Origin of the sequence: Acinetobacter oleivorans DR1, assembly GCF_000196795.1 — a bacterium.
Taxonomy (GTDB): Bacteria; Pseudomonadota; Gammaproteobacteria; order Pseudomonadales; family Moraxellaceae; genus Acinetobacter; species Acinetobacter oleivorans.
This window is the reverse complement of record NC_014259.1, coordinates 57,672-519,044: the sequence shown is the minus strand read 5'-3', so window position 1 is coordinate 519,044 and position 461,373 is coordinate 57,672. Positions and strand designations below refer to the sequence as shown.

Annotated in this window: 431 protein-coding genes, 14 tRNA genes, 3 rRNA genes, 8 pseudogenes and 1 riboswitch (1 of these 457 cut by a window edge); of the genes and pseudogenes, 181 read left to right on the top strand and 275 right to left on the bottom strand. The window is 39.3% G+C overall.

Annotated elements, in window-relative coordinates; translation table 11 throughout:
• The 3 genes in view from AOLE_RS02505 to AOLE_RS02495 are tightly spaced (at most 20 nt apart) and all read right to left on the bottom strand, a layout consistent with a single transcriptional unit that may run on beyond the window.
• Positions 1-1,248 carry the 5' portion of an acyl-CoA carboxylase subunit beta gene (locus AOLE_RS02505; protein WP_013196808.1) on the bottom strand. It extends 366 nt beyond the left edge of the window, so 1,248 of the gene's 1,614 nt are visible here — the first part of the coding sequence; its start codon is at positions 1,246-1,248; its stop codon lies beyond the left edge, outside the window.
• 2 nt (positions 1,249-1,250) lie between these two features.
• Positions 1,251-2,138, bottom strand: a complete 888-nt coding sequence (locus tag AOLE_RS02500) for an SDR family oxidoreductase (protein WP_023274378.1) — start codon at positions 2,136-2,138, stop codon at positions 1,251-1,253.
• A 20-nt stretch (positions 2,139-2,158) separates the two neighbouring features.
• Positions 2,159-3,964, bottom strand: a complete 1,806-nt coding sequence (locus AOLE_RS02495; RefSeq protein WP_013196806.1) for an acyclic terpene utilization AtuA family protein — start codon at positions 3,962-3,964, stop codon at positions 2,159-2,161.
• A gap of 185 nt (positions 3,965-4,149) precedes the next feature.
• Between AOLE_RS02495 and AOLE_RS02490 the strand changes: the two genes are divergently transcribed.
• On the top strand, positions 4,150-4,749 hold the full coding sequence (locus tag AOLE_RS02490; protein WP_013196805.1) for a TetR/AcrR family transcriptional regulator: 600 nt from the start codon (positions 4,150-4,152) through the stop codon (positions 4,747-4,749).
• Positions 4,746-5,246 (top strand): GNAT family N-acetyltransferase, encoded by a 501-nt coding sequence (locus AOLE_RS02485; protein WP_013196804.1) that lies wholly within the window; start codon positions 4,746-4,748, stop codon positions 5,244-5,246. The genes AOLE_RS02490 and AOLE_RS02485 overlap by 4 nt, the downstream gene beginning before the upstream one ends.
• 43 nt (positions 5,247-5,289) lie before the next feature.
• Here AOLE_RS02485 and AOLE_RS02480 read toward each other — a convergent pair whose 3' ends face one another.
• From AOLE_RS02480 to AOLE_RS02430, 11 genes and pseudogenes are all read right to left on the bottom strand, one after another.
• Positions 5,290-6,453, bottom strand: coding sequence for an acyl-CoA dehydrogenase family protein (locus tag AOLE_RS02480; RefSeq protein WP_013196803.1), 1,164 nt, complete (start codon positions 6,451-6,453; stop codon positions 5,290-5,292).
• Between the two features lie 136 nt (positions 6,454-6,589).
• The gene (locus tag AOLE_RS02475) at positions 6,590-7,153 is read right to left on the bottom strand and encodes a DUF4256 domain-containing protein (protein ID WP_013196802.1); all 564 of its coding nucleotides are present in this window, start codon (positions 7,151-7,153) and stop codon (positions 6,590-6,592) included.
• A gap of 20 nt (positions 7,154-7,173) precedes the next feature.
• On the bottom strand, positions 7,174-7,524 hold the full coding sequence (locus AOLE_RS02470) for a GFA family protein (RefSeq protein WP_013196801.1): 351 nt from the start codon (positions 7,522-7,524) through the stop codon (positions 7,174-7,176).
• A gap of 277 nt (positions 7,525-7,801) precedes the next feature.
• Positions 7,802-7,916, bottom strand: a 5S ribosomal RNA gene (rrf, locus tag AOLE_RS02465).
• A 179-nt stretch (positions 7,917-8,095) separates the two neighbouring features.
• Positions 8,096-10,988 (bottom strand): 23S ribosomal RNA (locus AOLE_RS02460).
• A gap of 352 nt (positions 10,989-11,340) precedes the next feature.
• Positions 11,341-11,416: transfer RNA gene (locus AOLE_RS02455), tRNA-Ala, on the bottom strand.
• A gap of 55 nt (positions 11,417-11,471) precedes the next feature.
• Positions 11,472-11,548 (bottom strand) — tRNA-Ile (locus AOLE_RS02450).
• Between the two features lie 59 nt (positions 11,549-11,607).
• Positions 11,608-13,145: ribosomal RNA gene (locus AOLE_RS02445) — 16S ribosomal RNA — on the bottom strand.
• Together the 16S, 23S and 5S rRNA genes with 2 tRNA genes alongside form the textbook arrangement of a ribosomal RNA operon.
• 416 nt (positions 13,146-13,561) lie before the next feature.
• Positions 13,562-14,676: pseudogene (locus tag AOLE_RS02440) on the bottom strand (DUF6670 family protein).
• Positions 14,677-14,693: 17 nt separating this feature from the next.
• Complete coding sequence (pssA, locus tag AOLE_RS02435; protein WP_004789558.1) at positions 14,694-15,527, bottom strand: CDP-diacylglycerol--serine O-phosphatidyltransferase; 834 nt, start codon at positions 15,525-15,527, stop codon at positions 14,694-14,696.
• 41 nt (positions 15,528-15,568) lie between these two features.
• Positions 15,569-16,426, bottom strand: coding sequence for a 23S rRNA (adenine(2030)-N(6))-methyltransferase RlmJ (locus AOLE_RS02430; RefSeq protein WP_004789560.1), 858 nt, complete (start codon positions 16,424-16,426; stop codon positions 15,569-15,571).
• A 117-nt stretch (positions 16,427-16,543) separates the two neighbouring features.
• Here AOLE_RS02430 and AOLE_RS02425 point away from each other — a divergent pair, with 117 nt between their 5' ends.
• Positions 16,544-17,149 carry a 2OG-Fe(II) oxygenase gene (locus AOLE_RS02425; protein ID WP_013196799.1) on the top strand — a complete coding sequence of 202 codons (606 nt, stop codon included), beginning with the start codon at positions 16,544-16,546 and terminating at the stop codon, positions 17,147-17,149.
• Between the two features lie 67 nt (positions 17,150-17,216).
• On the top strand, positions 17,217-17,744 hold the full coding sequence (locus AOLE_RS02420) for a hypothetical protein (protein WP_004789562.1): 528 nt from the start codon (positions 17,217-17,219) through the stop codon (positions 17,742-17,744).
• A gap of 63 nt (positions 17,745-17,807) precedes the next feature.
• On the opposite strand, the gene AOLE_RS02415 is transcribed toward AOLE_RS02420, so the two are convergent.
• The 4 genes from AOLE_RS02415 to AOLE_RS02400 all read right to left on the bottom strand — a co-directional run bounded on the left by AOLE_RS02415 (position 17,808) and on the right by AOLE_RS02400 (position 22,090).
• Positions 17,808-18,053 (bottom strand): DUF2789 family protein, encoded by a 246-nt coding sequence (locus AOLE_RS02415; protein WP_013196798.1) that lies wholly within the window; start codon positions 18,051-18,053, stop codon positions 17,808-17,810.
• A 176-nt stretch (positions 18,054-18,229) separates the two neighbouring features.
• Entirely contained in the window at positions 18,230-19,216 is a 987-nt protein-coding gene (locus AOLE_RS02410; protein WP_003653591.1) for a malate dehydrogenase, read from the bottom strand.
• A 211-nt stretch (positions 19,217-19,427) separates the two neighbouring features.
• On the bottom strand, positions 19,428-20,090 hold the full coding sequence (locus AOLE_RS02405) for a ribonuclease T2 family protein (RefSeq protein ID WP_004789563.1): 663 nt from the start codon (positions 20,088-20,090) through the stop codon (positions 19,428-19,430).
• A gap of 56 nt (positions 20,091-20,146) precedes the next feature.
• Positions 20,147-22,090, bottom strand: a complete 1,944-nt coding sequence (locus AOLE_RS02400) for a lytic transglycosylase domain-containing protein (RefSeq protein ID WP_023274377.1) — start codon at positions 22,088-22,090, stop codon at positions 20,147-20,149.
• Positions 22,091-22,377: 287 nt separating this feature from the next.
• Between AOLE_RS02400 and miaB the strand changes: the two genes are divergently transcribed.
• Genes miaB through ybeY form a run of 3 tightly spaced genes read left to right on the top strand, consistent with a single transcriptional unit; the run spans position 22,378 to position 25,447 of the window.
• Positions 22,378-23,829, top strand: a complete 1,452-nt coding sequence (miaB, locus tag AOLE_RS02395; RefSeq protein ID WP_005301343.1) for a tRNA (N6-isopentenyl adenosine(37)-C2)-methylthiotransferase MiaB — start codon at positions 22,378-22,380, stop codon at positions 23,827-23,829.
• A gap of 37 nt (positions 23,830-23,866) precedes the next feature.
• Positions 23,867-24,955 (top strand): PhoH family protein, encoded by a 1,089-nt coding sequence (locus AOLE_RS02390; protein WP_004789570.1) that lies wholly within the window; start codon positions 23,867-23,869, stop codon positions 24,953-24,955.
• Between the two features lie 9 nt (positions 24,956-24,964).
• On the top strand, positions 24,965-25,447 hold the full coding sequence (gene ybeY / locus AOLE_RS02385; RefSeq protein WP_004789571.1) for an rRNA maturation RNase YbeY: 483 nt from the start codon (positions 24,965-24,967) through the stop codon (positions 25,445-25,447).
• Positions 25,448-25,547: 100 nt separating this feature from the next.
• On the opposite strand, the gene AOLE_RS02380 is transcribed toward ybeY, so the two are convergent.
• On the bottom strand, positions 25,548-26,432 hold the full coding sequence (locus AOLE_RS02380; RefSeq protein ID WP_013196795.1) for an energy transducer TonB: 885 nt from the start codon (positions 26,430-26,432) through the stop codon (positions 25,548-25,550).
• Positions 26,433-26,664: 232 nt separating this feature from the next.
• Between AOLE_RS02380 and AOLE_RS02375 the strand changes: the two genes are divergently transcribed.
• From AOLE_RS02375 to AOLE_RS02365, 3 genes are all read left to right on the top strand, one after another.
• Positions 26,665-27,336: a hypothetical protein gene (locus AOLE_RS02375; protein WP_013196794.1), complete on the top strand. Its 672-nt coding sequence runs from the start codon at positions 26,665-26,667 to the stop codon at positions 27,334-27,336.
• 158 nt (positions 27,337-27,494) lie between these two features.
• Positions 27,495-28,208 (top strand): DUF3108 domain-containing protein, encoded by a 714-nt coding sequence (locus AOLE_RS02370; RefSeq protein WP_004789577.1) that lies wholly within the window; start codon positions 27,495-27,497, stop codon positions 28,206-28,208.
• A gap of 71 nt (positions 28,209-28,279) precedes the next feature.
• Positions 28,280-28,855, top strand: a complete 576-nt coding sequence (locus AOLE_RS02365) for a xanthine phosphoribosyltransferase (protein WP_004789579.1) — start codon at positions 28,280-28,282, stop codon at positions 28,853-28,855.
• Positions 28,856-28,903: 48 nt separating this feature from the next.
• Here AOLE_RS02365 and wrbA read toward each other — a convergent pair whose 3' ends face one another.
• Entirely contained in the window at positions 28,904-29,512 is a 609-nt protein-coding gene (wrbA, locus tag AOLE_RS02360; RefSeq protein ID WP_023274375.1) for an NAD(P)H:quinone oxidoreductase, read from the bottom strand.
• 360 nt (positions 29,513-29,872) lie between these two features.
• On the opposite strand from wrbA, the gene AOLE_RS02355 reads away from it, so the two are divergent.
• Complete coding sequence (locus AOLE_RS02355; protein ID WP_013196792.1) at positions 29,873-31,120, top strand: YihY family inner membrane protein; 1,248 nt, start codon at positions 29,873-29,875, stop codon at positions 31,118-31,120.
• A 105-nt stretch (positions 31,121-31,225) separates the two neighbouring features.
• Here the strand turns inward: AOLE_RS02355 and AOLE_RS02350 are convergent, their stop codons facing one another.
• Together AOLE_RS02350 and AOLE_RS02345 are read right to left on the bottom strand one after the other, a co-directional pair.
• Positions 31,226-31,867 (bottom strand): fumarylacetoacetate hydrolase family protein, encoded by a 642-nt coding sequence (locus tag AOLE_RS02350; protein WP_013196791.1) that lies wholly within the window; start codon positions 31,865-31,867, stop codon positions 31,226-31,228.
• A gap of 39 nt (positions 31,868-31,906) precedes the next feature.
• A complete protein-coding gene (locus AOLE_RS02345) occupies positions 31,907-32,404 on the bottom strand; it encodes a YcxB family protein (protein ID WP_005301331.1) in 498 nt (165 codons plus the stop codon).
• A 223-nt stretch (positions 32,405-32,627) separates the two neighbouring features.
• Here AOLE_RS02345 and AOLE_RS02340 point away from each other — a divergent pair, with 223 nt between their 5' ends.
• Complete coding sequence (locus AOLE_RS02340; RefSeq protein ID WP_013196790.1) at positions 32,628-33,320, top strand: nitroreductase family protein; 693 nt, start codon at positions 32,628-32,630, stop codon at positions 33,318-33,320.
• 113 nt (positions 33,321-33,433) lie between these two features.
• Here the strand turns inward: AOLE_RS02340 and AOLE_RS02335 are convergent.
• A tRNA-Arg gene (locus AOLE_RS02335) sits at positions 33,434-33,510 on the bottom strand.
• Between the two features lie 580 nt (positions 33,511-34,090).
• Here AOLE_RS02335 and AOLE_RS02330 point away from each other — a divergent pair.
• Positions 34,091-36,277 carry a hypothetical protein gene (locus tag AOLE_RS02330; RefSeq protein WP_013196789.1) on the top strand — a complete coding sequence of 729 codons (2,187 nt, stop codon included), beginning with the start codon at positions 34,091-34,093 and terminating at the stop codon, positions 36,275-36,277.
• Positions 36,278-36,347: 70 nt separating this feature from the next.
• Here the strand turns inward: AOLE_RS02330 and AOLE_RS02325 are convergent, their stop codons facing one another.
• The 4 genes from AOLE_RS02325 to AOLE_RS02310 form a co-directional block, all read right to left on the bottom strand.
• On the bottom strand, positions 36,348-36,941 hold the full coding sequence (locus AOLE_RS02325) for an HAD-IB family hydrolase (RefSeq protein ID WP_005301324.1): 594 nt from the start codon (positions 36,939-36,941) through the stop codon (positions 36,348-36,350).
• A gap of 106 nt (positions 36,942-37,047) precedes the next feature.
• Positions 37,048-37,124: transfer RNA gene (locus AOLE_RS02320), tRNA-Arg, on the bottom strand.
• Positions 37,125-37,163: 39 nt separating this feature from the next.
• Positions 37,164-37,240, bottom strand: a tRNA-Arg gene (locus AOLE_RS02315).
• 10 nt (positions 37,241-37,250) lie between these two features.
• Positions 37,251-37,341: transfer RNA gene (locus AOLE_RS02310), tRNA-Ser, on the bottom strand.
• Positions 37,342-37,602: 261 nt separating this feature from the next.
• On the opposite strand from AOLE_RS02310, the gene rnr reads away from it, so the two are divergent.
• From rnr to AOLE_RS02290, 4 genes are all read left to right on the top strand, one after another.
• Complete coding sequence (gene rnr, locus AOLE_RS02305) at positions 37,603-40,017, top strand: ribonuclease R (protein WP_013196788.1); 2,415 nt, start codon at positions 37,603-37,605, stop codon at positions 40,015-40,017.
• Positions 40,018-40,151: 134 nt separating this feature from the next.
• Positions 40,152-42,206 (top strand): M3 family metallopeptidase, encoded by a 2,055-nt coding sequence (locus AOLE_RS02300; RefSeq protein ID WP_013196787.1) that lies wholly within the window; start codon positions 40,152-40,154, stop codon positions 42,204-42,206.
• A gap of 40 nt (positions 42,207-42,246) precedes the next feature.
• Positions 42,247-42,456 (top strand): YheV family putative zinc ribbon protein, encoded by a 210-nt coding sequence (locus tag AOLE_RS02295; protein ID WP_004639498.1) that lies wholly within the window; start codon positions 42,247-42,249, stop codon positions 42,454-42,456.
• An 11-nt stretch (positions 42,457-42,467) separates the two neighbouring features.
• Positions 42,468-42,893, top strand: coding sequence for a hypothetical protein (locus AOLE_RS02290; protein ID WP_013196786.1), 426 nt, complete (start codon positions 42,468-42,470; stop codon positions 42,891-42,893).
• 161 nt (positions 42,894-43,054) lie between these two features.
• On the opposite strand, the gene AOLE_RS02285 is transcribed toward AOLE_RS02290, so the two are convergent.
• From AOLE_RS02285 to AOLE_RS02265, 5 genes are all read right to left on the bottom strand, one after another.
• Entirely contained in the window at positions 43,055-45,250 is a 2,196-nt protein-coding gene (locus tag AOLE_RS02285; protein WP_013196785.1) for a TRAP transporter large permease subunit, read from the bottom strand.
• A 177-nt stretch (positions 45,251-45,427) separates the two neighbouring features.
• Positions 45,428-46,003 carry a rhombosortase gene (rrtA, locus tag AOLE_RS02280; protein WP_004789598.1) on the bottom strand — a complete coding sequence of 192 codons (576 nt, stop codon included), beginning with the start codon at positions 46,001-46,003 and terminating at the stop codon, positions 45,428-45,430.
• An 83-nt stretch (positions 46,004-46,086) separates the two neighbouring features.
• Positions 46,087-47,175 carry a hypothetical protein gene (locus tag AOLE_RS02275; protein WP_013196784.1) on the bottom strand — a complete coding sequence of 363 codons (1,089 nt, stop codon included), beginning with the start codon at positions 47,173-47,175 and terminating at the stop codon, positions 46,087-46,089.
• Positions 47,176-47,944: 769 nt separating this feature from the next.
• Complete coding sequence (locus tag AOLE_RS02270) at positions 47,945-48,334, bottom strand: hypothetical protein (RefSeq protein ID WP_035332235.1); 390 nt, start codon at positions 48,332-48,334, stop codon at positions 47,945-47,947.
• A 6-nt stretch (positions 48,335-48,340) separates the two neighbouring features.
• Positions 48,341-48,598, bottom strand: a complete 258-nt coding sequence (locus AOLE_RS02265) for an FAD assembly factor SdhE (RefSeq protein ID WP_005301304.1) — start codon at positions 48,596-48,598, stop codon at positions 48,341-48,343.
• A 189-nt stretch (positions 48,599-48,787) separates the two neighbouring features.
• On the opposite strand from AOLE_RS02265, the gene AOLE_RS02260 reads away from it, so the two are divergent.
• Positions 48,788-49,960: an acyl-CoA dehydrogenase family protein gene (locus AOLE_RS02260; protein WP_013196782.1), complete on the top strand. Its 1,173-nt coding sequence runs from the start codon at positions 48,788-48,790 to the stop codon at positions 49,958-49,960.
• Between the two features lie 51 nt (positions 49,961-50,011).
• Here AOLE_RS02260 and AOLE_RS02255 read toward each other — a convergent pair whose 3' ends face one another.
• The 30 genes and pseudogenes from AOLE_RS02255 to AOLE_RS02110 all read right to left on the bottom strand — a co-directional run bounded on the left by AOLE_RS02255 (position 50,012) and on the right by AOLE_RS02110 (position 66,223).
• The gene (locus tag AOLE_RS02255) at positions 50,012-51,502 is read right to left on the bottom strand and encodes a flavin-containing monooxygenase (RefSeq protein WP_013196781.1); all 1,491 of its coding nucleotides are present in this window, start codon (positions 51,500-51,502) and stop codon (positions 50,012-50,014) included.
• A gap of 181 nt (positions 51,503-51,683) precedes the next feature.
• The gene (gene rplQ, locus AOLE_RS02250; protein ID WP_002049717.1) at positions 51,684-52,061 is read right to left on the bottom strand and encodes a 50S ribosomal protein L17; all 378 of its coding nucleotides are present in this window, start codon (positions 52,059-52,061) and stop codon (positions 51,684-51,686) included.
• 18 nt (positions 52,062-52,079) lie between these two features.
• Positions 52,080-53,087, bottom strand: coding sequence for a DNA-directed RNA polymerase subunit alpha (locus AOLE_RS02245; RefSeq protein ID WP_003653641.1), 1,008 nt, complete (start codon positions 53,085-53,087; stop codon positions 52,080-52,082).
• Positions 53,088-53,104: 17 nt separating this feature from the next.
• Positions 53,105-53,731, bottom strand: coding sequence for a 30S ribosomal protein S4 (gene rpsD, locus AOLE_RS02240; RefSeq protein WP_005301294.1), 627 nt, complete (start codon positions 53,729-53,731; stop codon positions 53,105-53,107).
• Between the two features lie 12 nt (positions 53,732-53,743).
• Complete coding sequence (gene rpsK / locus AOLE_RS02235; protein WP_001040166.1) at positions 53,744-54,130, bottom strand: 30S ribosomal protein S11; 387 nt, start codon at positions 54,128-54,130, stop codon at positions 53,744-53,746.
• A gap of 19 nt (positions 54,131-54,149) precedes the next feature.
• Positions 54,150-54,506: a 30S ribosomal protein S13 gene (rpsM, locus tag AOLE_RS02230; RefSeq protein WP_004789609.1), complete on the bottom strand. Its 357-nt coding sequence runs from the start codon at positions 54,504-54,506 to the stop codon at positions 54,150-54,152.
• 105 nt (positions 54,507-54,611) lie between these two features.
• The gene (gene rpmJ / locus AOLE_RS02225) at positions 54,612-54,728 is read right to left on the bottom strand and encodes a 50S ribosomal protein L36 (RefSeq protein WP_000867907.1); all 117 of its coding nucleotides are present in this window, start codon (positions 54,726-54,728) and stop codon (positions 54,612-54,614) included.
• 20 nt (positions 54,729-54,748) lie between these two features.
• Positions 54,749-56,068, bottom strand: coding sequence for a preprotein translocase subunit SecY (secY, locus tag AOLE_RS02220; protein ID WP_171056864.1), 1,320 nt, complete (start codon positions 56,066-56,068; stop codon positions 54,749-54,751).
• Positions 56,069-56,113: 45 nt separating this feature from the next.
• Positions 56,114-56,554 carry a 50S ribosomal protein L15 gene (rplO, locus tag AOLE_RS02215; RefSeq protein WP_004789613.1) on the bottom strand — a complete coding sequence of 147 codons (441 nt, stop codon included), beginning with the start codon at positions 56,552-56,554 and terminating at the stop codon, positions 56,114-56,116.
• Positions 56,555-56,557: 3 nt separating this feature from the next.
• On the bottom strand, positions 56,558-56,734 hold the full coding sequence (rpmD, locus tag AOLE_RS02210; RefSeq protein WP_000849088.1) for a 50S ribosomal protein L30: 177 nt from the start codon (positions 56,732-56,734) through the stop codon (positions 56,558-56,560).
• 6 nt (positions 56,735-56,740) lie between these two features.
• A complete protein-coding gene (gene rpsE / locus AOLE_RS02205) occupies positions 56,741-57,238 on the bottom strand; it encodes a 30S ribosomal protein S5 (RefSeq protein ID WP_003653653.1) in 498 nt (165 codons plus the stop codon).
• Positions 57,239-57,240: 2 nt separating this feature from the next.
• Positions 57,241-57,591 (bottom strand): 50S ribosomal protein L18, encoded by a 351-nt coding sequence (rplR, locus tag AOLE_RS02200; protein ID WP_003653654.1) that lies wholly within the window; start codon positions 57,589-57,591, stop codon positions 57,241-57,243.
• Positions 57,592-57,605: 14 nt separating this feature from the next.
• Positions 57,606-58,139, bottom strand: a complete 534-nt coding sequence (gene rplF, locus AOLE_RS02195) for a 50S ribosomal protein L6 (RefSeq protein ID WP_005301272.1) — start codon at positions 58,137-58,139, stop codon at positions 57,606-57,608.
• A 13-nt stretch (positions 58,140-58,152) separates the two neighbouring features.
• Complete coding sequence (gene rpsH / locus AOLE_RS02190; RefSeq protein WP_002049732.1) at positions 58,153-58,548, bottom strand: 30S ribosomal protein S8; 396 nt, start codon at positions 58,546-58,548, stop codon at positions 58,153-58,155.
• 11 nt (positions 58,549-58,559) lie between these two features.
• Entirely contained in the window at positions 58,560-58,865 is a 306-nt protein-coding gene (gene rpsN, locus AOLE_RS02185; RefSeq protein WP_004789619.1) for a 30S ribosomal protein S14, read from the bottom strand.
• A 9-nt stretch (positions 58,866-58,874) separates the two neighbouring features.
• Positions 58,875-59,411 (bottom strand): 50S ribosomal protein L5, encoded by a 537-nt coding sequence (rplE, locus tag AOLE_RS02180; RefSeq protein WP_004789621.1) that lies wholly within the window; start codon positions 59,409-59,411, stop codon positions 58,875-58,877.
• Between the two features lie 15 nt (positions 59,412-59,426).
• Positions 59,427-59,744: a 50S ribosomal protein L24 gene (gene rplX / locus AOLE_RS02175; RefSeq protein ID WP_002116820.1), complete on the bottom strand. Its 318-nt coding sequence runs from the start codon at positions 59,742-59,744 to the stop codon at positions 59,427-59,429.
• 9 nt (positions 59,745-59,753) lie between these two features.
• On the bottom strand, positions 59,754-60,122 hold the full coding sequence (gene rplN / locus AOLE_RS02170; protein WP_001982634.1) for a 50S ribosomal protein L14: 369 nt from the start codon (positions 60,120-60,122) through the stop codon (positions 59,754-59,756).
• 92 nt (positions 60,123-60,214) lie between these two features.
• Positions 60,215-60,472: a 30S ribosomal protein S17 gene (gene rpsQ, locus AOLE_RS02165; protein WP_001291845.1), complete on the bottom strand. Its 258-nt coding sequence runs from the start codon at positions 60,470-60,472 to the stop codon at positions 60,215-60,217.
• Complete coding sequence (gene rpmC, locus AOLE_RS02160) at positions 60,469-60,666, bottom strand: 50S ribosomal protein L29 (protein WP_000849928.1); 198 nt, start codon at positions 60,664-60,666, stop codon at positions 60,469-60,471. Before rpmC ends, rpsQ begins: the two co-directional genes overlap by 4 nt.
• On the bottom strand, positions 60,666-61,079 hold the full coding sequence (gene rplP, locus AOLE_RS02155; RefSeq protein WP_002049688.1) for a 50S ribosomal protein L16: 414 nt from the start codon (positions 61,077-61,079) through the stop codon (positions 60,666-60,668). Before rplP ends, rpmC begins: the two co-directional genes overlap by 1 nt.
• A pseudogene (rpsC, locus tag AOLE_RS02150) lies at positions 61,019-61,835 on the bottom strand (30S ribosomal protein S3). Before rpsC ends, rplP begins: the two are co-directional and overlap by 61 nt.
• A 1-nt stretch (position 61,836) precedes the next feature.
• Positions 61,837-62,166: a 50S ribosomal protein L22 gene (gene rplV, locus AOLE_RS02145; protein ID WP_004639524.1), complete on the bottom strand. Its 330-nt coding sequence runs from the start codon at positions 62,164-62,166 to the stop codon at positions 61,837-61,839.
• Positions 62,167-62,177: 11 nt separating this feature from the next.
• Positions 62,178-62,453, bottom strand: coding sequence for a 30S ribosomal protein S19 (gene rpsS, locus AOLE_RS02140; RefSeq protein ID WP_001138119.1), 276 nt, complete (start codon positions 62,451-62,453; stop codon positions 62,178-62,180).
• Between the two features lie 13 nt (positions 62,454-62,466).
• On the bottom strand, positions 62,467-63,291 hold the full coding sequence (gene rplB / locus AOLE_RS02135; protein WP_005301260.1) for a 50S ribosomal protein L2: 825 nt from the start codon (positions 63,289-63,291) through the stop codon (positions 62,467-62,469).
• An 11-nt stretch (positions 63,292-63,302) separates the two neighbouring features.
• Positions 63,303-63,623, bottom strand: coding sequence for a 50S ribosomal protein L23 (rplW, locus tag AOLE_RS02130; RefSeq protein ID WP_003653662.1), 321 nt, complete (start codon positions 63,621-63,623; stop codon positions 63,303-63,305).
• On the bottom strand, positions 63,620-64,222 hold the full coding sequence (gene rplD, locus AOLE_RS02125; RefSeq protein ID WP_003653663.1) for a 50S ribosomal protein L4: 603 nt from the start codon (positions 64,220-64,222) through the stop codon (positions 63,620-63,622). The genes rplW and rplD overlap by 4 nt, the downstream gene beginning before the upstream one ends.
• Positions 64,223-64,233: 11 nt before the next feature.
• Positions 64,234-64,872: a 50S ribosomal protein L3 gene (gene rplC / locus AOLE_RS02120; RefSeq protein ID WP_004639526.1), complete on the bottom strand. Its 639-nt coding sequence runs from the start codon at positions 64,870-64,872 to the stop codon at positions 64,234-64,236.
• Between the two features lie 58 nt (positions 64,873-64,930).
• Positions 64,931-65,242: a 30S ribosomal protein S10 gene (gene rpsJ, locus AOLE_RS02115; RefSeq protein ID WP_000070912.1), complete on the bottom strand. Its 312-nt coding sequence runs from the start codon at positions 65,240-65,242 to the stop codon at positions 64,931-64,933.
• A 252-nt stretch (positions 65,243-65,494) separates the two neighbouring features.
• Positions 65,495-66,223: a type 1 glutamine amidotransferase gene (locus AOLE_RS02110; protein ID WP_004789634.1), complete on the bottom strand. Its 729-nt coding sequence runs from the start codon at positions 66,221-66,223 to the stop codon at positions 65,495-65,497.
• A 168-nt stretch (positions 66,224-66,391) separates the two neighbouring features.
• Here AOLE_RS02110 and AOLE_RS02105 point away from each other — a divergent pair, with 168 nt between their 5' ends.
• The 7 genes and pseudogenes from AOLE_RS02105 (at position 66,392) to AOLE_RS02080 (ending at position 72,557) form a co-directional block, all read left to right on the top strand.
• Positions 66,392-67,582 (top strand): PLP-dependent transferase, encoded by a 1,191-nt coding sequence (locus AOLE_RS02105; RefSeq protein ID WP_013196779.1) that lies wholly within the window; start codon positions 66,392-66,394, stop codon positions 67,580-67,582.
• A 43-nt stretch (positions 67,583-67,625) separates the two neighbouring features.
• On the top strand, positions 67,626-69,173 hold the full coding sequence (locus tag AOLE_RS02100) for a helicase HerA-like domain-containing protein (RefSeq protein WP_013196778.1): 1,548 nt from the start codon (positions 67,626-67,628) through the stop codon (positions 69,171-69,173).
• A 30-nt stretch (positions 69,174-69,203) separates the two neighbouring features.
• A pseudogene (locus AOLE_RS20235) lies at positions 69,204-69,316 on the top strand (hypothetical protein); the annotation flags it as partial.
• A 2-nt stretch (positions 69,317-69,318) separates the two neighbouring features.
• Entirely contained in the window at positions 69,319-70,083 is a 765-nt protein-coding gene (locus AOLE_RS02095) for a globin domain-containing protein (protein ID WP_013196777.1), read from the top strand.
• An 85-nt stretch (positions 70,084-70,168) separates the two neighbouring features.
• Complete coding sequence (locus tag AOLE_RS02090) at positions 70,169-70,606, top strand: RrF2 family transcriptional regulator (RefSeq protein WP_013196776.1); 438 nt, start codon at positions 70,169-70,171, stop codon at positions 70,604-70,606.
• A 100-nt stretch (positions 70,607-70,706) separates the two neighbouring features.
• Positions 70,707-71,483, top strand: coding sequence for a ribosome biogenesis GTP-binding protein YihA/YsxC (yihA, locus tag AOLE_RS02085; protein WP_004789642.1), 777 nt, complete (start codon positions 70,707-70,709; stop codon positions 71,481-71,483).
• Positions 71,484-71,606: 123 nt separating this feature from the next.
• On the top strand, positions 71,607-72,557 hold the full coding sequence (locus tag AOLE_RS02080; protein WP_081399102.1) for a metal-dependent hydrolase: 951 nt from the start codon (positions 71,607-71,609) through the stop codon (positions 72,555-72,557).
• A gap of 46 nt (positions 72,558-72,603) precedes the next feature.
• On the opposite strand, the gene AOLE_RS02075 is transcribed toward AOLE_RS02080, so the two are convergent.
• Positions 72,604-73,869, bottom strand: coding sequence for a dicarboxylate/amino acid:cation symporter (locus AOLE_RS02075; RefSeq protein ID WP_005301217.1), 1,266 nt, complete (start codon positions 73,867-73,869; stop codon positions 72,604-72,606).
• Between the two features lie 108 nt (positions 73,870-73,977).
• Positions 73,978-74,850, bottom strand: a complete 873-nt coding sequence (locus tag AOLE_RS02070) for an acyl-CoA thioesterase (protein WP_003653674.1) — start codon at positions 74,848-74,850, stop codon at positions 73,978-73,980.
• Between the two features lie 276 nt (positions 74,851-75,126).
• Between AOLE_RS02070 and plsB the strand changes: the two are divergent.
• A pseudogene (gene plsB, locus AOLE_RS02065) lies at positions 75,127-77,699 on the top strand (glycerol-3-phosphate 1-O-acyltransferase PlsB).
• 46 nt (positions 77,700-77,745) lie between these two features.
• Here the strand turns inward: plsB and AOLE_RS02060 are convergent.
• Together AOLE_RS02060 and AOLE_RS02055 are read right to left on the bottom strand one after the other, a co-directional pair.
• Positions 77,746-78,735, bottom strand: a complete 990-nt coding sequence (locus AOLE_RS02060; protein WP_013196774.1) for a putative solute-binding protein — start codon at positions 78,733-78,735, stop codon at positions 77,746-77,748.
• A 73-nt stretch (positions 78,736-78,808) separates the two neighbouring features.
• Positions 78,809-79,624, bottom strand: a complete 816-nt coding sequence (locus tag AOLE_RS02055) for an NAD(P)H-binding protein (RefSeq protein WP_013196773.1) — start codon at positions 79,622-79,624, stop codon at positions 78,809-78,811.
• Positions 79,625-79,644: 20 nt separating this feature from the next.
• On the opposite strand from AOLE_RS02055, the gene recG reads away from it, so the two are divergent.
• Positions 79,645-81,690 carry an ATP-dependent DNA helicase RecG gene (gene recG, locus AOLE_RS02050; protein WP_013196772.1) on the top strand — a complete coding sequence of 682 codons (2,046 nt, stop codon included), beginning with the start codon at positions 79,645-79,647 and terminating at the stop codon, positions 81,688-81,690.
• Complete coding sequence (locus tag AOLE_RS02045) at positions 81,683-82,312, top strand: ComF family protein (protein WP_013196771.1); 630 nt, start codon at positions 81,683-81,685, stop codon at positions 82,310-82,312. The genes recG and AOLE_RS02045 overlap by 8 nt, the downstream gene beginning before the upstream one ends.
• 5 nt (positions 82,313-82,317) lie before the next feature.
• Here the strand turns inward: AOLE_RS02045 and AOLE_RS02040 are convergent, their stop codons facing one another.
• Both AOLE_RS02040 and AOLE_RS02035 read right to left on the bottom strand, forming a co-directional pair.
• The gene (locus AOLE_RS02040) at positions 82,318-82,716 is read right to left on the bottom strand and encodes an NUDIX hydrolase (RefSeq protein ID WP_013196770.1); all 399 of its coding nucleotides are present in this window, start codon (positions 82,714-82,716) and stop codon (positions 82,318-82,320) included.
• Positions 82,717-82,730: 14 nt separating this feature from the next.
• Positions 82,731-83,312: an LOG family protein gene (locus AOLE_RS02035; RefSeq protein ID WP_005301199.1), complete on the bottom strand. Its 582-nt coding sequence runs from the start codon at positions 83,310-83,312 to the stop codon at positions 82,731-82,733.
• Positions 83,313-83,470: 158 nt separating this feature from the next.
• Here AOLE_RS02035 and AOLE_RS02030 point away from each other — a divergent pair, with 158 nt between their 5' ends.
• Complete coding sequence (locus AOLE_RS02030; RefSeq protein WP_004789661.1) at positions 83,471-84,484, top strand: CorA family divalent cation transporter; 1,014 nt, start codon at positions 83,471-83,473, stop codon at positions 84,482-84,484.
• Between the two features lie 72 nt (positions 84,485-84,556).
• Here AOLE_RS02030 and AOLE_RS02025 read toward each other — a convergent pair whose 3' ends face one another.
• The 9 genes from AOLE_RS02025 to dxs all read right to left on the bottom strand — a co-directional run bounded on the left by AOLE_RS02025 (position 84,557) and on the right by dxs (position 93,401).
• Positions 84,557-84,844 carry an STAS domain-containing protein gene (locus AOLE_RS02025; protein WP_004789663.1) on the bottom strand — a complete coding sequence of 96 codons (288 nt, stop codon included), beginning with the start codon at positions 84,842-84,844 and terminating at the stop codon, positions 84,557-84,559.
• A 10-nt stretch (positions 84,845-84,854) separates the two neighbouring features.
• On the bottom strand, positions 84,855-85,496 hold the full coding sequence (locus AOLE_RS02020) for an MlaC/ttg2D family ABC transporter substrate-binding protein (RefSeq protein ID WP_013196769.1): 642 nt from the start codon (positions 85,494-85,496) through the stop codon (positions 84,855-84,857).
• A 26-nt stretch (positions 85,497-85,522) separates the two neighbouring features.
• Positions 85,523-86,206, bottom strand: coding sequence for an outer membrane lipid asymmetry maintenance protein MlaD (gene mlaD, locus AOLE_RS02015; protein ID WP_005301188.1), 684 nt, complete (start codon positions 86,204-86,206; stop codon positions 85,523-85,525).
• On the bottom strand, positions 86,206-86,985 hold the full coding sequence (gene mlaE, locus AOLE_RS02010) for a lipid asymmetry maintenance ABC transporter permease subunit MlaE (protein ID WP_005301186.1): 780 nt from the start codon (positions 86,983-86,985) through the stop codon (positions 86,206-86,208). The genes mlaD and mlaE overlap by 1 nt, the downstream gene beginning before the upstream one ends.
• The gene (locus AOLE_RS02005; RefSeq protein WP_005301184.1) at positions 86,982-87,800 is read right to left on the bottom strand and encodes an ABC transporter ATP-binding protein; all 819 of its coding nucleotides are present in this window, start codon (positions 87,798-87,800) and stop codon (positions 86,982-86,984) included. Before AOLE_RS02005 ends, mlaE begins: the two co-directional genes overlap by 4 nt.
• Positions 87,801-87,890: 90 nt before the next feature.
• Positions 87,891-88,100 (bottom strand): hypothetical protein, encoded by a 210-nt coding sequence (locus AOLE_RS19650; RefSeq protein WP_081399100.1) that lies wholly within the window; start codon positions 88,098-88,100, stop codon positions 87,891-87,893.
• Positions 88,101-88,205: 105 nt separating this feature from the next.
• Positions 88,206-90,140, bottom strand: a complete 1,935-nt coding sequence (locus AOLE_RS02000) for a DEAD/DEAH box helicase (RefSeq protein ID WP_013196768.1) — start codon at positions 90,138-90,140, stop codon at positions 88,206-88,208.
• A gap of 408 nt (positions 90,141-90,548) precedes the next feature.
• A complete protein-coding gene (locus AOLE_RS01995) occupies positions 90,549-91,379 on the bottom strand; it encodes an inositol monophosphatase family protein (protein ID WP_004789677.1) in 831 nt (276 codons plus the stop codon).
• A 117-nt stretch (positions 91,380-91,496) separates the two neighbouring features.
• On the bottom strand, positions 91,497-93,401 hold the full coding sequence (gene dxs / locus AOLE_RS01990) for a 1-deoxy-D-xylulose-5-phosphate synthase (RefSeq protein ID WP_013196767.1): 1,905 nt from the start codon (positions 93,399-93,401) through the stop codon (positions 91,497-91,499).
• A gap of 303 nt (positions 93,402-93,704) precedes the next feature.
• Here dxs and ribA point away from each other — a divergent pair, with 303 nt between their 5' ends.
• The 3 genes from ribA (at position 93,705) to aroE (ending at position 96,354) form a co-directional block, all read left to right on the top strand.
• Complete coding sequence (gene ribA, locus AOLE_RS01985) at positions 93,705-94,316, top strand: GTP cyclohydrolase II (RefSeq protein ID WP_005301174.1); 612 nt, start codon at positions 93,705-93,707, stop codon at positions 94,314-94,316.
• A gap of 118 nt (positions 94,317-94,434) precedes the next feature.
• Positions 94,435-95,385 (top strand): oxygen-dependent coproporphyrinogen oxidase, encoded by a 951-nt coding sequence (hemF, locus tag AOLE_RS01980; protein ID WP_013196766.1) that lies wholly within the window; start codon positions 94,435-94,437, stop codon positions 95,383-95,385.
• 180 nt (positions 95,386-95,565) lie between these two features.
• Positions 95,566-96,354, top strand: coding sequence for a shikimate dehydrogenase (aroE, locus tag AOLE_RS01975; protein ID WP_013196765.1), 789 nt, complete (start codon positions 95,566-95,568; stop codon positions 96,352-96,354).
• Positions 96,355-96,400: 46 nt separating this feature from the next.
• On the opposite strand, the gene AOLE_RS01970 is transcribed toward aroE, so the two are convergent.
• Complete coding sequence (locus tag AOLE_RS01970; RefSeq protein ID WP_013196764.1) at positions 96,401-98,743, bottom strand: hypothetical protein; 2,343 nt, start codon at positions 98,741-98,743, stop codon at positions 96,401-96,403.
• A 255-nt stretch (positions 98,744-98,998) separates the two neighbouring features.
• Between AOLE_RS01970 and AOLE_RS01965 the strand changes: the two genes are divergently transcribed.
• Complete coding sequence (locus AOLE_RS01965) at positions 98,999-100,822, top strand: acyl-CoA dehydrogenase C-terminal domain-containing protein (protein ID WP_005301163.1); 1,824 nt, start codon at positions 98,999-99,001, stop codon at positions 100,820-100,822.
• Positions 100,823-100,888: 66 nt separating this feature from the next.
• Here the strand turns inward: AOLE_RS01965 and AOLE_RS01960 are convergent, their stop codons facing one another.
• Complete coding sequence (locus tag AOLE_RS01960) at positions 100,889-101,536, bottom strand: hypothetical protein (protein WP_081399099.1); 648 nt, start codon at positions 101,534-101,536, stop codon at positions 100,889-100,891.
• A 250-nt stretch (positions 101,537-101,786) separates the two neighbouring features.
• Here AOLE_RS01960 and AOLE_RS01955 point away from each other — a divergent pair, with 250 nt between their 5' ends.
• Complete coding sequence (locus AOLE_RS01955) at positions 101,787-102,041, top strand: PspC domain-containing protein (protein ID WP_004789692.1); 255 nt, start codon at positions 101,787-101,789, stop codon at positions 102,039-102,041.
• Between the two features lie 63 nt (positions 102,042-102,104).
• Here AOLE_RS01955 and AOLE_RS01950 read toward each other — a convergent pair whose 3' ends face one another.
• The 5 genes from AOLE_RS01950 to AOLE_RS01930 form a co-directional block, all read right to left on the bottom strand.
• Entirely contained in the window at positions 102,105-103,205 is a 1,101-nt protein-coding gene (locus AOLE_RS01950) for an HPP family protein (RefSeq protein WP_013196762.1), read from the bottom strand.
• 133 nt (positions 103,206-103,338) lie between these two features.
• Complete coding sequence (locus AOLE_RS01945; protein ID WP_013196761.1) at positions 103,339-104,136, bottom strand: TIGR03915 family putative DNA repair protein; 798 nt, start codon at positions 104,134-104,136, stop codon at positions 103,339-103,341.
• Between the two features lie 2 nt (positions 104,137-104,138).
• Positions 104,139-105,401: a putative DNA modification/repair radical SAM protein gene (locus AOLE_RS01940; RefSeq protein ID WP_013196760.1), complete on the bottom strand. Its 1,263-nt coding sequence runs from the start codon at positions 105,399-105,401 to the stop codon at positions 104,139-104,141.
• A gap of 109 nt (positions 105,402-105,510) precedes the next feature.
• Positions 105,511-105,927, bottom strand: coding sequence for a lysozyme inhibitor LprI family protein (locus tag AOLE_RS01935; protein ID WP_013196759.1), 417 nt, complete (start codon positions 105,925-105,927; stop codon positions 105,511-105,513).
• Positions 105,928-106,488: 561 nt separating this feature from the next.
• Complete coding sequence (locus AOLE_RS01930) at positions 106,489-107,274, bottom strand: tetratricopeptide repeat protein (protein ID WP_013196757.1); 786 nt, start codon at positions 107,272-107,274, stop codon at positions 106,489-106,491.
• Between the two features lie 137 nt (positions 107,275-107,411).
• On the opposite strand from AOLE_RS01930, the gene AOLE_RS01925 reads away from it, so the two are divergent.
• From AOLE_RS01925 to AOLE_RS01910, 4 genes are all read left to right on the top strand, one after another.
• Positions 107,412-107,894, top strand: coding sequence for a hypothetical protein (locus AOLE_RS01925; RefSeq protein ID WP_004789704.1), 483 nt, complete (start codon positions 107,412-107,414; stop codon positions 107,892-107,894).
• A 91-nt stretch (positions 107,895-107,985) separates the two neighbouring features.
• Positions 107,986-108,963 (top strand): glycine--tRNA ligase subunit alpha, encoded by a 978-nt coding sequence (gene glyQ, locus AOLE_RS01920; RefSeq protein ID WP_002044989.1) that lies wholly within the window; start codon positions 107,986-107,988, stop codon positions 108,961-108,963.
• The gene (gene glyS, locus AOLE_RS01915) at positions 108,963-111,032 is read left to right on the top strand and encodes a glycine--tRNA ligase subunit beta (RefSeq protein WP_013196756.1); all 2,070 of its coding nucleotides are present in this window, start codon (positions 108,963-108,965) and stop codon (positions 111,030-111,032) included. Before glyQ ends, glyS begins: the two co-directional genes overlap by 1 nt.
• Positions 111,033-111,261: 229 nt before the next feature.
• Positions 111,262-112,092 carry a hypothetical protein gene (locus AOLE_RS01910; protein ID WP_013196755.1) on the top strand — a complete coding sequence of 277 codons (831 nt, stop codon included), beginning with the start codon at positions 111,262-111,264 and terminating at the stop codon, positions 112,090-112,092.
• Between the two features lie 57 nt (positions 112,093-112,149).
• Here the strand turns inward: AOLE_RS01910 and AOLE_RS01905 are convergent, their stop codons facing one another.
• Positions 112,150-112,434, bottom strand: coding sequence for a YciI family protein (locus tag AOLE_RS01905; RefSeq protein ID WP_013196754.1), 285 nt, complete (start codon positions 112,432-112,434; stop codon positions 112,150-112,152).
• A gap of 282 nt (positions 112,435-112,716) precedes the next feature.
• Here AOLE_RS01905 and AOLE_RS01900 point away from each other — a divergent pair, with 282 nt between their 5' ends.
• Positions 112,717-113,166, top strand: a complete 450-nt coding sequence (locus AOLE_RS01900; protein ID WP_013196753.1) for a hypothetical protein — start codon at positions 112,717-112,719, stop codon at positions 113,164-113,166.
• Between the two features lie 159 nt (positions 113,167-113,325).
• Here the strand turns inward: AOLE_RS01900 and AOLE_RS01895 are convergent, their stop codons facing one another.
• The gene (locus AOLE_RS01895; protein ID WP_013196752.1) at positions 113,326-114,237 is read right to left on the bottom strand and encodes a DMT family transporter; all 912 of its coding nucleotides are present in this window, start codon (positions 114,235-114,237) and stop codon (positions 113,326-113,328) included.
• A gap of 108 nt (positions 114,238-114,345) precedes the next feature.
• Here AOLE_RS01895 and AOLE_RS01890 point away from each other — a divergent pair, with 108 nt between their 5' ends.
• The 3 genes from AOLE_RS01890 to AOLE_RS01880 all read left to right on the top strand — a co-directional run bounded on the left by AOLE_RS01890 (position 114,346) and on the right by AOLE_RS01880 (position 116,311).
• Entirely contained in the window at positions 114,346-115,212 is an 867-nt protein-coding gene (locus AOLE_RS01890; protein ID WP_013196751.1) for a LysR family transcriptional regulator, read from the top strand.
• Positions 115,213-115,360: 148 nt separating this feature from the next.
• A complete protein-coding gene (locus tag AOLE_RS01885; RefSeq protein ID WP_013196750.1) occupies positions 115,361-115,780 on the top strand; it encodes a hypothetical protein in 420 nt (139 codons plus the stop codon).
• A 96-nt stretch (positions 115,781-115,876) separates the two neighbouring features.
• Positions 115,877-116,311, top strand: coding sequence for a hypothetical protein (locus AOLE_RS01880; protein WP_013196749.1), 435 nt, complete (start codon positions 115,877-115,879; stop codon positions 116,309-116,311).
• 102 nt (positions 116,312-116,413) lie between these two features.
• Here AOLE_RS01880 and AOLE_RS01875 read toward each other — a convergent pair whose 3' ends face one another.
• Positions 116,414-117,769: a S8 family peptidase gene (locus AOLE_RS01875; RefSeq protein ID WP_013196748.1), complete on the bottom strand. Its 1,356-nt coding sequence runs from the start codon at positions 117,767-117,769 to the stop codon at positions 116,414-116,416.
• A 35-nt stretch (positions 117,770-117,804) separates the two neighbouring features.
• The gene (locus AOLE_RS01870; RefSeq protein WP_013196747.1) at positions 117,805-118,113 is read right to left on the bottom strand and encodes a hypothetical protein; all 309 of its coding nucleotides are present in this window, start codon (positions 118,111-118,113) and stop codon (positions 117,805-117,807) included.
• 591 nt (positions 118,114-118,704) lie between these two features.
• Between AOLE_RS01870 and AOLE_RS01865 the strand changes: the two genes are divergently transcribed.
• Entirely contained in the window at positions 118,705-119,538 is an 834-nt protein-coding gene (locus tag AOLE_RS01865) for a hypothetical protein (RefSeq protein ID WP_013196746.1), read from the top strand.
• Between the two features lie 63 nt (positions 119,539-119,601).
• Here the strand turns inward: AOLE_RS01865 and astE are convergent, their stop codons facing one another.
• The 8 genes from astE to AOLE_RS01825 all read right to left on the bottom strand — a co-directional run bounded on the left by astE (position 119,602) and on the right by AOLE_RS01825 (position 131,250).
• Entirely contained in the window at positions 119,602-120,576 is a 975-nt protein-coding gene (gene astE / locus AOLE_RS01860) for a succinylglutamate desuccinylase (protein ID WP_013196745.1), read from the bottom strand.
• A 12-nt stretch (positions 120,577-120,588) separates the two neighbouring features.
• Complete coding sequence (gene astB / locus AOLE_RS01855) at positions 120,589-121,932, bottom strand: N-succinylarginine dihydrolase (protein WP_004789725.1); 1,344 nt, start codon at positions 121,930-121,932, stop codon at positions 120,589-120,591.
• A 17-nt stretch (positions 121,933-121,949) separates the two neighbouring features.
• On the bottom strand, positions 121,950-123,419 hold the full coding sequence (gene astD, locus AOLE_RS01850) for a succinylglutamate-semialdehyde dehydrogenase (protein ID WP_013196744.1): 1,470 nt from the start codon (positions 123,417-123,419) through the stop codon (positions 121,950-121,952).
• Entirely contained in the window at positions 123,419-124,450 is a 1,032-nt protein-coding gene (astA, locus tag AOLE_RS01845) for an arginine N-succinyltransferase (protein WP_005301103.1), read from the bottom strand. Before astA ends, astD begins: the two co-directional genes overlap by 1 nt.
• A gap of 18 nt (positions 124,451-124,468) precedes the next feature.
• Positions 124,469-125,683: an aspartate aminotransferase family protein gene (locus AOLE_RS01840; protein ID WP_005301100.1), complete on the bottom strand. Its 1,215-nt coding sequence runs from the start codon at positions 125,681-125,683 to the stop codon at positions 124,469-124,471.
• 135 nt (positions 125,684-125,818) lie between these two features.
• On the bottom strand, positions 125,819-127,093 hold the full coding sequence (locus AOLE_RS01835; protein ID WP_013196743.1) for a Glu/Leu/Phe/Val family dehydrogenase: 1,275 nt from the start codon (positions 127,091-127,093) through the stop codon (positions 125,819-125,821).
• A gap of 1,038 nt (positions 127,094-128,131) precedes the next feature.
• Positions 128,132-129,559 carry an amino acid permease gene (locus AOLE_RS01830; protein WP_013196742.1) on the bottom strand — a complete coding sequence of 476 codons (1,428 nt, stop codon included), beginning with the start codon at positions 129,557-129,559 and terminating at the stop codon, positions 128,132-128,134.
• Positions 129,560-129,972: 413 nt separating this feature from the next.
• On the bottom strand, positions 129,973-131,250 hold the full coding sequence (locus AOLE_RS01825; protein ID WP_013196741.1) for a hypothetical protein: 1,278 nt from the start codon (positions 131,248-131,250) through the stop codon (positions 129,973-129,975).
• 127 nt (positions 131,251-131,377) lie between these two features.
• Between AOLE_RS01825 and AOLE_RS01820 the strand changes: the two genes are divergently transcribed.
• Both AOLE_RS01820 and AOLE_RS01815 read left to right on the top strand, forming a co-directional pair.
• Positions 131,378-132,166, top strand: coding sequence for a class I SAM-dependent methyltransferase (locus tag AOLE_RS01820; RefSeq protein WP_013196740.1), 789 nt, complete (start codon positions 131,378-131,380; stop codon positions 132,164-132,166).
• 26 nt (positions 132,167-132,192) lie between these two features.
• Complete coding sequence (locus AOLE_RS01815) at positions 132,193-132,726, top strand: hypothetical protein (protein ID WP_023274370.1); 534 nt, start codon at positions 132,193-132,195, stop codon at positions 132,724-132,726.
• 52 nt (positions 132,727-132,778) lie between these two features.
• Here the strand turns inward: AOLE_RS01815 and AOLE_RS01810 are convergent, their stop codons facing one another.
• Positions 132,779-133,342 carry a hypothetical protein gene (locus AOLE_RS01810; protein ID WP_013196738.1) on the bottom strand — a complete coding sequence of 188 codons (564 nt, stop codon included), beginning with the start codon at positions 133,340-133,342 and terminating at the stop codon, positions 132,779-132,781.
• A 139-nt stretch (positions 133,343-133,481) separates the two neighbouring features.
• On the bottom strand, positions 133,482-133,949 hold the full coding sequence (locus AOLE_RS01805; RefSeq protein ID WP_002116954.1) for a Holliday junction resolvase-like protein: 468 nt from the start codon (positions 133,947-133,949) through the stop codon (positions 133,482-133,484).
• Positions 133,950-134,107: 158 nt separating this feature from the next.
• Here AOLE_RS01805 and AOLE_RS01800 point away from each other — a divergent pair, with 158 nt between their 5' ends.
• From AOLE_RS01800 to AOLE_RS01780, 5 genes are all read left to right on the top strand, one after another.
• Positions 134,108-134,752: a ParA family protein gene (locus AOLE_RS01800; protein WP_013196737.1), complete on the top strand. Its 645-nt coding sequence runs from the start codon at positions 134,108-134,110 to the stop codon at positions 134,750-134,752.
• 124 nt (positions 134,753-134,876) lie between these two features.
• Positions 134,877-135,995 (top strand): AI-2E family transporter, encoded by a 1,119-nt coding sequence (locus AOLE_RS01795; RefSeq protein WP_013196736.1) that lies wholly within the window; start codon positions 134,877-134,879, stop codon positions 135,993-135,995.
• A 126-nt stretch (positions 135,996-136,121) separates the two neighbouring features.
• Positions 136,122-136,691 (top strand): superoxide dismutase family protein, encoded by a 570-nt coding sequence (gene sodC / locus AOLE_RS01790; protein ID WP_081399247.1) that lies wholly within the window; start codon positions 136,122-136,124, stop codon positions 136,689-136,691.
• 203 nt (positions 136,692-136,894) lie between these two features.
• Positions 136,895-139,045 carry a YccS family putative transporter gene (gene yccS, locus AOLE_RS01785; protein ID WP_013196734.1) on the top strand — a complete coding sequence of 717 codons (2,151 nt, stop codon included), beginning with the start codon at positions 136,895-136,897 and terminating at the stop codon, positions 139,043-139,045.
• 25 nt (positions 139,046-139,070) lie between these two features.
• The gene (locus AOLE_RS01780) at positions 139,071-139,607 is read left to right on the top strand and encodes a hypothetical protein (protein WP_013196733.1); all 537 of its coding nucleotides are present in this window, start codon (positions 139,071-139,073) and stop codon (positions 139,605-139,607) included.
• 37 nt (positions 139,608-139,644) lie between these two features.
• Here AOLE_RS01780 and craA read toward each other — a convergent pair whose 3' ends face one another.
• Entirely contained in the window at positions 139,645-140,874 is a 1,230-nt protein-coding gene (gene craA, locus AOLE_RS01775) for a chloramphenicol efflux MFS transporter CraA (RefSeq protein ID WP_013196732.1), read from the bottom strand.
• A 368-nt stretch (positions 140,875-141,242) separates the two neighbouring features.
• Positions 141,243-141,608 (bottom strand): hypothetical protein, encoded by a 366-nt coding sequence (locus AOLE_RS01770; RefSeq protein WP_013196731.1) that lies wholly within the window; start codon positions 141,606-141,608, stop codon positions 141,243-141,245.
• Positions 141,609-141,832: 224 nt separating this feature from the next.
• On the opposite strand from AOLE_RS01770, the gene AOLE_RS01765 reads away from it, so the two are divergent.
• On the top strand, positions 141,833-142,420 hold the full coding sequence (locus AOLE_RS01765) for an NAD(P)H-dependent oxidoreductase (protein WP_013196730.1): 588 nt from the start codon (positions 141,833-141,835) through the stop codon (positions 142,418-142,420).
• Positions 142,421-142,433: 13 nt separating this feature from the next.
• Positions 142,434-142,748, top strand: a complete 315-nt coding sequence (locus AOLE_RS01760) for a putative quinol monooxygenase (RefSeq protein WP_013196729.1) — start codon at positions 142,434-142,436, stop codon at positions 142,746-142,748.
• A 47-nt stretch (positions 142,749-142,795) separates the two neighbouring features.
• Here AOLE_RS01760 and AOLE_RS01755 read toward each other — a convergent pair whose 3' ends face one another.
• Positions 142,796-143,164 (bottom strand): hypothetical protein, encoded by a 369-nt coding sequence (locus AOLE_RS01755; RefSeq protein WP_013196728.1) that lies wholly within the window; start codon positions 143,162-143,164, stop codon positions 142,796-142,798.
• Positions 143,165-143,350: 186 nt separating this feature from the next.
• Between AOLE_RS01755 and AOLE_RS01750 the strand changes: the two genes are divergently transcribed.
• On the top strand, positions 143,351-144,139 hold the full coding sequence (locus tag AOLE_RS01750; RefSeq protein WP_013196727.1) for a xanthine permease: 789 nt from the start codon (positions 143,351-143,353) through the stop codon (positions 144,137-144,139).
• Between the two features lie 13 nt (positions 144,140-144,152).
• Here the strand turns inward: AOLE_RS01750 and AOLE_RS01745 are convergent, their stop codons facing one another.
• Together AOLE_RS01745 and AOLE_RS01740 are read right to left on the bottom strand one after the other, a co-directional pair.
• Positions 144,153-144,470 carry a hypothetical protein gene (locus AOLE_RS01745; RefSeq protein ID WP_013196726.1) on the bottom strand — a complete coding sequence of 106 codons (318 nt, stop codon included), beginning with the start codon at positions 144,468-144,470 and terminating at the stop codon, positions 144,153-144,155.
• A 75-nt stretch (positions 144,471-144,545) separates the two neighbouring features.
• Positions 144,546-145,955: an FAD-binding oxidoreductase gene (locus AOLE_RS01740; protein WP_013196725.1), complete on the bottom strand. Its 1,410-nt coding sequence runs from the start codon at positions 145,953-145,955 to the stop codon at positions 144,546-144,548.
• A 378-nt stretch (positions 145,956-146,333) separates the two neighbouring features.
• Between AOLE_RS01740 and serA the strand changes: the two genes are divergently transcribed.
• The 3 genes from serA (at position 146,334) to AOLE_RS01725 (ending at position 149,505) form a co-directional block, all read left to right on the top strand.
• Positions 146,334-147,566 carry a phosphoglycerate dehydrogenase gene (serA, locus tag AOLE_RS01735; RefSeq protein WP_004789759.1) on the top strand — a complete coding sequence of 411 codons (1,233 nt, stop codon included), beginning with the start codon at positions 146,334-146,336 and terminating at the stop codon, positions 147,564-147,566.
• Positions 147,567-147,664: 98 nt separating this feature from the next.
• Positions 147,665-148,549 (top strand): EamA family transporter, encoded by an 885-nt coding sequence (locus AOLE_RS01730; protein WP_013196723.1) that lies wholly within the window; start codon positions 147,665-147,667, stop codon positions 148,547-148,549.
• Positions 148,550-148,641: 92 nt separating this feature from the next.
• On the top strand, positions 148,642-149,505 hold the full coding sequence (locus AOLE_RS01725; RefSeq protein WP_013196722.1) for an EamA family transporter: 864 nt from the start codon (positions 148,642-148,644) through the stop codon (positions 149,503-149,505).
• Positions 149,506-149,512: 7 nt separating this feature from the next.
• On the opposite strand, the gene AOLE_RS01720 is transcribed toward AOLE_RS01725, so the two are convergent.
• The 3 genes from AOLE_RS01720 to truB form a co-directional block, all read right to left on the bottom strand.
• A complete protein-coding gene (locus tag AOLE_RS01720; protein ID WP_001019905.1) occupies positions 149,513-149,956 on the bottom strand; it encodes a hemerythrin domain-containing protein in 444 nt (147 codons plus the stop codon).
• A 211-nt stretch (positions 149,957-150,167) separates the two neighbouring features.
• Entirely contained in the window at positions 150,168-150,944 is a 777-nt protein-coding gene (locus AOLE_RS01715) for a sulfite exporter TauE/SafE family protein (RefSeq protein ID WP_005301047.1), read from the bottom strand.
• Between the two features lie 19 nt (positions 150,945-150,963).
• Positions 150,964-151,869, bottom strand: coding sequence for a tRNA pseudouridine(55) synthase TruB (gene truB / locus AOLE_RS01710; protein WP_013196721.1), 906 nt, complete (start codon positions 151,867-151,869; stop codon positions 150,964-150,966).
• Positions 151,870-152,022: 153 nt separating this feature from the next.
• On the opposite strand from truB, the gene AOLE_RS01705 reads away from it, so the two are divergent.
• Together AOLE_RS01705 and AOLE_RS01700 are read left to right on the top strand one after the other, a co-directional pair.
• Positions 152,023-153,054, top strand: coding sequence for a lipase secretion chaperone (locus AOLE_RS01705; RefSeq protein ID WP_013196720.1), 1,032 nt, complete (start codon positions 152,023-152,025; stop codon positions 153,052-153,054).
• Between the two features lie 116 nt (positions 153,055-153,170).
• Entirely contained in the window at positions 153,171-154,112 is a 942-nt protein-coding gene (locus AOLE_RS01700) for a lipase family alpha/beta hydrolase (RefSeq protein ID WP_081399246.1), read from the top strand.
• A gap of 53 nt (positions 154,113-154,165) precedes the next feature.
• Here AOLE_RS01700 and rplS read toward each other — a convergent pair whose 3' ends face one another.
• From rplS to AOLE_RS01645, 11 genes are all read right to left on the bottom strand, one after another.
• On the bottom strand, positions 154,166-154,534 hold the full coding sequence (rplS, locus tag AOLE_RS01695; RefSeq protein ID WP_004789772.1) for a 50S ribosomal protein L19: 369 nt from the start codon (positions 154,532-154,534) through the stop codon (positions 154,166-154,168).
• A 219-nt stretch (positions 154,535-154,753) separates the two neighbouring features.
• The gene (gene trmD / locus AOLE_RS01690) at positions 154,754-155,509 is read right to left on the bottom strand and encodes a tRNA (guanosine(37)-N1)-methyltransferase TrmD (protein WP_013196718.1); all 756 of its coding nucleotides are present in this window, start codon (positions 155,507-155,509) and stop codon (positions 154,754-154,756) included.
• Positions 155,510-155,551: 42 nt separating this feature from the next.
• Entirely contained in the window at positions 155,552-156,100 is a 549-nt protein-coding gene (gene rimM, locus AOLE_RS01685; protein ID WP_004789777.1) for a ribosome maturation factor RimM, read from the bottom strand.
• Positions 156,101-156,120: 20 nt separating this feature from the next.
• Entirely contained in the window at positions 156,121-156,372 is a 252-nt protein-coding gene (gene rpsP / locus AOLE_RS01680) for a 30S ribosomal protein S16 (protein ID WP_000260334.1), read from the bottom strand.
• Between the two features lie 146 nt (positions 156,373-156,518).
• Complete coding sequence (locus AOLE_RS01675; RefSeq protein WP_013196717.1) at positions 156,519-156,968, bottom strand: type IV pilin protein; 450 nt, start codon at positions 156,966-156,968, stop codon at positions 156,519-156,521.
• Complete coding sequence (locus tag AOLE_RS01670; RefSeq protein ID WP_303621105.1) at positions 156,952-157,440, bottom strand: type IV pilin protein; 489 nt, start codon at positions 157,438-157,440, stop codon at positions 156,952-156,954. Before AOLE_RS01670 ends, AOLE_RS01675 begins: the two co-directional genes overlap by 17 nt.
• A gap of 21 nt (positions 157,441-157,461) precedes the next feature.
• Positions 157,462-161,148 (bottom strand): PilC/PilY family type IV pilus protein, encoded by a 3,687-nt coding sequence (locus AOLE_RS01665; protein WP_013196715.1) that lies wholly within the window; start codon positions 161,146-161,148, stop codon positions 157,462-157,464.
• A gap of 24 nt (positions 161,149-161,172) precedes the next feature.
• Positions 161,173-161,919: a PilX N-terminal domain-containing pilus assembly protein gene (locus tag AOLE_RS01660; RefSeq protein WP_013196714.1), complete on the bottom strand. Its 747-nt coding sequence runs from the start codon at positions 161,917-161,919 to the stop codon at positions 161,173-161,175.
• Positions 161,919-162,947: a PilW family protein gene (locus tag AOLE_RS01655; protein WP_013196713.1), complete on the bottom strand. Its 1,029-nt coding sequence runs from the start codon at positions 162,945-162,947 to the stop codon at positions 161,919-161,921. Before AOLE_RS01655 ends, AOLE_RS01660 begins: the two co-directional genes overlap by 1 nt.
• 1 nt (position 162,948) lies before the next feature.
• Positions 162,949-163,470 (bottom strand): type IV pilus modification protein PilV, encoded by a 522-nt coding sequence (gene pilV, locus AOLE_RS01650; protein WP_013196712.1) that lies wholly within the window; start codon positions 163,468-163,470, stop codon positions 162,949-162,951.
• The gene (locus AOLE_RS01645) at positions 163,467-163,913 is read right to left on the bottom strand and encodes a pilus assembly FimT family protein (RefSeq protein WP_013196711.1); all 447 of its coding nucleotides are present in this window, start codon (positions 163,911-163,913) and stop codon (positions 163,467-163,469) included. The genes pilV and AOLE_RS01645 overlap by 4 nt, the downstream gene beginning before the upstream one ends.
• On the opposite strand from AOLE_RS01645, the pseudogene AOLE_RS19640 reads away from it, so the two are divergent.
• Positions 163,819-164,119, top strand: a pseudogene (locus AOLE_RS19640) (hypothetical protein); the annotation flags it as partial. The gene AOLE_RS01645 and the pseudogene AOLE_RS19640 overlap by 95 nt on opposite strands.
• On the opposite strand, the gene ispH reads toward AOLE_RS19640, so the two are convergent.
• On the bottom strand, positions 164,085-165,035 hold the full coding sequence (gene ispH, locus AOLE_RS01640; protein ID WP_013196710.1) for a 4-hydroxy-3-methylbut-2-enyl diphosphate reductase: 951 nt from the start codon (positions 165,033-165,035) through the stop codon (positions 164,085-164,087). The pseudogene AOLE_RS19640 and the gene ispH overlap by 35 nt on opposite strands.
• A gap of 122 nt (positions 165,036-165,157) precedes the next feature.
• Between ispH and gmk the strand changes: the two genes are divergently transcribed.
• The 7 genes and pseudogenes from gmk to bfr all read left to right on the top strand — a co-directional run bounded on the left by gmk (position 165,158) and on the right by bfr (position 170,105).
• Positions 165,158-165,787, top strand: coding sequence for a guanylate kinase (gmk, locus tag AOLE_RS01635; protein ID WP_004789787.1), 630 nt, complete (start codon positions 165,158-165,160; stop codon positions 165,785-165,787).
• A gap of 72 nt (positions 165,788-165,859) precedes the next feature.
• Positions 165,860-166,138, top strand: a complete 279-nt coding sequence (gene rpoZ / locus AOLE_RS01630) for a DNA-directed RNA polymerase subunit omega (protein WP_002116990.1) — start codon at positions 165,860-165,862, stop codon at positions 166,136-166,138.
• Positions 166,139-166,218: 80 nt separating this feature from the next.
• A pseudogene (locus AOLE_RS20230) lies at positions 166,219-166,308 on the top strand (hypothetical protein); the annotation flags it as partial.
• Between the two features lie 39 nt (positions 166,309-166,347).
• Positions 166,348-168,453, top strand: coding sequence for a RelA/SpoT family protein (locus AOLE_RS01625; RefSeq protein WP_005301002.1), 2,106 nt, complete (start codon positions 166,348-166,350; stop codon positions 168,451-168,453).
• A 144-nt stretch (positions 168,454-168,597) separates the two neighbouring features.
• Complete coding sequence (locus tag AOLE_RS01620; protein ID WP_004789789.1) at positions 168,598-168,981, top strand: RidA family protein; 384 nt, start codon at positions 168,598-168,600, stop codon at positions 168,979-168,981.
• A 219-nt stretch (positions 168,982-169,200) separates the two neighbouring features.
• Positions 169,201-169,395: a bacterioferritin-associated ferredoxin gene (locus tag AOLE_RS01615; RefSeq protein ID WP_004789790.1), complete on the top strand. Its 195-nt coding sequence runs from the start codon at positions 169,201-169,203 to the stop codon at positions 169,393-169,395.
• A 245-nt stretch (positions 169,396-169,640) separates the two neighbouring features.
• Positions 169,641-170,105, top strand: coding sequence for a heteropolymeric bacterioferritin subunit Bfr (gene bfr / locus AOLE_RS01610; RefSeq protein ID WP_000678123.1), 465 nt, complete (start codon positions 169,641-169,643; stop codon positions 170,103-170,105).
• 44 nt (positions 170,106-170,149) lie between these two features.
• Here the strand turns inward: bfr and AOLE_RS01605 are convergent, their stop codons facing one another.
• The 17 genes from AOLE_RS01605 to AOLE_RS01525 all read right to left on the bottom strand — a co-directional run bounded on the left by AOLE_RS01605 (position 170,150) and on the right by AOLE_RS01525 (position 191,177).
• On the bottom strand, positions 170,150-171,778 hold the full coding sequence (locus AOLE_RS01605) for a PglL family O-oligosaccharyltransferase (protein ID WP_013196708.1): 1,629 nt from the start codon (positions 171,776-171,778) through the stop codon (positions 170,150-170,152).
• Between the two features lie 91 nt (positions 171,779-171,869).
• Complete coding sequence (gene tfpZ, locus AOLE_RS01600; RefSeq protein WP_013196707.1) at positions 171,870-172,604, bottom strand: TfpX/TfpZ family type IV pilin accessory protein; 735 nt, start codon at positions 172,602-172,604, stop codon at positions 171,870-171,872.
• A 77-nt stretch (positions 172,605-172,681) separates the two neighbouring features.
• Positions 172,682-173,164, bottom strand: a complete 483-nt coding sequence (locus AOLE_RS01595) for a pilin (RefSeq protein ID WP_013196706.1) — start codon at positions 173,162-173,164, stop codon at positions 172,682-172,684.
• A 346-nt stretch (positions 173,165-173,510) separates the two neighbouring features.
• The gene (locus AOLE_RS01590) at positions 173,511-174,071 is read right to left on the bottom strand and encodes a TPM domain-containing protein (protein ID WP_013196705.1); all 561 of its coding nucleotides are present in this window, start codon (positions 174,069-174,071) and stop codon (positions 173,511-173,513) included.
• Positions 174,065-175,141, bottom strand: coding sequence for a TPM domain-containing protein (locus tag AOLE_RS01585; protein WP_013196704.1), 1,077 nt, complete (start codon positions 175,139-175,141; stop codon positions 174,065-174,067). The genes AOLE_RS01590 and AOLE_RS01585 overlap by 7 nt, the downstream gene beginning before the upstream one ends.
• Positions 175,142-175,165: 24 nt before the next feature.
• Positions 175,166-175,756: a LemA family protein gene (locus AOLE_RS01580; protein ID WP_013196703.1), complete on the bottom strand. Its 591-nt coding sequence runs from the start codon at positions 175,754-175,756 to the stop codon at positions 175,166-175,168.
• A gap of 130 nt (positions 175,757-175,886) precedes the next feature.
• Positions 175,887-176,774: a metal-dependent hydrolase gene (locus AOLE_RS01575; protein WP_013196702.1), complete on the bottom strand. Its 888-nt coding sequence runs from the start codon at positions 176,772-176,774 to the stop codon at positions 175,887-175,889.
• 176 nt (positions 176,775-176,950) lie between these two features.
• On the bottom strand, positions 176,951-178,372 hold the full coding sequence (locus AOLE_RS01570; protein WP_013196701.1) for an FAD-dependent oxidoreductase: 1,422 nt from the start codon (positions 178,370-178,372) through the stop codon (positions 176,951-176,953).
• A 69-nt stretch (positions 178,373-178,441) separates the two neighbouring features.
• On the bottom strand, positions 178,442-182,917 hold the full coding sequence (gene gltB / locus AOLE_RS01565) for a glutamate synthase large subunit (RefSeq protein ID WP_171056840.1): 4,476 nt from the start codon (positions 182,915-182,917) through the stop codon (positions 178,442-178,444).
• Between the two features lie 461 nt (positions 182,918-183,378).
• Complete coding sequence (locus AOLE_RS01560) at positions 183,379-184,257, bottom strand: hypothetical protein (RefSeq protein ID WP_005300981.1); 879 nt, start codon at positions 184,255-184,257, stop codon at positions 183,379-183,381.
• A 16-nt stretch (positions 184,258-184,273) separates the two neighbouring features.
• Positions 184,274-185,356: a 3-dehydroquinate synthase gene (gene aroB, locus AOLE_RS01555; RefSeq protein WP_013196699.1), complete on the bottom strand. Its 1,083-nt coding sequence runs from the start codon at positions 185,354-185,356 to the stop codon at positions 184,274-184,276.
• A gap of 28 nt (positions 185,357-185,384) precedes the next feature.
• Positions 185,385-185,954 (bottom strand): shikimate kinase AroK, encoded by a 570-nt coding sequence (aroK, locus tag AOLE_RS01550; protein WP_004789808.1) that lies wholly within the window; start codon positions 185,952-185,954, stop codon positions 185,385-185,387.
• A gap of 11 nt (positions 185,955-185,965) precedes the next feature.
• A complete protein-coding gene (gene pilQ / locus AOLE_RS01545; protein WP_013196698.1) occupies positions 185,966-188,131 on the bottom strand; it encodes a type IV pilus secretin PilQ family protein in 2,166 nt (721 codons plus the stop codon).
• Between the two features lie 62 nt (positions 188,132-188,193).
• The gene (locus tag AOLE_RS01540; protein ID WP_013196697.1) at positions 188,194-188,721 is read right to left on the bottom strand and encodes a pilus assembly protein PilP; all 528 of its coding nucleotides are present in this window, start codon (positions 188,719-188,721) and stop codon (positions 188,194-188,196) included.
• Between the two features lie 10 nt (positions 188,722-188,731).
• Positions 188,732-189,481, bottom strand: coding sequence for a type IV pilus inner membrane component PilO (gene pilO, locus AOLE_RS01535; protein ID WP_013196696.1), 750 nt, complete (start codon positions 189,479-189,481; stop codon positions 188,732-188,734).
• Positions 189,478-190,119 carry a PilN domain-containing protein gene (locus tag AOLE_RS01530; protein ID WP_013196695.1) on the bottom strand — a complete coding sequence of 214 codons (642 nt, stop codon included), beginning with the start codon at positions 190,117-190,119 and terminating at the stop codon, positions 189,478-189,480. The genes pilO and AOLE_RS01530 overlap by 4 nt, the downstream gene beginning before the upstream one ends.
• Positions 190,119-191,177: a pilus assembly protein PilM gene (locus AOLE_RS01525; protein ID WP_023274369.1), complete on the bottom strand. Its 1,059-nt coding sequence runs from the start codon at positions 191,175-191,177 to the stop codon at positions 190,119-190,121. Before AOLE_RS01525 ends, AOLE_RS01530 begins: the two co-directional genes overlap by 1 nt.
• 161 nt (positions 191,178-191,338) lie before the next feature.
• Here AOLE_RS01525 and ponA point away from each other — a divergent pair, with 161 nt between their 5' ends.
• A complete protein-coding gene (gene ponA / locus AOLE_RS01520) occupies positions 191,339-193,900 on the top strand; it encodes a penicillin-binding protein PBP1a (protein ID WP_013196693.1) in 2,562 nt (853 codons plus the stop codon).
• Between the two features lie 95 nt (positions 193,901-193,995).
• Here ponA and AOLE_RS01515 read toward each other — a convergent pair whose 3' ends face one another.
• The 9 genes from AOLE_RS01515 to AOLE_RS01475 all read right to left on the bottom strand — a co-directional run bounded on the left by AOLE_RS01515 (position 193,996) and on the right by AOLE_RS01475 (position 203,205).
• Positions 193,996-194,817: a putative RNA methyltransferase gene (locus tag AOLE_RS01515; RefSeq protein WP_023274368.1), complete on the bottom strand. Its 822-nt coding sequence runs from the start codon at positions 194,815-194,817 to the stop codon at positions 193,996-193,998.
• Between the two features lie 2 nt (positions 194,818-194,819).
• Entirely contained in the window at positions 194,820-195,152 is a 333-nt protein-coding gene (locus AOLE_RS01510; protein ID WP_013196691.1) for a DUF7709 family protein, read from the bottom strand.
• A gap of 59 nt (positions 195,153-195,211) precedes the next feature.
• A complete protein-coding gene (gene mraY / locus AOLE_RS01505) occupies positions 195,212-196,330 on the bottom strand; it encodes a phospho-N-acetylmuramoyl-pentapeptide-transferase (RefSeq protein ID WP_004789827.1) in 1,119 nt (372 codons plus the stop codon).
• A complete protein-coding gene (locus tag AOLE_RS01500; protein WP_013196690.1) occupies positions 196,331-197,731 on the bottom strand; it encodes a UDP-N-acetylmuramoyl-tripeptide--D-alanyl-D-alanine ligase in 1,401 nt (466 codons plus the stop codon).
• Between the two features lie 8 nt (positions 197,732-197,739).
• Positions 197,740-199,239 (bottom strand): UDP-N-acetylmuramoyl-L-alanyl-D-glutamate--2,6-diaminopimelate ligase, encoded by a 1,500-nt coding sequence (locus tag AOLE_RS01495; protein WP_013196689.1) that lies wholly within the window; start codon positions 199,237-199,239, stop codon positions 197,740-197,742.
• Positions 199,240-199,242: 3 nt separating this feature from the next.
• Positions 199,243-201,075, bottom strand: a complete 1,833-nt coding sequence (ftsI, locus tag AOLE_RS01490; RefSeq protein ID WP_005300944.1) for a penicillin-binding protein PBP3 — start codon at positions 201,073-201,075, stop codon at positions 199,243-199,245.
• A gap of 11 nt (positions 201,076-201,086) precedes the next feature.
• Positions 201,087-201,419 (bottom strand): cell division protein FtsL, encoded by a 333-nt coding sequence (ftsL, locus tag AOLE_RS01485; RefSeq protein WP_004789835.1) that lies wholly within the window; start codon positions 201,417-201,419, stop codon positions 201,087-201,089.
• A complete protein-coding gene (gene rsmH / locus AOLE_RS01480; protein ID WP_005300940.1) occupies positions 201,419-202,342 on the bottom strand; it encodes a 16S rRNA (cytosine(1402)-N(4))-methyltransferase RsmH in 924 nt (307 codons plus the stop codon). The genes ftsL and rsmH overlap by 1 nt, the downstream gene beginning before the upstream one ends.
• Before the next feature lie 257 nt (positions 202,343-202,599).
• Positions 202,600-203,205, bottom strand: a complete 606-nt coding sequence (locus AOLE_RS01475; protein ID WP_013196688.1) for an NAD(P)H-dependent oxidoreductase — start codon at positions 203,203-203,205, stop codon at positions 202,600-202,602.
• A 121-nt stretch (positions 203,206-203,326) separates the two neighbouring features.
• On the opposite strand from AOLE_RS01475, the gene AOLE_RS01470 reads away from it, so the two are divergent.
• Positions 203,327-203,926: a TetR/AcrR family transcriptional regulator gene (locus AOLE_RS01470; protein ID WP_013196687.1), complete on the top strand. Its 600-nt coding sequence runs from the start codon at positions 203,327-203,329 to the stop codon at positions 203,924-203,926.
• A gap of 68 nt (positions 203,927-203,994) precedes the next feature.
• Here AOLE_RS01470 and AOLE_RS01465 read toward each other — a convergent pair whose 3' ends face one another.
• Positions 203,995-204,993 carry a sulfate ABC transporter substrate-binding protein gene (locus tag AOLE_RS01465; protein WP_005044064.1) on the bottom strand — a complete coding sequence of 333 codons (999 nt, stop codon included), beginning with the start codon at positions 204,991-204,993 and terminating at the stop codon, positions 203,995-203,997.
• A gap of 399 nt (positions 204,994-205,392) precedes the next feature.
• Here AOLE_RS01465 and AOLE_RS01460 point away from each other — a divergent pair, with 399 nt between their 5' ends.
• The 8 genes from AOLE_RS01460 to AOLE_RS01425 all read left to right on the top strand — a co-directional run bounded on the left by AOLE_RS01460 (position 205,393) and on the right by AOLE_RS01425 (position 210,423).
• Entirely contained in the window at positions 205,393-205,692 is a 300-nt protein-coding gene (locus AOLE_RS01460; protein ID WP_005300933.1) for a hypothetical protein, read from the top strand.
• Between the two features lie 116 nt (positions 205,693-205,808).
• A complete protein-coding gene (gene gltX, locus AOLE_RS01455) occupies positions 205,809-207,317 on the top strand; it encodes a glutamate--tRNA ligase (protein ID WP_004789843.1) in 1,509 nt (502 codons plus the stop codon).
• Positions 207,318-207,374: 57 nt separating this feature from the next.
• Positions 207,375-207,450: transfer RNA gene (locus AOLE_RS01450), tRNA-Ala, on the top strand.
• A 25-nt stretch (positions 207,451-207,475) separates the two neighbouring features.
• A tRNA-Glu gene (locus tag AOLE_RS01445) sits at positions 207,476-207,551 on the top strand.
• Between the two features lie 128 nt (positions 207,552-207,679).
• Positions 207,680-209,101: an amino acid permease gene (locus tag AOLE_RS01440; RefSeq protein WP_013196686.1), complete on the top strand. Its 1,422-nt coding sequence runs from the start codon at positions 207,680-207,682 to the stop codon at positions 209,099-209,101.
• Positions 209,102-209,220: 119 nt separating this feature from the next.
• Positions 209,221-210,120: a hypothetical protein gene (locus tag AOLE_RS01435; RefSeq protein ID WP_023274367.1), complete on the top strand. Its 900-nt coding sequence runs from the start codon at positions 209,221-209,223 to the stop codon at positions 210,118-210,120.
• Between the two features lie 121 nt (positions 210,121-210,241).
• Positions 210,242-210,317, top strand: a tRNA-Glu gene (locus AOLE_RS01430).
• A 30-nt stretch (positions 210,318-210,347) separates the two neighbouring features.
• A tRNA-Glu gene (locus AOLE_RS01425) sits at positions 210,348-210,423 on the top strand.
• A gap of 81 nt (positions 210,424-210,504) precedes the next feature.
• Here AOLE_RS01425 and AOLE_RS01420 read toward each other — a convergent pair.
• Positions 210,505-211,455 (bottom strand): hypothetical protein, encoded by a 951-nt coding sequence (locus AOLE_RS01420; protein WP_005300925.1) that lies wholly within the window; start codon positions 211,453-211,455, stop codon positions 210,505-210,507.
• 275 nt (positions 211,456-211,730) lie between these two features.
• On the opposite strand from AOLE_RS01420, the gene AOLE_RS01415 reads away from it, so the two are divergent.
• A complete protein-coding gene (locus tag AOLE_RS01415; RefSeq protein ID WP_005300922.1) occupies positions 211,731-212,069 on the top strand; it encodes a membrane protein in 339 nt (112 codons plus the stop codon).
• An 18-nt stretch (positions 212,070-212,087) separates the two neighbouring features.
• Here the strand turns inward: AOLE_RS01415 and AOLE_RS01410 are convergent, their stop codons facing one another.
• The 5 genes from AOLE_RS01410 to AOLE_RS01390 all read right to left on the bottom strand — a co-directional run bounded on the left by AOLE_RS01410 (position 212,088) and on the right by AOLE_RS01390 (position 219,409).
• Positions 212,088-213,038, bottom strand: a complete 951-nt coding sequence (locus tag AOLE_RS01410) for a cation diffusion facilitator family transporter (protein WP_013196684.1) — start codon at positions 213,036-213,038, stop codon at positions 212,088-212,090.
• 131 nt (positions 213,039-213,169) lie between these two features.
• Positions 213,170-216,328: an efflux RND transporter permease subunit gene (locus AOLE_RS01405; RefSeq protein WP_013196683.1), complete on the bottom strand. Its 3,159-nt coding sequence runs from the start codon at positions 216,326-216,328 to the stop codon at positions 213,170-213,172.
• Complete coding sequence (locus AOLE_RS01400) at positions 216,318-217,538, bottom strand: efflux RND transporter periplasmic adaptor subunit (RefSeq protein WP_013196682.1); 1,221 nt, start codon at positions 217,536-217,538, stop codon at positions 216,318-216,320. Before AOLE_RS01400 ends, AOLE_RS01405 begins: the two co-directional genes overlap by 11 nt.
• Positions 217,539-217,540: 2 nt before the next feature.
• Positions 217,541-218,956 (bottom strand): TolC family protein, encoded by a 1,416-nt coding sequence (locus AOLE_RS01395; protein ID WP_013196681.1) that lies wholly within the window; start codon positions 218,954-218,956, stop codon positions 217,541-217,543.
• 54 nt (positions 218,957-219,010) lie between these two features.
• Positions 219,011-219,409 (bottom strand): cation efflux protein, CzcI-like, encoded by a 399-nt coding sequence (locus AOLE_RS01390; RefSeq protein WP_199945077.1) that lies wholly within the window; start codon positions 219,407-219,409, stop codon positions 219,011-219,013.
• Positions 219,410-219,566: 157 nt separating this feature from the next.
• On the opposite strand from AOLE_RS01390, the gene AOLE_RS01385 reads away from it, so the two are divergent.
• Positions 219,567-220,259 (top strand): YidX family protein, encoded by a 693-nt coding sequence (locus AOLE_RS01385; protein WP_023274366.1) that lies wholly within the window; start codon positions 219,567-219,569, stop codon positions 220,257-220,259.
• 360 nt (positions 220,260-220,619) lie between these two features.
• Positions 220,620-221,003, top strand: a complete 384-nt coding sequence (locus AOLE_RS01380; protein ID WP_013196678.1) for a tetratricopeptide repeat protein — start codon at positions 220,620-220,622, stop codon at positions 221,001-221,003.
• A 44-nt stretch (positions 221,004-221,047) separates the two neighbouring features.
• Here the strand turns inward: AOLE_RS01380 and ettA are convergent, their stop codons facing one another.
• A complete protein-coding gene (ettA, locus tag AOLE_RS01375) occupies positions 221,048-222,709 on the bottom strand; it encodes an energy-dependent translational throttle protein EttA (protein WP_005300902.1) in 1,662 nt (553 codons plus the stop codon).
• Positions 222,710-223,004: 295 nt separating this feature from the next.
• Here ettA and AOLE_RS01370 point away from each other — a divergent pair, with 295 nt between their 5' ends.
• Positions 223,005-224,282, top strand: a complete 1,278-nt coding sequence (locus tag AOLE_RS01370; RefSeq protein WP_013196677.1) for an O-acetylhomoserine aminocarboxypropyltransferase/cysteine synthase family protein — start codon at positions 223,005-223,007, stop codon at positions 224,280-224,282.
• 122 nt (positions 224,283-224,404) lie between these two features.
• Here the strand turns inward: AOLE_RS01370 and AOLE_RS01365 are convergent, their stop codons facing one another.
• On the bottom strand, positions 224,405-225,352 hold the full coding sequence (locus AOLE_RS01365) for a GlxA family transcriptional regulator (protein ID WP_013196676.1): 948 nt from the start codon (positions 225,350-225,352) through the stop codon (positions 224,405-224,407).
• A gap of 270 nt (positions 225,353-225,622) precedes the next feature.
• On the opposite strand from AOLE_RS01365, the gene AOLE_RS01360 reads away from it, so the two are divergent.
• From AOLE_RS01360 to AOLE_RS01350, 3 genes are all read left to right on the top strand, one after another.
• Positions 225,623-225,958, top strand: coding sequence for a DUF3817 domain-containing protein (locus AOLE_RS01360; RefSeq protein WP_013196675.1), 336 nt, complete (start codon positions 225,623-225,625; stop codon positions 225,956-225,958).
• A complete protein-coding gene (locus AOLE_RS01355) occupies positions 225,955-226,380 on the top strand; it encodes a CopD family protein (protein WP_013196674.1) in 426 nt (141 codons plus the stop codon). The genes AOLE_RS01360 and AOLE_RS01355 overlap by 4 nt, the downstream gene beginning before the upstream one ends.
• Before the next feature lie 275 nt (positions 226,381-226,655).
• Positions 226,656-227,546, top strand: coding sequence for an SDR family NAD(P)-dependent oxidoreductase (locus tag AOLE_RS01350; protein WP_013196673.1), 891 nt, complete (start codon positions 226,656-226,658; stop codon positions 227,544-227,546).
• Positions 227,547-227,613: 67 nt separating this feature from the next.
• On the opposite strand, the gene AOLE_RS01345 is transcribed toward AOLE_RS01350, so the two are convergent.
• Complete coding sequence (locus AOLE_RS01345) at positions 227,614-229,800, bottom strand: solute carrier family 23 protein (RefSeq protein ID WP_013196672.1); 2,187 nt, start codon at positions 229,798-229,800, stop codon at positions 227,614-227,616.
• A gap of 297 nt (positions 229,801-230,097) precedes the next feature.
• A complete protein-coding gene (locus tag AOLE_RS01340; protein WP_013196671.1) occupies positions 230,098-232,446 on the bottom strand; it encodes a Tex family protein in 2,349 nt (782 codons plus the stop codon).
• 666 nt (positions 232,447-233,112) lie between these two features.
• Between AOLE_RS01340 and ompR the strand changes: the two genes are divergently transcribed.
• The 5 genes from ompR (at position 233,113) to AOLE_RS01320 (ending at position 237,619) form a co-directional block, all read left to right on the top strand.
• On the top strand, positions 233,113-233,877 hold the full coding sequence (gene ompR / locus AOLE_RS01335; RefSeq protein WP_000060753.1) for an osmolarity response regulator transcription factor OmpR: 765 nt from the start codon (positions 233,113-233,115) through the stop codon (positions 233,875-233,877).
• A gap of 17 nt (positions 233,878-233,894) precedes the next feature.
• Positions 233,895-235,352, top strand: a complete 1,458-nt coding sequence (locus tag AOLE_RS01330) for an ATP-binding protein (protein WP_005300883.1) — start codon at positions 233,895-233,897, stop codon at positions 235,350-235,352.
• Between the two features lie 27 nt (positions 235,353-235,379).
• Positions 235,380-235,508: a hypothetical protein gene (locus AOLE_RS19635; RefSeq protein ID WP_081399242.1), complete on the top strand. Its 129-nt coding sequence runs from the start codon at positions 235,380-235,382 to the stop codon at positions 235,506-235,508.
• A gap of 35 nt (positions 235,509-235,543) precedes the next feature.
• Complete coding sequence (locus AOLE_RS01325) at positions 235,544-237,058, top strand: acetyl-CoA hydrolase/transferase family protein (protein ID WP_005300881.1); 1,515 nt, start codon at positions 235,544-235,546, stop codon at positions 237,056-237,058.
• Between the two features lie 129 nt (positions 237,059-237,187).
• Positions 237,188-237,619 carry a GNAT family acetyltransferase gene (locus tag AOLE_RS01320; RefSeq protein WP_004789884.1) on the top strand — a complete coding sequence of 144 codons (432 nt, stop codon included), beginning with the start codon at positions 237,188-237,190 and terminating at the stop codon, positions 237,617-237,619.
• A gap of 172 nt (positions 237,620-237,791) precedes the next feature.
• Here the strand turns inward: AOLE_RS01320 and AOLE_RS01315 are convergent.
• From AOLE_RS01315 to AOLE_RS01305, 3 genes are all read right to left on the bottom strand, one after another.
• Positions 237,792-237,867: transfer RNA gene (locus tag AOLE_RS01315), tRNA-Phe, on the bottom strand.
• Between the two features lie 126 nt (positions 237,868-237,993).
• Positions 237,994-238,069: transfer RNA gene (locus AOLE_RS01310), tRNA-Phe, on the bottom strand.
• Positions 238,070-238,174: 105 nt separating this feature from the next.
• On the bottom strand, positions 238,175-238,558 hold the full coding sequence (locus AOLE_RS01305) for a GNAT family N-acetyltransferase (protein ID WP_004789887.1): 384 nt from the start codon (positions 238,556-238,558) through the stop codon (positions 238,175-238,177).
• A gap of 102 nt (positions 238,559-238,660) precedes the next feature.
• Between AOLE_RS01305 and hisB the strand changes: the two genes are divergently transcribed.
• The 5 genes from hisB to hisA all read left to right on the top strand — a co-directional run bounded on the left by hisB (position 238,661) and on the right by hisA (position 242,123).
• On the top strand, positions 238,661-239,254 hold the full coding sequence (gene hisB, locus AOLE_RS01300; RefSeq protein ID WP_002116767.1) for an imidazoleglycerol-phosphate dehydratase HisB: 594 nt from the start codon (positions 238,661-238,663) through the stop codon (positions 239,252-239,254).
• A complete protein-coding gene (hisH, locus tag AOLE_RS01295; protein WP_013196670.1) occupies positions 239,254-239,871 on the top strand; it encodes an imidazole glycerol phosphate synthase subunit HisH in 618 nt (205 codons plus the stop codon). Before hisB ends, hisH begins: the two co-directional genes overlap by 1 nt.
• Positions 239,872-240,020: 149 nt before the next feature.
• Positions 240,021-240,569 carry a DUF805 domain-containing protein gene (locus AOLE_RS01290; RefSeq protein ID WP_013196669.1) on the top strand — a complete coding sequence of 183 codons (549 nt, stop codon included), beginning with the start codon at positions 240,021-240,023 and terminating at the stop codon, positions 240,567-240,569.
• Between the two features lie 86 nt (positions 240,570-240,655).
• A complete protein-coding gene (locus tag AOLE_RS01285) occupies positions 240,656-241,297 on the top strand; it encodes a 3'-5' exonuclease (RefSeq protein WP_013196668.1) in 642 nt (213 codons plus the stop codon).
• A gap of 94 nt (positions 241,298-241,391) precedes the next feature.
• Complete coding sequence (hisA, locus tag AOLE_RS01280; protein WP_002052186.1) at positions 241,392-242,123, top strand: 1-(5-phosphoribosyl)-5-[(5-phosphoribosylamino)methylideneamino]imidazole-4-carboxamide isomerase; 732 nt, start codon at positions 241,392-241,394, stop codon at positions 242,121-242,123.
• Positions 242,124-242,179: 56 nt separating this feature from the next.
• Here hisA and AOLE_RS01275 read toward each other — a convergent pair whose 3' ends face one another.
• Positions 242,180-243,871, bottom strand: coding sequence for an ATP-binding cassette domain-containing protein (locus AOLE_RS01275; RefSeq protein WP_035332246.1), 1,692 nt, complete (start codon positions 243,869-243,871; stop codon positions 242,180-242,182).
• A gap of 184 nt (positions 243,872-244,055) precedes the next feature.
• Complete coding sequence (locus tag AOLE_RS01270) at positions 244,056-244,607, bottom strand: helix-turn-helix domain-containing protein (RefSeq protein WP_013196666.1); 552 nt, start codon at positions 244,605-244,607, stop codon at positions 244,056-244,058.
• Positions 244,608-244,705: 98 nt separating this feature from the next.
• Between AOLE_RS01270 and AOLE_RS01265 the strand changes: the two genes are divergently transcribed.
• A complete protein-coding gene (locus AOLE_RS01265) occupies positions 244,706-245,608 on the top strand; it encodes a DMT family transporter (protein ID WP_013196664.1) in 903 nt (300 codons plus the stop codon).
• A gap of 34 nt (positions 245,609-245,642) precedes the next feature.
• On the opposite strand, the gene AOLE_RS01260 is transcribed toward AOLE_RS01265, so the two are convergent.
• Genes AOLE_RS01260 through AOLE_RS01245 form a run of 4 tightly spaced genes read right to left on the bottom strand, consistent with a single transcriptional unit; the run spans position 245,643 to position 247,973 of the window.
• Positions 245,643-245,948, bottom strand: a complete 306-nt coding sequence (locus AOLE_RS01260; protein ID WP_013196663.1) for an antibiotic biosynthesis monooxygenase family protein — start codon at positions 245,946-245,948, stop codon at positions 245,643-245,645.
• Between the two features lie 3 nt (positions 245,949-245,951).
• Complete coding sequence (locus tag AOLE_RS01255; RefSeq protein WP_005300857.1) at positions 245,952-246,344, bottom strand: DUF4870 family protein; 393 nt, start codon at positions 246,342-246,344, stop codon at positions 245,952-245,954.
• Positions 246,345-246,380: 36 nt separating this feature from the next.
• A complete protein-coding gene (locus AOLE_RS01250; protein WP_005300854.1) occupies positions 246,381-247,010 on the bottom strand; it encodes a DUF1294 domain-containing protein in 630 nt (209 codons plus the stop codon).
• 12 nt (positions 247,011-247,022) lie between these two features.
• Positions 247,023-247,973: a homoserine kinase gene (locus AOLE_RS01245; RefSeq protein ID WP_013196662.1), complete on the bottom strand. Its 951-nt coding sequence runs from the start codon at positions 247,971-247,973 to the stop codon at positions 247,023-247,025.
• A 112-nt stretch (positions 247,974-248,085) separates the two neighbouring features.
• On the opposite strand from AOLE_RS01245, the gene hisF reads away from it, so the two are divergent.
• Positions 248,086-248,844 carry an imidazole glycerol phosphate synthase subunit HisF gene (hisF, locus tag AOLE_RS01240; RefSeq protein WP_004789907.1) on the top strand — a complete coding sequence of 253 codons (759 nt, stop codon included), beginning with the start codon at positions 248,086-248,088 and terminating at the stop codon, positions 248,842-248,844.
• Positions 248,845-248,881: 37 nt separating this feature from the next.
• Here the strand turns inward: hisF and AOLE_RS01235 are convergent, their stop codons facing one another.
• Positions 248,882-249,520: a hypothetical protein gene (locus AOLE_RS01235; RefSeq protein WP_013196661.1), complete on the bottom strand. Its 639-nt coding sequence runs from the start codon at positions 249,518-249,520 to the stop codon at positions 248,882-248,884.
• Positions 249,521-249,629: 109 nt separating this feature from the next.
• Here AOLE_RS01235 and AOLE_RS01230 point away from each other — a divergent pair, with 109 nt between their 5' ends.
• Both AOLE_RS01230 and aqpZ read left to right on the top strand, forming a co-directional pair.
• Positions 249,630-250,634 (top strand): AraC family transcriptional regulator, encoded by a 1,005-nt coding sequence (locus AOLE_RS01230; RefSeq protein ID WP_013196660.1) that lies wholly within the window; start codon positions 249,630-249,632, stop codon positions 250,632-250,634.
• Between the two features lie 132 nt (positions 250,635-250,766).
• The gene (gene aqpZ / locus AOLE_RS01225) at positions 250,767-251,456 is read left to right on the top strand and encodes an aquaporin Z (protein ID WP_005300839.1); all 690 of its coding nucleotides are present in this window, start codon (positions 250,767-250,769) and stop codon (positions 251,454-251,456) included.
• A gap of 221 nt (positions 251,457-251,677) precedes the next feature.
• On the opposite strand, the gene AOLE_RS01220 is transcribed toward aqpZ, so the two are convergent.
• The 3 genes from AOLE_RS01220 to AOLE_RS01210 form a co-directional block, all read right to left on the bottom strand.
• Entirely contained in the window at positions 251,678-251,920 is a 243-nt protein-coding gene (locus AOLE_RS01220) for a hypothetical protein (protein WP_013196659.1), read from the bottom strand.
• A gap of 45 nt (positions 251,921-251,965) precedes the next feature.
• Positions 251,966-252,565, bottom strand: coding sequence for a LysE family translocator (locus AOLE_RS01215; RefSeq protein ID WP_013196658.1), 600 nt, complete (start codon positions 252,563-252,565; stop codon positions 251,966-251,968).
• 97 nt (positions 252,566-252,662) lie between these two features.
• A complete protein-coding gene (locus tag AOLE_RS01210) occupies positions 252,663-253,742 on the bottom strand; it encodes a DNA/RNA non-specific endonuclease (protein ID WP_013196657.1) in 1,080 nt (359 codons plus the stop codon).
• A gap of 255 nt (positions 253,743-253,997) precedes the next feature.
• On the opposite strand from AOLE_RS01210, the gene AOLE_RS01205 reads away from it, so the two are divergent.
• Complete coding sequence (locus tag AOLE_RS01205; protein WP_005300829.1) at positions 253,998-254,438, top strand: hypothetical protein; 441 nt, start codon at positions 253,998-254,000, stop codon at positions 254,436-254,438.
• 56 nt (positions 254,439-254,494) lie between these two features.
• Here the strand turns inward: AOLE_RS01205 and AOLE_RS01200 are convergent, their stop codons facing one another.
• On the bottom strand, positions 254,495-256,372 hold the full coding sequence (locus tag AOLE_RS01200; RefSeq protein WP_005300825.1) for a potassium transporter Kup: 1,878 nt from the start codon (positions 256,370-256,372) through the stop codon (positions 254,495-254,497).
• Positions 256,373-256,490: 118 nt separating this feature from the next.
• Between AOLE_RS01200 and AOLE_RS01195 the strand changes: the two genes are divergently transcribed.
• From AOLE_RS01195 to elbB, 3 genes are all read left to right on the top strand, one after another.
• Positions 256,491-256,580 (top strand) — tRNA-Ser (locus AOLE_RS01195).
• A gap of 136 nt (positions 256,581-256,716) precedes the next feature.
• Positions 256,717-257,529, top strand: coding sequence for a helix-turn-helix transcriptional regulator (locus AOLE_RS01190; protein ID WP_013196656.1), 813 nt, complete (start codon positions 256,717-256,719; stop codon positions 257,527-257,529).
• Between the two features lie 89 nt (positions 257,530-257,618).
• On the top strand, positions 257,619-258,281 hold the full coding sequence (gene elbB / locus AOLE_RS01185; protein WP_013196655.1) for an isoprenoid biosynthesis glyoxalase ElbB: 663 nt from the start codon (positions 257,619-257,621) through the stop codon (positions 258,279-258,281).
• Between the two features lie 47 nt (positions 258,282-258,328).
• Here the strand turns inward: elbB and AOLE_RS01180 are convergent, their stop codons facing one another.
• Positions 258,329-258,670: a DHCW motif cupin fold protein gene (locus AOLE_RS01180; RefSeq protein ID WP_001017478.1), complete on the bottom strand. Its 342-nt coding sequence runs from the start codon at positions 258,668-258,670 to the stop codon at positions 258,329-258,331.
• A gap of 150 nt (positions 258,671-258,820) precedes the next feature.
• Complete coding sequence (locus AOLE_RS01175) at positions 258,821-259,378, bottom strand: NAD(P)H-dependent oxidoreductase (protein WP_013196654.1); 558 nt, start codon at positions 259,376-259,378, stop codon at positions 258,821-258,823.
• 116 nt (positions 259,379-259,494) lie between these two features.
• On the opposite strand from AOLE_RS01175, the gene AOLE_RS01170 reads away from it, so the two are divergent.
• Entirely contained in the window at positions 259,495-259,830 is a 336-nt protein-coding gene (locus AOLE_RS01170; protein ID WP_005066976.1) for a winged helix-turn-helix transcriptional regulator, read from the top strand.
• A gap of 27 nt (positions 259,831-259,857) precedes the next feature.
• Positions 259,858-260,076 (top strand): DUF6500 family protein, encoded by a 219-nt coding sequence (locus AOLE_RS01165; RefSeq protein WP_013196653.1) that lies wholly within the window; start codon positions 259,858-259,860, stop codon positions 260,074-260,076.
• Between the two features lie 61 nt (positions 260,077-260,137).
• Here AOLE_RS01165 and AOLE_RS01160 read toward each other — a convergent pair whose 3' ends face one another.
• Both AOLE_RS01160 and AOLE_RS01155 read right to left on the bottom strand, forming a co-directional pair.
• Entirely contained in the window at positions 260,138-261,019 is an 882-nt protein-coding gene (locus AOLE_RS01160; RefSeq protein WP_013196652.1) for a hypothetical protein, read from the bottom strand.
• Between the two features lie 44 nt (positions 261,020-261,063).
• Positions 261,064-261,420: a hypothetical protein gene (locus AOLE_RS01155; RefSeq protein ID WP_013196651.1), complete on the bottom strand. Its 357-nt coding sequence runs from the start codon at positions 261,418-261,420 to the stop codon at positions 261,064-261,066.
• Positions 261,421-261,546: 126 nt separating this feature from the next.
• Between AOLE_RS01155 and AOLE_RS01150 the strand changes: the two genes are divergently transcribed.
• Positions 261,547-261,912 carry a hypothetical protein gene (locus AOLE_RS01150; protein ID WP_035332243.1) on the top strand — a complete coding sequence of 122 codons (366 nt, stop codon included), beginning with the start codon at positions 261,547-261,549 and terminating at the stop codon, positions 261,910-261,912.
• 84 nt (positions 261,913-261,996) lie between these two features.
• Here the strand turns inward: AOLE_RS01150 and AOLE_RS01145 are convergent, their stop codons facing one another.
• Complete coding sequence (locus AOLE_RS01145) at positions 261,997-262,545, bottom strand: TetR/AcrR family transcriptional regulator (RefSeq protein ID WP_013196649.1); 549 nt, start codon at positions 262,543-262,545, stop codon at positions 261,997-261,999.
• Between the two features lie 1,128 nt (positions 262,546-263,673).
• Between AOLE_RS01145 and AOLE_RS01140 the strand changes: the two genes are divergently transcribed.
• Both AOLE_RS01140 and AOLE_RS01135 read left to right on the top strand, forming a co-directional pair.
• Positions 263,674-264,576, top strand: a complete 903-nt coding sequence (locus AOLE_RS01140; protein WP_013196647.1) for a helix-turn-helix domain-containing protein — start codon at positions 263,674-263,676, stop codon at positions 264,574-264,576.
• Positions 264,577-264,687: 111 nt separating this feature from the next.
• Positions 264,688-265,689: an aldo/keto reductase gene (locus tag AOLE_RS01135; RefSeq protein WP_013196646.1), complete on the top strand. Its 1,002-nt coding sequence runs from the start codon at positions 264,688-264,690 to the stop codon at positions 265,687-265,689.
• Positions 265,690-265,734: 45 nt separating this feature from the next.
• Here AOLE_RS01135 and AOLE_RS01130 read toward each other — a convergent pair whose 3' ends face one another.
• From AOLE_RS01130 to AOLE_RS01105, 6 genes are all read right to left on the bottom strand, one after another.
• Positions 265,735-266,127, bottom strand: a complete 393-nt coding sequence (locus tag AOLE_RS01130; RefSeq protein ID WP_035332186.1) for a hypothetical protein — start codon at positions 266,125-266,127, stop codon at positions 265,735-265,737.
• A gap of 20 nt (positions 266,128-266,147) precedes the next feature.
• Entirely contained in the window at positions 266,148-266,891 is a 744-nt protein-coding gene (locus AOLE_RS01125; RefSeq protein ID WP_013196644.1) for a hypothetical protein, read from the bottom strand.
• A 182-nt stretch (positions 266,892-267,073) separates the two neighbouring features.
• A complete protein-coding gene (locus AOLE_RS01120) occupies positions 267,074-268,270 on the bottom strand; it encodes an ATP-grasp domain-containing protein (RefSeq protein ID WP_013196643.1) in 1,197 nt (398 codons plus the stop codon).
• On the bottom strand, positions 268,267-269,478 hold the full coding sequence (locus AOLE_RS01115; protein ID WP_013196642.1) for an ATP-grasp domain-containing protein: 1,212 nt from the start codon (positions 269,476-269,478) through the stop codon (positions 268,267-268,269). The genes AOLE_RS01120 and AOLE_RS01115 overlap by 4 nt, the downstream gene beginning before the upstream one ends.
• Positions 269,479-269,492: 14 nt before the next feature.
• Positions 269,493-270,383: an FAD-binding oxidoreductase gene (locus tag AOLE_RS01110; RefSeq protein ID WP_013196641.1), complete on the bottom strand. Its 891-nt coding sequence runs from the start codon at positions 270,381-270,383 to the stop codon at positions 269,493-269,495.
• Positions 270,384-270,398: 15 nt separating this feature from the next.
• Positions 270,399-271,079: a hypothetical protein gene (locus tag AOLE_RS01105; protein ID WP_013196640.1), complete on the bottom strand. Its 681-nt coding sequence runs from the start codon at positions 271,077-271,079 to the stop codon at positions 270,399-270,401.
• Between the two features lie 351 nt (positions 271,080-271,430).
• On the opposite strand from AOLE_RS01105, the gene AOLE_RS01100 reads away from it, so the two are divergent.
• Complete coding sequence (locus AOLE_RS01100; protein ID WP_013196639.1) at positions 271,431-272,315, top strand: DMT family transporter; 885 nt, start codon at positions 271,431-271,433, stop codon at positions 272,313-272,315.
• Positions 272,316-272,437: 122 nt separating this feature from the next.
• Here AOLE_RS01100 and AOLE_RS01095 read toward each other — a convergent pair whose 3' ends face one another.
• Positions 272,438-273,055, bottom strand: a complete 618-nt coding sequence (locus AOLE_RS01095) for a TetR/AcrR family transcriptional regulator (RefSeq protein WP_013196638.1) — start codon at positions 273,053-273,055, stop codon at positions 272,438-272,440.
• A gap of 132 nt (positions 273,056-273,187) precedes the next feature.
• On the opposite strand from AOLE_RS01095, the gene AOLE_RS01090 reads away from it, so the two are divergent.
• Together AOLE_RS01090 and AOLE_RS01085 are read left to right on the top strand one after the other, a co-directional pair.
• A complete protein-coding gene (locus AOLE_RS01090; protein WP_013196637.1) occupies positions 273,188-274,315 on the top strand; it encodes an efflux RND transporter periplasmic adaptor subunit in 1,128 nt (375 codons plus the stop codon).
• Positions 274,312-277,356 carry an efflux RND transporter permease subunit gene (locus AOLE_RS01085; RefSeq protein WP_013196636.1) on the top strand — a complete coding sequence of 1,015 codons (3,045 nt, stop codon included), beginning with the start codon at positions 274,312-274,314 and terminating at the stop codon, positions 277,354-277,356. The genes AOLE_RS01090 and AOLE_RS01085 overlap by 4 nt, the downstream gene beginning before the upstream one ends.
• Positions 277,357-277,871: 515 nt before the next feature.
• Here AOLE_RS01085 and AOLE_RS01080 read toward each other — a convergent pair.
• From AOLE_RS01080 to sxtR, 3 genes are all read right to left on the bottom strand, one after another.
• A complete protein-coding gene (locus tag AOLE_RS01080; RefSeq protein WP_013196635.1) occupies positions 277,872-278,666 on the bottom strand; it encodes a TauD/TfdA family dioxygenase in 795 nt (264 codons plus the stop codon).
• Between the two features lie 33 nt (positions 278,667-278,699).
• Positions 278,700-279,662 carry an isocyanide synthase family protein gene (locus tag AOLE_RS01075; protein ID WP_013196634.1) on the bottom strand — a complete coding sequence of 321 codons (963 nt, stop codon included), beginning with the start codon at positions 279,660-279,662 and terminating at the stop codon, positions 278,700-278,702.
• Between the two features lie 832 nt (positions 279,663-280,494).
• A complete protein-coding gene (sxtR, locus tag AOLE_RS01070; RefSeq protein WP_013196633.1) occupies positions 280,495-281,394 on the bottom strand; it encodes a multidrug efflux pump transcriptional activator SxtR in 900 nt (299 codons plus the stop codon).
• Between the two features lie 140 nt (positions 281,395-281,534).
• Between sxtR and sxtP the strand changes: the two genes are divergently transcribed.
• From sxtP to AOLE_RS01050, 4 genes are all read left to right on the top strand, one after another.
• Positions 281,535-282,779 (top strand): multidrug efflux MFS transporter SxtP, encoded by a 1,245-nt coding sequence (gene sxtP, locus AOLE_RS01065; protein WP_013196632.1) that lies wholly within the window; start codon positions 281,535-281,537, stop codon positions 282,777-282,779.
• 23 nt (positions 282,780-282,802) lie between these two features.
• On the top strand, positions 282,803-283,129 hold the full coding sequence (locus tag AOLE_RS01060) for a gamma-glutamylcyclotransferase family protein (protein ID WP_013196631.1): 327 nt from the start codon (positions 282,803-282,805) through the stop codon (positions 283,127-283,129).
• Between the two features lie 111 nt (positions 283,130-283,240).
• Positions 283,241-283,316, top strand: a tRNA-Thr gene (locus AOLE_RS01055).
• A gap of 479 nt (positions 283,317-283,795) precedes the next feature.
• Positions 283,796-284,179, top strand: a complete 384-nt coding sequence (locus AOLE_RS01050) for a hypothetical protein (RefSeq protein ID WP_005300754.1) — start codon at positions 283,796-283,798, stop codon at positions 284,177-284,179.
• A 535-nt stretch (positions 284,180-284,714) separates the two neighbouring features.
• Here AOLE_RS01050 and AOLE_RS01045 read toward each other — a convergent pair.
• The 4 genes from AOLE_RS01045 to AOLE_RS01030 form a co-directional block, all read right to left on the bottom strand.
• Positions 284,715-285,137 (bottom strand): GFA family protein, encoded by a 423-nt coding sequence (locus AOLE_RS01045; protein WP_005300748.1) that lies wholly within the window; start codon positions 285,135-285,137, stop codon positions 284,715-284,717.
• A gap of 3 nt (positions 285,138-285,140) precedes the next feature.
• On the bottom strand, positions 285,141-285,974 hold the full coding sequence (locus AOLE_RS01040) for an SAM-dependent methyltransferase (RefSeq protein WP_013196630.1): 834 nt from the start codon (positions 285,972-285,974) through the stop codon (positions 285,141-285,143).
• 4 nt (positions 285,975-285,978) lie between these two features.
• Positions 285,979-287,277: an FAD-dependent oxidoreductase gene (locus AOLE_RS01035; RefSeq protein ID WP_043961653.1), complete on the bottom strand. Its 1,299-nt coding sequence runs from the start codon at positions 287,275-287,277 to the stop codon at positions 285,979-285,981.
• A 438-nt stretch (positions 287,278-287,715) separates the two neighbouring features.
• The gene (locus tag AOLE_RS01030; protein ID WP_005300740.1) at positions 287,716-288,588 is read right to left on the bottom strand and encodes a pirin family protein; all 873 of its coding nucleotides are present in this window, start codon (positions 288,586-288,588) and stop codon (positions 287,716-287,718) included.
• Between the two features lie 277 nt (positions 288,589-288,865).
• On the opposite strand from AOLE_RS01030, the gene ycaC reads away from it, so the two are divergent.
• On the top strand, positions 288,866-289,492 hold the full coding sequence (ycaC, locus tag AOLE_RS01025; protein ID WP_002052204.1) for an isochorismate family cysteine hydrolase YcaC: 627 nt from the start codon (positions 288,866-288,868) through the stop codon (positions 289,490-289,492).
• Positions 289,493-289,512: 20 nt separating this feature from the next.
• Entirely contained in the window at positions 289,513-290,487 is a 975-nt protein-coding gene (locus AOLE_RS01020) for a LysR substrate-binding domain-containing protein (protein ID WP_013196629.1), read from the top strand.
• A 103-nt stretch (positions 290,488-290,590) separates the two neighbouring features.
• Here the strand turns inward: AOLE_RS01020 and AOLE_RS01015 are convergent, their stop codons facing one another.
• Positions 290,591-292,039: an NAD-dependent succinate-semialdehyde dehydrogenase gene (locus AOLE_RS01015; protein WP_004705037.1), complete on the bottom strand. Its 1,449-nt coding sequence runs from the start codon at positions 292,037-292,039 to the stop codon at positions 290,591-290,593.
• Positions 292,036-293,328, bottom strand: a complete 1,293-nt coding sequence (gene gabT, locus AOLE_RS01010) for a 4-aminobutyrate--2-oxoglutarate transaminase (RefSeq protein ID WP_013196628.1) — start codon at positions 293,326-293,328, stop codon at positions 292,036-292,038. The genes AOLE_RS01015 and gabT overlap by 4 nt, the downstream gene beginning before the upstream one ends.
• Before the next feature lie 155 nt (positions 293,329-293,483).
• On the opposite strand from gabT, the gene pdxR reads away from it, so the two are divergent.
• A complete protein-coding gene (gene pdxR / locus AOLE_RS01005; protein WP_013196627.1) occupies positions 293,484-294,983 on the top strand; it encodes a MocR-like pyridoxine biosynthesis transcription factor PdxR in 1,500 nt (499 codons plus the stop codon).
• A gap of 65 nt (positions 294,984-295,048) precedes the next feature.
• On the opposite strand, the gene AOLE_RS01000 is transcribed toward pdxR, so the two are convergent.
• Entirely contained in the window at positions 295,049-296,491 is a 1,443-nt protein-coding gene (locus AOLE_RS01000; protein ID WP_013196626.1) for an amino acid permease, read from the bottom strand.
• 326 nt (positions 296,492-296,817) lie between these two features.
• On the bottom strand, positions 296,818-297,366 hold the full coding sequence (locus AOLE_RS00995) for a helix-turn-helix domain-containing protein (RefSeq protein ID WP_004789974.1): 549 nt from the start codon (positions 297,364-297,366) through the stop codon (positions 296,818-296,820).
• 68 nt (positions 297,367-297,434) lie between these two features.
• On the opposite strand from AOLE_RS00995, the gene AOLE_RS00990 reads away from it, so the two are divergent.
• Positions 297,435-298,130 (top strand): AzlC family ABC transporter permease, encoded by a 696-nt coding sequence (locus AOLE_RS00990; RefSeq protein ID WP_023274361.1) that lies wholly within the window; start codon positions 297,435-297,437, stop codon positions 298,128-298,130.
• On the top strand, positions 298,127-298,450 hold the full coding sequence (locus AOLE_RS00985) for an AzlD domain-containing protein (protein WP_004789977.1): 324 nt from the start codon (positions 298,127-298,129) through the stop codon (positions 298,448-298,450). Before AOLE_RS00990 ends, AOLE_RS00985 begins: the two co-directional genes overlap by 4 nt.
• 41 nt (positions 298,451-298,491) lie before the next feature.
• Here the strand turns inward: AOLE_RS00985 and ssb are convergent, their stop codons facing one another.
• The 3 genes from ssb to AOLE_RS00970 form a co-directional block, all read right to left on the bottom strand.
• Positions 298,492-299,082 carry a single-stranded DNA-binding protein gene (ssb, locus tag AOLE_RS00980; protein ID WP_013196624.1) on the bottom strand — a complete coding sequence of 197 codons (591 nt, stop codon included), beginning with the start codon at positions 299,080-299,082 and terminating at the stop codon, positions 298,492-298,494.
• Between the two features lie 51 nt (positions 299,083-299,133).
• Positions 299,134-300,498, bottom strand: coding sequence for an MFS transporter (locus AOLE_RS00975; RefSeq protein WP_005300707.1), 1,365 nt, complete (start codon positions 300,496-300,498; stop codon positions 299,134-299,136).
• A 147-nt stretch (positions 300,499-300,645) separates the two neighbouring features.
• Entirely contained in the window at positions 300,646-301,728 is a 1,083-nt protein-coding gene (locus tag AOLE_RS00970) for a DUF475 domain-containing protein (RefSeq protein ID WP_005300706.1), read from the bottom strand.
• Between the two features lie 262 nt (positions 301,729-301,990).
• Between AOLE_RS00970 and tenA the strand changes: the two genes are divergently transcribed.
• The 3 genes from tenA (at position 301,991) to AOLE_RS00955 (ending at position 304,012) form a co-directional block, all read left to right on the top strand.
• Complete coding sequence (gene tenA / locus AOLE_RS00965; protein WP_013196622.1) at positions 301,991-302,665, top strand: thiaminase II; 675 nt, start codon at positions 301,991-301,993, stop codon at positions 302,663-302,665.
• 65 nt (positions 302,666-302,730) lie between these two features.
• Complete coding sequence (locus tag AOLE_RS00960) at positions 302,731-303,102, top strand: MerR family transcriptional regulator (protein ID WP_013196621.1); 372 nt, start codon at positions 302,731-302,733, stop codon at positions 303,100-303,102.
• A gap of 103 nt (positions 303,103-303,205) precedes the next feature.
• Entirely contained in the window at positions 303,206-304,012 is an 807-nt protein-coding gene (locus AOLE_RS00955) for an SDR family NAD(P)-dependent oxidoreductase (RefSeq protein WP_013196620.1), read from the top strand.
• A gap of 42 nt (positions 304,013-304,054) precedes the next feature.
• Here the strand turns inward: AOLE_RS00955 and AOLE_RS00950 are convergent, their stop codons facing one another.
• The 4 genes from AOLE_RS00950 to AOLE_RS00935 form a co-directional block, all read right to left on the bottom strand.
• Positions 304,055-304,396, bottom strand: coding sequence for a GlpM family protein (locus AOLE_RS00950; protein WP_013196619.1), 342 nt, complete (start codon positions 304,394-304,396; stop codon positions 304,055-304,057).
• A gap of 51 nt (positions 304,397-304,447) precedes the next feature.
• A complete protein-coding gene (locus AOLE_RS00945) occupies positions 304,448-304,801 on the bottom strand; it encodes a DUF1304 domain-containing protein (RefSeq protein ID WP_013196618.1) in 354 nt (117 codons plus the stop codon).
• 65 nt (positions 304,802-304,866) lie between these two features.
• Positions 304,867-305,844 (bottom strand): zinc-binding dehydrogenase, encoded by a 978-nt coding sequence (locus AOLE_RS00940; RefSeq protein WP_013196617.1) that lies wholly within the window; start codon positions 305,842-305,844, stop codon positions 304,867-304,869.
• 3 nt (positions 305,845-305,847) lie between these two features.
• Entirely contained in the window at positions 305,848-306,450 is a 603-nt protein-coding gene (locus AOLE_RS00935) for a TetR/AcrR family transcriptional regulator (RefSeq protein ID WP_005300697.1), read from the bottom strand.
• A 297-nt stretch (positions 306,451-306,747) separates the two neighbouring features.
• Between AOLE_RS00935 and uvrA the strand changes: the two genes are divergently transcribed.
• A complete protein-coding gene (uvrA, locus tag AOLE_RS00930) occupies positions 306,748-309,579 on the top strand; it encodes an excinuclease ABC subunit UvrA (RefSeq protein WP_013196616.1) in 2,832 nt (943 codons plus the stop codon).
• A gap of 37 nt (positions 309,580-309,616) precedes the next feature.
• Here the strand turns inward: uvrA and AOLE_RS00925 are convergent, their stop codons facing one another.
• Positions 309,617-311,326 (bottom strand): GGDEF domain-containing protein, encoded by a 1,710-nt coding sequence (locus AOLE_RS00925; protein WP_013196615.1) that lies wholly within the window; start codon positions 311,324-311,326, stop codon positions 309,617-309,619.
• Positions 311,327-312,332: 1,006 nt separating this feature from the next.
• On the opposite strand from AOLE_RS00925, the gene omp33-36 reads away from it, so the two are divergent.
• Entirely contained in the window at positions 312,333-313,238 is a 906-nt protein-coding gene (omp33-36, locus tag AOLE_RS00920; protein ID WP_005300691.1) for a porin Omp33-36, read from the top strand.
• Positions 313,239-313,298: 60 nt separating this feature from the next.
• Here the strand turns inward: omp33-36 and AOLE_RS00915 are convergent, their stop codons facing one another.
• The 4 genes from AOLE_RS00915 to AOLE_RS00900 form a co-directional block, all read right to left on the bottom strand.
• Positions 313,299-315,266 carry a BCCT family transporter gene (locus AOLE_RS00915; protein WP_005300687.1) on the bottom strand — a complete coding sequence of 656 codons (1,968 nt, stop codon included), beginning with the start codon at positions 315,264-315,266 and terminating at the stop codon, positions 313,299-313,301.
• Between the two features lie 167 nt (positions 315,267-315,433).
• Positions 315,434-316,126 (bottom strand): ion channel, encoded by a 693-nt coding sequence (locus AOLE_RS00910; RefSeq protein WP_013196614.1) that lies wholly within the window; start codon positions 316,124-316,126, stop codon positions 315,434-315,436.
• A 171-nt stretch (positions 316,127-316,297) separates the two neighbouring features.
• Entirely contained in the window at positions 316,298-318,013 is a 1,716-nt protein-coding gene (locus AOLE_RS00905; protein ID WP_004790007.1) for a cation acetate symporter, read from the bottom strand.
• A 1-nt stretch (position 318,014) separates the two neighbouring features.
• Complete coding sequence (locus AOLE_RS00900; RefSeq protein ID WP_005300680.1) at positions 318,015-318,347, bottom strand: DUF485 domain-containing protein; 333 nt, start codon at positions 318,345-318,347, stop codon at positions 318,015-318,017.
• Between the two features lie 181 nt (positions 318,348-318,528).
• On the opposite strand from AOLE_RS00900, the gene AOLE_RS00895 reads away from it, so the two are divergent.
• Positions 318,529-322,026, top strand: coding sequence for a hybrid sensor histidine kinase/response regulator (locus tag AOLE_RS00895; RefSeq protein WP_013196613.1), 3,498 nt, complete (start codon positions 318,529-318,531; stop codon positions 322,024-322,026).
• Positions 322,027-322,416: 390 nt separating this feature from the next.
• On the top strand, positions 322,417-323,184 hold the full coding sequence (locus AOLE_RS00890; protein ID WP_013196612.1) for a hypothetical protein: 768 nt from the start codon (positions 322,417-322,419) through the stop codon (positions 323,182-323,184).
• A gap of 43 nt (positions 323,185-323,227) precedes the next feature.
• Here the strand turns inward: AOLE_RS00890 and AOLE_RS00885 are convergent, their stop codons facing one another.
• The gene (locus AOLE_RS00885) at positions 323,228-323,878 is read right to left on the bottom strand and encodes a response regulator (protein ID WP_013196611.1); all 651 of its coding nucleotides are present in this window, start codon (positions 323,876-323,878) and stop codon (positions 323,228-323,230) included.
• A gap of 376 nt (positions 323,879-324,254) precedes the next feature.
• On the opposite strand from AOLE_RS00885, the gene msuE reads away from it, so the two are divergent.
• Entirely contained in the window at positions 324,255-324,995 is a 741-nt protein-coding gene (msuE, locus tag AOLE_RS00880; protein ID WP_005300671.1) for an FMN reductase, read from the top strand.
• Between the two features lie 43 nt (positions 324,996-325,038).
• Positions 325,039-326,151, top strand: coding sequence for a dimethylsulfone monooxygenase SfnG (sfnG, locus tag AOLE_RS00875; protein WP_005300669.1), 1,113 nt, complete (start codon positions 325,039-325,041; stop codon positions 326,149-326,151).
• Positions 326,152-326,244: 93 nt separating this feature from the next.
• On the opposite strand, the gene AOLE_RS00870 is transcribed toward sfnG, so the two are convergent.
• Positions 326,245-326,658, bottom strand: coding sequence for an Lrp/AsnC family transcriptional regulator (locus AOLE_RS00870; protein WP_005066843.1), 414 nt, complete (start codon positions 326,656-326,658; stop codon positions 326,245-326,247).
• 105 nt (positions 326,659-326,763) lie between these two features.
• Between AOLE_RS00870 and AOLE_RS00865 the strand changes: the two genes are divergently transcribed.
• Entirely contained in the window at positions 326,764-327,306 is a 543-nt protein-coding gene (locus AOLE_RS00865) for a cysteine hydrolase family protein (RefSeq protein ID WP_013196610.1), read from the top strand.
• A 47-nt stretch (positions 327,307-327,353) separates the two neighbouring features.
• Here AOLE_RS00865 and acs read toward each other — a convergent pair whose 3' ends face one another.
• Positions 327,354-329,303 carry an acetate--CoA ligase gene (acs, locus tag AOLE_RS00860; RefSeq protein ID WP_013196609.1) on the bottom strand — a complete coding sequence of 650 codons (1,950 nt, stop codon included), beginning with the start codon at positions 329,301-329,303 and terminating at the stop codon, positions 327,354-327,356.
• Positions 329,304-329,597: 294 nt separating this feature from the next.
• Between acs and AOLE_RS00855 the strand changes: the two genes are divergently transcribed.
• Positions 329,598-330,173 (top strand): DUF805 domain-containing protein, encoded by a 576-nt coding sequence (locus AOLE_RS00855; RefSeq protein WP_013196608.1) that lies wholly within the window; start codon positions 329,598-329,600, stop codon positions 330,171-330,173.
• A gap of 113 nt (positions 330,174-330,286) precedes the next feature.
• Positions 330,287-331,258 carry a mechanosensitive ion channel family protein gene (locus AOLE_RS00850; RefSeq protein ID WP_013196607.1) on the top strand — a complete coding sequence of 324 codons (972 nt, stop codon included), beginning with the start codon at positions 330,287-330,289 and terminating at the stop codon, positions 331,256-331,258.
• Here AOLE_RS00850 and AOLE_RS00845 read toward each other — a convergent pair.
• The 5 genes from AOLE_RS00845 to prfB form a co-directional block, all read right to left on the bottom strand.
• The gene (locus AOLE_RS00845; RefSeq protein WP_013196606.1) at positions 331,247-331,954 is read right to left on the bottom strand and encodes a 16S rRNA (uracil(1498)-N(3))-methyltransferase; all 708 of its coding nucleotides are present in this window, start codon (positions 331,952-331,954) and stop codon (positions 331,247-331,249) included. The genes AOLE_RS00850 and AOLE_RS00845 overlap by 12 nt on opposite strands.
• Positions 331,951-333,243 carry a 3-deoxy-D-manno-octulosonic acid transferase gene (locus AOLE_RS00840; RefSeq protein ID WP_013196605.1) on the bottom strand — a complete coding sequence of 431 codons (1,293 nt, stop codon included), beginning with the start codon at positions 333,241-333,243 and terminating at the stop codon, positions 331,951-331,953. Before AOLE_RS00840 ends, AOLE_RS00845 begins: the two co-directional genes overlap by 4 nt.
• Positions 333,244-333,399: 156 nt before the next feature.
• Positions 333,400-334,458: an alkene reductase gene (locus AOLE_RS00835; protein WP_013196604.1), complete on the bottom strand. Its 1,059-nt coding sequence runs from the start codon at positions 334,456-334,458 to the stop codon at positions 333,400-333,402.
• Positions 334,459-334,485: 27 nt separating this feature from the next.
• A complete protein-coding gene (locus tag AOLE_RS00830; RefSeq protein WP_002121891.1) occupies positions 334,486-334,788 on the bottom strand; it encodes an ArsR/SmtB family transcription factor in 303 nt (100 codons plus the stop codon).
• Between the two features lie 221 nt (positions 334,789-335,009).
• A protein-coding gene (gene prfB / locus AOLE_RS00825) for a peptide chain release factor 2 (RefSeq protein ID WP_107880456.1) occupies positions 335,010-336,105 on the bottom strand; the annotation gives its coding sequence in 2 pieces (ribosomal slippage) (positions 335,010-336,032 and positions 336,034-336,105; 1,095 coding nt in all).
• A 392-nt stretch (positions 336,106-336,497) separates the two neighbouring features.
• On the opposite strand from prfB, the gene AOLE_RS00820 reads away from it, so the two are divergent.
• A complete protein-coding gene (locus AOLE_RS00820; protein WP_004790036.1) occupies positions 336,498-337,265 on the top strand; it encodes a putative porin in 768 nt (255 codons plus the stop codon).
• Positions 337,266-337,313: 48 nt separating this feature from the next.
• Here the strand turns inward: AOLE_RS00820 and recJ are convergent, their stop codons facing one another.
• From recJ to AOLE_RS00795, 5 genes are all read right to left on the bottom strand, one after another.
• Positions 337,314-339,014 (bottom strand): single-stranded-DNA-specific exonuclease RecJ, encoded by a 1,701-nt coding sequence (gene recJ / locus AOLE_RS00815; protein WP_013196603.1) that lies wholly within the window; start codon positions 339,012-339,014, stop codon positions 337,314-337,316.
• On the bottom strand, positions 339,015-339,671 hold the full coding sequence (gene pdxH, locus AOLE_RS00810) for a pyridoxamine 5'-phosphate oxidase (RefSeq protein ID WP_013196602.1): 657 nt from the start codon (positions 339,669-339,671) through the stop codon (positions 339,015-339,017).
• Between the two features lie 10 nt (positions 339,672-339,681).
• Positions 339,682-341,019 carry a phosphoglucosamine mutase gene (gene glmM, locus AOLE_RS00805; protein ID WP_013196601.1) on the bottom strand — a complete coding sequence of 446 codons (1,338 nt, stop codon included), beginning with the start codon at positions 341,017-341,019 and terminating at the stop codon, positions 339,682-339,684.
• A 148-nt stretch (positions 341,020-341,167) separates the two neighbouring features.
• Positions 341,168-342,634, bottom strand: a complete 1,467-nt coding sequence (gene guaB / locus AOLE_RS00800) for an IMP dehydrogenase (RefSeq protein ID WP_004790042.1) — start codon at positions 342,632-342,634, stop codon at positions 341,168-341,170.
• 194 nt (positions 342,635-342,828) lie between these two features.
• Positions 342,829-343,626: an oxygen-binding di-iron domain-containing protein gene (locus AOLE_RS00795; RefSeq protein WP_013196600.1), complete on the bottom strand. Its 798-nt coding sequence runs from the start codon at positions 343,624-343,626 to the stop codon at positions 342,829-342,831.
• 227 nt (positions 343,627-343,853) lie between these two features.
• On the opposite strand from AOLE_RS00795, the gene AOLE_RS00790 reads away from it, so the two are divergent.
• Complete coding sequence (locus AOLE_RS00790; protein WP_013196599.1) at positions 343,854-345,992, top strand: TonB-dependent siderophore receptor; 2,139 nt, start codon at positions 343,854-343,856, stop codon at positions 345,990-345,992.
• A 60-nt stretch (positions 345,993-346,052) separates the two neighbouring features.
• Here the strand turns inward: AOLE_RS00790 and AOLE_RS00785 are convergent, their stop codons facing one another.
• The 5 genes from AOLE_RS00785 to AOLE_RS00765 all read right to left on the bottom strand — a co-directional run bounded on the left by AOLE_RS00785 (position 346,053) and on the right by AOLE_RS00765 (position 352,911).
• A complete protein-coding gene (locus AOLE_RS00785) occupies positions 346,053-346,628 on the bottom strand; it encodes a TMEM165/GDT1 family protein (protein WP_013196598.1) in 576 nt (191 codons plus the stop codon).
• Positions 346,629-346,643: 15 nt separating this feature from the next.
• Positions 346,644-346,829, bottom strand: a riboswitch (yybP-ykoY riboswitch).
• 28 nt (positions 346,830-346,857) lie between these two features.
• The gene (locus AOLE_RS00780; protein ID WP_013196597.1) at positions 346,858-347,136 is read right to left on the bottom strand and encodes a hypothetical protein; all 279 of its coding nucleotides are present in this window, start codon (positions 347,134-347,136) and stop codon (positions 346,858-346,860) included.
• Positions 347,137-347,281: 145 nt separating this feature from the next.
• Positions 347,282-349,249, bottom strand: coding sequence for a 2-oxo acid dehydrogenase subunit E2 (locus tag AOLE_RS00775; RefSeq protein WP_013196596.1), 1,968 nt, complete (start codon positions 349,247-349,249; stop codon positions 347,282-347,284).
• Positions 349,250-349,251: 2 nt separating this feature from the next.
• Complete coding sequence (aceE, locus tag AOLE_RS00770) at positions 349,252-351,969, bottom strand: pyruvate dehydrogenase (acetyl-transferring), homodimeric type (RefSeq protein ID WP_013196595.1); 2,718 nt, start codon at positions 351,967-351,969, stop codon at positions 349,252-349,254.
• Positions 351,970-352,218: 249 nt separating this feature from the next.
• Entirely contained in the window at positions 352,219-352,911 is a 693-nt protein-coding gene (locus tag AOLE_RS00765) for a M23 family metallopeptidase (protein WP_005300632.1), read from the bottom strand.
• A gap of 107 nt (positions 352,912-353,018) precedes the next feature.
• Here AOLE_RS00765 and AOLE_RS00760 point away from each other — a divergent pair, with 107 nt between their 5' ends.
• The gene (locus AOLE_RS00760) at positions 353,019-353,459 is read left to right on the top strand and encodes a DUF721 domain-containing protein (protein WP_005078665.1); all 441 of its coding nucleotides are present in this window, start codon (positions 353,019-353,021) and stop codon (positions 353,457-353,459) included.
• A gap of 97 nt (positions 353,460-353,556) precedes the next feature.
• Here AOLE_RS00760 and lpxC read toward each other — a convergent pair whose 3' ends face one another.
• The 8 genes from lpxC to gshB all read right to left on the bottom strand — a co-directional run bounded on the left by lpxC (position 353,557) and on the right by gshB (position 362,792).
• A complete protein-coding gene (lpxC, locus tag AOLE_RS00755) occupies positions 353,557-354,459 on the bottom strand; it encodes a UDP-3-O-acyl-N-acetylglucosamine deacetylase (protein ID WP_004790060.1) in 903 nt (300 codons plus the stop codon).
• 110 nt (positions 354,460-354,569) lie between these two features.
• A complete protein-coding gene (ftsZ, locus tag AOLE_RS00750; RefSeq protein WP_005300624.1) occupies positions 354,570-355,745 on the bottom strand; it encodes a cell division protein FtsZ in 1,176 nt (391 codons plus the stop codon).
• Positions 355,746-355,909: 164 nt separating this feature from the next.
• Entirely contained in the window at positions 355,910-357,172 is a 1,263-nt protein-coding gene (gene ftsA, locus AOLE_RS00745) for a cell division protein FtsA (RefSeq protein WP_004790064.1), read from the bottom strand.
• A gap of 60 nt (positions 357,173-357,232) precedes the next feature.
• On the bottom strand, positions 357,233-358,087 hold the full coding sequence (locus AOLE_RS00740; RefSeq protein ID WP_005300619.1) for a cell division protein FtsQ/DivIB: 855 nt from the start codon (positions 358,085-358,087) through the stop codon (positions 357,233-357,235).
• 2 nt (positions 358,088-358,089) lie between these two features.
• Positions 358,090-359,016, bottom strand: coding sequence for a D-alanine--D-alanine ligase (locus AOLE_RS00735; protein ID WP_005300616.1), 927 nt, complete (start codon positions 359,014-359,016; stop codon positions 358,090-358,092).
• Positions 359,017-359,052: 36 nt separating this feature from the next.
• Positions 359,053-360,501 (bottom strand): UDP-N-acetylmuramate--L-alanine ligase, encoded by a 1,449-nt coding sequence (gene murC, locus AOLE_RS00730; protein ID WP_003654096.1) that lies wholly within the window; start codon positions 360,499-360,501, stop codon positions 359,053-359,055.
• 11 nt (positions 360,502-360,512) lie between these two features.
• Positions 360,513-361,610: an undecaprenyldiphospho-muramoylpentapeptide beta-N-acetylglucosaminyltransferase gene (gene murG / locus AOLE_RS00725; protein WP_013196594.1), complete on the bottom strand. Its 1,098-nt coding sequence runs from the start codon at positions 361,608-361,610 to the stop codon at positions 360,513-360,515.
• 237 nt (positions 361,611-361,847) lie between these two features.
• Positions 361,848-362,792 (bottom strand): glutathione synthase, encoded by a 945-nt coding sequence (gshB, locus tag AOLE_RS00720; protein WP_013196593.1) that lies wholly within the window; start codon positions 362,790-362,792, stop codon positions 361,848-361,850.
• 160 nt (positions 362,793-362,952) lie between these two features.
• On the opposite strand from gshB, the gene AOLE_RS00715 reads away from it, so the two are divergent.
• The gene (locus tag AOLE_RS00715) at positions 362,953-363,165 is read left to right on the top strand and encodes a DUF1737 domain-containing protein (protein ID WP_013196592.1); all 213 of its coding nucleotides are present in this window, start codon (positions 362,953-362,955) and stop codon (positions 363,163-363,165) included.
• Between the two features lie 229 nt (positions 363,166-363,394).
• The gene (locus AOLE_RS00710; RefSeq protein ID WP_023274359.1) at positions 363,395-365,584 is read left to right on the top strand and encodes a TonB-dependent receptor; all 2,190 of its coding nucleotides are present in this window, start codon (positions 363,395-363,397) and stop codon (positions 365,582-365,584) included.
• Positions 365,585-365,634: 50 nt separating this feature from the next.
• On the opposite strand, the gene pyrE is transcribed toward AOLE_RS00710, so the two are convergent.
• Positions 365,635-366,285: an orotate phosphoribosyltransferase gene (gene pyrE / locus AOLE_RS00705; protein WP_005300604.1), complete on the bottom strand. Its 651-nt coding sequence runs from the start codon at positions 366,283-366,285 to the stop codon at positions 365,635-365,637.
• 38 nt (positions 366,286-366,323) lie between these two features.
• On the opposite strand from pyrE, the gene AOLE_RS00700 reads away from it, so the two are divergent.
• Both AOLE_RS00700 and AOLE_RS00695 read left to right on the top strand, forming a co-directional pair.
• Positions 366,324-367,148, top strand: coding sequence for an exodeoxyribonuclease III (locus AOLE_RS00700; RefSeq protein ID WP_005300601.1), 825 nt, complete (start codon positions 366,324-366,326; stop codon positions 367,146-367,148).
• A gap of 455 nt (positions 367,149-367,603) precedes the next feature.
• Complete coding sequence (locus AOLE_RS00695; RefSeq protein ID WP_013196590.1) at positions 367,604-367,954, top strand: arsenate reductase; 351 nt, start codon at positions 367,604-367,606, stop codon at positions 367,952-367,954.
• A gap of 39 nt (positions 367,955-367,993) precedes the next feature.
• On the opposite strand, the gene AOLE_RS00690 is transcribed toward AOLE_RS00695, so the two are convergent.
• Complete coding sequence (locus AOLE_RS00690; RefSeq protein ID WP_002121971.1) at positions 367,994-368,431, bottom strand: DUF2147 domain-containing protein; 438 nt, start codon at positions 368,429-368,431, stop codon at positions 367,994-367,996.
• Positions 368,432-368,583: 152 nt separating this feature from the next.
• Between AOLE_RS00690 and AOLE_RS00685 the strand changes: the two genes are divergently transcribed.
• Both AOLE_RS00685 and AOLE_RS00680 read left to right on the top strand, forming a co-directional pair.
• Entirely contained in the window at positions 368,584-369,495 is a 912-nt protein-coding gene (locus AOLE_RS00685) for an alpha/beta hydrolase (RefSeq protein WP_013196589.1), read from the top strand.
• Positions 369,496-369,669: 174 nt separating this feature from the next.
• The gene (locus tag AOLE_RS00680; RefSeq protein WP_023274358.1) at positions 369,670-370,863 is read left to right on the top strand and encodes a GGDEF domain-containing protein; all 1,194 of its coding nucleotides are present in this window, start codon (positions 369,670-369,672) and stop codon (positions 370,861-370,863) included.
• Here the strand turns inward: AOLE_RS00680 and dsbD are convergent.
• The 4 genes from dsbD to AOLE_RS00660 all read right to left on the bottom strand — a co-directional run bounded on the left by dsbD (position 370,858) and on the right by AOLE_RS00660 (position 374,532).
• The gene (dsbD, locus tag AOLE_RS00675; protein ID WP_013196587.1) at positions 370,858-372,684 is read right to left on the bottom strand and encodes a protein-disulfide reductase DsbD; all 1,827 of its coding nucleotides are present in this window, start codon (positions 372,682-372,684) and stop codon (positions 370,858-370,860) included. The genes AOLE_RS00680 and dsbD overlap by 6 nt on opposite strands.
• An 18-nt stretch (positions 372,685-372,702) precedes the next feature.
• Positions 372,703-373,470, bottom strand: coding sequence for a transporter (locus tag AOLE_RS00670; protein ID WP_023274357.1), 768 nt, complete (start codon positions 373,468-373,470; stop codon positions 372,703-372,705).
• A 12-nt stretch (positions 373,471-373,482) separates the two neighbouring features.
• On the bottom strand, positions 373,483-374,028 hold the full coding sequence (locus tag AOLE_RS00665) for an ankyrin repeat domain-containing protein (protein ID WP_013196585.1): 546 nt from the start codon (positions 374,026-374,028) through the stop codon (positions 373,483-373,485).
• Positions 374,029-374,181: 153 nt separating this feature from the next.
• Positions 374,182-374,532 carry an HPF/RaiA family ribosome-associated protein gene (locus AOLE_RS00660; protein ID WP_001019316.1) on the bottom strand — a complete coding sequence of 117 codons (351 nt, stop codon included), beginning with the start codon at positions 374,530-374,532 and terminating at the stop codon, positions 374,182-374,184.
• Between the two features lie 252 nt (positions 374,533-374,784).
• Between AOLE_RS00660 and puuE the strand changes: the two genes are divergently transcribed.
• The 5 genes from puuE to AOLE_RS00635 all read left to right on the top strand — a co-directional run bounded on the left by puuE (position 374,785) and on the right by AOLE_RS00635 (position 378,913).
• Entirely contained in the window at positions 374,785-375,750 is a 966-nt protein-coding gene (puuE, locus tag AOLE_RS00655; protein WP_013196584.1) for an allantoinase PuuE, read from the top strand.
• A 100-nt stretch (positions 375,751-375,850) separates the two neighbouring features.
• Positions 375,851-376,354 (top strand): 2-oxo-4-hydroxy-4-carboxy-5-ureidoimidazoline decarboxylase, encoded by a 504-nt coding sequence (gene uraD, locus AOLE_RS00650; protein WP_005300582.1) that lies wholly within the window; start codon positions 375,851-375,853, stop codon positions 376,352-376,354.
• Positions 376,351-376,674, top strand: coding sequence for a hydroxyisourate hydrolase (gene uraH / locus AOLE_RS00645; protein ID WP_005300580.1), 324 nt, complete (start codon positions 376,351-376,353; stop codon positions 376,672-376,674). The genes uraD and uraH overlap by 4 nt, the downstream gene beginning before the upstream one ends.
• Positions 376,675-376,698: 24 nt before the next feature.
• Positions 376,699-378,066, top strand: a complete 1,368-nt coding sequence (locus AOLE_RS00640) for a nucleobase:cation symporter-2 family protein (RefSeq protein ID WP_013196583.1) — start codon at positions 376,699-376,701, stop codon at positions 378,064-378,066.
• 121 nt (positions 378,067-378,187) lie between these two features.
• Positions 378,188-378,913 carry an outer membrane protein OmpK gene (locus AOLE_RS00635; protein WP_013196582.1) on the top strand — a complete coding sequence of 242 codons (726 nt, stop codon included), beginning with the start codon at positions 378,188-378,190 and terminating at the stop codon, positions 378,911-378,913.
• Positions 378,914-378,965: 52 nt separating this feature from the next.
• Here AOLE_RS00635 and hpxO read toward each other — a convergent pair whose 3' ends face one another.
• Complete coding sequence (gene hpxO, locus AOLE_RS00630) at positions 378,966-380,123, bottom strand: FAD-dependent urate hydroxylase HpxO (RefSeq protein WP_013196581.1); 1,158 nt, start codon at positions 380,121-380,123, stop codon at positions 378,966-378,968.
• A 199-nt stretch (positions 380,124-380,322) separates the two neighbouring features.
• Between hpxO and alc the strand changes: the two genes are divergently transcribed.
• Positions 380,323-381,333, top strand: a complete 1,011-nt coding sequence (gene alc, locus AOLE_RS00625; RefSeq protein WP_013196580.1) for an allantoicase — start codon at positions 380,323-380,325, stop codon at positions 381,331-381,333.
• Positions 381,330-381,833, top strand: coding sequence for an ureidoglycolate lyase (locus AOLE_RS00620; RefSeq protein ID WP_013196579.1), 504 nt, complete (start codon positions 381,330-381,332; stop codon positions 381,831-381,833). Before alc ends, AOLE_RS00620 begins: the two co-directional genes overlap by 4 nt.
• A 121-nt stretch (positions 381,834-381,954) precedes the next feature.
• Here the strand turns inward: AOLE_RS00620 and parE are convergent, their stop codons facing one another.
• On the bottom strand, positions 381,955-383,838 hold the full coding sequence (gene parE / locus AOLE_RS00615; RefSeq protein WP_005300564.1) for a DNA topoisomerase IV subunit B: 1,884 nt from the start codon (positions 383,836-383,838) through the stop codon (positions 381,955-381,957).
• 14 nt (positions 383,839-383,852) lie between these two features.
• Positions 383,853-384,434 (bottom strand): YqiA/YcfP family alpha/beta fold hydrolase, encoded by a 582-nt coding sequence (locus AOLE_RS00610; RefSeq protein WP_005300561.1) that lies wholly within the window; start codon positions 384,432-384,434, stop codon positions 383,853-383,855.
• Positions 384,435-384,644: 210 nt separating this feature from the next.
• Here AOLE_RS00610 and AOLE_RS00605 point away from each other — a divergent pair, with 210 nt between their 5' ends.
• On the top strand, positions 384,645-385,988 hold the full coding sequence (locus AOLE_RS00605; RefSeq protein ID WP_005300558.1) for an alpha/beta fold hydrolase: 1,344 nt from the start codon (positions 384,645-384,647) through the stop codon (positions 385,986-385,988).
• Between the two features lie 59 nt (positions 385,989-386,047).
• Here AOLE_RS00605 and AOLE_RS20535 read toward each other — a convergent pair whose 3' ends face one another.
• From AOLE_RS20535 to gshA, 6 genes are all read right to left on the bottom strand, one after another.
• A complete protein-coding gene (locus AOLE_RS20535) occupies positions 386,048-386,587 on the bottom strand; it encodes a hypothetical protein (protein ID WP_013196578.1) in 540 nt (179 codons plus the stop codon).
• Between the two features lie 38 nt (positions 386,588-386,625).
• On the bottom strand, positions 386,626-386,985 hold the full coding sequence (locus AOLE_RS00595; protein WP_013196577.1) for a lysozyme inhibitor LprI family protein: 360 nt from the start codon (positions 386,983-386,985) through the stop codon (positions 386,626-386,628).
• Positions 386,978-388,573 (bottom strand): pesticin C-terminus-like muramidase, encoded by a 1,596-nt coding sequence (locus AOLE_RS20530; protein ID WP_013196576.1) that lies wholly within the window; start codon positions 388,571-388,573, stop codon positions 386,978-386,980. The genes AOLE_RS00595 and AOLE_RS20530 overlap by 8 nt, the downstream gene beginning before the upstream one ends.
• A gap of 3 nt (positions 388,574-388,576) precedes the next feature.
• Positions 388,577-391,453, bottom strand: coding sequence for a type VI secretion system Vgr family protein (locus tag AOLE_RS00585; RefSeq protein ID WP_013196575.1), 2,877 nt, complete (start codon positions 391,451-391,453; stop codon positions 388,577-388,579).
• A 165-nt stretch (positions 391,454-391,618) separates the two neighbouring features.
• Positions 391,619-392,134: a disulfide bond formation protein B gene (locus tag AOLE_RS00580; RefSeq protein ID WP_005300544.1), complete on the bottom strand. Its 516-nt coding sequence runs from the start codon at positions 392,132-392,134 to the stop codon at positions 391,619-391,621.
• 16 nt (positions 392,135-392,150) lie between these two features.
• On the bottom strand, positions 392,151-393,728 hold the full coding sequence (gene gshA / locus AOLE_RS00575; RefSeq protein WP_013196574.1) for a glutamate--cysteine ligase: 1,578 nt from the start codon (positions 393,726-393,728) through the stop codon (positions 392,151-392,153).
• Between the two features lie 168 nt (positions 393,729-393,896).
• Between gshA and AOLE_RS00570 the strand changes: the two genes are divergently transcribed.
• The 5 genes from AOLE_RS00570 to AOLE_RS00550 all read left to right on the top strand — a co-directional run bounded on the left by AOLE_RS00570 (position 393,897) and on the right by AOLE_RS00550 (position 399,039).
• Positions 393,897-394,436: a DUF924 family protein gene (locus AOLE_RS00570; protein ID WP_005300536.1), complete on the top strand. Its 540-nt coding sequence runs from the start codon at positions 393,897-393,899 to the stop codon at positions 394,434-394,436.
• Between the two features lie 59 nt (positions 394,437-394,495).
• Entirely contained in the window at positions 394,496-395,059 is a 564-nt protein-coding gene (locus tag AOLE_RS00565) for a CC0125/CC1285 family lipoprotein (RefSeq protein ID WP_013196573.1), read from the top strand.
• 13 nt (positions 395,060-395,072) lie between these two features.
• Positions 395,073-396,383 carry a DUF445 domain-containing protein gene (locus AOLE_RS00560; RefSeq protein ID WP_013196572.1) on the top strand — a complete coding sequence of 437 codons (1,311 nt, stop codon included), beginning with the start codon at positions 395,073-395,075 and terminating at the stop codon, positions 396,381-396,383.
• 28 nt (positions 396,384-396,411) lie between these two features.
• Complete coding sequence (locus AOLE_RS00555; protein ID WP_013196571.1) at positions 396,412-397,566, top strand: pyridoxal phosphate-dependent aminotransferase; 1,155 nt, start codon at positions 396,412-396,414, stop codon at positions 397,564-397,566.
• Positions 397,567-397,671: 105 nt separating this feature from the next.
• Positions 397,672-399,039, top strand: coding sequence for an MATE family efflux transporter (locus tag AOLE_RS00550; RefSeq protein WP_005300523.1), 1,368 nt, complete (start codon positions 397,672-397,674; stop codon positions 399,037-399,039).
• A 56-nt stretch (positions 399,040-399,095) separates the two neighbouring features.
• Here AOLE_RS00550 and AOLE_RS00545 read toward each other — a convergent pair whose 3' ends face one another.
• The gene (locus AOLE_RS00545; protein ID WP_005300520.1) at positions 399,096-399,929 is read right to left on the bottom strand and encodes an SDR family NAD(P)-dependent oxidoreductase; all 834 of its coding nucleotides are present in this window, start codon (positions 399,927-399,929) and stop codon (positions 399,096-399,098) included.
• 212 nt (positions 399,930-400,141) lie between these two features.
• Here AOLE_RS00545 and AOLE_RS00540 point away from each other — a divergent pair, with 212 nt between their 5' ends.
• The 4 genes and pseudogenes from AOLE_RS00540 to AOLE_RS20850 all read left to right on the top strand — a co-directional run.
• On the top strand, positions 400,142-400,813 hold the full coding sequence (locus AOLE_RS00540; protein WP_013196570.1) for a TetR/AcrR family transcriptional regulator: 672 nt from the start codon (positions 400,142-400,144) through the stop codon (positions 400,811-400,813).
• Between the two features lie 254 nt (positions 400,814-401,067).
• The gene (phoB, locus tag AOLE_RS00535; protein ID WP_000650776.1) at positions 401,068-401,778 is read left to right on the top strand and encodes a phosphate regulon transcriptional regulator PhoB; all 711 of its coding nucleotides are present in this window, start codon (positions 401,068-401,070) and stop codon (positions 401,776-401,778) included.
• 9 nt (positions 401,779-401,787) lie between these two features.
• Entirely contained in the window at positions 401,788-403,146 is a 1,359-nt protein-coding gene (gene phoR, locus AOLE_RS00530) for a phosphate regulon sensor histidine kinase PhoR (RefSeq protein WP_013196569.1), read from the top strand.
• A gap of 922 nt (positions 403,147-404,068) precedes the next feature.
• Positions 404,069-404,161 (top strand): annotated as a pseudogene (locus AOLE_RS20850) (hypothetical protein); the annotation flags it as partial.
• 68 nt (positions 404,162-404,229) lie between these two features.
• Here the strand turns inward: AOLE_RS20850 and AOLE_RS00520 are convergent.
• Positions 404,230-405,426 carry an alpha/beta fold hydrolase gene (locus tag AOLE_RS00520; protein ID WP_013196567.1) on the bottom strand — a complete coding sequence of 399 codons (1,197 nt, stop codon included), beginning with the start codon at positions 405,424-405,426 and terminating at the stop codon, positions 404,230-404,232.
• Positions 405,427-405,667: 241 nt separating this feature from the next.
• Here AOLE_RS00520 and AOLE_RS00515 point away from each other — a divergent pair, with 241 nt between their 5' ends.
• Positions 405,668-406,429, top strand: coding sequence for an AcfC family putative adhesin (locus tag AOLE_RS00515; protein ID WP_013196566.1), 762 nt, complete (start codon positions 405,668-405,670; stop codon positions 406,427-406,429).
• Between the two features lie 29 nt (positions 406,430-406,458).
• Here the strand turns inward: AOLE_RS00515 and AOLE_RS00510 are convergent, their stop codons facing one another.
• From AOLE_RS00510 to pncB, 4 genes are all read right to left on the bottom strand, one after another.
• Complete coding sequence (locus AOLE_RS00510) at positions 406,459-407,679, bottom strand: acetamidase/formamidase family protein (protein WP_013196565.1); 1,221 nt, start codon at positions 407,677-407,679, stop codon at positions 406,459-406,461.
• A 425-nt stretch (positions 407,680-408,104) separates the two neighbouring features.
• Positions 408,105-408,956, bottom strand: a complete 852-nt coding sequence (gene asd / locus AOLE_RS00505; protein ID WP_004790127.1) for an archaetidylserine decarboxylase — start codon at positions 408,954-408,956, stop codon at positions 408,105-408,107.
• Entirely contained in the window at positions 408,953-409,801 is an 849-nt protein-coding gene (locus AOLE_RS00500) for a sulfurtransferase (protein WP_013196564.1), read from the bottom strand. Before AOLE_RS00500 ends, asd begins: the two co-directional genes overlap by 4 nt.
• 147 nt (positions 409,802-409,948) lie before the next feature.
• A complete protein-coding gene (gene pncB, locus AOLE_RS00495) occupies positions 409,949-411,163 on the bottom strand; it encodes a nicotinate phosphoribosyltransferase (protein ID WP_005300500.1) in 1,215 nt (404 codons plus the stop codon).
• Between the two features lie 168 nt (positions 411,164-411,331).
• On the opposite strand from pncB, the gene dtd reads away from it, so the two are divergent.
• Positions 411,332-411,775: a D-aminoacyl-tRNA deacylase gene (dtd, locus tag AOLE_RS00490; protein WP_005300497.1), complete on the top strand. Its 444-nt coding sequence runs from the start codon at positions 411,332-411,334 to the stop codon at positions 411,773-411,775.
• A 43-nt stretch (positions 411,776-411,818) separates the two neighbouring features.
• Here dtd and AOLE_RS00485 read toward each other — a convergent pair whose 3' ends face one another.
• The 3 genes from AOLE_RS00485 to serB all read right to left on the bottom strand — a co-directional run bounded on the left by AOLE_RS00485 (position 411,819) and on the right by serB (position 414,518).
• Complete coding sequence (locus AOLE_RS00485) at positions 411,819-412,298, bottom strand: hypothetical protein (RefSeq protein WP_013196563.1); 480 nt, start codon at positions 412,296-412,298, stop codon at positions 411,819-411,821.
• A 251-nt stretch (positions 412,299-412,549) separates the two neighbouring features.
• Positions 412,550-412,885 (bottom strand): ciprofloxacin tolerance protein AciT, encoded by a 336-nt coding sequence (aciT, locus tag AOLE_RS00480; protein ID WP_004704819.1) that lies wholly within the window; start codon positions 412,883-412,885, stop codon positions 412,550-412,552.
• Between the two features lie 409 nt (positions 412,886-413,294).
• The gene (gene serB / locus AOLE_RS00470; protein WP_004790139.1) at positions 413,295-414,518 is read right to left on the bottom strand and encodes a phosphoserine phosphatase SerB; all 1,224 of its coding nucleotides are present in this window, start codon (positions 414,516-414,518) and stop codon (positions 413,295-413,297) included.
• A gap of 59 nt (positions 414,519-414,577) precedes the next feature.
• Between serB and AOLE_RS00465 the strand changes: the two genes are divergently transcribed.
• From AOLE_RS00465 to glmS, 8 genes are all read left to right on the top strand, one after another.
• Positions 414,578-415,885 carry a hypothetical protein gene (locus AOLE_RS00465; RefSeq protein WP_081399092.1) on the top strand — a complete coding sequence of 436 codons (1,308 nt, stop codon included), beginning with the start codon at positions 414,578-414,580 and terminating at the stop codon, positions 415,883-415,885.
• Positions 415,886-416,124: 239 nt separating this feature from the next.
• Positions 416,125-417,246 (top strand): bifunctional 3,4-dihydroxy-2-butanone-4-phosphate synthase/GTP cyclohydrolase II, encoded by a 1,122-nt coding sequence (ribBA, locus tag AOLE_RS00460; RefSeq protein ID WP_003654193.1) that lies wholly within the window; start codon positions 416,125-416,127, stop codon positions 417,244-417,246.
• Positions 417,247-417,257: 11 nt separating this feature from the next.
• The gene (gene ribH / locus AOLE_RS00455; protein ID WP_002119264.1) at positions 417,258-417,728 is read left to right on the top strand and encodes a 6,7-dimethyl-8-ribityllumazine synthase; all 471 of its coding nucleotides are present in this window, start codon (positions 417,258-417,260) and stop codon (positions 417,726-417,728) included.
• 3 nt (positions 417,729-417,731) lie between these two features.
• Complete coding sequence (gene nusB / locus AOLE_RS00450; RefSeq protein WP_004790142.1) at positions 417,732-418,181, top strand: transcription antitermination factor NusB; 450 nt, start codon at positions 417,732-417,734, stop codon at positions 418,179-418,181.
• A gap of 16 nt (positions 418,182-418,197) precedes the next feature.
• Positions 418,198-419,115, top strand: a complete 918-nt coding sequence (gene thiL, locus AOLE_RS00445) for a thiamine-phosphate kinase (RefSeq protein WP_013196560.1) — start codon at positions 418,198-418,200, stop codon at positions 419,113-419,115.
• Positions 419,093-419,608, top strand: a complete 516-nt coding sequence (locus AOLE_RS00440; RefSeq protein ID WP_013196559.1) for a phosphatidylglycerophosphatase A family protein — start codon at positions 419,093-419,095, stop codon at positions 419,606-419,608. The genes thiL and AOLE_RS00440 overlap by 23 nt, the downstream gene beginning before the upstream one ends.
• A 15-nt stretch (positions 419,609-419,623) precedes the next feature.
• On the top strand, positions 419,624-420,988 hold the full coding sequence (gene glmU / locus AOLE_RS00435) for a bifunctional UDP-N-acetylglucosamine diphosphorylase/glucosamine-1-phosphate N-acetyltransferase GlmU (RefSeq protein WP_005300484.1): 1,365 nt from the start codon (positions 419,624-419,626) through the stop codon (positions 420,986-420,988).
• Between the two features lie 12 nt (positions 420,989-421,000).
• Complete coding sequence (gene glmS, locus AOLE_RS00430) at positions 421,001-422,839, top strand: glutamine--fructose-6-phosphate transaminase (isomerizing) (RefSeq protein WP_005300481.1); 1,839 nt, start codon at positions 421,001-421,003, stop codon at positions 422,837-422,839.
• A gap of 238 nt (positions 422,840-423,077) precedes the next feature.
• Here glmS and AOLE_RS00425 read toward each other — a convergent pair.
• Positions 423,078-423,373 (bottom strand): annotated as a pseudogene (locus AOLE_RS00425) (hypothetical protein).
• 1,184 nt (positions 423,374-424,557) lie between these two features.
• Between AOLE_RS00425 and AOLE_RS00420 the strand changes: the two are divergent.
• Entirely contained in the window at positions 424,558-425,778 is a 1,221-nt protein-coding gene (locus AOLE_RS00420; protein WP_013196556.1) for a hypothetical protein, read from the top strand.
• 55 nt (positions 425,779-425,833) lie between these two features.
• On the opposite strand, the gene murI is transcribed toward AOLE_RS00420, so the two are convergent.
• The 10 genes from murI to hutC form a co-directional block, all read right to left on the bottom strand.
• Positions 425,834-426,634 carry a glutamate racemase gene (gene murI, locus AOLE_RS00415; protein WP_013196555.1) on the bottom strand — a complete coding sequence of 267 codons (801 nt, stop codon included), beginning with the start codon at positions 426,632-426,634 and terminating at the stop codon, positions 425,834-425,836.
• A 23-nt stretch (positions 426,635-426,657) separates the two neighbouring features.
• Positions 426,658-427,296 carry an HAD family hydrolase gene (locus AOLE_RS00410; RefSeq protein WP_013196554.1) on the bottom strand — a complete coding sequence of 213 codons (639 nt, stop codon included), beginning with the start codon at positions 427,294-427,296 and terminating at the stop codon, positions 426,658-426,660.
• 104 nt (positions 427,297-427,400) lie between these two features.
• Entirely contained in the window at positions 427,401-429,227 is a 1,827-nt protein-coding gene (locus AOLE_RS00405) for a DUF885 domain-containing protein (protein WP_013196553.1), read from the bottom strand.
• 253 nt (positions 429,228-429,480) lie between these two features.
• Positions 429,481-430,401, bottom strand: coding sequence for a formimidoylglutamase (gene hutG, locus AOLE_RS00400; RefSeq protein WP_013196552.1), 921 nt, complete (start codon positions 430,399-430,401; stop codon positions 429,481-429,483).
• A 10-nt stretch (positions 430,402-430,411) separates the two neighbouring features.
• Positions 430,412-431,617, bottom strand: a complete 1,206-nt coding sequence (gene hutI / locus AOLE_RS00395; protein WP_013196551.1) for an imidazolonepropionase — start codon at positions 431,615-431,617, stop codon at positions 430,412-430,414.
• A 51-nt stretch (positions 431,618-431,668) separates the two neighbouring features.
• Complete coding sequence (locus tag AOLE_RS00390; protein ID WP_005300457.1) at positions 431,669-433,081, bottom strand: amino acid permease; 1,413 nt, start codon at positions 433,079-433,081, stop codon at positions 431,669-431,671.
• 64 nt (positions 433,082-433,145) lie between these two features.
• A complete protein-coding gene (gene hutH / locus AOLE_RS00385; protein WP_013196550.1) occupies positions 433,146-434,684 on the bottom strand; it encodes a histidine ammonia-lyase in 1,539 nt (512 codons plus the stop codon).
• Positions 434,685-434,771: 87 nt separating this feature from the next.
• Complete coding sequence (gene hutU / locus AOLE_RS00380) at positions 434,772-436,448, bottom strand: urocanate hydratase (protein ID WP_005300451.1); 1,677 nt, start codon at positions 436,446-436,448, stop codon at positions 434,772-434,774.
• 251 nt (positions 436,449-436,699) lie between these two features.
• Positions 436,700-437,275 carry a HutD/Ves family protein gene (locus AOLE_RS00375; protein WP_013196549.1) on the bottom strand — a complete coding sequence of 192 codons (576 nt, stop codon included), beginning with the start codon at positions 437,273-437,275 and terminating at the stop codon, positions 436,700-436,702.
• Positions 437,272-438,024, bottom strand: a complete 753-nt coding sequence (hutC, locus tag AOLE_RS00370; protein WP_005066641.1) for a histidine utilization repressor — start codon at positions 438,022-438,024, stop codon at positions 437,272-437,274. The genes AOLE_RS00375 and hutC overlap by 4 nt, the downstream gene beginning before the upstream one ends.
• Before the next feature lie 353 nt (positions 438,025-438,377).
• On the opposite strand from hutC, the gene AOLE_RS00365 reads away from it, so the two are divergent.
• The gene (locus tag AOLE_RS00365) at positions 438,378-439,490 is read left to right on the top strand and encodes an acyltransferase family protein (RefSeq protein ID WP_023274353.1); all 1,113 of its coding nucleotides are present in this window, start codon (positions 438,378-438,380) and stop codon (positions 439,488-439,490) included.
• A 32-nt stretch (positions 439,491-439,522) separates the two neighbouring features.
• On the opposite strand, the gene zigA is transcribed toward AOLE_RS00365, so the two are convergent.
• The 3 genes from zigA to AOLE_RS00350 all read right to left on the bottom strand — a co-directional run bounded on the left by zigA (position 439,523) and on the right by AOLE_RS00350 (position 443,168).
• Positions 439,523-440,788: a zinc metallochaperone GTPase ZigA gene (gene zigA / locus AOLE_RS00360; RefSeq protein ID WP_081399091.1), complete on the bottom strand. Its 1,266-nt coding sequence runs from the start codon at positions 440,786-440,788 to the stop codon at positions 439,523-439,525.
• A gap of 148 nt (positions 440,789-440,936) precedes the next feature.
• Positions 440,937-441,614 (bottom strand): D-Ala-D-Ala carboxypeptidase ZrlA, encoded by a 678-nt coding sequence (gene zrlA / locus AOLE_RS00355; protein WP_013196546.1) that lies wholly within the window; start codon positions 441,612-441,614, stop codon positions 440,937-440,939.
• 165 nt (positions 441,615-441,779) lie between these two features.
• A complete protein-coding gene (locus AOLE_RS00350; RefSeq protein WP_005300436.1) occupies positions 441,780-443,168 on the bottom strand; it encodes an amino acid permease in 1,389 nt (462 codons plus the stop codon).
• Positions 443,169-443,521: 353 nt separating this feature from the next.
• Between AOLE_RS00350 and fahA the strand changes: the two genes are divergently transcribed.
• From fahA to AOLE_RS00330, 4 genes are all read left to right on the top strand, one after another.
• A complete protein-coding gene (gene fahA, locus AOLE_RS00345; RefSeq protein WP_013196545.1) occupies positions 443,522-444,829 on the top strand; it encodes a fumarylacetoacetase in 1,308 nt (435 codons plus the stop codon).
• Positions 444,816-445,448 (top strand): maleylacetoacetate isomerase, encoded by a 633-nt coding sequence (maiA, locus tag AOLE_RS00340; RefSeq protein ID WP_013196544.1) that lies wholly within the window; start codon positions 444,816-444,818, stop codon positions 445,446-445,448. The genes fahA and maiA overlap by 14 nt, the downstream gene beginning before the upstream one ends.
• Positions 445,449-445,465: 17 nt before the next feature.
• Positions 445,466-446,014: a VOC family protein gene (locus AOLE_RS00335; protein WP_013196543.1), complete on the top strand. Its 549-nt coding sequence runs from the start codon at positions 445,466-445,468 to the stop codon at positions 446,012-446,014.
• 295 nt (positions 446,015-446,309) lie between these two features.
• Positions 446,310-447,089 carry an IclR family transcriptional regulator gene (locus tag AOLE_RS00330; RefSeq protein WP_013196542.1) on the top strand — a complete coding sequence of 260 codons (780 nt, stop codon included), beginning with the start codon at positions 446,310-446,312 and terminating at the stop codon, positions 447,087-447,089.
• A gap of 66 nt (positions 447,090-447,155) precedes the next feature.
• Here AOLE_RS00330 and hppD read toward each other — a convergent pair whose 3' ends face one another.
• A complete protein-coding gene (hppD, locus tag AOLE_RS00325) occupies positions 447,156-448,211 on the bottom strand; it encodes a 4-hydroxyphenylpyruvate dioxygenase (RefSeq protein WP_005300424.1) in 1,056 nt (351 codons plus the stop codon).
• Positions 448,212-448,736: 525 nt separating this feature from the next.
• Here hppD and AOLE_RS00320 point away from each other — a divergent pair.
• The gene (locus tag AOLE_RS00320) at positions 448,737-449,207 is read left to right on the top strand and encodes a DUF523 domain-containing protein (RefSeq protein ID WP_013196541.1); all 471 of its coding nucleotides are present in this window, start codon (positions 448,737-448,739) and stop codon (positions 449,205-449,207) included.
• A gap of 15 nt (positions 449,208-449,222) precedes the next feature.
• Here the strand turns inward: AOLE_RS00320 and AOLE_RS00315 are convergent, their stop codons facing one another.
• The 3 genes from AOLE_RS00315 to pncA form a co-directional block, all read right to left on the bottom strand.
• Positions 449,223-450,566 carry an MATE family efflux transporter gene (locus AOLE_RS00315; protein ID WP_013196540.1) on the bottom strand — a complete coding sequence of 448 codons (1,344 nt, stop codon included), beginning with the start codon at positions 450,564-450,566 and terminating at the stop codon, positions 449,223-449,225.
• 176 nt (positions 450,567-450,742) lie between these two features.
• Positions 450,743-451,681: a bile acid:sodium symporter family protein gene (locus tag AOLE_RS00310; RefSeq protein ID WP_013196539.1), complete on the bottom strand. Its 939-nt coding sequence runs from the start codon at positions 451,679-451,681 to the stop codon at positions 450,743-450,745.
• Between the two features lie 40 nt (positions 451,682-451,721).
• Entirely contained in the window at positions 451,722-452,366 is a 645-nt protein-coding gene (gene pncA / locus AOLE_RS00305) for a bifunctional nicotinamidase/pyrazinamidase (protein ID WP_013196538.1), read from the bottom strand.
• Between the two features lie 329 nt (positions 452,367-452,695).
• Here pncA and dapA point away from each other — a divergent pair, with 329 nt between their 5' ends.
• The 5 genes from dapA to AOLE_RS00280 all read left to right on the top strand — a co-directional run bounded on the left by dapA (position 452,696) and on the right by AOLE_RS00280 (position 456,360).
• Positions 452,696-453,589 (top strand): 4-hydroxy-tetrahydrodipicolinate synthase, encoded by an 894-nt coding sequence (gene dapA / locus AOLE_RS00300; RefSeq protein ID WP_005300412.1) that lies wholly within the window; start codon positions 452,696-452,698, stop codon positions 453,587-453,589.
• Between the two features lie 15 nt (positions 453,590-453,604).
• A complete protein-coding gene (locus AOLE_RS00295; RefSeq protein ID WP_081399090.1) occupies positions 453,605-454,210 on the top strand; it encodes a lipoprotein-34 precursor (NlpB) in 606 nt (201 codons plus the stop codon).
• Positions 454,211-454,245: 35 nt separating this feature from the next.
• Positions 454,246-454,965 carry a phosphoribosylaminoimidazolesuccinocarboxamide synthase gene (gene purC, locus AOLE_RS00290; RefSeq protein WP_004790203.1) on the top strand — a complete coding sequence of 240 codons (720 nt, stop codon included), beginning with the start codon at positions 454,246-454,248 and terminating at the stop codon, positions 454,963-454,965.
• Positions 454,966-455,155: 190 nt separating this feature from the next.
• Positions 455,156-455,359 (top strand): hypothetical protein, encoded by a 204-nt coding sequence (locus AOLE_RS00285; RefSeq protein WP_013196537.1) that lies wholly within the window; start codon positions 455,156-455,158, stop codon positions 455,357-455,359.
• Positions 455,360-455,511: 152 nt separating this feature from the next.
• Complete coding sequence (locus tag AOLE_RS00280) at positions 455,512-456,360, top strand: formate/nitrite transporter family protein (RefSeq protein ID WP_013196536.1); 849 nt, start codon at positions 455,512-455,514, stop codon at positions 456,358-456,360.
• A gap of 1 nt (position 456,361) precedes the next feature.
• Here AOLE_RS00280 and AOLE_RS00275 read toward each other — a convergent pair whose 3' ends face one another.
• The 3 genes from AOLE_RS00275 to AOLE_RS00265 all read right to left on the bottom strand — a co-directional run bounded on the left by AOLE_RS00275 (position 456,362) and on the right by AOLE_RS00265 (position 459,469).
• Positions 456,362-457,627 (bottom strand): replication-associated recombination protein A, encoded by a 1,266-nt coding sequence (locus AOLE_RS00275; protein ID WP_004790208.1) that lies wholly within the window; start codon positions 457,625-457,627, stop codon positions 456,362-456,364.
• A 102-nt stretch (positions 457,628-457,729) separates the two neighbouring features.
• A complete protein-coding gene (locus tag AOLE_RS00270; RefSeq protein WP_174435478.1) occupies positions 457,730-458,902 on the bottom strand; it encodes a PQQ-dependent sugar dehydrogenase in 1,173 nt (390 codons plus the stop codon).
• A gap of 108 nt (positions 458,903-459,010) precedes the next feature.
• The gene (locus tag AOLE_RS00265) at positions 459,011-459,469 is read right to left on the bottom strand and encodes a YcgN family cysteine cluster protein (RefSeq protein ID WP_013196534.1); all 459 of its coding nucleotides are present in this window, start codon (positions 459,467-459,469) and stop codon (positions 459,011-459,013) included.
• A gap of 193 nt (positions 459,470-459,662) precedes the next feature.
• Between AOLE_RS00265 and AOLE_RS19615 the strand changes: the two genes are divergently transcribed.
• The 3 genes from AOLE_RS19615 to AOLE_RS00250 all read left to right on the top strand — a co-directional run bounded on the left by AOLE_RS19615 (position 459,663) and on the right by AOLE_RS00250 (position 461,276).
• Positions 459,663-459,821 (top strand): DUF1328 domain-containing protein, encoded by a 159-nt coding sequence (locus AOLE_RS19615; protein ID WP_002053759.1) that lies wholly within the window; start codon positions 459,663-459,665, stop codon positions 459,819-459,821.
• Between the two features lie 171 nt (positions 459,822-459,992).
• Complete coding sequence (locus AOLE_RS00255; protein WP_013196533.1) at positions 459,993-460,730, top strand: dienelactone hydrolase family protein; 738 nt, start codon at positions 459,993-459,995, stop codon at positions 460,728-460,730.
• A 183-nt stretch (positions 460,731-460,913) separates the two neighbouring features.
• The gene (locus AOLE_RS00250; RefSeq protein ID WP_013196532.1) at positions 460,914-461,276 is read left to right on the top strand and encodes an HIT family protein; all 363 of its coding nucleotides are present in this window, start codon (positions 460,914-460,916) and stop codon (positions 461,274-461,276) included.
• Positions 461,277-461,373: the final 97 nt, after the last annotated feature.

Genomic DNA, 461,373 nt, shown 5'->3' with positions numbered 1-461,373 from the left:
ATATGACCCTGCCACAACAATTGAAATTTTAGGTACAGAACAATTGGCAACAGCTTGAATCAGTTTCGAACCATGTTTGATGATGCCATTTTGTTCGGCATCGGTTCCCACCATAAAACCAGTAGTGTTATGTAAGAACAATAACGGACGTTTGGTCTGTTCACACAGATGAATAAACTGAGCTGCTTTCGCTGCCCCTTGAGGTGTAATCGGGCCATTATTGGTAATAATACCGATATGTAGTCCGCCAATTTTTGACCAGCCACATACCGTTAAATCATCATATTCCTGCTTAAATTCTAGAAAATCTGAATCATCAATAATGCGCGCAACCACTTCTTTCATGTTAAATGGTTGTTTAGGGTCATTTGGAATCACACCCAACAGTTCATCAGCATCGTAACGAGGTTCTTTATAAATCGTTTCAACTGGTTTGATTTGCTCTTTCCAGTTCAGATGTTCAAAAATTTCCCGTGCAAGTCGAATACCATCAGCATCATTTTCAGCTAAGTATTCTGCTGTTCCAGCAACCTGTGCGTGCATTTCTGCCCCACCCAACTCTTCAGCTGTTGCTACCTCACCAGTCGCAGCTAATAGTAAAGGTGGCCCTGCAAGAAGCATTTCGGTTTGCTTACGTACAGCAATGACATAATCCGAAAGTCCTGGTTGATAAGCCCCTCCTGCCGTTGCATTGCCATGAATAACTGCAAGTTGTGGAATACCTGCCGCAGACAACCGTGCCTGATTGGCAAAGGTCATACCACCATAGGTAAATACTTCAGCCGCATAATTTAAGTTAGCGCCGCCACTTTCGGTCAGCGTAATCAGCGGGAGTTTTTGTTCTAAGGCAATTTTTTGTAGGCGCAAGGTTTTCTGCACACCCATCGGTGACATGGTTCCACCTTTGATCGCACTATTACTTGCAGAGACTAGACAACGCACACCACTGACAAAACCAATGCCAGCAATTACACCACCACCAGCTTCTGAACCATCTTTATCATCATGCATGTTGTAGCCAACCAAGCCACACAGCTCAACAAAAGGTGAATCAGCATCTAGCAGCAATCGCACACGCTCATGCGGCAAAATCTTGCCTTTTTTATCGAACTTAGGTTTAGCCGCATACGATTTATCAATACTTTTTTGCTGAATTGCACGGACTTCACTCAGTTGAGTAAGTAGTGCCTCTTTATTTTTTTGATACTGTTCACTACCAACAGCAATTTCGGATTGGAGAATAGTCACTGTTATTCCTCCTCAGCCTCAGTTTTTTTCTGAAAAATTTCAGGAATAAATGCACGATGGAAACCATTATAAGACTGACTATTTGTCGCCTCAGCTAGTGGATACATGCGTGTTCCTTGCGACGCAGCGCCATCAATACGCAGAGTTACACCGGACACAAAAGCTGCAGCATCGGACAGTAAATAACAAATCGCCGACGATACTTCTGACTCAGTTCCCATACGTTTTAGCGGTACATTGCCAGCAAGACTTGGAATAATTACTTTGGCAAAATCACCGCTATAATTATCCATACCAGATGACACAATCCACCCCGGTGCAACCGCATTTACACGAACGCCAGATTTGCCCCACTCAACCGATGCTGTTTTTGTTAAGTTATCGACCCCTGAACGCGCAGCTCCAGAATGCCCCATTCCTGGCATGCCGCCCCACATATCAGCAGTCATATTGACAATACTGCCGCCATGTTTTGCCATCCATTGGTTATAAGCTTCACGCATTAAATAGAAAGTTGCGTGCAAATTATTGCGCACTACTGCATCAAAACCATTTGCAGAGATATTCTCTAAAGCTGACGGGAACTGGCCACCCGCATTATTTACAAGACCATCGAGCTTGCCGAATTTCTCAATCACTTCGGCAATCATATTTTTCACTTGTTCTTCTTCACGGTTATCACAAACAATGAAATGAACCCGCCCACCATCTTCTATAATTTCTTGGCTTACTTTCTCTAATTTTTCAATTTTTCGTCCTGTAATCACCACTTGAGCGCCAAGGGCTGCAAGCTCATGTGCTGTACAACGGCCAATTCCTGAGCCGCCACCTGTCACAATAATGACTTTATTAGCGAAAGCATCTGGTCTAAAAATTGATTGATAACTCATCTTTGTTTCATCCATTCATTTTATTTTTCTAAAAGATTTGCCGGAACTTTTACAGGCATATCCAATAATTGCTGTGCAAATGCTTTACCTTGCGGATCGATTCGCAGGCTTGCAACACCACCACCACCCAAGGCATTCTCCAACATAAAATTCAGTGCATTTAAACTCGGTAATTCATAACGAATTACACGTCCCTTTTCAGCATCCAAAACATGCTGCATATAGCTTGCAACCGTCTGTTCAGTCAGTGCTGCACGAATCCACGGTAAATATTCTGCTTTACGGGCAATCACACCGATATTGCTATGATTGCCTTTATCACCACTGCGAGCATGCGCAATTTCAATCAAAGGAACTTCAATTTCATTCCCTTGATAAACCGCACTTTCACCCGCTGCTAAAGTATTGAATTGCTCTGTAGAAGTGTTCCGAGGAATCTCAACCGAATAGCGACTCCCCTCAAAATCGATTTCGACATTGACCTGTTTTTTATCAATTAAAAATGAAAATAACTTAATCACTGGAGATGCTTTTGGCCGCCCACCAACAATACCTGCCAAGGCTGGAGCCATACCTGTAGAAGCCTGTGCAATTTCAGATGCAAAGAACATACATGCTTCTTTAAACATGTGTTTTACAGCTATTTTGACCACCACTTCACGACTATTTAAAGCCTGAGCATGTTCGCCATAGGTACTTTCAATACCTAAAATCTCAACAGACTTTTCACTAAATGGCGGCACCGAACGCATTGCTAAAACACGCTCACATTTCGCCAAAATCGCATCAGCAATGACTTGTGCTTTTTGTGGTGCTTCACGGCCTGCAATTAAAAAACTGACTAAAACCCGATAACCATCAGGATAAGTTGCACTAACTTTATATTGCCCAGTCGGTGCTTGCCCTTTTGCACCTGTCACACGAACTCGGTGCTCCCCGACTTGCTCTAAGTGCACGTGGCTGAAATCAGCAATTACGTCAGGTAGTAAATATGCTTGGGGATTGCCAATTTCATAAACAATTTGTTCAGCAACCGTGGCGGTAGAAACCAGACCACCTGTCCCTTGTGGTTTGGTCACAACGAATGAACCACCTTCACTCACCTCAACCACTGGAAACCCCATGTTGTCGAAGCCTTGTACCAATTGCCAATCGGTAAAATTACCGCCTGTACATTGCGCACCACATTCAATGACATGACCTGCCAGCGAACCTTGTGCCAACTTATCGTAGTCATCTAAAGACCATTGATATTCATGAAGTAAAGGGGCAAGCACCACTGCCGAATCAACAACACGGCCAGTAATCACAATATCGGCGCCTAAGTCTAAGGCATCGCGAATAGCCACTGCACCCAAATAAGCATTACTGCTCGCCACCTGTTCTGGCAAAGCTTCACCGCTAAACATTTCCTGAATATTTTGCTGCTTAAGTTGCTCATGCTGCGCTAAAAGATCATCACCTAACACCACAGCCACTTTCAGATCTAGACCATATTCTTTAATTATTTTTTGCAAGGCATCTCGACACGCCAATGGATTAACACCACCAGCATTACTAATCACCTTAATCTTTTTCTCTGCAATTTTTTTAAGTAGAGGTGCCATCACTCGGCTGACAAAATCCAATGCATAGCCATGCTTTGGTTCCACCATCTTCGCTTTTGCCATAATCGACATGGTGATCTCTGACAAATAATCAAAAACCAAATAATTAATATCGGTTAGATGTACTAATTGGAAAGCGGCAGTATTGGTATCCCCCCAAAATCCTGAGGCACAACCTATTTTCACGACACGCTCATCATCCTGTTGATTACTTGCCATCTTATTTCTCATTATTTTGTTTAAAAATTACACTCAACATTACCAAGCAAGCGCTTGGTTTGTAAAGAGCAAAATGTTATTGTGAAATTGACCAAAACTGCCAAACTCGACAGCTCAGCTAAAACATGATGAGATTTGGCAACCTTTTCTGTTAAGTATTTTTATATAAAGGATCCGGCTTTCGCATGATTGCTACTTCAATTGAACAGATTCCAAATATCTCTTGTTTTGATGACAGCCCACGTGGTCGCTTATTACGAGGGGCTGCCTATCTATTTCATAAACAAGGCTATGACAAAACTACTGTACGCGAACTTGCTCAATTTATTGGAATTCAATCAGGTAGTTTATTTCATCACTTTAAAAGTAAAGATGACATCCTCGCTCACGTGATGGAGGAAACCATTATTTACAATCTTGCTCGTTTACAAGATGCGGCAGCTCAATCTACCGATCCAGAACAACAATTACGTGCTCTTATTAAAGCTGAACTCATTTCAATTACTGGAGATACAGGTGCAGCCATGGCTGTTTTGGTTTATGAATGGTTTGCCTTGTCAAAAGAAAAACAAGATGATCTTTTAAAAATGCGTAATGAATATGAGCAAATCTGGTTAGATGTTATTGAAAAATTACGTACTGAAGGCAAGGTAAAGCATGATGCCTTTATTTGGCGAAGATTAGTTGGCGGTGCAATTTCATGGACCGTCACTTGGTATAAAGCTGAGGGTAAAGTCAAAATTGATGAGTTAACCGAAATGGTTTGGGAGATGGCATTAAAATGAGTCTAGTCTATTTACGTAAACCCAAGAAAAATGACCTTGCAGAAATTAAAGAAGCTTATGCACGTAGTGTTGAATTACATCAACCGTGGGCATATCCACCAGCTGACTTTCAAACATATTTAGAACAAGAGCATCGCTATTTTGTCTGCTTAACCGATAGCCATGCGATTGCGGGAACATTTAATATTTCAAATATTATACGCGGTCACTTTCATTCAGCCTATTTGGGTTATGAAGCATTTCATCCCTATCAAGGTCATGGCTATATGACGCAAGGCCTCAAATTATTACTCAATGAAGCATTCAAAAATTTAAATTTACATAGGTTAGAAGCGAATATACAACCTGACAATATTGCTTCGATTCAATTAGTGACCCAAGCTGGTTTCATTAAAGAAGGTTTTTCTCGGCAATATCTTCGAATTGGAGAAAAAACATGGAAAGATCATGAACGTTGGGCAATTTTAAATGAGAAATGGATAGAACCATCTCAGTAAACTCTGAATGAGATGGTTTATACAAGCAAAACCTACTCTAAAATTAATAACCTAACTGCTTACTAATTAAATCTTTCATAATTTCTTCAGCACCACCACCAATCATATTGACCTTCACCTCACGGTAAATACGTTCCGACTTGGTACCTCGCATAAAGCCCATGCCACCTAATGTTTGCACAGCTGCATCAGCACAAAATTGCATAGTGCGAGTCGCAACATTTTTAAGCATTGAAATTTGTGCCACCAACTCAGGCCCTTGTAACTTCGGCTGAGTCATTTTCCATGCAGTTTCTTCAAGCAATGCCCGTGTTGAGGTTAATTGCGTTGCCATATCTACCAATTTATGACGAACCACTTGATGATCAATTAATCGCTTACCAAAAGTTTTTCGTTGCTGTGCCCATTCTAAAGCTTCTTCATAACAGACCAATGCATACCCATAAGCCACTACTCCCAAGAAGAACCGCTCCATATTAAAGTTATTCATAATGACTTTAAAACCGACGTTTTCTTTGCCGAGCAGATTTGATACAGATACTCGTACTTGATCAAAATGCAAATGAGCTGTATCAGAAGCCCACCACCCCATTTTCTTTAAAGGTGTTTTAGTAATTCCTTCACTGTGCGCATCAACGAGCAACATTGAAATACCTTCTGCACCTGTTTTAGTTGGGTCTGTACGCACTGCAACTGTATAGTAATCTGCACGAATTCCCGATGTGATAAACGTCTTCTCACCCGAGACAATGTAGTAATCACCATCACGAACAGCTTTAGTCTGTAATGCAGCGACATCCGAGCCACCACCAGGTTCTGTAATAGCTAAAGCAGAAATTTTTTCACCGGAAATAATACCTGGCAGGACTCTAGCCTTTAACTCCTCACTTCCAAAATGCTGAATGGGAGGGGCGCCAATTGTGTGTACCATGAGTGAGGTATGTACTCCCCCAGAACCCGCCTTTGCCATTTCAATACCAGCCAGTAATGAATAAAATGGATCTGCATCAGGAATACCACCATATTCTTCAGAAAAACCTAAACTTAATAGGCCAATTTCAGCTGCCTTTCTATAAAGCTCTCTAGGAAATGTCTCAGCCTCATCCCACTCATTAACAAAAGGAGCCATTTCTTTTTGTACAAATCGGCGAACATTGTCAGCAAAAGCAATGTGTTGTTCATTGTAGTAAATTGGATTGAGTTGCATGTTTAGAAATGTCCTAATGTTTTTATTTAATTCCTGCACATATCTTGTCATGTTTACAGTCAATCAAAAGTTGCAAGAATCTCCATTTTCTTGGCATAAAACATCAAACAGAATTATTTTTATTTATGTACAACGCCTATACTCTTAAGCAGCAACGGAAACCACGAACAGCATAATAAGACTGTGCTCCATTATGATAAATGAATACCCGACCATAACGTCGGTCAGCAAAAATAGCTCCATCTAACCGTCGAATCTCATCTGGGGTTTTGAGCCAACTTGATGTTTTAAAATCAAACTCCCCTAACTTTTGTAATTCATGGTATTGCTCTTCTGTGAGAAGCTCAGCTCCCATTTCTTTAGCCACATCGATTGCACTATTTTTTGGAGGATGATCTTTTCTAGCCTCCAAAGCCTCTCGATCATAACAAAGACTTCTACGACCTTTTGGACTCTCAGGAGAGCAATCGACAAATAAATATTCATCCTTCTGTTGATCATAAGAGACAACGTCAGGCTCTCCTCCAGTATTTTCCATTTCTTGCAATGACCATAATTTTTCAGACGATTCTAATAATTTAGCTCGGACATTTGTCCAATCAATTTCTTTATGGCGATGTGTGTTCTTTTCAAATCTCTTCTTTAATAGTTCAAGCAGTGAATCTAATTGTGTTGGAGTTAATTGTTTTTTAGTTGTCATTGAATAAATCCTTATAATTATTAAACTGAACGTCCATCAAAATAATTTATTTTTATTTTATCTAAGTCAATGTCATCTATACATCGAACATTAATCGCCAATATAGAATTACCTTGGGGATCTATACCTTGAGCATAAGGATGAATACCACAATTTTTGCAGAAATGATGATTAATCACATGCTTGTTAAAAGTATAGTTCGCTAAAATTTCAGGCGTTTCTAAAGAAACTTTAACTTGATTACTGGGTAAGAACCAAAGCAATGAGCCTTTTTTTTGACATATTGAACAATTACAAGATAAAACCTCTGACAACTCTCCTTCCACTACAAATTTAATCTGACCGCAATGGCAACTTCCTTGATATTTCATTGTTCTTACTCTTTATAATTTTCATCCTATTTACTTTTCCAGTTTAAAGAATAAGTTTCCATATAAAAATGTAATCGAGCTACTTAATATTGATTTAGAAGATGTAGGTCTTGCAGCCATTTCTAACTTAGAACGGGCTCGAAGTTTCCTTCATATATAAAAAAGGACTCATATAGAGTCCTTTTTTATGGTCTTACTGCATCTAAATTAAACAATCAATTTAATTTCCCATAAAGAAACACCCCCAACTGTTAAGTTGGGGGTGTTTAGAATAATGAGCTGGCGATGACTTACTCTCACATGGGAAACCCCACACTACCATCAGCGCTAAGAGGTTTCACTTCTGAGTTCGGGAAGGGATCAGGTGGTTCACTCTTGCTATGGTCGCCAGCACAACTGGTATGGATACTTGCATTGGTCTTAATGTGCCGATGCGTTTTCCAAATCTTTACAGATGGGCTGATTGAATCTTACTTTATTTGTTCATTTTAGCTAAGCGTATAACTAAATCAAGTTGCTTTGCATATTAATGAATCGATTGATGCTTTATATACAACTGCTTGGGTGTTGTATAGTCAAGCCTCACGAGCAATTAGTATTGGTCAGCTTCACATATCACTATGCTTCCACATCCAACCTATCAACGTCCTAGTCTCGAACGGCTCTTTAGAGGACATAAAGTCCTAGGGAAATCTTATCTTGAGGTAGGCTTCCCGCTTAGATGCTTTCAGCGGTTATCCCTTCCGAACATAGCTACCCGGCGATGCGACTGGCGTCACAACCGGTACACCAGAGGTTCGTCCACTCTGGTCCTCTCGTACTAGGAGCAGATCCTCTCAAATTTCCAGCGCCCACGGTAGATAGGGACCGAACTGTCTCACGACGTTCTAAACCCAGCTCGCGTACCTCTTTAAATGGCGAACAGCCATACCCTTGGGACCTGCTTCAGCCCCAGGATGAGATGAGCCGACATCGAGGTGCCAAACACCGCCGTCGATATGAACTCTTGGGCGGTATCAGCCTGTTATCCCCAGAGTACCTTTTATCCGTTGAGCGATGGCCCTTCCATACAGAACCACCGGATCACTAAGACCTACTTTCGTACCTGCTCGACTTGTGGGTCTCGCAGTTAAGCGCGCTTTTGCCTTTATACTCTACGCGTGATTTCCGACCACGCTGAGCGCACCTTCGTACTCCTCCGTTACTCTTTAGGAGGAGACCGCCCCAGTCAAACTACCCACCAGACATGGTCCTCGCCCCGGATTACGGGGCAGAGTTAGAACCTCAACATTACCAGGGTGGTATTTCAAGGACGGCTCCATTGGAACTAGCGTTCCAACTTCAAAGCCTCCCACCTATCCTACACAAGTAAGGTCAAAGTTCAATGTCAAGCTGCAGTAAAGGTTCACGGGGTCTTTCCGTCTAGCCGCGGGTACACTGCATCTTCACAGCGATTTCGATTTCACTGAGCCTCTGCTGGAGACAGCGCCGCCATCATTATGCCATTCGTGCAGGTCGGAACTTACCCGACAAGGAATTTCGCTACCTTAGGACCGTTATAGTTACGGCCGCCGTTTACTGGGGCTTCGATCAAGAGCTTCGCTTACGCTAACCCCATCAATTAACCTTCCAGCACCGGGCAGGCATCACACCCTATACGTCCACTTTCGTGTTTGCAGAGTGCTATGTTTTTAATAAACAGTTGCAGCGGCCTGGTTTCTGTGGCTGCCAATAGCTCAGACCGCAAGGGTCATCACCGTCAGCAGCGTACCTTCTCCCGAAGTTACGGTACCATTTTGCCTAGTTCCTTCAGCAGAGTTCTCTCAAGCGCCTTGGTCTACTCGACCTGACCACCTGTGTCGGTTTCGGGTACGATTCCTGTGTAACTGAAGCTTAGAGACTTTTCCTGGAAGCATGGTATCAGCCACTTCGCTGTACAAGTACAGCTTGCTATCAGATCTCAGCATAGAGCACCCCGGATTTGCCTAAGATGCATGCCTACTTCCTTCCACCTGGACAACCAACGCCAGGCTGACTTAACCTTCTCCGTCCTCTCATCGCATTACACAGAAGTATTGGAATATTAACCAATTTCCCATCGACTACGCCTTTCGGCCTCGCCTTAGGGGTCGACTCACCCAGCCCCGATTAACGTTGGACTGGAACCCTTGGTCTTTCGGCGAACGGGTTTTTCACCCGTTTTGTCGTTACTCACGTCAGCATTCGCACTTCTGATACCTCCAGCATACTTCTCAATACACCTTCATCGGCTTACAGAACGCTCCCCTACCACTTGACTAAAAGTCAAATCCGCAGCTTCGGCACATAGTTTTAGCCCCGTTACATCTTCCGCGCAGGCCGACTCGACTAGTGAGCTATTACGCTTTCTTTAAAGGGTGGCTGCTTCTAAGCCAACCTCCTAGCTGTCTATGCCTTCCCACATCGTTTCCCACTTAACTATGATTTTGGGGCCTTAGCTGGCGGTCTGGATTGTTTTCCTCTTGACTACGGACGTTAGCACCCGCAGTCTGTCTCCCGGATAGTACTCATAGGTATTCGGAGTTTGCATCGGTTTGGTAAGTCGGGATGACCCCCTAGCCGAAACAGTGCTCTACCCCCTATGGTATTCGTCCGAGGCGCTACCTAAATAGCTTTCGGGGAGAACCAGCTATCACCAGGCTTGATTAGCCTTTCACCCCTATCCACAAGTCATCCCCTGGCTTTTCAACGACAGTGGGTTCGGTCCTCCAGTTAGTGTTACCCAACCTTCAACCTGCTCATGGATAGATCGCCTGGTTTCGGGTCTATACCCAGCAACTAAACGCCCTATTAAGACTCGATTTCTCTACGGCTCCCCTATACGGTTAACCTCGCTACTGAATATAAGTCGCTGACCCATTATACAAAAGGTACGCAGTCACCGAACAAGTCGGCTCCCACTGCTTGTATGCATGCGGTTTCAGGATCTATTTCACTCCCCTCACAGGGGTTCTTTTCGCCTTTCCCTCACGGTACTGGTTCACTATCGGTCAGTCAGGAGTATTTAGCCTTGGAGGATGGTCCCCCCATATTCAGACAAGGTTTCACGTGCCTCGCCCTACTCGTCATCATTATGTGTGCCCTTTCGTGTACGGGAATATCACCCTCTACGTTCGCACTTCCCAGAGCGTTCCACTAAAACACACATAACTTAATGGGCTGATCCCCGTTCGCTCGCCGCTACTAAGGGAATCTCAATTGATTTCTTTTCCTAAGGGTACTGAGATGTTTCACTTCCCCTCGTTCGCCTTGCAACACTATGTATTCATGTTGCAATACCTACCTTAAAGTAGGTGGGTTCCCCCATTCAGAAATCTCCGGATCAAAGGATATTTGCCGCCTCCCCGGAGCTTATCGCAGGCTATTACGTCTTTCATCGCCTCTGACTGCCAAGGCATCCACCACATGCACTTAATTACTTGACTATACAACCCCAAACAGTCGTCAACACTTACAAGTGAGTGTTGTCCGTGCGATTCTTCATCGCTACTATCTGTTGCCTGTGTATTTAAACACTGTACAGCTTCAATCTAAATTCATATACCAAAACGCTTGATTCAGTTAATTTGCTAGTTCTCAATTCATCTAGATTAATTGCTTAATCTAAACTCTTGAGTGAACAATTTATTTCAGACTCAATTTTGCCAATCTGTTAATGAATAAACACGCCTTCGTCAGGTCATGCTTAATACCGTGATACTTAAATCACAGAAGTTAATAAACTAAGATCTAAATCTCTATTTACTAATTTCTGTAATCCGAACTTCTCTTAAGTTCTGGTGGAGACTAGGAGAGTCGAACTCCTGACCTCCTGCGTGCAAAGCAGGCGCTCTACCAACTAAGCTAAGTCCCCAGCTTACATCATCAGTCATGTATCTTTTATCTATAACTTCAACCAGTCAAAGTCATGGTGGGTCTGACAAGACTTGAACTTGTGACCCCACGCTTATCAAGCGTGTGCTCTAACCAACTGAGCTACAGACCCTCAGATACATCTATGAAGAACAACTTGTTGTGGATTCTTACCAATCGTCAATCTTTCGTTAAGGAGGTGATCCAGCCGCAGGTTCCCCTACGGCTACCTTGTTACGACTTCACCCCAGTCATCGGCCACACCGTGGTAACCGCCCTCTTTGCAGTTAGGCTAGCTACTTCTGGTGCAACAAACTCCCATGGTGTGACGGGCGGTGTGTACAAGGCCCGGGAACGTATTCACCGCGGCATTATGATCCGCGATTACTAGCGATTCCGACTTCATGGAGTCGAGTTGCAGACTCCAATCCGGACTACGATCGGCTTTTTGAGATTAGCATCCTATCGCTAGGTAGCAACCCTTTGTACCGACCATTGTAGCACGTGTGTAGCCCTGGCCGTAAGGGCCATGATGACTTGACGTCGTCCCCGCCTTCCTCCAGTTTGTCACTGGCAGTATCCTTAAAGTTCCCGACATTACTCGCTGGCAAATAAGGAAAAGGGTTGCGCTCGTTGCGGGACTTAACCCAACATCTCACGACACGAGCTGACGACAGCCATGCAGCACCTGTATGTAAGTTCCCGAAGGCACCAATCCATCTCTGGAAAGTTCTTACTATGTCAAGGCCAGGTAAGGTTCTTCGCGTTGCATCGAATTAAACCACATGCTCCACCGCTTGTGCGGGCCCCCGTCAATTCATTTGAGTTTTAGTCTTGCGACCGTACTCCCCAGGCGGTCTACTTATCGCGTTAGCTGCGCCACTAAAGCCTCAAAGGCCCCAACGGCTAGTAGACATCGTTTACGGCATGGACTACCAGGGTATCTAATCCTGTTTGCTCCCCATGCTTTCGCACCTCAGCGTCAGTGTTAGGCCAGATGGCTGCCTTCGCCATCGGTATTCCTCCAGATCTCTACGCATTTCACCGCTACACCTGGAATTCTACCATCCTCTCCCACACTCTAGCTAACCAGTATCGAATGCAATTCCCAAGTTAAGCTCGGGGATTTCACATTTGACTTAATTAGCCGCCTACGCGCGCTTTACGCCCAGTAAATCCGATTAACGCTTGCACCCTCTGTATTACCGCGGCTGCTGGCACAGAGTTAGCCGGTGCTTATTCTGCGAGTAACGTCCACTATCTCTAGGTATTAACTAAAGTAGCCTCCTCCTCGCTTAAAGTGCTTTACAACCATAAGGCCTTCTTCACACACGCGGCATGGCTGGATCAGGCTTCCGCCCATTGTCCAATATTCCCCACTGCTGCCTCCCGTAGGAGTCTGGGCCGTGTCTCAGTCCCAGTGTGGCGGATCATCCTCTCAGACCCGCTACAGATCGTCGCCTTGGTAGGCCTTTACCCCACCAACTAGCTAATCCGACTTAGGCTCATCTATTAGCGCAAGGTCCGAAGATCCCCTGCTTTCTCCCGTAGGACGTATGCGGTATTAGCATTCCTTTCGAAATGTTGTCCCCCACTAATAGGCAGATTCCTAAGCATTACTCACCCGTCCGCCGCTAAGATCAGTAGCAAGCTACCTCTCTCCGCTCGACTTGCATGTGTTAAGCCTGCCGCCAGCGTTCAATCTGAGCCATGATCAAACTCTTCAGTTAAAAATCATTTTGCACCTTATTAAAGACAAGGTGCCAATTCTGGCTCATCAATTTTCTGACTTAAATTTCGCTCAAATAAACTTCGAGTAATTTAAACCAATCAATCAATGATAATATTTCGATTAATCAATCAGTAAAAATCCACACAAGTTGTTCTTCAATTCTCTTAATGATCTTCTTCCTGGTTCGTCACCAGCAAGCTAGGTCGGCTATATTACTCTTAATCTCTTAAAAGTCAACAGGTAATTTCGATATTTTTAAAACTTAATCTCAAAACCAACTTCTCATTAAATTCATCACTTAAAGTAACCAACTTAATTCCAAGTAACTGTTTTTCAACAAGTTCTTATCTGCATCACCGCCGATGGATGTGCATTATAGACCATTAAATCTCGTTGGCAACCCCTTTTTTAATATTACTGCAACAACAGTTCACTTTTTAATCAAAAAATACCAAAAATAATCATTTTTTATATAAACATGGCTGTAAAAGCATCAATTTATCTAAAATTTTCTCGTCTTGATTCTTTTCCTGCCACCTAAGTGGGCGACAATCAATATATTCACAATATCCACCCTCACCTTGTAAACATTGTTCATTCCAACTTAATTGGTATTGAAAGCTTCCTACATACCCAGCAGCCAATCCAAACTTATAGTCACCACGGCTTTGTGCATAAAGTTCAAAAATAATTTTTCCATTTTTTTTACACTGCCAAGAAAATTCTCTGGGTAAATACATCTCTTTACCGTTCGGTGTTCTAACTTTTGGATAAACGCGATGGATATGTAAATTTACATCTTCAGTAAAACTCTCAACAGGCTTCCCAAATTCTTGAATATCTAATCTTGAACATAAGATGATATTCCACTGATTTCTTATTTGTGAAAATGCAAGCTGAGTCGTTTCATTTAAATTAATAATTTGGCATGTGTAAAAACATAAAGATAAGAACGGTAAATGCAGGGCTCTTGCGTGTTTAAATCGTCCCAACCCTTCAACTTGATACTTTTGCCCTTTATAAAAAACTTCACCTTCACATAAACATAGTGTTGACCAATAGTCCGAAACACCCCACTGCAATGCAGAATTATTAGAGATATTTTCTGAAATATGAATAGTAAGATTACAACCCATTTCTAGGTCTAATCTCTGGAGATGGATCTTTGGGATTTTCCACTCAATCAAGTCTGTTTTATCAAACTTGTATTGCTCTGAGTCAAACTGGCACTGCCGCCGAATAGAATAAGTTTTTAAATGTCCCACACTATGTTGGCTATTACTTACAAGCACAGTTGCAGTATCAATTGCCGAAGTCGTAATGGTGTGAGCGTTATAGCAAAGAGGAATTCGTGGCTGCCCAACTAGACTAATGTAATTAAAGTAACGCAGTGGAGCAGGAAGATTTGGAAGGATTAAGCCTTGATAAACTATTTTAAAAAAGCCGCGAGAAGGCTGATATACAACCCCCTCTTTAGCATTCAGGCCCAGCTGCTGTAATTGATTAATTTGACTTATCAACTTAGGCATACTGAACCTCTTCTATTTTATGTTTTTATTGTTTCGTTACTCTTTCGTGCAAATAGTGTCGTAACAAAACCAGAAAGAGCATAGAGAATTGAAACAGTCAAAATGCCCATTGGAATATTATAAGTGATTGCTGCAAAAATCAGTACTACTGGCAACATAACTACAAAGGGAACGCGTTTACGGTCCATTTGTTTGAAAGAGTAATATTTAATATTGGAAATCATGAGCAACCCCACAACAACCATAATCACAGCATTAATGGATTTAATCGCTATATCACGTAAATCAAAAATGAAAGGATAATCGCGAGCAACCCACACAAGGGAAATAATGATAATGGCAGCGAGTGGACTTGCAATCCCAATAAAATAGCGCTTATCAACAACACCAATTTGTACATTGAAACGTGCTAAACGGAAAGCTGCACATGCTGTATAAACAAAACAACATGCTAACCCGATACGGCCTAAATCATGCAAACTCCAGCTATACATCAGCATTGCCGGAGCCACACCAAAAGCTAATAAATCAGAAAGAGAATCATATTGCTCGCCAAAAGCACTTTGTGCACCAATCGCGCGAGCAACTCGGCCATCTAGACCATCTAGAAGCGCTGCTATAAAAATGGCATAAATAGCTTGGGTAAAATCCCCATTCATACTTGCAATGATGGAATAGAAACCAGACAACAAAGCGGCTGTCGTAATTAAGTTAGGCCAAAGATAAATACCTCGGCGCTTCACTTTTTGTCCTTCCGGATTATCCTCTTCTTCAACCACTTCGAATGTAATCCCATCAAATGAATGTTCATTATGAGTTAAATCTTGCTCTGGTTTAGGCGCATTTGTCATTATTTTCTATTCCAAACATGTGCATTGATTTAAGTTAACTGTTACTCACCTACTAACCAGCGAACAGCAGCGTGACCACCAGTTTCTTGCATGCGTAGATGCGGGAATAACCACTGTAGAGCCTGGTCAGCCTGTTCAGAGAACTGCCAAGGTGGGTTAATCACTAATAGACCACAACCATTCAAGCCTACAGGTGTGTCATCTGGCCATACACAAATTTCGCAGACCAACTGACGGCGAATTCCTGTTTTAAACATTTTCTTTTCAAAACGTTCAATCATCGCTCGGTCTTTAATTGGATACCAAACTGCAAAAACGCCTGTTGGCCATTTCTTATGAGCTTGTTGTAACAGTTCAACTAATTGCGGAAAATCTTTACGTTCTAATTCGTAAGGTGGGTCAATCATGACCAAACCACGTTTTTCTTTTGGCGGAATTACGCCGAGCAGACCTTCGTAGGCATCACGTTCATGTAAACCTGCACGTTTATCATAAATATTGTGTCGCAATTGTTGAAAGACATCACGTTGCATTTCAAAAATTGTTGCCTTATCAATTTCACGCATGCCTTGCAAAGCAAACCATGGTGAGCCCGGATAACTACCTTTGCCTTCTTCAGAGCGTAGCTGTTCTACCAACTTCAAATATTGTTGGATTGCTTCAGGTGCCTGACGCTTTTCCATTTCAGATATTTGAACTAGACGGTGAATGCCTGTAAGAAACTCTCCAGACTTTTGTGCAGGCGCCAGAGATAAATCATATTTTCCTGCACCTCCATGCGTATCGATATAACGATAAGGTTTATCTTTAGCATTTAAACGGTTGAGAAGCTGTAGCAAAAGCACATGCTTCATAACATCTGCAAAGTTGCCCGCATGGAAATGGTGACGGTAATTCATGTTGACTTTAATTCCTCAATTCAACAAATAGTTTAACATGAAAAAAATATTCTTTCGTAAGGTTGTGATCATCTAAAATAGAGCGGCTTGATATTTTTACGATCTACTCGAGGTTATATGCTCTCTCACCCGCTTCCAGACTCATGGGATCTGGATCAAATTCTAGATGATTTAAATACGCATGGCTTTGCGATTATTAATCAAGCCTATTCGGATCAATATCGCGCTCAAGTCGCTAACGAGTGTAACCATCATATTGATGAGTTTAGAGAAGCTGGCATTCAAAACGGCGTGATGAGTAATATCCGTAGCGATCATATTCTCTGGATTAATGATCAACTTCCTATTGCTCAGCAACATATTGAAACCTTAACTTCTTTTTCACAAAATCTAAATCAAGCATTCTATTTAGGAATTAAAGAAGTGGAAGCTCATTTCGCCCGTTATGGTTTGGGTGAGTTTTATGCTTTACACCGAGACAATCCTCAGCAAAAAAATGATCGTATTATCTCAACCGTTTATTATTTACATCCAGAATGGCAAGAAGATTGGGGTGGTCAATTACGACTGCAAGATAAAAATGAGAAGTGGCATATCGTTAATCCAGAACCAAATCGACTTGTAATATTTCAAAGCTACTTATTACATGAAGTATTAACTTCAAAACAACAAAGACTCTCTATCACAGCTTGGCTTCGTAGCGGAAATTCGATTTGGGTTTAATGGTTACTCTTTAAATTTGGTAAATGAACCCGATATAAAAGCTATTGATTAAAGAAGGTAATGGCGTATGTCTATTGAAAGTAAAACAATTGTGAACCGAATTGGTGAAACAGACCAACTTTATTTGACTGAAAATACGCCTGAACTTGCTTTGGAGCGTGCAGAGTTACGCATGCAACTTGTCGTATTAAGTCGTGTTCGCCAAGAACAACTTCATTTTTTACAAGAAGCGATTGTTTTGCTTGAACAAGCTCGTATGGAATATGAAGAAATGCCTTTGAGCTTATATCTTAATTTGTCTCTACACTTAGCCAAAGCGTATATGCTTTATTTTGAACTAAATAAAGAAAAACGTTTTGCGTTGATTACTCAACAAATTTTGAAGCCATTAGCACATCATGAACATGCTGATATTTATTTCTTCTTGGCTTATGCGTCAGCCGCTCGACAAGAGTCGGCATTGACTCGCCATTGGTTAACTAAATATTTATCAACAAGCACGTGTGATCTTGAATTGCTTCATGGCCAACCTGTATTTGACCTTGTCCGTCATGAGCCATGGTACAAGGATCAATTAAAAATAAAGACACATTAAACAGTTAATGTAATTGGGCCTGTTTTATATATTGAATGTAAAACAGGCCTTTGTTTTATTCGTTTATTTTTTCACACTATCTTCGTGTAGTTGTTCATTAAGTTCATCAATCACCACAATCCATTCATCATCTTTTTCCCAATGGCTCTTTAAAAAATCACTTTGACCTTTTGACCAAAAAGAGGCTTCATGTAATTTCTGCTCAGCAGGCAATTGATGTGTTTTGATAAAGTTTTCGATGCTTGCTTCATCTGAAGCTAAACCCAGCTGATCAAATAAAAGCTCTAAAGTAGGTTGCTGTTCAAACATTGTTATTCTCCTATAACTTGTTTTAAATCATCTATTAACTAATCTAACAATAAAACCTTTTTATATGCATGATAATGTTTATATTTTCTTGTTGTTTTTTGTGTTTTGTTTCAAATGATTAAATATAAAAAAGCACTCTAAAAAGAGTGCTTTTTTTAACTTATCAAAAAGATAAATTATTTCAACATGTCAGCAATTGCTGCACGTTCTTCTTCAAGCTCATTTAACGTAAAGTTGATACGCTCACGGCTGAATTCATCGATTTCTAAACCTTGAACGATTTTGTATTCACCATTCTCAGTTGTTACAGGGAAACCGAACATAACGCCTTCTGGAATACCATAAGAACCGTCAGATGGAATACCCATAGTTACCCATTTGCCGTTTGTGCCAAGTGCCCAATCGCGCATATGGTCAATTGCAGCGTTAGCAGCAGAAGCAGCAGAAGACAAACCACGCGCTTCGATAATCGCAGCACCACGTTTACCAACAGTTGGAAGGAACACATCTTTGTTCCATGCCGCATCGTTGATTTTGTCTTTTAAGCTTTCGCCATTTGCAGTTGCAAAACGGTAGTCAGCATACATTGTTGGAGAGTGGTTGCCCCAAACTGTTAAGTGTTCGATATCAGCAACTGCAACACCAGCTTTTTGAGCAACTTGAGTCAACGCACGGTTGTGGTCAAGACGCAACATAGCAGTAAAGTTTTTCGCTGGAAGATCTGGAGCAGAGTTCATAGCGATGTAAGCGTTAGTGTTTGCAGGGTTACCTACAACTAATACTTTAACGTCACGACTAGCAACTTCGTTTAATGCTTGACCTTGACCGATGAAAATTTCACCGTTAACTTTTAACAAGTCAGCACGTTCCATACCAGGACCACGTGGACGAGAACCTACCAATAAAGCGTAGTCAGCATCTTTAAATGCAACTTTCGGATCATCAGTCCCGATCATGCCAGCCAATAAAGGGAAAGCACAGTCATCAAGTTCCATCATTACGCCTTTAAGCGCTTGTTGAGCTTTTTCAACTGGAACTTCAAGCAATTGTAAAATAACAGGTTGATCTTTACCTAACATTTCACCGCTTGCGATACGGAATAATAAGCTGTAACCAATTTGACCTGCAGCGCCAGTCACGGCAACACGAACGGGTTGCTTCATGTAATTGTCTCCAATGAGTGTCCTTAATCGGGCTAAATAGGAATTCCATCTAACCAAATCATCATAAACGGCAAAGATTGTACTCTAAAGATGTGGCAGATGCATGTAAAAGCGACTCATTTTCACCAAAAGTCTGATAGAAAATACAAATTAATCTTTACAAATAGATTCAATGTATGGTCAGCATTTTTTTACGAAATGATAGTTACCTTTAGTAACTACCTTTAATCGTAATTTCACCAGGGCAATTCGATACCACATGATTTGCACATTGTTTATATTGGCCTTTTACCGTGTAACATACCTTCACTTCCGTTAAAACAACATCTGAACGTGATAACTGACAAGTCAAACGAATACCATTTTGCGGCAAGCTCGGATTAAGACGAGTAAATTGCTGTTTTAAGGCCGACTGTTGAATTTCAACATTTGTCGAACTGGTAAGACTAGCTGGAATTTTTAAACGTTCAGCAAAGTTAATGACTGTCCGGAAATATTGACTTGCATTCATAGGAACGCATCCCCCTACACTCTTCCAAAGCTGTACACGAGCATTGTTGTCAGGCATGACCCGAGCTACGACTTTGGCTTGCAATGGGGAAAGAGCTGCCGAACTTTCTGTTGAACAATCAGTCTGATTTGTTTCTGGCATAAGGCCTGTAATTGTCAGTGAATATCCTTCAAGACATTTACGTTGTTTTTGTTTAGAGGGATCTAACGCACATGCGGCAGGTGTCATTTGTACGTGCATAACATATCCCTGTAAATTAACAGGTTCGGCATGCAAAACGGAACTCATCAATCCTACCCCTGCACAGATAAGCCACCATGCAAGTTGCAAAATTGAACGAAGTTCCAAATATCTATATTTCATTTAATTAAAACTTGAATATGCCAATTAAAAGAAGATCCATCATCAACCACCTAAACTTAAGGCGATGTACGCATTGGAATGACTTTCATACGTTGTGATAATGATTGAGCCCCTTGCCCTAATATCACACCATAATGTGTTGCATTCGTCATAACATGCTTGACATAGTCTCTGGTTTCTAACAATGGAATTGTCTCTGTATATTGATCAGCCGAAATTGATTGAAAGTCCGGTTGCCAACGTCTTGCCCGATTAGGTCCAGCATTATAACCTGCCGTTGCCAAAACTGGATTATTGCTTAATTGTCCCTGAATCATCGACAAATAAAATGTACCATATCGAATATTGGTATTCATTTCATTTAATGCCGCTGGATTATAGGTTTCGCCCATTTGACGTGCAATCAACTTTGCCGTATCGGGCATAATTTGCATAAGTCCACCCGCTCCAACGTGAGAGCGTGCAGAGGTAACAAATCGGCTTTCTTGTCGCATTAAACCATAAGCCCACGCTGGATCAATTCCTGCATTGTAACTATGACTTACGACATTAGTCTTATGGGGGGTCACATAGCGATACGTATCATTATGTTTATTTGTTGTACGATCTGCTGCGTAAATCGCACGGTCATACCATCCCATATCATGAGCACGCTTTGCAGCAGCTAACAACACACCATCATCATGTTGAAGATAAGCTTGTCGAACGGCCCAGTTCCATTCTCGATTGGTATAAGTTGGATTTGCATTAATACGTCTTAAAGTAAAAGCACGATTAAAGTGAACATTCTGATCTAAACGTCTTAAATCACTTGCTGTTGGCTGGTCATCATAAGGTTGGTGATTATAACGTTCACCCAAACGATCTTTAGCTAACAGGTTGTGATAGTCATCGCCACTTTCAGCTAATTTCTTATAAATACGTTGCGCAGTATTTTTTGAATTACTGTCATTGCGCTGTTCTGTTGCACGAGCAAGCCAATATTGCCAGCGATCTTCTTGTTTTTGTGTCACGCTCATAGCATCAATAGCACGAATTAAACTTTCCCACGCACCAAATCGAATTGCCTGACGCGCATAAATTTCAGCTTCTTCAGGGCTTAGAGGGTAACCGTAACTTGCATCAAAATATTGAAGAACTTCACGATTGAAATTATTTTTCATGACTGTGGTGCCACCAATATAAGCGACCGTTCTATATAAATACTTTTGTATATTATCTGGTGTACCTTGAGCGACACGTTGTACGTTCGAAAAAGCATTAGGTAAGTCATTATTAGCCAAACGACCTAATGCAAAAATCAAATAAGCATAGTCCGTATCATTTGTTTTAGGCGCACTCCATAAATAATTGAGTGGGTTAGCCTGAATTTGATTAAGCTGAGCCAAAGACAAATTCATACCTAAAGTCTGTGCCGTAGCAAGGGCCTGTCCTGTTAAACCAGAACGTAATTGCACCCAAAGGCGCTGTTGCTTATCTTGCTGACTCATTAATGGGCTAGATAACATCAAGCGTCCAAGCCCCACACAAGATTCAGGTTGCGATTCGGTGGCTAACCATACATCTTTATATTCAGCAAAAACTAATGCATCACCGGTTTTGGCTCTCACCTGCGCCAATGCACAGTTTTCGGCCTGATCTGGATTCGTGACATAAGATAGTAAAGGTTGTGCAGATGCGAAGTCAGCTTGTTTAACTTTTTCTTCAACATAATCGGCTGCTAATTTCTCAGCCATTGCTGATTGAGGATAACGTTGAGCAAAACTTACAATCGAAGCTGAAGGTTGAAAGCCAAGATTGGTATTAAGTTTCCAATATTCTGGATAGTACCCCAATACATCATTTTGCATAGCAAGCTGATATTGGTCTAATAACGCGGTATTGCCACTATTTGCAGCATTTAATGCATCATTGAACTGCTCTTCGGCAGCATAGGTAAATGAACAACCAAGTAAACACATAGCTCCTAACCAGCTACGATGCATATATTTATTTTTCATTACACGACTATGGATTGATGAGCTCTTTCTACTTGGTCTCATAAATGTGTTAAACCCTGACTATTCACCTTCAAAGCATAGTTTAATTAGTCTTCGTGCTTTCTTTTGTTGTGTTATGTAACTCTATGATTCAACATCATTAAAATTCACATAATTTACTTCAAAAAAACGGTGTCACGTTCTAAAGGTTTACTGTTATCGGTTCGGTCCAAATACTGCTATAATGAATGGTTTGACCCATTTTGGGCAAATTTATTCTTTTTTAGATCGATCTGTTAGGAGCCTGCATGACGGTTCAAACCTTCATTCCCAATGGTGCCAAAGCTGCCTCAGAAAACACTGTTACCCAGCCAACGCACACCACTGATGTTTCAATAAAAAAACTTTATATTGAAACTCAAGGGTGTCAGATGAATGAGTATGACAGTCACCGTATGGCAGACCTTTTAGGGGACTCTCACGGTTACATTTTAACGAGTAACCCTAATGAAGCAGACATCCTGCTCATGAATACGTGTTCTATCCGTGAAAAAGCACAGGAAAAAGTATTTAGTGAATTAGGGCGCTGGCGTAAACTAAAAGACAAGAATCCTGATCTTGTGATTGGTGTCGGTGGATGTGTTGCCTCTCAAGAAGGCGACAATATTCAAAAACGTGCGCCTTATGTAGACATGATTTTTGGCCCTCAAACATTACACCGTTTACCACAAATGCTTGATCAACATAATGCTCAAGTAGAAAAACCTAAAAAAGACAAAATCAAACTCGTTGATATTTCTTTCCCAGATATTGAAAAGTTCGACTTTTTACCAGAACCACGCGTAGAAGGCTTTAAAGCATTTGTTTCTATCATGGAAGGCTGTTCTAAATACTGCTCTTTCTGTGTAGTTCCATATACACGCGGTGAAGAAGTTTCTCGACCTTTAGATGATGTACTTGCAGAAATTGCAGGCCTTGCTGAAAAAGGTGTCCGTGAAATTTCACTTCTTGGTCAAAATGTAAATGGTTATCGTGGTGAAACCTTCGAAGGTGGCATCTGTACTTTCCCTGAATTGTTACGACTCGTTGCAGAAATTCCGGGTATTGGACGCTTACGTTATACAACATCGCACCCACTTGAGTTCTCTGATGAGTTAATTCAGTGTTATGAAGATTTACCTCAAATGGTGTCACATTTACACTTGCCTGTTCAAAGTGGTTCGAATGACGTTTTACAGGCAATGAAGCGAAATCACACGATTGATGTTTATATCGATAAAATTGCGAAGCTACGTAAAATTCGTCCAGACATGCATTTATCAAGTGATTTTATTATTGGCTTCCCTGGTGAAACTGATGAAAATTTTGCAGAAACATTACAATTTATCAAAGATTTAGATTTCGACCATTCTTATAGTTTTGTTTATTCGAAACGCCCAGGTACACCTGCATCGGACTTGCCAGACACCACACCTGAGCAAGTTAAAAAAGAGCGTTTAGCTCAAGTTCAGAAAGTCATTAAACAGTCTAGTATTGAAAAAACAGATGCCATGTTAGGTAAAATTGAACGTGTACTTATTGAAAAAGTATCTGATCAAGACCCTAATATTTTAATTGGTACTGCTGACAATACACGTCTAGTCACTTTCGTTGGTGATGCAACTTGGGTTGGCCGTTTTGCAGAGATCGAGATTACTGAAATTAAAACTTTAAATTTTGTTTACGGTGAGCTCTTGAATCTTGAACCTGACGTGGCGTAATGTAGAGGTATTCTAAAGTCTACTGAAAGGTTTTCTCTTGACTGCAGCGATTCGACGTACCGTAACATTTCCTGAAATTTCAATGGAACGTTTAAAGAGCATTCTAGGTGCCTATAATGGGCACCTGAAGCAAATTGAACAGCGTTTAGATGTCAAAATTACTCATCGTGGAGATGTTTTTCACATAGATGGTGAAATAGATGCTGTTGGGAGAGCCGAAGCATTATTGCAACGACTCTACGAAGAGTCTGAGGTATCCCAGCAAATCAGTGCTGATCTATTACACCTCCTCATTCAATCGTCACAAACTGAACGCAATTTCGAGTTGGTTGGTGACGAAATGGATGAACACGATGCGCCGCTTGATGTCTATTTCCAGACCCGAAAAGGCCGCATTAATCCACGTGGTGCCAATCAAAAACGTTATGTACAACGTATTTTACAAAGCGATATTTCTTTTGGTGTAGGCCCTGCTGGTACAGGTAAAACCTATTTAGCAGTTGCTGCCGCCGTAGACATGCTAGAACGTAACGAAATCCAACGGATTTTACTTGTACGTCCTGCTGTAGAAGCTGGAGAAAAGCTGGGTTTCTTACCTGGTGATTTAACCCAGAAAATTGACCCCTATTTACGTCCTCTTTACGACGCACTTTACGAAATGCTTGGCTTTGAAAAAGTTGCTAAGTTAATCGAGCGTCAAGTCATTGAGGTTGCGCCTCTTGCATATATGCGTGGGCGCACACTTAACCATTCATTTGTCATTTTGGATGAAGCTCAAAACACAACACCAGAACAAATGAAAATGTTCTTGACTCGTTTAGGTTTTGGCTCTCGTGCAGTGATTACAGGTGACATTACCCAAGTAGATTTACCTCGAGGTCAACAATCTGGTTTGGCACACGCACTCCGCGTACTCGAAAATATTACAGAAATTCATATTACCCGTTTCCATTCCCGTGACGTTGTACGTCACCAACTGGTTCAAAAAATCGTTGAAGCGTATGAAGGATGGGATGGTGAACAACAGCGTCTTAATGCTGAAGCACGTGCTGAGCGCAAAGCACGTCAAGAAGCATTAGTTGCTGAAAACGATACAGCAGCAGACTTGCAACATCAGGATGCTTAAGGATTTATTTTGAAAATCAGTTTAAGTTTACAACAAGACTTTCAATCACCTGAGTTAGAGCTCAAACGAGCTCAACTCAAAAAAATTATTGAGACAACTTTACGCCACGTTGGCTATAAAGAAGATTGCGAAATTGGCGTTGCTTGTGTCGATTTAGCAGAAAGCCAACAACTTAATCTGCAATATAGAGAGAAAGATAAACCAACTAATGTTTTATCATTTCCAAGTGATATTCCTGAAGAAGTTTTACCAATGCTAGATGCCTTACCTTTAGGCGATTTAGTTATTTGTATTCCAGTGGTATTACAAGAAGCATTAGAACAGAAAAAAACTGCCCAAAACCATTTTGCACATCTATTAGTACATGGTGTTTTACATTTGCTTGGTTATGACCATGAAACCAGTGATGAAGATGCAGAGGAAATGGAAGGGATTGAAGTCGAAATTCTAGCAAAGCTGAATATCGAAAATCCTTACCAAGAACAGATCTAATCATTCTTAATTAGATAAAAACCTAGTCTATATTCAAATAGCCTTTTGTCTAATTAATTATAATCAATGTGGATAAGCTAAAACTTATCCACATTTTTTATTAATGTACTTCAAATTCTGCTTGAGCCGGATCGAAACGCCACGTACGTACAATACGTAATTCAGAAATATCTTTCATATTGGCATCGAAATGACCAAATGGTGCACCGCGACGTACTGAAGACTTAGCTGCTTCATCTAATATTGAGTGTCCTGAGCTTTCAAGTAATCGAATTGCACGAATTCCGCCTTGGGCATTCAAAATCACCATTAAACGGACTTCGCCTCTTAGCTGTTGTTGTTTGGCTTCTTCTGGATAATAGCGATTACCATACAACTCTACTTTTTCACGGAACTTATCTAAATAAGCAGCCGAAGCATCTTTCTTCGCTTGAATTCCATCTACTGTTTTGATTTTTTGTTGCCGACTGAAATCTTGTCTACGTTGTAAATATTGTGCTTCAAGACTCGCAACCATCGCAGCTTTTGCCTGAAATTGACTTTGTAATTGTTCTAGTTCTTTTTTCCTTTGACTCGCATCAGCTTGTTTTTGCCAACTCAAAACAGTCATTAAGACTTTTTCTTCAAATTTAAGCTCTCTTTGTTGCTGAACCTTTTGCAAACTTTCTAACTCTGCATTTCCTGTTGAAGCATCATTAGGCATCGGATTTGGAGTATCACTAGAGGTACGATGGGCTTCACGAAATGTGCCCGAACCCTGCTGGTCCGCTTGTGCCAAAAAGTCTGCCTGCTGAACTGGCTCATTGCTTGATCGAATTGAAATTGCAATTTCTTTAGTAGATTGCTCTGACGGGCTAGGCATGGCAAAGTGGATGAGCAACACAAAAACATGCAGTAAGATTGCCAATATGGTTGCAGCAATAAAGACTCGGTCTTGCCACCAATGGTAAAAAGGCTCTATGGATAGACTTCTTCTGTTCAACATAATCTTAAAAGCATATAAATGCCTTATCCCCACGGTTTAATACCGAATAAAATATAAACTGATATTCAAATCTGGATAAAAGTGTGATTCACTTCAAATATAGAATTTTATCCATTTTCATTTTGTCAAAATGTATCAATTAAATTTGTTACACTGCAATATCAAAACTCGTTTTTTATCATAATAAAGATTGTGTTGGTTCTTAAGTAAATTATCTTCTGGAAGTTCTTTTATGCAAACGCTATTTTCCTCATTAGTCAGACGCCTTAAAAAGGTCTACCAAAAAGCAGAAGCATTCATTGAAGAAGAAAGAGATTTTACGTTATCACAAACCTTTCTGAATGCAACTTTACAACGTTATGTCACTAATAATGTTGAATTTCTAGATGACCTCCATGCGGATCTTTATCATGACTGGTTAAGGTTATATGCAACCATGCATGTAAAAGGCCTAGAGACGACACTATCTGTTGATTTAAAGCTGATTCAGATGGAATTTAATCAAGAACAACAGCTTTTAGTTTTTGAACAAATTAGTAATACACAAATTATTGAAGCTAAATATAAAAACATTTGGCAGAAGATTGCCGTAAAAGCCGCGGTTTTTTACTACCATAAAATTTTGAAAAAAGATCCTTTAGGAATGATTCTGGAACGTTTTAATGTAGCAGAGGAACGTGATGAACTGATATTTCTTGACCTCAATCGCTGGTTTGGTAAAAAAGCCAGTATTATCGAGACATTAAGTAAAGTGCATGTAAATTACGCACGAGTTCGTGAGGCTGAGTTAGTCGTATTTGGAAATGTGAATTTAGCTGCGTTACTTTACCGTGATCAGGACGATGATTTTGAAGATGAATTAGAAGATTCTGAAATCACACCAATCCAGCAAAAAGATGCATAGCGCTGTGATGAATAAAAATGAATTAACTGCCAAAAAACACAAATAGATTACACATTTAGCATAAATCCTGATTTTTTCTCCATGATCAACAGGCATAATATGTTTAAGTTATAGATGCATCAGCACTGACTTTTCAGTCTGTACAAGGATATTTACTTATGGCAACAAAATTTCTGAAATCGTTTGGCATCGCAACAGGTATTTCAACAACTTTGCTTTTTGCAGGTTTCTCAAGCCATGCACTTGCCATGAGCCCATTTCAGGCAAATTATCAGTTCACTTATAATAATAAAGGTATGGGTTCGGCTACACGTACCTTAAGCCAGCAAGGTAATAATTGGACTTACAATTTCACGGCAAAAGCTGGTGGAATTGCTTCTGCAAGTGAAACAAGTAAATTTAGTTTTGCTAATGGTAAAATTGGATCTCAAAGTTTTAGCCGTACCAGCAAAATTTTGATTCATAACAACACCATGAATATTAACTTTAACCCAAACAGTAAAACTATTTCTACCAAGAAAGACGATAAAGCTCGTTCATTTGCTTGGCAGGCTGGTGTGCTTGATGAGTTAAATGCAGAATTACAAGTGCGTGAAGATTTAAAAAATGGTTCACTTAAAACCTCATACCCTCTTGCTGATGCAAAAGAAGTTGAAAATCGTCGTTTTGTAAAACAAGGTAATGAGAAAATTAAAACTTCTTATGGCACATTTGATACCGTAAAAGTTGTTTTAGAACATGGTAAACCAGACCGTAATACTATTTTCTGGTTAGCACCTAAATTGGACTACTTACCAGTTAAAGTCAGCCATGTTGATGGTAAAACTTCTTACGGCCTGTTATTAACAAGTTATACAGGTAAAACGAATTAAAGCTTGCATTTTTTCGGATGCTTTTTAAAATACGCATTTGCTTTAAAAGCATCCGTCTAGAGGATTCTCCCGTGCACGCACTAGAACAGAAAATCTTAACAGAAGGTATCGTTCTATCTGATCAAGTCTTGAAAGTCGACGCTTTCTTAAACCACCAAATTGATCCTGTATTAATGCAGCAGATTGGTAAAGAATTTGCCGCTCGCTTTAAAGATGCAGGGATTACCAAGATTATTACCATTGAAGCATCAGGTATTGCACCTGCAATCATGGCAGGTTTGGAACTTGGTGTACCTGTAATTTTCGCTCGTAAATATCAGTCATTGACGTTAAAAGATGACTTATATCGCTCTAAAGTATTTAGTTTTACTAAACAAACTGAAAGCACGATTGCGATTTCAAACAAACACCTTCATTCAACTGATAAAGCATTAGTTATTGATGACTTCTTGGCGAATGGCCAAGCAGCATTAGGACTAATTGATTTAATTCACCAAGCAAATGCAGAAGTTGTGGGAGTTGGTATCGTGATTGAAAAATCATTCCAACCGGGCCGTGATTTATTGCTTGAAAAAGGCTACCGAGTTGAGTCATTAGCACGTGTTCTTTCTCTTACAGATGGTAAAGTTACTTTTGTAAAAGAATAAATTGTGCAAATAAAAAAGAGCGGATATCCGCTCTTTTTTTTTGGCTGTTTAAAGAGAAACTACAAGCTTTTTAACAACTTCACCCAAACGCTTACCTTGAGCTTCACACAAAATCTTTTCATCCTGACTTAAGCTCTGGTCATGGCGGGGTCCGCTTACATGACTTGCCCCATATGGTGTTCCACCTGTTTTAGTGTTAGATAAAGCTGGAATTGCATTTGGTAATCCCAAAATCATCATCCCGTGATGAAATAACGGCGGTAACATCGTGAGTAAAGTACTCTCCTGTCCACCATGCATTGATCCAGAAGAAGTAAAAACACAAGCAGGTTTATTATGTAATGCCCCATTGAGCCAAAGACTCGTCGTTTGGTCCCAAAAATATTTCATTTCACTTGCCATATTGCCGAAGCGAGTTGGGGAACCCAACGCCAGACCTGCACAATTCGCTAGATCATCTAACGTACAGTAGATATCGCCTTCTGCCGGAATACTAGGTTCAGCTACCGTGACGACCGGAGCAATATTTGGCACTGTCCGAATTTTCACTGACATACCCGCAGACTCAACACCATTGGCAATTAAATGCGCCATTTCTTTAGTAGAACCATATTTACTGTAATAGAGTACAAGAATGTAAGGTTGCATCGGTTTCATAAATTTTGTTAAAAAGAACACTATACGGTATTTTTTATTTTTTTGGCGAAACCAATTTTATGAAATTCTAGAGGTGATTGATTGTTTAGCGTTAAAGGCAACACGAGCAAATTTCTCAAATTCGTTGAGTAAAAGGTTCATCAATTTTTGCTGAATCTTATGATCACACAACAGAAAGCCAACTTTTCTGAAAAGATTATGGCTACAATTTTTTCTATAGCGCATAGTAAACTTACAGAACGACTTTAATTCTATAAGTTATTATTTTGCTTTAATCTACGATTTGAGTTCTTCAGCTCATACTTTGATAAGCTATTAATCGCCCAACATGATGATTAAAAAAATCGGGATAGACAACGCATGTTACAACGTTTTTTAAGTAAGCTTCCTTTTTATAATAAAACCTGGTTTCAGTTCGTTTTATATGTATTTAAACGTTTTGAAGCTGATCGGTGCCGTGAACAAGCTGGTTCCCTCACCTATACAACACTATTCGCAGTTGTGCCGATGTTAACGGTTTTTTTAGTTATTATCTCTTCAATTAAAGCGCTAGAACCTGCAAGACAACAGCTCCAACATTTAATCTATAGTAATTTTTTACCTAAGAGCACTATTGCATTTGATAAAGCTCTAAACGCTTTCACAGAGAAATCGAGCAACCTGACCGTTATTGGTGTGCTGTTTTTATTCGTCACTACCGTTTTAATGCTGACCTCAATTGAAACCGTCTTTAATCGCATTTGGCGCGTAAAAGAAACTCGTAGTGGCATTATGGGTTTTATGCGTTACTGGACCATCATCTCTTTAGGTCCGATTATCTTAGGAAGTGCATTCGTCATTTCCTCGACTGTCGCTTCCATGAATATTCTCAGCAATAATTTTGCAGGATATCAACTTGATGGGTCATTTATACTCTGGTTAATTTCTTTCTTATTGACCATTGTTGGCTTTTTTATTTTGTATTGGACTATTCCGAACCGAACAGTTCCAGTTTATGCAGCTGGTATAGCGGCCTGCTTAAGTGCTGTACTTTTTGAAATTCTCAAGAACTTATTCAGCTTCGTCATGTCAAATTTCACCAGCTATGAACTGATCTACGGCGCATTTGCAGCAGTACCCATTTTCCTATTATGGATCTTTCTTTCATGGAATATTATTTTACTGGGTGTAGAAGTTAGTTTTGCTTTAACTGCTTTTCACTCAGGTAAAGAACAAAAACGACATCCTGTTCTAATGTTATTAGATATTCTTGAGCTGTTTTATAAAAAGCAAAAGCTGGGTGAAAGTGTAAGTGATAAAGAAGCTTTAGAAATTTTAGGCCGTGGAGAAATTGGTCGCTGGCCTGCTTATGTGCTTTTACTAGAAGAACAAAATTTAGTTAAACGCACCGATAAAGATGAATATGTTCTAGCGCGTAATTTATCCCAAGTTGATTTCTGGAGTTTTTTCACAGCCCTTCCGTACCCATTGCCTTTACGTCAAGATGTCCAAAATGTGCATGATGACGATGAATGGATGGAAAAAATTGGACCAGCGCTCATTGAATCTAATGATTATTTGGCTGCAAAACTTTCTATTCCACTTTCAACAATTTTTGAAGAGAAATAGAAAAATAAGGCGATTTATTAATATAAATATCTTCCACTTCTAGACAATAAAAAACCCTATTATTGAAAAATAATAGGGTTTTTTATTGGGAAATTTAGGAATAGCTTATGCTTTCACAAAAGTTTTCCATACAAAATCTTGCGTTGCACCTTTTAATGTCATTTTTAACTGATCATCCGAGTGTAATGGCCCAACACCAGCAGGTGAACCTGTCATAATTACATCACCCGGTTCTAGTGAAAATACCTGATTAATATCAGCTAATAGATCACCAATGGTAAACATTAATAATGCCGTATTACCATCTTGACGCAATTCATCATTAATATGGAAAGTGAATTTAGTTTCTTGCCAATCTGTAATTTCGCTCAAATCTACCCAATCAGCTAATACACAAGCACCATCAAAAGCTTTTGCACGTTCCCATGGATGACCTTTACTTTTCAGATCATTTTGTAAATCACGCATTGTTAAATCAAGACCTAATGTCACCGCACCAATCGCTTTTAATGCTTTTTCAGGATCTGTTTCACCTTTTAAAGGCTGGTCAATGCGTAAAACTAATTCACACTCAAAATGACAACTGCCCCAAGCTGGATTCCAGGAAATACCGTCATTTAAACCAATCAAACTACTAGGTGGTTTAATAAATAATATAGGCTTGTCAGGCATAGCATTATTTAATTCTTTGACATGATCAGCATAGCTTCTGCCTACGCAAACGATTTTTGAAGGACGTGTATTCATGAGGCTTCCTTTGTTGTTGCGGCTAATAATTCCAATAATCTATTTCTTAAATGTATTTTCAAATATCGTTTGATCTGAAACCTGTGCAAATGCTCGCTTTGGCACAATAATTACAGTTTTGTTTTTTAACTCAAGCATGTACGTCAGCTTACCTTTAGCAAAGGTTTGCACATCCGCATATTGCACTACTTGCTTACGCTCACTGGAATAAAGCTCAAAATAATCTTGATAAAGGTCGATTCCCTGCTCACTCTTTCCGAACTGGTAACGAACAAATTGACGTTTAAATAACATCGGTAAAAGCCAATAACGCATCAGCCCTTGCATCACCAGAAAAAACAAACCTAATCCGACATAATATCGGCCAACCCCAGAGAAACCTAAATAAAGTCCCCAAATAATAATTGCAATGCTAATCGCAGGTGTTAGAAAACGGGTAAATTGTTTTTTCCCAAATGTTACTAACGAAAATCCATCTTGTGATTCTTCTAAATTCAAATAGTAACGTAAAGATAAAGCTGTTTTTTGCTCAGTCATTGCAATGCATCAATACTCAATAAATCGAAACTATTAGAGCATATTCATTTCAGCTTTAAAACGAATCAAAGGCTATTTTTTGTTTTGTTTAAAAGAAGCAGTTATAGTTCAGTTGCAAAATATTTTTCGTTGCATATATGGAACGTAGATTCATATTTTTTGAGCTTATTTCACTTTTTAAAATTTCTACAATAAGAGCATCACCTTCTTAGTGGAATGTCTCATGTCTTTTTTTGCAAAATTATTTGGCTTAAATCAAAAAGCAACAGTCTCAAAAGATGTGGTTACGCACACCACTCAAGAGACGAACCTTTCAAATGAACCAAGCTTTTTAGAATTAATTAAAAAACGTCGTTCAATTTATTCAATAGGAAAGAACTTAAAACAGTCCCCAACTGAAATTGAAAAATTAATTCAAGAGGCTGTAAAACATAGCCCATCTGCTTTTAACTCCCAGTCTTCTCGCGTTGTGATTTTATTTGATCAGTCCCACCAAAATTTCTGGAATATTGTTTTAGATGTATTAAAAACGATTATTCCAGCAGAAGCCCTAACTGGAACTGAACAGAAAATTCAAAGTTTTGCGGCAGGTACAGGTACAGTTTTATTTTTTGAAGACCAACATGTGATTAAAGGTCTACAAGAGCAATTTGAAGCATATGCAGATAATTTTCCAATCTGGTCTGAGCACTCAACAGCAATTGCACAATTTGCAGTATGGAACGTACTGGCTGAACAAGGTCTTGGGGCTTCTTTGCAACACTACAATCCAATCATTGATGAGAAAATTAATGCTACATTTAATGTTCCCGCTCATTGGAAATTAAGAGCTCAATTAGTATTTGGTTCAATCGAAGGCGAAGCCGGAGAAAAAGCTTTTATTGAAGATGAAAATCGTTTTAAAACATTTGGCTAATTTTCTACTTTTTAATTCTTTTCAAAGCTGGTTGCCACGAGCACCGGCTTTGAATAGAAATGACAAAAAATAGGCACAAAAAAACCGCTATATATAGCGGTTAATTCTTCAAGTGGTGCGCTCAGAGAGATTCGAACTCCCGACCCCTTAGTTCGTAGCCAAGTGCTCTATCCAGCTGAGCTATGAGCGCGTACTTGATGTTGCGCATTATACGCATTTTTTAAGGCTTAGGAAGCCTTTTTTCATCTTTCTGTCATCAACCGTCTAGTTCTTAGCCACACTCCTCTTTTACATAAAATAGGAGCTAAAATTATTGAAGACTTTCTTACCTAAGATGTATTTGAAATATTTTTTTTCAAATAAGTTTTATAGACTTTTTGACGTATTTCGCCATATATCTAAAAGTTAAAGTCGACCATTTCACTCAACATTATAGAAATAATATATTTCTAGCTAAGCCCTAACATTATAGACCCAAGTAAAATTTATCTAATATACTGCTTCAAATAAGTGGAAATATAAGAAAAAATATAATTAATTAAAAAAATATTATATAAAAACCATTATTATTTTTACGTCTAAATTAAATGAATTATTATTTCTTTAAATATTATTTAATATTAAAAAATGTGACTAAAAATACACATTGACAGCTTTTGATATCTAACCAATACTAAATTCCAATTATTGAGATATACATCTCATTAATTATGTAGCGCAATAAATAATACTTACTTAAAAATACATAATTATATAGGAAATAGACCAACATGTTTTTACTAAAAAATCTCGTATCTTCGATCTCAAAAGTTACTCAAGACTTGGGTAATGTTGTATCGGTAAATACCACTGTAAACACGGGTTCTTCTGTTGATGCACACGTTTCAACATCAGGCTTACTTTCAAATGTTATTTCTACAGTAACTAATACAGTTACGCATACAGCAACAGGCTTAGTTTCTGATGTGGTTGGCACTGTAACCGGTACTGTCGGTTCTACAAATCCATTAGAAACAGTAACCAATGTTGTGGGTGGTGTAACTGGTGGCTTGATTGGAGGCGTATCTGGTGGCAACCCTCTTGAAGTAGTCACTGGTGTTATCGGTGGCGTAACAGGTGGTGTGACCGGCGGAACATCACCAATTTCCCCAGTCATTGATGTCGTTCAAGGTGGTATCGATATTCTTCAGGGTGTCGAAAGTCTAAAAACAGAAATTATCAACACTGGCATTGAAACTGTTGCTGGAACAATCATTGGAGTACTCCCACAAACTGAACATCCTGTTTCTGAAATTGCAGACCTTGGTACCTTAACTTTTGAAACTTCTCGCGACACGGTAAACGGTGCTCTTGAAGTTGTTTCTGATTTAGTAGGTGGAGATATCTCAGGCGCAACTGCATCAGCAACTGGAATTGTTGAAACACTTATCAACAATGGTACAACTGCTACAGGTATTGTCACTGGTGTAGTTGGAAGTGTTACCGATGTAGTGGGCGGTGTAACTGGTGGCGTTGGTGGTAATCCGCTTGAAGTTGTGACGGACATCATCGGTGGTGTAACAGGCGGCGTTGGTGGTAACCCTCTTGAAGTTGTGACGGACATCATCGGCGGCGTAACGGGCGGCGTTGGCGGCACATCTCCAATCTCTCCAGTAATCGACGTAGTTCAAGGTGGTATCGATATTCTTCAAGGCGTTGAAAGCCTAAAAACTGAAATTATTAATACAGGTATCGACACTGTTGCCGACACAATCATTGGCATTCTTCCACAAACTGAACATCCTGTTTCTGAAATTGCTGACCTCGGCACATTAACTTTCGAAACTTCTCGCGACACTGTAAACGGTGCACTTGAAGTTGTTTCTGATTTAGTTGGCGGAGATATCCAAGGTGCAACTGAATCAGCAACTGGTATTATTGGTACACTTATTAATAATGGTACAACTGCTGCTGGTATTATCACTGGTGTGGTAGGAAGTGTTACAGATGTAGTTGGTGGTGTCACAGGCGGTGTTGGTGGCAATCCTCTTGAAGTTGTGACTGACATCATCGGCGGTGTAACAGGTGGCGTTGGTGGTAATCCTCTTGAAGTTGTGACTGACATCATCGGTGGTGTCACAGGCGGCGTTGGTGGTAACCCTCTTGAAGTCGTAACTGACATCATCGGCGGCGTAACAGGCGGTATCGGTGGCGGCACATCTCCAATCTCCCCAGTGATCGACGTGGTTCAAGGTGGTATCGATATTCTTCAAGGCGTTGAAAGCCTAAAAACTGAAATTATCAACACTGGTATTGATACCGTAGCGGATACAATTATCGGTATTCTTCCACAAGTAGAACATCCTGTTTCTGAAATTGCTGACCTCGGCACACTAACTTTCGAAACTTCTCGCGACACAGTAAATGGTGCTCTTGAAGTTGTATCTGACTTAGTCGGTGGTGATATTCAAGGTGCAACTGAATCAGCGACTGGTATTATCGGTACACTTATTACTAATGGCTCTACTGCAACTGGTTTATTAACAGAAATCCTTGGCGGTGTAACAGGCACTATTGGTGGAGTTACTGGTGGTGATAGCCCTCTTGGTGTAGTTACTGGTGGTGATAGCCCTCTTGGTGTAGTAACTGATCTTCTTGGAGGTTTAACTGGTAGTGTTAGCGGCGATAGTCCACTCGGTGTAGTGACTGACCTTCTAGGCGGTTTAACTGGTGGCGTTACTGGTGGCACAGAAAACCCTATTGGTATCGTAACGGATATCGTAGGTAGCTTAACTGGTGGGGCGACTGGTCAAGGTGGCTTAGATGTCATTTCTAATTTACTTGGTGGGTTAACAAGTGGCAGCTTACTCGTTGGAGTAACTTCTACAGTATCTAGCGTAACAAATACGACGCATACTATCGTACCTCAGTCATTACTTACTGATAACTTCTTAGATAATTCTTTCCATACTGTTTAATATCATTAAAAGAAAGCCACTTTTATAAGTGGCTTTCTGATTTAATATAGTTTCAAATATTAATTTAATACTAATCAATCTCTTGCCATCTATAATACTTTTTATGTGCTAATTCCAACATTGCATAATCATTAGGAGTATCACCATAAGCATATATAGTCGGGTATTGGCTTAAATCATATTTATTTTTTATTCTATTTACTTTTTCCAAATAACCACAATCACCATCAATAAAATGGCCTGTTAAAATACCATTATGTGTTTCAAGTTGGTTGCATATAACATCTAAACCTAAAGAATGACACCAACTTTCTAAATAAACGCCTAATGATGCTGATACAACAACAATCTGATCACCTTGTTGTTTATGCCAGAGAATACGCTCCAAAGCATTTTCACGAACACATGTAGGAAGTACCTTTTTAGCAAACTCTTGCCCCATATCTTTTAGGGAATTCGCGTCATAACCCACATATCCTACTTGGCAGAGCTTAGTTCGAATGGTTTTATCCGTTACCCAACCAAGTTTATAGCCAGCTATATAAGGTGCAAGCCGAATACCACCGACGAGTTGTGTTTTTCTGTCTAAAGAAAATTTAAGAAACAAGCTGAACGTGTCGTTATGAGTGATGGTGCCATCAAAATCAAATAAAGCTAGGTTCATTTATGATTATCTCTAATATAATTAAAAAGTTATAAATTTAGATTTATTAAAATTACTAAAAAATAAGCACAAAAAAACCGCTATAAAAGCGGTTAATTCTTCAAGTTGGTGCGCTCAGAGAGATTCGAACTCCCGACCCCTTAGTTCGTAGCCAAGTGCTCTATCCAGCTGAGCTATGAGCGCGTAACTTGTGTGCCTTTCAGCAATTCGTTCTGTTTTACTTGGTGCGCTCAGAGAGATTCGAACTCCCGACCCCTTAGTTCGTAGCCAAGTGCTCTATCCAGCTGAGCTATGAGCGCATTAAGTAAATGGCGGTGAGAGAGGGATTCGAACCCTCGATACCAGTAATAGGTATGCTTCCTTAGCAGGGAAGTGATTTCAGCCACTCATCCACCTCACCGGAACGAGCCGCCATAATACAAACTAAAACCACATTGTTCAAGTCATCATACTGAAATTTTCTTGTTTTTTAGTTCAATGAATTATTTTTTAAGCAATTTCCTCATTATTTTCGTCTTTTTCGATCAAACGCTTGTTAAGATAGATATTATTTCTTCATCAAAATACTGTAGTGCATAACACATTATTGCAAACCTGAACGTGCAGTTCGGGTCTGTATGGCTTATGCTAAACTTATCTGCCAAGCGTGAAACAAAACGACATGACAAAAAACTGGGCTGACCCTGAAGCGAAAGCTGAAGCTGAACGTTATGACAATCCTATTCCAAGCCGTACTCTGATTTTAGATACGTTGGAACAGTTGCAAACACCACAATCTCATGCAGAGCTTGTCGATCATTTTAATATTCATGACCAAAAAAGTATCGAAGCATTAAGTCATCGTTTAAGTGCTATGGTTCGTGATGGTCAAATCATGAAAGACGGTTTTAAATTTCAGTTGGTGGCAGATCAACCAACATATGAAGCAACTGTTTATATTAATAGTAAAGGTTTAGGTACAGCACATATTGATGGTCAAACTGATCTTTTACTTCCTGAACGTGAACTACGTTTAGTATTTAATGGTGACCGAGTTAGAGTGCGCCAGACTTCAGTAGACCGTAAAGGTAAACCTTGGGGTTTTATCACAGAAGTTTTACAGCATCGTGTTAAACAATTAATTGGTAAATTGTCAGTTCATGAGGGTGAATATTTTATTCAACCCAACAATCCTAATCAGCATCAGCCTATTCCTTTAGAAAAAGAACTCGTAAAACATGCTGGGGCGAATGTTGGCGATATGCTACGTGTTGCAATTGATAGCTATCCAACCCGTGAAGAGTTTTCAACAGCACATATTATTCAGTCTATGGCAGACAAAGCTGATACAGAAATTATCATTCCACAAACCATTCTTGAGTTTGGTTTGCCATATGAATTTCCAGATCAGGTATTAAAAGAAGCAGAAAGTTTTAAAGAACCATCTGCTCAAGACCGTGAAGGTCGTATTGATTTAAGAGATTTGGCATTAGTTACAATTGATGGTGAAGACGCTCGAGATTTTGACGATGCAGTTTATGCAGAAAAACGTCCGGGTGGTGGTTACCGCGTTGTCGTCGCAATTGCCGATGTTAGCCATTATGTACGCTTAGACTCAGCCCTCAACGAAGAAGCAGAAGAACGAGGCACTTCGGTATATTTCCCACACTTCGTATTACCAATGCTACCAGAGGCTTTGTCAAACGGCTTGTGTTCTCTGAACCCTCATGTAGACCGCTTATGTATGGTCTGTGACCTTAAGCTCTCTCGTTCAGGCCGTGTAACTGGTTACGATTTTTATCCGTCGGTTATGCACTCAAAGGCACGTTTGACCTATACACAGGTAGCGCAATACTTTGAAGGTGCAACAGATGCGATTCCAAAAGATCGTGATGTTCATAAATCTTTGAATACACTTTTCCAGCTTTATCAAATTTTGAAAAACTTGCGTGCCGACCGCCATGCAATGGAATTTGAAACCATTGAAACGTACATGACTTTTGATGAGCTGGGCGGGATTAAAGAAATTTTGCCACGTACACGTAATGAAGCACATAAGCTCATTGAAGAATGTATGTTGCTTGCTAACGTTGCTGCAGCTGAATATGCATTAGAACATGATGTTCCAATGTTATATCGTGTGCATGAAGCTCCAGAGTTTTCACGTATTCAGAAAGTAAAAGACTTTGTGAAATTGCTTGGTCTACCCTTCCCTGACCAACCAACTCAAGCAGACTATCAAAAAGTTATTGAAGCGACCAAAGACCGTATTGATGCACCAAGTATTCATGCCGTTTTATTACGCTCAATGATGCAAGCTTATTATGGCGCAAAAAATGCGGGACACTATGGTTTGGCTTATGAAGCTTATACCCATTTCACTTCGCCAATCCGTCGTTACCCAGATTTATTGTTACACCGTGCTATTAAGGCACACTTGAAACAAAAGCCTTATCCTCTCTCTGGTGCTGCGCTAGATGATGCTGGTGAACATTTTTCTCAAACTGAACGCCGTGCAGATGAAGCTTCTCGTAGCGTAACAACTTGGTTGAAGTGTCACTATATGCAACAGCATTTGGGTGACGAGTTTATTGGTATCGTAAGTGCAGTAACCGAATTTGGTTTATTCATTACACTTAAAGATCTATATGTCGATGGCATGATCCATATTAGCCAACTGGGCGATGACTTCTTTATTTATGACCAAGCGAGCCAAAATCTGGTAGGTCAAAATCGTGGTCAAGTCTTTGGTTTAGGCGATGAAGTTAAAATTCAGGTGGCTGGCGTAAATCTTGAAGAACGTAAAATTGACTTCCAGCTTCTTCAACAAGTCACACATGCTGGAAGAGTCGTTCGTAGCCGAGCTCCACGCACAACTAAAACATCTTCACAGGCAACTGAAGAAGTTTTCAGTAAACCAACAAGTAGCGATGGCGAAAGACCTGTTCACAAAAAGAAAGAAAAAGCCAAGGCGAGTTCTTATACTAAAAAGTCTGGTAAAAAACCTTCTGCAAAAGCCGAAAGTAAACCAGAAAAAGTAAAGAAAAAGTCTAAGCCTAAAAAGAAAAAGGCCAATGCAAAATCAAAGGCTGAATAATTAAACATTAGATGTTGCCAGTCTAGAAATAAGTCCCGATTTGGGACTTATTTCTTTTTAGAAAGCTTATTTTGCACATTAAACTTGATTTCTGGCTTGAGAGGACCTACATCTAATAACATGTTTAAAAAATAATGTGGCTAACAGCAATGACTTTACAGCAAGCGACCTTACCAACTCCGCGTTTTGATGAAATTAAATTAGAAAATTTAAAACAAGACATCCAACAAGCGATTCAAGCAGGCCAAGAATTTTTAAATACACTTACCGCTGTACCTACCGATACCGCTCAACAACTTGCCGTACTTGAACAAGTCGATACACTTGAAAATAACCTCAGTGAATCATGGGGTGTTTTATCACATTTAAATGCGGTAATGAACAATGCTGAAACCAGAGAAGTCTATCAATCGTTATTGCCAGCTTTGAGTGAATATTACACTCAACTTGGTCAACACACGGCGCTCTATCAAACTTATCAGCATATCCATGATGGTCAGGGTTATACCTCTCTTAGTCCAGCCCAACAAAGTGCTATTCGACTTGCTTTACGTGATTTTAAACTTTCTGGTGTGGCTTTAGAGGGTGAAGAGAAAAAACGCTATGCAGATATTTCTGCTCGCCTTTCACAGCTTTCTTCTGATTTTTCTAACCATGTACTTGATGCAACACAAGCATACTTTAAACCGCTTACAGAAACTGAGCTAAAAGGTCTTCCTGAAAGTAATGTTGAGTTATTAAAACAATACGGTAAACAACGTGAACTCGATCAAGCTGTAGCAACTCTAGATTTCCCAGCTTATTTTGCAATCATGACGTATGCAGATGACCGCGCTTTGCGTGAAGAGCTTTACAGAGCCTATGTTACTCGTGCATCTGATCAGTCTGAACAAACTGAGTTTGATAACAGCAAAATTATGGAAGAAATTTTAAGTCTTCGTCAGGAAATGGCGAAGCTACTTGGTTTCAATAACTACGCTGAATATTCTCTTGCAAGCAAAATGGCACCAGATGTAAAAACGGTACATGACTTTTTAGTTGATCTCGCTGAGCATGCTCGTGCCCCTGCTCTTCAAGAAGTTGCTGAACTTCAAGAGATTGCCAAGCAAGATGGTGTTGACGAACTTAAACCTTGGGATAGTACTTACTATTCTGAAAAGCTCAAACAGCAACAATTCAACTTATCGCAAGAGGCATTAAAACCGTACTTCCCTGCACCTAAAGTCATTCAAGGTTTATTCCAGATCGTGCAGCGCTTATATGGTATTAGTATCATCGAAAGACAAGCACCAGTCTGGCATCCAGATGCACGTTATTTTGAATTAGAAGACCAAGGCCAAGTGATTGGTGGCTTCTTCTTTGACATCTATGCACGTACGGGTAAACGTGGCGGTGCGTGGATGAATGGTTTCCGCTCACGCATGCAAACTGTTCATGGTTTACAAAAACCAATTTGCTACATGGTGTGTAACTTCACGCCTCCAGTAGGTGATCAGCCTGCTTTACTCACCCATGATGAAGTGATCACGTTATTCCATGAGTTTGGACATGGTTTACATCACATGCTAACCGAAGTAGATAATATTTCAGTTGCAGGAACTCATGGTGTTGCTTGGGATGCAGTAGAGCTACCAAGCCAGTTCATGGAATTCTGGTCATGGGATAAAGAAAGCCTAGATGTATTAAGTGAACACATCGACAGTAAACAAACTTTGCCACAAGAATTACTCGATGCTTTATTAAATGCGCGATTCTTCCAGTCTGGTATGCAAACTTTACGTCAGCTTGAATTTGCATTGTTTGATTTGACTATTCACACTAAAACACCTGCTTTGAATAGTGAGCAAATTCAGCAGACCTTAGATGACATTCGTAAGCAATACGCAGTTGTTCCAGCTGTGGACTACAACCGCTTCCAGCATAGCTTCAGTCATATTTTTGCTGGTGGTTATGCGGCGGGTTATTACTCTTACAAATGGGCAGAAGTTTTAGCGAGTGATGCATTTGACCGCTTTGAACACGAAGGTATTTTCAACACTCAAACTGGCAAAGAATTCCGTCAAGCAATTTTAGCAGTGGGTGGTAAAGATACTGCACTTGAAGCATTTGTGAGTTTCCGTGGACGTGAACCTAAAATTGATGCACTGTTACGTCATCAAGGTTGGACGAATGACAATAAAACCGCTTAAACTATGGGCCTAAATTGATCGTGTGGTTAGGGTGATAAAGATGAAAAAACGTTTCATTGCTGGGGCTAAATGTCCAAAATGTGAAGCAACAGATCGGATTGTCATGCTAACCACCGCTGAAGACGAATGGATTGAATGTATCGAATGCGGTTATAGTGAAAATCGTCCGACTCATATTGATGAGCCTGAAGCACCCGCTGTACCTGATGAAGTTGGAGTAATACAGTTCAAGCCTCGTCGTCCTGACTAAAGGTCTTAGAGATGCCACTACAAAGAAAACAAAACTCAAAACTATTGTGGATTTTAATTGGGGGCTTAAGCATTCTTGTAGTGCTTTTTTTAGCTGCACAATGGTTTTTCAAAAAAACCGAGTCATCCGCACCAATGGTTGATCCTCAACCTGTTTCGACACCCGCTCCTGCTAAAACCACGGATCCATCATCAAGTTCAGAACCTGTAGCAGAAGCTGCAAGTTCACAACAGCTTGTGAATGAAGATGTACTCAAACAGCCTGTACCAGCTCAAGAGTCTTTAGCAAAAGAAGAAGTGTCTAAACTCGATGACATTCATCGCCAGCTAAAAGATCAGGAAGCAACTTTAAAAGCACAGCATGCTGATGCTGATCAATTAACTAAACTCAAAGAAGAACAAGTTAAATTGCTTGAAGCTCAGCTCAAACAGCAATAGTTTTTCAATGGGAAATAAAAAAGCTAAAGATAGATAACTTTAGCTTTTTTTATTTTAATTCATAACTCCAGCCATTGTTTTTCCTAAATTTATTGAATCTTCTTAATAAAAAAGCCCTCCATTTAGGAAGGCTTTTTATATAACTGATACTTTAATTTAAGTTAATGATACCAACCAAATAACTTAAATACATATGGCACATAAGTAACCAATACTAGTGATGAGAACAAGACAATAATTGGTAGCAACCAGCGCTCATAACGGAAGTAGAAGCTTGTATATTTCTCTTTCGCTTCAGCATCGGCAGCGTTCACTTCATCATCTCCGACGGACAACCGCGTGAGTAGATGGTTCAAGGCAACTGGTGGAGTTACATAACCAAATTCGAATGCAACCAACACAATCATCCAGAAGTGAATTGGATGGATGCCATTTTCGTATGCTACAGGCGCAATGGTTGCAGCAACTAAAATTACAGCACCAAATGGATCTGTACACATACCAATAATAGCAAGTAACAGTGCAATACATGCCAGTGATATATAGATACTGCCTAAATGAGTCGGCAATAATTCAACCACTTCAGAACGTTCAATTAAACCACCAACACTTGCAGACAATGCCATCAGAATAATTAGTGCACCAATATGGCCTACAGTTTCTGAAGTTGCAAAACGAAGCGCTCCACCAAAACCAAGACGGAATTGAGAACTATGCGGATCATGCGCTCGAAGGAATGGTGATTTCTGTTCGTGTTCACGAACAATCGCCTCATGAATATTGATCGCAGGAGTTTCTTTTGTAGCGACCAATTTGTCATACAAAATCATTGCGATCAGAACTAATGGCAAAATTACTGGGGCAGTAAATTCATTCATTCCTGTGTCTAGCGCATATTTATAAATAGCAAGAACAACAGCAGTGATCAGAATGTATGGAATTACAGGTACAAAGGCACGCATCATGCCCGGAATCGCAACTTTTGGTGAATTTACACGGAACTTCTCTTCAGCCAAGAGTAATGAAACACCCAAGAAAATAAATGCTGTTAACCAAAATACATAGACACCATGGCCAAACAACTCATCGGACGTTACATGACGACTGTCCAGCATTGCAATTAAAACAACCAGTAGACATGGGCGTACTACCACACCTAAAGAACCTGACATTGCAGATACAGCCAATGCATATTGACGGCGAGCACCCGCATTCCAGACTTCTTTATAAATAATTGCACCTGCTGCAATAACGAAAATACCTGACGCGCCTGTATAAGCCGTCGGTACCGCAGCTGCAATTAGAATTAACCATGTTAAGGTTTCTGGTGCCAAATTCCATGGGCGAAGCACATTAAGGAACAAGTCCATAACACGTGTTTGAGTTAAAAGCATACCTGCCCAAATAAACAAGGCAAGGTTTAAGAAAATACCTGAGAACTCAACCAACAAGCCAAGGTAAATCCCTTGCCCCATTGGATAATCCATAAAGAATGTAAATACTATGCCCGTAATCAAAGCCATGTAAGCATATAAAGGTACACTTAATAAGGCTAAGCCAATATTACCGCCTTCACGTTTTGCTGGTGGTGAAAAAAATAGTTGATAAAGACTAATTAAAGTCAGAACAACGAATAGAATCATCCAAATCCAGTAAATAATTACTGTTTCATAGGTAGGTGTCACACCAGAGTTAATGACTGAACGATACTGACTAATTACAGAGAAACTGAGTAGCGCATTACCAATCACCATAAAGATTGAATAGACTTTGTAATCGATTTTTGTTGCTGGATTACGTAAGCCAATATGGTGAAATTTTAACGATGCAGTAATCGCAGAAATTAGAACCATAAAAATCAGTAAAATTGCGCGGTTTTCTGTACCAAATTTAAAAATACCAAAGAAACCGGTCTCGATAGCACGGTAAGTACGCACACCAGGGTTAGCTTCGATATATTTAATTGTCTTGTCATATGCCTGATATTTCTCGTCACATTGTTGCTGCGCTGCGAGAAGCGATGCACGGACATCACTTTCCGATGCTGCACCAAAGAAACTCGAAAAATCATCAGATGCATTCGCTTTCATTTGTTCTTTTACTTGAGCATCGATATTTGGATGTCGATCACAAGTCGGCTTTTCAGGTTCAGCACGCAAAAATGAATATTGCATGCCTATCGCAGGATCACCATAAAGACGCTCCCCGATACGTAATAATTGCCCGTGGATCATCTCCCCGGTACCAATGATTAGTGTCATTAATAGTAGAATGAGGATGACGAATGTTGAGATCCATTCGTTCCAGATATAACCCAACAGACCTAATCCAGATCTTTTTTCCTGATGTTCTTGCATAAATATTCCAATTTTGTTCTCTCAAAAACCTGAAAACAGGAGCTTGAGTCATGCAATTTTCTTGGTCAGGGGTTAATTCCTTCCCCCTTCTACCAATCCCTTTATTCAACGATCAAATTTGCATCAAACTTTGTTAATAAAGAATGACTAAAATCACTTTTTTAACAGTTTGTATTGTCAATATTTCTTTTTTAATCTTTGAGCAAGCCAATAGCAGCCTCCAAAGATTGCTCCACCAATTGCTCCATATAAGTGAGCTTCAGTTAAGACTGGGCTCCCTATTAACTGGGCAGTTCCTGTTTGACCAAAAGTATTTTCCCATATCAGTTTTGCAATAATTAATCCTAAAACCAGAAAAGCAAAATTCCGTTCTTTACGATATTGCAAGTAAACTAAAGCAACTGCTGTATATAGCCCATGTAAAACACCTGACAAACCAGCATATGCCTCGATATAAGGTAAATAAAAATAGAAGACCAAGCTAATGAACGGTGGCAACAGTAAAAGTAGACTTAAAAGATGCCATGCTTTGGTATGCGGAAAGATAAACGGTAAACAGGCAAAAGCCATCATATTTAAAAGGAAATGAATCCATCCTACGTGTACCCAATGTGCAGTCCATAAACGCCAGAATTCACCAAGTAAACTTTCGCGCCAATAAATAAAAGTATCAGGAAATACTTGTAGACATGCAGATATGGAAATGCACACTGCGACCAAAAGCACTTTATTATTCAGTACATGATCTTTCATGGCACACTCCTTGAAATTAAACTTCTTACAATTATTGTAGAACTTAACAATAGACTCGCAAGAAGTTAGTCTTTCAAATATGTTTACTGTGCTGCTGGTGGAGCAGATGAATCTGCAGGAGCTTCTGATGCGGCTCCGCCATCAAATAACTCATCTAGCTCTGCTGCACCTTCGTTCTTATCATCCCAGAAATGTGACATACCATCATCTCCAGTACGCACACCTGTATGCTCAGTCCAGTAACGGTCAGAAATACCACGTACAATCAGACCTGCCATACTATCGATTAACTTAAAGTTTGGATTAACAGGCTTATCATCAGCTTGAGAGGCAGCATAGGATCTTAATGCATCACGGATTTTTGCATCATCACCACTTGCTTGAGCAGCTACCGCATATAACGCATGAGATAAGCGAACACCTTTTTGCTCACCAATTTGCACTGATTGCTTTAATGTCTGATATGGATCAGGTTTCCCTTCATCTGCCCCCGGTAATAAAGTCCAGATAACAGCACGCGTTGCGTTAGGTGCTCCCCAGAACTTTTCATTATCTAGACAGACCATGCCACGCTCTACAATAGCAGCGATATCTTTTGGAACATTGACTGCACCACCAGAGTTAATATCATTGGTCACAGCCTGAAGACCACTAATCATTCCAAGTAAATAAACTGTTTGATCAGTATCACTACGCATCGTTGGACAAGAATCACCTAAATGGTATTTATATTTAGATTCCCAACGATCAGCAAACAACTTATAGCCTGTATATTGACGCTCAGCAGCAATTGCGGCCCAACGCTTTTGTGCAATACGTGCATCTTGAGCTTCAGTTACTTGCCCTGCTTTTGATGCACGCAAATAACGCAACTCCTGTTCTAATGCTTGATTTTCAGCACATACACCTGAAGCCGCATACATTAATACCGCAACACGCGTTGGATCTGCACCCATACCTTTAGTAGACATGATTGCTGGTGTTAAGGCACTACCAGTATTACAAACCATTTCAGCATCTTGCATTGCCAGAATAGGCGGAACGACGTGCTTTTCCGTAAAACCTAAAGCAACATTTGCTCCAGTTTTCACGACGTATGAACAACCTGATAAAACTGAAGCTGCAAGAAAACTCATCGCCAAACCTTGGCTTATTTTTTGGACTTTAGACATCTTCCTGTCCTCTATGTAATTTGTTTTTTCCTTTTCAGATGTACATTAGCAGATGCATATCTTGAATAAAAGAGTAATTACTCTAATTGTAGCGCTTATACTTTGACACACTTCACAGCAGATAAAATTGACAGTTTTTCAGGGAAACAGAAATTTTAGGCAAAAAAAAGTAGCATTGCGACGGTTCAGCACATGCTACTTATTAACTGAGATAAGCTTTTAACGGCTTATATTATTTTTGTTCTATATAATCCTTAAGTAAAGTTCCTGCTCTTCCTACTACCACAGCCATAACTACTGCAATTAACAGAAACATCCACATTGAAATCTCCATGAGAGACCTCCTTACTACAATCGCACCCAGTTATAAACTGGACACTTGATGAAATTAATCGACTAACCAATTTAATAATTGACTGATCGACGACCTTGCATCCTCTGTCTCTTAACTTTGTTAAAATTAACTCTATTAAGATGTTCCCTGAGTAAAGTTCCTGCTCTTCCTATCACCACTGCCAGAATGATGGCAATGACCAAGAACGACCATGTTGGCATCTCCATTTTGAGACCTCCGACACACTTTACGTTGGTGTTTGTACTTTAACCGATCAAATAGATACCCATAGGTGAAATTGTCAGACAATTGTATTTCCTTAGCTTTTTTCTATATTTTAATTAGACAATCCTGAGCGCAAGCAAAAAAATAAAGATTAAATTATTGTTTTTTATAATTTTTAAATAAATATACAAATGTAGAATTGTCTAACAATTAATGAAGTTTCTGTAGGACTTTTAACTTTTTCCAATACTGTAAAGGAAGTTGATCAAACCAGATTATGGCTACTTTCACAGGTGCTCCCTCAAAATAAACAACCATAAATAGCTGATAATCAATTATTTTATTAATTTCTACACGGTGAATCACTTTTTTAGGAAGATAAACAACTGACCAAGATTTTTGATCTAAATATGCAATTTGAGAAATTCGTGATTGTTTTAAAAACAATAGGAAAGCAATAGATAAAAGGATCAGACTAAATAACCACCACATAGGTGGTAACAATTGATAAAGTAGGATTACTAAACACAAGCCAATAAAAAGCTGAAATATTATCGAGAAACGACTATATTTCAGCTCAAAATTCAATTCTTTTATCAAAACAGTTTAGCCATGTACGTACTGTTTTAATTTATAAATAAATTCACGTAACTCTGTGCGTGGAGGTTCAGAAACTTCCATGAACCAATCTAGCAAATCTGGATCTTCTTGTTCGACTAATTCTGCAAATAAGGCCTTCTCTGCCGGATCCGCAGTTAGATAATAGTTTTTTACATAAGGGTCAAAATAGACGTCAATTTCTTTTAAGCCGCGGCGTGCTCGATAAATTACTTTACGTTCTTCCAAGGTCATTTCGTCAGACATTTATTTCCCCATCTGCGTTGATAGTGCGCCTAGTTTACCTGATCACATTCCAAAGATCGCTAAAAATATCAAATTGACCAAATTTATCATCTTGTACTCATAATTGAGCATTCATCACATTGTTCGCCATGAAATGCTTCCGTATGTTTAAGGAAATAACATCACACCTGAACCAAGGAAGAAATACAAATGCAATCTGGTGCCATCCGTCCTATTCCAAATATGTTACCGAGAAAACTATTTAACGAAGAGCATGAAGCTTTTCGCGAGACAGTACGTAAATTCTATGAAAAGGAAGTTGTTCCCAATATTGAAAAATATGAAAAACAGCAACATGTTGATCGAGATCTTTGGAATAAGGCTGGAGAATTAGGTCTTCTTTGCACCACAATGCCAGAGCAATATGGTGGGTCTGGAGTAGACCGTTTGTACAGTATGATCTTAATTGAAGAACAAGCTTATGCTATGGACTCTAGTACGGGCTTTTCTTTGCATTCAGATATTGTTGCCAATTACGTAAATAACTTTGGTAATGAAGAACAAAAGCAAAAGTGGTTACCAAAAATGGCAACCGGAGAAGTGGTCACGGCTATTGCCATGACTGAGCCTGGTACTGGTTCTGATTTACAAGCAGTGAGAACCACAGCTGTAGTTGATGGTGATGATTACGTCATTAATGGTTCTAAAATTTTCATTACCAATGGCTACTTATGTGACATGGTCGTGGTTGTTTGTAAAACGGGTAATAACGACAAAGGTTCAGCGAACTTATCACTCATTATTGTTGAGGCAGACAGAACTGGTTTTAGCAAAGGTAAGCCTCTTAATAAAATTGGAATGAAAGGCCAAGATACGTGCGAATTATTTTTTGATAATGTTCGTGTTCCTAAAGAAAATCTCTTAGGTATGGAAGGCATGGGCTTTATCATGCTCATGAAAGAATTGGCTTGGGAACGAATGCTAGTCGCTATTATTTGTCAGGCAGGCGCTGAAGCTGCATTTGCACATACTGTCCAATATACAAAAGACCGTAAAGCATTTGGCAAACCTGTTAGTGGATTTCAAAATACGCGTTTTAAGCTTGCTGAACTGAGAACAGAAATAGATTTCTGCCGTACTTATTTAGATCGTTGTATGGAATTACAACTTGAAGAAAAATTGAGTGTGGAAGCTGCTGCAGCTGCTAAATATAAAATTTCAGATATGTTCTCAAAAGTTGTAGATGAATGTCTTCAATTACATGGTGGTTATGGTTACATGCTTGAATATCCAATTGCTCGTGCCTACATAGATCATCGAGCAAATCGAATTTATGCAGGTACCAATGAAATTATGAAAGAATTAATCTCTAGAACACTTTAATAAATTCAATATAAAAGGGGCATTACGCCCCTTTTATTTATCTAATATCTATTAAGATACTAGTTTGGGCTTACGCTCATTCGTTTCTGAACGCTTATGAAAATGTAGAACACCATCTTCAAATTTTGAATTTTTTAGCGACTTTCTATCTTCTAAATAGTTATTAGTAACTTGCCATGGAGCATGCTTACCTTGTTTTGGAAGTTCATGTGCCGCACGACTGATATAACCTGAAGATAATTTACCCATTACAGTATCTTCTTCCATTTCAGTCTTATCACCAGACGGAACTACTTCATCATAACTATTTTTGTCCATATAGTTTAACAAGCGACAAATATATTCCGCAGCGATATCAACCTTAAGCGTCCATGATGCATTTACATAGCCAATAATCATGGCCATATTTGGTACATCACTCAACATCACGCCGTTATAAAGCATATGTTCAGATGAGTTAAGAGCTTTGCCATCAATTGTAGCCTGAACCCCACCCATAATTTGCACTTGCAAACCGGTTGCAGAAATCACAATATCCGCATCAAGATGTTTACCAGATTTAAGTAAAATACCTTTTTCAGTAAATTTCTCAACTTGATCTGTTTCTACACTCGCTTTACCTTCACGCAAAATCTTAAATAAGTCACCATCAGGTACCACGCATAGACGTTGATCCCAAGGATTGTATGAAGGGGTAAAATGCTTCATATCAACTTTACCCTTTAACTGCACTTCAATTGCTTTTAAGAGTAAACGACGTACAGTCTTTGGATGTTTCTGAGACAATGCATAAATAGCGCGCTGCATACCAATATTACGTGCACGGGTAAATTTATAAGCTGCTTCTTCAGACATAAATTTACGCGTTTTTTCATAAATAAAGTCGATAGACGGTACACTAGCAATATACGTTGGTGAACGCTGCAACATCGTTACATGACCAGCCCCACCTTTCGCCATTGCCGGTACTAAAGTAATCGCTGTTGCACCACTACCAATAATAACGACCTTTTTACCTGTGTAATCTAAATTTTCAGGCCAATGCTGCGGGTGAATAAGTTGCCCTTTAAATGCTTCTTGATTTGGGAAAGAAGGCGCATATCCTTGATCATAGTTATAATAACCAGTACACCCTACAACAAAATTAGCAATCCAAGTCTGTTGTTTTTTCTTGCCATCTTCAATTACAACCTGCCATTTCTTTGATTCAGAATCATAATTAGCAGAAAGTACACGATGACCAAAGTGAATTTTTTCTTTTAATTTATATTCATCAATAACTTCGCCTAGATATCCTTTGATAGAAGCACCATCAGCTAATACATTCGCTTTACACCACGGCTTAAAATTAAAACCAAATGTGGACATATCTGAGTCTGAGCGAATACCTGGATAACGGAAAAGATCCCATGTGCCACCAAAAGATTCACGACGCTCTAAAATTTCAAATTGGCGTTGTGGAGAATTTTTTGATAAATGGGCAGCAACTCCAATTCCTGAGATACCTGCGCCAATGATTAAAATATCAACTTGCTTTTCCATTTTATTTTTATACCCATTGTTGAGAATATGAGTTTATTAAAGCACAATTTTGACAATACACAATGTCAAGTTTGACCGTTTATCCGTTTTTTTATGTCACTTGAGGACATTTTTATAATTTTAGTAATTATCAAAAATAAAAAAGACCGGTATAAAACCGGTCTTTTTTGAATAAAATCAATTATTCAGCTGAAGTATTCACTTCACGATCTACTAGCTCAACGTAAGCCATCGGTGCTGCATCACCAGCACGGAAGCCCGCTTTAAGAACACGTAGATAACCGCCGTTACGTTCTTTGTAACGAGGGCCGAGTACGGTAAATAATTTACCTACAGTTGCAGCATTACGAGTACGAGCAAATGCTAAACGACGATTTGCTACAGTATCGTTTTTTGCTAGAGTGATTAAAGGCTCAGCAACACGACGTAATTCTTTAGCTTTAGGAACAGTTGTTTTAATCAACTCGTGTTCAAATAAAGAATTAGCCAAGTTTTGGAACATCGCTTTACGATGGCTGCTTGTACGGCCTAATTTCACACCACTATTACGATGACGCATGGTGATAGTCCTACTTAATTAACGGCTACGATAGGCAAAACGGTCGTCCATACGAAGACTAGCTGGTGGCCAGTTTTCAAGACGCATACCGAGTTGTAAGCCTTTCGATGCCAAAACATCTTTGATCTCTGTTAACGATTTTTTACCAAGGTTAGGAGTTTTTAACAACTCAACTTCAGTACGTTGAACAAGATCACCAATGTAGTAAATATTTTCTGCTTTCAAACAGTTAGCAGAACGAACAGTAAGCTCTAGATCATCTACTGGGCGAAGCAAGATTGGGTCAACTTCTTCACGAGGCTCTTGAGCAACTGGAGTTTGGTCTTTCTGAAGATCAACAAAAATTGCAATTTGTTGTTGCAAGATTGTTGCCGCTTTGCGGATTGCTTCTTCAGGGTCAACCGTTCCATTTGTCTCGAGGTCGATTACCAGTTTATCTAAATCGGTACGTTGTTCTACACGCGCATTTTCAACGGTATAAGAAACACGCTTAATCGGGCTATAAGAAGCATCTAATTGCAAACGACCAACAGGACGTGTTTCACCTTCAGGGAAACGAGAATCAGATGTTTCATAACCACGACCTTGAGCAACCTTCAAGCGCATTTTTAATGAGCCTGAAGCACTCAAAGTACCGATCAAATGTTCTGGGTTAACCACTTCAACATTATGAGGTAAACGAAGGTCAGCAGCAGTAATTTCGCCAGGACCTTGTTTCTCTAATGTTAAATATGCTTCATTTTGATCGAACAGCTTAATAGACAATCCTTTTAGGTTCAGCAAGAGCTCGACGATGTCCTGCTGCAAGCCTTCTAAAGTACTGTACTCGTGCTCGACACCTTCTATCTCTACTTCAACCACAGCAGCGCCAGGTAAAGAAGACAATAGAATGCGACGTAAAGCATTACCCAGAGTATGGCCAAAACCACGCTCTAAAGGTTCTAGAATCACTTTTGCCGAGGTCCCGCTAACCGCTTCGACCTTGATCGCTTGCGGAGTTAGAAACTCGTTTGCAGTACGCGTCATTATTGCTACCTCAAGGATTATTTAGAATACAATTCTACAATCAAGCTTTCATTGATTTCAGCAGGTAAATCAGCACGATCTGGTGCAGCTTTAAACGTACCTTCAAGCTTAGAATGATCAACATCGATCCAAGCTGGAATACCACGTTGTGCAGCTAACTCAATCGCGTTTTTAATACGCAATTGTTGTTTAGCACCTTCGTGAACCGCAATTACATCACCAGCTTTAACTTGAATAGATGCGATGTTTACACGACGACCATTCAAAGTAATGCTACGGTGACTTACTAACTGACGAGCTTCTGCACGTGTAGAACCAAAACCCATGCGATAAACAACGTTATCAAGACGGCTTTCAAGCAATTTCAACAAGTTCTCACCTGTTGCGCCTTTAACACGAGCTGCTTCTTTATAGTAGTTACTAAATTGACGTTCTAACACACCGTAAATACGACGGACTTTTTGTTTTTCACGTAATTGTAGTGAATACTCAGATTGCTTACCACCGCGTGCCTGACCATGTTGACCAGGTGCTTTGTTAGCTTTTTTAGTTTTGACGTCAAAAGGTTTAACGCCAGATTTAAGTTGCAGGTCTGTCCCTTCGCGGCGAGAGAGTTTGCATTTTGGACCAATATAACGAGCCATGAATGTTTCTCCTTACACGCGACGTTTTTTAGGTGGACGGCAACCGTTGTGAGGAATTGGCGTCACATCGGTAATGCTGTTAATTTTATAACCCACTGCGCCTAATGCACGAACCGCAGACTCACGACCTGGACCAGGACCTTTTACAAGGACATCCAGATTTTTCAAACCGTAATCTAAAGCTGCTTTACCAGCAACTTCAGCAGCTACCTGAGCAGCAAACGGAGTTGATTTACGTGAACCACGGAAGCCTTGTCCACCAGAGGTGGCCCAAGCCAATGCATTACCTTGACGATCAGTAATCGTAACAATGGTGTTATTAAAAGACGCGTGAATGTGTGCAACACCTTCAGAGACGGTACGAGTGACCTTCTTGCGTGTGCGAGTATCTTTAGCCATCTTTTAGCTTCCAGAAATCTTACTTTTTAATCGGTTTGCGCGGACCTTTACGGGTACGTGCGTTAGTTTTGGTGCGTTGACCACGGACAGGCAAGCTGCGACGATGGCGAAGGCCGCGATAGCAACCCAAATCCATTAAACGTTTAATGTTCATGGAAATTTCGCGACGTAAGTCACCTTCGGTAGGAACCTTAGCAACTTCTGCACGAATCGCATCAAGCTGAGCATCGTCCAACTCACGGATCTTAGTAGTTTCAGTAATACCAACTGTAGCTAAGATATTCTTAGCAGTATGGCGACCGACACCAAAGATGTAAGTGAGGGAGATAACAGCATGCTTGTTATCCGGAATGTTTACACCGGCAATACGAGCCATTCACTTTCTCCAAAAAGGCAGTAGAGATAATCAACCGCCCCACAAAATCTTGAGGGGCGGATATTAACCCAATTCGCCTACTGAAATCAACAGGTCTTGATTAGATTAACCTTGACGCTGCTTATGACGAGGTTCTGCGCTACAAATTACGCGAATAACCCCATTACGACGGATAACTTTACAGCTACCACAAATTTTCTTTACAGAAGCTTGTACTTTCATGATGAAACCTCTAAGTGCGCTTATCCCTTAGGATGAGCAGTCGTTTTTCTCATTAATGTTTGATTATCATATTGATGAGATGTTAAGTGCGCTTGTAGCTGAGCCATAAAGTCCATAACAACGACAACTACGATTAGTAATGATGTACCACCCAAAGAGAATGGGATCCCAAAAGAACTTTGTAGAATCATTGGCATTAAACAAATGACCGTAATATAAATCGCACCAATAAACGTCAAACGATTAAGAATATGATCTAAGTAACGAGCAGTTTGCTCACCTGGGCGAATACCAGGCACATAAGCTCCGCTGCGTTTTAGATTTTCTGATACTTCCTTAGGGCTAAATACTAAAGCCGTATAAAAGTAACAGAAAAAGATAATTAACGCACCAAAGAGCACCAAATACAAAGGCTGTCCAGGCGACAATACTAAAGCTAAATCTTGTAAGCTACGTTTAATTAATCCAGCATTTGCATCTGCACTTCCTACCCATTGACCAAGACTCGCCGGGAACAATAGTAAAGAACTTGCAAAAATCGCAGGAATCACACCAGCCATATTAATTTTTAATGGCAAATGTGTCTGCTGTGCCGTAAATATACGACGACCTTGTTGCTTTTGTGCATAATTTACTGGAATACGACGTTGTGCTTTTTCAATAAACACAATGGCAGCCAGCACACCTACAGACAAAAGACCAAAGATCACAAGACCAATTAAGCTTGTCTGACCATTATCTACTGATGAAACTGATTGCATAATTAACTTAGGCAAACCAGAAACAATACCAGCAAAAATAATCATTGAGATACCGTTACCAATACCTCTTTCAGTAATTTGTTCACCTAGCCACATTAAGAACATAGTTCCAGCGACAAGTGAAGTAACTGCTGGTATATAAAACTCAAGACCAACTGACAGAGTAATACCCTGACCAATCAAACCTGCACACATACCAACTGCCTGAACCACTGCAAGCAACAATGTACCCTGACGCGTATATTGATTAATTTTACGCTTACCTTGCTCACCTTCCTTTTTCAAGGCTTCTAGTGAAGGAATTACCGTAGACATTAACTGCACAATAATTGATGCAGAAATGTAAGGCATAATTCCTAAAGCAAGAATAGACATTCGCTCTAAAGCACCGCCAGAAAACATATTGAATAGCCCAAGAATAGTTCCTTGGTTCGCATGAAATAAATTTTCTAACGCAGCATTATTAATGCCTGGTACTGGAATATGCGCTCCTAGTCGAAAGACCAGCAATGCACCGATTAGAAAACTCATCCGGCGAATAATTTCACGATATTTCACGTGAAATGGCTGACCTTTCATCATGTTGACATGACCTGAAGAACTAGGAGACATAGACACTCGAGATTACTCCTCGACTTTGCCGCCAGCTGCTTCAATTGCAGCTTTAGCGCCTTTAGTCAATGCAACACCTTGAACAGTGAATGCACGAGTGATTTCACCAGAAAGTACGATACGAGCACGAACTTGGTCACGACGAACAACATTCGCAGCTTTCAAAGTTTCTAGGCTAACGATGTCGCCTTCAACTTTGCTTAACTCAGATAAACGTACTTCAGCAGTTTTTAAAGCGATTTGGCTAGTGAAACCGAATTTAGGTAAACGACGATAAATCGCTGTTTGACCGCCTTCAAAGCCTGGACGAACGCCACCACTTTTACGTGATTTTTGACCTTTGACACCACGGCCACCAGTCTTACCAACGCCAGAACCGATACCACGGCCTAAACGACGGTTTTCACGTTTTGCACCTTCCGCAGGCGCAAGCTCATTTAAACGCAGAGTCATGGCTTATTCCTCTACACTAACCATATAGTAGACTTTGTTGATCATACCGCGGTTAGAAGGCGTATCTTGCACTTCTACAGTATGACCAATACGACGCAGACCTAAACCTTGTAAGCAAAGCTTGTGATTTTTCAAGCGATGTGAAGAAGATTTAGTCTGGGTAACTTTAATCGTTTTCATGATTGATTACCCTTGAATTTCTGCTACTGATTTACCACGTTTCGCAGCGACTTTCTCAGGAGAAGTCATATCACGCAAACCTTTGAAAGTTGCGTTTACTACGTTTGCAGCATTAGTAGAACCATAACATTTAGCAAGTACGTTATGCACGCCCGCAGCTTCTAGAACGGCACGCATTGCGCCACCAGCGATTACGCCAGTACCTTCAGAAGCAGGTTGCATGTATACACGGCTTGCGCCATGACGAGCATTCACAGGGTGTTGTAAAGTAGTACCTGCAAGGTCTACAGTAATCATGTTGCGACGTGCAGCTTCAAGTGCTTTAGAAATAGCAGCTGGAACTTCACGTGCTTTACCACGACCAAAACCAACACGACCATTACCATCACCCACAACAGTTAATGCTGTGAAAGAGAAGATACGACCGCCCTTAACAACTTTGGCTACACGATCAACGGCAACCAGCTTTTCAACAAGACCTTCGTTTTGTTCAACTTTAGCCATGATTAGAACTCCAAGCCGTTTTCACGAGCAGCATCAGCCAAGGCTTTGATACGACCATGATATTTAAAACCAGAACGGTCAAATGCAACTTTAGTTACACCAGCTGCTTTCGCGCGTTCTGCGATTAAAGCACCTACTTTAGTAGCCGCGTCTACATTACCTGTAGTACCGCTACGTAAAGATGCATCCAAAGTTGAAGCTTGCGCTAAAACTTTGCCACCATCTGCTGAAATAACTTGAGCATAGATGTGACGCGGAGTGCGGTTTACACACAAACGAGTCGCACCCAATGCACGGATGTGCAAGCGTGTGCTTTTCGCACGACGCAAACGGGTTTGTTTCTTTTCGTTCATAAGAACCTCGCGCCTTATTTCTTCTTAGCTTCTTTACGAAGAATGACTTCATCCGAATAGCGAACACCTTTACCTTTATATGGTTCAGGAGCACGATACGCACGGATTTCTGCCGCTACTTGACCTAACAACTGCTTGTTTGCTGATTTCAAAATGATTTCAGTTGCAGTTGGAGTTTCCGCTGTTACACTTTCAGGTAAAGCGTAGTCAATTGGGTGTGAGTAACCAAGGTTAAGGTTTACAACAGTACCCTTAACCGCAGCTTTATAACCAACACCAACTAGCTGCAACTTACGTTCGAAGCCTTCACTAACCCCTTTTACAAGGTTATTCAATACAGCGCGAGCAGTACCAGCTTGCATCCAAGCATCTTTCGATTCTTTAACTGGAGCAAGTTGAAGTTTACCTTCTTCCTGTTTTAGCTCGACCAGCGCATGCAGGTTGAAAGACAACGTACCTTTGCTGCCTTTCACTTCGACCTGCCGGCCGTTCTGAGTAACTGTTACACCATTCGGTACAGTTACTGGGGCTTTAGCCACACGAGACATGAGGAATCACCTATTAAGAAACAAAAGCAATAACTTCACCACCAACGCCCGCAGCACGTGCAGCGCGATCAGTCATGATGCCTTTGCTTGTAGAAACAATTGCAATACCTAAACCTTGCTTAACGCTTGGAAGTTTATCTTTACCACGGTATTGGCGAAGACCTGGACGGCTTACGCGCTTAACCATTTCGATAACTGGTTTGCCTTCGAAATATTTTAAAGTAATTGTCAAAGTAGATTTTGTCTCTTCTTGAGCAACTTCTACGTTTGAAATATAACCTTCTTGTTGAAGTACGTTTGCAATTGCAACTTTCAACTTAGAAGAAGGCATAGAAACAGTTTGTTTCTTAGCCATTTGTGCGTTACGAACACGTGTTAGCATGTCGGCAACGGTATCTTGCATACTCATTTAGTCGCTCCTTACCAGCTTGCCTTAACAACGCCTGGTACATCACCCTGCATTACTGTGTCACGTAATTTGTTACGGCTTAAACCGAACTTACGGAAGTAACCATGAGGACGACCAGTTAAACCACAACGGTTACGAAGACGTACCGGAGATGCATTACGTGGCAACGCTTGTAACTTTAACATCGCTTCGAAACGTTCTTCTTCACTTGCATTTACGTTTGCAATCGTAGCTTTTAATTCAGCACGTTTTGCAGCGTATTTAGCAACTGTTTTTTCGCGTTTCAATTCGCGATTAACCATACCTTTCTTAGCCATATCGACCTCTTATTTGAACGGGAAGCCGAATGCACGCATAAGCGCACGGCCTTCGTCATCGGTGCGAGCAGTCGTAGTAATAGTAATATCCATACCACGAATACGATCAATCTTATCGAAATCGATTTCAGGGAAAACGATTTGCTCTTTCAAACCCATTGAGTAGTTACCACGACCATCAAATGATTTCGAAGAGAAACCACGGAAGTCACGGATACGAGGGATTGCGATTGAGATCAAACGGTCCAAGAATTCGTACATTTGGTCGCCACGTAAAGTAACTTTACAACCAATCGGCCAACCGTCACGGATTTTAAAACCAGCGATAGATTTGCGAGCAAGTGTAATTACTGGTTTTTGACCAGCAATTAATTGCATGTCGACTACAGCGCCATCCAATAATTTCTTATCAGTTGCAGCTGCGCCTACACCCATGTTTAGGGTAATTTTTGTGATGCGTGGAATTTCCATCACGTTCTTAATGCTAAGTTCTTCTTTTAACTTTGCTTTAAGTTCATCATTGTAACGTGCTTTAAGTCTGGCCATTGCCTTTTCAACCTATTACTTCGCTACCGCCACTGATTCACCATTTGATTTATAAACGCGAGTTTTCACGCCATCAATCACTTGGTAACCAACACGGTCAGCCTTCTGGGTTGTAGCATTTAAAATTGCCACGTTTGAAATATGAAGCGAAGCTTCTTGAGTAACGATACCGCCTTCAGCGCCAGTTACACGATTCGGCTTTTGATGCTTCTTCACTAAGTTAAGGCCTTCAACCTTAACGCGGTCTTCAGAAACAGACAATACAGTACCCTGTTTGCCTTTTTCTTTACCTGCGATCACGATAACTTGATCGCCTTTTTTAATCTTAGCCATGATTGCCTCTTATAGAACTTCAGGAGCCAATGAAATGATTTTCATGAACTGTTCAGTACGAAGTTCACGAGTCACTGGTCCGAAGATACGAGTAGCAATCGGAGCTTTGTTGTTGTTCAGAATAACTGCAGCATTATCATCAAAACGGATCACAGAACCATCTGGACGACGAATGCCGAATTTAGTACGAACTACAACCGCATTCATCACGTCACCTTTTTTAACACGTGCGCGTGGGATTGCTTCTTTTACAGTAACTTTAATAATGTCGCCAACAGAAGCATAACGACGATGTGAACCACCAAGTACTTTAATACATTGTACGCGGCGAGCACCACTGTTGTCTGCTACGTCGAGCATAGTTTCGGTTTGAATCATTGCCCTACTCCAAAACCGAGCATCACCGGTCACAATTTCGAAAGGCTCAAAGAGTACTCGAAATTGACCGATGATGCAACAAGAACGTCGAATTACTCAGCAGCTGCTTCAACTACTTCCACTAAAGTCCAAGCTTTAGTTTTAGAAATTGGGCGGCTTTCTTTGATTGTCACAACATCACCAATTTTAGCGACATTGTTCTCATCATGAGCGTGTAACTTAGTTGAACGGCGAATTGACTTGCCATACAACGGGTGTTGAACGCGGCGTTCAATAAGAACAACAATAGATTTATCCATTTTGTCACTTACGACTTTGCCGGTTAACGTGCGGACTGTTTTTTCACTCATTGTCCGTTCCCCTGTTTTTCGGTAAGGAGTGTCTTAATACGAGCAATTGTCTTACGAGCAACTTGCACTTCGTGCGATTTACCCAACTGACCAGTTGCTTTCGCCATACGAAGACGGAATTGGTTAAGCTGTTGCTCATCAAGCAAAGCTTTCAACTCTTCTACCGACTTTTCACGTAAATCTTTAGTTTTCATTACATTACCGTCCGAGTCACGATAGTGGTTTTAAACGGAAGTTTAGCAGCAGCTAAAGCAAATGCTTCACGCGCTAATTCTTCGTTCACACCTTCAATTTCGTACAGGATCTTACCTGGTTGGATCTGGCAAACCCAGTATTCCACGCTACCCTTACCTTTACCCATACGCACTTCAAGAGGCTTTTGAGTAATTGGTTTATCCGGGAATACGCGAATAAAGATTTTACCACCACGCTTAATACGGCGGCTAATAGTACGACGTGCAGCTTCAATCTGACGCGCAGTCATACGACCACGTTCAGTTGCTTTGATTGCAATCGAACCAAATGATACTGTACTACCACGATGCGCTAGACCAGTATTACGGCCTTTGTGCACCTTACGGAATTTGGTACGTTTAGGTTGCAACATGGATTATTCTCCCTTGTCAGCAGCACGGTCACCGCGACGACCACGACGCTCTTGACCTTCACCACGACCACGACCACGTTTAGCTGGACGATCTTCAGCAGGAGCAGGGTTCATGACTTGTTTCATGCCACCTAAAATCTCGCCACGGAAAATCCAAACTTTAACACCAATCGTACCGTAAGTTGTTTCTGCACGCATAGTTGCATAATCAATGTCTGCACGTAATGTATGCAAAGGTACACGACCTTCACGATACCATTCAGTACGAGCAATCTCTGCACCACCTAAACGGCCAGACACTTCAACTTTGATACCTTTAGCACCAGCACGCATAGTGTTTTGAACCGCACGCTTCATAGCACGACGGAACATTACACGCTTTTCTAATTGAGAAGCGATTGCTTCAGCAACTAAACGCGCATCTAAGTCTGGGCGATCAATTTCATTGATACTTACTTGCGCAGGAACACCCATAATGCTGGTAAGTTCGCGCTGTAATTTCTCAATATCTTCGCCTTTTTTACCGATTACGATACCAGGACGAGCTGTGCTAATTGTTACTTTAGCAGCGCCTGATGGACGTTCGATAAGAATGTTGCTGATCATCGCATTCTTAAGTTTTTTAGTTAAAAACTCACGAACTTGAAGATCTTTAAGCAAGTATTCAGCGTATTGTTTCGGACTCGCATACCAGTTAGCGTTATGACGTTTCACAACACCTAGGCGGATACCGATTGGATGAACCTTCTGACCCATATCAAACCCCTACCTTAACGGTGATGTGACAAGTACGCTTCGTAATACGATCTGCACGGCCTTTAGCACGTGGCATAATACGTTTAAGGCTAACACCTTCATCAACGTAAATCGTAGAAACTTTAAGATCGTCAACATCTAAACTGTTATTGTGTTCAGCGTTTGCAATCGCAGATTCCAATGCTTTTTTTACTAAAACAGCAGCTTTTTTATTGCTGAAGTTTAAGATATTTAAAGCATGCGCAACAGATTTGCCGCGAATAAGATCTGCAACCAAACGTGCCTTTTGTGCCGAGATAGCGGCACCGCGTAATTTAGCAGTTACTTCCATCATGACACCTATTAACGTTTAGACTTCTTGTCAACACCGTGACCACGATAGGTACGAGTTGGCGCGAATTCACCGAGTTTATGACCAACCATATGCTCAGTAACAATTACTGGAACGTGATTACGACCATTATGAACAGAAATTGTTAAACCAACAAAATCTGGAAGGATCATCGAACGACGAGACCAAGTTTTAATCGGCTTGCGAGAGTTACTAGCAACAGCCGCTTCAACCTTAGCGAACAAGTGCGCATCGACGAATGGGCCTTTTTTCAGAGAACGAGGCATTAGTCAGATTCCTTTACTTGACGCGACGGTCGCGAATAATCATCTTAGTCGTACGCTTATTGGTACGTGTCTTGTACCCTTTAGCTTTTTGACCCCATGGGCTTACAGGTTGAATACCTTTGTTACGCCCTTCACCACCACCGTGCGGGTGATCAACTGGGTTCATCGCCATACCACGTACGGTAGGACGAACACCACGCCAGCGCGAAGCACCAGCTTTACCCAATGAACGAAGGTTGTTTTCTTGGTTAGAAACTTCACCAATTACAGCGCGGCATTCAACATGAATTTTACGCATTTCGCCTGAACGAAGACGAACAATCGCGTAAGAACCATCACGACCCAACAACTGAACAGAAGCACCAGCAGAACGCGCTAATTGCGCACCCTTACCAATTTTAAGTTCAACGTTATGAAGTGTAGAACCGATAGGCATGTTACGAAGTGGCAAGCAGTTACCTGGACGAATTGGAGCATCGTTACCAGATTGTACTTTATCGCCAGCACGTAAGCCTTTAGGAGCAATGATATAACGACGCTCACCATCAGCATATTTCAACAAAGCAATATGTGCTGTACGGTTAGGATCGTATTCAATGCGCTCTACAACAGCTGGGATGCTGTCTTTATTACGCTTAAAGTCAACGATACGATAGTGTTGCTTATGACCACCACCAACGTGACGAGTTGTAATGTGACCGTTATTATTACGACCACCAGTACGTTTTTTTGCTTCAACCAACGGTGAGTAAGGCGCGCCTTTGTGAAGGTGGTCATGAACCACTTTCTCTACAAAGCGACGTCCTGGAGACGTTGGCTTACATTTTTGAATCGGCATAATTTTCGTCCTTATTCCGCTGCGCTTTCAGCGGTATCGCCCAAGTCAGCCATTTCAACATCTTGGCCAGCTTTCAGGGTGACGTATGCTTTTTTAACATCAGAACGACGTCCTAATGTTTTACCAAAGCGCTTAGTTTTACCTTTAGTAATAGTAGTGTTAACTTTAACAACTTCTACACCAAAAAGTTTTTCAACTGCTTTTTTAACTTCAAGTTTAGTAGCATTAATATCTACTTTGAATACTTGAACGCCAACAGTATCACCTAAAACTTGTGCCTTTTCTGAGAAGACTGGTCCTTTAAGGACTTGATAGATACGTTCGTTGTTCATCCGAGTTCTACCTCAATTTTCTTAGCAGCAGCTACAGACATCACAACTTTATCAAACGCGATCAAGCTTACAGGATCGATTGCAGTAGCATCCACCACATCTACATGCGGAAGGTTGCGTGCTGCAAGATATAAGTTCTCATCTACAGCTTCAGTAACGATCAATGCACGAGCGGCATTTAAATCGCCAAGCTTTGCAAGCAATTCTTTAGTTTTTGGAGCTGCAATAGCAAACTCTTCAACTAATACAAGACGATCTTGGCGAACAAGTTCAGCTAAGATACATTGCATTGCACCGCGATACATTTTACGGTTTACTTTTTGAGACCAATCTTGTGGACGAGCAGCAAAAGTTTTACCACCGCCAACCCAGATTGGGCTACGAGTAGAACCCGCACGAGCACGACCAGTACCTTTTTGACGGAATGGTTTTTTACCACCGCCAGAAACGTCTGCACGTGACTTCTGAGCACGAGTACCTTGACGACCACCTGCTAAGTAAGCAGTAACAACTTGGTGTACAAGAGCTTCGTTAAATTCACGTCCGAAAGCAACTTCAGACAATTCAACAGCAGAGCCGGAAACAGTTTTCAAATTCACGGTATTTCCCCTCAGGCCTTGATGGTAGGACGTACAATCACGTCACCGCCAGTTGAACCAGGAATTGCACCTTTAACAACTAAAACAGAACGTTCAGCGTCAATAGATACGATTTCAAGACCTTGTACTGTTACGCGTTCATCACCTAAGTGACCAGCCATTTTTTTGCCTTTGAACACGCGACCAGGAGTTTGGTTTTGACCTGTAGAACCTAATACACGGTGAGAAACTGAGTTACCGTGAGTAGCGTCTTGGGTACGGAAGTTCCAACGTTTAACACCACCTTGGAAACCTTTACCTTTTGATTGACCAGTTACGTCAACTACTTGACCAACTGTGAACAAATCAACACCAATAGTACCGCCAACTTCACGACCTTCAAGCTCAGCTTCAGTAACACGGAACTCTTTAACTAAACGACCAGCAGCAACACCAGCTTTCGCGAAGTGACCTTTCTGAGCGTTAGTTACGCGAGATTCGCGACGTTCACCAGTAGTTACTTGAACAGCTTGATAACCATCAGTTTCAAGTGTTTTGATTTGCGTAATGCGGTTTGGATCGACTTCGATGACTGTAACAGGTACAGAAACACCTGCATCTGTAAAGATGCGAGTCATACCACATTTGCGACCGACTAAACCAATAGCCATGTGCATAAACCTCTAAAAAAGCGGCCTAATTAACTTAAAAGTTAATCAACCGAAAGCCTTAACCCAAAGCGATCTGAACATCAACACCAGCCGCAAGATCTAATTTCATCAATGCATCAACAGTTTTATCTGTAGGTTGAACGATATCGATCAAACGTTTGTAGGTGCGGATTTCGTACTGGTCACGCGCATCTTTGTTAACGTGCGGTGAAGTAAGAACGTTGAAGCGTTCGATGCGAGTAGGCATCGGAATTGGACCACAAACTTGTGCGCCAGTACGCTTAGCGGTTTCTACGATCTCTTGAGCAGATTGATCAATCAGACGATGATCAAAAGACTTCAAACGGATACGAATTCTCTGGTTAGACATACCAGTAAACTCCAAGCCAAACATATAAAGAATCACCTTTGACGCATCTCACCCATTGGTAAGTGTCAAAGGCAGTGAAAATCACTAAGGTCATGATCGATGCCACGACTGTAATGCACATTTACCACTTTCTTCGCAGTAAATGCCCCTCCTATTGAGGGTCGCTCATTATAACGATTGTTTAAGTCTTATGCAATTCTCTTTTTCTATTTTCTCCACAAAACCTGCTTTAATCGAGTATTGGGAACTAAACTAAGCACTTATTACAAATTCAATCGCTTTATTTAGAAGTTGATTACCTTGTTCAAATTTTTGTGCTTCGGAAGAATATAATTCACGCGTAGATTGAACATATTCTCCATCAAAAATAGAAAGCTCTTCTTCATCTTCAAGTAAAAGCGCTAGAGCTGCTGGTGTCATCTCTGGATGGAACTGAAAACCCAGTACATTTTTTCCAATCTGATACATCTGATTGCGACAGGCCTGATTTTCAGCCAAATGTATAGCACCTTTAGGTATTTCAAATGTCTCGCTATGCCACTGCATCACCTTTATTTTCTCTGGTAATGGGAAGCTTTCTTGAGGTAGATTCGCAACTCTCTGAACTGTTGACCACCCAAGTTCCTGATAGCGATTACGGCTTACCGCAGCCCCTAACGCATTAGCAATTAACTGCCCCCCTAAACAAAGACCAATAGCTGGCTTTCCCGCTGCCAAATAACGACGCAACCATCTTTTTTCTATCTTTAGCCAAGGGAAGTTTGCCTCATCATTTACACTCATTGTGCCACCCATGACCAATAGTAAATCAACCTCATCAATTCGAGGCAAAGCTTCTATTTCAAGTGACCGATCAACAGGAAGTGCAAAAAACTCTGTAGAGCTAATTGTCGCGTGGTGGGCTTTTAAAAATGAATAACAACTTCCAAACCCCTCACCCGCGATATGTTGAAAATAGTGAACACGTAAATGCGACTTCATGCGCTTAAACCTATTGTTGTTAGAATGTTGTAGTGGTCTTTGCAAAAATAAAGCCAAGTTTTTATTTTATGAGTCTACTGTAACGAAACGTCTTATAAAACTTCGTAAATCTAGCGAAGAATCTAAATTTCTCTTAATCTAACTTTATTATTTGAAATGCAAAGCACTATGAAAAAGCATAACGACTTCCAGACTCGCCTCATTCATGCACAAAGAAAGGCTCCGCAATTTATTGAAACAGTGCAACCACCCTTATTTCGTGCATCTACTATTATTTTTAAATCAACTTCGCACCTTTTTGATCGCCACTGGACGGATGATTACGATTATAGCTATGGGACACACGGCACCCCCACTACCTTCACCTTAGGCGACAATATTGCGCAAATTGAAGGTGGATTGCATTGTTTACTTGCACCAAGTGGCTTATCAGCAATTAATGTTGTGAACTCAGCATTTTTAAGTACTGATGATGAAGTATGGGTACCAGACAACATTTATGGACCAAACCTTGAGCATTTAAATCATCTGCAAAATCAATATGGCGTTATTGTCAAAGTGTACAACCCTATTGACGCCTCAAGCTTTCAACCAACTGAAAAAAGCAAACTGTTATGGTTAGAGGCAGCAGGCTCAGTTACTTTAGAATTTCCTGATCTTAAGAATCTAGTCAAAAAAGCCAAAAAACACGGTGTATTAACAGCCCTAGATAACACTTGGGGAGCTGGGCTTGCGTTTAATGCTTTTAATTTTTCTGATGAACATCTATCAGTCGATTTAACCGTGCATGCACTCACCAAATATCCGAGTGGCGGCGGTGACATCTTAATGGGCAGCATTGTAACTCGTGATGAGAAACTTCATCACCGCCTATTCCGTACGCATGCCATTTTAGGTATTGCAGTTTCAGGAGATGATGCAGCTCAAGTCCAACGCAGTCTTGCTCATATGTCTTTACGTTATGAACAACAATCAACCAATGCTCAAACTTTACTTAAATGGCTAAAAGACCAATCTCAATTTGCACAAGTTCTACATCCAAGTGATGAGGCCGCCCCAGGCCATCAATATTGGCAAGAAATCTGCATAGATAATCAAAGTGCTGGTCTAGTCAGTGTTATTTTCAAACCTGAATATGACATTACAGCAGTATGTCGTTTTTGCGATGCATTAGCGTTATTTAAGCTCGGTTTTAGCTGGGGAGGACCCGTTAGTCTGATTATGCTTTATGATTTAAAAATGATGAGAAAACTTGAGAATACACATTTACAACAAGGATTATTGGTTCGCTTCTGTATAGGACTAGAAGATCCACAAGATTTAATACAAGATATCGAAAATGCACTGAAACAACTGTAAAAACGACAAGATCATAGTGACTCGAACCACAGGATAAAAATATATGGGTACACCGATTGTTATTGCTAAAAATATTAATGACACATCCAAAGAAATTGTTTTACTTTCCCAGTTTGCTAACCGCCATGGACTTATTGCAGGCGCCACGGGTACAGGTAAAACAGTTACGTTAAAAGTTCTAGCAGAGAGTTTTTCTCGAATTGGTGTACCGGTATTTCTTGCCGATGCTAAAGGTGATGTTTCGAGTCTCGCAAAAGCGGGAGAAGCTTCAGATAAATTTAATGAACGACTAAAGCTTTTGCAGATTGATAGCGTTCCTTTCGCAGCTAATCCAGTTGTTTTTTGGGATTTATTTGGTCAACAAGGCCACCCTATTCGCACTACCATTTCTGAAATTGGGCCAATTTTATTGGCTCGTATGCTCAATTTAAATGATACTCAAGAGGGTGTGCTATCTGCTGTATTCCGTATTGCAGATGACCAAGGTCTACTATTAGTCGATTTTAAAGATTTAAAAGCCATGATCACTTTTGTGAGTGAACATGCAGCCGAGTTTAAAGCAGAATATGGCAATTTATCTCCAGCAAGTCTAGGCGCTATTCAACGCAATTTACTCGCCCTTGCCGACCAAGGTGGAGAGCAATTTTTTGGTGAACCTGCTTTAAATATTTTAGATTTTATTCAAACCGATGCAAATGGTCATGGCTACATTAATATTCTTGCGGCTGACAAGCTCATGAATACACCTAAACTATATGCCACTTTCCTTTTATGGATGCTTTCAGAACTATTTGAACAGCTTCCGGAAGTCGGTGATATGGATAAACCTAAACTCGTGTTTTTCTTTGATGAAGCTCACTTATTATTTGACAATGCCAGCCAAGCACTCCAAGACAAAATTGAACAAGTTGTACGTTTAATTCGTTCTAAAGGAGTAGGTATCTATTTCATTACCCAAAATCCACTCGATTTACCTGAAAGTGTTCTAGGTCAACTTGGTAATCGCGTTCAACATGCCCTACGCGCATTTACCCCTAAAGATCAGAAAGCGGTAAAAACCGCAGCAGATACTTTCCGAGCCAATCCAAACTTTAAAGTTGATGAAGCGATTACTGAACTTGGTGTTGGTGAGGCACTCATTAGCTGCCTAGATGGGCAAGGTACTCCACAAATTGTTGAGCGCGGCTGGGTCATGCCTCCTTACTCTGCATTTACACCAATCACTCCAGAAGAGCGTCAAGCTTTAATCTCACAAAGTATTATTGCTGGAGTTTATGAGCAGGTTGTAGATCGTGATAGCGCCTATGAAATGCTACAAAATAAAGTGGCTGAACGCGAACAGCAGCAACAAAATGCCGAGCTTGCAAAACAACAAGCGAAAGAGCAAGAAACCCTAGCAAAACAGCAGGCGAAAGAGCAGGAAAGATTGGCACGTGATCAATTAAAAGAGGAAGAACGAGCAGCGCGTGAAAGAGCCAAACTCACCCAAGATATTGTTGGAACTTTTGCAAAAAGTGCTGCGCGCAGTTTAGGAGGAAGTACAGGTCAAAAACTTGTTCGAGGCCTACTTGGCTCTTTATTTGGTAAATAAAAAATATTTAATAACATAACGTTAATTTAAGGGGATTTTATATCCCCTAATTTTTTTATGGTTTTTCTCGAAAAGCTATTGCCATTAATTTTTTAAAGATGTATTTTAAATACATCTTATATAGCCAGATAAATAAGGTCTAGCCATGACTCCACAACAAATTGAACTTGTTAAATCTACTGTACCGGTTTTACGTGAACACGGTGTTACGCTGACTACATACTTTTATAAGCGTATGCTTAATAACAATCCCGAATTAAAAAATGTTTTTAACTTAGATGACCAAACTAGCTTACGTCAGCCACGTGCGCTTGCAGCTGCCGTTCTTGCTTATGCAGAAAATATTGAGAACCCTACTGTTCTAGCTAAAGCTGTTGAACGTATCACCACTAAACATGTGAGCTTAGATATCCAGCCTGATCAATATGCAATTGTTGGTGACAACCTACTTCATTCAATTAGTGAAGTACTTAACGTGCCATTTGAATCAGAACTTATCGAAGCGTGGAAGCAAGCTTATCTACAATTGGCCGATATCTTGATTGGCGTTGAAAAACAAAAATATGAACAACTTGAGAGCTTAAAAGGTGGATGGGCTGGCTGGCGTCCATTTGAAATTACACAAATTGATCCTCTTGAATCTGGCAAACGTTTCACTTTAAAAGCAACTGATCATGAGGACGTACTAACCAGTCCTGCAAATGCTTTTATTTCGGTTAAGGTACAAGTTCCAGAGCAACAGCTTGAACAGCCGAAAGCTTTTAAATTTACAGAAGCTCAAGAAAATAACTCATATCACTTTGACGTTCAGCCTGAAGAAAACCATACTGAATTTTCAGTTTCGAACATCTTGCTTGAGCATTATAGAGTTGGTGATCAAGTACAGGTTTCAGCGCCTTTAACGCTGTAATGTAAAAACCTCTTGCCTGAAAGTTTTCTTATTTAAACTTTCAGGCTAAGATGATCATCCTTTTTCTCTTCCATTTTTGGTGATCATGCAGCTTAATAAATTTACCGATTATGCATTACGAATATTAATGTATGTTGCACGCCCAAGTGATGCACCCTACACGATTGCAGAAATCGCGAAAGATTTGCATGTTTCACAAAACCATCTGGTTAAAGTTGTTCACTTTATGGGCAAACAAGAATGGATTATTACCATTCGTGGGAAAGGCGGTGGAATTCGCTTAAACCCAGATGCACTTAACTGCAATTTGGGTTCAATTGTTCGAATATTACAAGGTGATAATCAAATCGTTGAATGCAATACACCACCTTGTGTATTACGCAGTCACTGTGGTTTAAAAGGTATTTTAGATCAAGCTTTAGAGAGCTTTTATCAAAGCCTAGACCAATACACTCTCGGAGAAGTTTTGCAGCAATCAAAATCTGCTCCTGCTAACTCCCCTATAGCCTTTTTAGAAATCTAACTTCTATTGATTTTCATAAGTTGATTTATTGAAAATTAGCAAGAATACCCAAGCTCCTTTATACTAGGCGCGAGCCCTCTCATTTAAAAAGTTATTTTTTATGCGTCGTAGTGAAAAATCAAAAGACACCAAAGCCAGACTCGCACCCAAGCAAAAGATCAGCTATGAAAAAGCACCAGATCCGGCGATCACAGCCTATGCTGTGCAATCTCTAAACTGGTTACGCCAAGCTGAGTTTCTAATGAGTGCACCTAAATTGGCACTTTGTGTTGAAGATAGTGGCTACGAAATTGCTTTTGCAGGACGCTCAAATGCGGGTAAGTCTAGTGCTATTAATGCATTAACTAATCAGAAACAACTTGCCCGTGCTTCTAAAAAGCCTGGTCGTACCCAGATGATTAACTTCTTTAGTCTAGGTAATCCTGATCAGCGTTTAGTCGATCTTCCAGGTTACGGTTATGCAGCTGTACCTGAAGATATGAAGAAGGTGTGGCAAAAGGAATTAGAAAACTATCTAATTCACCGTAAAAGCTTACAAGGCTTAGTCTTACTTATGGATATTCGCCATCCTCTACAGCATTTTGACATGATGATGCTAGAGTGGGCTTATTCGCGTCATCTATTCGTTCATATTCTCTTAACGAAAGCAGACAAACTTAATCGTGGTCCTGCAAATAAAGTATTGCTTGAAGTTAAACAACAACTTAAAAAAATGAAGCTTGATTTTTCCATTCAGCTTTTCTCTTCACTTAACAAATTAGGTTTGGAAGAGCTTGCAAGTGTCATGGGTGGACGTCTGCATTTTACGCTAGATCAACAGCCAGAATTTGATGTCGATTCAATCCCTGAAGCGACAGATGAAGATGCTGAAAGCTAAATTGTCATAACAGATACAATTTTTTCATTAAATTTATACTCAATTGTCCCCTATTGCTAAACACAAATGTAGGGGCTTTTTTTATACTCGTTATAACTTCATCGAGTTAAAAATCAGGACTAAATGATGAAATTGTTATCTTTTTTGAAGAATAAGGCTTTAGGTTCTTCTATTGATTATAAAATTCTTCCACGTAAAGTGAAATTTGACTGGAAAGATACCCCTGTCGACTGGATTCCAAATCAGCCTTTCGCAAGTTATTTTATTAATGAAATTAATAATATCTTACCTGCTGGTGAGTTCTGGTTTTGCCGTTTGTATAACAAGGTTTTACCGCAAATCACAGATGAAAAACTCAAGCAGGATGTACAAGCATTTATCCGTCAGGAAGCTATGCATGCCAATGCACACACCTCCGCAAACAAAGAATATTTAAACGTACGTAATATTGATATTCAGAGAAATCTGGACATTATGAACTATTTATTTACGACAGCTTTGGCAGATAAGCCTTTTGATAAAGAAGTTCCAAATTTCTTACAAGGCCAATGGGATTTATTCCGTTTAGGTGTTGTTGCCACTGTTGAACATATGACCTGTGTGTTAGGTAAATATGCTCTATATAACAAGCGCTGGGAAGAATTAGGCGCTGACCCTGAAATGGTCGATCTGGTTAAATGGCATGGTTCAGAAGAAATTGAACACCGTACGGTAGCCTTTGATTTATATCGTCATCTTGGTGGTGGTTATATTCCGCGCTACTATTTAAGCCTTGCCGTGATTGTGCTGGTACTTGGTTTATGGGTAGACGGTGCTGCACACATCATGAAACAAGATCCACGCTTTGCAGATGCCGCTAAATCTAGATTTTTCCCAGTGTGGGTTGCTATAGAATGGCTTAAGATTAGTCGTAAAGATAACCAAGTATTACCAAATCCATTTTGGCTTATTGCTCAACAAATTGATTACCTTATGCCTTGGTATGATCCAGTCAAAGAAGGTAGCACTGAAGATGCTGTTAGCTATTTATCGCAATCTCCAGCAGCAAAAAGAGCAGAACTTCAAGCAGCTTAAAAATAAAAAAGCAGGATTTTAAATCCTGCTTTTTTATTTCGAGATATTAGACACTAATATCTTTATCTTTCGTATAGCGATCTACAACCACACTAATCATCATATCGCCTTGCACATTTACCACAGTTCTCACCGTATCTAGTAAGCGGTCAATTGGCAGTAAAATAGCAATTGCTTCAGCTGGTAAACCTACTGATTGTAAAACCATAATCATAGTCACCATGCCAGCGCTTGGAATTCCAGGTGCACCAAGTGATGCAATCATTGCTGTTAAACAGACGATAATTTGCTGTGTCAGGTTTAAATCTAATCCTACCAAATTCGCTACAAACAGTGCAGCTGCCGCCTCATATAAAGCAGTACCATCCATGTTTAACTGAGTGCCAAGTGGGATAACAAACCCTGCTGTTTGAGGGCGCACACCTAAGTTTTCTTGTGCACACTTCATGCTAAGCGGCATTGTGGCAGAGCTAGAACTGGTTGCAAATGCTGTAATTAACGCTGTACGTGTCCCTTTGAAAAAAGTCCAAGGGCTCATGCGACCAAAAATCCAAAGCAATAGTGGTAAAACAACAGCACCATGGAAAATGGTTGTGCCTGTTACAACGACTGCAAACTCAGCCAAACGACTTAATACCGAAATATCTTCGGTTGCCATTAACTTTGCTAATAAAGCAAAAATACCCAAAGGCGCTAATTTCATGACCCAGCCAACAAGCAGCATCATCATTTCAAAGAACTGGTGGCTCAATACACGAATACTTTTGAAACGTTCCCCACCCTGTACCAAAGCAACACCGACAAATAAAGCAAAGACCACAACGGCTAAAACGTTACCATCACTAAATGCTTTAAATGGATTGATTAAAGTATTTTGAATAAAATTAGTGAAAAAACTTGCCGGGTTTAAACTATCTGGTGCTTGATAATTTTGCATAGATGTTTGGAAAATAGAAATATCTATGCCACGCCCCACCTCAAATAAATGAGCACAACTAATACCTAAAATTAGGGCTAAAGTCGTTGTAGTTAAACAGCATAAAAATGTGATTTTCCAGACTGGCCCTAACTGTCCGCCCGCTTGTAAGTTTGATACCCCTACAACAATCGAACTGAAAATTAAGGGCACCAAAAGCATTTTAAGAAGCCCGATAAAAACACTACTTAATATTCCAAGCCCATATAAACTATGTTTTACAAAAGCTGTGTCTGGATACATGGTGAGTAGGAAACCAAAGGCTAAACCTAAAATGGCGGCAATCAGAATTTGTGTATTTAAGTTCATATCAGCATTATTTTTTTCAGTTGGCATACCTGTTTACAATATGACATGAGGTTGCTTTTCATTCGAGCAATTTTTTGTCACATCGTTCCCATTAAAAATAAAAAAGCCATCTGGTTAGATGGCTCTTCAATAGGACTATTGAGTTTCAATTTCCCGCAAACGAATTAAACCCTCTTGCACCGTACTACATACAAGCTGGCCATTTTGCCACATACGACCAAAATTAAGACCTCTTGAAGCCGCACTCACTGTGGCTTCCATGTCATAAAGCATCCACTCATCTGCGCGCAATGGACGGTGGAAATAAATGGCATGATCAATACTTGCACATTGCAAACTTGGAGAAATATAACTTAAACCATGCGGTCTTAAAGCCGTTGTCATTAAGGTAAAGTCTGAATAAAACGCAACAATTGCTTGATGCAAGGCAATATCATCTAATTGTTTTGGAATACGGTCATGGGTACGAATATAATGCGCATTATAGGGAGCTTCAGGTTGCGGCTGAAACGGGTTTACCGGATCAATTGGGCGAATTTCTACATGACGCTCGCGCATGAAACTAGCACGAACATTTTCAGGTACAAAGTTTAAAATACCCTGTTTTAGCTCATTTTCAGATTTAAGTGTTTCCGGTGCAGGATACTCAGGTTCTTGATGTTGATAGTTCAAGCCTTCTTCTGGATTGGCAAAAGACACCATGGCTGAAAATATAACTCGCCCATGCTGAATCGCACGAACTTGACGACTTACAAAACTTTTTCCATCCCGTAAACGGTCTACTTCGTAGATTATTGGGGCATTAATATCGCCGCCATACAAAAAATATGCATGTAAAGAATGCGCTGGGCGATCAGTTGTATAAGATGCTGCACGTAAAGCCTGACCCAAAACCTGTCCACCAAAGACACGTTTACCGACAAGATTACGGCTCATGCCACGGTAAATATTTTCTTCTAGCTTTTCTAAAGTGAGAAGCTCGACTAGTTCTTGGGTTAACGCATTCATGAGAGATACCTTCATATTTCAGGTAAAAAATCGTATTAAAGGACAGATGTGTAGAATCTATTGTGCCATAAAAAACTATTTGAACATGGAACAATCAGTCAACTTCTGATGAACATTGCTCATATAACAGCTAAAAATACGATTTTTAACGATAAAATATGCCAAAAGCATTATAATTTATAAGAAAGTAGCATATTGTTTTTTTCAATAAATGCCTCAAAATAATTACCCTCCGCATTTGGTGCTGGGATTTGTCTTTAAGAAGTAGGAGTTCTTATGTCCAAGAGTGGGTTTGGTCAAATGTATCGTCGGCTTTCGAGTAAACTACTTGACCTCGTGGTAACACCACATGTTCTTGGGGAAGTTCCTACTGAACCAGTATCAGAAACAACAGAAACAGAAGCAAAGACTGAGCGCCAAAAAGTGGTGTGCTATGTCTTACAAAACCACTCTCGAAGCAATGCTTTGGTGGTTGATGGAGAAACGCGTCGTTTAAATTTAAAACCTGCGTTAGATCCATTAGTTGTTGGCACTCATCAGGAAAAAGCATCAGTTTTATTTTTACAGCACAATGATGAAAATAATTTACTGAATCCTCCTCCTCATGCTTTTCCACCACGCTTACTAAAACTGATTGAAGTCTTACAAGAAAATCCTGAACTTGATATAGAGCTTGTTCCAGTTACCGTTTTATGGGGACGCTCACCAGATAAAGAAGATTCTTGGTTTAAGCTATTATTTTCAGATACATGGGCTACACCAAGTACCGTTAAGCAATTGGTCAACATTGGCTTACATGGTCGTCAATCTTACTTAGAGTTTCATGAACCACAATCGCTACGTGAATTGGTTGAATATGCTCAACAGCATTATCCGAACCTTTCACCAGCCACTTATATTGTAAGTACGTTAAATGATTACTTAGATCGTCAGCGTGAAGTAGTGTTAGGCCCCGATTTATCGGATCGACGTAATGTCATGCAGTCGGTTGTCAAATCTCGTGATGTTCAAGAAGCAATCCGCCGTGAAAGTATTCGCGGGAAAGTGAGTATGCTCGAAGCTGAACGCCGTGCGATTGGTTATGTCAATGAAATCGTATCGGATTATTCACATTCAGCAGTGCGCTTTGCCGATCTTGCTTTAACGCGCTTATGGACCCAGCTTTATGACGGCGTAGATGTGCATAACTTCAGTACCGTTCGTGAACTGGCAAAAGATTATGAAGTGGTTTACACACCTTGCCACCGCAGCCATATTGACTACTTATTATTGTCTTATGTGATTTATAGACGTGGTCTTATGGTTCCATATATTGCTGCAGGTGATAACCTAAACTTACCTTTCGTTGGTCAGCTTTTACGTGGTGGTGGTGCCTTCTTTATTCGCCGCTCTTTCCGCGGAAATGGCCTTTATACAACGGTATTTAAAGAATATTTATATAGTATTTTGTCACGTAACACGCCACTTGAGTACTTTATTGAAGGTGGACGTTCGCGTACAGGACGCCTATTACCGCCTAAGACTGGCATGCTTGCCATGACGGTTCATAGTCATTTACGTGGCCGTACAAAGCCAATTGTATTTGTACCCACCTACATTGGTTATGAACGCCTGATGGAAGGCTCGACCTACGTAGGCGAAATGCAAGGTAAACCGAAAGAAGCTGAATCAATTTTTGGTATTGTGAAAACCTTACGAAAAATTGAACGTATTTTCGGTAAAGTCCACGTGAACTTTGGTGAACCTGTTTTCCTTGATGATCTGCTTAAACAACATAATGCAGAAAACGTTTTTATCGAGAAAAATGACGACCCAATTCCTCAAGCAGTTTCAGATGCCGTAAATAGCTCTGCACATGCAATTTTAGAAAATATTAACCGAGCTGTGGTGATTAACCCTGTCTCTTTACTTTCTATTATTTTACTTGCAACTCCAAAGCATACGCTTGATGAAGAAATTTGCATTAAGCAGCTTGAAGCTTACCGCAATCTAGCATCGAACTTCCCATATGACCAACGTATGGAAGTAACGCCGCTTTCTGGTAAAGAATTATTGCTTATGGTTTAAAGCTTAAACTCATTAAACGAGTTCAGCATGCACTCGGCGATATTATTGCGATTGAAGATAACCAAGCTGTTCTTCTCACCTATTTCCGTAATAACATTTTGCACGCCTTTGTTTTACCGTCATTGGTTGCATCACTTGTTGAACATAATGGAAAAATCAGCCGTTCAGATTTAACCAATGTCATCTATACGCTCTACCCATTCTTAAAAGCAGAGTTATTCCTTAAATGGAAGAGCAGCGAACTTAAAGAACAAATTGAGCAATATGCAAATGCATTGGTTCAATCAAACCTTATTCAGCAAGATGATGAAGGTAATTTAATTAGCTCTGCACCAAACACTGAAGAGCATAATCAGCTTGTTGTTTTAGCTACGCCTGTTAAGCAAAGTCTTGAGCGTTACTACATGACGCTTGCGCTCATTACTCAACGTGGTTCAGGTAATATTTCTGCTAAACAGGTTGAAGAATTAAGTCATTTACTCGGACAACGCTTGTCAGTTCTATATGAATTTAATTCGCCAGAGTTCTTCGACAAAGCTTTATTCCAAAGCTTCCTAAAAGTACTTACACAGCAAAATTACATTCGTACAAACGACCAAGGCCAAATCGAGTTTGATGATAATTTCCGTCAAATGGCTGCTGGCGCACAGTTGGTTCTTGATGAAGTAACCTTACAAATGTTGCAGCACATCACGACCTTTAGCGACGAAGAATTAAAAGATGCGCTTGAAGCGATGGCATCTCAACAAGCAAAACGACGTTTAAAGCGTAAAAAATCTTAAGGTTTTTACTCAAAATAAAAGGCAACTTCGGTTGCCTTTTATTTTATTAGCGCATTGGGCATTCAAAATAGCGTGGATCATCCATACAACGTAGACGCTTCATAAGTTGAACAAAATAAGCATCGTAATAACCTGAAAGCACGTACTGATTACGTATTTTGGCAACCATCACGTCGTAGCTCTGCTTTTCATAAAAAGAAACATCTACCCAGTAATAGGCAGGTAAATGATTTTCCCATTGGGTTGCGCGGTTAGTCAGTAATTGACTATTTTGAACAAACCATCCTCGAATTTTTCGACCAAAATTAGCAGGATAAGCTTGCGGCTTAATAATTAAATTAACGCCAAAATATGCCAAAGGAAAGTTAATGACTTGGACATCTGGTCCAAATTCTTTTTGTAAGTTATATGGTAATAGTCCATACACTGGCGCTGGAACAATATCGATTTTGTCTTGCTTAAATTGCACAATCGCATTAGATAAATCAACATAAACTGGCTGAGCACCTACACTTCGTACCAATGCTTGTTGTGGTGGATTATTTGGTAACACGCCAATACGTTGATTTCTTAATTGAGCAACTCTAGAGATTTTTTTATTTTTTAGAACCATATAGGCCGTACCAACAGGAATCATCCCTACAGCTTCATAATCCTTAGAAATTAATCTTTTTTCGACTGTTGGATGATTCAAAAGCTGTAATAAGCTTTTAGCGGTACGATTATTAGGAATAAGCCCGATACCAGCAGTGCTTCCCATAAATTGGTTATAACGATAAGTATTAAAATTAGATGCCGCTAAACCTGAACATTTACCATCATCAAAAGCTTGTATGGCCTGTTGTTCTTTTTGATAGGTCACCACTTTAAATTTGACTTGGTATTGCTGTGCATACAATCGAATGTCATTTAAACGACGTGTAATATCCCCTTGGGAACCAATCGGATCATATGCACACCACACCTGATCCTCGGCCCAACTCGCAACAGCTGTTACGCTCAAAATAAGAGCTAAACAAATTCTTTTCGCTTTCAAACTTTTTATCTTTATCGGCAATTTGACTGCCTCATCAGGTATTTCTGTTCTTATTTAAAGTTTAATCAAAATTTTATTTAGTGCTATGAACATTTAAACATAATAAATAGTCATTAAAGCAAATTGGATGCTCTAATTGAAAACCCGTTTCAGGCAAATGCTTCGCATAAATTCGTTTACCTGAGATTTGGTTTGATTCTAACGTTAACACTGGTAAACCCAATTGTTTTTGGAACCACACGACAACTTCATGCAAAGGCAATGGTTGGTTATTAGTCACAATATAGCTGGTTTGATGATTTTCATAGTCCGCCATAAAAGCCAAAAACTTTGCTAAATCATCAATATGTATTCGATTGCTATAATGTATATTTGGATAACTTTGACTATTTTCAGCCATCTTCTTCAAACGGGTAACTGAGGTTCCGTAAATCCCAGTTGGGCGAATAATTACACATTGTGCTGGATAATGTTTTTGCCAAAGGAGTTCCATAGTACGCAATATATGGCCTTGTGCATCATTTGGCTGAATTTCACTAAAATCATCAATGATCTCCCCTGCATTTTCACCATATACCCGTGTAGACGACACTACGATTATTTTTTTTACTGGATGTATTTTTAATGCATCTCGAATCGGTTCAATACTATCGACATAAGTATGTTGGTAGCCCTCAACCGTACTCTCGTTTGGAGAAAGTAAAATATATACGACATCCACAGGTTCAATTTTACTTAAATCGAGTTTAAAGATATCTTGAACAAGATGTGTTGCGTAACGATCCGTTTTTACACTACGGCTGATTGTGGTAATTTGATGTTCTTTCTCAAATAGTTGTTTAGCAACACGCTGAGATGTTTTACCATAACCGATAAATAATATATGCATAGAAAACTCGTTGAGGGGACATGACTTCAGTCCATCAGTTACAAGGCGTTGGATCGGCTTCAGCAGCCCTGCTCGAAAAACTAAATATTTTTACCACAGATGATTTACTGTTTCATCTGCCACGTGATTATGAAGACCGCAGTACAATTATTGCAATGAATCAACTTGTGGTTGGGCGTAGCTATTTACTCGAAGGTGAGGTCAGATCAATTGACTTCCCTCCGGGAAAACGAAAATCTATGGCGGCCTTGGTTCAAGATGAATTCGGTAAAGTTACCTTACGCTTTTATCATATTTATAAAAACCTGACTGACAAAATAAAACCGGGTCATCGCTTACGTATTTTTGGTGAAGTTCGTGTCGGCGCTCGCGGGCTTGAGATGTATCATCCCGAAATTCAGCTCATTCATGAACATACACCTCTACCAAAAACTCAGCTTACAGCAATTTACCCAAGTACGGATGGGTTAACTCAACCCAAACTCCGCGAATATGTAAAACAAGCTTTAAAGCACCATAGTGATGCCTTACCAGAGCTGCTCCCAAAAAAATATACTAATGGCTATGCGCTTAAAGAGGCTTTGTATTACATTCATGAGCCTCCTATTGATGCGAATATGCTCCAGTTGGCCCAAGGCTCACACCCAGCCCAACAACGACTTATTTTTGAAGAACTAGTTGCGCACCAAATTAGTTTACTTAATCGCCGTGCGTATATTCGCCAAATTGCATCCCCAGCTTTCTCAAGCAGTAAAATATTAGCTAAAAAGCTTTTAGAAGCCTTACCTTTTCAAATGACCAATGCACAAAAACGTGTATCTAAAGAGATTTTGAACGACTTAAAACAACACCAACCTATGCTGCGCCTAGTACAAGGTGACGTTGGGGCTGGAAAAACCTTGGTTGCAGCTGTAGCTGCTTGTCATGCTTTAGAAGCCGATTGGCAGGTTGCATTAATGGCTCCTACCGAGATTCTTGCAGAACAGCACTATTTGAATTTTAAACGTTGGTTTGAACCATTAGGTATTACAGTTGCTTGGCTATCTGGCAAACAGAAAGGTAAAGCCCGTGCCCAAGCAGAACAACAGATTAAAGAAGGCCACGCGGAACTTATTGTTGGTACACATGCCTTATTTCAAGACAATGTTGGCTTCGCTAAATTAGGGCTAGTAATCATTGATGAACAACATCGTTTTGGTGTAGACCAACGCTTAGCTTTACGTAATAAAGGTGCTGAGCAATTCACCCCACACCAACTCGTCATGACAGCCACTCCTATTCCAAGAACACTAGCAATGAGTGCCTATGGGGACTTAGACACATCAATTATTGATGAGTTGCCTCCAGGCCGTACTCCAATTCAAACCGTTACGATTCCACTTGATCGTCGTGAAGAGGTACTTCAACGGATTGCTTCGAATTGTAGAGATGGGAAACAGGCATATTGGGTATGTACACTGGTTGAGCAGTCTGAGACTTTAGATGCTCAAGCCGCCGAAGCCACCTACCAAGAAATGAAAGAACGCTTTCCTGAGCTTAATATTGGCTTAGTGCATGGCAAAATGAAAGCTGACGAAAAACAGTCGGTCATGCAAGCGTTCAAAAATAATGAGTTACAGCTTCTTATCGCAACCACGGTCATTGAAGTTGGTGTCGATGTCCCCAACTCTTCTATTATGGTCATTGAAAATGCTGAACGCTTAGGACTTTCTCAGTTACACCAATTACGGGGTCGCGTAGGTCGAGGCGCACAGGCCAGCTTTTGCGTCCTTTTATACAAAACGCCTCTTTCTCAAAATGGGCAAGAGAGACTTTCTATTTTAAGAGAAAGTAATGATGGCTTTGTGATTGCAGAAAAAGATCTTGAGTTACGCGGACCGGGTGAATTACTAGGTACTAAACAAACTGGGGATATGGGTTTTAGAGTTGCTCGTTTAGAGCGAGATGATCACTTACTCAGTCAAGCTCATTATGTAGCTCAGCAAGTCTTAAAAGATTATCCAGAACAAGCAGATGCGCTATTAAAACGTTGGCTTCCGGAAGCGCCTCGCTACGCGTATGTTTAGTTTCTTAAACCCACAGCATCTTATTCAATTACTCTCACCTTGCTTATTATGTGAGTCAGATGTACGTGAAAAACATTCGCTCTGTAAGGACTGTTGGAAGCAGTTACCTTGGCTTAAACAAACAATTCAACGCAATGATCAATCAGTTCTTGTGGCCTGTGATTATGCTTATCCAGTTAGCCGGATCATTCAGCAGTTTAAATATGAACAGAAATTACATTATGAAATTTTGTTAGGTGAAATTTTACAACAACTCAAATTTCCCAAGGTACAGGCTATTGTGCCTATGCCTATTTCTAATCAACGTTTAATCGAACGTGGTTTTAATCAGTCATTGTTAATTGCAAACATCTTAAGCAAACAATTAAAAATACCTGTTTGGCAGCCAGTACAACGTCTTGCTGAACATTCGCAAAAAGGGCTTTCTCGACTTGAACGCTTTGAGAACATTGAGCAACAATTTATTGCGCTTTCTGAAGAAAAACGGCGTTATCGCCGTGTTCTTATTATTGATGATGTAATAACCACTGGAAGCTCTATTCATGCGCTCAGTCAAGCACTTAAACAATTAGGCTGCACATCTATCTATGCCGCTTGTTTAGCGGCAACTCTGACCAGTTAAAACGATTAAACTGTAGATAAATGCTGCTCACACCAAGGAATAACAATTTCACGAGTTAATGGTGCAAGGTGCGTTTCTGAATCATTTAAGTCAACCCATTTCATTTCTGCAATTTCGGCTGCGATTTTGGGAGCCTGATCGAGCTGAACAAGATATAAATGACTAACTAGAATATGATCTGGTTCATTGGCAGCTGCTGTTTCGAAACGACCAAGAAATTGTTCAATTACACAAGAACTTCCAACTTCTTCTAAAATTTCTCGCTGCATTGTGACATCTGGCGCTTCATTGGCTTCCAGCTTGCCACCTACTTGCATAAAAGCATGAGTATTACGCTTTCTCACGAGCAACAACTGATTTTGCTCATTCAAGATCACTGCAGCAGCGACCGTAATTGTTTTCACTTATTTAACCTCGTTTATGGTTGAACATCTGCATTTGTCCATTTTGGAGCAGGAGGCTGATATTGCTCAAATTGTTGAAGAATGTCTTCAATTTTGTCTGATGCGATCAATTTATCAACGAACCGTGCTTGGCTAAATCCATTATCTACCGTCCCTTGAATCATTTTAAGTAAATCTTCATAAAAGCCAGCTACATTTAAGAAAGCACATGGCTTTTGATGAATACCTAATTGCGCCCACGTCCATTGTTCAAAGATTTCTTCCAATGTACCCGCACCGCCAGGTAAAGCAATAAAACCATCGGAGAGATCCGCCATTTTGGTTTTACGCTCATGCATATTTTCGACCACATATAATTTGGTTAAGCCCGGATGAGCTAACTCACGATCGACCAAAGCACGAGGAATGACGCCAATGACTTGCCCACCTGCCTGCAAGGCACTATCAGCGACAACGCCCATTAAGCCTGAGCGACCGCCGCCATAAACCAAGGTCTTACCTTGTTTTGCAATAGCCTCACCTGTAATTTTGGCAATTTGTTGGAAAATTGGGTTTGAACCAAGAGATGAACCACAGAAAATACAAATTGAATTCATAGTGTAAAAAACCGTTTTATTGAACTGTCATGCTGACAAACTAAACTATCGATAGAGTTTTTTTTTGCAAAATAGCGTATTGGCAAGTGTTTTTCGGCAAATCCTTGTCTAAAATACACCCATCCATTTCCATCAGACTGCGTGAGGAAAAAAGACACATGCTTGAAGCCTTTTATGCCACAGAACGCGGAAGTCTGGAAGATGCCACCATCAATGGTGGATTTGATCTACATCCCGAATTAGTCTGGCTTGATCTTATTGCACCCTCACAAGAAGAGCAACAATGGGTACTAGATGCCTATGACCAAAATTTACCCACACTAAAATCGCTAGAAGATATTTCATCCTCAGCACGATTCTACCGTGATGATGATGGTATTTTGCATATCAGTACTTATTTTTTAACGAAAAATAAAAACTATCAAGTGGATGGTGATGCAGAAGATTCATCACACATTTTAGCGATGGTACAAACGGTCGCATTTATTTTACATAAAGACCGTCTCTTTACGATGCGAGGAGAAAAATTAGTTGCGTTCCGTGCCTTTCGTGCGCGTGCTCGCCGAAATGACTACGACATGGACTATAAAGATCCAACATGGATTTTATTAGGTCTTCTTGAAGCAAAGCTTGATGAGCTTGCGGATATCTTAGAAGATATCCACAAAGATTTAGAAAAATACTCGACAGAGGTTCTTAACAATCACCAACGTGAACAAATTCTAGATCTAGATGACATGATTACGCGCCTAGCTCAACAAGAAGACATGCTAGGAAAAGCTCAGCTCTGTTTAATTGATTTACGACGTGTACTTACTTTTTTATCACGTCCTCGAGCATTAGGCAGTCATATTTACGATGCTGATATTCGAGAATTGAGTGAAGATGTCCGCTCACTCGTAGAACATGATGCTTTCTTATTCCAAAAAGTACGATTCTTGCTTGATACAACGTCTGGATTCATTAATACCGAACAGAATGACACGATCCGTCGATTCTCGATCTTACCAAGTATGTTAGCTCCTCCGATGCTTATTGCCAGCATCTATGGGATGAACACAGATGTACTTCCTTTTGCCCATGGTACGACTAGTTTCATCATCGTTTTACTGATTATTATCGGTTTCTTTATTGGCCCTATTATTTATTTCCGCTGGAAAAAATGGATTTAAGCTTTGTAATAAAATGCTAGTCCAAAGCATAAAAAAGCACCTAAATATAGGTGCTTTTTTACATCTAGAACATCAGATCAAATGTAGATCTTCCTGCAAATGGCAGGCTTGAATGATCTTCAGCATTTTTTCGGGTACATTTTTAAAATGCAAACCAGCTTTTTGTGGAGTCACTCGTAACCATTGAACTAAAACAGCCAATGCCAAGGTACTACCATGCTCAAGCTCTGTTAAATCTACCACCAGAGGAAAGCTTTGCTGCTTCTTGATGATAGCTAAACCTGCTTGATACTGTTGTTCCGCATTTTCAAAATCAATTTTTCCCGAAACAACCAATTGTTGGTTGAGATACTGAACCACTCTTCACCTACTATTTTTGTTTGTTCTGATTAACAGCAGCATCCGCATCCGGTTGGAAGGTTGCAATTGCTTTATTCAAATCGCCACCATTACGTTTCACTGTTGCAGCAAACTGATTACGGAACTGTAATCCCAAATCAATGCCAGAAACATTGATATTACGGATTTTCCACTGTGTACCTTTATCAGCTAACTGGAAAGATACTGGAATTTTGTCGCCGTTATGACTGAAGTCCAATGTCACTACTGGGTTTTTACCCGCAGTTGCCTTGTAAGGGCGCATGGTATAGCTTTGGTTCGTATATTTAGCAAATGCACTACCGTAATTTTCAATTAAAGTATTACGGAAGTTAGTTTCGAACTGAGCACGCTGTGCCGCTGTACTATACTGATTTGTTGCATAAGTACCCATTACAATACGAGTAAATGCTTGTGAATCAACATACGGGTCTAAATTCTGACGTACGATACTCTTCACTAATGCTGGATTATTTTGCAATTTTGCATGATCAGCTTTCAAACGAGTAATCAAACCATCAGCAACACGCTTGATAAAATCAGGTGGTGCTTCTGAAGGTGCAGCAAATGCTGTACCTGCAATCATGGTAGACAAAAGACTTGCTGTCAGGGTTTGTTTAAACAACGTATTCACCAGGAACCACTCCTTCAAATAATCTTTTACTCAACAAATGAGGCTTGTGCACTATCTTTATCAGTGCTTGCAGGAGCACTCGCTTCTGTTGAGCCTGAACCGGCAGCAACTTTACCAGCCCCACCACCAGTAATAAATTTACTAATTAAATCTTCTAAATCCATAGTTCCTTGAGTGTTTGAAATCGTGTCACCTCGTTTCAAGTAGTTCACACCACCACCAGGTACAACTTTCAAATATTTTTCACCCAACAAACCATTGGTTGCTACCATTATATAAGCATCTTCATCAATACTTGTGATGGAGGTCATGTTACTGGTCAGTTGCTGTTCCATTGCTTTTTGTTGCTCTGGAGAAGCCTGAGTATAATCTGAGCTATAACGCAACTCTTCCAGCGCATTCTTCTGAACTTCTTTTAATTGTTCAGGATTGAAACTTGTCAATTTTCCATCTAAACCAAATGTTACGGTAGCCAAACGCGTAACCGGATCAAGCGTAATTGAATCAACACGACCAATTGTAACCCCACTCATTGTTACTTTAGCACGTGGCTTTAGCCCATTGACGTTATCAAATTGAGCCTTCATGGTATAACTATCACTTAAGTTAGTACCAACAAGCCCACTAACTTTCATTGCTAAGAAAAACAATGCAATACCGAAGATAATAACAAAGATACCAACGGCCAGTTCACTACTACGTGATTTCATTAAATCCCTCCGAACATGACCGCAGTCAACACGAAATCAAAACCTAAAACACATAATGAAGAATACACAACCGTCCGGGTCATTGCCGTTGCAATGCCTTCTGGTGTCGGATCACAAGCATAGCCTTGATAAACAGCGACCCATGTACAAATCAAAGCAAAAACAATACTTTTAATAATCGTGCCATTGATAATGTCATGCCCGAAACGCACTGTATTTTGCATGCCACTCCAGAAGGAGCCTTCATCAGCACCTAAAAAGTCAACACCGACCATCTTGCCACCAATAATCCCAATGGCGGCAAATATCACAGTTAACATTGGCAAACTGACAATACCAGCCCAAAGACGTGGTGATACGATTTGCTTTAAAGGGTCAACCCCGATCATTTCCATACTGGCAAGCTGTTCGCTTTGCTTCATTGAACCAATTTCGGCAGTCAATGCAGAACCTGCTCGTCCTGCAAATAGCAATGCAGCAACCACAGAAGCAAGCTCACGGAGTAGGGTTAACGAAATCGCTGTACCCAACATTGACTCAGCACCGAAAGTGACCAAAATGCTATACATCTGCAAGCCAAGAACCGCACCAATAAACAAACCAGAAACGGTAATAATAAGTAAGGACATCACACCTACGCGGTGCATTTGGTAACCAAAACGACCAAAACCACCCTTGCTAGGAAGTGAAAAAATAATCTGCAAGAGCATATGTGCCGCAGCACCAATGCCTCGAATCCGCTCAATAACGAGTCTACCTAACCAGGCAATCGTATTCATGGACGAACCTCGTTATTTAAATAAGCTAGATGACTAAACTGGTATTCAACTGGTCCTTCTGCCGAACCTGTTAAGAATTGGTGTACAAATGGAGAAGCATGTTTTTGCAACTCTTCAGGTGTACCCTCTCCCTGAATTTTTCCTTCAGCTACCACATAGATGTAGTCAGCAATCGATAATGTTTCTGCAACATCATGCGAAACAATAATTGTTGTTAAATCTAATGCTTCACGTAGTGAACGAATTAAACGTGTCAAAACTCCTTTCACAATTGGGTCTTGACCAGCAAAAGGTTCATCGTACATGATTAAATCGGGATCAAGTGCAATCGCGCGAGCCAATGCTACACGACGATTCATACCACCTGAAAGTTCTGTCGGCATTAATTGTTCAGAACCACGTAGACCCACCGATTCAAGTTTTAATGCAACCAGTTCAGCAATGAGATTTTCAGGAAGCTTTGTGTGCGCTCGGATTGGAAACGCCACATTTTCATAAACGGACATATCCGTAAATAGAGCTCCACTCTGAAATAACATTCCCATACGTGCACGAGCGGAAAAAAGTTCCTGACGAGACATTTTGGCAATATCTTTAGCGTCGAGTAAAACTTCCCCCTGATCTGGAACTAATTGTCCACCAATCAGACGTAATAAAGTTGTTTTACCTGTACCAGAAGGTCCCATAATGGCCGTAATCTGGCCTCGACGTATATTTAAACTAATATTGTCATAAATGACGCGTTCCCCTCGATTAAAACTCAAGTTCTTTACTTCAATAAGCGGTTGAGTCGAGAGAGGAGTTTTATTATTCATAATGGCAATCGTTCCTGCACTTTTATGCACGCATACTATAACACTGAAAATTAGCAAACTTGTTGTAATTTTGACAAAAGCAAAGCTAACTTACTTGAGAGAATTCGAAGAAGTATGTTCGTAAAAAGAGGTCAATTCAGAGGCTTGGAATTGCTCAACAGAACTTCCATTTATAAAAGCGTAGGCGAAGTAAACCCCATTACACAAAACGAGTGCAATAAAAAGATAAGGCAACCCATGCTGAACCAGAAGGTTCTTCAACTGTGCCATTATTGTTTCTTTTCGCTTACTTTTACGCATTATTTAATAAAAAATTGAACCAATTCACATTTTATTAGTTTATAACAAAACTGAAAAATAAAAAAGGCCAGTATTTTACTGGCCTTTTTTCAAACTAAATATTGATTAGCGGTCGAATTTACGACGCGGCGGTTTGTCATCAAAACTACGACGCGGACGATCTTCACCACCAAAGCTACGTTTTGGACGATCTTCACCAAACGCTGGACGTTCACCACGTGGTTTGTCATCGAAGCTACGACGTGGCTTATCGCTGAAACCGCCTTCACGACGTGGACGATCTGAGTTGAACTCGCGACGCGGACGATCTTCACCACCGAACGCTGGACGTTCACCACGTGGTTTATCATCGAAGCTACGACGTGGACGATCTTCACCACCAAACGCTGGACGCTCGCCACGTGGTTTGTCATCAAAACTACGACGCGGACGATCTTCACCACCGAAGCTACGTTTTGGACGGTCACCAAAACCACTTTCGCGACGTGGTTTATAATCTACGCGATTACCACGGTTGTCATCATTCGAGTCAAAACGTGGTTTATCATTGAAACCACCTTCGCGACGCGGACGATCTGAACCGAACTCACGACGTGGACGATCTTCAAAACCACCTTCACGACGTGGACGGTCTGAATTGAACTCGCGACGTGGACGATCTTCACCACCAAATGCTGGACGCTCACCACGTGGTTTATCATCGAAGCTACGACGTGGACGGTCATCACGACCACCTTCACGGCGTTTGAAATTGCTTTCGCCTTCAAAACGACGACCGCCACCGAAACCGCCGCCACCACGACGACCATCACGGCTACCGCCATTACCGCCACGACCACGACCACCGCCATCACGACCTGAACGAGCAGGAGGTGGAGATGGCTCTAAGCCTTCAATTTCTGAAACACTTAAACGCGCTTCTAAATATTCTTCAAGTGCACGAATCTTACCGCGTTCACGATAAGTCGCTAAAGTAATTGCTTGACCAGTACGACCAGCACGACCTGTACGACCAATACGGTGTACATAATCTTCATGCTTCATCGGAAGACCGAAGTTAATTACGTGAGAGATTGTCGGAACATCAAGACCGCGAGCAGCAACGTCAGTTGCAACTAAGATTTTTGCACGACCTTCACGAATACTACGTAAACGACGGTTACGAACTGTTTGTGGCATTGCACCATGAAGTGCAACTACAGAATGACCTGCTTCAGCAAGTTCTTCTGCCAACATATCTGTATCTTCTTGCGTACTAGCAAAAACAACAGCTTGATCTAAGTTTTCATCACTTAACCAATGGGTAAGTAATTTTTTCTTATGTTCGAAGCCATCAGTCCAATGCAATGTTTGCGTAATATCAGTATTGGTTGAATGACCTGTTTCAATTGCGATACGCATAGGATCTTTCATCATGCATGATGCAAGACGAATAATACGGTCAGCAAATGTTGCAGAGAACATTAATGTTTGTTTACGGTTAGCCGCTAATTCACTAATTGCTTCTAAGTCTTCAGAGAAACCTAGGTCAAGCATACGGTCCGCTTCATCAACGATTAAAGCATCTACTTGATCTAATTTAATTTGACGACGATTTACCAAGTCAAGTAAACGACCAGGTGTTGCAACAACAACTTGCGCGCCTTTTAATTGTTGAATTTGTTTTGCAAATGGCATACCACCCATAATGGCAGCAATACGAACACCTTTCATGTGACGTACAAATGCAATTGCATCTTGACTTACTTGCTGAGCCAATTCACGAGTTGGTGAAATTACCAAGATATTCGGTTGAGTTACTGCTTTCATACGGTCTTTGAACGGTACAACAGTTTCTTGACCAGCTAAAGCATTTAATGTTGGGAGTAAGAATGCAGCAGTTTTACCAGAGCCAGTTTGGCTTGATACAAGAAGGTCTTTACCTTCTAAAGCAGCAGGAATTGCTTGTTCTTGCACAGGAGTCGGGGCAGTAAAACCTAAACCTTCAAGCGCTTGTTGTAAGGTTTCATGCAAAGAAAATTCGGCAAAAGTTTTGCTCATAGAGAGTTTCACCCTTGTGGGTGCTCCATTTTTAATAAATACAAAAAAATAGACATCGGCAAAAAGCGGCAAAGCAAAATTAGCTGAAACGTTTTTTCAGCAGCAATCCGAGTAACGACGATGTGGACTAAACGCACGCTTGATTACGGCCGAACCTGAAGAATCGCTGAGCGATTGGGGCGCAAGTAATGGTCCTCTCTATGGACAGCGTGCGCTTACAATGAATAGAACAGAATGTTCAGGTAATGAACGGAAATTTAAGTGCGTTGGCGGATTATAGCAGAAATAATTTAAAAGTCACCTTTTTTAATCAACTTTATGCATATTTCTTGAATTAACTTAATTTTAATCTTTATTTAAAACATAAAACCCTCTGATTACAGAGGGTTTTATTAATAATGAACCAAATTATTTTGCAGCTTTATCCCAAGCTGGAACAACTGTTTGCATTAAAGGTTTTAGCAGTTTAAGCGAACATGCGAGTACTTGACCATTTTCAAGTGAGTTATTACCACCACGTGCGTCAACAACTACACCGCCCGCTTCTTTAAGAATAAGTTCACCAGCAGCGATATCCCATGGCTTTAAACCAAGCTCAAAGAAACCATCGAAACGACCCGCAGCTACATACGCTAAATCTAGAGCAGCTGAACCACCACGACGGATTTGTGCACCTGCTTCAGTAACAGCTAATAATGATGCGAAATGCTGCTCTGCATAAGATACGATTTCGCCAGCACGTTTAGCACGGTAAGGATGGCCTACTGCCAAGAATGTATTTTCTAAACTATCTTTTACATTTACACGAATACGGCGTTGATTCATAACTGCACCGCGACCACGGCTAGCAGAGAATAACTCATCACGTACTGGATCGTAGATTACGCCGTGTTGAGTAACACCTTTATGCTGAACTGCAATTGAAATACAGAAATGAGGGAAACCATTAATAAAGTTTTGTGTGCCATCAAGCGGGTCAATTACCCAGCACCACTCTGCATCATGGCCTTTGCCTTCTTGTAAACCAAACTCTTCACCTAAGAAGCTATGGTTTTTATAACTTTTACGTAACGTATCAATCGCTAACTGTTCTAAATAACGATCTACACGCGTTACTGGGCCATCAATGCCTTTCTCTTCAACTTGTAAATCGAGTTTATGACGATTTTGATGCGCTTTTAAAAGCTCTTGACCAACTGTTTGAGCCGCACGCGCAGCCATAACCACCATAGGTTCCATTGAACACCCACTAGACAAATTTGAAGATTTTGACAAAGAATAATGCATAAAAGCGCAAATATTTTAGCAAATATATGCGCTTTTAGGGGGAAAATGTTTCAAAAATTTTATTGAGGGTTAAACGACCTGGTTTAACTTGATCCAAACTTTCTCAATTGAGCTCAAAATACCCTTAGCGTCTAGACCACAGTCTTGCAACATTTGTCCGTGTGAAGCCTGTTGTAAGAACAAATCTGGTAAGCCTAAATTAATGATAGGTCTAACAATTTGTTCTTGCGCCATGAACTCATTTACTGCACTTCCGGCACCACCCATAATGGCATGCTCTTCAACAGTGACAAATAAATGTGTGTGCTCAGCCAAATCACGAATAATTTTTTCATCAAGTGGTTTCACAAAACGCATATTTACAACACGCACACCCACATCATGTTTTTGTGCAAATTGTTCAGCAGCTTCTATGGCAACCATAACGCGGCTACCAAATGCTAAAATTGTAATCTGTTCATCACAAGCAGATTTAATTTCAGCAACGATTTCAGCTTTTCCTAACTCAATAGCAGTCAATTCTTGCTGAATTTCAACACCTACACCTGCACCACGTGGGTAACGTACTGCCGCTGGTCCATTATAGACATAGGCTGTATGAAGCATCTGACGGCATTCATTTTCATCTTTTGGCGCCATGATGACCATGTTTGGCACTGTACGCATGTATGCATAATCATATGCACCTGCATGAGTCGGACCATCTTCACCAACCAAACCTGCACGGTCAATTCCGAAAGTCACATCAAGGTTTTGTAATGCGACATCGTGAATAAGCTGATCGTAACCACGCTGTAAAAACGTTGAATAGATTGCAACAACAGGTTTTAAGCCTTCACAAGCCATTCCTGCAGCAAGTGTTACTGCATGCTGTTCAGCAATCGCAACATCAAAAAATCTCTGCGGAAATTCTTTAGCAAACTGAACCATGCCTGAGCCTTCACACATCGCTGGTGTGATCGCAAGTAGACGTTCATCTTGTGCAGCTTCATCACATAACCACTGACCAAATACATCAGAATATTTAGGTGGTGTTTTACCTGCCGAGACTGCATTAATTTTGCTAATTGCATGATAGGTAATCGGATCCGCTTCTGCTGGAGTGAAACCTTTACCTTTTTTAGTATAGACGTGGACTAAACGTGGGCCTTTACGCTTCTTGAGAGCATTAAATACTTGGGCCAGTTGATTTACGTCATGGCCATCGAATGGGCCAAAATAATCAAAACCAATTGCTTTAAATAAATTATCTGCCGCATCTGTTGCAGATTGATGCAAACGAGAGTTATAGGTCCATTTTGGATGTGGCTGAATGTAAGCCTCACCATGTTCATCTACATTTACTAAATGACCTTTTTCCCAAATTGCAGCCAAATGTTTAGCAAAGCCACCTGTACTACAAGAAATTGACATGTCATTGTCATTAAGAACAACTATTAAATCAGCATCATGTGCAACAGCATCGTTCATGGCTTCAAATGCCATACCTGCTGTCATTGCACCATCACCAACAATACAAACGACTTCACATGGGTCGTTTTGATAGCGACGTGCTAACGACATTCCTAAACCAGCTGAAATTGCTGTTGATGAATGCCCTACGCCGAATGTATCAAAAACTGATTCTTCTCTGGCTGGAAATGCTGCTAAACCATTTTTAGAACGAATCGTCGTCATCTGCTCACGACGACCTGTCAGGACTTTATGCGGATACGCCTGATGTCCCACATCCCAAACTAATCGGTCATTTGGTGTATTAAAGCAATAATGCAGCGCAACCGTCAGCTCAACCACGCCGAGATTAGCACCGAAATGGCCACCACTCTGGCCTGCTGCATATAAAATATATTGACGCAACTCATCAGCCACTTGAACCAATTGGCTATGCTCGAGCTGACGTAATTGTTGAGGATGATCAATTGCATCTAACAATGGCGTAACAGGGCGTTGAGTTGGAATTTCGGTATACAACATATGTGGCAAAGCCTTTATAAGCCTGGCAAATCCTAAGCTGGGTCAAAATGGGTCGATCATACAATCGAATGAAGTCACCTTCAATCAGCCACATTTGCGAACGAGGTCATGCAAAGCAGTCTCTCATACATCATGGGTATGGTTGGCAGATTATCCTGAATAATCTGACTATTTATCAACTATTATCGTCATCTTTATACAAAAAAGAAAACCTTAGTGTGCAAAATGATTATGACAATTCGACCAATCTCCCAGCATTACGCTATACTTTAAACCGTTTTCGGTTAAAAGATGAGTTAATCTGTGCCTATAGAGTTCATTGCAACATCAAAACTCCCGACCGCTTTTGGTGAATTCAATATTTCTGTGTTTCAAGATCCAGTATCAGGTGAAGAACATGTGGCACTTTCTAAAGGGTTAGAAAATCCCCCTACAGGCCCTGTTTTGGTTCGTGTACATTCAGAATGTTTAACAGGTGATGCCTTTGCATCATTAAAATGCGACTGTGGTCCTCAATTGCAGGCAACTCAAAAGCTCATCAACGAGGCAGGCCAAGGCGTTATTTTATATTTACGTCAAGAAGGTCGTGGTATTGGGCTTACAAATAAAATTCGCGCCTATGCTTTACAAGATCAGGGGCATGACACCGTAGATGCTAATTTACTTTTAAATTTACCTGCCGATGCACGTCGTTACGACATGTGTAGCATCATGCTCGATCATTTAGAAGTAAAAGAAGTTAAATTAATTACCAACAATCCTTTGAAAATTCAGGCACTCAAAGATCAAGGAATTAATGTTGTTGACCGTGTTCCATTAACGGTTGGACGTAACCCTTTTAATGAGCAATATTTAAAAACCAAACGTGAACGTATGGATCACCTTTACCAAAAAGATGATTTTTTAAAAAAATAAATATTAAGAAAGCAATCACAAGGGATTTTTGAGACATTTCTTAAAAATCCCTTACTTTTTTTATGGTTTTGTGTTTTGATGTATCTATCTCCTATCTCAATCATCTTTGAGGGTCATTATGCAACATCCGACTTCCACAGATATTCAACGTGTCCGCGAATTTCTCCTCGATTTACAAGCCCGTATATGTGCTGCTTTAGAACAACAAGAAAAAGCTGGTGGCGGTACGAGTGAATTTATTATTGATGATTGGGAACGTCCGGAAGGTGGTGGTGGACGTTCACGCGTATTGCAAAATGGTACAGTGATTGAAAAAGGTGGTGTGATGTTCTCTCACATCAACATTAGTAAACTGCCCGCTTCCGCTACAGAAAGACACCCTCAAATTGCTGGTGCTAAAGCTCAAGCACTCGGCGTGTCATTGGTGATTCACCCTAAGAACCCGAACATTCCGACTTCTCATGCCAATGTACGTTTATTCGTTGCAGAGCCTGAAGGACAAGATCCAATTTGGTGGTTTGGCGGTGGTTTTGACTTAACTCCTTTTTATCCAGATGAGCAAGATGTTATCGATTGGCATCAAGCCGCACATGACCTATGCCAGCCTTTTGGTGACCATGTCTACGCTGAACATAAAAAATGGTGTGATGACTATTTCTATTTAAAACACCGTGATGAACAACGTGGTGTTGGTGGTTTATTTTTTGATGATCTCAATGGCTGGGATTTCGAAACTTGCTTTAAATATATTCAAGCTGTAGGTAATGGTTATTTAAATGCCATTCTGCCAATTTTTGAAAAACATCGTGAACAGCCGTATACAGAAGCTCAACGTGAGTTCCAAATTTACCGTCGCGGTAGATATGTCGAATATAACTTAGTATATGACCGCGGAACATTGTTTGGCTTACAAACAGGTGGACGTATCGAATCTATTTTAGTCAGCCTACCGAACCTTGCAGGTTGGTCGTATCGTCCAGAATGGGATGAAGATTCCCCAGAGAAACGTTTAACTGACTATTACCTAAAACCACGTGACTGGTTAAATCTAAAAGAAAAAGTTGCTTAATTTTTTGCTTTTTGGAGATTCTTTGGCTTCCACCCTAGAGAATCTCCTTTTTTATTTTCACTTTTCTGAACCTCATTCAAATATTTTTTCTTATTCCAATTTGGCTTATAGTGAGGCCTGCTGAATATTCAGCACACGTTTTTAACTGCTTCATGCCATTTTAAAATTTTGGATATAAGAATGACCAAACAGTTTGCAGTAATTGGCAACCCAATCGAACAATCACGCTCTCCTGAATTGCATCATGCTTTCGCTCAAAAAACAGGTGTCGATCTCGACTATCAAAAACGTCTTGCCCCTCTTGATGGTTTTGAACCGAGTATGCGTAGTTTCTTTGCAAATGGTGGAAGTGGTATGAACGTTACCGTACCATTTAAAGAACAAGCTTTTGCTTTGTGTGATGTGCTAACCGAACGTGCTCAAATTGCGAAAGCGGTGAATACATTATGGATGCAGAATGGCAAATTGCATGGCGATAATACTGATGGCCAAGGCTTAGTGGCCGCAATTCAAGCCTTAGGCTGGAACCTAGAAAATACAAATATTTTAATTTTAGGAGCTGGGGGTGCAACTCGTGGTGTTATTTATCCACTGGTACAGGCTGGTGCTAAGAAGATTGTGATTGCAAACCGTACTCTCGTTCGTGCAGAGCAACTTGTAGATGACTTAAAAGCAGCAGTTCCTCAAGCTCAATTACAAGCAATTTCTCTAAGTGAGTTAGAAGGGAGTTTTGACATTGTAATTAATGCAACTTCTGCAAGCCTTTCAGGTGATGCATTACAATTACCAGAAAATCTAGAGTTCAAGTATGCCTATGAAATGGCTTATGGCAAGCCATCTAGCTTCCTTGAGCAAGCTAAACAACGCAATGTGCCATATTCAGAAGGTTTTGGAATGTTAGTGGGTCAGGCTATTGAAGCCTTCTATATCTGGAATGGTGTAAGACCTGAATTAAAAGATTTTCTATAAAACAAAAAGAACCTACTTTAAGTAGGTTCTTTTTTGACTGCATTTATTATTTTTTGGTCACAACCATTTGCTGATAAACATCTCGGAAAATCTCATAATCAATAAATTCATTATGTTCAGGTTTTAAATTCTGAATTGTTTTTTCCGTAAGTTGCTGTTTACGCGCAGCAGCATAAGCCTTACCTAAAATATCAGCTGTTTGCGACAACAATTGTTTTTCTTCAGCAGAAGCACCATTTTGTTGTTCAAATTTTAATTGATATTGCTTCGAGAAAAGCTGCTCAGGCTGCTTATATTGTTTCTGTAATTTTTGCCATGCTTCACGCCCTGCCTCACCTTGTATTGTCGTAATCACAATATGGTCCACAGCACGACCTAAATCATTATCAAATTGCTCTTCTTGCTCAAGATGATGCTTTTTCTGCAGTGCTTCTATACGCTCTAAAGCCTTACCTTGAGGATTATAAGTTTCTTCTTCAGAGAACCAGTAAGCATAAACTTCAGCAATTTCTTGCAACTGTTGAACTGAATAATAATGAATATATGACGGTTTTTCGGCAGTCAATTTTGCAATAAACACAGCTTTATACGTTTTGTCATAGGCACGTGTTGCATCATAAGTTTGGTTAGCCAACAGCGCCAGACTAGAATCTAAATCTTGTACATCGCTATGTAAGCCAACTGGATGTTCAGAAACATCACTCTGCCCAAGTTTTTCACTAAAGCCTTTTACAAAGTTTTCAAATAACGAACCTTTGCTTGCTTCAGCAACTGATTTAGCTTGTTTAAGCTGCTGCTGGTCAATTGAAGTGGCTTTACCATAATTTAAAATTTGCATGTCCATTTTAATATTAAAGCGATGATTAAACTCGGCTGGTGTATAGGCAACATCGTAATCTGCGTTGACTAAACGGCCTTTTTCATCAAGTCCAACATCAATCGTAATTGGATTTCTTTGTTTTGGTAAAGCTTGTTCAATCTCGGCTTTATGTTTTAACCATAAAGCTTTAAATGCATCATCATTCACAAACTGGTTCTGATCATAAGCAGCAAAAGTTTGTTTTAAGGATGCTTGACGAGCTTTCATCTGAGTTTTTTCGGTATTTACGGCGCTCTGATCAAGCACATTAATACCGTAAATTTGACAGTAATTAATATCACCTAAGGCAACTGGTTTCTTAAGAGACTGTAATTCAACACACTGATCTTCTGTAAGTGTAGCCACTTCTTCATCTTGTGCAGTTGATTCAGCATTTGCAACAGCAACGTCTTCGGCTTGAGCTGAATCAGAGGCTGCTTCTGCTGCTGCCACATCTTGAGCTGCACTTGCTTGCTCTTCATCACCTTCCTCAGAAGCCAATGTATTGCCAAAATGAGCATTAATAAGCGAATAAAGTTGCTGACTGACAGCCGCTGCATCTTCAGAAGAAACCTTCTGCCCCTCAGCACCAGTCGCCTTTTTCTTAGCTTCAGAAGCAGCAAGATCAGTTGCTATAGATTCGGCAATCTTTTGATCATCAAATCCTAAAACATTTTTTTGCAAATATTTTTCATTGACTTGACCATAGAGTTCCGATTGCAGCAATAACTCTTCGACCGTATCTTTTAGACGAATTTTTTCTACAATTCCAGCTTTACGGTCAGCATCGGTAATGGGTAAACGCTGTAAATTTTGTGGTTCAGCCAAACGATAAGATACCGCGCTAGAAGCTTTCGCATATTCAACAAACTTCTTCATATCGACGTTTGTAAACAGATTTTTATACTTTGAAAAATCGACATACGCCAAGTTATTTTGATTGTCTTTATTTACTAGATAAGGCATTAATCCGAAATAATTAACGTAAAATTTATAGTCTTTCAGATCAAGTACCATTGGCAATTTTGCCTGTACCAATAAAGTCGGTTTCTCATATCTTGCAGTGAGATTTAATGACCCCATTTTTTGACGGTAATGAACTGAACCATCGTAACTAAATTGGAGATCATTTAATAAATTAATTAATACGGCATTTACTTTTTCTGAACGTGATTCGTCAGATACACCCGAAACAGATTGCTCATTTGCAATTGCAGCATAAAGCGCCTGCTTCTGTTTTTTATTCAAATTAGTTTTTTGTTCACGTAAATATTGATCTACTTTTTTTTGCACTCCAGCATCAAGCTGAGCCGTTTTCTCTACAGTACTGATTTTCTTAGGCTGATTTGGATCAACATTAACTTTAAAATGCCCGCGGTAGTCATAGCTTGGGTATTCATACATCGCATTCATACCCTGAATGACTTTTTGATCTAAGTTGGCAGAGGCCACTGATGGACGTAGGTTATGCTGCGCACATGCGGTCAAACCCAAACTAAATAAACATAAACTGAGATATTTTAAATGCATAACCTTTTTTAAAACCTTATAGCTTTATCTTTTTAGCAAAACTTGCTAAAAATAAAAAATAGTTGTTTTTTCACATAAAAGTATAAGTCCTGAATGTAGCAGAAAATGTATTTTCGGGTGTATTTATTTTCGACAAAATTCGCTTTTCTGACATTTCTTTCGGATGTGATTATCATTGTATTTTTATCAGGTGAGTGAATAATCAAATCATCGATTCAGATAATCCCACAATGATTCAAAATTAGGATTAAAGCCATGCCAGCATATAAAGCCCCGCTACATGATATTCGTTTCTTAATGAATGAAGTATTAGATTACCCTGCTCACTATAAAACTTTATCAAATGGTGAAAATGCAGATCCAGATACAGTTGATATGATTCTTGAAGGTGCGGCAGATTATTGTGAAAACGTATTGTCGCCACTTAACCAGCCTGGTGATGAAGAAGGTTGCCATTTTGACAATGGTGAAGTGAGAACGCCTAAAGGCTTTAAAGAAGCTTATGACCAATTCGTAATGGGCGGTTGGCAAGGTCTTTCTTATCCTGAAGAATTTGGTGGTCAAGGCCTACCAATGTCATTAAATCTGATTAAATCAGAAATGATGGGTACTGCAAACTGGTCATTTACGATGTACCCTGGCTTAAGTTCGGGTTGTATGAATACTATCTTGCAATTCGGTACTGATGAGCAAAAACAAACCTATATGCCTAAACTTGTTGAAGGAACTTGGAGCGGCACAATGTGCTTAACCGAACCTCAATGTGGTACGGACTTAGGACAAGTTAAAACTAAAGCTGAACCTCAAGCAGATGGCACTTATAAAATCTCTGGTACAAAAATCTTCATTTCTGCCGGTGAACATGACTTAACTGAAAATATTATTCACATCGTACTTGCACGTCTTCCAGATGCTCCTGCTGGTACTCGTGGTATTTCATTATTTATTGTACCTAAATTCATCCCTACTGCTGATGGCGGTGTTGGTGAGCGTAATACAGTCGCTTGTGGTTCAATCGAACACAAAATGGGGATCCGAGCTTCTGCTACTGCGGTGCTGAACTTTGATAATGCAACTGGTTATTTAATCGGTGAAGTGAACAAAGGTCTACATGCAATGTTTACCTTCATGAACACAGCACGTATTGGTACTGCTGTTCAAGGTATTGCACATGCTGAGTTATCTTATCAAGGTGCGTTACCTTATGCGAAAGACCGTATGTCTATGCGTGCACTTTCTGGTAAGAAAGATCCAGATAAAGTTGCTGACGCAATCATTCATCATGCTGACGTACGCCGCCTATTGTTGACTCAAAAAGCAATTGCTGAAGGTGGTCGTTCAATGATCTATCATGCTGCAAAACTTGCAGACAAAATGACAGATGCATTAACACGTGGCGATCAAGCTGCTTACGAAGACTATGATGACAAGCTTGGTTTCTATACCCCGATTTTAAAAGGTTTCTTGACTGAACTTGGTTTAGAAGCTGCAAATAACGGTATGCAAGTTTACGGCGGCCACGGCTACATCAAAGAATGGGGCATGGAACAAATCGCTCGTGATGCTCGTATTTCAACGTTATACGAAGGTACCACAGGCATTCAAGCACTTGACTTGATTGGTCGTAAAGTATTGCTTAGCTCAAAAGGTAAAGTGGTTCGTGACTACACTGCTGAAATCTTAAAATTCTGTGCTGCGCACGCACGTAATAAATACTTACGTCGTTTTGCTTGGGACTTAACTAAGCTTTGTGCTCAATGGAATACTTTAACTGTTCGTATCATGCTTGCTGCACGTAAAGACCGTGATATCGTATCTTCTGCTTCTGTAGACTTTTTAATGTTCTCAGGTTACGTGATGATGGCTTACTTCTGGGCGCAACAAGCAGTCATTGCTTCTGAAAAACTTGAAGCAGGTGACGGTGCAGAAACACCTGAATTCTATAAAGCTAAAATCAAAGTTGCAGACTTCTACTTTGACCGTATGTTGCCTCGTACTCAAGGTCATGCAGAGTCGATGGTAACAAGCTCTCGCACATTAACATCATTACCAGTTGAACACTTTAGCTTCGACTACTAATGATTTTTAAATAGAGAAACGAAAAGAGCGCAATTCATATTGCGCTCTTTTTTATTCAAGTAATATTTATTCTTTAGTTAATACATAAGCCTGATTTGGAACAAAATAGTTTTGCTCTAAAAATTCACGATTTTTACCATAATCGCTATAAAATAGTTTTTCTAGATTCATGACCAATCTTTTGTTTGAATCAAAATTAAAATAAAAATTAACTTTAGATAAAGGACATTGAATGGTTAACTCATGCTCTTTTTCATCCAACTTCCAATTTAAAGAAGGACACAATTCATTTACAGCAGCACTTTTAGCCCCATCTTTACTTCCCACGCGACCAAAATGAATAACATTCCAATAAGCCGATCCATTGGGTAATAAATTTAAAATGTACTCTGCTTCGCCCGACTCACAATCAGCAAAAGCATCCTCACATGAAATTCGGGTGTGATATCGCCCTACATATTGCAATAAGGTTCCGCTTAACTTTTTGGTTTGATCTAAGTTCTCTTCAGGTAAAAAAGTACGTCCTGCCACATAATCTAATGTTTTTGTAGATGTACTATTTTTTATTAGATTTTCTTCATGCGTAGAATTAGAGCTGGCACTAGAGTGATCTTTTGAGTTGGCATGGTTTATATCGCAAGCACTCAGTGTCAGGCACATCATAGCCCCTACAACTAAATACTTAACTAAAAAACTAGACCGCTTCAAAGACATATACATTATTCACAGATAACAGCAACCGCCATGTTTATATTCATTTCAGGCATTAACCAATTGCTGTAATAAACCCTTAAGCCCTGAAAAGGTGCATTTTAGTTGATGTTGGTTTCCTTCATTCCAATCCTTTACATATTTTAACCAATTTACTTTTGAGAGGACTTTAAACCCGTTATTTCGCCTCCATATTTTTATTAAGCAAGAGCATAATAGCTTCTTGTAATTATTTATCTTTAAGGAGAATTAGATGGCCAGTTCTGGTTTATATCGCTCGAACCGACACAGCATGATCGCCGGTGTAATGGGTGGTATTGCTGAACGTTTTGGTTGGAACGTAACTTTACTACGTGTCATTTTTGTTTTGATCTCAGTTATGAGTGCGGCCTTTCCAGGAATTTTAGTTTATCTGGTTTTATGGTTAGTCATTCCGAAAAAACAGCCAGAGCATATTGAAGGCTATCGACAATCCGTTCGAACAGTAAATGAAGAACAAGTACGTTAATTAATAATTTTGGTCGCTACGGTTGCATCCCCTAATCAACCGTAGCTTTTTTTATTCTAAAAATTATAGCTTTTGATTTAACTGTTGCTGTAACGCAGCAATCATATCTGCACGGCTAATCATTCCTACGAGCTTGCGATCTTCAACCACAGGTATGTAGTTAAACGACTTTTCAACAAAGTATGGTACCAAATCTTGAATAGGTTGAGTTGGCAGTACCGTGACCACTCGACGACTCATAATTTGTTTAACATAGTGCTGCCAAGAGTTTCTTGGATCTGCTGCGCCCTTAAACCATTCAACAACTTCATATAACGCTAAAGTTCCCACCAAATGATTTTCTACATTTACTACAGGTAAGCTCATCAAGTTCACTTGTTTAAATTTATCGAGTGCCTGATGAATGTCGTCATCTTCATGTAGTTTGATGACATCACGACTCATAATATCCTGACAGATATATTGATTTACCATACGCTCATTGGCATGTTCCTGAGCCTCTAAAATGATCTTTTCTAAATCATACTGACTAATATCTAAAAGCTCAGTGTGATGCCCTAATGCATACTCAATGTCTTTAGGTTGAATAGATACTTTTTGAGTCGGTGTAGGGTCTTTACTACGGTCATTAAGATGAGCAGTAACCGGATAATGCCGCCCAATTAATCTATTAAAAAATATGGCGAAACCGAGTAAAAGTAACGAGTTGAGTAAAACTGGATAAAAAATAAAATAAAAGCCTAATTTATGAATTGCAGCACCGCCCAACACAGCCGTAATTGCGACTGCGCCACTCGGCGGATGCAAAGAGTCGGTGGTCATCATTAAAAATATGGCAAAACCTACTGCGACACTAAAAGCTGTAGTTAAATCAGGAATCCACTGTGCGCAGGCAACACCAATAATTCCAGCTAAGGTATTACCAACAATCACATTCCATGGTTGAGCCAAGGGACTAGTCGGCACAGCAAACAATAGAACAGATGAGGCGCCCATTGGGGCGATGTACCAAGCATTAATTCCACCCAGAACATACCAGCTAATTAAGGAAGAAATTGCTAAACCACACAACGCTCCAATACCGCAAAGTAACCGTTCCTTTAAAGGTAAAACCTTAAAATTTGGCTTTAAAATCTGTAACCATTCTCGCTGTATAACACTCACAGTACACCTTTGGGGATATGCCGTTATTTATAACGGGCAAAAGTATACGCCCAAAGCCACATAAAGTGCATTTAAATTATATCTTTAAACAACAAGAAAGCTTATTGAAAATAATCTTTATAATTTTAAAACTTTAATATTCCAACAATTTTTCATTTAAATAACGCCAATAGCGCTTCGGCAAATATTGCACATGAAGTTTTATATTCTGGCGTTCAGTAATATTAACGCTATTAAAATAATCTTTCCAAAGCTGGTCATATAAACCTTCTTGTTTATCCAGCTCAAGCTGAAAGCTTTGACTCATTCCATTTTTTAAATTACGGTCAACCTCAGAAGCCTCTAATGAAACTTCATGTATTTCACGTAAATCATAATAAATTCCAAACTTACGTTTCTCATCATAAATCAGCCAACGTTGATCTTGATAACGCCGTTTAAAATGCGGCTGAATAAGCGGTAAAACATTAAAATCGGGACGAACTAAACTCAAAAAAAGCTCATCTTTAGTTTTCTTAAAACGAATAAAAGCCTCCATCCGATGCTTCTCTCGCCCGACCTTTTTCGTCCACTGCGCAATCGCCAAAACACTAGGATTTGAATAATCTTTTTCTACGGAAAAATGGCTAGTAAACACATAAATACAGTAATTAAATAAATGCTGATAGGCATCTAACGATTCAGATAAATAAGCAAAATAAAATTGTTTTAACGAAGAAGATGAAAGCTTTTTTTGTAGTGCGGACCAAACACGTTCAGCATGCTGCTCGTTATTTGAAATCTCAATTTTATCGGCAAATAAGCCATGTTGAGCCCCATCATTTAAACAGAGCCTGACCTGCAATTCTTTAAATTGAAATGCACGAAAAACACAGCTCAGCAGCCCAACCATTGAACCATCAAAATAGTAAGCCACTTCATCATTAAACATGGCTAAAACCCAAGGCTTAATTGTGGCGAGAGTTGCTGCACATATTTCGAAGAACCCTGCGTTAAAATCTGCTGCCGAATAAAACTTGAAGAAAGTTCTTTTTGGAACTTTGGGCTGTCTTCACAGCGAATAAAGAATTTTGCACGCTGATAAGCTACGCCGAGTTTTTTAAGTAAATCGATATGGATTTTTCCAAAACGGCGAGCCTGAACAATTTTCTTCGCCGATTTCACTCCAATACCCGGCACACGCAAAATCATTTGATAATCCGCACAGTTTAAATCTACCGGAAACTGTTCAGGATGCCTCAAAGCCCAGCTTAATTTAGGGTCTACATCCAAATCTAAATTCGGGTGTTTTTCATTGACGATTTCATTGACCTGAAAACCATAAAAACGCATCAGCCAATCGCTTTGATAGAGTCGGTTTTCACGAAGCAACGGCGGTGCAGAACCCACTGCTGGCAAATAATTATTTTCGGTATTAATTGGGATATAGCCAGAGAAATAGACGCGTTTGAGTTTAAATTCCTTATAGTGTTTGTCTGCCATAAACAAGACATCTTGGTCTGACTCTTGATGAGCACCCACTACCATTTGGGTGGTCTGCCCTGCTGGTACATATTTCGGTACATGCTTAATGATTTGGCGTTCATCTTTAAGCTGAATGAGCCTGTCACGGACCAAACCTAAATCTTTTTGCACTTCCTGATGTGATTTTTCTGGTGCAAAAGTTTTTAGGCCAATTTCGGTCGGCATCTCTAAATTAATACTCATACGGTCAGCATATAAACCTGCTTCATGAATCAGTTCAGGCGATGCCCCCGGAATAGTTTTTAGATGAATATAGCCATTAAAGTTTTCTTCAAGGCGCAACTTCTTCACAACTTGAAGCATGCGCTCCATCGTATGATCTGCCGATTTAAAAATGCCCGAGCTTAAAAATAAGCCTTCGATATAATTACGACGGTAAAAATTAATGGTTAAGTCTACGACTTCTTGCACTGTAAATGCTGCACGCTGGACATCATTAGAACGACGTGAAACGCAATAGGCGCAGTCAAAAATACACACATTACTAAATAGAATTTTTAAGAGAGATACACAGCGGCCATCTTCAGTATAGCTATGACAAATACCCGAATGGCTGGCATCACCTAGGCCTTTATCTTTGTTTTTACGGTCACTGCCACTTGATGAACAAGACACATCATATTTAGCAGCATCGGCAAGAATCTGTAGTTTTTCTCGAATGCGATCAGACATATCAAACGACTCATTTATGGCATCGTTTAAAAAATATCATTTTGCATTCTTAAATTTAATCCAGTGAAGTACTCTCAGCGTCATGAGGTGACGTTTAAAATAATTCGTCTTAATTAACGTATTCTTCAAGCTGTTTTACACGCGCCGCATACTCTTGCATTGGGCAATACGAATACATCGGTGAGCCAATGTATGAGCCTGCATTACTACATTCCTGATCTACATAAGCTTTCCAAAGTCGCTGAGATTTTAAAATATCTTGGTAACGTTCTGGCTGTTTGTATTCTTCGCTTTGTGTGCGAATTTGATCAATGAGAGCAACAATTTTTTCTTCATAAGTCTTTTTAGCTTGTTCAGAACAACTATGTACAACCATGTTATTAATACTTTCAAGCTGCATTTCCTTAATGGTCTGGTCTACACATTGATTATATTCATCTTGCTCGTCAGCATCGGTCTGCGCATATAACCATGGACTACAAAAAAGGCTGGATAAAACAATGAGTTTGCAGCAAAATTTCAACATAATTTATTCTCAATTCTATAATTTTTAATATGCTGCAATATAACAAAAATTCTATAACGGTTGCCTATCAGTATTTAGACATTATAAAAAGTCTGTTACTCGCGCCCATACCAGTACTCATTATTTTAATTTCAACAAATCCTATACTTTATTTTTTAATCATTATATATCTGTTCTTTTTACCATTCTTTATTGCAATATCCTCACTACTAAATAGATTTAAGCTATTAAGTTTTCTAACAATACTATTAACGACATTTGGGGTACTCATTTTCTTTAAAGAGCTGATTTATATACCTTTAGAATCCTTCTTTTCTGAGTTAGTTTTTAGTTGGGTTGGAATCTCTACTTTAATTACAGCTTTTAATTTTTGGGCATTATTGACTTGGTATAACTATAAAGATAATAAAATCAAAGAGCAGAACATACACATCGAATGAACGCTCTGCTAATTGAATATAAAACCCTTATAAGTTGAACTTTCTTCAGCAATAGAAAACTATTCATTTCTTTTATTTATGAAATATTCCCAACCATTCTATATGGTGGCAGCTTAAAGCTTTACTGATTTTTACAGGTATTTGGATAGGTTTCATCAACTTTAAGATCAATATTATAAACCGGTTGTATTGGTATCTCCTCTGTACGGTAAGAGCACATATCGCGCCATTTCATTGCTTCCTCTTTATCCTTAGGTAGACCATTTAACCCAGAATAATAATTTTGAAACATATTTTCTTGACCATTCGCATAACCAAGATTGGCGGCTTTAATATACCACTCTGTTGAAACCTTACCATTTTCTGCTACGCCTAAACCCTGTTGATAAAGAACCCCTATATTATTCATCCCTGCTGGATTACCCTGCTCAGCAGCTTTTGTATACCAATACATTGCTTTTTTATAGTCTGTATCTACACCATAACCTAGATGATAAAACGTACCTACCCTGAACTGAGCATCAGCATTGCCTGCTTGCGCAGCCTCTTCAGAAAGTTTGAACATCTTAGGTACAAAAGCACTTAAGTCTTCTTTCCGATAATAAAGCGTAGTCAAATTCAATTTAGCTAAAGCACTCCCTTGTTCAGCCGCTTGTTGAAAGAGCTTTTCAATTTCTAAGGCTTTTTTTGCTTCAGTGGCCTCATCACCCTCTTTAATTCGAATCCAATCATTTCTATTTTTATAATATAATAATGCAGCATAATTATTCAGCTCATCTGCATTTAACTTATTGAAATTGTAATTATATTTAGCTGAATAATAAATCCAATTATTCTTTAAATAGTAAAAACCAACAAAGCCTAAAAACAATATTAAAATTCCAAAATAATATTTTTTCAAATTCATTCTAAAATAATCTAATTCAAACTATGAAAAATTATCCTATCAAAAGATGTATTAAATACAAAAGATAATAATCTTATTTTAATGGTTCATGGACATTATCAACAGATCATTTTAGAATTTAAAAAACATAACCTACTATGATTAAGATGAATCCAACAACGCCAAATATCGAATACCAACCTAAAATTGCTCTTATTATTACCCCTCTTATTCCGATCAGCCTCTTAATTTTATTGTCCGTACTTACTGGCAAGTTTGCACTTGATCTCCTCTATATTATTGGAATCTTTGTTGGTACTTATTATATTATCTTATTCCCATTACTACTTAAGATATGCCAAGTACTCATTACTAAAAACCGCTTTATCTTTCCATTAATGTGGTTAGGTGCACATGTATCATTTAGCTTGATTTATTTCTTCTTAGCGGTCTATGAAAATATTTCTCATAATTTACCAATATTTGATTATGTATTCCCAACTGTTGGACGTACTTTGATCTCAACCTCTACATTCACTGTAAGTTTTATTCTTAGCCTCATTTTTTGGTTTTTTGCCTCATTTCAACCTCGATTAAAAGCAAAACATGCAGGAAAATCCCAGCTAAATGACAGCCAATAATTTTTTATAGGTATAGAAACTAGCCTTTGCCACTCCCCCACAAAATCCTTATACTTAGGGGCAATTTTTCTCATAAATTCGTGGATGCTACATGAGTCGCGCCATCTCGCACATTGATACATTTCAGGGCTTAATTCTTGCCCTACAAAACTATTGGGCCGAACAAGGCTGCGTCGTACTACAACCTTACGACATGGAAATGGGCGCTGGAACATTCCACACCGCAACATTCTTACGTGCTTTAGGGCCTGAAACTTGGAATGCTGCATACGTTCAACCTTCACGTCGTCCAAAAGATGGCCGCTATGGTGAAAACCCGAACCGTTTGCAACACTACTACCAGTTCCAAGTGGTACTTAAGCCAAATCCAGACAACATCCAACAGCTCTATCTTGATTCTTTAAAAGCAATCGGGATCGATACGCTTACTCACGATATTCGCTTTGTAGAAGACAACTGGGAATCTCCGACGCTAGGTGCTTGGGGCTTAGGTTGGGAAGTTTGGCTTAACGGTATGGAAGTGACTCAGTTCACTTACTTCCAACAAGTCGGTGGTGTTGAATGTTACCCAGTAACAGGTGAAATCACTTACGGTTTAGAACGTCTTGCAATGTACCTTCAAGGTGTAGACTCGGTTTATGACCTTGTTTGGACCAAAGGCCAATTTGGTACTGTGACTTACGGCGACGTATTCCATCAAAATGAAGTTGAGCAATCGACTTATAACTTTGAATACGCTCCAGTTGAAAAACTATTCGAACTGTTTGATTTTTACGAATCAGAAGCAAACCGTTTAATTGAAGCAAAACTTTCTCTTCCTGCTTATGAGCAAGTTGTTAAAGCATCTCATACCTTTAACTTACTTGATGCACGTGGCGCAATTTCTGTGACTGAGCGTCAACGTTACATCCTACGTGTACGTACTTTAGCGCGTGCTATTGCACAAAGTTATGTACAAGCGCGTGCAGAGCTTGGCTTCCCAATGGCAGAACCACACTTACGTGATGAAGTATTGGCACAGTTAAAAGCACAAGCTGAAAGTGAAGCAGCAAAGGCGGAGAAAAACTAATGAGCAAACATACTGTTTTATTCGAACTTGGCTGTGAAGAACTTCCACCAAAAAGCTTAAAAACTTTACGTGATGCATTACAGGCAGAAACGGTAAAAGGCTTAAAAGATGCGGGCTTAAACTTCGCAGCAATTGAAGCTTATGCAGCGCCACGTCGTTTAGCACTTAAAATTGTTGATATCGATACTGCACAAGCTGATACACAAAAACGTTTTGACGGCCCTGCTGTTCAAGCGGCTTACGATGCAGAAGGTAAACCGACTAAAGCACTTGAAGGCTTTATGCGTGGTCAAGGGATCACAGTTGATCAGCTTTCTACTTTCCAAGCAGGTAAAGTTGAAAAAGTTTGCTATTTAAAAGATGTAAAAGGTCAAAGCCTTGATGCTTTACTTCCACAGATTTTACAAACTGCGCTAGACAATTTACCAATTGCTAAGCGTATGCGTTCTGCTGCAAGCCGTACTGAATTTGTACGTCCAGTGAAATGGGTTCTTTTACTTAAAGATGACCAAATTGTTGACGCAACTATTCAAGATCACAAAGCTGGTAATGTGACTTATGGTCATCGTTTCCATGCACCTGAAGCTGTGACGTTAGCGCATGCAAATGACTATTTAGCTGCTTTAGAAAAAGCTTACGTTGTTGCAAACTTTGAAAAACGTCAAGTAACCATTCAAGAACAAGTAAAGAAATTGGCTGATGAAGTTAACGCAACTGCGATTGTTCCAGCTGACTTACTTGATGAAGTAACAAGCCTCGTTGAATGGCCAGTTGCTCTTCGTGCAAACTTTGAAGAGCGCTTCCTTGCTGTTCCTCAAGAAGCACTTATTACGACGATGCAAGACAACCAGAAGTATTTCTGTTTGATCAATGCGGAAGGTAAATTACAGCCTTACTTCATTACTGTTTCAAACATTGAGTCTAAAGACCCGACTCAAATTATTGAAGGTAACGAAAAAGTTGTTCGCCCTCGTTTGTCTGATGCTGAATTCTTCTTCTTACAAGATCAAAAGCAACCGCTTGCATCTCGTAAAGAAAAACTAGCAAACATGGTATTCCAAGCACAGCTTGGTACACTTTGGGACAAATCAACACGTATTGCAAAACTTGCAGTTGCATTATCTCCAATTACTGGTGCAAACCCAGCAGATGCTGAAAAAGCAGCATTACTTGCTAAATGCGACTTAACCTCAGAGCTTGTTGGTGAGTTCCCAGAACTTCAAGGTATTGCTGGTACTTACTATGCACGCATTGAAGGCGAAAACACTGAAGTTTCTGAAGCTTTAGGTGAGCAATATTTACCAAAATTTGCGGGTGATGTTTTACCAAAAACCAAAACAGGTACAACCATTGCCCTTGCTGACCGTTTAGATACACTTGTTGGTATTTTCGGTATTGGACAAGCGCCGACAGGTTCTAAAGATCCGTTTGCTCTTCGCCGTTCAGCAATTGGTATCTTACGTTTAATCATTGAAAATGAATTAGATATAACAATTGAAGAGCTAGTTAATCTTGCACTTCAAGGTTATGGCGACATCGTTAAAGACCACGACAAGACTCGTGCTGATGCTGTTGCGTTCTTGGAAGGTCGTTACCGTGCTAAGTACGAAGACCAAGGTGTTGCTGTTGACGTACTTCAAGCTGTTCAAGCACTTGCACCGAAGTCTCCACTTGATTTTGACAAGCGTGTAAATGCAGTTAATCACTTCCGCACATTACCTGAAGCTGCTGCACTTGCTGCTGCAAACAAACGTGTTGCTAACATTCTTGCGAAAGAAGCAGCCCCAGAAGGTTCTGTAGTTGAAGCGAACTTGGTTGAAGATGCTGAAAAAGCATTATTCGCTGAACTTCAAGCAGTTACCCCTGCTGTTGAACCATTACTTGCAGCAAAAGACTATACTGCTGCCCTTTCTAAACTTGCAGCACTTCGCGCGCCGATTGATGCATTTTTTGATGGCGTAATGGTAATGGCAGATGATGCTGACCTGAAGGCAAACCGTTTACGTTTATTGGCTCAGTTACGTAATTTGTTTACTGCTGTGGCTGATGTGAGTGTGTTGCAGGGCTAAGATTATATAGAAATTAATTTTTGTATAATTAAGCTTTATTAAAACCATGTTTTCGATCTAAATCGGAAGCATGGTTTTTTAATACTTTTATTTTCTAATTTTATTCAAAATAATAAATGATTAATTTGTGAACGCTCAATAAATAACAATTATTTACTTTTATTTTAGTTAATCCATAATTTAACCAGTTTTAACAAATAATTACCTAACTTAATAAAGAATGATTGCAATGAAAAACTTAAATTTATTACTCATATCAACATTATTATTTACTGGATGTGCAACGACTAAATCGATTCAATATCCAGCAGCGGGAAAACAAACCTCTCTTTCTGTTTCTTCAGAACAACTTTCTTCAATGACTGAATCAGGTGCAGGTGATTACTTTGTAAAGGAAAGTCAAATATTAGTTGGTGATGCAAGTAGTGCTTCGGCCAGTCCAGTTTCTGGAATGTTTGGCCTTATCGGAGTAGGAGTCGCAATGGCAATTGATAAAAATGCAAATAGTTCAGCTATTGAAAAAAGCTCTATCAATCAACCTATTAAATTTGACCAATTAACAAATCAAAAAATTAACGATTCTCTCGCTCAAAATAAAGCAGATCCTACACTTAAATTATTAGATTTAAATCAGACATCCGAAATTAAAATTGTGCCTTATTCACGCCTTTCTTTCCGTGAAAAGCCAATTGTAAAAGTAAATTTTGGTCTAAAGACCCAATTTAAAAATGCGGCAGACAATAATGCAGATACAAAACGCTTATATCACTATGTAAGCAAGGAACGTATTTCTTTAGCTGAATGGGAAGCTCAAAATAATTTATTATTTATGAAAAAAGCAGATCAAGCATTTGGCGCTCTTAGCCAAGTATTCACTTTAGATTTACAACATCAATTAAATTTAAAAGCATTTGATGAGAATAAGCAAAAGAACTGTAAAACTAATGCAGATACATCCTTAGTTTCTTTTATACAGACTCCTGACAATTTATGTGTTGGTGTAGTTAAAACAAGTAAAGGAGATGTATTCGAAAATAGTATTTATATTGTTGAGCAATAATAAAAATTAACCAAAAGACTAGAGAACTACTTAAATTTAAGTAGTTCTCTAATGTAATCAAACAAACTCTTTAATTTCTTCTAAACTTTTCGATGGCTCAAACCACATGAAATCATAATCAGCCACATCTTGAATATAAAACGGATCATTTTTCATGATTTCTTCGGCTTCTTGAATGGAAGAACTTAAAACTAAAATTATCCCACCTACTCTATTTTCTCGACGCCCTGATGCCAGAAATTTCTTCTGCTCATAATAATGATCTAAAAAAGCAATATGCTCCTTGAGTACAGCATCAACTTCGGCTAATAGTTTTTTATAGGTCAAGGTAACAACAATCATCTCATTCTCTTAAAGTAAGCAGCACATGACATAACATCAATCTACAGATAGTTTAATGATCTATAGCTCATTCGATACTACGCCTATTCCCCCAGTTCATCCACATTAAAACTTTTTATAATAATGACCCTACACAGTAGCGCAATAATTAATTCAATTCCCTAACTTGTTTACGACGTTTATTCGTGTAAGTATTTTTCGCAGATAAGTCTTTATAATAATTTGATGTTTTCAAAAAATATCGTTATAAATTAGCTGCTTTTATTAATTAAGATTATATAAATGAAAAAGAATATTTTATTACTTGTTATTTCTATCTTATCCATTGGACAAATAGCCTGTTCTATAAATCCTCATCGGATCACTTTACCTGATACTACAAACCCTCCTGCTATAGAAAAGATTAATGTGGTTGGAATGTCTCGAAGTGAATTTCTAAATAAATTCCATCCGCCCGTAGTAAGTAGACTCATTGGTGATAAAAGGATAGATACGATCACTTATTATAAAATTAACAATAAACCAAAAGCATATGGAATGGCTTTATATAACGGCTTAGTAGCGAATACAATCGTGTCGACATTACACAATATAATGCCGAGTGAATTATCACTCGATTCCGTTGACGAAACAGTATCAATCTCAGACTCCGCACTTAACAAAGAGAAAGTAGTAATTGAGATTACGTATGATTCCTCTAGTCATATTGAAAAAGTCGAAAGAGTAGAATAATTTAATTTTAAATCCTTATTTTTTGGCTATAACCAAACTTTTCATGGTGAAATTAATTAAAGTAAATTCTAAAAACTATTGAGGCATGCTGATTTAAGTGACTTTTTAATGAAATTAATATTCTCACTCTTAAATCAGCGCTCAATAACTGTCTCATTATTATCCACTTAGCTTGGTACAAGAATTATTTTTCCAATTCATCCATACCAAGCTCCCCACAATAATTACTCCACCCAGCAACACCATCATTGATGGTTTTTCATTTAAAAAAAGAACCGCCAAACTCATGGCGACAATCGGCGAACAATATAAAAAATTCGATGCAATCGTTAACGACATATTTTTAAGTACATAACCCCAAAGCACATAAGCCATCGCACTTGGAAAAATACCTAATAGGACAACTGACATATTGGCCTGCCAAGTAGCATGTAAAATTTCATGGGGTAAATGAGCACTATAAAATAGTAAAGGAATGGTTCCGAACCAAATGATGTAGCACATCATGCTCAAGGCATCATAATTTAAAGCAAATTTTTTATATAAATTAAAATAAAGGCCCCACGCAATTGCAGCTAAAACAATCAATAAACTATAAGGACTCGGTACACCAAAACCATGATCTCCACTGACTACCAACACGGCTCCGCAAAGCCCTAACAAAATACACAACCACTGTTTGAAACGAATTTTTTCTTTAAAAAGCAAAGCTGAAATAATAAAAGTGAATAGCGGAATAGATTGACTCAAAATACTAGATGCAACCGCAGTCACATATTGCTGCCCTGTATTTATAAGCAAATGATGAAGCGTTACAGAGAAAAATCCTAATACAGCAAGTGCAGGAGCATCTTTCCACTTTAAAGGTTGAACGCCTTTTTTCATGATCAAAAGTAGTAAAAAAAACGATGCAATCAAAAAGCGGAGCAAGGCAATATGCTGCGGTGTATATGAATGCAAAGCACTATGTACGCCAATAGGTGAATAGCCCCAACAAAAGACGGTCACAGCAATACATAAATAGAGCTTAAATGCGGGAGGCTGGGTTTCGGCAGCAAGAGAAATTGCCATGTTAAATCTGCACTAATGAAATGGAACTCTTTCATCATATGCGCATGGATAGTTGAATAAAATTAACTTATATTGAGTCAAATATTCATTAAAAGTGAATGATAAAACATGGATATCGCACAGTTAAAAATGTTTCAGACCGTGGTTGAATGCGGAACAATGGCTAAGGCATCAATGCAACTACATTGTGTACCATCCAATATCACAACGCGCATTAAACAACTCGAAGAAGAATTAGGCGCACCGCTGTTTTATCGGGAAGGAAAAAGTTTAAAGCTCACTCCCTCTGGAGAAATTTTTCTTAATTATTGCTATAAAATTTTAGCGCTATGCGATGAAGCAAAACGAAGTATTCATCCTGATGCACCGCCCTCTGGTCCATTAAAAATTGGGGCTATTGAATCTTCTGCTACAACTCGCCTACCCAACTTACTGGCGAAATATCATCAACGTTTTCCAGAGGTTTCCATTCAAATTATTACAGGCACATGGAAACAGCTATTAGTCGATATTTCTCAGCACAAACTTGATGGTGCAATTGTCGCGGGCAATATCGAGTTTCCGATGCTAAATAAACTTAGTATTTATCAAGAAGAAATGGTCTTGATTGCATCCCATTCTTTGGGAGAGATCCACAACCAAGAAGACCTGATTGGTAAAGAAATTTTCATGTGGACTGAAGGCTGTCCTTACCGAGCAGCTCTCGAAGAATGGCTTAAGCTCAAAAATATTTCACTTCCAATTACTAGCATTACCAGTTACGCCACCATTATTGGTTGCGTCAGTGCAGGCTCTGGGGTGTCTTTGGTACCGAAGAGTATTTATGAACAATATAAAAATTTAACCAATATTCGAGGCTATAAATTTGAACACCTTGCCTTTATGCAGAATCAATTTTTTTGGCATAAAAATGTGAGCAACCATAAAGCCAGAGATATGTTTTTAGATTTAATTAAGTCTGAATTTTGTTTATGAGTCATTGGGATAATTACTTTATTGCGATCAAGTGATGATTTATCGTAATCAAATCGTATGGGTTTTATCTCATTGCAGTACAAGCTTTATTTTTAACAGTAAGATCACCACTTCATCTTTTGATTCTGGTTGGGGAGATTTATCCAAAATGAAAACCATACACATTTTATGTATTGCGACCTCTATGTTGGCTTCATCAACCTTATTTGCAGAAACAACGCAACCACAACAAGTAGGTGAAACAACCTCTAAAGCACAACCTTATGGTGATAACCCAAGTTTAGGTCGTGTATTGTTGTATAAAACTGGAAAAGGCATACAAAATTTAGGAGACTCTATTCAAGGAGCTTCTGAAAAAACCTCAAATAAAATTAGCGAAAAGTGGAAAAACACCAAAGAATTTACAGCTGAAAAAGCAGAAGTCGTCCAGCAAAAAGCAGATACAGCCAAAGCTTTTACAGAAAATAAAATAGATCAAGCGAAGCAAAATATTACCAGTAGTCGAAACGGTGAAAATATCCCAATTGAACAAGGTGAGCTAAGTAAATCGAGCACAACAACTAACTAATTTGCTAGGACAGCGCGATAAATTCGCGCTTTTATAAATACAGATATTCATTTAGAACTATTGATCATCAACTATAAAGAGCTAGGAATCTGCCTTATGAATAGTCAAAAACTTCTCTTTTCAACACTATGCTGCTTAGCATTAACTGCATGTGCAACCTCTGCACCGCCTTCTTCATCTTATTCTCAGGCACAAGTTTTAGAGCAAGATACCAATATCGAAGCTTATCCATCAACTACAGGGAATGTAGCCAAACTCATTAAACAAGATAAGCAAGCTTGTATGATTGAATTTACGGGATATTTAGGGGGCGGACACGTTACTGAACACTGGGTATTTAATGATAAGGGGCTGATTTCAGCTACATCATTTACACAACAATACCCTGATGAGTCAGGCATATTAAATCAGGCAACAAACTCTACGACTAAAAGCTCAACGACTTTTAATATTCAAGATCCAGAAATTCAGAATAATTTCAAAAAACTTCAAAATAACTTTAATCCAGCAAATTTAGAAAAGTGTCATTAATACTTTTTCATAAAAAGCCCGTTGCAAAAGCTACCTTCTGCAACGGGTTATAGCTATTTTAAAAATTTCTTGGACCTAATTTAAAAAATTATAAATAAGCTATTAATTAATGGTTAAACCATTTGTTGCTGCCAGTAAATCAATACGCGGGAAAACCAAGCCCGTTCTTGAGTCAGTAATTGGTTTACCTGTCGTTTTTAAACGGCTGATGGTTTGATCAATACTTTCTGTTGGACTTACGCTATTCGCTCGTAATAAAGCAATCGCACCTGCCACATGTGGTGTCGCTTGAGATGTACCTCCCATAGTGTAGCCACCCGCGGTAATCATTGCCCCCGGTGCCAATAAAGTCACAAGGCTACCACCATTACTGAAGCACGCTACTTTGTCTGCTGCTGTTGTTGGGTCAGAACATTTCACTGGATTCCCCCATGACACACCACCAATATTACTGTCATAAACAGCACCAACTCTTACTGCACCAGCAACACAGGCAGGAGATGAAATTCCATCTGAAAATGCATCATTGCCTGAAGCGACTACAGGTACTACACCAGCAGCTCGTGCATTAGCAAATGCCGTTCCATAACTGCTGTCGCTACACTCAGAGGTATATTTAACACCTGGTACGCCAAGGCTTAAGTTAACTGCTTTAATATTATAGGTTTGTGCATTATTTACAGCCCAGTTAATCCCTGCGAGGATATCACTATCATAAGCTGTGCTTACCCATTTACCTTGGGATCTGACCTTTCTAAACACATCAATGCCTATAATTTTGGTCTTGGTGGCAACCTTAGACACAATACCTGAAACATTACTACCATGCCCATCATCATCTAAAGCGCCATCATCTGGTGCACTATCAAATGAGTAAACTACGCGACAAGTATTTGACGGTGTATTTACTGCCGTACAACCAAAATCAGAATGAAGATAATTCACCCCTGTATCAATCACTGCAACACTCGAGCCTTCACCAGTGAAACCATTGGTATTTGCTTGTGGTTGATTAATTAAAGGTAAACTTTCATTGGTCGTGGTTTGATTAATACGATTTGGATAAACCGCTTTAACATTCGGATCATTGAGTAAAGAGACCAAAGCTTCGCGGTTACTAATCCGATAAAAAGCTAAAGGCAAATTATTGTAGTCTCGAAGTACTTGAACACCACCAGCACGGTTAAACCTTGCCTGTAAATTTTTCTTATTTGTTGCAATATAACTTCGCCGTTCTAACCCGGAAGGCACGCTCACCGAAGCAATATTGTATTCAACAATTAAATCATTCGAATCATTATTAACCAAGGCATCTAAATCGATTTTGCCCTGAAATACTTTTTGTTTTGCTGCCTGATTTAATCGCTGTTTAGCACCTTTAGAATCTAAAGGAAGAGCTGATGCAGTTGTACTTAAAATCGTACATAGACCTAATAGAAATAACGTTTTACTTTGCATTATTTTTCTCCGTAGTTTTTCAACTAACAATTTACTTATTTCGCTTTTATTTCATTTGCTGGATCTTTTTCTGGATCAATCGGTTGAATTGAAGGATCACTTTTTGTGTCATAAAAAGGAACAGTATCAGCTGATACCGATTGTGAATGAGTTGAATGTTGAGATAGATTTCTAGGTTGAGTAGGCTCCTTAAGTTTAGAAAGAAAAGACGATGTGTCTGGTTGTGGCGAATTCGACTCATGTAAAGCAGAATTAAACACATCAGATGCACCACTTGTGGGCTTTAAATAGAGAACAACGGCGATCAAGCCGACTATTACAAGAAGGGAAGCAATAATTTTCATCTGTCATATCTCTGTTTTTTTGTTTATAGATATCTATTTTTATTTTTGATTATTTGAAATAAAGCAGCATTTCTTAATATATTTTTCATGTGAAAAATCTATTTAATGAAATACATAACCACTAAAAAGTTAAAATAACTTTATCCCGAATAAGCAAAAATACAGTTCTGCCCTGTACGTTTATATTTCTGGCAGAAGATGGTTCAAAAAAGTGCTAAAAAGCGCCTTATTCTCATAATAAGCAATAACTATGCCGTTTACTGCAATAAATAATGAGATTTACATCACATTTAAAGATATAGAGAACAAATTCGTAAAAACGAAATGAAAAAATTAAAAGATATTTTTTTTAAAACTAAATAATAAGAACTCATTTTGCCTAATTAGATTTTCTAATAAATAAATGTTCTTTTTCACTTTATTATTAATTTTTATTAATCTCCACAATTCCTCCCTAGTCTGTTTACTCAACGTAACACTGTTGTAACGTTTTGATGAAGTCAGTTCCCAAGCCCATATTCCCTTGGCTATGATTCGTTTGCGTTTATGAAATACCTCACTAAAAGGGTATATTCTTTGAAGGATATCGCAATGAAAATGATGAAAACAGCTATCGTTACTGCAAGTGTTCTTGCTTCTGCTTCTATTTTTGCACAAAGTGCGGGCGTTAATGCAGATGCTTCTGCTCAAGTAAATGTACAACCGGGTGGTCTTGTTAGTGGCGTAGCCAATACAGTCAAAAATACTGCACACACTGTAGGCAGCACAGCAAAGCATGCTAGTCATGTCGCTGCTGACACTACAGTTAAAGCAACTAAAAAAACAACAGGAAAAGTGACTGAACTTTCTTCTAAAGCTGCAAATGGTACAAAACACATAGCAACTGAAGCTGCAACAGGCACCAAACACTTTGCTACCGAAGCTGCGACAGGTACTAAAAATGTAGCGACTAAAGCTGCAACTGGTACTAAACATTTTGCTACTGAAGCAGTAACAGGTACTAAAAATGCAGCGACTAAAGCTGCAAACGGCACTAAAAACCTAGCAGTTGAGGCTAAAGCTGATACAAAAGCAGGTTTTAATGCTGTAAAGACTAAAGTTACAGAAAAACAAGCAGACCAAAAAGAATTTACTGCTGAAAAACAAGCTAATGCTCAAGCGCATGTAGATGCAGTAAAAACTCGTGTAGCTCAAAATCAAGCTGAGCAAAAAGAATTTGTAGCAGATACTAAAGCTGATGCCCAAGCACAGTTGAATGCAGCTCAACCAGCACATGCAATTAATGCTCAAACTGGTGTAAATGTTGGTGTTAACGTTGGCCCTGTTGGAGTTAACACAAACGCAAATATAAACGCTGGTGCTCAAACGTCTACACAAAAAGCTGAAAAGAAATCTTGGGTTAAAGGCCTTTTCGGTACGAACTAATATCTTATAAATAAAAAAAGGGCAATTCATTGCCCTTTTTTTTATTTCTTAAAAATCAAATGTTCAGCTGGTTTCAGTTAAAACCAAACCTGCACGTAAACCAAGTTTCACATTTGGATTTGGAAATAAAATCCAGACTTGATCTTGCTCAACAACATAATTGCCAGAAGGTTGAGTCGCAATGATCTCACCTTTGGTAAAAGTCGAAAAATTTGGTGCTTCAGCCGATAAGTTCATCTGAAAATCTTCGTCTTTTTTAATTAAAGAGTCCGATACTTTAAAGACCCGAATTTTTGTTTTATTACGTGGTGGCAAGGCTTGCTCAGAAACCACATGACGAATCACTTCATCAATTGCAGCAAACTGGCTCAAGTCATTTTGTCCAAATGGTAAGGCTTTGCCTAACTCTAAAGTTGCGCTCGCAGCTTTAAAATTTTCACTGGTAAAATGCGTAAAGGTTTTACCGACCGCATTGTGGTAAACCAAAGCGTCCAAGTCAGCTGATTCAAGGCTCGCTGTCAAATCTCCATCATAAGCATGTGTTTGATAGGGAAATAAAGCAAACGTTGGCAACAAAGAAGCACGAATTGCGGTGTGCAAATCATAGTGATAACGTTTTGCTTGGCTTGAACTTTCCTGAAAAAAAGTCGCAACCACTTGCTCTAAAACTTCAGCACGCTTTGACTCTTCAGTCACAGGTAGAGTTTTATATCCACCACAAAACATTCGGTTTACATCGTCATGCACATAACGTTTACCTTGACGCATTGCATAAGGATTACCCAGTACAAACAGTAATCTCACAGCAAGGTTTAAACGTCCTGCAAACAAATCTGTGCATAGATGAGATAACAATTCAATTGGTGCTGTTTCATTACCATGTACTCCAGCTGACAGTACGACAGCTTTGTCGTACTGTGCATTTGGCGTACATTCAAGAAGTCCTTCACCTAACCAACGCCAAGAAAAATTATCTTGTTTTCCTTCGCGGGTTTTAGGTTGCTCACCTTGTAAGGTTAATGCTAGAAAATCTTGCATGTCACCTCCTCATTATTTTTGGAAAGGATAGACCGAACCCAAACCTAAAATTTTGGTCAGTTCATCGAGTGCCATACGGCTTTCCATCAATAAATGCGGATCAGCCAAATCTTCTTGCGCTAAGCGATCACGATAGTGTTTATCTACCCATTGATTGAGTGTGCCAAACAACTGATCGTTCATGAGAACTTTTGGATTTACAGCATTTAACTCAGTTTCGTTTAAAGCTACGCGTAAACGTAAACATGCCGGACCACCACCATTACGCATACTTTCACGTAAGTCATATACCTGAATAGCATCAATTGGTGTACCCATCTGAACCATATCGTTCAGATAACCCCAAACTGCCTTATTCTGGCGAGACTCTTCTGGCACAACAATGGTCATTCCACCATCTGGACGAGTCAAAATCTGGCTATTAAATAAATAAGTTGCTACGGCATCATCAACAGTAACGCGGTTTTCAGGAACTTCAATCGAGATAAAATCTTCACCGATGCTTGCCATTTTCTGGCGAATTTCAGCAAAAGCTTGATCTTGATTTAAGAATGCATGTTGATGATGGAATAAAACCTGCTGGTTACTTACCGCGATAACATCGTTATGGAATACACCCTGATCAATTACATCCGGATTTTGTTGAACAAAAACAGTATGTGCATCATCTAAACGATGCAAACGTGCAATTGCTTCACTTGCTTCACGCGTCTGACGAGCTGGATAGCGTTTTGGTCCTGGTAAACCATTATTTAAATGTTGTTGACCATAAACAAATACTTGAACACCGCGCTTAGCATAATCACCCCCTAAACGGTTGTGATTTGCTGCACCTTCATCACCAAACAAGGCCACTTGTGGTAAAGCTTCATGATGAACAAAATGACGTTCATTTTTAAAGATCGCTTGTAGGACCTGACTTGTAGTTTCAGCCTCAATTGAACGGTGAAACTTATTATTCAAGTTCGCTGCTGTAAAATGCACGCGTTCATCTTGGCTATCTGCCGAAGGTGAAACAGTTGCCGCATTTGCAGTCCACATTGGCGAAGCTGAACTTAGCGATGATAATAGTTCAGGTGAATGACGCATTGCTTGAGCAACTACGCTAATGTCATCTCCTGTAAAACCTAAACGGCGTAACATTGGAACATGTGGGCGCTCATGCGGAACAAGCACACCTTGTTTCATTCCCATGTCAGCCAAGGCCTTCATCTTTAGCAAGCCCTGTTTAGCTGCTAATTTTGGATTCGAGGCATTATTACGGTTTTTTGTCGATGCTTCATTACCAAACGACAAGCCCGCGTAGTGATGTGTTGGTCCCACCAAACCATCGAAATTTACTTCATATCCTTTCATTTTTCTTTCCCTAGTGTTTAAGGCAACACAATCCCTGGAGATAATTTTTCTGGTAAGGTTAAGCTGTCACTTTCAAGTGAAGCCATTGGCCAAGCACAATAATCAGCTGCATAAAAGGCACTTGCGCGGTGGTTACCAGATGCACCGACACCACCAAAAGGTGCAGCACTTGAAGCACCTGTTAATGGCTTATTCCAGTTCACAATACCGGCACGCGCTTCAATAAGTACTTGATCAAACAGTGCACGTTTTGGTGAAACCAGACCAACAGACAAACCAAAGCGAGTTGCATTCGCAATTTTTAATGCTTCTTCAAAGTTGTCATAACGTTGAATCGTCGTAAGCGGACCAAAATATTCTTCATCTGGAATATCAGTGATGCCTGTTACATCAACAATGCCTGGAGTAAGTAACGAACTATCTTCTTGCGGACGCGTCATTGGCAACAAGCTTTTTGCGCCAAGCTCAAGCAATTTTTGCTGAGCAAGCATCATATTTGATGCGGCAACTGACGAGATAACGCCACCCATAAATGGTTGTTGCTCATCGTTCCAACGACCAACTTTTAGATTTTTAGCAACTTCAACGAAACGTTGAATAAATGCATCACCTTCTGCGCCATTTTTCACCAAGATACGGCGTGCACATGTACAACGCTGACCCGCCGAAACAAATGCAGATTGAATAGTGAGATTAACTACAGCATCGACATCGATAATTTCATCAATAATCAATGCATTATTGCCACCCATTTCAAGCGCAAGGATTTTCTCAGGTGCACCCGCCATTTGCTTATGCAAGTGATAACCCGTGTTTGCACTTCCGGTAAACAATAAACCATCAATTTCATGTGAAGCAGCTAACGCTTCACCAGTGGTACGACCACCTTGCACCAAGTTCATAACACCATTTGGCAAACCAGCTTGCTGCCAAAGTTTTACAGTTTCTTCAGCAGTCCAAGGTGTTAATTCGCTTGGTTTAAATACCACGGTATTACCTGCTAGTAATGCAGGAACAATATGCCCATTTGGTAAATGGCCCGGGAAGTTATATGGACCGAAAACTGCAAGCACACCATGTGGACGGTGACGTAAAGATGCTACACCATCGGCCATTTCAGTTGAGCTTTCACCTGTACGCTGATGATAAGCACGGATTGAAATCGCAACTTTGCCAATCATTGATTGAACTTCAGTTAATGTTTCCCAAAATGGCTTACTGGTTTCTTGGCTAATTACTTCTGCTAAATGCTTTTTATTTTCTTCAAGCAAAGCTGCGAATTTCTCAACAATCGCTACACGTTCTGCAAGTGGCAAACGTGCCCATGCTGGAAATGCAGTACGCGCTGCCTGACAAGCTTGCTCTACATCAGCAGCAGTTGCTTCAGCACCTGACCATACAGTTTGGTTATCAACTGGATTTGTTTTTTCAAATGTTGTGCCGCTGCCTTGTAACCAGACACCGTTTATAAATAAAGAGTTTGACATCAGGATACTTCCATTGGATTTAGTGATAACACACGAACAACGTGACCTTCTTGTACACCGAGTTTTTCAGCTTGTTCATGTGTTAAATTTATAGTGTTATCAACAAGATCAAGCTTCATCAACATTGCCTTATAGTCATGATAATTATCATTGGCAACGAGATATTGGGTCTTACCGACCGCAGCTTCACTTGTAATTTTGACGTTTAAAAACTGACTTTCTTTTACTGCCCGCAATTCATCAATATTGGCTTCAATGGTTGGACCCGCATCAAAAATATCGACATATCCTTGATAGCGTAAGCCTTCTGACTCAAGCACATGGTAAGCAGGCAAAGTTTGTGGGTGCATTTTTCCAATCACCTCTTGCGCATCTTTTGGCAAGAGATCCACATAGACTGGAAAACGTGGCATAAGCTCTGCAATAAATACTTTTTGCCCAATTCCACTTAAATAGTCTGCTGTTGAGAAATCCATATTAAAGAAATGGTGACCAATCGCATCCCAAAATGGAGAACATCCATTTTCGTCTGAGAAACCACGCATTTCAGCAATTAACTTTTTCTCGAAATATTGCTTAAAGGCAGCAATAAACATAAAACGGATTTTCGATAAGAATTTACCGTTTTGGTTTTCACGACGCTCTGGATCTAAAAATAATGTACAGAGTTCACTACTACCCGTTCTGTCATTACTCAAAAATAAGGTAGGTAGTGACTTATAAACGTTTAGTGCTTTTGAAGCGTGTACTTGAGTACCAACATGAAAGTTGTACCAAGGCTCAATGAGTCCTACAGCAACTTCAATTGCACTTAAACCAATAACACGTTGAGCTTCTGTATCTTCAAGAACAAACAGATAGCCTTGTTCACTTTTATGGACATTGCCATTTAAAGTATTGCGAGTACGTGAAATTCGAGCCGAAAGTGTATCCATATTTTGTGGCAAGGAAGTCAGGCCTACACCCGACTTACCCGCTAATTTATAAATATCTTCAAGGTCTCGAAACTCGGCATGACGGACAATCATCATGGCTAGCTTTCCTTTTTTTTATTTAGCCAATTTAGCCAACGCTCTTTTTAAACGAGCAATCCCTTCATCAATATCTTGTTCAGGAATGATAAGCGACGGAGTAAAACGAACCACATTCGGGCCTGCAATTAAAGCAAGTAAACCTTCTTCACCCGCCCAAGTCGTAATATCTTTAGCTTTCCCTGCATACTCAGCTTTTAATTCACAGCCAATCAATAAACCTTGACCACGAATTTCTTCAAAAATCTGATGTTCAGCGTTTAATGCATTTAGTGCATCGAGGAAATATTGATGACGATGCTTCACACCTTCGAGTACTTCAGGCGTATTAATAAACTCAAATACTGCACCTGCAACCGCACTTGCTAGCGGGTTACCACCATAAGTCGTGCCATGTGTACCCACTGAAAAATGCGGAGCAAATTTATCAGTTGTTAACATTGCACCGACTGGGAAGCCACCGCCTAATGCTTTTGCAGTTGTTAACACATCTGGAATAACGCCAGAGTTCATGTAGGCATACAGTGCGCCTGTACGGCCTACACCAGTTTGCACTTCATCAAAAATAAGTAAGGCACCAAACTCATCACACAGTGCACGTAAACCTTTTAAAAATTCGATGTCAGCAGGAATAACGCCGCCTTCACCTTGGATCGGTTCAACAATCACGGCACAAGTTTGTTCATTAATGACTGCTTTTGCAGCTTCTAAATCATTAAAGGCAACATGGTTGATACCGTTTGGAAGTGGTGCAAAGTCTTGTGAATATTTAGGCTGACCACCCGCTGAAACGGTAAATAAGGTACGGCCATGGAAAGCATTATTAAATGCCACAATGCCACTTTTACCAGCAACGCCGCTATCTAAACCAACTTTACGAGCCAGTTTTAATGCAGCTTCATTCGCTTCTGCACCTGAGTTACAGAAGAAAACCTTATCTGCAAATGTATTTTCGGTGAGTTGTTTTGCAAGGCGTAGAACGGGTTCATTTGTATAACCGTTACCTACATGCCAAAGTTTTGTTGCTTGTTCTGTTAAAGCATTCACTGCCACTGGATGCGCATGACCTAATGCGTTTACTGCAATCCCGCCTGCAAAATCAATATATTCTTTATTTTCTTGATCCCAAATACGTGAACCTTCGCCACGTACCGGAATGAAATTTGCCGGTGCAAAAACTGGAACCATCCAGTCGTTAAAGTTGCTTCGAGTTACAGAAATTGGCTGTTCCATGCTTACCTCAGTATTTATTTAATATATTCGATAACACTTAAATTTAAATCATTCAGGAAAAGGGGCTGAACAAATAACCCTATAACATCCTTAATATTTGCTCAGACCACTTTTCCTAAAAGTAATTTCCGCAGATTAGCCCGGGAAAATACCACGCTCTTTACGAGCTTTTAAAATACGCTCACATGCCAAGATGTAAGCTGCTGTACGTAAAGTACAAGCGTTGCTATTCGCTGTGTTCCAAACGTCATCCATAGCTTGAACCATCAATTTGTCTAAACGCTCATTGATTTCTTCTTCAGTCCAGAAGTAGCTCGCCATGTCTTGAACCCATTCGAAGTAACTTACAGTTACACCGCCGGCGTTACATACAACGTCAGGTACTACAACAATGCCACGCTCAACTAATACGTCTTCAGCTTTAGGATAAGTCGGGCCGTTCGCACCTTCTAAAATCAACTTAGCTTTAAGTTTTTCAGCACGTTCAACTGTGATTTGACCTTCTAACGCAGCAGGAATAATGATGTCTACATCTGCAGTCCAGAAATCTTCATCAGCAATTGCTTGCGCGCCAGCGAAACCACCAACACCACCTTGGTTTGCATTTACGTGTTCACGTAATGCAACAAGATCAATACCATCAGCATTGAAAATTGTGCCAGTGTGATCTTGAACGTGAGTGATTTTTGCTTTTGATTCAACAAATAAGAAAGCAGCTTCACTACCTACGTTACCAAAACCTTGAACAGCGATTTTCGCGCCTTCAATTGGTAAATTGATTTTTGCAGCTACTTCGCGACCTGTAACGAATACACCGCGACCAGTCGCTTTAACACGACCTAAAGAGCCACCTAAGTGAACTGGCTTACCAGTTACAACACCAGTTACTGTGTAACCTTGGCTTGTAGAGTAAGTATCCATCATCCAACCCATGATATTGGCATTTGTACCAACGTCTGGAGCTGGGATATCTTTTTGAGGCCCGATAATGTGACCGATTTCAGTCGTATAACGACGAGTTAAACGCTCTAATTCACGATTAGATAATTTACGCGGATCAACACGGATACCACCTTTTGCACCGCCAAATGGCAAATTCAAAACAGCAGTTTTAATTGTCATCCATGCAGATAACGCCATAACTTCGTTCAAATCAACATTCGGATGGTAACGAACACCACCTTTACCAGGACCACGAGACAAGTTGTGTTGTACACGGTAGCCTTCAAAGTGCTGAATAGAACCGTCATCCATTACAATTGGCACGTCTACAATAAGTGCACGTTTTGGACGTTTTAAAGTGTCGATAAACTCAGCTAAGTGGTCTAAGTACGGAGCAACACGGTCAATTTGTGCCAAGTAAGTTTGCCATGCATCGCTGTGTTCGTTTACGTATGAAAGATCTGACATCTTTTTTCCTATATACCTTCATAGACTCAGATTTGATAAATCTGTAATCTTTATTATTTAGCAACTAAAACCCTGAAATAACAGTGCCTTAGTTTATTTACTAAATCTTTTGCTCTTCTAAAGCATCAGATTTTTTAAATTCCATTTGTTGGTACTAAAAGTACGATCTACTTTTATATACCGATATCTTTTACAAGTTTTCTTTTGTCTAAATTGCTGTTTATAAAGAGAGTTTTATAAAAGCAAAAAACTAGCCACAACCCACTAAAACCAGCCGGCTGAAATATAAATACAAAAGAAGTGACATAACCGTTTGGGAGTTAAAAAGAACTATGATTTACAAAAACCATGAGTCCATAAAATTTTTTTGACTAATCGATAGATCCCTCCATTAGTCTTTTTAAAATAAACTTTGTTCAATAATCCTACAGATTAATTATTTCCACACATACTGCTTAAAATTAAGCCGCAACATAGATATAAAATCTTCCAATAAATATAGCATAGAGCAAGCTCATTTAGAACATTTTAAAATAAATAAGAAGAGAAAAAATAATCAAATCGAACTGACATTTATAATAAAAAAACAACAAATATTAAAAAACCCTTAACTTTAATAAAAAAATATTATAGAAAACAAACAACCATAAATACAAAAAATGTAAATATTTTTATTAATATATAACAATAACTTAATAACTTTCATTTTTTAAAAAACTATCAAAAAATTATCTATTCTTCACATTAAATCCATATTGCGTTCATTCAACCCTTATATTCCAAAAAACTAAAAACAGCTCTCTATTAAATAACAAGACTAAACATAGACTTAATCAAATATTTATAATAAATAAATATTAATAAAAATCCGATCAGTGGTAAATTTATAAAACAATATTTGTTTTTATGATCAAAAATAAAAATTCATTTTTAAAAAAAATATATAAAATCCACCCTTTTCTAATTTCCTACAGGCAATAAAAAAGCCCCAAATGGGGCCTTTAGACTATGCTTCAGAAAGCATATCTTTGCTTAGCTCTACATCACATCTTTCTTGTGATAAAAAATGAAATAGCTCGCATAACACACAAGAATGAAAACAATACAGCAGATAAAGCCAACCTGCATCGAAGGATCGAATACCATGCTAATACAAGTAATAGCACAGAACAAACCACCCACGATTGGAGTTAAAGGAAATAAAGGAGCAGCAAAACGCAAATCTTTTGCAGTCTTACCTGATTTATACCACTGTCTACGGAAGTTGAATTGAGATACGCAAATTGCAATCCACACTACAACCATGGTGAAAGCAGCAACACCCAATAAATTCTTAAAAATAGTTTCAGGTGCAAATTGCTCTGAAAGTAACCCTGGTATAGCACCCAGCATTGTGACCACAATAGCTACAATAGGTGTTCCTGAAGGTGTAAGTTTAGAAAAGATTTTTGGTAATTGGTTCTTTGCAGAAAGCGACCACATCATACGTGAAGCAGCAAACAAACCAGAATTTGCAGCAGAGAGTAAAGCCGTAATAATCACAAAGCGAATAATATCTTCGGCATATGGGATACCAATATAATTAAACACAGTCACAAAAGGACTATTACTCACCTCATTACCACTTAAACCAGCAAGCTGGAATGGTAACAATGAACTAATTACAACAATTGTGCCGACAAAGAAAATCAGTAGTCGCCAAATAGCAGCATTGATTGCTTTAGGAACTGTCTGTGCTGGATTCTCTGCCTCCCCAGCTGCCACACCAATTAATTCTGTACCCGAAAAAGCAAAATTAACAATCAGCATGGTTGTAAAAATTGGAAATAACCCATGTGGGAACCAGCCTTGGGCAGTTAAATTGCTAAACAACGGCGCAGTTTCGTGTCCGTGATAAGGAATGAAGCCAAAAATCGCCAGCAAACCCAAGCCAATAAAAAAGATAATTGTGACAACTTTCACAAGTGCCAGCCAAAACTCTGACTCGGCAAATAATCGCGTTGAACTAATATTAATGAAAAAAACCAAGGCACCAAAACATAGCGTCCAAGCCCAAACCGAAGTAGAAGGAAACCACTCCCGAACCAGTAAAGCTGCGGCGGTAAATTCAGTTCCTAAAGTCGCGGTCCAAGTTAACCAATATAACCAAGTGATCATATAGCCCGTACCCGGACCAATATAGCGACGAGCGTACTCACCGAATGATCCTGATTCTGGTACATGTACCGCAAGCTCACCAAGACATAACATCACGGTATAGGCAATTAAACCGCCTAAAAAATAAGAAATAATTGCGCCAATTGGGCCAGCTTGGGAAATTACATCACCCGACCCTAAAAAAAGACCTGTACCTATGGCACCGCCAAGGGAGATCATCACCAAATGTCGAGTACTCATTGCTCGTTTCAAAGGTGCAGAACTTCCATGTTGCGATGCATCATTATTCCGATAATTTAATGATTGCATATAAAAAACTGTAACGACAATTTAGTAAAAAATCATTTTAGGAGAAAAAAATAAATATGCAATTATCTTTGAATAGTGAACTTATTTTAAGCAGCCCCATCCTCTTTAAATAAAATAAATAACAAAAACATAATGTTATAAAAAAACATCGTTATTTATGTATTTTAATTAACCTGGCACTATTTCTATAATTTATATATTAATAAAACCCATTTATTTTAAAATATAGTATTTATATTCACCACTAGCTATATCTACTTTTAATACAATAAATATTCGTAGAACAAACACACTATTTATTTAAATAATGAATTTCAAATTAATATACAAATAAGTTTATGAAAAAATATTTTTTAAGCAAAAAATAAAGCTCAAACCTTAAGGTCTGAGCTTTATTTAACCACTATAAAGTTTTAAAAGCTGATCGAGACTAGTTGTTCAGTCGGCTGAATTGAACCTTCTATAAATTCACACATCCCATGTTCATCACAAGATAAATTTAATTGCTTATAGCTGATTGCAAAACAGTCGGAATATTTTTTGACTACAAACGGACTCATATCAGATGATAAAGGCTCGTCGTGCTTGAACAATTTAATGACTTTGCGATCATTCATTCCTAACAAATAAGTTTCATTATTTAATTTAATATGCACTACACCAGTGTGTTCAGCCACAATTGGAATTAAATAAGACTTATTCGCCAGCAGAACATCTAGAGCATAACTTTCAAACTTTGAATTAATGAGGTTGAATACCAAAATTGAGCCAAAGCTGGTCTGCAATCCTTCGTTATAATTTGCAGCATCCTGAATTCGCTGTACTTTAATACCTAACTTTTGAAAGTCTAGCTCAGTTGCTTGCTGTGTCTTTATCAGACTACGAGTAATAGCCTGTTTAAGAGGGTTATCAAAATAACGCTCATCAAGCTGAAAATCATTTTGGCGTAATATTTTTAACAACATGTCATCATGATGTGAAAGTACATGCGCAAGTACATTACGGAAGTAAAACTTACTTTGCTTTTTGACCTTGCGAACCTGCTGATAAAAATAAATTTCATCAAATTCATGTTCAATAAAATCATGCAACAAACTTGAGCTTGCCAGTACAGACAATGCTTCATGACCAGTAAATGGCAAATGAATCGTATGTAAGTTTGGTAAGAGCTCTTTTATTTTTAGATAATGTTCACGATCAGTTGAAAAATAAGGGTCATAAACAATGACGTATTCACGTGCTGCATCGACATCTTGCGACTGGATCTGCATGTCTTTATTTGCCACAGCATCGAAAAACTCGGCATAGCGTCGGTCTTCAACCTGCTCAGGATCAATTGAATATTGAGGCACGAATGCAATCACACGATTCATATTCAATAAATTAGAATATTTGATTGCTGCATAGCCGCCCATCGAACCGCCATAACCCACAATATTTTTAAAGCCTTCTAGAATAGGCGAAATCGCTTTTGCCAGCTCAATCATGCTCGCTTGAGGAAACCATGATTTTTGTTTTGGCATTACCCCAATAATATTATATTGGTATTTAATTAGGGACTTTTCAGCATTGATAGATAAGCCACTCGCTCGGGTAATCAAATCGCCAAAAGAGAGAACCAATGTATTAGAATCGCCTGGTAAAAAAATGGCTCTAATGTGTTCGTCTTCAAAAATAATTTGCTTATCCATGCTCACACCGAAAGAAAATTTACTCCCACATACAACGTCAAAAATGAAACAAAATAGGTGTTTTGCCAATTTATGATTGCGGAGTATCTTATTTTATAGATGCCAGTCAGATTAAAAAGCGCAAAATATGACACAATCCTTACATCCTGCCGCTCAAAAAGGATTCAGCTCAGCTGCTGAACTATATCAGCAAGTTAGACCTAATTATCCCGCAGAAATAGTAAGTTGGCTGCAAAATTGCCTACAAATACAGGAAAACTCTACTGTTATCGATCTTGGATCGGGTACTGGCAAATTCTTACCCTACTTAAAACAAACACATGCAGATGTTATTGCAGTTGAGCCAATTGGCGAGATGTTACAGCAGCTTCAACAAGTTTATACTGATATCAAAACATTACAGGCTTTTAGCCATTCAATTCCTGTAGAAGACCATGAAATTGATGCCATTATTTGTGCGCAATCTTTCCACTGGTTTGACAACCTTGATACCCTAACAGAAATGTATAGAGTATTAAAACCACAAGGACATTTAGGACTTGTTTGGAATCAACGCGACGAGCGTACGGATTGGGTGAGAGCCTTAGCTGATTTTCTACTTCCACTTGAAGGAGACACGCCGCGTTACCATAGTGAAAAGTGGAAACGTGTGTTTGAACAACAAGATTTATTCGTATTTGATAGCCTACAAACATTTACACAGTCGCAATGCGGTCCTGTCGAACAAGTCGTGAGTAAACGTTTGCTCTCTACGAGTTTTATTGCTGCAATGACTGAAAAAGATCAGTTACAACTCAAAGCACAGTTTGAAAAAATTGTTTATGATTTTACGGGATTAGGTCCTCAAGATCAGATTGATTTTCCATATGTCACATATGCATATCACTTTCAGAAAAGTACGTTACCCGTTAAATAATTAGTGAATAGGTTTGGTTGAAAGTTATGAAGAAGAAAACACCTCAAGTCATATTAATGTCTTTGCTTTGCTCTAGCCTATTACTTACTGCTTGTAAAAAAGCGGATGAGCCTGCTAAGACGGAGCAACCGTCTGCCACCTCATCTACAGATCAGGTTTTAGAAAAACTAAATGAAAGACCGGTTAAGACGTTCCCTGCTACTGCTGATGATGCACACGATATTGCACTTTTAGAAGACTATGACCGCCGCTTTACAGAAATGAGCGACGAGATGGAAAATGAGTTAGCAAAAATGCATGAAGCGGGAACACTCACAACAGATTTTGAGCAAAAACGTACACTCGATAATGTGCGCTCTGCTCTAACCATGTTAAAAGATTTAGATTTAAAAACTGAGCAAGGCCGTTACATTCAGGGACTACTTTATCAATATTGGGAAAACCAAGAAAAACACTATAGCGATAAGCACGCGACTAAAGATGAACAGATCAATGATCTTGCCGACTATTTACAAGCGCAAAATCAATTAAAATATTGGAAAGCATCGCAACAGAAATAAGTATTAATTTACTTATAAAAAAGCCTTCATATTTATGAAGGCTTTTTTCAAATTATATATTTTGCTTTTCAACCCAATGAATTGCCTGAACACGGAATAATTCACATGCACCATCACCCGTGTCGGTTGGCGTAAGTGAAGATTTCCAGACTAAGTTTTTGTCTTTAATCTCGACAAGATCCCCTTTTAGATAAACGAGATCACCACGTTTAACTTGTTTAATCTGCTGAGCAATTTCAGGGTTTGCAGGAATGATGTGCATGTTAGACACCATTTGCATTGCTTGCTCTGCTGGAACAGGTAATTTAGGAATTTTCCAGTTTAAATAGCGGTCATATTGTTTCACTGAAATATGACGTGCAATTTCAGGCTGTGCAAACAATCCCCAACTTACCGCATAGTCGATAGGAGAAAATTTAGCTTGTTCATCATTTTGATAAACTTTTGAACCCAAGATTCTGAAATTTCCTTGAAAAGGCTGTAACACAGAAATAGATTGATCTTTTTCTATCGGGTTCAAACCATTGGCAATATTATATTCACTTGAGGTCGATGCAAATGCTGAACTCATGCCAATAGCAGTCAGCAAGCCCATCATCAAACATTGTTTTTTCATCGCGTTACACCTCAAATATTGCTAGATCAAAGTGAATAGATCTTCAATTTATAGTAGCCTTAAGTGATGAAAAAAATATCGGAATTTAGTAACAATACAGATCAATTTCGTCTATTTTTGTGCTGAATTAAACAGCTTGTTAATCTTCAAAATCTATTCTCAAAGTTTCAAAACGAACCTTGCCTTGTTGGACCGCTTGTGCAATCGCTTGCTGACCTTTAGTGAGCCTTGCACCGCCACTTTTTACATCAAGTAGAATAATATTAATGTCTTCTGCCGTACCATCACCATCACGGAAATCGGTATATCCATCAAAAATAATATAGTCCACCGGATCGCCCATGAATTTTGCATCGCTGGGTAAATACTGAAATTCAGGCAAAACTGGAGCAAATTGTTCTGCCATTTTTCCTTTCAACACCGCACGGCTTGTATTTACACTTCTCTTTTGTGCTTGAGTAAGAGCTTGTTGATGCTCTAATTCAAGTTCAGCAATATATTGTTCATATTCAGCCTTAATTCGGCCATTCCGAGTGTTTGATAAAATAAGAGTAGTGATAATGATGCCAATTCCAGCACCAATAAGCATGGCAAGCCATACAGACATAAATTTTCCTTAAAAAGCGCGAATTAAGATTACAGATCTAATCATATCTAAAATAACGAAACAGCTTAAACTTTTGTCAAATGTGGTCATCTCCTTCACATAAAAAGATGCTAAGGTATAAAACATAAACAAATGTGCTGCTGAAAATAATTGGATTTATGAAAACGATACTTATTGCAAATCAAAAGGGCGGATGCGGAAAAACCATGACGGCCATTACGTTGGCAACAGCATTGGCACAAAAAGGATATAAAGTAGCATTAGCAGATTCGGACAATCAAAAATCGGCTTTACAGTGGTTAAAACAGCGCCCCGATGGCGTCGCAAAAATTCAAAGCCTCGACTGGCGTCACGAAAAATCAATTGGTGACGCGCCTAAAAATCTGGATTATTTAATTATTGATGCGCCTGGTGCACTTTCAGGTGAACATGCTGAGCAACTCATTAGTGAAGCTCATGCCATTATTACTCCACTTCAGCCTTCATTTTTTGATATAGACAGTACTCGTCGCTTTTTAAAGCATTTACAAGATATTAAGCGTATTCGTAAAGGCAAAGTTCAGATTTTACTTCTTGCAAATCGCGTAAAACCAAACAGTGCCAGCTCAAAAGATATTCAACAGTTTTTTGAAAAAATTGAACAGGAACCTGTTGCATGGATTGCTGAACGCACTGCATATGGCAGCTTAGCAATGCAAGGCTTAAGTATTTTTGATAAGCCTCAAAAAAACTTTATTACGATTCAAAATCAATGGCAACCTGTTCTAAACAAGTTAGTTGAAGATAAAGCTGAGTGGTTTTAAATAACTTTTAGTCTCTAAAAAGAGATGTATAAGGTTCTTTACATTGCGGCCTTAAAATTTGCCTCAGGTTATTTTTCAGTTAATATGACTTTATTCTATGTAGAAAATTAGAGAAATATTGTTCGTGCATCCATACGCTCCTAATTTACAGCGCGTTTTATTGTTTGGGCTGTTTTTTATTTTGATTTTTTTAGGATTTAATATCCTGAAATACTTTATTGTTCCTGTACTTTGGGCTGCCATCATTGCTTATATGACTTGGCCTATTTATTTAAGAATTCAACGTTTTTTTGGAGAAACCCGTAATACTTTAAATGCAACTCTAATGATTAGTCTGGTCATTTTGGTTGTTGGCGTCCCTTTTACATGCGCTATTTTCATTTTGCAGCATGAAGGCCGCAACTTATATTTTGACTTACAACGTCAAGTTTTTTCAGGTCATTTAAGTGTTCCTGATTTTATTCGTGATCTTCCTTTTGTTGGAAAAGAAATTTCTCGTACACTCAATGAGTTAAATAACGACCCTAATAGCACGATTCAAAATGTTGCAGCTTGGGTACAAAGCCATTTAAGTTATGGCCGTGTACTGCTCGGTGAAATTAGTAAAAATATTGTCAAACTTGGCTTTGCCGTATTTAGCCTATTTTTCTTCTACCGTGATGGTCAAATGATTTTATCTCAGGTGAGTAAAGCCTTAGAAATGGTTATAGGCCCTCGTATTCACCATTATCTCGATACGATCTCTGAAACGACTCGTGCTGTAGTCTATGGCGTGGGTTTAACTGCAATTGCTCAAGCTGTTTTAGCTGGATTAAGTTATTTCGTAGCAGGTGTCCCTAACCCAATGGTACTTACAATTGCTACTTTCTTATTGGCTTTAATTCCATTTGGTACACCCATCTCCTATTTAGGGGTCGGTCTATGGTTGTTCTCTCAGGGACAAACTATGGAAGCAATTGGTGTAGTGGTTTGGGGTGTAGTGATTGTTAGTAGCTCAGATAATGTGATTCGACCACTTGTGATTTCTGGTGCCACAAAAATTCCATTCTTATTAATCATGTTTGGTGTGTTGGGCGGTATTGCTAGTTTTGGATTAGTAGGTTTATTTATTGGACCTGTAATTCTAGCTATTTTATTGGCAATTTGGCGTGAATGGTTACATGAAACCATTGAGCCTGAACCTATGCCTAAAACGACTATGATTTATGATTCTGAAAGTGAATCTTCTAACGATAAAGAGTGATCCTATTTATTTAATTTAAAAATGTTTCTAGATACAAATTAACTATTTAAATTAACTTGTAGGTTAAACCTTCGTTTGTTTGAATCAAATAATCATATATATTTATAAGGACATCCCATCATGCAGATGTTTAATAAAATTGGTGCAATCTGTGCGCTTACAGCTTTTTTTACGGTTGGCTGTAGTTCAGTCACAAAAACTGTATCAGATACAGCTCAAGCATTAACGACAATGCATACGAAAAAAGTGGTCGATGTAAATGAAGTGACTGCCGCTGGTATTGGTAAAAAATTAGGTACGATTAGCTTTCAAGATAGCGACAAAGGTTTAATTATTACGCCTGCTCTAGCTGACTTACCAAGTGGTACACGCGGCTTCCATATTCATGAAAATGCCTCTTGTGAACCAGCTGTAAAAGATGGGAAACTGGGTGCTGCCTTAGCTGCTGGTAGTCACTACAACCCGAATCAAGCTCCTCATCACGGTACTCCAACAACTGGCCACTTAGGTGATTTACCTGCTTTAGTAGTCGATAATACTGGTGTTGCAACGACTGCTGTAATCGCACCTCGATTGAAACTTGCTGATCTTCAAGGTCGAGCTATCATGATTCATGCGGGTGGTGATAACTACTCAGACTCACCTCTTCCTCTCGGTGGTGGCGGAGCACGAATTGCATGTGGTGTGATTAAATAATTTATGTCTTTTTCAAATTGTGGGTATCTAAAAAGATATCCACAATTTTGTTAATTTATTGATCGTTACAACTTGATTTAAGCCTAATAAAATCTTAAAAAATGACTGACTTTTGTAGATAAAAAGAATAATATTTTTGAAGTAATAAAAATTTAAAGTTACATACTGCTTTCTCACGTATTCTCTAATTTAGAACAAAAGCCGTGAACTATCTGACCCAAATATTTAATAGTTTTAAGACGAACTCCATTTTAATTTATTGCCTGCAAATTTTGATTGTACTCACAGGCACAACTTTGGGTTTACTTTGGCTAGGCCATAACGAACTCATCGTTCCTGTGACTTTAGGTGCGATTGCAGCAGCGTTAACCGACTTTGATGATCGTTTAAGTATTCGATTACGTAACTTGGTTTACGTCTGCCTCCTCTTTTTTACAGTCAGTAGTATTCTTGGCTTTTTAGCTCCCTACAAAATTTTCTTTATTTTATATCTTTCTCTTTCTAGTGCTTTTTTCATTTTATTAGGCGCTTTAGGGCAACGTTATGCCACAATTTCGTTTGGCACTATTTTGCTTTCCATTTATAGCATGTTCGGTTTAGGAGAATATGCGCACTGGTACCAACAACCCACCTACTTTGTTTATGGTGCTTTGTGGTACGGCTTTACATCTATTTTATTTTTTATTATTAAACCGACCCTTCCCTTACAAGATAAGCTCTCACAAATTTTTAAAGAAATTTCTGTTCTACTACAAGCAAAAGCACGTTTGTTTGATCCCGACAATAAAGAGAATGTTGAACAACTTTTATATGAACTGTCCTTACAAAATACGCAAGTTGCTCAAAGTCTCAATCAAATACGCAGCTCCCTGCTCACTCGACTCAAGGCTTCACGGGTCAGTAATAAAAGTATTTATTGGCTAAACCTGTATTTTTTTGCGCGGGACATTCACGAACAAGCAACCTCTAATTATTTACATTACGAACATATTCAACAGAACTTCAGTCGTAGTGATCTTATTTTCCGTTTCCAAAAAAACCTACGCCTACAAGCACAAGCGTGCCAAGATCTAGCTCAATGTATTTTGCATAATCGACCATCTCAGCCTTCGCAAGAAAGCCGGACGGTATTAAACCATTTGGAGAGTTCTTTAAAGGACTGGATACAGCAGCATCCTCAAAACTTTGAAGTTAAAAATTTAAGACTTATTTTTGATAATTTAAAAGGGATGCATGAACAGTTTGAACAACTACAATATGCACAGCCTTTCCCTGAAAATAATACCCAAACAAGACAAGAGCACTTAAATTTACTTGATGATGATATTCAAGGGTTTTCAGATCTGATCTTAAAACTCAGGCAACAACTTACACCACAGTCAGCCTTATTTAGACATGCCATACGAATTGCAGTCGTTTTCGCCGCAGGTTATGCCATTTCATTATTACCATTTGCTCAGCATGGCTATTGGATTTTACTGACTAGTTTATTTGTCTGCCAAATCACTTATTTTGCGACTAAAAGCCGTCTTAAACTAAGAACCATTGGCACCTTACTCGGTGTCTTATTAGGAATACCTATTCTATATTTTGTACCGAGTATTGAAGGTCAGCTCATCATTACGATTATTTGCGGAGTCTGCTTTTTCTATTTACGACAAAAGAAATATGCATTGGCGACGCTTATGGCCACCCTGATGGTGCTGTTAATTTTTAACTTAAAAGGTGCTGGCTACAGCATTATTTTGCCTCGTCTTATAGATACGCTATTAGGCTGTTTTATTGCATGGCTTGCCGTAAACTTTATTTGGCCTGATTGGAACTTCCGCAATATTCCTAACAATATTAAGAAAAGTAGCAAAGCGACCTTAGATTATTTCAATGTGATTGTTGAGCAATATCAATATGGCAAAAATCAGGATATAGAATACCGCCGAATTCGTCGGGCTGCCCATAATGCTCAAATCGAGCTATCGAACATGATCTCGAGTTTAAGTGCTGAACCCAATCCAAATCCTCAGCTCATTCATTACGCTTTTCGCTATTTAGTTTATAGCCACAGCCAACTGAGCTATGTGGCAGCGTTAGGTAGCCAACGGCAGAAAATTGAGGATCAACAGGTATTACAGCTCTTACTGGATTGTCAGCACATTCTTAATCAGAGTTTATTTGAACAAGCTTCTGTTGACTTTAATTTTCTTGAGCGAACTTTAAAACAAATTCAAAATCTAACAACTCATGAGCACTTTTCGGAAAGCTATACTCTAGTCTTAAAACAAATGAGTTTACTATTAGAAACCCTACCTGAACTCTTAACTTTAAAAGGTCAGCTTTTAGAACAAGAGATTAAATAGCTATAACACTTTATTGAGGATAAAAATGTACTTTCCAAAGATATATAAATTTCTTTCTGCCACTTTTTTATTGCTGAGTAGCACATCATATGCATTTGAAATAAATGATTTAAAAAAGATTATAGAGTGTCAATCAGATCAAGAAACTTATACCAGTTTTGCTTCTGAATATGATGAAAATTTATCAGCGCTTGGCTTTAAAAGAATTGAAGATTCAGACCAACCTTTCATTTATTTATATAAAACTAATCAACCCATTGAACTGTTTGGTTTAAAGACAAACGAAATTGCCCTAGCTGGTCAAGGTATAACTGCCGTTTTTCGTAATGTAAATGTTCAACAACTTTCAAAGAAATTTAATATTCCTCAGCATCCAGACTTTAAAACATTACCTTTTTTTAGAGGTGTTCGCACTGTCAAGACAGAACCTGCAACAGCAGATTCTTTTACTGTTTATCATAATCTCAACTTATCAGAAATGACCGGAAAAAGTCCGATGACATTATTAGGTTGTACTTATGAAACAGACCGCGAGGAAATGGAAAAAATGTTAAAAGAATAGCTAAAAAAACCGGAATATCGATTCCGGTATTTTTAATTTAATCATTTCCTTCGAGCTTTCTTTCTTGCATTTCCTGCTTTAAAGCACTTCGTGGTTGAGTAAACCAAAGAGCAATAAAGGTAAATGCAGATAATACAAAGGCCCATAAATGAAATTGCGTATAGAGGTAACGTACCAGCTCAATCATTGCAAAGAAGCTCATCATCAATAGCATCGAAACGGCCGCTGCAACAGTTCCTTTTGATACTTCAGATGACATGAGTGCAAAGCGATATAAAACTGAAAAACTAATTCCCTCACCAAAACAGATGAGCGTCATGCCTGTAAGCAAACAAGGAATTAAATCGGTTTGCCACACCACTCCTAATATTAAAATGAGTGTCCCAATCAACATAATCGGCAAGCCAATTAGAATAGTTTTACCTAAAGCTAGACGGTCAATAATTTTAATTAAGACAATGTTACCTACAATAAGACCAACAAATACTGGAAATTGAGCCAAGCCATATTGCACACTAGTGAGCTTTAACTCATCTACCAAAATGATTGGAGATAAAGCAATCCAAAGCATTAAAGGCATGCCCACCAACGGTAAGGCAAGACTTAAGCCTAAAAAACGGCGATTAGTAAACACCTTTTTAAAATCATCAAAAAGATAACTAAAAGGTTGTCGAGTTACACTGGCTTGCTGACTTGGCATCTGTTTTTTCAAACCGACCCAACTGAGTAATGCCAATACAGCAATGGCGACAAAGCCCCAATGCCAAGACACATAATCAATTAAAAAGGCTCCAAGTACAGGCCCCAGCAATGGTGCAAGCAACGAGATATTTGCCATGAGTGCCATAACTTTAATTGCATCACGCTCGGCAAAACTCTCTTGAATAGCGGCATAACCGACTGCGGAGATTACAGTTAAGCCAATTCCCTGCAAAAACCTTAATGCTAGAAACTGTTCTATTTGCCGTGTTAGTAAAATTAAGAAGCAGCATAGAGCAAAAAACAAAACCCCTGCTAGCAGTACTTTTTTACGTCCAAGACGATCTGACAATGGCCCAAGTAACCACGCAACCGTAGCGCCACCTAATAAATAAAATGACATTGAAGATGGTGCCCAAGTTGCACTTACACCAAAATCTTGAGTAATAGCCAACATTGCTGGCTGAATAAGGTCATTGCCAATATAAACCGCAAATTCAAATAGCACTAAGGCCAAAGGAAACATCAACGTTGTACGGTTCAACGTTGTCGTTTGAATATTTTTCATGAGTTGTACACTTCAAAATAGCGGCCATATGTCTGTACGACTACCTATAAAATAAGATGTAGTCATGACGATGACATGTATGGTCAATCAATCTTTAGTTAAGTTGTTATATGCCGTGAGAGTGCATGTTTAGAGTGTGAAACACCGTATTCACAAGGTGTCTAAAACGAGAAAAAATATATGACGTGAGATTCGGTAATTTTTACCAATTGGCACAATTACCGAGCGCAACAATAGCACTTTTTAAATTGATCAGCAATCATGCAATTTCAAGAAGGTTAAATTTCAGTTTTTTGCACTCAAATACCCACAAATTCTTGTTGTGCACAAACTCAAAGTTATCCACATATTCGATAAAAAATTAAGCACTAAGGACAAGGATTAACTTGAAAGTCTGGGGCATCTTGTCCTTGTGTACATTGATAGCTTTGCTTTTTATTAACAATTTTCCAGACTTGCTGGTCTCGCTTTAATAAATATTCTGTACGGACTTTTGTTATCGCATCTTCGCTCGGATCTGTCTGTAAAATAGTGACTTGAGCATTAGAGGGATCCTCGGCAGCATTCATTTGCTGTGAAATATCCAAATTGTTTGCATCATTTAAAAGATCGGGCTGATCAAGTAATACCGCTTGTATCGGGCTATCAGCAAGTTGAGCAGAAGAATTTTTCGCTGGGGCACATGCTGTTAGCGTTACAAGGCTAAAAGCAATCAGCAAACTCATTTTTCTCATACATGATCTCTTAGATTTACTCAAATTTAATGCTAAAGACTACAAATAATTTTTTCCGTTCTACTTTGTAAAGTGTTCATCTTTAATGTGGAAAATAAAATGATGCATCAAATCAATATTAGTGACTTTTAATCAATAATATTTTTCCAATTCATGCATTTTTCAACAAGAGTAAATTCCTTAAAGTACACATCAAATTTAGGAATTTAATTAGAGTAACTCTCATGAGCAATATTTTAGTGATTAATGGCGCCAAACAATTTGCCCATTCAAATGGTGAATTAAATGACACGCTCACGACATTGGCAACCGACCATCTCACTGAACTAGGCCATGAAGTTCAAGTGACTCGTGCAGATAGCGACTACAATGCAGAAGCTGAAGTAGAAAAATTCTTATGGGCAGATGTTGTTATTTATCAAATGCCAGGTTGGTGGATGGGTGCACCTTGGACTGTAAAAAAATATATTGATGATGTATTTACTGTAGGTCATGGTTCACTTTACGCAAATGATGGTCGTAGCCGTTCTGATGCATCAAAAAAATATGGTTCAGGTGGTTTAATTCATGACAAAAAATATATGCTGTCACTCACTTGGAATGCACCAATGGAAGCATTTGACGATGCAGATCAGTTCTTCCACGGCGTAGGCGTAGATGGTGTTTATTTACCATTTCATAAAGCTAATCAGTTCTTAGGCATGGGCACATTACCGACTTTTATTGTAAATGACGTGATTAAAATGCCTAACGTTGATAGTTATATTGAAGAATATAAAGCACACTTAAATAGTGTTTTTGTAGCAGCTTAATAAGGAGAAATCCATGCTAACCATTATTGCAGAAATTCGCACCAAATCAGCTGGGCAGCATCGTCAAAACGTATTGGATGCTTTTCAAAAAATTATTCCAACTGTTTTAGCTGAAGATGGTTGTCATGGTTATGAACCTTTAATTGATCACAAATCAAATGCGAGCTTCCAAACTCACGAGCCTGACACGATTGTGATGTTAGAAAAATGGGAAAGTGTTGCTCATCTTGAAGCACATTTGGCTACACCTCATATGCAAGCACATCATGAAGCAGTTAAAGATGATGTCATTGATGTCAAAATTAAAATTTTAGAAAGCGGCGTATAATTTAGCCCATAAAAAAAGACGATATATTTATCGTCTTTTTTTATATTTTAAGAACAAAGCTGGGTTTGGAAACCTCTAGAGCCTTTCCCTCTCGCACACTGATAGCTTTTTTGCTTATTCTGCAACTGCCACTTTTCATCGACTAATTTAAATGCATATTCTGTTCGAATGGCAGAGATGGAGTCATCCATTAAACCTGTTTGAATGACAACAATACGAGAAACTGTTGGAGATTCTACTCGGTTAAACACTTGCTGAACTGAGGTATTGTTATGCTCTTTTACAATCTCAGGTTGAGCTTTAAGTACTTGTTGCATTGGGGTTTCGGAACCCACAAAAGGAATTAATTTACTGGTCGTCGCACACCCAGTGAAAAGTCCAGCACAGAGCGCTGAAATTAAAAATAAACGTTGCATTTTTATCACCAAAAACAAAAGGCATAGCTTTATGATGCTATGCCTTGCTCGGTTACTCTGTAGAAACTATGTAGTTCTAAGGATAGCTACTCTTTTACAGATCAAATAATTGTTCTTACTCACTCAACTTTAACGACAATCGTTTGATAAAATTAATTTCTATTACACATAACAAATAGGATCGTTATGCAACTGACTTATGCGGGACAAGTTTTCTTGGTGGTCGTTGCAGTTTTGATGATTTGGTCATTTGTACTCACCAAGTTTTGGGTCAAGCGTTTAGCTAAAAATCGTAAAAGTAGTAAGTTTGAATTTGCTTATTTATTTGCCGTGGTTTTTAGTATTAGTGCTTTATTTTTTCCATTTACTTATTGGGTTTCTCAGGCAGTCTACGGCTTAGCAACCAAACCAACTTACGATGCAACTGTAGTGAGTTATACTTCGGAATGGGTAGATACTGAACGTACCGACTCAAATGGGCGTAAATATAAAACCAAGACACTCATGCATACTGCTCAGGTTCAATTTAAAGATAATCAAAACAGAACTCTAACTTTAGACAACTCAGTTCGCTCTGGTGATGTACCTGCAGTTGGTGAACATATTACTGTTGTTTATGAATCAGGTGATCACACCGCACAAGAAAAAAGCTGGCGAACAATTCTATTGTTTGCAGCCGCTTTATTTATGCTGTTTATTTTAGGTTATGTGTTGCTCATGATTATTGCCTATAGTCTAAAGCGCGACATGGAACCCTACAAAACATTTGCTAGTACGTTAATTTTTAAAGTCACGCTTCCACTTGGAACAATGGCGATGTTTTCGACGTTGTCTTATTCTATTTTTGCCTATTTCTTTTTAGGTAATCCAAGGGATTTACCTGTGTGGGCCATTGGACTTTGTTTCTTTTTTGCTCTTAGTCTTTTACCGTTGATTTATCATATTGTGACGGGTTGGAAAGCTTACAAGAAATAATTTTTATCACTGCTTATACTTTAATTTCTGTTATATAAGCTTCTCCTATATTTTTACCTTGAAAATCTGTAATTAAATAATTTTTCATCAAAACAACTTGATCTAAAATTTGTCCAAATACAATTTTACAGACCAAAAACTCATCCAAAATTTTCTTTTCTTCATCTTTCAGATATAAGCGTATCATATGAGTTGAATCTTCTATTTTCATAAATAAAACCATACTGATATATAAATCATTATTCTTGGTGTGAAAATCCACGTAGTCAGCAGCAATATCTTTACGATGTAAGCAAATATACCCGTGACAAATAGTTTGTTTTTCTATCATTCACTCTTTCCTAACAATAAAAAAAGCGCATCTTTCGATACGCTTTTAACAGAAATTCTTTTATTCAATCAAGTATTAAAGATCAAATAATTTACCTGGGTTCATAATCCCGTTCGGGTCAAATGCCAACTTCAATGCTTTCATATATTCAATTTCTTCAGGCGAACGTGAATATTCCAAATATGGCTTTTTCGTCATACCTACGCCATGTTCGGCAGAGATTGAACCATCGTATTTTTTAACGGTATCGAACACATATTTATTCACAACCTGACACTTCGCAAAGAACTCATCTTTGGTTAAGTTTTCAGGTTTTAAAATATTTAAGTGCAAATTACCATCACCGATATGACCGAACCAGCAAATTTCAAAATCAGGATAGTTTTCTTGAACAATTGCATCAATCTCACGAATAAATGCAGGCACGTGAGTAATTAATACTGAAATATCATTTTTGTATGGAATAAATGGCGCGATTGATTCAGAAATATCTTCGCGTAAACGCCATAAGCTTTCCACTTGGTCAAGACTCTGGCTCATTACGCCATCAAGTACCCAACCCTGCTCCATACAATGCTCGAAAATTTCCATTGCTTTATCGAGAATCGGCTCATATGGCGCTTCAAACTCAAGCAATACATAGAATGGACATTGAGTTTCAAATGGGCGTTGTACATGTCCATGATCTAAAACTTTTTGCATTGCAAGTTCACCAAAGAACTCAAATGCAGTTAAATCGATATCTTTTTGGAATGCATGTAATACAGGCATTACTGCGTCAAAATCAGGAACACCTAAAACTAAAACTTGTAAGTTTTGTGGTTGGCGCTCAAGTTTAATTTCCGCTTCAGTCACTAAACCTAATGTACCTTCACCACCAATAAACAAATGCTGTAATGCATAACCAGTTGCATTTTTAACCATGCCTTTGTTTAAACGTAAAATATCGCCTTTACCAGTGACAACAGTTAAACCAAGCACCCAATTACGTGTCATGCCGTATTTAATAACTTTAATACCACCAGCATTGGTACCGATATTACCGCCAATCTGACTAGAACCCGCTGACGCGAAATCAACCGGATAATACATACCTTGCTCTTCAGCATAGTTTTGCAATTGTTCAGTCACTACACCAGCTTGCACTCGTACCATACGATCTGCTGGGAAGAACTCAAGAATCTGGTTCATTTTGTCCATGCTAATGACAATTTCGCCATTAGTTGCTACAGCACCCGCAGAGAGACCAGTACGACCACCTGACGGTGTAATCGCGATATTAAACTGGTTCGCAAGCTTTACAACTGCCTGAACTTGTTCAGTGGTCGATGGAAAAACGATGACCGATGGGTTCGGATTAAAATGCTTGGTATGATCTTTACCCCAGTTTTCGAGACTATCAGCATCGGTTTTAATACGGTTTTCACCGACGATTGCTGTTAATTGGGTGAGTAACTCAGGTGTTAAAGCGACTGGAGCATTCATCGTTTGCAGACCTAGCAAGAAGTAAACTATGGTGGGAATATGACTTCATATTTTCAGGGTTTTCACCTGAGCAAAGCCATAATGTTCAAGGAACTCCTATATTCTACATGCAACAGCTCAAGCGATAAAGTTCAGAATAGAGATACTGTCACTACAAAACATGTTTAACGTAAATAAATGCTTTTCTATGAGAGTTTCAGAGAAAAATCGCATTTAAATCTCATACCAAACCTATTCTAAATGACTCACAAGCCATAAATAGAAGTGATTAGACATAGATAAAATTGCCATAAGACGATGGCGCAAACGAAATATCTATAGTACCGACCATTATGTTATGATAGCGCCACCAAATTTGGCCTTTGTAGCGGAGCCGTAATGAGCCAACATCTTTCACTACCTAAAGATAAAATCCGTTTCCTTTTGTTAGAAGGCGTTCACCAAAACGCAGTCGATACTCTAAACGCTGCGGGTTACACCAATATTGACTATCGCAAAACTGCTCTTGAAGGCGAAGCGCTAAAAGAAGCTGTTAAAGATGCTCACTTTATTGGTATTCGTTCGCGTACCCAATTGACTGAAGAAGTTTTCGAAGCTGCAAATAAATTGATCGCAGTGGGCTGTTTCTGTATCGGAACAAACCAAGTTGATCTTAAAGCAGCTATGGCACGTGGTATTCCTGTATTTAACGCACCGTATTCAAATACGCGTTCGGTTGCAGAGCTTGTACTTGCTGAAACAATTCTTCTTCTTCGCCGTGTTCCTGAAAAATCGGCGGCTTGTCATCGTGGTGGTTGGGACAAGTCTGCTGTCGGTTCTTTCGAAACTCGTGGCAAAACTTTAGGTATTGTAGGTTACGGTTCCATCGGTTCTCAGCTTTCTGTTCTTGCTGAAAGCTTAGGTATGCATGTGATTTATTACGATGCAGTAACTAAATTACCAATGGGTAATGCTCGCCAAGTTGGTTCGTTAGACGAACTTTTAGCGACTGCTGATGTAGTTACATTACATGTGCCTGATGTTCCATCTACACGCAACTTCTTCACTAAAGCACAATTTGCAAAAATGAAAGAAGGCGCAATCTTCCTAAATGCTGCACGTGGTACATGTGTAGTGATTGAAGATTTAGCAGATGCCATCAAATCTGGTCATATTGCTGGTGCAGCGGTTGACGTATTCCCTAAAGAACCAAAAGCAAATGGCGAAGAGTTTGTTTCTCCACTTCGTGGCTTAGACAATGTGATTTTGACTCCTCACGTTGGCGGTTCAACCATGGAAGCGCAAGCAAACATCGGTTTAGAAGTTGCAGAGAAATTTGTTGCTTACTCTGACAAGGGTATGACGCTTTCTGCGGTAAACTTCCCAGAAATCGCATTACCATTGACTGCTGGTCAACACCGTTTATTGCATATCCACAAAAACGTACCGGGCGTATTGTCTAAGATCAACAACTTGTTTGCTGAGCAAGGCATCAACATTTCTGGTCAATCACTTATGACTAAAGGTGACATCGGTTACCTCGTAATGGACGTTGACGCTTCTGCTTCTCACGAAGCTTTAGATATGTTGCATGAAGTTGAAGGTACAATTCGCGTGCGCGTATTGTTCTAATACGAACTGTAAATTTAAAAGCCACAGCATTGTCTGTGGCTTTTTTATGGACATTTACATTATCATGTGAAAAGTATACCAATCGATCAAATAATAAAATGTCCAGTTCGAACCAGAAATCTCAGCTACATGCGTTGGGTTTTCTTATTCTCGCTATGCTGAGCGTACAAAGCAGCGCATCTTTAGCTAAATTTCTGTTCCAGAGCTTTCCCACCCTTACCGTTTCAGCAATGCGCTTATGCTTAGGTGCAATTATTCTTGCCTTTATTTTTAGAATTTGGCAAATCAATTTTAGTCAGGTCCGCTGGAAAGCTATTTTAGCGTATGGCTTTGCTCTTGCAGGAATGAACGCGCTTTTTTATCTGTCAATTGAACGGTTACCCATTGGTATTGCAGTTGCTTTTGAATTTATTGGTCCCTTAAGTGTGGCCTTATACCATGCACGCCAAAAATATGATTTTGTTTGGGTCAGTTTAGCGATTGTTGGCCTCATTTTACTTTTCCCTTTCAATCAGGCTCATAGTCTGGATTGGATCGGAGTATTATTTGCAGTTAGTGCTGGCGCATGTTGGGCACTTTATATTATTGCTGGACAGAAACCGTCAGGTATATCAGGCAATCACACTGTATGTTTAGGAATGAGTGTGGGCGCATGCATCTTATTACCCATTACTTTTTTCTCAGGCTCAATAGGGCAAGTTATAGAGCTCCCCTATCTTGTTTATTTTATTGGTTTGGCAATTTTAGCCAGCGCATTACCCTTTTCTTTAGAAATGCTAGCCCTACGTAATTTAACGCCCTTAAGTTTCGGAACATTGATGAGCCTAGAGCCCGCAGTTGCTGCACTTTCTGGTTTTATCTTTTTAGGTGAATATTTGTTATGGAATCAATGGCTGGCACTTGCAACAATTATTGCAGCTTCGGTCGGTTGTACCATAACTACCCAAAAAGCACGTCAGGAACGTGAAAAAACGGTAAGTTAAATCGACTGAAACCACGAGTTAAAACATGGCATTCGCTATAATTAACACTGATTAGTTTTAAATAATATTAGATGAGGCCCTAGGGTATTTCCATGCAGAATCTTCCCATTATTGCTGTGCTATATATGATTCTGTCGATGGTCTCATATCAAATCAGTGCTTCATTTGCTAAGCAGCTCATTGCAATATTAGACCCTCTTACCGTTACAGTTTTAAGGCTGAGTTTTGCAACGGTTATTGTCGCGATCATGTTCCGCTCATGGAAAATCTGGTCACGCTTACCCTATTTAAAATGGCGTGATTTATTGATGTACTGCGCATCTTTGGGTCTCATGAATATTTTATTCTATACGTCGCTTGGAAAGTTACCTCAAGGAATTGCCGTGGGCTTAGAGTTCATTGGTCCTTTAGGACTAGCTCTACTTTCCATTAAACAAAAGAGTGACTATATTTGGGTGGCATTTGCGATGTTAGGTATTGCATTGATGGTGCCTTGGCAAGACCCAACACAACACCACTTTTCCTATATCGGTGCTGCCTGCGCGCTAGGTGCTGGATTTTGCTGGGCATTCTATATTTATTTTGGTCAGAAAGTTGTGACCCAAAATATAGGGATGCACGCTTTAACCATTGGAATTGGATTATCTGCTCTAACCTTACTACCGATTAGCATCTGGCATAATGCTCCTGCATTACTTGAAACACAGTACTGGGGTAAAGCATTACTTATTGCTATTTTAGCGACTGCTATACCATATGCACTTGATTTAATGGCACTCAAACAACTTACTAAATTAACTTACGGCACCCTAACGAGTTTAGCACCAGCATTAGCAGCATTAACGGGTTTCTTATTACTTCACGAAGAAATCAGCATGCTGCAATGGGTGGCTTTAGGTTGTGTAATGTTGGCATCAATTGGCGTTACTTTAAGAAGTACTAAAAAAGTAGCATAGTTAAATACTATTGCTGCTTTTTATACTTTTTATATTCCTTTAAATATTTATTACCCAGCGTTTCTTTTTCACTATCTTTAAGAATTTTTCCCGCCTGTTGAAAAAATTTATGTTCTTCTTCTTTTAAATGATGATGGACTTTTTCACTCAACTGTTTGGCAGTTGCTAACCAGCTTGGGCTACTCATATCGGTTTTTTCGAGCTGCTCGACCAACTCATCCATTTCATGATGCTCAGATAAAGCATGTCTCGTAATATCTAAACCGACATCATCAAACATTAAAGGAATATAGAGATAACGGTCTTCAGCAACTGAATGGGCATAAAGTTCATTTTTTAATGCATCAAATAGTTCTTTTCTTTCTTCAGTTAAACCATGTGTCTGAATAAGTTGTTCAGAAAGGTTACGTTGATTTTCATGGCTTTCTCTTAATGCTTCGAAAATATTCATTCTCTTCCTCATTTTTTAGCTAAAAAATCTTTTTTATTTCAAGGTTTATCATACGTTGAAATTTATAATGTTTAAGTAGCTTAAAATGAGACTATTTTTTACACAGTTTTCTTTCTAGTAAACTTCTGTAATGATTTTTATATTTCTAATTTTAAATGATACATAAAAGTATGAACTGCATTTTAGGAACAGCTCATACTTTTAATCTTATTTAACCCGTAACAAACATTTGATAGCCCAAACGGCAAATCAGGATACTCACCAAAATTAAAAAGATAATACGGACAAATCCACTACCGTATTTAAGCGCGGTACGGACCCCAACAACAGAACCAAGCACGTTTGCAACGGCCATCATTAAACCGATATGCAAAATAGCGTGACCTGTCGGAATGAGGAAACTCAAAGCAGCTAAGTTCGTCATAAAGTTACCGATTTTTGACAAAGCTGAAGCATGCAAGAAATCAACTTGTAAAAAACGGATAAAGAAGAAAATAAAGAAACTACCTGTACCTGGCCCAAAAATACCGTCATAAAAACCGATCGCCAAACTACCTATAGCAGCTAAAATCAGCATTTTATTGGTAATTTTTTGCTCAGTGTGAACCTGCCCGAAGTTCTTTTTAACTAGCGTATAAACGGCAATCACAATCAACATCACGAACACGAAAGGACGTAATACCGATTGAGGAATAAGCGATAGACAAGCTGCCCCAGCAAAAGAGCTAATCAGAGCACAAATGGCAATAACTGCTAAAAGCTTCCACTGCAATTTTACTTTTTTAGCAAATGTATAAGCAGCCGATGCAGTACCAAAAATGGATGAGACTTTATTGGTACCAATTACCGTAGCAGTCGACATGTTAGGAAAAGTGCTCATGATCCCGGGAATCTGGATGAGTCCACCGCCACCTACAGCAGCATCAATTGCTCCCGCAGTAAACGCAAAAAAGATCAAACTTAGGATAACGTCCCATTCCATGCCCATGCTCTATACTCTACATCTACTACAAATTTAAGATACGCTTAGGTACCAACCGTTTTTTATCGGTAATCTCAGCTAAGCCTAAACAACGCTCACCCGAAAAAACCAAAACTTCTGCTTCTGCAGAATGCTCAATATTGCTTTCTAAACCGTTGCAAAAATATTTTTCACGCCCTTCAGGCACCTGAATTTTTAGGAAATGGTCAATTGGCGCATACACTGGTAGTAACAATGCTTCTCTTTGCTCTTCAGTTAAGCTTTCCAGATATTCAATGGTATAACTCGGAATAAGCTCAAAATGTCCTGTTTGAGTCCGGTTTAGCATCGTTAAATGCCCACCACAACCAAGTGCTTCACCAATATCTTCACCTAATACACGAATGTATGTTCCTTTAGAACAAGTGACGTCCAGAGTGATACTATTTTCGGTAAATTCAATGAGCTCTAAAGCATAAATTGTGACTGGGCGGGCTTCACGCTCAATTTCAATACCTTTTCGGGCAAGCTCATATAATGGTCTGCCTTCTTTTTTCAAAGCCGAATACATCGGCGGAACTTGTTGAATATCACCTCTAAATTTTTCTAAGGTTTGTTCAATAAGCTCTTGGTTGAGAACAGGAACGGAGCGTTCTTGTAGAATCTCCCCTTCCACATCACCTGTCGTCGTGGTTTGCCCCAAGCGAACAGTAGTTTGGTAGCGCTTTGTTGAGTCCAGCAAATAATGTGAGAACTTGGTAGCCTCTCCCAAACAAATCGGGAGCAAACCTGTCGCCAATGGGTCTAAAGCTCCAGTATGACCTGCTTTTTGGGCGCGATATAACCAACGCACTTTTTGCAAAGCCGCATTTGAGCTGAGCCCTAATGGTTTATTTAATAGAAATACACCACTGATATGGCGACGAGAAATTTTTTGATTTTTTGTCGTCATTTTTACTGGAACACAAAGCTAGAAAAAAGTGCCGACATGTTAGCAAATTCGACAAGATATTTTCACAATATTTAGGTGCCTTTTCACTTATTTTATGGCACATTAATGATCGAGTAAAAAAACAACAAATTAAAACTTAAGGAAGATATCTTTATGCACGGAATGCAGAAGAAGGTATTGTGGTGCGTGCTCGGATTTTTTATTTTGAGCCTCATTGCATGTGTCTATTGGTTAAGTCCTGACTCAAAAAACACATCAGCCCAAGTCAGTGAAAATACAGCTCAAAATTTAGCATCAGCTCAACCCACAGATCATTCATCGTTAAATGAAGATGCTTACCATAGTAAAAGTCAGCAAGACACCGAAGTTAACTGCCAGTTAAAAACTGATAGTTCTCAACATTTGGTCGTTAATAGTCAAACGCGCGACTGCTTTGAATATTTTATTACTCAATATGGCGAAAACGATTTAGAACAGATCAAAAATCACTTTGGGAAATTCATTCAAGGACAATATTTAGAGCCAGCCCGCTCACAAATTATGGATTTATGGGCCCGCTATTTAAAATATCGTGAACAGCTTGCTCAAATCCAAACACCTTCTGCAAAACAACAAGATAAAAATTATTTTCAAAAGATCTTTAATTCAATTCAAGATATAAGAAAACGTTTCTTTTCGACTTCTGAAATTGAAGGCCTTTTCTCGAGCGAAGATATCTATCAGAACTATACGCTAGATCGAATGCAGATACTTGAAAATTCTTCTCTAAGTGAAATTGAAAAAGCACGAAAGCTTAAAGAACGTTTTGAAGAACTTCCAGAAGACTGGCAACAAAACCTGCAAGAACTTTCTAAACTTGATGATTTACATACCCTAACCAAACAAATTAAAGCTCGTAAAGGTTCAGCAGAAGAGCTTAGACAGATGCGTACAGCACTTGTTGGAGTCGAAGCGACTCAACGATTAGAAACTTTAGATACAGAGCGGAATGCTTGGCAACAAAGGGTCACAAGTTATCTCAATGGTCGAGATGAAATTATTAAAAGTAACATGAGTGATAGCGCCAAAAATCAAGCTATTCAACAGTTACGCCAACAACAATTCAATTCATCACAAGAACAACTAAGACTTCGAACTTTTGAAACGGTCCATGATCAGGGAGGTGAGCTGCCATTTAATTACTAAGCCTTTCCTTTTTGGGAACTGGCTAAACATTCACTAGCAGTAAGAAGCTGCTTTTCATACAAAATAAAAATAGTGAGTAAAAAATGAAAAGGAAGTTAATGTTTTTCTGCGCTGCAATGCTCTCAGGACTGAGTATTTCAGCGGCCCATGCAACAAATGCTGAACAAGTTAAAAGCTCGTTCGTTTATTCATCTTACGCGCAAACAAAATATCCAATGGTTTTTAATCATGGTATGGCGGGTTTTAACAGAATCGGAACAGATACGCTTGGTCTCGATTACTGGTACCAAATTCTTCCTGATCTTGCCCGCAATGGAGGAAATGTCTGGGCTACAAGGGTCTCACCATTTAACTCAACAGAAGTTCGTGGAGAACAACTTGCCCAGCAAGTAGAAGAGATTATTGCCATTACTGGTAAACCTAAAGTCAACTTAATCGGTCATAGCCATGGGGGTCCAACAATTCGCTATGTGGCCGGTATCATGCCAGAAAAAGTTGCCTCACTTACCACAATTGGTGCGCCTCATAAGGGATCACCAATGGCAGATGTCATTCTGAACGTTGAGGGTACTCCTCTGTCTGGACTGGCAACGTTAGTAAATTGGTTTTCAGCAGCGATTACTTGGGCAGGAGGTCTAGATCCGACTAGCTATCCGCATGACTCTTTAGCAGGCGCCCATAGCTTATCAACTAAAGGTTCAGCTCAGTTTAATACTCAATTCCCTATGGGTATACCAACCACCTCTTGTGGTGAGGGAGCATATCAAGAGAAAGGCATCTATATGTATTCTTTCTCTGGAAATAAAGCCTTAACCAATCCATTAGATCCATTTGATATTGCTCTTACAGGCAGTAGCTTAGTGGTCGATCCATTTGGTGATAATGATGGACTTGTTTCTCGATGCAGTGCCAAATTTGGTAAAACAATTCGTGATGATTACAACTGGAATCATTTAGATGAAGTGAACCAAGTACTTGGAATACGTTCTATTTTTGCATCAGATCCGGTCTCGGTTTACCGTCAACATGCAAACCGTTTGAAACTTCAAGGACTGTAATTTTTTAAAACAAAAAATGCGCCAAAAGGCGCATTTTTTTACTCGCGATAAGCTTACGCTTTACGAGCTGGTAATTTTTCACGAATACGTGCAGCTTTACCAGACAAGTCACGGAGGTAGTAAAGTTTAGCACGACGAACGTCACCACGACGTTTCACTTCGATTTTAGCAACAACTGGTGAGTGAGTTTGGAATACACGCTCAACACCAACACCGCTAGAAATTTTACGTACTGTGAACGCAGAGTTCAAACCACGGTTTTTCTTAGCAATTACAACACCTTCAAATGCCTGAAGACGTTCACGCTCACCTTCTTTTACTTTAACTTGGACAATAACAGTGTCACCAGGAGCAAAAGCAGGGATATCAGATTTTAACTGTGCATTTTCAACAGCTTGAACTAAAGGATGTTTACCACTCATTGTGGGAATCTCCAATATGTGCGGAGTCAGAAGAGGTCTGAAATTCCGCTGGGGATAGAGGCTAAAGCGCATATCAACCCGTTTATCTTTCCCTTTACGACAAAATGTCTATAAAGAGCCTTAGAATATACATAAAACTATTCATTAAATAGAATCATGCTTTAACTCGAAGCATTGCTTCTCGTATTTTTGCAGAACTTCCGTTCCTGAGAATAGTGGTTAAAAATTACCACCGCTCTCTTGCGCATCTTTTAGCCATTTTTTCTGCTGCTTATTCAACTCTACTTTCTCGGTCAACTCTGGTCGACGTTCTAAAGTTCGTTGATAACGCTGCAAAAAGCGCCATTTTTCGATATTGCCGTGATGTCCAGATTTTAAAACTTCCGGTACATCCAACCCTTCAAAATGGTCTGGCTTTGTATATTGTGGACAATCTAAAAGACCATCAACAAAAGAATCTTGTACTGCTGACTGCTCATCTGACATTACATTCGGCAAACGGCGAATAATACTGTCGAGTAACACCATAGCGGGCAGTTCACCACCTGATAAAACGTAATCACCAATTGACCATTCCTGATCAACATAATGCTGGATCAAACGCTCATCCACTCCCTCATAACGTCCACACAGTACAATTAAGCCGTCGTAATCAACAAACTGCTGTACTGCCTGTTCATTTAAAGTTTTGCCTTGTGGAGACATGTACACCACAGGAACATGAGCATGTCCTGCTTGTGAGGCAAGCTGTTTGGCATGCGCAATTGCTTTCGCCAAAGGCTCAGCCATCATCACCATCCCAGGACCACCACCAAATGGACGTTCATCCACTCTTCTGTAGTTTCCCTCAGCAAAATCACGAGGGTTAATACAAGTAACTTGTACGATATCTCGTTTTGCCGCACGTCCGCTGATGCCGTAGGCTGTAATCGCTTCAAACATTTCAGGAAAAAGCGTAATGACTGCAAAAAACATCACAGACTCCTCTATTTTCCTGCTGTATTAATCCTAAAAGGATTAATAATCTACGCCCCAATTGACGTAAATACGACCAGCTTCAAGATCAACACGTTGTACTACATCTTTATGCCAAGGAATCATGCGTTCTTCTGAATCAACGCTGTCTGGGGTAGCATGTACCACCATCACATCATTAGCTCCAGTTTCAAACAGCTCATGAATTTTACCTAAGTTTACTTCCTGCTCTTCATCATCAAGACCAAACACTGTTAAGCCTTTTAAATCTGACCAGTAGTACTCATCTACATCTGCTTTTGGCAGTTGAGACTTAGCAATCCAGATATTAGCGCCAACCAAGTTTTCTGCTCCAGTGCGATCACTCACACCTTTCAAAGCAACAACTAGACCTTTGCCATGTGGTTTCCAACGTTTTACATCTATTGTTTGCCAACCTGCCTTGGTCTCAATGTACCAAGGCAGGTAGTCAAACATGTTGCTCATAGGTTCTGTATTTGAATACACCCAGAGCCACCCATTCAATCCATAAGCTGAACGTAACTGTCCAATCTGAATACGATCTTCGGGAACATTCTGTGTTGATGTCATGGGCTACCTACTACAAAAAATTATGCAGTAGCTTTTTTAGCTTGAGCAGCTAAAGAAGCAACACGTTCAGAAGGTTGAGCACCTTGAGAAACCCAGTGAGCAAAACGGTCTGCGTCTAAACGAAGTTTTTCTGCTTGACCTTGTGCAGTCGGGTTAAAGAAACCGATACGCTCGATGAAACGACCATCACGTGCATTGCGGCTGTCAGTCACAACGATTTGATAGAATGGACGTTTTTTTGCGCCGCCACGTGCTAAACGAATAACAACCATGATAAAAGCCTTATAATTCTTACGGATTATCCCTGCGCCGACCATCGGCAACACTTCAAACCCCTTTCATAGAGGGCGACATTCTACGTGATTTTCGCCCTGAAAGAAAGATTATTTTTTGAGTTATCCGCAGTTTTGAATTTAAATTAACGTCCATCCCAATTTGATGTATTTGACAAGCTTATTAATGAGCAGGCTAGACCTTTAGACCAGTAGCGCTGTTGATCCTGATTTACGCAAACTTCACCATTACCATTTTGTATAGAAGTAATAATTGGAGTGGCTTTGAGCAAATATCCCTGGTTATCAGCATCAATCGCTAAAGTTACAGTATAAAAAGCAGTTCCTGCTAAAGGATAATTTTGAGAGGCTGTACCATTATCTAAAGTAGCATTATTAAAACTATGATTAACAACTTTATAGCTTTGTAATCGTTGATTAATACGCAGCATCTCAGCTTGTAAATCCGTACGATTAGTACGGATTTTATATTGAGTATAAGACGGGTAAGCAATTGCTGCCAGAATTGCAATGATCGCCACCACAATCATCAGCTCAATTAATGTAAATCCTTGGTGACTACCATTTTTCAGCATTTGTAGCACACCCCGTATAATTATTGATATTAGTTAGATCATTTGCCACTAAATACTTAGATTTACATTTAATCCCTGTACTGGTAACTAACAGAGCATCATACCCTGCCGTTTCCGGTATTGCTCTAATCGCCCATCTTTGGCCCAATCCAGCACTACTAGCCAGTAAAGTAGTAGCATCTGTTTCACTAACATCAGCTAATGTAATCGTGTACTTTTTATTGGTACTGCTTGGAAAATCCATACTACTCATTGCTGAGGTTTGTCCATATAAATATTTAGGATCGAAACCATGATAAGAAAAGTTTTGGCTTTTATATCTTTCTAATTGTCCAGCAAGCTTTAGTAATTCCTGCTGGACTGCTGCGGTATCTGCACGGCGAATTTGAGCTTGATATGATGGAATCGCAATTGCTGCAAAAACAGCGACAATCATGACGACAATCATTAGCTCAATCAGGGTAAATCCCATATTTTTTTTCATAGAGATCCCCTATTGTCGCTCATACCAATTTGTACTTTGAAATATTTTTGTCGTTTTGTAATTTCGCCCAACTTCTGGTAGAAGTTTAATCAAATTATTTACGCCATTTGAAAATCCTCCCGCATTAATTTTACTAATGCCATCAGAAGCATTACCGACATTGCCACCAATCTTATTTGCATTAAAATTAGTAGCATCGGTTGCATCCCCGCAAACCCCATAAGGTAAACATAAACGGCGGATTACACTTGAACCTGTAATACCCCCTGTACACGCATTTGGCTGTTTGGTTGAAGCATGATTTGGATTATATAAAGATACGTAGAAATCTGAAAATTGAGCGGTATTTGCAACCACAAGGTATCCATTAAGTGCTTTTACTGTACCCGTATTTGCAGTTTGGGCTGTTCCATCAGTTTCACGCAAAACATAGTACCAACCCTTTTTCGTATTGTTCATCAGATTTGCTACATTGGTACTAGCAATAGCACTCCAATTATATAAATCTGATTCTGTTAAATTACTGGTTTTAGAGAATGTTGAACTGTATAAATTAGATGAAGCAATATCATAATCATATAAGGCATAAATTCGATTATCATTGCTATTGGCTTTGTTCAAAGGAAAACTTCGATTACCAGAAGCAATGCCAAGCACACCAAAACGGCTACCGTTACGATCATGAATACTTAAAGTCGGCATTTCATAGAAACGCTGGTTAAGTGCTGAAAAGTTCGCGAGTCGATTTACTCGACCAAAATTTGTTGTTGATGTTCCATAACCATTATTCAAGTCAACGCGAAAGATTTGCCCACCTAAATCACCAAAATATAAATTATCAACCAAACCATCTGCATCTCGATCGAAAGCTTTGATTTGGCTCACTACGCTATATTTTAAATTACTATCCTTGACATCAACCGTACTAGTGCTATTACTACTACCGTAACGAGCATCCCACAATAAAGCACCTGTAGTCGCATCAAAAATATAAATACCAGCGCCAGCATTTACAGTGGTTGAAGTCGGCTGATAACCATCCGTCTCATAAGCTGGATCATATCCCCCTCCTACAATCATGACGTTTTTGACTTGATTATTGAAACGAATTTTTGCAAGTGTTGGCTTGGACCAACTCTGCCCCATTGCCTGAAGTGCAGTTACTTGGTTCCCTGTAGCAGACACACCACTGGTACCACTATTAATTACCCCATTTACAGGGTCAATCTGAAACAAAAATTTTGGATCTGCTGGATTTTTAATATTTAAGCCATAATAGCTTTTTCCACCCATACGCATACCACCATAAATATTGGCAATATTGGCTTTAAATTTATTATTCGTCGCATCAATACTATATTCGATCCATGAACCCCATTGAGCATCGATACCATAAAATGGATTTGTTGTAGATGTTGTTGTATTACTTACATCTAATAAAGCATCTCGACGATTAACATCCTGAAGAATTTCATTGGGAAGAAAAGCCATTTCTTCTTTACCAGTGGCTTGATTCAGTATGTGCAGTAAACCTTGTATTGATCCCATCACAATATAATCTTTACGGTTTACTGTACTTTGAGTATTACTTAAAATTGCACCTGTAGTTGGGTCATATTTGGCTTCTAAAGTCACTAGTAATGGGTCAGAATGTAATACGCCACCCATTTGCTGCATAACGTTTAAGTTTTTTACTTTATCAACAGTATCCCACTTATAGCCTGCTGTTTTGGCTTCTAATTCAGTTTTTGTAAGCTTATAACCTAGTGCAGATAACAGATAAGGTTGGTAAACGTTTTGTCGCCATGCTGTCGTTCCTGAACCTGCTGTACTGTCAATATAGCTAGCAGTCAGAACAGTTTGCGTACTCAGTTGAGTTAAACTATTTGCAGCTACAACTTTATTTTTATTCGTATCAGTTAAAGCTGTCGGAATAGTTGCATTAATGTAGAGAGGCCGGGTTTGAATATCTGAAGCATTAGTTACCGTGCTGAGCGTACCTGAAGACGTATTTGGCACTGATAGTTGTGACCATGCCCCACCTTTGAGAGCATCGTCTCCATCATTAATATTCTCAGCATTCCAAAAGTCCTGAGTTAAAGTATTAATACCACCTGTATTTTTTAATACGGTATTACCATTCACATCAACCATAGTACCAGATGAATTTAAGGTATATTTTTTAAGATTCCCTAACCATAACTGTTGCGTAGAGACTATTGTCCCACCCGATCCACTTACTTTAGGCTGAAACTGTGGTGCAAAAACATAAGAATAAGATGCACTGGTTGCCATTGGATCAGCTGGTACCACATAAGTCCCGAAACTAGCTGCCTCAAAAGTCCCTTGTGAAATTGCGCCTACAAACCTTAATAAAGCATTTTGTACTTTTTCACCTGTATCTGCATAGGTATAGCCCCCAATAGGTTTATCGGTTCCATAAGTATCACCTTCACCAACTTTATCTCCCAACATCTTTAATGCATCAGCATTAAGAGTGTTAGAGTAAGGGCTAGTATCAGAATTACCCAAATTGGTATTTACAGCTCCCCTAGAACCAATATAACAATGGATATTGCGTCCAGTTGAATCTTTGTCACAGGTTTCAACCTGATTACCACCACTATTAACTGCGGTATTAAAAAGAGGTCCAAATCCAACTGTAGCTAAATAAATTCTTTTCTTTGAGATAGGTGTTGCAGTTGTTGATGTCGCTTTAACTAGATCTGCAATATATGACCACCCACTTCGATCTTGATAACCTGTTACTGTATTATTAGTCGTCACCTCATTATCCGCTGCTGATAGTTTCATCTCGTAAAACTCACCATTTGTGGTAGCTGAATTACGAGCTTTACTATAGTTATAATAAACAGCAGGTACATCTGTAACAGAACCACTAATGGTATTAGCATCCACTCCTGTGATGCCTGCATTTGCAGCAACATTCTTAAGTAATAATTGTGTGTTTGTTGCTGGAATACCAGAAGGTGCACCATCGGTTAAAAAGAATACACCCTGTGTTGAACACTGTTTATCATTTTCATTCGGTAAAGATTCAATTGGCGCAATATATTTTCCGTTTGAAACAGTACCTGTTGCAGCATTACTCATACCAGAAAGATCTGCTTGGTAACCATTTGAAAAGTTATTTACAGCATTAGGACTATCCGTACGGCTACCCAATAAATAGGCATAAGTTTCCGCAAATAAAGTTGAAGTAGGTGTACTTGAATCTGCACCTAGCCCATTAATTTGCTCTATTAGAAATTGTCTTTGTGTTTTTGTCCCTGATACTAAAGCATCTAGTCTTTTTGCTGGCACCCAAATTCTAGAACGTCTAGGATTACTAACATCACCAGCAAATTTAGTTAATCCCATATAAGTGATATTAGGAATTTTATAGGTACCATCTGTGTTTAAAGCCTGTAAAGCAGTGACTAAAGAGCGCTTCAGAGCATCTAAACGTGACATTCTTGTATTGTTATAATAGGCATCATTAATTGTCATACTAAAAGAATTATCAATTGCCAACATAATAATCGGATATTTAGTTGCCGTTGGATTTTGATAAATTTGCACATCACTCGCTCGAACAACTGATGTTGTTACCGTGCTCGTCATAATGGCAGATATCGCCATGACGAGTACTTTACACTTTAAAACTTTAGCTTTTTTTGTATTTAATATCTTCATTTCATCTATTCCCCAATAATCCAATTAAACCGAGTTCTGACGTTGATATGTACTCAACACAAAATCCTGGAACTGCGTATTAAATGGAACATTCAAATCTTGTAAACAACTCGATACTGTTGAGTTTGAACCTGATAATGGCTGGCTATTCGGACGTTTCAGACAATTTGTAATAGCAGTCTGAGAAGCATCGGATAAATTGGGTAAAATAGATGTCACATATACTCTTATTCTTTTTGTTTGCTCATTATCCAATTTCCCTAAACTTTCAAGATCACTCCCTAAAGTGACAATTTGTAATGGGCGTGCAGGTGTACTTAGCGGTGGATTTACAACAATAGCAACTTGTGTCATTTGTGCTTTGCGACGGCTAGCATAATCATTAACTGCACTTAAATCACAAAATCCAGATACACCATTTACAGTGATGTCCGTATTTTCTTCGTTCCATTGTAAAATACTCGTATTTGCGACAGAGAAAGACGTTGCAGGAGAGGTCTGACTTCTAAAACAAAAAACTACTTCTTTCCCCTGATTTTGTAATGCATAGCCAAGTAGACTTGTGGGATTACCACTCGTACTAGCGAAGCCTTCTGCACCTAATCGGTAAAGTACAGAATCAGATGACTGCATGAGTAACTGTTGCGCTTGACTGTTTGTTGCAATATTTAAACTTGTTAGACTCTGACGAACAGCCAACGTCCCAATTACTGTAATCACTAGCAGTAAAATTAAAACAACGATTAATGTTGAACCCTTTTGTACTTTCATTACATTACCGCCGTATCTTGAGAAAACAAACCATTACGCAAGGCGATAGTTTGAGTAATAACTGTACGCAAATATTTTGGAGGGTTCCCCGTCGGCACCTTAATAGATACATTTTGATCAAGTACTTTATAAGTTTGGCTATCTGAAACCAAACCATTCTCACGAATGCTTTCATTGGAACGTACAAGTACACCAACTTGAATGGAATTGACTCGCGGACGCGGATTTGCATTCAAAGCAAGATATTGCCCAATCGAGATATACCGAAAATTTGTTGTATTGGTATCATCAGAAATACCTAACAGAAAGTGCAAATGATCTACACGTCTTACCAAGATTTCTCCTTCGGTCGCACCAAATACAGTGGTAGATGTTGAAGGATTTTTTAAAATCGTGGTGTCACCCGCTACATACGACCCCGCTTCGCATGCAAGTGCTAATGCAGTATTAGGTTCATTTGATATGGCATTTGAATCTGATCTTAAAAAGAAACGCTCTACAATGTATCTATTCGCCTCATAATTATTACCCTCACAATCAACGCCGGCCTGCTCTGCAAAGAACTGGACAACTAATTGATCGCTACCTTGATTTACCTTTCCAGTAGCGGGTGGTACCGCCGAAACTTGTACGTTACTGGCCTTGGTAGCGAAACTTGTCACTGGCACAGCTACTGTTGACGGAATTGTGTCTGGCATATTCGTTGGAATCGTATCTGCCGTATAAGTTGGACTTGCTACTGCTGGGAAACGGGAAGTTTGTCTCGTGGTTATTACAATTCCACCGTTAGCCAGTCGATCATTTATGATGTTATTGTTTCCATAGTTACTCTTACGAATGTCATTCGAGATATAGCGTAATCCAAAGTTTCCACTTTCCTGTAGATCAGCCATCGCGCGTTGAGTATTTAAAGAAATTTGTCCTGTAAGAAATAGCTGAGTGGCAGCAGCTGTAATCAATAGCCCCAAAACAATTGCCACCATGAATTCGACAAGTGTGAATCCCTGCTGAATATATATTTTATTCATCTCAATATAACTCCATGATGACACATTTTGCTTGAGGCAAATATGCACCACCATTCGTACAAGCATCTGAATCAGTAGAACTATTTATTGCTTTTGTTTTTCCCCATGCGACATAGACACACTTGCGGTTTTGAGTACCACTCACCTGACAGTCAGGTAAACGAATCGTCATTCCTAGATTATTTGCCTGACTCACAACCTGTGCCGTATCATAATTTGCCATTTGAACAGACGTAGTACATGGCGTTGTATTTGTCGTTTGAATACATTCTGGAGTCGCTGTTGTACTTTGTGTTGTTGCATTTAAATTATCGCCATAGGTACTAAATGCAGTCCTATTTACACGAATACGTTCAGCTAAATCTCTGGCAAGATTCATGGCTTGAATTTTACTCATAGCCTCATCGGTGGCATCAACGGCTCTTAACTGCAATGCAGTAAATCCTAGAACCCCTATCGCAAGAATCAGCAAAGCAACTAATACTTCCATCATCCCTATGCCCTTTTGGTTATATTTATTCATGAGCAAGTTCCATCATTTTTTGAATAAACAGTTCCCATCCGGGTTAATGCAAAAGATTTTTGAGTTTTAGCGATTGAATTACAAATCACAAAATCCGTATCAGCTGAAATACCTAAAACTAACGCCCCATCTCTACCAAAGGTAATACTACTTATAGATGTAGGTGCAGTTACTCGATTTCCTGAAGTGGGTTCCCAATAAAAATCTGTATTTGTATTCGTTCCATCACCTAAATGGACAGTAACATTCGTTCTTAATAAAACAGCTTGGTTACGTCCTTGAGATAAGGTAGAAATCAGCTCTCTCGTATTTGCATTTAATTTTTGCTTAGCCATGAGTTGAGTAAAAGACGGTGCGGCCATCATCGCAATGATGGTCATTACTATAATCGTCACCATAAGCTCAACCAAGGTGAACCCTTCTTGCGGAATAATTCCCCTCATCCCCAGAACCCCAAATAAACTTAAGAATTTTTTATTTATTATTTAAATTTTACGGTTTAGATTTACAAAACAAATACAAAGCAGATGAAGGGTATAAAAAAACAGATAACTGTCATATCAACAATTATCTGTTTTACTATTTTAAAATCAGTATGTTAAATAAGTCACACTTTATGCTTGAGTCACATGAATACGTAATTCTTTAGGAAGGCTAAAGGTTATATTCTCTTCACGTCCATCTAATTCTTTAGGTGCTTGCGCGCCCCAATCTTGTAAACGTTGAATCACTTGCTTAATTAGAATTTCTGGTGCTGAAGCACCCGCTGTCACACCAATTTTACAAGTCTCATTGAACCATGACTGTTCTAACTGATCAGCATTATCTACAAGGTAAGCCGCCTTACCCATACGCTCTGCAAGCTCACGTAAACGATTTGAATTTGACGAATTAGGCGAGCCTACAACTAATACCACATCACACTGTTCAGCCAAGTCACGTACAGCATCTTGTCTGTTTTGAGTAGCGTAGCAAATATCATCTTTACGCGGCCCCTGAATATGAGGGAATTTTGCACGCAAAGCATCAATAACTTTAGCCGTATCATCAATAGATAAAGTTGTTTGAGTTACAAATGCAAGTTTTTCAGGATGTCTAACTGCAAGCGCAGCAACATCAGCTTCATCTTCAACCAGATAAATCTCACCACCCTTCAATTTATCATATTGGCCCATTGTTCCTTCAACTTCTGGATGTCCTTCATGACCAATTAAAATGGCTTCAGTACCTTCACGCGCATATTTAGTCACTTCAATATGAACTTTAGTAACTAAAGGACAAGTTGCATCAAATACTTTTAAACCTCGGCGCTCCGCTTCTTGCTGAACAGCTTTTGAAACACCGTGAGCACTAAAAATTACAATTGAGTCATCCGGAACCTGATCTAGTTCATCAACAAAAACCGCCCCTCTTTGACGTAAGTCATCTACCACAAATTTATTGTGTACAACCTCATGACGCACATAAATAGGAGGGTTAAAACATTCTAAAGCCCGATTGACGATTGCTATGGCTCGATCAACACCGGCACAAAAACCACGCGGATTAGCTAACACAATTTCCATAACAGCCTCAAAATTAATAAAACAGGGGAATTTCTCTTGAATATTTGCAATTAAAACTATTCAGTTTAAACGCACGGTACACTACAATAGCGAAGATATTTTATCATATCAGGAAAAATATCATGTCGGGTCTATTGTTTGTCGTTTCTGCTGCATCAGGAACGGGCAAAACATCTTTGGTGAAAGCCCTGCTTGACCGTGTGAGCAATTTACATGTTTCAGTCTCACATACTACCCGAGGTCAACGTCCCGGTGAATTAGATGGTGTTCACTATCACTTCACTACAAAAGATGAATTTCTAGACCAAGTCAACCATGACGGTTTTATTGAATACGCTGAAGTATTTGGTAATTACTATGGCACTTCTCAAGCAACTGTAAAACAACAGTTAGCTCAAGGACACGATGTTCTACTTGAAATTGATTGGCAAGGTGCAGAGCAAGTACGCAAACTTTTTCCTGAATCCAAGCAAATATTTATTTTACCGCCAACACAGTTTGACCTTCGTCAGCGTTTATCTAATCGCGGCACAGACTCAGTTGAAGTCATTGAACATCGTTTAAGCTGTGCAGTTGAAGATATGCAGCATTATACGAACTTTGATTACATCATTATTAATGATGACTTTAATAAAGCCTTACATGAGATTGAAGCTGTGATCACAGCAAACCGTCTAGTGCTATCTCAGCAAGCGAAACGTTATCAAACATTAATTCAAGACTTGATTACTCCTCAACCAAAACAGGAATAACTTGAGTCTAGATCGAAAGCCTTTTATACTGTTTAGTCTGTTCAAATTCACCATTCCAAAACGAGAACTTTTATGGCACGCGTCACCGTTGAAGATTGTTTAGATCATGTAGACAACCGTTTTGAGCTTGTGCTCGTTGCAAGTAAACGTGCTCGTCAATTGGCACGTCAAGGCATGGAGCCAACTGTAGAATGGGATAACGACAAACCGACTGTAGTTTCTTTGCGTGAAATCGCGGCAGGGCACGTTACGAAAGAAATTCTTAAGCAACGTGAACAAGATTATCAAACTTCTAGTCTTGATCTTGCTCTTTCTACAAACAGCTTGAATTTAGAAGGTTTTTCTTTCTAATTAATTCTGTTTCATAAAAAAACCATCGTTTTTCTGCGGTGGTTTTTTATTTGGCTTTGTCTTGAATTTAAAGATATTGAAAAAAGCAATTATTTTCATTGAAAAAAAAATACACTTTTTCAAATGAAAAAATTGACAAGTTCCGCAATATGCTTTTCATTAAGAAGTAGATAGATTTAGTTTTTCAGTATTAGGAAAAAGGGTGATTTATGCCAGGCGAAGAGGTCAGCCAAGCCAAGCAACAGCTTAAATTGATTATCGACCCTTACTTATCGGTAAGTGAGGTCGAGAAAGTGCTTGCTGCCTGTGATTTTGCCGATCTAGCGCATACTGGCATTACACGTAAAAGTGGTGAACCCTACATTCTGCATCCAATTGCTGTCAGCTGTATTCTTGCGAACATGCGTTTAGATGCTGAAACCTTAATGGCAGCTCTTTTGCATGATGTTATTGAAGATACTCAATATACAAAAGAAGATATTACTGAAAAATTTGGCCTGACAGTTGCCGAGCTGGTAGACGGTGTAACCAAACTTAGCCAATCCAGTGATAAAGAATATAACAAGGCCGCCTCATTTAGAAAAATCTTGCAAGCGACCCTACAGGACCCACGTGTCATTATTATTAAATTAGCCGACCGCTATCATAATATGACAACTCTAGGTGCTTTGCGTCCAGATAAACGCGCTCGTATTGCTCAAGAAACTCTTGATATCTTTGTGCCAATGGCAAGATTAGTCGGCATGAATGAAATGGGGGATAATCTAGAAAATCTTTGTTATCAAAATCTTGATCTTGATATGTTTGATAACGTGCAAAATGCACTACGTCTAACCAAACCAGAGCGATGTAAATATCAAAGCATCTGGGAACAAAACCTCGCTGAACTTCTTCATAATTATCATATTCAAGGCCGCATTAAAAAGAAAAATAACAATATCGAATTATTACGCCATTTCGTTAAAAATGAGATGGATCTACAAGAGCTTACCCACAGCCATGCTTTTGAAATCGTTTTACAATCAATTGCCGACTGTGACCGCCTAGTTGATGCTTTAAGAGAAAACTTTCAGGTCATTCAATATCAAGACCATATCCGTCGTCCGCTACCAGGTGGCAACCAGTCTTTATTAATTAAGCTAAAAGGCGAAAAAACTACTCTCTCTCTTACCATTCAAACCGAGCTTATGCGTAAAGCTGCTCGCTTTGGGGTAGTGCTTGGTGAAAATGCACCGCAAACTTGTCGTTCAGCTATTCAGGCTTCAATGCAAAATCTGAATACGCTGATCGATGGAGAATGTGCAAAAACGACCTTCAATGATTTACTAGATTACTTACATCAAGAAAAAATTTGGGTTTACACTCCGCATGGCCAGCTCCACGAGTTACCACAAGGTGCTACCGTAGTTGATTTTGCTTATTCAGCCAGTTTATTTTTAGGTAACCATGCCGTTGGTGCAAAAGTAGATGGCGAGATTAAACCACTGTCTACACCATTAATCAGCGGTCAGGTTATTGAAGTTATTACGGATGTTTTAGCAACACCAAACCCAGACTGGTTAAGTTTTATTAACACTCAAAAAGCTCGCCGTGCCTTACAGCATGTCCTTAAAGATCAAGATATTGAAGAACAACGTTTAGTCGGTGCTCAAGCACTTTCTCGAGCACTGAAACTCTTTAACCGTTCGATTAACGATCTCTCTGAAGCCGACTGGTTAGATTTACTTCAATGGCGCCACATCGATAATAAAAATACGTTGTTTGAACAAATTGCGGTTGGCGACCTACTACCTCAACTTGTAGCTAATCACTTATTTGCTCATGATAAGCATCCACAAGTGGAAAATTCAGATCGACTCATTCAAAGTACTGAAGGTATCGACGTTAAATATGCGCATTGCTGTAATCCAGTTTTGGGTGACCCAATTCAAGGGCATTTAACACGTCGTGGGTTAATTGTGCATCGTATCCGTTGCCATAACTTGCTACATGAACAACATCTACATCCTGAAAATATTATGCCGCTTCAATGGAAAGCAGATGACGTAGACGATGTTCGTTTTACAGCCTATCTCGCTATAGAAATGGCAATGAATGATGAACAGGTATCAGACCTGATCTATCAATGCCGTAAAAACAATGCAGGGGTAGAAATGGTTCACTCAAATGAGCAAAGAACTTTTGTTAATATTGTGGTGAACAACCGTAAACATATTGCAAAAGTCATCCGTGACTTACGTATGCATTATGGTTTTCCGCGCATTGAGCGTTTGGATGCGCCTAATCCACAGATGGAAATTTCAAAAGTAAGCTAAGTCTTTACAAGGGCTATTGGTCAGATTTATGTTTCTTTAACAAAATCAAACTTTCCAAATCCACTTAATCAATTAAATCGATGATACTTTTGTCCAAAGCGATCATCGATTATGATGAAATGAGATTTAATCAAGGAGAACCAAATGTCCCGCCAAGTAATTCATACTGAAAATGCCCCTGCTGCTATCGGCACATACTCTCAAGCCATTTTAGTAGATAATACATTATATCTTTCAGGGCAAATTGGTTTAGACCCATACAGTATGGAACTTGTAGAAGGTATTGAAGCTCAAATTCGCCGTGTATTTGATAATTTAAAAGCAGTTTGTGAAGCTGCCGGCGGTTCTCTAGCAGACATTGCCAAGCTCAATATTTTTCTAACTGATTTATCAAACTTCCAACTTGTAAACCAAATTATGGGTGAATATTTTGCTCAACCATATCCTGCACGTGCAGCTCTTGGTGTAGCAAGTTTACCAAAAGGTGCTTTAGTTGAAATGGATGGTATTGTAGTTATTAATCAATAAGATATAGAAATACATTAAATATTTTCCGTTAAATTTTTAACTCTAAATCATGAACCACCTTTGTATAAAATCTGAACATAACTCAGATTTCCGCTCAGGTGGTATTTTTTTATCCAAATTCCCAATAATAATAAATGAGATTTTAAATGAATTTCATTGACAAACGATAATAATTATCAATAATATCAATTATCGCATTTATATTTGGGGATCACTCCCATGTACGTTTGCTTGTGTCGTGGCATTACCGATCAAGATATTAAAGACGCTGTTGAAAATGGCGCAGAAAGCTATCGCGAAATTCGTGATTTGCTTGATCTTGGTACTTGCTGTGGACGCTGTGCACCAGAAGCACGTGCTATTATTAATGAAGAATTAGCAGAAATCGCTGCTCGTATTTCTGTAGCTGCGTAAAAGATTTATAAAAATTTAATAGTATTTATTAGCTCCTCCACCGCTTTTTGCGGAACGTTAATAGTTCCTCATTCAAGCGGTTTTTTTTGGTTGGAAACTCTCCTTTCCTAATATTGTGTTGTTTTTGATTGCGATTTTCATTTGCTGTTCTATAAATTACTCGCCATATCAGTGTTTGTTCACTAGAATGGTTTTATAGATTGCCTTAATTGAATTAAGGCAGAAATTGTTTTGGAGTAGCTACAATGAAAGGCAATCGTGATGTCATTAATCAGCTCAACCAAGTGCTGTATCATCATCTAACTGCAATTAATCAATACTTTTTGCATTCACGCATGTTTAATGATTGGGGAATTGAGCAGCTTGGCTCTGCTGAATATAAAGAATCCATTCGCCAAATGAAGCATGCAGACAAAATTATTGAACGTATTTTATTCTTGGAAGGTTTACCTAATCTTCAGCACTTAGGCAAACTTTATATTGGTCAACATACAGAAGAAGTTCTGCAATGTGACATTCGTAAAGTGAAAGAAAATATAGAAGCGATTCAAAAAGCAGTTGCACTCGCTGAAACAGAACAAGACTATGTGACTCGTGATCTTGTTCAAGAAATTTTAGAAAAAGAAGAAGAATATTGGGACTGGTTAGATACCCAAATTGACCTTATCGGCAGCGTTGGTATTGAAAATTACATCCAGAGTCAAATGTAATTTCTCATAAAAAAAATCCCCTTGAATACAAGGGGATTTTTTTATTACTTTTCTTTTAATAACTCTGGTAGCGTTATTTTTTGCTTATAGAGATGCTGTAAAATAAATATTTGCTGCTCTGCTTGCTCTACTTTTCCATTATAAGCTAGTAATTTTGCATATTTACGTAAGTTATAGGGAGTAGGTTTATTCTTTACGAAATTTTCCCAATGAACTAAGTCAGCTTCGGGTAATGCAGTTTCAGAATTAAGTTCAATCCATTTTAAACGCTCTTCAAATTGCGTTAAAACAAAAATCTTACTGCTTCCCATAAATTCAGCATTTGGACGCTTATTATTAAAAAGCAAATTACTATTTAGAACATACACATTGTAATCACGTAAAATCGCAATAATCAGTAGTAAACTTGTAACCCATATTAAGCGGAAAAGTTGTTTATTAAGCACAATTCCTTTGAGTACTGGACTCTGTGCTTGAATAACACCAAGTAAAAAACCACAAGTAAGTAAGAAATAAGCATAGCGCTGTGGGAACTCTAACATGGCATGAGTAAGCACGGTACATACCATCATAATCGCTACAATCGAGATGGTATTTTTAGCTTGTTGATTCAGCCAAAGGAACCAACACGTAAAGTAAGCAATGATTACAGCAGCTAATGGAATGCCATTCCAAATAATTAAATCAAGCAATACATTATGGGCACTAGTCGTCCACTCTCCTGTCGGAAAAGCAGGATAAACAGTAATTTGTGCCACACTGGTTTGATTCCAGCCATATCCCAACCAAGGGTGCTGCTGCACAGCAAGCAACATTTGCGACCAGATATTAAAACGCAAATACCCAGAGCTTGCTCGTTCCACCAAAGTGCTTGCTTCGGTTACATTTGTACTAGACCATGCTTCAATTAGATTCGTTACAATGGGTAGAATTTCCCCTGCAACTACAAAAAAACCCACACACCACAAAAGGCTTTGAATAAATCCAAAACGTTTTTGCTGTTTAAATTGCTTAATCAGCCAATAGACGAATAAAAATGGGAAAACAATCCATGAGGTGCGTGATTGACTCAATGCAACCGCGAACAAAATAATCAGTGCTGAAGGTAGTAACAACCAGATTGTTACTTTATTCTTTTCATATAAATACAAACATCCTAATAATCCAATAATTAAAAAGGTTGCCATATTATTAGGTTGGCCAAAATTACCGTAAGGACGATTACCTAGCAACTTAAGCACATAAGGAATATAAGACTCGATATTCAACCATTGGCAAATTGCAATAAAGCTAGTGCCAATAGATACAATAATTACGAGTAAACTAAAACCCGAAAAGATTTGATCACGCTTTTGTTGATCTAAAGATAAGTTGTAACCAGCCAAGACCATAAACCAAAAACCTAGCAAGTAAAATGAACTTAATAAGGCTGTGCTCAGATCAAAAACTAAACCAAAACTCCACTGCACTATCGGAATTAAACTAAATGGCAGCAACAATAGCTGTGCTCTGGGAATTTTTATATTTTGTTGAATTAAGGCGGCTAATACGCATAATCCAGCCCCAAAAGTACTCACTTCACTAGAGAACATGACCCAAGGGCTATAGTGAAATGGAGATAACCATGCAAAACCTAACAGAATTGCAGCGAGGAATAGGAAGAATATTTGCATAGTGACAGGTTAGAGGCTAAAACTTAAAAGAATTATACATGGAAGAGAATAATAAGAATTGAGTTCTATTAATATCCATTCATCCAACGTGTCACTTCCAAGGTCTTAGATCCACAATTTTAACAACCTGAGCAGAGCTTTTATTCATCAAAACAACCATATCTATAGCATTCGCTTTTAAAGGAATCCAAGCATCAGCTGATGGATATTTTTTTAGTATTTCTTTTACTTGCTGCTTAGAATTATATTTTTTTAGTTCATTTAAGTTTTGAGCACGTTTTTGTATTTGTAGTTTTACTTGAGCTAAACTTACGTAACGCTCAGGTCGTTGCGCTAAAGAAACACCGCCAAGTAGTTCTTCAAACATATTCTTGCTACGTTCATCATTATTTTTAGCTATTTGGACAGCTGCAAACTTTGGACTAAACCATGAAGGAGTCTTAAATTGTGCTTGAGTTTTTTGAGTATTAGTCTCAATAATTTCATTATTACGCACGAGTTCAAATCGATCTACGTTATACACCAACCACACAGGGCGGCCTTGTGCAATACTATATAAACCGTAACTTAATGCAGAAAGTTGAATTAAAATGATCACAACAAGATCAAATTTAAGTGTTTTTTTGCCTTCTTTATAGACAACAAAGCCAAGAACAGGCCCCAATACTACATCTATTGCAACCATCATTAAAAAAATATGAGTAACACCAACAGCTTGTGCTAATGGCTGCGGATACCAGATAAGGAAAACCCAAGCAATGATTATTAAAGCCAGTAAAATAGAAATAGATAAATGGCTAAAGAAAAATTTTAGGCGTTTGGTCATCTCGAGAAACTCATGCTGATTTTTATATTTCAAATAAAAAAGACTGGCTAACCAGTCTTTTTAAAAGTACTTAATTATTAATATGTACCTTGGCAAGAACCTGGTAAATATTTGTTTGGCATAGGATTTGTTGCTGCAGGTCCACATTTCCAACCTTGAATCGTTTTACCACCATCAGTAGTTGCTACTAATGCAGTAGTAGCGCTCATCATTGGCGTTAAATCAATAGCATTATGGGTAGCATCTGTTTCACCACTCATATTAGTTTCATTACCTACTACCGTGATTACACCTGCGTTAGAAGCAGAACCACTAGCAACCATTTTAGTTGCTGTTATTGTACAGCTTGAACCCAAAGCTGTACCTAAATCTTTAACTGGTGAGTTTTGAACGATATCGGTAATTGTACTACGGCATGAAGACGCAGCTAAAATAACCTCTGAAACACGCGCTTTAACTGTATAATTTTGATATGCAGGTAAAGCAACTGCCGCCAAAATACCGATAATCGCAACCACGATCATCAATTCAATTAACGTAAAACCTTTTTGTGCACTCATAGCCTTTTCCCCAAAGATTGTATGTATGTTTTTATATAAGCTTTTTCAGCTCTCAACTATATAGCAGCAACCATGCCAACTTTTATTTTACTTATAAAACAAAAGCTTATATTTATTTTAAAATTTAATTAATCTAAAATCACTGTAAATAACTGACAAAAATCGTCACATAACTTTTGATTACAACAGATCACATATCAAAAAAAATAAACAAAACTTATCAAAATTTATATTTATTTTGTGAACAAATTCTCTTTAAAAATAAATAAATAGGTGACATTTTTTGTCAACCACCTTAAGAAATAAAATTTTAAAATTATGAGATATAGAACTTTTAGAAAATAACTTAATTAATAATAATGGGAGCATTTCCCAATTCATTGGATTGATCGGGCATGTTTTCATCATAAAAATGTGACAATACCTCTCCAATTTGCTGCACACCCATCACGATAGCTTGTTGATATTGTTTTTGTTTAAGTTTTTGAACAATAGACTCACAAATCTGCTGCCAGACCTGATCGTTAGTCGCATTTCTAATACCTCGGTCAAATATAACTTCTACAGTACGTTCACATAAATTTAGGTATAACAATACGCCGCTATTTAATGCAGTATCCCAAACGCCCAACTCTGCAAATAACTGCTGTGCTCTTAAACGTGTATTTTGTCTATAGGCTTGTGAACATGGAATATGGCCTTCAATTACCACCTGTATCTCGCCAACATGTCCATGTTCTGCTCGCTGTACAGCATCGGCAATAATTTGCTTATCTTGTTTTGAAAAATAACGACTACTGGCCGGAAAATAGCATAAATGTTTAAACCAACGTTTTAGGCTTGGCTCTACAGATTCCTCAATTTTTGGCTGAGTAATAATTTGTGTTGTTTCTGATGTTGTTACCATGAGCCTGAAGCACCTCCACCGCCAAAACGACCTCCACCACCACCATAGCCACCACCACCGAAGCCTCCTCCACGGCCACCACCGCCAGAACCACTTAGAATGGCCTGTAAAATAAGTTGGGCAATAGAAGTAATGAGTAAAAAGAAGATTCCAAAACCAAGTAATAAGCTAGTCACTAGACCTGCGCCATTTACAAAACCTGCTACCGCGGCAGCAACACCTGCAGTAGATGCACTAAGAGGTCGTCCTACAATAAATGAACCCACAATTCCAGCAACAAGAATAAATAAAGCCATTGTCAGGGTTGTTTGTTTGGCTTGTTGCTCTTCCGCAGCTTGATGTTGGCGTTCTTTTAAATCTTGAGCAGCTTGCTGAGCGACTTCTGGGTCAAGATTTAAAATCCTTCCAATTTCATCAAGACCTGCATTTAAACCTTGTGCATATTGGGCTTGTTTAAAATAAGGTGTAATTTGGTTTCGAATAATCCGACTTGCCACAATATCAGGCAATACGCCTTCTAAACCATATCCAGTTAAAATTTGTATGCGGCGATCATTCACCGCAACTGCAATGAGTAATCCGTTGTCACGTTTAGATGATCCTAATTGCCACTGCTCACCCACTCGTAATGCATAATCAAAAATATCTTCTTGACCCGTAGTTGGGACAATAACGACACCAATTTGCGCTTTGCCTTGTTGGTATAAACTTAGAATTTTTTGGTCAAGCTGCTGTTTCTCAGCTGCACTTAAAATGTTAGCTTGATCAATAACAGGCTGATTTAAAGTTGGCAAACCACGAATTGATTCACCGTCTGCCATATCGTTAGAGACTTTAGGCGAGGCAACAACACTTGAAGCAGCTTGTTCACCTGTCTTAGACGCAGTGGCTTGATTTTGCTGTTTTTGAATGATTTTGCCCGCTACTACTGCATCGGTCTCATCAGTAGCAGTTGCAATATTACTTTCACTCCATGCCGTATTCTGAAAAAGAACACCACAACAGAGCAAAATTAAGGTCGCAATAAAGACCTTAATTTGCTTAGACTGAAGCAATATAATATTTCTCATACAGCACTCCTTTGATTTATTAAATTAATCAAAAGAAACTTTTGGAGCCTGTTGTGCAGAAGCTTCTGCAGAGAAATTGGCTTTAGGATGCATACCAATTACTTTTGCGGTCACTGCTTGCGGGAACTGGCGTACATATCCGTTGTAATCTTGCACTGTTGTAATATAACGATTACGTGCAACTGCAATACGGTTTTCTGTACCCTCAAGCTGAACTTGTAATTCCTGGAATTGAGTATTGGCTTTCAAATCTGGGTAGTTTTCAGACACAGCAATCAATCGAGACAATGCCCCTGTTAATTGACTTTGAGCCTGTTGATATTTCTCAAGTAAAGCTGGATCTTCTAGAACTTCTTTATCAACTTTTAAACCTGCAACATTCGAGCGTGCCTGTGTTACTTCGGTTAATACTTGCTCTTCATGTTTAGCATAACCTTTTACCACATTTACAAGGTTTGGTACCAAATCTGAACGACGTTGATATTGGTTTTGTACTTCAGACCACGCTGCTGTTACAGCCTCATCTTTTACTTGTAGAGTGTTATAGCCACATCCCGAAAACAGTAAGGTACTGGCAAGTGTCGTTGCGATTGCAAATTGTTTCAATGTTTTCATCGTCACATTATCCTCAAGTTTTTCTTTATATTTTTGACCTCTTTACCCGATTGTATGATGAATTTGGCATTATTGTGTTGCTTTTATTTTATTGATTTTTAAAAACCGGATTTTTAAATCCAGTTTTCTATTAACTTAATCTTTGATGTTTTTCTTGTTGAAAACTTGCCATTTGATATTCTTCAGCTAAAGAACTTTTCCAGTAATCGACCATCTTGTCGTAATCCTTTTGACTAGGATGAAAATCTTTTTTGTAATATGCAAAGTATTCAGGCATTAATTGGACAAGCATCTTTATCAGCAAATATGACCCAAATAAATTACCTCCGATTTTAGGTAAGCTGTTCCATTTATCTTGCCAAAATAAACGAGTTGTCCCATAAAAAGCCAGACTCGCAAACCCAGTAGTGACGCTACGCATGAGTAAACGACGAATACGGTCATCTCCATATACATGTTGATAGACATCGAATGCGACTGAACGATGCTCAATTTCTTCAATCGCATGCCATACCCAAAGTTTTAACGCATCTTGATCTAACGTTTTTAACAGCTCTGGATGTTGTAAGACATATGCTCCAAGGAGAGCTGTAAAATGTTCAAAAGCACAGGTAAGTGCTAATTGCAGCTTAGGTGGAATCGTTCTTAAGTATTTATCCCGCTCATTTAACCAGTTTTGAAAACTATCCAGATTATAATCATCACGGCGCCAAGCTTCATTAAACTCTCCATGTGCTTTTGAATGCATAGCCTCCTGTCCAATGAAAGCTGCAATTTGCGCTTGTAATTGAGGGTCTGAAACTTTATCACGCACATTACGTACGCTATTTACGAAAAACTGCTCACCTACCGGAAACGTCGATGAGAGTGCAGTTAAAAAATGAGACATGAGGGGTGAATTTGCAAAATAGTGCCGCTTGATCGCTTTTGGATTAAATTCAAGACGACGCACTGTAATACCCAACGCTTTTCGACGATTTAAATATGATTTTTCTGCCGTCATACCTGCGATGTTCATACTCAACACCTATTGTATTGAAGAAGGAAGTTTTGAGTATGTCGCGAGCTTAAAAAGCTAAAAAGGGCAAAAAAGCTTATTATATTTGCCAAAAACATCAAAGTGACTAATGGTAGACAATAAAAAAGCCTACTTGAAGTAGGCTTTTTTATTGAGTGTTTTAACAAATTAATTTATTAAACACCAAGGTAATCCAAAATGCCTTCAGCAGCTTGACGGCCTTCCCAAATCGCGGTTACGACTAGATCTGAACCACGCACCATATCGCCACCAGCAAAGATTTTCGGGTTTGATGTCTGGAATTTGAATTCTTGTTTTTCAGCTGCGACAACACGACCTGAACCATCAAGACTAATATTCGCGTTACCAAACCAATCCGCTGGGCTTGGGCGGAAACCGAATGCAAGTAAAACTGCATCGGCTGGTAATACTTCTTCAGAACCTGGAACAGGTTCAGGACTACGACGGCCACGACTATCTGGCTCACCCATTTGGGTCGTTACCACTTTTACGCCTGTCACTTTGCCATTTTCACCAACGATTTCGATCGGTTGACGATTGAATAGGAATTTTACACCTTCTTCATAGGCATTTTTTACTTCACGTGCAGAACCCGGCATGTTGCTTTCATCACGACGGTATGCACACGTTACATCATGAGCGCCTTGACGTAATGAAGTACGGTTACAGTCCATCGCTGTATCACCACCACCAAGTACAATCACCTTTTTACCATCTAAGCTGATGTACTCACTTGGATCTTTTTCCCAACCTTGGCAGCGGTTCACGTTAGAGATTAGGAAATCAAGAGCATCATAAACGCCATTAAGATCTTCACCCGGGAAACCACCCTTCATGTAGGTATAAGTTCCCATACCCATGAACACCGCATCATATTCTGCAAGTAATTCATCAATGGTTACATCTGTGCCAATTTCAGTATTTAAACGGAATTCGATGCCCATACCTGTGAAAATTTCACGGCGGCGTTTCATCACATCTTTTTCCATTTTAAATTCTGGAATACCAAATGTAAGTAAGCCACCAATTTCAGGACGCTTGTCGAATACAACTGGTTTAACACCACCGCGAGCTAGAATATCTGCACAGCCTAAACCAGCAGGGCCAGCACCAATAATGGCAACTTTTTTGTCAGTCCATTTTACGCCTGACATATCTGGACGCCAGCCCAAAGCAAAGGCTGTATCGTTGATATATTTTTCAGCATTACCAATGGTTACTGCACCAAAACCATCATTTAAAGTACAAGCACCTTCACATAAACGGTCTTGTGGACATACGCGACCACATACCTCAGGTAGTGTGTTGGTTTGATGGCAAAGCTCAGCAGCCTGGAAAATTTGGCCTTCAGCAATGAGTTTTAACCAGTTTGGAATGTAGTTATGTACAGGACATTTCCATTCACAATATGGGTTACCACAACCTAAACAACGGTGAGTCTGATTCGTAACTGTTTCCGATGTAAAAGGTTTATAAATTTCCACAAATTCTGCTTTGCGGACAGTAATATCTTTTTTCTCTGGATCTTGGCGTGCTACATCCAGAAATTGAAAGTCATTATTTAGGCGTTCTGCCATGTCTCTCTCCGTGGGTAGGCGCGGTTTTCACTGTTGTCCGCACCTGCCTATGTCGTTGCAGTCGTGGAATTATTGTGGATCAGCTTGTGTTGTTTTCAAAAGCGTTTGTAAATTAGCAGCCTTTGGTTTCACAAGCCAGAATTTACGGCTGTAGAAATCGAACTCATTGCGGATCTTATAAGCCCAGGCACTACCTGTTTCTTTAATATGCTCATCGATAATACGCAACAAGAACTCTTTATGATCTTCCATAGATTCTGTTGAAATACGATTTAAATCAATCAATTCGTGGTTGTAGTAATCTACGAAGTCATTGTCCAGGTCAAGTACATAAGCAAAACCACCAGTCATGCCCGCGCCAAAGTTATGGCCTACTTTACCAAGTACAGTCACAACACCACCTGTCATATATTCACAGCAGTGATCGCCAGCACCTTCAATTACAGCAAATGCACCAGAGTTACGAACTGCAAAACGCTCACCCGCTGTACCCGCTGCAAAAAGCTTACCGCCAGTTGCGCCATACAAACAGGTATTACCAATAATTGCTGTGTTTTGGGTTTGGAAAGGTGAACCTTTTGGTGGGAAAATTGAGATACGACCACCTGCCATACCTTTACCCACATAGTCGTTTGCATCACCTTCAAGACGGATGTGTAAACCACCCGCGTTCCATACACCAAGTGACTGACCAGCTGTACCAGTTAAGTTCATCACTACTGGATGTACTTCCATACCTAAGTTGCCATAGCGACGAGCAATTTCACCAGACACACGAGCACCGATCGAGCGGTCACAGTTCACAACATTGAAGTCGAACTGACCACCTGCGCTTGATTCAATTGCAGGAAGCATTTCAGCAACCATTTTCTCAGCTAACACACCTTTATCAAATGGTGCATTCCCCTGTACTTCACAGTACTGTGCTTTACCGTCAGCAGATGGATGAGAAGTTAACAATGCACTTAAATCTAGGTGAGCATGTTTTTCAGTTTCACCCGGTAATACTTCGAGTAAATCAACACGGCCGATTAAGTCTTTCAATGAAGACACACCTAATGCTGCCAACCATTCACGTGTTTCTTCCGCAATAAAGTGGAAGAAATTGATGAGCATTTCTGGTTCGCCAATGTAGTGCTCTTGACGTAAGTGATCTTGTTGAGTTGCAACACCAGTCGCACAGTTGTTTAAGTGGCAAATACGTAGATATTTACAACCTAACGCAATCATTGGGGTTGAACCGAAACCAAAGCTCTCAGCACCTAAAATTGCTGCCTTGATCACATCAAGACCAGTTTTTAAACCACCATCAGTTTGTACACGTACTTTGCCACGCAAGTCATTTACACGAAGAGCTTGATGCGCCTCACTTAGACCTAACTCCCATGGAGAACCCGCATGGTGAATAGATGAAAGTGGAGATGCAGCAGTACCACCGTCATAACCAGAAATGGTAATGAAGTCTGCATATGCCTTCGCAACACCAGCTGCAATTGTCCCTACACCTGGCTCAGATACCAGTTTTACCGAAACCATTGCTTGCGGGTTAACTTGTTTCAAGTCAAAAATTAACTGAGACAAATCTTCAATTGAGTAAATATCATGGTGTGGTGGAGGTGAAATCAGTGTTACACCCGGCACTGAGTAACGTAAACGTGCAATTAAACCATTTACTTTACCGCCCGGTAACTGACCGCCTTCACCTGGTTTTGCACCTTGAGCAACTTTAATTTGCAATACTTCAGCAGAAGTTAGATATGCAGGCGTTACACCAAAACGACCAGATGCGATCTGTTTGATTTTCGAGTTACGAATTGTGCCGTAGCGAACAGGATCTTCACCGCCCTCACCAGAGTTTGAACGACCACCAATCGTGTTCATCGCAATTGCAATCGCTTCATGCGCTTCTGGAGAAAGAGCACCTAAAGACATCCCTGCAGAGTCAAAACGAGGCAAAATGTCTTCAACTGATTCAACTTGCTCAACTGGAATCGAGTTCGTTGTTTTTAACTTAAATAAGTCGCGAATAGTTGCTACTGGACGGTTATTCACCAGCTCAGCATATTCTTTAAAGTGTTCGTATTTACCTGAGCGAACCGCTTTGTGTAATGAGTTAATCACATCTGGGTTAAACGCGTGATACTCTTTATCAAATACGAATTTAAGCAGGCCACCTTGATCAATTGGTTTACGATTTGACCATGCTGTAGCAGCTAATTTTTTCTGGTCTTTTTCAAGATCAGCAAATGTTGCACCCTGAATACGACTTGGAACACCCAAGAAGCACTGATCTACAACTTCAGATGATAAACCCACTGCTTCAAAAAGCTGACCACCACGATACGAAGCAACGGTAGAGATACCCATTTTTGAAAGAACTTTTAATAAGCCTTTCTCAATACCTTTACGGAAGTTTGCTTGAGCATGGATTGGATCACCTAAAAGCTCACCTTTCGCAATCAAATCATTAATTACGTCATATGCAAGGTATGGGTAAACAGCGGTTGCACCGAAACCTAGTAATACCGCAAATTGATGCGGATCACGTGCAAAACCAGTTTCAACCATGATGTTTGCATCAGTACGTAAACCAGTTTTAATGAGGTAATGATGTACTGCCCCTGTTGCAAGCGCTGCGTTTGCAGGCAAGAAACCTTGGCGAATATTTTTATCAGTTAAAACAATTAAAGTTTTACCCTCACGAACCGCTTGCGCCGCTTCTTCACAGATACGTGTAATCGCAGCTTGCAAACCTTCTTCTTCAGCATAGTTCAAATTGATGTCAACAGACGCATACCCTGCACGATCAATACTACGGATTTGCTGCATTTTTGAGTTAGACAGAACAGGGCTCGAAATAATGATTCGATCTGCGTGCTCTGGACCTTGCTCAAATACATTCTGTTCACGACCTAAACAGGTTTCGAGCGACATTACAATCGATTCACGTAGTGGATCAATTGGCGGGTTTGTTACTTGCGCAAATTGTTGACGGAAATAATCAGTCACATGGCGTACTTGACGAGACAATACAGCCATTGGCGTATCATCACCCATAGAACCTACAGCTTCCTGACCACTTTCAGCAATAGGACGCAACAACTGGTCGCGCTCTTCAAATGTCACCATAAACATTTTTTGAGCTGCTTTTAAAGCATCACCTGTTAAACCTTGATCAACTAATTGTTCTTCAAGTTCAGGATTAGCATTGAGGCGAATTGCATGATCACGTAACCACTCACGGTACGGACGCATATTTTTCAAATGAGTACTAACATCTTTAGTATCAAGTACTTTACCTGTTAAAGTATCAACTACTAAAATTTGACCAGGGCCTACGCGACCTTTAGAAATAACATCTTCAGGTTCATAACCCCACACACCAATTTCAGATGCCAAGGTAATGTAATCATTTTTGGTAATGACCCAACGTGCAGGGCGTAAACCATTACGGTCAAGCATACAGATGGCATGACGACCATCTTGAATTACTAAACCTGCTGGACCATCCCAAGCTTCCATATGCTTAGAGTTGAACTCATAGAATGCACGTAAGTCTGCATCTAAAGTTTCAACGTTTTGCCAAGCTGGTGGCACGAGCATACGCAATGCACGGAATAAATCCATACCGCCACCAACCAAGATTTCAAGCATGTTATCTAAGCTTGAAGAGTCTGAACCAGTACGGTTCACAATTGGGTTAAGCTCAGTTAGGCCTGGTAACAATGGGTTTTCAAATTTAGGCGTACGTGCCAATGCCCAGTTACGGTTTGCTGTAATAGTGTTGATTTCACCATTATGCGCAAGGTAACGGAATGGTTGAGCCAAAGGCCAACGAGGTAAAGTGTTGGTCGAGAAACGTTGGTGGAACACCACGATATGTGATTTTAAACGTTCGTCTGCCAAATCTGTATAGAACTCAGCAATTGCAGCCGGCATCATCAAGCCTTTATAGCTGATCACTGTCGAACAAAGCGTAGTCACATAGAATGACGGATCATTTTGTAATTGTTGTTCTGCACGACGACGTGCCAAAAATAGTTTACGGTTAAACTCAACTTCAGTTACACCCATTGGACAGTTCACAATGACCTGTTCAAAAGCAGGTAAAGATTGAAGTGCAATTTCACCTAGTGCATCATTATTTGTAGGGACAACACGCCAAGCCAATACGCGTAAGCCATCAGCCTCGATTTCTTTAGTTAAAATATTTTTAGAGTGCTGCGCTAATGCCGGATCGACATTTAAAAATACCGTTCCTACAGCAAAAACTTCGCTAAGTGTAATATCGCTTAGTTTTTTTGCTTCATCACGGAAAAATTGCTTTGGCATCGCCAATAATAAGCCGCAACCATCTCCCGTCTTGCCATCTGCGGCAATACCACCACGGTGCGTCATGCAACTTAAACTGTGAATCGCGGTTTCTACAAGATGATGACTTGATTCACCCTTCATATGGGCAATCAGTCCAAAACCACAGTTATCCTTAAACTCATCAGGTTGATATAAACCTTGAGCGGGAGCTACAGTATTAGGCGATGGCATGTGCATAGCGTACCCTTCTTTCAATAAGGCTCTTTCGAGCGTCAAACAAACAACTTATTTCTGCGATATTGCCTACGGACGATAGTTAGCTCAATGTTTCGCAAAAAAAAATTTTGGGCTGATAAGCCAATATACGCTGTTCCATTTTTACGTACACTGGTTTTTGCTAGAAAAATGTTTTGACTTATTTCGCACTCTTTTAAAGCAGCTCGACCCCACGACTCTGCATAGACTTCACTCTTTAGAGCGCCAAAATAGTTAGCAGTACATTAATAAGCACAAGAATAAAGCAAAAACTATGCCAATATGATTTTTAAAGCTTAAGTGTTTATATTTCTTAAAAATAGATCAGTTTTATTCAGGCTATCATTTTAATAAATGACCAAATATGCACCACACTTGATCAAAAATTATATATATCTTTTGTTATTGCACTATATTTGTGCACATTATTCTTATCCTTAGTTCCCTCTTGTGCCCTCATTTGTTGCATTTTTAGGAGTAGTTTCAATTTCACGATTTTGCTGAGTCTTTTTAGAAGCATCTGCAGAATTGGACTGATGTACATCCACAACATTTCCTTCAGCATCTCGGCGAATAATGGTCGTTCGAGTTGTAGAGTTCGTTGCTGGAGCAGCCACTTTCGGCTGCGTACTTGTCGCACCGTTTACACCTGCGCCCATGAGCAAAGACTCATCAATTTTAGGCAAAGCCGCTGGACGTAAACGCACTTCATAAGTTTGGCTAATGCCACCTTTCATTTCATCTGCACCCAAGTCATTAACTAGTGGTACATAAGTAGAAAATTGTTGTGGTTGTGGCTTAATTGATTCAGGCAAATCAAGATTCAGTTGCGTTAACTGCTGAATTGCATCCTCAGAACGCTTAAATACACCATATGTCAAAACATATTGTTCAGATTGCTTCTCTCCACTTAATCGGAAGTAGATAAATTTATTTCGGTCTGAACGATTCTTTAAAAAGTTTTTAATAATATCTTCGTCAGATGCACGGAATAACTCAAGCGTCCACTGTTTCTTGTTTTCGTTAATAAATTTTGTACCGCGAAACTCTGCTTCATGCTGACCTGAAGCAACTGTGCGAGTCGTTAAATCAAGAGGCCTAACCTCATCGGCTAAAGCCCCTAAGTTAGCCGTTGTTGCCACTTTTTCTGGCTGAATTTGCACAGGTGCTTCTGAATCAGCAGCTTTTTCAACTTCTACAAGCTTCTTACTATCCGTCATTACCCAGAAAAGAAAAGCCAGAAACAAGCAGACGATACCACCCACCAACCAGATATATTGTTGAACATTCTGCCAAAGTGTACGTGATACAGTCATGTGTTACCTTAATTTATTATCCGTGTTGATTTGCCAAAATAGCTTGTTTCATGAGTTCAACATCAAAGTCTTTAGTAATTACCGCTTGTCCAAGTTGCTTTAACAACACTAAACGTAATTGACCATTGAGAACTTTTTTATCATGTGCCATATATCCAAGGAATTCATCCAATGGAATTTTTGGACATGATATCGGCAAATTAGCGCGTTGAATAATTTTTTTTGTACGCTCTACATCATCATTTGAAATCCAGCCTAAACGGTGTGATAAATCAGCTGCCATAACCATGCCGGTAGCTACTGCTTCGCCATGCAACCAAGTTCCATAACCCAGATAAGATTCAATAGCATGACCAAACGTATGACCTAAGTTGAGTAAGGCTCTTTCTCCTTGCTCTTTTTCATCGTTTGCAACAATACGGGCTTTATGAGTACATGAACGATAAACAGCTTCTGCTAAAAGATCAGCATCTCGCCCAATCAACCCATCCATATTTTGTTCTAACCAAACAAGAAAATCAGCGTCGCCTAACAAGGCATATTTAATGACTTCTGATAATCCAGCAGACAACTCTCGATCCGGTAAGGTGTTGAGTTGAGCCATATCAGCCAAAACAACTTGAGGTTGCTGAAATGCGCCAAGCATGTTTTTACCCAGTGGATGATTAATACCAGTTTTACCACCTACACTTGAATCTACTTGTGAAAGGAGCGTAGTTGGAACCTGAACAAAATAAACACCACGCTGAAAACATGCAGATGCAAAGCCAGCCATATCACCAATCACACCACCACCTAAAGCTAAAACCGTACAATCTCGGTTAAAACCAGTTTCAAGTAGTGCATCAAAAATTAAATTTAAATGTTGAATATCTTTATATTTTTCACCATCGGGCAAAATACACGTAGCTACAGTTTTACCCAAACTTTTTAATGCTTCTTGATAGTGAGATAAATATAAAGGTGCGACCGTTTCGTTACTCACAATCATGACCTGTTGACCATGAATATAAGGTTCAAGCAACTGTTTAGGATCAAGTTGACTGCCAATAAAAATAGGATAACGGCGTTCGCCTAATTCAACATGTAAAGTTTGCATGAGTTTATTAAACCACGAGTAAGTTTGGCTATTTTAGCGTGTTAGACAAAATAAGTTGCAGAATCTTTTGAGCAAGATCGCGTGCAGCACCCTGATTGGTTTCAATCGTGTAATGAGCAACTTCACGATATAAAGGATCACGTATTTTTAACAAATCTCGCAATTTTTGTTCAGGGTTTTCAACTTGTAATAGAGGTCTGTTTTTATCGCGATAAGTTCGTTGCAATTGTAGTTCCACTGGAGTGTAAAGATAAACGACTATACCACGCTGCTTTAGAAACTCACGATTGGGTGCTTGAGTAATCGCACCACCGCCTGTTGCTAAAACCAAAGCCTTACGGGAAGTTAACTCATTCAACACTATGGTTTCACGAGCACGAAATCCGAATTCCCCTTCTTTTTCAAAAATCCAAGGAATAGTAGCCCCTGTTTTGCGTTCAATTTCATGATCACTATCTAAAAATTCACGCCCTAATATTTCGGCTAAATGACGTCCAACGGTTGTTTTTCCTGCCCCCATGGGCCCCACCAAATAAATATTTGGCAGGGTTTCAAACGCTTTGCTTGGCAAGGCGCCACCTATTTCAATTGCTTTCATTAAAAAATATATTAATGATTTCTCACCAAAGTGTCATTAACAATTCGTGGAGTAACGAAAATCAGTAACTCTTGTTTATCATCAGATTTCACATCTTTTCTGAATAAATGCCCAAGTACAGGAATATCACCAAAGAAAGGAACCTTGGTTTGTGAGTTAGTTGTCGTCTGCTCAAACACCCCACCTAAAATGACTGTTTCACCGTTATTAACCAATACATTAGTGTTAATCTGATTTTTATTTAAAATTAACTCGCCATTAGGAGCAGCACCAGCAACGGAATCTTTCGAAATATCTAATTTCATTTGGATCTTCCCGTCAGGTGTAATACTTGGTGTCACGTTTAAGCTTAACAGCGCATCTTTAAATGAAGTTGTGGCAGTTGAGCCTGCAGCAGAGTTCGTTGTAGATTGATAAGGGACCTGCTGACCTGTCGCAACTTTCGCTGGTTGTTTATCTGCTGTCATGACTTTAGGTGTAGAAATAACCTCACCATAGCCATCGGCTTGTAATGCTGAAAGTTCAAGATCAAGCATAAAATCAGACATGCTAATCAAACCAAAGGCAATACTTCCAGCCGGATTGGTCACCCCTAAATCGACGTTTAAATTATCTGGACGTTCAATCGTGTATTTATATCCTCCCGTAGTCTCATCTTTTTTGGGTTCTCGTAAATTCCATAAAGTTGTTTCACTACCACCAACCAGCAAGTTATTATTATTGGTAATTCCTTGAGATAGGATCCCCCACTTAACACCAAGCTCTTTGGTAAAAGAAGTAGAAGCTCTAACAATACGTGCCTCAACCATGACCTGCTTAACTTGCACATCTAGTAAATCAATCATTTTACGAATTTGATCAATCGACTGAGCTGTATCGTTAATAATTAAAGTATTGGTACGATCATCTTGAGTAATTGTTCCACGTGGACTCAATAAACTTCCTACGTTATTTCCTAAACTATCAACACCCGTATTTAAGTTAGTAGAAGTTGAAGTACCTCCACCTGAAGTATGCTGCAAACCATTGCCATTATTTGAACCTTGAGTAATTAAACCCATAATATCCTGTGCTTGAGCATATTTAAGTTGAATATACTCAGTTTGCAAAGGAGCGAGTTTGACACTCTGAGCGACAGCTTTTGCTTCTTCTTCTTCAGCCTTAATCAATTCAGTAACAGGAGCAATCCAAATAACATTACCATTTCTACGTTTATCAAGATTTTTGGTCTTTAAAATAATATCAAGTGCCTGATCCCACGGAACATCTTTCAAGCGCAAAGTAATATTACCCTGAACACTATCGGCGGCCACCATATTAATGCCAGTAAAATCGGCAAGTAACTGTAAAACGCGACGGACTTCAATATCTTGGAAATCAAGAGAAAGCTTATTACCAGAGTAATTAGGTGTCTTATATAAAGAAGTTACGTTTTTATCCTGAGGGCGCTTTAAGCTAATGGTGAGTTTATTTTCCGCTTGATAAGCCATATATTCATAGCTACCAGTAGATTGGATCGTAATAACACCATTGCCTTTTTCGTTATAAGATTCAATGGTAGAAACAGGAGTTGCAAAATCATTCACATTTAAACGTTTAGCTAAATGTGTGGGAATTTTAGAGCCCAGAGTTCTCACTACGACTTTGCTACCTTGTTGCTGAACATCAACAGGGGTATTACTTCCCAATAAATCAATAACAATTAATCCTTCACCTTGACCACCGCGCTGAAAGCCAATATTTGAGACACCTTGTGGCTGTACTGTAGTGGTTGGTAAAGGCTTAATAGCTGCTTGAGCTGAATTAATCTTTAGAATAAAAGTATTGCCTTCAATGCGCGTTGTAAACGCACCTGCCTCTTTTAAATTTACAGTTAAACGTGAGCGCTGATCATCAGAACTTACATCAACTGAGCTTGCTTCATTTGTACCAATTGCTACTTTTGACTGTGTTAAAGTCTGCTGAGCTTTATTAAAATCCAAAATCAAACGTGAAGGATTTTCAAGTTGGTATGCCTGTGGTTGTGGTGGCAAACCATTAAACATAACTCGAATTTCTGTACCCTGACCTGCAATTTGCGTTGGTACAATATTGGTCATGCTGACCTGTGCAGAGGCAACCTGCATAAGTGCAATGGCTACAGCCCCCATAGAAAACTGACGGAATACGTGATTCATTGTCTGACCATCCCCAATTAAATAATCTTTAAAAATACTTTTTCTTTGTTATTCCCTAAATTTTAGGGTGCGGGTCCAATTAACACTAAGGTTCTTGGTCTCTCCACATAGCCTTCGCGCCCATCAGGGACAATCTCTACCAGATCAATCTGGGTTGGACCAATATGGGTAATACGCCCTTGGTTCATCCCGATATAATTCCCCACCTGTACCCGTTCAATTTGCTGATCGGGTGATTGGATAAGAGCCAATACTTGCCCACGGTTATTACGTATGCTTCCTTTCATGTTTAAGGATTCTAATGCATAACTTTCTAGAGGCTGAGGTGCACGTGAGAAATTCGGATATACCCGTTTTCCTGCCATAATTTTGAGCTCAGCAGCAAGTGAGCTTGGTAAAAATGGACTCTTTAGCTGATGAGCCGCATAGTTAAATTGTGGCACAGGCGTGAAAATAGGTGCTGGATCTATCGGCTGTGGTGGCTGATTACGTATATTTGCCATTTGCTGATTTACAGCATCAATTCTCGAGTCACATCCAACTAAAACTAAACATGCCAAAATAGAAAAAGAAATTTGCTTAAGTTTCATTGTAATGCTCCTATTTCGACTGTGTATTAGCAGTAGAGGAAACAGGTGCTACTGAAGCCGAAGCGTTGTTTTCCGAATGTTCAGCATTTTCTACGGCGCCCATATAGCGATAAGTTTTTGCTTTAATAGAATAATTAAGGACAGGAATATCTGACTTACTATCTTTAACAGGTGCAGCTTCTACAACAAAATCATGCATCGTCACAATACGTGGTAATGCCGCAATACTACTAACAAAAGCACCAAAAGCGTGATAATCGCCAGTTGCTTCCATCGTAATAGGCTGTTCAATAAAGATTTCCTGCTTCACTTCATCTTCTAAACGAATATTTTTAAACTTCAGACCAGAGCTCACACCAGTTAAGTTAATATCCTCAACCAAGCTTGGAATCTCGGTTTCTTTTGGGAGTTGTTCTAACTGCTGATTAAAGTTTGCTTGCATCTCTTGAAGTTGAAGTTGATATTGCTGCAAGTTACGTAATTTTGAATCCTTTTCGCGAAACTCATTCAACAAATTACTTTCTTGCGCCTGCGCATTATCAATTGCTTGTAACTTTGGTTGAATAACAACAAAGTATCCTAAAGCCAATACAGCAAAGAAAATAAAAACCCAGCACGTAATTTTCACAGATAATGGCCAGCTACCATAACTGTTCATATCTAGTGTGTTAAATTGCTGAAGAAATTTTTCTAAAGTAATCTGTTTTTTCTTAGATGGAGCTTGTTCTAACGACAACTCATGAAGTTCATCTGGACTCATTTAACCGCCCCCTTATCCGCACTTACAGACGTATTGGCGGTATCATCTGTTGTAGTCACCCCCATTTCTCCTAAATCAACAGTCACAACAAAACTGCCATAACTATCTTCTACTCTAGGAAGCAGCGAACTTGCCGTCTTATCTTTTTTCTCTTCAGTCGCCAAGAAAGAGTTCATGAAAGCGTTGCGATACCATGGTGATGCTTCGAGATTACGTAATAACTCCGCGACCGTATTTGGACTTTCTGCTTTACCTTCAATGGTAAACTTATCTCCAGTTCTGCTAAATTTAGTCAAATACATCGCTGCCGGAGTCACCCGTACCAATTCATCCACCAAACGCACAACAACAGGACGTTGACTTTGCAATCCCTGAATAAGTTTCATACGTTCGATAATGGCATCACGCTGTTCTTGCAAGCCATTTAAGGTTTTAAGCTGTTGATCTAGACTCTGGTTTGTACTGGTTATGAGTTGATTAGCTTGTTCTTGATCATCTAATTTTTGATTTAAATAAAACCACCCAGAAGATACAGTGGTAATCCCCAGCACAACGACCCCAAAACAGAAAATAATAAATTGTTTTTTGCGTTGTTCCCTAAGCCCATCACGCCAAGGAAGTAAATTAATTGTTGCCATTAATCAAAACTCCTTAAAGCCAAACCACATGCCACCATTAATGATGAAGCATCATTTTCAAGTTTTTGAATATCGACTTGAGGAGAAAAACCCATTTGTAAAAATGGATTGGCAATGGTCACACGATAACCAAGTTTTTGCTGCAACAATTTGGCAAGCCCAGGAATATTGGCATTCCCACCAGCTAGTAAAATATGGTCTATTTCATTGAATTGTGAAGAAGAGAAGAAAAATTGTAGAGATCTGGCAGCTTGCTGCACAACGGCATCTAAAAATGGCTCTAAAACTTCAATGTCATAGTCATCTGGTAAAGAACGTTCTTTTTTAGCTCGTCCCGCTTCTTCCAATGACAAACCATAACGGCTTTGAATTTCCAGAGTAAGCTGTTTGCCGCCGAAGACTTGTTCACGGGTATAAATGATTTTGCCACTTTGCATAACCGATAATGTAGTCATGGTATGGCCGATATCTAAAATACCAATGGTATTTGCACCCATGGGCAAACTATCAGCAAATACACTAAAAGCGCGCTCGACAGCATAACTTTCGACATCAGCAAGCTTAGGCGTTAGATCCACCAGCTCCAGCACTTCTACTCGTGTTTCAACATTTTCTGTTCTTGTTGCAACTAGAAGTACATTTACACGGTTTGGATTAGGCAGTCGATCTGATAAAACCTCAAAATCAAGACTCACTTCATCCAAAGGGAACGGTATATACTGCTCCGCATCTAAACGAATCTGAACTTCTCGTTCATCATCATTCATATCTGCATCCATTTCGATGGTTTTATGAATAACCGTCGATGTTGGAACAGCAATTGCAGCGTTACTGGTTTGGGGATTTGCTAAATTCATCGCCCGTTCCAAAGCTTCCGCAACTGCCTCTGGATTCAAGATATTTTTTTCAACTACACTGTTCTCGGGTAAAGGCATCAAAGCATAGCTTTCCACCCAATATTTACCGTTCTTAACAGAGAGCTCTAACAACTTAACAGAAGTCGAACTAATATCGACACCCATTAACCCCTTATTCGGTTTACGATATAACCTGAGCACACTATTGTCCTATTATTTTTTTATCCCCAAAAAAAATTACAAACCAATAATCTAGGTCTTTATTTTTACACGGATACAATATCTCATCTAACAATCCGCATGTCTAAAGGCTATACTGACCACAATTAGTTTGTATTCGATCTTATTAAAGCTTACTTATCATGAAAAAGCTATCCAGTTTGGGCTTCGTGCGTCCAATTTTTTTGATCATTATTATTATCTTAGTCTCACTTCCGATGGGCTTTTATGGCATGTATCTCTATATCGCCCCATCGCTCCCTGAAATGAGTTCACTAAAAAAAGCTCCGCTTTTAAAACCTCTACAGGTCTATACCTCGGATAATCAACTGATTGCTGAGTATGGTGGTAAGCTTTCTATTCCAGTTGAATACAAACAAATTCCTCCTGCTTTTATTCATGCATTTTTAGCAGCAGAAGATTCTTCTTTCTTTGAACATAGCGGGATCAGTTTTAAAGGTTTAGGGCGTGCTTTAAGTGAAAGTGTAACTGGTTCTGATGTGCAAACTGGTGGTTCAACCATTACCATGCAGGTTGCAAAGAACTATTATTTAAGTCCAGAAAGAACCTTAAAACGTAAAATAACCGAGATCTTTTTAGCTCGAAAAATTGAGCAAAACTTATCTAAAGAAGAAATTCTCAGTCTGTATGTGAATAAAATCTTCTTAGGAAAAAATGCCTACGGTATCGCAGCAGCAGCCAAAATTTATTACAACAAAAGTATTAATGAGCTCAGCATTGCTCAAATGGCAATGATTGCTGGTTTGCCGAAAGCGCCTTCTAAATACAATCCTGTGGTTAATCCTGAACGCGCACTTGAACGTCGCAACTGGATTTTAGGCCGTATGTTACAGCTGGGTTATATCTCTCAAACAGAATATCAAAAAGCTGTAGCTGAACCGATCAACTTAAACATGCCCAATCGGGATTTAAATAATATTCACCCGTATGCAGGTGAAATGGTTCGTTCAGAGCTGGTAAAACATTTTGGCGAACAAGCCATTGATTCTGGCTATAAAGTCTATACAACCATCAATGCTAAACGCCAAGCAATTGCAGAGAAATCTGTACAAGATGGTCTTGAAGCTTATGATCGTCGTCATGGCTGGCGTGGTGCGGAAGCACACGATAAACCATTAAATGAATTTAGAGCATATGCCAATACCTACCCTGCACAAGTTACCAAGGTAAATAGCAGCTCTTTTGACGCATTAATGCAAGATGGCACGACCGTTACTGTACAGTGGTCAGGTATGTCATGGGCTCGCCCCTATCGCAATGCGAATAGTGTAGGTGGTGCTCCTTCACGTGCATCTCAAATTGTTCAAGTTAAAGATATTGTTCGCTTACGTCCAAATGATGCAAAAACAGCATGGTCTTTAGTTCAGGTTCCAAAAGTTCAAGGTCAACTTATTGCGATTAACCCGAATGATGGTTCAATTGAAGCAATTGTAGGTGGTTATAACTTCTATCAATCGAAATTTAACCGTGCCTTACAAGGCTGGCGCCAACCTGGTTCAACGATCAAACCGTTTGTCTATGCATTGGCACTTGAACGCGGTATGACGCCATACAGCATGGTGAATGATAGTCCTATCACAATTGGTAAGTGGACACCGAGAAACTCAGACGGTCGTTATTTAGGGATGATCCCTTTACGCCGTGCTTTGTATTTGTCTCGTAATACCGTGTCAGTACGCCTTTTGCAAACGGTGGGAATTGAACGTACTCGCCAGTTATTCATGGATTTTGGTTTACAAGAAGATCAAATTCCACGTAACTACACCATTGCTCTAGGTACACCTCAAGTTTTACCAATTCAAATGGCAACTGGATATGCAACTTTTGCAAATGGTGGTTATCGCGTTCAACCACACTTTATTCAGCGTATTGAAGATGCATACGGTAAAGTGATTTATCAAGCTAAGCCAGAATATGCATGTATTCCATGTATTAATGCACCAGACACAACTGATGACGAGCAGAAAGCTACGACAACAGATGATGAAGTGATTGAAGTTACTAACAAAGACGTAGAGCAGAAAGAAAAGGCAGCTAAGCAACTTAATCTTAAACAAACTGATAAAGCGAATAGCGAATATCGCCAAGCTCAACGTATTTTAAAATCAAGCTCTGCTTACGATATGGCGAACATTTTACGTGATGTAATTGAGCATGGTACAGGCCGTGCCGCACTTAAAATTGGCCGTAGTGATTTAGGCGGTAAAACAGGTACAACCAACGATGCAAAAGATGCATGGTTTGCAGGCTTTAACGGTAAATTAGTGACTGTAACGTGGGTTGGATTTGACCAACCGACAACATTAGGTCGACGTGAGTATGGTGGTATTGCTGCATTACCGATCTGGATTAACTTTATGGGTCAAGCATTGCAAGGTACGCCAGCATCTTGGGTTCGTTTAGATAAAGATGCTCAAGGTCCTATTTCACGTGACAAACAACAAAATGTTACTGAAGTAGGCGATAAGAAAACTTATCGTGCAGCTCCACCATTAGCACGCCCGCTATATCGCCCAGCACCGCCACAACCAAAACTAAGCAATGACAATGACTTTTCCGATTTACCAGGTGAGGAAATTGTTATTCCATCAAAAGCTGCACCTCCTGCGATGAAGCCTTCACAGGGAGCAGCACCAAAGCGTGAGAAAGATGAACTAGAAAATCTGATTAATCAGATTGAATAGCAAAAAAAAAGCCATCATACGATGGCTTCTTTTTTTGCACTCTTAAAAATAGATCGTATGATGACTTTTTTACACTTTTAAAAATAGACTGTTAGCTAGCTGTTTTTATTACGTTTCTGAAAGACATAAATTTGAAAAGATGCCATTACCTCTAATTGCGACTGCTGCTCTAACTGCAAACGACGCTCAGGAGAGGCTTTATAAGCATACGGCGTCATAGCAATCAGATTTTTTAAAGCCTGTTGGTCAAGCACAAAAGGGGCATTAATAATTTGCTCTTGTTTGAGCTCAAACAAATCTTGCAATTGCTCCACAAACTTCTCTGGTGTATGAGGGTTAACCTGTTCAAATAAAGCTTCACGCATTGCATATAAATGCTCAGATGCAGGAGTGACAACAATTAAATATCCATCATCCTTTAAAACTCGAGCAATTTCTGCTTGTGGAATTGGGCTAAACAAACTGGTACATGCATCCATGCTTTGATCAAGCACAGGCAAAGTCGCACCAGTCCCCACAACCCAAGTCACCTCAGCATTAAGCTTTGCTGCACGCTGTACCGCATTTTTTGCAATATCAACACCAACACATTGCTCAACGACTTGCTGCATAGCGCTGGTGTAGTAACCTTCACCACACCCAATATCAAGTACGGTTTTTACATCTAATTGTTTTAATAAAGCGACTACAGCATGTTGTAAAGGCTGATAATAACCACCTTGTAAAAAAGCTCTTCGCGCATCGACAGACTCTGGTGTATCTCCAGGATTCTTACTATGTTTATGTTGCACAACATGTAAGTTCACATAACCTTGTTTAGCGACATCATAACTATGCCCTTGTCCACATCGCCAAGTTTTTTCATTTAAATCGAGAGACTGACGACACACAGGACACATTAAAATTTGCTTAGTCACTTTTAATTATTCTCTTGTTCTTTATGTTGTAAATAAGTCTTTGCATGCATTCCCACAAATGTACGCCCTGCATTTGTTCCCTGAATCCATTCATCTACCTGAAATAAATCAAATAGCCCCACTTTGACTAAAGTTGGAATAGCAATCTTTAATTCTTCCTCAATCTGGCCTCTTTGGCCTGCATTATATAATTCAATATTATGCAGCATTGTAGCGACAGTTCCGGTTTGTACCTGACTTCCATCTTTAAGCACAACTTGAGGTAATACTTCGCCCTCTCCAACTACTTTCTGATTAATTACAGATAATTGGTCTAGACCAGCAACTTTTGTCATTCATCTCTCCAATAAAAAAAGCCAGTAGAACTGGCTTTATATTGACACTAAAATAAGATCTATCGCAATTTTAAAGTCATTAGACCTAAAACTACTAATATAATTGTAATAATCCAAAAACGAATCACAACTTGGGTTTCTTTCCAGCCCTGCTTTTCATAATGATGATGTAGCGGCGCCATTAAGAACACGCGTTTATTACGCATCCGCAGCGACCCAATTTGCAAGAATACAGAAACTGCTTCCATTACAAACACACCACCCATAATCGCAAATACGATTTCTTGGCGTACCATAACAGCAATTGTTCCAAGCATCGCACCTAAAGCTAATGCGCCAACATCACCCATAAAGATTTGAGCAGGGTGTGCGTTATACCAAAGAAATGCCAAGCCCGCACCAATCATCGCAGAGCAGATTACAACAAGCTCAGAGGTATATTTCACATATGGAATATGCAAATAGTTAGCGAAACGGATGTCACCTGACAAGTAAGCAAATACACCTAAGCCCGTAGCGACCATTACAACAGGCATGATTGCCAAACCATCTAAACCATCAGTTAAGTTAACGGCGTTAGAAGCACCATTAATAACTAGATAGGTAAATACAATAAATGCCAAGCCTAAAGGAACCATAGAGAGTGGAATTGAAAGATTCTTAAAGAATGGAATCAATAAATCCAGCATGTTTGCCGTATGTTCAGCATTCGACTGTTGGGTTGCAATTAAATATAAAGCAATACCAGCCCCAAGCGATGCAACAGAAGTCCAGAAAAACTTCTTACGGGCAGGTAAACCTGCATTGTCTTTATAGCGGATTTTAATCCAGTCATCTGCCCAGCCCACAGCACCGAACACAACCATTACACCAAGCACAATCCAGACATAAGGGTTAGATAAATCAGCCCAGAGTAAAGTACTAATACCAATTGAAAGCAGAATTAAAATCCCGCCCATGGTTGGTGTACCCATCTTTTTAGCATGATTCTCAGGAGCAAATGAACTTACTGCCTGACCGTATTTTAACGCTTGTAATTTACGAATCATGATCGGTCCGAGGACCAAACCAATGGTCAGTGAAGTTAATACACTGAGTAAAGAACGTAATGTTAAATAACGAACGACCTGAAACGAACTGTGATAGCCCGCAAGTTGTTCAAACAACCATAACAGCATTTAAAGTTTCTCCATCAAATCAGCCATCAACGTTTCCATATGAGTAAAGCGAGAACCTTTAAACAGGAAACTCATGGACTGTGGTTGATGTGTTTGGATTAGATTGATTAGAAATGGAAGCGCCTCAGCTTGTGTCTGAAATGCTTTCACTTTATTGGAATGAGAGTCTGCACCCTCGAGAGCGGCTGGAGCAAACTGCCCAACTGCAATAATATGATCTAAAGGAAGTTCAGCAAGATCACGACCTAAATCGTGGTGTTCCTGCCAACTGCTATCACCTAACTCACCAATATCCCCCATGACCATCACTTTTAAGCCTTGTTGCTGCAACAACACTTGTGCAGCAGCACGCATTGAAGTCGGATTGGCATTATAGGTATCATCAATAAATAAGTAAGGTGACTTTTGAATAAAGTTAAGACGACCTTTAGCTCCCTGAGCTTGCTCTAAGCCTTGGACAATATCTTCTAGTCCAATACCAATTGCTAAAGCAAAAGCCACAGCTGCGGTTGCATTCTGAACATTATGCTCACCTGCAAAAGGGAGTTTAACGGCACTGATGCCTTGCGGCGTATGTAGCGTAAAATTTGTTGATTGAGGTAATAATTCAATATCTGTTGCATACACATCGCCACCTACACCAAATGTAGAAATACGATGCGCTTTTGCAGCGTCAAGAATCTCAGCAGTGAAATCATCTTGTTGCGGTACGATTGCAACGCCATTTGGTAAAATATGACGATAAATTTCCGATTTAGCTCGGCAAATACCTTCACGCCCACCAAATTCGCCCAGATGAGCTGTACCAATATTTAAAATGCCTGCAACATGAGGCTGAACAAGCTTTGATGTGTAATCAATTTCACCTTGATGGCTTGCACCCAACTCCATCACCGCATATTGATGCTCCTTGCGAAGCTCTAGCAGCATCATGGGTACACCAAGATCATTATTTAAATTACCACGGGTGATTAATGTCGGAGCTAAGCGCGATAATATACTTCCCAACATTTCTTTAGTTGTGGTTTTACCGCTACTGCCTGTTAAAGCAATCACTTTTAATTGGGTATTTTGCTCACGGCGATAAGCGCCGAGTTGCCCCAAAGCCAAGCGAGTATCGGCAACAACTAACTGTGCAATTTCTACATCTAAAGGACGTTCAACAATCGCGATTTGACAACCATTCGCGGCAACCTGAGCTACAAAGTCGTGTGCATCAAAACGCTCACCTTTTAGTGCTAAAAAGGCGTCCCCAGTTTCCGCATGACGAGAGTCCGTCAAAATACGTTTAATTTCAGTTTGAGGGATCTGGTCTTTATGCCAATAGCCCTGCGTTGCCTGTTGTAATTGTTGAGCTGTCCACGGTTCCAAAGGCACGGTACTGGTGGTTGAAGTATGCATAAATAATCCTATTGTGCAGGGTAAGCAGCGTCTACAGTATGGTGTTGTGCAGCAATTGCTGATTGTACTTCGACAACATCATCAAACCAGTGGCGCACACCATTAATTTCTTGATAATTTTCATGACCTTTACCAGCAATAACCACAATATCACCAGCTTGAGCTTGCTGTGCAACAAATTTAATTGCTTCACGGCGATCATGAATTTCCTGCATGCGATGCCCAGAGAAATTAATTCCTTGCTTCATATCAGCAAAAATTTGTTCAGGGTCTTCAGTTCTTGGATTATCCGAAGTTAGAATAATCGGATTCGCTCCATCCAAAGCGGCTTGAGTCATGAGTGGACGTTTACCACGGTCACGATCTCCACCACACCCGAATACCGCCCAAAGCTGATTAGATACATGACGTTTTAAAGTCTTAAGCACCTGAATCAAAGCATCAGGTGTGTGGGCATAATCCACAACAAATAAACGTTCACCATCACGAATGACCTGCATTCGTCCCGGTGCTCCAATGAGCTTAGGAACAAAAGCGACTAAAGCGTCTAAATCAAAACCTGCTTGCTCAGCAGCAATAAGCGCTGCAATCAGGTTTTCAACGTTGAAATGCCCCAATAATGGACTTTGAACAGCAAAAGAACCTTGCGAGCTGACTAAATTAAAAGTCGCCCCTGCCAAAGAGTAACTTAAGTCACTAATATAATAATCAGCCGTATTTTGGGTAAGTGAATACGTCAGAATCTTTGGCTGAGCAGGATTTTGTTTTGCTGCATTGATCATAAGAGCAGCATGTTCATCATCAAGATTAATAACAGCTACTTTTAAAGAATTAAAACGGAATAAGAGAGCCTTTGCTTCAGCGTAAGCCTCTAAAGTGCCATGATAATCCAGATGATCACGACTCAAATTACTATAAACAGCAATTTCAATCGCACAACCATTTAAACGACCTTGCTCTAAACCATGTGAGCTTGCTTCCAAAGAAGCGAAAGTCGCACCTTGTTTAGCATAATCATGTAATGCATTTTGTAGTTGTAAAGCATCGAGTGTAGTATGAGTTGATGGTGTCAGATCAGGCAAAATACCATTACCTGTTGTTCCCATCACCGCACAGCGCTGTTGTTGCGAACTAATTAATTCAGCAACTAGACGTGAAATTGTCGTTTTACCATTTGTGCCTGTTACTGCAACAATACGCGCTGGTGTAACAGGATCAATATGTTGCAAATAACGCTCTTGCCATTCGCCCATGCGCTGACGTACATCAGGACACACCCATTCATTTGCTACGCCCAATTCAGTCTCGCTAATGATCGCAAGTGCGCCATTGGCTAAAGCCGACTCTGCAAAAGCACGTGTTTTTTCAGGTTGACTATAACTGGTCAAAGCAATAAAAATTTGGCCTGACTGAACCTTACGGCTGTCTAGACTAAAGCCATGAAAAGGCTGCTGAGACCACTGTGCATTAATCTCGACTGGATTAATTTCTTGAAAAGAAACAGACATAGCTTACCTGCGAATAGGATTTACTGAAGTATCAAGGGGCTTATCAAGCGGCACATTCATTAAACGTAATGATTCTTGCATAATGCGCGCAAAAACAGGGGCCGCAACTAAACCACCGTAATAACGGCCTTGTGGGTTTTCAACAACGACAATAACAGCTAAACGTGGGTCACTAATTGGCGCAACACCAGCAAATAAAGCACGGTATTCATTATTTGAATAACCTTTACGGTCTGCACGAAGTTTATGAGCTGTACCTGTTTTACCACCAACGCGATAACCCGGAATATTAGCTTGCTTTGCAGTACCACCAGGCATCGTAACCTGCTCTAACATAAGCAAAACCTGATCAGCAATTTTTGGAGCAAGAACTTGTTCCCCTTTAGGTGCTTGATCGAGTTTATGCAAGCTTAGAGGCATTTTTACGCCATGATTTGCAAGCATTGCATAGCCTTGCGCCAACTGAAGAATAGTTGCGTTTAGGCCATAACCATAAGCCATGGTACCAATTTGAGAAGAGTTCAATTTACTTACTGGAAGCACTAAACCTGAACTTTCCCCCGGAAATTTCACAGCTGAGCGTTTACCAAAACCAGCACGATTAAAGAAGCTTGGTAGTGTTTCTTTTGGAAGCGACAATGCAATTTTTGCAGAACCCACGTTTGAAGATTTGATAATGACGCCACTAACAGTTAAAGCACCATAGTTATGGGTATCACGAATCGTATGCCAACCTAAACGCATTGAACCTGGAGAAGTATTTACAATCGTGTTAGGCGTATATTGCCCAGTTTCTAATGCAGAAGAAATTGTAAATGGCTTCATGGTTGAACCCGGTTCGAACATATCAATCGCACCGCGGTTACGCATAGCATCTTTATTAGACAAACCGTTTTTATCATTCGGGTTATATGACGGCCAACTAGTCATTGCAAGAATTTCACCAGTCTTAACATCTACAGCAATTGCAGTTGCCGAACGGGCATTATTTGCAACACCAGCTGCGGTCAGCTCTCTATACATAATGTATTGCAAACGAGAGTCGATACTTAAAGTGATATTTTCGCCTGGCTCACCCTCACGGATAACCTCTGAAACTTTTAAGCGGTTTCCGCGTTTATCACGAATAATTTTTTGCTCACCATCCACACCTGACAGCTGTTTATTAAGCTGCATTTCCAAGCCTTCAATCCCTTGGCCTTCACTGTTGGTTAAACCAATAATCTGGGCATTTGGCTGGGGCTGAGGATAATAGCGCTTATAAGTTTTCTCGGCATACACGCCTTGAAAGTTGCCTTTCGTAATAAGGTCTGCCTGTTGCGGTGGTATTTCTTTTTTCAAAACCAGATAACGAGAACGCGGTCGAGCATTCATCTGCTTTTTAAGATCGGCACGGTCTAAACCAACGACATCTGCCAACTCATCAAGATTTAAGTTTTTATCGGGTAATTGTCGTTTTAATTTACGATTGTTCGGATCTTTCTTTAATTCCGCTGTAATTTGGTCATATAAATGCTTTGTATCAAAATAATCACGCGGATCCATTACGATTTTCATGATCGGTGTACTAATTGCCAAAGGCACACCATGGCGGTCACTAATCACGCCACGCATAGCTTCCACACGCTCAGTACGCAAAATATTGGCATTGGCCTTGTTTTGTAAAAAATCCTTATTAATTACTTGTACATAAAATGCACGTGCAATTAAAACAACAAAACAGAGTAACACTACTGCCCAGAGCAGATAAAACCGCCACATATCAAAGGCAAGAGTTGGTTTTTCCGAAATAGACTGCTGTTTTTTCCGTGTTTGTTTTGTTCGCTTATCTACCATACAGCAAGGCCTTACTTATTTTGCTCTGAGGTCATTGGTAAAGAAATTACCACCGTTTCTGCAGCCGGTGGAGAAAACATCCGTAGCTGAGTTACAGCACGTGTACCAATCTGTGCCGTTGCACCAAAGGTTTGTTGCTCAATGAGCAAACGCCCCCATTCAGCATTGAGATCATCACGTTCACGCATATAAGAGCTAAGCTCTCTATAATCATGACGATATTCAAATACTTGAAATACCACCATCATGGCACTTATAAAAACAAGTGCCACCAAGACTGTATACACCACAACTTTTTTCACCACTTTGTTTTCTGTGGTTGCGATTTCATCACTGCTTTTCATTACGCGCCTTTTTCTTCCAAGCGTTCAGCAACCCGAAGCCATGCACTACGTGATCGAGGGTTCGCTTTTACTTCTTCTTCACTCGCACGAACCCGTGAAATTTTCTTTAATCTTCTTGTATCTACCCGCTGCTCCGGCATTCCCCAACCGAAATCTTCTGCTAACGTAGATTCTTTTTGAATAAACTGCTTAATCAGTCGGTCTTCAAGAGAATGAAAACTAATAACAGACAAACGTCCTTCCGGTTTGAGTAAGTCTACAGCTTGCGGCAAAAACACTTCAATATCTTCGAGCTCTTTATTAATAGCAATACGAATAGCCTGAAATGTACGTGTCGCTGGATGTTTATGTTTTTCCCATTTTGGATGGGCTGTTTTTACAAGCTCCGCCAATTGAGCAGTTGTATCTAGTTTTCCAGCATTTTTAATGGCTTTAGCAATACGTCGACTATAACGCTCTTCACCATATTGATAAATAATATTTGCTAATTGTTCTTCTTCAATTTCAAGCAACCACTCGGCCGCAGTTAAACCCTTAGAATTATCCATTCGCATGTCTAACGGACCATCTTGCATGAAACTAAAACCACGTTCTGCCTGATCAAGTTGAGGAGATGACACTCCCAGATCAGCCATAATGCCATCAACACTCATCACGCCAATTTCCTGCATCTTCTCTTTGATATCAGCAAAACTCGCATGAATGATCGTAAATCTTGGATCTTCTTGTGCCAAAGCAGCAGCAACTTCCAGTGCTTGAGGGTCTTTATCAAATGCATACACTCGTGCATTTTCATCAAGTTTAGAGAGCAATAAACGTGTATGCCCACCTCTTCCGAAGGTTGCATCGATATACACCCCTGTTGTGCGATCTGCCAATAAGCTCTCAACGGTCTCAAAAAGTAAGACAGAAATATGCGACATAGGTGTTAAATCATTGCGTAAAAATGTAACTGCACATTATCACCTTGTTTATGACCAACGCCAAACGGCTTTTTGTAGGAAAATATTAATTTTTCATAGATAAAACCGTTTTGTTAGCACTTTTTAAGCAAAATAAGAAAGTAAGAATAATTTTCTAGAGTTAAATACGAATTAATAAAACTTTTTTATTAAATTCTTTATTTAAAAATTCTCTTTTTCTTTAGGCTTATTTTGTTAAAAACTCCCGCCGATTTACCTTAGGACGAGATGAGCTGGCAATCTTTTTCTGCATATTTACCGATTTGATTTAACCATTTTTGCCGTTGGTCTGAACTTGCGCCCCGCACTGTTCCAACATAATTAACTTTAACTTTACTCACCCCACAAAATTGCAAAGTCGCTTTTTTAAGTTGTCGAGTACTTGGCTCACCATAGTACCAACGATAAAACCAACCCGGCTGATCTAAAGTCGTAATCAGTCGTGCTGTTTTTGACTGTAAATGCCCAATAACACGATTGCTGTTTTCTCGGTAACTAAATACGAGATTCGGTAAAAAGAGTCGGTCAATAAAACCTTTAGCGATAGCCGGAAGCCCTCCCCACCACACTGGAAAGAACCATACCAAATGATCAGCAGCCTGAATTTTTTCAAGCGCATTCATTAAATCAGGTTCCAATTCCATTCGTTTCTCATAACCATATTTTAAATTAGGTTCAAAACCCAACTTGGCAATTTCTATTAGATCTACGTGAATACCTAATGTTTTTGCCTGCTCTACATAGTTGTGAGCTAATGCATGATTAAAACTAGTATCGGATGGATGACCATTGATAACTACAATACGTTTAGAGACTTGAGACATATAGTGCCTTTATTGTCGCACAATAAGATATCAGTTGATATCTGAAATAAATATGTAGCAAAAATATCTCATAAAAATTAAGATATCAAGTGATATCTCAATTATTATTTATCTGACTCTTATGACTCTTTCTCGCAATGAAAAACAGATACAAACTCGACAACATCTCATTGACGCTGGGTTTGCTCTCATTTCTGAATTTGGTTATAACGCGGTATCTATCAGGAATCTTTCCAAACAGGCAGGCTATACTCAAGGTGCCTTTTATTCGAATTTCAACAATAAAGAAGAGTTTTTACTTGAGCTAATGCAGCTTCAATTCGCTAAAGAAAATTTACAGCTACAAGAAATCTTTACCAGCACCCCTTCAAATACGGAACAACTCATTGATTCATTGCGCCAATGGCTGACCGCTTTTTTTACAAACGATGAATGGCTTAAAATATCAATAGAACTACAACTGTTTGCTGCACGTGATATTACCTTCGCCGAGGAGTATCAAAAGGTTTGGAAAACTCATCAACAAGAAGTAACGAAGATTATGAAGCAATTCTTTTCTTTAACGGAGATAACTGAACCTGATGACTATGATTCTATTGTTATAGAGCTCGTATCATTAAGTTATGGGCTAGCTTTACAATATATGATTTTCAAAGATGATGTAGACCGCTACATTAATATCTTTATCAACACTTTAGTAAAAAGATTAGGTAATTTTTAAATTAATCTAAAAAATACAAAGAGCCGCTTAGTTGTTAAATAAGCGGCTCTAAGCAAAAGCTTAATTAATTATTGCTTCCCATCGTAAATTTGATCGAAGACAGCCCCATTTGCAAAGTGAGTTTTTTGAGCTTTAGCCCAGCCACCAAAAACATCATTAATTGTAAATAATTTAATTTTTGGGAATTGTGCTGCATATTTAGCAGCCACTTGCGCATTGCGTGGTCGGAAATAATGTTTAGCCGCCAACTCTTGCCCTAACGGTGAATATAAAAAGTTCAAATAGCCTTTTGCTAATGTTCGGTTGCCATCTTTATCTACGGTTTTATCTACAATTGCGACGGAAGGCTCTGCCAAAATTGAAATTGATGGGTAAACGATTTCATATTTATCTTTATCAGGTCCTTTAGTCGCCAATAAAGCTTCATTTTCCCATGATAATAAAACGTCACCAATTCCACGCTCAGCAAATGTTGTTAGCGAACCACGTGCTCCCGAATCAAGTACTTTTACATTGTGATAAAGTTTTTTAACTAACTCACGAGCTTTGGCATCATTTCCACCCGGTTGCTTTAAAGCATAACCCCATGCCGATAAATAGATCCAACGCGGTGCGCCCCCTGTTTTAGGATTAGGAGTGATAATTTCCACACCTGGTTTTGTTAAATCATTCCAGTCACGTATATTTTTCGGATTACCTTTCCGCACGAGGAATACAACAGTCGAAGTATAAGGTGCAGAATTATTTGGAAATTCTTTTTGCCAATTCGGTTGGATAAAACCTGCTTTCACAATCTCATCAATATCATTCGCTAACGCTAACGTTACAACATCGGCTTCAAGACCCGTAGCTACTGCCCGAGCTTGTTTACCAGATCCACCGTGCGACTGTTTAAACTCAACATCCTGACCTGTACGCTGTTTCCAAAACTTCCCAAAAGCCTGATTATATTCTTGATAAAATTCTCGGGTCGGATCATAAGAAACATTTAAAAAAGAAGTGGCGGCCTGAGCTGCTGTTGCCATTCCCAAGTACACTGCTACAGCCATTATTGATATTTTTTTCATTTACAAAATCCATCATTGGTTTTAGTTTTACTATATTTTTAATTTTATAATTTACAATCAATTACTTATATTAATATATTTTTTATTAATCTCTTTAAAATATATAGCTTAAGATGCCTAAATCATTTCATTTTTGAAATTTTTTGTAATTATGCTTACAACTTAATGAGGGCCTTCACTTTATCTACACATTAATTTGTTAAATAATGAAGCGTAAAGGATACACATGACCTACATTGGGGTCGACCAGATTAAAATATAGATAATTTTTGTAAAAAGTGTGACACAGTTCCACTTTTTTATTAAGATTTATGTTTAAATCGTAGCATTACCGTAATTTTACATTTCGTTAAACTCAAAAAATAGTTGAAATGTAATGAACTGAGGGGATGATTAATAATGAAAATTCATTATGGAAAAGCGTTAAGCTTAAGTTTGGTGCTGGGTTTAGCATCACAATTTTCTGCAGCAGCAGTACTTAAAGATACCCCAAATAAAACTGGGTCAGATAAGCAGACTTCGCTTATTGAAAAAGCTTTAGATCAACAGAAACGTAATCCTATTGTATTACCTTCTTCAGATGATGAGCTTAAGGTACTCAATACTATTCGCGTTACACCGACTCAAAATTTTCTTGCTGCACAACACGAACGTTTTTCACGTTTTGTTCAGGCAATCTTCCAGCCGCATGCTTCTTAAAATCTGAAACACCCCCTCTTCGTTTCAGTTTTAGCCCAGACTGACGTTAAATAAAACGTCAGAATACTGGGCTTTTTCGTTATAATAGTTTCAATTTTTATTTTGACCCATTACCTATGAAAGTTCGTACTCGTATTGCACCTTCTCCTACCGGTTTTCCTCATGTCGGCACTGCCTACATCGCTTTATTTAACATGTGTTTTGCGAAACAACATGGCGGAGAATTCATTTTAAGAATTGAAGATACAGACCAACTTCGCTCTACACCAGAATCTGAAAAAATGATTTTGGATTCATTGCGTTGGTTAGGTCTAAATTGGTCTGAAGGTCCAGATGTAGGTGGTCCTCATGCACCGTATCGCCAATCTGAACGTATGGGAATTTATAAGCAATACGCATTAGAACTTGTTGAAAAAGGTCATGCTTTTTATTGTTTCGCTACTGCTGAAGAACTAGACCAGATGCGTGCTGAACAACAAGCACGCGGTGAAACACCAAAATATGACGGTCGCGGGTTAAAACTTTCTCAAGAAGAAGTGACTCGTCGCTTGGAAGCGGGCGAACCCCATGTCATCCGTATGAAAGTACCTGAAGAAGGTATTTGTAAATTTAATGACTTATTACGCGGGGAAGTTGAAATTCCTTGGGCACAAGTCGACATGCAAGTTCTTCTTAAAAATGATGGGTTACCGACTTATCATTTAGCGAATGTGGTCGATGACCATTTAATGGAAATCACTCATGTATTACGTGGTGAAGAATGGCTTCCATCGGCACCGAAGCATCAGTTGCTTTACCAATATTTTGGTTGGGAAATGCCGACACTTTGTCACATGCCATTGTTGCGTAACCCAGATAAATCAAAATTATCTAAACGTAAGAATCCGACATCAATTAACTACTACCGCGATATCGGCGTTTTACCAGAAGCCTTATTAAACTATTTAGGCCGTATGGGCTGGTCAATGCCAGATGAGCGTGAAGTATTTACGCTACAAGACATGATGGATAGCTTTGATATTCAACGTGTTTCACTAGGTGGCCCAATTTTTGATGTTGAAAAACTGAATTGGTTAAATGGTCAATGGATCAAAGGTTTAACACCTGGCCAATTATTAGACCGTTTATTAACATGGAAAAGTGATCGCAGCACTTTAGAAGATATTGCAGCTGCCATTCAACCGCGTATTAATTTACTTTCAGAAGCTGTGAATTGGGCTGGTTTCTATTTTAACCATATGCCACAAATTACCGCTGAAATGTTTGAAAGCAAAAAATTGACTCAAGAACAGGTTCGTCAAAGTCTGCAATTTGCAATTTGGCGTCTTGAAGGCCAGTTTACTTGGAATAACGACACTGTTAGTCAGACCCTAATGGATCTTGCGAACCAGATGGAGATTAAATTACGCGATTTCATGCCAGCGTTCTTTATCGCAATTGCAGGTTCAACTAGTTCAACACCTGTAATGCAGTCGATGGTGACCCTTGGACCTGATTTAACTTTTGCTCGTTTACGCCGTGCCTTAGAAGTTGTGGGTGGACCAAGCAAGAAAGAAGTTAAAAATTGGGAAAAACTCAATGAGAGCCTAAAATTGCCTAAAAATGAAGCAACTAGCGAAGCTTAATTCATTTTTTTGTTGACGTGTGAGCGCATCCCCCCTAATATTGCGCTCACACAAACTGGGGTCATAGCTCAGTTGGTAGAGCGCTACAATGGCATTGTAGAGGTCAGCGGTTCGATCCCGCTTGACTCCACCACGCTCCTTTGTGTTTGCCTCATCAAGTCCCTATCGTCTAGAGGCCTAGGACATCGCCCTTTCACGGCGGTAACCGGGGTTCGAATCCCCGTAGGGACGCCATATTCTGCTTTAAAAATTATAAAAAGACTCTATCGTCACCTTACTGTTTATTCTTTATCTCTTTCTAGATTGCACATTTGTCTATTTTATCTAAAATAGCGTCTTTCTTAATTCTCTCAATGTGTAATATGCAGCCATCTGACAATCAACTAGATGCTCATCAGCATCAGAACAGTACTGCACCTTTAAAAAGAGCCATGAGTACTCGCCATCTTGTGATGTTATCACTAGGCGGAGCTATCGGAACTGGTCTATTTTTAGGTTCAGGGGAAGTCATTTCACAAACTGGAGCTATTGGCGCAATTATTGCCTATATACTTGGTGGCGCGATCGCTTATATGGTCATGCTTTGCCTAGGAGAGCTTGCTGTACACATGCCTGTTTCAGGCTCTTTTGGTGCTTATGCCAAAAAATATATTAGTCCTAGTACTGGCTATATGATTTCTTGGATGTACTGGCTGACCTGGACGGCAACGCTTGGAACTGAGTTCACAGCTGCGGCATTACTCATGCAGGAATGGTTCCCACATATTTCAATGTGGATCTGGACAATTGTTTTTGCAATCACTATTTTTGGCTTAAATATTAGTTCAACTCGCATTTTTGCCGAGTCTGAGTTTTGGCTCGCTCTTGTTAAAGTCATTACCGTGATTGCTTTTATTGTGCTCGGCCTACTAGCAATTTTTGGTTTAATTCCTTTTCATGGCAGCCAAACTGCACCGCTATTTAGTAACCTTACAGCGCAAGGCTGGTTCCCACATGGTTTAATTCCTATTTTCACCACCATGCTGATTGTTAACTTTGCTTTCTCAGGCACAGAATTAATTGGCGTAGCAGCAGGTGAAACCAAAGATCCAGCTCAGAATGTACCCAAAGCAATTAATGCTGCGATTTGGCGTCTTCTTATTTTCTTTGTGGGTACCATTATTGTTATTAGCGCTTTGCTTCCCTTCCAGCTTGCAGGTTTAGGCGGTGAAAGCGTAAGTAGCAGTCCATTTGTTACTGTATTTAATTATATTGGCATTCCATATGCGGATGACATTATTCGATTTGTAATTATTACCGCTCTGCTTTCAGCAGCAAACTCAGGACTTTACGCTGCTTCACGTATGATGTGGTCACTGTCAGAACAAAAATTATTACCTAGCGTATTCTCTAAACTTTCAAGAAGTGGGACACCTATTGTTGCTCTAGTTGTAACAATGTTTGGAGCAATTCCTGGTTTGTTATCAGAGCAATTTGCACCAGAGACTATTTTTAAGAATCTACTCGGTGTAGCTGCTTTTACCATGGTTATTGTCTGGATGAGCATCTGTTTAAGTCAGTTCAATTTCCGCCGCCAATGGTACAAATCTGGCCATACTGTTAAAGACTTACAATATGCCGCTCCATTATTCCCTATCGTTCCAATTTTAGGTTTTATTTTCTGCTTTATTACTTGCTTAAGTATGGCTGCAGACCCTGAAATGCGTGCTGGTTTTGTGGGCTGTCTTATTTTTACAGCTTTATGTTATGTCAGCTATTTTATTTTTTACCGCAATAAAACCTAATTCGCTTTGATTGAATTAAAGTGTAGCAAAAAGCTACACTTTTTTTTGCCTACATACTGGTTTTATATAACGTACCGTTGTAGATTAAAATTTATATTAAAAACAATTCCTTGTATAGAATGAAAATTATATTTATCCACGGGATGAATCAACAGAATTACACTGCTCATCGCTTAAAAGAGCATTGGCTAAAAGTATTTAAGCTTGGCCTAAAACAGATGCCTTGCAAAGTTAACGTGCGCGATCTTCATATTCATATGCCATTTTATGGCGACCTAATGACTAAATATCGATTAAGCAATCAATTAGACCTCAACACGTTATTACCTAAGTCATTTTTAAATAATTATTTACCCATTCATTTACATCCCCATAATCCCCCTGCTAAAGAGCACACTCCATTTGTTCCTTTATTGCTACCAGCAACTGACTCCGCTGAAAAAAGCTTTTCAGAACGAATCTATCTGACCTCTCAGCTCGTAAAAGACCGCCTACTCAAAGAGTTGGTTGTTCTGTTAAATAACTTCCCTAAATTACATGAGAGCTTGATACAACAGTTTCTGATTGAGACTTATATGTACTTATCTAATCCTGAATTTATGGAGGAAGTAAATGAACGGATTTTAAAGAAAATGCGAGAAGATGAAGATTATATTGTCGTTGCGCACTCTCTCGGCTCGGTTATTGCCTTTAACCTCCTTTCAAATCCTGCATATCGGTTCTCAATTAAACGATTTATAACGTTAGCTTCTCCTTTATCTTTTCGCGTAATTCAAAGTAAGCTTCCGATTCCAATTGTTAGGCCATCATGTATTCACGGTGATTGGTTTAATTTTTACTCTCAAGACGATTTTCTAACTGCATTTCCACTATGTGAGGCCCCATTTAATTTTGATCCTCCAATTATTAATCAGAAAATTTATACCTTTGCCAACCAGCCGCATGAGATTTTAGGTTATCTACAACATCCGTCTGTTATAAAGGCAATTATTGAGCCTTTTCAGAAAAATGAAGGATAAATGTATATATTTTCCACAATTAGAGTTATTTTTAATCGGTTGACTGTTTTTTTTAATATTTCTTCAGAAAACTATTTGACACTTTTATTAAATCGACCTAATATACGCCCACCTCTGAAACGTCCCTATCGTCTAGAGGCCTAGGACATCGCCCTTTCACGGCGGTAACCGGGGTTCGAATCCCCGTAGGGACGCCAATAATTTTTTCAGATGTATGCCTCACATATGTCCCTATCGTCTAGAGGCCTAGGACATCGCCCTTTCACGGCGGTAACCGGGGTTCGAATCCCCGTAGGGACGCCAAATTCTAAAAAGCCACTGCATAACGTCAGTGGCTTTTTTTTACCTAAAAAAAGCCAATCAATGATCAGCTTTTACTATGCTCTATGAGCTTGCAATTCCCACTTGTACTTCGAGGCGCCCCGACTGTACCCGTAGTCCTCTAATTTCAAATTGATCTACCAATTGTTGGACCAACTCTCGACTTTCTCTCAAAATATTCAAACCAGGTAAAATACTAAAATCTGTCAGACTCAAAAGCTTTTCAACCATCCAAGATCGGTTATTAATAAAGTCAATAAATCCTGCCTGCTCTAGGTCAATAAACCACATCCGGTGGCCATCACGCTGGATACCCGGAATATCACCAATCAAATGGTTAATAAGTGATGGGATGGGTAACATATTTACGACTTCAAAACCAACTCGACCAATACGGCGCACAGCCCAGTTTGACAGCGTTCCTCCATGACGAATCTGGACATCAAGACTTTCATCCATTTGACGTAGGCGCAAAAATTTTTCTTGCCCAATACGACATTCCAATACTTTAAAATCTAAACTTAAACGGTACATGAAACGATGATAATGCCCATCGATCTCGACTTGGAAACTGTCATTGCCGCACTTAATTTTAATATCATCAATTTCAGAGCGATCAATGCGCTTACGGATTTGATTATTTAATAACATTTCAGGTAAGTACAAAGTTAAGGTACTCTTGCCCAAGAATGTACGCGCCATTATCAATGCAACTTGGCGTGCGGTTTCACTGGTTTCAGACACCATATCTCGTACAGTGCCAGCCGCCAGATTTGTCATTCCAACAACTCCACGTCTGGTGTGGGTAGTCACTTGATCGAGCGCGTCTAAAGCCGCGTCAGCAACCTCTGCAATATTACGTGTTGTGTCGCTAGCAAACCCAACTGCATCTTGGGCATGTTGCAATGTCTTATGCAGTAATCGACGAGATAATGACGGTTTTGCGGTATCTGGGGTAGCTAAAACCGATGCTGTCGTTGTAGGCTGCGACTTATTGTCATCTTGTTGACCCAAGTCCCTCTCTCCTTTTTATATTTATTCCACGTCCTATTTATGAGTATTTAAGCTCATTTATAGTGCTAATCACACTTCATTTTTCTGTAGATTAGCATGCTCTACAATATTATTTTAATTTTTATGTGTACGAATAAATCATCAGTTTTTTATATTTCTTTGTTTATTCATAAGTAATTTTTCTGCTAACTCATAGCACGTCATCGATATCTTACAAATTTTTTTCTTTTCCGACATTTCCGTTAGAATAGATTCAAACTAAATGTGGAGTTCTCATGCAATATCGTTGCCCTCAATGTCAAAGTGTTAAAATCATGCCTGTAAGCCAAGGCATGAACAGCGTAAAACCAGCAGTTCCTAAAAGCCTTGCTATCTTAATTCCAGCACTTTTTATGCTTTTACTCTTGGTTGTGATTAGCATTTTTATGTGGATTTTTGGCAATGGCGCAGGTAGCACTCTTCAAATTGCAACAGTAGTTGTTTTTGTTGTGACTGTAGGAGCAGGTTTTATGTTTTGGCGTGATTTGCCGGACTTCAAACTGTCTATGCAAGCATTTATGCAGTCACAAAAACATTGGAAATGCCGTGACTGCAATCACGAATGGGAAATTTAAAAAAGTGTTCACATCAGCTTAATGCTGATGTGAATGTTCTTTGTCATCATGCTCGTGTGAAGCATGTTGAGCAATATGCTGGCAATTGATCTCGGCATCGTCTTCAATTTGCAAGGTCACTTCGCCAATACCATGTTCATGAGAAAGCATTTCAACAGCATCTTGATAGAGCTTGGTACGATCTGCTTGAGGCGCAAATAAGTGCACCGTTAAATGGATATTTTTAGAAGTAATCGCCCACACTTTAAGTTGGTGAATACTCTCCACACCATTTAAAGAAAGCAGATCTGTACGTAACTTCTCAATATCCACTTCTTCTGGCACACCTTCGAGTAAAATATTAATACTTTGTTTAAGTAAAACCCATGTTCTTGGTAATACCCAAAAGCCAATCAGTACCGCAATAATCGTATCGACCCAGTACCAGTTGGTGAAGTAAATGATGAGTGCCCCGATGATAACGCCGACTGAGCCTAGCGCATCACTCAATACCTCCAGATAAGCACCTTTCACATTTAAACTGCTATTGGCACTCGACATGAGAATTTTCATTGAGATGAGATTAATCACCAAACCAATGGTCGCCACAATGAGCATTCCTATACTTTGAATTTCAGGTGGCTTAGAGAAGCGGATATAGGCCTCATATAAAATATAAATTGCCACCACAAAAAGCATGAGTGCATTAAATAAAGCAGCCAGAATTTCAAAGCGCTGATAACCGAAAGTGCGTTTATTATCAGCAGGACGTTTGGAAATTTGAATAGCGACCAAAGCAATTGCCAAAGCAGCTGCATCTGTAAACATATGCGCAGCGTCAGAAAGCAATGCCAAACTTTGTGTGATTAAACCTGCAATGACTTCAACAATTAAAAACGTTGTCGTAAGCGCTAAAGCAATCGTTAACTTCTTAGCATTACCTTCAGTCACTACAGCATGACTATGATCATGACCATGATGTCCACCCATTTTGCGGACTCCTTTTTATTTATCTTTATGGTGAGTTAAAAGTAACAATGAAGACACCATTACCTTTAACTCTTTCAAACACTCTTTTGAATTGACTCTATCATCAAAAAAGATATCTCAAATCGATGACATTATGAATGTTCAACACTTTTCGTCTTGCCTTCATTCATCCATCGATAAATAACTGGTAATAAAACCAGCGTTAATATCGTAGATGAAATAATGCCACCGATTACTACAGTTGCCAAAGGTCGCTGTACTTCTGCACCAGTTCCAGTTGCTAAAGCCATTGGAATAAAACCTAGTGACGCGACACAAGCCGTCATGAGTACAGGTCTTAAACGCAAGATCGCTCCATTCCATGTTGCAGTTTGAATATCAAATTTTTCTCTAAGCTCTTTAATAAAGCTCAGCATCACCAGACCATTCAAAACAGCGACACCTGATAAGGCAATAAACCCAACACCAGCCGACATGGAAAGCGGAATATCTCTTAGCCACAGAGCAATAAGACCACCTGACAAAGCAAATGGCACACCACTAAAGACCAACAGGCTTTCTTTAACATTATGGAATACAGCCATAAGTAGAATGAAAATCATAGCAAGCGCCAATGGAACAACAATTTTCATTCGGGCAGCAGCTGACGCTAGATTTTCAAACTGACCGCCATATTCCAACCAATAACCCGCTGGCAGTTGTTCTTTTGCGAGTGTTGTTCTTAACTCTTGAACAAATGATCCTAAGTCACGGCCTTCTACATTTGCAGTAATAATGACACGGCGCTTACCATTTTCACGTCCCACCTGATTTAAACCTGATGTACGTTCAACTTTAGCGACATCTTGAAGCTGGATCAGTCCACCATTTGGTAGCTGAATCGGAAGTTGAGCTAAGTTTTGGATGGTACGCTGCTGGTCTTCTAAGCGAATTTCAAAATCGAATCGTCTATCGCCTTGTAAAATTTGCCCAACATTTTGTCCACCGACACTTGCCGCCACAATATCTTGAATGGCTTTTGCAGATAGTCCGTATTGCGCAGCCAGAGGTCGGTTAATTTCAACACTCAGCACCGGTAAACCGCTCGTTTGTTCTACCTTAACCGCGGTAGCACCTGAAATTTTTTGTACTTTCTGAGCGAGTGCTTGAGCCTGCTCATTGAGTACTTGCATATCATCGCCAAAAACCTTGACACCAATATCACTCCGGATCCCTGAAATTAGCTCATTAAAGCGCAGCTCGATCGGTTGAGAGAACTCACTGTTATTACCTGGTAATGTCGCTAAAAAAGCTTCCATACGTGAACGCAGCTCAGCCAGCGTCTCTTTAGAGTTTAGCCATTGATCATGCGGTTTAAGTAAAATAACTGCATCAGAGATATTTGGCGGCATCACATCCGTTGCAACCTCAGCCGTTCCTGTTCGAGCAAAAACAGCTTTTACCTCGGGAAAGTTTTTCAAAATGAGTTTTTCAGTATTTTCCTGCATTCGCAGTGATTGCTCGAGCCCAGTACTCGGTGAACGCATTTGCTGTAAGGCAAAATCACCTTCGCTGAGTTGTGGAGCAAATTCACTGCCCATTTGGGTAGCTAACACGCCTGTGAGCACTAAAATACTTAATGCAAAACTAACAACCACTATCTTAAGCTGATAAGCCTGATCGAGGACATCTCGGTATTTCTGCTTTAAAAGCAACATCCAACGTGTTTCTTTTTCTTTCACTTCACCTGTAACAAAAAGAGCAACTGCGGCAGGTACAAATGTCACAGAAAGAATCATGGCACCCAATAATGCCATCACCACAGTCATTGCCATTGGATGGAACATTTTGGCTTCAACACCAGATAAAGCAAAAATAGGTAAATAGACCACCAAAATAATCATTTGCCCAAAAATAAGAGGTCGACGGGCCTGTTTTGCTGCAAGGAATACTTCTTTGAATCGCTCAGCCCGTGTAAGAGGTCGATGTAAAGCATGCTGTGCTTCTGCTAGACGTCGAATACAGTTTTCTACAATAACAACTGCACCATCTACAATAATCCCAAAATCAAGTGCTCCTAAGCTCATGAGGTTGGCACTAATGTTTTGTTCAGCCATACCTGTAAGGGTAAATAACATCGAAAGTGGAATAACACAGGCTGTGATTAAAGCAGCTCGAAAATTTCCTAGGAAAATAAACAAAATCACAATAACCAGAATTGCACCTTCAACAAGGTTCTTCTGTACGGTTGCAATTGCTTTGTTTACTAAACTTGTTCGGTCATAAACCGTTTCGATTTCCACACCTTTAGGTAATGTAGGCTGAATTTCCTTAATTTTGGTATCAACCGCCTGAGCAACGGTACGGCTATTTTCTCCCATCATCATCATGGCAATGCCTAGAACCGTTTCCTCACCGTTGTAAGTTGCAGCTCCTGTTCTTAAATCATGCCCAATAGAAACATTTGCCACATCGGCCACGCGAATTGGTAACCCATTTTTGGTGCTCACTGTAATGTTTTGAATATCTTCAACACTACTTAGCATGCCCGGCACACGAACGGTGAGTTGCTCTCCGTTTTCTTCAATAAAACCCGCACCGCGATTTTCATTATTTTCTTGCAGAGCAGTTTGAAATTCATTGATTGAAATCTGAAGCTGCTGCAACCGTTTTAAATCAGGGGACACAATATAAGTTTTATTGTAGCCACCGATACTGTTAATTTCTGCCACGCCTTTCACACGCTGCAATTGAGGACGTACAATCCAGTCCTGAATTTCACGTAAATCCATGGCTGTATAGGCTGTGCCATCTGCTTTCTTAGCGCCTGATTTTGCTTTTACCACCCATTGATAAATTTCACCTAAACCTGTTGAAACAGGAGACATGACTGGATCAACTGATTCAGGCAGTTGCCCGTCCGCCTCTTGTAAACGCTGGTTAATCAGTTGTCTTGCCCAATAAATATCGGTTCCATCTTTAAAAATGATGGTGACTTGGGAAAGCCCGTAACGTGAAATAGAGCGGGTTTGTTCCAGATTAGGAATTCCAGCCATCGCATTTTCAATAGGATAGGTAATCCGCTGTTCAACCTCTAAAGCGGTATAACCATTGGCTTGAGTATTAATCTGGACTTGCGTATTAGTAATATCTGGAACTGCATCAATAGGAAGCTTTTGATAACTCCAGATCCCAACTCCAATCCAAGTCAGTACAAATAGCATGACCCAAATGGCATTTTGAATAGCAAACTGAATAACTCTATCAAACAACCCTTCTGGTTTGGGTAGCTCAGGTTTATTAATGTCCATGCTCCGCCTCTCCCTTTTCCAGTTCGGATTTCAGCAAGAAGCTACCTTCTGCCACATAGCGCTGGCTTGGATTAATACCTTTTACAATTTCGACCCACTGACCATCTTTAGAACGTTGCCCCAACTGCACAGTGACAGGTTCAAATTCAAAGCCTGTTTTAACCATTTTTGGGGTAAAGATAACGTCTTTACCTTCGACTTGTTGAATCGCCTGAGCTTTTACACGGGTCACTTTTTGCGTTGTACCTGAAGAATTCAGCTCAACATTAACCATTAAGTTTGGACGCAATTCACTACTATTTGCCAAGACCTTAGCACGTACTTGTAAACGCCCCGTTTGAGCATCGGCTTCAGTTGTTAAACTTTGAACTTGAGCGTTAAATGCATTTCCAGTTTGTAAAGATTTAAATTCAATCTGCTGATTTGGCTGTAAATTCAGATTTGCGGTGCTTGGTAAAATAAACTCCAGCCACAACTGATCAAGCTGATTAATAATAAAAAGCTGGTCTGCTAGCTGTACGTTTTCACCTACCACAATATCTTTATTACTCACCATCCCAGCAATTGGCGCTGTTAAGGTATAGCGCCCTCCTGAGCCCGAACCCGCCCCGAATGCACTTAGACGTGAGCGAGCTGCTTTCACTTGAATTTGTGCTTGTTGATAGGCGTTATAAGCTCGTTGATAATCTTGTTTAGCAGAAATCCCTTGAGACCATAAGCTACGTTCACGTTCATAGTCCTGACGCGCTAAATCAAGATTAGACTGTGCAATTTGCAAATTTGCTTGTTGATCGACCAGATCTGGAACCAATAAGCTTGCGAGAGCCTGCCCTTTTTTAACCTGTTGCCCCAATTCAACATATACCGCTTCGACACGACCACTAAAACTTGGCGAGACATGGGCTTGTCGGTCTGTATTTACAACTAATTTTGCTGGATAAGTTTGAAGTTGAGGAACTTCACCTAATTCAGCTTGTTCAATTTTTAAATTTTGTTCCTGCATTTGCTGAGCAGTGAGTAGCAGTGGTTTTTCACCTTCTTCGTGGTGTCCTTCACCCTCTTCTTCAGCATGCCCGTGACCTTCCGATGCTTCAGAAGAGTTAGATTTATTTTTTGAATTTAAAACCAGTAAACCAATTAATAGTGCAGTGATTGCAGCAATCACCCCGACCCAAAGCCATTGAGAATTTTTCTTTAAATTTGTCGACATTATTATTCTCCTGCCTGAGTTGGGAATGTTTGACTTTGTTGCCAAGCACGTTGATTGAGTTGCATTAAGGCATCTTTCGCCATGATTTTTTCTGGTTCTAACCCAAGACGTAAACTTTGAATTTCAATTGAATTTTGCCAAGCTTGTTTTAATAGCTCGACTTTACGTAAGCGCACGTCTTGCAATTGCATGGTGGCTTGCTGAACATCAGTAACGGCGAACTTACCCAAACGGAAACCTTGCAATGTTTTTTGCTGAACTTGAATAGCAAGAGGAACTTGCTGATCATTCAGTTGTTTAAACTGGATGCGTAAACCTTTTAACTCTGACATTAGGGTTTCAATATCAACCTGATTTTGCTGTCGATAAAAGCTTTGCTGACGTTGAGATAGCTCTTGTTTGGCCTGAGCAATCTTGATTCCGTATTGCTGGCGATTAAAAAGATTTAAAGGAATTTCCACACCTAAACGAATTTGGTTATCTGTACTCTGTTCTGGAGAACGAGTGTTATTAACACCCAAAGTTACAGTAGGTTGCGGTCTTGCTTTTGCTTTAAGCTGTTGAATATTGGCTTGCTGAGCAAGAGCATCTAGCTGGAAAGAACGCTCTAATAAATTATTTTGCGCATCTTGGCTTGGTTCTAGATTCGCTGCCAATGCCCATAACTGATTTGGACTTTGGAATAACTGAAACTGACTTGAACCACCTCCCCATAAGTTCACCAATTGTTGTTTCGCAACTTGAAGTTTTAAATCGACTTGTTGATATAAACGCTGATTTTCCAAGTGAGACATCCGCACTCGATCTACATCAACTTGCGCAATACTTCCTGCTTGATAACGCTTTTCCGATGCCAACAAATTTTCTTGGCTGACTTCTAGCTGCTCTGCAATAAGAGACTTTTCAAGCTCAAGCAAAGCCACTTGTGACCAGAAATATTTAACGATTAATCCAAGTTCAGCTTGATAACGCTGCTCGGCCAAATCAATTTTTGATATTTCCACTTTTGCTAAGTTTTGTGCAGCCTTACGTTGTCCAAAAATATCTAAAGGCTGAGAAATACCAATCGCAAGTTCTTTTTCTTGATCATTTTGGAAGCCAGTTTGTTCAATGGAAAGACTTGGGTTGGCCCATAAACGACTTTGCTTTAAATTGGCCTCAGCCATTTGCTGCTGTGCTTGCCAAACACCTTGCTGACTTTGATATTTTTGTACCTGCTCTAAGGCTTGGTCAAAAGTAAAGGCTGCTTTTTGAATATAACGTTCTTGTTGAATCTCAGACTGAGCCATCGCTACTTGTCCAACCAATAGCATGGCAACAGATAAGCTTGAGATTGTTAGAACCTTTTTTAACGTTATCTTAACGTTACTCTCTAAGTGAGAAGTAGAATCCACTCGAGTTGAAAAAATAGAAGACATGTTTTTGCCCCGCAATAAATAAGAGATGCGGTGGGCTTGTTTTGGCTACCCCACCTATAGCGGGGTTAAAACAGGAGGAGGTTTTAAAGCAGTAAGATGGGGCGACTGGTAAGAATTAGACCAGTGATAAATTTGCGAGAGTTCCTGCACATGCACAACAGGTGTTTCAGCTTGCTTTGCAACTTCAGTCATCACCACATGAAAACATGAAGGCAAATGATCATGATGATCTTGCAAACTTAAAGGCGCTTTATGAGGGGTGTTTCCGGCATCTTTCTGTTCAGTATGAGCTTGATGTGAAGCTTGATATACATCTAAAGCTGCATGATGCCCGAAATGATGCAATGCTTTTTCCTGATTTTCATGCGCGCAAAATGCAGCTGCCACATTCCATAAACTCTGGAATATGAGCAAACTAAACAAGACGGACATAAAAATTGCGGAACGTGGCAAAAGCGCACCATTGAACTAAAAAGTTGAACAAAGGCACTATAACAGGCTCTAGGCATGTAATAAAATTACAAAACCTCGATTCATAAATCTCCGTTTTTTAATTTAGAACTTATCTCACTCTATACGAGACAAAAATAATTTCTTTTGAGTAACCTTTATGTACAAGCTTTTTTCTGCATCTATATTAACAATTTGTCTGGGCTTAACAGGCTGCGCGACTAATATGTTGTCCACTGCTTTACCAAATGAAACAACTGAAATTAAAACAATCACTTTAAAAACCGATCAAATTATTGCATTAGGCCAAGCAGTTAAAAATGAGCAAGAACAAGGCCTTGTGTTTATTGGTCAAGATTATAATTATTTAATGAATGACGGTAGCTCAAACCTTTTAAATATTATCAAAAGCATTCCAGCAGAGCAGAGAACAATAAAGACTCCATCACCGCTTGTACTTGAGATGGATGATTCCACCCATTTCCATGGAGAAATAACGATTCGTTATAATATCCCTACCTCCCAAATGGATGAAAAGCAAAAGGAACTTTTAAAGACCTTAGGTTTTAAAAATCAATTCATGGCAATCGAAAATCAACAACAAGTTTTTTATCCTTTCACCATCATCCGCTTTAAAGGAAAGATTTATCAAAAAGCAGAGAATCAAAAAATTCAACAGCAACTCTCAGTTCCCTATCCAGTCGCTTTACAGCAAAAAGATGAAATAACCAAGAAACATCCGTTTAAACGTGTAACACGCATGGCGTTATATCCTTTAGCAATGACCTTTGACGTGATTACGGTAGCTCCATCATTAATATGGTCAGATTTACATGGTGACTTTAATAAATAAGATCTTTCAATCTTAAAATAAAAAACCAGCCCTTAGGCTGGTTTTGTTTAAAAAAATTTCTTTTGTTTGATATTTATAACTTTTAATTAAATGCTCTAGTCAAAATAAATTGGAGAAAAAATTAAAAAATATAGTTTTCTATTTTTGAAAACTCGGTCATACGCTAGGTATAAAGAGAAGCTCTAAACTAATCTTCTTAATATAAAAACACGTGTAACTTTTATGTAAGCCAAAACTTCATTATTTTTCATCCAAAGTCGCTATATCACATTTACAAAAAAAAACATAAGATTTCAATATAAGGGACTAGCTTAAAAGTGTGAGTCAATTCAATCAAATTGAGGAACAAGGGAGACTATCATGAATATGAAATCAATCAAGCATGGGCTTAATCACTTGTTTGCTTTTGAAAACTTGCCAACTGATATGCATTCGCAAGCTGTAGATGAAATTGAACAAGGCTTACGCTTTGAAGAGTTAGCCGTACAAGATCATGAACGTATGCAAAATTGGTTAGATATTACTCCAAACGACCGCAATGCAATGTGGTGCTATCTCCGTGCAGCTTTAAGAGGTAACGCCGATGCTTCATTTAAACTCGGTATTGGTTATCTTAATGGTCAATTTGGCCTAGATAAAAATTATAGTGAAGCTGAAAAATGGCTGAAAAAAGCAGCCAGTCAAGGTCACCCCGATGCGGAGCATCGCTTACAAGAAGCTTTTAGTAAACTAGCTTTCTCATAAAACAAAAAACCAGCCCTTAGGCTGGTTTTTTCAATTAGCAGAGATTAACCGCTAATTTTTTTGTATTTCGTACGTTTTTGAACAGCGTCATCACCTAAACGTGACTGACGATATGCTTCGTATTCTGCATAGTTACCCGCGTAGAATTCTGGCTGTTCATTTTCAAATGACAAGATATGTGTCGCAATACGGTCGAGGAACCAACGGTCATGCGATACCACCATTACCGTACCTGGGAATACAAGAATTGCATCCTCAAGCGCACGTAAAGTTTCAATATCCAAGTCGTTCGATGGCTCATCCAGTAAGATCACGTTTGCACCCATCTGTAAGATCTTCGCAAGTTGTAAACGGTTACGTTCACCACCAGACAATTCACCTACACGTTTTTGCTGATCTTGACCTTTAAAGTTAAAACGGCCAATGTAGGCACGTGACGCGATTTCGTAATCACCAATTTTTAAGATATCTAAACCGCCAGAAACTTCTTCCCAAACAGTTTTATTATTATCTAAAGTGTCACGAATCTGACCAACATAAGCCACTTTAACTGACTCACCTAAGGTCACAGTACCTGTATCAGGTTGCTGTTCACCAGTCATCATACGGAATAAAGTCGTTTTACCCGCACCGTTTGGACCAACGATACCAACAATCGCTGTTGGAGGTACGGTAAACGTTAAGTTTTCGTACAACAAGCGACCATCGAATGATTTACTGATACCTTCAACTTCCACCACTTTGTTACCCAAACGTGGGCCAGGTGGAATATAGATTTCAGACGTTTCATTACGTTGTTGGAATTCTTTAGAGTTAAGCTCTTCAAAACGTTCCATACGTGCTTTGTTTTTCTTTTGCTGACCTTTCGCATTTGAACGAACCCATTCAAGTTCTTTTTTCAATGCTTTAGCAAAAGATTCTTCTTGTTTCTGCTCTTGTTCTAAACGCGCATTCTTTTGTTCTAACCAAGAAGAATAGTTTCCTTGATAGGGAATACCCATACCACGGTCAAGTTCAAGAATCCACTCAGCCACGTTATCCAAGAAATAACGGTCATGCGTAATCGCAACGATAGTACCTGGGAAATCTTTCAAGAAACGTTCTAACCAAGTTACAGATTCTGCATCTAAATGGTTCGTCGGTTCGTCCAGAAGTAACATATCTGGTTTCGAAAGCAATAAACGGCACAGTGCAACACGACGACGCTCACCACCAGAAAGTAATGTTACGTCTGCATCCCAAGCTGGAAGATTCAAAGCATCCGCAGCAATTTCAAGCTGGTTATTTAGGTTGTGCGCATCCCAAGCATGGATAATTGATTCTAATTTTTCCTGCTCTTTTGCAAGTGCATCAAAATCTGCATCTGGGTCTGCATATTCTGCAAAAACCTGATCAAGACGCTCTAATGCATCTAAAGCTTCACGCACGCCATCTTCAACGTTACCACGAACGTCTTTAGTTGGATCAAGCGGTGGTTCTTGCTCTAAATAGCCGATTTTAATTCCAGGTTGTGCACGAGCTTCACCAGAGAAATCTTTATCTACGCCAGCCATAATACGAAGCAGGGTAGATTTACCTGCACCGTTCAAACCGAGTACACCAATTTTGGCACCCGGGAAAAATGATAAAGAGATGTCTTTTAAGATTTCGCGCTTTGGCGGAACCATTTTAGACACTCGGTTCATCGTATAAATATATTGGGCCACGCAGGACTCCTCAATTGAAAAACCAATACATCGCATAAGCGATAAATAATCGCGCGTATTATACGCTGAAAACCTCATTGACTTGAAGTTATGATTTCCATCGTACGGATTTATCAAACAATTTTCTTTTTCAATAAGTTGCAAAATGTTTATGTATAAGATTTATACAGCGTTTCAGCGTATATTTTTCTATCTTTATTCCTAAAATTAGAAAACAAACCAGAATTTCTGCAATTTTCAATATGAATTTTAGGCTAGACTCGCTCAATATTTAACTCACGAAGATGAAGTAATCATGACTTATAAAGATGAAACCTTAGCAATCCATGCCGGTTACTCACCAGAAGCAACCACAAAAGCTGTGGCGGTTCCTATTTATCAAACTACTTCTTATGCATTTGATAACACACAACACGGTGCCGATCTTTTTGATTTAAAAGTTCAGGGTAATATTTATACCCGTATTATGAACCCGACCACTGCTGTACTTGAGCAACGCCTTGCTGCAATCGAAGGTGGGATTGGTGCTTTAACTCTAGCTTCTGGAATGGCAGCAATTACTTACTCAATTCAGACGATTACCGAAGCTGGAGACAATATTGCTTCCGTCTCAACCTTGTATGGCGGAACGTATAATCTATTTGCCCATACCTTACCCAAACAAGGCATTGAAGTTCGCTTTTTTGATTATCAAAAACCTGAAAGCTTACGTAATTTAATTGATGATAAAACTAAACTTGTTTTTGTCGAGTCGATTGGTAACCCACTCGGAAATATCATCGATTTAGAAGAAATTTCAAAAATCGCACATGAATATGGTGTACCTGTCATTGTTGATAATACGGTTGCCACCCCTGCTTTATTAAAACCATTTGAATATGGTGCCGATATCGTCATTCATTCACTTACTAAATATATCGGTGGACACGGCAATAGCATTGGTGGAGCAATTGTAGATAGCGGTAAATTCCCTTGGGGTAAATATCCAGAACGTTTTAAAGTTTTGAATACACCAGACCCAAGCTATCACGGGGTTAATTATGTCGAAGCTTTAGGTGAGGCTGCTTATATAGCACGAGCTCGCGTTGTACCATTACGCAATACAGGCGCGGCAATTAGCCCACTGAGTGTTTTCTTGATTTTACAAGGTCTCGAAACTCTAAACCTCCGCATAGAGCGTCATACTGAAAATGCTCAAAAAATTGCGGAATATTTACAGACTCATCCAAAAGTAAAATGGGTCAACTACGCAGGATTAAAAGATCATCCACAGCATCAGCTTGCTCAAAAATATGTAAAAGGTAAACCTTCTGCAATTTTATCTTTCGGTGTGCAAGATGGTCTCGAAGGCGGTGCTCGCTTCATCGATGCACTTCAGCTATTTACTCGTCTTGTAAATATTGGCGATGCAAAAAGTTTGGCGTGTCATCCTGCAACGACGACTCATCGCCAGCTTAATGAACAAGAACTTAAATCTGCTGGTGTAAGCGAAGATATGGTACGTCTTTCAATTGGAATTGAGCATATTGATGACTTAATTGCCGATTTAGACCAAGCACTTTCAGCTGTATAACTTTTAAACTATTCAACAAGCCTCTGGAAATAGAGGCTTTTTTATTTGTCTTTATTCAAATTCAGATGAAGTCTGCACTCATCTACAATAATAATTTGATCTATTCGCACAAGATAGATAATTCAAAGCAAAGAATGAGAAATAAATCTAGCCCGATAGGTGCTAGGACTAAGCCCTACACAATTTCTAAACCGAGTCCGGAAAGTGACAGGAGAATTAAAACCACAGCTTAAAGAAATATCTTCAATGGATTGTGAGGATGTCTCCAGTAACTCTTGAGCCCGTTGTATACGCATGGTAAGCAGCCACTGTAATGGTGTAGTTCCAATCTGATCGCGGAAACGTCGTGCGAATGTTCTTGGGCTCATATTTGCTTTGTAAGCAAGTAATTTAATATCAATTTCCTCATTCAAATGTGCCCTCACCCATTCCAGTACTGGAGCCAAACTATCACGAGTCTCTGGTAATTCATGTTGAATAAACTGTGCTTGCCCTCCCTCACGATTTAAGGGAGCTACGGCAAGCTTTGCAGCATGAGCAGCCACTGTTTGACCATAATCCCGACGCACAAGATGTAAACACATATCCAGTCCAGATGAGGCTCCGGCTGAAGTTATAAGACGTCCTTCATCAATGAACAGTACATTTGGGTCGACCTTGATCTTGGGGTATCGAAGAGCCAACTCCTCTGCAAGAACCCAATGGGTTGTAGCTCGATATCCATCAAGAAGTCCCGTTTCTGCTAGAACAAATGCCCCGGAACAAATTGAAGCAATTCTTGCTCCTTTTTTCCACGCTTTGAGAATGGCTGTCAGTATCTTGGGATTAAGAGTCTTTTTAGGATCTTTAATACCGGGAATAATAATAGTGTCTGCATCAATAAGATGATCAAGCCCAAAATGGGCATGAAGTGTAAATGCCCCTGTATTTACATGCTCTGCTTCACCACAAACTTTTACACAGTACCCCGCCTCACCATTTAATAACCGTACGAAGCCAAAGGCCTCACATGGAATACCCAAGTCAAATGGGATGAAATCATGCAAAGCAAGAATAGCTATCGTATGCATGGATAAAGGCTCTATTAATAAACTTTTCTTATTTTGGCAGATATCAAATTGGCAGTAAATGAACGATTATTGTCATTCCTGCCACTCATAACAATAGGTTAATACTGACAGAATTACTCGTAGTAATTTTTATGTCAAAACTATGAATGGAAAAACTATTCCCTCAGCTCAGCTTGTCTATTTTCAAAATATAGAATGAATAGTTATCTTCCCCCATTCTTAGTATCGATAAATTAAATCTTCAAATGGGGTAAATACGGATCAATAAATATGGCTAATCCGAAAGCACACAATATTACTCAATTTCAAAAATTGAAATTTTTTTCATTATTAGAGACAGTTTCTCTACTGCTATTGGTTGCTATTGCAGTACCTTTAAAATATTTTAATGGATGGGATACAGGTGTTCATTTTATGGGGCCTATCCACGGGCTTACTTTTTTTACTTATATCTGGTTCGCAGTACAAACCATAGCTGATAGTAAATGGACACCATTAGAAATATTAAGATTAGTAGTGATTACGCTCATCCCGTTCGGTGTTTACTTCAATTTATCATTTATAAAAAATAAAATAGCTAAGTTAGATGAAACTCAATCATCATGATAGAGCTTTTTACAACCTTAAGCCCATGGCTAAAAGCTATACATATAGTCTCAATGACCATTTTCATAAGTGGCGTTCTTACTGCTTCGATGTCACTTAAAATAGAGTTTGATATTAACGAGAATATACGTATTCCTATCTGGGCTGACCGTGAGTACCGATGGGATCAAATTATGACGACCCCAGCTCTCTTCATTACTTTTGCGTCTGGTTTAATATTAGCAATTAACGGCCAATGGTTTAGCTCTAAATGGCTACCTGCAAAAATTGTATTTGTACTTATTTTGGCAGCTATCCATGGCTTTCAAGCTAAACTTTTACGACAAATCGCAAATGGTATAAATGTTAGAAAAAAACAGGCAACACTGATTATCTTTATCTGTACTATTTCAATTATCGTTCTTGCCATTATTAAGCCATAACCTTACTGTTTATTCTTTAGTCAATAAAAATGTATTAAACAATTATCATATTATTCAGAAGATTAGGATAAAGAAGGAAATATTCCAACCTTCACTTTAGAGTTTTTACTCTAAATAAATTGTTAAATTTCATATATTTACAGACTAGACAATTTTTAAACATCTATTAAGATAATAGCCATATTTATGAGTTCATTTGGATGAACCTACGGTTGTAAAAAATAAAAATTACATACCGGAATAAATAGTCCCTGCCCCTACTTAGGTAAAATGCTGTGAATAAAAAATTAGAAGCTCTGTTCCAGGAAAAGGTACAAGATAAAGTCATTTTAGTGACAGGCGCCTCGAGTGGAATCGGATTAACGATTTCAAATAAGCTTGCTGATGCTGGTGCCCATGTTTTACTGGTTGCCCGTACTAAAGAAACTTTGGAAGAAGTCAAAGCAGATATTGAAAGTCGTGGCGGTAAGGCATCAATTTTCCCGTGTGATCTCAACGATATGGACATGATTGATCAAGTGTCTAAAGAAATTCTAGCAACCGTTGATCACATTGATATTTTAATTAATAACGCAGGCCGCTCTATTCGCCGTGCCGTACATGAGTCTTATGATCGTTTTCATGACTTTGAACGCACGATGCAATTAAATTATTTTGGCGCAGTTCGTCTAGTTCTCAATATCTTGCCACATATGATTCAGCGTAAAGACGGGCAAATCATTAATATTAGCTCGATTGGTGTGTTAGCAAATGCGACTCGCTTTTCTGCTTATGTTGCATCTAAAGCAGCGCTTGATGCATTTAGCCGTTGTCTATCAGCCGAAGTTCATGCCCATAAAATCGCAATTACTTCAATTTATATGCCATTGGTTCGTACCCCAATGATTGCACCGACTAAAATTTATAAATATGTACCAACACTTTCACCTGAGCAGGCTGCAGACTTAATTGCTTATGCAATTGTGAAACGTCCAAAACGTATGGCAACTAACTTAGGCCGCTTAGCTTCAATGACATATTCGGTTGCACCGGGCATCAACAATATGTTTATGTCGATTGGTTTCCGTTTATTCCCAAGTTCAGATGCAGCAAAAGGTGAAAAAACCGAGAAATTAAACTGGGCACAAAAAGCATATGCACGAATATTCCCAGGCGAACACTGGTAATTTTGAGTTGATACCATAATTAAAAAAAGCGCCTTAAATAAGGCGCTTTTTTTAATTAAAGAACTGATCAATCAAGAAATTGAACATGCCCTGTTTTTACATCGTAAATTGCACCCACAACTACAATGTCACCTCGCTCAACCATATCTTTGAGCACACTGCTGTTATTAATAATGTACTGGATGTTGTAATGAACATTCATTGCAGTCACTTGACTAATAAAAGCATTACCTAATTCACGTGGCTGCATAATGTCATATACACTATCAACCGAATGCATTAATGGCCCAAGCACATATTGAATGTGTGGCATTTCCTTCACATCGGACACTTGCTTTTGTTCTAGACGTAATTGGCATGCACTCGTCACCGCACCACAATCGGTATGTCCTAAAACAACAATTACTTTAGAACCTTTAGCCTGACAAGCAAACTCAAGAGAACCCAGTACTTTTTGCCCAGCAATATTACCTGCAATTCGTAAGCTAAACAGATCACCAATACCAACATCAAAAATCATTTCGGTAGGTGCGCGTGAATCCATACAACCAAGGACTGCCGCAATCGGATGCTGCCCCTCATCTGCAGTAACACGAATTTGTCGATAAATATCTCGTTGTAGACGTTCATTTTTTACAAAACGTTCGTTCCCTTCTTTAAGTAAGTTGACGACCTGTTGAGGACTCAGCTTTTGTTGCAAGTCATGTGTACTAATATCAATATCAAGTACCGCATCATCAACGTCTTGATAGTGCTGTTTGAACCCGACCAGTTTAAGATTTACCTGACGTTTAATGGCCGTTTCACTTTGATAATCTTGAATAACTTGATAGATATCAGGATCAATCGAATCACATTGAGTCGCATCAATAATGAGTTGCTGATGTTTGTGCACATGTTCCAATGCTGAAATAAGCGCAGAACGATTAAGAAAGGTCACTTGTGATGGGAGTTCAATACGAGTCACTACGCCATGCAAGCGCTTCTCTCTATAAACACGAATACCTTTATTAAAGTTACCATAGAGAATAAAAGCACTACTGGTGAACAAACCAATTAAAATTCCCATTAAAAGATCGGTCAGTAAAATTGCAACCAAGGTAATAATAAAAGGTAAAAACTGTTTCCAACCTTTTTGATAAAGCTGTTTAAAGAGTTTTGGGTGGGTAAGCTTAAAGCCTGTCACGATTAAGATCGCAGCCAATGCCGACAGAGGAATCATGTTCATTAATGGCACGAAGAACAAAACCGCTAGCAGCAACAATACACCATGAATAATGGTAGAGCATTTACTACGTGCGCCTGTATTTGCATTCACCGAACTACGTACAATCACTGAAGTCACCGGCATTCCACCAATTAAGCCAGAAATGATGTTACCTGTACCTTGTGCCCAGAGTTCACGGTTAGGAGGAGAAGAGCGTTTTTGAGGATCAATTTTGTCTGCCGCTTCTAGATTCAATAATGTTTCTAAAGATGCCACGACAGCCAGAGTAATTGCCCCTGTGTAAATCATAGGCTCAGCTAAATAGCTAAAATCAGGAAAAATTAATACATCTTCAGGTGCTTGTAAGATATTCGGTAACTGAATGAGGTTATCAATTTGCACTGCCCATTGAGAGCCAATACTCACTAAAACAAAATTTAAAACTGCTGCAAGCACAACCGCAATCAATGCCGAAGGTAAAGCTAATTTTTTGAGTGGGCTACTATCCCACGCTAAAATTAAGAATAAACTGAGCAAACCAATAAGTGCAGCTCCGCCATCAAAACGCTGCAGAAATGCATCCGGAGTCGATGTCCAAACCTGTTTCAATGAAAAATCAGAAAGTCCAAACAGATAAGGCAATTGTGTCGCAATCAGTATGACACCAATAGCGGCTAGCAATCCTAAAATGACATTATTTGGAATAAAGTTGGCAAAAAAACCTAACTTGAATAATCCAAATAGAATTTGCAGGACACCAGCAAAAATAATACATAATAAAAAGGCGGCATAATTGCCGCCTAGTTGTTCTAACTGTACAAGAATGACGGCAGTCAGCCCTGCCGCTGGGCCTGCAACGCTAATGTGGGAACCACTTAGCAAACCTACGATAATGCCGCCTACAATACCTGCAATAATACCTGAGATGATGGGAGCACCTGAGGCTAAAGCGATACCCAAGCACAGCGGTAATGCCACAAGGAATACGACGACTCCAGATAAGAGGTCTTTTAAATGAAATCTATTTTTCAGGTTTAAAACCGACATAAAACAACCATTTATAATAAAAAGAAATAAGCAAAGTTGTACTATTACAGCCTGAAAGTGAGTAAATGCTTCAAGGCTCGGTTGATGATGTCGAACAACTGAATATCATTAAAGTTTAGTTATGCTATAACGTTGTATATTTAATTGTGTATTTAACAACGATTTGTTGATCTTAAGATTCACCTCATCTTTAGGACTGCGATTTTTTCCTGAATTGCTCTTTAACCCCTATTAAAAATAATGCTTCGCCAATAAAAAAAGCCCCCGATTGGAGGCCTTTTTATTAATTAAAGACGCTTATTTAGAGCCTTTAATCCCTGCTTGTAGCAACAATGCACCTAAACCACCAATTTTTTGTTCTTGAGGTTTCTCTTGCTTGGCGCGCTGAGGACGTTCAGCTTGATCTTTACGCGGTTGAGGACGTTTACCTTGAGGTTTACGCTCAAAACGTTGCTCTGTATTTTGTTCACGGCGTGGTGGACGCTGAGCTTTTACAGGTGCAGAACCTTCAGCACGCATACTTAAGTTCACGCGGTTACGTTCAACATCAACCTGCATAACACGTACTTGTACAATCTGACCCGGTTTTACAACTTTATGTGGATCAGATACAAACTCATTTGCAAGTTCAGAAATATGAACTAAACCATCCTGATGTACACCAATATCAACAAAGGCACCAAAGTTTGTGACATTAGTGATCACACCTTCAAGTTGCATACCTTCTGTCAATTGACCAACTTCAGTAATATCTTCACGGAATTTAGCAGTACGGAACTCTGGACGCGGGTCACGACCTGGTTTTTCGAGTTCAGCTAAAACGTCTTGAATTGTTGGTAAACCAAATTTGTCATCAACAAATTCATCAGCTTTTACTTGGCGAATGATTTCAGTATTACCGATGATGTCTTTAACAGTTGTTGCTTTTGCTGCAACAATTTTCTCAACAAGACCATAACTTTCAGGGTGAACTGAAGAAGCATCTAAAGGTTCAGAACCATTTTGAATACGTAAGAAACCAGCTGCCTGTTCAAAAGTACGTTCACCTAAACGCGGTACGCTTTTCAACGCTTGACGGTTGTCAAAACGGCCATGCTCTTTGCGATATTCAACAATCTGTTGAGCAATTGCTTTGTTTAAACCAGCAATATAAGCCAAGATTGCTGGTGAAGCGGTATTTACATCAACACCTACAGCATTCACACAGTCTTCTACCACTGCATCAAGGGTTTTTGCCAAGCCAGTCTGGTTCACATCGTGTTGATATTGACCTACACCAATTGACTTCGGATCAATCTTAACAAGTTCAGCAAGTGGATCTTGTAAACGGCGAGCAATAGAAACTGCACCACGAATTGAAACGTCAAGCTCTGGAAGTTCCGCCGACGCAAGTTCACTTGCAGAGTAAACAGATGCACCCGCTTCACTTACAGTGATTCGTGTTAAATTCAGATCAGTATTCGCAGCCATCATTTCAGCAACAACGGCTTCTGTTTCACGACTAGCTGTACCATTACCAATTGCAATGAGTTCTACATTATATTCACGGCATAGACGTGCAAGTTCAGCAATTGAGCCTTCTTTATCATCTTTTGGTGCAAATGGATAAATAGTGCTATGAGCAAGTACATCACCTGCATCGCTGATCACTGCTAGTTTCACACCTGTACGAATACCAGGGTCAACACCCAAGGTCGTACGGCTGCCTGCTGGCGCTGACAATAATAAATGACGAAGATTTTCAGCAAATACTTGCATTGCTTCTGCTTCAGCAGTAAGACGCTTTTCTGTTAACAATGAATGTTCGATTTGAGGACGAATCTTGCCTAACCAGAATAATTTTGCAGTTTGCTTTAAGAAATCCTGACGTGTTTGAGGTTGAATTTGCTCAAGGTTGTATTCAGTTTCAATACGTGCCAATGGCGCATCATCTTCACCATCTACTTTCAAACCCAATACATTTTCTTGACGACCACGTAACATCGCTAATAAACGATGTGAAGGTAATTTGTTTAGACCTTCAGAGAATTCAAAGTAATCACGGAATTTTTTACCAACTTCTTTCTTTTCTTCAGATGCAACCGCACTTTTTAAAACCGCAGTTTTTGCAAAAGTTGTTTTTAATTCTGTAGTAAGTGAAATATTTTGTGCCCAGTCATCAATCAGAATATGCTGAATCGCATCTAACTGACTCTCAACGTCTGGATAGTCTTCGTGACTAAAACCAGCCAATGCTTCTGTCGGGTCAACTTGTTCTGCAATAATTTTTTCAGCAATTGGTCCTAAACCTGCTTCTTTTGCTTTAAAAGATTTACTTGTACGCTTAGGGCGATACGGTGCATAAATTTCTTCTAAAGCATTTTTTGTTTCGGCTGCATTCACCCGCGCCAACAAGTCATCACTCAATTTATTCTGTTCTTGCAATGACTGAATAACCTTTTCACGGCGCTCATATAAATCACGTAAATACGCTAAACGAGTATCTAATTGGCGTAACTGCGTATCATCTAAACCTTGTGTTACTTCTTTACGGTAACGGGCAATAAATGGAACACTGGCACCTTCATCAATTAAGCGGATGGCAGCTTCTACTTGGTTTGGACGTACGGCAAGCTCACTTGCCAACTGCTGAACTAAGTCAGTCATCGTGTTTGATCCCACAAGGATAAAGTTTAAAAGCACTGATTATAAAGACCAAGCCCATAAAATCCACACTTGTTTGCGTATTCAAAACGTTTTTTTGTATTGACTCTGAATATTTATACTTTTTACGACTACTAGAGCACATAAAAACAGGAGTTCAACTATGAAAAAGTTGAGCCTGAGCTCTGTCTTTTAATCTTTATAAAATATAAACGTAGGACTTATGCCATGAATCTGACAAAATTTTATTATAATTTATGAGAAAATGAACATATTGGTACACTCTTTAAAAGATAAAAATATAGAGATTCAACAAGGTTTTATTCGTCTAACTTTTTATAGAACTCAACTATCTGCTTATTTCTACAATTAAAAAATCAAAAGAAACAAGTCAGCTCATCTAAAATAACTTATTTGAAACAATTAGTTATTAATATTTAATTATTAAAAAATTATCAAAGATTTAAGTATTTGTTTTTTTAGATCAGTCTTTGCTAAATTATGAGCTTAAGATGTTGTTTTTTGGTTTCAAACTACCTTGAAAATTGTAATTTTGAGCAAATTGATACATAGTCTTAACAAGAACATCAGCATTATACTGAGGGCTTGTTGGCAATAAGCCTCACCGACCCAATAATATATAAATTATGACTTTAAAGGGAGTACATCATGAGTTTAGTTGTACCTGCTGAACATCCTGAAACCGTACACAACGAAACGGATCGTGTCGAACGTATTTTAGTGGTCGATGACGATGTGCGTTTACGTACCCTCTTGCAACGTTTTTTGGAAGATAAAGGCTTTGTTGTAAAAACTGCCCACGATGCTTCGCAAATGGACCGTCTATTACAACGTGAGTTATTTTCACTTATCGTACTCGACTTTATGTTGCCAGTTGAAGATGGTTTGAGTATTTGCCGTCGTTTACGCCAATCAAATATTGATACACCAATCATCATGCTCACAGCGCGCGGTAGCGATTCAGACCGTATTGCAGGTCTTGAAGCTGGTGCAGACGATTACCTGCCAAAACCATTTAATCCAAATGAACTTTTAGCCCGTATCCGTGCTGTATTACGTCGCCAAGTTCGTGAAGTTCCTGGTGCTCCAAGCCAACAAGTTGAAGTTGTAAGCTTTGGTCCATGGTCTCTAGACTTGTCTACCCGCACACTAACACGCGAAGGACAAATCGTTACCTTAACGACTGGTGAATTTGCAGTATTAAAAGCATTGGTACAACACCCACGTGAACCATTAACGCGCGATAAACTCATGAATTTAGCTCGTGGCCGTGAATGGGGTGCAATGGAACGTTCAATTGACGTTCAAGTCTCTCGCCTACGTCGTTTAATTGAAGATAATCCTGCACGTGCACGTTATATCCAAACGGTATGGGGCGTGGGTTATGTATTTGTTCCAGATGGTGCGGAATAAGTTTGAGATAAAATAGAGTGAGTTTAGATCCAATCGCGCCACAAAACTTTACTGATTACGCTACCTACTCAGAACGGAAACGAACTCGGTGGGAACGTTTTCTCGACAAAATTAAGCCACGCTCTGCTGCCATGCGTACCACTATTCTGGTACTGCTGGTGGTGTTTTTTAGCTTATTTATGTCGTTATGGTTCTTTTGGCGCACTCTTTACTTACCTGAAATTCAACAACACGCGCGTTATCTTGCAGTTGAACTCGAGCTCGTCAACAATCCGGATATACGAATTTTTCATCGCGAAAATGAAGTCGATGTTGATGAGTGGTTACGTAATCGTGTTGGAATTGAATATATTACCAATCCCAAAGAATATCCAAGTGTCCGCGATAAAGTAATTGCTGAGTTTTTTACTAATCAAATCGAACAAAAACTGGCAAATGAGATTGGGGCTAAGGATGTTACGGTTTACTTCCAGTTTAAGCCTAGCCCACGTATTTGGATTCAAACACCTGAAATGCATGGGAACTGGGTTCGTGAACCTTTAAAGACCTATGCAAACTACAGTCCTGAGCTATTAATTGGTTGGGTTGTTGGTGTTCCTCTACTGTCAGCTATCATTATTTTGATTCTAGTCAGACAAATGAACCGCCCTTTGCGTCGTTTGCAAAATGCTGCCAATGAATATAGTAAGTCAGGAACTGCACCTTATTTAGATACCAATCATGGTCCATTAGAAATTCGACAGGTGAACCAAGCCTTTAACCGCATGGTCTATACGCTTGATCAAACCGAGCGTGAACGACGTATTATGTTAGCTGGTATCTCACATGATTTGCGAACTCCTTTAACGCGTATTCGCTTAACAGCAGAAATGCTACCTGACGAGTTTTTACGTGAAGGTCTGGTCTATGACGTAGATGATATGGATGCAATTCTTAATCAGTTCATTTCGTATATGCGTGATGGTTCCGATGAAGAGTTGAAAGACACCAATATCAATATGCTTTTGCAAGAACTTGTTGTGCAATTTAAGCCACTTGATATTCAATTCGAAATGCAGGATGTGCCTATTATTCCGGCACGTAGCCTTTCTTTAAAGCGACTTATTGCGAACCTGATTAATAATGCAAAACGCTACGGTGCTGAACCTATAGATCTCAGTGCAAAAGTTGAAAATGAAAATATTTTAATTACTGTTGCCGATCATGGTGAAGGTATTCCACCAGATCAAATTGAAGAATTAATGCAGCCCTTTGTCCGCGGAGACGCCGCAAGAACGATCCAAGGGAGTGGACTTGGATTGGCTATTGTCAAACGTATTGTCGATATTCATCATGGTGAAATTCAAATTCACAACCGTGAACAAGGCGGTTTAGAAGTTATTATTTCTTTACCGATCCCAAAATCAGTCCCTGAAGAAAATAGCTCGATCAATCCATTAGAAAAAATAAAACAAACTTTGAGTGAGCGCTTTTAATTTAACCAGTTGGTTATTAAAAGCCTCATTTTAAAGACAAATAAAAGCGATAAAAATCAATTAAATAAAAACCATAAATATAATTTATACCACCATTTATTTACAAAATTAGACCTTAGCCTAACACCTATGCACTTTTCAATTTTTCATAGCTAAAATCCCGTATGTTTTGACAATTCTGAGGATGTCCAATGTCTTTAAGTCGTATTCGCCTAGCTTCTCTTCATGACAAGGTCATCAGTGCTGAACAAGCTGCGCAATTCATCGAAGATGGAATGACTGTAGGTATGAGTGGTTTTACTCGTGCTGGTGAAGCTAAAGCTGTTCCACAAGCACTTGTAGAACTTGCAAAGAAAAATCCGTTAAAAATCACGTTAATTACGGGTGCCAGCTTAGGTAATGACTTAGACAAACAACTCACGGAAGCAGGTGTTTTATCTCGTCGTATGCCATTCCAAGTGGACAACACTTTACGTCGTGCCATTAACAATGGCGAAGTTATGTTTATTGATCAACATTTGTCTGAAACTGTTGAACAAATGCGTAACCAACAACTTAAACGCCCTGATGTTGCGGTAATTGAAGCAATTGCAATTACTGAAGATGGTGGCATTATCCCAACAACTTCTGTCGGTAACTCTGCAAGTTTTGCTATTTTTGCCGAGAAAGTTATTGTTGAAATCAACACATCTTTAAGCGAAAGCTTTGAAGGTTTGCACGACATCTATATTCCGACTTACCGTCCAACACGTACTCCAATTCCATTAACAAAAGTGGATGAGCGTATTGGTACAACAGCAATCCAAATCGATCCTGCAAAAATTGTCGGTATTGTATTTAACGATACTCACGATTCACCATCAACGGTAACTCCGCCAGATGATGAAACTCAAGGCATTGCAAACCACCTTATTGCTTTCTTTAATAAAGAAGTTGCTGCAGGTCGCTTACCAAAGAGCCTTGGTCCATTACAAGCAGGTATCGGTTCTATTGCCAATGCTGTATTAACAGGTTTAAAAGATTCTGACTTTGAAGACCTCATCATGTACTCAGAAGTATTACAAGACTGTACTTTTGAACTCATTGATGCAGGCAAAATGAAATTTGCTTCTGGTAGCTCAATTACGCTTTCTGCAAAATGTGGCGAGAAAGTTTTTGGCAATATCGAAGCTTACAAAGACAAATTAGTACTTCGTCCACAAGAAATTTCTAACCACCCTGAACTGGTTCGCCGTTTAGGCATTATCGGCATTAACACTGCGCTTGAGTTCGATATTTACGGCAACGTGAACTCGACTCACGTATGTGGTACTAAAATGATGAACGGTATTGGCGGTTCAGGTGACTTCGCTCGTAATGCTCACTTGGCAATCTTTGTGACCAAATCAATTGCTAAAGGCGGCGATATCTCATCTATCGTGCCAATGGTAAGCCATGTTGACCACAGTGAACATGATGTTGATATTTTAGTGACAGAACAAGGTTTAGCAGACTTACGCGGTTTAGCGCCTCGTGAACGCGCTCGCGCTGTTATCGATAATTGTGTACACCCACTTTATCGTGATGCATTAAATGATTACTTTGATCGTGCATGTGCTAAAGGTGGACACACTCCTCATTTACTTCGTGAGGCGTTGTCTTGGCATGCAAACTTCGAAGAAACAGGTCAAATGCTTCAAGCAGCACCAGTTGCAAAATCAGCTTAAAAGACTAATTGAATTAAAGCACTCCTAAGGGGGTGCTTTTTTATTTGTGTAAATTATTAATAAACACTGCTCAAGTCCGAATTTTTATTTTATCTTTTGAGCACATCAAAACAAAAAGTAGAAATCCATATGTTTATCATTCGTCAATTTACAAATGCGGATCTGGAAGATGTCGTCATTTTATGGGAAAGCTGCGGCCTGACTCGACCTTGGAATAATCCTGAAACCGATATTTTTAGAAAAGTCTCACAACAAGATGATTTGTTTCTAGTTGCGATTAAAGATGAGCAACTGATTGGCACGCTTATGGGTGGCTATGACGGCCATAGAGGCTGGATTAACTATTTGGCTGTTCACCCCCACCAACAACGCTTAGGAATAGCCACAGCCCTTGTTCAGCAGCTTGAAAAGCGACTGATTGCTCGAGGTTGCCCAAAACTTCAATTATTGGTGCGTAAAGATAATTTGAATGTACTGAATTTTTATGAACAACTCGGCTATGACGAAGTAGAAGCGGTATGTTTAGGAAAACGTCTAATTAATGATAGTTCACATGATTAGAGCCTTATTTATTATCATTTTGGCATAACACAGAAAGTAAACTGAGTTTGGGGATAAGTAAGTGTGCTTGTGGATAAATCTCATTTTACCCACAAGTAAGAAAATGGTTTGTTCAGATAAACAATAGGCATGAAAAAAGCCTCATACGTTATGTATGAGGCTTTTCCGAATATGGTGGCGAGACCCAGGATCGAACTGGGGACACACGGATTTTCAATCCGTTGCTCTACCTACTGAGCTATCACGCCGTTGGCCTGTATTAAGCCGTATCTCAGAACAATAGTCAACAATTATCCTGAGTTTTTGATTTAACTGAGTATTTTTTATACTTAAAAAAAATCCCTGATGGGATCAGGGATTGAAAACACAAATAATGGTGGCGAGACCCAGGATCGAACTGGGGACACACGGATTTTCAATCCGTTGCTCTACCTACTGAGCTATCACGCCGAAGTGGGCGTATTAAACAATGTTTATATGATCACGTCAAGCAACTTCCGTATTTTTTGTAACAAGTGATTATTTTTAAATCACCATCACATACGGACTAGGCTGTTAATGATGTAATTTACCAATATGAGCCAAACAACGATGAATTGCGCCGCAGCCCGGCTCAAAAATTTTAACGCCTTTTGACTCTTCTATACGACAAGCTTCTTCAACCAAGCGCTCAGCTACCCCACGACCACGGTTAGCAGGGTGAACAACAATATATTCAAGGACCTTGCTTTCGCCTTGTCCTGAAGACCAGATTGCACCTATAATTTTGGTGTTAAATTCAGCAGTGTATAGCGTGGTATACTGTTGTAAATCTTGTTCAAGTTGTTCAATCGCATCGTGCCCGTCACCAAACTCCGGACTTGTATCATACAAACGCTCAAGCTGATCGCGGATCTCTGAATTATCTAGAGAACTATAAGCATGTACGGTAATAGGCATTGATTAACCCTCCTGAGCAAACTATGATGCTGTCACGAATTCGTCACAGCGAAATTGTCGTTAACATCCAATCATTTTTGACGTTTTTTGAGGAACGTGTCCATGACGCAACGTATCAGTGAAGTGGTTAGAAATACCAATGAAACCAAAATTCGAGTTCGATTAAATCTCGACGGTACTGGTCAAGGCACACTAAACACTGGAGTTCCATTTTTAGACCATATGATTGATCAAATCAAGCGACATGGCTTATTTGATATCGATATTCATTGTGACGGAGACCTCGAGATTGATGATCACCACACCGTAGAAGACTGTGGAATCACGCTTGGACAAGCTTTTGCACAAGCTTTAGGCGATAAAAAAGGTTTAAAACGCTATGGTCATTTTTATGCACCATTAGACGAAGCTTTATCTCGCGTTGTTGTAGATTTATCTGGTCGCCCGGGTTTATTCATGGATATTCCATTTACCCGTGCACGCATCGGTACCTTTGATGTCGATTTATTCTCTGAGTTTTTCCAAGGTTTCGTAAACCATGCGCTTATGACCTTACACATCGATAATTTGAAAGGTAAAAATAGCCACCATCAAATTGAAAGTGTGTTCAAAGCGCTAGCTCGTGCTTTACGTATGGCATGTGAAGTTGATCCACGTGCAGAAAACACGATTGCATCGACAAAAGGTAGCCTCTAATGACACGTATCGCGTTACTTGATTATGGCATGGGCAATCTACACTCAGCAGCTAAAGCACTTGAGCATGTGGGCGCTACAGTCGATGTGACCAATGATCCAAAATTAATTGCACAAGCCGATAAAATTGTTTTTCCGGGCGTTGGTGCAATGCGTGACTGTATGCAAGGCATGCGTGAAGCAGGTATTGATGAAGTCGTACGTAAAGCTGCTTTTAATAAGCCAGTTCTTGCGATTTGTGTAGGCATGCAAGCATTACTACAAAGTTCTGAAGAAAATGGCGGTGTAGACGCACTCGGTATTTTTGACGGCGTAGTAAAGCACTTCCCTCAAATGGAAGGTTTAAAAGTACCACACATGGGCTGGAACCAAGTTCACCAAATGGACCCAAGCCATCCAATGTGGAATAACATCGAACAAGATGCTCGCTTCTACTTTGTACATAGTTACTATGTCGAACCAAAAGATGAAAGAGTTGTGGCTGCGACTTGTGAGTATGGTGTGAACTTCTGCACAGCAATTCACAAAGATAATTTATTCGCGACCCAATTCCACCCAGAGAAAAGTCATACTGCTGGTTTGCAGTTACTTAAAAACTTTGTGGAATGGAATATCTAATCTGATTTAAAACTGAAAAAGATCAGGTCTAGATGGCCTGATCTTTTTTTATTTACAATAATAACTAATCATTTATAGAATGATGTTTTATTCAACAAAATATTGAATATTTATACTTTTAAATAAAACCAAATGATCAGGAAAACAAAATGAATTCACCTTTCGAAAATCAGCCACTTCAACAAGATTCCCCCTTTAAAGCTAATGGTCGTTTTGGACGACTCTCTTATGCTGCTTGGACATTCTTATTTTCACTCGTCATCGGCATCATTGTTGTTGCCATCGCATTCACTTTTGGATTTACATCTAGTCAGGAACTAACAGGCCTTTCTACAGCAGGCATGATTGTTATCGCCATTCTTTATATTGTCTGTCTCTATGTAAGCTTTGTATTTACAATTCGTCGCTTACATGACCGCAATAATACAGGATGGCTATCATTGCTAATGCTTATCCCTGTCGTAAACCTCATTTTCATGGTTTATCTCTTTGCGGCAAAAGGTACAGAAGGCAATAATGATTACGGTCCACAACGCCCTACCGCTGGTTGGGAACGCGTTTTAGGCTGGATTTATATTATTCTGATTCCGCTTGCTTTTGTTTTTGCTATTGTTGCCACAATCATGGCTCCGACCTATGAAGGTTATGTTGAAAAAAGCGAAAGTGTGGTCATTGGTACCCCTTCTCAATCTCAATAATTTTTAAAGACTGTCATAAAGCCTAGTTCTCTAGGCTTTATTCATATATAAAGCTAATAGCTCAATTCTTTTGTACGCTGTTAAATATGTCCGAAGCCTCTCCCCTCCTTGATAAAGCCTCTATTCAGCAGCTTCCTCCTTTTGAAAATCTCAACTATCAAAATATTGTCGTGATTGAAAATATTGATCAATGCAAAACTATTGAAGAAGAATTAAAAAACGCTGTAGTTTTGGGATTTGATTCTGAATCTAAACCGACTTTTCGAGTGGGTGAGGTGTCAACAGGTCCACATTTGATTCAGCTTGCCACAGCAAAAAAAGCCTATCTATTTCATGTCAATTCATCGACTTTAAAATTTTTACAGCCCATTTTGTCTAACCAAAAGCAAATTAAAGTTGGCTTTGGCCTTAAAAATGACAAACACATTTTTCATAAAAAAGGCATTGAGCTGGAAAGTTGTGTCGATCTAGCTAAAAGCTTTAGTCACTTTGGTTTTACCCAGCAAATGGGGGTTCAAAAAGCGATTGCACTACTATTTGGGCAGTATCTTGCAAAGTCGAAAAAAGTTGGAACTTCAAATTGGGCACGAAAGCCACTTACATCACAACAAATAAGCTACGCTGCCGCCGATGCATATGCTGCATTATTGGTATTTGAAGAGCTCAGAAAGCAAGAACTATTACCGGCTCACATTGCACAAACGATTCAAACCGCACTTCAAACGTAAAGTTATAAAAGTCTTTTCTAAGGCTTAGCGATTGATCAATACTTTGCTAAGATGTGCACAATTTCATAATCATGATGAAGCAAGGAGCGGAAGCATGCTAATCATTCCAGCAATTGACCTGAAAGATGGTAAATGTGTGCGTTTAAAACAAGGGCGTATGGAAGACGATACCGTTTTCTCTGACGATCCAGTTGCAACTGCCCAGCATTGGGTAAATGAAGGCGCACGTCGTTTGCATTTGGTTGATTTGAATGGCGCTTTCGCAGGTACCCCAATTCATAAACCTGTTGTTGAAGCAATTGCTAAAGCTCAGCCAGAATTACCAATTCAAATTGGTGGTGGTATTCGCTCACTAGAGACTATCGAACACTACTTAGAAGCTGGCGTGACTTTTGTCATTATTGGTACTAAAGCAGTTCAAGAGCCTGAATTTGTAGAAGAAGCTTGTAAGCGCTTTGCTGGCCACATCATTGTTGGTATTGATGCCATGAATGGTATGGTTGCAACTGACGGCTGGGCAAACGTTACTGACGTTAAAGCAACTGATTTAGCAAAACGTTTTGCAGATGCAGGCGTGTCTAGCATTGTTTATACAGACATTGCGCGTGACGGTATGATGCAAGGGGTAAACGTTGAGCAGACTGTAAACTTGGCTCAATACTCAGGTTTACCAGTGATTGCTTCAGGTGGCGTAACTAACCTTGATGACGTTCGTAACTTAAAAGGCAAACCGGGCATTTTAGGTGCAATCACAGGTCGTGCAATTTATGAAGGTACTTTAAACCTTCGTGAAGCTCAGCTTTTGTTAGATGAAAACCGTCTTTAATTTTTAAGATGTAAAAAAAGAGCCTGTTTAGGCTCTTTTTTATTTCTTAATAATCTTTAATTTAATAACTTTTCTAAATCAATCACCTCATCTGCAAGCTCCATTGCATAAGGTGAATGCGTAATCATAATCACTGATGGAACGACCTGCTGAATATATTTAAGTATATTTTTTGCAGTACCTACATCTAAAGCTGCAGTCGGTTCATCTAAGATTATGAGTTGAGGACGAGCCAAAAGACCTCGAAGAATACAAATTCTTTGCTTTTCTCCTCCTGAAAAATTCTTATAAATTTCAGTTAGATCATCATCGAGCGTTAATTGATGTTTTTTCAAAATATGCAATAAACTAAACTGCTCAAGCATCTGAAGTAAGTAAGAATCTTCATATATATGCTGAGAGTTATAGACCAAATTCTCTCTTAAAGAATAAGGAAAAATAACTGGCTGCTGTGCAACATAAATGACCTCATCAAAAATAGGCTTGGAAAAATTATGGCTAATATCGATATTTTTATACAAAAGCTGTCCTGATTGAATCTGATATACCCCCATTAAATAATTCATCAGAGAGGTCTTACCTAGACCTGTTGGGCCAATCACGATATATGTTTTATTGGCTAAGATTGTTAAATCAAAATGATTTACTGCTCTTTTTCCTAATAAAAATTGAGCATTTATAAATTGGAAGAGGACTTCAGAATATTGAATAGCAGAAGACGTATATTGTTCTTTCTTGAGATTAAAATACTGTCGATATTTTGCTAAAGCCACAAAGTTGCCATTTAACCGCATCAAGCTTTGGGAAACAGCCAAAAATGGATTGGTGAGTTGAATAATATAAGTACTTATCAATACGAAAGCACCTGGAGTTAATTGCTTTTCAGTTGAAAGAAATACGGTAAATAACATAAAAATAAGTAAGAATAAAAAAATCATGAATAATTGAGAAATCATCAATAGTCCTATTTTCTTATTCCTATCTTTAGCTGTTGTAATGGATAAATTGAGCGTTTCATTAAATTTTGATAATTGAAACGGTACTGCATTTTTCACTTTAATCTCATAGGAGTTGGATATCTGATGTATCAAATGACTATTCACCTGATTATCTTTTTGGTACATCGCATCGAATAGTGAACTACTTGTTTTATTTATATGAAAGGAAACTAGGAAAATAATGATAGCTATTAATAAAAAGCTAATACTAAAGACTAGGCTAATGGTCGTAAATAGAACTGCAAAAATCATCGCCAATTGAAAAATAATTGGCCCCAAATGAAGAAGTAACGTTAAATTAATCTCACCAAAAGCAGAACTTCCTCTTGCGAGATCACTGATTACTGTTCCAGCTTCAATTTGATCTTGTTCATCTTTTTTAAGATTTAAATAATTTTTTAAACCTGCAAAAATTAATGCTCCTTTGAAATCAACCATCAAATAAGCACTAAAAATATTTTGCGTCCAATGGCATAACTCATTCACCAACCATGCGGTCGCGTAGGCAAGTACAAGTAGATATAGAAAATTAAATGGGAGTTTAATATTGAGGAAAAAGTTATATTCGTGTGCAGAATAGTCGATAATAATTTTCAGCAGGTATGGCAACAATGTTGTAAAGAATGCTGAAAACATCACCAATAAAAACATGAGAAACATACTACTCTTCTGTTTCTTATAATTTTCTTTAGAAACCTGCCATATAAATTTATAGTTCTGAATATCTTGCGAACTTAATAAAAATTTCATTTCTGTATCTTTTTTTCTATTAAAACGAGTTAAAAATAATTTCATTACACAATAAATATTATAACTTGCCTTATTTATTGTTCTTCTTATTTTTTTGTTTAGAATTAAACTTACAAATTTTTAAATAAGAGAAATTCTTTATATAAAATTTAATAACTCATGTGATTTTATAAAGACTTTAAAATCAATACACCACATTACGAATAAACTTAAGTACTTGGTTACCACTATTGATATAGGTGTAAGTCACTGAACTAGCATATATAAATGAAGAACCAGCAACGATGGTTTTTGAACTATCTGCAAATTGTATGGTCAACTCACCTTCTAATACATAAATAAGCTCTTGCCATCCTTCTGGGTCTGCTTCGGCAACATAAGACTCCCCTACTGCTAACGACCATGTCCAAAGCTCAACTTGCGAACGCGATGGAACTGAAGCCAAAAAAGTCGCTCTGCTTTCTTCTTTTTCACCTTGCCAAGCCAGTGCATTGACCAAAGCTTGTTCTTTGTGCTCAGGTGCACTCACAATCGTTCTAAAATCGACGCCCAACACTGCCGCAATTGCATCGAGTTTAGCTAAGCTAATATTGACTTGCCCTGTTTCCAAAGCTGCGATTGTCCGTCTGCTCACCCCTGCCTGATCGGCCAAGTCCTGTTGGCTTAAATCTCGTTCATCTCTTAAGGAACGAATATTTGTGCCGACATGCTGTAAAACGATACTGGACTGGCTCATAAATTAACGCAGCAAATAAAATGTGAGCAATATATTGCACAAAATAGAAGAATAGCGCAATATGTGCAGTATATTGCACAATTCTTTCTAATTTGAGTATGTCACCCATTTCTTTGAGTTCAAGCAAAGCCCCTCAGTTAGCACTCGTTTTAATTACGATCATTTGGGGTGGAACATTTCTTACTGTGCAATATGCACTGAATTTTTCATCGCCTATGTTTTTTGTGGGCTGCCGCTTTGCTGTCGCGGCGCTTACCTTGCTACTTATTTCTTTCAAGAGTATGAAAGGCGTTACTTTAAAAGATTTAGGTGCTGGCAGCACGATTGGTCTTGTAATTGCGGCAGGTTATGGCACACAGACGATTGGTCTTCAAACCATTCCTAGTAGTGAGTCGGCTTTTTTAACAGCGCTTTATGTTCCGCTTGTACCTATTTTAATGTGGCTCATCTTTAGAAAAGTTCCACACATCATGACTTGGGTGGGAGCAGTCCTTGCTTTTGCTGGCCTTATTTTATTGACAGGTAATGGTTTCGAACAAATCTCTTTAAATTTTGGACAGCTTGTAACAGTACTCGGATCACTTGCGATTGCTTTAGAAATTATTTTTATTAGTTACTTTGCTGGAAAAGTAAATTTACGTCGCGTCACCGTCATTCAACTGGGCGTAGCCTCTCTGGTTTCTTTTGCCATTATGCCTGCGGTGGGTGAACATACAATTCCTGCATTTTCATGGCCACTTGTACTCCTTGCTGTTGCATTAGGTTTAGCCAGTGCACTTATTCAATTTGTGATGAACTGGGCTCAACGTATGGTTGATCCTTCCCGTGCTGCAATTATCTATGCAGGAGAACCTGTTTGGGCAGGAATTATTGGTCGAATTGCGGGTGAGCGTTTACCAATTATTGCTCTTTTGGGTGGTGCTTTAGTGGTATTAGGTGTTTTAGTGAGTGAGTTAAAACTTAAGTTACCAATTAAAAAAACTAAAAGAATTCGAGAATAAAAAAAGAGAGCTTAATGCTCTCTTTTTTTATCTATTATTTTTTCTTTAATGAAATACAAGGCTGGTAGTACTCAACCGTAGGCATTGGATCATAAAAGGGATGGAGCAATGCTTTCCATTCCTGATAAGCATCAGACTTTCTAAACCCTTCTGTATGATTTTCAATCTCATCCCAAGAGATCATTAAAATATAATGATGTGGGTCAGTTGCCTGTCTAATGAGTTGGACAGCATTGAAGCCCTCCATTGGATAAACAATATGTTTCGCCTGCTCAAAAGCCTCAAGAAATGCTTCACTTTGCCCAGACTTTATACTCAAATGCACATGTTCAATAATCATGATTTATTGATACATCGGTCGGTTATCATTCAAAGCAATCAAGCCGCGAATTGCACGATATACAATCCAGATCCACGCAGCACCAATTACACCCACACAAAATACGGTCGATGAGATTGCAACACCTGCAAACAGGTCAGTATTTTCACCTGTAAAGAACAAGAAAATAAACGGCAGAAAGGCAATAATATTCCAAGCGAGATACCACCAGAATGTTCGGATTTGCCATGTAAAGTGGCTCGCAAAAATTGAACCTTGCACATCAGAACGTTTTACATAGTTAATAATTAAAGCAATAACCGCAAGTAAGCCGCCTGTAAAAATAGCGACAATATAAAGTACATATAAAATAAGCGTTAAAGTACGATTTGGATCTTGGTCGATAGAACTATTCATTTTTATACCTCTCAAGTTTAATAAAACAATTTACTTTTATGAGCCCCGCAACACATTTAAAGGAGAAATTAGCCACAAAATCAAAAGTAAATGAAGGAATATGGTACAAAAATAAATCTTACGGAATGGTTGTTTTTGTGTTTTATGTCTCAGTTTTTGTTGCGCCCACCATGCAGCTGGCCAGCCTCCTAAAAAGCTAACAATGTGCAATGTTTGCTCAGGCACACGCCGATTACCCAATTGTGCGGCTTCTTTGTCTTGTGAATATAGCCAGTAACTCAGCACATTCATCATTAAAATAAACAATAAGGTATAAGCTGGCAAAATATGGATAAAACTCATAATTCCCATTAAAACGAAATAAAACACGATCCCCATTTGCATAGCAGACCATGGACTGGCCTGAAAAGAAGATTGTGTTTTTACTGGTTTTGACGTTTTACGAGTTTGAGATGCTTTTAAATAAGTGACCTGCTGAGCACGAAAGCGACCTTGCTCATCGAGAATAATCAGATATTCCAGTGCACAGCCAATAATTGGCCGAGGACCGGGGCGTGCAAAATCTTTAATATGCAAAAAGACTCGCTCTTTTTCAGCATCATCTGGCTGAATAAAGCCATAACCTTTTTCGTCGAACCATTCGACTAATCGCCCCTGATCTCGCATCTTTATTCCCTTTTATGCTTTTACATGACTTAAACGGTCTTGCATCATTGCTCGCATTTCCTGCGGGTCTTTTTGCAAAATGTCATCGCCGGTACGTCCTTCTTCTTTATTTTTTTGAGCAACTTGCAAACGCATTGACCAAAAACGGCATGCTGCCATTGCCAAGAATACATCTAAACACTCAAGTTCATCTGAAGTAAGTACACGAACTTTTTGGTATGCCGCTAAGTAAGCCGCCACTTTGTCTGAGTTTAAATGTGCTGCTGGATATTCGGTACAAAAATCATTGATGGTAATCGCAATATCAAATAGCAATTCATCTTGATTTAATTCGTAAAAATCTAAAATACCTTGTAATTGCTCACCTTCAAACAAAGTATTGTCACGGAACAAATCTGAGTGAATAAAACCTGTTGGTCGGTTTGAATATTGCGCTGTTTTCGCATTAAAAGCTTGATAGACCTGCTCAAGTAACGTTTGGTCTTCTTTAGACATATTTGGCTTAAGCTGTTCTGCAACGCCTGTCCAGTATTGATGATCGCGTCGATATTCACGCTCAAGCGGAAAGTCTTGTAAAGCCACATGCAGTTTCGCCTGTGCATCTGCAATTGCTGCAACTTGTGCTACTGTGGTTTGCATGGGATGGTGACCCATGAGACGTGGTGCAATCTGTGCGGGCTTATCTGCAATCACATGAACCGCTTGTCCGCTATGTTTTAACGGTACTGCAACGGGTACATCATGAGTCCCCAATTGTTCAAGTACAGGAATAAGTTCACCTGCCCCTTTTGCATCTAACTCTTCAAATACAGTAAGTACATATTGTTTGCGGTTTACATCAACCAGAAAATAATTGGTGTTTTGAATACCTCCCTGAATTGGGTTCAGCTCCAACACCTCTAATCCATAAGGTGCAGCAAAGGTGCGAACTTCATCTAAACTCAACGGGGTATAAACCGACATGGAAAACCTGCAAAAAACATCTGTGAAGTTTGATAGAATACCTCTTCCCTCCATGAAGGTGTAGCGCCTGTGTAGGAACTTTCACCAACGGCGATTATTTTTGGAAAAAGCTATGCTTGCTAAACGTATTATTCCTTGCCTAGACGTTGATAACGGACGCGTAGTTAAAGGCGTTCAATTCCTCGATATTCGTGATGCTGGCGACCCTGTAGAAGTGGCACGTCGCTATAACGAACAAGGTGCAGATGAAATTACTTTCTTAGACATTACCGCTACACATCATGGACGCGATACCACTTACCGTACTGTTGAACGTATGGCCGAGACTGTATTTGTGCCATTAACTGTCGGTGGTGGTGTACGTAAGGTTGAAGATATTCGTGCGTTATTAAATGCAGGTGCAGACAAAGTGAGTATTAACTCAGCTGCCGTATTTAACCCTGAATTTGTTCAAGAAGCTTCACAGCACTTTGGCGCGCAATGTATTGTCGTTGCGATTGATGCCAAAAAAACTGGCGACAACAAATGGGAAATCTTTACTCACGGTGGTCGTAAACCAACAGGTATTGATGCGATTGAGTGGGCAGTACAGATGGCGGACTACGGTGCGGGTGAGTTACTCATTACCAGTATGGATGCCGATGGTACGAAAGCAGGCTACGACATTGCTTTAATGCGTGCTATTAATGATCGCGTGACCATTCCAACCATTGCTTCAGGCGGTGTAGGTAACTTACAACACCTTGCAGACGGTATTTTACAAGGTGGTGCAGACGCAGTATTGGCAGCAAGTATTTTTCACTTTGGTCAATATACCATTCCGGAAGCTAAACAATATTTAGCTGAACAAGGCATCGAAATGCGCTTGTAAGCTTATTAATATTTAAAGGGGCGATATGCCCCTTTTTTTATGCAGCACCATCGACCAAATTTATGTCGTTAACGAGTTTAGGCTTTTCTTTTTTCTCGACCCATTTTGCAGGAAAGATTTTTTCTACAGCTTGAGACAGCGATCTAGCAAGCGTAGTAGGTAACCGAATGCCCAAAGGGTTTTGTTCTTTTAAATCTGCCGAAGAAACAACCCGTGTTCCCATTACATAATCAAACCAAGGTTTGGTCACACACCAATTGGCGTCTTGATTAGAGTTCATGTGGTGATCGTAATGCCACGGAATTTTACGCTTTGCCCAGTCGGGCTCTAAATGTGCACGGCGATGAATATAATAATAATTACCAGCACTGTACCAAGCTGCGAGAGCCATACCTTTTGAAAACGGGTAAAAAATTGCGCTTGAAACGGTTGCCACCACAGCAAGCGAAATTAACTCATTTTTAGTTCGCCAGTTACCAACACCTTCCACATAGCAATCATCATGAAATTGTTGTTTACGAACTTCACGATGATGCGCCCAATGAGACTCCATGCTTCTTGGCACTGGGCTATAACGGGGTTTTCCGGCACGGTGTACACCATGCAATATATATTTATGCGCCACCCATTCAAATGCATTTGCAACCGCAATTCCTGCAATGAACCCTTTTAACATCACCTAACTCCTTTTTCTTTTTATTCAGCATATAAAATTCGTTATGCTAGGTATTGACCAGAATTTATGGTTTCATTGACAAATCACGACAAGAAAGAGGTGGTCACGGATGCCACAACTAAAAAATTATACAGGCTCAGTATATGGAGGACTGGGACATCTATTAAAAGCTTATTGTGAAGCCAATCAGTTAGCTATTCCTGAACAATTAGAACAAATTCAAAATCTAGAGCGCTTTGACTACGTCGTTTGGCGCGATCTATTAGAAGTGATTTATAAACTGGACCCGAAGCCGGGATTAGGTCTAGACATTGCCAAATACGTGCAACCCAAACACTTAGGGATTATTGCCTACCTTGCTCTCTCTTGCGATAACTTAGGTGAAGCCTTAATTCGCTATCATGATTTTCATCGTCTGATTTATGACGGCAGCCCTTTAGTCGTTGAGTTACAAGGAAGATATGGTTCTATTCGTTGGGAAGCGACCGAGCTACACCCTACCCAGCTTACTGATGAAATCGCGATTGCGTTGGTGATTCAGTTCTTACGTCTTTTTATGTCTCATGAAGACGTGCATTTACATGAAGTACGTTTCTTAAATGCTGCCCCTAAAAATATCAGGGTTTATGAACAATACTTCCAATGTCCAGTTCGTTTTAGCCAGCCGCGTACAGAGTTGCTTATTCCAATTATGGAAATTCATAAGCCGCTTAGCAGCGCCGACCACACCCTACAGCAGCTATTGGTTCAGCAAGCACAAGCGCTGTTAGAACAATTACCAAATTCGACCCAACTTGATCAGCGTTTACAGCATTCAATTTTGACTGGACTGCAAAAGAATCAATATCAAATTGAATATATAGCTGCTCAATTAGGCCTGTCCGTGCGGCAACTTCAAAGACACTTACAACAACAAAACACCACCTTTCAGGAACGCGTTCAGCAAGTACGCTTTATGCTCGCAACCGAGTATTTAAAAGACCCGCATTTAAGCTTGCAAGAGATAGCTCTTTTGCTTTGTTACTCGGAACAAAGTGCTTTTCAAAGAGCTTTTAAGCATTGGACCAATCAAACACCACAGCAATGGAGGGATCATTTTTTAGACAAAGAATAACCAACCAAAACTTACAAATCTTTTCTTGATTAAAACAACACTGAAAACAAAAATTTCATATAGTCACATGCTTCAAATTTATGTGACGCAATTCACATTAATTAAAATAGATTAAATAAATGAGTAATCAGAATGAATAAATATTTTGCTGAATTTCTAGGTACGTTTTGGCTAGTCTTTGGTGGTTGTGGTAGCGCAGTATTAGCCGCAGCTTTCCCTGAACTTGGTATTGGCTTTGCAGGTGTAGCCCTTGCCTTTGGTTTAACCGTACTGACAGGCGCCTATGCTCTAGGGCATATCTCAGGTGGACATTTTAATCCCGCGGTAAGTGTTGGCCTTTGGGTCGGCGGCCGCTTCGATGTTAAAGATTTAATTCCCTATATTGTTGCTCAAGTGGTCGGTGCGACTGCTGCTGCATTTGTTCTTTACATTATTGCTCAAGGCCAAGCGGGCTTTAGCGGTGTTGGTGGTTTTGCTTCGAATGGTTTCGGTGATTTATCACCAAACAAGTTTGGCTTAGGTTCAGCTTTCATTATTGAAGTCGTTCTTACAGCTTTCTTCTTAATCATTATTTTAGGTGCAACTGACCGCCGCGCACCCGCTGGCTTCGCTCCTATTGCCATTGGTTTAGGCTTAACGCTTATTCACTTAATCAGTATTCCAGTAACCAACACTTCGGTGAACCCTGCACGTAGTACAGGTGTTGCATTCTTTGCTGAAACTGCTGCTTTAAGTCAGTTGTGGTTGTTCTGGGTAGCGCCGATTTTAGGGGCTGTGATTGGGGCGATTATTTATAAGGTAGTTGCTGGGGAGAAGGATTAATTCTTTATATATAGCTTTAATCTGCTATCGCGGTGGGTGACATGGATGTCACCTGTTGAGCAGGGGTACACGGAAGTACCCTCTGATCAACAAAAGACTTTTGCTTACTTTTGGTCTTTCAAAAGTAAGAAATGTCTATACAAACTCAATAAGACCTAACGTGGTACTAAAGACTGTATGGCAGTACGACTATATTAAGCATCACAGATAGAATGCATAAATTATAAAAACGGATTATTAATTTCTTGTTCAGCTGGTCGTTCAATTTTCTCAGGCAATTCTTCTTTTTCCAAAGCCGCAACCACTTCGTTTAAAAAGCTCTGTAAAGCCTTCGCTTGTTCTAATCCGACTTTGTCTTTGGTGATTTGCAAGTTGCCATAAATGCTGATGCAATCGACATCATTTTCTAATGTTAAATCTTCAATTGATGAAGACTCTGTACCCTTTTCAAATGGCTTAAACATAGGTCTTGTCTCGTTGTTATATCTTCACAGTGTAATATGACCAATTTAAAAAAAATCGATCAAAATTAAAAGAGCCGATAAAATTAAGAATATTCCCATCAAGATATTAAAATATTTCAAACGGTTGCCCTGATTGAGCACCACTGAAAATTTATCACCACAGACCCCCCAAAAGAACAAACACACATAGCAAGTAAAGAAATAAATAACGATAAAGATCGGCAACGACTGTGGGTTTTCAATGCTTGTAAACATGGTAATGCCTGACACACAAGCCAACCAAGCTTTAGGGTTCAGCCATTGTAATAAGAACCCATCTTTAAAATTGGGAATAATCATCTGTTCTATAGGAACACTGGAAATAGAAATATTTGCAGCAGAAAGAATAATTTTTATGCCGATATAACAGACAAATAGCGTTCCACAAATCGCAAGAATCTTTAATACAACAGGAAACTGAGTTAATAAACTCTGAAGACCAAATGCCATAAAAATTAAAAGCAAGGTAAAACCAATGGTTGCACCTGAAATATAGGGAAGCGATCTCTTTAAACCATGATTTAAACTGGTTGATAAAATGACGGTATTCACTGGACCGGGGGTAATAGACATTGCAAATGAAAAAAGAAACATCGAGGCAAACATTGTTATTGTCCTTATTAAAATAGAATCCATAGACAGATCTGTCTATGGATTCTATTTTAAACATTTACGGTTTTGCAATAACAATCAAAAAAGCTGTTTATTTCATTATTTGCAAGAAATAGTTCACTAATGCTTCAACCAGTTGCTTCACAATCGCTTGGCGTGTTTCTTCGTCAATCGTTGGAACTTTTGCTTCCATTGGTTCTGATGAACCACTTTTTTGCTTTTTAAATTGGTCTTGTAACGCTTTAATTTGATCAGCGTTTAAGTCCTGTTCACATTGGCTCTCGCCATCCCAATGTAAATAGTCCAACTTCTGATTTGGCTTAACTTGACTCGCTGTTAAAGGTAAGCGATAGACATTACGCTTTTGCTGCTCAGTTAACTGTGGGAACAGGTTAACGCCTAAGCGTTCTTCAAGGTAGCAAACACTCACCACTTTCACTTGTAGAGAGTTATTGTTTGGTGCGTAGTAGGCTCCAATAGCGCCAGTTTTTGGCATATAGACCGCTTTATAAACTGCGGTAGGAACAATCACACCCTTCCCAATCGTTTTAAGGCGTTTACCCTCAAAAACAGGGCCTGTAACTACATAGACATCTTGTTTTTGCTTAGTTGCGATAGCACGCGTAGCTTCTTCAAGTTTACGCCAAACTTCCTGATTATTTTTAGGTGCTTGCGGCACCATATTACTTAACGAAAAGCTATCAGACTGTGAGCTCTTATTTGGCATATCACCATTCGGTGCCATATGACCACGGTCATAGCCTGAACCACGATAATCACTTAATAGTGCTCGATGCTTTTGATCAATACGGGTTTCTTCATGGAAGTTGTCTTCACGCTTAATTTTGACACTCAAACGTTCTGCATTTAAATGCTCAGCCGACCATAACGGCGTTTTAGAAATGCCTGAATACAAGACATTAAAGCCATTAAAGCACAGCGGATAACTGTCTTTTTTTAAGCTATCTTTATTTAAAGCAGGGGGAACTTCTCGATAGAACTGATTAAGGCAAGTCGAGTTAGTACTTAAAGGTGAAAACCACTGCGAAATCTTTTCACTACCAAATGCAATCGCAAAACTTCCAGCAGCAATACAAGCAAGAATAATCTTGCCAAAATGCTCACTTAGAGAGAATGAGTTTGTACCTTTACTACGTTTTTTACTTGCCATGTTTCTATCAATACCACTGTCCACACGCAGCTTAACAATCCTGCTTTTTTAAGTATATCTCTTATCTTTCAAATGGTTAAAACATGGTCATCTTTTTTGTAACTCCATTTCCCCTTACGTAACAATCTGTTGGAATTATGAGATGCTTTGGCTATTGAATTACGCCAATTGCGTATCTTTCGTTGAAAAACACTGATTGCTTATGACATGGTTAGCTCCACAAATTTGGATAAAAATATAATCGGAGTCCACTTAATGATCCATTCAAAGATTATTGGTATTGGCGTAATCACGGGATTATGTAGTATGGCCGCTTTGGCTGAGCCAGCAGTCCAGCCAGGAGATACTTTAGAAAGTTTGTCTAAAGTGAAAGTTACGACAACGGTAAATGGCCAACCTGGTTCTATTAGCGATTTAGTCAATAGCGGACAAGTACAGCAAGTTTCTGCTGCACCGACAAATGCAGCGCCTACTGGTGCTCCTATTCCGGCCGATGTTCCACCTGCACCTCCAGCAGGCGGTGAATTGGCTCCACCAGCAGCACCAACTGATGCAGTACCACCTGCACCGAACCAAGCTCCTCCAGCGCCACAGGATCCAAACACTCCACCACCTCCGGCAGATCCAACTCAGTCGGCAGACCCGATGGCAAAAGATGGTGGCTTGCCAGCAGATGCGCCTATGCAAGCTCAGTAATCAGAGCCATAAAAAAACCAAGACATCTGTCTTGGTTTTTTTATTACATCAATTTTTTAGATTTCGATTTGGCTACCTAACTCAACTACACGGTTAGTTGGAATTTGGTAGAAATCACTCACTGGACTTGTGTTACGCTGCATAGAGATAAATAGTTTTTCTCTCCATGGAGACATACCATCACCCACCGAATGAACAATACGATCGCGCGAAATAAAGAAGCTGATGTGCATCAAATCATATTCAAGACCTAACTGCTCATAAGCTTGCATAAGTGCTTTTGGTACATTCATTTCATCTTTAAAGCCGTAGAAGATTTTAATACGGAAGAAATGCTCAGCTAAAGTTTCTGTTGAAATACGTTCTTCTGGTGCAACAAATGGTACATCTTCAATGACTACTGTCACCAAGATATTGCGCTGATGCAGCACTTTATTATGCTTGATGTTATGCAGCATGGCATGCGGCACAACGTTCGGCGTACCCGTCATAAAGACAGCATCACCCGGCACCCAGTGCACGCTATTACCAATACTTTTCACAAACAAATCTAGCGATAAAGTATCGTGTTCGAGCTTGGCAAAAGTAAGCTCACGACCACGTTTCCATGTCATTAAGATGGTCACTGCAATCGCGCCAATTAATAATGGCACCCAACCGCCCGACAATATTTTAAGTGAAGTTGCTGCGACTAAAACCGACTCTAAAATAAAGAACGGAATAATCAGAAGTAGCACTTTTGGCATGCTCCACTTCCAAGCCGAATAGATGAACACAGCAACCAGAATCGTGTCACATAGCATGGTCAAAGTTACAGCTAGGCCATACGCACTTGCCAAATTTGAGCTGGTTTTGAAAATCAAAATTAAGATAATAATTGCGATTAAAAGTAACCAGTTTAAGAAAGGAACATAGATCTGACCCTCTTCAGACTCAGAGGTATGTTTAATACTTAAACGTGGTAAATAACCCAATTGAATCGCTTGGCGAGCAAGTGAAAACACCCCAGAAATTACGGCTTGAGAAGCAATCACGGTTGCCATGGTCGCCATAATAATCATTGGGTAAAGTGCCCACTGCGGCACCAATAAATAGAATGGGTTTTGAATCGCCGCTGGGTCTCTTAATAATAATGCACCCTGTCCTGCGTAGTTTAAAACCAAGCACGGTAACACCACAAAGAACCATGCTAGACGAATTGGAACTGGTCCAAAATGTCCCATATCGGCATAAAGAGCTTCACCACCTGTGACTGTTAAAACGACAGCACCCATAACAAAAAAGGTCATGACGGGATGGTGATAGATAAACTGAATCGCCCAATGTGGACTAAACATGCCCAACACCACAGGAGTCTGAATAACACTGTGAAGGCCTAATAATCCTAACGATAAGAACCACACCATCGTGATCGGGCCAAAAAACTTACCGACAAAGGCCGTACCATGTTTTTGCACCAAAAATAACGCGATGATAATGGTGATCGCAATTGGCATGATGAAAGGGTCAAACACATCAGTTGCAATAGACAAGCCTTCGACTGCCGACAGTACCGAAATGGCTGGGGTAATAATACCATCACCAAAAAATAGTGATGCGCCAATAAAGCCAATCGCAATCATGTAGATTTTTTTGTTATCGGCAATTTTGGCTTTACGCAAGTTCAATGCGAGTAAGGCCATGATTCCGCCTTCGCCATTGTTGTCTGCACGCATGACAATAGCGACATACTTGATGCTGATGATCAGCATTAAGCACCAAAAAATAATGGATAAAATTCCTAATACGTTTTCAGGCTGAATTCCCAACCCATGCGCTGCATGGAAGGACTCTTTTAAGGCGTAGAGTGGACTTGTTCCAATATCTCCAAAGACCACCCCAAGAGCTGCCAAAGCCGTGGCAGGCAAGGTTGCTTTTTTGGCCGTATTTTGCATTGTGTAATTAAACCAATATGATTTTTATCGCAATCTTATCACCTCTATTATTTTTTTTCTGTAATGCTCATCTTAAATCTTGGCAGGACTCGTTTTTTTAGTTACTATCGCACGCCTTGGTGAGGTGTCCGAGTGGCTTAAGGAGCACGCCTGGAAAGTGTGTATACGTTTGCGCGTATCGAGGGTTCGAATCCCTCTCTCACCGCCAGAATTGAATTTTAAAGAGGCTTAAACCTAATGGGTTTAAGCTTTTTTATTAGCCAAATATTAAAAAACCACCTCGAAAAGACCGATAATTTTCTGATCTTATTTAAGCTATAGATTAAATCAAACATTTTAACTGAATGAAAAATCTCACTTCTTTATCTAAAAAAGCAATTAACTTACATAACAATTTAAACTCACCTTTTTCAATTTATTCAGCCTATAAAGAACAAAAAATTAGAAATGTTCCAATTACGAAACCGTTACTCATCGCTATTTTAAGTGGCGTTAAAGAGTTGGGTAGAACTGAAAACATTGTATGCGAAGCGGGTTCTTTTATATTTTTATCAAATAGCGCCAGCATTGATATGCGCAACATTCCAAATCAAGAAGAATATTTTGCGCTCCTCATCGAATTCGATTTTGATGACTTTAAAGACCTCCCAAATCCGTCAGGAACTTCTAAAAAATTTGTACAAGGCCAACTCAACGCCTTACTAGAAAATGCACTTTCTCAATTTATAGATTTTTCTCTCATTGCGCCGCCTTCTATTTTTAAATTTAGAAGAAGAGAACTTTTAGAACTTATTTATCATTCTGGTTACACCGACATCTCTAGCCTGAATATGACTACAAGTTTGAGTGAAAAAGTTCAGGCATTAATTTCTGATCACTTAACTACAGAACTCACAGCCGAATTTATCGCATCCCAACTTTTTATGAGCTCATCGACTTTAAGAAGAAAGCTAAAAAGTGAGGGAAATAGCATTCAAGATATTCGTAATAGAGTAAGACTGGGGCATGGATTACACTTAATTCAAACCACTAACACCAGTATTGGCAATATTGCATTTGAATGTGGCTATCAATCACAATCAAGATTTACAGAACAGTTTAAAAATTTATTTGGCATTACTCCACGCAAGCTACGCAAAACTAAAATGCTTACTTAAGGCGAAATTATGGCAAATCTGCGTATAAAGAATTTTCAGAAGAAAACTTAATATCTTTTGCACATCAAAAAAGGTACTTAAGAAAGCAGATGAAAAAAGTAGCAGTTATTTTATCGGGTTGTGGTTATTTGGATGGTTCTGAAATTAGAGAATCTGTTTTAACACTATTAGCTTTAGATACAGCCAATATTGAATATCAAATTTTTGCACCTGATGAACCTTTGTTTCATGTCATCGATCATGTGAGTGGCGAAATAAACATGACTGAGCGGAGAAATATTTTACAAGAAGCAGGACGAATTGCCCGAGGTGAAATTTTCTCACTCAATCAACTTAATGAAAATGAATTTGATGGCCTTCTTCTTCCGGGTGGATTCGGAGTCGCAAAAAATTTATCAACTTTTGCCTTTAAAGGAGCAGAAGCAAGAGTACATTCTACAGTTGCCTCAATTTTAAAAGCGTTTCATCAAAGTAAGAAACCGATCGGAGCAATATGCATATCCCCTGCGCTCTTAGCGCTTACATTTGGAGATTTACACCCAAATATCACTTTGGGCTCTGACGTTAACACTGCTAAAGAAATTGAAAAAACGGGTTCAATTCCCCATGTTTGTCAAACCTCAAGCTGCGTGGTCGATAAACAAAACTTATTTGTTACCACACCTGCCTATATGGATGACCAAGCTGGTTTAAAAGATGTCTTTTTAGGAATTACAAGTTTAGTTACTGCCATGACAATTTTGGCAAACTAAGATGTTTTATGAGGGATAGACATTTCTATCCCTCTATTTTATTGAATCTAATCGACTATAAGTAATTTCGCACCATTCAAGCTAAAAGACTGGTGTGGTTCGGAGTTATCTCCGACTTGATAACTCATGCCTGAAGTTAAAGTAAATGTTCGACCATCCTTCAATCTACTTTCTAGCTCGCCTTCTAGGCAAAATAATATATGCCCTTTTTCGCACCAATGGTCAGCTAAATAGTTTGCTGAGTACTCGACAAGTCTCACTCTAATTTTATTTCCTTCTTCACCAAAAAATTGAGTTTTCCAATAAGCTTTTCCTGTTTCACCACTATATTCAGTGACTTCAATTTCTTCCCAGTTTGTAATTTGAAATGGAAAAGGCGCGATATTCATAATTTTTTCCAAAGACGTATTATTGTATTTTTCAACTTATAGACAAATTCAATTTTTGCAAACTATTTATTCATAAATCATAAATATATCAAAACTATTTTTCACTTTGAAAGACCCAAACCTCACGTTCAGGCCTCTCCCTTTTTTAACTTACTCAGACAACGCTAATAACTTCTGAACATACTGAACCGCATTATTCGCTATGTCTTGTTGAGTCGGAACATCATCATCTTCAGAAGGATTTGTGTCTAAACCATAAAATGCATGGAGTGGTTGATAATCCGCCCCCACATATAAAGCCGTTAGCTTAAATGGAGTAAATATCTGCTCTAAAGAAAGCTTATATTCACCCTGCTCTGAATAAACGTTTTCTTTAACACCAGCACACAAAGCCAACATAAACTTTTTATTTTTAAGCTTGTCACCTGTTGAACCATACGCCCAACCATAAGTCACAACTTCATCAATCCATTGCTTCAAAAGCGGTGGACAGTTAAACCAATACACTGGAAATTGAAATACTAAATTTTCGTGCTCCTCGACTAGTGCTTGCTCTTTGGCAACATCAATTACCCCATCTGGGTAGGCTTGATAAATTTGGTGAACCGTAAATTGGTCTGGGTGTTTTTCTAATTCCTCTACCCATCTTTTATTTACAACAGACTGGTCTATGTGGGGATGAGTAACAATGACTAATGTCTTTTTCATTATGAAAACACTCTTATCGAAAAGTTGATAAATCGATTATAGAAGTGTGCTTTCCTAAATATAAGTACGGTAATTTGTGTTATATACTATACCAAAAGATAGTGTAGATTTTAAAAATGACTGAATGCGTTCCATCACATACGCCATTAGAAGAGACAGGTTTCGGCTACACCCTTTCTTTAATTAATGGCAAATATAAAATGATTATTATGTATTGGCTGTATGAAAAAAATGTCATGCGTTTTAATGAGATGCAACGCTGCATTGGTAATATTTCGTTTAGAACACTCAGCAATACGCTTAAAGAGCTAGAAAGAGACGAGCTTATTATTCGCAAGGAATACCCTCAAATTCCGCCAAAAGTTGAGTATCGTCTTTCAGAAAGAGGACAGTCTTTGATTCCTTTATTAGATATGATGTGCGATTGGGGCGAACGTAATAAGTCGTCTTAGTTTTATAGACTTGAAGTGATACTAATTATGAGAAATGAATTAAGAGAAATTTTTATTAAGGGATGCGACGATAAAATTGAAAAGAAGGGAGACAATGTCGGTCTGTCTTTTTATGCTTTTTTTAAAAATAAGAATGATAACCCTGAGCTACTCATGGAAGCAGCCTATTGGTGGATTATGGAGCATAAGCTAGATCACTTCGAGAAAGCTGTGAAGATTAAAAAATTGGTTTTAAATGAGCGGTAATTAGAGTTATTCGAAAAGGCTTAAATTTAAGCCTTTTCATTATTTTAAAATTAAAAATTAATTACTTAACATAAGGCCAAACATCAGGATCTATATATTCTTCATCGATATGATAACCCTCAGCCTTAGCTTTTCTTTCTTCCTTTTCCCGATATTTTTTATTTTCAATTAGTCTCTTTTTAAACGCTTGCTCGAATTCACTAGGTGTCATTTTATCAGAGTCAGGAATTGAGTCTCTTTCATTGTATCGAACACTCTGAAAGCTAAATCTAAGCATATATTGTTCTTCATTCCGTTCGTTCTTAGCTGTTCTTTTTAAACTGATATCTAAAATAACCCCATTAGCATACAACCTATAACCTAATGATTTTGTCGGGCTGTTGTTTATTATATTTTTCCACTCCTCAAAGCTAAAAATATAACTCGGGTCAATGACATCACGACTTTTCGATAGATGCTTAATATTATCTTCTTTAGCGATACGCGGAGCATCTGTAAAGAAATAGTTTTTCCAGCCAGCCTGATTAATACGTTTCATTAAAGCTACATAGCTTTGATAAACCTGCTCTGGGGTAGCAAATTCTTCTTTTGTGAGGCCAGCATCAATATCTAAAACTTGGATCCCTTCATTTTTATCATATTGAGTACCTAGTACAGAGAAAACATGCTCAATTAACAAACTGTTAGAACCATTCTCTATGGTTAATTTTCCTAAGTTAGGAGGAGAAAATTGAAGCTCTTTAAAGCTAACACCCGCTGGGTGATTATCGACCTTTCCATCACTATACTTTGAAAAATCTTGAATACCTTTTTCACCCATATGCAAAGTGTAGGCCTGCTGATTCAAAGTCAAATTTTCATCATGTTTTGCGGTTGGCTGACAAGCGGAAAGGAGTAATCCAAAAATAAAAATTAAGAAATATTGTCTAAATTTTACCGTCATTACTAACTTCTCTACTTTGCTATTTCCCGTCTCTGCGATAATTTTTAATCTTGAACAATAAAGCTATATATCTTGTCAATTTCAGCATCACCACCTGCATAGAAATCAGCTCTTATATGAATTCTATATTTTCCTTTGTGCTTAGGGGTTCCTTTGATTTGTATAACATTATATCCATCCAAGTCATCAACAGGTTTAACTGTTACGCCTAGGTCTTCGGGTATATTAGTTTCTAATTCAGCGTATTTATCAATAACTTTCCCACCAGAAATCTTAATAATTTGTTGATATTCTTGATTAATACGTGCAACTGGCAAGTCTTCTGGAGTAATTTTATATTTTTTACCGCAACCTGTAAGTATAAAAATAATGGAGAAAATAAATATTAATTTATGCTTCATTAGAAACTTGCCTTTTAAGGAGAGAGCAAAATATCTTTATTATCAAAAAATATAAAATCTTTTTACTTCTTTTTCAAAGCTAGAATATAACTTTTAAAGAATAATAATCTATGATTACTTATGAAAATGTTTACAGATACTCTATCTTGTTTCCTTGAAAAATTAGCTTCAAAAGAAGAATTGGATGAGTGGTATTTATCTGCTTTCATTGATGAGAATATTTATTCGCTATCAGCAGCAGAAGCTTTTGAATTTTCTTCACATATTCTAAAGCTTCTTAAAGATGACGCTCAACCAGACTATACATATGAATTACTTACTATTTTATTAGCTCTACAACGACAGTCTGACACAACACAAATACCTGAAATTCTAAAAAATAGTCCTAATTTTTTTGATGAAATTATTAAAAATAATCCTGAAAAATATGTTCTAAATCTAGCTCATGAGTTGGCTAAAAACTATCGTATTATTAACCTCTATAGTAATTAAATAATCTAATCCATATATAAAATAGGGTTAAAAAACTTCTATTAATTTTCTGTAGAAAGCCCAACTCCCATCGGGCCTCCCCCATCAAACCCGACTTAAAAAATAGTCGAGTAATGCATCCCTTTCATCAGTGTTATTGGTCCCTAAAAGCTGAACCATCGCGCCATCAATCACAAATAAAAACATGTGCGCATCTTCAACTGTAGCAGTCGCTTTTACAGTTAAAAGGAATTTATGAATTTCTTTAATGAACCAGTTTCGGTACTCAATGACGATTTTATATGCTGCTGGATAGATCTTTTCAATTTCAAAAATGGCTTTAAATGGCAACCGATAAAAGCCATCTAAGTTCGCATGTAAGAGGTAAATTTTCTTGAGTTTATCGAATGCCATGAGTTCGCGGTACGAATGAATAATTGAAAATACCTCATGTTTTAAGGCATCTATTTGAAAGGTTAAGCTCATCTGAATGAGCCTTTCTTTAGAGTGAAAATAGTTATAAAAAGTAGCTTTGGGGATTTTGGCTTCCTCAATAATTCGATCTATCCCAATGTAAAACCCATTTTGATTAAATAAATCTTTTGCCGCGTGGAGCACGCTTAATGCTCTAAATGATGCTTCTAAATTTGGCATTTTTATACCGTTTAAAATAATTTTTTGTTGTATATAAAAGAGATAGAAATGCCGTCACTCTTAAATTGAGCGTTAAAAACAGGCATGCAAAAGCCCCACAAAAATGGTGTGCTCGCCTATCTCAGGTTTTATTGTTGCTATGATTTTTTAGTCGTAATGACCTATGGCTTAAAACCTAGAGTTGGCTAAACCGTTTTAAAGACCAGTGCGATATAGATGTAAAGATTTTGGCAATGGTTGCCAATGAGAGAGATGAAATAGTACGCATAACGGCGGACTCCTTTTGGTTTAGAAGAGTCTTACCAATTACTGTCAAATAATGGTGGCAAGACTAGAAGGGTTGACAGACTGGTACAAAAGGAAACCAGCGCACGCAAGCGTGCCCCTCCTAGCCTCACCATAAAGGCGTGACTTAAGAGAACGCACAAAACGAAATAATACGTTGTTGTGCGCCTTTTGTTCCAGCTCTGTCAAAAGCTAACTGGCAATGTAGGCCAGCACGCAAAGGATAATCCGCACGTTTTTGAGTGTCAATGTAAGGTTGAATAGAAATTAGTTAAATAATTATTGTTGTTTATTCAATTAGATATTTAAGCTAAAAAGATCTTCAACTTAAATCTAAAGATATCATAGTAACACTAAAAATGGTGGCAGAACGAAAAGAGGTTAGCAGACTGGACACACAGAACCAGCACACCCGAAGGTGTCCTCTTATCGCTCTACCATAGAATGGTGGCAAAACGAAAAGGGATTAGCAGACTGGTACAAAAGCAACCAGCACACCTGAAGGTGTTCCCTTATCGTTCTACCGTAGAATGGTGGCAGATCGATAAGGGGTTAGCAGACTGGGCACAGTACCAGCACACCCGAAAGTGTCCCCTTATCGCTCTACCCTAAAGTGGTTTGCAGGCAAAGAATAATTCTCAAGATTTTAAGTGTCAATAAACATATATTGCTAATTTATAAAATATTTTTATTTCTATTGGCTCATTTTCTCATTATTAATTTATCATTCATTTTCAAAACTGTTTAAATGACCCGATTGATCACGCTATAAATAAAAGCTACAGTAAATAAAGTTTGAATTTTATAACTTTAAATAAATTGATAACGCACGCAGGCAAAGACATGGAAACCATACATGATTTTTATCGCCGCTTTTCTTTAACCAGAGATAGCGATTACTCGGTTCCATCGACTTCATTTGGACATTTCAATGTGTTCCAACGCGATGCCTGCTCGTTTCTCACACCTTATAGCCGCCGCGATTATTATAAAATTTCACTGGTTTTAGGCACAGGCGAACTTCACTACGCCAACCGTTGGATAAAGGTAGATCGCCCTGCTTTACTGTTTTCAAACCCAATGGTTCCCTATGCATGGGAAATTAATTCGCCCGAACAGGCAGGCTGGTTTTGCCTATTTACCGAAGAGTTTGTAAACCAAGAATCTAGACAAAGCTTTTTAAAAGACTCACCGCTGTTTAAAGTCGACGGCGACCCGCTGTATTTTTTAAATGACCAACAGGTTGAGGAAATTTCATTTATTTTCAAAAAGATGATGACTGAAATAAATTCAGACTATATTCACAAATACAACGTTTTAAGAAACTATTTGCACCTGATTGTGCATGAAGCCATGAAAATGCAACCGACCCAACAGTTTGAAAAACATAGCAATGCTGCGGTTCGGATTTGCCATTTGTTCTTTGAATTATTAGAACGCCAGTTCCCAATTGACTCGCCCCATTTTCAGCTCAAACTCAAAACTGCAAATGACTATGCCTATGGTCTGTCGGTGCATGTAAACCATTTAAACCGAGCTGTAAAAGAAGCTACAGGTAAAACCACATCCGAGCATATTAGTTCGCGCATTACTCAAGAAGCCAAAGCGTTGCTACAACATACCAGTTGGAATATTTCTGAAATTGCCTATAGCTTAGGCTTTGAATATTCAGCGTATTTCACCAACTTCTTTAAGAAAAATACGGGCTTTTCACCTAAAAAATTTCGCGAAGACTGTGTAGCCTAAAAACAGATTGTTTGAATTTTATAATTATTGGTTTGAATGTTATACGTCAGTTTGAGCCAAAGCATTTTATAGTTTTTCTACTCAAGTGATTTTGCAAAAAGAGTGTGAAAAATGAAATATAGAACTTTAGGACAAACAGGCGAAAAAGTATCAGCACTTGGTTTAGGTTGCATGGGAATGAGCTTTGCCTATGGTGCCTCAGACGACACACAAAGCATTGCAACCCTAGAAAAGGCATTAGACCTCGGCATTAACTTTTGGGATACCGCCGACATGTACGGCAACGGCGCAAACGAAGTTTTGCTCTCAAAAGTTTTAGAAAAACATCGCGACAAAGTGTTCTTAGCGACCAAATTCGGCTTTCGCTATAAAGAAGACAACCTTAACCCACAAAACTCTTTAGAGTCTTATATCGACGGTTCTCCAGAGTGGATTAAAGTTGCGGTCGAAAACAGTTTAAAACGCTTAAATACAGACGTGATTGATTTGTATTATGCACACCGCATTGACCCAAACATTCCAGTTGAAGACACGATTGGGGCAATGGCCGATTTGGTCAAACAAGGTAAAGTTCGTTATTTAGGACTCAGTGAGGCGTCAGCTGAAACTATTCGTAAAGCGCATGCGATTCACCCGATTGCAGCGGTTCAACATGAATATTCATTGCTTACCCGTGAGCTGGAAGATACGCACTTTAAAACCATTCGTGAGTTAGGCATTAGCCTTGTGCCGTATTCACCGTTATCGCGTGGTTTAATCACCAATACGCTTGATGTGAGCAGCCTAGACGAAAGTGATTTCCGTCGTCAGTTACCACGCTATCAAGGCGATAACTGGAAAAATAACCAAAGCTTGGCGCAAGCATTTAGCGACTTTGCTCAAAGCAAAAATGCGACAGCAGCTCAACTGGCTTTGGCTTGGATTTTGGCGCAAGGTGACGACATTATTCCAATTCCGGGTACGCGTAAAATCGAGCGTCTCGTGGAAAATGCGGGTGCCGTAGACCTTCATTTAACAACAGCAGACTTGGCAGAAATTGAAGCGATTATCGCGAGATATCCAAACATGGGCGCACGCTATAACGCTCAGCAACTTGCTGCGGTCAATCACTAATATCTAAGTCATAAAAAAGTCCGACTCAGTGTCGGACTTTTTTATTTAGTCTTTGCTATATGTGCCTTGTTGGCGTCCCCCTTCCCAAATCGCGTCTAATGATTTGTCAGAAATCGTTAGGCTTTCAGGGAAAATACTTAAATCTTTTTTAAATTTAGCCTCTGGTTTTAAACCAATACAGTCACCATTTTTCCACCATGTACCTTCGGCATATTGGTCTAAAGCACCCACAGCAAGCATCCATTTAAACTTACCGTCTGGCTGAAGTAAAAGCTCTGAACCAACTTCCATCACGCCATTTAAATAATAGTGCCCACTCCACGCCTCATCGGCTTTTTGGAATTTCACTTCTTTGCATGTGCTGGTTGGCTCGGCGTAAATTTGAGATGAAATGGCAATCGTAGAAACGAGTAGCAACCGTGCAAATTTATTCATCATTCAATTCCCTATTTTTAGGTTTATTTCCCAGACTCAACTTTTAAATATGTACCATCTGCATAAACGTTATGTCCAAAGCCACAGCCCGAGTTACCCTCGTTTTGTTTGACCTGAATATAATTTCCTAATTTCGCGTTGGTTTTAAAGTCGAGTTGAATACGACAGTCTTCGTCTTTATAAATGGTTTGCTTTTTATTGCTCGGCATTGTGGTCCCAAACTCACCCATGTTCGGGCCGTAAATTAAGCTTCTAAGACCCATATATAAACCAGCATAGCTGATTGCATATTGGCTCTTCTCACGGCTTACCGTGATGTGATCCCACTCACCAAAACCTGAATAACGTACATACTCACCTGACAAATCATTTGAGGCCTTAGGTGTAGGTAATTGCTTAAGATTAAACTGGCTCGATTTTGATTTGTCATCGAGCATAAACCACGATCTCGCCCAAAGTGGCTGACCCAATTTTGCGTAGGCTAAGCCCACATTATTGTTAGCAACTTCAACATCACGGTCGGTAAATTTAACTGTGGTTTCATCTGCATTGGCTTTACAAAATGCAGTCCAAGAAGCTTGGTTCTGGAAATTTTCGAGCGCTTTTTTATATTGTTTTTGGTCGTAATTTTTCTTACCTAAGCTCGCGTATTGCTTCACTTTATTACAGCCTTGTTGTAATTCTTGTTCAAAAGAAAACTCTGCATGCGTGACCGCCAAAGCCGAAAGTGTAAGAACCGCACAACCTGAAATAATAGATTTAATCATTTTTAAAATTCTTTAATAATTAACTAATTATATAATATGAGTAAGTTTTATAAATCACAATTCTCTGAAACAAAAGTCCCTTACAATGCTATTTAAATTAGGTACTTTCATTACACCATTTAAAAAGGCCTGAACATTTTAAGTCCAAGCCTTTTGATTTTTAGAATTTAGCCAAATCTCAACTAAGAAGATTCACTCAGACTCAAATTAGAATGATGATTTTGACAAATTGCGCTTTGCAAAATTTTCATACTATTTTTAATCGCATCTTCGACCTGTATTTGACTATCTCCCATAAAGTGAATTTTGGCAGGGATATTTTCATAACTAAAATTGTTATGGTCACCACTTTCCTGAATCAATTGATAGGTAATGGTTTCATTTTCGAGCTCTTTAATCCCATTAAATAAAAAGCCTGAACTATAAGGATTAGGCATCATCAGAAAACCCGTTATTTTCGTGTTCACTGGCTCTTGTGGAATTTTCATGGCCGCCTTAATCCACATTTCATATAAGTCGACAGACTCATTGCGTAATGTGATGAATGGAATTTCTCCACCGCCGACTCTTCCACCTACTTCTAAAAAGACCAACTCACCCTTAGATTCAATAAATTCAAGATGAATTGCCTGATCTTTTAATTTTAAGAATTTACACACATCTAAAGTAAATTTTTCTACTTTGTTAATAAATTCAGAATTATCAATCGTTACAGAGCCTAATGGCGCACCATTTCTGAAGTCTAAACAGGTATTAATATATTTTGAGACTTTAAAGTAAGGCATTTGATTGTCTGAAATAATCGCATCGACATGATAGATACCCCCTTCAACAAATTCTTCTACTTCATAGCCCGCATATGAAGATAAACGAGGAATATCGGCTAACTCACTAATTTTAATTACCCCTTCAGAAGCCGCGCCTACTTGAGGTTTTAAAATAATAGCTGAGCCAATTTCCAGCAAAAACTTTTCAATATCTTGATACGAAGATACTTCGGCATATTTTGGATAACGTACAGTTGAGTGAGCTAAAGCATCTTTCATTTTTTTCTTATTACGGCACAACAAATTGTCTTCGACGGTTGCACCCACAATATTCAATTCAGTTCGGATGCGAGCAGCAGCGTCGAGGTCATATTCTGAGATGGCAATAACATAATCTATAGGTTTTTTCCTATAGATTTTTTTAGCCTGATCGAGAACTTCTTCTTCATTTAACTGCTCTAACCCAGCTATGCAATAACAGTTTGAAGAAGTGATATAACGCATCGTTTCTGTTAAGGAAATATAAGACACATGCACAGTATCGTGATCTATATATTTATTATAATCAGATAGTTCATCGTCATATCTATTGATGATTAATACATGTTTCATATGACTTTCACCTGCTCATGTATATGTTTGACTAAACTACGGATCTTATCTTCGCTTTCGGAACGGAAAATGAAGTAGCCTAATCGTGAGGTCCAATCATGGTTGCACGCCAGTTCATCGTTTGTTTCATAGTAGAAGTGATGATGTACACATTCAGGTGCTTCTAACAGTTGATCTAAACCACTAAAACCTTTGAACAGACGGTGATTACCTTGGGGCATAAAGGCAATTGCAGAAACCAGATTTTTCTCTATTGAAGGTGCATATGGCAGGTCTAGGTATTCACTCAGTACCGCTTGAGCAAGGTCAAAATTAGTCGCCAATTTAATTAACTCAACAATATTGTCGCCCGGTAAACGTGCTGCTAACTCAATTGCGACTGCTTTTCCTTGAGGTGTAACTCGCAGTTCTAAGTGAAAAGGCCCTATATTTAACTCTAAGGTTCGAATTACTTTTTCGGCATAGTCAAAAACATGTGCAGAAAATTGGCGGTCATATTGATTACCCACAATATGCCCAATTTCGACAAAGTAAGGTTCTGGCCCTAATAGTTTTTCTGTTAGCGAAGCAAAGGTTATTTTTCCATCTGTATGGATAATTCCTTCAACACTGTATTCTTTACCTACAATGTATTCTTCAACAATTAAATCACCACTGGCATAGAAACCAATATCGTTAGGCTTAGCTTTCCAGATCGCTTCAACTGTTGTTAAAAGTTCCTCAAAATCTGCAACTTTTTTAACAGACATACTGCCCGCCATATCAACTGGCTTTACTACAGCAGGAAACTTAAAACCTAGAGGTAAGTCAATTTCTTTACCCTGTGAAATCAAGGCATATTTAATATCGCTTAAACCCGACTTGGTTAGCTTGTCACGAAATTTAAATTTATTTCGAACTGTTTGAGCTGCCACATATTCAAGTGAGTTTTTGGCAAATGAGTTACCGAGTTGTGCTGCCATAGGTACTGCATATTCAACACCAGGTAATATGGCTTTTATGGTCTTTAACTCAACAATTTTAGAGAGTTGACTATGAAAATCACTGGTATCTATTTTTATTATTTCTTTTGCTTTTTGGCGCATTGTTCCATCAATGCTGCACTCTCCTTCATCAGTAGAAAAAACATATAAATCTATCCCTAATTCTTGAGCGGCATTTAAATAAGTGACGCCTGAAGAAATAGGTTCTATAACTACTACTGTCATTGTTACAGTCTCCGTTAGGGACCAAAACTTTCTAACTCACACAGAGGCTGATTTAAAATTTTATTAATTATTGGGGTAGAACCAACACCCACTGTTAACTCGTGAGAGTCCAAATAATTTGAAAAATCAAATCCATTATTCGTCCACGTACAAAACGGGATATTTATAATATTGACCTCAGCATCAACTTGTTCTCGAAAAACATTGAAGCAATGTTGATGATAATCACTTAAAACCGACCGATTAATCGCATAGATATTTACTTTAGAAATAGGATTTTTTCGGATGAGATCCAATCCACGAGTAAGGGCAGCTCCCATGCCGCTTCCACCGCTTACAATATTCAGCGTAGAGATATTTTTCTCGTATTCAGGTTCTATATGATTATTCAGGTTGTATTCTAATTGATCACCAATCGCTAGCTTTTCAAATAAGTTAGAAAATATTCCATTTGGTCTTAATTTTATGTGCAAAACAAAAAAATCATAATTTTTCACACCCAGTGAAACCACAGAGTAACTTCGAATTAAAGGCTCTGATGGGTGTTTGATATTCACAATTGCTTTAGAGCTAAAGAACGTCCTTTTAATTTTAAATGTGAGCTCAACAATATTTTCAGCAAGAAAACTTCTACCAACAAGTTGAGCCACACTAAAATTATTAACCAATGGTGCGATTTCGACATCGCTATGAGCATAGCTAATACAAGGTAAGAACTCTTGTCCTACGGCAACCTGATTTCCCGACTCATATACGACTCCACCTTTGAGCTTACATCGACAAACCCGGCACACACCTTTTAAACAGCCTTTCATCACGGCGCTATCTGGCACCGCATCGATGAGAGACTGTTCAGAATCAGCAATGTAAATATGCTCTTGAATGCGGATATTTACCATTGGCATATTCTAAGTCCATTGCTATGAAAGCGTTTCAGCACGTACAGCCTGAAAATACTCACCCACCATCGGAACAAAGCTATTGATATGCTTGATTGCTAGATCAAAGTCTTCTTGTGTCTTAATTACAGAAGAAAGCATCTCTGTCATCATGCCGCTATGGTCTTCAGCTTCATCAAATGCAACATGCGAAGCTGCGCCCGATACAGCCTGATTCCCCATATGAACACCCGCTTTTTGCGTAATAAAATTATTAAATTTGTCACCATAATATTCGAGGAACCAGTCCCAAACGACTGCTGGTAATGCCCCAAATTTCTCTACACAAAAGTTTAAATACCCCATCAGTTTCCATGTTTCAGGAAATGCATTTTTTGAAACGATCTGATCTGAAGAATAGCCATATTTAGTCAAATCCTGACCGAACATTTCATCGTGACCAAATTCCTCATATAAATAATATGAAAGCTGTTTTGCGGCAGAGATATTATTGATGGCTGCAACACGCACTGCATTTGCATCTAATTCATTATTCATATGAATGCGGATAACACACTCTAAAATATGACGTTTATAATAATTTTCATCGAACCAGTCTTCATTATGAAATTTATGCATAATCTCATCTTTTTTAAACTCGCTATGCATAGCATGATCAACCGCACTTTCTAATTTTTTCAAACTTTCCTGTGAGAAAAACACGAATTATCTCCATTATATTTAAATTATTATCTAAGTATTAAATACTTATTTAGCTAGAATTAAGACTGTTATTAATTAAACTTAAAACAATCAAATATTATGTTTAAATATATTTTTAAAAATGTCAACAAAATATTATTTTTAAGAATTTCTAATTAAAATTAAATAAAATAATTTAATTAACAATCAAACAACAAATTATTTTTAATAAATGGACTAATTCAAATTAATATCCATCACCAACAAAATTTAAATAATTTATACTTCATGGAAAAGAAGGAATTTGACAGGGCTATATTGCGAAAAACAATGTAGACTCCTTATGGCTAAATATATGGAAGTATTAGAAAAGTGAATAATCTGATTATTGGGACTCTATTTGCACTCTGTGCTGCTGCACTCAATGCCTCTATTGGTGTGATCAGTAAATTGCTTATGCACAGTGGCTTAAGCCCACAAGACATTGCTTTTTTAAAAACAGTCATCGCGTTCTTCTTTTTAAGTGTGTTTTTATTTAAAGTTCCTGTTAGCCAAAAGATTGCATTTATTAGCAACACGCCAAGTAAGCTCAGCGTTTTTGTCCAAATTGCGATATGTGCCTTTTTAGGGATTTTTTCACTATTCTTTTTCGAAACTATTGCCTACAACCATGGTGCTGCGGCCAATGTAGTTGTGGTACTCATGGCTTCAGCCGCTATTTCAGCTTTATTTTTTGGTAGATTAGTTTTAAAAGAAAGTATTTACATTCATTCTATTGCTGGAACATTATTAGCTGTAGCGGGTATTAGTTTAATTTCATGGAAAGGTGAAAATAGTTTATTAATGCTGATCAATGCCTCTATTGCAGGCACTGGCTATGGACTATTTTCAGTATTAATTAAAAAATTCAGATTAAATGGTGGTTTATTCCTAACGAAGTATTTATTACTTTTTGGTAGTGTTTATCTTGCTGTGCCCTTTTTAATTAACTTTCATAGCATTAGTTTTAATTCCAATATTATTTTAGGATTAATAGGCTTGGCAGTTCTGCCAACCATTCTTGGATTTTATTGCACAACCAAAGCGTTAACATATCTACCCGCAGCAAAAGTACAAGTGACCGAACTTTCCGAACCTATTTTTGCTGCACTGATGGCTTGGGTTTTCATTCATGAACAGCCAACCTTATCATTTTTATATGGCGCAATTTTCATTATTTCAGGCATTGTTTTAATTAATAAAGCGCCTAAAGCCTAGTGCAAATTTAATTTTGATAATGGAACAAAATCTAAGCTCTCTTTAAAACCCAATTTATCTATTTTGAAAAATATAATTGATAAACTTTAGAGAGCTTTATTTAATTTAGACACAGTTCTACTTTAAGTTGGGCAAAGAATTTTAGACACAGAAAGTAGTAATATTTCGATTTGCTGTAAGTCTAAACCTGCCCTAGCACGAATTCCAATACTATGCGCGGCAGAAGTCATTAAGAAAGCTAATGCATCAATATCCGTATCATGAGGCAATTCTAGATTTTGTTTAGCTAGACTTAAGCGTTGATAAAGCTGTTCATTCATTTCTGTTAAAACTTCTTTTAATACAGCTTGGATTTCATTATCAGCCAACGCATCAGCCATGGCTGTTGATATAACTGCACATCCACTCAAATCGATATCTTCATGATATCCATCTACTTCGAGAGCTGTTCGCAAATATCTCAAAATAACATCGGCAAACGACCTATCCGTATCTTTATGTTCCAATGCTTTGCCAAATTCTGTCTGGGCATATTTTTGGAAATAATGCATCGCTTTAATATAGATTGTGCGTTTATCTCCTAAGCCAGCATAAAGACTTGGTCGGTTTAAACCTGTGGCCAAAGCCAAAGTATCAAGAGAAGTTCCTGAAAATCCACCTTTCCAAAATGCATGTAATGCCCGCTCTAATACTTGCTCAGGGTCATAAGAGCGCGGTCTGCCTCGAGATTTAATTTCCATTTGCGATCTCCATAAAAAATTTATTGACTATTTTATACAAAACAGTACAAAATTCAAATATTTTGCGAACCAGTACAAAAATATTCCTCTGAAAACTTTAATTGTTTAAAAATCCCTTTAAGGATCTACGAAATGCCTCCGATTGAGTTTAAAAATCAATTAAAATCATTAGAAACAAATATCTACATGATTTTTATAATTTTATTTCTTGTAAGTATTCTCCCCCTAATTGGTTGTAGTAATAAAACCGAAGAGCCAGAAAAGGTTATTGCTGTTCAACTCACCACAGCCCATCCTGCTAGTGAGCTCTCTAATTTATCTTTTTCAGGAAATATTGTACCTAGAGTTGAAAGCCAACTTTCTTTTCGGGTAGCAGGTCGTATCATTAAACGTCTAGTAGATACAGGAGCTTCTATTACAAAAAATCAAGCCTTGGCCCAGTTAGACGATACTCCGTTTAGACTTAGTATTCAGGAAGCAACTGCTGAATTGCATCAAGCACAAAGCACTCTCACAAGACTACAAAGAGATCTTCAACGTAATCGTAGTCTGGTTAACATAGGCGCTATTTCACGATCCGATCTCGATAGTCTTGAAAACTTATATCAAAACACTCAAGCACAAGTAAATGCAGCACAAAGTCGCCTTGATCGGGCACAAAACGATTTAAGTTATACGACTTTACGTTCACCAGCAGTAGGAACAATTGCAGAAGTTCAAGCAGAAAGTGGACAGGTTGTGTCAGCTGGCACGCCTATATTTAAATTAGCTCAAAATGGTGAAAATGAAGTACAGATAGATGTTCCTGAAAGTCAGATTAATGAAATCAAAATAGACCAACCGGTCAGCATCAAATTACTTAGCTTATCTGACCATACTTTTACGGGTCATGTGCGTGAAATAGCGACTGTTGCAGATCCAAATAGTCGTACTTATCGTGTTCGAATCTCAATATCAAATTTACCAGCTGCAGCTAAATTAGGTATGACAGCAACAGTCCATTTTTTAAATAAGAATGTAGATCAACAGATTATTTTACCTATTGGTGCCCTCTTCCAAAAAGGACAACAAACAGCCGTTTGGATATTACCCCACGGTGCAAAAAATCTTCAGCTTCGTCCAGTTAAACTTAGCAAAATCAATACTGAAACTATTACGGTTGCCAATGGTATTCAGGTGGGTGAACAAATTGTTACGGCTGGCGTCCATCGTCTCGATAGCAAGATGAGTGTAAAAGCATGGGATGGGAGGTTACCGTGAAAGGATTTAACTTATCCAGTTGGGGACTCCAGCATCGAACATTAATTATTTTCGCGATGCTACTGTCTCTTCTTTTAGGTACTGTAGCTTATTTTAAATTAGGGCGCGCTGAAGATCCAAATTTAACGATAAAGGTCATGACAATAGATGTAAATTGGCCAGGCGCTACTACACGAGATTTAGAACAACAGGTTGTTGAAAAAATTCAGCGTACACTTCAAGAAGTACCTAATTATGATTATGTACAAAGTTATGTACGCCCAGGACAAGCAACCATCTTTTTAGTTCTGAAAGACTGGACACGTAAAAGTCAAATTGAAGAAAGTTGGTATCAAGCACGTAAACGAGTAAACGACATACGGCAAAATTTGCCTCAAGATATCCAAGGACCATTTTTTAATGATGACTTTGGAGATACCTTTGGGTCTATTTACGCATTTCATGCTGATGGATTTGATGATGTCCAAATGAAGCAGGTTCTTCTTTCTACAAGAGACCATTTACTTCAGGTTCCCGATGTTTCCAAAGTCATTCTATTAGGCGTTCAAGAACCTCGCTTTTATATTGAATTCAATTATGCCAAGTTAGCTCAACTGGGTATTTCTCCCTTAGACTTAGTTAATGAATTACAAAAACAAAATGCAGTCGAACCAGCAGGAACTTTTGAAGGTCCTCATGCCCGTATATATGCTCGTGTTGATGGAGATGTAAAAAGCGTACAAGACTTAAAAAATATCGTAGTTCAAGTCGGAACACACAATATTCATTTAGGGGATGTTGCTCATATTGATAAAGGGTTTATCGATCCCCCACAAATGTCTATGAGACGAAATGGTGAACGTGTCACTGGTCTTGCTGTTTCAATGACAGAAAAAGGCGATATTCTTTCTTTGGGCAAACATCTAGATCAACGTATTAAAGAGGTACAAGAAAACTTACCTGCGGGTATTTTTATTGAAAAAGTAGTGGATCAACCTAGTCTCGTTGAGCATTCAGTTAATGAATTTCTCGGACACTTTATTCTAGCTTTAGGCATTGTTCTTGCCGTCAGTTTATTTGCTTTAGGCGTGCGGACAGGGATTGTGGTTGCTTTATCTGTTCCACTAGTTTTGGGTATTACCTTTTTCTTTATGTGGCGCCTAGATATAAATTTACAAAGAATCTCCTTAGGTGCACTTATTATTGCCTTGGGCTTGTTAGTCGATGACGCGATTATTGCTGTTGAAATGATGCAAGTCAAAATGGAAGAAGGTCTGGACCGTTTTAAAGCTGCGAGTTTTGCATGGAGTAATACAGCTTTTCCTATGCTAACAGGTACTTTAATTACAGCGGCGGGCTTTGTTCCAGTTGGCTTTGCGTTATCTTCAACAAGTGAGTTTACCGGATCAATTTTTTGGGTGGTTGGGATTTCTTTAATTGTATCTTGGTTTGTAGCAGTACTGTTTACTCCTTTTTTAGGCACAATTTTACTTCCCAAAGTACAGCCACATCATTCTCATTCCTCGAAAAATTCATACAGAGATAAACTTTCTCAATGGTTTAGTCGTAAAATTGCATGGTGCGTCAAAAAAAGGAAATGGGTTTTACTGACCACTGTTCTCAGCTTTGTTCTCGCTTTAGTTGCATTTCAATTCGTTCCTAAACAATTCTTTCCAGATTCACCGCGTGCAGAAATTCTAATTGATGTACAGCTCGAAGAAGGTGCTAGTTACACGGCAACGTTAAACGCAACGAAACAGGTTGAAAAATTACTTTCCAGTGATCAACGGGTCCGAGATTACACAGCTTATGTAGGAAGTGGTTCTCCTCGTTTTTATCTATCTCTTGATCCAGAAACACCTAAAAATAATTATTCACAGTTAATTGTTTATCCAAAAGATATTGAACAAGCGAGTCAATTAACTTCTGATCTACATAATCGTCTCATTCAGCAATTCCCTCATATTCGAACACGGGTTTATCGTTTAGAGCTAGGTCCCACTGTTGGTTACCCTGTACAGTTTAGGGTACGTGGTAAAGATCCTGAAAAAGTTCGTGAAATTGCTGCTGAGGTTCGCGACATTATGCGTCAGCATCCAAATGTACGTGATGTCAATTTTCAATGGAACGAACGTAGTAAAGCCATCAGATTTATCATTAATCAGGAACGTGCCCGTAGTTTAGGAGTAAGCTCGCAAGATATTTCACGTACCTTACAAATGTTATTAAGTGGTTATACAGTTACCCAGATACGAGAAGGCACAGAGTTAATTGATGTTGTAGCAAGAGCGAAAGCAGATAATCGGCTTGATACAGCTCAAATGGGTCAAATTACGATTCGTGCATCAAATGGAAAAAATATTCCTCTAGATCAAGTCGCTGAACTCAGACCTGTATTAGAAGAAGGAGGAATCTGGATACGTAACCGTTTACCAACTCTCAGCGTCCGTGCTGACGTGTCTGGTGCTCAAGCACCAGATGTCTCAAAGCAAATAGAACCGATGCTAAATGATCTTCGTAAAATGTTACCCATTGGCTACAGTATTGAAACTGGAGGAACTATTGAAGAAAGTGCTAAAGCAGATACAGCTATTCAATCTGTTATGCCGGTGATGTTATTACTTTGGGCAATATTCTTGATGTTACAACTGCAAAGCTTCAGTCGCATGTTTATGGTGGTATTAACAGCTCCACTTGGCATGATTGGAGTAAGCCTAGCCTTATTGATTACTCGTGCACCATTCGGTTTTGTGGCCACATTAGGAGTAATTGCTCTAGCTGGTATGATTATGCGTAATTCGGTTATTTTAGTTGATCAGATAGATAGAAATATTTCTACCGGTCAAACGCCAGAACAAGCGATTATTCAAGCCACTGTAGGTCGTACTCGTCCTGTTCTATTGACAGCTTTAGCAGCAATTTTAGCAATGATTCCTCTTACACTTTCCACATTATGGGGCCCAATGGCAATTGCGATTATGGGGGGGTTAGCAGTAGCAACGATACTTACTTTATTCTTTGTCCCAGCACTCTATGCCGCTTGGTTTAGAGTGAAAAGCTAAATTTATTTAGCTCGATAGAACTAAAAATTTATAGCTTAAAAGCACAAATAGATTTTACTATTTGTGCTTTTTTAATGGTTTGTAAACTTCTAAAGTGAGGAAAATGATGATGAGTCACTTGTAAATTCGAAGTAGCTCATTATTCAAATTTTATAAGAAGAAAAAAATAGTGTTAGACAAGATAAGCCGCTAAGAAAATTTCTACACCTGATTGTACAGAGTTTTCAATTTCCGCAACTCCCATACGGAAATTTTTAATTTTTTTACTACACATCACTTCAGAAATGAGACAAATACATTTGGTAAAAGAGTCCCTATATACTAGGTCCTATTATAATTCCGGCTAGAATTTCACCTAGTGATTCCATTTGAGCTAAAAACCTTTGAGCAATCTAGGCAATGATTCTGCTGATAAGCAGAATCACCACCCACTCAATGAAAAATCTGTCCTAATAACTTCAGCTGAAGCACTTGATCCATTAACATTTTCCATCGATTTGTTTTCTATCGATTAGTTACAAGATATGGACACGTTTTAAATGTCGATTCACATTTCCCTCAACTTTTGCACGGCCATGTAATACCGAATTATTATCAATCAACATGTAATCGCCACTGACCCACTGATGTTGGTACATGTATTTAGGGTCATATAAAATCTCTGTAATTGACTGAACAATTTCCTGTGATTCTACGGGTTGATGATTTGTATCTTTAATGGAGAGCTGTACAGGATTCACTTCCTGATTATCTTCATTTTCGATTTCAATAAACCGGATAACTGAATGGCCTTTATGAGGATGGTTTTCAATGAGGCTTACATCAATTGAGCCGCCATAATGTGCTTTTTTTTCAGTCGAATAAGATAGCTTAATTTTCTTCCAGTCTTCTAATTGACTAGAAGGTATATCTTTCAAAATACGTGTGGTATCAACAAAAAGTGTTTCCCCACCTCGCCCATCTTCTGAGGATACGGTACACTGAAAAGCATTAATTCTTGGAGTTTGTTTCGCAAAAGCTCCATCCCAATGCAATTCAACCCTACCTTTTGAGAAAATATGGTTTTTAGGATCTTGTTCCATTTTTACATTGAGTAAAGCACCAAACTCCCAATACATCAGATTGCCTAATGACTCACAAAAGTTAATATATTGTGGATCTGGTAACGCTTTAAATCCACGAAATACTAAAACTTTATATTGAGACAACAAGTTATTTAAAACCTCGGCACCGATCTCATTAATATTGTCATGATCACCAGATGCCGTTATTAATGCTCCAAATGGAGATAAATCTTTTACACTAAACATTATTCAAATCTCTAAATATAAAACCATATTTACTTACATTTCTTGTTGGTTATTACGCAAATAATGGCTAGCTTTTCCGTTTTTAAAGATTAATAAAGCATTTTCTTCTTCGGCTTTATGTCGTGGAACTAAAGTAAATCCATCATCATCTTGTATAACGACCGAATGCCAAGGTGTACGCCAATTGTCATCCGAGTCCATCAAAAATATTCCAATTTTTTCTGAAACTCGAGGTTGTGGATGAATACTAAGACGAACCGAATTTGGGAATTGCTCCTTCAATAAATTAGTCCATGCATTACTTCTTTGAATTACCCGGTAAGCATTCATACGAGCTACATTCAATATCTGGTTTTTTGACCAGCCTTTGAATTCATTAAGACCTGAAAAATCCTCAGTCAAAAAGCGACAAATCCCGCGGTACATTTCAGCTGCTGGTTTTTCTTGCTTACATCGGTGTTTTAAGCTTAGTAATGACTCTCCATATTGAACCATCAACTCTTCACGCAGTGTGCTATATTCTGGTATATCTTGAAAAACATCATCTAAATCAAAGTAATCAATATTATCTGCATAAGGTTTTCCCACTCTCTCTATAAGATCATATTTATAAGAAGATATGGCCTCATCCGGGATTCGTACTAGTTCAGCAAAAACTCTTCCATCAGAACAAATAGTTAACTTTGCTCCAGGTGCATAAATATTTTTTATTTTTTCACATAATTTATTCAATGTTGCTAAAGCTAATTCCTCACCTTTATCAGGAAAAATATCTAAAGTTTTTTTCCTATTTGGTGATTTAGCTGGAAAAGCAGGTAAAATCATATGAATAGGTTGTTTATTTTTGACAAAATTCAATACTTTTTGAATATGTAAAAAAGCTTCTTCTTGAAAGTTCTCTTGCTCTGAGTCATTTGCTAATAAACGTCGCTTATGAAAAATTAATTTTACGATCTGCTCAGCTAACATTAAATCATTATTTAAAATTTGTACCACAACAAAAACCCTTATTTCCTTTATACATTCACAAACTTTTAAATTAGACTTATTTTTAAGCCTTTATTTAAATTTTCAATATTACTTTATAAATAAATTTCACTTATTTCATTCAGCTTTCTCTCCAATAATAATTTCTATAGTAATTAATCCTATTTTTGATGATATTAACCTTTTTATTTAACAAAAAAATAAGATCTAACTTTTAAATCATATATTTCTAATTTTAACTATCAAAACAAATAACTATCGAACATTCAACCACCAATAAAACATATCTATTAGTTAAAATCTGATTATTTCCCTTAATTATAAAATTTTATTTATATTAAGCTTTCTAAATCAATCACAAGTGTAGCATTTGCTTTAACGTAAATCCACGTCCTAAAAATTGATTAAAACACTCACCAAAAAAACATAATTATTCAGTTTAATTTAATATTAATTTTTTAATACAGAATGAAAAATAAATAGACATAAAATAAAATTTTATTTTCATTAAAATTATAAAAATTCATAGTAAACCTTTGCTTAAATTTAAATTACAAAAAAATCTAACAATTGATTTATTATTTACAATTAAGAATAAATTTAAATTACCAATTAATTTATTAATAAAACTAATATAAAAATTTTACAATTTTTCCGAATGTTTAATATTATTAAGTTTTCATAAATTTTTTAAAAAAAATAGAATAATAGTTTTTATGGTTTATAGATAAAAACTTCGTTCATAAGCCTATTTTTCAACCAAAATTAAATAATTTTTGTATAAATCTAGACCTATAAATAATTATATAGTGAATAAAATTTAACTTCCTTTTCATAATATTTAATTAAAATGGAGAATATCTTGCACCACACTGGCAAAATTAATTGCCATTTGTGAAGGAGCATGTTTTTTATAAGCAAGCCCTAAACCCACCGTAGGTACAGATGTTTTCAAAGAGCGATAAGCCACACCTTGTATTTGTAATTGTTTGGTCGATTCAGGAACCAAAGACACCCCTAAATTTGCAGATACCAACGATAAAATTGACACAATTTGCGGGGCATTTTGTCCAATTTTTGGTTCAAAACCACGCTCATGACAGGCTTGTTTAATCGCATCGAAAAGCCCTGCGCTAATGGAAGGTGGTGAGACAATAAAATCAAGCTCTCGCAGTGCCGTTAAATCAATTTCTTGCGTTGAATCATCTAAATTAAAAGACTCCGAAGGCAAAGCAGCAATGAGTGGCTCTGCTAATAACTCTTGAATAATTAAACTGTCTGGAATATTGCGTGGTGACCTTATAATCGCAACATCTAAGCGGTCTTCGAGTAGTAAATCGATGAGCAGCAAGGTGTTCGCTTCTTCAAGTTTTAAATCAACTTTAGGATATTGCTGCTGGAAATAACGAACGCATTTAGGAATTAGAGGGTTCAACATTGAGGTCCCCGTAAAACCCAATCGTAATTGGCCCACTTCACCATTTGCCACCTGTTTAACCAAGTTCGCTGCATCTTCTACACGCTGTTGTACAGGCTGAATCGCATTTAAAAAGGCAAACCCAGCTTCGGTCAGCTCCACCCCATGCGGAGAACGAATAAATAAATCTGCACCTAGCTCTTCCTCTAAGTCCTTTATTTGCATGCTTAAAGGCGGCTGACTCATATTTAAACGATGCGCAGCTCTAGTAAAGTTTTTTTCTTCTGCTACTGCTAGAAAGTAGCGTATATGTCTGAGTTCCATCGCTATATATAAAACATATTATGATCTATTGTTAAATATATTAGAAAAATACCGTCTAAATTGCTAATTTTAATTTATCGAATTCTCTCGATGCAGCATGTTCCAAAAGCACTGTACTTTCTTTCTGTCCTGGTCATGATATGAACTCTTCATCTACGCCCAGTACCTTAAGCACTGAGGCAACTTCTGTTCTTTCCCGAGAATGGATTCACAAAGGGACTAAAGCCTATAAACACGCAGGATTCGCTTTATTCCTCGTAGGTTTCGCTAGTTTCTCTCTGATTTATTGCGTACAACCGCTCCTGCCTGCATTTAGCCAAAGCTTCCAGATTAGTCCTGCGAGTAGCTCTCTTGCCCTGTCATTAACGACTGCCTTTTTAGCGATTTCAATTGTTCTATCTAGTGCTTTTTCACAGGCAATTGGTCGTCGTGGTGTCATCTTTAGTTCAATGCTGTGTGCGGCTATTCTTAATATTGTGGCTATGTTTACGCCTAACTGGCATAGCTTACTAATAGCACGAGCACTAGAAGGTCTATTGCTTGGCGGTGTACCAGCCGTAACTATGGCTTGGATTGCCGAAGAAATCGCACCTGAATACTTGGGTAAAACCATGGGTTTGTATATTGCAGGTACGGCCTTTGGTGGAATGATGGGCCGTGTCGGCATGGGTATTTTGATTGAATATTTTTCTTGGCGAACTGCTTTAGGCTTACTTGGCGCAATCTGTTTTATTTGTTCAATTGCCTTTTTGAATTTACTTCCTGCTTCGCGTAATTTTGTACAGAAAAAGGGTTTGAATTTAAATTTTCACCTGCAAATGTGGCGGACCCATTTAAGTAATTTTAAATTGCTACGCCTGTTTACTATTGGTTTCTTGCTCACGAGTGTGTTTGTTACCTTGTTTAACTACGCCACTTTCCGTTTAAGCGCAGCACCTTATTCACTGAGTCAGACTCAAATTAGCCTTATTTTCTTGTCGTATAGCTTTGGTATGGTGTCTTCATCATTGGCAGGTACATTAGCCGACCGCTTCGGTAAAAAAACCATGATGATGAGCGGCTTTGCCTTAATGATTGTGGGTAGCCTCATGACCCTGCTCAGCTCTCTTTTCGGCATTATTATTGGCATTGCATTTATTACCACGGGCTTTTTTATTACCCACTCACTCACCAGCAGTTCAGTGGGTGCTGAAAGTAAACAAGCCAAAGCCCATGCCAGTTCCCTGTACTTACTGTTTTACTACATGGGTTCGAGTATTGTCGGCTCAGCAGGTGGCTGGTTCTGGTTACACGGTGGATGGAGTGCAATCGTAGGCTTAACCGTTGTACTGTCGTTACTTGGAATATTTTTAGTCGTTTATACATCACACGCAAAAGCTCATTAATTTTTAAATTAAAGGAAAATCACATGTCGAGTTTATTTGTTTATGGCACTTTAGGCCCAGGTCGTCCTAATGCACATATACTTGAAAATATTGGCGGACAATGGGCAGAAGGTTGGGTCAACGGAACCTTACATAATCAAGGTTGGGGAGCTGATTTAGGCTATCCGGGAATTGTGCTTGATGAAAGTACCAATCAAGTTCAAGGTTTTGTTTTTAGCTCAGAACATTTAAATGCAAACTGGAAATTACTTGATGATTTTGAAGGCGAAGAATACGAAAGAGTACCTGTTCAAGTCACTTTAAATAGTGGCGAACGTGTTGATTCTTTTATTTATGTGTTGAAGTCTTAAGCTATTTCTAAAGCTTAAGTCCATAAACATTTAAAAATTGATAGAAAAAATTTAAGTGGTCATTTTTTGGCTTGTATTTTTTTAAAGAAACTGTAGAATTCATTCCACGTCGCCGACATAGCTCAGTTGGTAGAGCAACTGACTTGTAATCAGTAGGTCCACAGTTCGAATCCGTGTGTCGGCACCATCATTAAACCTCATGAATATTTGATTTATGGGGTTTTTTGTTGCCTGTAGGTTTTAAAATACTTAAAGATTTATAATTATTACCAAAAAATTGAGTGCAGACCTATTGATCCACACCCTTCAAATTATTTTTCATATTTCTCTAATTCAATAACTATTTCTTTTGCTGCGGCTATAGTTTTATAGCAAAACATATTAATAATATTTTTAAAGAATATCTTTTCGATAAAAAGCTCTTGCCTAAAACTATGCTCTTTTAAATTTGATAAATACTTATTATAAACTTAAGCTTCAAAATAAATTTATAAAACACATTTTCTCTTTTAAAAGCAAAACAGGATGCTGCTAATTTATTAAAAAATATAAGATTAAAATAATAAATATTAAAAAGATATGATTATAATGCGCCCCCAAATAAGGTCATATGAATAAGACCTATTTTATAAACTTTAATTCATTAAGATACCAATACGGAAAAATATGAAACTTCGTTTTATTTTACCTGCTTTATTTCTAACTTTGCCTTTAACAACATATGCTCAAGACACTACATCTCAAGCTCAAATGCAAACTACTGCAAACCCACCCATTTGCTTAATTGAGGGTACTCCTTCAGCAGAGCACTATAAATCTATTAAACGTATTAAAGCCGCGAAAGGAACCTATGGTGGTTTTGAAGAAGTAAAACCTAAATTAGCGATCGTTGCTCGTAAATACGGTGCAGATGTGGTGATTAATTATCATCAAAGCCAAAGATTTGGTTTCTGGCCGTGGCGTATTGTACGTCCAGTACTTACAGGAACTGCCGTAAAATGGAATACACCAGTTGATTGCACAGCATTAGGCGGCAAACAAATTTATTAATACAAAATGAAAAAAGCCCAACATCCTGTTGGGCTTTTTTCGTATTTCGTTACTAGGTACACTTCCTGTAATACCTCACGTCCTGATGCTTAAACTTATTATTGTTGTTTTATGTTTCGGAACTTCCTGTTCCTGATGAGTTCATCATAGGCAATTCATCACGTCATAAAAAGACGCCAATTTCCCGAATGTATGTAAGAAAAAGCGTACATGTTTCTTTTAAATTTAAAACTTAATTTACTATCATTGAAATAAAAATATGAATTTATAAACAAGTTCTGTTCGTCAATTAAATAAGAAGACGATATAATGAGTTTATTACTTTATTTGTAAAATAAATTTAAAAACAACAAGGAACGAGATGTTTACTTTGCCATCAAATCTTTTTCAACCTTTAGTGACCATACTTGCATGCCTTATTATTATTGTAAGTAAAATGCCTCAGCTAAAATTTAGAAAAACTATATTATTTTTAGCCTTTGGCAGTTTTACTTTAATATGTGCTTTGGCAATATTTGTTTTTTTTAATTAAGCCTTATTTCTTACTCTTCTCTATCATTTTTTCAAAATGTTTAAGGTTTGGGTTCAGCGTATCCCATGCGTAGGCTTGGCTCACAAACACCTCTGCTCTAGGCTGATAGAGACTCGGGTCATCCAAAGTACCTGCACGTATTGAAATCATTTCAGGGGCAATTTCAGGTAAGCCAAAAAGCTGAGAACCACAAGTTGGGCAAAATGCTCTTTTAATAGGTCGGCCAGAAGATCCTAAAGTCTCAAAATATTTAAGTTCACCACTTACTTTCAATTCAGATTGGTGAAAAAAAGCGATTGGTGCATATGCTGAACCTGTTGCCTTCTGACAATCTCGACAATGGCAATTAAAGCTATAACGTGGCTCCGTTTCGCTTTGATAGCTCACAGCTCCACATAAACACGATCCTTGATATTTAGCTGACATGGCTCATCCTATTTTTTTTATTGCTGTGATTTGAATATAACGTACATATCCATTTTGGTAGAGTTGTTGGCATAACTTTGCAGTCATTTGAATTTTAAAATTTGCCAATCCTCGGCTTTGATTTTGTCTTTGCTGATTTTGAATATACCGCGAAAAACCGAGTAATACAGGCTCGGATAAATCTTCAATTTGAATATCTGCAAAACCTTGTTGTTCCAAGGTTGTTCTTAGTATTTTTTCAGTCGGTACAGCATCCCAAGCGACATTTGCTGCTTTAAGTAAATAACGATGCTTTTGTTCTTGCAGAGCGGTCATGTTTTGACATGAGTCAGCACGCATTAGGTAATGAAAACCTAATCGGCCTTTTGAATTTAAAACTGGAGTGACTGAATCTAGAAATGAATTTAAATTGCTGTGATAAGCCGCATCAATACATAACACAGCATTGAAGTGTTGTTTAAATTCAAATTGTTTTAAATTTAAAAATGAACCACAAAAAATCTGGCTTATTTCAGGAATAAGCTTTTGAATTTTATTAACACACTGGGCTTGTAAGTCAACTGCACTAAGGCTTTTGGGCTGATAGTGCTGTAACCAGTGCAATAAACTTGCACCCTGTCCGCAGCCTAAATCTAAGAGATGATCTTTTGAATTTAAATTGACAGCTTGTGCCAAATGATCTGCCAATTGGCAACAAGCTTCACGGTAGTTTTGGGTATTTTTCCAAAAACCCAAATTTGTCCAAGCCAGCTCTTCATCATCTCCCAAACTTGATGCATCAATTGCATATTTATGGGGAATAAGTCGAGAAAGAGCCGCTCGAACTTTTATTTTCACAATTTTAGTAACCGAGCTCAGGAGCAACTTCAACCTGAGGTTTTAAACCTACAAAGGGTAAAGGTGCACCTAAAATTTCAGCAATATGCATCGCAGAAGTAACTGCCGACTCTAAAATTGGTAAGCCATCACATGACCATGAACCACAATAAAATACTTTACGGTTTAAGTCTAAATGGCGTTGTTGCAATTCTTTATTTAGAGCAATTGTTTGCGAGTCTACAACAGCACGCGTTAAAGTCACTTTTGAAATGATTTTTTTAGGGTCAATATCAGTCACTGGACGCCACGTCTGGAACACTGGATTTTTACCCACAAGTGATGGTTCAACTGCATTCATCCAAACTGTAAATTGCTGACGGGTAAACTTACGATCCATCATATAGCTCAGCACTGACCAGTCTTTACGACGTGGTGGCATTACTGTTGCATCTGTATGAATAACAAGATCACCTTGCTCAAAACGGAATTGCTTAAGCAAATTCATATCTTCAGCAAATTGTTCAGGGTTCAAAAACTCATCAATTTTAGACGTTGGCGTTGCCACAATCACTCGATCAAATAAGTTCTTTTCACCTTGGCTGTTTTCAACCAATACTTTTTCGCCTTGTAATTCAACGTTCTTAATCGCTGATCCGCTATGAATGTCGATATCTTTAATTAAGCTGTCTACAAATGCAGGTGTACCACCTTTCATACGTAACAACATATCGCCATCAGTTAAGTGACGTAAAAACTCAAGAAGGTTTTTTGCAGGCCAATCGCCAATTGTTTTTGGATTACACGTACAAATTGTATAGAGCACCGGCATTACAACACCATGCCAGAATACTTCTTCTATATCGTTCTGATTAATAAATTCAGCGAGGGTAATATCTTGATTTTTAGATTTGAAAAACTGATGAATTGCAGTTTTTAATTGCAACATTCCTTTCACAAGACGCCAGCCATATTGCTGGATGCCTTTACGGTTATTGATAATTGGGAAATTACCAATACGACTACGAGATGTCGTTAACCATGTTTCCGTACGATCTTCGAATAACCAGCTACATGACATATAAGTACGAACTGGGAAGGTTTTAATGCCTAAATGAGCAGCAAGGCTGAGTGTATTCTTCCACAGATGTGGATTCATCACACGTAGCGGTGCATCAATAATTCCACCATCGAATTCAATGCTATGGCTATCCATTCCCCGGCCAGGAAGTGCTTCAAATATCGTGATCGTATGCCCTGCATCTTTCAGAATTCTTGCTGCCGCAAGACCTGCCATTCCACTGCCAATAATTGCGATATTCAAAATGATGTCCCATTTTTCGAGAATTTTTTTGATTATCACTCATACCCTAAAAAAACACCGTATTAAAAACTACCAGATTTTTATTTTTTGCATCAATTTATATAGAAAATATTTAACTAAAGGACAAGCTAGCTTTGTATATTTTTTTACAAAAATATACAGTCATATAAAAACTTATATTTTTTATAAATTTAAAAAAATCTTTTAAATAAAATAAGATAATTTAACTATATTTATATCATATGTTTTACAACTATCTTATTTTGAGATATCATAGAGCCACAATAATGAGAACCAAATCACATAAAACAATGCCGCAACAACAATGAAAACCATTATAAAAACAGAATCTTTACAGCGAAAAAGCCCGCTATTCACACTTGATAGCGGGCTTTTTATTACTTTGTTTTAATAGCCGATTAAGCGCAATTAAACAATTTATCCTTCTTGCATGATTGAACCGAATTTTCCACGATTAAAATCATTAATCGCTTCCATAATCTCAGCTTTGGTATTCATTACGAATGGACCATAACCTTCGATTGGTTCGTTAAGTGGTTGGCCAGTCAACACTAAGAATTTAGTGTCTTCTTCTGCATTTAAGCTAAACTCAACACCCTCACGAGACAAAATCGCAACGGTTTTACCTTCAAGACGATTTGCATCATTGACCACAACCGCGCCATCTAATATCACAACAAGCGTGGTGTGCCCTTCAGGTACATAGAGGGTGTGTTTTTGGCCTTTAGCCAATTTACCATCCCATACATTTAATGGACTAAATGTCGTTGCTGCACCTTTTGCATCTGCATATTCACCAGCAATCACACGTAAATGACTGCCATGCTCATCTAACGCAATGTCTGGAATCTCTTTCGCTTCAATTGCTTGATATTTTCCAGGCGTCATTTTTGAATGAGCAGGTAAATTTACCCATAATTGCACCATTTCAAAAAGACCACCATGCTCTGCAAACTCAGGAGAATGGAACTCTTCATGCAACACGCCTGCACCCGCAGTCATCCATTGCACATCACCAGTTTTAATGGTTCCGCCGCCACCACTTGAGTCTTTATGAGTCACTTCACCTTGATAGGCGATGGTCACTGTTTCAAAGCCACGGTGTGGATGCGAGCCTACACCTTGCTGTTCAGTCGTTGGTGAGAAGGTATAAGGCGCTGCATAATCGAGTAGCAAAAATGGGCTTAGGGTTTGGCCTAAACGGTCATAAGAGAATAGGTTATATACAGGGAAACCATCACCCACCCAATGCATGTGGTTATTTTGATATGCACCAAGAAATTTCTTCATCTGATCTCTCCTATATATGTAGGATTTTCTTGAACTGAGATTGATTTTACGCCTCAATAATTGCAGTTTATAGATCAGGATTAGCAACACATTATTTCATCTATGAGACAATCATAAAGTTTGAGGTACTCTTTTTAAGATCGTCCTATTTTTAAAATTCTTAATCCTATTTTTTAGACTTAATCACGACAACAAACTCATCTAGCATAATTTTAGGCACTGATGACCTACTTAATAATTTTTGATTATTTATTTTGATAACACGAGGACATAAAAAATGGCTCAAGATTACGTACGTTTAGACAAGGATAATGCTGCGGTTCTTTTAGTTGACCACCAAGCAGGTTTACTTTCTTTAGTTCGAGATATCGATCCAGACAAATTTAAAAATAATGTATTAGCACTTGCAGATGCTGCGAAATATTTTAATTTACCGACTATTCTTACCACGAGTTTTGAAAACGGTCCAAACGGTCCTTTAGTTCCAGAATTAAAAGAACTTTTTCCAGATGCGCCATTTATTCCACGTCCTGGTCAAATCAATGCATGGGACAATGAAGATTTTGTAAAAGCGGTTAAAGCGACAGGTAAAAAACAACTGATTATTGCCGGTGTGGTCACTGAGGTTTGTGTGGCATTCCCAGCTTTATCTGCACTCGCTGAAGGCTTTGAAGTGTTTGTGATTACCGATGCTTCTGGTACTTTCAATGAATTAACGCGTGATGCTGCTTGGGACCGTATGTCAAAAGCAGGCGCTCAGCTGATGACTTGGTTCGGTATGGCATGTGAGTTACACCGTGACTGGCGTAATGATGTAGAAGGTCTTGGTGCACTCTTCTCAAATCATATTCCTGATTACCGTAACCTGATGACCAGCTATAGCTTTAATACATCGCAAAAATAAATTCTATTGCCAAGATTAGAGTGCTTAAGCGCTCTAATCTTAAATTTAAATGGATTGATCTGACATTGATAAGTTCTTTTGATGATTTTTATTATTTCTATTTAGTCGTAAAACACGGCGGCTTTAGTGCGGCCAGTGAAGCCGAAAATATTAGTAAATCTAAGCTCAGCCGACGTATTATTGACCTTGAAAATAAATTTAACGTTAGCCTCATTCAAAGAACAACCCGACATTTTAAAGTGACCGATTTAGGCCAAGAGTTCTATGAAGAATGCTGCAAAGTCATTGCTCAAGTTGAATGTGCAGAAAACGTTTTGTTAAAGCAAAAAAGTGAACCTCAAGGGTTAGTCAAAGTAAGCTGCCCACCTTTAATGATGCATTTTCAAATTAGAAAAATTTTAAATCAGTTTTTAAAAACCTATCCAAAAGTTGAAATATCTCTTGAGCTAACCAGCCGTCGAGTCGATATCTTGCATGATGATATCGATCTCGCGATTCGGACCAATTTTGAACCGAATGAAGATTCAAATTTAATTGTTCGTGATGTGATTAAAACAGATCACTGTCTGGTGGCTTCGCCTGAATTACTGCAAGGCCGTACTATTGAGCATTATTCCGAATTACAAGACTTTCCAAGTATCAGCTTAGGTACTCAAAAACAAAACCCTATTTGGCATTTATGCAATATTCGTAACGGTGAATCAGTTGATGTGCCTTATCAACCACGAATCAAAAGTAATGACTTAGCAGGGGTCTACTATGCAGTGATGGACGGATTAGGCATTGCCGACCTTCCTTTTTTAACCGTCGAATCTGAAATTCGTAAAGGCACACTTATTCATATTCTTCCTGACTGGAAGTCAAATATTGGCATGCTTCAACTGGTCTATGTGTCTAGAAAAGGCCAACGTCTGGTGGTCGAAAAACTCATTGAAACACTGATTGAAGAACTCAGACGTTTACCCGAAAGCCATGAAGGATATCTGCCGACTTAAATAAAAAAACCGGTCATGAATGGGCATGACCGGTTTTTGTGAAACATCACATACAGCATAACTGCATGTTTTCGTTCAGAACAAAACGAACTCGTTTTGTTCCTTACTCAGATAAGTCTACGCATAGGTATTTCATTTCAACATATTCTTCGATGCCGAATTTTGAACCTTCACGGCCTAGACCTGACTGTTTTACGCCACCAAACGGAGCAACTTCATTTGAAATCGCGCCCGTGTTAATGCCGACCATACCGTACTCAAGTGCCTCACCCACTCGCCATTGACGAGCTGTGCTTTGAGTAAACAAATAAGCAGCTAAACCAAATTCGGTATCGTTCGCCATTGCCACTGCTTCATCTTCAGTTTTAAAGCGGAATAGTGGTGCAAGGGGACCAAAAGTTTCTTCTTTAGACACTTTCATGTCTTGCGTTACGCCAGTTAACACAGTCGGTTCAAAGAATGTACCGCCAAGTGCCGAACGCTGACCACCAATACGAACTGTCGCGCCTTTCTCGGTTGCATCTGCAATATGAGACTGAACTTTTGCAATTGCATCTTCATCAATTAAAGGCCCTTGAGTTGAACCTTCTTGACGGCCATCACCAACTTTCAATTTAGACACGGCTTCAACCAAACGGTCTGCCAAAGCATCGTAAATACCGTCTTGAACATAAATACGGTTAGCGCAAACACAGGTCTGACCACTGTTGCGATATTTACTTGCCATAATGCCCTGAACAGCTTGTTCAAGATTGGCATCGTCAAATACCACAACTGGCGCATTCCCACCGAGTTCAAGCGAAAGCTTTTTAATGGTTGGCGCACATTGTTGCATCAAGATACGACCCACTTGGGTTGAACCTGTGAAGCTTAACTTACGAACAATATCGCTTTCGCATAGGGTTTTACCAACTTCAACCGCATCACCACTAATGTTAATTAAAACATCGGCTGGTAAGCCTGCCTGTAAAGCCAATACTTCAAGTGCATAGGCGGTTAACGGCGTTTGTTCTGCTGGTTTAACCAACATTGAACAACCCGCAGCAATCGCTGGACCTGCTTTACGCGTAATCATGGCAGCTGGGAAGTTCCACGGCGTAATTGCAGCAGTAACACCAATTGCTTGTTTAATCACGAGCAGACGTTGATTTGGCAACGTAGGTGTTAATACTTCACCATCAATACGGCGAGCTTGCTCGGCAAACCAGCGTATGAACGATGCTGCATAACCAATTTCACCACGTGCTTCTGCCAATGGTTTACCTTGCTCAGCTGTTAAAATTTGAGCTAAATTTTCTTTGTGCTCAAGCATGAGGTTGTACCATGCCAATAACACATCAGCACGAGCCAAGGCAGTTTGCTTTTTCCAAGCAGCCTGCGCTTTTGCCGAACGGTTAATTGCAGCTTCAACCCCTGCGCGGTCATAGGTTTTTACCCATGCCAAAGTTTCGCCCGTAGCAGCATCATTTACCTCGATATAGTCATTTGATGCAGGTGCTTCTAACGCAATATCAGGATGTTTTAACAAATACTGCAAAGTATTTTGAATCATGCAGATTGCTCCGTTGCTTTTGCACTACCTGCTTTTAGTGTTGCAAAACCTTGTTTCAAGATATCAAGACCTTGACGGAATTGCTCAGCAGGAATGGTTAATGGATATAAGAAACGAATTACATTACCGTATTTACCACAAGTAAGAAGTAACAACCCGTTTTCCATTGCATAGTTTTGTACAACTTTTGCTTGTTCAGCTGTTTCAAGTTCTACTGCAACCATTGAACCTAATGCACGAATATCAGTTACGATGTCGCCTGTTGCTTGTTGAATATCTTTAAGTGCAACAACCAACTCTGCACCTAATTCATTTGCGCGGTCGCATAAGTTTTCTTCTTCAATCGCATCAATAACCGCGTGTGCAGCAGCAACCGCAATCGGGCTACCTGCGTAAGTACCGCCTAGTCCACCTGGGTTTGGTGCATCCATCACTTCTGCACGGCCAACAACACCTGAAATAGGGAAGCCGCCGCCCAAGCTTTTCGCCATGGTGATGAGGTCTGCTTTAGTCTCGTAATAGTTCATTGCAAACAATTTACCAGTACGGGCAAAACCTGATTGCACTTCGTCAGCAACCAACAAAATGCCGTGCTTGTCGCAAATTGAACGTAAACGTTTTAAGAACTCAGCTGGCACCACATTGAAACCGCCCTCACCTTGTACTGGCTCAAGCACAATTGCTGCAACATCATGTGGTGCAATATCTTCACTGAAAATATCTTCAACGCTTTCAATTGCCGCGTCCACTGAAATACCTTTAGCAGGTACTGGGTAACGCGCGTGGAACACACCCGCTGGCATCACACCGAAATCACGTTTGTAAGGTGCAGTTTTACCTGTCATTGCCATCGTCATAAATGAACGACCGTGAAAACCGTTACCAAAAGTGATAATGCCGTGACGACCAGTGTAACAACGAGCAATCTTTACTGCATTTTCAACTGCTTCTGCACCTGTAGTGAAAAAAGCTGACTTCGCAGGACCAGCAATTGGCGCACGCTTATTAATACGCTCAGCTAAAGCCACATAGCTTTCATAAGGTGTTACTTGATAGGCAGTGTGAGTAAATTTAGTAAGTTGTTCAGTCACCGCTGCAATGACTTTAGGGTGGCGATGGCCTGTATTTAAAACTGCGATACCACCAGCAAAGTCAATAAATTGGTTGCCTTCCTTGTCCCAAAGCGTGGCATTTTCAGCTTTTTCTGCATACCACTGACACATCACGCCTACACCACGTGGAGTTGCTTGCTGTTTACGTGCGTTAAGTGCAGAATGTTGATTATCCATTTGATTCCCTCATATTTTCATCATCAGTTGCAGCTTTGGTTTTTGCATCCTGTGCTTAATTTTCAGGGTGCTTTACAACGACTGCCTATGCATGTAATTTCGCTCGTCTGGCGGCAACTGACGAGAGCCATTTTTTAACTGTAGGAGAGAGCCAATTGCGTAGTTTACTTGGAGATCATTTATTACAACGGCTCCAACAGGACACCGAAGGTAAACTACATCAACGCCTTTTCCGTTGTCTGCGTGGTGCCATTATTGATGGCGTCATTCAGCCTAAAACACGCTTGCCCGCTTCACGTGACTTAGCTAGTGAAATTCATGTTTCGAGAAATACTGTTCTTACCGCCTATGAACAGCTACAAGCTGAAGGCTATTTAGAGGCTCGTACGGGACACGGCACATGGGTTGCCGAGAAACTACCAGAGAGTTTTTTAAATACACAAAATAAGAAAAAAGCAGTTTCAAGTCCGAAAGTTCAAAACTCTTATGCGCTCTCAAATCGTGGTTCAAACTTATTAGGCTATGCCGCGGCCTCGCCACACCAATGGGGTGCTTTCGTACCGGGAGCACCCGACGTAACAGAGTTTCCACATCATATTTTTAGTCGTATTCAGGCTCGCCTGAGCCGAGAACCTGACATCAACCGCTTAATTTACAGCAATGCTGGTGGTTGTATTGAACTTCGAAGTGCGTTGGCAGATTACTTGCGCGTTGCACGCTCAGTTCAGTGTGATGCTGACCAAATTATTATTACCGAAGGTATTCACCAAGCGATTGACTTAGTTTCGCGTGCACTGAGTGATATTGGTGATCGCGTCTGGATTGAAGATCCAGGCTATTGGGGAATGCGTAACACTTTGCGTATTAATGGCGTAGATATTCAACCCATGCCAGTCGATGCCGAAGGCATTATCCCCGAAGAAAATCCGGTTAAACCACCTAAACTCATTTTTGTCACGCCATCACACCAATATCCACTGGGTTCACATTTAAGCCTAGATCGTCGACGCAAACTGATTGAGATTGCCCGCCAGCACAATAGCTGGATTGTAGAAGATGATTACGACAGTGAGTTCCGTTTCTCAGGCCAACCGTATCCGTCTTTACAAGGCTTAGAAAATGATGCACCCGTGCTGTACATGGGCACGTTTAGTAAAACTATTTATCCATCTTTAAGAATTGGGTATTTGGTGGTGCCTAAACCCCTCTTTTCACCCCTACGTATTGTGGCAGCTGAACTGTATCGTGGTGGACATTTGCTTGAGCAAAAGGCCCTAGCAGAATTTATTCGTGAAGGTCATTACGAAGCGCATATTCGTCGTATGCGTTTACTTTATGGAAAGAGACGCGATTATTTAGTCAGTCTGATTAAACGCTATCTTGGCCCCGAATTTATTCATGAATATGACGAAGCAGCAGGATTACACTTGGTTTTAAAACTGCCAAACTCTTGCGATGATGTCGCAATTGCAACAACCGCACTTGAACGTGGTGTCAAAGTTCGCCCACTTTCACAGTACTATATGCAATCGCATGCACATGCAGAGCGTGGACTGCTCATGGGCTTTGCCTGTGTAAATGAAAAAGACATGGTGATGGCTTTTGGCGTCTTGCTCCAGTGCTTACGTGAAGCAGGCGTACCTACGCTGAATTAACTGTTTTCTCGTACTAAGCCAAATAAAAAAGAGCCTCATTGTGAGGCTCTTTTTTATTTAAAAATTTAAACTAACTTTTCTTCATGCGTATGGGTTAAATGGGTCGCTCTACGTTCTTTACCCCAACCCAATTTTTCAGACAACAATCCGAAGAACACAATAATGCCGAACAATGCAGTGGTGTAAATCACTTCTTTAAAATAGGTACCTTCAATCAACATGGTAAGAATTGCGCCAATAATTGCAAAGATCACCACGTAAGTTAAGTAAGGGAACATCCACATTTTAAAGTCAATTTTCACACCTTCAGCTTCTAATTTTTTACGCATACGAAGCTGAGAATAAGCAATGGTCAGGTACACATAGAGTGTTGCTGCACCTGTCGTTAGCATGAAAAAGTCGTAAACATCCATACTCTTAGTTGCAGTTAAAATCACGGCAATCACAGAGAAGAAGCATGACACAATCACACCTACCCACGGACTGCTTTTACTGTTTACAGACCCAAAACTTTTCGGTGCGTCACCACGTTTAGCTAAAGAAAACAGCATACGTGAACACGTATACAGTGCTGAGTTAAAGCAACTACATACCGACGTGAGAACTACAAAATTTACGATATGGCGCGCCCCCGGAATCCCGAGTGCAGATAGAGTCACACTATAGGTTCCCCAAGTCGAATCTTTCAAAAGTTCATTGTTATGAGGTATCAAACATACCGCAACAAACATTGAACCTACATAGAATAAAATAATTCGCCAAACCACCGAGTTCGATGCTTTACGAATTTCTTTAGATGGATTTGCAGACTCTGCCGCTGCTACGGTAACAATCTCAGCGCCAATATAAGCAAACATGACCCCAAGCAATGCAGTAATAACGGATGACCCTCCATTTGGCATAAAGCCTTGAGAGGTTAAATTGCTAATACCAGAAGCAGCTGGATTGCCCCAAGGCCACAAATGCATGATGGCTAAACTACCAATCACCAAGAAGATAACAATCGCGATGACTTTGATGAGTGCAAACCAGAACTCAAATTCGCCATAGTTTTTCACGTTTTGTAAATTGACTGCGACCAATGCACCAATCACGACAACCATATAGGCCCAGATCGGTATAAATGGGAACCAATTATTTAAAATTTTACCTGCCACATAAGCTTCCCACCCCATGAGCATTGCGAGCGTACACCAATACAACCAGCCAATTGAGAAACCTGCCCAACGACCAATCGCACGGTCAGCATATGTTGAAAAAGAGCCACTATCAGGGTTTAAAACGGCCATCTCGCCTAACATACGCATGATGAACCAAACGAGTAAACCACCTAACGCGTAAGTTAGAAAAACTACAGGTCCCGTATTGTAAATAATACTGCCCGAGCCTACGAATAAAGAGCCACCAATTACCCCTGCAATCGAGATCATCGTTAAGTGGCGTGATTTGAGTCCATGTTTTAAACTTTGGGAGTGATTGGCTTCAGAACCATTTTGATGAGCTGCCATATCATTTTCCTTAATATATGGAGGATATCGGCTAGTCTCGGAAAACCTCCGAAGCCAAAAAATATCCCCTAAAAATTTAGCCGTTCTGCCCAATTCCTAAAACAGAAAAATCACTGAGCTTATCCGGCGCTTCCGTATGCATACTTCCAATGGCTTTAATTTGTCGTTTCGGCAGTCAAGAAACGAGAGCCATTTTTGGAATAAAAGAGAGGGCCAATTGCAAAATTTATACGCAAAATTGGCTCTTTTTGTCTGAATTCTGGTAAATGGTTTTAAGTTTTTATTCTGAAAATAATTAAGTTTCACTTTAATAAGATTGGAATTCTTTAGTTTTGTTCAGAGATTAATAATGCTTTTGTACCTGTTTCCAAGGCTCTAAAGATATGTTTCTGGTCGGCAGGGTAACAAATATAATCTCCGACACCGAGCTCAACAGCTTCATCAATTAAGCCCACTAAAGCTTTACCTTCGACCACAATAATGTGCTCCACAGAACCAACTGGATGAGGTTCTGAAAGACGGTCTTCGCCTGGCTCAACAATCAATAAATACACATCTCGGCGCGCATGCGGTGGACAAGTCGCTAGCAAAATTGCTTTGTAATTGGCAATCTCGGAACTCACTGTTGGCCCATCGCCACAGCGAATGACTTGTACTTGATTGCTCGGTTCTTCCATCAAACGTGCAAATGGAATATTTAACGCCACACAAAGTGCCCATAAGGTTTCAATGCTTGGGTTTCCTTGGCCAGCCTCTAATTGAGAAAGTGTAGACTTTGCAACGCCTGCACGACGGGCAACCTCTGCCAAAGAAAGCCCTGCTCTTTGACGTTCACGATTTAAACCTTTGGCAATAATTTCAATTGGCTGAGACATTCACCACATCCGTTCTATAAAAAAAACGATCGTTCGTTTTGACAAAACAATCAGACTTATTCATTATAATGGAAAATCGTTCGTTATATCATACTATGTCCACATACGCTCTCATTAAGAAACTTAGTAAAGACACCACCCGCTCAATTTTCTTTGTCTGTCTAGCAACCAGTGTTGTCGGTATGTCTTTAGGTTCACTCGCCGCAAGCTATGGCTTAGCGCTCTGGATCCCGCTTTGCCTATCTATATTTGTGCTCGCAGGAACTGCCGAATTTATTTTTATTGGGTTCTTGGCAGTTGGTGGTAGCCCAATTGCTGCTGCGATTGCAGGACTACTCGTCAATTTAAGACATCTGCCTTTTGGTATTGCGGTCAATGAATTAATCAGAGGTAAATTCTCTCGATATTTCGGGGCTCATATCATGAACGATGAAAGCGTTTTGTTTGGCATGGCACAGCCCGATTTCGGGACAAAAAAAGCCGCTTACTGGCTATGTGGTATAGGCATAATGCTAACTTGGCCACTGGGTGTAACGGCGGGTTATTTTATTGGAAGCGCTATTCCAGACCCAAAAACATTTGGTCTAGATGCCATTTTCCCTGCTATTTTAATTGCACTTACTTTTAATGCTTTAAAGAACAAATCTACCCGAAAAGCTGCATTTGCCGGATCAACTTTGGCACTGATTACCACACCTTTTTTGGCCTCAGGACTTCCAATTCTGATTTCACTTTTTGGCTTGATATGGGGTAGAAAAAAATGAATCAACAATTACTCATTATTTTAGGAATAGGCTTGTTAGCACTTGGAACATATGGGATTCGTTTTGCTGGTTTTCACTTAGGCGCCAAGTTTACTTTTTCTGAAAAATACCAAGTTTTACTCTCAAACGGTGCGACTGTTTTACTCTGTGCGATTGCAGTCACGACGACATTTTTTGAAGGCCAAGATTTTGCAGGTTTCGCGCGTATATTCGGTGTTGGGCTAGCACTTCTCTTGGTTTGGAAAAAAGTACCGCTTTTATTGGTAATTTGCTTAGCAGCAGCAGGCACCGCCCTAATACGTTTGCTCGGAATTGAGTAATAAAAAAGGCGAGATAAACTCGCCTTTCTTTAACCTTTTGATTAGAACGGTAAATCGTCGTCTAAATCAGCTGGTGCAGACGCAGGTTGTTGTGGCGCTTTAGGAGCGAAACCACTACCTTGTGGGCTGTTACCACCATTACCGAAACCACCTTGGCCACCATAACCACCGCCATTGTTTTGGCCGTAGCCGCCACCTTGGTTGTTATTATTTTGATAACCATTACCACCTTGTTGAGGTGCGTTAAAACGTGGTTGGTTAAAATCATTACCGCCAGCGAAACCTTGTTCACCTTGTTGACGACCATCTAACATTTGCATCTGTTCGCCACGAATTTCTGTTGTATAGCGCTCTTGACCATTTTGATCAGTCCACTGACGCGTGCGTAATGAACCTTCAATATAAACCTTAGAACCTTTACGTAGGAACTGCTGAGCAATTTCCCCTAAACGGTTATGCAAAACAATACGGTGCCATTCAGTTTGTTCTTTACGCTCACCTGAAGTTTTATCGGTCCAAGCTTCACTTGTTGCGATTGAAAATTGAGTCAGCGAGCCCCCATTTGGAAAAGTTTTTGTTTCAGGATCACGACCCAAAGTACCAACCAAAATAACCTTATTTACACCACGCATTAGCTGTCTTCATCCTATTCATTTCTATGTTTTACTTTATAAGAGTTATGCTTAAATGGCTACCTCTTTACCGAACAACTGCGTTAAATCACGTCGCGCAGCCTCATCAAGAGTCTGTTTATCGACTTTAATATAAGCAACTTGCTGGTCAGGCATCACCACAACTTCTTCTATACCACGAATTGCCAATAGCTGTGTGGTCCACTCATTCACCTGTTGCACTTGCGGTAATGGCAACACAATTGATGACAAATACCGCGGCTGAGCTAAACCAAAACTAATTAGCAACCATATTATAGCAATCCCTGTTAAGACACTCCATCCAATCGCAGTATTATGTAACATCAATAATTGACCACCTAGTGTACCGCCGAAAAAAGCACCTAAAAACTGACTACTGGCATTTACACCCATAGCAGTTGCTTTTGATTGAATTGGCGCACATTTTGATAACCAAGATGGCAATAATGCTTCCATCACATTAAAGGCAATGAAGAAAATCCCTAGGCCTGCGAGTAATACATATTTTGATTGATAACCAAATATGAGCAGCAACAAACCTGCAATAATGCCTGTAATAGCAGTTAAGAAAATGCCTCGCATTTTGCGATATTTTTCAGCCACGATAATGCTTGGAAATGCAAAAAACAGACTAATTACTAGTAGTGGCAGATACACCAAACCATGACTGGCTAAAGGAATATGGGCAAACTCGATAAGCTGTGAAGGCACATAAATAAACATGGCGGTAAGCAATAAATGCAATGCAAAAACCGAAACGTGTAAACGGTTTAAATCGCCCATTTGAATAACTTGCTTAAGCTGCGCTATGTAGCCTTGCTGATAATTACGATGATGACGAGTTACTTTAGGTACAAGCAAGAGCATCAAAATCGCGATTAAGCCCATAATGGTCGTGACAAAGAACAAACCAGAAATGCCGACAAGGCTTGTGAGCCAAGGTCCAAGACTAAAAGCCACCACAAAAGACAGACCAATACTCATGCCCATGGCAGCCATGGCTTTAGTGCGCTGCTCTTCACGCGTCACATCGGCTAAAAGCGCCATCACGACTGCTGAAACTGCACCCGCACCTGCGATGGCACGGCCAATAATCACGCCATAAATCGTGTCAGATAAACCGGCAATTGCACCGCCAATAGCAAAGAGTAACAAGCCAAGCACCACAAGAGGTTTCCGGCTAAAACGGTCAGCAAGTAAGCTAAATGGAATCTGTAAAATCGCCTGACTTAAACCATAGACACCCACAGCCAAACCAATGAGTGCTGGAGTCGCATATTGATATGACTGCCCGACTACAGAAAAGACAGGAATAATCATGAACAAACCCAACATGCGTAGTGCAAAAATACTACTTAAGGCAAAAGTTGAGCGACGTTCCAAAGCATTCATCATATCAATACACGTTTATCAAACTAGGCAAATTATAAGCCGATTCGTTTCTAAAAATACGGGACACCTTATTTAAATTAACGATTTCAGCTTAAAAAAATAAAGAGGCATTCAGCCTCTTTATTCTATCGAACTTTACTGAAAATTAGCTTAAGGCGACTGTTGCTCGCGCTTCGAATATTGAATTGAAGCAATAACAGCCCACACAATAAACGCTACACCAATTAAACCTGTCACAACTTCAGGTACATGTACGCCTGTACCACTTGCAATCATAATGAATGCTAAAGCACCAATTGCGTAATGCGCACCATGTTCCAAGAACACGTAAGCATCTAGCGTACCTTTTTCAACAAGATAAACCGTCATTGAACGGACAAAAATAGCACCGATTGCAAGACCCAACATAATCACAACAACATCGCTGGTAATTGCAAAAGCACCGATCACACCGTCAAAACTGAATGATGCATCTAATACTTCAAGATATAAGAAACCGCCTAAACCAGCTTTAACCACACCAGACGCAGCACCCGAGCCATCTTGTAATACAGCATTACCATTTTCATCAATTTCAGGCTCACCACCTAACAAATGACTTAATACTTCAACGCCAATGTAAACCACAATGCCCCAAATACCGGCCATGGTCACTGCTAAACGTTGATGGTCATCTACATAACCAGCCATCACAATTAAAGCGATCAAAGCAATAAAAACAGACATTGCAGGTACGCTAGCTAAACTTGAAAGTTTAGATTCAAGCCATCTAAACCAATGGGTTTCTTTTTCATCATCAAAGAAGAAGTTTAAGAAAACTAATAATAAGAATGTTCCACCAAAAGCTGAAATTTCAGCGTGGTGCGCCATTAAGCGCTCAGAATAAGTTTTCGGATCGTTGAGTGCCAATTTTGCCACTTCAATAACACCCATATCAGCGGTTACAGCAACAATCACGACAGGGAAAATCAGACGCATACCAAAAACGGCGATTAAAATACCTACCGTTAAAAAGATCATTTTCCAGAACGGATCCCAATTACGTAGAACCGATGCATTTACGACAGCATTGTCAAAAGATAAAGAGACCTCCATTACCGCTAAAATCGCTGTAATTGTTAAAGCTTTAAGCATGGTAGACACGCCAGCTTCAGGTCCATGGGTAAAACCCCAATACGCGGATAGTGCTAAACACACCACCGTAAAAAATATCGAAAATCGGAAATGCTTCATGGATCAGACCTATACCAAGAACTAAATTTAATCTTTCTTAAAACCGCGGCTATTATATCGATAATTAACCACAAAACGATGTTGTTTTGTGCCGTTATTCCCGTTACTTTATCTCTCTGTTTAATAAAGAAATTTATAATATCTAATTAACTTATTAATCGTATTAAATATTTTCTTGCGATATATCTATCATTATTATTTTTGTATTTTAAAATTGATTTAAAATCCGGTTCAGCTGTCTTATTTTAAATGGAATGATTTTATGCTTTTTTCTCAAGAACTCTGGCAACGTAATTTAAATTTATATCAGAAAATTCTCGACCTGCCTTTTAATCAGGAACTTGCTAACGGTACTTTAGATAAAGAAGCTTTTTGTCATTATGTCATTCAAGATGCTCAATATTTAGTGGCGTATGGTCGCGTACTTGCTGTTGCGGCAGCAAAGGCGTTCGAGGCTGACGATATTATGCAATTTTCAGATGCTGCTAAAATTGCAATTGTGGTTGAACGCAGCTTGCATGATGACTTCATGAAAAACTTTGGGGTGACCAAAGAAGAATTTAAAAATACGCCATTAACTTTAGCAGGCCATCATTACACTTCATTTTTAACAGCAACTGCTTGGTCTGAAAGCTACCCTGTCGTACTCGCTGCACTGTTACCTTGCTTCTGGATTTATGCCGAAGTCGGTAAAGATATTGTAGATAAATCAATTCCTAATAACCCTTATCAAGCATGGATTGATACCTATGCAGGTGAAGAGTTCCATATAGCCGTTCGTAATGTGATTGCGACAGTAGACAAGGTTGCTGCACGTTGTGATACAGACACTTTAGAAAAAATGCATGCTGCTTACACCATGGGTGCAAAACTTGAATGGTTATTTTGGGATAGCGCCTACCACCAAAGACAATGGCTAGGTTTAGACCATATTTAAAACTTCAAAAGAATCGGTCAGATGGTTCAATACGCTGACCGTTTTTAATAAAATGCGAGATAAATATGTATATCGGCGAATTAGCATCTTTAACTGGAGCCACTCCTAAAGCCATTCGGCATTACGAGAAATTAGGCTTGCTACCTGTGGCAAAAAGAAAAGGCAATTATCGTATTTATGAAGAGATTGATGTTAAATCAGTTAAGATGATTCGCCTTGCACAAGCTGTTGGATTTAGCCTTGCCGAACTTTATGACCTGTCAGCTTTAAAATATAAAAATAATCGCTTTCCTGTAGAAATTGCACAGCAGCTTATTCAAAAAAAGAACCAACAAATTATTGAACAAAAAGAAGCATTAAATCGTTTACAAGAAGATTTAAAAGAACTGGAAGATGAGATTATTCAGACTTATATTACCAATAAGATTTCTGCCTAAAACAGCTGATTAAAATCTGCAAATAGCCTTCAAAATGAGAGCTTGACTCTGCCCTTAGGGACAAGGTTTATCGTAATGACTTCTTTTATTACGGACCAATAAAATGAGTGCTCATCTTTCAATATTTAAAAATTCAACAGCATTAATTACAGGCGCATCTTCAGGAATAGGCAAAGCCTATGCTCAAAAATTTGCATCTTTAGGAGTTCATTTAATTTTAACAGCACGCTCTGAACAAAAACTAAATGATTTAGCCGATGAACTCAGAAAAAAATATAACGTGAATGTTGAGGTGATCGTTTTAGATTTAGCTCAACCCAATTCAGCTCAAGACTTATTTGATGAAATACAAGCTAGAAATTTATCGGTAGAAATCCTAATTAATAACGCAGGGTTTGGAAAATGGACTAAATTTTTAGATCAATCTGTATCTACCTATCAAGAAATGATCACGCTTAACATCAGCAGCGTAACATCTTTGTGTTATTTATTTCTGCCCCACATGCTTTCGAACAAAAAAGGCATCATGATTAATATTTCATCGACAGGTGCGTTCCAGCCGTTACCCTACATTGCTGTTTATGGTGCTAGTAAGTCTTATGTATTACAGTTTACTGAAGCGCTTGCGGGGGAATATGCATCTTCGGGAGTTAAATTTCTGGCAGTTTGTCCGGGCAATACCGAAACCAATTTTACTCAGGTCGCAAATGCAGATACGAGTGGTATGAAAAGCTCTACAGTTGAGGACGTTGTGTCTGCAACGGTTAAAGCATTAGATAAGAATAAAGCAACAGTTGTGGTGGGATGTAGCAACTATTTGACGTCTCAATTGCCCCGAATTCTTTCTCGCCAAAAGATGATTAATTTAGTTGAAGGCATGCTCAAAACCCGTGTTGTTGAGCATTCATAAAAATAGTTCAATTTAAAAGATTAAGAGATTTCTCTTAATCTTTTAATGCTGAAATAGCTGCCAGCCATAAATTAAGCCTGCCGCAGCAACCACCCAACATAGAGTTGCCAATCCTAGACAAGACCACATCGACATCCGTGTTGCCAGCACATAAACAGCAACTAAATAAATGGCATAAGGAATAAGTGACCATAGGCCAAACAGAGCGGTTTTTTGTAATGCCTCCGCCCCTTTTTGCTGAAAAACAATCACATGAGCAATCAAAGCAAAGGTAGGAAAAAGCGGGACTAAACCAGCAATATAAAATGCCTTACTTTTCGATAAAATCGAAATAATGAGGACAACCCCAGCCCCCAGCATACATTTTAAAAATAACGCCCACATGCGCTGATCCTATCTGGTCATTCAAACTCAAAACGCTGTATTTTGCTCTTTTTAAAGAAAATTAACAGCGACTAAAGCAATTATTGCTGGAACTGCCTGAATATAAATAATCTTTTTACTGGCAGTCAGACCACCATAGATACCTGCAATGAGTACACAGCCTAAAAAGAAATTGGCGATTGATGTCGCAAACGGTGCATTAGCCAATAAAGACCAAAACAAACCCGCCGCTAAAAAACCATTATAAAGCCCTTGGTTCTGTGCCATAACTTTGGTGAGTTTTGCTTTCTCTGCATTATTTCCAAATGCTTTCATGCCATAAGGCTTGTCCCATAAAAACATCTCTAGCACTAAAATGTAGACATGTAATATGGCAATAAGCGCAATGAATATTTGTCCGATCATATAGTTTTCCTTTTTATTTTAAAGATATGAAAAAAGATCAGTCTCTCGACTGATCTTTTAGTGTGTTACGGTTTTAACAACACCTTGCCTTGGCGAGCACCTTGTGTTGCTCTTTGGGCAGCTGTTTTAATCTCATCAAAACTAAATACACCTTCTACAGGTAGGATTAATTTTTTCTGAGTTGCTAACGTTAATAACTCAACAATCAGTTCCTTTTTACGAGCTGCTGGCATTTCTTTGTTGACTACACTCGCCCAGAAACCTTTTACTGTCGCTTGTTTGAAAATCAAATCGCCCGATGAAATTTGCATGGTTTCACCAGTCATACTGCCAAACGAAACCAATAGACTATTTTCACTGAGTAAATTCAGCATTTCCCCACTTGCGCTGCCACCAATCGAGTCCACACCAGCAATAAGAGGTTGGTCGCCATGAATCTGTTTAACTTGCTCTTTCCAGTTTGGCTGATCAGTCGCAACAACATGTTGAATACCTAATGCTTGCATCTCGGCAATTGCATCAGTACGACGAACCAGATTAATCACAGGTAAACCACGTGCCTGTGCAATCATCGCAACTGTTTTACCTACTGCACCATTTGCCGTGTTTTGAATGAGCCATTGACCCGGTTGAACATTTACAAAGTCTAAAAGCATGAGGGCACTAATTGGCATACCAATCAGCTGTGCTGCTGTCTCATCATCAATTTCATTATTGAGTGGAATAAGCCCTTGAGCCGGTGCAATAAAGTATTCAGCCCAACTGCCATGCACAGATGCAACTGCGATACGTTGTCCTACCTGTACATGAGTAACGCCTTCGCCCAACGCATCTACAATACCAACGGCTTCACTACCACCAATCGCAGGTAAAGTTGGCTTGTAGCCATAGCTTCCACGTACTGTCCATACATCATGATTATGAATTGGAGACATGATGGTTTTAATACGTACTTCGCCTGCTTTTGGTTCCGGCTTTGGCATATCCGCCTGCTCTAAAACGTCTACAGGTTCGCCAAAATTACCATGGATAATACTTCGCATTCTTTATTCCTCTATCGGTTTTAAGAGTTGTTGGGTCGTTTCTAAAGCTAGATGTAGATGTGCTTTGTCTTGAGACAATTTTGTGAGCAAAGCGGCACCCAACCATAACTGATACATGACTTGCGCAGTTTTCAAAGGATCAATATGTTTTGGAATTGACCCTTCTTGTTGTCCTTCTTTGAGTAGCAAAGCCAGACGCTGCGTTAATTTGTACACACCGTCATTGAGAATTTGGCGCATATCTTCCGACAAATCCGAAACCTCTGCCGCCAATTTCACAATCAGGCAGTTTTCAGCCCAGCTGCCATATACTGGATCATCAATCCACGCCTGCCACAACGCCATTAAACGGGCATGAGCACTTTGTTCACTGTGCTGCCAAAGTTGTTCCATACGAACCTTATAATTGGCCATGTATTGCTCTAGCAAGGCACAACCAAATGCCTCTTTCGAAGCAAAGTAGTGATAGAACGAACCTTTGGGTACGTCACAAGTCTTTAAAATTTCTTGCAAACCAACACCGACAAATCCTTTGTGTAATACCAGCTCAAAGCTCGTATCCAAAATATGTTGTCGCGTGGTTTCGCTTTTATTTAATCGTTTCATGCAGACACCATACCCCACTATTAGACCAGTCGTCTAGTAAAATTATGTTGCTCAATAAAATTTGCTAAGAAGTAGAAATCAAAAGAAAGGAATGTTAAAAATACAACCTGCTTATTTAAACAAATTTTGTCGATTGTCGTTTAACCGTCACAATTTGTCGCTTTAAATCATTTTGTACCACTTGAACAATTTTAAATCGTTATCATATATAGGGTCTGTTGTTTATAAATAGCCACATCTCCCTGTGCTAATCAAAACAACACCTAAATTTTCATTAATACATAATTGAGATGTTTTATGAGCCAAAGTCATATCCGTATTCGAGGCGCACGTACCCATAATTTAAAAAATGTGTCTCTCGATATTCCACGCGATAAGTTTGTGGTAATTACGGGGTTATCAGGTTCAGGAAAATCTTCTCTTGCCTTCGATACCCTGTACGCCGAAGGACAACGCCGTTACGTCGAATCGCTTTCGGCCTATGCTCGCCAATTTTTATCGCAAATGGAAAAGCCTGAAGTCGATTCGATTGAAGGTTTATCTCCAGCGATTGCCATTGAGCAAAAATCTACGAGTCATAACCCACGTTCAACGGTAGGTACGATTACCGAAATTTATGACTATTTGCGTTTGCTTTATGCACGTGTCGGTACGCCATATTGCCCTGAACACGACTTGCCGATGGTTGCACAAACTATTTCTGAAATGGTCGATGCGGTAAAAACACTTGAAGAAGGCACAGCACTCATGTTGCTTGCCCCTGTCGTTCGTGAACGTAAAGGTGAATACAGCAACCTGTTCGAGCAACTACAAGGCCAAGGTTTTGTTCGTGCCCGTGTTGATGGTGAAATCATCGATATTGATACGCCACCTGAACTCGACAAAAAGAAAAAGCACACCATCGAAGTTGTCGTTGACCGCTTTAAAGTGCGTGAAGACTTAGGTAACCGTATTGCCGAATCATTTGAAACTGCACTGCGTTTAGGTGGCGATATTGCTGTTTTGTCATGGATGAATGGCGAACATCCTGATCGTGTTTTTTCTGCGAAACATTCATGTCCTGAGTGTGATCGTGCAGTCGCAGAGCTTGAGCCTCGCTTATTTTCATTTAACAACCCGTTCGGTGCCTGCCCTGTTTGCGATGGCTTAGGTACACGCAGTCATTTTAGTTCTGAAAAGCTCATTCCAAATCCAGATCTTGCAATTAGTGAAGGGGCTATTCGTGGCTGGGATCGTCAACGTCCATATTACTATTCGATGCTACAAAAAGTTGCCGATCATTTTGGTTTTCAACTTGATACGCCTTGGAACCAGCTAGATAAAGACACTCAAAAGAAATTCTTACAAGGTACTGGCAAAGAAAAAGTTGATTTAAGCTATATCGATGAGCGTGGTCGTAAACATACTCGCGTACAACCATTTGAAGGAATTTTGCCTCACCTTGAACGTCGTTACCGTGAAACTGAAAGTAACTATGTACGAGACGACTTAGCTCAATACCTTTCTAATGCAGCGTGTGATGCATGTGATGGCTCACGTCTAAATGAAATTTCACGTCATGTTCGCGTTAAAGATAAAACGATTGCCGACATTACTCGCATGTCGATTGGTGATGCTGAAAGTTATTATCAAGATTTAAATCTTGAAGGCGCTAAAGGTGAAATCGCTGATAAAATCTTTAAAGAGATTCGTGAACGTTTACATTTCTTGGTGAGTGTTGGACTTAACTATTTAAGTTTAGCTCGTTCTGCCGAAACGTTATCGGGCGGTGAAGCACAGCGTATCCGTTTAGCCTCACAAATTGGTGCAGGTTTAATGGGTGTGATGTATGTCCTTGATGAACCATCGATTGGCCTACATCAACGCGATAATGATCGTCTATTACAAACGCTGATTCGCTTACGTGATTTAGGTAATACGGTATTAGTCGTTGAACACGATGAAGATGCTATTCGTGCAGCCGACCATATTATTGATATCGGTCCGGGAGCCGGGATACATGGTGGCGTGATTATTGCCGAAGGAACTTACGATGAATTGGCTAATCACGCTGACTCACTCACAGGTCAATACCTTTCTGGCAAACTGAAAATTGAAATACCAAAACAACGGACTCAATCACCACGCCCAGATGAGTTCATCAAGCTTTCTGGTGCAAGTGGTCATAATCTTAAAAATGTCGATTTAAAAATTCCGCTCGGCATTATGACTTGTGTGACTGGTGTTTCAGGTTCGGGTAAATCGACACTCATTAACCGCACTTTGCTTCCATTGGCTGCAACACAACTCAATGGCGCAACGACCTTAACAGCTGAAAAGTTTGACTCAATTGATGGTCTACAACACCTTGATAAAGTTGTTGATATTGACCAAAGTCCGATTGGACGTACACCACGCTCTAACCCTGCAACGTACACAGGGCTATTTACGCCAATCCGTGAATTATTTGCTCAAACGCCAGAGGCAAAAGCGCGTGGTTATAGTGCAGGCCGTTTCTCGTTTAACGTGAAAGGCGGACGCTGTGAAGCCTGTGAAGGCGATGGCATGATTAAGGTCGCAATGCACTTCTTGCCAGACATGTATGTACCTTGTGATGCATGTCATGGCAAACGTTATAACCGTGAAACACTTGAAGTCGGTTATAAAGGCAAAAACATTTCTGATGTTTTAGAAATGACGGTTGAAGATGCTGCTGAATTCTTTAGTGCAATTCCAGTCATTCACCGCCGCTTAGAAACCTTAACTCAGGTGGGCTTAGGCTATATTCGTTTAGGTCAAGCTGCGACCACTCTCTCTGGTGGTGAAGCACAGCGTGTAAAACTAGCGCGTGAGTTAGCAAAACGAGATACGGGTAAAACTTTATATATCTTGGATGAACCAACAACAGGTCTACATTTCCACGATATTGCCAAGTTACTCGACATTTTGCATGAGCTACGCAACAAAGGTAATACCATTGTGGTGATTGAACATAACCTTGATGTGATTAAAACAGCTGACTGGGTTGTCGACTTAGGTCCAGAAGGTGGTTCGGGCGGTGGTATGATCATTGCCGAAGGCACACCTGAACAAGTGGCTGATGTTGAAATTTCCCATACAGGTCGTTTCTTAAAGCCGATGTTGAAATAATTTATTGAATAAAAGCCGGAACTCATTTCCGGCTTTTTTACCCCTCTACTGCATTCCGACCTCGGGCCTTAGCTCTTAATAGTGAACGATCAGCTTTCTCTAAAAGCTCGATCCAACTTGCTGCGCCTATGGCAAAACCAATACTCACAGACACATGCAATTTTTCATCTGAACCAGATAAACAAATCTCTTCTAAAGAAATCGCAATCCGAATTTTCTCTGCTAAAAGACGAGCATCTACAAATTGCACCTGTTCTAATAATATTAAAAACTCATCTCCACCATAACGAACAATTAAATCCGAACTTCGAATATTTTGCTTTAATTGCTCGGCAATACTGACAATGACATGGTCACCTATAATATGCCCATATTGATCATTCACCTGTTTAAAACGATCAATATCTATAATCATTAAACAGGTTTGCGTAAATTTTTGAGGGTAACTTTCAACAATTTTTAAATATTCAGATAAAGCTAAACGGTTAGACACACCAGTTAATGGATCTGTATTGGCAATATTCTTTAATTGAAATTCAAAAGCATCGCGCTGCTGCAACATACGCTGTAATCGATCAATCGCTTCAAACAGGGAAAGAAATTCACCTTTTGTTGTCATATTCATCTCATCTGTCCAATGATTAGAACTACGCGATAAATCTAAAATTAAAGTCCTTGCTTTTATTAAAGGAGAAAATACCCTTCTTTGTGCATAATTCAGCGTAAGTAACGCTGTGGCTAAAGAAATTAAAGATATTAATAAAGTTAAAAGAAAACCTTTTCGGGCACTTATATTTTCTTGAGTTGCAATTGCTACACTTTCATCAAGAATATAACTTTGTAAATCAACCACTGTAGTAAATTTACCTACGATTGCTTCTGTCAATTGGGTGCCATTTAAATCATATGGCTCCCCTTTTTGGCTTTCATCTAATAGGTTTTGTACAATCGGAATACCCTTATCTATAAATTCTGATTTCACTCGGGCATATAACCGACGGTATTCAGGAGTCTTTGCCTGTTCAGGCTGCAAGGTATCGACCAAAATCCATAAATATCTAGATTGATGCTGAGTTTGTAGAGAGCGCGCACGATTATTACTTGGAATTTCTTCATTAAAGCTCACAGGAGCAATAATATTAGAAGCCATCCGTCCCGCCTGATCGCGCATATCGGTTAGAACTATAATGAGCGTAAAGTAATTAGAAATACGGCTATCTTTACTTTTTAGCTGTAACATCAGTTTTTGCAGTATTTCCCTGCAATGATCCCAGACTCCAAACATTCCTAAAATAGCATTATCCATTTGAACGGAAGTTCTGGCTCCATAGGGAGTTTCACCGTAATAATCAACGACACGTCGGGCTTGTCTAAGATTTTCTTTGAAATTGGTTTGCAGCTCATTTGCTAATGAAACATAGCCTGCTTGTTTTAAGATAAGAATGCTTGTATCAATTTGCGCATCAACAATTAAACGAAACTTTTTTAATTCTTGCTGATTCTTTAATAAATCACTAGGACTGCTCGACATCATCTTATTGGAAGGAGCACGCTCCTTAGAAATTTTATAGGCAATATCTGCTACTGCTCTTAAACTTTTTATTTCGGCTAAGGCTTGTCTAGTTTTTATATAATCCTGATAGCTTCCCACAATAAGCGGTACAGCCATGAATAATAAGGACAAAATAATAACCAGCATAAAAAAGAACAGTCGATTACTAATATGCTCTGAACGTAATCCTGACATTTCTAGCTGGTACTCCGTAAATGTCCTGCCATTTTTAATACGATATAAATTAGGCTTAAATCCATCCTAGCATTTTAATAACTAGAATTTCATCAATAAAACCTTCATTTCTCTTTTAATAATTATACGGCTTCTAGATTTTAGTAAGCTTAAATAAATAGTATCGAAAAATTAAATGATTTTTATAAAAAAACTCTATTTTACAGATTAAAAATTTTTAGCAATGATAATAAACATATCTAGTTATCCTCTTGGATGCGCTTCTCCCAGCATCCACTGCCCAGCTTTAAGCTGGGTTCTTTTTGTTCTATTATTTTCCAATAAAGTTCATATAAATTTTCTTATAATTTTAAGATTTTCTTATAGATAAAAAAAAGCTCAACCTTGGGGAAAGCTGAGCTCGTAAAGTCTGATGTGTGATACACACATCGTATCTGGGAAAGCACTTTAAATCCTAAAAACGTTAGGCAGTGAACTTTGCGATTGAATTATGTGACTTATCTCTACTTTTGTAAAGTCGATTAAATTAATCAGAATTAAAAATTTAATCGATTTTTCAACTTAAAATAGAGATTTCTTTTATTTTATTCACTTATATAATAATTAAAAATAGTTAAATTTTTTAGTTAAACTAATCTAAATATTGTTAACTACTCCTCAAAATAGTATGAATACGATAATAAATTGGTGAATTTTTACTCAACATGTAAGCAACTCTACAATTTACTTAATGTTAAAACCGATCATATTAATCATTTTTTCCAATCGTAATTGTAATAACTTTTAAACATTTATTTCTGAATTCGTTATGAAATATAATTATTAGCCTCTTGTAAATGTTCATTTTTTTATCAGGTTGACAATTTACTTTTCATTTGATTAGTTTTTCACCAATTTTAACATAAGTGTCAAATATCTTTAACATTCCTTTTTTTCATTGTTGACTTCATAAATTGTTACAATACAATGACCCCAGCTTTATCTCTTGTTATTGCTGGAAATGATTATGAAAAAACTTGGTTTAGCCACTGCTGTACTATTAGCCATGACCGGTGCTCATGCTTATCAATTTGAAGTTCAAGGTCAATCTGAATATGTTGACACAACTGCAAACGATAAAAACTTCACTGGTGACGTTGCTGGTACATACTATTTAAAAAATGTTGATACCACTAAAGGTCCTTTAGCTGAAGCAGCTTTCTTGAACCAAGCTTCTAACGTATCTGTAGGTTACAGCTACCAACAGTATGACCAAGGCAACGTAAACTACCACGTTGGTACTTACGGTGTTAAAGGTGAGGCTTATGTTCCTACTCCTTACCTTCCTGTATATGCTAGCGCAACTTACAACCACACTGATGTTGATGGTAAAAATAACTTCTCTAAAGATGACAACGGTGACCGTTATGCATTAGAAGTTGGTGCTATGTTGTTACCTAACTTCTTGATGACTGTTGGTTATACAAGTGTTGCTAACCAATTCGCTTTAGACAACTTTGGCATCATCAGCAACGGTATCTACTCTGCTGTAAACCAAACTGCTGCGATTCAAGACGACCAAGATGCTGTTACAGCACGTGCTAAATATGTAGGTCCAATCGATGGAACTAACATGGCAATTGGTTTTGAAGCTGCTGGTGCTTTCGGTCAAGAAAACCAATACGGTTTGAAAACTGACCTTTACTTAACTCCTAAGTTAAGTGTTGGCGCATCTTTCATTGGTAACGATGGCGTAGCTGACATCAAAGGTAATGACCTTGGTGAATTCCGTCAAGCTTGGGGTGGTAACGTAAACTACTTCATTACTCCAGCTTTAGCAGTTGGTGCATCGTACATGAAAGCTGACGTTAAAAATGCGTCTACTAGCTACGATACACAAACTATCGGCTTAAATACTAAATTCCGTTTCTAATTTAATTTAGAAATCGAATTAAAAAAGGACTCAATTGAGTCCTTTTTTTATACCTAAAGATTAGCTTCGCACAATATTTAAGAAATACAGATGACGTTCATATTGATCAATAATGTCTTGAATTAAATCTTCTTGCGTCCAATCCATTACATCGTAGTTCTGACCACCCTCTCTTAAGAAAACTTCTGCTTGGAAATATTGTCCGTCTTCGGCTTCAGTACGCCCAATTAAAAAACTTGGCGGTACTGTTTCACGTGGAACAACTTTATAAATAAAATTAATTTCATTGTGATGGTCTACTCGAAGTTGCATACCATCTTCAAGTTGGCTAATTGAAACCTCAAGATGACGGCGTCTAAATTCATGTTGAATATTTTCAAATGCACCAGCCACTTGCTTCTCAATATATTCACGCACTTCTTCTTCATTATGAGGATAATGCATAATTAACCCTAGACGCTGTTGCCAGCTCCTTGGATTATGAATTGCACGTGGTGTAATGCGTGCTTCCTGAATGGCTGTCATTTTTGTGACATCAAGATGTAAGGCCTTTATTAATCCCCAACTCATTAAAAGCATGACGACAGTAAAAGGTAACGCACTCATAATGATGGAAGCCTGAAGTGCAGCTAAGCCACCGACTAGCAATAAAATAATTGCGAGCACAGCCATGAGTACCGTCCAGAACAGACGCTGCCAAGTTGGTGAATTTTCAGATTTAGCAGTTAAATAGTCAGTGACTAATGCCCCTGAGTCAGCAGATGTCACAAAAAATAAAACCACCAAAATAGTTGCCAAGACATTCATCACGCCAGACCACGGTAAGTGACCTAAGAATTCAAATAATGCAACTGACGAATCTTGCTGAACAGCCTGAATTAATGTTGTTTGGTGTTCATGGATAATGCTAAATAAGGCGGCATTACCTAAGAAACCCATCCAGATAATGGTAAAGCCTGTTGGAATGAGTAAAACCCCAACAATAAATTCTCGAATGGTACGACCACGAGAAACTCTGGCAATAAACATTCCCACAAATGGCGACCAAGAAATCCACCAAGCCCAGTACAAAATTGTCCAACCACCAATCCAGCCATTCGGCTGATAGGCATATAAGTTGAATGTCATGGTAAATAGGTTAGAGATATATTGCCCAGTGTTTTGAATCGTCGTTTGAAGTAAATAAATACTTGGACCAGCAATAAAAACAAATACCAATAATATTAAAGCTAAAACTAAGTTTAACTCCGACAAACGTTTTACACCCTTATCAAGACCTAGAAACACAGATAAGGAAGCTAACATACTCACGAAAATAATGAGTAACACTTGAATATTGGTGCTTTGCTCTACTCCAAATAAATAATGCAAACCAGAATTGATTTGTGTAACACCAAAGCCAAGAGAGGTCGCTACACCAAATACCGTACCAATGGTCGCGAATATATCGATGCTATCGCCCCATGGCCCATAAATTCTCTTACCAATGAGTGGATAGAGTGCTGAACGGGTCTTTAAGGGTAAATTATGCCGATAGGCAAAGTAAGCCAAAGCTAACCCAACTACAGCATAGATTGCCCAAGCATGTAGTCCCCAATGGAAAAAGGTAACTCTTAATGCTTGCTGTGCTGCATCAATCGTTTGAGCCTCACCACTTGGTGGATTAACATAGTGCATGACAGGTTCGGCAACGCCAAAGAACATCAGTCCAATCCCCATCCCTGCGGTAAACAGCATGGCGAACCAAGACCCATTGTTATAATCAGGCTGACTATGATCTGGTCCTAATTTAATGCGTCCAATCGAGGAGCAGGCAATGTAAATCAATAAGATGAGAAAGAAAGCAACAGATAGAACATAGAACCAACTAAATGAATCAGTGATCCACTGTTTTAATTGCTGTGTTAGAAGCTCAAAAGAACTCGGGGCGATCACAACCACTGCTAAAAACAAAGCAATAATAATGACCGTACCCAAAAATACGTTAGGATTAACGTTTGCGAACCAACCGGACTGTTTGGAAGGCATAAATCCTCCATGTTATTTTAATGACGAGTGACAGGCTTAAATGCCAATAAGATATTCATAGAATGAACAAAGCTAGGGCTTTCAATAGAGAAAGCCGATAACACTCTAAATAAACTTAAAGAATATTGCAGTTACAAAGGTGTAAATAAATTAAAACACCTCATCCATTATTTATCTGAATTTTTTTTAGGGAGGTGGGTAATATATTGTAAAGCAATTAGACGGGTGACGATTAAAGCTAAATACATGACTCCACAGAACATTTGCAGCATGGCTAAAACGCGCGCTGGTGGAGTGATTGGCATGAGGTCGGATAAGCCTGTAGCCGACTGCAAGCTAAAACTTAAAAAAAGTAAATCTAGCCAAGTTTGGAAAGCATGGGGGTTATTTGGATTTTGAAAGCTATAAGGGAAAATAAGCTGACAAATGTTATATAAAAATGCAAAACCCCATGCAATCAGTGTAAAGACTGCTGCTGCCGCAAATAGTTCATCTCTTGTTAAATATCGGTCAGCGAACATATAACGAAATAAACCATAAGCTGCCGAAAAATAGGCCAGAGCTTCACAGCTATGGGCAAATAACTGAATATATAAATTGCTATATCCCAACACAATCAGTACTGATGACAGAATTGCACCGCTCACAAATGTTAAGCCTAAAAAAGTAAACATCGGGGTCTGACGAATAACTTTGGCAATCAATAATAAAGCAAGAACGCCTAATGACCAGGTTAAAGTCCGGTAAGGCAAACTATCAAATGTCAGCATGGCTAAAATCAACAGAATAAATTGAACGAGCAACAGCCATGCGGAAGGCAGTAAGCGAAAACTTGCCCAAAACTCAATAATAGATCGCATTATTATTTTCCTTGTTTCATTATGCTTTTTTGAGATTTAACAAATAATACTGTACACAAAATCAGGCAAACAAGTTGTTCTTTATTAATATCTAAACTCTGGATTGGAAATAAAATAAGTATAAAAAAAGCCCCGTAGGGCTTTTTAAAGAATGAGCTAATAATATTAGTCTTAGTGATCCGATGCACCAGATGCACCAATACCTGTCATTGAACGAACATATTGAGCATCGAAAGCAGCGCGCTCTTTTTTAGCACGTGCAGAGTTGTCAGTTACCGAGAAGAACCAACAGCAAAGGAATGACAATGGCATCGCAAATAATGCCGGACCATTGAACGGGTTGATTGGTGTATCAGAGATTTTTAAAGTATCTACCCAAACTGCTTTAGAAAGAACAATAAGTACTACTGCTGTTACAAGACCAACAACACCACCAATAACCGCTCCACGAGTCGTTAAGCCTTTCCAGAACATTGAAAGAACAAGAATCGGGAAGTTTGCACAACAAGCTACAGAGAACGCTAAACCAACCATGAATGCTACGTTTTGCTTCTCAAACAAGATACCCAAAACCATGGCGAAGATTGCTAAGCCCAATGTCGCAATTTTTGACATACGAAGTTCAGAAGCAGGCGTCGTTTGACCTTTCTTGAATACGTTAGCGTATAAGTCATGAGAGATTGCAGATGCACCTGAAAGTGTTAAACCAGCAACAACAGCAAGAATCGTTGCGAACGCTACTGCTGAAATGAAGCCCATGAATAAGTCACCGCCTAAAGCGTCACTTAAATGCACGGCTGCCATATTGTTACCACCAACAAGCTCAAGTTTGCCTGTTACTGCCATTTTCGCAACATCAAGGAATTGCGGATTGTTTGATACGAAAAGGATCGCACCGAAACCAATAATGAAAGTTAAAAGATAGAAGTAACCAATAAAACCTGTTGCAACCACAACCGATTTACGTGCTTCTTTTGCATCTTTTACAGTGAAGAAACGCATCAGGATGTGTGGAAGACCTGCTGTACCAAACATCAACGCCAAACCTAGAGACAAGGCATCAATTGGATTTGCCGCAAGTTTACCCGGCCCCATAATTTTTGAAGCATCGGCCAAACTGATGTCGTGTACTTTACTGAATACTTCAATTGATTGGCTAAACATGTTGCTGAAGCTAAAACCAACCGCTTTCATCACCATGAATGCCATGAAGGTTGCACCACTGAGTAACATGACCGCTTTAATAATTTGTACCCATGTTGTTGCCAACATGCCACCAAAGATTACGTATGCCATCATCAATAAACCAACGATGACAACAGCGATATTGTAGTTCAAACCAAATAGTAATTTGATGAGCTGACCCGCACCTACCATTTGAGCAATCAAATAGAATGCCACTACAACAAGTGAACTGACTGCAGCTAAAGTACGTACTGGTTTCTCTTCAAGACGGAATGAAACCACATCTGAAAGGTTATATTTACCTAGGTTACGCAAACGTTCTGCAACCAAGAATAAAACGATTGGCCAACCTACCATAAACCCAAGCGAGTAAAGCAAGCCATCAAAGCCTGAACTAAACACAAGTGCAGAAATACCAAGGAAAGATGCAGCAGACATATAGTCACCCGCAATTGCCAGACCATTCTGGAAACCGCTGATTCCACCACCTGCTGTATAGAAATCTTGTGTCGATTGGGTTTGCTTCGCAGCCCACTTCGTAATAAACAAAGTGAAACCAACAAAAATGACAAACATAATAATAGCATGCCAGTTGGTTGCTTGTTGTTCAGCTTCACCCAGATCTGGACTTGCCATAGCCACTGTTGAATATAGCGATGCTGCTGCCAATAAGGCTTTCGCTTTTAATGAATTCCATTTCATATTAGTGTAGTCCTTTCTCATGCGTGATGGCTTCAACTTCCTTCAACGCTTCTTCACTCAACTGGTCAAGGGTATTATTCGCGATAAAAGAATACACACCACACAATAGGAAAGATAAAACGATAATTCCTAAACCTAGTGGGATTCCCCATGTCGTTACACCACCACTAAATGAACTCATCAAAAATTCTTTGTTGTAGCCAACAAGCAGCATAAAACCCACATAAAGAACTAACATGATGATTGTGAGTGTCCAACTTAATGTACTTTTTTTCTTGACCATCTTTTGAAACTTTGGATTGCGTAGAATCTGTTCTACTTGGTTCTGATCCATAACCAAACTCCTTGCCCTGTGCCCAGCCTTGGCCACTTTTTAATAGTAGTTTCTCAGGATTAAAGTTAGCAAAATTACGTGTAATTCGTAACTTAGACTTTGGTCGTTAAAATTTAATCAATTTATAGCTTTGTTTCTGCTTGGGGTATGATAGGCACAAGGTTTTAATCATGTGAGTCATATGAACAGCTGGCTGATTATTGGGGTACTCACCCTTTATATAGCACTCTTATTTATTTGTGCTTTTTTTGGTGAAAAGCATGCCAGCCGTCTGAGTACACGTGGCCGCATGTTCTTGTTCAGCTTAACGTTAGGCGTTTACTGTTCATCATGGACATTTTACGGCGCGACTGGAGCAGCTGTTCGAGAAGGCGTCATTTTCTTGCCTATTTACTTAGGCCCTCTCTTATTTGTCTGGTTTGGCTATGACATTTGGCGACGTTTAGGTCGGGTACGCCAGCACCACGCAATTTCCTCAATTGCTGACTTTGTTGCGGCGCGTTATGGGAAAAGTGGGGTGTTGGCATCACTGGTCACCATTTTGGCTGTAATCGCAATTATTCCCTATCTAGCCTTACAGTTACGTGCGATTGCTTTAAGTACTTCTGTCATTATGGAACAGAATGCTCATATCCATACAACCACCAATAGTGTTTTGCTTTTAACCAGTGTACTAGCCATTTTGGCCATGATTTTTGGTACAAGGCAAATTGCCAATACCGAGCAACATGGCGGCCTCATGTTAGCTGTGGCATTTGAATCTTTTGTAAAATTATTCGCGCTGATTTGCGTTGCTTTATTTTTTATTTTTGAAACACCAGCGAACCTTGTCCAAGTCACATCAGATGTGAACCAAACCTTTCAAGAAGTTCAGTTGTTTGGCGTGCCTGAAACTTTCTGGATTCAGACCTTATTAGCAGGTTTGGCAATTATCTGCCTACCACGCCAGTTTCATGTCGCGGTTGTCGAATTACGAGATGAAAAACATATTCGCGGTGCACGTAAATGGTTTGCGGTTTATCTGATTTTAACGATTTTAGCCATTATTCCGATCGCAAGTTGGGCATTACATGCTGCACCGAAGTTCTTAACTGTACCTGATGTTGCAGTACTCTCATTGCCCCTGAGTTATAACCAAGAATGGTTGGCTTTACTGGCCTTTTTAGGTGGGTTCTCTGCATCAACAGGCATGTTGCTGGTTTCATCTGTTGCCCTATCTATCATGCTCAGTAACGACTTGATTATGCCCGCACTCTGGCGTTTTAAGTTGCTATCACGTCACGATAAACATTTACCTAAAGTTCTTAAATTCAGCCGTCGTATTAGTATTGTCGCGGTGATGCTACTTGGCTTTTTATTCTTCCATTTCTTTAATGATATTAACCAGCTTTCAGTATTTGGTTTATTGGCGTTTAGTGCTGTTGCCCAGTTTGCACCTGCGCTTATTGGAGGCTTGTATTGGCGAGGCGGAAGCCGTCAAGGTGTCTATGCTGGCCTCATTATTGGATTTTTGATGTGGAGTTACACATTACTATTTCCAACGATTTTACGTAGCTTGCCAGAGGCCTATCAGGAAACTGCCCAAAGTATTTTGCTTTTTGGCCCTTTTGGAATTAACGCCTTAAGACCAGAGTCACTTTTTGGTTTTGAATCATTTGCGCCACTTACACACGGTGTAATCTGGTCGCTTGGTTTAAATATTGTTTTATATATTTGGATTTCTAAACTTTACCGCCCAAGTGTGGCAGAACAAATTCAGGCAGAAAGCTTTTTCTACTATGAAACCAAACCATTGCCATCACCGCATACATCTACTGATTTAACTTATTTACCGCACGATGCTGCACGTTTAAAAGTAGGTGACCTATTCGCTCTTGCTAAAAGAATTACGGGTGAGCAACCAACAACACAAGCATTCGAGAACTTTTGTGAGCAAAATCATCTCACGCTCAACCCCAATAGTATCGCCAATGGCATGTGGTGGCGTTTTACCGAACAATATCTAGCTGGCATTATCGGCGCAGCCTCTGCCCGTACTTTGCTCACTACAGCAATGATCAATAATGGTCTTGCATTAGGGCAAGTTGCTAATATTTTAGACCAAGCCTCACAATGGCAACGTTTCAATCAAAACTTGCTCATGACCATGATTGACCACATGACTCAAGGGGTAAGTGTGGTTGATAAAAATATGTGTTTGGTGGCTTGGAATAACCAATATTTAAAACTATTTGGCTACCCGAAAGACTTAGTTTATGTGGGTTGTCCAATTGCCGATTTGATTCGTTATAACGCTGAACGCGGCGAATGCGGCCCTGGTTCAGTCGAAGAACATGTTCGTAAACGCTTACACTGGATGAAAGTCGGAAGTGCACATGAATTTGAACGAATCCGTAAAGACGGACGCGTTATTCAAATGCGTGGTAATCCTATTTCAGGTGGAGGCTTTGTTACAACATTCGCCGACATTACCGCTTTCCGTGCAAATGAGGCAATACTTGAAGCGCGCGTAAAAGACCGAACCCAACAACTTGCTGGTGCTTTAACCGAGCAACAGCTTGCACGCGAACAAGCCGATATGGCAAATATGTCAAAAAGCCGATTTATAGCAGCGGCAAGTCATGATTTATTACAACCTATGCATGCGGCTCGTCTCTTTAGTACCGTTCTTGAACAAAGCATCGCAACTGAAGAAGATCGCCAAACTTTGCAACAGCTTGACCGCGCCCTGTATGGCGCAGAAAGTATGCTCTCTGCCCTACTCGATATTGCCCGTTTAGAAGGCGGTAGCATACAGCCAAAAAGACAGCCTTATCCGTTGCATGATTTACTCAGTGATCTTGAACTACAGTTTAAATCGATTGCTGCTCAGCGAAATATTTCACTCAAAGTTCACGATGTATCATTCTGGATTGACACAGATCCACAATGGATACGACGTATTATTCAAAACTTTGTGAGTAATGCACTGCGTTATACTGCCAAAGGCCGAGTGATTGTCGGTGTTCTACGTTCGGCTCAAAAACCTGACCATATTCGTATTGGTGTTTGGGATACAGGCCCCGGTATTGCCGAAGAACAACGTATTAAACTGTTTCAAGAATTCGAACGCTGTGGGCATTTATCACCGTGGGGTGAGCAAGGCCTAGGCTTGGGTCTCGCAATTGTGCAGCGTATGACAGGTTTGTTGAATTACCCTGTTCATGTCTACTCTCAACTCAATAAAGGCTCCTGCTTTATGATTGAGGTTCCAGTTGTAGAAGCGCCAAAAGTAATAACTCCAACCGTACAGGCAGTGCCTTTAAAAACTAAAGCCTACCGGATTTTATGTTTAGACAATGATGAAACTATTTTAGAAGGAATGAGTAGCTTATTAGGTCGATGGGGTTATGAGGTTTTTAAAGCCACTGAACCAGAACAAGCACTTGAGATTATTCAAAAAGAGAATATTCAGGTCTGGCTTATCGATCAGCATTTAAATAACAACCAACTCGGTGTCGATTTTATTATGCAAAATCGACAGCATGACGTTCCGGTTGCTTTAATTACAGCGGACTCGCATCCAGAATTACCTCAACAATTGAAAGAACTGAATATCGTTTTACTCAAAAAACCGCTTAAACCAGCCTCTCTAAGAGCATGGCTATCGGGACTTAAAATTGCCAGCGCGGCAGATTAAACATTTTCCTCTCCCAAGCTTTTTATAAGTTTGGGAGAGATTTTTTTGGCAAAAGTTATAGGTTTAATTTAAGCCAATAGGCAGAACTGCTCAAAAAGTCTACTTTTGTTGATTAAATAATTGGCTAAACTTTCCAACAGCCCTTTTTCTATGGCAAAGCCCATCTTTTTTGTAAGTGAACACTTGTATACTTAGTTACAATTTAATAAATATTTGTTTTTAAAAAATATTATCTAACTCGAACCACCATATACGACTTTAGTCGTATTCTACTTGCATTCTTGATGACACATAACTATTCCAAACGCATTTGATGAATGTATAACCATTTTTTAACCGATTTCTATATTAAGCACCCCTGCTCACGAATTAATGCAAAGGACAATTGCCATGAACATTTCTGATAATAGCCCACAAAACCAACTCTCATCTCAACAGTTTTATCGTCAATACAGTGCCAATGCTTTACTTCCTGAACTAGATTGGCAAAGTATTTTTCCCAACAGCAAACTCAATGAAGCCCATATCAAAGCGTTAAATACGATTTATCAAAGTGCAGTCCCACTCGCGCTTAATGTATTTCATGATCTAAATTTTGATGTATTTGCACCTGCGGCTTATCATCCTCAAGGATTAGGCTTATTTGATAAATTGGCACAACAAGAAGAAAACTTCTTAAAAGTGCTTAGCGCTGAAAGTGAAAATCTTGATCACGATACACGTCATCAAATTTGGAGCATGTTACTTCGCGGTGGAGCTGTACTTGTTTTCAAAGCTTGGCTTGGTCATGTCAAACTTGGCGAAAATCAGCTAGATATGACTCAATTTGATGAGCTCTCTGACTTACTCTTTATTAAAACTCACCCAGATCAACTTGCTGAACGACTACATGTCGATGAAAAAGCAAAACTCGACCATATCTTCTTAATGTATGGCAATGATATTTTCCTTGATCGCTTCAATAGCTTAGAAACAGCTGCACTTTTTGTAGATTTAGGTGTTTATGATGCAGCGTTTTTAAGCTTGCGTGATGACCGCGTGGCTGAATATTTAAAAATGAAAGGTTATGTCACTCAAGATCAAATTGATGATTTGCAATGTGCACTCAATCCTTTGTACTGCGATAGCCTGACACCAAAGCAAGATTGCCTTGCTTAAGTGACACACATAAAAAAGACCTCAACTGAGGTCTTTTTTATTTTTAGATTTTCTTATCTTCAATATTGAGTGCACTAATTGCCAATACGGCTTGTGTACGGTTTTGCACACCTAATTTTCTAAAGATTGCTGTCACATGCGCTTTAATCGTTGCTTCTGACACATCAAGTTCATAAGCAATCTGTTTATTAAGCAAACCTTCCGCAACCATCATCAAAACACGGAATTGCTGTGGTGTTAAAGATTGAATACGTTCAGCTAAAGCAGTTTCATCTGCCGCTCTCGGATCAAGATTAAGGTTAGGTGGCAAATTAGGTGGTAACCAGATTTCACCCTCTAAAACTTGACGAATCGCTTCACCAATATGACTTGGATGAGCAGATTTAGGAATATAACCCATCGCGCCATGTGCAATCGCACGCTGAATAATTGAAGTTTCTTCATGTGCAGAAACCACAATAATTGGAATAGCTGGATACTGTGCTCGTACATAGACTAGAGCAGAAAAGCCTGAAGCACCCGGTAAATTTAAATCGAGTAATACTAGATCAGGTTCTGCCCCATTTTCCAAACGCTCATAAAACTCATCAACCGAAGCTGTTTCATGAATTTGTGCCTGTGGCAGGCTATAACGTACTGCTTGAATTAAAGCATGACGAAACAAAGGATGATCATCAACGATTAAAATATTCATAAGCGATTAAAGTAATCTTGAGCATAAGTATGGCCTATTGTAACCCTACTATTTAGATGAAAGATACGTTCATCTTATCCATTTTTATGCAAAATGATGATAAATGCAGAACTTAGCTAAAATTTTCAGATGTTTTTTAACATTTAATCAAAATTAATCTGTTTTTTATATAAGCTTACTTTTTATTATAAAAAATATATCACCAATAATTATATAAAATAAAAACAGCAACTTAATAGAGAAATAAAGTATAAAAATCCACTATTTATCTTTTATATTTAAAACTGATAAGGTTGACCAATTTCGTTATTTTACAGTTTGCCGTCGTTGTTGATTAATAAGTCCAATCTCTTGTTTTAGGCTTAGGAACCAAATTATGACTGGTATCACATCACCAAAACCTTTGAATATTGTTGCTGTTTCTGGTGGCTTAAATACCCCATCTAAAACGGAAAGTTTGGTTCAAGCCATTCTTGATGAGTTATCCGAAGCAACCGATATTAAAGTTCATTTTATTAAATTAAGCGAAATTGGGCCTTTATTAGGCGGTGCATTTTATCGCAACCAACTTCCACAGCGCGTACAAGATGATCTTGCAGCGGTTGAAGCAGCTGATGCTTTAATTGTAGGTACACCAGTTTACCGCGCATCTTTTACGGGTCTTTTCAAACATTTCTTCGATTTTGTTGAACAAACTGCATTGGTCGATGTGCCTGTACTTTTAGCAGCATCAGGCGGTAGTGATCGTCATGCACTGGTACTTGAACATCAACTTCGTCCATTGTTCAGCTTCTTCCAAGCACAAACTTTACCAATTGGCGTATATGCAACTGATCGTGACTTTACCCCTGAATATACGGTGAAAAGCGAGCAATTATCAGATCGTATTACATTAGCCGTGGCACGTGCATTGCCAATTTTAGAATGGGCACCAGCGAAAGGTGAACGTGCTGAAGTAGTCAAATCTAAGACTCAGCAAGCAAATCAAGAGCTTGGTATTAACAAGCAAATTGAGCAAGAAGAAGTATTACCTTCAGCGGCTGTGCCTGATCTTGATGCGGCAGAGTCTCGCTTGCATCACAAGTCTGGCAAATCATTAACAACGCATGTTGCCTAAGTGCAATATCGCTAAATAAAAATACGAATTGGGGGAGCAAACCATGACGCAATTACAACAACCAATTAAATTTGCTTATTGGGTACCAAATGTAAGCGGTGGCCTTGTAGTAAGTAACATCGAACAGCGTACAGACTGGAGTTATGACTACAATGTTCGACTTGCACAGGCTGCCGAAAAAAATGGTTTTGAATATGCGCTCACTCAAATTCGTTTTACGGCGGGGTACGGAGCAGAAAACCAACATGAATCAGTAAGTTTCAGTCATGCATTACTAGCAAAAACTGAAAAACTTAAGGTGATTGCGGCTATTCTGCCCGGCCCCTGGAAACCGGCACTCGCAGCTAAGCAACTTGCAACAATTGATTATCTAACTGAAGGCCGTATTGCCATTAATGTGGTGAGTGGTTGGTTTAGAGGAGAGTTTGATGCGATTGGTGAAGAGTGGCCAGAGCATGATCAGCGCTACGTCCGCTCTGAAGAATTTATCCGTACGTTAAAAGGAATCTGGACCACCGATAACTATAGTTTCGATGGTAAATACTATCAATTCCAAAACTACACACTTAAACCGAAACCTCTGCAAAAGCCTCATATTGAAGTGTTTCAAGGCGGGAGCTCACGTGCAGCACGTGACATGGCTTCACGTGTATCTGACTGGTATTTTACCAACGGTAATACCGTAGAAGAAATTCAAAAACAAGTCGAAGACATTCGCACTAAAGCTAAAGCCAATAATCATCAGGTTAAAATTGGTGTAAATGCGTTCATTATTGCTAGAGATACCGAAGAAGAAGCAAAAGCGGTACTTCAAGAAATTATTGATAAAGCCAACACTGAAGCGGTAAATGCTTTTGGCGATGCAACACGTGAAGCAGGTGCAGCTTCTCCAGAGCAACAAGGTAACTGGGCAAAATCAAGTTTTGAAGATTTAGTGCAATATAACGATGGCTTTAAAACCAATTTAATTGGTACACCGCAGCAAATTGCAGAGCGTATCGTGGCGCTTAAAAATGTAGGTGTTGATTTGATTCTTTCTGGATTCTTACATTTCATTGAAGAAGTAGAATATTTTGGGGAAAAAGTTCTACCACTCGTTCGCCAATTAGAACTTCAACAAGAAAAGGAGATAGAAATTCAAGCGAAATCAGCCTAAAAAACTTCATTTAAAGCAGCGCAAGACAATAAAAACAATAAATTAAAAATAAAGACTTATTGGCTCCAAGACTCGGCTTGGAGCCTTTATTTTTTAAGATTTCTCGACTTCTCGAATCACTGTTTCAACCGAATAACGGCACCATTTTGAAAGTTTCTCGATAAATTCATTTAATGCTGCGGGTTCAAAATGACTCACAATCATATAGCACGCATTGCCCATCACTTTAAAGCATTCATCTATTTGTTCATATTGCTTAACCAAATTTTCAATTTCTTCAAAAGCGCGTTGTTCATTTAAATGCAAATGAATAAATTGCTTATGCGAATATTGCACGGCAATTGTGTAGTTTTTGATGACACCAGCATCCATTAACTGAGCAATTCGAGCGCCCACTGCCTGCCCTGTTCGATGCACACGTTGCCCAATTTCTTTATTGGTTAGTCGAGAATCCTGTTTAAGCAATGCAATAATTTTTAGATCAATCGGGTCTAATTCAATATTCATTTTTCATGGCGAAAGAAAACTGGCGGTAATGCTTTCATCTGACTATAGCCGATTTTACGGTCAGAGAATAATCTTGTTTTATCTCATATCAACAAGAGTGATCTCATGAAACAAGCACTATTAATTATCGATGTACAAAATGATTATTTTAAAAATGGCAAAATGGAATTGGTTGGGCCAGAGCAAGCGCTAGAAAAAATAAAACAACTCGAACAATATTTTAACGAGAAAAACTTACCAATTATTTATGTACAACATATTAACCCGCCACAAGCGAGTTTCTTCCAAGAAAATACAGATGGAGTTTTACTTCACCCTGAACTCAGTGCTCACGATGAGTCATTGATCGTAACAAAGCACTATCCAAACAGTTTTTTAGAAACCAATTTAGAGGAACTTTTAAAAGCACATCAAATTGAGCAACTCGTGATTACAGGCATGATGACTCACATGTGTATTGATTCAGGGACACGCGCAGCCAAAGAACTGGGCTATCAACCCATCTTAATTGCAGATGCCACCGCAACTCGTGATTTAAGCTATGCTGGGAAGACTACAAAAGCAGAAGACGTACAAACAGCTTTTTTAACTGCGCTGAGTACGTTTGCGAATGTACAAAATACTGCTGACTTTTTAGTAAACTCTTAAATAAGGCTCCATAAAAAAACGCCCCTAGTTTGGGGCTTTTTTTTAAATTAGTTTTGCTTATCGGGATAAACCGTTGCAATTAACTGATCTACCACAGCAGGTTCAGCCAAAGTTGAAGTATCACCTAAACTATCTAATTCATTTGCCGCAATCTTTCTTAAAATACGGCGCATGATTTTACCCGAACGCGTTTTAGGTAATGCTGGTGCCCAATGTAGTGCATCTGGTGAAGCTACTGGCCCGAGTACTTTACGTACCCAGTTGATTAACTCTTTACGCAATTCTTCCGACTCTGGAACACCCGCTTGTAGAGTCACAAAAGTACAAATACCTTGTCCTTTAATATCATGCGGCATACCCACCACCGCAGCTTCTGCCACGGCTTCATGTGACACCAGAGCACTTTCAATTTCAGCCGTACCTAAACGATGGCCTGAAACGTTCAAGACATCGTCAACTCGACCTGTAATCCAGTAATAGCCATCTTCATCACGACGAGCACCATCACCTGTAAAATAGGTATTTTTAAAGGTCGAGAAATACGCTTCAATAAAGCGATCAGGATCACCCCAAATAGTACGCATCTGGCCCGGCCATGAATCTTTAATGACTAGGTTACCTTCAGCCGCACCTTCCAGCTCATTGCCTTCACCATCTACAATGGCAGGTTGAACACCAAATAACGGACGTGTTGCAGAACCCGGTTTTAAAGCTGTTGCACCCGGCAATGGAGCAATCAAAATACCGCCTGTTTCGGTTTGCCACCATGTATCAACAATCGGGCAGCGGCCTTCACCAACAACGTTGTAGTACCAATTCCAAGCTTCAGGGTTAATAGGCTCACCGACCGAACCAAGTAAACGCAGGCTGCTACGGTTACTTTCACGTACAAACGAATCACCTTCTCGCATCATGGCGCGAATCGCAGTTGGCGCTGTATATAAAATAGAGACTTTGTGCTTATCGACCACATGACCAAGACGTGCCCATGTTGGATATTGAGGCACACCCTCAAACATTAAGGTCGTCGTACCATTTGCAAGTGGGCCATAGATCAGATAACTATGACCTGTAATCCAACCTACATCTGCCGTACACCAGTACACATCATCTTGTTTTAAATCAAAGACCTCTTTAAAGGTACTTGTTACATATACTAAATAACCACCTGTGGTATGCAAAACACCTTTCGGTTTACCTGTCGAGCCCGAGGTATAGAGAATAAATAATGGGTCTTCAGCCTTCATCGGTTCTGGAGGACAGTTGGCATCTACTTCCATAATAATGAGGTGATACCACAAATCACGGCCCGGTTTCATTTCAATCGGGTTCGCATTACGGTAAACCACCACTACATTTTCAACACACTCTGTGCCCGGCAACTCTAGAGCCAAATCGACATTTTCTTTGAGTGGTAATAGTTTTCCGGCACGTAGACTTGAGTCTGCGGTAATCACCAGTTTAGCTTGGCTATCTTCAATACGACTTGCTAAAGAGTCTGGCGAGAACCCACCAAACACCACGCAGTGAACAGCACCAATACGGGCACAGGCTAACATGGCAATCGCAGCCTCAGTGACCATCGGCATATACAGCACAACACGGTCACCTTTACCAATGCCATATTTCTTTAAAACGTTGGCAAAACGGCAGACTTCGTCGTGTAATTCTTTATACGAGACAATTTTATGACGAGAAGGATGGTCACCTTCCCAAATAATTGCAGGTTTATGAGGGTGTTCTTTAAGATGCCTGTCTAGGCAGTTTGCTGACACATTCAACTCACCATCAGCAAACCATTCAATCTTGAAATTGTCTTTGTCAAAACTCGTATTTTTAACTTGGGTAAATGGCTTTATCCAATCGACAATTTTAGCTTGCTCTGCCCAGAATTCATCTGGGTTCTCGATAGAGTTTTGATAACGTTTAAAATAGTCTGCTTCAACAGTACGAGCTGTTTTTTTAAATTCCTCTGGTACTGGATAGATCTCATTCATACGCAACTTCCTTGATCTTGTGCATCCCATCTCGAGACTGTGGCTATTATTTTACTGGATCTTATTTGCATGCCTTTGCAGTATGATGACTCTTTCAAAGTCTAAACAATGCGACTTTGGTCACATATTGATCACTTACTCAAGCACACGAAATTGTGAACATTTTTATAAAATTAAGTTGATTTAAAACATTTGTCTATAGCTTTTACTTTTATAATTTTTGCAAGATTTGATGGTTTTGATCATCAACAAAGATTATTTTGTCTCTCATACGCAACACAGGAATAAAATAATATGTTTGCCCAAACAAGCTCCTCACGCCCACCACAACTCCCTTTTAAAGATAGTCCGTTTTCAATTCATGGACGTTTTAATCGTATGAGCTATTTAGGTGGTTATGGACTGATTTATTTAGTCACCCTGTTGGGCTATTTCATTTTGGCTTCATTTCTTGGAAGTTTTCAGCTTTCAAGCAATTTATTTAATTTTGAATTTTATAGCTCTCTTTCTGGAGCCAGTGCCTTGGTAGTCTGGGCTTTTTCGCTGTTCCTGATTTATTTAAATATTGTTCTCGTTGTTCGACGTTTGCACGATCTAAATAAGAGTGGCTGGATGGGATTGCTATTGTTCATTCCAGTTGTTCAGTTCTTTTTTATGATTTATTTACTGCTTGCCTCAGGTACAGCAGGTCCAAACGAATACGGTCCTGTTCGACCAGCAACGTTTATAGAAAAACTGATGGCTTGGCTTATTTTAGTCGCTATTTTAGTTAGCCTTATTTCAACAGCAGGAATTTTTTATTATTTCTCAGGGACTGATACCTTAGAAACACCGACACAAATCTTACAAAAAGGAACGGAATACTTTTAATTAAAAAACACTTTATTATTTAGATGAACTCATTATAGTAGGCGCACATTTTATCTCCTACTATGATGAAAGCCGAAAATCGCTTTCATAAATTTTTTTAATTGAGACTTGCCGTGGCTGATGAACAAAAATCCTTAACGGATGTCGCAAAAAATACAGGCGAACTTTTGCAAGAAGCGGGCACTAAAACCACTCAAACGGTTTTAGCCCATACTGAAAAGTATCATGATGCCTATACCACTATCGATAAAATCGTGGATAGCTTCTGGGAACGTGTGCCTTATATATGTATTGCGATTATCGTTTTTATTATTTTTTGGCTACTGACCAAATTATTTAAGTTCTTTGTTCGTAAAACCTTAGAAAACCGCTCTTACACACGCCAAAACCTCGTTTTGGTCTTAAACCGTGTAGGCAGCACAGCGATTTTATTCTTTGGTTTCTTAATTGCTTTAGTGATCTCGATTCCAGGGTTCACACCGGGCCAACTCATGAGTGCCTTAGGTATTGGTTCGGTCGCAATTGGTTTTGCTTTTAAAGATATCTTTCAAAACTTATTGTCAGGCATCTTAATCTTATTAAGCGAACCATTCCGCATTGGAGACTCCATTGTTGTCAATTCGCTTGAAGGAACTGTTGAAGATATTCAAATTCGTGCAACATTCTTACGCTCGCCAGATGGCCGTCGAATTGTTATTCCAAACGCAACTGTTTATACGAGTGCTTTAACGGTAAATACTGCTTATCAACAACGACGCTGTGAGTTTGTAGTCGGAATTGGATATGACGATGACGAACAAAAAGCCAAACAGATTATTTTAGATATTCTTAATAATGACCGAAATGTACTGAGTCAGCCAGCCTTCTCGGTTAATGTTACAGCGTTAGCAGATTTCTCGGTTAACCTGACTGTACGCTGGTGGGTTGATACGACTGAAACTGATATTTCGTCGTCTACGAGCACCATTCAAGCTCAGGTCAAGCAAGCTTTTAATGCGAACGGAATTAATATTCCTTACCCAATTCAGGAATTAAAAATGGCCGCAAATCAGCCACTTTTAAACCCTGAAACATCAACTAAATAAACGACCTAAAATATAAGAAATAGACGTTTCAGTTCTTAAAATACGGTTGCCTAAGCTCACAGCTTGGCAGCCGTTTTTTGTGAGCAAATCAACTTCATAGGGAATAAAACCACCTTCAGGCCCAACGACGATACTACAAGCATGTGGAATATTAACTGGCATGCTCTGCTCGGCATAAGGGTGAGCCACATAGGCTGGTGTTTCTTTCGAGATCAAGTTTGGCAGAACGTCTTCAACAAAGAGTTTAAAGCGTTTATACATGTGAATTTCAGGAACAATCGTGTCACCTGCTTGCTCAAGCCCTAAAGTCACATAGTTATCGAGTTGTTGCAAAAATGGAGTTTGCCAATAGCTTTTATCTACGCGATAACTATGAATCAAACTAATTCTTTCCACCCCTAAAGTCACACTATCCATAATTAAACGGCGTAAAACTTTGGGTCTTGGTAAAGCCACAATTAAATGAACCGGAAGTTTTGCAGGTACAGTTTCTTCACTAATAGGCCGTATACAAACTTCTTGCTCGTTAATCGAAATAATTTCAGTGGTATAACGTGCGCCATTACGAACACCAACTTTTAGATTTTGGCCAACCGTAATATCAAGATGTTCACGTAAATGTTGTAATTGGCGCTTTGAGTGAATTAACCACGTGTCTGACTGAATATCTTCAGGCTCTAGTAAAACGATATTCATGGTTTGTCGGCCAAATACCGATTAATTACGCCAATATGTTTTTGCAATGAACCTTGGTTACGTTGTAAGACTTTATGTGCTTGTTCTACTACTTGTTGGGTTTGATCAGGTTCAGCTAAACATGCCATCCAGATTGCTACAACTTGCTCAGCGTCTTGGGCGATGAGCACACCATTTTCGTCAATGAATTCATCGACAATGGTTTGGAAATTAAAGTAACGAGGTCCAATGACGGTCGGCACATTCAAAACCATAGGCTCTAAAATATTATGTCCACCACCCGGCTCATTTAAAGAACCACCTACAAAACACACCTGACTTAAAGCGTACCATAACCAAAGTTCCCCCATACTATCGGCTAGATAAACCTGTGTACTCGTATGAATACTTTGGTTCAAGCTTCTACGGTGAGTAATTAAATCTAGGTTTTGGCAAATTTCAAATACTTCATCGAAACGTTCAGGATGTCGAGGTACGACAATACAAACTAACTCTGGATCTGACTTTAAATAAGGCTGAAGTGCTTGCAAAATTTGTTGTTCTTCGGGTGCATGTGTACTGGCAATTGTCAGTACTTTTCGTTCGCCCAAATACCATAACTGGTGTAGCTTTGCTGCCTGATTTATAAATGCTTCTGGTGCGTGAATATCAAATTTAATATTTCCAACCACCTGACTTTTTTGTTGATCTAAGCCAAGCTCGACATAGCGTTGGCGAGTAGCATTATCTTGCGCTAATACCCAGTCAATTTGTTTGAGCATTCCTGCTGTTAAACCTGAGACTCGACTATAACCTTTAGCTGATTTTTCTGATAACCGCGCATTTAACAATAAACAGGGAACTTGTTGTAGCTTGGCTTGATCAATTAAATTTGGCCAAAGCTCAGTTTCAACCAATGCTAAAAGTTTTGGCTGATACAATTCAAAAAATTGTTTTAAAAGGTGCTTTTGATCAACAGGCAAATAAACTGCTTGAAATAAATCTAAATAAGGTGCTTTTAAAAATAATGATTTCGCACGTGCCTGCCCAGTTTTAGTCGTATTAGTAACTAGCACAGGTTGTCCGAGTTTAAGATAGTGCTCGATTAAAGGCTGCGCAGCATTGGTTTCTCCAACCGAAACAGCATGGAACCAAATCGCTCTCACATTTTTTGGAGATTCAAACGGCCCAAATCTTTCCAGACATTCCTGATTATATAATTCCTGGCTTTCTGCACGTTTTTTTATCCGCCAGTGGTAAAAAGGTTTTAATAAATGGAGTGCGGTGTTGTACCAAAATGGGGTCGCCAAGCGGTTTGCCTCAAATAGTCAAAGTTTAAAACTGGGGAAAATATAACATAGATAGAAAAAATGGCAGAGTTTCGATACCTAAACTCTACCATTACAAGAAAAGCGATTTACGGAACCCATAAATGAATGAGGTCAATAAATTATCAGTTTAAAAAATTACGAAGCTTCTAGCGTTGGATAGTCTGTATAACCTTCAGCACCTTTTGCATATAAAGTTGTTGGTTGAAGTTCATTTAAAGGTAAGTCTTGCTCTAAACGCTGTAAAAGATCTGGGTTGGCAATATATGCTTTACCAAAAGATACTGCGTCAGCTTCACCATCACGCAAAATACGTTTTGCTGACTCTGGTGTTAGGTTCTCATTCGCAATCCATACACCATTAAATTTTTCACGAAGTTTAGGACTAATACTGTCAGCAGCTTCATATTCACGAGAGAAGATGAAAGCAACGTTACGTTGGCTCAGTTGTTCAACAACATAACCAAAAGTTGCTAATGGATTTTCATCACCCATATCGTGTGAATCACCACGTGGTGCAATATGTACACCTACTCGGCCAGCGCCCCACACTTCAATAAATGCATCAACGACTTCTAATAATAAACGTGCACGGTTTTCAACAGGGCCACCGTATTCATCATCACGTTGGTTGGTATTACTTTGAAGGAACTGGTCAATTAAGTAACCATTCGCTGCGTGTAATTCAACACCATCAAAACCAGCTGCTTTAGCCAATTCTGCTGAATGTTTGTATTGAGCAATAACTTCTTGAATCTCTTCAATTGAAAGTGCACGCGGTGTTACATAAGGACGTTTAGGACGTAATAAACTCACTTCACCCGCAGGTTGAATTGCACTTGGTGCAACAGGAATATCACCATCTAAAAGTTCAGGATGCGAAATACGGCCAACATGCCAAAGTTGAGCTACAATTTTTGAACCTTGAGCATGAACTGCCTCAATAATTTTATTCCAAGCCTGTGCCTGCTCTTGTGACCATAATCCCGGAGTTTCTGCATAACCCACAGTTTTTGAACCAATCACTGTTGCTTCAGTCAAAATAAGACCAGCATTTGCACGCTGTTGATAATATTCAACCATCAAATCATTAGGTACTCGGCTTTCACCACTACGCGCACGCGTTAATGGAGCCATTACCAATCGATTTTTGATTTCAAAATCACCAACCGTTAAAGGAGTATTGAGTTCAGCCATAGTCGCCTCGACTTACACTTTATATTGTTAAAGTGTTTGTTTTAAATGTTCGATATATTGCTGAATCAAAGCTTCGTTACGTGAAAAATAAGACCATTGACCATATTTTTGGACCTGAATCAGACCCGCCTGTTGTAAAACAGACAAATGATTCGACATTGTAGACTGTGCTACTTTGCCCAATCGTTCAATATGACCTGCACAAACACCCTTCTCAAAACTACCACCACACTCTTCCACTGGTAAATAATGCGCAGGTTCTTTCAACCATTGCAAAATCTGCCGACGTAGCGGATTGGAAAGGGCTTTGCTAATTGCATCAATATCCATAGGCTCAACACGTCTTTTAAACGAACAAAGCTTTATTCAGCATTTCGAAACCATCATATCGCATTTTTGCGATATTCATATCTATTTTTTTCGATATTCATATCGCATTTTTTCGATTAAGATTCGAAGGCTGAATTGCTTTGCCGTTTTAATCGCTAAAAATCCAAGAGTTCTACATATTCATAGATGAACTGTATTTAAACTAAAAGTTCAGCAGACTCTTATAAACCTTGTTTTAAGCTCGCCTCAATAAAGCGATCAAGGTCACCATCAAGAACAGCACCTGTATTAGAGTTTTCAACACCCGTGCGTAAATCTTTAATACGCGAATCATCTAATACATATGAACGAATTTGGCTTCCCCAACCAATATCAGACTTCGAGTCTTCTAGAGCTTGAGCCGCTTCATTACGTTTTTGCATTTCCAATTCATACAAACGCGCACGTAATTGTTTCCATGCATGGTCACGGTTAGCATGTTGCGAACGCTGGTTCTGACACGCCACCACAATACCTGTTGGAGTGTGAGTCAAACGTACTGCCGAATCGGTTTTGTTAATATGCTGACCACCTGCCCCAGATGCACGGTAAGTATCGGTACGAACATCAGAAGGATTAATATCAATTTCAATGTTGTCATCAACTTCTGGTGAAATAAATACCGCAGAGAATGAAGTATGACGGCGGTTACCACTGTCAAATGGTGATTTACGAACTAAACGGTGGACACCCGATTCTGTGCGTAACCAACCGTAGGCATATTCACCCTCAACACGAATTGTTGCAGATTTAATACCAGCTACGTCACCATCAGATACTTCCATGAGTTCTGCTTTAAAGCCATGACGTTCAATCCAGCGCATATACATACGTAAAAGCATAGATGCCCAGTCTTGTGCTTCGGTACCGCCTGAACCTGATTGAATCTCGACATAGCAAGGATTCGGGTCCATTGGGTTACTAAACATACGACGGAATTCAAGTTTAGCCAGTTCATCTTCAGCAGCACTAAGCTCTGACTGAACATCTTCAAGCAAGCTTTCATCATCAGCTTCTACAGCCAAATCTAACATCGCTTTTGCATCTTCAAGTTGTGTTGACAACCCATCCAATACATTAATAACGTTTTCTAGTTCGCCCTTTTCTTTTGCCATCGCCTGAGCACGGCTTTGATCATTCCAAATCGCAGGGTCTTCTAACTCACGTAAAACTTCTTCTAAACGCTCTTTTTTCAGATCGTAGTCAAAGATACCCCCGTAGTGTTTGGCTACGATCAGTTAAGTCTTTCAATTGGTTTAGATAAGGATTAATTTCCACGCGAGTGTTCCCATAAGAGCAGATAAACAGTCAATTATTTTAGCATAGCTGCGGTTATCTTCGAACCTGCTTTGTATTTCTCATTATATTTCACTCATCTAATTTCTAAATTTTCTTCAGTTCATTTTAAGCTTAACCAGTAACATCCTCATACAAAATTGGGTACTTTTACAGCATTTTTTATGATCTACACAAAATCTCCTCAATTTTAATAAAATTAAACATTCTATTTTTATAGTTTAAAATCAAATACTTAAGTTAAACATACTTACAAAAAAAGCACATAGTTACAGTGCGGTTACTTGTGCAAGATTGACGCTACCCGATTTTCCTCTAGACTAAAAGTTGTAACAAAACATTTATAAAATCGCTTTTTAGAGGGGAGAGATTCCATGAAAAAACTAGCAATTGCATCAGCTCTTTTATCTGCACTCGCAGTAAGTGGCGCAGCAAACGCTTACCAAGCTGAAGTTGGTGGTTCTTACAATTATCTTGATCCAGACAACGGTAGCAGCGTAAGTAAATTCGGTGTTGACGGGACTTATTACTTTAATCCTGTTCAAACTCGTAACGCTCCACTTGCAGAAGCAGCATTTTTAAGCCGTGCAAGTAATGTTAACGCACTTATCAACTATGGCGATAACAGCGGTACTAAAGATACTCAGTATGGCGTAGGTGTTGAATACTATGTTCCTAACTCAGATTTCTACCTTAGCGGTGATGTAGGCCGTAATGAGCGTGAAATTGATAACACCAATATTGATAGCAAAGTAACTACTTATGCAGCTGAAGTAGGTTATTTACCAGCTCCAGGTTTATTACTTGCACTAGGTGTTAAAGGTTACGACGAAAAAGATGGTAAAGACGGCGCTGATCCAACAGTTCGTGCTAAATACGTAACTCAAGTAGGTCAACATGACGTAAACCTTGAAGCGTTCGGTGCGTTTGGTGACCTAGACGAATATAAAGTTCGTGGTGACTACTACATCGATAAAACTTTAAGTCTTGGTGTGGATTACTACAATAACGACTTAACTGATAAAGATGAATTTGGTATTAATGCTAAAAAATTCTTAAATCAACAAGTAAGTCTTGAAGGTCGTATTGGTTTCGGTGACAACGATAACACTTATGGTGTTCGTGCAGGCTACCGCTTCTAATCTTACCTAAAAGTTTATAAAAAAATCCGCTCAAATGAGCGGATTTTTTTATTGGTTTAAATGCACAATACGCAATTGTAAATTTACATTACCCTTAAATACATTACGATCAATCTCATAGACCAAATGAACTTCATCTCGCATAGGATTAAATTCAAATCGTCCAGCGGCATTAAAAGCAATCGCATCAAAAGTATATTGATCAAGAGCCAATCTAAGTTTTAGATGTGTTTCTTTAAGCCAGCGATAATCGACAACTTTAAAATGTCCTTCAAACTGAGGAAAAGGGAATTTTTGCCCCCATGGCCCAAGCTGCTCTATCCAGTCCAATGTGTCTAGTTGCAAAGCCGAAGCTGGTAATTCCCCATCCGTCCATAGCGTTGCTTGAAATAAAGATTCTTCCATAGCTGCAACACAGCCAGTAAAAACAGTTTTAAAAGCATCAAAATTTTCTTTACGTATCGTTAAACCTGCCGCCGCCGCATGTCCACCAAAATGGCTCACCAATTCCGGATGTTGTTCAGCAACCTGTTCAATCATATCTCGAATGTGCACACCATCAATTGAACGTGCAGATCCTTTAATATGGACACCATCTTCATCTGGTGCAAAGACAATAGCTGGGCGATGAAACTGTTCTTTTAAACGCCCTGCGACAATCCCAATCACGCCTTGATGCCAGTTTTCTTCAAAGAGCACCAGAGCTGGGGGAATATCTTCTTTTGAGAGCTGCAAACTATCTAAAGCAGATAAAGCTTGTTGCTTCATCTCTCCTTCAATTTGTCGCCGCTCTATATTCAACTGATTTAATTGTTGAGCAATCGGGTAAGCTGTTTCCATAGAGTCTGCTAATAAACACTCTATACCGATTCGCATGCTCTCCATACGCCCAGCAGCATTAATACGCGGACCTAAAACAAAACCTAGATCTTGTGCACGCAAAGACGACGCCTCTCGGCCAGCAATATCCAACAGTGCCAATATTCCAACTCGACACTGATGTTGCTGAATACGTTTTACGCCCGCATCGACCAATATACGGTTGTTATAGTCTAGAACAGCCACATCTGCATAAGTTCCCAAAGCGACTAAATCTAGATATTGAGTGACTTTACTTGTGCTTTTACCTTGTCTGCTACGTAAACTTGCCAAATTGGCCAGCACATAAAATGCAACACCAACACCAGCAAGCGCCTTACTTGGAAAATCACAGCCTAACTGATTTGGGTTAACCACCGCTTCTGCTAGAGGCGTTTCTTTTGTTGTTAAGTGATGATCGGTAATAATAACTTGCATGCCCAGCGCATGGGCTGTATCAACTCCAGCATGACTGGAAATTCCATTATCAACTGTAATTAATAAATCAGGTTGATAAGTTTGATGTGCAAGCTCTGCAATTGCGGGGGTAAGCCCATATCCGTATTTAAATCGGTCTGGAACTAAATAGTCGACTTGTGCTCCCATATCGCGAAGCACCAATACCATTAACGCTGTACTAGTAGCTCCATCCGCATCATAGTCACCGACAATAACAATCTTTTTCTGTTCATCAATAGCTTGATCTATTAATGCCACAGCGGTTTCTAGCCCCTTGAGCTGTGGGGCTAATAAATTCTTAAGCTTTAGCTCTAATTCCTGTTCAGATTCTACTCCACGCCTTGCCAAAATCTCGGCAATAAACGGAGGCACGCCCTGAAACTGTTCAGGGCGTGTCAATAAAGGTCTTTGTTTGATTTGTATTTTTGTCATTTAAGGCATCAGTCGGTGCAACGTCCATTGACCGTCGATTTTTTCATAACTCAAGCGGTCATGTAAACGATTTGGTCGCCCTTGCCAGAATTCAAAATAATCTGGTTGCAGACGATAACCGCCCCAGAACTCCGGCTTATCAAGCACTTCACGGCTTTCAACTTGCTGTTGTAATTCTTGAAAACGTTGCTGTAACAGCTCTCGGCTTTCAATTTTACCGCTTTGGGGAGTACTGATATGCGCTGCAATCTGGCTATCACGTGGTCGCTTAAGGTAGTAATCTGTAGATTCTTGCTCAGCAATTTTAACTACACGACCACCCACTCGCACCTGACGCTCTAGACTTGGCCAGTAAAATAATAATTCGGCATATGGATTTTCTGCCAAATCAATACCTTTTTGACTATCATAATTCGTATAAAAATCATAACCAGCTTCTGTGGCCCCACGTAACAAAACAGTTCTAACATGAGGTCTGCCATTTGCACTTGCGGTTGCTAATGACATTGCATAGGGTTCATGCAAATTCGCTGCTAGAGCATGGTTAAACCAACCAAGAAACTGCTGATGAGGGTTAGATTCAACCTGCCCCTCATGCAACTCACCTTGCTCATAACTTAAGCGTAATTCACTTAAATCTTTGATGACATCACTCATGTCATGCACCTTATGCGACTTGTGCTTGTGAACGAACTGAATCTGCTAAATGCTGAGCTAAAGCTTTCACCTCTTGCTCATCATCACCTTCAACCATGACACGAATCACAGGCTCTGTTCCAGACTTACGAATCAAGATACGGCCACGGCCTTTGAGCTGTGCTTCTGCTTTATCAAATTCAGTAACCAATGCCGGAATAGAATACGGATCAAGCATTTGTTCTAAACGTACGTTCAAAAGAACTTGTGGGAATAATTTAAAGTCTTGAACCAATTCATGAAGAGCCTTGTTTTGCTCAACCATCACAGTTAAAACTTGAAGAGCGGCAATAATGGCATCACCAGTCGTACTCTTGTCTAAAGTTAGAATATGACCAGAAGGTTCGCCACCTATCACCCAACCATTTTCTTCTAAAGCTTGTAATACATAGCGGTCACCAACTTTTGCACGAATAAAGTTAACGTTTGCTTTTTCAAGTGCAACTTCAAGTGCCATATTACTCATGACAGTACCAACAATACCCGCTGGCTTATTTTGAGCTTGAGTCGCCAAAATATATAAAATATGGTCGCCATCAATTAAGTTACCAAACTTATCAACCATCACAACACGGTCAGCATCACCATCAAAGGCAATACCTAAATCTGCTTCGTGCTCAACTACTGCTTTTTGTAAGTGTTCAGGATGTGTTGAACCACAGCTCTCATTAATATTTAAGCCATCTGGTTCATTATATAAAGCAACAACTTTTGCCCCTAACTCACGGAAAACTGAAGGTCCAACGCTATATGCAGCGCCATGAGCACAGTCCAACACAATCTTTAAATTATTTAAATCAAAGTGGTAAGGGAATGTAGATTTACAGAATTCAATATAGCGACCATTTGCATCATTTACACGAACACTTTTACCTAAGTTTGCAGTGTCCTCAATGAATAAATCTTTTTCTAATTCGCGGTTAATTTCTTCTTGTAACGAATCTGGTAATTTTTTGCCTTCACTTGAGAAGAATTTAATCCCATTATCATAATATGGATTATGCGATGCAGAAATAACAATACCTGCATGTGCATGCAAAGCACGGGTAAGATGTGCAATGGCTGGTGTTGGTAAAGGACCAAGTAGATGAACATATACGCCAGCAGCGTTTAAGCCCGCCTGCAAAGCAGATTCTAAAATGTAGCCAGATAAACGAGTGTCTTTTCCTAATACAACGAGTGGTTTATTTTTTTGACTCGTTCGTTTTAATACCTTCCCTGCAGCAAAACCGAGTTTTAAAGCAAACTCTGGAGTAATAGGCATTTGCCCAAATTTTCCACGAATACCATCCGTTCCAAAATAACTCATAGCTTATCTCATTCTTACGCCACTTCAGCGGTGGCTCACTTCATATATGGCAATTCCGCCATATTTCTTTTCTCGGATTTACTTTACACCAAAAACAAAAAGCCGTCAGTGTAATGACGGCTTTCTTCATTGTTTTGGTTACCAAAATCTAACCAACACGATAGTTTGGAGCTTCTTTAGTAATCGTTACATCGTGAACATGTGACTCAGACATACCTGCTGAAGTAATTTTCACAAATTTCGCATTTTGGCGAAGATCTTCAATCACAGCTGAACCGGTATAACCCATCGATGAACGTAAACCACCCATCATTTGATGAACGATATTACCCATTGGGCCTTTATATGGAACACGGCCTTCGATTCCTTCTGGTACTAATTTCTCAGCACCCGCTTTTGAATCTTGGAAATAACGGTCAGCAGAACCAGTTGCTCCCGCCATTGCACCTAATGAACCCATACCACGATATGCTTTGTAGTAACGACCTTGGAAAAACTCAACTTCGCCCGGCGCTTCTTCAGTACCAGCTAGAAGTGAACCAACCATGATCGTGCTTGCACCCGCACCGATCGCTTTTGCCATATCGCCAGAGAAGCGGATACCGCCATCTGCAATTAAAGGAATTTGATCTTTTAGTGCGCTAGCAACGCTGTCAATCGCAGAAATTTGTGGCATACCAATACCTGCCACAATACGTGTTGTACAGATAGAACCAGGACCAATACCCACTTTTACAGCATCTGCACCAGCATCTAATAATGCTAATGCAGCATCACCAGTTGCAATGTTTCCACCAATCACTTGAACTTGAGGGAAGTTTTGTTTCACCCAACGTACACGTTCAATTACACCAGCTGAGTGACCGTGTGCTGTATCAACAACAATGACGTCAACACCAGCTTCAACCAATGCTTCCACACGACTTGGTGTATCAGCACCTGTACCTACCGCAGCACCAACACGTAAACGGCCAAGGTCATCTTTACAACTGTTTGGATAACTTTCAGCTTTGCGGAAGTCAGTCACTGTAATTAAGCCTTTAAGTTCGTTGCTCTCGCCAACGACCAAGACTTTTTCAATACGGTGTTTTTGCAATAATGCTTGAATATTTTCTTTAGACTCGCCTTCACGTACAGTGACTAAACGATCTTGGCCTGTCATGATGTTGCTAACAGGTTGTTCTAAATTAGTTTCAAAACGCGTATCACGGCCTGTCACAATACCGACAACCTTGCCGTCTTTAACAACAGGTACACCGCTAATGTTATTAGCAGTGGTAATTGCAATCAGTTCACGTACTGTAGTTTCAGGCGTTACAGTGATAGGATCTTTCACCATACCCGCTTCGAATTTCTTTACACGGCGTACTTCTGCAGCTTGAGCAGCAATATCCATGTTTTTGTGCAAAATCCCGATACCACCATTTTGTGACATCGCAATCGCCATACGTGACTCAGTCACTGTATCCATTGCAGCTGAAACTAATGGGATATTTAAATGAATGCCGCGAGTTAATCGTGTCTTTAAAGAGACATCTTTTGGGAGAACAGTAGAGTAGGCAGGAAGTAATAAGACATCATCGAAGGTTAGCGCTTCTTGAACGATGGTCAGCATAACAATCTCACTGGTAAATTCCGTGAGCTATTATAAACAAATTTCAATGCAATTTTCATATTATCTTTGCCTTTTTCAGTAATAGATGTAGAGCTACTCTAAATAATTCCTACTTATTATCGTTTTAACGTTATTTTTTAACCCATGTTTTTGCAACCCAGAATTTTATCTGGGTTGATCATTAGACATCATATTTAGGCAGGACAACTAAAAACTTGTTCTGTCATCAAGTCGACACCACAAGGTAAAACCTCAATCCAGTCCAAAAACTGATTAATCATTTCTTTGCCAATAAATGGACTGCCATGCTGTGGAACAATCATTTGAATGTCCATCTGGCGGACCATGTTTACCCATAAACGGATAACCTTATTGGAACACATATAGCGTTGGTGAAAAGCTTTCATTTTCGAAACATGCGTATCGAAATCTGTCAAAAGTTGATTGGCATCCTCAACAATCGAAGCGCCCATATCTCCAGAAAATAAGATTTTGGCAACGGGATCATAAAACTGAAAATTACCGACCGAATGTAGAAAATGGGCAGGAACTACAACTAACTTTGATTCCCCCAATTGAATCACTTGGCCACGGTCAGGTAATTCAATAAGACGGTCTTCCCAATTACCTTTCATACGTTCACTCATAAAAGACGAGTTTAAGTGAGGTAAAAATCGTGCCCATAATTTTGATGCCACGACTTTAGCATCTGTATAGACCAACCAGCGTGGCATTGAGGTAATAATATCCGGATCCTGATGCGAAGCCATCACATAGTCCAGATTTTTCAAACGTGTATATTTATTTAATTCCATCGTTAATGGAATATAGGTCAAATCGCCACCCGGATCGATTACAGCAGCACGCTCATGATCAATAATTAAAAATTGATTGGCTTGAATACCTTCCCCTTTGACCAAACTGGTAAAACTAATACATTTATGTACGCCATTATCGAATAATATCTGCGATGTTGTTTTTTCAAACCCCATACAATTCCCCAAAAAAACTTTAAATATTAGATATTTTTATATCCATACTAAAATAAAGGGATTCGATAACTCTTGCAATGAATTGCTTTATTTTTCTCATAATATTTTAAAATAGCTTTTGCTTTTCTTATTTTATAAATGAATCATAATGTTATTTAAAATTCACCTGCAATAAATTAAAATAATTCTCATTATCATTTTTGTCTTTTGCGCTGCCTAGACCTCCCATGAACCAAGCACCTTATTTTTCAAGCTCCAAAACATTGTTAGCAGTTACTATTTTTAGCTTAATGACAGCAAGTCATGCTGATGAAACAGCAGAACAACAGAATTCGACCAGTGTGCTACCCACAATTTCTATTCAGGCGCAAAAAGAACCCAGCTCTCCCTATGTCGCAACAAAAGCAACCTCTGCCCTAAAATCAGATGCACCCTTATTTAAGACGGCTCAATCGGTTTCTGTGGTGACTCGTGAACAGCTCGACCAGAAACAAGCTAGAACTCTAGCAGATGCACTTGAAGGTGTTGCAGGTGTCGAAGCTGGAAAACTTGGTCGTCGTGGTTGGGATGATTTTGTTATTCGTGGGCAGACCTCTTCCGATTCGGTTTACGTAGATGGTTTAAGAGTTGGACAAAATACTTATGTTGCCACTGAACTATCAGGCATGGATCAGATCCAAGTCTTAAAAGGCCCTGCCTCTATTAATTTCGGTTTGGTTGCACCAGGTGGTATGGTCAATTTAGTCACTAAACGCCCAGAAGCAGAAAACTTTGCACGTGCTAGCATGACTTATGGCAGCTATAATTTAAAAGAAGGTACATTCGATTTAAACTATAGCCCTAATAATAGTGAAAAAGGTGCTTTTCGTTTAAATGGCCGCATCTCTGACCAAGATGACCCGACAGATTATGTGTATTTTAAAAATTACTATATCTCGCCTTCTTACAACTTCGACTTAGGTGATAAAACTGACCTCTCTGTAATCGCAAGCTATCAGCATCGTGAATATATTCGTCAGCAAGGCTTGCCTGTAATTGGCACATTAAAAGACAATCCTAACGGCGCTATAGACCGAAGTTTATATATTGGCGATCCTAATTTTGGTAAATATGAAGCAGATGTTTATCGTACGGGTTATACGTTTAAACATGCCTTTGATAATGGCTGGAACTTTAACCAGAATTTTGCCGTCCAAAAAACCGAAATGGATGGCACTGCGGTTTTTGCTCAAACTAAAAAGTTTTGGGCAGACTCATCTTATACAACCATTAACCGAGCTAATAATAGTCGGCATCAAGTGATTGATAACTTAAGTTTCGCCATCGATAACCGTTTAAACAAACAGTTTGATTTATATGGCATGCAGCACGACATTAATATTGGCGTAGATGCTTTTCAGGAAAAAAGTGACTACACCAATGATAAATACGATATTGGCAATTTAAATATCTATGACCCCGTTTATGGTCAAAACGTGACATTGAAACAAAATGTTCTGGATATTAATCGTCTCAAATATTTGGGCCTCTATTTACGTGACCGCATTCAACTTAATGACCAATGGCTTTTAAGCTTGTCTGGACGCCAAGACTGGGCACAAACCCAAAGCACAAGTTTAGTTACAAGTAGTGCAAGCAAACAATCAGACAATGCTTTTACGGGTAGCGCCTCTGTCATGTATACCCTTAATGGCATTGTTGCCCCTTATGTCAGCTATGCCACTTCATTTACACCTAACAGTGGTACTGATGTAAATAACAATCCGTTCAAACCTGAAGAAGGAAAACAGGTTGAAGTCGGAATGAAATTACAAAGCCCTGATCAACGAGTTCAAGGTGCTATCGCTTGGTATGATTTAAAACGTCAAAATGTTTTAGTCACTGATACTGCGAATAGTGGCTATAAAGCTCAGCGTGGCGAACAGTTAACACGTGGTATTGAAACTGAGCTCAGCGCAGAAATTTTAGAAGGCTTAAAACTAACAGCTGCATATACTTACACTATGGATGCTGAAATTAGTAAAGATACAAACGCGAGCAATGTAGGAAAAGCACTCGATAATATTCCTGAGCATGCTTATAGTTTGTCAGCACGCTATAAATTTGACCCTACATCAAAACTTGGTTGGTATGTTGGTGGTGGATTTCGTGGTGAAACATATAAAACTGTCGATGGCTTAGATGTTCACATTCCAGGCTATACAGTCTTTGACACTGAAGCTGGCTACGATGCAGGACATTGGGGTGCTCAACTTGCTATCCGTAATTTATTTGATAAAGATTACTATGCAGGTGCGCTGAACGAGAATTTAGTGACGCTCGGCAACCCACGCCAAATTAACTTCACAGTGAAATTTAACTACTAAAATGACCTACAAAAAAACGCACTCGAATTGAGTGCGTTTTTTATGGCAACGTTAAATGCTTTAGAAGAAATAATGCTGCACTAAAGTAGAGATACCTACAATTAAGAAAATTGCAGCACCAATTTTATGGATGAGAGAGATAGATAAACGTTCAGCTAATTTATTACCAATAAATACAGCTGGTGCATTGGCAATCATCATACCTAAGGTTGTGCCTAGCATTACCCAGAAAATGCTGTCATAACGTGCAGCTAAAGCAACTGTCGCAATCTGAGTTTTATCACCAATTTCTGCTAAGAAGAACAGGATAAAGGTTGCACCAAAAACACCAAATTTTTGCCATCTGTTAATGCTATCTGTTTCATCATCTAGCTTATCTGGAATAAGCATCCAGAAGGCCATACCAATGAAACCACCCGCAAGTACCCAAACTAAAATTTCGGGACTCAACACGGTTGTAATCCACTGTCCAAGCACAGCAGAGATACCATGGTTAATTAAAGTGGCTAAAAGAATCGCAATGAGAATAGGGATTGGCTTACGGAAACGTGCAGACAGTAAAAGGGCCAACAATTGAGTTTTATCGCCCATTTCAGCAAGGGCAACAATCGAGGTAGAAATCAGAAATTCTTGCATGTCGTTTCTCTGGCTAGCATAAATGCCCATGACCTACCCCTCCTGCTAGCCAAATATCTGCAGAGTGGTAAATCAAAGGTCTTGCCAACTCGGAAACGATGAGACGTTTAAGCTATGATGACCATGTTCTGTTGAACAATTATGTTGATCATCACCTATTCATTCAGAAATGAATAGCGGCTACTCCCCAATGAAGTATGTGCTCATTATATTCGAGCAGTTCTATTTTTCAAACAAAAAATTTTATCCATGCCCATACTAACAGACGCCCCAAGCCTAATAGTAAAGCTAAACAGATACTTAAATTAATAAAACCAAAATTGTTAATGCCAGCTATATGTTGTGATTGAAATTCAAACGGCAAAATAAGCGTTGCCACAAATACTTCCAAACCGATTGCAACGTAGGTCATCCACTCCCAAGGAAAGTGCAAAAAACTGACCCATAATCCCATCAATAAAAATACAACCAACAGAATCGGCAACATGATTTTTAAAAAACCCACCATCTATTATTTCTCCTTTACCTAAAACGAGAAATTTTTCCTCTCTCGATCACTCCCTCTTAATCTTTAGATTAACCTAAAATTAATTAAATTAAATACCAAAATAAAACCCCGCCGAAGCGAGGTTTTAATGATTCATTTCAGAATATTAGATTAATAAAGTACGAATATCTTTAAGAAGTTTCGTAAGTTTATTGGTAAATCGAGCGGCATCTGCACCATTAATTACACGGTGATCATAAGACAACGACAACGGCAACATTAAGCGTGGATCAAAGTCTTTACCATTCCAAACCGGTTGCATCGTTGCAGGTGAAATACCCAAAATCGCAACTTGTGGCCAGTTTACAAGTGGTGTAAATGCTGTACCACCAATTGCGCCTAAGCTTGAAATGGTGAAATTCGCACCTTGTAAGTCTTTCGGTGTTAATTTCTTATCACGTGCTTTTTGACCTAACACACCCAATTCAACTGCGATTTGCTTAATTGATTTTTGGTCTGGGTTACGAAGTACTGGCACAGTTAAACCATCAGGTGTTGCTACCGCAATTCCCATATGGATTTCATTGCGCAAGAGCACTGATTTACCGTCATCAGATAGATGACCTGCGAACTCACGCTCTTCTTTTAACAAATACGCAACTGCTTTGATAATGAATGCCATAATCGTCAGGCTGATACCTTCTTTTTTGAAGTTGCCTTTCAGTTCATTACGCCAATCTTCTAACTCAGTAATGTCAGCCAAATCAAACTGAGTGACTTGCGGAATAAAGTTATTCAACGACAATTGCGGAATTGATACTTGCTGCAAACGCGTCAGTACTTTTTCTTCCACTCCACCAAACGCAGTGAAGTCAGGAAGCTTTGGTAAACCCGAAACCGCTGGTGCAGCCGCAGCAACTGGTGCAGCTTGTGGCGCAGTTAAACGAGTCTTCACATAAGCAAAGATATCTTCTTTAACAACACGGCCATGCTCACCAGAAGTTTTAACTTGTGACAAAATCACACCAAGTTCACGAGCAAGCTTACGTACAGCAGGACCTGCATATACTTTAGCGTTTTCGGCTTCTTGCTCTTTAGTTAACTTGTCACTGCCAGACGCTGGAGCAGATACAGCCTGAGTCGGAGCAGGAGCTGCCGCTTTAGGTGCTGCTGCCTGTGGAGCTGGAGCTACTTCTGCTTTTGCCGCAGCAGGTGCTTGGCCTTCAGCTTCAATTGTTGCAAGCAATATACCTTGTGAAACCTGTTGGCCTGCTTGCAAGTGAATCGCTTTCACAATGCCCGCAACAGTACTTGGAACTTCAACAGTCGCTTTATCTGACTCAACCACAACAAGGCTTTGGTCTACATCAACTTTATCGCCAACCTGAACCAAGATTTCAGCAACAACTGCTTTATCTACGCCCAAATCAGGAACGTTAATATCAACTGGTCCAGATTGAGTAGCAGCCGTAGCTACAGTTTCTTTTTGAACTGGTGCAGGCGCTGCCGCTGCTGTAGAAGCAGGAGCTTCAACTGGCGCACTCGATGCAGATGTTGTTTTCACTTTAATGAGCACAACACCTTCTTTAACTGTATCGCCTTCTTTAACTTGAATGCTTTCTACAGTACCCGCAACACTACTTGGTACTTCTACAGTTGCTTTGTCAGATTCAACAACAACGATGCTTTGCTCAATATCGATTTGCTCACCAACTTTTACTAAGATTTCACCAACGAGTGCTTTTTCAACACCAATATCAGGAACTTGAACTTCAACCACTTGGCTAGTGGTTGCCGCTGCAGGTTGTGCAGCAGTTGAAGTCTGTTGTACCGCTGCCGGCGCTGCTGTTTGTTCAGCTGCTGGAGCAGGTTTTGCAACTTCTTCTGTTTGAGCTACAGGTGCAGCACCTTCAGCCTCAAGTTCAAACAATACCGTACCTTCAGTTACGCTATCGCCTTCCTTGATTAAGATACTTTTTACGACACCTGCTGAAGTGCTAGGCACTTCAACAGATGCTTTATCTGACTCAAGTAAAACAAGGCTGTCATTTTCAGCAATGCTGTCACCAACTTTTACCAAAATTTCAGCAACAACTGCTTTATCTACACCAATATCAGGGGTCTTAATTTGCATGCTTAGTTCCCCTCACCAGTTTGCGCTTCATTGTATTCAGCAACTGCCTGAACTTCTGGATGTGCTTGTGGAGCCCATGCCACTGGACGGTCAGTGTCCAACTCAAAGTTAGAAATTGCATCTTTAACTAAACGTGCATCTACTTCACCTTCGTCAGCTAATTTTTTCAAAGTAGCAACAACGATATGTGCAGCATCAACACCAAAGAAACTACGTAAGTTAGCACGTGTATCTGAGCGACCATAACCATCTGTACCTAATGCAACAAATGGACGACCATCTGGAAGATAAGCACGGATTTGTTCGCTATACGCACGCATATGGTCTGTTGCTGAAACAACAATACCTTCTGTACCACGTAACTGTTTAGATACCCAAGACTCTTTCACTTCTTCAGTAAGTGGGTGTAAGCGGTTGTATTCTTCACATGCCATACCATCACGTGACAACTCATTGAAGCTTGTTACACTCCAAACGTTTGAATGGATTTGGTATTCATCACGTAAGATTTTCGCAGCTTTGATCACTTCACGAAGAATTACACCTGAACCAAGTAACTGAACAGTTGCTTTTTCATCTTTTTCGAACAAGTACATACCACGTTTAATGCCTTCCTCAGCGCCTTCAGGCATTGCAGGATGCTCGTAGTTTTCGTTCATTACAGTTAAATAATAGAACACACGCTCTTGGTTCACATACATACGTTGTAAACCGTCATGAACGATTACAGCTAATTCGTAACCAAAACATGGATCATAAGATACGCAGTTTGGAATCGTGTTCGCCAAGATATGTGAATGACCATCTTGGTGCTGTAAACCTTCACCGTTCAATGTGGTACGACCAGCAGTTGCACCTAACAAGAAACCTTGAGCTTGTGCATCGCCCGCAGCCCACGCAATATCACCAATACGTTGGAAACCAAACATTGAGTAGTACATGTACATTGGAATCATTGGCAAGTTATTCGTTGAATAACTTGTTGCCAACGCAGCCCATGCGCTCATCGCACCAGCTTCGTTAATCCCTTCTTGAAGCATGTGACCGTCACTTGCTTCACGGTAATGCATTAACTGTTCTTGGTCTTCTGGGGTATATTTTTGACCGTGAGCAGCATAAATACCAAGCTGACGGAACATACCTTCTAAACCAAATGTACGTGCTTCATCTGGAACGATTGGCACTACGCGGTCTTTAATTGCTTTTTCTTTAAGTAAAGCAGCAATTAAACGAACCATCACCATCGTAGTAGATTGCTCTTTACCACCTGAACCGTTTAATACTGCATCAAATACAGATAATTCAGGAATCGCTAAAATTTCACTCTCACGACGACGTGCTGGCAGGTAACCACCTAACGCTTCACGACGCGCTTTCATGTACTTCATTTCTGGAGAGTTTTCACTTGGGCGATAGAATGGAAGCTCTTCTAACTTATCATCTGTAAATGGCAGGTTAAAACGGTCACGTACATATTTTAAAGAGTCGATCTGCATTTTTTTGATTTGGTGAGTTTTGTTCACCGCTTCAATTTCTTCAGACAAACCGTAACCTTTAACAGTTTTCGCAAGAATAACTGTTGGTTGACCTTTGGCTTTCATTGCTTCTGCATAGGCTGCAAAAACTTTGTAAGGGTCATGGCCACCACGGTTGAGATTATCGATGTCTTCATCGCTTAAATCTTTTACAAGTTCCGCAGCTTCTGGGTACTTGCCAAAGAATTTCTCACGTGTATATGCACCACCTTTCACTTGATAGCGTTGGTATTCACCATCAACAGTTTCTTCCATTACCGCTTTTAAAGCGCCTGTGTTGTCTTTTGCAAGTAGCGGATCCCAATGACGGCCCCATACCACTTTAATGACACGCCAGCCCGCACCACGGAATAAAGATTCTAATTCTTGAATGATTTTACCGTTACCACGTACAGGACCATCTAGACGCTGTAAGTTACAGTTAACAACCCAAATCAAGTTATCAAGTTTTTCACGACCAGCGAGTGAAATTGCACCAGTACTTTCTGGCTCATCCATCTCACCATCGCCAAGATAAGCCCAGACTTTACGATTTTCTTCTTTGATCAAGCCACGGTTCATCAAATATTTTTGAATGTGCGCTTGATAAATCGACATGATTGGACCAAGACCCATTGATACAGTTGGGAATTGCCAATAGTCCGGCATTAAATATGGATGTGGATAGCTTGGTAAACCGTTACCGCCAACTTCACGGCGGAAATTACTTAACTGTTCTTCAGTTAAACGTCCTTCAAGGAATGAACGTGCATAAATACCAGGAGCACAGTGTCCTTGGTAATAAATCATATCTCCGCCAAAGTTATCGCTGTTTGCGCGGAAGAAATGGTTAAAACCTACGTCATATAATGTTGCACTTGATGCGAAGCTCGCCAAGTGTCCACCTAAATCATCACCTGTTTTATTCGCACGAAGTACCATTGCTAAGGCATTCCAACGAATCAATGCACGAATACGGCGTTCCATATCTTGGTCGCCTGGCATTGCAGGTTGTTCTTCAACAGAAATTGTATTTAAGTAAGGTGTATTGAGACGTTGAATTGGAACATGCTTAGCAATTGCTTGTTGGTAAAGTTTTTCCAATAAGAATGCTGCGCGCTCAGTTCCCATATGTTGTAAAACTGAATCGAATGCATCTTGCCACTCTTGGGTTTCTTGTGCATCGGAGTCACCGTAAAACGCCATAATTCACCTGTTCCTTGTTCTTTAATCTACTTTGTATTTTTACCACGTTTTACCCCTCTCTAGTTATTGCCACGGGTGAATGTGAGGGGGGCCTATTATTTTCTGAATGAATAGTCATTGACCGAGCATTAAACAAAATAACAAAAAAACGCCAATAATGGCGTTTTTTTATACAATCTTTACGTTAAAAAAGGTTTAGGCTAATTTCAGATTCATAAATTTAATAACCTTAACTTTTTAACTATGCTTTTAAGGAAGCATCGCCAAGTAAGTCGTTGGATTCTTACGTTGACCATCTTTTACTACTTCGTAGTGCAAATGTGGGCCAGTACAGCGACCAGTACAGCCTACATTGGCAATATGTTCACCAGCAGATACTTGGTCGCCTACACGTACCATTAAGCGCGAAGCATGAGCATAACGTGTTAAGTAACCATTCCCATGGTTAATTTCAACGTATTGACCATAGCCAGTGCCCCAGCCAGATTTGGTTACAATACCTGGGCCTGTTGCATAGATTGGCGTGCCACTCGGAGCAGCCATATCTAAACCACCATGATGTTCGGCACGACCGCTCATTGTACGACCACCGAAGTTCGAAGAAACTCGTACAGTATCAGGAAGAGGATGCGAAACTAACCAAGAGTAAGCATTTGAAGAAGAGGCATTAAAAGAATTCTTTGCACTCGTATTGCCATATTTTTTTGCGAGCGATTCATTGTTGAGCTCAACCGTTTTTTGGCGTAAGGTCACTGAAACTTTCGCACTCGCCGGAAGATCTAAATCATCAGGATGGGTGTATGAACCTTGAGATAATGTTTTTGATAGTTGTTCCAATCGATCTGAATCAGTAGATTGGTTAATTGTTTGATAATCTGCAAAAGCAACTGATGCTGCCGAAGCGGCAAGTGAAAACGCTAATAAAATACGACGCGTGTGCATAAAAACCTCTTGAAACTGTTCTTACTCAAGTTCCTTATGATCTCTTCCTTGATATCAATCGAAATGAACGCTTAAGATGAAGACAAGAATCTATCCGAGAATGACCCATGTCTAAACCCGATAACGTTTTTCAACAAACCGGAAAACACATAAAAACAGGAAACCTTACGTTTCTAACAACGCAAGTCGCGCAATGGCAAAGACTTACGAAAATAATCCAACCCTTATTGCCCCAACCGGAACAATGGCAGGTCGTGTGTTATCAAAATGGTTCTTTAATCATTACTGGTGAAAATCAGGCGATGATTAGTCAACTCAGTTATTTACAGAACCAATATGTATCTAAATTATCTCAACTTGAAGGGTTAAAAGACTTACAAAGAATTCAGGTTCGCTTGAGAAATAAAAATATTCCAAATACACCCTCATCTGAGCCATCTAAACCCATCCCCCCGGAAACACAAGAAATGTTACGTAGTGCAGCCGACTTTGTGAGCGACCCTAAGCTTAGCCAAGCTTTACTACGTTTGGCAAGCAATAAAAAATGATGAGCTTTCTATTTCTTAATTAGAATCGTTCTTATTATGTGATAATAATCACACTTTGAAACGTTACAATATAACGTAGCCAAGTAAAGACAATGACTTATGTCACACTGACATATGGAATTGGACATTCATTCTCGTCATTAAATGTTACAATTTCATAATTACTCGGATCACTTTGAACATTGCGTAACAACTGATTATTTAAAGCATGTCCTGATTTATAGCCATCGAACTTGGCAATAATTTGATGACCAAGCAAATACAAATCACCAACTGCATCCAAAATCTTATGTCTTACAAATTCGTCAGCGAAACGTAAGCCTTCTTCATTCACAACGCCTGTGTCATCTACACCAATCGCATTATCTAAACTTGCACCTAAAGCTAAGTTATTTGCTTTAAGGTAATCTAGATCTTTCATGAAACCAAAAGTACGAGCTTCACTGACTTCATATACAAAAGTTTCAGTAGAAAAGTCGATAGTGGCAGATTGATATTCTTTAGCAAATGCCGGATGGTCAAAATCAATCGTAAAATTTAACTGAAAACCATTATGCGGGCTAAAAATCGCTTTTTTATCATCTATTAATGCTTCAACTGGTTTTAATATTCTTATAAATTTTTTCGGCGCATCCAGCTCACGTAATCCACCTTGCATTAATAGGTAAATAAATGGGCCGGCGCTTCCATCCATAATCGGAACTTCGGACGCAGATACCTCAACAATAAGGTTATCAATTCCTAAGCCTGCAATTGCGCTCATCACATGCTCAATCGTTCCAACTTTTATATCTCCAATCACTAAATTGGAGCACATGAAAGCTTCTTGAATCAGCAATGCATTTGCATGGATTTCAACGGGCGGGTCTAAATCGATACGACGAAATACAATACCTCCATCAGCGGTATGTGGAATGAAATTGATCATCACTTTTTGACCGCTATGAAGACCTATTCCACTCGCTTTTACCACACGATTGAGAGTACGTTGTTTCACCATGCTTTGTAACTTCTTTTTTAAAACCGCTATACGTTAGCATATTTAGTCATTGATCAAAAACAAAAAAAGGCAGTGTTTAAACACTGCCTTTTTTTAAATTTAATAATTTTTTACTTACGTTGCTGATTTTTCAAGTAATCTTGAATACTCATCGGAGAAGAACGCGGAGAAGAACTTGCGTTGCTACTCACTTCATTGTCTGCATTTTGACGCTTATTAATAGCAGGAACGTCATCTTCATCAACAGATTGAGCTGATTGAGTCGATGCATGACTTACTGTATTACGTTTTCTCGGTTCTGCATCTGCAGCATTACGAGTTAAACCAGTTGCAATCACTGTTACACGTAATTCATCACGCGCATCTGGATCAAATACTGTACCGTAGAAAATTTCACCTTCATCAAGGTCAACAATCTGGTTCACGACATCAGTAATGATTTCAGTTTCGCGTAGAGTAATATCATCACCGCCAGTAATGTTAATCAACACACCTTTAGCATTAATAATATTTACGTTATCAAGCAATGGACTACGAATAGCCTGTTCAGCTGCTTGACGTGCACGATCTTCACCACGACCTAAACCAGCACCCATCATTGCGTAACCACGAGTACTCATTGCAGTTTTCAAATCGGCGAAGTCAAGGTTAATGTGACCACGGTTTACAACAAGGTCAAAGATACTACGTACAGCGTTTAACAATACATCATCAGCTTTTTTATAAGCATCTTTCATTGAAATATCGCCATATACGCTAAGTAAGCGTTGGTTCGGGATAATAATCAATGAATCAACATGTGCTTCAAGCGCTTCAATACCGCGCTCAGCAGATTTTAAACGGCGACGGCCTTCAAAGTTAAATGGAGTTGTTACAACACCAACAGTCAAAATACCCATTTCTTTGGCAACTTCAGCCACGACAGGAGCCGCGCCCGTACCCGTACCACCCCCCATACCAGCGGTAACGAACACCATATCCGTACCTTCAAGATGGTGACGAATAATTTCACGGCTTTCTTCTGCTGCAACTTGACCAACTTCAGGGTTAGCACCAGCACCTAAACCACGCGTACTTTGCTCGCCTAACTGAATTTTGAAAGGTGCATTCATACAGTCTAGTGCTTGTTTGTCTGTATTGGCACAAACGAATTTAACACCTTGAATATCAGACTGCACCATATGTTGAACGGCATTACCGCCACCACCACCTACACCAAATACAGTGAAACGGGCTTGACCGTTGCCATCGTTTAGTTCATCTTCTATAAATTCAAATGAGGCCATGACCTTTAGGGTTCCTAATACATTATGGCAGTCACTTCAGCCCGTATACTGCCTTGATTTTCAAAAATAACTAATTTTAAGAATGCTGTGCAATACAAACCTTGTCAAGTACAGTGGTTTTCTCTTACAACTTCCTAACAATTCTACCAATAAATCCATACATCCTAAAAAATGGCTTTTAGCTTGCTATTAAATGCATTCCAGCCATTTACCATTCGCTCCCATACCGAACGGTCATTTGCCTCTTCAGGCTCTTCAACAGCTTCTTGCAACTCACTTTGGCTAAACATGAGCAAACCAGCTGCTGTTGCATACATCGAACGACGTAATGCTGCCTGATGTTGATCATCAGCATAAACCTGTAACGGCGGATTACCCAAATGGGCAGATACCCCCAACATACGGCGAGCCAAACTCACCATACCTTCGATTTGACAAGCATCCCCTGTCAACACTACACCATGGTACAAACCATGAATTGCACCGCTGTTTTCGAGCTCATCGCGAATCTGGCTAAAGATCTCTTCATAGCGGGCAATAATAATTTCTGACAACTCAATTCGACTAATCGTTTGAGGACCATCAATTCCTTCTACCTGAATCATGTGATCTGGCTTAACAGCACTTAAATCAACACAACCATACAGAATTTTAATACGTTCAGCTTCTTCTGTCGTAGTTTGCAATACAGCAGCAATATCACGCGTAACATGCTCACCACCGCGTTGCAATGTACGTGCCAGAGCCAAACGTCCATCTAGATAAACTGCAAGATTGGTAATGCCTGCGCCAATATCGACTAGACAAACACCATACTCTTTTTCATCTTTAAGCAAGCTTGCCTCAGCGGTTGCCAGACAAGATACCACCATTTTTTCAACCCCGATATTTGCACCTTTCATAGCGCGATCAAGGTTTTGCATAGTCGCAATCGGCATCATCATTAACTGATAATGTCCGGTCATACTATGGGCAGTCATATTAATTGGATTCTGCACCCATTCAGCAGAATCACCTAATTCAAAGCCTAACGGCACTGCACTTGCTAAATAGTAATCAGAAGTCACATGACTTGCTTTTGCCAATTCTAACGCGCGCACGACTTCATTTGTTGTAATAACATGTGCTGGATTAGCAACTGGTGTGCGGCCAGAGGCATAAAAACTTTGCAACTCGGTACTCGGAATCGATACCCATGCGCTATGAATGCGACATTCGGCCATATTTTCCGCTTCAGCGACAGCATTTTTAATCGCAGCGATAACTTTATCGAGGCTTACGATTTTTCCTTTATTCATGCCACGATTGCGAGCAGTTGCCATACCGATAACTTGAATGTTATCCGGCGCATGAATTTTTCCAATCAAAACTGAAACTTTATGCGTCCCAATGTCAATCGCAACAACTGAGGGAACAGCTTCATTCATCACTCATACCATTTCTTTGTTGTTTAATACCAGGCAAATTGCCTATTTTAAAGCCACGTATTATGGCTTTGCTTTTGTTCCACCTGCAATGCTTGTGTCATCAATCGTTACAACAAACTGACCATTCACAATTTTAGGTGGTGTTGCATTCTTCCATTGAATAGATAATCCATTACGATATCGCAAATCAATGGCTGAGATTTTCGACCAGACCGGTTTTAAGTCAGATTGTGCCAGATGGCTTAAACGTTGCAACTTATTCATTGTTTGATCTTGGTCAACAATAATTCGTAAACCTGAGTCAAACTGCATAAACCAAGTCATTCGCTCTGTCAGATATAACTCTTTTAGACGCAAATTGGCAGGGTGGAATAATTGATTGATTTCATTATAGCGTCGCATCATCATTTTCGACTGGCTTACCGGACCATGGAGTAACGGAAGCTCAGGATGAATAGTCGGCTCTGCCTCACTGAATACATCGCCTCCATCGCTTAACAAGCGACCTGTTCCCCAACGGGCGATGGCATGTCGAGGCATGACACGAACACGAATACCATTGGGCCAAGCACGAGAAACGACAACTCGGTCTACCCACGAAATTTCTAATGTTTTATCTCGAATCTGTTCTAAATCAGATGTGAAATAATTCGCTTTTATAATTGGAGCAACATGCTGCATCACTTGTTGTGTTTCAACTGAAGACGTCGATCCTACAACCTCTAGCTTTGCAACTGTTGCATCTGTAATAACTTTATATAGCCCATAAATTCCGACTGCCAGCACTACAAAAGCAATAACCAACAGCACCCATCCACCAGCATTTGCAAGCTTCTGCTTACGTGTAGGTGGTTTATCATGAATAGAGGTGATGGCCGCACGTTTACGGCGCATGGAAGCCGGAAGTTGTGCCATATTTAAGCCGTACCTTCCAATGTTTGCTCAAGAATGGCAACACACAATTCATCAAAACTATAGCCAACAGCTTTCGCAGCTTTTGGAACTAAAGAGTGGCTGGTCATACCTGGCACAGTGTTTACTTCTAAAAGCCAGAAATTACCTTGCTCATCCTGCATCGCATCAATACGGCCCCAGCTTTCTGCACCAACTGCCTGAAAAGCGCGTAAGCACAATGCTTGCAGGTTTTTCTCTTCTGTCTCACTTAGACCACAAGGAATACCATACTCTACATCATTACGTTGATATTTCGCTTCGTAGTCGTAGAAAGCAACATCTGCTGGTGGTTGTAAACGAATAACCGGTAAAGGCTGACCATTTAGGAATGAGATTGTGAATTCACGACCTGTGATCCACTTTTCTGCCATCACAACAGCATCGTGCTGAGTTGCTTTCTCAATTGCAGCTGCAAAATCTTCTGCTTTCTCTACCTTACTCATGCCGACACTTGAGCCTTCATGTACAGGTTTGATAATGACAGGTAAGCCTAACTCAGCAATCACCGCATCTAAATCTGTTTCTTTAGTAATAATGCGATATGGCGCTGTAGGTAAATCACTACCTTGCCAGATTTGCTTGGTTTTAACTTTATCCATGCCAATCGCAGAACCTTGTACACCAGTTCCTGTATAAGGCAGATTCAACCATTCAAGCACGCCTTGAATCTGGCCATCTTCACCACCACGACCATGCAATACAATAAATGCACGATCATAATTTACAAGTTCAGTCACACTGCGGTCTTGCGGATCAAATGCTTCAGCCTGAACACCTGAACGCAATAAAGCGTCCAGAACTGCCTGACCACTATCTAAAGACACAGCACGCTCAGCCGATTTCCCACCAAATAGCACGGCAACTTTGCCGAATTTTGTAGCATTTGACACGTTTAAATCCTTAACCCGATAATTCAATATTTTTGTTTATTTCACATACAAATGGTGTTGTGCAAGTTCTACAGAAATTGCTCCCACGTTACCCGCACCTTGCGTTAATAACAAGTCATTTGGTTGTAACACATTTTGCATGATGTTTTGCAAATTACCTTCAACCGGATCAACCAAAATCGGTTCCACCTGTCCACGTAAACGAATACTACGCGCTAGAGTACGGCTGTCTGCACCCACAATAGGCTTTTCGCCGGCAGGATAAACTTCCAATAATAATAATTGATCAACCTGAGAAAGCACTTCAATAAAGTCATCAAAACAATCACGGGTACGAGAGTAACGGTGTGGCTGGAATAACATCACCAAACGACGATCCGGATGACTCTGACGAGCAGCTTTAATAGTTGCTTCTACTTCTTTCGGATGGTGTCCATAGTCATCAACTAACTTAACGTTACCATCGGCAAGTTCGAATTCACCTTGTACTTGGAAGCGACGACCAACACCACTGAAGCCTGCTAAAGCACGGCTAATTGCGTCATCAGAAACACCTTCATCAGTCGCAACACCAATAGCAGCCAAAGCATTCAAAATATTATGCATGCCTGGTTGATTAATCGTTAAACGTAGCGGCTCACGTCCTTTACGTAACACAGTGAAGTGTGAACGCATACCATCTTGTTCAACATCAATTGCGCGAATGTCGTTATCTTCGTTAAAACCATAAGTAATGACTGGACGGCCTACACGCGGCATAATTTCACGAATGTTGGCGTCATCACCACAAACGACAGCTAAACCATAAAATGGTAAGTTATGAAGGAACTGAACGAACGTATCTTTTAATTTATCAAAGCTACCTTCATAGGTATCCATATGGTCAGCATCGATATTCGTTACAATCGCTGCCATTGGTTGCAAATAAAGGAAAGATGCATCTGATTCATCAGCTTCAGCCACGATAAAACGGCTTTCACCTAATGCAGCATTTACGCCTGTACTGTTAAGTAAACCACCAATCACATAAGTTGGATCAAGGTTTTCTTCAGCCAACATGGTCGTTAAAAGACTAGTCGTTGTCGTTTTACCATGTGTACCCGCTACAGCAATACCATGACGGTAACGCATAAGCTCACCTAGCATCTCTGCACGGCGTACGATTGGAGTACGTTGCTCAATCGCTGCTTTAATTTCCGGATTTTCTGGATCAATCGCTGTAGAAACTACAAGCACATTGGCATTTTTAATATTTTCCGCTTGATGGCCAATATAAACCTTGATGCCATTTTGCTCTAATTGTTCTGTAGTTTTAGATGCTTTAATGTCTGAACCAGAAATTTTATAACCTTGGTTACCCAATACCTCTGCAATGCCACACATCCCAGCACCGCCGATTCCCACAAAATGAATGTGTTTGATACGGCGCATTTCAGGCACTTTAATCAGTTTTTTTGCTTGGTTCGCAGCTGTTGATGGAGACATAGTAAATCCGATTACATTTTTTGGATAAGATCAACCACATGCTGAGTCGCATTTGGTTGGGCATGTTGACGCGCTTTCACTGCCATTTCTGTAAGTAACTGGCGGTTCATCAGCGAAGTGAACAATTCATTTAGAACATCTGGTGTCATAGTCGATTGCTGACAAATTTTTGCAGCACCGAAATCCGCCAGAAATTTGGCATTTGCAGTTTGATGGTCATCAACTGCTATAGGAAGTGGTACAAAAACTGCGGCCACACCTGCTGTTGCAACTTCTGTTACCGTGAGTGCTCCAGCTCGGCAAATAATTAAATCTGCCTCACTATAAGCCTTTGCCATATCTTCAATAAACGGTAAAACGTGTACAGTTAAATTGGCTGGTGCATCTGCGTAGAGTGCTTGAGTTGCCTCAACTTGTTGCTGACCGCACTGGTGAAAAATATTAAGTGGAACTTGTAATTGTTTTAATGCTGGAGGTAAGCGTTCATTGAGTGCTTTGGCACCTAAAGAACCACCAACAATTAGAATATTTAGAGGCTGCCCTGCTTGCGCACGCTCATCATAACGCCACTTTGGGCTTAAAATATCTGTGATTTCATGACGTACAGGATTTCCTGTTGTAACGACTTTTCCATCCGCAGGAAATGTATTTGGAAATGCTTCGCATACGACTTTAGCAACACGAGACAACTGCGCATTGGTAAAACCAGCAACCGCATTTTGTTCATGAATAAGTACAGGAATACCTAACAAGCGTGCTGCCAAACCACCCGGTCCCGCAACATAACCGCCAAAGCCTGCAACTGCATCAACTTTAAGCTGTTTCATATAACGCATTGCGCTTAAAGTGGCTTTTAAAATTTTAAAAGGTGCAGCAATTTTACGGACTAATCCATTGCCACGAACACCTTGAATATCAATTTGATATATTGGAATATTTTGATCTTTTAATAATCGGTTTTCCATACCTGTTGGCGTGGCTAACCATGAAACCTGACAACCTTGTTGTTGAAGTTTTTTGGCTACGGCGAGGGCTGGAAAAACATGTCCACCTGTACCGGCAGCCATCATCATGACATGTTTAGGTTTGCTTTGCTGTGAATCGGTCACGGTCTAATTCTTCAACTCAAAAAACAATGGAAATTGTCATCTATTTTTGTAGCCGTTTATTTTAATCCTAAAGCTTCATTAACGAAAAGCTAATTTCACTCGTTTATAACAGAAAGATGTGCTTTTTTGAAAATATGCCTACAAAGCTGTGGTGTATTTAGTATTGTTATTTTATTAATTCATATATTTTCAGGTGATTTCCCATAAATACCGCGGAAAACCACCTGAAATAAATAATTAAGCTGAACGTCCAACTTCTAATACATCAAATAGATCATCTGCAATTGATGTACCAAATTGAGCATCAATTTCACGAATACACGTTGGGCTAGTGACATTAATTTCAGTGACATAATTACCAATTACATCTAAACCTACAAAAACTAAACCTTTTTCGCGTAAGAAAGGACCAATTTTAGCTGCAATCAACTTGTCATTTTCAGTAAGCGGACGCGCTTGGCCTAAACCACCTGCCGCTAAGTTGCCGCGTACTTCACCATTTTGTGGAATACGAGCTAGACAGTAAGGAATAGGTTCACCATTCACCATCAAAATACGCTTATCCCCTTCTACAATTTCAGGAATATAGCGCTGAGCCATAATTGGACGGTTGCCTAGCTCTGTAAGCATTTCTAAGGTAGAACCAATATTTACACCGTCTTGGTATAAACGGAAAATCCCCATACCGCCCATACCATCAAGCGGCTTAACAATCACATCACCATGTTCTTTAATAAATTCACGAATTAAACTTTGTTGTGAGGTCACAAGTGTAGGTACTTGTAATTCTGGAAATTGCGTTGCAAAAAGTTTTTCGTTGCAATCACGCAATGATTGAGGCCTATTAATAATCCATGAACCTTCACGCTCAGCTTGCTCAAGCACGTAAGTCGTGTAGACAAAATTCATGTCAAATGGCGGATCTTTACGCATGAGTACTACATCATAAGCTGCGATAGATTCTTTTTTCTTTTCGCCAAGCTCATAGTAATGATTGTAATCTTCAAAAACTTTTAACGGTGAAATTAGACCGTAAGCCTTACCTTGATCGATATATAAATCTTGCTGTAATGCATAACCTAATTCATGTCCACGACGGCTCGCCGCCCACAACATTGCCATGGTTGAATCCTTTTTAAGGTTTACGGTTTCAATCGGATCCATGACGACAAGTACACGCATGCTCAAGCTCTTCTTAAAATTTAAATTAACATGAGTATAGCTGAGATTTTTCACTGGTTTTTCTTAATTTCAGTAAAACCTTATCTGTTATTTCTTGATCTGGAATTTAAGTAAATTCAGTTAAACTATGACCATAAAACATTATATTTACAGGCTAAACATGAAACTTTATCGCTATTTAACTGGTCCTGATGACTCTGCTTTTTGTGCAAGAGTGACTAAAGCACTGAATCATGGTTGGGAATTATATGAAGCGCCAACCATGACCTTTAATGGCACGCATGTCATTGTTGGACAAGCAATTTGCAAAACAATTGACGAGAATTATGATCCAAAAATGGATATTTTAGATGTTCTGAAAAATAACACTTAATTCCAAGGAGGAGTTTTTATTGGTAAAAGCCCCTCTCCAAAACCAAATTAACAAGAAAAACTAATGAGTTAATTCACATAGTTTGCTTAATTTACTCATTACATTCCTAAAAAATAGTTATTAAAAAATAAATATGTCATTTTTTAAGGCAATAGTTCTTTTATTCTAAACAATTAAATGATTATAATTATCATTTATACTTTTATTTTTGTTAACTGATTTTATTTTTATGTTAAGAATTTCTATATCATCTCCCCAAATTAAGCGTCTTTTCCCGCTGAGCTTACTCAGTTTAATGATCTTGAATATTCAAGGTGCCTACGCAGAAGACTTGAGTGACTCATCATCGAAAGTGGCAGCTACTATGCCCACTATAAAAATTGAGGCTATGAGTGAACTCGACCCAATTAAAAGTTATATCGACTATGACAAAGCCAATGTCACACGTAACGGTTTAGACAAAAAAGATATTCCTCAAACCGTTGATACGATTGATGTTCAGAAATATAAAATTTATGGATCAAATGATTTAAGCGTTATGCTACAAGGCACCCCAGGCGTATCAACCAGTTACGATATGCGTGGTGATGGCATCACGATTCGTGGCTTTGGTGCCGATACAGGTGATATTTACCGTGATGGCATACGTGAAAGCGGACAAGTACGTCGTAGTACAGCAAATATCGAACGTATTGAAATTTTAAAAGGTCCCGCTTCTGTTTTATATGGTCGTAGTGCTGGTGGCGGGGTTGTGAATATGGTGAGTAAGTTCGCCAATTTTGACTCTAAAAGTTCAGTTGGTGCTTATGCAGGTTCTTATGATAACTACGGAACAACTGCCGACATTAACCAAGTCATTAGTGACAATTTAGCAATACGTTTGACTGGAGAATATGGTGAGTCAGGGAGCTTCCGCTCGGGCATTGAAAATAAAATTGAAATGTTTTCACCAAGTTTCACTTATAAAAATGATGATGGTACTCTCACTTGGACCACACAATATACCTATGACAAATTAGGTCGTGTGCCTGATCGTGGTCCAGCATATGAAAACTTGCCTACGGGAACCTCAATTAAAATGGGATTTGCCCAAGACGGCGATTATGTTGATGATATTTTGCAAGTGGTTCGCACCGATGTGAATTATCAATATGCGCCTGATTGGAACTTTCACTGGGCAGCAAGTTACCGACAAGCAGAACAAAACTTTGATCACTTTTACTTTGGAACTTATTGTGGGTTAGATGGAAACGACCTAAAAGGTAAAGAATGCAACACTAAAAAAGGCTACATCAATCAAATTTACTACTGGCAACAAACCAGCAATAAGACCACCACCAATACATTTGATATTAAGGGCAAGTTCAAAACAGGCCAACTTGAACATCAAATCATGATGGGTACAGACTGGACTTATGAACAACGAGAGCCACGCTTAGCAAATGAAGCTAAAAATGGTTCTATTTACGGCTACGTTAATCCATTCACAGGTGAACGCGAGTACAGTCGTGGTAATGGTCCATTAGTGATGAGACAACATAACTATAATGAAGGCACAACTTATGGTGTATTTATTCAAGATTTAATTGGTCTAAGTGACCAACTTAAACTGATGATGGGTGTCCGCTACGATTACTTCGATTTTTCAACCACCAACAAGTTAACTAATGAACACCGTAATGTAAAAGATGGCAGCTTTAGTCCAAATGTGGGTTTGGTATGGCAACCGCTTCCGGAACATAGCTTTTATACGTCTTACTCTAAGAGCTTTGCACCATTTGGCGGACAAATGGGTGTTAACCAAGTCACTGGAAGCACCGATGTCACAAAAATGGATAAAGAGCCTCAATATAACGAGCAATACGAAGTTGGGGTAAAAAGCGAATGGTTAGATAGTCGTTTAAATACTCAATTTTCGGTCTTTGATATTCGTAAAAATAATATCCGCTATAAACCAAATCCTAATGAGCAACCAGAAGTATGGGCAACAGCGGGTCAGCATCAATCTCGTGGTCTGGAATTTAGTTTTATTGGTCGTGTACTTGATAATGTCTTTGTCCGCGGTGGCTATGGCTACACAGATGCAAAAGTGAAAGAAGATAAACAAAAGCCTGAACAAGAAGGTAACTATTTAGCCAACACATCTAAGAACACCGGTAATTTATTTGTTCGCTATTTACCAACCGAGCAGTGGTATACCGAGGTGGGCGTGACCTATGTGGGCTCTTATTATCCAAATATTAATAATCAAGTAAAAATGGAAGGTTTTAACCGTGTTGATGCGGCGATTGGCTATAGTGCAGATCCGTGGAATGTCACACTTGCGGTGAATAATCTGACCAATAAAGAATACTGGCGCTCAGACAGCATGCCAGGCACACCACGTAATGTGTTATTACGTTTGAATTATCAGTTTTAAGTAAGTATTAAAAAGGCATACCCCTATTTTAGAGGTATGCCTTTTTCTTTTTAGATACCGTATTTCTCGCGATAAGCTTGCATGTTTGCTAGCGCTTCTTTTTCGCCTTTTGCCTCTAAATAATCCATTAAATCTTTCATGGTAATGAGTGCGTGCACAGGAATTTCTAATTCTTTTTGAACTTCTTGAATTGCAGAAAGCTCACCTTGACCGCGTTCTTGACGATCTAATGCCACCAAAACGCCCGCAATAGTTGCGCCAGCATTTTTCAAAATCGTTACAACTTCACGAATCGCTGTCCCTGCGGTAATTACGTCATCAATAATCCAGACTTTTTTACCTTCAACCGCAGCACCAACTAGAACACCGCCTTCACCATGATCTTTCGCTTCTTTACGGTTAAAGCCCCATGGAACACTTTTGTTATGCACTTGCGACAAAGCAACAGCAGTCGCTGCTACAAAAGGAATACCTTTGTAAGCTGGTCCAAAAATCACATCAACATTTTGGCATTGTGTTAATTTATCAGCATAGCCTTGCGCTAAAAGAGATAAAGCTTCACCATCGTTGAGTAGGCCTGCATTAAAAAAATAAGGACTCACGCGTCCAGATTTTAAAGTAAACTCACCAAATTTAAGCACACCGCGTGATAATGCGAGTTCGATAAATGCTTGCGGGTGAAATGACACAGGCGTTGTCATGAGGTGCTCCAAATTCACAATTGAGGTTAAATTTTCGCATGATACCAAAGGATCAGTATCCAAGTGATGTAAAAATTCTTCGAGTCGTTTCCATTAACGTAAATGGCTTACGTTCTTCAGTAACGAAAGGCTTACTTGAATGGTTAGAACAATCAGATGCCGATGTCGTATGCATGCAGGAAAGCCGCATTACCCATGAACAATGGACTGAAAAATTTAGACCCGAAGGATGGCATACCCATCTCTTTCCAGCAGAGCGTGCAGGTTACGCGGGGACTGCGATATATAGCCGCCTACCCTTCGTCTCTGTTAAAGATGGTTTAGGATTTGAGCTAGCTGACAGTCAAGGCCGCTTTATTTCTGCGGAATTCGATTTAGGTTTGTCACATCCGGTACATATTGCATCATTATACTTACCTTCAGGCTCAAGTGGTGAAGAAGCGCAAGCACGTAAAGATTTATTTTTAGGTGAATACGCAAAAATCTTGAAACAATGGCGTGATGAAAACAAGTCAGTCATCATTTGTGGTGACTACAATATTGTTCATAAACGTATTGATATCAAAAACTGGTCAGGTAACCAGAAATCATCTGGTTGTTTACCTCATGAACGTGCATGGCTTGACCATATTTACGATGAGCTTGGCTATGTCGATACTTTCCGTGTAGTTCGCGCCGAAGCAGAACTTTATTCATGGTGGTCAAATCGAGGGCAAGCTCGTGCAAAAAATGTAGGGTGGCGTATTGACTATCAAGCATGTTCACCAGACTGGAAAACACGTGTAGCCAACGCATGGGTCTTTAAAGATCAATGGTTTAGCGACCACGCGCCTGTTATCATCGACTATAAAATTCAAGAGTAAGTGAACACTTGTTCACTTGCATTGTCGTTTTCGCTTACAGCATATGTCGTTTTTGAGTATTTTTCTTAAACATCTTTAAGGGCATTATAGCTGCACGGCACAGGGAAGCAGTCAGGATGACGCAAAAGGATAGGACGCCGTAGGAAGATAAAATAAACTTATGATAAGTTTATTTGCAAGGATGTGACATTGGACGTTGAAATGAGACCCGCATGATCAGGATGATTAAATGCGGGTTTTCTCTTTTTAAGTCTCTTATTTTTTGCGCTAAGTTCTTTTAGTTTTAATTTCTTCTTATTAAGCTCATTATCGCTTTGTCTTATGACAATAACATGACATTTCTCTTTCGATTAATCATTAATTTTCATTTGTTTTAAAAGTATCGGTATAAAGTAGTGCTTAAAAGCTTTTTGGGTTAGGCTGTGTGCTCTCTCTTTTTGACATGGTCCGATAAAATGTTAAAAATTTATGGAATTAAAAACTGTAATTCAATGAAAAAAGCATTTGATGCTTTGCAAGCCAAAGCGCTTAGCTATGATTTTCACGATTATAAAAAACAAGGCATTGATGCAGATACTTTAAAGATCTGGTTAAAAGAAATTGGGCAAGATACAGTTCTCAATAAAAAAGGAACGACTTGGCGCAAGCTTTCAGAAGAAGAACAAAATCGTGCTTTAAGCAGTGAAGATAACCTTATTGAAGCACTCATTGCTCAACCAAGTTTAATTAAAAGACCTGTTTTACAAACCTCACAAGGTTTCATTGTAGGTTTTGATGAATCTACCTATCAAAACATCCAAGCATAAAAAAACGAGCCATATGGCTCGTTTTTTTTATTAAAAATTTTAGTTAGCGCGAATCCATGTTTGGTTACGACCAAGTGCAGAAACGCCAATATAACCACGTAGTTTAAGCTTTTTACCGCCATCGGTTAACTCACCTTTCAGTTTGTAAGTTTTACCAGATTTAGGGTCTAAAATCGTACCGTTTTCATAACTGTTACCACCTACATTTTTTAAATTATGTACAATGGTGACACCTTTAAGTGGTTTGTTTTTATACGGACCTTCACATTTTGTACAAGCGTTTTCTTCGCCCGGTGTCAAAATGTTTTGAATGGTTGCAGTTAAGGTTCCGTCCTTCTGTTCCGTAAATTTCACTACGGCTTTTGGCTTGTTGGTCTGATCATCAATCGTTTTCCATACCGTTCCATTGAGTGAATCAGCCGCATTGGCAAATGCAGCCATACCAATGAGTCCTAAAGCTAAAGCAATCTTTTTCATTTTTGTAATATCCTTGGGTCTTTCAAGATTTTTAGTATTCAGAAGTCGCAAAGATATTGCAATTTTTGAATGTGACTGTTTCGTGTAACCTTGTAATCTTGCAAAATAAAATTTACAAGAAAACAAGAAACTAGCATAAAAATGGATGCTCTATGAATATATCAAATGTTTGGAAATATTATTTTACAGAAACTTTTCTTAAAACAACAATTCGCAAGCCAAGTCAGCTAAATTTGCCGGCTACCGCCTTACGTCCCGTTCTAGATCAGATGTGTCGTGCTTTCCCAAGGCAAAAAAATGTTTCTGTGCGCCCAATTCGGCTAGCAGGCATTAAAGGTGAAGAAATCAAACCACAAGATTCTGCCACTCAACTGATTTTTCACATTCACGGCGGCGCTTTTTTTCTTGGCAGTGTCAAAACACACCATGCTTTCATGACGGATTTAGCTGCTCGTACTCAAATGCAGATTATTCATGTGGACTATCCACTTGCACCAGAGCATCCTTATCCTGAGGCAACTGAAGCTCTATATGACATCTATCAATCTTTAGTAGTACAAGGTGTTCAGCCTAAAGATATTATTTTGTCAGGTGATTCATGCGGAGCAAATTTAGCGCTAGCACTTTGCTTACGTTTAAAAGAACAACCCGAGCTCATGCCAAGTGGTCTGATTTTGCTATCTCCTTTTTTGGATTTAACACTCACGAGTGAGTCGCTCAGATTTAATAAAAAACATGATGCCTTACTCTCTATTGAAGCGCTGCAAACAGGAACTCAGTACTATATAGGCAATCATATTGCAGCTGATGACCCACGTGTTTCGCCTATTTTCGATGACTTACATGGCCTACCGCCCACTTTGGTTCAAGTGGGGTCTAAAGAAATCTTATTAGACGATGCCAAACGTTTTAGAGAAAAAGCTGAAGATGCTGGTGTTAAAGTTCAATTCAAACTTTATACAGGCATGTGGCATAATTTCCAGATGTTTAATGCATGGTTTGATGAAGCCAAACAAGCATTGGCAGATATTGCCGAATTTGCTCACGAACTTGATAAAACTTAATTTATCTATACATGATGTGAATAGGTCTCAAAACTTTTCACATCATTTACTTTATAAAAAGTCATCATGTATAAATTGAAAATCATGTTATGTTTAAAACATAAATTATTTAAACAATCCAATTTTAGGATGGTCCAACAAAGAGGCATCTATATTTAGGAGGCCTTACTTATTATGAAAAGTCGTTTCATCACTCATCCAATACATAGAATAAAACAGGTGATAATCGATTTCATCTACAATAATCACATCATCAACTGGACACCACTACAAAAAAGTGCACTGATGCTTACACTTGCCTGTGCAATGAATTTCAGTTGGATTTTATGGAAAGGTTATATTTTAATTACCCCTAGTGTCTGGCAATGGACACATTTACCTTTAGTTGAGTCGCAAATCTGGCTCAATTTATTAACCTTATTTTTATTGGCTCTTTTGATTATCCCCTGCTATCGCTACAAAAATGATGAATGGGCTCAACGAATTATTCCTTTAGTGAGCGTGCAATTTTTTACACTCATGCTATGCCACGATGGATATTTAATTGGCAGCATTAGCCCCGCCACTATGGTCGGTTATGTCGGCACGATTGGGGTAGGTCTGGTATTATTTGATCGAAAAATTGTTTATAGCGCTCTTGTACCTGCGACAATTATTTTAACTGTATGTACTTATTTGAGTATGAAAGGTGTTTTGCCTTATGCACCCTTATTTAATCTGATTGCGATGCAACGTGCTCAAACCAATCCATTTTGGTTAGGAAGCATGGCTTTTTTTATTATGCCCATTTTATTGGCATGTTTTATTTTATTTGAAATATTACTCACCCAATGGCGTCAGCGCGAAACTTATATTCAACGTTTAAGCCAACTTGATCCATTAACTAATGTATTAAATAGACGTAGTTTAAATACGCATTTAGAGTCGCTACATCAACAGCAATTTGATTATGCTGTGGTACTTCTTGATATCGATCATTTTAAAAAAATTAATGATATATACGGCCATCACCAAGGTGATCAGGTCTTAATTGAAATCGCTCAATGTCTTTCTGAGAACTTACGTAGCGAGGACATTATTGGTCGATTTGGTGGAGAGGAATTTATTTTATTACTCCCCCACACCGATATTATTCAAGCAGAAAAAATTGCTGAGCGTTGTCGCTGTGCTTTACAAGAATTACCTGTTTGTAGTGCTCAAAATAGTCCTATTCATATTAGTGCAAGTTTTGGAATAAGCAGTTCAGCTTTTGCACAGGACCCTTATCTTGTTATTCGACAGGCTGACCAAGCTCTCTACGCGGTGAAAGCTTCAGGCCGTAATCAGGTACGTACATTTCATCAGACTGAAGCTGTTAATAGCTTATGATTGTTTTAATTTTGCCAAACTCGCGAGTTGTTGCAAAAGTTCTTGCTGACTAAAAGCACCCGTTAAGCGTAGAGCACGAATCTCTTTTTGCTCTGGGCTTAAAAATAGATAGGTCGGTGGTCCCAAAATATTCCATTGCTTGAGTAGCGCTTCATGTGACTGATCATAATGACTCAAATCAAGCTTAATTAAATAGTAAGGTGTAAGAGCAGACTGAACCTCAGGTGCTTTTAAAATACGGTGCTCAATTGGTTGGCAAGCAACACACCAATCGGCATATACATCAACCACAATAGCCCGATCAGTAGGTGCTGCTGCTAAAATCTTTTGGAAGTCTGCCGCGCTAGTCGCAACATGCCACTCAGCCATGTGGTCAGAACTTTGCAAAGTTCGATTTTGAATATGCTGATATTGGTTATAGGCTACAAAAGGGGTAACGATTAATAATAAGATCGCGTAGAGCCATTGTAGCTGTCCTTTTTTCCAGAAAAACTGATAAACAGCATATGCTATAAAAGCGAGGCCTAGTACTAAACTAAGTACTTGCATGCTCCAATCTGGCAATAACGGACGAATAAAGTAGAGGCTTAAACCCAACATCAGAAAAGCAAAAATCACTTTAATCTGATGCATCCAGTCGCCCGCTTTAGGTAAGAATTTTGCCCCTAAAATACTTGCCAGTAACAACGGAATTCCCATTCCAAAACCTAGGCAAAATAAAAGCAAAGCACCTTGCCATTGGTTTTGTGTTTGAGAAATAAATAATAAAGTTCCAGCGAGAGGTGCTGTCATACAAGGACCGACCAAGAGTGCAGAAACCACACCCATGACTCCAGCACCCACTAAAGTGCCACCTTGTTGCATCGACTGAATACGGTCAAGTCTGTTTAACCATGTTTGTGGCAAACGAATCTCAAACAAGCCAAATAGGTTCAGAGCAAATACAATAAACAACAAACTAAAAGCAATCAAAGTTGCAGGCTGTTGTAACCAGCGCTGAAAATTTAAACCTGCCGAAGAAGCAATTAAACCCAAGCCTGCATAGACTAATGCCATGCTGCAAACAAAAGTAAGTGCAATGGTCCAAGCCTTTAGACCTTTATGTTCTCGAATAATCAGCGAAGTTAAAATAGGCAACATCGGTAAAGAACATGGCGTAAATGCGAGCAACATGCCTAAACCGAGAAATAATAAAACTCCATACCAAAGCGAGTGCTCAATTAACTTAGCTGACCAGATCTGATCTTGTGCAATTTGTGGCGTAGATGGATCTACTACAGGCTCTGTACTCTGCTCTTTTTCTAAAAATTTTGAATCTGAAGAAGTGTCGGATTGAGTATTTGCCAAATCTAGCAATCGTTTTGGTGCTGTTCCTGCTTGGTTTTGCACACCAACCAAGCCATCTGCATCAGTTTGAAACTCAATGGTTTGTGGCGGATAACAAATACGATCTTTGGCACAGCCCTGCCAAGTGACACTATAGTGCTCTGAAGGCTTGGTTTTAATTTTGAAATTAACTTGATGGTAGTAAACCTGACTTTGCCCATAATTTTCATCATATTGGGCAATCGCTTTAGGTAAATTTAAAGCTAAAGGTTGAGTACCTTGTTGTACGGTAAATTTATGCTGATATAGATAGTAATTTGGCTGAATCTGCCAAGATAAACTCGCAGTATGCGGCTCAGAAGATTCAACCGAAAATGAAAAAGCTTGTTCGGGCGAGAGCAGCTTATCTTGTGCGGAAACCAACTGGCTAAACACACAAACAGCGACTGCTAGAAAATAAAGAATTCCCTGATGAATAAGCTTTTTCATTAACATAAATTTAAATTGCTTCGATTAGAACAAGAACGCCACGCCTAAGCCACCATTGTAGCTCTTGTCTTGACCCTCTAAATCGACCCCGATACTTGCGTCAAGCTGAGTACGATTATTTACAGCGTAAACTAAACCTGTACCTAAACCGTATTCATAGTCTTGGCTTTCAGCTTTACGGTAAATGAATTCAGAATATCCAGAAAGTTTACCAGCTATCTTATAGTTGATTGCTGGAATTGCAGTCACAGCCCAATTACTGTTTTGCACTTCGTAACGCATGGTAATTGAGGTATCAATCAAGTCATCATACTTATAAGCCACTGCTGAGCTTAGGCTATAAATATCATCATGCGCAGTAAATTCATCATTACCAGTTGCAATGACAGCCTGAGCTAACACAGCCATTGATAAGTTTTCATCATCTAGATCAATTGCTTTTTTCAAACCGATGCTTACATCACCAAAGCCTGAATTGTCAGTTTTTTTGCCAGCACGTTTGGTTTGAGTCCATGCTGGACCTTGCCAACCTAATTGTAATTCTAAGCCATCAGCCAAACCTGTACGGAATAGCATATCTTCACTTACAGTTACGGTCTTTTCTTTAACGCCGTCGACAGTCGACTCTGTATAAGTCGCGCTAGGTAAACCTTGTTCCCAAGCTAACTTACCCACTGGTGTAATACCTGTTCCGAAGCCTGCTCCAGGACGGTCAAAGGAAAACTCTGCTGCGAAAGTACTTCCAGCAGCAACAGTTGTAAGGGCAAAAGTTAAAATTTGTACTATTTTCATTTTAATGTCCAATCAAGTAGTTAATTCTTTTGTCATTTTAGCCCCATGACGGCGCAATAACTCTAATGTTTCACGCTCTTCTTCAAGTGATTCTGACCAATCTATTTCATCAAAATCGCAATCAAAGAACAACTGACTGATTGAAGATAAAACGGTGAGTCCTTCTTCATCACGTGAGTTTGGATCAACTTTTTCATCGAGTAAACGTTGAACAGCAGGAGCACATGCCGAGCTTGCTGCATCCCATAACGGGCCATAAAACTCTTCTGCATCCCAAAGGTGTACATTGGCTTTAGCTTGAATTAGGGCTTCAAGAATATCGAGATAAACTTGTAACGATTGTTGCTTCTCTTCTTTTGATAATGGTGTACCAGCTTCATAAGCTTCCGATACATTTTCCCACCATTTAAAAATTCCGTCACAGATAATTGATACAGGTGGCCCTTGCTCTGGATCAATAAAGTTCGGATCAAGTCCGTCAGCAAGTAATTTCTGCACTTGCGCGAGTTCTAATTCTTCTATGGCTTTAATTAAAGCTTGCTGCTGGGTGGTTAACATGACCATCTCTCAAAAATATATTAGGGCTATTATGCCTAATCTCTTCTCCAGATTTTAGAGGTTGATTGCATCGCATTGCAAACCTAATGTTGTGAATAGTTTTATTTTCATCAAATATAAAAAAAGCCCCGAAGGGCTTTTTAGCATTTTCAATTAAACTTCATCATCAATGAATTCTGGTTGCCCACCTCTCGGGTGTTCTTTTTTCTCAAAAGTATGTTCGAGGCTACGTTTTAATTTTTCAATCGCGCCATGAATTGAAGCGTCAATATTTCCTGCTTTATGGTGCACTGCAACCGGTTTTAAACCTGAAGGACGCGCTTCAATCATACAGTGGATATCTTTGTCACCACCTTTGTCCCCATTTTCATCACTAAAATGAACCGAAAAATGCGTAATACGTTCGCTATGACGTTGGAATTCTTGAGTAAGTTCTGCACGTACATAAGTAATTAAACGTTCGCTGTTATGGATGTTTTTATCTGTGCGGATTTCAATATTCATAAATACCATCCTCTCTTTCTTACTGTGGATCTTTTCTATGCAAAACTTTTTTATGTTGGCATGTTTTAAGCATGCATGAACTGACTTCAATTGTACATTTTGATGGTGTAATGGTTTGTTATCTCCTGACTTAAACGTACTGGTTTTAATTTATTTTGAAGATCTTCATATCTTCAATATCAGTCCATCTATAAAAATATGCAAGCTGATTTTTTAAATATTTATGAAAAATTGAACAAAAGGAGAGCAATCGTGTCCAAATCTTATCTATCTGGAGCCGAGCTCATTGAGCAAATTCAAAAGTCTCCTTATTCACGTGATTTGATCGGTTATCACGGACAGCCTCCACAAGTTAAATGGCCTAACAATGCCAAGATTGCAGTGCAATTTGTTCTTAATTATGAAGAAGGTGGCGAAAAACATATTGAGCACGGCGATGATGGCTCAGAACAGTTTTTATCGGAGATTATTGGCGCTGCAAGTTACCCAGCCAAACATATGTCGATGGACTCGATGTACGAATATGGTTCACGTGCTGGTTTTTGGCGCATTCATAATGAGTTCCAAAAGCGCAAACTTCCAATGACCATTTTTGGAGTTGCAATGGCACTTGTCCGCAATCCTTATATTGTGGAAGCGATTAAGCAAGCTGATTATGATGTGGTTTCTCATGGTTACCGTTGGCTTCACTATCAAGATGCTGATATTGAGTTAGAAAAACAGCATATAGAACAAGCTTTATCTGTCTTAGAAAACTTGTTTGGAAATAAAGTGATCGGTTGGTACACTGGACGTGATAGCCCTAATACACGTCAATTACTTGCAGAATTCCCACAAATTCAATACGACTCTGATTATTATGGCGATGATCTGCCTTTTTGGACGACTCTCACCAATGCTGCGGGTGCATCACGTCCTCATCTGATTATTCCGTATACTCTGGAATGTAACGATATGAAATTCTGCTCACCGGGTGGATTTAATAGTTCAGAACAATTTTTTCAATATTTAAAAGATAGTTTTGATGTGCTGTATGCAGAGGGAGAAAATGCACCAAAAATGATGTCGATTGGAATGCATTGCCGTATTTTAGGGCGCCCAGGCCGTTTTAAAGCACTACAAAAGTTTCTCGACTATATTCAAATGCACGATCGAGTCTGGATATGTAGTCGTCAAGACATTGCTGAACATTGGTATAAAAATCACATAACTAAATAATTGATTTTTTAATTTTCCAAATTCATAAGCGAATCATGAACCCCTCTTGGCACTGTTATTGCTAAAACTCTGTATCACGACAACGAGTTTAGGAATAACAGTGTTTTTAGCCGAGTTTAATCAAGCCCCACCCGAACAACTCAAGACTTTGTTAAAAAACTGTGTCCACATTCCAGCATGGGCCGAGAAAATCACTTCAGGACGTCCCTATTCATCAAAAGCATCTCTTTTAGAGCATGCAGAAAATTTAAGTCAAATGTGGTCATGGCAAGACATTGAAACTGCTTTAGCAACCCATCCAAAAATTGGTGAACGACAAGCAAAAAAACAACTCAATGCAAAAGAGCAACATTTTTCAAATCAGGAACAAGCTGGCATTTCTTTAGATGAACAAACGCAACAAGCGCTGCTACAAGGCAACCTCGATTATGAACAAAAGTTTGGCTTTATTTTTTTAATTAAAGCAGCGGGCCTCAGTAGCGATGAGATTTTAAAAAAGCTACAAGAACGTTTACAACATGACTTAGCTATCGAAAAAGTAATTGTACATCAGCAACTCTCAGCGATTGCTCTATTACGTCTATCTCAGGAAATACAAGCATGATCAGCACTCATATTTTAGATACGAATTTAGGCAAACCAGCTGCACAAGTAGAAGTGAAGTTGTTTCATGCAGAAACCCATGAGTTGATTGCAACCGCAACCACTAATCCAGACGGTCGAGTGGGTGATTTTGAAATAACAGACTTTGCAGCAGGTGCTTATCAACTTGAATTTGAGATTGCGCCTTATTTTTCATCGCAGCAAATTAAAACTTTTTTCCCACGTGTTTGTATTCAATTTTTTGTAGAAGACATCAATCAGCATTATCACATTCCATTACTGATCAGCCCGTTTGCTTACTCCACTTATCGCGGTAGTTAATTCAAATATAAATAGGAGAAAAATATGAATCATCAGCAAAAAAATGCGATTTCTCCAGAGCATGAATATTTAGGAATTTCCAAAAGTTTTGCTTACGGGTTACAGCATGTGCTGACCATGTATGGTGGCATTGTAGCCCCGCCACTCATTATTGGAACAGCAGCTGGCTTAAGCTCAGCACAAGTCGGAATGCTCATTGCAGCTGCCCTGTTTGTAGGTGGATTGGCAACACTAATTCAGACCATTGGAACCAAATATCTAGGTGCAAAATTACCTTTAGTTCAGGGTGTGTCTTTTGCTGGCGTGGCTACCATGGTTGCCATTATCACTACAGGTGGCGGCTTACCTGCTGTGTATGGTGCGGTGATTGTCGCATCTCTGATTGGACTATGCCTTGCACCTTACTTTTCAAAAATTATTCGTTTTTTCCCACCCGTTGTGACTGGATGCGTCATCACGATTATTGGGCTATCTCTGTTACCCGTTGCGATTCGCTGGATAATGGGTGGCAACAACAAAGCACCTGACTGGGGTAGCGTAGAAAATATCTCTTTAGCCTTACTGACTTTAGGCATTGTGATTGTTCTAAATATGCTGCCGCAAGCAAGCATCCGACGTTTATCGATTTTGTTGGCTATTGTTGCTGGTACCACCCTCGCCTACTTTATGGGTTTTGGTGATTTTAGTCAGGTGAGCTCAGGCACATGGCTGCAATTTCCACACCTATTTGCATTTGGTTTGCCGACTTTCGAGCTTAGTGCAATCTTGTCGATGTTGATCGTTACCTTAGTGATTATGACGGAAACCACAGCCGATATTATTGCTGTCGGAGACATTGTAGGAACTGAAGTCGATTCGAAACGGATCGCCAATGGTGTACGTGCTGATATGTTCTCGAGTGCTTTTGCGCCTATTTTTGGTTCGTTCATGCAAAGCGCTTTTGCCCAAAATGTTGGGTTAGTTGCCATTACAGGCATCAAAAGCCGATTTGTAGTCGCAGCAGGTGGTGTCATTCTCATTATTTTGGGCCTACTCCCCATTATGGGTCGTTTGATTGCCGCGATTCCAATGCCCGTACTTGGTGGTGCAGGTTTGGTCTTGTTTGGGTCGGTTGCAGCGAGTGGAATTCGCACTTTGGCAAAAATAGATTATAACGATCAGAAAAATTTGATTATTGTCGCGACTGCTTTATCAGCAGGGATGATCCCAATTATTAACCATGAGTTTTATGCTCATTTTCCAGTTTGGGTACAAACTTTGTTCCATTCGGGCATTAGTTCAACATGTATCTTTGCTATCTTGTTGAATTTATTATTTAATCATTTACCCTCATTTCGCGGCTCGCGTACCCCACATTTAAGCCAAACAATAAACACAAGAAATACTCATTAAAGATTTAGTTTTTAGCGCCCCACTTCGGTGGGCTTTTTTTTAACCGTTGATCAAATTTGGCTTCATTTTTGCTTAAGACCCTGTATCCTTAGCGTGCTTTATTTGGGGGGAGATCATTTAAATGCAATTAAAGCAACTTGCGGCGACTTGTGCCTTGTTATCTGCAACTGCCATGATTCAGGCAAAACCAATCTGGCAAGATTTTAGTGTGACTGGACTTTATGGTGAAAACTATGAAGTTGTAGATGACAAAGAAACTACGATTACTTTGGAATATGCTGCGAAAGTTAAATACGCTGATGTATTTTTCTTCATGGACCGCATGCGCGGTGAAGATGACTACAAAAGTACTTACTTTGAATTATCACCACGTTTAAGCTTAGGTGAAGTGTCTGGTAAAAAACTGGCGTATGGTCCAATTAAAGATGTGTTAATTAGTACCACGTGGGAAAGTAACACTCAAAGCGGTAATAACTTCGACAACTTCCTTTATGGTTTTGCAGTTGACTTAGATATCCCATATTTCCAATATGCGAATTTAAACTTCTACCGCGCGAATAATGAGAAAACTGACGACGATTATCAAATGACATTCGTTTACGGCGTTCCATTAAAATTAGGATCTGAAGATTTCTTGGTAGATGGTTTCCTTGACTGGTCAACTGCTGAAGGCGACCATGCCAGCGAGTTAAACTGGACAACACAATGGAAATGGAATGTAGGTAAACACATTTCTCCTGACACACGCCTATACCTCGGTATTGAGCACTCTGTGTGGAATAACAAATTCGGTATTAAAGGTGCAGACGAAAATAACGTCAGCGCATTGGTTAAATACCACTTCTAAGATTATGATTTAGAAGATAAAACAGCAAGGGTAATTCCTTGCTGTTTTTGTTTTAATCGAGTGGATTACCCACAATATTGCTAATAATCCCCTGCATAATATGTCCACCTTGTTCACGGCGTAATTCTGCATACCATGCTTGTGTAACGCTTTCATCTTTCATATGGGTCACATCACAGCGTTTACGCGCACGAAGTACCAACTCATTTGCACGTTCATTACGCTTGTTTTGATAGCGACGTAAAGCATCTTCGACACCTAAAGTGTTAATTTGCAGAGAACGCGCTAAATAAATCGCATCTTCCATTGCTTGGCAACCGCCTTGACCAATATCAGGTGTCGTGCTGTGTGCAGCATCACCTAAAATCACTACACGACCTTTATAAAACTGAGTAAACGGTTCAATGTCATGGATTTCTACCCGATTGGTCTTTTGCGGGTCTAAACGTTCAATGAGTTGCTGTACTGGCAAACACCAATCAGCAAAATATTGTTTTAAAAGTTTTTTATAGTCATCTCGATTATTGTCTAGACCTGCTGGCAAAGGCACATCTAAAAAGAAATAGAACTTGCCATCTGCAACTGGCATTAAAGAAGCTCGCTTGCCTTCCCCCACATAAGTCGTCCATTGCTGAGCTGGAGCTAAATCTTCAGATATTTCAACCAAGCCATTCCAGTTCACATAACCCGCATAACGGCGCTGTACCTGTTGGCCCAATACATAGGTCCGTGTAAGTGAGTGAGTACCGTCAGCCCCAATTAATAGATCAGCCTGCGTTGAGCTGCCATCTGCAAAATGGACCTCAACATAATCAGCTTTGTCTTCAAGGCTGACCATTTTCTTGCCTAAATGAATCTGATCTCTGCCAAATTCATCCATCAGCATATTTTGTAAATCGGCACGTGCAACTGGATAAGGTCTTTGGCCTACTTCTTCAATTAATGGCAGTAAACTGAATTGTGTCATCACATCTCCAGTTAGACCATCCACATAGGCCAAATCATCCATTTGTCCACCAAGTTTGGCGATTTTGTCAGTTAATCCCAGATAGTTTAGACATTTGACACCATTCGACCACAGCGAAATTGCAGCACCGACTGGAAGAATCTTTTCAGTTTGCTCAAAAATACGAACTTGGTGACCAAATTTTTTTAATGCAATGCCTGTGGTTAGACCTCCCATTCCCGCACCAATAATCACCACATTCATAACACGCTCCTATAGATATTCACCTATAGAGTGCTTATGCTAAAAACATGCCATCCTTCAAAATTTATTTAGCTTTTCCACAAAACTGGCATGCACCATGCTTATATATTTATGTGTAAAACTCGTCTCAGCACGCTCCGTGTTGGCGCAGTTTTAAATGAAAAATCATGTTTTTAACAAGAAATACGGATAATCCACTATGGCAACATTGCACGCTCCAGCATTTGAACTTCCTGAAATTTTGAATACGAAAACCAATTTGGCCGATGCCCGAATTGGTGCACAAGTCATTGAGTGTTCAGATGATTTCTTTGCAGAAGCAAAGCGTATGCTGCAATTTGAAGCACCTATTTTTGTTGAAGATAAATTTGATGACAACGGCAAATGGATGGACGGTTGGGAAACGCGCCGTAAACGTCATGCGGGCTATGACTGGTGCATCGTAAAACTAGGTGTAAGTGGAAAAATCAGTGCACTTGATATTGATACCAGCTTTTTTACAGGAAATTATCCTGCATCTGCATCATTAGAAGCTTGTTATGCACCAAATGGTGACCTTACAGGGGCAAAATGGGAGAGCCTTTTAGGAAATACGGAACTCGGCCCAAGCCAGCATCATATTTTCATGGTCAATAATGATGCACTTTTCACTCATATACGCCTCAATATTTTCCCAGATGGTGGTATTGCTCGTTTACGTGTCTATGGAGATGTTCATATTCAGGTGACTGATAGCGAACAAACTCTTGATTTATTAGCCCTAGAAAATGGTGGCCGCGTAGTTGCCTTTAGCGATGCGCACTTTGGACATCCGCGTAATTTGATTAACCCTGGTCGTGGCGTCAATATGGGCGATGGATGGGAAACTAAACGCCGCCGAGCTCCGGGTTATGACTGGTGTATTCTTGCGTTGGGTAAAAGCGGAAAAATTGAGAAACTTGAAATTGATACGGCTCACTTTAAAGGGAATTTCCCTGCTCAAGTATCCATTCAAGCGGTTTACCTTGAAAATGCAACCGATGCACAGCTGATTCCACAAAGTATGTTCTGGTCTTATTTACTTGAAGCTCAACCGATGCAAATGGACCATATTCATGAATATGTGAATGAGATTTTACAGCATGAAAAAATCTCTCATATTCGTATTAACATGATTCCAGACGGTGGTATTAGTCGTGTTCGTTTATGGGGAAAAATTGCCAAGCCATGATCATGAAGAATGTTCAAATTCAGCCCTTAACAATTGAAAACTTTCAGCCCTTCGGAGAGGTCATCTGTTGCGACGGGCATGACTTTTTTCATATTAACGATGCCCACACCGAACGCTACCATGCGCTCGTTGAAACTGAAATTGAAGGGGAAGCAAAGGCAGGAATTAGTATTTTCCGTAATATTAAGGCCAGTGTGCTACCTCTGGAAATTTCAATGCTAGAGCGCCATCCCAAGGGGTCTCAGGCATTTATTCCATTACAGCAACAAAAGTTTTTAATTATTGTCGCGCCCGCTTTAGACGAGAATACTCCCGACATTTCAAAGCTATGTGCATTTGTTTCAAATGGGAAGCAAAGTATCAATTATCGGGCAGGCACATGGCATCATCCTTTGCTTACCTTTGAGGCACCAAGTGATTTTGCAGTGGTAGATCGAATTGGAGGTGGAGCGAATTGTGATATTTTTCAATTTCCACAGACTATAAAAATTACGACCTAAATTAGAATATACAGATCTGTCTATTTTAATTTTATGGCAAAAACCGTTGTGGTGATTTCCAATAACTTAGTTTTACATAAAAAAATCCCCGCCTATTGAGCGGGGATTTTTTAATTCTATTTTAAACAGTGATATCAGCTAGGTTACCCTTCTGCTCAAGCCACTGCTTACGATCTGCTGAACGTTTTTTAGCAAGCAATTTATCAAGTAAACCAGCTGTAAAATGAGCATCATCTAGATCGAGCTGAACTAAACGACGCGTGTTTGGATCCATGGTCGTTTCACGTAGCTGAATCGCGTTCATCTCACCCAATCCTTTGAATCGGGTAATTTGCGGATTACGATTACCTTTGATATTTTTCAAAATAGTTTCAAGTTCATCATCATCAAGCGCGTAATGGACATCTTTACCAATATCAATACGGAACAATGGTGGCATCGCCACATACAAATGACCTTCTTCAACCAATGTTGGAAAGTGTTTAACGAATAAAGCACAAAGCAACGTCGCAATGTGTAAACCGTCCGAGTCCGCATCGGCCAAAATACAGATTTTGCCATAACGCAGCTCTGATAAATCATCACTGCCAGGGTCTACACCAATCGCAATCGCAATGTCGTGAACCTCTTGAGAAGCGAGTACTTCATCTGAAGAAACTTCCCACGTATTTAAGATTTTTCCACGAATTGGCATGATTGCCTGAAAGTTTTTATCGCGCGCTTGCTTGGCACTACCGCCAGCAGAGTCACCCTCGACAATAAATAACTCACTGTCCTCACGTGTTTGACCAACACAATCTGCCAATTTACCCGGCAATGCAGGGCCGGAAACAATTTTTTTACGCTCGACTTTCTTTGCTGCTTTTAAACGACGACCAGCTTTAGAAATCGCCATTTCTGCCAATTGCATGGCAATTTCAGCATGTTGGTTTAGCCAGAGTGAAAAAGCATCTTTAGCAATATTTAAAACAATATTTGATGCTTCACGACTCGAAAGACGCTCTTTGGTTTGACCTGAAAACTGCGGTTCTTGGAACTTGAGCGACAAGATATAGTTCACGCCATCCCAAACATCTTCTGCCGAAAGTTTAAGATTACGCGGTAACAAGTTACGCAATTCACAGAACTCACGTAACGCCTCGGTCACGCCTGAACGTAAACCGTTCACATGCGTACCGCCTTGTGCAGTTGGAATCAAGTTGACGTAACTTTCTTGAACCTGCTCACCGCCTTCTACATTCCAGCAAATCGCAAACTCACAGGCTGCGCGGTCTGCTTGTCCACTACTTACAAATGCAGGGTTTGGCAAAATTTCGCGGTCTTGTAATTCATCCATCAAATAATCGACGAGGCCATTTTCAAACTGCCATTCGATTTTTTCATCATTAATTTGATCGATATAAATAATTTTTAAACCAGCTGCTAATACAGCTTTCGCTTTTAAATTATGTTTGAGTGCTTTTAACGCAAATTTTGGACTATCAAAATATTTCGCTTCCGGCCAAAAATGTACCGTTGTACCTGTCGCGCGTTTTGGAGCTTTACCTTCGAGAACGGCTAAAGGTGCTACGGGTTCACCTTGCTCAAAGGCCATTTGATATAGGTTACCCTGGCGTTGAACCTCGACCTCAACACGTGTTGATAAAGCGTTTACAACCGAAATACCCACACCATGCAAACCACCTGAAAACTGGTAGTTATCGGTGCTGAATTTACCGCCCGCATGCAGCTTGGTCAGAATGATTTCGATACCACTTTGGCCATATTCAGGGTGAATATCCACTGGCATACCACGGCCATTATCTTCAACAGACAATGAACCATCTTTATAAACTGTGACACATATTTTGTCGGCATGACCAGCTAATGCTTCATCAACAGCATTATCAATAACTTCTTGGGCTAAATGGTTAGGTCGAGTCGTATCGGTATACATCCCTGGACGACGACGAACAGGGTCTAAACCAGAAAGGACTTCAAGCGATTGAGCCGTATATTGTGTCACGTTGTACGTTTTCCTTATTTGATGGTGTGCGCAAAGAATTCGATCACTAACGGTAATTTTTCTTCAAAATCTTCCATAGCATGATTGCCATGAGCATCCGTCAAAATCAATGAGGATGGCGTTGCAGCACTATAATAGCGTTGTGCTTGACGATAATCCAAAATTTCGTCGCCTTGTTGCAACAAGACGAGTATTTTGTCAGCATTTTCAGGTTGTTTCAGTTCCAAGTGTTGTAATTGTCGCAACTGAATATGGTCAATTGACCATTGATCATTCACCACATAGGGCATGCTTTCAACTTGGAATAACTCATCAAACAACTTCCATGGTTGCATAGCAGGGTTAATCAGTACAGCCGGAATATTATATTTCGCGACAAAATATGTCGCAAAAAATCCGCCGAGACTACTACCAACTAAAGCCACGTCTTGCAACGATTCAATCAGCGCTGAAACTTGCTCTACCACTAGATTAGGAGATCTGTTTAGGTCTGGCAAATGCACATTTATGCCTAATTCGCTACAATACTGCTTCAGGCTTAGCCCTTTAATTGAAGAAGAGCTACTATTAAAGCCATGGAGGTAGATAATATTCATATATTTCCCTCTAAATTGAGAATAAAATCACATTTTTGTTCTCAGTTTGTATATAAAAACACTATTGTCAGACAAGAAAAACCACTCAACTAACCATTCATCAGTATTTTAAAAACATGTGTTATTTAAACTACTAAGATGGAAACGTTTACTGCCGTTGATAAAAAGTACAGCTTAAAACGTCGGTTATAACGTATATGGGGAAAAGATATGCCGAGCTTAACACCACTACATGAAACTTATTGTAAATGGGATCGTACGCCACCGAGTCAGGCAGACGTACTAGAAGGTTTAGCTCAACTGTTCAGTACCAGCTTAAATGGTGTACATGAATTAATACAAGTTATTAATATTGAAGTATTAAAAAATGCTTTTGGTGTGAGCACACAAAATGCTAAAAACTTTCAAAAACGACCATTTGTGCAAAAGGCATATCAATTTTCTTATGGCGCTTTACAAAAATATGGTAGCCACTTTTTAGCGCCAAGCTTACGTCACATTATTGAAAAATATCCCACACTTCACGAAAAACCACTCACCCCGAGCTTACATTTTTTAGTCGGAATTTTGAATGGAATTTTTGGGGATTATCTACTTAAACAGCACAGTCCTCTCGCTTTACCAATGGTGCTATACGATCACTACGGTGCAATACAACAAGGGGAACTTGCAGGACGTATTGTAATTTTGGTTCATGGTTTGTGTATGAATCATCTTAGTTGGTCAAATGCACATTATGGCGGTATTGGGGAGCGCCTGTTAGCACAGCGCGACCATAACACGATGCTGTATTTAAACTACAATACAGGTCGACGTATTTCAGCCAATGGACGCAGTTTTTCAAATTTATTAGAAGATTTGGTACAACGTAATCCAAGAATTACCAGTATTGATATCATTGGTCATAGTATGGGCGGACTAGTTTCTCGCAGTGCCTTGTTTTATGGCAAACAAAATATGTATCAATGGATTCATATGGTCGAGAATCTAGTCTGCATTGGCTCTCCACATCATGGTGCAGTGTTGGAGCGTTTTGGTTTTACTATACAAGATAAGCTCGGGGCCTTCCCTTTTGTGGGTTTACTCGGTCAACTGGTTAATATTCGTAGTAATGGCATTTTAGACTTACGCCACGGTAGCGTGCGTGATGACGACTGGGAATATATGGATGCCCGAATTGGCATGATGGATGATAACCGTGCCCCAGCTCCGTTACCTTCCCATATCAATACCTTTTTAGTGGCAGGCACACTCGAATTTGAAAAAGTACGCAACAAAGCGTTGACCGTAATTGGCGATTACTTGGTGAGTGTGAAAAGCGCGCTGGGTGAACATCCTAATCCACGTTTTCAGCTCAAAGTTCCAGACTCTCACAAAGCCGTGTTTTATGGCTTAAATCACTTTGAAATTCAGTATCACTCGAGTGTTGCGGAACAGATTACTCGCTGGCTCTACCCTAATGTTAATGATTATGTGCAAGAAGGTATTCAAACTCATATTATTGATATGCCGAACTATACGCTCGAAGATTTAGAAGGAATTGTAGAGACGTAAAAAAGCCCAACTTATGTTGGGCTTTTTAAATTTAAATTGTTTTCAAGATCATAAATCCATTAATAATTTTTATCTAACCATTTTTTAATTTCAGAAATGGTTTTATATTTATAATAGACTTTCCCCTCCGAAATCCCTTCAAAACCCTCTGCATTACTACCTAATATATTTGTTATATTTTTCAGATTTAAAATCTTATTTTCACTAATTTGATATAGGTTAACTTGATACATTTCTCCTTCTATTTGTGGAGTACAAGAGTAATATGCTGAATTAATAGTAATCAATATTGGAGGTTTTCTTTTAGTTGATTTATAGATACTGACAGCTAAAAGTTTAGGACTTTCTTTAGCTGCAAAATCAGAGTAATCACCAACGAATATTTTCTTCTCTTGATCTCCAAAATAACCTTTAAGATATGAACCTTCTGAAGACTCACATATATAATTATAAAATTTATAATCATTTTTCTTAAATATATTTAATTTTACTTGTTGGTCAATATTACATTGATCCTTTGCAAATAAATTATAACTATATGTTTCCAATAATAAGAACACAGAAAAAATAAGGGGTATCTTATCATTTAAAATAATCATATTATCTTGTCAAAAAATATTATCTAGCTAGAGGGAATTTAATATTTTTTTAAAAAATAAATTCTTTCTTTTGTCATTTCAGTTTGACATTTTATAGCTTCAAAATGGCTCTCTCTACCATATTCATTTTCATCTGCAACGCATACAGCTTCCTTTTCTTTAATCCAGTCTCTTTGAGATTCTCTTAACTTTTCTTTATTTCCTTTAGATAGGTTTGAGATCTTTTTTTGATATAATGCATTCAATATTTTATCATTTTTCTTATAATCAGCTAAATAACAGTTCAATATGTCATTAAAAACCGTACTATCTGGAATACAAACTGAACCAACTTTATCTGCGAAGGCACATGAAGAAATGAAGATAGTTAAAATATAAGTTTGAATTTTTTTATTCATAACAAGCACACTTTAATCCTTTTTCAAAAATATTCGCTTCTTCTCTTCGACGTTTGCCCACACCACTATTTCCTTTTGGTCCCGTTTTATTCCAAAGTTTAGACATATCTCTTAAAATATTAGGGATTTCTTCAGGCTTTTTATTTTTTAATGCGTCTTGAACTTGTCTCATATGCTTACGTGTTAAACCTTTTTTAGGGGGTTTTGGATCTACTAAACCTGGTCCTCTATTAAAAACTAAAGAAAGTAACACCCCTTGGCAATGTGGGTGTAAGGTTAGGGTTTCAGGATAAATAGATAATACCTGATTTGCATAACGTGTTTTTAATACAATTGCTAATTTCAATGCATTATCTTTAGTAATCGTAATATCTGATAACTTCTGGATAAGGTTATGGGCATTATTACCCTTTTTACCTTGTGCGATCATTAAACGCTCTATTTGATCTTTAGTATAAAATTTTGCTAAATCTTGTTGAATTTGTGATTTCGATTGTTGACCTAAATCATATCCTATAGCGATTGTAACCCCACTTGAATCATCACCTGGATGATAAGGTCTTGGCTCATATCTTTCAAATTCTAATATTTTTTTCCACATTTCCATCGAAATAATATAGGGTCCAGGTGTAGTATCAAATGAAATAGTCTGAACTACGCATTCAGATGGGCAGTCTTTAGCCTTAACTTTCTTATTAATCTCTGGATCATTCTGTGCCGTACTGCCTTTTGTTATATCTACATCCAAATGGAATTCAACAGGGTTGTTTTTAACTCGTGTTGCCATATAGGTTTGTGTCTTTAAAGGCTTACCATCAGGCTTATACACCGTAAATTCTAGTTTCTGCCCTACCATGCTTTGTAATGGTAATTTTCCATTCGATATACTAAAAAGTTGTTTTTTACCATTCTCTACAACTAACATTTCCACATTAGTTTTTTCTACAATGTAGTCACTTCCATCTCGATCTAAAATTTTAATCGTAGATGCACTTTTAAATTTTTCATAAGGCTCATCTAATTTAATAAAATTTGGTTGGGAACTACCGTTAGCAGAATTTATTGAGCTTTTTAAAACAAATATATCCTTTGATGTTAATACTAAGACCTCTATATCTCTATTAGGTGATGAGCATACTTCTACTATGCCTTCATCATTTGTATATTTATCGGGTGAATTTCCTTTACCTTTTGGTCGTGATTGAACAGGAAAGTTTTTCATAACTTTTCCATTAATATCAACAATTTTAAAAAAAGTGCTTACAATTCCTTTGATTGAACTGGTTTTCTTTACTTGTTGATATTCATCAATTGTTTTTGGCAACTGGACTTTAATAGGATTTTTTTCTGAGGAATGAATAGAAGAGTTTATCGTTTTAAATACTGCATAATCTTTTTGATAAGGAGGCTTTGCTAATATCTCAACAGTTCTATTTGGCGAAGCTTGAAATACAAACAGACCGAGCTTATCAGTTTTTTGGATATTAGCATTTAATGAATCTTTATATCTAGATTGTACATTTAAGTTAATAATCTGCTTTCCAGATTTATCATAAAACTTAGCAGTAATAGTGACTAATTTACTCATTAATCAAAACTCCTCTTCTGTATAGACATCATCATTTTCTTCGTCATACAAAAGTGTTTCCTCTAAAAGCTCATCAATATTTTCACTATCAGGTATATTTTGCTTTAACTGAATATAATCAGAATTAAAAATCATTGCCGTAAAATCTGCTTCTTCTGGTGTATAAAACCGTAATGAGCTTAAATTATTTTTATTATCAAGCTCATTTTTATAGGTTTTTATAAGGCTATTATTCTTTTTATTTATAATAAATAGTTCTTTTTTATCTTTCGAATTTATATTCCAGTTATAGTTAATTTTATTACTAAAAGGTGTTTTTATAGTAGGTAAGCTTATCTTTGGAACAACAATATTCGCGCCGCTCATAAATAAATGCTGACCTGCCTTAACCTCAAGCTTGCCCCCAGTTACAGGAAAAATACCAGAACTATTAATCTTGAGTTGTGAGCCGTCCGCAGTGAGTATAATTTCTTTTGGGCTAATTATTTCGATTCTATCTTCTGTTGAAATAATCTGTATCCCTTTTCGTGCAATGATATCTGTACCATCACTTTGTGCTTGTAACTCAATTTTGCCCTTACCCGCATACATTCTTGCTCCATCTTGAGCTGCAAAAAAACTTATCTTATTTTGGGCATGAGCAATCAAATTCTTTTGAGTACTCAGGTTAATACTATCACCAGCAGTTTGGCTAATCTGTCCATCTGCACTCAGATGAATATCTTCATTACTTGCAACTGCTATACTATTTGGCGCACTTAACACCATAATCGCTTGTTTAAATGCAGTAGCTTTATCTTTGTCTTTCTGTTCAATCTGATCTAAAAAGTTTTTTAAATGATCAAGAACTTCCAACGGATCTGTCTGCTGATTTTTAGCAACTTCACTTAGAGCTTTACTATTGTTTAACCCGCCTTCAAGCTGTTGTTTGGTTTCATTCGCATCAAGGTGAAGTCCTTGAGCTTGATCTTGTTTGTGAGTACTAATGTATAAACCGTTTCCAGCACGCACTGCTCCCCACGCATCTGTTCTAAGCTCAAAGCCTTCTCCACGTCCTTGGCTCGTCGCTTGTTCTTTCGGATGACTTAAGTTACCTAAGTTCAGTTGCGTCGCTGCATGACTACTTTGTAGTTGGGTACTGATTTGCCCTGTTGTGTCATCAAAACGCAATTGGTTAAAACCACTACCACTGATTTCCTGACTGCGGATCCCGCTTAGTTTTTTAGTCGCAGGAAGCTGCCCTTTTACATCGAACTTGGTTGGCGAACGCTGCGCTTCATGGATACGCCCCGTCACGAATGGACGGTCAATATTGCCATCAAAGAAGTCTATGACAACCACTTCACCAATACGTGGCAAGAAGCGTGCTCCATAGCCTTCGCCAGCCCAAGGAGTTAGTACATCAACCCAAGCCGAGTCAGTATCGTTGTCATTGCTCCCTGCACCACCGTCATGTCCATGATCATCACTACGGGTAAATAGAAAACGTACTTTTATACGACCCCATTCATCGACATGAATGGTCTCTCCCTCTGGCCCCACGACTTTCGCTCTTTGTGGGTAGGCAATTGGTCGATGCTGTTCTGGATGATATTCAGGTGCAGTTTTAATTTGACGGCGTATTAAGGTCAGCTCATTACCTTGGCGCTCAATATCTTCATAACCATGTTTATCCCAACGACTTTGGGTTAACAACTGGCTAACTTGCTGATGCAAATCTTTCGGTAGGTTATTTTGGTTATAGAAATTTTTAGCAATGATGAGGAACTCTTGGTCAGCCCCTTCATGCTGATCAATTTCTGGATGCCCCTGTAGATTAAACCAATAACCAACTTGGCTATCACGGACACTACTATAGGCCTTAAAGTATTTGGCCTGACTCGCATACATATTCGTGAAGTGCTGATTTAATTTCTCTAGCTGATTACCACTTGAAGCGGTAGCCTGATCTTCCCCTTTTAAATCTTGCATCCAAGCTGGGCTCATGTGCCATGCTTGTTCAAGGCTCAAACTCGCTGAATCAAACTGCTCTGAATGTATGTGTGTAGTAATAACTGAACCTACACCTTCTTCGTGTGCCAGAGCATCCGGTTGCCAACGCTGCACATGTACCGCTGTCGGCTGCAAAGTCCGCACTGCTACAAAACCTGTAATGCTATCTTGATATTCTGTTGCACTACTGCGGTGATAACGAATGCTGCGACGTTCTAAAGCTTGGTACTGGCTATTGTCATCAATGAGTCTTAGTTTTTGAGCCTGTATTGGCACAGTAAAATGAGGTACAAAAAGTTCGGCTTCATCAATTAGCCAGCTAACGCCTTCACTTCGCCATAAGCGTGTCAGAAAGTCATAATCAGATTCATTGTGCTGCATGATAAATGGGCGAATATCATAGCTCTGGCTTAACCCACTAAGATCAAGACTTAAACTTGTCGCAAAAAGCTGACTTTTTTCTTGCCATTCTTTAAATAAAACTTCCGCGACTTCAATAATACTTTTATTCATAAAAACACGACTATTACGGCGCTTGTGCCATAAATTTGTCGCGTCTTTTAAGGTAAGTTTATAAAGCGTTAAAGCACCGTCACTTTGGCCATAACTGGCTTCCGTTACAATTCCTGTAGTTCGAAATAATTTTCCTGAATCAGTGACCTGATCAACAGCAACTTGCACTCCTATAAACTGCTTCAATGCAATTTGTGCACTTGTCGAAAGGCAAATCAACTCAGCTTCAATTTCCCCATTTAGCTGGTGTTGGCCCTCGATACGCTGTAAAAAAACTTGGTTATTGAGTAGTTCATTAGAAAATTGCACGTGAATCGCGCGTTTCTGTGCACTTAACCCTATTTTTTCCAAAACATTAAAGATATTAAAAAACATTTTTTATAATCATAAGGATATAAAACGGCTGCACTTTATAAAAAACAGACCTATCTGTCTATATCATTATTCTTTTTTTCAATTTGTTTTTTTATAGTTTGATTAATTATAAAACAATAAAAAAAGCCCAATATAATTTTGGGCTTTTTTTTAATCTGTTTAAACTTACTTTTTAGCAGTCTTAAACACTGGATAAAAACGGAATAACTGCCATAAGCAGACCAGTAAGAGCAAAACGAAATAAACCAATGACCAAACTGGTAAAGATTGACCTAAAAAGGTCCAATCAATTGCAGCACACTCACCTGAACCAGAAAGCACTTCTTGCAAAACTGCTTTCATAGGTAAAGCATCAATTAAATAATTTAAACCCGGTCCACAACTCGGTACTTGATCTGCGGGTAAATGCTGTATCCACACATGACGCCCTGCCACACCGACTGACCATAAAATTGCAATGCCAGCCAAAAATGCATAAAAGCGTTTAATCGCATTGGAAACTGGGTTATGCAAAAAAGCGACGAGCGCCACAAAACCCATCGCCATTAAGCCAACACGTTGAAAAATACAGAGCGGACATGGCTCTAAACCTTTTACATGTTCCAGATACAACGCAAAAGACATGCCGACAATACTTGCTAAAACAAGTAGCCCACTCACCAAACGGTAACTTAATCGCATGTAAAACCTCGTTTTATTATCGATATTGTTCAAGATATTGATCAAAACTGACCTGAGTATCTTGCTCAAGTTGTTCTTGCTGCTGTAACGACTGTACAGCCAATTGTTCAAAATGTTTCAAGGTTTCCACACTAAGCTCATGCTGTTCATAACTTTCAGCATGTAATTGCGCCATGTGGCTACCAAAACTCCAAGTTCCACCATGCTTTAACGTATCGTCAATAACATGGGCAGATAAAGTCTCATCAACTTCATCAATTCGTGCTTGCATGATCGCTAATGCTGAACCATACAAGTCCGTTGCGTAAGTCTGATCAAGTAGCTGTGCACAATCTTGCATTTTTGCAATATATAAACGTGCCCAATCTTCGATGTGATATGACCCTGTTAAATCTGTAATGGTTGCGTTCGGTGCTCGACCTCGGTTTACCACCTCGGTCTGATTTTTCTCAACCAAGTCTTGCTCTGGACCTAACAAGTCTGGGCTATCACTTAACAGACAATAAAGTGCTAGCACTTCAAGGAAGCCTGCCGTTGTTTCATCAACGCCAATTGCCGAGTATGGGTTTACATCAACAGCACGTAGCTCAACATATCCCACCCCTCGATTTTTCAAAGCTTGAGACGGCGTTTCACCTTTTTGAGGCACCTGTTTTGGACGTACGAGACTGTAATATTCATTCTCGATCTGCAAAACATGATCATTAATTTGCAACGGCTCACCAGAGGCATCATTTAACCCTAAACGGCTAAATGGTGGGTAAGGAGAATGAACGGCTTTTTGTAAACCATCCAGATAGCCAGACAAATTATTGTAATGAATACCTAAGCTTTTTTGAGCTGAGTTTTGATAGCCCAATCGTCCCATACGGAGTGCTGTAGCATACGGTAAATAGTATGAACCTTTGATTAAAGGTAACAACTGATGTTTATGTCCAGTTAAGAAACAACGGCATACTGTTGGGCTAGCACCCACTAAAAACATAACTAACGGTGTTAAACGGATAAAATTACGAATAAGGCCAAAATAACGATGGCTACGATAATCCTGCAAACTTAATGATTTTAATTGTTCGTCAGTTTCATGAGCTTGTAGCTCGGCAAAAAGTGTATCTGGAAAAGATAAATTGTAATGCACGCCTGAAATGGTCTGCATACGGCGACCATATCGAATTCCCAGCCCACGGCGGTATAGTGTTTTAAAACGACCAATATTAGAGGTGCCGTATTGTGCTAGACGAATTCGTTCTTCATTGTCATCTAACATACATGGCATAGACAGCGGCCAGAGTTTCTCACCATTTTCTAAATGACGATGCACAACCGCATGAATATCGGTGAGCTCATTCAAAGCCTCACCAATGGTTGGCTTAGGTGAGGTAATAAACTCCATTAATGCTTCTGAATAATCAGTCGTAATTTGTGGATGTGTTAAAGCCGAACCCAATGCCTTTGGATGTAACTCTTGTGATAAGAACCCATTACTTTGCATACGTAGGCTTTCACGCTCTATTCCACGTAACATGCCTTGTAGTAGCGACGAATCCACCCAAGCAGGAATAACTGATTGAGAGGGTGTAGTGGGTTGACTCATGCATTTGCTCGCTTATTAAAGATCACTATATACAAAATCGTGAGATGATACGGCTATTTATATACTCACATCATTCCAGTTTGGCAATTTTTATCACAATCTTGTTATTTAAGACACGAAAGAATTGTGATTTTATTGAAGAATAATTGCTAAAGAGTTGTCAATATCATGAACGAACAAGACATTTTAAACTTCTGGTTTTCTCCTGAACACCGTTCACTTTGGTTTGCAAAAAGTGATGATTTTGACAAAAAAATCCGTGAAAATTTTTCTGACGTTCATCGACAGGCAACTCAAGCAGAACTGTGGTCTTGGCGAAAAACAGCGGAAGGCCGTTTGGCAGAGATTATTGTACTAGACCAGTTTTCTCGCAACATTTATCGTGATCAACCCGAATCTTTTGCCTATGACAGTTTGGCATTAGCTTTGGCACAAGAAACGATTAGCTTACAACTCGATGCACAGCTTAATCCAGAGCAACGTTCTTTTTTATATATGCCGTTTATGCATAGTGAATCAAAATTGATTCATGAATTTGCCTTAAAACTCTTTCAACGCCTTGGCAATGAAATTAATTTAAGTTTTGAGAAAAAGCATAAAGTCATTATTGATCGCTTTGGACGCTATCCTCATCGAAATACCATTCTCGGGCGTGTTTCCACTCCAGAGGAAACCGAATTTTTATTAGAACCGAACAGTAGTTTTTAAAACTTCTTAATTTTTAATGCTGAGTCATCTATTTTTCAATGCTCAGCTGGGAGTTCATCATGAAATATCTCTCTCTTTGTTTAGCCTTAGGCACTGCCTTAACTTTAACTGCGTGTGCAACGACTCCAAGTAAACCAAGAACCTTTGATCAGCTTGGCCAGTTTTCAGCATATCCTCTAAATGCCCAAACGTTCCGTATTAGTTTTCAAGCCGACCCAAATATGAGTTATGGCAGAGCTGAAGAAATTACCTTGGTGAAATCAGCACAAACGACGATACAAAAAGGTTTCCGCTTTTTTAAAGTGCAAAATGATCCAAGTAATCAGAGCCAGAAACCGCCACGTCAGGCTGTGGTTTATCCATCAGCTCCAAGCTTTTATCCATATGGTTATGGTCGTCGCTACCCAGGTTTCTGGCATGATCCGTTCTATGATTACCCACAAGTGGTCAATATCGACCCTGTTCAAGTGTCGTATACTATTGAATGCTATCGGGATCAAAAGCAGGCTCCACAGGATGCTTTTGATGCAACCTTGATCTTGAAATCAATCGGACAAAAATATGGATTGAGTCCGACAGGAGAGCTGTTGCCACCGCCTGAGCCTCCAGTAAAACAAAAATGAATAGGATAAATTTATGAACATGGCAGAAGAAGTTCACCACGTGCCCAGTCTTAAACGTAGCAAATATTTTGCTACTCTGGCGCTTATTATTGTCGTTGTGCTGTGGATTGCACTGATGGTGGCTGATCGTTTTCTGCCAGAGTACACAGGTTTTATTCATATTTTAATGTTAGGGGCAGAAGCCGGTGTAGTCGGTGGTTTAGCCGACTGGTACGCGATTACGGTTCTGTTTCGGAACCCATTTGGTAAGTTACCCATTCCTAAGTTTTTACGCGACCACACCGAAATTATTCCGCGCAACAAAGCTCGTATTGCAGAGTCAATGGGTCGTTTTGTACAAGAAAATTTTCTTTCGCCTCAAGTGGTCGAACGAAGCTTAGAAAAAACTGACTTAAGCCTCGCAATTGGCCAATGGTTAGCAAGCCCACAAAACAATACCCAAGTGGTGCAGCTCATTCAGCAAACTGTTCCGAAAATTTTTGAGTTTGTTAGCCAAGATCAAATTGCCAATTTTGTGCAAAACAATAGTGTGCAATGGGTACGTAATACTGAAGTCAATAAACTCGCAAGTGAAATGCTACGCGCGGTATTGGAAAATGATTTCCATCAAGACGTTTTACAGCGTGGACTCGATATCGCGCATGAATGGGTGGTACAAAACCCAGATAAAACCCGTGAATTAACCCGAAAAATGTTTAAAGCACTTGGTGTCTGGTCACTTGCAAAAGGCGCAAGCTGGATTGGTATTGATGTTCAACAACGTACCATCGATTCACTGGTTGAAAAAGTAGAATCGATGCTGGCAGACCCTGAACACCCATGGCGACAAGAAATTGAAACCATTGCCCACTCTCTCATGCTTGAGCTGGCAAAACCAGACAGCGTTGCTAGTCAACGTCTCAACAGCGGTAAAGATGCCCTTCTCGATAGTCCACAAGTCCTCAATTTCATCAGTGGCGCTGTTACGATTTTGTGTAATGCCATTAAAGAAGATTTAATGAAAGAAGACTCTGGCATTGCAATGAACCTAAGAGCAGCTATTCAGCAACTAGGTGAAAACCTTGTTCAAAATGCCAAAGTACGTGAAGTTCTCAACAAAGAAATGACAGGACTTGCGCTGACTTTTACAGATCAATATAGCCATAAAATCATCCGCTATGTCAGTGAACGCATTCATGAATGGGATTCACGCGAAATGATCGGGAAAATTGAAAATGAAGTCGGTGGCGACCTACATATGATCCGAGTAAATGGCGTTGTAGTCGGTGCATTTATTGGTTTAAGCCTCGGTGTAATTCGAGCAGTGATTGAATCAATTTTATAACTTTAAATATTTTTAATAAGAGAACAATATGCTTCAACTACAGTCAAAATTGGCCACTCAAGGCGTGACTATTTTTAGTACCATGACGGCAATGGCACATCGTTTAGATGCTCTCAACCTGTCACAAGGCTTTCCAGATTTTCCTGCACCACAAGCCTTACTGGAAGCTTTATCTCAGGCGACTTTAGCTGGGCATAATCAATATCCACCTGGCGATGGTATTCTTGGTTTACGCGAGCAACTCGCTTTACAATTTCAGCAACGTGACCAACTTCAACTTGACCCTGTAACGCAAATCACGATTACTCCCGGCGCAACCATTGCAATTTTTTGTGCCATACAAGCCTGCATCAATGCAGGTGATGAAGTCATTATTTTTGACCCAAGTTATGACAGCTACGGCCCTTCTGTGCAATTAGCAGGTGGTAAAGCAGTTCATATTGCACTTGAAGCACCTGACTTTAAGGTGAACTGGCAACACGTTAAAGATTTAATTAATGACAAAACCCGTATGATTGTGGTGAATACTCCCCATAATCCAACAGGTACCATCTGGGCAAAACAGGATTGGTTAGAGCTTATTGCACTGATTCAAGATAAAAACATTGTGGTTTTATCCGATGAAGTCTATGAACACTTAGTCTTTGATGGTCAACAACACTTCAGTGCTTTGCATTTTCCAGAGCTCAGAGAGCGTAGTTTTGTGATTGGGTCTTTTGGAAAAACCTTTCATGTGACGGGCTGGAAAACAGGTTATTGCGTTGCTTCACCTGAGCTAATGCGTTTATTCCGCCAGATTTACCAATATGCAAATTTCTGTGGCACGACACCTTGTCAGATTGCCCTAGCGCAATATATGCAGCAACATCCAGAACATATTCAAGAGCTTTCGCAGTTTTACCAAACTAAGCGAGATCATTTTAATCACGCTATTCAAAATAGTCGTTTCTTGCTAAAACCATCTCAAGGTACCTATTTTCAGAACCTTGATTACAGTCAGATTAGACCTGACTTAAACGATGTAGAAATGTGCCAGTTTCTTGCCGAGCAACATAAAATTGTGGCTATTCCTGTTTCGGTTTTCTACCAGCAAGCGCCAGAATCTTTACGCCTAATTCGCTTCTGCTTTGCTAAAAATGATGAGACATTGCAAAAAGCAGGAGAAATCTTGAATGAATGTTAATAAATTTAGAAACTTAGCATAGTAAAACTCTACAAGAAATTTCACCTAAATATGCTAAGTTGAATGTCTGCCCCGCTCATCAAAGAGATGGGCGATGGAGAACACATGCCACCAAGACAGTCTTTAATTCACCAGCAAAATCTATGGAAAACATTTTTTGTTTTCTTACTGCCTCTCATTGCAACCAATATTTTGCAAAACTTGTCGGGGACGATTAACACCATCTTTGTTGGCCAAATGATGGGAGTTGATGCGATTGCTGCCGTCTCGGTTTTTTTCCCTATTTTATTCTTGCTCCTTGCTTTTATTATCGGAATTTCAACGGGTACTACAGTTTTAGTAGGGCAAGCGTGGGGCGCACAAAATATAGAGAAAGTCCAAAGTGTGGTCGGTTCCACCCTATTTATGACACTGATTGGTGGGGTAATTACCGCGATTATCGGCGTATTTTTTGCCCACGATATTTTAGAGTTATTAGGTACAGATCCAAAGGTAATGCATCTTGCTTTGCCTTATGTGCAATGGATGCTGGCGGGTAGCCCGCTTCTGTTTGTTTATATTATTTATACCTCAATTTTACGTGGTGTAGGCGACAGTACTACGCCTTTACTTGCATTGGCTTTAACCAGTGTAATTGGCTTGGTGATTACCCCGATATTGCTTAAAGGTTATTTTGGCTTACCCGCCCTAGGAATTATTGCTCCAGCAATTGCAACGATCACGGGTTATGTTGCTATTTTGATTTTTCTAGCGATTTATCTGAATAAGAAAAATCATCCACTTCGGCCGAATCGTCAGCTTCTGCAACATATCCGTCACAATCCAGAACTGAGCAAAATCATTTTGCGCTTAGGCGTTCCAACCGGCATTCAAATGATTACCACCTCAATGGCTGGCTTGGTTATTGTTGGGTTGGTTAACCATTACGGATCGCATGCTACAGCAGCGTATGGTGCAGTGAATCAGGTGCTCAACTACATTCAGTTCCCTGCCTTGTCGATATCAATTGCGGCTTCAATTTTTGCAGCACAAGCGATTGGTGCTGGCAAATCAGATCTGTTAGCACGGGTAACCCGCACAGCTTTGGGAATGAACTTTTTATTTACAGGTACTTTAATTGCACTCGGCTATCTATTTTCTAAATATTTAATGGCTTTGTTTATTACCGACCCAACTGTGGTGGTGTTAGGGCAGCAACTTTTATTTATTGTGCTGTGGGCAATTTTATTCTTTGGTGCAGGTGCCATTTTTGCATCAATCATGCGTGCCAGCGGAACCGTGACTGTTCCAATGCTACTTAATATTTCTGCTATTTTATTTATTGAAATTCCATGTGCTTACTGGTTCAGCTCAATATGGGGCCTTAAAGGAATCTGGGTTGCCTATGCCTTGGCATTCGTCAGTTTATGTATTATTCAAGGCCTGTATTACCAATTTATCTGGAAGAAAAAGAAGATTAAAGTTCTTATTTAGAACTAACTAAACCACATAAAAAAAGCCATCATTTGATGGCTTTTCCCGTTAAAAAATTACTTCATTAATTTGGTCACAATGGTTGAAGCACGTTGATATCCCGTTGGGAATAAACGCTGGAATGCATCAAGAATTTTTGCATCACTACCAATCAATAAACGGCGCTTATTTTTTAATACCGCTTGTAAAATTTGACGAGCTGCTTCTTCAGGAGGAGTACGTAGTAACTTGTCAAAGTTTTGGATTGATTTCGTCGGGTCCATACCCAAACTATTCAAGCTATCACTCATTTTTGCAGATTTAGCAATATTGGTGCGAATTCCACCCGGATGTACACATAACGAGCTTACGCCACTTTTTTCAATATCCAACTCTTGGCGTAATGATTCGGTAAAACCACGTACAGCAAATTTAGTCGCGTTATAGCCAGATTGAGTCGGTTGAGCTGTTAGACCAAATAAGCTCGAGATGTTAATAATATGGCCATCTTGAGTTTGCTTAATGAACGGTAAAAACTCTTTAGTACCGTACACGACACCCCAGAAGTTAATCCCAACTATCCACTCTAAATCTTCGTAAGTCGCACCTTCAACAGTTGAGCCTAGCGCAACACCAGCATTGTTAAAAATCAGGTTAACAGAACCGTGATCTTGCACAGTTTCTTGTGCCCACTGCTTTACCGCGTCCCGATCCGACACATCAAGCTTTTTGGTGGTAACAGTAATATTGCTGTACGGTTTTAAAAGCTCGACAGTTTGTTGTAATCCTTTTTCATTAATATCACTCAACGAAAGATGGCAGCCCTGTTTTGCCAAAAGAATTGCTAACTGTTGCCCAATGCCAGAACCTGCGCCCGTAATTGCAGCGACTTTGTTTTTAAAATTTTTCATTGTCCATCCTTTGTTTTTCGATATTTGCACAACCGGTTCATTGCATGTGCAGTTCAGACATCTTCAATATAATTTTGACAATATCCATTGTCAATATAGTACACTGTAAATTCAGATAGAATGGCACAATTCTTCTGAGGGCTTTATCATAGTGAGTATATTTGGCCAAAACCTATAAATTAGGAAACCAATCTTTAGGAAACGACTTATTTATGGCGACTAACGACTCAACCAGTAAAAAGAAAACAAAAAGTGTGAGTAAAGAACGTCAGTTCAAAGGGTTATCTCTATCAGAACGTAAAGAGGCCCGCCGTGAAAAACTGATTGAAGCAGGTATTGCGACTTACGGAACGCTCGGTTTTTTTTCCGTGACGGTAAAAGATGTATGCCAAGAGGCAAAACTCACAGAACGTTATTTTTATGAATCATTTAAAAAGAGTGAAGATTTATTCCAAACCATCTTTTTAAAAATGATTGAAGAATTACAGCAAAACTTAATGCAAGCCGTGATTAAAGCGACACCCGATCCAGAAAAAATGGTGGATGCTGGTTTAAGAGCACTGCTGACGACATTAAAAGACGACCCAAGATTAGCTCGTATTATCTATGTAGATGCAGTTTTGGTACAAGAGTTACATAATCAGGCCACCATTCAAGAAACTCTTACGCAATTTGATCGCATGATTCAAGCCTTTGTTATGCTGACCATGCCGCAAATTCAACACCATGAAAATGAGCTCTCTTTAATCGCAACTGGCTTAAATGGATATGTCACTCAAATTGCGATTCGATGGGTCATGGGAGGGTTTGAACAGTCGCTTGAGCAGGTTTTAACCGCATGCCGTATCGTTTTCTTATCTTTATTAGCGCAAGTTTCAAAATAATATTAAAGTTTTTTGACAGCCATAAATGTGCAAAATGAGTTAAGCGATTCAAGTGATAAGCTATTGAATGATTTTAAGAAAATTAAAGTCTTCATGTCACAATTTGGTCATACCTTTGCCTTAGTTTTGTCACAAATTATTGCTAAATTTAATTTTATAGACTTTTCTGCAATGAAATTGTCATAATTAATCTTTGTAATAAGCCTGTCATAACTACAAAACGGTTCACCGTTAAATCTATAGGATATTGCGCTGTGAAAGATGACTATATTTTAATTGTCGATGATGAGCTTCCTATTCGCGAAATGATCCATACTTCTTTGGACATGGCAGGCTTTCAATGTTTACAGGCAGAAGATGCCAAACAAGCTCATCAAATTATCGTCGACCAACGTCCGGCGCTTATCTTGCTTGATTGGATGTTACCTGGAGGCGTAAGTGGTGTCGATTTATGTCGCCGCTTAAAACGAGATGAAAACCTAGCAGAAATTCCAGTCATTATGTTGACTGCTCGCGGAGAAGAAGACCATAAAGTACAAGGTCTTGACGCAGGTGCAGATGACTACATGACTAAGCCTTTCTCTACACGTGAACTGGTTTCACGTATTAAGGCAGTTTTGCGTCGTGCTAATGCATTAAGTGGCGAAAAAACCATTGATGCCAATGGCTTAATTCTTGATCCTGTAAGCCAGCGTGTTAGCTTTGGCAACAGCATTTTAGATATGGGTCCAACTGAATATCGCTTACTTGCATTTTTTATGACCCATCCAGAGCGTGCATATACACGTGCCCAGTTGCTCGATCAGGTGTGGGGCGGTAATGTATATATCGAAGACCGCACTATCGATGTGCACATTCGCCGTTTGCGTAAAGTTTTAGAACCTTTTGGTGTAGACCGATTTGTTCAGACTGTGCGTGGAACTGGCTACCGTTTCTCAACACGTGCAGATTTAGCCGCAGGTTAACCAAGATTTATGTATGAACCCTACCCCGTCCCCGAACAGGTACGTGAACAAAAACTTTCCCGCTACAGTAGTTTATGGACGTTTGCCAAACAAGATTTACGGCTCTTATTATTTTTTCTAATTATTGCCGGTTTAGTCGGTTTAGGCCTTGGGTATTTCTGGAGCTGTATTTTTATCGCCTTCGTGGTGTTTTTTACACTCCAGTTGCGTTCTTTATATCTGGTCAATGACTGGATTGCGAATAAACCTTATGACGTTCCTCCAAATCTTAATGGGATTTGGGGGGCATTATTATTTAATGTTTACCGTGCTCAGCGCCAAGAACGAATTGTTCAGGCGGAAATGGTCGGTTTAATTGATCGAGCTCAGTCATCTTTGGTTGCACTTGCTGAAGCCGTTGTTTTAATTGATGACCAACATCAAATCGAATGGTGGAACCCTGCTGCTGAACGTTTGTTAGGGATCAGCCCACTTGACCGCGGTCGTAACTTATTAACCATTTTACGTCAGCCGACCTTTATTGAATATTTTAACAATATTGATCAAGCACCCGACGGGATTAAGCTTCACTCAAATTTTGATGATGACCGCTATGTACAGGTTAAGCTGACAAGATTTGGTGGAGAAAGTCGCTTATTGGTGGCTTACGACGTTACGCGTATGCACAACCTTGAGCAAATGCGTAAAGACTTCGTCGATAATATTTCTCATGAACTTCGTACACCATTAACGGTACTGAGTGGTTATATCGAGACCTTTACCGATCAAGAAGATATTAGTCCGCGCTGGAAACGTGCGTTTGATCAGATGCAGTCACAAACCAAGCGTATGAATGCTTTGGTGAATGATTTACTGCTGTTATCGAATTTAGAAAATAATAAAAAAATTGCAAAGAATCAGATTATTGAAATGCCGAGTTTAATGAGTCAACTCTTTGATGATGCTCAGGCCTACAATGCCGATTATGGACATACGCTCAATTTACATATTGATAGCCACTGTGACCTGATTGGTTCCGACATGGAAATCGCCAGTGCATTTAGTAACTTAATTACCAATGCCATCAAGTACACGCCAAAAGGTGGAACAATTACCATTGGCTGGCATGATGATGGTGAACATGCGTTCTTTAGTGTACAAGACACAGGCATTGGAATTAACCCTAAACATTTACCACGACTAACTGAACGCTTCTATCGTGTTGACAGTGACCGTAGTCGCCAAACAGGTGGTACAGGTTTAGGTCTTGCGATTGTAAAACACGTGCTGATGCAACACGGCGCGTATTTAGATGTGCAGTCTAAAGAAAACGAGGGATCAACATTTACCGCAGTTTTTCCGAAAGAAAGACTATATAACATGGCTTAAAAAGTATTCATTTCACGCAAAGGGTGAATATTAAATAGACACAGTGAAAGATACTTAGCCATTTTATATATATAATTTATTATGGACATGATTTTAATTTTTGTCATTGATAATATCAAATATAACCTATGGTCAGCCTCTATAAGTTATTTAATAAATCTCCTTTTTCTCTCATATCTATTTCATAGATTAGAATTTATGAAATAGATATACTAACTGTACTTTAAAAAATAAGACCACCCAATTTATACAATATATATAATCAATGTCATTGATAATTTAAAAAATAGTTAAAATAAAAAACACCATTTAAACTAATTATTTAACAGTTTTAAAAACCACTTTCATTTTTAAATAAAATTAGTATTATTAACTCGCTACAAAAAACTTAATCCATAAGAACAGCTAACATAATAATTAAGCGAGGCTTAAATGACTATTAACCCTGTAGAAATAATAGCGAATAATGCAGAAATAACTGATTGCTTTATTCTTGGTTTAAAAAGTGGAGAATCATTAAAAGTAAAAGTTCTTCATACTGATAAAGATCAACAGACTATTCTTGTATCAATTCGTGTATTCATAGAAGGTGAATCAATTGGACTAATCTCTTTTGATAAAATTGAGTCACTTGAGCCAATCCAAGAAGAACCTTACATAGAAACTATTGATGATCAATTAAGATGCATACCTATGGGCAAGTATTTAATGGTTTGGGGACATTTTGGTGGTTCAATAAATCAACGTTGCGAGCAAGGAGAACTTAAAAGTATTGATTGGAAGCACCGTACAATACTGTTACGCAGCAGAGTTTATGAAGGTCAGGAAGATACTGTGTACATTGATAAAATTGATTATATAGATGAATCACGAGAAGGCTCGGGAGCACGAGGCTCAGCTGTAGCCCCAGACTGGTATAAAGGTGCTGATGGAAAATGGCGCAAAAATGGACGTGAATATGAAGGCTAATTTTACCGCAGTTTTTCCAAAAGAAAGACTATATAACATGACCTAAAGTTATCCTTTGTACATATAAAAAGCCGACTTATGAAAAGCCGGCTTTTTTGTATTAGTTAAACCAATTTACTTAAAATTAGAGCAATACGATTTGCTCTGGTTTTTCTCTATTACGTTTAAAAAGTTAGTGGCAAACGTATTACTCTGGCGTAATGCATCGCGGTGATCTCCGCCATCAATCGTTTGATATATAGTTGGTTTTTTTAATTTACATAGCTGCTGATAATAAGCAGATGTGCCTCTAGGGTCGACTAAATGATCTTTAGAACCTTGAACAATCATTAATGGCACTGTAGGCACCATATTTTCAATGGACTGTTGTTTTAGATAAGCCAAAAGAGGTTTTAAATCAGCATTAGCTTTAAATATGCTAGAAGGAGATTTCTTCAAATCAGATTGAAGTTCAGATAAACAACGACTGCGCGCTTGAGTCAATACTGTGTTCATTTCTGGACTGACTAAGTTTTCAGGAACAATGCTTGGTTCGGCTGCTTGTGCTCCCAATAATACAATCGGGAAAAATGCTGCCACACTAGGTTCTGGGTTCGGATTAGTTTTCACATATTCTGCAATGCCCTCATATTGATAGCCACCTGGTGCAAGAGCGATCGCCCCTTTTAAATCCAGTTCGGGCGCATCTTTTTGACCATAGGCAGACACTGCAATTGCCGCAGCCCCACCTTGACTGTGCCCCATCACCAACCACTGTTTATTAAAACTCTTGGGCTTAAGCAAATGTAATGCACGCACTGCATCGACTACCGTATGCAGTTGGCTCTTTGCATTCATGTAAGGATGCCCACCCGGTGTACCTAAACCTTGATAATCAGGTGCAACAACTGCATAGCCACGTGCAAGCCAACCATCTAAAGCTTTGGAAGCAACTTCTTGATATGAGTGAACTGGCCCACCAACATAATCACCCGAAGGTGCACAAGTATCAGCAACTCCAGTCGTACCATGCGCCCAAGCCAGTATCGGCCAGCCATTTTTTGGTGGTGTTCCTTTTGGTAATAAAATAAAAGCCGATGCAACAATAGGCTCGCCCTGAATCCCTCGACTACGATAATTAACTAACAAACGCTGATCAGCATGAGGAAATAAATCCGTCACATCTTGCCGTTCTAAAGACAGTATTGAACCCGGTTTGTCGCTCACAATTTGCTTACCCACATCTGTCATGGGAGCAGCCATAGCAGAACCAGACATCAAACAAGCGCTGCTAAATAAAATTTTTAAAAAAGAATTACTTTTTTTAATCAAGGGATTACTCCTCTATTATTTACAATATATCTATTCAAATAATCAATTTATAAAATATAAATTACCATAAAATCTTCTATAGTTATATTTACTTCAAAAGAATTTACATTTATACAGTCACTTAAAATCTAATTAAAATATATTTTAAAGAAATGTATTATAAATATCGTTGCAAAAATTAATCCCGTTTAAATAATAAAAAATATATGCTGATATTTTCTTAATTACTATAGCGATTAAAATGTCAAAACAATATAAATTTATACCATACCTGATTTGTCTTATTCTCGGTTCTCTACCTATCCATAGCTTTGCAGATGTACAAGTGTATGGTCCTGGTGGACCAGCACCCGCCATGAAAGAAGCAGCCAAACAATTTACCAATAAGACTGGCATAGCAGTCCATCTAACGTCTGGGCCTACTTCTCAATGGTATGACAAAGCGAAACTAGATGCCGATGTTATATATAGTGGTTCTGAAGCCATGATGTCTGATTTTGAAAATGCTTTTTCTGAGCAAATTATAAAAGACTCGGTGGAACCTTTATATTTACGCCCTGCAGCCATTTTAGTACGCAAAGGAAATCCTAAAAATATTAAAGGATTTAAAGATCTAGCTAAATCTGGCGTTAAAATTTTAGTTACTCATGGTGCAGGTCAGGTCGGTATGTGGGAGGATATTGCTGGTAGAACTGGCAATATTCAATTAACCAAATCTGTTCGAAAAAATATTGCCACCTATGCAGCCAATACAGGTATTGCCAAGAAAAACTGGGAAGAAAATAGCAGCTATGATGCTTGGTTAGTTTTTAATATTTGGGGAATTAGTAACCCAGATGTTGGGCAAATTATACCTATTGAACCAGAGCTGGTTGTCTATCGAGATGCAGGTGTAGCCTTAACCAAGCATAGTTTAAAAGATGCTGAAGCTAAACGTTTTGTAGAGTTCTTATCGTCTCAGCAAGGTAATACTATTTTCAAAAAATATGGTTGGACTAAATAAACAAAAAGGGAGCATAGCTCCCTTTTTATTTATTTACTCTCAAACTCTTTAAAATCAGCTTTTCTGATTTTTGCATGGATCCCTTTGGTTTTATCTACAACTTGTGAAACTTCAAAATCAGTTGCGGCACTTAAATACGCATAAGCTGTTGCTTCATCAATACCGTATTCTTGGTTTAAGAAACGAATGGCTTCACGTGTAGACTTTTTAATCGCTTCATCTAAATCTTCATCAAGGCCTGGTGTAATCCAAAACTCAGCATTTTCAGCTAAAGGTTGTTTTAACTCTTTGCCCGGTATTTTATTTTTACCTGCTTTGAGCAAGGTAAATTTTAGTGTTGCACGTGCTGAAGCTTCGAGTGCAGTTAATGCTACTTCACCATCCCCTTGCGCGAAATGACTATCACCCGTATAGAATAATGCACCTTTGACCTGAACAGGATAATAGGCTGTTGAACCTGCACCTAGTTCATTAATATCAATATTTCCACCATACATTGCAGGGGGTACAGAGTGAACAGGCTCAGAAGTATTGGCTGCTACCCCCATAATTCCCATAAAAGGATAAAGCGGGAAACGTATTGATTTACCCGATTCTGTTTTTAATACACCTTCGTACTCACCTTTAGCATTTTTTTCAATTGGTGTGAAAATTGAGACATTTCCATAGCGTTCAGGATGCTCAGCCGATGCATTTTCTTGCTTTGCTTTTTTAGGAAATTCTCCGACTAAAGCACCTTTACCATGTCGATTTGAAATAACACCGTAAGGTACACGCGGCTCAACTTTAAGTACCTCAACTTTCAAAATATCACCGGGCTGTGCGCCTTCAATTGCAACAGGACCTGTCACAATATGTGGCCCATCTTTATGAAAATCATGCTTTAAATTTGACTGTGTAATTGTTTTTGCATCTTCCAAAATTTCATTAGATTTTACACCATTCGATTGAAAGAACTTTTCAGCATTACGCCCTTGGTCTTCAAGCAAACCTTCATGAGAAACCGTATCAAATGTCACAACACTACCCGATGGAACAGTAAGAACTGGTTTGGCATCCCGATTCGGTAAATAACCCCATGTAATGGTATTTAAAGTAGATGGAACGTAATAATTACCTTTATATTCGCCACTTTGAAGTTGAGTAGGCTGTTTTGAAATTTGATTTAAAACTTTAAAATCATTGGCATGGCTGAGTGAAATACAAAGTACAGATAAAACCGAAGCTGTCAGACGTTTAACTTTTAACATGATTTCAGAACCTAAAAAAATATGAAAATTACTGTAAGGTCCTCAATAGTTAGCAAGCATTGTGCCAAGGCTAAAGGCTGTGCAATATCTAAAAAGCGCTTCATATTTATAAAATTAAATATTTTTTTAGATTTAATAACTTATCTTCAAATAAAATTAAAATTACGACTTAAGTCTAACTTAAATATTTCTTTCTATTTTTATTTATTATTTTTTAATCATATTAATATTTTGCTCTCTTCAGACACATATTTATAGACTAGCTTCTATAATGTCCTATTTCAGATCACTTAATAACAATTATATTTCTATATAATATAAATAAAAAAATAGTTATATATTTTACGTTTATATAATTTAAATCAAAAAAAACCCTGAATAATTAAAGTCAGGGTTTATTTATCTTATAGGGGTTATATCGTTTACTAAACTGTATGTCCCATGCGCTCGCCCATTACAACCACAGACTCAGCTTTAAAACGTTGTTCCCATTCGATCTTATCTTTTTCAAATAAAATAACTGCGGTAGAACCTAAATAAAAACGTCCAAGCTCAGCACCTTTCTCTAGCTTTAACTGATGATGCTGTAATTCAATACGACCTGAAGGTTTCACTTTACCTGTCGCCACAGTTTCAATACCAGCAACAATCATTGCACCCACTAACACAACAGCCATACGACCAAGTTCAGTATCAAACAAACACACCATGCGTTCATTACGGGCAAATAGTCCCGGTACATTTTCAGCAGTCACCTGATTTACCGAAAATAGCTCACCTGGTACATACAAGGTTTCAGTTAATGTACCTGCAAACGGCATATGTACACGGTGATAATCACGTGGAGAAAGATAGACTGTCGCGAACTCACCTTCTTGGAATGGCTGAGCAAGTTGTGGGTCGCCAATGAGTTTCTCTACAGAAAAGCTTTGGCCTTTTGCTTGAAATACTTCACCCGCAGTAATTTTACCAATCTGAGAAATAGCACCATCAGCAGGTGAGACAATGCTATCTGCATTTTCGTCAACGAGACGCACGCCATCTTTTAAAGCACGGGTAAAAAAGTCATTAAAAGATTTATATTTCAGTGCATTGCCTTGTTCAGCAATCGATAAATCAATCCCATATTTGGTTTTAAATGCATGAATAACAGCAGTTTTCACAACTGGATTTTCACTCGCAGCAACTTTACCTACTACACGGCTCAATTGATGCTGTGGTACAAGGTTTTGTGCCTTAATAAATAATTCTTTTTTTAATCGAGATGTGAAACTCACGACGGTGATTCTCCAGTAATAATAGGACTATCGAGGCGATTGCCCCATTCACTCCACGCACCATCATAGGCTTTTGCTTCCCAGCCCAAGAGCCTAGCCAAAATATAGGCCAAACCGGAACGGTGATGTGACTGGCAGTACACAACTACAGGTTGCTGTAAATCGAACCCAAGTTGTTCAAGGCGCTGCCGCGTGCGTTCAAGCGGATGCAATTTTAGATGATTTTGACGATTAAGTGCAGTACTCCATTCAAAATGGAGTGCATTTGGAATGTGACCGCCGCGTCGCGCTGCTAAACGGATCCCACTATATTCATCACTCGTCCGGCAATCCCACAATTGAACATTTTCTTGTTCTACTTGTTTGCGTAGCTCTTCATAGTTCACACGGAACTGAGCGGCATGCGATAAATCAATCTGAATTAAGTCAGTAACAGGAGAAACTTCTTCGACTTCTGCTGTCGTTGGTAACCCTGCTCCTAACCATGCATGGATACCGCCATTAATTAAACTGGTACGTGTGAAACCTAAGCAATGTAAATTCCAGATTAAACGTCCAGCCCATGCTCCGCCTTCATCGTCATAGACCACAACATGATGATTAGATGAAATATTCAATTTCTCAATCAGTGCTTGTAGACCTGCTTCATCTGGCAAAATGCCAGTGGCTTCTTCGTGTTGAGACACTAACCATTTAGGTTGTAAGTGAATAGCATGCGGAATATGAAGTTGCTCATAAACAGAAGCACGGCTCAAATCTACAATGCGAATATATTCATTGCCTAAATAAGGCACTAATTCTTCTGCTTCTATTAATAAATCGAGTTTAAAATCCGGGAGTGTCATCGTCATGGTTTCTTTTTATACCAGCTTAATTTCATATTAGCATAAGCTTATATCTAACAAACTCTGATTTTCTACAACTCTTTAGCAGAAAATCAGATATCAGCATTCTTACTTTTAAAAATACAAAATAGCGAGACTATTTATTACTTAAACCACTTCTTCAAGTTCTTCAATTTCAAAAACCTGACGTAAATAAGCCAAGAAAGTATCGTTATCAGTCATGGTTTTACCGGGACTATCAGAAATTTTCGCAACCGACTGACCATTACATTCGACTAGTTTCAACACAATATTGAGCGGCTTTTGTCCCATATCATTGGTCAAATTAGTTCCAATACCAAAACTCACCTGAAAACGATCTTTAAAGTATTGATGTAATTCCCATGCTTTTGGCAAGTTAAGACCATCGCTAAAAGTCAGCATCTTGGTTTTGGTATCAATTTTTAACTTACGATAATGCGCATAAGCCTTATCGCCCCACTCGTAAGGGTCACCACTGTCATGGCGTAAGCCATCAAATAGTTTCGCAAAATACAAATCAAAATCTCGGAGGAACGCATCCATACCAACAACATCAGTTAGGGCAATTCCTAAATCTCCGCGATATTCCTGAACCCACGTCTCTAAAGCAGCTTTTTGAAAGTCACGCAATCGTACATCAAGTGCCTGAAAAGCTTGTAGGAATTCATGAGCCATGGTTCCAATTGGCGTAATGTTTAACTCTTTTGCAAGCAGGACATTACTTGTACCACGGAACACATTTGGTACTGTTTTATGAAAGGCTGCTACCACATGTTTTTGCCATACGAAGCTATAACGGCGACGTGTACCAAAATCAGAAACCAAGAATGGCGGGTCATTCGGTTTTTGTGTTTTTTCATATTCCTGAATCAATTCAAGCTTAGCCTTTAAACGGCGCTCGCCTTCAGCCCATACTTCATCGGTTTTGATACGGCTAAAATAAAGTTCATTTACAATTGCCAATACAAAAATTTCAAACATCATGGCTTGGACCATTGGACCTTCAATATGAATATCCAAACGACCTTCCGCATCGATGCTAGCTCGAATAAAGCGTCGCTTCAGTTGAAACAGTTCTAAATAATCGACAAAGTCACTTTTTATAAAGCGCAATTTACGTAAATATTGAAGCTCGTCTTCTTTATATTTAAGACTACACAAATAGTCGAGTTGTTCGTTTAAATCATCCAAAATATCTACTAGTGGATAGACAGTATCTTCTAAATTTCTACAGCGGAAATGGTAGACACTATGGGTTTGCGGGAATTTATGCAAAACCACTTGTAACATCGTAAATTTGTACAAGTCTGTATCTAGTAAAGAATGGATAATTGGAGACATAGTCAATGATTATTCGCTTGCTTCTTAGCATTAAAGCATATTTTTATAAATCAATTGCGAGCTTTTAGACCATTGTTGCAATTCCATGAAATTTCCTTTTAAAAATCATTTAATTTAAATTCTGCTAAACTAAACCAATTCAATTAATTGCAGAAATTTGCTTTAACTATGCGCGCTTTAATACAACGAGTTCTTGAAGCCAAAGTGGTGGTTGACGGTGAGACTACTGGTGAAATCCAACACGGACTACTGGTTTTTTTAGGCATTGGCCGTGATGACACTTTAGCAATTGGCCAGAAGCTTATTGATAAGATTTTGAAATATCGCATCTTTGATGACGAACAAGGCAAAATGGGTTGGAATGTCTCTCAAGCAAATGGTGGAATCCTGCTTGTTTCACAATTTACTCTAATGGCTCAAACGCAAAAAGGGTTACGTCCAGATTTTGGCCCAGCCATGCCACCAGCAGATGCCAAAGCGTTATATGAACAGTTGGTTGAATATGCCCATTCACAATTTGAAAAAGTACAAACTGGGATATTTGCTGCCGATATGAAGGTTCATCTCATTAATGATGGTCCGGTAACGTTCAATCTAGAAGTCGAAGCATAGATATAAAAAAACTCCCATTTGGGAGTTTTTTTATATCTGGCGATTAACGACCAGTTTTCTCTTTAATAAAAGCGCGTGCTTGACGTACTTTCTCTTTAACTGGTTTTGGCAACTTAGGTGGAATGAGTCTAGCCACTTGGTTAAACCAAACGAGTAGGCTAAAGTCTCCTTCCATTTTAATACTGCCGTTTTGCATGCCTGTCATAAATGCAGTTGGGTCACCTTTAATCAAAGTTTTTACACCCTGTTCGCTATCTGCAAACTGCAAGATAAAGTCAGCTTTTTCAGGTGCACCTGCAACAGTATCAATCTGTCCATTATTAATAATGATCTGACGTGCAACACCTAAGTCCGTACCAATCTGAATACGGAAAGCGCGGTCATGAATCAATTCAATAAACTTAGGGCTAGTACGTGCCAATTGCTTCATACGCAGCACTAAACCTGCTACCAATAAATCTAACGGGTCTGTACTGACATCAACGAGAGGTAACTTGACTACAGGTATAGAAGAAAGTTTCATGAACATTCACGCCTATTGTATTTTTATGAAAACTTTAGAGCAAAACTCAGCAAGGACATACCATTGCTTGTGTTTTGTGCATCAACTGATAATTTTTAGCTGGCAACGCAATCTAGATGAAACGTCAACAGACGCGTCTATCGTAGCATAACTGGCTATTTTTTAATAAATGCTTTGTATAATAAAAATCACGTTTCGTAAATAAAAAAGGCATGCTGTGCATACCTTTTTACCGTTAGATAACAATTTAATTATCGGCTAGAACATTGCTGCTGATCATCTTCATATACTGGCGTGTGTTCTATATATTGGCGATTTGCCAAAGCCTTTTGTGCCTGTTTATCCTCACGTAACAAAACAAATGTAACCATTACCATCGCTAGACTTAGTGCAGTTAAATAACTATATGTGACTGGCATTTCAAAAGTGACTTGAACTCCAAAACGGACCACTTCCAATAGCCCCCAAAAGAACATCCCTGCAAGCATAAAACCAAGCCAACGACGGTAAGGAGAAAAGAAAACAGCAACAAGCGCGACAGCGATCAAGCTGAATCCGGCGATAGCGGCAAAATTCGCTGTTACCATAGAAACCTCCGTCTTAATGAAAACGTCTAAAAAGATTCGGTCTTAAAAACCCGACCTCATTCCAAAAACAACTTTAATTCATAATTTGTGTTGAAGCTTAGGATGCATTATGGATGTTTTTTTTTAGAAAAAAAGACCCGTTTTTTCTTAATGCGACATACTTTGTCGCAACATTCTTTTGTCATTACATTTTTGTAAAATTCAAAAAGTTCGATTCCCTATATGGCATCAATTCTGGCGTGTCATTACAAAAAAATATGCTGTTTTTAAGGGCCAAAATAAGTTTTTTTCAGATTTTTTTATTGCCTTTTTTCTGTGCATGATTTGAGCATAACATGCTTGTTTTTATGACGATTCTGCATAAAAAAAGCGCTACTCTGAAGTAGCGCTTAAAGCTTAGTCTTATGGATTAAGCACGGTTTAAATCTTTGTCATGCATACCAAGTAAATATAGAACCCCATCTAAACCCACACTTGAAATAGCCTGATTTGCATTTTGACGAACTAAAGGTTTAGCGCGATAAGCTACACCAAGCCCTGCAATCGCTAGCATTGGCAAATCGTTTGCACCATCGCCGACCGCCATCGCTTGCTCTAGAGAAATACCCATTTTATTTGCAAGTTCGCGTAATAGCTCAGCTTTACGAGCGCCATCAACAATTGCGCCTTTCACTTCACCTGTTACGAAACCGTCTTGCACATCTAAAATGTTGGCATGAACTTCATCAATACCAAGTTTGCCTTGTAGGTATTCAGCAAAATACTGGAATCCACCAGATAAAATTGCCGTTTTATAACCAAGCGCTTTTAAGGTCGAGATGAGACGCTCTGCACCTTCAGTAATAGTTAAACGCTCTGCAATTTTAGGTAAAACAGCAGCATCTAACCCTTTTAATAATGCAACACGAGCACGGAAGCTTTGCTGGAAATCAAGCTCACCTTGCATCGCTCTTTCAGTGATTTCAGCAACTTGTGCGCCTACCCCTGCTTCAATCGCTAACTCATCAATCACTTCTTGTTCAATGAGTGTTGAGTCCATATCAAAACAAACTAAACGACGGTTACGTCGATAAGCATTGTCTTCTTGAACAGCGACATCAATATTTAATTCACTTGAAAGAAGTAAACATGCTGCACGCATAGCTTGAGCATCTAGAGTTGGGCCACTGCTTAAACCAAACTGTACACATGCACGACGCGGGAATGCGCTATCCTTTTCAAAGTCGACACGGCCTGATAAACGGGTAACAGTTTCAATGTTAAAGCCTTGGCTAGACACAATTTGTGTAACGGCTTGTAAGTGTGCAGCAGTGAGTTCAGGTGCTAAAGCCGTGACGATATAACGAGTACGGCCACCTTCAGTTACCCATTGATCGTATTCTGCGCCTGTGATTGGTTTAAAGCGCACTGTTAAGCCAATATCATGTGCTAAAATCAGAATTTCTTTCATTGCCAATGCGGTCGCAGTTTCATTATCGGAAGCGACTACAATGCCCAATGTGAGTTGATTATGAATAACAGCCTGACCTACATCCAGTATTTGCAATGAATGTACGGATAGTACTTGCATTAATCGGGTAAACTGGTTTGGTTGGTCTGGTCCTAAAAAGGATATAAGAATGATTTCTCGCATGAATTGACTCTAGTCTGAGTGACAACTATTGTAAGAATCATAATCGAATTTCAATATAATTGCCTTGGAAGTTTAACTTGATTGCGCCTAGACAAGGGCTATTTGCTAGCCTACTGATCGTTAGTTTTGCATTGCATACCTTTTTAATGGTGATTGCAACGACACACCAGCTCAATGAAAACCGTGCGAGTCAAGGTCAGCTCATGACCAGTCAACTCGTTGCAGACAGCTTATCTGAGCTAGAACCTGCCAATACGGTATCTTTAGCTCTGATTGCTAATCGCTATGCGACCAATCCAAGCGTTGCGTCTATTCGCATTCTTGATGCCAACAAACAAGTGCTGGCAACGAGTGGAATTTCAAAAACTCGCCAAGGTGAGATTTTTGCTCGCGATGCTCTGCAAAATGAAAAGAAAGTGGGCTCTATTGAAATTACGCTGATTCAACCAAGTATTGGTGAAATTTTGCGCACTCAATGGCTAGCAATTTTAGCTTCTCTGTTTTTGCATGTTTTATTATGGCTTGCCTATCGCGCGATTGCTCGCCCAACCCGTAGCGAATATTTGGCACGTATTAACGAAGAAAACCGCTTGAAACATGAAATTCAGCAGTTAACTCAGGCATTGGCTCTAGAAAAACAAAATACAGTAACGTTGGTTGCTCAAGCTCAACAACAAGCGAAAGGTAAACCAGCGGCTCGACCTCAACCAGAGAAAACAGCAGATTCAGCTGACCAACATATGTTGGCACTCAATATTCAGTTTTATGATCCTAAACAGTTATTAAGCAGTGTTAACCAATCGGTATCTGTTCCGTACTTTAAACTCTGTCAGCTCTTTTTAAACAAGAGTATTGAGTTATGCGTGAAGCATTACCAGTTAAAGTTAGCGGACATTGAAGTCGTAAATGAATTTAATGCAGATGGCGCTACACTTGCGATTTCAACCTCGCACGCTCACGCTGTAGAGTGTCTGCTTATGGTTGGAACCGTATTCCAGTTGCTCTCTGACGTTTTATATAAACGTTACCGCGAAGATAAACGCTTTGCGCTGCAAACTCGTAGTGCAACATGTAATGCTGTGGAAGCAATGCAAATTGATGCGAAAGAAGCTGCTCAACGTTTAGCACAACATCTTCATGCGAAAGAATCCGCTTTATATCTTGAGAATGATCAACTCAAGGCAATTCAAGACAGCTATCAACTTGTTGCAATGCCAAACCCAAGCAATGTGATGACTCGTCATGCATTTATGATCAATGGCATGAATGCAGAGTGCGCTGAACTTGCTCAAAATATTCGCACTGAGATTTTGATGGGAAAAAAATCAATCCCACAAAATGATAGTCCAAGCAGTGCAGCTTCATAAAAAATAACTGCGCATATCAGAACCTAGCCTTTTGGCTAGGTTTTTTTATTTAAATTCATTGTTTTTATTTTAAGTTATTCCATTTTCTTATGATTTATTTGTATAAATAAAGCTGGATCTATTCTATCTCGTTGCAAAGTTGGATAAATCAGAATCATAGGCAAAATTCTCTAAACAGCGTAAACTATGCAAAATTTATTAAATAGAAATTGTCTAACGACAAAAAAAGGTGAGAGCGAATGCCGCTGAGTCGTGTTGAAGATCTTGTCGCCGATATTCGTGCAGGCAAAATGGTTATCTTGATGGATGACGAAGATCGCGAAAATGAAGGTGATCTTGTCATTGCAGCAACGCATGTTCGTCCTGAAGATATTAACTTCATGATTACCCATGCACGTGGTCTAGTTTGCTTAACGTTAAGCCGTGAGCGCTGTAAGCAGTTAAACCTTCCGTTGATGGTTGACCAAAACGGTGCTCAGCATAGTACAAACTTTACCTTATCAATCGAAGCCGCTGAAGGTATTACAACTGGTATTTCAGCAGCAGAGCGTGCACATACAATTCAAGCTGCTGTCGCAGCGCATGCAAAGCCAAGTGATATTGTACAACCGGGCCATATTTTCCCGTTAATGGCACAGCCAGGTGGTGTTCTACATCGTGCGGGTCATACCGAAGCGGGCTGTGATTTAACACGATTAGCGGGTCTTGAACCAGCTTCTGTTATTTGTGAAATCATCAATGAAGATGGCACAATGGCACGTCGTGCAGATTTAGAAATTTTTGCCGAGAAGCATGGCTTAAAAATTGGTACAATTGCGGACTTGATTCACTACCGCATGACCAATGAGCAAACGGTTGAACGTCTGGATCAAAAAACGATTCAAACAGAATATGGTTCATTTGAACTCTATCGTTATCGTGAGATTGGTAACCCGGACATCCATTTGGCTTTAGTCAAAGGCGAGCCAAAAGAAGGTGTTACAACAGTACGTGTACATGGTTTCAGTCCAATTCGCGATTTACTTAAGCTAAATAAAGCTGATGGTGAACCTGCGTGGAATCTAGACCGTGCACTACAGACAATTGCAGCGAGTGATCGCGGTGTTTTAGTCTGGATCGGGCAAGATCATTTGCAAGACTTGGGACCAGCGTTGGATGATTTAAATAAACCAAAACCGGTGAAATCCAATGCAGCACTTTCACATCAATATCAAACCATTGGTGTAGGCGCTCAAATTTTGCGTGACTTAGGTGTTGAAAAAATGAAGCTTCTTAGCTCACCATTACGTTTCAATGCTTTATCTGGCTTTAATTTAGAAGTAGTGGAATATGTCACTGCTGATCAAATCACAACGAAATAATCGAGGTTGCTATGGCAATTCGCCGTATTGAAGGTTTATTACATCTCGCAAGCGAAGGTCGTTATGCGATTTTAGTGGGTCGTTTCAACAGTTTTGTTGTTGAACACTTATTGGATGGTGCAATCGACACATTAAAACGTCATGGTGTAAATGAAGATAACATTACTGTTATTCATGCTCCTGGCGCATGGGAACTCCCGATTGTTGCTAAAAAATTAGCTACATCAAATCAATTTGATGCAATCATCGCACTTGGCGCAGTTATTCGTGGTAGCACACCACACTTTGACTTCGTTGCTGGTGAATGTGCAAAAGGTTTAGGTGTAGTCGCGTTAGAAAGCAGCTTGCCTGTCATCAATGGTGTCTTAACTACTGATAGCATCGAGCAAGCCATCGAACGTTCAGGTACAAAAGCAGGAAACAAAGGTAGCGAAGCTGCTTTAACTGCAATTGAAATGGTTAATTTATTAAAGGCAATTTAAAGCATGTCTCAAACACTGCAAGCCGCTTATGCAGCAAAACGCAAAGCACGTCGTTTTGCTGTACAAGGTATTTATGAGTGGCAAATGAGTCACAATCCTGTACATGAAATCGAAGCACGTACTCGTGCTGAAAATGCCATGCACAAGGTAGACTTAAATTACTATCACGAACTACTAACGCAAGTGATTGCACTGCGCGACGATCTTGATGCATTACTCATTCCGGTACTTGACCGTGAACTTAGTGCACTTGATGGCGTTGAGCTCGCAACCTTACGTTTAGGTGCTTATGAGTTACGTGATCATTTAGAAGTACCTTATCGTGTAGTTCTTGATGAAGCCATTGAACTCGCCAAACACTTTGGTGGAGCAGATAGCCATAAATACATTAATGGCGTTTTAGATCGTTTAAGTTCAACACTACGTAGTGCTGAAAAACAACAAGCAAACTAATAGGTTTGAAGTTGATATGGCTGAGTTTTCTATTATTGACCAATACTTTAACAGACAATCTTACACAGATGTCACCTTAGGTATTGGAGATGACTCAGCCTTAATCACCCCTCCCCAAAATCAACAATTGGTGATCTGTGCAGATACGCTAGTTGCTGGTCGTCACTTTCCTCTTAATACCTCTGCGCATGCAATTGGCTGGAAAAGTGTGGCTGTAAATCTTTCAGATATTGCTGCCATGGGTGCTAAACCCCATAGTATTTTACTTGCGTTAAGTCTCCCTACCATTGACCATGAATGGCTCGAAGGATTCAGTCAGGGAATTTATGACTGCTGTAATCAATTTGGTGTTGCTCTCATTGGTGGAGATACGACCCAAGGTCCACATCTGACCATTACCGTGACGGCGATGGGTTGGATTGAAGCTGGACAAGCTGTGTTACGTTCAGGCGCAAAAGTCGGTGACTATGTTTGTGTGAGCGGTCAAGTTGGAGATGCAGCTTATGGTTTACAACACCTAGGCCATCCATTACAAAAAAGACTAGACTACCCCACACCACGTTGTCAGCTTGGACAACAGTTAAAGGGCCTTGCTTCTAGCATGATTGATATTTCTGATGGATTAGCCCAAGATTTAGGTCATATTTTAAAAGCGTCAAAAGTCGGTGCTCGGTTATTTTTAGAAAAGTTACCGATTGATTCAACGCTAGAGAAACTACCAGAACAGCAGCGTTGGCAATATGCGCTAGCTGGTGGTGATGACTACGAATTATGTTTTACAATAACACCGCAAAATTATGAAAAACTTTTGCAAAAACAACTAGACATTAAGTTTACAATGATCGGACAGATCGTTGAGCAAACACAACTAACTTTTGAGCATTTGGGTTCGGATTACCCATTGCAAATTCATGGATACCAACACTTTGCATAAGCCGCCGATTCATTTTAAAGATATGTCTTGGTTCAACCGCTGCATCGTTTTCTGTGGAGTTGGTTTCGGATCTGGTCTCGCACCTAAGGCCCCTGGTACTTTTGGCTCTGCTTTTGCCCTACTCTTCGTTCCGATCTGGTTATCGCTTGGATTTAACTTAAGCTTAATCGCGATAATTATCATGTCTTTGGTCGGGATTTATATCTGTGGTCAAACAGCAAAAGTCATAAATGTACACGATGATGGTCGAATTGTGTGGGATGAATTTGCAGGGCAATCTATTACCTTTCTTCCTCTCATTTACTTACAACAAATGAACTGGATGTGGGTGATCGTCGGCTTCATATTATTTCGAATTTTCGATGTTTGGAAACCTTGGCCTATCCGTGTTATTGATCGTCAAGTGCATGGTGGTTTTGGTATTATGCTTGACGATATTATTGCCGGTGTATGGGCTGCTCTTTGTACACTAATTATTATCCATTTGACTTAATCATTAGAGTTATTCATGTCAACTACCGTCATTATTCTTGCTGCTGGTAAAGGAACGCGTATGCGTTCTCAGCTTCCTAAAGTATTACAACCTTTAGCGGGTCGCCCACTATTAGGGCATGTCATTCAAACGGCAAAACAATTACAAGCTAAAAATATTATTACGATTTATGGTCATGGTGGTGACCGCGTACAACAAACATTTGCTCAAGAAAATGTTCAATGGGTTGAGCAAGCTGAACAACTTGGTACAGGTCATGCAGTACAAATGACCTTACCTGTACTTCCTAAAGAAGGTGTTTCACTGATTTTATCAGGCGATGTGCCATGTATTAATGCAAATACGCTACAAAAACTATTAGATGCATCGACCCAAACAGGAATTGGCTTAGTTACGCTCACTGTAGATGATGCAACAGGCTATGGTCGTATTGTGCGTCAAGATGGCAAAATTCAAGCCATTGTTGAACATAAAGATGCAAACGAAGCACAACGCCAAATTAAAGAATTCAATACAGGCATTTACTGTGTTAGCAACGCAAAACTTCATGAGTGGTTGCCTAAACTTTCAAATGAAAATGCACAGGGTGAATATTACCTAACTGACATCGTTGCAATGGCAATTGCAGATGGCTTAGAAGTTGCCTCTGTTGAACCAGAGCTTGCTTTTGAAGTTGAAGGGGTTAATGACCGCTTACAACTTGCAGCTTTAGAACGCCAGTTCCAACAAGAGCAAGTCAAAAAGCTCATGCAGCAAGGTGTAATGTTCTTTGACCCTGCACGCTTTGATTTACGTGGTTCTGTAAAAGTTGGACAAGACGTTCGTATTGACATCAATGTTATTATTGAAGGTGAATGTGAGCTTGGTGATTTTGTAGAAATCGGCGCTGGCTGTATTTTAAAGAACACCAAAATTGCAGCAGGCACTAAAGTTCAGGCCTATAGCGTTTTTGATGGCGCAGTTGTAGGTGAAAATGCTCAAATTGGACCATTTGCACGCTTACGCCCAGGAGCTAAATTGGCAAATGAAGTGCATATTGGCAACTTTGTTGAAGTTAAAAACACATCGATTGGACTAGGTAGTAAAGCTAACCATTTCACATACTTAGGTGATGCAGAAATCGGTGCTGAATCAAATATTGGGGCAGGTACTATTACTTGTAATTACGACGGTGCAAATAAACACAAAACCACTATTGGCGATGCCGTTTTTATCGGTTCTAATAGCTCGCTGGTTGCTCCGGTGACCATTGGGAATGGCGCAACAGTTGGTGCGGGTTCTGTGATTACGAAAGATGTAGCCGAACAAAGTCTCTCCTTTGAACGTGCGCAACAAATTTCAAAAGCAAATTATCAACGTCCCCAAAAGGTTAAAAAATAAGAGGATTGAAGTATGTGTGGTATCGTCGGAGGCGTTGCAGAGCGTTGTGTAACCGAGATTTTAATTGAAGGTTTAAAACGTCTTGAATACCGCGGTTATGATTCTGCGGGTGTTGCTTTACTGAATAACCAACAAATTTTACGTGAGCGTCGTGTAGGTAAAGTTATTAATCTTGCCGATGCAGTTGCTGAACACCAGCTTACAGGGGCTATCGGGATTGCGCATACCCGTTGGGCAACACATGGTAAACCAACTGAAAACAATGCTCACCCACATATGTCGGGTAAGGTTGCTGTTGTACATAACGGTATCATTGAAAACTACCAAGAATTAAAAGACGACCTTCAAGCTTTAGGTTATGTTTTTACTTCTCAAACAGATACTGAAGTCGTTGCACACTTAGTTGCTGAAGCTCTAAAAAGCACAGATAGCCTTTTAGATGCTGTTGAAACTGTTGTACCTCAGCTTAAAGGTGCTTACGCGCTAGGTATTATCCACAGCGACTATCCAGATGAACTCATTACTGTACGTGAAGGTTCACCTTTAGTCATTGGTGTAGGTATTGGTGAAAACTTTATTAGTTCAGACCAACTTGCACTTTTACCAGTGACTAACCGCTTTATGTACCTAGAAGAAGGCGATATTGCACGTCTTACTCGCACTTCAATTGAAGTATTTGCAAATGGCGAGCGCGTTGAGCGTCCAGTACGAGAGCTTGATGCAACCGTAAGCAGTGCATCAAAAGGTGAATACAAGCACTACATGCTCAAAGAAATTTATGAGCAACCAGAAGCAATCAAGCAAACAATTTCTCAAGCGCTTGATGGCAATAGCTTACGTGATGATTTCTTGAAAAATGCTGATGCAGATTTCAACAAAATTCAAAGCGTACAAATCATTGCTTGTGGTACAAGTTACCACTCAGGAATGATTGCGAAATATTGGTTTGAACAACTGATTGGCGTGCCTTGCCAAGTTGAAATCGCGAGTGAATTCCGCTATCGCACCCCTGTAATTGTTGAAAATACACTTTATATTTGTATTTCACAGTCAGGTGAAACTGCTGATACTTTAGCGGCACTACGTGAAACTCAAAAGCGTGCGAAAGCAAACAATATCGATATTCAGACTTTGACTATCTGTAACGTTGCTACGTCTTCAATGGTTCGTGAAACTGATCATCACTTATTGACTCTTGCTGGTCCTGAGATTGGTGTTGCTTCAACTAAAGCGTTCACGACTCAGCTCGCTGCGCTTATGTTGTTAATCTTGAAAATTGGTCAAGTGAAACAACGTATTAGCCCTGCTCTTCTTGAAGAAATTACACGTGAGCTATGGCACAGCCCGAAAGTTATTCTTGATACGCTTAAACATGATCCAGAAATTTTGCGTTTGTCTGAATTATTCGTTGAAAAAAATCACTGCTTATTCTTAGGCCGTGGTACGAATTATCCAATCGCATTGGAAGGCGCATTAAAACTTAAAGAAATTTCATATATTCATGCAGAAGGCTATGCAGCTGGTGAGTTAAAACACGGCCCATTGGCACTTGTTGATAATGAAATGCCGATCGTGATTCTTGCTCCAAATGATGAAATGCTTGATAAGCTAAAATCAAATATGGAAGAAGTTCAGGCACGTGGTGGTGAATTATTCGTTTTCGCTGATGAAAATAGCGGAATCAATGGAAAAGACCGTCAACACGTTGTACATATTCCAGCAGTAAACGAATGGTTAGCTCCAATCGTTTATAGCGTACCAGTTCAGTTGTTGTCTTATCACGTTGCTGTATTACGTGGTACAGACGTTGACCAGCCACGTAACTTGGCGAAGTCAGTAACTGTAGAGTAATTCAAAAAGATCATTATTAAGGCATCACCTGCTTTAATAACTGATTGATTAAGCCCGATACGCATTAATTGCCTATCGGGTTTTTTTATTGCATTCATACGGCCACACAGCCCCTTTCCCGTGAAAGAAAATCGAGTTTAATAATAGATAAGTCCCCTAGGACCCTGTGACACAACGGACTTTTACTTTTGCGCTGATTTAAAGTTTGAGAGATCATTGCGACACAGAGATAAAGGAGCTAAGCGAACTTAGCCCATTTGAGTTTTTTTCACAGCGTTGAATGCTGCTGAAAAAGTTAGGGGCAAAGTCCTGTGGGAGAACAGGACTTTGCAAACTGGTGCGTTTTAAACGTTGTACGGTTTGAGGTGAATACACCTGTTCAAGCTGTTGGCAAATACATTCGCAACTGGCTTGCATGTGCTCACCTGACAAGCAAATTCTTTTAAATTCCTGCTGAGCATTGGCGTCATCATTTGTAATACCGTAAGCACCGACCACAAGGTTTAAAAACAATATAAATTTATGAAGTTTCATATTATTCTCATGCTTATTTATATCTTTAAATAAAATAAAAATATGATTAACTTAAATATTAAAATAATTTTTCAAATAACAGTTAATCCTCCTATAAAAATAGGAAAATAAAATAATTAAGATTTTAAAATAAAAATAATTTATAAATTTAAAATATCAGGTAGCAAAAACCCAAATTTTAAATAAATAAAATAGTTAAATAAGAGAGAAAATAAGTTTGAATAATGGCATGGCCAACTCCTTAAAAATGGAGTCCTACCACCAAATCACCGCGAATTAATTTATGGTGGTAGAACGAAAGAGGGTTGACAGACTGGTGCCCATAGAGACCAGCACGCACGGGGCGTCCCCCTTCCGTCCTACCGCAAAGAAAGGGGACGCAAGGGTCTAACGACTTATAGTAGAACTATAATCCGCTATGGGGACTTACGGTCTGTCAAAACCGTCTGGCAATGTAGGCCAGCAACGAGATAATAATCGGTGATTTTAATTACGTCAATTTATTTTAATAAAAAATTTTAAATATAATAATTTTATTAATATTTAAATAATATTATCCTCTTTATTATACTTATGGTTTTTAATTAAATATAAAATTGAGTTATATATTTGGTTAATAAAATAGATTGAACGTTAATTTTAATTTAACAGTTTATATAAATATATAAGATGAGAAAAAGCGAGACATAGAAACAAGTTATAGAAAGCACTTACTCCAAAGATGCTGCGCCCCACCTCTTACCATCTTTTTGAGAGCTTATTTTTAAGCTTTTACAGGTGAATGCTGTCCTAATCCTAGGCCGTCAACATCTTGCTATATTGCATAGTACAGACGTTAACCAACAGCCTAACTTAGCTAAATCAGTAACCGTTAAGTAATTTAAAAGTATTTCGTTATCAAAGCATTCATAACTTTGATAACTCATCTATTAAAAAACTAGATATGTCTTTGAAATACATATTGGACTTTTTATTGTGTTCTTATAGCTCTAAAGTATAGTCTCATGCTTTTATTAAGAAATTCTAATAAATATAATAAAATCAAAATGTTAAATACAAAAACCAACAAAAACACTTGGATTTATATGTGAAAAATTATGGTATAAATCACGCTTCGAAATTTACTTGATAACTATTAATTTCGACTATTACAAAAACTTTCTAATTATAAGGAGCGACATATCATGGCTAATGGCTTTCCAGAAGGAAACTTTAGAATCGTTAACAAAGAAACAGGTGCATGTATTTCAAGTTTGTATGGTGGTCAAACCCATGGTGTACAAGATGCAGTAACTGCGCGTGGTGAAACGGGTAAGTTAGCTTACTCTCATACAAATGACCGCCTATTTACGGTACATGACAAGGTTAAAAATATAGACGAAGAGCTTTGGTATTTTGACAGTCACGCAGACGGCTGGGGTCGTAGAGTGAATATGCTTTATAACAAAGTTAAAGATATCCGTTCTAGTTGGGCTCTCGGTGCTTCTGTTGAAACAAATGCGATTGCATATAAATTATTAGATAAAGACTTAGAACATTTTCTTAGCCTTTTACCAAAGCAAGATGAAGAAACACTCGCCCACTTAAAAACCAGTGATTTTCTTGATATTGTTGGTTTATTAGAGACATTTATTCATAGTAACGGCGAAGAAAATATTAAATCGGAACTCATTGGCAAACTCGATGAAACTAAGCTGAACGAATATTTAAATGCCGTACTCGCTCATGAATCAATTCGTCGCATCGAACAAAAATTCGATGAATATGCACGCTCTCCTTGGCTCTTTTTAAATATTCCTGAACTTAAAGGTTTGTCTGAAAATCCTTTCGCTCAGAAGAATGAACAACTCTATAAAATTATTCTTGCCGCGGTGCAATTAGATGTCTTGGATCAAAAAGATTGGACTACAAGATCAGAGTTCCGATTGCATTTACGCCATGACAATATCGATGCTCTACTAAAAAATATGAAGAAAGAGAGCATGGCGGAGCTTCATGGAAAAGCATATAAAGAATATGAAAATACTCAAGACCTTAAAAAAGAAGCCGTAAAAGTCCTTCTAGAGCTTAGAAAAACGCTAGATTTACATACGAATGAAAAAAATATGGATACGGTCAAAAAGATTTTAAAGGTAAGCTTAAAATCAAATGAGTCTTTTGAACAACTGCAAACAGCGTTAAACAGTACCAATGGTAAAGAATTAAAACCAGTTAATTGGCACAGTGGCGGTGTTTTCTTGCAAGGCGCGGGTCGCCAGTACCAAACTAAATGGGCATTTGAAGATGGTTATATCTTTGTAGAAGGCCAACCAGATGCTGTACTAACGCATCTCTGGGGTTCATCTGTAGGTATTAGTCAACGATCTGATGACCAAAAACAGCGCTGGGAACTTAAAAGTGCTTAATTTGAGCTAGAACATAAGATGGTAAGAGAAAGCTCTCTTACCATCCTTATAAAATTTATATTGCGATATCTTTTACAGGTAAATGTTTACCTAACAATGAAAAAGTAACGTCCGCAACTTCCAACGGGTCTGAACTGGTCCAAATAATATGATTTCCCTCATTTGGACTTTCAGAACTTAACTTATATTGATTGAGCTGCCGTATTAATTGCGCTGTTACAGCTTCCGAAGGCTCAATAATTTGGATATCACGACCTACAATTTCCTGAATCGTATCTGAGACAAATGGGTAATGGGTGCATCCTAAAATAATCGTATCAACTTTTTGCTCGACTAACGGCGCCAAAATATTTTCTAAATAATCCTTAACTTCCTCGGTATGCGCTTTGCCCGTTTCAATTTTTTCGGCCAAACCAATACAAGGTACTAAAGACACTTTGATATCTTGCGCATACGTTTCAATTAAACTTTTTAAGTTTTTGCCCTTCACTGTGGTGGCAGTCGCCAAGACAGCAATATGCTTACTTTGAGTGATGGCTACAGCAGGTTTTACCGCTGGTTCTATGGCAATGAGTGGCACATTAATTTGCGCTCTGATTGTTTCAATCGCTACAGCCGTCATCGTATTACACGCAATCACGATCGCTTTGCATTTACCCTGAGCAACTAGATTTGAAATTAGATGCGTGGTTCTTGAAACAATCCAGTCGCTTTCTTTGTCTCCATACGGGACATATTTCGAGTCAGCGAAATAGATAATATCTTCATTCGGAAGGGCCTGCCGAATGTGCTTAAAGAGAGACAACCCGCCTAAACCAGAATCAATCATTCCAATTGGGTTGTTATTGTTATTCATGGTTTGTCCTGCATTTCATATATTTAGAAAAATTCTTTCATGGTTGCCAAGTCGTTGAGCACGACTTTGGGCTGAATGGTTTTTAATTTTTCAGCCGATGTATAACCCCAACCGACGGCAGCAAAATCAATACCTGCTTTATGTGCAGCTTCGCCATCAGTGGTTTGGTCGCCAACATAAATGGCCTGCTCTTTATTTAAATTCAAAATGTTGAGAACACGCTTAATTCGCTTCGCTTTACCAAATATAGACGAGCCACCATCAATATGGCTAAAAAGCTCACAGAGTTCTTTACCCAGTACATTTTGACAGTTTTCTTTAGAGTTTGAAGTAATAATTGCGAGCGTATACCCCTGCTTATGCAGTTCAATTAAGTGGTCCCGCATACCCTCAAACAGATGAATTTCTTCATCTCTATCTTTCATTAACCGAATAAAGTCTTTCGCAATCCAAGGCAGTTTCCACCTAGAAACATTCATCTCTTTCATAATTTCTTTTGGTGAAAGATGTTTGTACTGCTCTACTTCATGTAGCTCTACAGATTTAAATTTATGCTTCTTGGCAAGCTGATTTAAAGTACCTAAAAAGAAGCTAAAGGAGTCGACTAAAGTACCGTCCATATCAAAAATAATAGCTTGGTATTCTTTTAAAGATTTTTCCATTTTAAAGTTCTGAAATAAAATATATTTTTTATAATTATATTCTGTTTTCTATTGGTTTTTAAATCAGGCCCAACGAGGACCTGACCTAAATTTCAAATTTTATTTTAAGCTGCCGCTTTTTGTTCCTTAATCCAATTTTTAATACGGGCATCAAGTATATTTAAAGGCAATGTTCCTGCATTTAAAACCATGTCATGGAATGCTTTGATATCAAAACGGTCTCCAAGCTCCTGTTTGGCGAGCTCCCGTAGCTCTAAAATTTTTAGTTGTCCCATCTTGTATGCCAATGCTTGGGCAGGAATAGCAATATATCGATCAGTCTCTGCCTGAATATCTGGTTCATCTAAAGCTGAGTGTTCACGCATAAAATCAATCATTTGCTGACGGGTCCATTTTTTATAATGTACGCCAGTGTCCACCACTAAACGACAAGCGCGGAACAACTCGCTCGATAGTCTTCCATAGTCTGAAAGCGGGTCTTTATAGAAACCAACATCTTTACCCAATTGCTCTGCGTAAAGTGCCCACCCTTCAATATAGGCGGTGTGGTTGGGCTGCTTACGAAACATCGGTAAATTTGGCAGGTTTTGGGCAATATCAATCTGCATATGGTGGCCGGGAATTGCCTCATGGTAAGCGGTCGCTTCCATTGATATTTTGGAACGTTCAGAGAAGTCCCCAGTATTCACATATACCTGTCCCGGGCGTGAACCATCAGGCGTGCCTTGGTGATACTCCGCACCTGCCGCTTCTTTTTCTCGATATTGCTCTACAGGCAAAACTTCGACTTTATTTTTGGGTAATAAACCAAATAGCTTCGGCAACTCTGGTTGCATTTGGGCAATATATCCCCGATAAATCTCTAAAATTTCTTCACGAGATTTTGGGAAAACAGCGGGATTTGTTTTTAAGGATTGTTGGAAACTCTTTAAGTCATTGAAACCTTGTGCTTTGGCAATTTTCAGCATTTCCGCTTCTATGCGAGCAACTTCTTTTAACCCGAGCTGATGAATATTTTCAGGGCTTTCAGAGGTTGTCGTATTGTTTTCTACATAAAAGCGATAGAGCTCGTCACCGTTTGGCAAGCTCCATATACCCTCGTGTTGTCGTCCATAGGGTAAGTAATCTTTCTGAATAAACGTCCCGAGTTTTTGATAAGCGGGGCGAACATTTTGATCTATGGCCTGTAGTATTTCACGGCTTAAACGCTCTTGTTCTGCTTTCGAAATATTTTTTGGAAATTGCTTTAATGGAGAAGCAAACACACTGTCTTTCCCTGCGGGAGTTGCAATGCTATTAATCTGCTTTGCCACCTTTTCAATTAAATATTTGGGTGGCATCAAACCATCTTTTTGTCCTTGTTTCGCTAACTGAATACCTTGATCAAGAATAAGAGGAATTTGTTTTAAACGAGCAATATAGTCTTGATATTGCTTAGCATTATCAAATGGAATCGAACTAATAAATCCCGGAAATTGTAAATGTAGGCCCCACATTTGATTAAAAGGCATCTCATACAATTTCAAATCATAATTTTTAAGTGTTTCTTTCAACTGATAAATCATTAAATCTTTATTTAATTGATCAGTTGCTGAAAACCCTGTGCTATCAATTGCTTCAAAACGTTTTAAAAAATTTTGAGTACTTTTTTTATCTTTCTCAATCTGATTTTTTGAAGACTCGGTCCATCGATTGTTGTAGCGTAAATCTCCTAAAGTCGTTGCAGTTTCAGGGTTATTTTTCAAAGTATATTCCCACTGTTCTTGTAAAAGCTGGTTTAAAGCGTTCACCCGAACAGAGACATTACTATTTGGTTTAGATTGTGATTTTTCGATGGTATTTGTATTTATTTCGGGGGTTGCAGCATCAGAAGAATGAGACATCCAAAATAAAACACTGATACAAGCAAAATGTAAGGTTCTGTTTTTCATTTAGTTATCCAGAAATATTTAACAAAGGTTAAAATAAAGACAAAACAAATTACGTGCCAAGCAGCATATAAAATAGTGTAAAAATCGAGTATTTTTTTAACTCAATGATTTTATAAATTAATTTTCTTTTTAATTAAATTATTTATAGTTGCTATCTATATTCCGTATCTGACTTTAATGGTTCAGACACTTAAAAAAAGTGCACATGAGCGATCTCAGTGCACTTTTTCATTTCTACATTAAAAATTGTTTCTCAAGAAAACAAATATTGATAAACAATATAGGCAGCCAGTTTTGCTGTTCTATTGTCTAAATCAAATTTTGGATTGCACTCAGCAATATCTAAAAGTTTGATTTTTCCAGTCTCTTGAATATGCTTAAAAATTGCTTCAAAAGTGGCTAAATCAATTCCTTTTACAGCAGGTGCGCTCACTCCAGGTGCTACCGCAGCAGCAAATACATCTAAATCAATCGTAACGTACAAACAGTCTACTTTTTCAATAAAAGCATCAACCGCCGCAAGTACGTTGTTTAGGTTAAAAATATTAACCTCATGATCACGTAAATATGAGCAATTCAGCGCATCGGCTGTATCAAACAAAACTTTAGTATTGGCATGGTTAGCGACCCCAATACATAAATAATGAAATTGTTTTTGATGTTGTTCTGAAAGTCGAGCTGCCTGTAAGAAAGGTGTACCAGAGGTTGCATGCTCTGCTTCACGCAAATCAAAATGGGCATCGAAGTTAATAATTCCTATTTTTTTATCTGGCGCATGTGCTTGTACATATTGGAACAGACCACTAAAGCTACCAAATGCAACCTCATGTCCACCGCCCAATACAATCGGTTTTAAACCATTTTGTAGGCTAGTTGCGACTTGTTCTGCTAACTCACTTTGGGCTTGCTCTAAATTGTCATATTCACAAGTCACTGTACCTAAATCGACAATACTGACTGGACGATGAATAGGTAAATTGGCAAGCTGATTACGGATTGCATCTGGCGCATCGGCAGCACCGACTCGGCCTTTGTTACGTTTCACGCCTTCATCAGAGCTAAAACCAATCAGCGCAAATTCGGCATGTTGGGTTTTATTCATAATATGGTGAATACGTTGGTGTGCTTCACCCTCGCCATCATGGCGACCTTGCCATTTAAATGTGTGATTCATGTGACACCGTTTAAAAAATAACTTCTTGTCCATGCTGAACGACTCGCTTCGGCAAATCACCGCCCAACCAGTAAACAATTTCAGATGGATGCTCAATATCCCAAGCCACAAAGTCAGCGACTTTGCCCTGCTCCAGACTGCCGTACGTTTGTTCTAAACCGAGCGCTTGTGCAGCATGAATGGTGACACCAGCTAATGCTTGCTCAGGCGTTAAACGGAAGAGCGTGCTGCCCATATTCAGCATTAAACGTACAGAAAGTGCTGGAGATGTACCCGGGTTTAAATCACTCGACAGCGCAATACGCACGCCATGCTTAATAAGACTTTCAATCGGTGGATATTGTGTTTCACGTAATAGATAAAAGGCGCCCGGTAGTAACACAGCAACCGTACCCGACTCTGCCATTGCTTTGACATCATCTTCGGTCATGTACTCTAAATGGTCAGCCGACAAAGCATGATAACGTGCTGCCAAGCTTGAGCCACCTAGCGATGAAAGCTGTTCAGCATGAAGCTTAACGGGTAGACCCAATGATTGTGCTGTTTTAAAAACACGTTCGACCTGAGCAGGTGAAAATGCTAAATGCTCGCAGAACGCATCAACTGCATCGACTAAACCTTCAGCATGCAGTTTAGGCAGCATTTCTGTACAGATATGCTCGATATAAGCATCGCTTTGATCTTTGTATTCTGGCGGTAAAGCATGAGCAGCTAAACAGGTGCTTTTGACCGTCATTGGTAAAGCTTCACCAATTTGACGGATCACACGCAGCATTTTGCGTTCGTTTTCGTAGTTGAGTCCGTAACCAGACTTAATTTCGATAGTGGTTACACCATCTTGTTGCATACAGCGAATACGTTTAAGTGCTGAATTTAATAGTTGTTCTTCGCTTGCTTCACGCGTTGCACGTACTGTACTGGCAATACCGCCACCGCTTGCTGCAATTTCAGCATAACTTACACCTTGCAAGCGTTTTTCAAACTCAACACTACGGTTACCACCAAATACACTATGCGTATGACAGTCGATGAACCCTGGGGTAACCCAAGCGCCTTTTAAGTCAACTGTTTCGGAATATGTGTCGGTAGGAAGTTGTTGTTGTTTTCCAATCCACTGAATGAGATGCCCTTCTGTGACAATTGCAGCATCTTCAATGTAGGAGTATTGCCCATTTTGCATGGTGGCAATGTGGCAATTTTGCCAAAGTTTTTTCATGAGCCTTTCCTCAAAACTGCCCAATAGTTAAACCATTGGGCAGTTCATTTGTTAGCTTTCTATCTCAACATTTTGCTGGATAGGATTACTTTCCTTTCCCAAGTTTTGCTGTGGTTTTACCCATATGCGATAAGCAATAGTTAAGAGTGCAAGCCATGTTATTCCGACATAAATTGCAGGACGTGAATCAGGGAAATAACCCATCATCACTAAAATAAACACCATAAAACCAATCGCGAACGCAGGTGCAACTGGCCAACCCCACACAGGGAAATCAAGTGCTTTAATTTCAGCAGTAGATAATTTACGGCGCATCGCAACTTGCGAAAGCAAAATCATGAGCCATACCCAAACCGTTGCAAAAGTCGCAATTGATGCAATGATCATGAATACATTTTCAGGAATCAGGTAGTTCAACACCACGCCAATTAACAGCACGCCAGCCATAACCACAACAGTCATCCAAGGCACACCATTACGCGATAATTTTTGGAAAATGCGAGGTGCTTGACCACGGTTTGCCATACCATAAAGCATACGGCCAGCGCCAAATACATCACTATTAATTGCCGAAATCGCAGCAGTCACCACTACAATATTTAGAATATTCGCAGCAGATTTAATGCCTAAATTTTCAAAAATTTGTACAAATGGACTACCTTGGCTACCAATTTGATTCCATGGGAAAATCGACATCAAAACAAAAATGGTCAGTACATAGAAAAGTAAAATACGTACTGGAACAGCATTAATGGCTTTTGGCAAAGTGGTTTTAGGGTCTTGTGATTCGCCAGCAGTTAAACCGATAATTTCGATACCACCGAAAGCAAATACAACCACAGATAAACATGCAACTAAGCCTGCAATGCCATGCGGCATAAAGCCATCATAAATCCATAAGTTTTGAATACCCGGTACCACACTGCTATGGTCAGCGTGGAAGCCATAGAACATTAAGCCTATGCCACCTAAAATCATGGCAACAATGGCACTAACTTTAATGATGGAAAGCCAGAATTCGAGTTCACCAAAGACTTTAACGTGAATCAGGTTAATGGCACCCAAGAACATAATCAGAGATAAAATCCAGATCCACCGTGGCACATCGGGATACCAGAACCCCATATAAATACCAAAAGCGGTGACATCGGCAATCGCGACAATCACCATTTCAAATACATAAGTCCAGCCTGTAGTAAAACCTGCCAGAGGACTAATGTATTGTGATGCATAGTGGCTAAATGAACCGGATACTGGATTATGGACAGCCATTTCACCCAGTGCGCGCATAACGATATAAATTGCAATCCCTGCAACGATATACGCTAATAATACTGAAGGCCCCGCCATTTTAATGGCGGTAGCCGAACCATAGAAAAGCCCAGTTCCAATTGCTGAGCCCAATGCCAAGAAACGAATATGGCGGGTGTTCAATCCCCGCTGTAGTGTGGAGTTTTGTGACATTATAATCTCCAATCCTTGAGGAAATTTAGTTAGATTCGGCCACTCCATGTGACCGTTTTATCAATCACACTTCAGATAAACTAGGGAGTAGTTTTGGAATAAGTAACTCGTTTAAACAGCCACTCGAAAGTAATTCACTTGCTTGTTCAATATCAGGAGCAAAGAAACGGTCTTCACTGTAGTAAGGAACTTGATCGCGCAAGATTTTACGAGCTTGTTCAAGTTTAGGCGAGCTTTTTAAGCCTTCACGGAAGTCTAGACCCTGACAAGCGCCTAACCATTCGACAGCTAAAATGCCACGGACGTTGTCAGCCATATACCAAAGACGTTTACCTGCATTCGGAGCCATTGATACATGGTCTTCCTGATTCGCTGAAGTTGGCAAACTATCAACACTTGCCGGATGTGCAAGTGCTTTGTTATCACTCGCAAGAGCAGCAGCGGTTACTTGAGCAATCATGAAACCTGAGTTCACACCGCCATTTGCAACCAAGAACGGTGGAAGCTGTGACATGTGGCGGTCCATCATCATCGAAATACGACGTTCTGAAAGTGAACCAATTTCTGCGATTGCCAATGCTAAATTATCTGCCGCCATTGCTACAGGTTCTGCATGGAAGTTACCACCAGAAATCACATCACCTTGTTCTGCAAAAACAAGTGGGTTATCAGATACAGCATTTGCTTCAATTTCTAAAACTTCAGCAGCCTGACGGATTTGAGTTAGACATGCACCCATCACCTGTGGTTGGCAACGTAAAGAATACGGATCTTGAACTTTGCTACAGTCTTCGTGTGAATGTGCAATTTCACTCGAATCCGTCAATAAGTCACGATAAGCCGCCGCAACATCAATTTGACCACGTTGACCACGTACTTCATGAATACGTGCATCGAACGGTGAGCGTGAACCCAGCATTGCTTCAACACTTAAGCCACCACAAACTGTCGCAGCAGCAAATAAATCTTCAGCTTCAAACAAACCACGTAAAGCATAAGCAGTCGAAACTTGGGTACCATTTAAAAGTGCCAAGCCTTCTTTTGCTGCTAAAGAAATTGGCTCTAAACCTGCAATTTTTAAAGCTTCAACTGCTGGCAACCATTCACCTTTATAACGTGCTTTACTTTCACCAAGTAAAATCAAAGACATATGTGCAAGTGGTGCCAAGTCACCTGAAGCGCCGACTGAACCTTTAAGAGGAATGTGCGGATAAACTTCAGCATTAATTAAAGCCAACAAAGCATCAATGACTTTACGGCGAATACCTGAGAAGCCACGTGCCAAGCTATTTGCTTTCAATAGAACAATTAAACGAACCATTGCATCATCAAGTGCTTCACCTACACCTGCTGCATGCGAAAGAACTAACGAACGCTGTAATTTTTCTAAATCTTCAGGAGCAATCTTGGTTGAAGCAAGTAAACCAAAACCTGTGTTAATGCCGTAAGCTGTACGCCCTTCATTTACAATCTGTTCTACACAAGCCACGCTTGCGTTGATTGCAGCTGATGCACTTTCATCTAACTTAACTTTAATCGGGTTGAGGTAAGCTTGACGTAAATCAGCTAAGGTTAATTTTCCCGGTTGGATCAGTAATTCCATGTTGGCTTCCTAATTTTTTGCACTATATTCTGCTGAGACAGTGCTTTTCACAATTGCAAAAAGCACCGCCAGTTCTTCCATGTATTTTTATTGCGTGATCATTGGCAAGTTTAAGCCTTGCTCTTTCGCACAGTTAATCGCAATTTCATAACCAGCATCGGCATGACGCATAACACCTGTTGCAGGGTCGTTGGTCAGTACACGAGCAATACGTGCAGCAGCTTCATCTGTACCGTCACACACAATCACAACGCCTGAGTGTTGAGAGAAGCCCATACCTACACCGCCACCATGGTGTAGAGAAACCCAAGTTGCGCCGCCTGCTGTATTTAACAATGCATTTAATAAAGGCCAGTCTGATACTGCATCTGATCCATCTTGCATTGCTTCAGTTTCACGGTTTGGACTCGCAACTGAACCTGAGTCTAAGTGGTCACGACCAATCACAACTGGAGCTGATAATTCACCGCTACGAACCATTTCGTTAAATGCCAAACCAAGTTTTGCACGTAAGCCTAGACCAACCCAGCAAATACGCGCTGGTAAGCCTTGGAAGCTAATGCGTTCACGAGCCATGTCTAACCAGTGATGTAAATGTTCATCATCAGGAATTAACTCTTTAACTTTGGCATCTGTTTTATAAATGTCTTCTGGGTCACCAGAAAGCGCTGCCCAACGGAATGGACCAATGCCACGGCAGAACAATGGACGGATATATGCAGGTACGAAGCCAGGGAAATCAAAAGCATTTTCTACGCCTTCTTCTTTCGCCATTTGACGGATGTTATTACCGTAGTCAAATGTTGGAACACCCATTTTTTGGAAATCGAGCATCGCTTGTACGTGTTTCGCCATCGACTGTTTTGCAGCTTTTACAACAGCTTCTGGTTCAGTTTTGGCACGTTCACGGTATTCATCCCAAGTCCAGCCTACTGGTAGGTAGCCATTGAGTGGATCGTGTGCACTTGTTTGGTCGGTTACCATGTCAGGACGTACACCACGGCGAACAAGCTCAGGTAAAATTTCTGCAGCATTGCCATGAAGTGCAATTGAAATAACCTTGCCTTCTTTGGTGTAACGATCAATACGCGCTAAAGCATCGTCTAAATCAGTTGCTTGTTCATCTACATAACGCGTACGTAAACGGAAATCGATACTTGCTTGCTGACATTCGATGTTTAAAGAACAAGCCCCTGCAAGTGTTGCAGCTAAAGGCTGAGCGCCACCCATACCACCTAAACCAGCAGTAAGAACCCAACGACCGTTTAAATCACCATTGTAATGTTGGCGGCCAGCTTCAACGAAAGTTTCATAAGTACCTTGCACAATGCCTTGGCTACCGATGTAGATCCAAGAACCCGCTGTCATTTGACCGTACATTGCGAGTGCTTTTGCATCTAATTCGTTAAAGTGTTCCCAGTTTGCCCAGTGCGGTACAAGGTTTGAGTTTGCAATTAAAACGCGTGGTGCATCTTTATGAGTTTTAAATACACCAACTGGCTTGCCTGATTGAACTAATAAAGTTTCGTCAGTTTCAAGATTTTTTAAAGTATCTACAATTTTGTCGAAACATTCCCAGTTTCGTGCTGCACGGCCAATACCACCGTATACAACCAACTCTTTCGGGTTTTCTGCAACGTCCGGATCAAGGTTATTCATCAACATACGTAATGGGGCTTCAGTTAACCAACTCTTAGCCGTTAATTCAGTGCCACGTGGTGCACGAATTTCTACATCACGAAATTTTGTTGTCGTTGTTGTCACAGGCGGACTCCTTCCTTTGAGCTTACATCAGCAGAACATCACTTGTTTCTGCATTTGTATAGTAATGTATTAACTTGTATACACATCCATATACTACACAAATATTTTACGGCGTGAAGAGGGTTCCTCATATTTTTTTAAAAAAATTAAATAAGCATATGAATTAAATTAATTTATTTTTATATTAGACATAAAAAAAGCACATATCTTTTAAATCGACATGTGCTTTTTAAGTAATAAATAATGTCTTTTTATCGTTGAATTAACTCAATGACATAGCAGCTTTTGATTTGTTTTTTGGGAAAACTGATCGACGTCACGCCAGCATTTTTCTCAATTTTTAGCGTCTCGTGAGCAGCAATCCGAACGAAATGTTCATCAACATTTACTTCCGTTTCAGAACCACTATTAAAAATGAAAATCAGATCTGCCGAGCTAATAAATGCCTGCTCCACCGCACCATCCAACCACTGAAAACGGGCATGAAACTTTGCAGGATCATAAATTAAATTTAAATCCCGAATTGCCCCATCGACCAGTTCACTTTGAACCTGACTCTCACCATGAAAAGCAAAAATATCGCCTTGGTTCAGCGTTTTGGCAGGAAGATCATCGACATGCAGCACCATACCCTTCCCATCAAGAACGCTAATAATGCGTTGCTTATTAGGAAATAACGAAAATGGCCCAGAAGTGGTCACATCAGCCATCGAAATGCGCCAATCGAAATCAGCTTCACCTTGGCTCCGAGCAATTTCTAAAGTAAAGCCAGCACCATTTTTCCAAAGCATTTTTGTATATTGATCGGCCCTGATCAATTCAATCATGGGTTAAATTTCCCTTCGAGATAATAGCGGCTGCCCGGATAAATCAGACGTGCGCTTGAAATCAACTGTTTGTTTGACCATGTACGACGACGGATCAGTAAGCATGGCTCAGCTTTAGTGATCTTTAACCATTTACACTCTTGCGGAGATGCTAAAACTGCCTCAACAATGTGCTCACCTTCTGAGACAGGTGCTTTTGCCATGAGGTAAGCATTTGGGGTAATGGTTTTAAAATCTTGTTGTAGGTAATCTGGAATCAGTGCTGCATCGACTAAACGATCTTCGACTTGAACAGGTACATCATTTTCATAATGCACAATAATCGAGTGAAATAATCTTTGCCCTTCGCGAGTCTGCATTAACACGCTTTGCTCTGCATTTGCATAAATTTGTTCTAAGACTAAAACTTCAGCGTGGTGCTTATGGTTTCGTGCAATAATCTCATCGGCAATATTATTAATTTGAAAAAGTGCAGTTCGGCCTTGCCCTTCAGCTACGAACGAACCAACGCCTTGAATTCGAACAAGTAGACCCTCCGTCGTTAACTCACGAAGCGCACGGTTTACCGTCATACGGCTACAACCGAGTTGATTAACCAGTTCACTTTCCGAAGGAATTTTTTTATTTACAGCCCACGAGCCTTCATAAATCTTTTGTGAAATCAGCTGTTTTACGCGTTGGTATAAAGGAACTGGACTATCAGCTTCAATCGAAAGCTCAGCATGTTCTTGTTTTGATGTTCTGGGCATAACAAATACTCAAAAAGGCGGCAGGCAAAAAGGTATTTTAGTTGACATGCTATGTATATACAACCACATACAACATGTTAATTTATGAATTAAATAGATTTTAAAAAGTTTAAAAAATAAACATAGCTCGATAAGAGCTAATTTAAAGTTTTATGTAGAGAAATTCAAATATATAAAGGCTTTATCAACATTTATTTAATAATTATTTCTGCTATGCCTGTGCTCCATTCAAGGATGTGAAAAGTATCATCTTTTCTGGTTTACGAAATGCTGCTTAAAATTTTTATTTAAAATAACTGATCGATAGTATTCTTCTGCCACACAGTATATTAATAAAGCTGGAAGCACATCGAATGCGTAATTATAAAATAGATATTCTTCGAGGAATGTCTATCCTTTTGGTTCTTTTACACCATTTTAATATTCCTTATAAACTTAAAGATACATGGTTAGGTTTTGATTTCTTAGGTGAAGCATTTAGCACAGTCATCGCAAGAAACGGAAATTATGGCGTCACTATGTTTTTTGTGATTTCGGGTTTTTTAATTACCCATCACACTTTAAAAAGAGACAAACAATTCTCCGCAATTAACCTCAAACATTTTTATATCCGACGAGCAGCACGTATTTTACCGTGTCTGTTATTACTCATTTTAGGTGTAAGCATACTCGGTTCGTTTGACTTAAAACCCTTTATGAACCAAGCTCCGAATGGTATTGAGGTTTCCTATCCTTTAACCATATTTGCAGCTTTAACCTTCTGGATGAACATCCTGATTATTAAATTCGGTTGGGTAAACTATGCTTTGGGCGTGTTGTGGTCGCTCTCTGTAGAAGAAGTTTTTTACTTTGTTTTTCCATTATTGTGCCTGCTTACCCGCAGTAATAAGGTCTTTATTGCTGTACTGATTGGAGTAATTTTATACGGGCCTTATTTTAGATCTCTACATTTTGGGGAAGAAAGTGGCGCCTATTTATATCATTATTTTTCGAGTTTTGATGGTATAGCAATTGGCTGTTTAACTGCCATTTTCTCTCATAAATACCAGCCAAATTGGGCCTATAAAAAACCTCTTTCGTGGTTGATTATTTTGAGCATGGTCGCTCTATATTTATATGCGCCAATTAAAGAAGTCAGTACTTGGGCTATCAGCCTATTTGCTCTTGCCACAGGCTTACTGATTTTATGTTTTCAACATCCTTCCGAAACGCAAGCGCATAACCTATTTACCAAAGTTATGGTTTGGTTGGGGCAAAGAAGTTATGAAACTTATTTGTTTCATCTGGTTGTGCTGGGTCTTATGAAAGTTGCTTTTGTCCCGGCTCAAACCGACTCTAGCATCAAAATTATGCTTTTAATTGGATATTTGATTCTAACTTTTATTATTAGCGCAGCGATTGAAAAATATTATTCCACACCGCTTAACAGCTACATTCGAAAAATTTTCATTAAAGACAAATCATAAAAAAAGCCCCTTTAAAATAGGGGCTTTTTTAATTAAGCGATCAACATGGTTTCATCTTCTTGTTTAAAAGGATTAGACCAGTTCTGCCAAGCTTGTGGTCCTAAAGCCATTTCCTCATCACTTAATAAACAACGGTCTAAGCGTTCTATTAAAGCTTGCTCATCCATTTGCATACCAATTAAAACCAGCTCCTGACGTGCATCACCTGTTTGAGCATCCCAAACCTTTTTAATTTGTTCGATGCTGTCTAAGTCACTTGGCCAGTCTTCTTCTGCAACGGCGGCCCACCAATAACCTGCTAATCCGTGCCGTGCCATCGCACCTGCTTGTGACCATGAGTAAGCCAATGTCGGTTCAGCAGCCAACCAGAAAAAGCCTTTAGAACGTACGACACCTGGCCATTCAGCCTGTACCAAATCATAAAATCGTTCTGGATGGAAAGGTCGACGGGCACGGTAAACAAAGCTACTGATTCCATACTCTTCAGTCTCTGGCGTATGCTCTCCACGTAATTCTTTTAACCATCCCGGTGCTTGTGCGGCTTCATCAAAATCGAAGAGCTGTGTATTTAAAATTTTATCTAAAGCGATCTTCCCAAATTGAGCAATTTCAATTCGAGCACGCGGGTTTAGAGTTTTTAAAATCGCGATGAGTTGGTCTTGCTGAGCCTGATCAATCAAGTCAATTTTATTGAGCACAATCACATCACAAAACTCAATCTGATCAATAAGAAGGTCAACCACAGTTCGCTCATCTTGTTCGCCTAGCGACTCACCACGTTGTTGCAGGGAGTCGATTGAACCGTAATCTTTAAGAAAGTTAAAAGCATCGACTACCGTAACCATGGTGTCGAGTCGAGCAAACTCATTGAGTGAGTTTCCGTCTTCATCTTCAAAGGTAAAGGTTTCTGCAACAGGCAGCGGTTCAGAAATGCCAGTTGACTCAATCACCAATTGGTCAAAGCGTCCTTCATCAGCTAACCGTTTAACCTCAACCAGTAAATCTTCTCGTAGCGTGCAACAGATACAGCCATTACTCATTTCAACCAGCTTTTCATCTGTTCTTGAAAGCTCCGCCCCACCTTCGCGTACTAATGCCGCATCAATATTCACCTCAGACATATCATTAACAATCACGGCAATACGGCGGCCTTCGCGATTATTTAAAATATGGTTGAGTAATGTGGTCTTTCCTGCACCCAAAAAGCCAGATAAAACAGTGACAGGAAGCTTGGCAAATGAGTTGGCGATTGCAGTGCGCATGGCTTGATCTCTTTGAATAATATTTAAACTGATCATGGCTGGCCATTTAAATATGGCCAGATCAGAGGCGTAATCTATTTCTAAACCACAATAATGTTATGTTATAACATAACTATTGATCAAGTTTTTATTCCAGTTTTATTTAAGCCAATTCATTTAGTCTTTGAAAAAATTGCTTTTATAGTTACTGACAAATCGAGGTTTTATAGTGATGGTCAGGTCCCCATGAACGGAATCCTTGGCTATCAATATGGATTTGTCCTGAAGCATAAACACCCAGACCCATGTTAAGTACTTGGCCCTTGGTTTCCCAGAACTGACAAAGTTTAATTTTGGTTTGTTGAATATTAAACTGGTCTAAATCGGTAGGCTGTTCTGGTCCAATTCGAAAATCAAGCGCTGCATTAAAGACATGTCGAGAAGCATCTGCACCACCCGCACAACGGTTTAAAGATAAAGCTCGATAGGCCGATGTTACTTCAAAATCGTTAATTACCCCATCGTCAACTAATGCTTTTAAAATGCTAAGCGTCGGAACGATGTTGGACCAAATCTCTCTTGGTGGCACCGCATACGGTTCAACTCCACATTTTTGCCAATCGCGAGCCGAGCGTAATAACTCATGGTCTGGAACTAAATTGGCAAGCCCTTTTTGCTTAAGAAATTGCTTATAAGCTTGTACAGACTGTCCGTGATCTGCGGTTGCAATCCAAGCCACATAATCTTCGGGTTGCTGCTTTATTCTCACCACTGTTTTTTTAGGCTGCGGCAAAGTGTGGGTGTGTAGAGGAGTTGTTGGCTTGGGTGTTTGAGTACTACACGCTGTAAGAGATAATAAAATTAAACCTAAATAACGTTTCATAAATATGCTCTATCTTCGCCAAAAATGGGAAGATTGCTCATCATTAAATTGAACAAATGTTATATTATAACAATAATAAAGTCCTTTAATTTCTGTTGTTAAATTTTAAAAATAAAAAAGGACGTATGAGATACGTCCTTTTGGTAAATACAACTTACGCTGTTATTAAATATCGGCTTCTACAGCAGTTAAAGACTGCTCAGCTTTTAGTTTTCGGCGTTTAAATTGATAAGCCACCATCAAACATAAGATCCAGCCAGGAATCATCATGACCGCAACACGCATATCTGGTGTTAAAGACATCACGATTAAAATGCCCAACATAAATACGATGCATAAATAGTTGCTAAATGGGTACATGAAGCTTGGGAACTTCGTTGTTTGCCCTTGGCGTTGCATATATTTGCGGAATTTTAAATGCGTCCATGAAATTACAACCCAGTTAATCACAATGGCTGCAACCACAAGCATCATGAGTAAACCAAATGCTTTTTCAGGGAAAATATAATTTAACAGTACACATAAAATAGTCACAGCAGCAGAAAGGATCACTGCATTGGTTGGAATGCCGCGTTTATTAATGTGTGCAAATACTTTTGGTGCATTTCCTTGTTGCGCAAGGCCCAATAGCATACGGCTACTGCAATAACTTGTACCGTTATAAACTGAAACAGCAGCAGTCAAAATCACAAAGTTTAATAACGTTGCAATCCCTTGGCTATCTAAAGAAGCAAATACCATCACAAATGGGCTTCCGCCTTGTGCCATTTGATTCCATGGGAATAGCGAGAATAAAACAAAAAGTGTCGCAATATAGAAAATCAAAATACGGTAAATAATTTGATTCACAGCTTTAGGTAAAGTTTTATCAGGGTCACGTGCTTCAGCCGCAGTAATACCGAAAAGTTCGATACCACCGAAAGCAAAAATAATGACAGCCATTGCCATGACTAAACCTTCAACACCAAATGGGAAGAAACCACCAAGTGCCCAAAGGTTCGAAATGCTTGCTTGTGGACCTGCCGTGCCTGTTGCAAGTAAATATGAACCAAAACCAATCATTGCAAGAATCGCCAAGATTTTGACAATAGAAAACCAAAATTCCATTTCGCCAAAAAACTTAACATGTAGCAAATTAATGCCATTAATTAAGACAAAGAAGGTTAAAGCAGATGCCCACGTTGGGATTTGCGGCCACCAATATTGAATATAAAGACCAATTGCGCTTAGTTCTGCCATACAGACGAGCACATTGAGTACCCAATAGTTCCATCCTGACATGAACCCTGCAAATGGTCCCCAATATTTGTAGGCAAAATGACTAAAAGACCCACTGACTGGCTCTTCAACCACCATTTCGCCAAGCTGACGCATCATTAAAAAAGCAATAAATCCTGCAATGGCATAACCGAGGATGACCGATGGACCTGCTAATTTAATCGATTGTGATATACCAAGAAAAAGCCCTGTGCCAATCGCCCCACCCAATGCAATAAGCTGGATGTGCCGATTACTCAAACCATGTTTCAGGTTTCCTTGCTCTTGTGCTGACATATGATTATTCTCATCCGTGTCACGTAATTTTTTTCCAATAAATTACGTATATCATAAATTGATCAAACTTTCATAGATATTCATGAAAAAATAATTGCGTGACTTTTCTCATGACCGCGAATGAAAACAGAAAATACAAGAAATGACAATTATTATGAAATGTGTAATTAAATTATGTATTGCGTAATTTGATGAATTCAGTATTATAGAGACATGAAGCAATTGGTTGTGCTCGGTCTATATCAAACTCATAAGACAAATGATCTAAGCAAAGGTTAAAAACTTATTGAGTAGCTCAGTCCTAGACCGAACTTTTATTTGTATAAGACCCGAGAAAAGGAAAGGACGCGAAAATGGAACAAAAACTAAACTCTTTTATTGAAGTTTCACCCCAATCAGATTTCACTATTCATAATTTGCCTTATGGTATTTTTAGCAAAACAGCTGATGGCGAGCGTCAGGTCGGTGTAGCTATTGGTGATTGGGTGATTGATCTCGCTGCTCTTGAAAAGCACGGTCTTTTAAAACTCTCAGAACAAGACACATACTTTAATCAACCGACACTGAATAAATTTATCGAGTCTGGCAAAGCCAACTGGTCAAAAGTTCGTAAGACACTACAGTCTCTTCTTTCAGTTGAAAATTTAACACTTCAAGAAAATGAAGCATTACGCCAAGAAGTTTTAGTTAAGCAAGACAGCGTTACTTTGCATTTACCTCTTCAGGTGCCTGGTTATACCGATTTCTATTCTTCTAAAGAACATGCGACCAATGTAGGTTGTATGTTCCGCGATCCAAAAAATGCTTTACTGCCAAACTGGACTGAATTGCCTGTTGGTTATAACGGTCGTGCTAGCTCTGTTGTAGTCAGTGGCACTCAAGTCGTGCGTCCATCTGGACAAATTAAACTTCCAAATGAAGAGCGCCCAGTTTTTTCTGCATCGCGTAAACTCGATTTTGAACTTGAAACAGCATTTGTTATTGGCAAACCAACGGCGCTTGGTCAACCGATCTCGATTGAAAATGCGTGGGACCATATTTTTGGAATGGTATTACTCAATGACTGGTCAGCACGTGATATCCAGCAATGGGAATATGTGCCTCTAGGTCCATTCAATTCAAAATCATTTGCTAGTGCCATCTCACCTTGGGTGGTAACACTTGAAGCACTTGAGCCATTTAAAGTTGAAGGTCCAAAACAAGAGCCTAAACCTTTAGCTTATTTACAAGAAAATATCGCCAACAGTTACGACATTAATTTGAGTGTTGAAATTCAAAGTCCGAAATCGGCGCAAAGCGACGTAATCTGCAAAACCAATTTTAAATATATGTATTGGTCTATGTCTCAACAGCTTACTCACCACACCATTGGCGGCTGTAACGTTCAGGTTGGTGATTTAATGGGTTCAGGTACGATTTCAGGTTCTACACCTGACTCTTATGGCAGCTTGCTTGAGCTTACATGGAACACCACTAAACCTCTGACACTTTCTAACGGCGAAACTCGTGGTTTCTTGCAAGATGGCGATACGCTCATCATGAAAGGCCACTGTGAGAAAAATGGTATTCGCATTGGCTTTGGTGAAGTTCGAAATACGGTTCTTCCTGCATTAACGTTCGACTTTGCAGAAACTTCGGAGCCAGACTATGAAGCTGTATAGTTACTTTCGTAGCTCTGCAGCCTACAGAGTACGAATTGGTCTAAACATTAAAGGTTTAGCTTATGAGACTGTTCCAGTTCATCTGGTAAAAAATGAACAGCAAAGCGAAGATTATTTAAAGTTAAACCGTAGTGCTCTGGTTCCGACATTAATTGACGGCGATTTAACCTTGTCTCAATCGTTAAGTATTTTGGAATATCTGGATGAGCAATATCCAGAAACCAAACTACTTCCAAGCGATGTGCAAGAGAGAGCCAAAATTCGTGCTTTTTCCCAAGCAATCGCTTGCGATATTCACCCGTTAAACAACTTACGCGTACTGAAATATTTAAAAAATGACTTAAATGTTTCGGACGAACAAAAAAATTATTGGTATCAGCACTGGATTATTGAAGGCTTTCAAAATCTCGAACAGTTACTTCAAGATTCAAATGGACAATTTTGCTTTGGACACGAAGCAACAATTGCAGATTGCTGTCTGATTCCACAGGTTTACAACGCGAAACGCTTCAAGATTGATTTATCTGCGTTTCCAAAAATTGAATCGATTTATCACCATTGTTTGTCTATCCCAGCCTTCTATAACGCGGCGCCAGAACAACAACCAGATTGGGAATAGTAAAAAGGAGTTTTAATATGACATTTGCCATTAAAAAAATACATCACGTTGCATATCGTTGTAAGGATGCGAAAGAAACTGTTGAGTGGTATAAAAAAATGCTCAACATGGACTTCATTTTAGCTTTTGCTGAGGACCATGTGCCTTCAACTAAAGCCTTTGACCCTTACATGCATTTATTCTTAGATGCAGGTCAAGGCAACGTTTTGGCTTTCTTTGAATTACCAACTCAACCAGACATGGGCCGAGACGAAAATACCCCACAATGGGTACAACACATTGCTTTTGAAGTTGAAGACTTAAATGCTCTAATGGCTGCGAAGCAACATTTAGAAGAAAATGGCGTGAAAGTTTTGGGCGTAACCAACCATGGCATTTTCCACTCAATTTATTTCTTCGATCCAAATGGCCATCGTTTAGAACTGACTTATAACGATGCGCATGCTGAAGAAAAAATTGCAAAAATTACAGAAGAAATGAAAGCTGAAATGCTAGAGGAATGGAGCAAAACCAAACGTGCTCCGCACCACACTCATTTCTTACATGAAGCAGAATTAGGAACCTAATTTAAAAAGAGCAAACTAAAAAGTCGGCATTGATTAGAATTGTTTGAATGAACGGTTCTGTATCAATGCCGATTTATATTATTTAAAACTGCTAAATTTCTAGAAAATCGCGCTATAAATAAGAGTGTCAGGATTTTAGAAAATTGTTGATTATTAAACATGCCAATTTCGCTAATAGAAAAAGGTGATTTCTATTTCGCACTAGGCTCAGGCATGATGTAAATCGCAGCAATTTCAATTTATATTTTGATCGTCACTGTTTAACAGCTGAAGTAACTTTATTAAGGGTATTTAAATGATTGAAGAAAAAGTATCTGGGGGGGTTCAATCACTTGAAGTCGGTTTATCTGTACTAAACGCCCTTTTAGAGCACAATCAACCTATTATTCTCAAAGATCTATCGAGCAAGCTAGAAATGCATCCTGCCAAGGTGCACCGCTATCTGGTCAGCCTTATTCGCATGGAATATGCAAAACAACTTGATGATGGGCAATATGCCCTAGGTGATCAGGCATGGCGCTTAGGTCTCAACTGTGTTCAGCATAGCGACACACTACAGCTGGTACAGCATTTAATTTACGACCTACAAAACAAAATTGGTTGCGGTATACAAATTAGTAAATGGTCACCGAAAGGTCCTGTAGTTGTTCAATCAATTGAATCAAACCACCCTATTTCGATTGTCACTAAAGTCGGCTCAATTATGCCTTTAGTCAATTCTGCTGCGGGACGTTTATTTGCTTCTTATCTTCCAGAGCATTTTGTTCGCCCCTTAATGGAAACAGAATGGCAAAAACATCAAGAGCTTGGTCTGCACATCGCACCACAAAACTGGGAAGCGTTTACAGAGCTTAAAGAAACCATTCGCCAGCAAGAAATGTCGGCAGCAAAAGGTGACTTACTGACAGGAATTAATGCGGTGGGTTTACCTGTGTTTAACTCAAATCAGAGCATTGAATTTTGTATTGTTGCACTGGATAGCGAAATGTTTTTACCAGTCGACCCTCACAGTAAAACGATTGAAATCTTGAAAAATGAAGTGAAGCTCATCAATCAATATATTAAAAGCCGCTAATCAACAGCAATAAAAAAACCAAGAGATCAAACTCTTGGTTTTTTCATATCAGGAATAAAGCTCAGCTTATTTAGCTTCTAGAACACCACGGCGAATTTGGTCACGTTCAATCGACTCAAATAACGCCTTGAAGTTACCTTCACCAAAACCGTCATCATCTTTACGTTGAATAAATTCAAAGAAGACTGGACCAATCATGTTTTCAGAGAAAATTTGCAATAACAGTTTCTTCTGACCATCTTTAGTGTTGCCATCTAACAAAATACCACGCTGTTTTAACTCTTCAGTCGGCTCACCATGCTCAGGTAAACGTTCTGGTAGCATTTCATAATAGGTATTTGGCGGCGGTGTCATAAATTTCAGACCAAGGCCTTTTAACTTATCCCAAGTCGAAATTAAGTCATCACAAATAAACGCGATATGTTGAATACCTTCGCCATTAAAGTCAGACAGGAACTCTGCAATTTGGCCGTTTCCTTTGTCTGAGTCTTCGTTTAATGGAATACGGATCTTGCCGTCTGGTGCTGTTAATGCTTTAGACGTTAAGCCCGTATATTCGCCCTTAATATCAAAGTAGCGAATTTCTTGGAAGTTAAAGATTTTTTCATAGAAGTTTGCCCAATACTCCATACGGCCTTTGTAGACATTATGAGTTAAATGGTCAATTTCATTTAAGCCTGCACCTACTGGGTGTCTTTGAGCATCATCAAAGAAAGTAAAGTCGTTTTCATAAATATCGCGGTCAACTAAAAAGATCGGCATGCCACCAATTCCTTTAATTGCCGGAATGTTAAGCTCCATTGGCCCAACTTTTGAATACATTGGTTCAGCGCCAAGCTCTACTGCTTTTTGGAAAGCTTTTGCTGCATCACGTGTTTTGAAACCCATCGCACAAGCAGATGGACCATGTTCATTAAAGAAGAATGAAGCATAAGATTCTGGCTGATAATTCAGGATAATATTGATATTTCCTTGACGCCATAAGTACGCTTCTTTCGATTTATGCTTGGCTACTTTTGAAAAGCCGATTGTTTCAAAAATTGGATCTAATTCATTTTCTTTTGAAACAAACTCAATAAATGCAAAACCGCATAATTCTAATGGGTTCTCTAAAATATCCATCTAGTTTCCCTCTGGTGATTACCTGTTCCGTTTATCTCTATTGCTGATGAACTCAGCTCCTTTCTCTATAGAATACGTAATCATTGGGTGAGTATTTGAACCGTCAAAATGCCTTAACCCAACGCATCCTATGAGAAAAAAACGAATCATTAAAACGAAGATATGATGAGCGTGGAGCCTTTGATGATTAATTTCCGTTCCATGTGGTGTTTGTTTTCCATACACACTGTCCTTTGTTATCTAAAAGTACGATTGAGATTTTTCAATAAACCCTTAAAAATCGTCTTTTCCTAAAAATCATTTATAGATTTATGGAGACCAACATCCTTGTTGGATCTCCATTGGCCATTTACCTTGAATTAGATGCTACTAAAAACAATTAAATTATGCAATACATAACTTAATTATGAATTGCATAATTTTAGTAATATTAAATGAAGTAATTTTAAAATTAATGGTCAGTTTTCAAATTTTGTTTATGATTTCTACAATAAGCCCTACCATCCATTTGATTTAGGAAAACTTATGATCTTAGTCAGCGCCTGTTTAACTGGTGAACCTGTTCGATATGATGGTAAATCTTGTCCAAATACTTTACTGAAGCAACTATTACTTAATAAAAAAGCCCAATCATTATGCCCAGAGTTATTAGGCGGTTTTACTACTCCTCGCTTACCCGCAGAAATTGTGGGCGGAATAGGTCAAGATGTACTTGATGGCAAAGCAAAAATTACCGATTCATCTGGTTTAGATGTAACAGCGTTATATTTAAAAGGTGCACACCGGACTTTAGAAATTGCACAGCAAATAAAAGCAAGCTGTGTAGTCTTAAAAGAAAATAGCCCTTCTTGTGGTAGTCAAAAAATTTATAATGGGACTTTTCAAGGAGAAAAAATTGTGGGAACTGGGATTACCACAGCACTATTGCAGCGCCATGGTTTTAAGGTAATTTCTGAAAATGAGATTGAAGATTGGTTAGCTATCAATTCTCTTTAATGGTTGTCTGCTCAATCAAAACCCTCTTAATTGCTTTCTAAAATGAAAACAAAAGGCACTCAATACACAAGCTACTAAATAACTCAGAGCGGCCATCCACCAAAAACCATAAATTCCCATCGCAGAAATCGAGATATCCTGCCAATGCAACCCTTTATAGGCCACCCACCAACCACCACCCAATCCGCAACCCAGCACAACGACCAAGAAAATTAGCATAGGTAAAATCGACACATCCCAACAGCGTAACAAAGAGGTCAATAACGTCATTAAACCATCTAGAAAGTGAGACAGACAAACAATCAACAACAGTGATGCAGCCAAAATTTGTACGGCCAAATCGTCTGAATAGAACGTGACAATTAAATCCCGTTCCAACCATAAACACAGAGACAGACTGCCACTCACTGCCATAATTACCCATATACTTTGTCTGGCAATTTTATCTGCTTCTTCCATGTTGCCGCTGCCCATAGATCGTGACACCAAAATGCTATAAGCCGAGGCAATTGATGAAGGAAAAATAAACATGAAGCCGCCAGTACTCGCGACAATTTGATGGGCTGCTGACACCACACTCCCAAAAGGTAAAATCAGAATAGCAACCGAACAAAATGCAACGACGTCCATCAACGCCATGATTGCTGTCGGGATACCTATTTTTAAAATCATCCGCAGACTTTGTCGGCTATCCTCAACCGAACGTTCTGGATGTTCAATGAAGATGTATCCTTTCTCCAAGAAAAACAGGTAATAAACAGCCAACATAAACCAGCGTACAATGAGAGTGGCTAACAAAGCCCCTATCGCACCGAGTGGCGGAATTGAAAATGAAGCGACACCATAAATCAAAAGATAGGACAAAATAATTTTAAGAATGAAGAAAATGCTATCTGATAGTAAAACCTTATGCGCATTTTCAGTGACTTGGGACAAAGCTGTAAATAAACGCATTAGTAAATGCGCAGGTAAAATAAATACCAAAGCCCACATACAGTTTTTAGTAATTGAAACGACATGTTCAGATGCGCCGAACAATTTTGGTAAATCGCGGAACAAGTAAAGCAAGCCAATACTCACCAATGCTGAACATAACATCAGCCAAATGCCTTGAATAAAAATTTGACGAATATGGGGTATGTCATGGCAACCATAAGCTTCCGAGAGCTTGAGGATCACACCTTGCAGAATACCCATCCCAATGACATAAATCACTGTATATAAAGATAAGGTCACCGATAATGCGGCGACATGGTCATTACTAAAATGCCCTACATAAGCAATATCAATCAATCCACTTAAAACTAGAATTAAATTGCTTGAGAGCATGGGAATAAATAATTTAAAAATCTGGTTCATCTAGGAAATACCTTATTTTTCTTTGCGATTTATACTCATATTCACGTTATTTTTAGTGCATCAATCCAAAGCAAAAGACATACCAGTTCTAAATTCAGCTCCCGCAAAATATGCTTTAAATAAAAAGGCCAAACTATTCGTTTGGCCTTCTTTTGTAATGTATGTTGTTTATAAAGTTATTCTTGTTTGTGTTTACTTGCCCAATAAGTCGCAAGTGCAGGACCAGAAATATTGTGCCAAAGACTGAAAATCGCGCTTGGTACAGCTGTAATTGGAGATGCCGCAAAATGTACTGCTGCGAGCGCAACACCTAAACCTGAGTTTTGCATCCCTACTTCTACCGCAATTGCTTTACTGTCTGCATAAGGCAATTTAAAGAATCGCGCTGCGGTAAAACCTAATAAATATCCAAATCCATTATGTAATATCACTACCGCCAAAATAAGCAAACCCGACTGTAAAATAGCCGCTTTACTACCGCCAATAATGGCTGCCACAATCGCTACAATTGCAATCACTGAAACTAATGGCATGACCTGAATATAGGATTCGACTTGACGTTTAAGCCATGTTCTTAAAATCAGACCAACAACAATAGGAAGCAACACTACCTGCAAAATCGAAATAAACATCGAAGCTGCATCGATCTTTAACCATTGGCTAGCAAGTAAATAAAAAATCGCTGGCGTTAATACTGGTGCTAAAAGCGTTGATACTGATGTACAAGCCACCGATAAAGCCACATTGCCTTTGGCCATGTAGGTAATCACGTTGGAAGCCGTTCCACCGGGACAGCACCCCACTAAAATCACACCTACAGCGATTTCAGGCGGTAAGTTAAATAATTTACATAGAACATATGCTAAACCGGGCATCACCACAAACTGGGCAACTACCCCAATCAACACAGCTTTAGGACTTTGCAATACACCTTTGAAGTCGTCTACCGTCATGGTCATTCCCATGCCGAGCATAATAATGCCCAAAATCCATGGAATGTAAGCTTTAAGCCAAACAAAAAATTCAGGCTGCCATAGCGCTAGTGCTGCAAAAACAATAACCCATAGGGCAAAAGTTTTCTGAATAAATTGGGTAAAGCGCAGTAATGCAGACATACTTTCTATCCCTAAAAATTAAAATACTAGACCAATAGACTTAGCGCCCACTCAACAGATCAGTCGATTGAATACGGACTACTTCTTGTTGCTGCATGGTTTGCCAAGCGTGTTCTAACGAGCCATCCAGATCAATAGCTTTACAAGCATCTTCAATCACTAAAGTTTTAAAACCTTGTTTCACTGCATCTAAGGCAGTCCATGCCACACAAAAGTCCGTGGCAATTCCGACCACATAAACCGTATCAATACCGCGTTCTTTTAAGTAACCCGTTAAACCCGTCATTGTGGCATGGTCTGCTTCCATAAAAGCCGAGTAGCTATCAATATGAGCATGAAAACCTTTTCGAATAATCAGTTGAGCGGTCGGAATATTTAAACTCGGATGAAATTCGGCATCGTGAGTACCCTGTACACAATGCTTAGGCCAAAGCACTTGTGGCCCATAGTCGAGTTCAATGGTTTCAAATGGCTGCTTACCCGAATGGTTTTGTGCAAAAGATATATGATTATCGGGATGCCAATCTTGTGTCAAAACAACATTTTCAAAACAATCAGCAAGTTGGTTAATCGTTGGAATAATTGTATCGGCATCGGCAACTGCTAAATTTCCACCCGGTGTAAAACCATTTTGCACATCAACTACGATTAAAACCGCATTTTGTGGTTGTTTATTCATATTCATGTAATCTTCAATCCCAACCGGGAAAATTGCATTCTATCTTGCCATAAAAAAAGTACATATTAAGTAAAGTCCAGTCGAATCAGGCTCTATTGTTATATTTACTGGCCTCTCTCAGCTGACAATAATGAAAACATCCTATCTTTTCCTCAAGTTTACCTCGCGATTATCCGTTAGGCGTATTGTTCTTATGCGTCTGATCAGTCATAATTTGCATAATTGTCATTCAACAATCTGTTATTGTTAGAACTGGACAATCAAAATACTGCAACCATCCCACATTTTGTTTTTCTTACCTCAGATTCGGATGGATAAATAGGATATTTTTAAAAATGACTCAGCAAGCACAGACCATTCAAGGCTCAATCGTCGCAATCGTCACACCAATGTTGAAAGACGGCGGTGTAGATTGGAAGGGTCTTGAGAAGCTGGTTGAGTGGCACATAGAACAAGGTACAAACAGTATTGTAGCCGTCGGTACAACCGGCGAAGCCTCAACATTGAGCATGGAAGAGCACACACAGGTTATTAAAGAAATTATTCGTGTAGCCAATAAACGTATTCCAATTATTGCCGGTACTGGTGCAAACTCAACCCGTGAAGCAATCGAATTAACTAAAGCTGCGAAAGATCTTGGCGCGGATGCAGCTTTACTTGTGACGCCGTACTATAACAAGCCAACTCAAGAAGGCCTATTCCAACACTATAAAGCGATTGCTGAAGCCGTAGAACTCCCTCTTATTCTTTATAATGTACCGGGTCGTACTGGTGTAGATCTTGCAAACGACACAGCTGTACGTTTAGCAGAGATCCCTAATATTGTTGGTATTAAAGATGCAACAGGTGATGTACCTCGTGGTAAAGCATTAATCGAAGCTTTAAATGGCAAGATGGCTGTCTACTCAGGTGACGACGAAACTGCTTGGGAACTCATGCTTCTTGGCGCTGACGGTAATATTTCAGTTACTGCAAATGTTGCACCTAAAGCAATGAGTGAAGTATGCGCTGTTGCGATTGCTAAAGATGAACAACAAGCGAAGACGATTAACAATAAGATTGCAAATTTACACAATATTCTATTTTGCGAATCAAACCCAATTCCTGTGAAATGGGCACTACATGAGATGGGACTGATTGATACTGGTATTCGTTTACCACTCACTCCTCTCGCTGAGCAATATCGCGAACCTCTCCGCAATGCCTTAAAAGATGCGGGAATTATTTAATAAGAGCAATTTATGATGCAATTACGTCTTGGTTTAGTCCTTGCAGTTTCAGCCTTAAGTTTAGCTGGTTGTGGTCGCTTCGCAATTAATAATCACTCTTTAGATTATAAAAATGCCAAGCAACTTGCCCCGCTTGAGTATCCTGCCGATGCAACTGTACGACCAGCGACACCTTTGTATCCTGCACCAACTGTTGACCAGCTCGCTATCGAGCACGCGCCGAAGTTTGAAAACCAGCGCGGTAACCGTTTTGCATTGCCACGCCCTGAACAAACTCAAGGTAACAATGCAACAGCAGATGCATCTGCTCAAACGACAACTGCGCTTGGACGTCCTCAGCTTGTGACCGACGGTAATAAAAACCCATTATTAAAAGTTGATGGGAATACGACTGAGATCTGGCAATACACCAAAGCGACATTAAGTACTTTAAATTACAACATCATCGCTCAAGGCAGTAATCAGGCGACGATTAAAGTAAATGACAATACTTATGTGCTTAAACTTACTGGTGTAGGTTCAAGTCATACCCTTGCTCTATTTAATGTAGACAACACTTTTGCAAGCCCAGATGTGGCTGCTGAAGTGTTAAACCAGATTTACCAAAATTGGCCAGCCTAGTCGTTTACTAGGCATTTTTTTTAAAAGGTTCCCTCATGTTAAAACAAACCTTGCTCTATACTGGTAAAGCAAAATCTGTATATGAAACAGACAATGCCGACCATCTGATTTTAGTCTTTCGTGATGATGCCTCTGCGTTCAACGGCGAAAAAATCGAACAACTAGATCGTAAAGGCAAGGTGAACAACCTTTTTAACGCCTTCATCATGGAAAAACTTGCTGCTGCGGGTATTGAAACGCATTTTGAAAAATTGCTTTCTCCAACTGAAGTGCTTGTTAAAAAACTTCAAATGATTCCTGTTGAATGTGTAATTCGTAACTACGCAGCTGGTTCTCTATGCCGTCGCTTAGGTGTAGAAGAAGGTAAAGAGTTAACTCCTCCTACATTTGAATTGTTCTATAAAGATGACGGTCTAGGCGACCCAATGGTTAACGAATCTCAAGCGATTGCTTTAGGTTGGGCGACTGCTGAACAATTAGAACAAATGAAAGTGTTAACTTACCAAGTAAACGATGTATTAAAAGCATTATTTGCTGAAGGCAACATGATCTTGGTGGACTTCAAGCTTGAATTCGGTGTTTTCCATGACCGTATCGTGCTTGGTGATGAATTCTCTCCAGACGGCTGCCGTCTATGGGATAAAGACTCTAAGAAAAAACTCGACAAAGACCGTTTCCGTCAAGGTTTAGGCGGTGTTGTTGAAGCTTATGAAGAAGTTGCTGCTCGTTTAGGCGTAGATTTATCTGCTCTCTAATCGTTCAAACTTCATGAAAAACCGGGCTTTAGCCCGGTTTTTTTATATTTAATTACTTGAGATAGCAAAAAGTAGACAGATTTGTCTATTAAAGTAAATTAGCACTTGCACAAACTCAATTTAAAACACTAAAATCTAAAAAAACATTAAGCACTTCACAATAATTAAATTTCAAAACTAGGGTAAAGCTATGGAAATATCTAAGCTTGAAAAGAGATTAACGAATCATCCAATCCTTTTTGGTGAAAATCCTTTGGTCTTATTAACTAACTTTAGCAATTCCGCCTTAAAACAAGGCTGGAGTCAGGCAGAAGTCGAATCTGTTATTTCTAAAGCCTCCCAAGGTGACTATATGGCACTGATCCGTACGTTAAGGGCTTATACATTTCTTTAATCTTATTGCTGATGATCTGCTGCAACTTCACATTCAATTTATAAAAAGACACATAAAGCTGTTAGGAATCGACTGGATTTATCCCAAGCACTGCCTTATCAATAAATAAAAATAAGAAATATAAATTATTTATTCAGTGAGGAGTAAACCTGATGGATCATGAAATAGAGGAAAAAAAGGTCGAGAAAACCTTAAGCTGGCGTGAAAAAATGGCAGTTGAAGAACATGAGAAACTGTCACCCCGTTTGGTCTATGAAATTATCCGCCGTGATGGTGCCGAAGAGCTGGATCGTCCAACGGCTGCACTCATCTTTTCAGGAATTGCTGCGGGTCTAGTCATCAGTTTTTCATTTGTATTTAAAGCCATTATTGCTTCTTATCTCCCCGCTGATGCTGTTTGGACCGATTTAATCACCAATATCGGTTATACCATTGGGTTCCTGATCGCTATTTTGGGTCACATGCAACTCTTTACCGAGAATACCATCACCACTGTTGTGCCTTTATTCAAACCCTTTAACTTCGATAAATTACGAGCAGTGGGCCGTTTATGGGGCATTGTGATTCTCTGCAATATCATTGGGACAGCTTTGGCGAGTTTATTTTTCTTAACTACTCACCTGTTTACTCCAGATATTGACAAAGCACTGGATGAACTCGCTCATCATGTCGGTTCCTTTTCTGCAACCCAGAATATGCTCAAAGGTATTATGTCAGGGCTGTTAATTGCTGCCTTGGTCTGGATGTTACCCTCAGTTAGTAATAAGTTCCTGCTCATCTTTTTCATGACTTACCTGATAGGACTGGGTGATTTTACCCATGTAGTGGTGGGTTCTACAGAAATGTCCTATCTCGTCTGGCAAGGAGAGGCTTCCATTAATGACTATCTGTTTACTTTCCTCGTCCCCACCACTATTGGCAATATTATTGGCGGCACAGGTGTATTTACACTACTGATTTATGGTCAAGTGACTGAAGAACTAGAGCAGAAACATCAATAAACTATTGTTCCTGCTGCCATCTGCGTTGCTGTAAGCGCTCACCTTCAACCTCACGCTTGTTTCTTGCAGACTCATAGAGTTTGGTTCCCTTTAACTCAGGTGGCAAATAGTCTTGCAACACAAAGTGCTCAGGGTAATCGTGAGGATAGAGATAATTAATCCCATAGCCTTGCTGTTTCATCAGCTTGGTTGGTGCGTTTCTCAAATGCAAAGGCACAGGTAAATTTGCTGTTTTTTCAGCAAGTTCTAAGGCCTTATTAATCGCTAAATAAGTACTATTACTCTTTGCACTCGTTGCTAAATAAACCGCGGTTTGGCCCAAAATAATTCGAGCCTCAGGCATCCCCACCGCTTGTACAGAGCGGAAACACTCACCTGCAAGTAATAGCGCATTAGGGTTAGAGTTTCCGATGTCTTCTGAGGCTGCAATCAGCATACGTCTTGCAATAAAAACCGGATCTTCTCCGCCTTTGAGCATACGTGCCATCCAATACAGGGTTGCATCTGGATCACTACCACGAATTGATTTAATAAAGGCAGAAACGAGGTCGTAATGCTGTTCACCAGATTTGTCATAACGCGCAATATTTTGCTGAGCAACTTTCACCACCACCGCATTGGTAATCGTGTTTTCAATTTCTGGTTCAAAGGTACTTGCGATCAGATCAAGTAAATTCAGTGCTTTACGCGCATCACCTGCTGCAAACTGAATGAGAGCATCATATTCTTCAACATGAATGTAACGCTCTTTTAAGAATTTATCGGCTTGAAGTGCATTATTGAGGAGTGTCTGAATTGCCTCACTATCTAAACTATTTAAGGTATAGACCTGACAGCGAGATAAAAGCGCGCTATTCACCTCAAAAGATGGGTTTTCAGTCGTCGCGCCAATTAAGGTAATTTTGCCTTTTTCAACTGCACCCAATAATGCATCTTGCTGTGATTTATTAAAGCGGTGAATTTCGTCAATGAAAACTACAGGTGTCAGTAAATCACCACTTTCTGCAATCACTTCACGTAATTCTTTTACGCCCGTATTTAGCGCGGATAAGCTCACAAATGGGCGATCTATCGCTTGAGCCAAAAGCAAAGCAATTGTTGTTTTACCAACGCCTGGTGGCCCCCAAAAAATAATAGAAGGCAAATGCCCCTGATCAATCATTTGACGCAGTGGCGCATGTTCACCTAATAAATGATCTTGCCCAATAATTTCAGACAAGTCTCTCGGGCGCAGGCGTTCAGGAAGTGGAATATGGGTGTCTGACATCTCAAATTGCTTTATCGTCTTTTCACTATAGTCTATTGTGTCTCACAGAAATCTACAATTTGAATCTATGAGACACGTCCGTTATTTATAGGCTGGTTCGCATTAAGAGGGTTTCTTACTTAGCTTCAGTAAACGCGCATTTGAGCCATCTTCAATGACCCAAATCGAGCCATCTTGTGCTTCATGTAATCCACGAATACGTTTTTTCATATCTAATCTTTGCACTTCTTTCACGGGTTTATGCTCTAAATCCACCACAATAATTGCTTCTGAAGATAGCCCGCCAATTAACGCCTTATTTTTCCATGCAGGAAATTGTTGTCCCCGATAAATGATTAAGCTCGACGGAGAGATTACGGGAGTCCAGTCAATTTCTGGTGCTTTAAATTCTGGGCGAGTGTGATGGTCTGGAATAGGTTGGCCCGAATAATGGTCTCCATTTGAAACGATTGGATAACCATAATTTTCACCTTTTACGATGATATTAAGCTCATCACCACCTTTAGGTCCCATTTCAACCACCCAAAGCTGTCCTTGACGGTCAAAAGCCATACCTAACGGATTACGGTGTCCCAATGACCATATTTCAGCAGTAACCCCGCCTTGCTTATAAAAAGGGTTATCTACAACCGCTGAACCATCCTCATTTAAACGCAAGATTTTACCCAAGTTACTTTTCATGTTTTGAGCAGGGTCAAACTTTTGTCTCTCACCTGAACTGACCCACAGCTTACCGTCTGCGCCAAAAAGCATACGATGTCCATAATGGCCTTGTCCTGAAACTTTAGGTACTTGCTGCCAAATCTGCTTTATATCGGTAAGTTTTGGCTGATTGGGGTTAGATAAATCTAATTTCGCACGTGAAATCACTGCTCCAGATCCGCCTTGTCCTTTTGTAGCGTAGCTGAGATAAACCCAATGATTCTTAGCAAAGTCAGGATGCAAAATAACATCTCCTAAACCACCCTGTCCCCCATAGTTCACTGCTGGAACGCCTTGAACATCCAAGATTTGTTTATTTTTAGGGTTAAAAATTTTTAATTTACCTTGCCGTTCAGTGACTAATAAACGCTGATCAGGCAAGCTGGTCAAAGCCCAAGGTTCATTGAATTGAGCAAATATTTCAGTTTGATAAGGTTGTTTGGTTAAGGCGGTCTGCTCTGTTTTTGCAGACGTATTTTGTTCAAGATTTTTTGAATTTGTATTATTAGACCCACAAGCCATCAACAAAAAAAAGCTACTACATAATAAGGGGGTTGCTAATCGTCTCATCACTTTTATCTCCTTTTGTTTTTATTGTTATATAACGGAGATGAGCAAAAAATTTACGATAAAATGTTACTTTATAATACGTTGTAATTAAAAATGCCCATCACGAGCATATTAACGCACCCATCGTACGACATAATCTTCAAGATCATCTTCATGGACATTAACTTCAGAAAGACAACGTCCAGCAACTGACTTTTTCGCCTTAACAACGCTTTGTCTCGAACCTGTATTTAAATAATGCCAAGAAGGTAGATTTTTACCTTCATTCAAACGTCTATAAGCACAGCTCGATGGTAACCAATGAATTGTTTTTAAAGACTCTGGAGTTAATTGCAAACAGTCTGGCACTTGCTGCTGACGATTTGGATAATCGGTACAACGTCCTGTATCACAATCGAGTAACTTACAGGCCACTTTGGTATAAGCCACCTCATGGGTATCTTCATCTTCAAGCTTGACCAAACAGCACAAACCACATCCATCGCATAAAGCTTCCCACTCAATTTGAGTGAGTTGCTCTAATGGATAGTTTTTCCAGAAGAGTGGTCGAAGTGAGGTCTCGGTAGACATAATGTTTTAGCAGCTGATGAGATGAAACAGTGACTAAGTATAACATTGAAGTCGTCTGTACGAAAAAAGAAGCTGTATTCCTAGCATCACAAAATGATTGTTTAATATACATTTCAACCACATAAACGACACATTCGGTGCAAAAAACAAGCTATATAGTTAAACAACAATGAAAAAATAAGGAGAACAGCATATGTTCCGTTGGGCTATAATTTTTGCAGTGATTGCACTCATTGCCAGTCTATTAGGGTTTGGTGGTGTTGCAGGACTATCTAAAGACTTTGCCGTGATTTTATTAGTTGTGGCTGTAATTCTCGCTGTAATTGGGTTCATTTCCCGAGGCAGAACGTAACTTAATTATGATCACTTAAAAAGAAGGAACTGGTTTCCTTCTTTTTTTATTGCGTGAATATTTCTCTCTTTTGTCTTGATGTAGATTCTTACACAGTTATTTATATTACTTTTATCTTTTTATGCTTTAATCAAGCGTGTTTAAATCTCTTTAAATTTCAGGATTAAGGTTATGAGTACAGCAATTAAAACCCGTGAAATTCAATATACTGCACCAGATGGCAGCCATTTAATTGGTTACTTTGCGGCTCCAGATAGTGAAACACCTGTTGCGGGTGTAATTGTTGGTCCTGAGTGGTGGGGTCGTAACGAATATACGGAACAACGTGCACGTGAGCTTGCTGAACATGGCTATGCTGCGCTTGCAATTGATATGTATGGCGATAAAAAAGTAACTTCGACTGCCGCTCAAGCCTATGAATGGATGATGCAGACATTTGAAAATTTAGATACGGTTACCGATCGTACCAATGCAGCGCTTCAAACTCTAGCGGCCCAACCAGAAGTAAATAGTGAAAAACTTGCTGCAATTGGCTTCTGCTATGGTGGCAAAGTTGTATTAGACCTTGCTCGCTCAGGTGCACCACTTAAATCAATTATAACTTTCCATGCTACATTAGCTCCGAAAGCACCTGCTCAAAAAGGCAGCATTCAGGGTGAAGTTTTAGTACTACATGGTGAACTAGACAGCATGGTCACCTTAGAAGATGTTGCTAATTTTGAAAAAGAGATGCAAGCTGCTGAGGTTAAACACGAAGTAGTGGTTTTAGAAGGTGCTAAACATGGCTTTAGTAACCCGCTTGCAGATGAAAAAGCTAAAGCGAACGGTGTAGACCTTGGCTACAATAGCGAAGCGGAAAAACAAGGTCTTGCTAAAATGTACGCGTTGTTAGATCGTACTTTAAAATAAAAGAAGCCAATTTGGAGCAAATGTTTTTTCGCATTTGCTCCCTTAAATGTTTATGACTTTGCAATATTTTTACTGTATTTTTTAAACCATACTTCAATAACTATACTCCCGTTGAGCTAGAGCAAAGCCTAGTCTTATTTCCCGCACTCGGGGTTTAATGGAATAACATGAGAGGATACAACAATGACTGACAAGAAATGTCCGTATTGCGAATTTGATGAATATGACATCATTGATAAGAATGAATTTGCTGTAATTTTGCCTGATTCTAATCCGCTATCTAAAGGCCACTGTGTAGTAACACCGCTACGCCATGTTCGTTCTTTTTTTGATATCACTTCTAAAGAACATCAAGGCTTGCTTACACTCCTTGAAATTGCTCGCCACGAAACACAACTTCGCCATCAACCAGACGGTTTCCATATTGGCTTCAATGATGGTGAAGTATTCGGACAAAATTCTGATCATTTCCACATTCATGTCATTCCGTACTACAAAAACCAACCGTTGAAACTTGACCAACGTTGGGGTGTACGAAAGGATTAATCCTTTTATACATGAAGCAGAGATTGCTCATTATCAGGTAATCTCTGTTTTAACATACTCTCGCTGTTCGCCTGCTTTAAACAAAATTTCATCTAAA

What these genes read in the sequence shown, in the direction of transcription:
- AOLE_RS01460 (WP_005300933.1), top strand. Translation starts at nt 205,393, where the DNA reads ATGAAAATTCATTATGGAAAAGCGTTAAGCTTAAGTTTGGTGCTGGGT.
- AOLE_RS01215 (WP_013196658.1), bottom strand. Translation starts at nt 252,565, where the DNA reads ATGTTTGCCTCGATGTTTCTTTTTTCATTTGCAATGTCTATTACCCCC.
- AOLE_RS02275 (WP_013196784.1), bottom strand. Translation starts at nt 47,175, where the DNA reads ATGTCTAAAGTCCAAAAAATAAGCCAAGGTTTGGCGATGAGTTTTCTT.
- glyQ (WP_002044989.1), top strand. Translation starts at nt 107,986, where the DNA reads ATGAGTCGCGCCATCTCGCACATTGATACATTTCAGGGCTTAATTCTT.
- AOLE_RS01340 (WP_013196671.1), bottom strand. Translation starts at nt 232,446, where the DNA reads ATGACTGACTTAGTTCAGCAGTTGGCAAGTGAGCTTGCCGTACGTCCA.
- nusB (WP_004790142.1), top strand. Translation starts at nt 417,732, where the DNA reads ATGTCTCAAACACTGCAAGCCGCTTATGCAGCAAAACGCAAAGCACGT.
- AOLE_RS01765 (WP_013196730.1), top strand. Translation starts at nt 141,833, where the DNA reads ATGAGCAATATTTTAGTGATTAATGGCGCCAAACAATTTGCCCATTCA.
- uraH (WP_005300580.1), top strand. Translation starts at nt 376,351, where the DNA reads ATGATCAGCACTCATATTTTAGATACGAATTTAGGCAAACCAGCTGCA.
- AOLE_RS01050 (WP_005300754.1), top strand. Translation starts at nt 283,796, where the DNA reads ATGAAACTTCGTTTTATTTTACCTGCTTTATTTCTAACTTTGCCTTTA.
- hisB (WP_002116767.1), top strand. Translation starts at nt 238,661, where the DNA reads ATGACGCAACGTATCAGTGAAGTGGTTAGAAATACCAATGAAACCAAA.
- AOLE_RS01235 (WP_013196661.1), bottom strand. Translation starts at nt 249,520, where the DNA reads ATGTTAAAAGGGTTCATTGCAGGAATTGCGGTTGCAAATGCATTTGAA.
- msuE (WP_005300671.1), top strand. Translation starts at nt 324,255, where the DNA reads ATGACTGGTATCACATCACCAAAACCTTTGAATATTGTTGCTGTTTCT.
- AOLE_RS02300 (WP_013196787.1), top strand. Translation starts at nt 40,152, where the DNA reads ATGTGGCTAACAGCAATGACTTTACAGCAAGCGACCTTACCAACTCCG.
- fahA (WP_013196545.1), top strand. Translation starts at nt 443,522, where the DNA reads ATGGAACAAAAACTAAACTCTTTTATTGAAGTTTCACCCCAATCAGAT.
- pilQ (WP_013196698.1), bottom strand. Translation starts at nt 188,131, where the DNA reads ATGAATCACGTATTCCGTCAGTTTTCTATGGGGGCTGTAGCCATTGCA.
- AOLE_RS01945 (WP_013196761.1), bottom strand. Translation starts at nt 104,136, where the DNA reads ATGTTTAATGATGAAGTGGCTTACTATTTTGATGGTTCAATGGTTGGG.
- murC (WP_003654096.1), bottom strand. Translation starts at nt 360,501, where the DNA reads ATGTCTCCATCAACAGCTGCGAACCAAGCAAAAAAACTGATTAAAGTG.
- AOLE_RS00585 (WP_013196575.1), bottom strand. Translation starts at nt 391,453, where the DNA reads ATGTTTTTTAATATCTTTAATGTTTTGGAAAAAATAGGGTTAAGTGCA.
- rplS (WP_004789772.1), bottom strand. Translation starts at nt 154,534, where the DNA reads ATGAGTGGTAAACATCCTTTAGTTCAAGCTGTTGAAAATGCACAGTTA.
- AOLE_RS00610 (WP_005300561.1), bottom strand. Translation starts at nt 384,434, where the DNA reads ATGAATATTATCTACCTCCATGGCTTTAATAGTAGCTCTTCTTCAATT.
- AOLE_RS01900 (WP_013196753.1), top strand. Translation starts at nt 112,717, where the DNA reads ATGAAAAAGAATATTTTATTACTTGTTATTTCTATCTTATCCATTGGA.
- AOLE_RS01730 (WP_013196723.1), top strand. Translation starts at nt 147,665, where the DNA reads ATGTCCAGTTCGAACCAGAAATCTCAGCTACATGCGTTGGGTTTTCTT.
- AOLE_RS00830 (WP_002121891.1), bottom strand. Translation starts at nt 334,788, where the DNA reads ATGGATATTGATGCAATTAGCAAAGCCCTTTCCAATCCGCTACGTCGG.
- AOLE_RS00845 (WP_013196606.1), bottom strand. Translation starts at nt 331,954, where the DNA reads ATGAATATCGTTTTACTAGAGCCTGAAGATATTCAGTCAGACACGTGG.
- hutI (WP_013196551.1), bottom strand. Translation starts at nt 431,617, where the DNA reads ATGAAAAAACTTTGGCAAAATTGCCACATTGCCACCATGCAAAATGGG.
- AOLE_RS01705 (WP_013196720.1), top strand. Translation starts at nt 152,023, where the DNA reads ATGCACGGAATGCAGAAGAAGGTATTGTGGTGCGTGCTCGGATTTTTT.
- AOLE_RS00670 (WP_023274357.1), bottom strand. Translation starts at nt 373,470, where the DNA reads ATGAAAATAGTACAAATTTTAACTTTTGCCCTTACAACTGTTGCTGCT.
- rimM (WP_004789777.1), bottom strand. Translation starts at nt 156,100, where the DNA reads ATGACATCAACACAGAATGTTCCCGAAGATCGTATTCAGATTGGACAG.
- AOLE_RS01090 (WP_013196637.1), top strand. Translation starts at nt 273,188, where the DNA reads ATGCCTCCGATTGAGTTTAAAAATCAATTAAAATCATTAGAAACAAAT.
- yihA (WP_004789642.1), top strand. Translation starts at nt 70,707, where the DNA reads ATGCGTCGTAGTGAAAAATCAAAAGACACCAAAGCCAGACTCGCACCC.
- AOLE_RS01815 (WP_023274370.1), top strand. Translation starts at nt 132,193, where the DNA reads ATGAAGAAGAAAACACCTCAAGTCATATTAATGTCTTTGCTTTGCTCT.
- AOLE_RS01655 (WP_013196713.1), bottom strand. Translation starts at nt 162,947, where the DNA reads ATGAATAAAATATATATTCAGCAGGGATTCACACTTGTCGAATTCATG.
- AOLE_RS01270 (WP_013196666.1), bottom strand. Translation starts at nt 244,607, where the DNA reads ATGAGCCAGTCCAGTATCGTTTTACAGCATGTCGGCACAAATATTCGT.
- hutC (WP_005066641.1), bottom strand. Translation starts at nt 438,024, where the DNA reads ATGCCCAGAACATCAAAACAAGAACATGCTGAGCTTTCGATTGAAGCT.
- AOLE_RS19650 (WP_081399100.1), bottom strand. Translation starts at nt 88,100, where the DNA reads ATGCGTAAAAGTAAGCGAAAAGAAACAATAATGGCACAGTTGAAGAAC.
- ponA (WP_013196693.1), top strand. Translation starts at nt 191,339, where the DNA reads ATGAAAAAGCTATCCAGTTTGGGCTTCGTGCGTCCAATTTTTTTGATC.
- rpmJ (WP_000867907.1), bottom strand. Translation starts at nt 54,728, where the DNA reads ATGAAAGTACAAGCTTCTGTAAAGAAAATTTGTGGTAGCTGTAAAGTT.
- AOLE_RS00665 (WP_013196585.1), bottom strand. Translation starts at nt 374,028, where the DNA reads ATGTTAACCACCCAGCAGCAAGCTTTAATTAAAGCCATAGAAGAATTA.
- AOLE_RS01230 (WP_013196660.1), top strand. Translation starts at nt 249,630, where the DNA reads ATGCCACAACTAAAAAATTATACAGGCTCAGTATATGGAGGACTGGGA.
- ssb (WP_013196624.1), bottom strand. Translation starts at nt 299,082, where the DNA reads ATGCGTGGTGTAAATAAGGTTATTTTGGTTGGTACTTTGGGTCGTGAT.
- AOLE_RS00390 (WP_005300457.1), bottom strand. Translation starts at nt 433,081, where the DNA reads ATGTCACAAAACTCCACACTACAGCGGGGATTGAACACCCGCCATATT.
- AOLE_RS01605 (WP_013196708.1), bottom strand. Translation starts at nt 171,778, where the DNA reads ATGCAAATATTCTTCCTATTCCTCGCTGCAATTCTGTTAGGTTTTGCA.
- secY (WP_171056864.1), bottom strand. Translation starts at nt 56,068, where the DNA reads ATGAAAGGTCAGCCATTTCACGTGAAATATCGTGAAATTATTCGCCGG.
- sodC (WP_081399247.1), top strand. Translation starts at nt 136,122, where the DNA reads ATGTTTAATAAAATTGGTGCAATCTGTGCGCTTACAGCTTTTTTTACG.
- aqpZ (WP_005300839.1), top strand. Translation starts at nt 250,767, where the DNA reads ATGAATAAATATTTTGCTGAATTTCTAGGTACGTTTTGGCTAGTCTTT.
- astD (WP_013196744.1), bottom strand. Translation starts at nt 123,419, where the DNA reads ATGTCAAACTCTTTATTTATAAACGGTGTCTGGTTACAAGGCAGCGGC.
- AOLE_RS00320 (WP_013196541.1), top strand. Translation starts at nt 448,737, where the DNA reads ATGATCTTAGTCAGCGCCTGTTTAACTGGTGAACCTGTTCGATATGAT.
- AOLE_RS02370 (WP_004789577.1), top strand. Translation starts at nt 27,495, where the DNA reads ATGGCAACAAAATTTCTGAAATCGTTTGGCATCGCAACAGGTATTTCA.
- lpxC (WP_004790060.1), bottom strand. Translation starts at nt 354,459, where the DNA reads ATGGTGAAACAACGTACTCTCAATCGTGTGGTAAAAGCGAGTGGAATA.
- AOLE_RS01895 (WP_013196752.1), bottom strand. Translation starts at nt 114,237, where the DNA reads ATGGCAATTTCTCTTGCTGCCGAAACCCAGCCTCCCGCATTTAAGCTC.
- AOLE_RS00440 (WP_013196559.1), top strand. Translation starts at nt 419,093, where the DNA reads ATGGATACCAACACTTTGCATAAGCCGCCGATTCATTTTAAAGATATG.
- pssA (WP_004789558.1), bottom strand. Translation starts at nt 15,527, where the DNA reads ATGACAAATGCGCCTAAACCAGAGCAAGATTTAACTCATAATGAACAT.
- AOLE_RS01180 (WP_001017478.1), bottom strand. Translation starts at nt 258,670, where the DNA reads ATGAATATCGCGCCTTTTCCATTTCAAATTACAAACTGGGAAGAAATT.
- AOLE_RS02245 (WP_003653641.1), bottom strand. Translation starts at nt 53,087, where the DNA reads ATGACGCGTACTGCAAACGAGTTTCTAACTCCGCAAGCGATCAAGGTC.
- AOLE_RS00635 (WP_013196582.1), top strand. Translation starts at nt 378,188, where the DNA reads ATGCAATTAAAGCAACTTGCGGCGACTTGTGCCTTGTTATCTGCAACT.
- AOLE_RS01825 (WP_013196741.1), bottom strand. Translation starts at nt 131,250, where the DNA reads ATGGATAAGCAAATTATTTTTGAAGACGAACACATTAGAGCCATTTTT.
- AOLE_RS01260 (WP_013196663.1), bottom strand. Translation starts at nt 245,948, where the DNA reads ATGATTATTGAACATGTGCATTTGAGTATAAAGTCTGGGCAAAGTGAA.
- AOLE_RS00995 (WP_004789974.1), bottom strand. Translation starts at nt 297,366, where the DNA reads ATGTCTCAGCCAATTGAAATTATTGCCAAAGGTTTAAATCGTGAACGT.
- AOLE_RS00620 (WP_013196579.1), top strand. Translation starts at nt 381,330, where the DNA reads ATGATCATGAAGAATGTTCAAATTCAGCCCTTAACAATTGAAAACTTT.
- AOLE_RS00685 (WP_013196589.1), top strand. Translation starts at nt 368,584, where the DNA reads ATGAATATATCAAATGTTTGGAAATATTATTTTACAGAAACTTTTCTT.
- AOLE_RS01015 (WP_004705037.1), bottom strand. Translation starts at nt 292,039, where the DNA reads ATGATTCAAAATACTTTGCAGTATTTGTTAAAACATCCTGATATTGCG.
- rpsP (WP_000260334.1), bottom strand. Translation starts at nt 156,372, where the DNA reads ATGGTTGTTATTCGTTTAGCACGTGGCGGCGCAAAAAAACGTCCATTC.
- AOLE_RS01440 (WP_013196686.1), top strand. Translation starts at nt 207,680, where the DNA reads ATGCAGCCATCTGACAATCAACTAGATGCTCATCAGCATCAGAACAGT.
- AOLE_RS00580 (WP_005300544.1), bottom strand. Translation starts at nt 392,134, where the DNA reads ATGCGATTAAGTTACCGTTTGGTGAGTGGGCTACTTGTTTTAGCAAGT.
- AOLE_RS01890 (WP_013196751.1), top strand. Translation starts at nt 114,346, where the DNA reads ATGGATATCGCACAGTTAAAAATGTTTCAGACCGTGGTTGAATGCGGA.
- AOLE_RS02415 (WP_013196798.1), bottom strand. Translation starts at nt 18,053, where the DNA reads ATGTTTGAACAGCAACCTACTTTAGAGCTTTTATTTGATCAGCTGGGT.
- hpxO (WP_013196581.1), bottom strand. Translation starts at nt 380,123, where the DNA reads ATGAATGTGGTGATTATTGGTGCGGGAATGGGAGGTCTAACCACAGGC.
- AOLE_RS00975 (WP_005300707.1), bottom strand. Translation starts at nt 300,498, where the DNA reads ATGATGAATGCTTTGGAACGTCGCTCAACTTTTGCCTTAAGTAGTATT.
- AOLE_RS01935 (WP_013196759.1), bottom strand. Translation starts at nt 105,927, where the DNA reads ATGTTGAAATTTTGCTGCAAACTCATTGTTTTATCCAGCCTTTTTTGT.
- AOLE_RS02295 (WP_004639498.1), top strand. Translation starts at nt 42,247, where the DNA reads ATGAAAAAACGTTTCATTGCTGGGGCTAAATGTCCAAAATGTGAAGCA.
- AOLE_RS01140 (WP_013196647.1), top strand. Translation starts at nt 263,674, where the DNA reads ATGGAAACCATACATGATTTTTATCGCCGCTTTTCTTTAACCAGAGAT.
- sxtR (WP_013196633.1), bottom strand. Translation starts at nt 281,394, where the DNA reads ATGGAACTCAGACATATACGCTACTTTCTAGCAGTAGCAGAAGAAAAA.
- AOLE_RS01570 (WP_013196701.1), bottom strand. Translation starts at nt 178,372, where the DNA reads ATGGCAGAACGCCTAAATAATGACTTTCAATTTCTGGATGTAGCACGC.
- dtd (WP_005300497.1), top strand. Translation starts at nt 411,332, where the DNA reads ATGCGCGCTTTAATACAACGAGTTCTTGAAGCCAAAGTGGTGGTTGAC.
- maiA (WP_013196544.1), top strand. Translation starts at nt 444,816, where the DNA reads ATGAAGCTGTATAGTTACTTTCGTAGCTCTGCAGCCTACAGAGTACGA.
- AOLE_RS01155 (WP_013196651.1), bottom strand. Translation starts at nt 261,420, where the DNA reads ATGAAGCATAAATTAATATTTATTTTCTCCATTATTTTTATACTTACA.
- rplQ (WP_002049717.1), bottom strand. Translation starts at nt 52,061, where the DNA reads ATGCGTCATCGTAATAGTGGTGTGAAATTAGGCCGTACAAGCAGCCAT.
- AOLE_RS01740 (WP_013196725.1), bottom strand. Translation starts at nt 145,955, where the DNA reads ATGAATGCTCCAGTCGCTTTAACACCTGAGTTACTCACCCAATTAACA.
- mlaE (WP_005301186.1), bottom strand. Translation starts at nt 86,985, where the DNA reads ATGAATACGATTGCCTGGTTAGGTAGACTCGTTATTGAGCGGATTCGA.
- AOLE_RS00515 (WP_013196566.1), top strand. Translation starts at nt 405,668, where the DNA reads ATGTCAAAACAATATAAATTTATACCATACCTGATTTGTCTTATTCTC.
- AOLE_RS01465 (WP_005044064.1), bottom strand. Translation starts at nt 204,993, where the DNA reads ATGAAAAAAATATCAATAATGGCTGTAGCAGTGTACTTGGGAATGGCA.
- AOLE_RS01620 (WP_004789789.1), top strand. Translation starts at nt 168,598, where the DNA reads ATGTCCCGCCAAGTAATTCATACTGAAAATGCCCCTGCTGCTATCGGC.
- AOLE_RS00940 (WP_013196617.1), bottom strand. Translation starts at nt 305,844, where the DNA reads ATGCGAAGTATTATCCATGGTAATTTTGGCGAACCTGTAGACGTTTTA.
- rpsJ (WP_000070912.1), bottom strand. Translation starts at nt 65,242, where the DNA reads ATGTCTAACCAGAGAATTCGTATCCGTTTGAAGTCTTTTGATCATCGT.
- AOLE_RS01175 (WP_013196654.1), bottom strand. Translation starts at nt 259,378, where the DNA reads ATGAAAAAGACATTAGTCATTGTTACTCATCCCCACATAGACCAGTCT.
- hutG (WP_013196552.1), bottom strand. Translation starts at nt 430,401, where the DNA reads ATGAATCACACATTTAAATGGCAAGGTCGCCATGATGGCGAGGGTGAA.
- astE (WP_013196745.1), bottom strand. Translation starts at nt 120,576, where the DNA reads ATGCAAGATTTTCTAGCATTAACCTTACAAGGTGAGCAACCTAAAACC.
- serB (WP_004790139.1), bottom strand. Translation starts at nt 414,518, where the DNA reads ATGCGAGAAATCATTCTTATATCCTTTTTAGGACCAGACCAACCAAAC.
- AOLE_RS01770 (WP_013196731.1), bottom strand. Translation starts at nt 141,608, where the DNA reads ATGAGAAAAATGAGTTTGCTGATTGCTTTTAGCCTTGTAACGCTAACA.
- AOLE_RS01030 (WP_005300740.1), bottom strand. Translation starts at nt 288,588, where the DNA reads ATGAAGAAATTTCTTGGTGCATATCAAAATAACCACATGCATTGGGTG.
- AOLE_RS01395 (WP_013196681.1), bottom strand. Translation starts at nt 218,956, where the DNA reads ATGTCTTCTATTTTTTCAACTCGAGTGGATTCTACTTCTCACTTAGAG.
- aroK (WP_004789808.1), bottom strand. Translation starts at nt 185,954, where the DNA reads ATGAAAGCAATTGAAATAGGTGGCGCCTTGCCAAGCAAAGCGTTTGAA.
- AOLE_RS02285 (WP_013196785.1), bottom strand. Translation starts at nt 45,250, where the DNA reads ATGCAAGAACATCAGGAAAAAAGATCTGGATTAGGTCTGTTGGGTTAT.
- AOLE_RS01365 (WP_013196676.1), bottom strand. Translation starts at nt 225,352, where the DNA reads ATGCATACGATAGCTATTCTTGCTTTGCATGATTTCATCCCATTTGAC.
- AOLE_RS01580 (WP_013196703.1), bottom strand. Translation starts at nt 175,756, where the DNA reads ATGAAAACATTGAAACAATTTGCAATCGCAACGACACTTGCCAGTACC.
- AOLE_RS02410 (WP_003653591.1), bottom strand. Translation starts at nt 19,216, where the DNA reads ATGAAGCAACCCGTTCGTGTTGCCGTGACTGGCGCTGCAGGTCAAATT.
- AOLE_RS01540 (WP_013196697.1), bottom strand. Translation starts at nt 188,721, where the DNA reads ATGAAACTTAAGCAAATTTCTTTTTCTATTTTGGCATGTTTAGTTTTA.
- AOLE_RS00690 (WP_002121971.1), bottom strand. Translation starts at nt 368,431, where the DNA reads ATGAAAAAGATTGCTTTAGCTTTAGGACTCATTGGTATGGCTGCATTT.
- AOLE_RS00790 (WP_013196599.1), top strand. Translation starts at nt 343,854, where the DNA reads ATGAACCAAGCACCTTATTTTTCAAGCTCCAAAACATTGTTAGCAGTT.
- AOLE_RS01220 (WP_013196659.1), bottom strand. Translation starts at nt 251,920, where the DNA reads ATGTTTAAGCCATTTGAAAAGGGTACAGAGTCTTCATCAATTGAAGAT.
- recG (WP_013196772.1), top strand. Translation starts at nt 79,645, where the DNA reads ATGACTTCAGTCCATCAGTTACAAGGCGTTGGATCGGCTTCAGCAGCC.
- mraY (WP_004789827.1), bottom strand. Translation starts at nt 196,330, where the DNA reads ATGCTGTTATGGTTGTTTGAACAACTTGCGGGCTATCACAGTTCGTTT.
- AOLE_RS01805 (WP_002116954.1), bottom strand. Translation starts at nt 133,949, where the DNA reads ATGTCTGTATGGCTTGCCATGCTTATTGGTGCTGGAATTGGCATCATT.
- AOLE_RS01905 (WP_013196754.1), bottom strand. Translation starts at nt 112,434, where the DNA reads ATGATTGTTGTTACCTTGACCTATAAAAAACTATTAGCCGAAGTTGAT.
- glmM (WP_013196601.1), bottom strand. Translation starts at nt 341,019, where the DNA reads ATGAGTTATTTTGGAACGGATGGTATTCGTGGAAAATTTGGGCAAATG.
- ribBA (WP_003654193.1), top strand. Translation starts at nt 416,125, where the DNA reads ATGCCGCTGAGTCGTGTTGAAGATCTTGTCGCCGATATTCGTGCAGGC.
- pilO (WP_013196696.1), bottom strand. Translation starts at nt 189,481, where the DNA reads ATGAGTCCAGATGAACTTCATGAGTTGTCGTTAGAACAAGCTCCATCT.
- AOLE_RS01495 (WP_013196689.1), bottom strand. Translation starts at nt 199,239, where the DNA reads ATGTCTGTTTCTTTTCAAGAAATTAATCCAGTCGAGATTAATGCACAG.
- rplR (WP_003653654.1), bottom strand. Translation starts at nt 57,591, where the DNA reads ATGAACGAAAAGAAACAAACCCGTTTGCGTCGTGCGAAAAGCACACGC.
- AOLE_RS02035 (WP_005301199.1), bottom strand. Translation starts at nt 83,312, where the DNA reads ATGAATTCAATTTGTATTTTCTGTGGTTCATCTCTTGGTTCAAACCCA.
- ftsA (WP_004790064.1), bottom strand. Translation starts at nt 357,172, where the DNA reads ATGAATGAAGCTGTTCCCTCAGTTGTTGCGATTGACATTGGGACGCAT.
- rplO (WP_004789613.1), bottom strand. Translation starts at nt 56,554, where the DNA reads ATGACTCTGCGTTTAAATGAGCTTGCGCCTGCGGAAGGTGCAAAACGT.
- AOLE_RS02005 (WP_005301184.1), bottom strand. Translation starts at nt 87,800, where the DNA reads ATGAATAATAAAACTCCTCTCTCGACTCAACCGCTTATTGAAGTAAAG.
- AOLE_RS02490 (WP_013196805.1), top strand. Translation starts at nt 4,150, where the DNA reads ATGATTGCTACTTCAATTGAACAGATTCCAAATATCTCTTGTTTTGAT.
- AOLE_RS00485 (WP_013196563.1), bottom strand. Translation starts at nt 412,298, where the DNA reads ATGAAACTTTCTTCTATACCTGTAGTCAAGTTACCTCTCGTTGATGTC.
- AOLE_RS01255 (WP_005300857.1), bottom strand. Translation starts at nt 246,344, where the DNA reads ATGAATAGTTCTATCGACCAAGATCCAAATCGTACTTTAACGCTTATT.
- rsmH (WP_005300940.1), bottom strand. Translation starts at nt 202,342, where the DNA reads ATGTCGCATATTTCTGTCTTACTTTTTGAGACCGTTGAGAGCTTATTG.
- glmU (WP_005300484.1), top strand. Translation starts at nt 419,624, where the DNA reads ATGTCAACTACCGTCATTATTCTTGCTGCTGGTAAAGGAACGCGTATG.
- AOLE_RS01800 (WP_013196737.1), top strand. Translation starts at nt 134,108, where the DNA reads ATGAAAACGATACTTATTGCAAATCAAAAGGGCGGATGCGGAAAAACC.
- AOLE_RS01205 (WP_005300829.1), top strand. Translation starts at nt 253,998, where the DNA reads ATGATCCATTCAAAGATTATTGGTATTGGCGTAATCACGGGATTATGT.
- AOLE_RS01745 (WP_013196726.1), bottom strand. Translation starts at nt 144,470, where the DNA reads ATGATAGAAAAACAAACTATTTGTCACGGGTATATTTGCTTACATCGT.
- AOLE_RS02350 (WP_013196791.1), bottom strand. Translation starts at nt 31,867, where the DNA reads ATGAATACACGTCCTTCAAAAATCGTTTGCGTAGGCAGAAGCTATGCT.
- AOLE_RS02475 (WP_013196802.1), bottom strand. Translation starts at nt 7,153, where the DNA reads ATGACAACTAAAAAACAATTAACTCCAACACAATTAGATTCACTGCTT.
- AOLE_RS01060 (WP_013196631.1), top strand. Translation starts at nt 282,803, where the DNA reads ATGTCGAGTTTATTTGTTTATGGCACTTTAGGCCCAGGTCGTCCTAAT.
- AOLE_RS00640 (WP_013196583.1), top strand. Translation starts at nt 376,699, where the DNA reads ATGAATCATCAGCAAAAAAATGCGATTTCTCCAGAGCATGAATATTTA.
- rpmD (WP_000849088.1), bottom strand. Translation starts at nt 56,734, where the DNA reads ATGAAAACGATTAAAGTTACCCAGACTAAATCTTCTTCACATCGCTTG.
- AOLE_RS00315 (WP_013196540.1), bottom strand. Translation starts at nt 450,566, where the DNA reads ATGAACCAGATTTTTAAATTATTTATTCCCATGCTCTCAAGCAATTTA.
- AOLE_RS00335 (WP_013196543.1), top strand. Translation starts at nt 445,466, where the DNA reads ATGACATTTGCCATTAAAAAAATACATCACGTTGCATATCGTTGTAAG.
- AOLE_RS01910 (WP_013196755.1), top strand. Translation starts at nt 111,262, where the DNA reads ATGAAAAACTTAAATTTATTACTCATATCAACATTATTATTTACTGGA.
- AOLE_RS00695 (WP_013196590.1), top strand. Translation starts at nt 367,604, where the DNA reads ATGTTAAAAATTTATGGAATTAAAAACTGTAATTCAATGAAAAAAGCA.
- AOLE_RS02110 (WP_004789634.1), bottom strand. Translation starts at nt 66,223, where the DNA reads ATGAAGTCGCATTTACGTGTTCACTATTTTCAACATATCGCGGGTGAG.
- ftsZ (WP_005300624.1), bottom strand. Translation starts at nt 355,745, where the DNA reads ATGGCCTCATTTGAATTTATAGAAGATGAACTAAACGATGGCAACGGT.
- AOLE_RS00870 (WP_005066843.1), bottom strand. Translation starts at nt 326,658, where the DNA reads ATGAATATTGAATTAGACCCGATTGATCTAAAAATTATTGCATTGCTT.
- phoR (WP_013196569.1), top strand. Translation starts at nt 401,788, where the DNA reads ATGTATGAACCCTACCCCGTCCCCGAACAGGTACGTGAACAAAAACTT.
- AOLE_RS00275 (WP_004790208.1), bottom strand. Translation starts at nt 457,627, where the DNA reads ATGTCAGACACCCATATTCCACTTCCTGAACGCCTGCGCCCGAGAGAC.
- dapA (WP_005300412.1), top strand. Translation starts at nt 452,696, where the DNA reads ATGACTCAGCAAGCACAGACCATTCAAGGCTCAATCGTCGCAATCGTC.
- aroE (WP_013196765.1), top strand. Translation starts at nt 95,566, where the DNA reads ATGACCAAACAGTTTGCAGTAATTGGCAACCCAATCGAACAATCACGC.
- AOLE_RS02055 (WP_013196773.1), bottom strand. Translation starts at nt 79,624, where the DNA reads ATGCATATATTATTTATCGGTTATGGTAAAACATCTCAGCGTGTTGCT.
- rplN (WP_001982634.1), bottom strand. Translation starts at nt 60,122, where the DNA reads ATGATTCAAACCGAAACTATGCTCGACGTAGCAGACAACAGTGGTGCT.
- AOLE_RS01130 (WP_035332186.1), bottom strand. Translation starts at nt 266,127, where the DNA reads ATGATGAATAAATTTGCACGGTTGCTACTCGTTTCTACGATTGCCATT.
- AOLE_RS01200 (WP_005300825.1), bottom strand. Translation starts at nt 256,372, where the DNA reads ATGCAAAATACGGCCAAAAAAGCAACCTTGCCTGCCACGGCTTTGGCA.
- AOLE_RS01470 (WP_013196687.1), top strand. Translation starts at nt 203,327, where the DNA reads ATGACTCTTTCTCGCAATGAAAAACAGATACAAACTCGACAACATCTC.
- AOLE_RS01000 (WP_013196626.1), bottom strand. Translation starts at nt 296,491, where the DNA reads ATGGCAGCTCATCAAAATGGTTCTGAAGCCAATCACTCCCAAAGTTTA.
- AOLE_RS01355 (WP_013196674.1), top strand. Translation starts at nt 225,955, where the DNA reads ATGATAGAGCTTTTTACAACCTTAAGCCCATGGCTAAAAGCTATACAT.
- AOLE_RS02430 (WP_004789560.1), bottom strand. Translation starts at nt 16,426, where the DNA reads ATGAATTACCGTCACCATTTCCATGCGGGCAACTTTGCAGATGTTATG.
- AOLE_RS20535 (WP_013196578.1), bottom strand. Translation starts at nt 386,587, where the DNA reads ATGATTATTTTAAATGATAAGATACCCCTTATTTTTTCTGTGTTCTTA.
- AOLE_RS01970 (WP_013196764.1), bottom strand. Translation starts at nt 98,743, where the DNA reads ATGCATTTAAAATATCTCAGTTTATGTTTATTTAGTTTGGGTTTGACC.
- AOLE_RS01170 (WP_005066976.1), top strand. Translation starts at nt 259,495, where the DNA reads ATGACTGAATGCGTTCCATCACATACGCCATTAGAAGAGACAGGTTTC.
- ftsI (WP_005300944.1), bottom strand. Translation starts at nt 201,075, where the DNA reads ATGGTAGATAAGCGAACAAAACAAACACGGAAAAAACAGCAGTCTATT.
- murI (WP_013196555.1), bottom strand. Translation starts at nt 426,634, where the DNA reads ATGAATAACAATAACAACCCAATTGGAATGATTGATTCTGGTTTAGGC.
- AOLE_RS01585 (WP_013196704.1), bottom strand. Translation starts at nt 175,141, where the DNA reads ATGAGAAATATTATATTGCTTCAGTCTAAGCAAATTAAGGTCTTTATT.
- serA (WP_004789759.1), top strand. Translation starts at nt 146,334, where the DNA reads ATGAGCCAACATCTTTCACTACCTAAAGATAAAATCCGTTTCCTTTTG.
- AOLE_RS01325 (WP_005300881.1), top strand. Translation starts at nt 235,544, where the DNA reads ATGTCTTTAAGTCGTATTCGCCTAGCTTCTCTTCATGACAAGGTCATC.
- rplV (WP_004639524.1), bottom strand. Translation starts at nt 62,166, where the DNA reads ATGGAAGTAACTGCTAAATTACGCGGTGCCGCTATCTCGGCACAAAAG.
- AOLE_RS00915 (WP_005300687.1), bottom strand. Translation starts at nt 315,266, where the DNA reads ATGCCTTCCAAACAGTCCGGTTGGTTCGCAAACGTTAATCCTAACGTA.
- rplF (WP_005301272.1), bottom strand. Translation starts at nt 58,139, where the DNA reads ATGTCTCGTGTGGCTAAAGCCCCAGTAACTGTACCGAATGGTGTAACA.
- acs (WP_013196609.1), bottom strand. Translation starts at nt 329,303, where the DNA reads ATGAATGAGATCTATCCAGTACCAGAGGAATTTAAAAAAACAGCTCGT.
- aciT (WP_004704819.1), bottom strand. Translation starts at nt 412,885, where the DNA reads ATGGTAACAGCGAATTTTGCCGCTATCGCCGGATTCAGCTTGATCGCT.
- AOLE_RS20530 (WP_013196576.1), bottom strand. Translation starts at nt 388,573, where the DNA reads ATGAGTAAATTAGTCACTATTACTGCTAAGTTTTATGATAAATCTGGA.
- AOLE_RS00765 (WP_005300632.1), bottom strand. Translation starts at nt 352,911, where the DNA reads ATGCACACGCGTCGTATTTTATTAGCGTTTTCACTTGCCGCTTCGGCA.
- AOLE_RS01360 (WP_013196675.1), top strand. Translation starts at nt 225,623, where the DNA reads ATGGCTAATCCGAAAGCACACAATATTACTCAATTTCAAAAATTGAAA.
- gmk (WP_004789787.1), top strand. Translation starts at nt 165,158, where the DNA reads ATGTCGGGTCTATTGTTTGTCGTTTCTGCTGCATCAGGAACGGGCAAA.
- AOLE_RS02345 (WP_005301331.1), bottom strand. Translation starts at nt 32,404, where the DNA reads ATGACTGAGCAAAAAACAGCTTTATCTTTACGTTACTATTTGAATTTA.
- AOLE_RS00865 (WP_013196610.1), top strand. Translation starts at nt 326,764, where the DNA reads ATGAAACAAGCACTATTAATTATCGATGTACAAAATGATTATTTTAAA.
- AOLE_RS02495 (WP_013196806.1), bottom strand. Translation starts at nt 3,964, where the DNA reads ATGGCAAGTAATCAACAGGATGATGAGCGTGTCGTGAAAATAGGTTGT.
- AOLE_RS01925 (WP_004789704.1), top strand. Translation starts at nt 107,412, where the DNA reads ATGATTAAGATGAATCCAACAACGCCAAATATCGAATACCAACCTAAA.
- AOLE_RS00905 (WP_004790007.1), bottom strand. Translation starts at nt 318,013, where the DNA reads ATGAAATGGAATTCATTAAAAGCGAAAGCCTTATTGGCAGCAGCATCG.
- AOLE_RS02290 (WP_013196786.1), top strand. Translation starts at nt 42,468, where the DNA reads ATGCCACTACAAAGAAAACAAAACTCAAAACTATTGTGGATTTTAATT.
- AOLE_RS01320 (WP_004789884.1), top strand. Translation starts at nt 237,188, where the DNA reads ATGTTTATCATTCGTCAATTTACAAATGCGGATCTGGAAGATGTCGTC.
- AOLE_RS01995 (WP_004789677.1), bottom strand. Translation starts at nt 91,379, where the DNA reads ATGGAACCTATGGTGGTTATGGCTGCGCGTGCGGCTCAAACAGTTGGT.
- rpsQ (WP_001291845.1), bottom strand. Translation starts at nt 60,472, where the DNA reads ATGAGTGAAAAAACAGTCCGCACGTTAACCGGCAAAGTCGTAAGTGAC.
- purC (WP_004790203.1), top strand. Translation starts at nt 454,246, where the DNA reads ATGTTAAAACAAACCTTGCTCTATACTGGTAAAGCAAAATCTGTATAT.
- AOLE_RS01385 (WP_023274366.1), top strand. Translation starts at nt 219,567, where the DNA reads ATGTACAAGCTTTTTTCTGCATCTATATTAACAATTTGTCTGGGCTTA.
- AOLE_RS01305 (WP_004789887.1), bottom strand. Translation starts at nt 238,558, where the DNA reads ATGCCTATTACCGTACATGCTTATAGTTCTCTAGATAATTCAGAGATC.
- AOLE_RS00605 (WP_005300558.1), top strand. Translation starts at nt 384,645, where the DNA reads ATGCCGAGCTTAACACCACTACATGAAACTTATTGTAAATGGGATCGT.
- AOLE_RS02355 (WP_013196792.1), top strand. Translation starts at nt 29,873, where the DNA reads ATGTTACAACGTTTTTTAAGTAAGCTTCCTTTTTATAATAAAACCTGG.
- gshA (WP_013196574.1), bottom strand. Translation starts at nt 393,728, where the DNA reads ATGAGTCAACCCACTACACCCTCTCAATCAGTTATTCCTGCTTGGGTG.
- ompR (WP_000060753.1), top strand. Translation starts at nt 233,113, where the DNA reads ATGAGTTTAGTTGTACCTGCTGAACATCCTGAAACCGTACACAACGAA.
- gltB (WP_171056840.1), bottom strand. Translation starts at nt 182,917, where the DNA reads ATGCCATCGCCTAATACTGTAGCTCCCGCTCAAGGTTTATATCAACCT.
- AOLE_RS01965 (WP_005301163.1), top strand. Translation starts at nt 98,999, where the DNA reads ATGCCAGCATATAAAGCCCCGCTACATGATATTCGTTTCTTAATGAAT.
- craA (WP_013196732.1), bottom strand. Translation starts at nt 140,874, where the DNA reads ATGAAAAATATTCAAACGACAACGTTGAACCGTACAACGTTGATGTTT.
- zrlA (WP_013196546.1), bottom strand. Translation starts at nt 441,614, where the DNA reads ATGAAACGTTATTTAGGTTTAATTTTATTATCTCTTACAGCGTGTAGT.
- gltX (WP_004789843.1), top strand. Translation starts at nt 205,809, where the DNA reads ATGAAAGTTCGTACTCGTATTGCACCTTCTCCTACCGGTTTTCCTCAT.
- AOLE_RS01475 (WP_013196688.1), bottom strand. Translation starts at nt 203,205, where the DNA reads ATGTCTCAAGTCTCTAAACGTATTGTAGTTATCAATGGTCATCCATCC.
- AOLE_RS01125 (WP_013196644.1), bottom strand. Translation starts at nt 266,891, where the DNA reads ATGATTAAATCTATTATTTCAGGTTGTGCGGTTCTTACACTTTCGGCT.
- AOLE_RS01190 (WP_013196656.1), top strand. Translation starts at nt 256,717, where the DNA reads ATGAAAAATCTCACTTCTTTATCTAAAAAAGCAATTAACTTACATAAC.
- AOLE_RS01760 (WP_013196729.1), top strand. Translation starts at nt 142,434, where the DNA reads ATGCTAACCATTATTGCAGAAATTCGCACCAAATCAGCTGGGCAGCAT.
- AOLE_RS01625 (WP_005301002.1), top strand. Translation starts at nt 166,348, where the DNA reads ATGCCAGGCGAAGAGGTCAGCCAAGCCAAGCAACAGCTTAAATTGATT.
- AOLE_RS02090 (WP_013196776.1), top strand. Translation starts at nt 70,169, where the DNA reads ATGCAGCTTAATAAATTTACCGATTATGCATTACGAATATTAATGTAT.
- AOLE_RS19615 (WP_002053759.1), top strand. Translation starts at nt 459,663, where the DNA reads ATGTTCCGTTGGGCTATAATTTTTGCAGTGATTGCACTCATTGCCAGT.
- AOLE_RS00405 (WP_013196553.1), bottom strand. Translation starts at nt 429,227, where the DNA reads ATGAAAAACAGAACCTTACATTTTGCTTGTATCAGTGTTTTATTTTGG.
- AOLE_RS02100 (WP_013196778.1), top strand. Translation starts at nt 67,626, where the DNA reads ATGGGTACACCGATTGTTATTGCTAAAAATATTAATGACACATCCAAA.
- astA (WP_005301103.1), bottom strand. Translation starts at nt 124,450, where the DNA reads ATGATGATTGTCCGTCATGCCGAGTTTCGAGACCTTGAAGATATTTAT.
- AOLE_RS01865 (WP_013196746.1), top strand. Translation starts at nt 118,705, where the DNA reads ATGAAAATGATGAAAACAGCTATCGTTACTGCAAGTGTTCTTGCTTCT.
- AOLE_RS02260 (WP_013196782.1), top strand. Translation starts at nt 48,788, where the DNA reads ATGCAATCTGGTGCCATCCGTCCTATTCCAAATATGTTACCGAGAAAA.
- AOLE_RS02400 (WP_023274377.1), bottom strand. Translation starts at nt 22,090, where the DNA reads ATGAAAAATAAATATATGCATCGTAGCTGGTTAGGAGCTATGTGTTTA.
- ftsL (WP_004789835.1), bottom strand. Translation starts at nt 201,419, where the DNA reads ATGAAAAGCAGTGATGAAATCGCAACCACAGAAAACAAAGTGGTGAAA.
- AOLE_RS02045 (WP_013196771.1), top strand. Translation starts at nt 81,683, where the DNA reads ATGTTTAGTTTCTTAAACCCACAGCATCTTATTCAATTACTCTCACCT.
- AOLE_RS00740 (WP_005300619.1), bottom strand. Translation starts at nt 358,087, where the DNA reads ATGGCACAACTTCCGGCTTCCATGCGCCGTAAACGTGCGGCCATCACC.
- AOLE_RS00985 (WP_004789977.1), top strand. Translation starts at nt 298,127, where the DNA reads ATGAATCAACAATTACTCATTATTTTAGGAATAGGCTTGTTAGCACTT.
- pyrE (WP_005300604.1), bottom strand. Translation starts at nt 366,285, where the DNA reads ATGACAACGCCTGTGTCATTTCACCCGCAAGCATTTATCGAACTCGCA.
- AOLE_RS00945 (WP_013196618.1), bottom strand. Translation starts at nt 304,801, where the DNA reads ATGATCGGACAAATATTCATTGCGCTTATTGCCATATTACATGTCTAC.
- AOLE_RS02255 (WP_013196781.1), bottom strand. Translation starts at nt 51,502, where the DNA reads ATGGAAAAGCAAGTTGATATTTTAATCATTGGCGCAGGTATCTCAGGA.
- AOLE_RS01870 (WP_013196747.1), bottom strand. Translation starts at nt 118,113, where the DNA reads ATGAAAATTATTGCTTCCCTTCTTGTAATAGTCGGCTTGATCGCCGTT.
- rpsD (WP_005301294.1), bottom strand. Translation starts at nt 53,731, where the DNA reads ATGGCTCGTTATATTGGTCCAAAATGCAAACTCTCTCGCCGCGAAGGG.
- AOLE_RS00510 (WP_013196565.1), bottom strand. Translation starts at nt 407,679, where the DNA reads ATGTTAAAAGTTAAACGTCTGACAGCTTCGGTTTTATCTGTACTTTGT.
- AOLE_RS01380 (WP_013196678.1), top strand. Translation starts at nt 220,620, where the DNA reads ATGAATATGAAATCAATCAAGCATGGGCTTAATCACTTGTTTGCTTTT.
- rplC (WP_004639526.1), bottom strand. Translation starts at nt 64,872, where the DNA reads ATGGCTATTGGTTTAGTCGGTCGCAAATGTGGTATGACTCGCATCTTT.
- AOLE_RS01250 (WP_005300854.1), bottom strand. Translation starts at nt 247,010, where the DNA reads ATGCGAGATCAGGGGCGATTAGTCGAATGGTTCGACGAAAAAGGTTAT.
- AOLE_RS00760 (WP_005078665.1), top strand. Translation starts at nt 353,019, where the DNA reads ATGTCTAAACCCGATAACGTTTTTCAACAAACCGGAAAACACATAAAA.
- AOLE_RS02000 (WP_013196768.1), bottom strand. Translation starts at nt 90,140, where the DNA reads ATGAGCAAAACTTTTGCCGAATTTTCTTTGCATGAAACCTTACAACAA.
- AOLE_RS01045 (WP_005300748.1), bottom strand. Translation starts at nt 285,137, where the DNA reads ATGTCAGCTAAATATCAAGGATCGTGTTTATGTGGAGCTGTGAGCTAT.
- AOLE_RS00540 (WP_013196570.1), top strand. Translation starts at nt 400,142, where the DNA reads ATGGCGACTAACGACTCAACCAGTAAAAAGAAAACAAAAAGTGTGAGT.
- AOLE_RS01275 (WP_035332246.1), bottom strand. Translation starts at nt 243,871, where the DNA reads ATGAAATTTTTATTAAGTTCGCAAGATATTCAGAACTATAAATTTATA.
- AOLE_RS01435 (WP_023274367.1), top strand. Translation starts at nt 209,221, where the DNA reads ATGAAAATTATATTTATCCACGGGATGAATCAACAGAATTACACTGCT.
- AOLE_RS02485 (WP_013196804.1), top strand. Translation starts at nt 4,746, where the DNA reads ATGAGTCTAGTCTATTTACGTAAACCCAAGAAAAATGACCTTGCAGAA.
- AOLE_RS00565 (WP_013196573.1), top strand. Translation starts at nt 394,496, where the DNA reads ATGAAATATCTCTCTCTTTGTTTAGCCTTAGGCACTGCCTTAACTTTA.
- AOLE_RS00295 (WP_081399090.1), top strand. Translation starts at nt 453,605, where the DNA reads ATGCAATTACGTCTTGGTTTAGTCCTTGCAGTTTCAGCCTTAAGTTTA.
- AOLE_RS01530 (WP_013196695.1), bottom strand. Translation starts at nt 190,119, where the DNA reads ATGGCAACAATTAATTTACTTCCTTGGCGTGATGGGCTTAGGGAACAA.
- AOLE_RS00550 (WP_005300523.1), top strand. Translation starts at nt 397,672, where the DNA reads ATGCCACCAAGACAGTCTTTAATTCACCAGCAAAATCTATGGAAAACA.
- AOLE_RS02340 (WP_013196790.1), top strand. Translation starts at nt 32,628, where the DNA reads ATGTCTTTTTTTGCAAAATTATTTGGCTTAAATCAAAAAGCAACAGTC.
- AOLE_RS00420 (WP_013196556.1), top strand. Translation starts at nt 424,558, where the DNA reads ATGGCTAATGGCTTTCCAGAAGGAAACTTTAGAATCGTTAACAAAGAA.
- rpsN (WP_004789619.1), bottom strand. Translation starts at nt 58,865, where the DNA reads ATGGCTAAGAAAGGTATGGTTAATCGCGAATTGAAACGCGAAAAAACA.
- AOLE_RS01670 (WP_303621105.1), bottom strand. Translation starts at nt 157,440, where the DNA reads ATGGGATTTACCCTGATTGAGCTAATGATTGTCGTCATGATTGTCGCT.
- AOLE_RS02325 (WP_005301324.1), bottom strand. Translation starts at nt 36,941, where the DNA reads ATGAACCTAGCTTTATTTGATTTTGATGGCACCATCACTCATAACGAC.
- AOLE_RS01880 (WP_013196749.1), top strand. Translation starts at nt 115,877, where the DNA reads ATGAATAGTCAAAAACTTCTCTTTTCAACACTATGCTGCTTAGCATTA.
- rpmC (WP_000849928.1), bottom strand. Translation starts at nt 60,666, where the DNA reads ATGAAAACTAAAGATTTACGTGAAAAGTCGGTAGAAGAGTTGAAAGCT.
- AOLE_RS01210 (WP_013196657.1), bottom strand. Translation starts at nt 253,742, where the DNA reads ATGGCAAGTAAAAAACGTAGTAAAGGTACAAACTCATTCTCTCTAAGT.
- sfnG (WP_005300669.1), top strand. Translation starts at nt 325,039, where the DNA reads ATGACGCAATTACAACAACCAATTAAATTTGCTTATTGGGTACCAAAT.
- pdxH (WP_013196602.1), bottom strand. Translation starts at nt 339,671, where the DNA reads ATGAGTGATGTCATCAAAGATTTAAGTGAATTACGCTTAAGTTATGAG.
- ispH (WP_013196710.1), bottom strand. Translation starts at nt 165,035, where the DNA reads ATGGAAATTGTGTTAGCTAATCCGCGTGGTTTTTGTGCCGGTGTTGAT.
- AOLE_RS01940 (WP_013196760.1), bottom strand. Translation starts at nt 105,401, where the DNA reads ATGTCTGATCGCATTCGAGAAAAACTACAGATTCTTGCCGATGCTGCT.
- AOLE_RS01955 (WP_004789692.1), top strand. Translation starts at nt 101,787, where the DNA reads ATGGCCAGTTCTGGTTTATATCGCTCGAACCGACACAGCATGATCGCC.
- AOLE_RS00330 (WP_013196542.1), top strand. Translation starts at nt 446,310, where the DNA reads ATGATTGAAGAAAAAGTATCTGGGGGGGTTCAATCACTTGAAGTCGGT.
- AOLE_RS01095 (WP_013196638.1), bottom strand. Translation starts at nt 273,055, where the DNA reads ATGGAAATTAAATCTCGAGGCAGACCGCGCTCTTATGACCCTGAGCAA.
- AOLE_RS00715 (WP_013196592.1), top strand. Translation starts at nt 362,953, where the DNA reads ATGAAACTTTATCGCTATTTAACTGGTCCTGATGACTCTGCTTTTTGT.
- AOLE_RS00835 (WP_013196604.1), bottom strand. Translation starts at nt 334,458, where the DNA reads ATGGCTGAACTCAATACTCCTTTAACGGTTGGTGATTTTGAAATCAAA.
- AOLE_RS02405 (WP_004789563.1), bottom strand. Translation starts at nt 20,090, where the DNA reads ATGAAATATAGATATTTGGAACTTCGTTCAATTTTGCAACTTGCATGG.
- rplX (WP_002116820.1), bottom strand. Translation starts at nt 59,744, where the DNA reads ATGGCTAAGATTAAAAAAGGCGATCAAGTTATCGTGATCGCAGGTAAA.
- AOLE_RS01875 (WP_013196748.1), bottom strand. Translation starts at nt 117,769, where the DNA reads ATGCAAAGTAAAACGTTATTTCTATTAGGTCTATGTACGATTTTAAGT.
- gshB (WP_013196593.1), bottom strand. Translation starts at nt 362,792, where the DNA reads ATGCGTGTACTTGTCGTCATGGATCCGATTGAAACCGTAAACCTTAAA.
- rpsE (WP_003653653.1), bottom strand. Translation starts at nt 57,238, where the DNA reads ATGGCTAAAGTTGAACAAAACGAAGGTCTTGTTGAAAAGCTGGTTGCC.
- aceE (WP_013196595.1), bottom strand. Translation starts at nt 351,969, where the DNA reads ATGGCGTTTTACGGTGACTCCGATGCACAAGAAACCCAAGAGTGGCAA.
- rplE (WP_004789621.1), bottom strand. Translation starts at nt 59,411, where the DNA reads ATGGCCAGACTTAAAGCACGTTACAATGATGAACTTAAAGCAAAGTTA.
- AOLE_RS01720 (WP_001019905.1), bottom strand. Translation starts at nt 149,956, where the DNA reads ATGAATATTTTCGAAGCATTAAGAGAAAGCCATGAAAATCAACGTAAC.
- hisA (WP_002052186.1), top strand. Translation starts at nt 241,392, where the DNA reads ATGCTAATCATTCCAGCAATTGACCTGAAAGATGGTAAATGTGTGCGT.
- miaB (WP_005301343.1), top strand. Translation starts at nt 22,378, where the DNA reads ATGACGGTTCAAACCTTCATTCCCAATGGTGCCAAAGCTGCCTCAGAA.
- uvrA (WP_013196616.1), top strand. Translation starts at nt 306,748, where the DNA reads ATGAGCCAAAGTCATATCCGTATTCGAGGCGCACGTACCCATAATTTA.
- AOLE_RS01590 (WP_013196705.1), bottom strand. Translation starts at nt 174,071, where the DNA reads ATGGTAACAACATCAGAAACAACACAAATTATTACTCAGCCAAAAATT.
- AOLE_RS01400 (WP_013196682.1), bottom strand. Translation starts at nt 217,538, where the DNA reads ATGTCGACAAATTTAAAGAAAAATTCTCAATGGCTTTGGGTCGGGGTG.
- AOLE_RS01080 (WP_013196635.1), bottom strand. Translation starts at nt 278,666, where the DNA reads ATGTTTAGTGTAAAAGATTTATCTCCATTTGGAGCATTAATAACGGCA.
- AOLE_RS01110 (WP_013196641.1), bottom strand. Translation starts at nt 270,383, where the DNA reads ATGCCAATGGTAAATATCCGCATTCAAGAGCATATTTACATTGCTGAT.
- AOLE_RS01675 (WP_013196717.1), bottom strand. Translation starts at nt 156,968, where the DNA reads ATGCTGAAAAATGGTAGTCACCAAGGATTTACATTAATTGAGCTGATG.
- AOLE_RS01370 (WP_013196677.1), top strand. Translation starts at nt 223,005, where the DNA reads ATGACTTATAAAGATGAAACCTTAGCAATCCATGCCGGTTACTCACCA.
- bfr (WP_000678123.1), top strand. Translation starts at nt 169,641, where the DNA reads ATGAAAGGCAATCGTGATGTCATTAATCAGCTCAACCAAGTGCTGTAT.
- AOLE_RS01150 (WP_035332243.1), top strand. Translation starts at nt 261,547, where the DNA reads ATGTTTACAGATACTCTATCTTGTTTCCTTGAAAAATTAGCTTCAAAA.
- dsbD (WP_013196587.1), bottom strand. Translation starts at nt 372,684, where the DNA reads ATGTTAATGAAAAAGCTTATTCATCAGGGAATTCTTTATTTTCTAGCA.
- rpsS (WP_001138119.1), bottom strand. Translation starts at nt 62,453, where the DNA reads ATGCCTCGTTCTCTGAAAAAAGGCCCATTCGTCGATGCGCACTTGTTC.
- AOLE_RS00775 (WP_013196596.1), bottom strand. Translation starts at nt 349,249, where the DNA reads ATGCAAATTAAGACCCCTGATATTGGTGTAGATAAAGCAGTTGTTGCT.
- AOLE_RS00350 (WP_005300436.1), bottom strand. Translation starts at nt 443,168, where the DNA reads ATGTCAGCACAAGAGCAAGGAAACCTGAAACATGGTTTGAGTAATCGG.
- rplP (WP_002049688.1), bottom strand. Translation starts at nt 61,079, where the DNA reads ATGTTGCAACCTAAACGTACCAAATTCCGTAAGGTGCACAAAGGCCGT.
- AOLE_RS01575 (WP_013196702.1), bottom strand. Translation starts at nt 176,774, where the DNA reads ATGAACATCGCAGGTATGACGGCAGAAAAATCATATTTAAATCGTCGA.
- guaB (WP_004790042.1), bottom strand. Translation starts at nt 342,634, where the DNA reads ATGCTGACCATCGTTCAAGAAGCGCTAACCTTCGATGATGTCTTATTA.
- AOLE_RS01120 (WP_013196643.1), bottom strand. Translation starts at nt 268,270, where the DNA reads ATGAAACATGTATTAATCATCAATAGATATGACGATGAACTATCTGAT.
- AOLE_RS02095 (WP_013196777.1), top strand. Translation starts at nt 69,319, where the DNA reads ATGACTCCACAACAAATTGAACTTGTTAAATCTACTGTACCGGTTTTA.
- AOLE_RS00560 (WP_013196572.1), top strand. Translation starts at nt 395,073, where the DNA reads ATGAACATGGCAGAAGAAGTTCACCACGTGCCCAGTCTTAAACGTAGC.
- elbB (WP_013196655.1), top strand. Translation starts at nt 257,619, where the DNA reads ATGAAAAAAGTAGCAGTTATTTTATCGGGTTGTGGTTATTTGGATGGT.
- AOLE_RS01345 (WP_013196672.1), bottom strand. Translation starts at nt 229,800, where the DNA reads ATGTCGGTTTTAAACCTGAAAAATAGATTTCATTTAAAAGACCTCTTA.
- AOLE_RS01960 (WP_081399099.1), bottom strand. Translation starts at nt 101,536, where the DNA reads ATGTCTTTGAAGCGGTCTAGTTTTTTAGTTAAGTATTTAGTTGTAGGG.
- zigA (WP_081399091.1), bottom strand. Translation starts at nt 440,788, where the DNA reads ATGATCAGTTTAAATATTATTCAAAGAGATCAAGCCATGCGCACTGCA.
- AOLE_RS02265 (WP_005301304.1), bottom strand. Translation starts at nt 48,598, where the DNA reads ATGTCTGACGAAATGACCTTGGAAGAACGTAAAGTAATTTATCGAGCA.
- AOLE_RS00375 (WP_013196549.1), bottom strand. Translation starts at nt 437,275, where the DNA reads ATGATTGAATTGATCAGGGCCGATCAATATACAAAAATGCTTTGGAAA.
- pncB (WP_005300500.1), bottom strand. Translation starts at nt 411,163, where the DNA reads ATGTCTCCAATTATCCATTCTTTACTAGATACAGACTTGTACAAATTT.
- AOLE_RS01885 (WP_013196750.1), top strand. Translation starts at nt 115,361, where the DNA reads ATGAAAACCATACACATTTTATGTATTGCGACCTCTATGTTGGCTTCA.
- hisF (WP_004789907.1), top strand. Translation starts at nt 248,086, where the DNA reads ATGCTTGCTAAACGTATTATTCCTTGCCTAGACGTTGATAACGGACGC.
- AOLE_RS01755 (WP_013196728.1), bottom strand. Translation starts at nt 143,164, where the DNA reads ATGCAACGTTTATTTTTAATTTCAGCGCTCTGTGCTGGACTTTTCACT.
- AOLE_RS02030 (WP_004789661.1), top strand. Translation starts at nt 83,471, where the DNA reads ATGCTTGAAGCCTTTTATGCCACAGAACGCGGAAGTCTGGAAGATGCC.
- AOLE_RS01810 (WP_013196738.1), bottom strand. Translation starts at nt 133,342, where the DNA reads ATGAAAAAACAATGTTTGATGATGGGCTTGCTGACTGCTATTGGCATG.
- AOLE_RS00280 (WP_013196536.1), top strand. Translation starts at nt 455,512, where the DNA reads ATGGATCATGAAATAGAGGAAAAAAAGGTCGAGAAAACCTTAAGCTGG.
- AOLE_RS02080 (WP_081399102.1), top strand. Translation starts at nt 71,607, where the DNA reads ATGATGAAATTGTTATCTTTTTTGAAGAATAAGGCTTTAGGTTCTTCT.
- alc (WP_013196580.1), top strand. Translation starts at nt 380,323, where the DNA reads ATGGCAACATTGCACGCTCCAGCATTTGAACTTCCTGAAATTTTGAAT.
- thiL (WP_013196560.1), top strand. Translation starts at nt 418,198, where the DNA reads ATGGCTGAGTTTTCTATTATTGACCAATACTTTAACAGACAATCTTAC.
- AOLE_RS01835 (WP_013196743.1), bottom strand. Translation starts at nt 127,093, where the DNA reads ATGTCAGATCTTTCATACGTAAACGAACACAGCGATGCATGGCAAACT.
- AOLE_RS00285 (WP_013196537.1), top strand. Translation starts at nt 455,156, where the DNA reads ATGGAAATATCTAAGCTTGAAAAGAGATTAACGAATCATCCAATCCTT.
- AOLE_RS00795 (WP_013196600.1), bottom strand. Translation starts at nt 343,626, where the DNA reads ATGGGGTTTGAAAAAACAACATCGCAGATATTATTCGATAATGGCGTA.
- AOLE_RS02420 (WP_004789562.1), top strand. Translation starts at nt 17,217, where the DNA reads ATGTCTATTGAAAGTAAAACAATTGTGAACCGAATTGGTGAAACAGAC.
- AOLE_RS01290 (WP_013196669.1), top strand. Translation starts at nt 240,021, where the DNA reads ATGAATTCACCTTTCGAAAATCAGCCACTTCAACAAGATTCCCCCTTT.
- AOLE_RS01410 (WP_013196684.1), bottom strand. Translation starts at nt 213,038, where the DNA reads ATGGGTGGACATCATGGTCATGATCATAGTCATGCTGTAGTGACTGAA.
- astB (WP_004789725.1), bottom strand. Translation starts at nt 121,932, where the DNA reads ATGAAAGGATATGAAGTAAATTTCGATGGTTTGGTGGGACCAACACAT.
- AOLE_RS00935 (WP_005300697.1), bottom strand. Translation starts at nt 306,450, where the DNA reads ATGAAACGATTAAATAAAAGCGAAACCACGCGACAACATATTTTGGAT.
- pncA (WP_013196538.1), bottom strand. Translation starts at nt 452,366, where the DNA reads ATGAATATGAATAAACAACCACAAAATGCGGTTTTAATCGTAGTTGAT.
- AOLE_RS00955 (WP_013196620.1), top strand. Translation starts at nt 303,206, where the DNA reads ATGAGTGCTCATCTTTCAATATTTAAAAATTCAACAGCATTAATTACA.
- AOLE_RS01135 (WP_013196646.1), top strand. Translation starts at nt 264,688, where the DNA reads ATGAAATATAGAACTTTAGGACAAACAGGCGAAAAAGTATCAGCACTT.
- AOLE_RS00990 (WP_023274361.1), top strand. Translation starts at nt 297,435, where the DNA reads ATGGAAAATCGTTCGTTATATCATACTATGTCCACATACGCTCTCATT.
- AOLE_RS00410 (WP_013196554.1), bottom strand. Translation starts at nt 427,296, where the DNA reads ATGGAAAAATCTTTAAAAGAATACCAAGCTATTATTTTTGATATGGAC.
- omp33-36 (WP_005300691.1), top strand. Translation starts at nt 312,333, where the DNA reads ATGAAAAAACTTGGTTTAGCCACTGCTGTACTATTAGCCATGACCGGT.
- AOLE_RS00970 (WP_005300706.1), bottom strand. Translation starts at nt 301,728, where the DNA reads ATGAAGCATTTCCGATTTTCGATATTTTTTACGGTGGTGTGTTTAGCA.
- AOLE_RS00365 (WP_023274353.1), top strand. Translation starts at nt 438,378, where the DNA reads ATGCGTAATTATAAAATAGATATTCTTCGAGGAATGTCTATCCTTTTG.
- AOLE_RS01820 (WP_013196740.1), top strand. Translation starts at nt 131,378, where the DNA reads ATGACACAATCCTTACATCCTGCCGCTCAAAAAGGATTCAGCTCAGCT.
- AOLE_RS01415 (WP_005300922.1), top strand. Translation starts at nt 211,731, where the DNA reads ATGCAATATCGTTGCCCTCAATGTCAAAGTGTTAAAATCATGCCTGTA.
- AOLE_RS00500 (WP_013196564.1), bottom strand. Translation starts at nt 409,801, where the DNA reads ATGACACTCCCGGATTTTAAACTCGATTTATTAATAGAAGCAGAAGAA.
- tenA (WP_013196622.1), top strand. Translation starts at nt 301,991, where the DNA reads ATGCTTTTTTCTCAAGAACTCTGGCAACGTAATTTAAATTTATATCAG.
- AOLE_RS01595 (WP_013196706.1), bottom strand. Translation starts at nt 173,164, where the DNA reads ATGAGTGCACAAAAAGGTTTTACGTTAATTGAATTGATGATCGTGGTT.
- AOLE_RS00255 (WP_013196533.1), top strand. Translation starts at nt 459,993, where the DNA reads ATGAGTACAGCAATTAAAACCCGTGAAATTCAATATACTGCACCAGAT.
- AOLE_RS01265 (WP_013196664.1), top strand. Translation starts at nt 244,706, where the DNA reads ATGTCACCCATTTCTTTGAGTTCAAGCAAAGCCCCTCAGTTAGCACTC.
- rplW (WP_003653662.1), bottom strand. Translation starts at nt 63,623, where the DNA reads ATGAACAACGAACGTATCTATCAAGTCCTTAAAGGACCAGTCTTCTCA.
- AOLE_RS01840 (WP_005301100.1), bottom strand. Translation starts at nt 125,683, where the DNA reads ATGGAACAGCCAATTTCTGTAACTCGAAGCAACTTTAACGACTGGATG.
- AOLE_RS01245 (WP_013196662.1), bottom strand. Translation starts at nt 247,973, where the DNA reads ATGTCGGTTTATACCCCGTTGAGTTTAGATGAAGTTCGCACCTTTGCT.
- aroB (WP_013196699.1), bottom strand. Translation starts at nt 185,356, where the DNA reads ATGCAAACTTTACATGTTGAATTAGGCGAACGCCGTTATCCTATTTTT.
- sxtP (WP_013196632.1), top strand. Translation starts at nt 281,535, where the DNA reads ATGAACTCTTCATCTACGCCCAGTACCTTAAGCACTGAGGCAACTTCT.
- AOLE_RS02500 (WP_023274378.1), bottom strand. Translation starts at nt 2,138, where the DNA reads ATGAGTTATCAATCAATTTTTAGACCAGATGCTTTCGCTAATAAAGTC.
- AOLE_RS02380 (WP_013196795.1), bottom strand. Translation starts at nt 26,432, where the DNA reads ATGTTGAACAGAAGAAGTCTATCCATAGAGCCTTTTTACCATTGGTGG.
- AOLE_RS01145 (WP_013196649.1), bottom strand. Translation starts at nt 262,545, where the DNA reads ATGCCAAATTTAGAAGCATCATTTAGAGCATTAAGCGTGCTCCACGCG.
- hutH (WP_013196550.1), bottom strand. Translation starts at nt 434,684, where the DNA reads ATGGAATTACTGATCCAACCGGGAAAATTAACCTTAGCTGATTTACGT.
- AOLE_RS02075 (WP_005301217.1), bottom strand. Translation starts at nt 73,869, where the DNA reads ATGCCAACTGAAAAAAATAATGCTGATATGAACTTAAATACACAAATT.
- AOLE_RS00555 (WP_013196571.1), top strand. Translation starts at nt 396,412, where the DNA reads ATGCTTCAACTACAGTCAAAATTGGCCACTCAAGGCGTGACTATTTTT.
- rpsM (WP_004789609.1), bottom strand. Translation starts at nt 54,506, where the DNA reads ATGGCTCGTATTGCCGGTGTAAACATTCCGGATAACAAGCATGCTGTT.
- hppD (WP_005300424.1), bottom strand. Translation starts at nt 448,211, where the DNA reads ATGGATATTTTAGAGAACCCATTAGAATTATGCGGTTTTGCATTTATT.
- pilV (WP_013196712.1), bottom strand. Translation starts at nt 163,470, where the DNA reads ATGAATAAATATAACCAAAAGGGCATAGGGATGATGGAAGTATTAGTT.
- AOLE_RS01405 (WP_013196683.1), bottom strand. Translation starts at nt 216,328, where the DNA reads ATGGACATTAATAAACCTGAGCTACCCAAACCAGAAGGGTTGTTTGAT.
- AOLE_RS01665 (WP_013196715.1), bottom strand. Translation starts at nt 161,148, where the DNA reads ATGAAGATATTAAATACAAAAAAAGCTAAAGTTTTAAAGTGTAAAGTA.
- trmD (WP_013196718.1), bottom strand. Translation starts at nt 155,509, where the DNA reads ATGTTTTTTGCAGTCATTACGCTTTTTCCTGAAATGTTTGAAGCGATT.
- rrtA (WP_004789598.1), bottom strand. Translation starts at nt 46,003, where the DNA reads ATGAAAGATCATGTACTGAATAATAAAGTGCTTTTGGTCGCAGTGTGC.
- AOLE_RS00895 (WP_013196613.1), top strand. Translation starts at nt 318,529, where the DNA reads ATGAACAGCTGGCTGATTATTGGGGTACTCACCCTTTATATAGCACTC.
- AOLE_RS00310 (WP_013196539.1), bottom strand. Translation starts at nt 451,681, where the DNA reads ATGTCTGCATTACTGCGCTTTACCCAATTTATTCAGAAAACTTTTGCC.
- AOLE_RS00820 (WP_004790036.1), top strand. Translation starts at nt 336,498, where the DNA reads ATGAAAAAACTAGCAATTGCATCAGCTCTTTTATCTGCACTCGCAGTA.
- AOLE_RS01830 (WP_013196742.1), bottom strand. Translation starts at nt 129,559, where the DNA reads ATGCAATCATTAAATTATCGGAATAATGATGCATCGCAACATGGAAGT.
- AOLE_RS00250 (WP_013196532.1), top strand. Translation starts at nt 460,914, where the DNA reads ATGACTGACAAGAAATGTCCGTATTGCGAATTTGATGAATATGACATC.
- AOLE_RS00680 (WP_023274358.1), top strand. Translation starts at nt 369,670, where the DNA reads ATGAAAAGTCGTTTCATCACTCATCCAATACATAGAATAAAACAGGTG.
- AOLE_RS01725 (WP_013196722.1), top strand. Translation starts at nt 148,642, where the DNA reads ATGCAGAATCTTCCCATTATTGCTGTGCTATATATGATTCTGTCGATG.
- AOLE_RS01660 (WP_013196714.1), bottom strand. Translation starts at nt 161,919, where the DNA reads ATGAAAGTACAAAAGGGTTCAACATTAATCGTTGTTTTAATTTTACTG.
- AOLE_RS02105 (WP_013196779.1), top strand. Translation starts at nt 66,392, where the DNA reads ATGAAAAAGCATAACGACTTCCAGACTCGCCTCATTCATGCACAAAGA.
- AOLE_RS02470 (WP_013196801.1), bottom strand. Translation starts at nt 7,524, where the DNA reads ATGAAATATCAAGGAAGTTGCCATTGCGGTCAGATTAAATTTGTAGTG.
- AOLE_RS02070 (WP_003653674.1), bottom strand. Translation starts at nt 74,850, where the DNA reads ATGAATGCGTTAACCCAAGAACTAGTCGAGCTTCTCACTTTAGAAAAG.
- AOLE_RS00960 (WP_013196621.1), top strand. Translation starts at nt 302,731, where the DNA reads ATGTATATCGGCGAATTAGCATCTTTAACTGGAGCCACTCCTAAAGCC.
- AOLE_RS01750 (WP_013196727.1), top strand. Translation starts at nt 143,351, where the DNA reads ATGCAACTGACTTATGCGGGACAAGTTTTCTTGGTGGTCGTTGCAGTT.
- AOLE_RS00545 (WP_005300520.1), bottom strand. Translation starts at nt 399,929, where the DNA reads ATGAAAAATTTTAAAAACAAAGTCGCTGCAATTACGGGCGCAGGTTCT.
- AOLE_RS01645 (WP_013196711.1), bottom strand. Translation starts at nt 163,913, where the DNA reads ATGAGGGGAATTATTCCGCAAGAAGGGTTCACCTTGGTTGAGCTTATG.
- ycaC (WP_002052204.1), top strand. Translation starts at nt 288,866, where the DNA reads ATGGCTCAAGATTACGTACGTTTAGACAAGGATAATGCTGCGGTTCTT.
- rnr (WP_013196788.1), top strand. Translation starts at nt 37,603, where the DNA reads ATGACAAAAAACTGGGCTGACCCTGAAGCGAAAGCTGAAGCTGAACGT.
- AOLE_RS01560 (WP_005300981.1), bottom strand. Translation starts at nt 184,257, where the DNA reads ATGACTGTATCACGTACACTTTGGCAGAATGTTCAACAATATATCTGG.
- AOLE_RS02375 (WP_013196794.1), top strand. Translation starts at nt 26,665, where the DNA reads ATGCAAACGCTATTTTCCTCATTAGTCAGACGCCTTAAAAAGGTCTAC.
- AOLE_RS00700 (WP_005300601.1), top strand. Translation starts at nt 366,324, where the DNA reads ATGATACCAAAGGATCAGTATCCAAGTGATGTAAAAATTCTTCGAGTC.
- dxs (WP_013196767.1), bottom strand. Translation starts at nt 93,401, where the DNA reads ATGTTGTATACCGAAATTCCAACTCAACGCCCTGTTACGCCATTGTTA.
- rplB (WP_005301260.1), bottom strand. Translation starts at nt 63,291, where the DNA reads ATGCCGATTCAAAAATGTAAGCCAACGTCTCCAGGACGTCGCTTTGTA.
- tfpZ (WP_013196707.1), bottom strand. Translation starts at nt 172,604, where the DNA reads ATGACCAAACGCCTAAAATTTTTCTTTAGCCATTTATCTATTTCTATT.
- AOLE_RS01165 (WP_013196653.1), top strand. Translation starts at nt 259,858, where the DNA reads ATGAGAAATGAATTAAGAGAAATTTTTATTAAGGGATGCGACGATAAA.
- AOLE_RS00570 (WP_005300536.1), top strand. Translation starts at nt 393,897, where the DNA reads ATGAACGAACAAGACATTTTAAACTTCTGGTTTTCTCCTGAACACCGT.
- AOLE_RS01780 (WP_013196733.1), top strand. Translation starts at nt 139,071, where the DNA reads ATGTACTTTCCAAAGATATATAAATTTCTTTCTGCCACTTTTTTATTG.
- AOLE_RS00660 (WP_001019316.1), bottom strand. Translation starts at nt 374,532, where the DNA reads ATGAATATTGAAATCCGCACAGATAAAAACATCCATAACAGCGAACGT.
- AOLE_RS00900 (WP_005300680.1), bottom strand. Translation starts at nt 318,347, where the DNA reads ATGGATCAGAACCAAGTAGAACAGATTCTACGCAATCCAAAGTTTCAA.
- AOLE_RS00265 (WP_013196534.1), bottom strand. Translation starts at nt 459,469, where the DNA reads ATGTCTACCGAGACCTCACTTCGACCACTCTTCTGGAAAAACTATCCA.
- rpsH (WP_002049732.1), bottom strand. Translation starts at nt 58,548, where the DNA reads ATGAGTATGCAAGATACCGTTGCCGACATGCTAACACGTGTTCGTAAC.
- glmS (WP_005300481.1), top strand. Translation starts at nt 421,001, where the DNA reads ATGTGTGGTATCGTCGGAGGCGTTGCAGAGCGTTGTGTAACCGAGATT.
- wrbA (WP_023274375.1), bottom strand. Translation starts at nt 29,512, where the DNA reads ATGAAACCGATGCAACCTTACATTCTTGTACTCTATTACAGTAAATAT.
- AOLE_RS01500 (WP_013196690.1), bottom strand. Translation starts at nt 197,731, where the DNA reads ATGCATACTTCAACCACCAGTACCGTGCCTTTGGAACCGTGGACAGCT.
- AOLE_RS01700 (WP_081399246.1), top strand. Translation starts at nt 153,171, where the DNA reads ATGCTCTCAGGACTGAGTATTTCAGCGGCCCATGCAACAAATGCTGAA.
- AOLE_RS01510 (WP_013196691.1), bottom strand. Translation starts at nt 195,152, where the DNA reads ATGACAAAAGTTGCTGGTCTAGACCAATTATCTGTAATTAATCAGAAA.
- AOLE_RS00855 (WP_013196608.1), top strand. Translation starts at nt 329,598, where the DNA reads ATGTTTGCCCAAACAAGCTCCTCACGCCCACCACAACTCCCTTTTAAA.
- truB (WP_013196721.1), bottom strand. Translation starts at nt 151,869, where the DNA reads ATGACGACAAAAAATCAAAAAATTTCTCGTCGCCATATCAGTGGTGTA.
- hisH (WP_013196670.1), top strand. Translation starts at nt 239,254, where the DNA reads ATGACACGTATCGCGTTACTTGATTATGGCATGGGCAATCTACACTCA.
- AOLE_RS00885 (WP_013196611.1), bottom strand. Translation starts at nt 323,878, where the DNA reads ATGAATATTTTAATCGTTGATGATCATCCTTTGTTTCGTCATGCTTTA.
- AOLE_RS00890 (WP_013196612.1), top strand. Translation starts at nt 322,417, where the DNA reads ATGAACATTTCTGATAATAGCCCACAAAACCAACTCTCATCTCAACAG.
- AOLE_RS00925 (WP_013196615.1), bottom strand. Translation starts at nt 311,326, where the DNA reads ATGTCAGGATTACGTTCAGAGCATATTAGTAATCGACTGTTCTTTTTT.
- AOLE_RS01285 (WP_013196668.1), top strand. Translation starts at nt 240,656, where the DNA reads ATGTCCGAAGCCTCTCCCCTCCTTGATAAAGCCTCTATTCAGCAGCTT.
- mlaD (WP_005301188.1), bottom strand. Translation starts at nt 86,206, where the DNA reads ATGAAATCACGTAGTAGTGAACTGGCCGTTGGTATCTTTGTTATTATC.
- AOLE_RS01715 (WP_005301047.1), bottom strand. Translation starts at nt 150,944, where the DNA reads ATGGGCATGGAATGGGACGTTATCCTAAGTTTGATCTTTTTTGCGTTT.
- ribH (WP_002119264.1), top strand. Translation starts at nt 417,258, where the DNA reads ATGGCAATTCGCCGTATTGAAGGTTTATTACATCTCGCAAGCGAAGGT.
- AOLE_RS02330 (WP_013196789.1), top strand. Translation starts at nt 34,091, where the DNA reads ATGTTTTTACTAAAAAATCTCGTATCTTCGATCTCAAAAGTTACTCAA.
- AOLE_RS02425 (WP_013196799.1), top strand. Translation starts at nt 16,544, where the DNA reads ATGCTCTCTCACCCGCTTCCAGACTCATGGGATCTGGATCAAATTCTA.
- rpsK (WP_001040166.1), bottom strand. Translation starts at nt 54,130, where the DNA reads ATGGCTAAAGATACTCGCACACGCAAGAAGGTCACTCGTACCGTCTCT.
- hemF (WP_013196766.1), top strand. Translation starts at nt 94,435, where the DNA reads ATGCAACATCCGACTTCCACAGATATTCAACGTGTCCGCGAATTTCTC.
- AOLE_RS01160 (WP_013196652.1), bottom strand. Translation starts at nt 261,019, where the DNA reads ATGACGGTAAAATTTAGACAATATTTCTTAATTTTTATTTTTGGATTA.
- AOLE_RS00785 (WP_013196598.1), bottom strand. Translation starts at nt 346,628, where the DNA reads ATGCAAGAATTTCTGATTTCTACCTCGATTGTTGCCCTTGCTGAAATG.
- rpoZ (WP_002116990.1), top strand. Translation starts at nt 165,860, where the DNA reads ATGGCACGCGTCACCGTTGAAGATTGTTTAGATCATGTAGACAACCGT.
- AOLE_RS01930 (WP_013196757.1), bottom strand. Translation starts at nt 107,274, where the DNA reads ATGAATTTGAAAAAATATTATTTTGGAATTTTAATATTGTTTTTAGGC.
- glyS (WP_013196756.1), top strand. Translation starts at nt 108,963, where the DNA reads ATGAGCAAACATACTGTTTTATTCGAACTTGGCTGTGAAGAACTTCCA.
- AOLE_RS02480 (WP_013196803.1), bottom strand. Translation starts at nt 6,453, where the DNA reads ATGCAACTCAATCCAATTTACTACAATGAACAACACATTGCTTTTGCT.
- AOLE_RS01615 (WP_004789790.1), top strand. Translation starts at nt 169,201, where the DNA reads ATGTACGTTTGCTTGTGTCGTGGCATTACCGATCAAGATATTAAAGAC.
- AOLE_RS01115 (WP_013196642.1), bottom strand. Translation starts at nt 269,478, where the DNA reads ATGACAGTAGTAGTTATAGAACCTATTTCTTCAGGCGTCACTTATTTA.
- gabT (WP_013196628.1), bottom strand. Translation starts at nt 293,328, where the DNA reads ATGGATAATCAACATTCTGCACTTAACGCACGTAAACAGCAAGCAACT.
- AOLE_RS00780 (WP_013196597.1), bottom strand. Translation starts at nt 347,136, where the DNA reads ATGGTGGGTTTTTTAAAAATCATGTTGCCGATTCTGTTGGTTGTATTT.
- AOLE_RS00950 (WP_013196619.1), bottom strand. Translation starts at nt 304,396, where the DNA reads ATGTGGGCGTTATTTTTAAAATGTATGCTGGGGGCTGGGGTTGTCCTC.
- AOLE_RS00910 (WP_013196614.1), bottom strand. Translation starts at nt 316,126, where the DNA reads ATGCGATCTATTATTGAGTTTTGGGCAAGTTTTCGCTTACTGCCTTCC.
- recJ (WP_013196603.1), bottom strand. Translation starts at nt 339,014, where the DNA reads ATGACAAAAATACAAATCAAACAAAGACCTTTATTGACACGCCCTGAA.
- AOLE_RS00595 (WP_013196577.1), bottom strand. Translation starts at nt 386,985, where the DNA reads ATGAATAAAAAAATTCAAACTTATATTTTAACTATCTTCATTTCTTCA.
- AOLE_RS00710 (WP_023274359.1), top strand. Translation starts at nt 363,395, where the DNA reads ATGTTAAGAATTTCTATATCATCTCCCCAAATTAAGCGTCTTTTCCCG.